The 450,330-nt window shown below is 68.4% G+C and carries 423 protein-coding genes, 4 tRNA genes, 3 pseudogenes and 2 riboswitches (1 of these 432 running past the window's edge); of the genes and pseudogenes, 211 read left to right on the top strand and 219 right to left on the bottom strand.

The window, feature by feature from the left end:
* Positions 1-141: the end of a 2-phosphosulfolactate phosphatase gene (locus tag AB6732_RS11910; RefSeq protein ID WP_370960171.1), read on the top strand. Its footprint begins 642 nt before the window's first position; only the last 141 of its 783 coding nucleotides appear in the window; its start codon lies beyond the left edge, outside the window; its stop codon occupies positions 139-141.
* A 37-nt stretch (positions 142-178) separates the two neighbouring features.
* Here the strand turns inward: AB6732_RS11910 and AB6732_RS11915 are convergent, their stop codons facing one another.
* From AB6732_RS11915 to AB6732_RS11930, 4 genes are all read right to left on the bottom strand, one after another.
* Entirely contained in the window at positions 179-1,300 is a 1,122-nt protein-coding gene (locus AB6732_RS11915; RefSeq protein WP_370960172.1) for a sensor histidine kinase, read from the bottom strand.
* Positions 1,297-1,977, bottom strand: a complete 681-nt coding sequence (locus AB6732_RS11920; RefSeq protein WP_370960173.1) for a response regulator transcription factor — start codon at positions 1,975-1,977, stop codon at positions 1,297-1,299. Before AB6732_RS11920 ends, AB6732_RS11915 begins: the two co-directional genes overlap by 4 nt.
* 43 nt (positions 1,978-2,020) lie before the next feature.
* Positions 2,021-2,653 carry a M15 family metallopeptidase gene (locus AB6732_RS11925; RefSeq protein WP_370960174.1) on the bottom strand — a complete coding sequence of 211 codons (633 nt, stop codon included), beginning with the start codon at positions 2,651-2,653 and terminating at the stop codon, positions 2,021-2,023.
* An 80-nt stretch (positions 2,654-2,733) separates the two neighbouring features.
* On the bottom strand, positions 2,734-3,135 hold the full coding sequence (locus AB6732_RS11930; protein ID WP_370960175.1) for a YccF domain-containing protein: 402 nt from the start codon (positions 3,133-3,135) through the stop codon (positions 2,734-2,736).
* A gap of 201 nt (positions 3,136-3,336) precedes the next feature.
* Between AB6732_RS11930 and AB6732_RS11935 the strand changes: the two genes are divergently transcribed.
* The gene (locus AB6732_RS11935) at positions 3,337-4,776 is read left to right on the top strand and encodes an amino acid permease (RefSeq protein WP_307498156.1); all 1,440 of its coding nucleotides are present in this window, start codon (positions 3,337-3,339) and stop codon (positions 4,774-4,776) included.
* A 92-nt stretch (positions 4,777-4,868) separates the two neighbouring features.
* Here the strand turns inward: AB6732_RS11935 and AB6732_RS11940 are convergent, their stop codons facing one another.
* Positions 4,869-5,468 carry a phosphoribosylanthranilate isomerase gene (locus AB6732_RS11940; protein WP_370960176.1) on the bottom strand — a complete coding sequence of 200 codons (600 nt, stop codon included), beginning with the start codon at positions 5,466-5,468 and terminating at the stop codon, positions 4,869-4,871.
* A gap of 158 nt (positions 5,469-5,626) precedes the next feature.
* Between AB6732_RS11940 and AB6732_RS11945 the strand changes: the two genes are divergently transcribed.
* On the top strand, positions 5,627-6,235 hold the full coding sequence (locus AB6732_RS11945; RefSeq protein WP_370960177.1) for a HutD family protein: 609 nt from the start codon (positions 5,627-5,629) through the stop codon (positions 6,233-6,235).
* Positions 6,236-6,302: 67 nt separating this feature from the next.
* Positions 6,303-6,953 (top strand): MBL fold metallo-hydrolase, encoded by a 651-nt coding sequence (locus AB6732_RS11950; protein ID WP_370960178.1) that lies wholly within the window; start codon positions 6,303-6,305, stop codon positions 6,951-6,953.
* 93 nt (positions 6,954-7,046) lie between these two features.
* On the opposite strand, the gene AB6732_RS11955 is transcribed toward AB6732_RS11950, so the two are convergent.
* Together AB6732_RS11955 and AB6732_RS11960 are read right to left on the bottom strand one after the other, a co-directional pair.
* Positions 7,047-8,702 (bottom strand): DEAD/DEAH box helicase, encoded by a 1,656-nt coding sequence (locus AB6732_RS11955; protein ID WP_370960179.1) that lies wholly within the window; start codon positions 8,700-8,702, stop codon positions 7,047-7,049.
* 58 nt (positions 8,703-8,760) lie between these two features.
* Complete coding sequence (locus AB6732_RS11960; RefSeq protein WP_370960180.1) at positions 8,761-10,134, bottom strand: MFS transporter; 1,374 nt, start codon at positions 10,132-10,134, stop codon at positions 8,761-8,763.
* A gap of 323 nt (positions 10,135-10,457) precedes the next feature.
* Here AB6732_RS11960 and AB6732_RS11965 point away from each other — a divergent pair, with 323 nt between their 5' ends.
* From AB6732_RS11965 to AB6732_RS12010, 10 genes are all read left to right on the top strand, one after another.
* Positions 10,458-10,853: a VOC family protein gene (locus AB6732_RS11965; protein WP_208186987.1), complete on the top strand. Its 396-nt coding sequence runs from the start codon at positions 10,458-10,460 to the stop codon at positions 10,851-10,853.
* A gap of 36 nt (positions 10,854-10,889) precedes the next feature.
* Positions 10,890-11,699: an aminotransferase class IV gene (locus tag AB6732_RS11970; protein WP_370960181.1), complete on the top strand. Its 810-nt coding sequence runs from the start codon at positions 10,890-10,892 to the stop codon at positions 11,697-11,699.
* A gap of 126 nt (positions 11,700-11,825) precedes the next feature.
* Positions 11,826-12,917 (top strand): LacI family DNA-binding transcriptional regulator, encoded by a 1,092-nt coding sequence (locus AB6732_RS11975; RefSeq protein WP_370960182.1) that lies wholly within the window; start codon positions 11,826-11,828, stop codon positions 12,915-12,917.
* 158 nt (positions 12,918-13,075) lie between these two features.
* The gene (locus AB6732_RS11980; protein ID WP_370960183.1) at positions 13,076-14,392 is read left to right on the top strand and encodes an MFS transporter; all 1,317 of its coding nucleotides are present in this window, start codon (positions 13,076-13,078) and stop codon (positions 14,390-14,392) included.
* Between the two features lie 30 nt (positions 14,393-14,422).
* Positions 14,423-15,211, top strand: coding sequence for an alpha/beta hydrolase (locus AB6732_RS11985; RefSeq protein WP_370960184.1), 789 nt, complete (start codon positions 14,423-14,425; stop codon positions 15,209-15,211).
* The gene (locus tag AB6732_RS11990) at positions 15,208-16,410 is read left to right on the top strand and encodes a GDSL-type esterase/lipase family protein (protein ID WP_370960185.1); all 1,203 of its coding nucleotides are present in this window, start codon (positions 15,208-15,210) and stop codon (positions 16,408-16,410) included. The genes AB6732_RS11985 and AB6732_RS11990 overlap by 4 nt, the downstream gene beginning before the upstream one ends.
* A 184-nt stretch (positions 16,411-16,594) precedes the next feature.
* The gene (locus AB6732_RS11995) at positions 16,595-17,506 is read left to right on the top strand and encodes a lysine exporter LysO family protein (RefSeq protein ID WP_370960186.1); all 912 of its coding nucleotides are present in this window, start codon (positions 16,595-16,597) and stop codon (positions 17,504-17,506) included.
* 99 nt (positions 17,507-17,605) lie between these two features.
* The gene (locus AB6732_RS12000) at positions 17,606-18,073 is read left to right on the top strand and encodes a MarR family winged helix-turn-helix transcriptional regulator (RefSeq protein ID WP_370960187.1); all 468 of its coding nucleotides are present in this window, start codon (positions 17,606-17,608) and stop codon (positions 18,071-18,073) included.
* Between the two features lie 78 nt (positions 18,074-18,151).
* Positions 18,152-18,628, top strand: a complete 477-nt coding sequence (locus AB6732_RS12005; RefSeq protein ID WP_370960188.1) for a hypothetical protein — start codon at positions 18,152-18,154, stop codon at positions 18,626-18,628.
* Positions 18,625-18,972 (top strand): hypothetical protein, encoded by a 348-nt coding sequence (locus AB6732_RS12010; RefSeq protein ID WP_370960189.1) that lies wholly within the window; start codon positions 18,625-18,627, stop codon positions 18,970-18,972. The genes AB6732_RS12005 and AB6732_RS12010 overlap by 4 nt, the downstream gene beginning before the upstream one ends.
* Here AB6732_RS12010 and AB6732_RS12015 read toward each other — a convergent pair.
* Positions 18,930-19,913 (bottom strand): GlxA family transcriptional regulator, encoded by a 984-nt coding sequence (locus tag AB6732_RS12015; RefSeq protein ID WP_370960190.1) that lies wholly within the window; start codon positions 19,911-19,913, stop codon positions 18,930-18,932. The two genes, AB6732_RS12010 and AB6732_RS12015, sit on opposite strands and share 43 nt — an antisense overlap.
* A 70-nt stretch (positions 19,914-19,983) precedes the next feature.
* Between AB6732_RS12015 and AB6732_RS12020 the strand changes: the two genes are divergently transcribed.
* Positions 19,984-20,391, top strand: a complete 408-nt coding sequence (locus AB6732_RS12020; RefSeq protein WP_370960191.1) for a nuclear transport factor 2 family protein — start codon at positions 19,984-19,986, stop codon at positions 20,389-20,391.
* 77 nt (positions 20,392-20,468) lie between these two features.
* Here AB6732_RS12020 and AB6732_RS12025 read toward each other — a convergent pair whose 3' ends face one another.
* Complete coding sequence (locus AB6732_RS12025) at positions 20,469-21,995, bottom strand: MFS transporter (RefSeq protein WP_370960192.1); 1,527 nt, start codon at positions 21,993-21,995, stop codon at positions 20,469-20,471.
* 61 nt (positions 21,996-22,056) lie between these two features.
* Between AB6732_RS12025 and soxR the strand changes: the two genes are divergently transcribed.
* Entirely contained in the window at positions 22,057-22,509 is a 453-nt protein-coding gene (gene soxR, locus AB6732_RS12030) for a redox-sensitive transcriptional activator SoxR (protein WP_370960193.1), read from the top strand.
* A gap of 134 nt (positions 22,510-22,643) precedes the next feature.
* Positions 22,644-23,330, top strand: coding sequence for a hypothetical protein (locus AB6732_RS12035; protein ID WP_370960194.1), 687 nt, complete (start codon positions 22,644-22,646; stop codon positions 23,328-23,330).
* 118 nt (positions 23,331-23,448) lie between these two features.
* Here the strand turns inward: AB6732_RS12035 and AB6732_RS12040 are convergent, their stop codons facing one another.
* On the bottom strand, positions 23,449-24,636 hold the full coding sequence (locus AB6732_RS12040) for an MFS transporter (protein WP_370960581.1): 1,188 nt from the start codon (positions 24,634-24,636) through the stop codon (positions 23,449-23,451).
* A gap of 268 nt (positions 24,637-24,904) precedes the next feature.
* Between AB6732_RS12040 and AB6732_RS12045 the strand changes: the two genes are divergently transcribed.
* The 3 genes from AB6732_RS12045 to AB6732_RS12055 are packed head-to-tail and all read left to right on the top strand — an operon-like array spanning position 24,905 to position 27,467.
* Positions 24,905-26,260 (top strand): MFS transporter, encoded by a 1,356-nt coding sequence (locus tag AB6732_RS12045; RefSeq protein WP_370960195.1) that lies wholly within the window; start codon positions 24,905-24,907, stop codon positions 26,258-26,260.
* Between the two features lie 20 nt (positions 26,261-26,280).
* Positions 26,281-27,045 carry an SDR family NAD(P)-dependent oxidoreductase gene (locus tag AB6732_RS12050; protein WP_370960196.1) on the top strand — a complete coding sequence of 255 codons (765 nt, stop codon included), beginning with the start codon at positions 26,281-26,283 and terminating at the stop codon, positions 27,043-27,045.
* Positions 27,042-27,467: an RbsD/FucU domain-containing protein gene (locus AB6732_RS12055; RefSeq protein ID WP_370960197.1), complete on the top strand. Its 426-nt coding sequence runs from the start codon at positions 27,042-27,044 to the stop codon at positions 27,465-27,467. The genes AB6732_RS12050 and AB6732_RS12055 overlap by 4 nt, the downstream gene beginning before the upstream one ends.
* A gap of 132 nt (positions 27,468-27,599) precedes the next feature.
* Here the strand turns inward: AB6732_RS12055 and AB6732_RS12060 are convergent, their stop codons facing one another.
* The gene (locus AB6732_RS12060; RefSeq protein ID WP_370960198.1) at positions 27,600-28,352 is read right to left on the bottom strand and encodes an IclR family transcriptional regulator; all 753 of its coding nucleotides are present in this window, start codon (positions 28,350-28,352) and stop codon (positions 27,600-27,602) included.
* Between the two features lie 115 nt (positions 28,353-28,467).
* On the opposite strand from AB6732_RS12060, the gene trmB reads away from it, so the two are divergent.
* The 4 genes and pseudogenes from trmB to AB6732_RS12080 all read left to right on the top strand — a co-directional run.
* On the top strand, positions 28,468-29,418 hold the full coding sequence (trmB, locus tag AB6732_RS12065) for a tRNA (guanosine(46)-N7)-methyltransferase TrmB (protein WP_370960199.1): 951 nt from the start codon (positions 28,468-28,470) through the stop codon (positions 29,416-29,418).
* Positions 29,415-30,068 carry a DNA-3-methyladenine glycosylase I gene (locus AB6732_RS12070; RefSeq protein WP_370960200.1) on the top strand — a complete coding sequence of 218 codons (654 nt, stop codon included), beginning with the start codon at positions 29,415-29,417 and terminating at the stop codon, positions 30,066-30,068. Before trmB ends, AB6732_RS12070 begins: the two co-directional genes overlap by 4 nt.
* A 38-nt stretch (positions 30,069-30,106) precedes the next feature.
* Positions 30,107-30,337, top strand: coding sequence for a VOC family protein (locus AB6732_RS12075; RefSeq protein WP_370960201.1), 231 nt, complete (start codon positions 30,107-30,109; stop codon positions 30,335-30,337).
* A gap of 15 nt (positions 30,338-30,352) precedes the next feature.
* Positions 30,353-30,451 (top strand): annotated as a pseudogene (locus AB6732_RS12080) (VOC family protein); the annotation flags it as partial.
* A 51-nt stretch (positions 30,452-30,502) separates the two neighbouring features.
* Here the strand turns inward: AB6732_RS12080 and AB6732_RS12085 are convergent.
* Complete coding sequence (locus tag AB6732_RS12085) at positions 30,503-31,708, bottom strand: ROK family protein (protein ID WP_370960202.1); 1,206 nt, start codon at positions 31,706-31,708, stop codon at positions 30,503-30,505.
* Between the two features lie 30 nt (positions 31,709-31,738).
* On the opposite strand from AB6732_RS12085, the gene AB6732_RS12090 reads away from it, so the two are divergent.
* The 6 genes from AB6732_RS12090 to AB6732_RS12115 all read left to right on the top strand — a co-directional run bounded on the left by AB6732_RS12090 (position 31,739) and on the right by AB6732_RS12115 (position 38,140).
* Positions 31,739-33,040: an ABC transporter substrate-binding protein gene (locus AB6732_RS12090; RefSeq protein WP_370960203.1), complete on the top strand. Its 1,302-nt coding sequence runs from the start codon at positions 31,739-31,741 to the stop codon at positions 33,038-33,040.
* Complete coding sequence (locus AB6732_RS12095) at positions 33,037-33,939, top strand: carbohydrate ABC transporter permease (RefSeq protein ID WP_370960204.1); 903 nt, start codon at positions 33,037-33,039, stop codon at positions 33,937-33,939. Before AB6732_RS12090 ends, AB6732_RS12095 begins: the two co-directional genes overlap by 4 nt.
* On the top strand, positions 33,936-34,751 hold the full coding sequence (locus AB6732_RS12100; RefSeq protein ID WP_370960205.1) for a carbohydrate ABC transporter permease: 816 nt from the start codon (positions 33,936-33,938) through the stop codon (positions 34,749-34,751). The genes AB6732_RS12095 and AB6732_RS12100 overlap by 4 nt, the downstream gene beginning before the upstream one ends.
* A 103-nt stretch (positions 34,752-34,854) precedes the next feature.
* On the top strand, positions 34,855-36,129 hold the full coding sequence (locus tag AB6732_RS12105) for a family 16 glycosylhydrolase (protein ID WP_370960206.1): 1,275 nt from the start codon (positions 34,855-34,857) through the stop codon (positions 36,127-36,129).
* Positions 36,130-36,188: 59 nt separating this feature from the next.
* Positions 36,189-36,842, top strand: coding sequence for a hypothetical protein (locus tag AB6732_RS12110; protein WP_370960207.1), 654 nt, complete (start codon positions 36,189-36,191; stop codon positions 36,840-36,842).
* Positions 36,839-38,140, top strand: a complete 1,302-nt coding sequence (locus tag AB6732_RS12115; protein WP_370960208.1) for a Gfo/Idh/MocA family protein — start codon at positions 36,839-36,841, stop codon at positions 38,138-38,140. The genes AB6732_RS12110 and AB6732_RS12115 overlap by 4 nt, the downstream gene beginning before the upstream one ends.
* Positions 38,141-38,181: 41 nt before the next feature.
* Here AB6732_RS12115 and AB6732_RS12120 read toward each other — a convergent pair whose 3' ends face one another.
* The 8 genes from AB6732_RS12120 to AB6732_RS12155 all read right to left on the bottom strand — a co-directional run bounded on the left by AB6732_RS12120 (position 38,182) and on the right by AB6732_RS12155 (position 42,304).
* On the bottom strand, positions 38,182-39,111 hold the full coding sequence (locus AB6732_RS12120; RefSeq protein WP_370960209.1) for a diacylglycerol kinase family protein: 930 nt from the start codon (positions 39,109-39,111) through the stop codon (positions 38,182-38,184).
* A 268-nt stretch (positions 39,112-39,379) separates the two neighbouring features.
* Positions 39,380-39,565, bottom strand: a complete 186-nt coding sequence (locus tag AB6732_RS12125) for a hypothetical protein (RefSeq protein ID WP_370960210.1) — start codon at positions 39,563-39,565, stop codon at positions 39,380-39,382.
* Positions 39,566-39,662: 97 nt separating this feature from the next.
* Positions 39,663-39,923 (bottom strand): GlsB/YeaQ/YmgE family stress response membrane protein, encoded by a 261-nt coding sequence (locus tag AB6732_RS12130; protein ID WP_307498188.1) that lies wholly within the window; start codon positions 39,921-39,923, stop codon positions 39,663-39,665.
* Positions 39,924-39,967: 44 nt separating this feature from the next.
* Positions 39,968-40,579, bottom strand: coding sequence for a hypothetical protein (locus AB6732_RS12135; RefSeq protein WP_370960211.1), 612 nt, complete (start codon positions 40,577-40,579; stop codon positions 39,968-39,970).
* Entirely contained in the window at positions 40,579-41,130 is a 552-nt protein-coding gene (locus tag AB6732_RS12140; RefSeq protein WP_370960212.1) for a DUF6286 domain-containing protein, read from the bottom strand. Before AB6732_RS12140 ends, AB6732_RS12135 begins: the two co-directional genes overlap by 1 nt.
* Complete coding sequence (locus AB6732_RS12145) at positions 41,127-41,519, bottom strand: Asp23/Gls24 family envelope stress response protein (protein ID WP_370960213.1); 393 nt, start codon at positions 41,517-41,519, stop codon at positions 41,127-41,129. Before AB6732_RS12145 ends, AB6732_RS12140 begins: the two co-directional genes overlap by 4 nt.
* A 4-nt stretch (positions 41,520-41,523) precedes the next feature.
* On the bottom strand, positions 41,524-41,700 hold the full coding sequence (locus tag AB6732_RS12150) for a DUF2273 domain-containing protein (protein WP_107004201.1): 177 nt from the start codon (positions 41,698-41,700) through the stop codon (positions 41,524-41,526).
* 85 nt (positions 41,701-41,785) lie between these two features.
* The gene (locus tag AB6732_RS12155; RefSeq protein ID WP_370960214.1) at positions 41,786-42,304 is read right to left on the bottom strand and encodes an Asp23/Gls24 family envelope stress response protein; all 519 of its coding nucleotides are present in this window, start codon (positions 42,302-42,304) and stop codon (positions 41,786-41,788) included.
* A gap of 165 nt (positions 42,305-42,469) precedes the next feature.
* On the opposite strand from AB6732_RS12155, the gene AB6732_RS12160 reads away from it, so the two are divergent.
* The 5 genes from AB6732_RS12160 to AB6732_RS12180 all read left to right on the top strand — a co-directional run bounded on the left by AB6732_RS12160 (position 42,470) and on the right by AB6732_RS12180 (position 46,547).
* A complete protein-coding gene (locus tag AB6732_RS12160) occupies positions 42,470-43,036 on the top strand; it encodes an RNA polymerase sigma factor (RefSeq protein ID WP_370960215.1) in 567 nt (188 codons plus the stop codon).
* A complete protein-coding gene (locus AB6732_RS12165) occupies positions 43,033-43,605 on the top strand; it encodes a hypothetical protein (RefSeq protein WP_370960216.1) in 573 nt (190 codons plus the stop codon). The genes AB6732_RS12160 and AB6732_RS12165 overlap by 4 nt, the downstream gene beginning before the upstream one ends.
* Positions 43,605-44,426, top strand: coding sequence for a glutamate racemase (locus AB6732_RS12170; protein ID WP_370960217.1), 822 nt, complete (start codon positions 43,605-43,607; stop codon positions 44,424-44,426). The genes AB6732_RS12165 and AB6732_RS12170 overlap by 1 nt, the downstream gene beginning before the upstream one ends.
* Positions 44,427-44,502: 76 nt before the next feature.
* The gene (locus AB6732_RS12175) at positions 44,503-45,603 is read left to right on the top strand and encodes a D-TA family PLP-dependent enzyme (protein WP_370960218.1); all 1,101 of its coding nucleotides are present in this window, start codon (positions 44,503-44,505) and stop codon (positions 45,601-45,603) included.
* 59 nt (positions 45,604-45,662) lie between these two features.
* Positions 45,663-46,547 (top strand): DUF2262 domain-containing protein, encoded by an 885-nt coding sequence (locus AB6732_RS12180; protein WP_370960219.1) that lies wholly within the window; start codon positions 45,663-45,665, stop codon positions 46,545-46,547.
* Positions 46,548-46,557: 10 nt separating this feature from the next.
* On the opposite strand, the gene AB6732_RS12185 is transcribed toward AB6732_RS12180, so the two are convergent.
* A complete protein-coding gene (locus AB6732_RS12185) occupies positions 46,558-47,235 on the bottom strand; it encodes a hypothetical protein (protein ID WP_370960220.1) in 678 nt (225 codons plus the stop codon).
* An 80-nt stretch (positions 47,236-47,315) separates the two neighbouring features.
* Here AB6732_RS12185 and AB6732_RS12190 point away from each other — a divergent pair, with 80 nt between their 5' ends.
* Together AB6732_RS12190 and AB6732_RS12195 are read left to right on the top strand one after the other, a co-directional pair.
* Positions 47,316-47,897, top strand: coding sequence for a carboxymuconolactone decarboxylase family protein (locus AB6732_RS12190; protein ID WP_370960221.1), 582 nt, complete (start codon positions 47,316-47,318; stop codon positions 47,895-47,897).
* Positions 47,898-47,902: 5 nt separating this feature from the next.
* Complete coding sequence (locus AB6732_RS12195) at positions 47,903-48,802, top strand: RNA polymerase sigma-70 factor (RefSeq protein WP_370960222.1); 900 nt, start codon at positions 47,903-47,905, stop codon at positions 48,800-48,802.
* A gap of 21 nt (positions 48,803-48,823) precedes the next feature.
* Here AB6732_RS12195 and AB6732_RS12200 read toward each other — a convergent pair whose 3' ends face one another.
* The 7 genes from AB6732_RS12200 to AB6732_RS12230 form a co-directional block, all read right to left on the bottom strand.
* Positions 48,824-49,276 (bottom strand): MarR family winged helix-turn-helix transcriptional regulator, encoded by a 453-nt coding sequence (locus tag AB6732_RS12200; protein WP_370960223.1) that lies wholly within the window; start codon positions 49,274-49,276, stop codon positions 48,824-48,826.
* A gap of 60 nt (positions 49,277-49,336) precedes the next feature.
* Positions 49,337-50,365 carry a LacI family DNA-binding transcriptional regulator gene (locus tag AB6732_RS12205; protein ID WP_370960224.1) on the bottom strand — a complete coding sequence of 343 codons (1,029 nt, stop codon included), beginning with the start codon at positions 50,363-50,365 and terminating at the stop codon, positions 49,337-49,339.
* A 103-nt stretch (positions 50,366-50,468) separates the two neighbouring features.
* Positions 50,469-51,887 carry a glycoside hydrolase family 1 protein gene (locus AB6732_RS12210; RefSeq protein WP_370960225.1) on the bottom strand — a complete coding sequence of 473 codons (1,419 nt, stop codon included), beginning with the start codon at positions 51,885-51,887 and terminating at the stop codon, positions 50,469-50,471.
* A gap of 5 nt (positions 51,888-51,892) precedes the next feature.
* Positions 51,893-52,804, bottom strand: coding sequence for a carbohydrate ABC transporter permease (locus AB6732_RS12215; protein ID WP_370960226.1), 912 nt, complete (start codon positions 52,802-52,804; stop codon positions 51,893-51,895).
* Positions 52,801-53,739, bottom strand: a complete 939-nt coding sequence (locus AB6732_RS12220; protein WP_370960227.1) for a carbohydrate ABC transporter permease — start codon at positions 53,737-53,739, stop codon at positions 52,801-52,803. The genes AB6732_RS12215 and AB6732_RS12220 overlap by 4 nt, the downstream gene beginning before the upstream one ends.
* Before the next feature lie 85 nt (positions 53,740-53,824).
* Positions 53,825-55,096: an ABC transporter substrate-binding protein gene (locus tag AB6732_RS12225; RefSeq protein WP_370960228.1), complete on the bottom strand. Its 1,272-nt coding sequence runs from the start codon at positions 55,094-55,096 to the stop codon at positions 53,825-53,827.
* A gap of 158 nt (positions 55,097-55,254) precedes the next feature.
* The gene (locus AB6732_RS12230; protein ID WP_370960229.1) at positions 55,255-56,868 is read right to left on the bottom strand and encodes a glycoside hydrolase family 6 protein; all 1,614 of its coding nucleotides are present in this window, start codon (positions 56,866-56,868) and stop codon (positions 55,255-55,257) included.
* A 330-nt stretch (positions 56,869-57,198) separates the two neighbouring features.
* On the opposite strand from AB6732_RS12230, the gene AB6732_RS12235 reads away from it, so the two are divergent.
* Entirely contained in the window at positions 57,199-57,933 is a 735-nt protein-coding gene (locus AB6732_RS12235; RefSeq protein ID WP_370960230.1) for a glycoside hydrolase family 16 protein, read from the top strand.
* A 191-nt stretch (positions 57,934-58,124) separates the two neighbouring features.
* Positions 58,125-59,210 carry a hypothetical protein gene (locus AB6732_RS12240; RefSeq protein WP_370960231.1) on the top strand — a complete coding sequence of 362 codons (1,086 nt, stop codon included), beginning with the start codon at positions 58,125-58,127 and terminating at the stop codon, positions 59,208-59,210.
* Between the two features lies 1 nt (position 59,211).
* On the opposite strand, the gene AB6732_RS12245 is transcribed toward AB6732_RS12240, so the two are convergent.
* Together AB6732_RS12245 and AB6732_RS12250 are read right to left on the bottom strand one after the other, a co-directional pair.
* Complete coding sequence (locus AB6732_RS12245) at positions 59,212-59,904, bottom strand: response regulator (RefSeq protein WP_370960232.1); 693 nt, start codon at positions 59,902-59,904, stop codon at positions 59,212-59,214.
* On the bottom strand, positions 59,901-61,298 hold the full coding sequence (locus AB6732_RS12250) for a sensor histidine kinase (protein WP_370960233.1): 1,398 nt from the start codon (positions 61,296-61,298) through the stop codon (positions 59,901-59,903). The genes AB6732_RS12245 and AB6732_RS12250 overlap by 4 nt, the downstream gene beginning before the upstream one ends.
* A gap of 188 nt (positions 61,299-61,486) precedes the next feature.
* Between AB6732_RS12250 and AB6732_RS12255 the strand changes: the two genes are divergently transcribed.
* The 3 genes from AB6732_RS12255 (at position 61,487) to AB6732_RS12265 (ending at position 64,027) form a co-directional block, all read left to right on the top strand.
* Positions 61,487-62,575, top strand: a complete 1,089-nt coding sequence (locus AB6732_RS12255; RefSeq protein ID WP_370960234.1) for an ABC transporter permease — start codon at positions 61,487-61,489, stop codon at positions 62,573-62,575.
* Between the two features lie 43 nt (positions 62,576-62,618).
* Positions 62,619-63,320 carry an ABC transporter ATP-binding protein gene (locus tag AB6732_RS12260; protein WP_370960235.1) on the top strand — a complete coding sequence of 234 codons (702 nt, stop codon included), beginning with the start codon at positions 62,619-62,621 and terminating at the stop codon, positions 63,318-63,320.
* Between the two features lie 131 nt (positions 63,321-63,451).
* Entirely contained in the window at positions 63,452-64,027 is a 576-nt protein-coding gene (locus tag AB6732_RS12265) for a nucleotidyltransferase family protein (RefSeq protein ID WP_370960236.1), read from the top strand.
* Positions 64,028-64,139: 112 nt separating this feature from the next.
* On the opposite strand, the gene AB6732_RS12270 is transcribed toward AB6732_RS12265, so the two are convergent.
* Positions 64,140-65,315 (bottom strand): acetate/propionate family kinase, encoded by a 1,176-nt coding sequence (locus tag AB6732_RS12270; RefSeq protein ID WP_370960237.1) that lies wholly within the window; start codon positions 65,313-65,315, stop codon positions 64,140-64,142.
* Positions 65,316-67,421 carry a phosphate acetyltransferase gene (gene pta, locus AB6732_RS12275; RefSeq protein ID WP_370960238.1) on the bottom strand — a complete coding sequence of 702 codons (2,106 nt, stop codon included), beginning with the start codon at positions 67,419-67,421 and terminating at the stop codon, positions 65,316-65,318.
* Between the two features lie 170 nt (positions 67,422-67,591).
* On the opposite strand from pta, the gene AB6732_RS12280 reads away from it, so the two are divergent.
* Positions 67,592-67,933, top strand: coding sequence for a DUF1801 domain-containing protein (locus AB6732_RS12280; RefSeq protein ID WP_370960239.1), 342 nt, complete (start codon positions 67,592-67,594; stop codon positions 67,931-67,933).
* 200 nt (positions 67,934-68,133) lie between these two features.
* Here the strand turns inward: AB6732_RS12280 and AB6732_RS12285 are convergent, their stop codons facing one another.
* Together AB6732_RS12285 and AB6732_RS12290 are read right to left on the bottom strand one after the other, a co-directional pair.
* Positions 68,134-69,003 carry a hypothetical protein gene (locus tag AB6732_RS12285; RefSeq protein ID WP_370960240.1) on the bottom strand — a complete coding sequence of 290 codons (870 nt, stop codon included), beginning with the start codon at positions 69,001-69,003 and terminating at the stop codon, positions 68,134-68,136.
* Positions 69,004-69,118: 115 nt separating this feature from the next.
* Positions 69,119-69,784 carry a pentapeptide repeat-containing protein gene (locus tag AB6732_RS12290; RefSeq protein WP_370960241.1) on the bottom strand — a complete coding sequence of 222 codons (666 nt, stop codon included), beginning with the start codon at positions 69,782-69,784 and terminating at the stop codon, positions 69,119-69,121.
* Between the two features lie 167 nt (positions 69,785-69,951).
* On the opposite strand from AB6732_RS12290, the gene AB6732_RS12295 reads away from it, so the two are divergent.
* Both AB6732_RS12295 and AB6732_RS12300 read left to right on the top strand, forming a co-directional pair.
* Entirely contained in the window at positions 69,952-73,380 is a 3,429-nt protein-coding gene (locus tag AB6732_RS12295) for an SNF2-related protein (RefSeq protein ID WP_370960242.1), read from the top strand.
* Between the two features lie 89 nt (positions 73,381-73,469).
* The gene (locus tag AB6732_RS12300) at positions 73,470-73,652 is read left to right on the top strand and encodes a hypothetical protein (RefSeq protein ID WP_370960243.1); all 183 of its coding nucleotides are present in this window, start codon (positions 73,470-73,472) and stop codon (positions 73,650-73,652) included.
* Between the two features lie 126 nt (positions 73,653-73,778).
* Here AB6732_RS12300 and AB6732_RS12305 read toward each other — a convergent pair whose 3' ends face one another.
* The 12 genes from AB6732_RS12305 to AB6732_RS12360 form a co-directional block, all read right to left on the bottom strand.
* Positions 73,779-74,441, bottom strand: coding sequence for an NAD(P)H-binding protein (locus tag AB6732_RS12305; RefSeq protein ID WP_370960244.1), 663 nt, complete (start codon positions 74,439-74,441; stop codon positions 73,779-73,781).
* 20 nt (positions 74,442-74,461) lie between these two features.
* Positions 74,462-75,505: an NAD(P)-dependent alcohol dehydrogenase gene (locus AB6732_RS12310; RefSeq protein ID WP_370960245.1), complete on the bottom strand. Its 1,044-nt coding sequence runs from the start codon at positions 75,503-75,505 to the stop codon at positions 74,462-74,464.
* Between the two features lie 141 nt (positions 75,506-75,646).
* Entirely contained in the window at positions 75,647-76,123 is a 477-nt protein-coding gene (locus AB6732_RS12315) for a hypothetical protein (protein ID WP_370960246.1), read from the bottom strand.
* Between the two features lie 128 nt (positions 76,124-76,251).
* Complete coding sequence (locus AB6732_RS12320; RefSeq protein WP_370960247.1) at positions 76,252-77,196, bottom strand: LysR family transcriptional regulator; 945 nt, start codon at positions 77,194-77,196, stop codon at positions 76,252-76,254.
* A 487-nt stretch (positions 77,197-77,683) separates the two neighbouring features.
* Entirely contained in the window at positions 77,684-78,097 is a 414-nt protein-coding gene (locus tag AB6732_RS12325) for a heat shock protein transcriptional repressor HspR (RefSeq protein ID WP_370960248.1), read from the bottom strand.
* A 10-nt stretch (positions 78,098-78,107) separates the two neighbouring features.
* Positions 78,108-79,070 (bottom strand): DnaJ C-terminal domain-containing protein, encoded by a 963-nt coding sequence (locus AB6732_RS12330; RefSeq protein WP_370960249.1) that lies wholly within the window; start codon positions 79,068-79,070, stop codon positions 78,108-78,110.
* A gap of 81 nt (positions 79,071-79,151) precedes the next feature.
* A complete protein-coding gene (locus AB6732_RS12335; protein ID WP_107004234.1) occupies positions 79,152-79,796 on the bottom strand; it encodes a nucleotide exchange factor GrpE in 645 nt (214 codons plus the stop codon).
* A gap of 2 nt (positions 79,797-79,798) precedes the next feature.
* Complete coding sequence (gene dnaK, locus AB6732_RS12340; protein ID WP_370960250.1) at positions 79,799-81,649, bottom strand: molecular chaperone DnaK; 1,851 nt, start codon at positions 81,647-81,649, stop codon at positions 79,799-79,801.
* Between the two features lie 200 nt (positions 81,650-81,849).
* Positions 81,850-82,413: a hypothetical protein gene (locus AB6732_RS12345; RefSeq protein ID WP_370960251.1), complete on the bottom strand. Its 564-nt coding sequence runs from the start codon at positions 82,411-82,413 to the stop codon at positions 81,850-81,852.
* A gap of 249 nt (positions 82,414-82,662) precedes the next feature.
* Complete coding sequence (locus AB6732_RS12350) at positions 82,663-83,346, bottom strand: SDR family NAD(P)-dependent oxidoreductase (RefSeq protein ID WP_370960252.1); 684 nt, start codon at positions 83,344-83,346, stop codon at positions 82,663-82,665.
* Positions 83,343-83,930 (bottom strand): hypothetical protein, encoded by a 588-nt coding sequence (locus AB6732_RS12355; protein WP_370960253.1) that lies wholly within the window; start codon positions 83,928-83,930, stop codon positions 83,343-83,345. Before AB6732_RS12355 ends, AB6732_RS12350 begins: the two co-directional genes overlap by 4 nt.
* A gap of 156 nt (positions 83,931-84,086) precedes the next feature.
* Entirely contained in the window at positions 84,087-84,812 is a 726-nt protein-coding gene (locus AB6732_RS12360; protein WP_370960254.1) for a TetR/AcrR family transcriptional regulator, read from the bottom strand.
* 134 nt (positions 84,813-84,946) lie between these two features.
* On the opposite strand from AB6732_RS12360, the gene AB6732_RS12365 reads away from it, so the two are divergent.
* Positions 84,947-85,891, top strand: coding sequence for an NAD-dependent epimerase/dehydratase family protein (locus AB6732_RS12365; protein WP_370960255.1), 945 nt, complete (start codon positions 84,947-84,949; stop codon positions 85,889-85,891).
* Positions 85,892-86,183: 292 nt separating this feature from the next.
* On the top strand, positions 86,184-86,711 hold the full coding sequence (locus AB6732_RS12370; protein ID WP_370960256.1) for a DoxX family protein: 528 nt from the start codon (positions 86,184-86,186) through the stop codon (positions 86,709-86,711).
* A 65-nt stretch (positions 86,712-86,776) separates the two neighbouring features.
* On the opposite strand, the gene AB6732_RS12375 is transcribed toward AB6732_RS12370, so the two are convergent.
* From AB6732_RS12375 to AB6732_RS12390, 4 genes are all read right to left on the bottom strand, one after another.
* Positions 86,777-87,904, bottom strand: a complete 1,128-nt coding sequence (locus AB6732_RS12375; RefSeq protein ID WP_370960257.1) for a glutamate--cysteine ligase — start codon at positions 87,902-87,904, stop codon at positions 86,777-86,779.
* Positions 87,905-88,145: 241 nt separating this feature from the next.
* A complete protein-coding gene (locus AB6732_RS12380) occupies positions 88,146-88,574 on the bottom strand; it encodes a hypothetical protein (protein WP_370960258.1) in 429 nt (142 codons plus the stop codon).
* 34 nt (positions 88,575-88,608) lie between these two features.
* Positions 88,609-89,694, bottom strand: coding sequence for a fatty acid desaturase (locus AB6732_RS12385; protein WP_370960259.1), 1,086 nt, complete (start codon positions 89,692-89,694; stop codon positions 88,609-88,611).
* Between the two features lie 347 nt (positions 89,695-90,041).
* Positions 90,042-90,551, bottom strand: coding sequence for a MarR family winged helix-turn-helix transcriptional regulator (locus tag AB6732_RS12390; RefSeq protein WP_370960260.1), 510 nt, complete (start codon positions 90,549-90,551; stop codon positions 90,042-90,044).
* A 279-nt stretch (positions 90,552-90,830) separates the two neighbouring features.
* Between AB6732_RS12390 and AB6732_RS12395 the strand changes: the two genes are divergently transcribed.
* Both AB6732_RS12395 and AB6732_RS12400 read left to right on the top strand, forming a co-directional pair.
* On the top strand, positions 90,831-91,157 hold the full coding sequence (locus tag AB6732_RS12395) for a hypothetical protein (protein ID WP_370960261.1): 327 nt from the start codon (positions 90,831-90,833) through the stop codon (positions 91,155-91,157).
* Between the two features lie 123 nt (positions 91,158-91,280).
* Positions 91,281-92,618 (top strand): Nramp family divalent metal transporter, encoded by a 1,338-nt coding sequence (locus AB6732_RS12400; RefSeq protein ID WP_370960262.1) that lies wholly within the window; start codon positions 91,281-91,283, stop codon positions 92,616-92,618.
* Positions 92,619-92,677: 59 nt separating this feature from the next.
* Here AB6732_RS12400 and AB6732_RS12405 read toward each other — a convergent pair whose 3' ends face one another.
* Both AB6732_RS12405 and AB6732_RS12410 read right to left on the bottom strand, forming a co-directional pair.
* Positions 92,678-93,166, bottom strand: coding sequence for a VOC family protein (locus AB6732_RS12405; protein ID WP_370960263.1), 489 nt, complete (start codon positions 93,164-93,166; stop codon positions 92,678-92,680).
* 5 nt (positions 93,167-93,171) lie between these two features.
* Complete coding sequence (locus tag AB6732_RS12410; RefSeq protein ID WP_370960264.1) at positions 93,172-93,648, bottom strand: VOC family protein; 477 nt, start codon at positions 93,646-93,648, stop codon at positions 93,172-93,174.
* 182 nt (positions 93,649-93,830) lie between these two features.
* Here AB6732_RS12410 and AB6732_RS12415 point away from each other — a divergent pair, with 182 nt between their 5' ends.
* Entirely contained in the window at positions 93,831-94,415 is a 585-nt protein-coding gene (locus tag AB6732_RS12415) for an NADPH-dependent FMN reductase (RefSeq protein ID WP_370960265.1), read from the top strand.
* A 9-nt stretch (positions 94,416-94,424) separates the two neighbouring features.
* The gene (locus AB6732_RS12420; protein ID WP_370960266.1) at positions 94,425-94,979 is read left to right on the top strand and encodes a hypothetical protein; all 555 of its coding nucleotides are present in this window, start codon (positions 94,425-94,427) and stop codon (positions 94,977-94,979) included.
* A 25-nt stretch (positions 94,980-95,004) separates the two neighbouring features.
* Here AB6732_RS12420 and AB6732_RS12425 read toward each other — a convergent pair whose 3' ends face one another.
* The 3 genes from AB6732_RS12425 to AB6732_RS12435 form a co-directional block, all read right to left on the bottom strand.
* Positions 95,005-96,327, bottom strand: a complete 1,323-nt coding sequence (locus AB6732_RS12425; RefSeq protein WP_370960267.1) for a hypothetical protein — start codon at positions 96,325-96,327, stop codon at positions 95,005-95,007.
* The gene (locus AB6732_RS12430; protein WP_370960268.1) at positions 96,324-97,019 is read right to left on the bottom strand and encodes an ATP-binding cassette domain-containing protein; all 696 of its coding nucleotides are present in this window, start codon (positions 97,017-97,019) and stop codon (positions 96,324-96,326) included. Before AB6732_RS12430 ends, AB6732_RS12425 begins: the two co-directional genes overlap by 4 nt.
* 97 nt (positions 97,020-97,116) lie before the next feature.
* Positions 97,117-97,419, bottom strand: coding sequence for a DUF4193 domain-containing protein (locus tag AB6732_RS12435; protein ID WP_066216141.1), 303 nt, complete (start codon positions 97,417-97,419; stop codon positions 97,117-97,119).
* Between the two features lie 152 nt (positions 97,420-97,571).
* Between AB6732_RS12435 and AB6732_RS12440 the strand changes: the two genes are divergently transcribed.
* Entirely contained in the window at positions 97,572-98,387 is an 816-nt protein-coding gene (locus AB6732_RS12440; RefSeq protein ID WP_370960269.1) for a class I SAM-dependent methyltransferase, read from the top strand.
* A gap of 61 nt (positions 98,388-98,448) precedes the next feature.
* On the opposite strand, the gene AB6732_RS12445 is transcribed toward AB6732_RS12440, so the two are convergent.
* A complete protein-coding gene (locus AB6732_RS12445; protein ID WP_066216138.1) occupies positions 98,449-98,811 on the bottom strand; it encodes a DUF4190 domain-containing protein in 363 nt (120 codons plus the stop codon).
* Positions 98,812-98,880: 69 nt separating this feature from the next.
* On the bottom strand, positions 98,881-100,071 hold the full coding sequence (locus AB6732_RS12450; protein ID WP_370960270.1) for a hypothetical protein: 1,191 nt from the start codon (positions 100,069-100,071) through the stop codon (positions 98,881-98,883).
* Between the two features lie 44 nt (positions 100,072-100,115).
* Here AB6732_RS12450 and AB6732_RS12455 point away from each other — a divergent pair, with 44 nt between their 5' ends.
* Positions 100,116-100,739 carry a LysE family transporter gene (locus AB6732_RS12455; protein WP_370960271.1) on the top strand — a complete coding sequence of 208 codons (624 nt, stop codon included), beginning with the start codon at positions 100,116-100,118 and terminating at the stop codon, positions 100,737-100,739.
* 66 nt (positions 100,740-100,805) lie between these two features.
* On the opposite strand, the gene AB6732_RS12460 is transcribed toward AB6732_RS12455, so the two are convergent.
* Positions 100,806-100,940: a hypothetical protein gene (locus AB6732_RS12460; RefSeq protein ID WP_370960272.1), complete on the bottom strand. Its 135-nt coding sequence runs from the start codon at positions 100,938-100,940 to the stop codon at positions 100,806-100,808.
* 246 nt (positions 100,941-101,186) lie between these two features.
* Here AB6732_RS12460 and AB6732_RS12465 point away from each other — a divergent pair, with 246 nt between their 5' ends.
* Positions 101,187-101,669 carry a low molecular weight protein-tyrosine-phosphatase gene (locus AB6732_RS12465; RefSeq protein WP_370960273.1) on the top strand — a complete coding sequence of 161 codons (483 nt, stop codon included), beginning with the start codon at positions 101,187-101,189 and terminating at the stop codon, positions 101,667-101,669.
* A complete protein-coding gene (locus AB6732_RS12470) occupies positions 101,669-103,900 on the top strand; it encodes a chorismate-binding protein (protein WP_370960274.1) in 2,232 nt (743 codons plus the stop codon). The genes AB6732_RS12465 and AB6732_RS12470 overlap by 1 nt, the downstream gene beginning before the upstream one ends.
* 198 nt (positions 103,901-104,098) lie before the next feature.
* Here the strand turns inward: AB6732_RS12470 and ilvD are convergent, their stop codons facing one another.
* Positions 104,099-105,985: a dihydroxy-acid dehydratase gene (gene ilvD, locus AB6732_RS12475; RefSeq protein WP_370960275.1), complete on the bottom strand. Its 1,887-nt coding sequence runs from the start codon at positions 105,983-105,985 to the stop codon at positions 104,099-104,101.
* Between the two features lie 246 nt (positions 105,986-106,231).
* On the opposite strand from ilvD, the gene AB6732_RS12480 reads away from it, so the two are divergent.
* Positions 106,232-107,056 (top strand): helix-turn-helix transcriptional regulator, encoded by an 825-nt coding sequence (locus AB6732_RS12480; protein ID WP_370960276.1) that lies wholly within the window; start codon positions 106,232-106,234, stop codon positions 107,054-107,056.
* A 138-nt stretch (positions 107,057-107,194) separates the two neighbouring features.
* On the opposite strand, the gene cls is transcribed toward AB6732_RS12480, so the two are convergent.
* On the bottom strand, positions 107,195-108,607 hold the full coding sequence (gene cls / locus AB6732_RS12485) for a cardiolipin synthase (protein ID WP_370960582.1): 1,413 nt from the start codon (positions 108,605-108,607) through the stop codon (positions 107,195-107,197).
* A gap of 283 nt (positions 108,608-108,890) precedes the next feature.
* Between cls and AB6732_RS12490 the strand changes: the two genes are divergently transcribed.
* Positions 108,891-109,814: an aminodeoxychorismate lyase gene (locus tag AB6732_RS12490; protein WP_370960277.1), complete on the top strand. Its 924-nt coding sequence runs from the start codon at positions 108,891-108,893 to the stop codon at positions 109,812-109,814.
* 27 nt (positions 109,815-109,841) lie between these two features.
* Here the strand turns inward: AB6732_RS12490 and AB6732_RS12495 are convergent, their stop codons facing one another.
* The gene (locus AB6732_RS12495) at positions 109,842-110,369 is read right to left on the bottom strand and encodes a GNAT family N-acetyltransferase (RefSeq protein ID WP_370960278.1); all 528 of its coding nucleotides are present in this window, start codon (positions 110,367-110,369) and stop codon (positions 109,842-109,844) included.
* A gap of 108 nt (positions 110,370-110,477) precedes the next feature.
* Here AB6732_RS12495 and AB6732_RS12500 point away from each other — a divergent pair, with 108 nt between their 5' ends.
* The 7 genes from AB6732_RS12500 (at position 110,478) to AB6732_RS12530 (ending at position 115,562) form a co-directional block, all read left to right on the top strand.
* Positions 110,478-111,011, top strand: a complete 534-nt coding sequence (locus tag AB6732_RS12500) for an SRPBCC domain-containing protein (protein ID WP_107004254.1) — start codon at positions 110,478-110,480, stop codon at positions 111,009-111,011.
* 212 nt (positions 111,012-111,223) lie between these two features.
* The gene (locus tag AB6732_RS12505) at positions 111,224-112,135 is read left to right on the top strand and encodes an NADP-dependent oxidoreductase (protein WP_370960279.1); all 912 of its coding nucleotides are present in this window, start codon (positions 111,224-111,226) and stop codon (positions 112,133-112,135) included.
* 189 nt (positions 112,136-112,324) lie between these two features.
* A riboswitch (SAM riboswitch) is annotated at positions 112,325-112,431 on the top strand.
* 9 nt (positions 112,432-112,440) lie between these two features.
* Positions 112,441-112,950 carry a DUF1737 domain-containing protein gene (locus AB6732_RS12510; protein WP_370960280.1) on the top strand — a complete coding sequence of 170 codons (510 nt, stop codon included), beginning with the start codon at positions 112,441-112,443 and terminating at the stop codon, positions 112,948-112,950.
* The gene (locus AB6732_RS12515) at positions 112,947-113,348 is read left to right on the top strand and encodes a rhodanese-like domain-containing protein (protein WP_370960281.1); all 402 of its coding nucleotides are present in this window, start codon (positions 112,947-112,949) and stop codon (positions 113,346-113,348) included. Before AB6732_RS12510 ends, AB6732_RS12515 begins: the two co-directional genes overlap by 4 nt.
* Before the next feature lie 3 nt (positions 113,349-113,351).
* Entirely contained in the window at positions 113,352-114,557 is a 1,206-nt protein-coding gene (locus AB6732_RS12520; protein WP_370960282.1) for an O-succinylhomoserine sulfhydrylase, read from the top strand.
* A gap of 173 nt (positions 114,558-114,730) precedes the next feature.
* On the top strand, positions 114,731-114,994 hold the full coding sequence (locus AB6732_RS12525; RefSeq protein WP_066216089.1) for a WXG100 family type VII secretion target: 264 nt from the start codon (positions 114,731-114,733) through the stop codon (positions 114,992-114,994).
* A gap of 304 nt (positions 114,995-115,298) precedes the next feature.
* Positions 115,299-115,562, top strand: coding sequence for a hypothetical protein (locus tag AB6732_RS12530; RefSeq protein ID WP_287898979.1), 264 nt, complete (start codon positions 115,299-115,301; stop codon positions 115,560-115,562).
* An 86-nt stretch (positions 115,563-115,648) separates the two neighbouring features.
* Here AB6732_RS12530 and AB6732_RS12535 read toward each other — a convergent pair whose 3' ends face one another.
* The 3 genes from AB6732_RS12535 to AB6732_RS12545 are packed head-to-tail and all read right to left on the bottom strand — an operon-like array spanning position 115,649 to position 119,095.
* Positions 115,649-116,518 (bottom strand): transglutaminase N-terminal domain-containing protein, encoded by an 870-nt coding sequence (locus tag AB6732_RS12535; RefSeq protein WP_370960283.1) that lies wholly within the window; start codon positions 116,516-116,518, stop codon positions 115,649-115,651.
* A complete protein-coding gene (locus AB6732_RS12540; protein WP_370960284.1) occupies positions 116,515-117,441 on the bottom strand; it encodes an alpha-E domain-containing protein in 927 nt (308 codons plus the stop codon). The genes AB6732_RS12535 and AB6732_RS12540 overlap by 4 nt, the downstream gene beginning before the upstream one ends.
* A 55-nt stretch (positions 117,442-117,496) precedes the next feature.
* Positions 117,497-119,095 carry a circularly permuted type 2 ATP-grasp protein gene (locus AB6732_RS12545; protein WP_370960285.1) on the bottom strand — a complete coding sequence of 533 codons (1,599 nt, stop codon included), beginning with the start codon at positions 119,093-119,095 and terminating at the stop codon, positions 117,497-117,499.
* A gap of 555 nt (positions 119,096-119,650) precedes the next feature.
* Here AB6732_RS12545 and AB6732_RS12550 point away from each other — a divergent pair.
* Positions 119,651-119,914, top strand: coding sequence for a WXG100 family type VII secretion target (locus AB6732_RS12550; RefSeq protein WP_066216089.1), 264 nt, complete (start codon positions 119,651-119,653; stop codon positions 119,912-119,914).
* A gap of 221 nt (positions 119,915-120,135) precedes the next feature.
* Here AB6732_RS12550 and AB6732_RS12555 read toward each other — a convergent pair whose 3' ends face one another.
* The 3 genes from AB6732_RS12555 to AB6732_RS12565 all read right to left on the bottom strand — a co-directional run bounded on the left by AB6732_RS12555 (position 120,136) and on the right by AB6732_RS12565 (position 123,040).
* On the bottom strand, positions 120,136-121,239 hold the full coding sequence (locus tag AB6732_RS12555) for an ABC transporter substrate-binding protein (protein WP_370960286.1): 1,104 nt from the start codon (positions 121,237-121,239) through the stop codon (positions 120,136-120,138).
* A 65-nt stretch (positions 121,240-121,304) separates the two neighbouring features.
* Positions 121,305-122,189: an ABC transporter permease gene (locus AB6732_RS12560; protein ID WP_208187101.1), complete on the bottom strand. Its 885-nt coding sequence runs from the start codon at positions 122,187-122,189 to the stop codon at positions 121,305-121,307.
* Complete coding sequence (locus tag AB6732_RS12565) at positions 122,186-123,040, bottom strand: ABC transporter ATP-binding protein (protein ID WP_370960287.1); 855 nt, start codon at positions 123,038-123,040, stop codon at positions 122,186-122,188. The genes AB6732_RS12560 and AB6732_RS12565 overlap by 4 nt, the downstream gene beginning before the upstream one ends.
* 257 nt (positions 123,041-123,297) lie before the next feature.
* Between AB6732_RS12565 and AB6732_RS12570 the strand changes: the two genes are divergently transcribed.
* The 4 genes from AB6732_RS12570 (at position 123,298) to AB6732_RS12585 (ending at position 127,260) form a co-directional block, all read left to right on the top strand.
* Complete coding sequence (locus AB6732_RS12570) at positions 123,298-124,902, top strand: ATP-binding protein (protein ID WP_370960288.1); 1,605 nt, start codon at positions 123,298-123,300, stop codon at positions 124,900-124,902.
* Positions 124,899-125,576 (top strand): response regulator, encoded by a 678-nt coding sequence (locus tag AB6732_RS12575; RefSeq protein ID WP_370960289.1) that lies wholly within the window; start codon positions 124,899-124,901, stop codon positions 125,574-125,576. The genes AB6732_RS12570 and AB6732_RS12575 overlap by 4 nt, the downstream gene beginning before the upstream one ends.
* 142 nt (positions 125,577-125,718) lie before the next feature.
* A complete protein-coding gene (locus AB6732_RS12580) occupies positions 125,719-126,159 on the top strand; it encodes a MerR family transcriptional regulator (RefSeq protein WP_370960290.1) in 441 nt (146 codons plus the stop codon).
* Between the two features lie 111 nt (positions 126,160-126,270).
* Positions 126,271-127,260, top strand: coding sequence for an aldo/keto reductase (locus AB6732_RS12585; protein WP_370960583.1), 990 nt, complete (start codon positions 126,271-126,273; stop codon positions 127,258-127,260).
* Positions 127,261-127,295: 35 nt separating this feature from the next.
* Here the strand turns inward: AB6732_RS12585 and AB6732_RS12590 are convergent, their stop codons facing one another.
* Positions 127,296-128,276: an HNH endonuclease gene (locus AB6732_RS12590; RefSeq protein WP_370960291.1), complete on the bottom strand. Its 981-nt coding sequence runs from the start codon at positions 128,274-128,276 to the stop codon at positions 127,296-127,298.
* 83 nt (positions 128,277-128,359) lie between these two features.
* Here AB6732_RS12590 and AB6732_RS12595 point away from each other — a divergent pair, with 83 nt between their 5' ends.
* The 7 genes from AB6732_RS12595 (at position 128,360) to AB6732_RS12625 (ending at position 135,513) form a co-directional block, all read left to right on the top strand.
* Positions 128,360-128,692, top strand: coding sequence for a CHY zinc finger protein (locus AB6732_RS12595; protein ID WP_370960292.1), 333 nt, complete (start codon positions 128,360-128,362; stop codon positions 128,690-128,692).
* Between the two features lie 122 nt (positions 128,693-128,814).
* Complete coding sequence (locus AB6732_RS12600) at positions 128,815-129,132, top strand: putative quinol monooxygenase (protein WP_278267559.1); 318 nt, start codon at positions 128,815-128,817, stop codon at positions 129,130-129,132.
* Positions 129,133-129,293: 161 nt separating this feature from the next.
* Entirely contained in the window at positions 129,294-131,171 is a 1,878-nt protein-coding gene (locus AB6732_RS12605) for a peptidoglycan DD-metalloendopeptidase family protein (protein ID WP_370960293.1), read from the top strand.
* 127 nt (positions 131,172-131,298) lie between these two features.
* Positions 131,299-132,618: an MFS transporter gene (locus AB6732_RS12610; protein WP_370960294.1), complete on the top strand. Its 1,320-nt coding sequence runs from the start codon at positions 131,299-131,301 to the stop codon at positions 132,616-132,618.
* A gap of 206 nt (positions 132,619-132,824) precedes the next feature.
* Positions 132,825-134,156, top strand: coding sequence for a hypothetical protein (locus AB6732_RS12615; RefSeq protein ID WP_370960295.1), 1,332 nt, complete (start codon positions 132,825-132,827; stop codon positions 134,154-134,156).
* Positions 134,157-134,318: 162 nt separating this feature from the next.
* Positions 134,319-134,927 carry a GrpB family protein gene (locus AB6732_RS12620; protein ID WP_370960296.1) on the top strand — a complete coding sequence of 203 codons (609 nt, stop codon included), beginning with the start codon at positions 134,319-134,321 and terminating at the stop codon, positions 134,925-134,927.
* 61 nt (positions 134,928-134,988) lie between these two features.
* On the top strand, positions 134,989-135,513 hold the full coding sequence (locus AB6732_RS12625; protein ID WP_370960297.1) for a GNAT family N-acetyltransferase: 525 nt from the start codon (positions 134,989-134,991) through the stop codon (positions 135,511-135,513).
* A gap of 19 nt (positions 135,514-135,532) precedes the next feature.
* Here the strand turns inward: AB6732_RS12625 and AB6732_RS12630 are convergent, their stop codons facing one another.
* On the bottom strand, positions 135,533-136,186 hold the full coding sequence (locus AB6732_RS12630; RefSeq protein ID WP_370960298.1) for a nucleoside/nucleotide kinase family protein: 654 nt from the start codon (positions 136,184-136,186) through the stop codon (positions 135,533-135,535).
* A 368-nt stretch (positions 136,187-136,554) separates the two neighbouring features.
* On the opposite strand from AB6732_RS12630, the gene AB6732_RS12635 reads away from it, so the two are divergent.
* A complete protein-coding gene (locus tag AB6732_RS12635) occupies positions 136,555-136,761 on the top strand; it encodes a CsbD family protein (protein ID WP_066213992.1) in 207 nt (68 codons plus the stop codon).
* A gap of 144 nt (positions 136,762-136,905) precedes the next feature.
* Positions 136,906-137,562 carry a hypothetical protein gene (locus tag AB6732_RS12640; protein ID WP_370960299.1) on the top strand — a complete coding sequence of 219 codons (657 nt, stop codon included), beginning with the start codon at positions 136,906-136,908 and terminating at the stop codon, positions 137,560-137,562.
* 39 nt (positions 137,563-137,601) lie between these two features.
* On the opposite strand, the gene AB6732_RS12645 is transcribed toward AB6732_RS12640, so the two are convergent.
* The 9 genes from AB6732_RS12645 to AB6732_RS12685 form a co-directional block, all read right to left on the bottom strand.
* Positions 137,602-138,099: a nucleoside deaminase gene (locus AB6732_RS12645; RefSeq protein ID WP_370960300.1), complete on the bottom strand. Its 498-nt coding sequence runs from the start codon at positions 138,097-138,099 to the stop codon at positions 137,602-137,604.
* 10 nt (positions 138,100-138,109) lie between these two features.
* Positions 138,110-139,417, bottom strand: a complete 1,308-nt coding sequence (locus AB6732_RS12650) for a cation:proton antiporter (RefSeq protein ID WP_370960301.1) — start codon at positions 139,415-139,417, stop codon at positions 138,110-138,112.
* A gap of 181 nt (positions 139,418-139,598) precedes the next feature.
* Entirely contained in the window at positions 139,599-140,282 is a 684-nt protein-coding gene (locus tag AB6732_RS12655; protein WP_370960302.1) for a type 1 glutamine amidotransferase domain-containing protein, read from the bottom strand.
* 147 nt (positions 140,283-140,429) lie between these two features.
* Entirely contained in the window at positions 140,430-143,093 is a 2,664-nt protein-coding gene (hrpB, locus tag AB6732_RS12660) for an ATP-dependent helicase HrpB (RefSeq protein WP_370960303.1), read from the bottom strand.
* A 72-nt stretch (positions 143,094-143,165) separates the two neighbouring features.
* Positions 143,166-143,783 (bottom strand): HdeD family acid-resistance protein, encoded by a 618-nt coding sequence (locus AB6732_RS12665; RefSeq protein ID WP_370960304.1) that lies wholly within the window; start codon positions 143,781-143,783, stop codon positions 143,166-143,168.
* A 123-nt stretch (positions 143,784-143,906) separates the two neighbouring features.
* Positions 143,907-145,427 carry a UDP-N-acetylglucosamine 1-carboxyvinyltransferase gene (locus AB6732_RS12670; RefSeq protein ID WP_370960305.1) on the bottom strand — a complete coding sequence of 507 codons (1,521 nt, stop codon included), beginning with the start codon at positions 145,425-145,427 and terminating at the stop codon, positions 143,907-143,909.
* A gap of 193 nt (positions 145,428-145,620) precedes the next feature.
* Positions 145,621-146,442: an energy-coupling factor transporter transmembrane protein EcfT gene (locus AB6732_RS12675; protein WP_370960306.1), complete on the bottom strand. Its 822-nt coding sequence runs from the start codon at positions 146,440-146,442 to the stop codon at positions 145,621-145,623.
* Positions 146,439-148,085: an ABC transporter ATP-binding protein gene (locus AB6732_RS12680; protein WP_370960307.1), complete on the bottom strand. Its 1,647-nt coding sequence runs from the start codon at positions 148,083-148,085 to the stop codon at positions 146,439-146,441. Before AB6732_RS12680 ends, AB6732_RS12675 begins: the two co-directional genes overlap by 4 nt.
* A gap of 2 nt (positions 148,086-148,087) precedes the next feature.
* A complete protein-coding gene (locus tag AB6732_RS12685; protein WP_370960308.1) occupies positions 148,088-148,702 on the bottom strand; it encodes an ECF transporter S component in 615 nt (204 codons plus the stop codon).
* 44 nt (positions 148,703-148,746) lie between these two features.
* Positions 148,747-148,867, bottom strand: a riboswitch (TPP riboswitch).
* Positions 148,868-149,161: 294 nt separating this feature from the next.
* On the opposite strand from AB6732_RS12685, the gene AB6732_RS12690 reads away from it, so the two are divergent.
* From AB6732_RS12690 to AB6732_RS12705, 4 genes are all read left to right on the top strand, one after another.
* Positions 149,162-149,875: a DsbA family protein gene (locus AB6732_RS12690; RefSeq protein ID WP_370960309.1), complete on the top strand. Its 714-nt coding sequence runs from the start codon at positions 149,162-149,164 to the stop codon at positions 149,873-149,875.
* Positions 149,876-150,047: 172 nt separating this feature from the next.
* A complete protein-coding gene (locus AB6732_RS12695) occupies positions 150,048-150,719 on the top strand; it encodes a TetR family transcriptional regulator (RefSeq protein ID WP_307498304.1) in 672 nt (223 codons plus the stop codon).
* A 105-nt stretch (positions 150,720-150,824) separates the two neighbouring features.
* On the top strand, positions 150,825-153,728 hold the full coding sequence (locus AB6732_RS12700) for an MMPL family transporter (protein ID WP_370960310.1): 2,904 nt from the start codon (positions 150,825-150,827) through the stop codon (positions 153,726-153,728).
* Between the two features lie 203 nt (positions 153,729-153,931).
* Entirely contained in the window at positions 153,932-154,192 is a 261-nt protein-coding gene (locus AB6732_RS12705) for a DUF4235 domain-containing protein (RefSeq protein ID WP_066213955.1), read from the top strand.
* Positions 154,193-154,295: 103 nt separating this feature from the next.
* Here the strand turns inward: AB6732_RS12705 and AB6732_RS12710 are convergent, their stop codons facing one another.
* Positions 154,296-156,002, bottom strand: coding sequence for an amidohydrolase (locus AB6732_RS12710; RefSeq protein ID WP_370960311.1), 1,707 nt, complete (start codon positions 156,000-156,002; stop codon positions 154,296-154,298).
* 92 nt (positions 156,003-156,094) lie between these two features.
* Between AB6732_RS12710 and AB6732_RS12715 the strand changes: the two genes are divergently transcribed.
* A complete protein-coding gene (locus tag AB6732_RS12715; protein WP_370960312.1) occupies positions 156,095-156,694 on the top strand; it encodes a TetR/AcrR family transcriptional regulator in 600 nt (199 codons plus the stop codon).
* A 26-nt stretch (positions 156,695-156,720) separates the two neighbouring features.
* Here the strand turns inward: AB6732_RS12715 and mnhG are convergent, their stop codons facing one another.
* From mnhG to AB6732_RS12745, 6 genes and pseudogenes are all read right to left on the bottom strand, one after another.
* Entirely contained in the window at positions 156,721-157,113 is a 393-nt protein-coding gene (gene mnhG / locus AB6732_RS12720) for a monovalent cation/H(+) antiporter subunit G (RefSeq protein WP_370960313.1), read from the bottom strand.
* On the bottom strand, positions 157,103-157,387 hold the full coding sequence (locus AB6732_RS12725) for a monovalent cation/H+ antiporter complex subunit F (protein ID WP_307498311.1): 285 nt from the start codon (positions 157,385-157,387) through the stop codon (positions 157,103-157,105). Before AB6732_RS12725 ends, mnhG begins: the two co-directional genes overlap by 11 nt.
* The gene (locus tag AB6732_RS12730; RefSeq protein WP_370960314.1) at positions 157,384-157,947 is read right to left on the bottom strand and encodes a Na+/H+ antiporter subunit E; all 564 of its coding nucleotides are present in this window, start codon (positions 157,945-157,947) and stop codon (positions 157,384-157,386) included. Before AB6732_RS12730 ends, AB6732_RS12725 begins: the two co-directional genes overlap by 4 nt.
* Complete coding sequence (locus AB6732_RS12735; protein ID WP_370960315.1) at positions 157,944-159,560, bottom strand: Na+/H+ antiporter subunit D; 1,617 nt, start codon at positions 159,558-159,560, stop codon at positions 157,944-157,946. Before AB6732_RS12735 ends, AB6732_RS12730 begins: the two co-directional genes overlap by 4 nt.
* Before the next feature lie 328 nt (positions 159,561-159,888).
* A pseudogene (locus tag AB6732_RS12740) lies at positions 159,889-160,312 on the bottom strand (Na(+)/H(+) antiporter subunit C); the annotation flags it as partial.
* A complete protein-coding gene (locus tag AB6732_RS12745) occupies positions 160,309-163,311 on the bottom strand; it encodes a Na+/H+ antiporter subunit A (protein ID WP_370960584.1) in 3,003 nt (1,000 codons plus the stop codon). The gene AB6732_RS12745 and the pseudogene AB6732_RS12740, both read right to left, overlap by 4 nt.
* 113 nt (positions 163,312-163,424) lie before the next feature.
* Between AB6732_RS12745 and AB6732_RS12750 the strand changes: the two genes are divergently transcribed.
* The 4 genes from AB6732_RS12750 to AB6732_RS12765 all read left to right on the top strand — a co-directional run bounded on the left by AB6732_RS12750 (position 163,425) and on the right by AB6732_RS12765 (position 167,692).
* Positions 163,425-164,807, top strand: a complete 1,383-nt coding sequence (locus AB6732_RS12750) for an MFS transporter (protein WP_370960316.1) — start codon at positions 163,425-163,427, stop codon at positions 164,805-164,807.
* A 254-nt stretch (positions 164,808-165,061) separates the two neighbouring features.
* The gene (locus tag AB6732_RS12755; RefSeq protein WP_370960317.1) at positions 165,062-165,913 is read left to right on the top strand and encodes a hypothetical protein; all 852 of its coding nucleotides are present in this window, start codon (positions 165,062-165,064) and stop codon (positions 165,911-165,913) included.
* A 97-nt stretch (positions 165,914-166,010) separates the two neighbouring features.
* Positions 166,011-166,493, top strand: a complete 483-nt coding sequence (locus AB6732_RS12760) for a cation:proton antiporter regulatory subunit (protein WP_370960318.1) — start codon at positions 166,011-166,013, stop codon at positions 166,491-166,493.
* 2 nt (positions 166,494-166,495) lie between these two features.
* Positions 166,496-167,692, top strand: coding sequence for a cation:proton antiporter (locus AB6732_RS12765; protein ID WP_370960319.1), 1,197 nt, complete (start codon positions 166,496-166,498; stop codon positions 167,690-167,692).
* Between the two features lie 43 nt (positions 167,693-167,735).
* On the opposite strand, the gene AB6732_RS12770 is transcribed toward AB6732_RS12765, so the two are convergent.
* The gene (locus AB6732_RS12770) at positions 167,736-169,001 is read right to left on the bottom strand and encodes an MFS transporter (RefSeq protein ID WP_370960320.1); all 1,266 of its coding nucleotides are present in this window, start codon (positions 168,999-169,001) and stop codon (positions 167,736-167,738) included.
* 202 nt (positions 169,002-169,203) lie between these two features.
* On the opposite strand from AB6732_RS12770, the gene AB6732_RS12775 reads away from it, so the two are divergent.
* Positions 169,204-169,710 (top strand): MarR family winged helix-turn-helix transcriptional regulator, encoded by a 507-nt coding sequence (locus AB6732_RS12775; RefSeq protein WP_066213914.1) that lies wholly within the window; start codon positions 169,204-169,206, stop codon positions 169,708-169,710.
* 6 nt (positions 169,711-169,716) lie between these two features.
* Here AB6732_RS12775 and AB6732_RS12780 read toward each other — a convergent pair whose 3' ends face one another.
* Both AB6732_RS12780 and AB6732_RS12785 read right to left on the bottom strand, forming a co-directional pair.
* Complete coding sequence (locus AB6732_RS12780) at positions 169,717-170,922, bottom strand: low temperature requirement protein A (protein ID WP_370960321.1); 1,206 nt, start codon at positions 170,920-170,922, stop codon at positions 169,717-169,719.
* A 173-nt stretch (positions 170,923-171,095) separates the two neighbouring features.
* Entirely contained in the window at positions 171,096-171,473 is a 378-nt protein-coding gene (locus AB6732_RS12785; RefSeq protein WP_370960322.1) for a VOC family protein, read from the bottom strand.
* A gap of 125 nt (positions 171,474-171,598) precedes the next feature.
* Between AB6732_RS12785 and AB6732_RS12790 the strand changes: the two genes are divergently transcribed.
* Both AB6732_RS12790 and AB6732_RS12795 read left to right on the top strand, forming a co-directional pair.
* On the top strand, positions 171,599-172,507 hold the full coding sequence (locus AB6732_RS12790; protein ID WP_370960323.1) for a sigma-70 family RNA polymerase sigma factor: 909 nt from the start codon (positions 171,599-171,601) through the stop codon (positions 172,505-172,507).
* A gap of 161 nt (positions 172,508-172,668) precedes the next feature.
* Positions 172,669-173,352: a hypothetical protein gene (locus AB6732_RS12795; protein WP_370960324.1), complete on the top strand. Its 684-nt coding sequence runs from the start codon at positions 172,669-172,671 to the stop codon at positions 173,350-173,352.
* Between the two features lie 188 nt (positions 173,353-173,540).
* Here the strand turns inward: AB6732_RS12795 and AB6732_RS12800 are convergent, their stop codons facing one another.
* Positions 173,541-174,170 carry an SGNH/GDSL hydrolase family protein gene (locus AB6732_RS12800; RefSeq protein WP_370960325.1) on the bottom strand — a complete coding sequence of 210 codons (630 nt, stop codon included), beginning with the start codon at positions 174,168-174,170 and terminating at the stop codon, positions 173,541-173,543.
* Positions 174,171-174,437: 267 nt separating this feature from the next.
* On the opposite strand from AB6732_RS12800, the gene AB6732_RS12805 reads away from it, so the two are divergent.
* The 3 genes from AB6732_RS12805 (at position 174,438) to AB6732_RS12815 (ending at position 177,062) form a co-directional block, all read left to right on the top strand.
* Positions 174,438-175,211, top strand: coding sequence for a 3-keto-5-aminohexanoate cleavage protein (locus tag AB6732_RS12805; protein ID WP_370960326.1), 774 nt, complete (start codon positions 174,438-174,440; stop codon positions 175,209-175,211).
* Between the two features lie 79 nt (positions 175,212-175,290).
* Positions 175,291-176,103, top strand: coding sequence for an SDR family NAD(P)-dependent oxidoreductase (locus AB6732_RS12810; RefSeq protein WP_370960327.1), 813 nt, complete (start codon positions 175,291-175,293; stop codon positions 176,101-176,103).
* A 251-nt stretch (positions 176,104-176,354) separates the two neighbouring features.
* Positions 176,355-177,062 (top strand): RraA family protein, encoded by a 708-nt coding sequence (locus AB6732_RS12815; protein WP_370960328.1) that lies wholly within the window; start codon positions 176,355-176,357, stop codon positions 177,060-177,062.
* Positions 177,063-177,101: 39 nt separating this feature from the next.
* Here the strand turns inward: AB6732_RS12815 and AB6732_RS12820 are convergent, their stop codons facing one another.
* From AB6732_RS12820 to AB6732_RS12830, 3 genes are read right to left on the bottom strand one after another with little or no spacing between them, the layout of a single operon-like run.
* Complete coding sequence (locus tag AB6732_RS12820; protein ID WP_370960329.1) at positions 177,102-178,001, bottom strand: homocysteine S-methyltransferase family protein; 900 nt, start codon at positions 177,999-178,001, stop codon at positions 177,102-177,104.
* A 2-nt stretch (positions 178,002-178,003) separates the two neighbouring features.
* On the bottom strand, positions 178,004-178,579 hold the full coding sequence (dcd, locus tag AB6732_RS12825; protein ID WP_370960330.1) for a dCTP deaminase: 576 nt from the start codon (positions 178,577-178,579) through the stop codon (positions 178,004-178,006).
* Positions 178,580-178,603: 24 nt separating this feature from the next.
* Positions 178,604-179,059 carry an SRPBCC family protein gene (locus AB6732_RS12830; protein WP_370960331.1) on the bottom strand — a complete coding sequence of 152 codons (456 nt, stop codon included), beginning with the start codon at positions 179,057-179,059 and terminating at the stop codon, positions 178,604-178,606.
* Between the two features lie 244 nt (positions 179,060-179,303).
* On the opposite strand from AB6732_RS12830, the gene AB6732_RS12835 reads away from it, so the two are divergent.
* From AB6732_RS12835 to AB6732_RS12845, 3 genes are all read left to right on the top strand, one after another.
* Positions 179,304-180,497, top strand: a complete 1,194-nt coding sequence (locus tag AB6732_RS12835; protein ID WP_370960332.1) for an acyltransferase family protein — start codon at positions 179,304-179,306, stop codon at positions 180,495-180,497.
* 61 nt (positions 180,498-180,558) lie between these two features.
* Positions 180,559-181,980 (top strand): D-alanyl-D-alanine carboxypeptidase family protein, encoded by a 1,422-nt coding sequence (locus AB6732_RS12840; protein ID WP_370960333.1) that lies wholly within the window; start codon positions 180,559-180,561, stop codon positions 181,978-181,980.
* Positions 181,981-182,081: 101 nt separating this feature from the next.
* Positions 182,082-182,152: transfer RNA gene (locus tag AB6732_RS12845), tRNA-Gly, on the top strand.
* A 274-nt stretch (positions 182,153-182,426) separates the two neighbouring features.
* Here AB6732_RS12845 and rpsN read toward each other — a convergent pair.
* The 5 genes from rpsN to AB6732_RS12870 form a co-directional block, all read right to left on the bottom strand.
* Complete coding sequence (gene rpsN / locus AB6732_RS12850) at positions 182,427-182,732, bottom strand: 30S ribosomal protein S14 (protein WP_066213895.1); 306 nt, start codon at positions 182,730-182,732, stop codon at positions 182,427-182,429.
* A gap of 2 nt (positions 182,733-182,734) precedes the next feature.
* Positions 182,735-182,905: a 50S ribosomal protein L33 gene (rpmG, locus tag AB6732_RS12855; RefSeq protein ID WP_066213893.1), complete on the bottom strand. Its 171-nt coding sequence runs from the start codon at positions 182,903-182,905 to the stop codon at positions 182,735-182,737.
* Positions 182,905-183,141: a 50S ribosomal protein L28 gene (rpmB, locus tag AB6732_RS12860; protein ID WP_066214183.1), complete on the bottom strand. Its 237-nt coding sequence runs from the start codon at positions 183,139-183,141 to the stop codon at positions 182,905-182,907. Before rpmB ends, rpmG begins: the two co-directional genes overlap by 1 nt.
* A 307-nt stretch (positions 183,142-183,448) precedes the next feature.
* Positions 183,449-184,258, bottom strand: coding sequence for an SGNH/GDSL hydrolase family protein (locus AB6732_RS12865; protein ID WP_370960334.1), 810 nt, complete (start codon positions 184,256-184,258; stop codon positions 183,449-183,451).
* 10 nt (positions 184,259-184,268) lie between these two features.
* On the bottom strand, positions 184,269-184,769 hold the full coding sequence (locus AB6732_RS12870) for a MarR family winged helix-turn-helix transcriptional regulator (RefSeq protein WP_066213888.1): 501 nt from the start codon (positions 184,767-184,769) through the stop codon (positions 184,269-184,271).
* A 269-nt stretch (positions 184,770-185,038) separates the two neighbouring features.
* Here AB6732_RS12870 and aztD point away from each other — a divergent pair, with 269 nt between their 5' ends.
* Positions 185,039-186,364: a zinc metallochaperone AztD gene (gene aztD, locus AB6732_RS12875; RefSeq protein ID WP_370960335.1), complete on the top strand. Its 1,326-nt coding sequence runs from the start codon at positions 185,039-185,041 to the stop codon at positions 186,362-186,364.
* A gap of 80 nt (positions 186,365-186,444) precedes the next feature.
* Positions 186,445-186,741 carry a YciI family protein gene (locus AB6732_RS12880; RefSeq protein ID WP_370960336.1) on the top strand — a complete coding sequence of 99 codons (297 nt, stop codon included), beginning with the start codon at positions 186,445-186,447 and terminating at the stop codon, positions 186,739-186,741.
* Positions 186,742-186,756: 15 nt separating this feature from the next.
* On the opposite strand, the pseudogene AB6732_RS12885 reads toward AB6732_RS12880, so the two are convergent.
* The 7 genes and pseudogenes from AB6732_RS12885 to AB6732_RS12915 form a co-directional block, all read right to left on the bottom strand.
* Positions 186,757-187,524 (bottom strand): annotated as a pseudogene (locus AB6732_RS12885) (SGNH/GDSL hydrolase family protein); the annotation flags it as partial.
* An 8-nt stretch (positions 187,525-187,532) separates the two neighbouring features.
* Positions 187,533-188,375, bottom strand: a complete 843-nt coding sequence (locus tag AB6732_RS12890; RefSeq protein ID WP_370960337.1) for an SGNH/GDSL hydrolase family protein — start codon at positions 188,373-188,375, stop codon at positions 187,533-187,535.
* Positions 188,376-188,585: 210 nt separating this feature from the next.
* On the bottom strand, positions 188,586-189,644 hold the full coding sequence (locus AB6732_RS12895) for a siderophore-interacting protein (protein ID WP_370960338.1): 1,059 nt from the start codon (positions 189,642-189,644) through the stop codon (positions 188,586-188,588).
* Positions 189,641-190,453: an ABC transporter ATP-binding protein gene (locus AB6732_RS12900; protein ID WP_066213879.1), complete on the bottom strand. Its 813-nt coding sequence runs from the start codon at positions 190,451-190,453 to the stop codon at positions 189,641-189,643. Before AB6732_RS12900 ends, AB6732_RS12895 begins: the two co-directional genes overlap by 4 nt.
* Positions 190,450-191,619: a FecCD family ABC transporter permease gene (locus AB6732_RS12905; RefSeq protein WP_370960339.1), complete on the bottom strand. Its 1,170-nt coding sequence runs from the start codon at positions 191,617-191,619 to the stop codon at positions 190,450-190,452. The genes AB6732_RS12900 and AB6732_RS12905 overlap by 4 nt, the downstream gene beginning before the upstream one ends.
* Positions 191,616-192,758, bottom strand: a complete 1,143-nt coding sequence (locus AB6732_RS12910) for a FecCD family ABC transporter permease (RefSeq protein WP_370960340.1) — start codon at positions 192,756-192,758, stop codon at positions 191,616-191,618. The genes AB6732_RS12905 and AB6732_RS12910 overlap by 4 nt, the downstream gene beginning before the upstream one ends.
* 3 nt (positions 192,759-192,761) lie before the next feature.
* A complete protein-coding gene (locus AB6732_RS12915; RefSeq protein ID WP_370960341.1) occupies positions 192,762-193,850 on the bottom strand; it encodes an ABC transporter substrate-binding protein in 1,089 nt (362 codons plus the stop codon).
* Positions 193,851-194,256: 406 nt separating this feature from the next.
* Between AB6732_RS12915 and AB6732_RS12920 the strand changes: the two genes are divergently transcribed.
* On the top strand, positions 194,257-194,754 hold the full coding sequence (locus AB6732_RS12920) for an FBP domain-containing protein (protein WP_370960342.1): 498 nt from the start codon (positions 194,257-194,259) through the stop codon (positions 194,752-194,754).
* Positions 194,755-195,028: 274 nt separating this feature from the next.
* Here AB6732_RS12920 and AB6732_RS12925 read toward each other — a convergent pair whose 3' ends face one another.
* The 5 genes from AB6732_RS12925 to AB6732_RS12945 form a co-directional block, all read right to left on the bottom strand.
* Complete coding sequence (locus AB6732_RS12925) at positions 195,029-196,168, bottom strand: FUSC family protein (RefSeq protein ID WP_370960343.1); 1,140 nt, start codon at positions 196,166-196,168, stop codon at positions 195,029-195,031.
* Between the two features lie 7 nt (positions 196,169-196,175).
* Positions 196,176-197,489, bottom strand: a complete 1,314-nt coding sequence (gene rlmN / locus AB6732_RS12930; protein ID WP_307498360.1) for a 23S rRNA (adenine(2503)-C(2))-methyltransferase RlmN — start codon at positions 197,487-197,489, stop codon at positions 196,176-196,178.
* A 163-nt stretch (positions 197,490-197,652) separates the two neighbouring features.
* Positions 197,653-201,108 carry an ATP-binding protein gene (locus AB6732_RS12935; protein WP_370960344.1) on the bottom strand — a complete coding sequence of 1,152 codons (3,456 nt, stop codon included), beginning with the start codon at positions 201,106-201,108 and terminating at the stop codon, positions 197,653-197,655.
* Positions 201,105-201,902: a DUF4194 domain-containing protein gene (locus tag AB6732_RS12940; protein ID WP_370960345.1), complete on the bottom strand. Its 798-nt coding sequence runs from the start codon at positions 201,900-201,902 to the stop codon at positions 201,105-201,107. The genes AB6732_RS12935 and AB6732_RS12940 overlap by 4 nt, the downstream gene beginning before the upstream one ends.
* Positions 201,899-203,434, bottom strand: coding sequence for a DUF3375 family protein (locus AB6732_RS12945; protein ID WP_370960346.1), 1,536 nt, complete (start codon positions 203,432-203,434; stop codon positions 201,899-201,901). The genes AB6732_RS12940 and AB6732_RS12945 overlap by 4 nt, the downstream gene beginning before the upstream one ends.
* Positions 203,435-203,717: 283 nt before the next feature.
* On the opposite strand from AB6732_RS12945, the gene AB6732_RS12950 reads away from it, so the two are divergent.
* The 5 genes from AB6732_RS12950 (at position 203,718) to AB6732_RS12970 (ending at position 207,470) form a co-directional block, all read left to right on the top strand.
* A complete protein-coding gene (locus AB6732_RS12950; RefSeq protein WP_370960347.1) occupies positions 203,718-204,422 on the top strand; it encodes a hypothetical protein in 705 nt (234 codons plus the stop codon).
* A gap of 18 nt (positions 204,423-204,440) precedes the next feature.
* Positions 204,441-204,848, top strand: coding sequence for an RNA-binding S4 domain-containing protein (locus AB6732_RS12955; protein WP_144629534.1), 408 nt, complete (start codon positions 204,441-204,443; stop codon positions 204,846-204,848).
* 6 nt (positions 204,849-204,854) lie between these two features.
* Positions 204,855-205,433 carry a helix-turn-helix domain-containing protein gene (locus AB6732_RS12960; protein ID WP_370960348.1) on the top strand — a complete coding sequence of 193 codons (579 nt, stop codon included), beginning with the start codon at positions 204,855-204,857 and terminating at the stop codon, positions 205,431-205,433.
* Between the two features lie 116 nt (positions 205,434-205,549).
* Positions 205,550-207,007 carry a benzaldehyde dehydrogenase gene (locus AB6732_RS12965; RefSeq protein ID WP_370960349.1) on the top strand — a complete coding sequence of 486 codons (1,458 nt, stop codon included), beginning with the start codon at positions 205,550-205,552 and terminating at the stop codon, positions 207,005-207,007.
* A gap of 118 nt (positions 207,008-207,125) precedes the next feature.
* Positions 207,126-207,470 carry a DUF4375 domain-containing protein gene (locus AB6732_RS12970; protein WP_370960350.1) on the top strand — a complete coding sequence of 115 codons (345 nt, stop codon included), beginning with the start codon at positions 207,126-207,128 and terminating at the stop codon, positions 207,468-207,470.
* A 35-nt stretch (positions 207,471-207,505) separates the two neighbouring features.
* On the opposite strand, the gene AB6732_RS12975 is transcribed toward AB6732_RS12970, so the two are convergent.
* Positions 207,506-208,513, bottom strand: a complete 1,008-nt coding sequence (locus AB6732_RS12975; RefSeq protein WP_370960351.1) for an Lrp/AsnC family transcriptional regulator — start codon at positions 208,511-208,513, stop codon at positions 207,506-207,508.
* A 113-nt stretch (positions 208,514-208,626) separates the two neighbouring features.
* Between AB6732_RS12975 and AB6732_RS12980 the strand changes: the two genes are divergently transcribed.
* From AB6732_RS12980 to AB6732_RS13010, 7 genes are all read left to right on the top strand, one after another.
* Positions 208,627-210,057, top strand: coding sequence for an MFS transporter (locus tag AB6732_RS12980; RefSeq protein ID WP_370960352.1), 1,431 nt, complete (start codon positions 208,627-208,629; stop codon positions 210,055-210,057).
* Entirely contained in the window at positions 210,054-211,229 is a 1,176-nt protein-coding gene (locus AB6732_RS12985; protein ID WP_370960353.1) for an amidohydrolase, read from the top strand. The genes AB6732_RS12980 and AB6732_RS12985 overlap by 4 nt, the downstream gene beginning before the upstream one ends.
* Before the next feature lie 210 nt (positions 211,230-211,439).
* Positions 211,440-213,644, top strand: coding sequence for an RICIN domain-containing protein (locus tag AB6732_RS12990; RefSeq protein WP_370960354.1), 2,205 nt, complete (start codon positions 211,440-211,442; stop codon positions 213,642-213,644).
* A gap of 101 nt (positions 213,645-213,745) precedes the next feature.
* Positions 213,746-214,765 carry a LacI family DNA-binding transcriptional regulator gene (locus AB6732_RS12995; protein ID WP_370960355.1) on the top strand — a complete coding sequence of 340 codons (1,020 nt, stop codon included), beginning with the start codon at positions 213,746-213,748 and terminating at the stop codon, positions 214,763-214,765.
* A 133-nt stretch (positions 214,766-214,898) separates the two neighbouring features.
* Positions 214,899-215,771, top strand: a complete 873-nt coding sequence (locus tag AB6732_RS13000) for a fumarylacetoacetate hydrolase family protein (protein ID WP_370960356.1) — start codon at positions 214,899-214,901, stop codon at positions 215,769-215,771.
* 163 nt (positions 215,772-215,934) lie between these two features.
* Positions 215,935-217,149 (top strand): amidohydrolase, encoded by a 1,215-nt coding sequence (locus tag AB6732_RS13005; protein ID WP_370960357.1) that lies wholly within the window; start codon positions 215,935-215,937, stop codon positions 217,147-217,149.
* Between the two features lie 286 nt (positions 217,150-217,435).
* Positions 217,436-217,597: a hypothetical protein gene (locus AB6732_RS13010; RefSeq protein ID WP_181282109.1), complete on the top strand. Its 162-nt coding sequence runs from the start codon at positions 217,436-217,438 to the stop codon at positions 217,595-217,597.
* Positions 217,598-218,002: 405 nt separating this feature from the next.
* Here AB6732_RS13010 and AB6732_RS13015 read toward each other — a convergent pair whose 3' ends face one another.
* The 6 genes from AB6732_RS13015 to AB6732_RS13040 form a co-directional block, all read right to left on the bottom strand.
* Positions 218,003-218,653 (bottom strand): MBL fold metallo-hydrolase, encoded by a 651-nt coding sequence (locus AB6732_RS13015; protein ID WP_370960358.1) that lies wholly within the window; start codon positions 218,651-218,653, stop codon positions 218,003-218,005.
* A 159-nt stretch (positions 218,654-218,812) separates the two neighbouring features.
* Positions 218,813-219,580: a carbohydrate ABC transporter permease gene (locus tag AB6732_RS13020; RefSeq protein WP_370960359.1), complete on the bottom strand. Its 768-nt coding sequence runs from the start codon at positions 219,578-219,580 to the stop codon at positions 218,813-218,815.
* Positions 219,581-219,735: 155 nt separating this feature from the next.
* Positions 219,736-220,620, bottom strand: a complete 885-nt coding sequence (locus AB6732_RS13025; protein ID WP_370960360.1) for a carbohydrate ABC transporter permease — start codon at positions 220,618-220,620, stop codon at positions 219,736-219,738.
* Positions 220,617-221,927 (bottom strand): ABC transporter substrate-binding protein, encoded by a 1,311-nt coding sequence (locus AB6732_RS13030; RefSeq protein WP_370960361.1) that lies wholly within the window; start codon positions 221,925-221,927, stop codon positions 220,617-220,619. The genes AB6732_RS13025 and AB6732_RS13030 overlap by 4 nt, the downstream gene beginning before the upstream one ends.
* Before the next feature lie 106 nt (positions 221,928-222,033).
* The gene (locus AB6732_RS13035) at positions 222,034-223,818 is read right to left on the bottom strand and encodes a beta-galactosidase family protein (RefSeq protein ID WP_370960362.1); all 1,785 of its coding nucleotides are present in this window, start codon (positions 223,816-223,818) and stop codon (positions 222,034-222,036) included.
* Complete coding sequence (locus AB6732_RS13040) at positions 223,815-225,059, bottom strand: Gfo/Idh/MocA family protein (protein WP_370960363.1); 1,245 nt, start codon at positions 225,057-225,059, stop codon at positions 223,815-223,817. The genes AB6732_RS13035 and AB6732_RS13040 overlap by 4 nt, the downstream gene beginning before the upstream one ends.
* A gap of 124 nt (positions 225,060-225,183) precedes the next feature.
* Here AB6732_RS13040 and AB6732_RS13045 point away from each other — a divergent pair, with 124 nt between their 5' ends.
* Positions 225,184-226,314, top strand: coding sequence for an ROK family protein (locus AB6732_RS13045; protein ID WP_370960364.1), 1,131 nt, complete (start codon positions 225,184-225,186; stop codon positions 226,312-226,314).
* 149 nt (positions 226,315-226,463) lie between these two features.
* On the opposite strand, the gene AB6732_RS13050 is transcribed toward AB6732_RS13045, so the two are convergent.
* Together AB6732_RS13050 and AB6732_RS13055 are read right to left on the bottom strand one after the other, a co-directional pair.
* Complete coding sequence (locus AB6732_RS13050) at positions 226,464-228,959, bottom strand: discoidin domain-containing protein (RefSeq protein ID WP_370960365.1); 2,496 nt, start codon at positions 228,957-228,959, stop codon at positions 226,464-226,466.
* Between the two features lie 120 nt (positions 228,960-229,079).
* Positions 229,080-229,304 (bottom strand): hypothetical protein, encoded by a 225-nt coding sequence (locus AB6732_RS13055; RefSeq protein ID WP_370960366.1) that lies wholly within the window; start codon positions 229,302-229,304, stop codon positions 229,080-229,082.
* Positions 229,305-229,607: 303 nt separating this feature from the next.
* On the opposite strand from AB6732_RS13055, the gene AB6732_RS13060 reads away from it, so the two are divergent.
* Entirely contained in the window at positions 229,608-231,089 is a 1,482-nt protein-coding gene (locus AB6732_RS13060; RefSeq protein WP_370960367.1) for a catalase, read from the top strand.
* Between the two features lie 136 nt (positions 231,090-231,225).
* Here AB6732_RS13060 and crcB read toward each other — a convergent pair whose 3' ends face one another.
* Both crcB and AB6732_RS13070 read right to left on the bottom strand, forming a co-directional pair.
* Positions 231,226-231,594 (bottom strand): fluoride efflux transporter CrcB, encoded by a 369-nt coding sequence (crcB, locus tag AB6732_RS13065; RefSeq protein ID WP_370960368.1) that lies wholly within the window; start codon positions 231,592-231,594, stop codon positions 231,226-231,228.
* Entirely contained in the window at positions 231,591-232,079 is a 489-nt protein-coding gene (locus AB6732_RS13070) for a CrcB family protein (protein WP_370960369.1), read from the bottom strand. The genes crcB and AB6732_RS13070 overlap by 4 nt, the downstream gene beginning before the upstream one ends.
* A 267-nt stretch (positions 232,080-232,346) precedes the next feature.
* Here AB6732_RS13070 and AB6732_RS13075 point away from each other — a divergent pair, with 267 nt between their 5' ends.
* The 4 genes from AB6732_RS13075 to AB6732_RS13090 all read left to right on the top strand — a co-directional run bounded on the left by AB6732_RS13075 (position 232,347) and on the right by AB6732_RS13090 (position 239,365).
* Positions 232,347-233,945 (top strand): M4 family metallopeptidase, encoded by a 1,599-nt coding sequence (locus tag AB6732_RS13075; RefSeq protein ID WP_370960370.1) that lies wholly within the window; start codon positions 232,347-232,349, stop codon positions 233,943-233,945.
* Between the two features lie 104 nt (positions 233,946-234,049).
* Positions 234,050-236,338 carry an excinuclease ABC subunit UvrA gene (locus AB6732_RS13080; RefSeq protein WP_370960371.1) on the top strand — a complete coding sequence of 763 codons (2,289 nt, stop codon included), beginning with the start codon at positions 234,050-234,052 and terminating at the stop codon, positions 236,336-236,338.
* A 28-nt stretch (positions 236,339-236,366) separates the two neighbouring features.
* Positions 236,367-237,827 carry a response regulator transcription factor gene (locus tag AB6732_RS13085; protein ID WP_370960372.1) on the top strand — a complete coding sequence of 487 codons (1,461 nt, stop codon included), beginning with the start codon at positions 236,367-236,369 and terminating at the stop codon, positions 237,825-237,827.
* Between the two features lie 200 nt (positions 237,828-238,027).
* Entirely contained in the window at positions 238,028-239,365 is a 1,338-nt protein-coding gene (locus tag AB6732_RS13090) for a hypothetical protein (RefSeq protein ID WP_370960373.1), read from the top strand.
* 140 nt (positions 239,366-239,505) lie between these two features.
* Here the strand turns inward: AB6732_RS13090 and AB6732_RS13095 are convergent, their stop codons facing one another.
* Genes AB6732_RS13095 through AB6732_RS13105 form a run of 3 tightly spaced genes read right to left on the bottom strand, consistent with a single transcriptional unit; the run spans position 239,506 to position 241,921 of the window.
* Positions 239,506-240,192 carry a DUF998 domain-containing protein gene (locus AB6732_RS13095; protein ID WP_370960374.1) on the bottom strand — a complete coding sequence of 229 codons (687 nt, stop codon included), beginning with the start codon at positions 240,190-240,192 and terminating at the stop codon, positions 239,506-239,508.
* A gap of 52 nt (positions 240,193-240,244) precedes the next feature.
* Positions 240,245-240,709 carry a phage tail protein gene (locus tag AB6732_RS13100; RefSeq protein ID WP_370960375.1) on the bottom strand — a complete coding sequence of 155 codons (465 nt, stop codon included), beginning with the start codon at positions 240,707-240,709 and terminating at the stop codon, positions 240,245-240,247.
* A 54-nt stretch (positions 240,710-240,763) separates the two neighbouring features.
* A complete protein-coding gene (locus tag AB6732_RS13105) occupies positions 240,764-241,921 on the bottom strand; it encodes an SLC13 family permease (RefSeq protein ID WP_370960376.1) in 1,158 nt (385 codons plus the stop codon).
* 60 nt (positions 241,922-241,981) lie between these two features.
* On the opposite strand from AB6732_RS13105, the gene AB6732_RS13110 reads away from it, so the two are divergent.
* Positions 241,982-242,608, top strand: coding sequence for a GNAT family N-acetyltransferase (locus AB6732_RS13110; protein ID WP_370960377.1), 627 nt, complete (start codon positions 241,982-241,984; stop codon positions 242,606-242,608).
* Here the strand turns inward: AB6732_RS13110 and AB6732_RS13115 are convergent.
* Positions 242,571-243,233: a TetR/AcrR family transcriptional regulator gene (locus AB6732_RS13115; RefSeq protein WP_370960378.1), complete on the bottom strand. Its 663-nt coding sequence runs from the start codon at positions 243,231-243,233 to the stop codon at positions 242,571-242,573. The two genes, AB6732_RS13110 and AB6732_RS13115, sit on opposite strands and share 38 nt — an antisense overlap.
* 197 nt (positions 243,234-243,430) lie before the next feature.
* Between AB6732_RS13115 and AB6732_RS13120 the strand changes: the two genes are divergently transcribed.
* From AB6732_RS13120 to AB6732_RS13130, 3 genes are all read left to right on the top strand, one after another.
* On the top strand, positions 243,431-244,888 hold the full coding sequence (locus AB6732_RS13120) for a cytosine permease (protein WP_370960379.1): 1,458 nt from the start codon (positions 243,431-243,433) through the stop codon (positions 244,886-244,888).
* Between the two features lie 81 nt (positions 244,889-244,969).
* Positions 244,970-246,058, top strand: a complete 1,089-nt coding sequence (locus AB6732_RS13125) for an alcohol dehydrogenase catalytic domain-containing protein (RefSeq protein ID WP_370960380.1) — start codon at positions 244,970-244,972, stop codon at positions 246,056-246,058.
* Positions 246,059-246,993: 935 nt separating this feature from the next.
* Positions 246,994-247,230: a hypothetical protein gene (locus AB6732_RS13130; protein WP_370960381.1), complete on the top strand. Its 237-nt coding sequence runs from the start codon at positions 246,994-246,996 to the stop codon at positions 247,228-247,230.
* Between the two features lie 81 nt (positions 247,231-247,311).
* On the opposite strand, the gene AB6732_RS13135 is transcribed toward AB6732_RS13130, so the two are convergent.
* The 12 genes from AB6732_RS13135 to AB6732_RS13190 all read right to left on the bottom strand — a co-directional run bounded on the left by AB6732_RS13135 (position 247,312) and on the right by AB6732_RS13190 (position 260,042).
* Positions 247,312-248,313 (bottom strand): hypothetical protein, encoded by a 1,002-nt coding sequence (locus AB6732_RS13135; protein ID WP_370960382.1) that lies wholly within the window; start codon positions 248,311-248,313, stop codon positions 247,312-247,314.
* 94 nt (positions 248,314-248,407) lie between these two features.
* The gene (locus tag AB6732_RS13140; RefSeq protein WP_370960383.1) at positions 248,408-249,319 is read right to left on the bottom strand and encodes an ABC transporter substrate-binding protein; all 912 of its coding nucleotides are present in this window, start codon (positions 249,317-249,319) and stop codon (positions 248,408-248,410) included.
* 34 nt (positions 249,320-249,353) lie between these two features.
* Positions 249,354-250,121, bottom strand: coding sequence for an ABC transporter permease (locus AB6732_RS13145; protein ID WP_370960384.1), 768 nt, complete (start codon positions 250,119-250,121; stop codon positions 249,354-249,356).
* Positions 250,118-250,804: an ABC transporter permease gene (locus AB6732_RS13150; RefSeq protein WP_370960385.1), complete on the bottom strand. Its 687-nt coding sequence runs from the start codon at positions 250,802-250,804 to the stop codon at positions 250,118-250,120. The genes AB6732_RS13145 and AB6732_RS13150 overlap by 4 nt, the downstream gene beginning before the upstream one ends.
* Before the next feature lies 1 nt (position 250,805).
* Entirely contained in the window at positions 250,806-251,687 is an 882-nt protein-coding gene (locus AB6732_RS13155; protein ID WP_370960386.1) for an ABC transporter ATP-binding protein, read from the bottom strand.
* 191 nt (positions 251,688-251,878) lie between these two features.
* On the bottom strand, positions 251,879-253,297 hold the full coding sequence (locus tag AB6732_RS13160; RefSeq protein ID WP_370960387.1) for an NAD(P)/FAD-dependent oxidoreductase: 1,419 nt from the start codon (positions 253,295-253,297) through the stop codon (positions 251,879-251,881).
* A 128-nt stretch (positions 253,298-253,425) separates the two neighbouring features.
* On the bottom strand, positions 253,426-254,355 hold the full coding sequence (locus AB6732_RS13165; RefSeq protein WP_370960388.1) for a hypothetical protein: 930 nt from the start codon (positions 254,353-254,355) through the stop codon (positions 253,426-253,428).
* A 68-nt stretch (positions 254,356-254,423) separates the two neighbouring features.
* A complete protein-coding gene (locus AB6732_RS13170) occupies positions 254,424-255,689 on the bottom strand; it encodes an MFS transporter (RefSeq protein ID WP_370960389.1) in 1,266 nt (421 codons plus the stop codon).
* A gap of 139 nt (positions 255,690-255,828) precedes the next feature.
* Positions 255,829-256,563: a siderophore-interacting protein gene (locus AB6732_RS13175; RefSeq protein WP_370960390.1), complete on the bottom strand. Its 735-nt coding sequence runs from the start codon at positions 256,561-256,563 to the stop codon at positions 255,829-255,831.
* Between the two features lie 104 nt (positions 256,564-256,667).
* Positions 256,668-258,128, bottom strand: a complete 1,461-nt coding sequence (locus tag AB6732_RS13180; protein WP_370960391.1) for a cytosine permease — start codon at positions 258,126-258,128, stop codon at positions 256,668-256,670.
* Between the two features lie 200 nt (positions 258,129-258,328).
* On the bottom strand, positions 258,329-259,555 hold the full coding sequence (locus AB6732_RS13185) for an MFS transporter (protein WP_370960392.1): 1,227 nt from the start codon (positions 259,553-259,555) through the stop codon (positions 258,329-258,331).
* Between the two features lie 40 nt (positions 259,556-259,595).
* A complete protein-coding gene (locus AB6732_RS13190) occupies positions 259,596-260,042 on the bottom strand; it encodes a MarR family winged helix-turn-helix transcriptional regulator (RefSeq protein WP_370960393.1) in 447 nt (148 codons plus the stop codon).
* A gap of 215 nt (positions 260,043-260,257) precedes the next feature.
* On the opposite strand from AB6732_RS13190, the gene cycA reads away from it, so the two are divergent.
* From cycA to AB6732_RS13215, 5 genes are all read left to right on the top strand, one after another.
* Positions 260,258-261,712: a D-serine/D-alanine/glycine transporter gene (cycA, locus tag AB6732_RS13195; protein WP_370960394.1), complete on the top strand. Its 1,455-nt coding sequence runs from the start codon at positions 260,258-260,260 to the stop codon at positions 261,710-261,712.
* 92 nt (positions 261,713-261,804) lie between these two features.
* Positions 261,805-263,484 carry a phosphoenolpyruvate--protein phosphotransferase gene (gene ptsP, locus AB6732_RS13200; protein ID WP_370960395.1) on the top strand — a complete coding sequence of 560 codons (1,680 nt, stop codon included), beginning with the start codon at positions 261,805-261,807 and terminating at the stop codon, positions 263,482-263,484.
* A 68-nt stretch (positions 263,485-263,552) separates the two neighbouring features.
* On the top strand, positions 263,553-263,831 hold the full coding sequence (locus tag AB6732_RS13205; RefSeq protein ID WP_370960396.1) for an HPr family phosphocarrier protein: 279 nt from the start codon (positions 263,553-263,555) through the stop codon (positions 263,829-263,831).
* Positions 263,832-263,962: 131 nt separating this feature from the next.
* Positions 263,963-264,397 carry a helix-turn-helix domain-containing protein gene (locus tag AB6732_RS13210; RefSeq protein ID WP_370960397.1) on the top strand — a complete coding sequence of 145 codons (435 nt, stop codon included), beginning with the start codon at positions 263,963-263,965 and terminating at the stop codon, positions 264,395-264,397.
* 4 nt (positions 264,398-264,401) lie between these two features.
* Positions 264,402-264,878: a hypothetical protein gene (locus AB6732_RS13215; RefSeq protein WP_370960398.1), complete on the top strand. Its 477-nt coding sequence runs from the start codon at positions 264,402-264,404 to the stop codon at positions 264,876-264,878.
* Between the two features lie 35 nt (positions 264,879-264,913).
* Here the strand turns inward: AB6732_RS13215 and AB6732_RS13220 are convergent, their stop codons facing one another.
* The gene (locus AB6732_RS13220) at positions 264,914-266,134 is read right to left on the bottom strand and encodes a PucR family transcriptional regulator (protein ID WP_370960399.1); all 1,221 of its coding nucleotides are present in this window, start codon (positions 266,132-266,134) and stop codon (positions 264,914-264,916) included.
* Between the two features lie 237 nt (positions 266,135-266,371).
* Here AB6732_RS13220 and ald point away from each other — a divergent pair, with 237 nt between their 5' ends.
* Together ald and AB6732_RS13230 are read left to right on the top strand one after the other, a co-directional pair.
* A complete protein-coding gene (gene ald, locus AB6732_RS13225) occupies positions 266,372-267,481 on the top strand; it encodes an alanine dehydrogenase (protein ID WP_370960400.1) in 1,110 nt (369 codons plus the stop codon).
* A gap of 488 nt (positions 267,482-267,969) precedes the next feature.
* Positions 267,970-269,652 (top strand): ABC-F family ATP-binding cassette domain-containing protein, encoded by a 1,683-nt coding sequence (locus tag AB6732_RS13230; protein WP_370960401.1) that lies wholly within the window; start codon positions 267,970-267,972, stop codon positions 269,650-269,652.
* Between the two features lie 99 nt (positions 269,653-269,751).
* On the opposite strand, the gene AB6732_RS13235 is transcribed toward AB6732_RS13230, so the two are convergent.
* From AB6732_RS13235 to AB6732_RS13255, 5 genes are all read right to left on the bottom strand, one after another.
* Entirely contained in the window at positions 269,752-270,813 is a 1,062-nt protein-coding gene (locus AB6732_RS13235; protein ID WP_370960402.1) for a Gfo/Idh/MocA family oxidoreductase, read from the bottom strand.
* A gap of 200 nt (positions 270,814-271,013) precedes the next feature.
* On the bottom strand, positions 271,014-272,741 hold the full coding sequence (locus AB6732_RS13240) for an ABC transporter substrate-binding protein (protein ID WP_370960403.1): 1,728 nt from the start codon (positions 272,739-272,741) through the stop codon (positions 271,014-271,016).
* Between the two features lie 53 nt (positions 272,742-272,794).
* Entirely contained in the window at positions 272,795-275,005 is a 2,211-nt protein-coding gene (locus AB6732_RS13245; RefSeq protein ID WP_370960404.1) for a dipeptide ABC transporter ATP-binding protein, read from the bottom strand.
* Positions 275,002-275,988, bottom strand: coding sequence for an ABC transporter permease (locus tag AB6732_RS13250; RefSeq protein ID WP_208187268.1), 987 nt, complete (start codon positions 275,986-275,988; stop codon positions 275,002-275,004). Before AB6732_RS13250 ends, AB6732_RS13245 begins: the two co-directional genes overlap by 4 nt.
* The gene (locus tag AB6732_RS13255) at positions 275,988-276,971 is read right to left on the bottom strand and encodes an ABC transporter permease (RefSeq protein ID WP_370960405.1); all 984 of its coding nucleotides are present in this window, start codon (positions 276,969-276,971) and stop codon (positions 275,988-275,990) included. The genes AB6732_RS13250 and AB6732_RS13255 overlap by 1 nt, the downstream gene beginning before the upstream one ends.
* Positions 276,972-277,364: 393 nt before the next feature.
* Here AB6732_RS13255 and AB6732_RS13260 point away from each other — a divergent pair, with 393 nt between their 5' ends.
* Positions 277,365-277,784 carry a universal stress protein gene (locus tag AB6732_RS13260; protein WP_066213705.1) on the top strand — a complete coding sequence of 140 codons (420 nt, stop codon included), beginning with the start codon at positions 277,365-277,367 and terminating at the stop codon, positions 277,782-277,784.
* A gap of 125 nt (positions 277,785-277,909) precedes the next feature.
* On the opposite strand, the gene AB6732_RS13265 is transcribed toward AB6732_RS13260, so the two are convergent.
* From AB6732_RS13265 to AB6732_RS13285, 5 genes are all read right to left on the bottom strand, one after another.
* Positions 277,910-278,365 carry an N-acetyltransferase family protein gene (locus AB6732_RS13265; protein ID WP_370960406.1) on the bottom strand — a complete coding sequence of 152 codons (456 nt, stop codon included), beginning with the start codon at positions 278,363-278,365 and terminating at the stop codon, positions 277,910-277,912.
* Positions 278,366-278,494: 129 nt separating this feature from the next.
* Positions 278,495-280,024: a dihydrolipoamide acetyltransferase family protein gene (locus AB6732_RS13270; protein ID WP_370960407.1), complete on the bottom strand. Its 1,530-nt coding sequence runs from the start codon at positions 280,022-280,024 to the stop codon at positions 278,495-278,497.
* A 23-nt stretch (positions 280,025-280,047) separates the two neighbouring features.
* The gene (locus AB6732_RS13275) at positions 280,048-281,028 is read right to left on the bottom strand and encodes an alpha-ketoacid dehydrogenase subunit beta (RefSeq protein WP_370960408.1); all 981 of its coding nucleotides are present in this window, start codon (positions 281,026-281,028) and stop codon (positions 280,048-280,050) included.
* A 3-nt stretch (positions 281,029-281,031) separates the two neighbouring features.
* Positions 281,032-282,243, bottom strand: coding sequence for a pyruvate dehydrogenase (acetyl-transferring) E1 component subunit alpha (gene pdhA, locus AB6732_RS13280; RefSeq protein ID WP_370960409.1), 1,212 nt, complete (start codon positions 282,241-282,243; stop codon positions 281,032-281,034).
* Between the two features lie 165 nt (positions 282,244-282,408).
* The gene (locus AB6732_RS13285) at positions 282,409-283,539 is read right to left on the bottom strand and encodes a histidinol-phosphate transaminase (protein WP_370960410.1); all 1,131 of its coding nucleotides are present in this window, start codon (positions 283,537-283,539) and stop codon (positions 282,409-282,411) included.
* Positions 283,540-283,593: 54 nt separating this feature from the next.
* On the opposite strand from AB6732_RS13285, the gene AB6732_RS13290 reads away from it, so the two are divergent.
* Positions 283,594-284,025: a phage holin family protein gene (locus AB6732_RS13290; RefSeq protein ID WP_287903121.1), complete on the top strand. Its 432-nt coding sequence runs from the start codon at positions 283,594-283,596 to the stop codon at positions 284,023-284,025.
* Positions 284,026-284,116: 91 nt separating this feature from the next.
* Here the strand turns inward: AB6732_RS13290 and AB6732_RS13295 are convergent, their stop codons facing one another.
* Together AB6732_RS13295 and AB6732_RS13300 are read right to left on the bottom strand one after the other, a co-directional pair.
* Positions 284,117-285,580, bottom strand: coding sequence for a hypothetical protein (locus AB6732_RS13295; protein ID WP_370960411.1), 1,464 nt, complete (start codon positions 285,578-285,580; stop codon positions 284,117-284,119).
* Positions 285,580-285,960, bottom strand: coding sequence for a hypothetical protein (locus AB6732_RS13300; RefSeq protein ID WP_370960412.1), 381 nt, complete (start codon positions 285,958-285,960; stop codon positions 285,580-285,582). Before AB6732_RS13300 ends, AB6732_RS13295 begins: the two co-directional genes overlap by 1 nt.
* Before the next feature lie 162 nt (positions 285,961-286,122).
* Between AB6732_RS13300 and purB the strand changes: the two genes are divergently transcribed.
* From purB to AB6732_RS13315, 3 genes are all read left to right on the top strand, one after another.
* A complete protein-coding gene (gene purB, locus AB6732_RS13305; protein ID WP_370960413.1) occupies positions 286,123-287,553 on the top strand; it encodes an adenylosuccinate lyase in 1,431 nt (476 codons plus the stop codon).
* An 8-nt stretch (positions 287,554-287,561) separates the two neighbouring features.
* Positions 287,562-288,152, top strand: a complete 591-nt coding sequence (locus tag AB6732_RS13310; RefSeq protein WP_370960414.1) for a histidine phosphatase family protein — start codon at positions 287,562-287,564, stop codon at positions 288,150-288,152.
* A 180-nt stretch (positions 288,153-288,332) separates the two neighbouring features.
* The gene (locus AB6732_RS13315; RefSeq protein WP_066213663.1) at positions 288,333-288,551 is read left to right on the top strand and encodes a hypothetical protein; all 219 of its coding nucleotides are present in this window, start codon (positions 288,333-288,335) and stop codon (positions 288,549-288,551) included.
* A gap of 13 nt (positions 288,552-288,564) precedes the next feature.
* On the opposite strand, the gene AB6732_RS13320 is transcribed toward AB6732_RS13315, so the two are convergent.
* Both AB6732_RS13320 and AB6732_RS13325 read right to left on the bottom strand, forming a co-directional pair.
* Positions 288,565-288,861: a MoaD/ThiS family protein gene (locus tag AB6732_RS13320; RefSeq protein ID WP_370960415.1), complete on the bottom strand. Its 297-nt coding sequence runs from the start codon at positions 288,859-288,861 to the stop codon at positions 288,565-288,567.
* Complete coding sequence (locus tag AB6732_RS13325; RefSeq protein ID WP_370960416.1) at positions 288,862-289,998, bottom strand: exo-alpha-sialidase; 1,137 nt, start codon at positions 289,996-289,998, stop codon at positions 288,862-288,864.
* Positions 289,999-290,309: 311 nt separating this feature from the next.
* On the opposite strand from AB6732_RS13325, the gene AB6732_RS13330 reads away from it, so the two are divergent.
* Together AB6732_RS13330 and AB6732_RS13335 are read left to right on the top strand one after the other, a co-directional pair.
* Complete coding sequence (locus AB6732_RS13330; protein ID WP_066213654.1) at positions 290,310-290,636, top strand: metal-sensitive transcriptional regulator; 327 nt, start codon at positions 290,310-290,312, stop codon at positions 290,634-290,636.
* Between the two features lie 44 nt (positions 290,637-290,680).
* Positions 290,681-290,923, top strand: a complete 243-nt coding sequence (locus AB6732_RS13335; RefSeq protein WP_370960417.1) for a heavy-metal-associated domain-containing protein — start codon at positions 290,681-290,683, stop codon at positions 290,921-290,923.
* Between the two features lie 121 nt (positions 290,924-291,044).
* Here the strand turns inward: AB6732_RS13335 and AB6732_RS13340 are convergent, their stop codons facing one another.
* Positions 291,045-292,052, bottom strand: coding sequence for a DMT family transporter (locus tag AB6732_RS13340; protein ID WP_370960418.1), 1,008 nt, complete (start codon positions 292,050-292,052; stop codon positions 291,045-291,047).
* A gap of 70 nt (positions 292,053-292,122) precedes the next feature.
* Between AB6732_RS13340 and AB6732_RS13345 the strand changes: the two genes are divergently transcribed.
* Positions 292,123-292,662 (top strand): ABATE domain-containing protein, encoded by a 540-nt coding sequence (locus AB6732_RS13345; protein WP_370960419.1) that lies wholly within the window; start codon positions 292,123-292,125, stop codon positions 292,660-292,662.
* A gap of 95 nt (positions 292,663-292,757) precedes the next feature.
* Here AB6732_RS13345 and AB6732_RS13350 read toward each other — a convergent pair whose 3' ends face one another.
* The 5 genes from AB6732_RS13350 to dnaB all read right to left on the bottom strand — a co-directional run bounded on the left by AB6732_RS13350 (position 292,758) and on the right by dnaB (position 297,656).
* The gene (locus AB6732_RS13350; RefSeq protein ID WP_370960585.1) at positions 292,758-293,651 is read right to left on the bottom strand and encodes a cytochrome b/b6 domain-containing protein; all 894 of its coding nucleotides are present in this window, start codon (positions 293,649-293,651) and stop codon (positions 292,758-292,760) included.
* A gap of 180 nt (positions 293,652-293,831) precedes the next feature.
* Positions 293,832-294,167, bottom strand: coding sequence for a hypothetical protein (locus AB6732_RS13355; protein WP_370960420.1), 336 nt, complete (start codon positions 294,165-294,167; stop codon positions 293,832-293,834).
* 106 nt (positions 294,168-294,273) lie between these two features.
* On the bottom strand, positions 294,274-294,882 hold the full coding sequence (locus AB6732_RS13360; RefSeq protein ID WP_370960421.1) for a hypothetical protein: 609 nt from the start codon (positions 294,880-294,882) through the stop codon (positions 294,274-294,276).
* A 69-nt stretch (positions 294,883-294,951) separates the two neighbouring features.
* Entirely contained in the window at positions 294,952-296,280 is a 1,329-nt protein-coding gene (locus tag AB6732_RS13365; RefSeq protein WP_370960422.1) for an MATE family efflux transporter, read from the bottom strand.
* Positions 296,280-297,656: a replicative DNA helicase gene (gene dnaB, locus AB6732_RS13370; protein ID WP_066213631.1), complete on the bottom strand. Its 1,377-nt coding sequence runs from the start codon at positions 297,654-297,656 to the stop codon at positions 296,280-296,282. The genes AB6732_RS13365 and dnaB overlap by 1 nt, the downstream gene beginning before the upstream one ends.
* 571 nt (positions 297,657-298,227) lie before the next feature.
* Here dnaB and AB6732_RS13375 point away from each other — a divergent pair.
* Positions 298,228-298,776 carry a hypothetical protein gene (locus AB6732_RS13375; RefSeq protein WP_370960423.1) on the top strand — a complete coding sequence of 183 codons (549 nt, stop codon included), beginning with the start codon at positions 298,228-298,230 and terminating at the stop codon, positions 298,774-298,776.
* Here AB6732_RS13375 and AB6732_RS13380 read toward each other — a convergent pair.
* Complete coding sequence (locus AB6732_RS13380) at positions 298,773-299,414, bottom strand: FMN reductase (protein ID WP_370960424.1); 642 nt, start codon at positions 299,412-299,414, stop codon at positions 298,773-298,775. The genes AB6732_RS13375 and AB6732_RS13380 overlap by 4 nt on opposite strands.
* Before the next feature lie 99 nt (positions 299,415-299,513).
* Between AB6732_RS13380 and AB6732_RS13385 the strand changes: the two genes are divergently transcribed.
* Positions 299,514-299,936, top strand: a complete 423-nt coding sequence (locus AB6732_RS13385; RefSeq protein WP_370960425.1) for a DUF1801 domain-containing protein — start codon at positions 299,514-299,516, stop codon at positions 299,934-299,936.
* A gap of 150 nt (positions 299,937-300,086) precedes the next feature.
* On the opposite strand, the gene rplI is transcribed toward AB6732_RS13385, so the two are convergent.
* Genes rplI through rpsF form a run of 4 tightly spaced genes read right to left on the bottom strand, consistent with a single transcriptional unit; the run spans position 300,087 to position 301,823 of the window.
* The gene (gene rplI, locus AB6732_RS13390; RefSeq protein ID WP_066213620.1) at positions 300,087-300,539 is read right to left on the bottom strand and encodes a 50S ribosomal protein L9; all 453 of its coding nucleotides are present in this window, start codon (positions 300,537-300,539) and stop codon (positions 300,087-300,089) included.
* A 17-nt stretch (positions 300,540-300,556) separates the two neighbouring features.
* Positions 300,557-300,796: a 30S ribosomal protein S18 gene (rpsR, locus tag AB6732_RS13395; protein ID WP_026820365.1), complete on the bottom strand. Its 240-nt coding sequence runs from the start codon at positions 300,794-300,796 to the stop codon at positions 300,557-300,559.
* Between the two features lie 60 nt (positions 300,797-300,856).
* Positions 300,857-301,462, bottom strand: a complete 606-nt coding sequence (locus AB6732_RS13400; RefSeq protein WP_370960426.1) for a single-stranded DNA-binding protein — start codon at positions 301,460-301,462, stop codon at positions 300,857-300,859.
* Positions 301,463-301,517: 55 nt separating this feature from the next.
* Positions 301,518-301,823, bottom strand: a complete 306-nt coding sequence (gene rpsF / locus AB6732_RS13405) for a 30S ribosomal protein S6 (RefSeq protein ID WP_066213614.1) — start codon at positions 301,821-301,823, stop codon at positions 301,518-301,520.
* A 235-nt stretch (positions 301,824-302,058) separates the two neighbouring features.
* On the opposite strand from rpsF, the gene AB6732_RS13410 reads away from it, so the two are divergent.
* On the top strand, positions 302,059-302,706 hold the full coding sequence (locus tag AB6732_RS13410; protein WP_370960427.1) for a DUF1345 domain-containing protein: 648 nt from the start codon (positions 302,059-302,061) through the stop codon (positions 302,704-302,706).
* Between the two features lie 67 nt (positions 302,707-302,773).
* On the opposite strand, the gene AB6732_RS13415 is transcribed toward AB6732_RS13410, so the two are convergent.
* The 10 genes from AB6732_RS13415 to AB6732_RS13460 form a co-directional block, all read right to left on the bottom strand.
* A complete protein-coding gene (locus AB6732_RS13415) occupies positions 302,774-304,078 on the bottom strand; it encodes a M18 family aminopeptidase (protein ID WP_370960428.1) in 1,305 nt (434 codons plus the stop codon).
* Positions 304,079-304,198: 120 nt separating this feature from the next.
* The gene (locus AB6732_RS13420) at positions 304,199-304,924 is read right to left on the bottom strand and encodes a response regulator (RefSeq protein WP_370960429.1); all 726 of its coding nucleotides are present in this window, start codon (positions 304,922-304,924) and stop codon (positions 304,199-304,201) included.
* Positions 304,917-306,218, bottom strand: a complete 1,302-nt coding sequence (locus AB6732_RS13425; protein ID WP_370960430.1) for a sensor histidine kinase — start codon at positions 306,216-306,218, stop codon at positions 304,917-304,919. The genes AB6732_RS13420 and AB6732_RS13425 overlap by 8 nt, the downstream gene beginning before the upstream one ends.
* 4 nt (positions 306,219-306,222) lie before the next feature.
* Positions 306,223-307,125 (bottom strand): ABC transporter permease, encoded by a 903-nt coding sequence (locus AB6732_RS13430; protein WP_370960431.1) that lies wholly within the window; start codon positions 307,123-307,125, stop codon positions 306,223-306,225.
* A 9-nt stretch (positions 307,126-307,134) separates the two neighbouring features.
* Entirely contained in the window at positions 307,135-308,109 is a 975-nt protein-coding gene (locus AB6732_RS13435) for an ABC transporter ATP-binding protein (RefSeq protein ID WP_370960432.1), read from the bottom strand.
* A gap of 161 nt (positions 308,110-308,270) precedes the next feature.
* Positions 308,271-309,446, bottom strand: a complete 1,176-nt coding sequence (locus tag AB6732_RS13440) for an MFS transporter (protein ID WP_370960433.1) — start codon at positions 309,444-309,446, stop codon at positions 308,271-308,273.
* An 82-nt stretch (positions 309,447-309,528) separates the two neighbouring features.
* Positions 309,529-311,010 carry a glycosyltransferase family 87 protein gene (locus AB6732_RS13445; protein WP_370960434.1) on the bottom strand — a complete coding sequence of 494 codons (1,482 nt, stop codon included), beginning with the start codon at positions 311,008-311,010 and terminating at the stop codon, positions 309,529-309,531.
* A 249-nt stretch (positions 311,011-311,259) separates the two neighbouring features.
* Entirely contained in the window at positions 311,260-311,397 is a 138-nt protein-coding gene (locus AB6732_RS13450) for a hypothetical protein (protein ID WP_157412729.1), read from the bottom strand.
* A gap of 854 nt (positions 311,398-312,251) precedes the next feature.
* Positions 312,252-312,836 carry a histidine phosphatase family protein gene (locus tag AB6732_RS13455; RefSeq protein ID WP_370960435.1) on the bottom strand — a complete coding sequence of 195 codons (585 nt, stop codon included), beginning with the start codon at positions 312,834-312,836 and terminating at the stop codon, positions 312,252-312,254.
* A 9-nt stretch (positions 312,837-312,845) separates the two neighbouring features.
* Entirely contained in the window at positions 312,846-314,396 is a 1,551-nt protein-coding gene (locus AB6732_RS13460) for a CCA tRNA nucleotidyltransferase (RefSeq protein ID WP_370960436.1), read from the bottom strand.
* 170 nt (positions 314,397-314,566) lie between these two features.
* Here AB6732_RS13460 and AB6732_RS13465 point away from each other — a divergent pair, with 170 nt between their 5' ends.
* From AB6732_RS13465 to trxA, 5 genes are all read left to right on the top strand, one after another.
* A complete protein-coding gene (locus AB6732_RS13465; protein ID WP_370960586.1) occupies positions 314,567-315,073 on the top strand; it encodes an NUDIX hydrolase in 507 nt (168 codons plus the stop codon).
* A gap of 72 nt (positions 315,074-315,145) precedes the next feature.
* Positions 315,146-317,263 (top strand): murein biosynthesis integral membrane protein MurJ, encoded by a 2,118-nt coding sequence (gene murJ / locus AB6732_RS13470; RefSeq protein WP_370960437.1) that lies wholly within the window; start codon positions 315,146-315,148, stop codon positions 317,261-317,263.
* Positions 317,264-317,313: 50 nt separating this feature from the next.
* Positions 317,314-318,783: an ABC transporter substrate-binding protein gene (locus AB6732_RS13475; RefSeq protein WP_370960438.1), complete on the top strand. Its 1,470-nt coding sequence runs from the start codon at positions 317,314-317,316 to the stop codon at positions 318,781-318,783.
* A 128-nt stretch (positions 318,784-318,911) separates the two neighbouring features.
* A complete protein-coding gene (gene trxB / locus AB6732_RS13480) occupies positions 318,912-319,862 on the top strand; it encodes a thioredoxin-disulfide reductase (RefSeq protein ID WP_370960439.1) in 951 nt (316 codons plus the stop codon).
* A 24-nt stretch (positions 319,863-319,886) separates the two neighbouring features.
* Entirely contained in the window at positions 319,887-320,213 is a 327-nt protein-coding gene (gene trxA, locus AB6732_RS13485; RefSeq protein WP_066213587.1) for a thioredoxin, read from the top strand.
* 5,538 nt (positions 320,214-325,751) lie between these two features.
* Here the strand turns inward: trxA and AB6732_RS13490 are convergent.
* The 8 genes from AB6732_RS13490 to rpmH form a co-directional block, all read right to left on the bottom strand.
* On the bottom strand, positions 325,752-327,029 hold the full coding sequence (locus AB6732_RS13490) for a ParB/RepB/Spo0J family partition protein (protein ID WP_370960440.1): 1,278 nt from the start codon (positions 327,027-327,029) through the stop codon (positions 325,752-325,754).
* Between the two features lie 75 nt (positions 327,030-327,104).
* The gene (locus tag AB6732_RS13495) at positions 327,105-327,992 is read right to left on the bottom strand and encodes a ParA family protein (RefSeq protein ID WP_370960587.1); all 888 of its coding nucleotides are present in this window, start codon (positions 327,990-327,992) and stop codon (positions 327,105-327,107) included.
* Between the two features lie 319 nt (positions 327,993-328,311).
* Positions 328,312-329,016 (bottom strand): 16S rRNA (guanine(527)-N(7))-methyltransferase RsmG, encoded by a 705-nt coding sequence (gene rsmG / locus AB6732_RS13500; RefSeq protein WP_370960441.1) that lies wholly within the window; start codon positions 329,014-329,016, stop codon positions 328,312-328,314.
* Positions 329,017-329,113: 97 nt separating this feature from the next.
* Positions 329,114-329,635 (bottom strand): protein jag, encoded by a 522-nt coding sequence (locus AB6732_RS13505; RefSeq protein ID WP_370960442.1) that lies wholly within the window; start codon positions 329,633-329,635, stop codon positions 329,114-329,116.
* Complete coding sequence (gene yidC / locus AB6732_RS13510) at positions 329,632-330,594, bottom strand: membrane protein insertase YidC (RefSeq protein WP_278267712.1); 963 nt, start codon at positions 330,592-330,594, stop codon at positions 329,632-329,634. The genes AB6732_RS13505 and yidC overlap by 4 nt, the downstream gene beginning before the upstream one ends.
* 14 nt (positions 330,595-330,608) lie before the next feature.
* On the bottom strand, positions 330,609-330,998 hold the full coding sequence (yidD, locus tag AB6732_RS13515) for a membrane protein insertion efficiency factor YidD (protein WP_370960443.1): 390 nt from the start codon (positions 330,996-330,998) through the stop codon (positions 330,609-330,611).
* Positions 330,995-331,393, bottom strand: coding sequence for a ribonuclease P protein component (rnpA, locus tag AB6732_RS13520; RefSeq protein ID WP_370960444.1), 399 nt, complete (start codon positions 331,391-331,393; stop codon positions 330,995-330,997). Before rnpA ends, yidD begins: the two co-directional genes overlap by 4 nt.
* Before the next feature lie 37 nt (positions 331,394-331,430).
* Positions 331,431-331,568, bottom strand: a complete 138-nt coding sequence (gene rpmH / locus AB6732_RS13525) for a 50S ribosomal protein L34 (protein ID WP_003800212.1) — start codon at positions 331,566-331,568, stop codon at positions 331,431-331,433.
* A 463-nt stretch (positions 331,569-332,031) separates the two neighbouring features.
* On the opposite strand from rpmH, the gene dnaA reads away from it, so the two are divergent.
* The 12 genes from dnaA (at position 332,032) to AB6732_RS13585 (ending at position 345,195) form a co-directional block, all read left to right on the top strand.
* Positions 332,032-333,462: a chromosomal replication initiator protein DnaA gene (gene dnaA, locus AB6732_RS13530; protein WP_370960445.1), complete on the top strand. Its 1,431-nt coding sequence runs from the start codon at positions 332,032-332,034 to the stop codon at positions 333,460-333,462.
* 564 nt (positions 333,463-334,026) lie between these two features.
* On the top strand, positions 334,027-335,151 hold the full coding sequence (gene dnaN / locus AB6732_RS13535) for a DNA polymerase III subunit beta (protein ID WP_370960446.1): 1,125 nt from the start codon (positions 334,027-334,029) through the stop codon (positions 335,149-335,151).
* A 1-nt stretch (position 335,152) separates the two neighbouring features.
* Positions 335,153-336,085: a phosphogluconate dehydrogenase (NAD(+)-dependent, decarboxylating) gene (gnd, locus tag AB6732_RS13540; RefSeq protein WP_261372319.1), complete on the top strand. Its 933-nt coding sequence runs from the start codon at positions 335,153-335,155 to the stop codon at positions 336,083-336,085.
* Positions 336,086-336,094: 9 nt separating this feature from the next.
* Positions 336,095-337,345 carry a DNA replication/repair protein RecF gene (recF, locus tag AB6732_RS13545; RefSeq protein ID WP_370960447.1) on the top strand — a complete coding sequence of 417 codons (1,251 nt, stop codon included), beginning with the start codon at positions 336,095-336,097 and terminating at the stop codon, positions 337,343-337,345.
* Positions 337,335-337,877: a DUF721 domain-containing protein gene (locus AB6732_RS13550; protein WP_144629615.1), complete on the top strand. Its 543-nt coding sequence runs from the start codon at positions 337,335-337,337 to the stop codon at positions 337,875-337,877. The genes recF and AB6732_RS13550 overlap by 11 nt, the downstream gene beginning before the upstream one ends.
* Positions 337,878-338,239: 362 nt before the next feature.
* Positions 338,240-340,294, top strand: a complete 2,055-nt coding sequence (gene gyrB, locus AB6732_RS13555) for a DNA topoisomerase (ATP-hydrolyzing) subunit B (RefSeq protein ID WP_370960448.1) — start codon at positions 338,240-338,242, stop codon at positions 340,292-340,294.
* Positions 340,295-340,373: 79 nt separating this feature from the next.
* Positions 340,374-343,043: a DNA gyrase subunit A gene (gyrA, locus tag AB6732_RS13560; protein ID WP_370960449.1), complete on the top strand. Its 2,670-nt coding sequence runs from the start codon at positions 340,374-340,376 to the stop codon at positions 343,041-343,043.
* Positions 343,040-343,792 carry a DUF3566 domain-containing protein gene (locus AB6732_RS13565; protein WP_370960450.1) on the top strand — a complete coding sequence of 251 codons (753 nt, stop codon included), beginning with the start codon at positions 343,040-343,042 and terminating at the stop codon, positions 343,790-343,792. Before gyrA ends, AB6732_RS13565 begins: the two co-directional genes overlap by 4 nt.
* A 131-nt stretch (positions 343,793-343,923) precedes the next feature.
* A tRNA-Ile gene (locus AB6732_RS13570) sits at positions 343,924-343,997 on the top strand.
* A 30-nt stretch (positions 343,998-344,027) separates the two neighbouring features.
* On the top strand, positions 344,028-344,144 hold the full coding sequence (locus AB6732_RS13575; RefSeq protein ID WP_217640435.1) for a DLW-39 family protein: 117 nt from the start codon (positions 344,028-344,030) through the stop codon (positions 344,142-344,144).
* 11 nt (positions 344,145-344,155) lie between these two features.
* Positions 344,156-344,231 (top strand) — tRNA-Ala (locus AB6732_RS13580).
* Positions 344,232-344,298: 67 nt separating this feature from the next.
* Entirely contained in the window at positions 344,299-345,195 is an 897-nt protein-coding gene (locus tag AB6732_RS13585) for a DMT family transporter (RefSeq protein ID WP_370960451.1), read from the top strand.
* Positions 345,196-345,240: 45 nt separating this feature from the next.
* Here the strand turns inward: AB6732_RS13585 and AB6732_RS13590 are convergent, their stop codons facing one another.
* Both AB6732_RS13590 and AB6732_RS13595 read right to left on the bottom strand, forming a co-directional pair.
* The gene (locus tag AB6732_RS13590) at positions 345,241-346,071 is read right to left on the bottom strand and encodes a glycosyltransferase family 2 protein (RefSeq protein WP_370960452.1); all 831 of its coding nucleotides are present in this window, start codon (positions 346,069-346,071) and stop codon (positions 345,241-345,243) included.
* A 122-nt stretch (positions 346,072-346,193) separates the two neighbouring features.
* Positions 346,194-347,246 carry a hypothetical protein gene (locus AB6732_RS13595; protein ID WP_370960453.1) on the bottom strand — a complete coding sequence of 351 codons (1,053 nt, stop codon included), beginning with the start codon at positions 347,244-347,246 and terminating at the stop codon, positions 346,194-346,196.
* Between the two features lie 218 nt (positions 347,247-347,464).
* Here AB6732_RS13595 and AB6732_RS13600 point away from each other — a divergent pair, with 218 nt between their 5' ends.
* Complete coding sequence (locus AB6732_RS13600) at positions 347,465-348,007, top strand: peptidylprolyl isomerase (RefSeq protein ID WP_066213542.1); 543 nt, start codon at positions 347,465-347,467, stop codon at positions 348,005-348,007.
* A 6-nt stretch (positions 348,008-348,013) separates the two neighbouring features.
* Complete coding sequence (locus AB6732_RS13605) at positions 348,014-348,868, top strand: rhomboid family intramembrane serine protease (protein WP_370960454.1); 855 nt, start codon at positions 348,014-348,016, stop codon at positions 348,866-348,868.
* Between the two features lie 507 nt (positions 348,869-349,375).
* Here AB6732_RS13605 and AB6732_RS13610 read toward each other — a convergent pair.
* Positions 349,376-351,418: an FAD-dependent oxidoreductase gene (locus tag AB6732_RS13610; protein WP_370960455.1), complete on the bottom strand. Its 2,043-nt coding sequence runs from the start codon at positions 351,416-351,418 to the stop codon at positions 349,376-349,378.
* A 299-nt stretch (positions 351,419-351,717) separates the two neighbouring features.
* Positions 351,718-351,969, bottom strand: coding sequence for a cell division protein CrgA (locus AB6732_RS13615; RefSeq protein WP_370960456.1), 252 nt, complete (start codon positions 351,967-351,969; stop codon positions 351,718-351,720).
* A 182-nt stretch (positions 351,970-352,151) separates the two neighbouring features.
* Between AB6732_RS13615 and AB6732_RS13620 the strand changes: the two genes are divergently transcribed.
* The 3 genes from AB6732_RS13620 to AB6732_RS13630 are packed head-to-tail and all read left to right on the top strand — an operon-like array spanning position 352,152 to position 353,678.
* Entirely contained in the window at positions 352,152-352,868 is a 717-nt protein-coding gene (locus AB6732_RS13620) for a class E sortase (protein ID WP_370960457.1), read from the top strand.
* A 4-nt stretch (positions 352,869-352,872) separates the two neighbouring features.
* Positions 352,873-353,043 carry a hypothetical protein gene (locus AB6732_RS13625; protein WP_169795514.1) on the top strand — a complete coding sequence of 57 codons (171 nt, stop codon included), beginning with the start codon at positions 352,873-352,875 and terminating at the stop codon, positions 353,041-353,043.
* A complete protein-coding gene (locus AB6732_RS13630) occupies positions 353,040-353,678 on the top strand; it encodes an aminodeoxychorismate/anthranilate synthase component II (RefSeq protein WP_370960458.1) in 639 nt (212 codons plus the stop codon). Before AB6732_RS13625 ends, AB6732_RS13630 begins: the two co-directional genes overlap by 4 nt.
* A 137-nt stretch (positions 353,679-353,815) precedes the next feature.
* On the opposite strand, the gene pknB is transcribed toward AB6732_RS13630, so the two are convergent.
* From pknB to AB6732_RS13665, 7 genes are all read right to left on the bottom strand, one after another.
* A complete protein-coding gene (gene pknB / locus AB6732_RS13635; RefSeq protein ID WP_370960459.1) occupies positions 353,816-355,705 on the bottom strand; it encodes a Stk1 family PASTA domain-containing Ser/Thr kinase in 1,890 nt (629 codons plus the stop codon).
* Between the two features lie 112 nt (positions 355,706-355,817).
* Positions 355,818-357,533 (bottom strand): protein kinase, encoded by a 1,716-nt coding sequence (locus AB6732_RS13640; RefSeq protein ID WP_370960460.1) that lies wholly within the window; start codon positions 357,531-357,533, stop codon positions 355,818-355,820.
* Entirely contained in the window at positions 357,530-358,993 is a 1,464-nt protein-coding gene (locus AB6732_RS13645; protein ID WP_370960461.1) for a peptidoglycan D,D-transpeptidase FtsI family protein, read from the bottom strand. The genes AB6732_RS13640 and AB6732_RS13645 overlap by 4 nt, the downstream gene beginning before the upstream one ends.
* Entirely contained in the window at positions 358,990-360,465 is a 1,476-nt protein-coding gene (locus AB6732_RS13650) for an FtsW/RodA/SpoVE family cell cycle protein (protein ID WP_370960462.1), read from the bottom strand. Before AB6732_RS13650 ends, AB6732_RS13645 begins: the two co-directional genes overlap by 4 nt.
* Positions 360,462-362,144, bottom strand: coding sequence for a protein phosphatase 2C domain-containing protein (locus AB6732_RS13655; RefSeq protein ID WP_370960588.1), 1,683 nt, complete (start codon positions 362,142-362,144; stop codon positions 360,462-360,464). Before AB6732_RS13655 ends, AB6732_RS13650 begins: the two co-directional genes overlap by 4 nt.
* Positions 362,145-362,146: 2 nt before the next feature.
* On the bottom strand, positions 362,147-362,638 hold the full coding sequence (locus tag AB6732_RS13660) for an FHA domain-containing protein (RefSeq protein ID WP_278267734.1): 492 nt from the start codon (positions 362,636-362,638) through the stop codon (positions 362,147-362,149).
* Complete coding sequence (locus AB6732_RS13665) at positions 362,631-363,392, bottom strand: FhaA domain-containing protein (RefSeq protein WP_370960463.1); 762 nt, start codon at positions 363,390-363,392, stop codon at positions 362,631-362,633. The genes AB6732_RS13660 and AB6732_RS13665 overlap by 8 nt, the downstream gene beginning before the upstream one ends.
* A 339-nt stretch (positions 363,393-363,731) precedes the next feature.
* Between AB6732_RS13665 and AB6732_RS13670 the strand changes: the two genes are divergently transcribed.
* Positions 363,732-363,814: transfer RNA gene (locus tag AB6732_RS13670), tRNA-Leu, on the top strand.
* A 102-nt stretch (positions 363,815-363,916) separates the two neighbouring features.
* Here AB6732_RS13670 and AB6732_RS13675 read toward each other — a convergent pair.
* Entirely contained in the window at positions 363,917-364,513 is a 597-nt protein-coding gene (locus AB6732_RS13675; RefSeq protein WP_370960464.1) for a TetR/AcrR family transcriptional regulator, read from the bottom strand.
* A gap of 77 nt (positions 364,514-364,590) precedes the next feature.
* Between AB6732_RS13675 and AB6732_RS13680 the strand changes: the two genes are divergently transcribed.
* The 3 genes from AB6732_RS13680 (at position 364,591) to AB6732_RS13690 (ending at position 366,378) form a co-directional block, all read left to right on the top strand.
* On the top strand, positions 364,591-365,139 hold the full coding sequence (locus AB6732_RS13680) for a DUF1992 domain-containing protein (protein ID WP_370960465.1): 549 nt from the start codon (positions 364,591-364,593) through the stop codon (positions 365,137-365,139).
* 104 nt (positions 365,140-365,243) lie between these two features.
* On the top strand, positions 365,244-365,675 hold the full coding sequence (locus tag AB6732_RS13685; protein ID WP_278269183.1) for a VOC family protein: 432 nt from the start codon (positions 365,244-365,246) through the stop codon (positions 365,673-365,675).
* Positions 365,676-365,700: 25 nt separating this feature from the next.
* A complete protein-coding gene (locus AB6732_RS13690; protein ID WP_370960466.1) occupies positions 365,701-366,378 on the top strand; it encodes a winged helix-turn-helix transcriptional regulator in 678 nt (225 codons plus the stop codon).
* On the opposite strand, the gene AB6732_RS13695 is transcribed toward AB6732_RS13690, so the two are convergent.
* Positions 366,375-367,058 carry a TetR/AcrR family transcriptional regulator gene (locus AB6732_RS13695; protein ID WP_370960467.1) on the bottom strand — a complete coding sequence of 228 codons (684 nt, stop codon included), beginning with the start codon at positions 367,056-367,058 and terminating at the stop codon, positions 366,375-366,377. The two genes, AB6732_RS13690 and AB6732_RS13695, sit on opposite strands and share 4 nt — an antisense overlap.
* Before the next feature lie 170 nt (positions 367,059-367,228).
* Here AB6732_RS13695 and AB6732_RS13700 point away from each other — a divergent pair, with 170 nt between their 5' ends.
* On the top strand, positions 367,229-368,635 hold the full coding sequence (locus AB6732_RS13700; protein WP_370960468.1) for a flavin monoamine oxidase family protein: 1,407 nt from the start codon (positions 367,229-367,231) through the stop codon (positions 368,633-368,635).
* 178 nt (positions 368,636-368,813) lie between these two features.
* Here AB6732_RS13700 and AB6732_RS13705 read toward each other — a convergent pair whose 3' ends face one another.
* The gene (locus AB6732_RS13705; RefSeq protein WP_370960469.1) at positions 368,814-369,992 is read right to left on the bottom strand and encodes a serine hydrolase domain-containing protein; all 1,179 of its coding nucleotides are present in this window, start codon (positions 369,990-369,992) and stop codon (positions 368,814-368,816) included.
* 83 nt (positions 369,993-370,075) lie between these two features.
* On the opposite strand from AB6732_RS13705, the gene AB6732_RS13710 reads away from it, so the two are divergent.
* Positions 370,076-370,453, top strand: a complete 378-nt coding sequence (locus AB6732_RS13710) for a VOC family protein (RefSeq protein ID WP_370960470.1) — start codon at positions 370,076-370,078, stop codon at positions 370,451-370,453.
* A gap of 1 nt (position 370,454) precedes the next feature.
* Positions 370,455-371,240, top strand: a complete 786-nt coding sequence (locus AB6732_RS13715) for a LysR family transcriptional regulator substrate-binding protein (protein WP_370960471.1) — start codon at positions 370,455-370,457, stop codon at positions 371,238-371,240.
* 122 nt (positions 371,241-371,362) lie between these two features.
* Here AB6732_RS13715 and AB6732_RS13720 read toward each other — a convergent pair whose 3' ends face one another.
* Positions 371,363-372,856: an amino acid permease gene (locus tag AB6732_RS13720; protein ID WP_370960472.1), complete on the bottom strand. Its 1,494-nt coding sequence runs from the start codon at positions 372,854-372,856 to the stop codon at positions 371,363-371,365.
* 343 nt (positions 372,857-373,199) lie between these two features.
* Complete coding sequence (locus AB6732_RS13725) at positions 373,200-374,168, bottom strand: bile acid:sodium symporter family protein (RefSeq protein WP_370960473.1); 969 nt, start codon at positions 374,166-374,168, stop codon at positions 373,200-373,202.
* A 254-nt stretch (positions 374,169-374,422) separates the two neighbouring features.
* On the opposite strand from AB6732_RS13725, the gene AB6732_RS13730 reads away from it, so the two are divergent.
* The 6 genes from AB6732_RS13730 (at position 374,423) to AB6732_RS13755 (ending at position 381,494) form a co-directional block, all read left to right on the top strand.
* Entirely contained in the window at positions 374,423-375,220 is a 798-nt protein-coding gene (locus AB6732_RS13730) for a MoaF C-terminal domain-containing protein (RefSeq protein WP_370960474.1), read from the top strand.
* 121 nt (positions 375,221-375,341) lie between these two features.
* Positions 375,342-376,508, top strand: coding sequence for an ABC transporter substrate-binding protein (locus AB6732_RS13735; protein ID WP_370960475.1), 1,167 nt, complete (start codon positions 375,342-375,344; stop codon positions 376,506-376,508).
* 9 nt (positions 376,509-376,517) lie between these two features.
* Entirely contained in the window at positions 376,518-377,378 is an 861-nt protein-coding gene (locus tag AB6732_RS13740) for a branched-chain amino acid ABC transporter permease (protein WP_370960476.1), read from the top strand.
* Positions 377,365-379,149 (top strand): ATP-binding cassette domain-containing protein, encoded by a 1,785-nt coding sequence (locus AB6732_RS13745; RefSeq protein WP_370960477.1) that lies wholly within the window; start codon positions 377,365-377,367, stop codon positions 379,147-379,149. Before AB6732_RS13740 ends, AB6732_RS13745 begins: the two co-directional genes overlap by 14 nt.
* Positions 379,146-379,835: an ABC transporter ATP-binding protein gene (locus AB6732_RS13750; protein ID WP_370960478.1), complete on the top strand. Its 690-nt coding sequence runs from the start codon at positions 379,146-379,148 to the stop codon at positions 379,833-379,835. The genes AB6732_RS13745 and AB6732_RS13750 overlap by 4 nt, the downstream gene beginning before the upstream one ends.
* Before the next feature lie 30 nt (positions 379,836-379,865).
* On the top strand, positions 379,866-381,494 hold the full coding sequence (locus tag AB6732_RS13755; RefSeq protein ID WP_370960479.1) for an amidohydrolase: 1,629 nt from the start codon (positions 379,866-379,868) through the stop codon (positions 381,492-381,494).
* A 133-nt stretch (positions 381,495-381,627) separates the two neighbouring features.
* Here the strand turns inward: AB6732_RS13755 and AB6732_RS13760 are convergent, their stop codons facing one another.
* Both AB6732_RS13760 and AB6732_RS13765 read right to left on the bottom strand, forming a co-directional pair.
* Complete coding sequence (locus AB6732_RS13760; RefSeq protein ID WP_370960480.1) at positions 381,628-383,121, bottom strand: GMC family oxidoreductase; 1,494 nt, start codon at positions 383,119-383,121, stop codon at positions 381,628-381,630.
* A gap of 216 nt (positions 383,122-383,337) precedes the next feature.
* Entirely contained in the window at positions 383,338-384,450 is a 1,113-nt protein-coding gene (locus tag AB6732_RS13765) for a GTP pyrophosphokinase family protein (protein WP_370960481.1), read from the bottom strand.
* A 102-nt stretch (positions 384,451-384,552) separates the two neighbouring features.
* On the opposite strand from AB6732_RS13765, the gene AB6732_RS13770 reads away from it, so the two are divergent.
* From AB6732_RS13770 to AB6732_RS13785, 4 genes are all read left to right on the top strand, one after another.
* A complete protein-coding gene (locus AB6732_RS13770) occupies positions 384,553-385,482 on the top strand; it encodes a carbohydrate kinase (protein WP_370960482.1) in 930 nt (309 codons plus the stop codon).
* An 89-nt stretch (positions 385,483-385,571) separates the two neighbouring features.
* On the top strand, positions 385,572-386,102 hold the full coding sequence (locus AB6732_RS13775) for a YbhB/YbcL family Raf kinase inhibitor-like protein (protein WP_370960483.1): 531 nt from the start codon (positions 385,572-385,574) through the stop codon (positions 386,100-386,102).
* Positions 386,103-386,104: 2 nt separating this feature from the next.
* Positions 386,105-386,971 carry an HAD family hydrolase gene (locus AB6732_RS13780; protein WP_370960589.1) on the top strand — a complete coding sequence of 289 codons (867 nt, stop codon included), beginning with the start codon at positions 386,105-386,107 and terminating at the stop codon, positions 386,969-386,971.
* Entirely contained in the window at positions 386,968-387,762 is a 795-nt protein-coding gene (locus AB6732_RS13785; RefSeq protein ID WP_370960484.1) for a glycerophosphodiester phosphodiesterase family protein, read from the top strand. The genes AB6732_RS13780 and AB6732_RS13785 overlap by 4 nt, the downstream gene beginning before the upstream one ends.
* A gap of 128 nt (positions 387,763-387,890) precedes the next feature.
* On the opposite strand, the gene AB6732_RS13790 is transcribed toward AB6732_RS13785, so the two are convergent.
* Positions 387,891-388,826 carry an endo-beta-N-acetylglucosaminidase H gene (locus AB6732_RS13790; RefSeq protein ID WP_370960485.1) on the bottom strand — a complete coding sequence of 312 codons (936 nt, stop codon included), beginning with the start codon at positions 388,824-388,826 and terminating at the stop codon, positions 387,891-387,893.
* 197 nt (positions 388,827-389,023) lie between these two features.
* Here AB6732_RS13790 and AB6732_RS13795 point away from each other — a divergent pair, with 197 nt between their 5' ends.
* Entirely contained in the window at positions 389,024-392,242 is a 3,219-nt protein-coding gene (locus AB6732_RS13795) for a GH92 family glycosyl hydrolase (RefSeq protein ID WP_370960486.1), read from the top strand.
* Positions 392,243-392,332: 90 nt separating this feature from the next.
* Here AB6732_RS13795 and AB6732_RS13800 read toward each other — a convergent pair whose 3' ends face one another.
* On the bottom strand, positions 392,333-392,887 hold the full coding sequence (locus AB6732_RS13800) for an Lrp/AsnC family transcriptional regulator (protein WP_370960487.1): 555 nt from the start codon (positions 392,885-392,887) through the stop codon (positions 392,333-392,335).
* 176 nt (positions 392,888-393,063) lie between these two features.
* Here AB6732_RS13800 and kynU point away from each other — a divergent pair, with 176 nt between their 5' ends.
* Complete coding sequence (gene kynU / locus AB6732_RS13805) at positions 393,064-394,341, top strand: kynureninase (RefSeq protein WP_370960488.1); 1,278 nt, start codon at positions 393,064-393,066, stop codon at positions 394,339-394,341.
* Positions 394,342-394,380: 39 nt separating this feature from the next.
* On the opposite strand, the gene AB6732_RS13810 is transcribed toward kynU, so the two are convergent.
* Complete coding sequence (locus AB6732_RS13810) at positions 394,381-395,604, bottom strand: hypothetical protein (RefSeq protein ID WP_370960489.1); 1,224 nt, start codon at positions 395,602-395,604, stop codon at positions 394,381-394,383.
* 446 nt (positions 395,605-396,050) lie between these two features.
* Here AB6732_RS13810 and AB6732_RS13815 point away from each other — a divergent pair, with 446 nt between their 5' ends.
* Positions 396,051-397,373: a hypothetical protein gene (locus AB6732_RS13815; protein WP_370960490.1), complete on the top strand. Its 1,323-nt coding sequence runs from the start codon at positions 396,051-396,053 to the stop codon at positions 397,371-397,373.
* Between the two features lie 118 nt (positions 397,374-397,491).
* Here AB6732_RS13815 and AB6732_RS13820 read toward each other — a convergent pair whose 3' ends face one another.
* Positions 397,492-398,529 carry a LacI family DNA-binding transcriptional regulator gene (locus tag AB6732_RS13820; RefSeq protein ID WP_370960491.1) on the bottom strand — a complete coding sequence of 346 codons (1,038 nt, stop codon included), beginning with the start codon at positions 398,527-398,529 and terminating at the stop codon, positions 397,492-397,494.
* A gap of 139 nt (positions 398,530-398,668) precedes the next feature.
* Here AB6732_RS13820 and AB6732_RS13825 point away from each other — a divergent pair, with 139 nt between their 5' ends.
* The 11 genes from AB6732_RS13825 (at position 398,669) to AB6732_RS13875 (ending at position 412,728) form a co-directional block, all read left to right on the top strand.
* Positions 398,669-399,952, top strand: a complete 1,284-nt coding sequence (locus AB6732_RS13825; protein WP_370960492.1) for a sugar ABC transporter substrate-binding protein — start codon at positions 398,669-398,671, stop codon at positions 399,950-399,952.
* Positions 399,953-400,021: 69 nt separating this feature from the next.
* Complete coding sequence (locus tag AB6732_RS13830; RefSeq protein ID WP_307498512.1) at positions 400,022-400,963, top strand: carbohydrate ABC transporter permease; 942 nt, start codon at positions 400,022-400,024, stop codon at positions 400,961-400,963.
* Entirely contained in the window at positions 400,960-401,877 is a 918-nt protein-coding gene (locus AB6732_RS13835) for a carbohydrate ABC transporter permease (protein ID WP_066213425.1), read from the top strand. Before AB6732_RS13830 ends, AB6732_RS13835 begins: the two co-directional genes overlap by 4 nt.
* A 34-nt stretch (positions 401,878-401,911) precedes the next feature.
* A complete protein-coding gene (locus tag AB6732_RS13840; RefSeq protein WP_370960493.1) occupies positions 401,912-403,216 on the top strand; it encodes a glycosyl hydrolase in 1,305 nt (434 codons plus the stop codon).
* Positions 403,217-403,308: 92 nt separating this feature from the next.
* A complete protein-coding gene (locus AB6732_RS13845; protein ID WP_370960494.1) occupies positions 403,309-406,383 on the top strand; it encodes an alpha-mannosidase in 3,075 nt (1,024 codons plus the stop codon).
* 437 nt (positions 406,384-406,820) lie between these two features.
* Positions 406,821-407,534: a DUF969 domain-containing protein gene (locus AB6732_RS13850; protein WP_370960495.1), complete on the top strand. Its 714-nt coding sequence runs from the start codon at positions 406,821-406,823 to the stop codon at positions 407,532-407,534.
* On the top strand, positions 407,531-408,499 hold the full coding sequence (locus AB6732_RS13855) for a DUF979 domain-containing protein (RefSeq protein ID WP_370960496.1): 969 nt from the start codon (positions 407,531-407,533) through the stop codon (positions 408,497-408,499). The genes AB6732_RS13850 and AB6732_RS13855 overlap by 4 nt, the downstream gene beginning before the upstream one ends.
* A gap of 12 nt (positions 408,500-408,511) precedes the next feature.
* Entirely contained in the window at positions 408,512-409,597 is a 1,086-nt protein-coding gene (locus tag AB6732_RS13860; RefSeq protein ID WP_370960497.1) for a DUF2891 family protein, read from the top strand.
* Positions 409,594-410,349 carry a LamB/YcsF family protein gene (locus tag AB6732_RS13865; protein ID WP_370960498.1) on the top strand — a complete coding sequence of 252 codons (756 nt, stop codon included), beginning with the start codon at positions 409,594-409,596 and terminating at the stop codon, positions 410,347-410,349. The genes AB6732_RS13860 and AB6732_RS13865 overlap by 4 nt, the downstream gene beginning before the upstream one ends.
* Position 410,350: 1 nt before the next feature.
* On the top strand, positions 410,351-411,904 hold the full coding sequence (locus AB6732_RS13870; protein ID WP_370960499.1) for a 5-oxoprolinase/urea amidolyase family protein: 1,554 nt from the start codon (positions 410,351-410,353) through the stop codon (positions 411,902-411,904).
* A 143-nt stretch (positions 411,905-412,047) separates the two neighbouring features.
* Positions 412,048-412,728 (top strand): GntR family transcriptional regulator, encoded by a 681-nt coding sequence (locus AB6732_RS13875; protein ID WP_370960500.1) that lies wholly within the window; start codon positions 412,048-412,050, stop codon positions 412,726-412,728.
* A 22-nt stretch (positions 412,729-412,750) separates the two neighbouring features.
* Here the strand turns inward: AB6732_RS13875 and AB6732_RS13880 are convergent, their stop codons facing one another.
* From AB6732_RS13880 to AB6732_RS13890, 3 genes are all read right to left on the bottom strand, one after another.
* On the bottom strand, positions 412,751-413,131 hold the full coding sequence (locus AB6732_RS13880; RefSeq protein WP_370960501.1) for a hypothetical protein: 381 nt from the start codon (positions 413,129-413,131) through the stop codon (positions 412,751-412,753).
* A 104-nt stretch (positions 413,132-413,235) separates the two neighbouring features.
* Entirely contained in the window at positions 413,236-414,048 is an 813-nt protein-coding gene (locus AB6732_RS13885; RefSeq protein ID WP_370960502.1) for a metallophosphoesterase, read from the bottom strand.
* Positions 414,045-415,328 (bottom strand): uracil-xanthine permease family protein, encoded by a 1,284-nt coding sequence (locus tag AB6732_RS13890; RefSeq protein WP_370960503.1) that lies wholly within the window; start codon positions 415,326-415,328, stop codon positions 414,045-414,047. The genes AB6732_RS13885 and AB6732_RS13890 overlap by 4 nt, the downstream gene beginning before the upstream one ends.
* A gap of 171 nt (positions 415,329-415,499) precedes the next feature.
* On the opposite strand from AB6732_RS13890, the gene AB6732_RS13895 reads away from it, so the two are divergent.
* On the top strand, positions 415,500-416,105 hold the full coding sequence (locus AB6732_RS13895) for a malonic semialdehyde reductase (RefSeq protein ID WP_370960504.1): 606 nt from the start codon (positions 415,500-415,502) through the stop codon (positions 416,103-416,105).
* 194 nt (positions 416,106-416,299) lie between these two features.
* Here AB6732_RS13895 and AB6732_RS13900 read toward each other — a convergent pair whose 3' ends face one another.
* The 3 genes from AB6732_RS13900 to pgm all read right to left on the bottom strand — a co-directional run bounded on the left by AB6732_RS13900 (position 416,300) and on the right by pgm (position 420,048).
* On the bottom strand, positions 416,300-417,628 hold the full coding sequence (locus AB6732_RS13900) for an MFS transporter (RefSeq protein ID WP_370960505.1): 1,329 nt from the start codon (positions 417,626-417,628) through the stop codon (positions 416,300-416,302).
* The gene (locus tag AB6732_RS13905) at positions 417,625-418,083 is read right to left on the bottom strand and encodes a MarR family winged helix-turn-helix transcriptional regulator (RefSeq protein WP_370960506.1); all 459 of its coding nucleotides are present in this window, start codon (positions 418,081-418,083) and stop codon (positions 417,625-417,627) included. Before AB6732_RS13905 ends, AB6732_RS13900 begins: the two co-directional genes overlap by 4 nt.
* Before the next feature lie 312 nt (positions 418,084-418,395).
* Positions 418,396-420,048: a phosphoglucomutase (alpha-D-glucose-1,6-bisphosphate-dependent) gene (gene pgm / locus AB6732_RS13910; RefSeq protein WP_370960507.1), complete on the bottom strand. Its 1,653-nt coding sequence runs from the start codon at positions 420,046-420,048 to the stop codon at positions 418,396-418,398.
* A 774-nt stretch (positions 420,049-420,822) separates the two neighbouring features.
* Here pgm and AB6732_RS13915 point away from each other — a divergent pair.
* From AB6732_RS13915 to AB6732_RS13955, 9 genes are all read left to right on the top strand, one after another.
* A complete protein-coding gene (locus AB6732_RS13915) occupies positions 420,823-421,047 on the top strand; it encodes a DUF4190 domain-containing protein (RefSeq protein WP_370960508.1) in 225 nt (74 codons plus the stop codon).
* 218 nt (positions 421,048-421,265) lie between these two features.
* Positions 421,266-421,925, top strand: a complete 660-nt coding sequence (locus AB6732_RS13920) for a GntR family transcriptional regulator (protein WP_208187380.1) — start codon at positions 421,266-421,268, stop codon at positions 421,923-421,925.
* A 30-nt stretch (positions 421,926-421,955) separates the two neighbouring features.
* Positions 421,956-422,750, top strand: coding sequence for a carbon-nitrogen family hydrolase (locus AB6732_RS13925; RefSeq protein WP_370960509.1), 795 nt, complete (start codon positions 421,956-421,958; stop codon positions 422,748-422,750).
* A 148-nt stretch (positions 422,751-422,898) separates the two neighbouring features.
* Entirely contained in the window at positions 422,899-423,573 is a 675-nt protein-coding gene (locus tag AB6732_RS13930) for a DUF2848 family protein (protein ID WP_370960510.1), read from the top strand.
* A complete protein-coding gene (locus tag AB6732_RS13935; RefSeq protein ID WP_370960511.1) occupies positions 423,570-425,066 on the top strand; it encodes a 4-hydroxyphenylacetate 3-hydroxylase family protein in 1,497 nt (498 codons plus the stop codon). The genes AB6732_RS13930 and AB6732_RS13935 overlap by 4 nt, the downstream gene beginning before the upstream one ends.
* 3 nt (positions 425,067-425,069) lie before the next feature.
* Complete coding sequence (locus AB6732_RS13940) at positions 425,070-425,426, top strand: cupin domain-containing protein (protein ID WP_278267783.1); 357 nt, start codon at positions 425,070-425,072, stop codon at positions 425,424-425,426.
* A 1-nt stretch (position 425,427) separates the two neighbouring features.
* Positions 425,428-425,949, top strand: coding sequence for a flavin reductase family protein (locus AB6732_RS13945; protein ID WP_278267784.1), 522 nt, complete (start codon positions 425,428-425,430; stop codon positions 425,947-425,949).
* 149 nt (positions 425,950-426,098) lie between these two features.
* Positions 426,099-427,568: an APC family permease gene (locus AB6732_RS13950; RefSeq protein ID WP_370960512.1), complete on the top strand. Its 1,470-nt coding sequence runs from the start codon at positions 426,099-426,101 to the stop codon at positions 427,566-427,568.
* Positions 427,565-428,236 carry a TetR/AcrR family transcriptional regulator gene (locus AB6732_RS13955; RefSeq protein WP_370960513.1) on the top strand — a complete coding sequence of 224 codons (672 nt, stop codon included), beginning with the start codon at positions 427,565-427,567 and terminating at the stop codon, positions 428,234-428,236. Before AB6732_RS13950 ends, AB6732_RS13955 begins: the two co-directional genes overlap by 4 nt.
* Before the next feature lie 161 nt (positions 428,237-428,397).
* On the opposite strand, the gene AB6732_RS13960 is transcribed toward AB6732_RS13955, so the two are convergent.
* The 3 genes from AB6732_RS13960 to AB6732_RS13970 all read right to left on the bottom strand — a co-directional run bounded on the left by AB6732_RS13960 (position 428,398) and on the right by AB6732_RS13970 (position 434,920).
* Positions 428,398-431,097 carry an aminotransferase class I/II-fold pyridoxal phosphate-dependent enzyme gene (locus AB6732_RS13960; protein WP_370960514.1) on the bottom strand — a complete coding sequence of 900 codons (2,700 nt, stop codon included), beginning with the start codon at positions 431,095-431,097 and terminating at the stop codon, positions 428,398-428,400.
* A gap of 259 nt (positions 431,098-431,356) precedes the next feature.
* Complete coding sequence (locus AB6732_RS13965; protein WP_370960515.1) at positions 431,357-432,823, bottom strand: peptide MFS transporter; 1,467 nt, start codon at positions 432,821-432,823, stop codon at positions 431,357-431,359.
* A 39-nt stretch (positions 432,824-432,862) separates the two neighbouring features.
* Positions 432,863-434,920, bottom strand: a complete 2,058-nt coding sequence (locus AB6732_RS13970) for an ABC1 kinase family protein (protein WP_370960516.1) — start codon at positions 434,918-434,920, stop codon at positions 432,863-432,865.
* A 169-nt stretch (positions 434,921-435,089) separates the two neighbouring features.
* Here AB6732_RS13970 and AB6732_RS13975 point away from each other — a divergent pair, with 169 nt between their 5' ends.
* The 3 genes from AB6732_RS13975 (at position 435,090) to AB6732_RS13985 (ending at position 436,806) form a co-directional block, all read left to right on the top strand.
* A complete protein-coding gene (locus AB6732_RS13975; RefSeq protein WP_370960517.1) occupies positions 435,090-435,416 on the top strand; it encodes a rhodanese-like domain-containing protein in 327 nt (108 codons plus the stop codon).
* A 39-nt stretch (positions 435,417-435,455) separates the two neighbouring features.
* Positions 435,456-436,403 carry a prephenate dehydratase gene (gene pheA / locus AB6732_RS13980; RefSeq protein ID WP_370960518.1) on the top strand — a complete coding sequence of 316 codons (948 nt, stop codon included), beginning with the start codon at positions 435,456-435,458 and terminating at the stop codon, positions 436,401-436,403.
* Positions 436,404-436,593: 190 nt separating this feature from the next.
* Positions 436,594-436,806 (top strand): hypothetical protein, encoded by a 213-nt coding sequence (locus AB6732_RS13985; RefSeq protein WP_370960519.1) that lies wholly within the window; start codon positions 436,594-436,596, stop codon positions 436,804-436,806.
* Between the two features lie 51 nt (positions 436,807-436,857).
* On the opposite strand, the gene AB6732_RS13990 is transcribed toward AB6732_RS13985, so the two are convergent.
* Entirely contained in the window at positions 436,858-437,925 is a 1,068-nt protein-coding gene (locus tag AB6732_RS13990; protein WP_370960520.1) for a diacylglycerol kinase family protein, read from the bottom strand.
* 142 nt (positions 437,926-438,067) lie between these two features.
* On the opposite strand from AB6732_RS13990, the gene serS reads away from it, so the two are divergent.
* Complete coding sequence (serS, locus tag AB6732_RS13995; RefSeq protein WP_278267793.1) at positions 438,068-439,348, top strand: serine--tRNA ligase; 1,281 nt, start codon at positions 438,068-438,070, stop codon at positions 439,346-439,348.
* A gap of 80 nt (positions 439,349-439,428) precedes the next feature.
* On the opposite strand, the gene AB6732_RS14000 is transcribed toward serS, so the two are convergent.
* The gene (locus AB6732_RS14000) at positions 439,429-440,475 is read right to left on the bottom strand and encodes a hypothetical protein (RefSeq protein ID WP_370960521.1); all 1,047 of its coding nucleotides are present in this window, start codon (positions 440,473-440,475) and stop codon (positions 439,429-439,431) included.
* Between the two features lie 137 nt (positions 440,476-440,612).
* Positions 440,613-441,143, bottom strand: coding sequence for a DUF3592 domain-containing protein (locus AB6732_RS14005; protein WP_370960522.1), 531 nt, complete (start codon positions 441,141-441,143; stop codon positions 440,613-440,615).
* Between the two features lie 204 nt (positions 441,144-441,347).
* Here AB6732_RS14005 and AB6732_RS14010 point away from each other — a divergent pair, with 204 nt between their 5' ends.
* Positions 441,348-442,196 carry an HAD family hydrolase gene (locus AB6732_RS14010; RefSeq protein WP_370960523.1) on the top strand — a complete coding sequence of 283 codons (849 nt, stop codon included), beginning with the start codon at positions 441,348-441,350 and terminating at the stop codon, positions 442,194-442,196.
* Positions 442,197-442,210: 14 nt separating this feature from the next.
* Here AB6732_RS14010 and AB6732_RS14015 read toward each other — a convergent pair whose 3' ends face one another.
* From AB6732_RS14015 to AB6732_RS14035, 5 genes are all read right to left on the bottom strand, one after another.
* Positions 442,211-442,774, bottom strand: coding sequence for a hypothetical protein (locus AB6732_RS14015; RefSeq protein WP_370960524.1), 564 nt, complete (start codon positions 442,772-442,774; stop codon positions 442,211-442,213).
* 7 nt (positions 442,775-442,781) lie between these two features.
* Positions 442,782-443,261, bottom strand: coding sequence for a hypothetical protein (locus AB6732_RS14020; protein ID WP_370960525.1), 480 nt, complete (start codon positions 443,259-443,261; stop codon positions 442,782-442,784).
* A 2-nt stretch (positions 443,262-443,263) separates the two neighbouring features.
* Positions 443,264-444,061, bottom strand: coding sequence for a hypothetical protein (locus tag AB6732_RS14025; protein WP_370960526.1), 798 nt, complete (start codon positions 444,059-444,061; stop codon positions 443,264-443,266).
* Positions 444,058-445,029, bottom strand: coding sequence for a WXG100 family type VII secretion target (locus tag AB6732_RS14030; RefSeq protein WP_370960527.1), 972 nt, complete (start codon positions 445,027-445,029; stop codon positions 444,058-444,060). Before AB6732_RS14030 ends, AB6732_RS14025 begins: the two co-directional genes overlap by 4 nt.
* 177 nt (positions 445,030-445,206) lie before the next feature.
* Positions 445,207-445,695 carry an inorganic diphosphatase gene (locus AB6732_RS14035; RefSeq protein ID WP_208187406.1) on the bottom strand — a complete coding sequence of 163 codons (489 nt, stop codon included), beginning with the start codon at positions 445,693-445,695 and terminating at the stop codon, positions 445,207-445,209.
* Positions 445,696-445,873: 178 nt separating this feature from the next.
* Here AB6732_RS14035 and dacB point away from each other — a divergent pair, with 178 nt between their 5' ends.
* From dacB to hpt, 4 genes are all read left to right on the top strand, one after another.
* Positions 445,874-447,283 carry a D-alanyl-D-alanine carboxypeptidase/D-alanyl-D-alanine-endopeptidase gene (gene dacB / locus AB6732_RS14040; RefSeq protein WP_370960528.1) on the top strand — a complete coding sequence of 470 codons (1,410 nt, stop codon included), beginning with the start codon at positions 445,874-445,876 and terminating at the stop codon, positions 447,281-447,283.
* 66 nt (positions 447,284-447,349) lie between these two features.
* Positions 447,350-448,456, top strand: coding sequence for a zinc-dependent metalloprotease (locus AB6732_RS14045; RefSeq protein ID WP_370960529.1), 1,107 nt, complete (start codon positions 447,350-447,352; stop codon positions 448,454-448,456).
* On the top strand, positions 448,449-449,690 hold the full coding sequence (tilS, locus tag AB6732_RS14050; protein ID WP_370960530.1) for a tRNA lysidine(34) synthetase TilS: 1,242 nt from the start codon (positions 448,449-448,451) through the stop codon (positions 449,688-449,690). Before AB6732_RS14045 ends, tilS begins: the two co-directional genes overlap by 8 nt.
* 17 nt (positions 449,691-449,707) lie before the next feature.
* On the top strand, positions 449,708-450,259 hold the full coding sequence (hpt, locus tag AB6732_RS14055; protein WP_370960531.1) for a hypoxanthine phosphoribosyltransferase: 552 nt from the start codon (positions 449,708-449,710) through the stop codon (positions 450,257-450,259).
* Positions 450,260-450,330: the final 71 nt, after the last annotated feature.

Below are 450,330 nucleotides of genomic sequence, written 5' to 3' on the forward strand. Positions count from 1 at the left end.
CTGTCCACCGAACTGGCCGAGAGCGCCAGTGGCCGGGAGCTGGTGCTGGGCGGCTTCGGCTCCGATGTGGATCTGGCCGCGGAACTCGACGCGAGCCGCGTGGCCGCGCACTTCAGCGACGGGGCGTTCCGCCCGGCGTGAGCGCTGAGCGGCTCCGGACCCCGGCGCCGTCCTGCCGTCACTCCGCCTGCGGGAACGTGATCCGAACGCGCAGGCCGCCCTCGGGCCGGGCGGTCAGGTCCAGCCGCGCGCCGTGGGCCTGGGCGATGGCCGCCACGATCGCGAGCCCCAGGCCCGATCCGCGACCGGGTCCGGCCTGGCGCCCACGTCCCTGCACGAACGGCTCCGTCAGGCGGCCCAGGAGCTCCTGGCTGACGGGCTCCCCCGGGTTGCGGATCTCCAGGAAAGCCCCACCACCGGGTTCCTCCCCGGTCCGGAGCCAGAGGTCCCCACCCTCCGCCAGATTGTGCACCACGGCGTTGCGGACCAGATTGCCGACCAGCTGGGCCAGCAGGACCCGGTCGCCCTCCACGGGGGCACCGCCGTAATCGGCCAGGACGGTGATGCGACGGGACTCCAGTTCGTCGCGCTGAGAGCCCAGCGACTCCTCCGCCAGCTCCGCGAGATCGCAGGGTTCCGGGAGGAGCCGGGAGCCTTCGGCCCTGGTCAGTGCCAGGAGGGCCTCCACGGTGCCCGTGGCGCGGGTGTTGACCTCCCGCAGTCGGCGCAGCAGGTGCGGGACGTCCACGGCGTCGGGGTCGGATTCGGCGAGTTCCAGCATTCCGCCCATCACCGCGTGAGGGGTCCGCAGTTCGTGGGACGCGTTGGCCGCGAAGCGCCGCTGCTCGTCCAGCATGGCCGAGAGCCGGTCCAGCATCGCGTCGACGGAATCCGCCAGCTCGCGAAGTTCATCACCTTTGCCCTCGAGCCGGATGCGGCGGTCCACGTCGCCCCGCTGGACGGCGAGCGCCACCTCGTGGATTCGGGCGATCGGTCGGAGCATCGCGCCGGCCAGCAGCCAGCCGCCCACCAGCCCGACCACCGCGAAGAACAGCAGGCCCAGGGCGGCCTTGGGGAGCAGCGCTTCCATGAGGTCCCGGCGGCTCGGGGCGAACCCGCCGTCGACGGTCACGAGGAAACCCGCCGGAAGGTACCGCAGCAACAGGAGGACCAGGGCGAAGAAGCCCGAGCCGGACACGAAGAGGAACGCCGCGTAGCTGAGGGTGAGCTTCAGGCGGAGCCCCAGGCCACGCGGACGGGGCGTGCGCGGGCCGGCGACCGCGGGAGGCTGGTCGCTCATCGAGGCTCCTCAGCGGCGGGCTCGCCGAAGCGGTACCCGACGCCCACCAGGGTGTGAATGAGGCCGGGGTCCCCGAGCTTCTTCCGCAGCGAGGAGATCGTGATCCGCACGGTGTTGGTGAAGGGGTCGGCGTTCTCGTCCCAGGCCTTCTCCAGGAGTTCCTCGGCGCTGATGACGCCGCCTTCGGCCTGCATCAGCAGCTCCAGGACGGCGAACTGCTTGCGGGTCAGCGCCACGGGCCGTCCGTCGCGGCTCACCTCCCGCCTGAAGGGGTCCAGGCGCACGCCCGCACTGTCCAGGACCGGCGGGCGCGCCGCACCCGGCCGCCGGAGCAGGGCCCGCAGCCTGAGGGTCAGCTCCTTGAGCATGAAGGGCTTCGGGAGGTAGTCGTCCACTCCGGTTTCGAACCCGCTGACCTTGTCGTCCAGCCGGTCCGCGGCGGTGACCATGATGAGGCGGGCGGGAAGGCCCTGCGCCACCATCCAGCGGGCGATCTCGTCGCCGCTCGGGGCGGGGACGTCGCGGTCCAGGACGACGGCGTCGTAAGCGTTCACGCCGAGCAGCTCCATCGCGGTGGCTCCGTCGTACGCCACATCCACCGAGAAGGCCTCACGCCGGAGCCCCTCGGCCATGGAATCGGCCAGATACGGCTCGTCCTCGACGATCAGGATCCGCATGCTCAGAGTCTAGCCATCGCGGCACGGAGGGCGCCGTTCCCGGTCATCGCTTCATCCTGGGGTCTTCGGTGGGGTCCTGGTACATGAGCGGGCAGGCGCCGCGCAGAGCCGCCGCCCGGTACTCGTAATGCCATCGCTCGTTGGAGTAGATCTGGCACAGCCCGAACTGAGCACCGTGCTGGGACAGCCAGCTCATGGCGTCCTCACCCGCGATGTCCACGGCATCCCCGCTCACATGCGGCGACGTCTCCGGGGTCGCCACCCAGCGGGCCGCTTCCTCCTGCGAGTGGTACTTGCGGGTGGCGTCGGCGAGCAGCTGGGACTGGATCTTCTGACTGCGCCAGCCGCTGCTCACGGACAGGGTCACGCCGTCGGCCCCGGCGTGGATCGAAGCCTCCCGCAACGCGTCGCGCAGGTCCGCCCGCAACCGGGTGATCGCGGGCTCCTGACTGTCCACGCCGAGCGGGCGGTCGAGCGAAATCGCCCCGTCCTCGGCGGTCACCTGACCCCCGGAGCCGACCGCGACGGCGACGGCGGACCCGCCGCCCGGCCGCGGAAGGACGGGAGCGGCCGAGCAGGCCGCCAGCAACGCGGCGCTGATGATCGCCAGGGCGGTGGCCCGGCGTCGTCGGACGATGAACATGTCTGCCTCCAGAAGTCGGTGGATGGCATCCACTCAACTCCTGGAGGCATATCGCCAGTGTTAAGCGCCGGCGGTCCCGCCCCTCGGGGCCCGGCTCAGTCCCGCGGTCCGGCTCAGCGGTAGGTCGAGACGAACGGGCGGTCCGTGGGGACGATCTCCTTGCCCAGCGGCATCAGGGACACCGGAATGAGCTTCAGATTCGCGATGCCCAGCGGGATGCCGACGATGCTGATGAACATGGGGATGGCGGTCAGCACGTGACCGATCGCCAGCCACAGCCCGGCCACCAGGAACCAGATGACGTTGCCGACGAGCGCGAAACCGTTGCTCCCGCCCGGCTTCTCGACCACGGTCCGGCCGAACGGCCACAGGGCGTAAGCGCCCACTCGGAAGGAGGCGATGCCCCACGGGATCGTCACGATCAGCACGCAGCAGAGCAGGCCCGCGGCGAAGTAGCCGATCGCCAGCCACAGGCCGCCGAAGACGAGCCAGATGATGTTAAGAAGGGTCTTCATGACTTCAGTCTGCCAAGAATGCCTGGCAGAATCCCCCAGGGTTCCCCCTGATTGAACCCCCGATCTGACGGACTGCACCGCACCCACGCTCCGGACGTCAGTCGGTCCAGGGGATTGCCCGCGGCTCTGAACGAGGCGCATAGTTCGAGGGAGGGTCTGCGCTCCGGCGCCGACCACGACCCGGGAGAAATGAGGTCTGGCATGGCAAAGACAGCGAACCCGTTCTCGGTCCTGAGGCGAAAGCCCATCGAGGACATGGATGAGGAGGTCGCCGAAGGAGGGCTCTTCCGATCCCTCGGACTCTGGCAACTCACGGCGATCGGCGTCGGCGGCATCATCGGCGTCGGCATCTTCTCGCTCGCCGGGCTGGTGGCCCACGGCGACGACTCGACGCCGGGTGTGGGCCCCGCGGTGCTCATCTCCTTCCTCATCGCGGGCCTGGCCTCCGCGGCCGCGGCCCTGTCCTACGCCGAATTCGCGGGCATGATCCCGAAAGCCGGTTCCGCCTACACCTACGGCTATGTGGCCCTCGGCGAGCTGATCGGCTGGTTCATCGGCTGGGACCTGCTCCTGGAGTATGTCGCGATCGTGGCCGTGGTGGCCATCGGCATCTCCGGGTATCTCAACTTCTTCCTGGCCGGCCTCGGCATGCAGCTGCCCGTAGAGCTGACCTCCACCTTCGACGAGGGCAAGGGCGGCTGGATCAACCTGCCGGCCATCCTCGTGTGTCTGCTGGTCACCTGGATCCTGAGCCGCGGCACCAAGACGTTCGGCCGTTTCGAGCTGATCGCCGTGGGCATCAAGGTGGTCCTGATCCTGTTCATCATCGGACTCGGCGTGTTCTTCGTGAACACGAACAACTACAACCCGTTCATGCCCAGCGGCTTCGGACCGGTTTTCACGGGCGCGGCCACGGTGTTCTTCGCGGTGTTCGGCTATGACGCCATGAGCACCGCCGCGGAAGAGGCCAAGGACGGCAAGAAGCACATGCCCAAGGCCATCATCCTCTCCCTGGTGATCGCCATGGTGCTGTACATCCTGGCCACCCTGGTCCTGACCGGCATGCAGAACTACAAGGACATCGACCCCAAGGCCGGCTTCGGTTCGGCCTTCAGCAATGTGGGGCTGCCGGTGATCGCCACGATCATCTCCGCCTTCGCCGTGCTGTCCATCCTGACCGTGATGCTGACCTTCCTCCTGGGCGTCACGCGCGTCTGGTTCTCCATGAGCCGCGACGGCCTCCTGCCCAAGTGGTTCTCCAAGGTGGACCGCGGCGGCACCCCGCAGCGCGTCACCTGGATCGCCGGCATCGGCTCGGCTGTGCTGGCGGGCGTGCTCCCGATCCGGCAGGTCGCAGACCTCACCAACATCGGCATCCTGGCCGCGTTCGTGGTGGTGTGCATCTCGGTGATCTCGTTCCGCTACACGCGGCCCGAAGCGCCTCGCGAGTTCCGCCTGCCGTTCATGCCCGTGGTGCCGCTGATCGGCGTCGCGGCCTCGCTGTTCCTCATCTCGCAGCTGCACTGGGAGACCTGGCTGCGCTTCGGGATCTGGCTCATCATCGGCCTGATCATCTACTTCGGCTACGGCCGCAAGAACTCGATCATGAACCCGAACAGCCCGCGGCACCAGCTGAGCTGATCGAGCTCTCGGGCCTGCCGTGTGTGCTCAGTTGTTGCGGGTGTTTCCGCGGAAGACCCGCAACAACTGAGCACGCAACGACGTGGGGGTGGTCAGCCAGCCAGCGCGGCCGCCACGAAAGCGCGGATCTTCTCCAGGTCCTTGACGCCACGGGAGCTCTCGACGCCGGACGAGACGTCGACGCCCCAGGCAGCGGCCGTCTCCACGGCGGCGGCGACGTTGCCGACGTCGAGCCCTCCGGCCAGCAGCCAGCGGCGGCTGTCCAGGCCGCGCTCGCGCACGGAGGCGTAGTCCCAGGATTCGCCGGAACCGGGCACGGAGGCGTCCACCAGGAGCAGTTCCTCGCCCCAGTCGGCGAAGACGCGGTCCGGGTCGTCCATGCGGACGGCGCGGATCACGGAGAAGCCGCGTTCCTGCAGGGCGTCGACCTCCTGGGGAGTCCGTTCGCCGTGCAGCTGGATCCAGCTGAGACCGGCCTCCTCGGCCAGCGTGGCGGCCTGTTCGGCGTCCTCGTGGCGGAATACTCCCACGGCGGCGACTTCGGCGGGGACCTCGGCCAGCAGCGCCCGCACCTGCTCCGGACTGACTTCGCGAGGGCTCGGGGTGAGCACGAAACCGACGGCCTGCGCACCGGCCTCGACGGCGGCGCGCACCGATTCGGGCGTGCTCAAGCCGCACACTTTCATGAACATCTACTGGTCCTCCCCGTGGATTGTCACCTCTGACGGTACCAAGAGGACACCGCGAGGCCCTAAGATGCGCCCTTCACCGAGGGCCCGATGACGCGGCCTCCCCGGGGTCCGGGGCGCGCCGCCGCGGCGTACTAGGCTGGTCGGGACGAGAGGAACCCATGGAGATCATCCGCTTTTCCAGCATCCGGCCCGAGCCCTGGCGCAACGGCGGCGGTGTCACGCGGGAGATCGCCCGGCACCCCCGAGAGGCCTCCCCGGACGGCTCCTGGGACTGGCGCGTCAGCATCGCCGAGGTGGGCAAGGCCGGCGACTTCTCCGCGTTCCCCGGCATGGAGCGGGTCATCTCGGTGATCGACGGCGAACTGCTCGTGCTGACCGTCGACGGCGACGAGCACGCCATGGAGCGGTACCGGCCGTTCCGCTTCTCCGGCGACGCCGTCTCCTCCTCCAAACTCCCCACCGGGGACATCCGGGATCTGAACGTGATCGCCCGCCGCGGCGCCTTCAAGGGCTATCTGTCCATCCTCGAGCTGTCGAAGAAGCGCGCGCATCCGGTGTTCGAGGGCCAGCTCGCGATCCTGCTCGAGGGCAAGGCGTCGGTGGCCGACGGGCCCGGCGAGGGTTCCGGCGAGGGTTCCGGCGGTGAGCCGGTGGAGCTGGGCCGATACGACGCCGTCGTCGGCTCCGATGAGGCGAGTCCCGAACTGCTCGGCCGGGGTTTCGTCGCGATCGTGTCGCTCGACCCGGCGGATCCCGCGGACGCCTGAACAGCGCCTGACCCGCGCCTGACCCGGGCCTGACCCGCCGTCGCGCCCGTTTCCGTAGAGTGGGCGCATGGATTCCCTCATGCATTCGCTCCAGGACGTCACCATCCGACGCATCTCGGTGGGCGGGATGGACAACAACGTCTACCTGCTGACCTCCCGGTCCTCCGGTGACCAGGTGCTCATCGACGCGGCCGACGACCTGCCGGCCATCCAGGCGCTCCTCGCGGAGTCCGCCGCGGACACCGAAGCCACGCAGCAGCTGAAGCTCATCGCCACGACCCACCAGCACTGGGATCACGTGCGCGCGCTGCCCGGGCTCGTCGAGGCCACTGGCGCTCCGACGGCCGCGGGTGCCGACGACGCCGCAGCGCTGCCCGTCCCGGTGGACGTCGCCTTGGGGCACGGGGACGTGAGCGGTTTCGACGGTTTCGCGCTCACCGCAGTGCACCTGCGGGGCCACACGCCGGGCTCGATCGCCTATGTGTATCAGGACCCCGCCGGCCCGGCGCATATCTTCAGCGGGGATTCCCTCTTCCCCGGCGGCGTCGGGAACACGGACAAGGACCCGGCCCGTTTCGCCTCGCTCCTGAACGACGTGACCGAGCGCCTCTTCGACGTCTACCCGGACGACACCGTGGTCCACCCTGGCCACGGCGCCCCCACGACGCTCGGCGCCGAACGCCCGCACCTCGACGAGTGGCGCGCCCGGGGCTGGTGAAAGCCCCTTAAAAACCCATCGACTGCTCCGTACGTGTCGTTTTGAAGGCTCAAAACGACACGTACGGAGCAGTCGATGCGTGGTGGGGTGGGCTCAGCGGCCTCGGCGCTCGTTCGACGCCGGAGCGGACGCGCGGCGCGGACCCTTGCGAGGCGGACGGCCGGCGCCGGACTTCTGACCGCCGGAGCCGAAGGAACCGCCCGAAGCGCCCCCGGTGTTCGAAGACCACACGGTCGAACTGCCGCCACGCGGGGCGGCGGAACGCTGGCCGGCGCGCTGAGCGGAGGACCGCTCGCCACGAGCCGGACGGTCAGCACGAGCCGGACGCTCACCGCGGGGCGCCCGCTCAGCACGGGGAGCACGTTCGCCGCGGGGCGCGCCGTGTTCCGGACGGGCCTGGGCAGGACGCTCGTTGCGCGAGCCGGTGGCGCCGGCAGCGGCGGAGCCGCCCTGGCCGCCACGACGGGCACGCTTGCGCTGAGCGTTCGCGCCGGTGGACTTGCCGCCACCCTGTTGCGGGGCCTTGGCGGCCATCACGGCGGCACGGGACGCGGGATCCACGGCCTCGGCCTGCTCGCCCACGAAGTCGAGGATCTCGGTGGAGCCGGGAGCCACGGGCGTGAACGGAGCCTTGACGCCGGCGGCACGGAGGAGCTTCTGCACCTCGGAGCGCTCCTCGGGCAGGACCAGGGTCACCACGGTGCCCTCGGCCCCGGCACGGGCGGTGCGGCCGGAACGGTGCAGGTACGCCTTGTGCTCCGCGGGCGGATCGACGTGGATCACGAGTTCGACCTCGTCCACGTGCACACCGCGGGCGGCGACGTCGGTGGCCACCAGGACACGCACCTCGCCGGAGGAGAACTCCGCCAGGTTGCGGTCACGGGCGTTCTGGGACAGGTTGCCGTGCAGGTCGACGGCGGGGATGCCGTTGGCGGTCAGCGCCTTGGCCAGCTTCTTGGCGGCGTGCTTGGTGCGCGTGAAGAGCACGCGCTTGCCCGCGCCGGAGGCCAGGTCGTTGATGAGGAGCTTCTTGGCGTCCTTGTCCTTCGCCAGGAACACGTGGTGCTCCATGGTGGTGACGGCTGCCTGGGGCGCGTCCACGGAGTGCGTGACCGGCTTCTGCATGTAGCGGTTGACCAGCTTGTCCACGCCGTTGTCCAGCGTGGCGGAGAACAGCAGGCGCTGGCCACCGGCCGGGGTCGCATCCAGGATGCGGCGCACCACGGGGAGGAAGCCGAGGTCGGCCATGTGGTCGGCCTCGTCCAGGACGCTGATGCTCACCTGGTCCAGGGACACGACGCCCTGCTTCATGAGGTCCTCGAGACGACCGGGGCAGGCGATGACGATGTCGACGCCGGCCGCCAGGGCCTTCTCCTGACGCGTCTGGGACACGCCACCGAAGATCACGGTGGTGCGCAGGCCCAAGGCCTCCGCGAGGGGTGCGACGGTGCGGTCGATCTGGGTGGCCAGCTCGCGGGTGGGGGCCAGCACCAGGCCGCGCGGCTTGCGGGAGCCGGACGCGCGACGGCGAGCGCCGTCGTCGTCCGCGGCGCCGGCGAGGCGGGTCACCAGCGGGATGGCGAAAGCGAGCGTCTTACCGGAGCCGGTCTGGCCACGGCCCAGGACGTCCCGGCCGGCCAGCGTGTCCGGCAGGGTTTTGACCTGGATGGGGAAGGGTTCGGTGATGTCCAGGGTGGCCAGGGCGGAAGTGATCCCGGCTGGCACGCCAAGGGAAGAAAAAGAAGTCATAGGGAAGAAAGTCCTCAGGCAGCGTGGCTCTCGTGCTGAATCGCACAGGCCAGACGTACTAGTCTACCAGTGCCCGTGTGCGCGGCGCGATCAGCAGCATCGCCACCCCGCAGGCCGCCGCCACCGCGAACACCCCGGCGTAGGCGTTCCCGGTCCCGACGAGCGCCGCGAAGACCAGGCCGGAGACCGCCACGCAGAGGGCGTTCCCCAGGGAGTCGGCCATGGCAAGCGCGGAACTGTTGAACCCCTGCTCCCCCGGTCGCGACAGCGCCAACACCATGACGCTCAGGCGCGGGAACATGAGTCCCATGCCGGCCCCGCCGAACAGCCACACCGCGATCAGCGCCCAGGCGGGCCCCTGGAACAGGATGACCAGGAAGATCCCGACGACGACGGCGGCCACCATCGCCGAACCGATCCGCACCGCGCGGTGATGCGGCAGCCGCGTGGCGCCGAGCCGGCCCTGGATCCCCGAGCTGATGCCCCAGGAGACCGCGCTGCACGTCAAGGCCAGGCCCGCGAAAGACGGTTCGAAGTGGTAGATCTCGAACAGGACCTTCGGAAGGTAGACCTCGGTGCCGAAGAACGCGGCGGAGCCGATGGCACGCGTCAGGACCACGCTCGGGAGCCCCCGCTGCGCCGTGAGTGTGCCCCGCGGGATGAGTGGGCGGATGGCCAGGATGCAGACCGCGGCCATCGCGAGCGCCAGGACCCAGCCGACCAGCGGCACTTCGCTGCTGAGGTTCAGTCCCATGACACTCGCGGCGGCCAGCACGGCCCAGAGCAGGCGCCCCCAGGGATACGGGCCGGCGCGGTTCGGTGCGGCGTGCTGCTGGTCGCTGCTGATCCTGCGGAGCGCCGGGACCAGGCCGAGCAGGGCCGGGACCACCAGGATCAGCACGCCCAGGAAGACCCAGTGCCAGCTCGCCACCTGGGCCACCAGGCCGCCGATGTACGGGCCGAGGATCGAGGGCAGCACCCAGGCCGCGGCGAAGGCGGCGAACATGCGGGCGTGCAGATCGGCGGGATAGGCCTTGCCGACAAGGACCGTCAGGGCGACGCCGTTGGCGCCTCCCGCGAACCCCTGGACGATCCGGCCCAGCACCAGCAGTTCCATGGTCGGCGCCGTGCCCGCGATCACGAGGCCGACCGTGAAGAGGGCCACCGAGGCGTAGATGGCGCCGACCGGCCCGCGGCGGTCGGACCAGCTGCCCGCCAGGACCATGCCGATCACGCTGGCGGCCATCGGGCCGGCGAAGGCGAGGGCGTAGAGCTGCTGCCCGCCGAGTTCCTGGGCGGCCACGGGCATGACCGTGGTGACGGCCATCGACTCGAAGGCGTTGAACACCACGAGGGCCAGCAGGCCCAGGCTGGTCAGGGTGTACGGAGGGCTGAAAACACCGTGGTGGGAGGAGGGGGCGGCAGATGGCACAGCACCTATTTGAGCGCCTGCCCGAGCCCCGTGCCAACGTCCCGGGAACGCCGTCCAGTCAACCGAACACGAGTGCACAGCGGGGGTGGTTTTCCGACGTCGGCGGCCCGGGGAGCCAGCACGCTTTTCCCCGGCAGTCCGGACATTACCCCGCACTGTGGCGGCGGGGACCGTCCACATGGACGGGGAAACCCGCGGCGGCAGCGGACGGCCGACGTCGGCGGCTCAGTTGTGCGCTTGGCCGGGCCGGGTGGGTTCCGCATCGCCGCGGTCGCGCCTAGGCTGAGAGCACATCACCGCATTTCAGACAGGAGAACACCCCCATGGCCTGCCGCATCAGTGAACTCGTCTTCGGCTGTCGCGAACCCGAAGTCCTCGCCGACTTCTGGTGCAAGGTTCTGGACTTCGTGGTCCTGGGCCGGGAGGACGACGGTTCGGTGGAGATCGGCGCGCGGGACGGCTTCGGCGGCTCGCAGCCCACTCTGTTCTTCAGCTACCGGGATCAGCCCGAACCGGGCAAGTCCCGCCTGCACATCGACCTCAATGCGACGGACCAGGAGCAGGAGGCCGAGCTTGAACGGCTCCTGGCCCTCGGCGCGCGGCCCGCGGACATCGGCCAGACCGGCGACGAGGCATGGCACGTCCTCGCCGACCCGGAGGGCAACGAATTCTGCCTGCTCAAGCCGCGCATCGCTCCGGTCCCGGTGCCGGCGGGCTGAGACTCACCGAGGTCTGACGACGACAGGAGACACCTCATGGCGCGGCTCACACCCCGGGCGTTTCTGGACGGGAAGCGCGCGACGGCGGACGACCTCGCCTCGCTGGTCTTCGCCGGAAATGCGCATTTCACGGCGATGCAAGTGTCCGGCGGGGCGGTCCGTGGCCTGGATCTTCACCTGAAACGGTTGCGGGAGGCGAGCGACGAGCTCTTCGGCGCTCACGTCTCCGACGACCGTCTGCTCGCACTGCTGGCCGCAGCGATCGACGACGAAGGACGAGACTCGTCGCTCAGCCTTTTCGTGTTCCCGGGGACGGGCCCGGCGGAACTCCACGTCCTCATCCGCATCAGCGAACCCGCGGATCTCACCATGACGCCGATCCGGCTCAAGACCTTCGAGCATGAGCGTTTTCTCGCCCGGTTCAAGCACGTCGGGGAGATCGCCAAATCGTATTTCAAGAGCCTGGCGCAGCGGGACGGATTCGATGACGCCGCATTCGTCGACTCTCAGGGAAGGCTAAGCGAAGCCTCGATCTGGAACCTCGCGTTCTGGGATGGCGAGACCGTGCTGTGGCCGGAGGCCGATGTGCTTCCCGGCGTGACTCTGCAGATCCTTCGACGGCAGTTGGAGGCCGCAGGCATTCCCCAGACAGTCCGTCCTCTTCGCGCCGACGACCTCAGCAGCGCACTCACCGGCGTCGTCATGAACTCCTGGACCCCCGCGCTGCGGGTTTCAGGCATCGACGGTGTCCGGCTGGGGGACGGGACGGAATTCGCCGAACTCCTGCACCGGGCCTACGCGGCCGAGCCCCTCACCACTCCCGATGGCGTCACCGCCGTGGACTAGAGTGGCGAGGAACAGCCGACACCCCTGAGCCTTTCCGGCCGGTTCGACCTCCGCGCCGTTCCGCCGGGTGACCGATGGACGTCGTGTCGGGCAGAAGGTCAGGACCGCAGAGGAGGACGAGCCGCCGTGGCGTCAGGCAAGACTCCCTCGTCCAAGACCCCCTCGTCCCCCCGCCGGATCACCCTCAATCACGTGGCCGAACGGGCCGGCGTCTCGCGTTCCGCGGCTTCCTTCGTCATGAGCGGACGAACCGATCAGCGCCTGTCCGCCGAGGTGTTCGCCCGCGTCCGCGCGGCGGCGGAGGAACTGGGATACAAGCCGAATCTGACCGCCAAAACTCTCAGAACCGGGCGCTCGGGCACCGTGGCACTCGTGTCGGACTTCGTCAGCACCACATCGTTCGCCAGCACCATGGTGCGTGGCGCTCTGGAGGAGCTCTGCGAGCGTGATTCGCTGCTCTTCACTGTGGACACCCACGGGCGCGAGGAACTCGAATCGCGGCTGCTGGACAGCCTTCTGGCCCGCAACATCGACGGCGTCCTGTATGCCTCGATGTTCACCCGGTCCGTCACGGTTCCGCCGGTCCTGAAGGACACCCCGGTCGTCCTGCTGAACTGCCTCTCAGACGACGGTGGCGGGATCTCGGTGATCCCTGACGAGGCCTCGGCCGGCGAGGACGCGGCGCGTCTCCTCCTGGAGGCCGGCCACGTCCAGGACATCTGGTTCGTCGGTTCGATGCCCCCGGGCCAGGTGGGAGGCACGATCTGGCCCCCTTGGGCGCCACTCGCACTGTCGGAACGACGCGAGGGAATCGATCGCGCTCTGAAGAACGCAGGCACATCCCTCGCGGGCAGCGTGGTGGTGGAGGATGACTGGGACATCGCCAACGGCCGCGCCGCCGTCGCCGGGCTCCTGGCGAGCGGTGTACGTCCCCGGGCACTGATCTGCGTCAACGACGCGGTGGCCATCGGAGCAGGTCACGCTCTCCGGGCCGCCGGGCTCCGCATTCCCGACGACGTGTCCCTCGTCAGTTTCGACGGCACCCCACTGGCGCAGGCCGGCGAACCCGCGCTCACCACCATCGCGCTCCCCCACTTGGAGATGGGCCGCCGCGCCGCGTCCCTCCTCTTCGACACGGACCGCACTCCCCGCCGTATCCGGGTCCCCATGCCGGTGGTTCCCGGGGGTTCTATCGCCGGCCCGCGCACCGGTCCCTGACACCACGCTCCCGCACCTCCACCGACTCCATCAGGCATGCCGCCTTTTGTGTCTCATGACCTCTTTACAGCGGGTGCTAAATCGATCTAGCATTCAGGTGTCCGACCGAACGGCATCTCATTCAGCCTTCGGATGCTGGAGTACAAAGGAGTAATCACATGGATGGATCGCGCCGCTTCGGGGCGATGAGCCCCAACCCCTGGTGGGTCGGTTTCGTCTGTGGAATGGCGACTTTCGTGGACGCCGCCGCCACCACGGGCATCGGCATCGCGTTCGTCCTCTTCCAGGCGCCGGCGCCCGGCGCGCCAGGACTCACGCCGGATCAGATCGGGATGCTCACCGGTGTTCTGACCGCCGGCGTCGCCATCGGCTCGCTTCTGGGAGGTCGGCTGGGAGACCGTTTCGGGCGCCGGACCGTCTTCCTCACGACCATGGCCCTGATCGTGATCGGGGCGGCCACACCGTTCCTCGGCACCGGTTTCGGGACGCTTCTGCCGGGCGTCGCACTGATCGGCCTGGGTGTCGGCGCTGATCTGCCGGTCGCTCTGGCCACCATTTCGGAAGCCGCCACCGACCGGAACCGGGGAAAGATCATCGTGTTCTCCAATCTGCTGGGCGGATTCGGAATCCTCCTGGCGGTGGTGCTCGGCATTCAGTTCGGCGCTCTGGGTCCCGACGGCGGGCGGATCATCTTCGGCGCCTTCGGTGGCGCAGGCCTTCTGGTCCTCGCACTGCGCCTGACGATCCCCGAATCCCGGACGTGGCTGCTCGCCCGGAGTTCGGAGGAGCCGGCGGCCCGCACCACACGCTTCACCACTGCGCGGCTCGCCGATCTGGGCCAGGCGCCGCTGCGGAAGCCGCTGTTCATCCTCCTGGCGTACTACACGCTCACGTCCCTGGCCATCAGTGTTGCGGGCAGCTTCGGAACGTTCGTGGCGGTGAATGTGGCCCACCTCCCGGTCAGCGAATACCAGACCTGGACCCTTCTGGCGATGCCCGCGGCGGTCATCGGGGCGCTGTGGTTCATGTCCGTCGCCGACACCCGGTTCAGAATGACCTACTTCATCCTCGGAGCCGTCACCGTGGTCGTCTCCAATCTGGTGCCGGTCCTGTTCGGCTTCTCACTGCCCACCCTGGTCATCTCCGTGATCGGGTCGACGTTCGCCGGCGCATTCTGCTTCGAAACGATCATGAAGGTGTGGACGCAGGAGTCCTTCCCCACCATGCTCCGGGCCACCGCCCAGGGAACGATCTATGCCGTGGCGCGGTTCGCCACCGCCGGCCTCAACGTCGTCACCCCTGCTCTGCTCGCACTGAATCCCTTCGGTGTCTATGCCGGAGTCGCCGCGGTCGCCGCCCTCGGTTTCCTGATCGGATGGCTCGGCTTCCGCCGCAACACCATCAACCACTTCACCCTGCCGGGTCCCGGTCGGCCGTCCGCGTCCGCCCGCCCCGACGTCGTCGCCGCGCCCTAGTTGATTCACGCCTCAGGAAAGCTCACCACGATGGATCTCAGACCATTTCACACGACGGTTGACGGCCTCACGCTCCGGGGCTCCCACTACCTGCCGGCCGACCGCGCACCCCGGGGAACCGCCGTGCTGTTTCACGGGTTCGGGGGCTCCCGGGTGGAAACCACGGGCGTGTTCGTCACACTCGCCAGGGCCCTGACCGAGGCCGGGGTCGCCGTCGTCGCCTATGACCGCGCGGGACATGGGGAGAGCGACGGCGACTTCTTCCGCACCACCGCGTCGGGCGACATCCGCCAGGCGCACCGGGTCCTGGAGACGGTCACCCACCTCGAAGGGACATCGGGCGGTGAGGTGCATCTGGTCGGCATGAGCCTGGGCGCGGTGATCGCGTCCGTCGTGGCGGCGGAAAGCCCACTGCCGATCCGTTCGCTGACCATGTGGTCCACCGCCGCGGTCTTCACCGACGACATCAGATCAGGCCGGCTTCAGGGGAAATCCCTGGAATCCCTGGACACTGACGGGTTCTTCGACTTCCTCGGCATGCGGCTCGGCCCCGACATGCGGGACGACGCCCTGACGTTCGACGTGTACGGGCGCGCGGCCCCGTACCGGAATCCTGCGCTGCTGCTGCATGGCGACGCCGACTTCGTCCCCCTCGCCTACGCCGCCCGCTATCTCGAGGACGACGTCTTCGGCTCCCGGGCCGAATTGCAGGTCGTCTCCGGGGCCGACCACGGATGGGCGCAGCTTCCTCAACGGGATCGGCTGATCGAACGCACCACTGATTTCATCCTCAGCAACACCCACGGAAAGAAACCATGAACACCACCTCCCTTCGCGCCGGCCTCGGCGAAGTCGTCGACCTCGACGGCGGCAGCGTCCTTCTGAGTGGACATCTGGACACGATCCGTTCCTCCGGCGTCCGCCCCGTGCGGATCCCCACGGCGGCCTGGCAGAAGTTCCCGCCCCACGGCGAGAACCTGCGCGCGGTCACCATGCAAGCGAGCGGAGTGCGCATCGCTTTCGAAACGACCTCCACCCGGGTCACTCTCCGCGTCCGGTGCACGCGTTTCCAGGTCGAGGATTTCCTGGGCGCCCGCAACCAGTTCGTGGCCGAGGTCGGGGAACGCGAAGTGGGCCACGTCGAGTCTCCTGTCAACGCGGTCCTGAAGGTCAGTCTGGCAGGAGACCGGGCACAACTCCTGGGAGCCGGTGAGCCGTCGGACATCGTCTTCGATGCGCTCCCGGCCGGGCCGAAGACGGTCGTCATCTGGCTCCCACAGGGGATGATCATCGACCTGATCGGCATTCACGGCGACGCCCCCATCACCGCCTCAGAACCTCTCCGCCGCCCGGTGTGGATCCACCACGGAAGCTCGATCAGCCACTGCGTGGAGACCCCCTCGCCGACGGGCGTCTGGCCGGTCATCGCAGCCAAAGCGGCCGGGCTGGACGTCGTCAACCTCGGTTTCGGCGGGCAGTGCATGCTGGACCCGTTCGTCGCGGATGCCATCGCCTCGACGCCGGCCGACGTGATCTCCCTGAAGGTCGGGGTCAACATGGTGGGCGCTCGTTCCTTCGACCAGCGCACGTTCGCCCCGGCCCTGCACGGGTTCATCGACCGGGTGCGCGCCGGCCACCCGGACACACCCATCGTGCTGGCCTCGTCGATCCTGTGGCCCGGCAGCGAGGACACCCCCGGCCCGTCGGACGTCGAGTTCCTCCCGGGCGGCTCGCTGCGGTGCTTCACCGCTGGGGCCAAGGAGGATGTCCTCAAGGGAGCGCTGACCCTGCAGGAGTCCCGGCATCACGTGGCCCACGTGGCGGGGGTGAGGGCAGCCGCCGGGGAGAAGATCCACTACCTCGAAGGCTTGTCGCTCTACGGTCCGCAGGACACGAAGCGCTTCACACTGCCGGATTCGCTGCATCCCGACGCCGAGCTCTACGCCGAGATCGGGCAGAGGTTCGCCAGCGCCGTCTTCGGAGAGGGCGGCCTCGTGCCCCGGTCCACGTTGGGCTGAGGTCACCGGCGCGGCATGCCGGCTCCGGCAGTCCGTGCAGCGCGGCTGCCGAGCCGGGCCGCGCTGCTCTCGACATCACCTTTCCATGCCCGCAGTGTTACGGTCGCGCCAGGCGAAGCGGGCCCGCACCATCCGCCGCACGTCCCGCACACCCCGGCACATCCCGCACACCAGAGAGCGTTCCATGACCATCATCCAGTCGATCCTGCCCATCATGGTGTCGCTCCTCGCGGGTTACGGCCTGGGCAAACTGCTGCCCCAGCGGGCCAACACGCTCCTGATCAGGCTCATCGGCCCTCTCGTCTGGCTGTTGCTGTTCCTCATCGGATCGGAATTCGGCGAGGTCATCTCGACAGCGGAATCGGCGGGCAAAGTCGTGGGAACCGCCCTGTCCTTCGCCGTTCTGGCCACGCTGATCCCGTTCGCCCTGATTTTCGCCACCCGCCCTCGCTCCCTGATGAAGACCGCGGGCCGTCAGGGCTTCCGATGGACCCACCTGTGGCACCCCCTCAGAGAGTGCGTGGTGGCGGTGGCCATGGTGGCACTGGGCTGCGGGTTCCATCTGGCGAACAAGGCACTGTTCGACGGCGGCGTGAGCCTCCCCACGAGCTCCACCTTCCTCCTCGTTCTCATCGTCCTGGTCGGCGTCGATCTGGCGGAGACGAAGCTCGGATCGCAGTGGTTCACGTGGCGCAATCTCTCGATTCCGGTCCTCGTCGTCGCGGGTTCGATGCTGGCCGGGCTGATCGCTTCCCTGGTGACCGGCGAGTCACTGCGCACGTCTCTGGCCCTCACCAGCGGCTACGGATGGTTCTCGCTGTCGAGCGTCCTGGTGGGGGACGGACTGGGCCAGACCTACGGCACCATGGCCCTGATGATCGACCTCGCGCGCGAGCTGCTGGCGATCGTCATTCTCTACGCGCTGGGGAGCAGCCACCCCCACGCCGGTATCGGCAGCGCAGGTGCGACAGCCCTCGACTCCACTCTGCCGATCATCAAACAGGCATGCTCGCCGGAGGCCGTGCCCACCGCCATGGTCAGCGGGCTGATCCTGACCGGGCTGGCGCCGATCGCGATCACCACGGCGCTGGCCTGAGAGAATGGCCGGACCGCGCGCATTCCAGGAACCGCCCATCGGGCGAGAACACCGGGGTGCGGCGACCAGCTCCGTTTCTCTCCTCAGGTGGTGACTCCCGTGACCGACCAGCCCTCCGCGGCACCTCAGCAGGGACGCACACGCCGGCAGCCCCCGGCGTCGCCGTCGCTCGCTCTGACCATTCTCGCGGGCGGAGTCCAGCAGGACATCGACAGGATCCTGGCTGAGCACGGGATGACCCCTCGCAAGCACGGTGCGCTGGGGCACATTCACACCGAGCCGGGGATCTCCATCAGCGAGCTGGCCCGGCGCTCGGGGATCACCGCGCAGAGCATGCACACGCTGATCGCCGCCCTCATCGCGGACGACCTCGTCCAGAGCACGATCCCCCGGCCAGGAGCTCCGGCATCGCTGGCGGTGACTGATGCCGGAGCGCGCCTTCTCGCAGCCATCCGGGCAGAGCTCGCAGTGCTCGACGAGCGCTTGTTCGGCCCGGCAGCGTCTGCCGAATGGCAGGCCCTGGCCCAGGCCGTCCACGATGTGGCGGAGCTCCGGAAACGGCCCTGAAAACCCGGCGGTTCACGGCAGAGCGCAACCTACCCTTCAGTTAGACTGCAAGGTATCAGTTTGACTGAAAGGTAGGCAGTGAACAACGTCATTCTCATCGCGCATGTCATCGGGGCCATCGTGCTCATCGGCCCGCCGACGGCCGCCGCCAGCATCTTCCCCCGCCACGTCACCGTCCGGACGTCCGGCGGGACGGAACCGGAGGGACCGGGCGACGCGTCCGGATCAGCCGCGCAGAACCCGGTCCTCCTCTCGGCCTTGCACCGCCTGACCCGCGTCTACAGCACGCTGGGGGCATTGGTCCCCGCGCTGGGCATCATCCTCGCCGCGAGGATGGGGATCCTCGGCGACGGCTGGGTGATCACGTCCATGGCGCTGACCGTGCTGGCGGCCTTGATCCTCGCCTTCGCCGTCGTCCCCCTTCAGCGCGAGGCGCTCCAGGGCGCCGTGGAACCGCCTGCGCTCCTCAAGCTGCGGGCCTCGGCGGGCGCGTTCGCCGTCCTGTGGGCCGTCGTAGTCGTGTTGATGATCCTTCGGCCGGGAGCCTCCGCATGAGCCCGCAGGATGAACGCACGCCGTCCCGAGCGGTCCTGAGGGCTGTGCCCTGGATGGGGATCGTCGAACTGTGCACGCTCAGCGTGATGCTTCTCAATCTCCTGACGCTTCGCGACCGGCTCATCCCGGCAGTCGTGGGTCCGCTCCACGGGCTGACCTGGGTGGCGCTCGTGATGGTGGCGGCACTCGCCGGGGGACTCTCCCGCCGGGACCGCGTGCTCCTGGCGATCCCGGCGATCGGAGGGCTGGTGGCCGCGGCCCGGCTCACGGGACGTTCAGGCAGGAAGTACCGAGGTGAACGTCAAGACCGTCCTGCCGCCCCAGCCGAGAACAGCTTCCGATAGTCCTGCAGCGACCGCCCCGTGCACCGCTTGAAATGAGTCCGGAGATTGGCGCCGGTCCCCATGCCGACCGCCCGGGCGATCGCTTCCACGGAGAGCTCCGTGCTCTCCAGATACTCCTTGGCCCGGTTCACCCTCGCCTGGATGAGCCAGCGTCCGGGCGGCATCCCGTGCTCCGCCGCGAATCGCCGTTCGAAGGTCCGCGCGCTCAGGTGGGCACGTCTCGCCAGGGATGCCGTGGTGTGGTGAAGGTCGAGGTGGCCGAGCAACCACTCGACGAGCTCCGCCGTCGCCTGCCCCCGGTCTCCTCCGAGCGGCGTCTCGATGTACTGGGCCTGCCCGCCTTCCCTGAACGGCGCCGCGATGCACGCCCGCGCCACCGTGTTGGCGACGCGCGTGCCGTGATCGGTGCGGATCAGATGCAGACACAGGTCGAGACCGGCGGCCACCCCGGCCGAAGTGAGCACCTCACCCCCATCGACGAACAGCGCCTCAGGCTGGACGACGACGGACGGGTGCCGCTGGGCCAGAAGGTCACCGTGCCGCCAATGGGTGGTCGCGGCCCGCCCGTCCAGGAGGCCCAGGGAGCCGAGCAGGAACGCGCCGGAACAGATCGACGCGATGCGCCGGCCACGCGGCGTCGCAGTCTCCCCCAGAAGCGTCGCCAGCCCTCGGGCGAGGCGGTCGCTTTCAGCGGGATCCAGGAGGGACTCGCTCGAGCTGACGATCACGACATTCGCGGACCGCAGCTTCTCCTCGAGCGGTTCGGTCGTCAGGGTGAGACCCTCGGCGGTGACCACCTCGCGCTTCCCGTCCGCGGACACCACGGCCACCTCGTACAGCGGCGCTCCGGCGCCGTCGCGCGCGGCGCCGAAGATGCGAGACGGGATCCCCAGCTCGAACAGGGGCGCCCCGGGGACGGCCACGGTCACGATTCTCTGCATGGCGGAATCCTTTCACACGGTGACGATTCCGCCACTGTCGCCGGGGCGGCCACCTTGAAAAGCTGGAGTCATGAACACCACCACGACCACACGCGACGTCGTCGACGCCTTCTTCGCAGGCTTCGCGGCCGGCGACCTCGACGCCGTCAAGGCACTCTTCGCACAGGAATTCACTCTGACGGTCCACGGGAGCCCCCGCACACCCTGGGCGGGCACCCGCCACCGCCGCGAAGAACTCGACGGCTTCTTCGCCGCCTTCGGCGCCCTGGGGCCGGCCACCGAGTACGCCATCGAGCACCTGGTGGTCGACGGCGAGCACGCCGTCGCGATCGGCCGCAACGCCTTTCCCGTCACAGCCACGGGAAAAACTTTCACCAACGCGTTCGCCCTGCACTTCACCGTGACCGACGGTCTGATCACCGGATACCGCATGCATGAGGATTCGTACGCCATCGACCAGGCCTTCACCGCCTCCTGACAGACCACCGGGAGGGCCCGCCGGGTGCACCCGGCGGGACCTTCAGGGTTCTTCGTCCGCACGGACGGGTGGCGGCCTCAGCGAGTCCGGACCCGCCCCGCGCACGCCACGGACAGCAGCGCCACGCACGCGGTCAGCGCGAAGACCCCCAGGAACGCGCCACCTGCCCCGAGCAGGTGGAACACCAGACCGGTCGCGGCCAGGGAGAGCGCTGCGCCCACGGAGTCCGCCACGTTCGCCGCGGACCCGTTGAACCCCTGGTTGCCCGGCGTCGAATACGACAGCACCATCACGCTCAGGCGCGGACTCATCAGCCCCATGCCGCCGCCCGCCAGGATCCAGCCGACGATGATGACCGCAGGCGGCAGGCCGCCGAAGGTGGCCGTGAGCACGATCAGGATCGACAGCGCCAGCGATGCCGCACCCAACCGCACCGCGCCCACATTCGAGAGCCCCGTGGACAGCCGCCCCTGGATCGCCGAGCCGATGGACCACGCCACCGCGGAGAGCGTCAGGGCCAGCCCGGCGGTCGCGGGTTCGAAATGGTGCCGGTCCATGAGGAGATACGGGACGTAGACTTCGGCCCCGAAGAATGCCGCGGCGATCAGGAACTTCACCAGGATGACCGACGGCAGGCCGCGCCGTCCGAGCAGCACGCCGGCCGGCAGGAGCCTGCGGACCGCGAGCAGCGCGACGACCGCCGCGAGCACCGCCACCGGCACCGCCCACGGGCCGGTCTCCACCGACAGGTTCAGCCCCAGCACGGCCACGCCCACCACAGCGGCCACCGCGAGGCGCCGGCCGGTGGACAGGCGGCTCGTGGACAGGCGGGAGCCTTGCACGGCGCCGCCCGCCGGGGTTCCTTCCGGCACCTGCCCGCCGACGACGACCTCCCCCGCCTCGTCAGGCGACGCGTCCGCGGGCGCCGGGCCGGCGTCGTCGTGCGCGGGCTGAGCGGCCAGTCGCCGCAGCGCGGGCAGCAGCAGAAGCAACGCCGGCACCACCAAGACCACCACGCCGAGGAAGACCCAGTGCCAGCTGATGTACTGCGCCACGAGTCCCGCGCCGAACGGCCCCACCATGGACGGCACCACCCAGGCCGCCGAGAAAGCGGCGAAGATCTTGGGGTGCAGCGCGGCGGGGTAGGCGCGGGCTACGAGCACGTAGAGCACCACGTTGATCGCGCCTCCGCCGAGACCCTGGATGAGCCGACCGGCCAGGAAGACCGGCATGGACCCCGCCAGGCCCGCGACCAGGAGACCGAGCGCGAAGACCGCCGTGGACGCGAAGAGCGGGAGGGCCGGGCCTCGGCGGTCGGTCCAGGCGCCGGCCAGGACCATGCCGATCACGCCGCTTGCGAGCGGTCCCGCGAAAGCGAGTGCGTAGAGGGCGGTGCCGTCGAGGTCGCGGGCGACGAGCGGCATGACCGTGGTGACGGCCATGGCTTCGAACGCCGCGAGGAACACGAGGGCACAGGCCCCCAGGGTCGTGAGGAGGTGGGCGGGAGAGAGCACGCCCGGGGTCCGGGTCGGCGCCGTCTCCGGTCGCGCGCCGGGCGGCAGCTGGTCCTCCCGGGTGGCGGAGGAGGTGCGAGGGGATTCCATGGTCCCGACGCTACGACCTCAACTATGGTTGAGGTCAAAGCCCTGAGCGAGGAGGATCAGCATGCCCCAGATCCACGGCGGGAAACAGCACGAACTGAGCATCGGGGAACTGTCCGCCCGCAGCGGCGTGCCGGTCTCCGCGCTCCACTTCTACGAACGGCAAGGCCTGCTGCGCGCCGAGCGGAACAGCCTCAATCAGCGCCGGTACGCCCGGGACGCGCTTCGCCGGGTCGCGTTCATCCGCACGGCGCAGCGCGTGGGGATGGCCCTCAAGGACATCGGCGCGGCACTGGACTCTCTCCCGGAGCAGCGCACGCCCACCAAGCGCGACTGGACCCGCCTCTCGCGGCTGTGGCGCGAAGAGCTCGACGCCCGGATCGCCGCCCTCACGCATCTCCGGGACGACCTGGACTCCTGCATCGGCTGCGGCTGCCTCAGCCTGAAACGCTGCGCCCTCCAGAACCCCGACGACGAACTGGGCCGCACCGGCAGCGGCCCGGTCCTCTGGGAATAGCCCCGGCCTTCCCCCTTCGATCGACTGCTCCATACGATGCCCCAGACTCGGCGTGTCGCGGGGAGAACGACATCCTGTGGAGCAGTCGATGGGCAGGCGGAGGGGAGGGGTGCGCGGTCAGTAGGATCGGAGCCATGATCCCCGCGCCTCCCGCCCCGTCGGCATCCGGCACCGGCACCTCCCCGGTCCGGCAGATCCTGTGGCTCATGCTGGCGGTGGTCGTCGGGGTGCCGGCGTTCATCGGGTCGTGGATCGGGCTCCTATTCCTCGGCGAGCACCTCGACTGGGGCCTGAGCGCCAACCAGGTGTTCGCGTGGGAGCTCGCCGCCGTCGTCGCGGTCGTGCTGTGGCCGCTCGCGATCCGCGGTTCCCTGCGTCAGTTCTGGCACCAGCGCGGCCGGCGACCCGACCAGGTGACCGCCTGGGGATCCGAACCCACGACGCCGGTGCCGAAGGTTCCGCTCAGCGTCGGGCAGCGTATCGCCCGTGTGACGGTGGTGCTGTTCGGAGGGGCGGGCATCCTCGCGATCTGCGGACCGCAGGAGGTCTCGCTCCTGGTGCTGCGGGCGCTGGGCGTCGTGAGCCTCGGACCGGCGTCGCTGTGGGGCGCGCTCCAGCTCGTCACCTTCCTGCTCCTGCTGGCGCTCCTACTGCCGGTCATGGCCCTCACGGAACGTTCGCTGCGCCGGCACCCGCGCGGCAGCGTGGAGCGCTTCCGCCTCGAAGTGCAGCAGCACTGGTACCTGGCGGCCGCCACGGCGTGGGTCATCTGCGTGGCGATGGGCCTGATGTTCGTCTGGCTCGTGGTCGCCTACCTCTGACCCCGGCGCCTCCCCGGCCCTCTTCTTCTATCGACTGCTCCACACGAGGCTCGAAACCCGGCGTGTCGCGGGGAAAACGACTTCCTATGGAGCAGTCGATCGGCGTGAGGGGCCAGCCCTACTCCACCAACCGCCGTCGCCCGGCCAGGTAACCGAAGACCGCGCCCAGCACCGAGATGCCCAGGAACACCCAGCCGGCCACGGTGAACGCGCCCGTCGCCTGGTGGACCTGCGCGACCATGAGCGTCCCGACCGACCCCACGCCGTAGCCGACGCCCTGCATCATGCCCGACAGCCGCGCCGCGGTGTGCTGATCCTCGGTGCGCAGCATGATCAGCGTGAGCGCCACGGCCGTGAGGGCGCCCTGGCCCAGGCCCAGCAGGGAGATCCACGCCCAGATGCCCTCGATCGGACCCAGGATGCTGAGCGCGAACCCCGCACCCGTCATGAGCGCCAGCACCACATTGATCCCGCGCTGATCCCAGAACCGGGCCGCGAGCGCCGGAGCCACCAGGGAGCCGAGCATCTGCAGCAGGATCGACACGGACACCATGATCCCGGCGGTGCTCCCGTCGATCCCCCGGTCCCGCAGGACGGGGGCCAGCCACGCGAAGACACTGAAGGAACTCATCGCCTGGAGCGCCATGAACCCCGTGACCTGCCATGCAACCGGCGAGCGCCACACATTCGCGCCGTCGTGGTCGACGGCCTCGCGGTGGTGCGGCGCCTTGAGCGCGAGCGGGGCGAACAGGAGCGCGACGACGGCGGCCGGTGCCGCCCAGGCGAGCAGCGCCGTCGTCCATTGGCCGGTGAGTTCGAAGATCGGGTACGTGAATCCCGCGCCGAGGGCGGCCGACGCGCAGATGGCGGTGGTGTAGAGGCCGCCCATGAGGCCGAGCCGGTGCTGGAAGTCGCGCTTGACCACCGTCGGCAGGATGACGTTGCACAGGGAGATGGCCGCGCCGCACAGGGCCGTTCCGAGCAGCAGCATCGGCAGGTGGCCGAGAGTTCCGAGGTCGGCGGGACGGACCAGGAGACCACCCGTGAGGACCACCATCGCCCCGAGCAGCACCCGTTCGGCGCCGAACCGTCGCGCCAGGACCGGGGCCAGCGGAGCGAAGACCCCGAGCAGGGTGGCGGGAACGGTGGTGAGGGCGGTGACGGCCCATTCCGGGATGGCTCCGGCGGCACGGATCTCCACGAGGACCGCCGCGAAACTCGAGAACACGGTGCGCAGATTCAGGCCGATCAGCACCAGACAGACCCCCAGGAACGCGAGTCGGGTGCGGCTGGGGGCTGGGGTCATGGTCTGCGTGTGCACGGTATCCATTGTGGTCTTCCCTGCCGAAACAGCGAGTTTCCGCCGAAACAGTGTGTTTACTACACGGTTTCGGCGGGAACCCACTGTTTCACGGGTCCGGCGAGGGGCCCAAGGAGGGCGCGCCCTGCGAGCGCGAGCCGGAACTACCAATCTCTCCAAAAAACCTCCTGTGCACATCTTGCACACGTAGTGCAGATATCGCTACTGTGATGTAGGCCTCATCAGAGACCGCGCAATGAAGCGAGGAGTCATCATGAACATCCCAGTGCCGGAGAATGCTTCCGCCACCCGTCGGCCGGATCCTGGATCCCTGCCGGAAAGGACCCTGAGGAAGGTCCGGTGGCGCATCGTCCCGCTGATCGTCCTCCTGTATCTGATCGCCTTCCTGGACCGGAACAACGTCGGATTCGCCAAAGGACCACTCACCCACGACCTCGGCATCAACGACGCCGCCTACGGTCTGGGAGCGGGGATCTTCTTCATCGGCTACGTCCTGATGGAGATCCCCAGCAACGCGGGCATGTACCGCTTCGGGGCTCGGCGCTGGATCGCCAGGATCCTGATCAGCTGGGGCATCCTGGCGACCGCCATGGCCTTCGTCTGGAACGAACCGTCCTTCTACACGGCGCGATTCCTGCTCGGCGCTGCGGAGGCGGGGTTCTTCCCCGCCGTGCTGTTCTACTTCACCCTCTGGTTCCCCACGGCTCAGCGCGCGGCCGTCCTGGGCCTGTTCATCATGGCGCAGCCCGTGGCGAACGCGCTGGGTGCCCCGCTGTCCGCCGCCCTCCTGAACCTGGACGGATTCCTCGGGCTCACCGGCTGGCAGTGGATGTTCATCATCGAAGGCGTCCCGGCCGTGGTGCTGGGTGTCTTCGTGCCGCGTCTCCTGACCGACCGCCCGTCCGAGGCACGCTGGCTCGCTCCGGACGAGAAGGCCTGGCTCACCTCCACCATGGAAGCGGAATACGCGGCCAAAGCGCTCCCGGGCAAGCATTCGTTCCTTCAAGGCCTCCGTGAACCGCGGGCCTGGGCTTACGGCCTGCTCAACTTCGGCATGGTCTGCGGCATCTACGGCCTCGGACTGTGGCTCCCGACCATCGTCAAGGGACTGGGCGTCAAGGACAACACCTCGCTCGGCCTCCTGGTCATGATCCCGTATGCCGTCGCCATCCCCTTCGTGTACTGGTGGGCGAAGCGCGCGGACCGCACCGGACGGCGGGCCCTGCACGCGTCGCTCAGCATGGTGCTCGCCGCCGTCGGCCTGCTCGGCGCGGCATATCTCCTGCCCGTGAACGCGGCCTGGGCCATGGCCGCGCTGTCCGTGGCCGCCGTCGGGATCTTCTCGGCCGGCGCACCCTTCCTGTCCATCCCCTCCGCAGCTTTCGCCGGCGCGACGGCGGCCGCGGCCCTGGGCCTCATGAACTCCCTGGGCAACGTCGGCGGCTTCGTCGCCCCGTACCTGGTGGGCCTCATCAAGCAGGCCACCGGGAGCGATCAGCTCGCCCTCACCTTCCTGGCCGGTTGCCTCACCCTGACCGCGGTGCTCGTGTACGCCTACGCGAACCGGCGGCCGGAGGGCAACTCCCGCATCCCGCAGACCACCCCGTGAAACACCATCTGGAGGAAACCATGACCACACAGCACCTCGCCGGCACCACCGCCCTCGTCACCGGAGGAAGCGTCGGCATCGGACGCGGGATCGCCCTGTCCCTGGCCCGTGCCGGAGCCCGGGTGGCCCTCACCTACCGCAGCCACGCGCCGGAGGACTCGCTCCTGGACGAACTCCGGGCGCTCTCCGGGGCAGAGCCTCTGGCACTCCAGGTCGACGCCACCGACGAGACCCAGGTGAAGAACCTGGCGGACGCCGTCGGCCGGGAGTTCGGCCGGCTGGACGTCCTGGTCAACAACGCCGGGGGCCTGGTGCAGCGCGCCACGCTCCGGGAACTCGATCTGGACCTGTGGCACCGCATCCTCAGCGTCAACCTGGACACGACGTTCCTCATCACCCACCACCTCAAGCCGCTGCTGCCCCAGGGCCGTGGCCGGATCATCAACATCGCCTCCCTGGCCGGGCACAACGGCGGGCACCCCGGCGCCCTCGCCTACGCGACGTCCAAGGCCGCGATCTTCGGCTTCACCCGCTCGCTCGCCCGGGAGGTCGCGCCCGAAGGCATCACGGTGAACGCCCTGGCGCCCGGCTTCATCGAGGCCACGCCGTTCCATGACACCTTCACGACGGCGGACTCGAAGAACGCGACGGTCGCCACCATCCCGGCGGGCCGGGCAGGGGTCCCCGACGACGTGGCGGACGCCGTGCTCTGGCTCGCCGGAGAGGGATCCGCCTTCGTCACGGGAACGGTGATCGACATCAACGGAGGTCAGTACGTCCGATGATCCGCGGATCTCTCAAACACCCCGTCGTCCTGGCGGCCCTGGCGGGCGCGGGCCACAAGTCGACCGTGCTGATCGCGGACCTGAACTACGCGGCCTCCACCGCGGTGGCCGCCGGAACCCCGACGGTCCACCTGGCCCTGACCGCGGGGACGCCCACGGTGCCGGAAGTGCTGGACGTGGTCCAGGGAGTGATCCCGGTCGAGCACGCCACGCAGATCCGCCCCTCCGAGGACGCGCTGCCCAGCCCCGTGCAGGACGAGGTGCGGACTCTGCTCGGCGTCCCTCCGGAGCTCGTGAGCCGCGAGGACTTCTACCGGCTCGCCCGCTCCGAGGACCTGGCCCTGGCGATCATCACGGGCGACACCCGCCGCTTCGGCAACGTCCTGCTCCGGATCGGCGCGCTCACCGAGCCGCCCTACTGAACAACGCCACCACCTGAGGAACTGAGTGACGACGACGGCGACGCTCCGCACGGCGGGGCCCCCACCACCGTGCGGAGCGTCGCCGTCGTCGTCACCCGGCCACCCTGTCGCAGAGTCGGTGAGGACGCCCGCTCAGGACGCCGCCGGGCTCCAGCCGAGCGACGCGGACACGGCGCGGGCGGTCTCCAGGAGCTCCGGGAGCAGTTCCCGCAGGCGGGTCAGGTCCATCTGGGACTTGATGGCGGTGATCGAGATGGCGCCGGCCGCGGTCCCGGCGTGGTTCCAGACCGGGGCGGCGATGCAGTTGGAGATCTCCTCATACTCGCCGTCGTCGTAGGCCCAGCCGGTGTCCCGCACCTCGTCCAGGCGGCGCAGGAACTCCTCGCGCGAGGTGATCGAGGAGGAGGTGAAGGGCCGGAAGGTGATCCCGTCCACGATCCGGTCCCGCTGTTCGGGGTCCATGAAGGCCAGCAGTGCCTTGCTCACCCCGGCGGTCTGCACCACCACCTGCCCGCCGATGCGGGTGTCGAGGTGGATCGAGTCGGCCGGTTCGATCTTGTCGACGTAGACCACAGCGTCACCGTCGGGGACGGCGAACTGCACGGTCTGCCCGACGCGTTCGCTCAGGTCCACGATGAACGGGTGCACCATGGTGCGCAGATCGAACTGGCGGAGCGCCGAGTCGGCCAGCGCGGCCAGCCGGAAGCCCACCCCGTAGAGGCCACGCTCGTCCCGCCGGATCAGCCCGCCGCCCGCCAGGGTCTGCACGAGGCGCAGCGCCGTGGTGCGGTGCACGCCGATCATGTCCGCGATCTCCAGCAGGGTCCGGGGCCGGACGCTGCAGAATTCCAGGATGTCGATGGCTCGCTGAACCGTCTGACTCATGGGGCCTCCCTTCAACTGTGCAATAGTTGCACACGCCGGCCCCTCGCCCAAGGCGCGTCCACCCCGGATGAATCCCTGTCACCCCTCCCCGGTACTCTGGAAAGCGATGAACGGCATGGAATCCCCAGACCCCGCGAACGTCTCCGAGAGCGCCCCCGCCTCCGAGCCGCGCGCCCCGCACCACCCCGTCACCGAAGGCAGCCAGGCCTCCTTCGGGACGTACCGGCGCAATCCCGTGAGCTTCGTGCGGCGCGGCACCCGTTTGCAGGGCCGCCGTCAGGAAGCCTGGGACGAGTATGCGGACCGCTTCGTGGTGGATGTGCCGCGCCATGTCGCCGACACCTCGGTGCACCCCGAGTACCGCTTCGACGCCGAGGCCGCCTTCGGCCGCAAGGCTCCGCTCGTCGTGGAAGTCGGCTCAGGCCTGGGCGAGGCTGTCACCCACGCCGCGGCGGAACACCCCGAATGGGACTTCCTGGCCGTCGAGGTCTACACGCCCGGACTTGCCAACACCCTCGTGAAGATCGCGCAGGCCGGCCTGACGAACGTCCGCGTCGTCCAGGCGAACGCCCCCGAGGTCCTGACCACCATGCTGCCGGCCGGCTCGGTGCATCAGGTGTGGGTGTTCTTCCCGGACCCCTGGCACAAGGCGAAGCACCACAAGCGGCGCCTCCTTCAGCCCGCCTTTGCCGAGCAGGTCGCCCAGGCGCTCGAGCCGGGCGGGCTGTGGCGGATCGCCACCGACTGGTCCAACTACGCCGTGCACGCGCGCGACGTCGTGAACGCGTCACCGGATTTCGAGAATCTGCACGACGGCGAGCGCGCCGGTGCGGACAGCCCCCTCACGCAGGTGTGGGCGAGCGGCGTGGAGACCGTGGTGGGCGGCGCACCCGTGCGGGAGGGCCGCGCTCCCGTGAGCACGGGCCACACCGGCCCGAACGAAGGCGTCGACGAGCTGGGCGGCTGGGCACCGCGCTTCGACGGCCGGACCCTGACGAGCTTCGAGCGCAAGGCCCTGGAGGCCGGGCGCATGGTATTCGATCTGACGTACCGGAGGAAGCCATGACCGAGACGCTCGATCCCGCCGCGGCCCGCGAGGCCACAGCCCAGGGCGCCCCGGCGAGCGGCGCCGTGCTGTGCGAGGACGGTCTGCGCCGCCCGGCCTGGGCCGCCGTCGACGGCATGATGCGCGAGTACTACGACACTGAATGGGGCATGCCCGTCCGTGACGAGCAGGGGCTGTTCGAGCGGATCTCGCTGGAGGGGTTCCAGGCGGGTCTGTCGTGGGCGACCATCCTGCGGAAGCGGCCTGCGTTCCGGGCCGCGTTCGCGGACTTCGCCCCGGACGTGGTCGCGGCTTTCACGGACGACGACGTCGAGCGGCTCATGGCGGACGCCGGCATCGTGCGGAACCGGGCGAAGATCCTGGCCACCATCGCCAACGCGCGCGCCACCGTGGCGCTCCGCGAGGAGGGCGGACTCGTGGATTTCGTCTGGTCCTTCAAACCTGCCGAGACCCCGGCGCCGCGCACGTTCGCGGACGTCCCGACCGTATCGGACGAGTCCAAGGCCCTGTCCAAGGCCTTGAAGAAGAAGGGCTTCAACTTCGTGGGGCCCACCACCATGTACGCGCTCATGGAAGCCATCGGCATCGTGGACACGCACCTGGTGGACAGCCACCGCCGCGGGACCTCCGGGGTGTGGACGAGCGTCTAACGAGCACCAGAAAGCACGACGAGCAAGAGGAGCACAGCATGTCCGCAGCACTGACCCGCGTGGTGATCTCCGTCCGCGCCCTGGAACCGGCCCTGACCTTCTACCGCGACCTCCTCGGTCTTCCAGCACAGCTCTCTCCGGGCTTCGCCATGCTGACGGCGGGCAACGGCGTCGAGGTGTTCCTCCACGAACGGGAGAGCCAGGCGAGCGACCTCTCCGTCGCCGCCACGTTCACCGTCTCGGGCCTGGACGCGCTGTGCACGCGGTGAGCGGCGCAGGGCGGCGAGGTCGTCGACGCGCCGGAGACCCGGCCGTGGGGCGACCGGATGGCCGTGGTCCGCGACGCCGACGGCCACCTGGTCTGCCTCGTCGAGGAGCGCTGAGGGCCCCCGAAACGAGGAGCCCATCTCCTGGTTGGCGGCATGCAGGTGGAATCAGATGGCTCGCATGCGAGTGTCCAGCTCACCGTCGACTGCGGTGAACGCCAAGTGCGCGGCGCCGCGGACGGTGGCCTCTGCCCCGAGCGGTGATGTTTCAATCCGTGGGGCGATGATGTGAGCCCGGGCGTGCAGCCGGTCCTGCAGCGCAGGACCGATCTGCGCACCGACACGCGAGATGCCTCCACCCAGCACCACGAGTTCCGGGTCGATGGCCAGCGCCACGGCGGCCAGGCCGACCGAGAGCCGATCCAGATACGAGTCAACCGCGGCCGAGGCTACTGCATCTCCGTCCTGCGCCCTGGCGAAGACGGAGAGCAGATCGTCTCCCTGCGCCCCGCCGTCGTTCAGGAGCTGCCGGGCCGATCCTTCCCATTGGAGTTCCGGCAACTCCCCCACCATGCCCGCGGCACCGTTCGTTCCGCGGAGGAGTCGACCGTTGATGACGATGGCCGAGGAGGTCCGGTGGCCTCCGAGCAGGTAGACGAAGCTGTCTGCCCCACGGCCGGCTCCCCATTGGTGTTCTGCGCTGGCCGCGGCCATCGCGTCGTTTTCGATCAGGATGGGGCAGTCGAAGACGGCAGCCAATCGGCCTTTCAAAGGGAGACCACCCCAGCCTGCATGGGACGGGCCGATCACGATGCGCCCACTGCGGTCCACCACGCCGGGAAGTCCGACACCGATGGCCAGCAACGGGGGGCTTCCCGCCCGGGCGGCAGCCTCACTGATGACGCTGACCAGAAGGTCCAGCTGTTCGGCGGCCCCGATGCCCTCGTGGTTGGCCACCCGGTGGTCAGCCAGCAGTCCCTCGTTGAGGTCATGAAGCACCACCCGGATGGAGTGAAGCCCCAGGTCAACGCCCACGACCGCTGCCGCGGGGGCGTTTAACGCATGCCGTCGGGCCGGCCGCCCCATCCCCTGCGAAGCCCGGTCACTGAGCACCCACCCGATCTCCTCGAGCTCTCCCACACCTACCCCCGCGGTGGGGCGAGAGACGTCGATGCGTTCGGCCAGCTCCCCGAGCGTCAACGGTCCGGATCCTCGAAGGGCACGAAGGACGGCCAGACCATTACGTGTCAGCGCCGGAATCGGTGCCGTAGCAGGGATGTTCATGAAATGCCTTTCGTTACTTTGCACCATACCTCTTGACGCGCTGAGATTGCAGGCCATAAGGTTCACGAGACTTATGGATTTCATTTTCATAAGTGTTTGCGAGTCGCCAAGGAGCCGACCATGAAGTCCCGATCTACCACCCCTCTTGTGATGAGTGCCCTGCTGGCCATCAGCCTCTCCGCCTGCGCGCCAGGTGGAAGCGCTCCGGCCGCAGGAGACACCGAGAAGCCCTCGACCACGCTCGGTGCAGAGCAGGTCACCCTGACGGTCACTTCGACCCCTGAGTCGGGAGCGCCGCTGGCGAAGATCATCCCTGACTTTGAGAAGAAGTACCCGAACGTGAAAGTCGAAGTCACGAAGACGACCTTCGACGACTACAACAAGGGGCTGGCACTGAGCCTGGCCTCGAACAGCTCGCCCGACGTCGCACTGCTGAACATGATGGGCAACAGCGCCAAGAACAGTCTGGTGCGCAATCTCGACGAATACGCGAATCTCTATCACTGGGACACAGAGGTCGCCTCGACCCTTCTGGGACAGTGGAAGGTTGGCGCGGACAAGGTCAGCCTCGGCGGTGATCAGCTCTACGCCCTGCCCACCTCCGGCAGTGTGGTCGGGCTGTACTACAACAAGGATCTGCTGGCCAAGGCCGGCATCACGAATCCCCCCAAGACGCTGGATGAGTTCACTGCGGATCTGAAAAAGGCCAAGGACACCGGCCTGGCGCCGCTGCAGCTGGGTAATGCTCAGGGACACGCCTCCTTCCTGGTCCAGGCTGTCGGGCAAAGCATCGACGGCGCGGAGCCGGCGAACGCGTGGGCCTTGGGGAAGTCCGGGTCCACCTTCGACACCAAGGGCAACCGGGAGGGGGCCCAGAAGCTGCAGGATTTCGCCGCGCAGGGCCTGATCCCCGCAGATGCCAACGCTACGGACCTGCAGGGCGCGGTCACCAAGTTCGGTCAGGGCAAGGGTGCCTTCCTCATCGACGGAAACTGGGACGCGGCCGCCATCGAGAAGGCGCTAGGCGCTAAGGCAGGGTTCATGGTGTTCCCGGGCGCCACTCCCACCGCCATCGGTGGCTCGACCGCCTACGCGATCTCCGCCAAGAGCAAGCACCCGAACGCCGCCGCGGCGTTCCTCGACTTCCTCCGTTCGGATGCCGCCGCGCAGGCCTCTTTCGATGCCGGTTTCCTGCCGTTCAACACCAAGGCCATCACGGCCAAGCCGGGCCTGCAGAAGGACCTGGTCCAGGCCTACGGAACTGTCACCGAGGCCAACGGTGTGGTCAGCTTCAACAACAACGCCACCGCCTCGATGAACGACACCTTGACTCAGCAGACCCAGGAACTCGTGTCGAACAAGACCACGGTCGATAAGGTTCTCGCCGCGATCCAGACCGACTGGGCGGGCAGCCACAAGTGAGCCGATCCGTCCACCGTCGTCGAGGAACACCCTTCTGGAGAGGGAACGTCGCCTGGCTGTACCTGGCCCCGGCGCTCCTCTTCTACCTCGTCTTCGTCATCATCCCGTGGCTGAACTCGGTGTGGTACTCCCTGTACGACTGGGACGGCATCGGCGCCGCGACGTGGGTGGGGCTGCAGAACTACGTGACGGTGTTCACCGACCCGGAACAAGCAGCCAGCCTCACCCACGCCTTCGGCCTCATCGTCTTCTTCTCCGTACTGCCGATCTGCTGCGGGCTGGTGATCGCCGCTCTGGTCGCCGGCGACGCCAAGAGCCGCTGGGGTTGGGCACGGGCACTGATCTTCCTGCCACAGGTCCTGCCGCTGGTCGCCGTGGGCGTGGCTTGGAAATCCATCTACAGCGACGCCGGGCTGGTCAATTCCCTGCTGCGCGCCGTCGGGCTGGACTCGGCCGCCCGGCCGTGGCTCGGCGACTTCGACTGGGCCTTCCCGGCCGTCGGTTTCGTCGGGGCATGGGTCGGTACCGGGTTGTGCGTGGTGCTGTTCTCCTCGGCGATTCAGCGCATCGATCAGAGCCTGTACGAGGCGGCACGCCTGGACGGCGCCGGACCGGTCCGTGAGTTCTTCTCCATCACCATCCCGCAGCTCCGTGGTGAAATCGGTGTCGCCGCCACGGTCACCGTGATCGCCGCGCTGGCCAGCTTCGACATCATCTACGTGATGACCCTCGGCGGCCCCGGGACCTCCACGATGGTCCCCGGCGTGGAGATCTACCGCCTCGCCTTCAGCTACAACAAGGTCGGCCTGGCTTCGGCCCTGTCTGTCGCCCTGAGTCTGATCGTCTACGGCGTCGTGATCATCATCAATCTGTTTGCTCGACCGAAGGACACTCGATGACTCGCGCGACGCGTTTCACCACGGCGATCGTTCTCCTGGCCGCAGTCGCCCTGACCATCGTCCCCCTGATTTCCATCTTCTTCGCCTCAGTGCAAGAACCGGGCACCCCCGTCACCGGCCTGGCCTGGCCTGAAACACCTCACTGGGAGAACTTCGCCACCGCCTGGAGCGTGGGAGGCTTCGCCAAACTCTTCCTCTCCAGCGGCATCGTCGTGATCGGGGTGGTCCCTCTGGGCCTCATCCTGGCCACGCTGGGCGGATACGCCCTCTCGCGGTACCGCTTCCGCGGCAGCAGCGTCGTCGTCGCAGTGCTGCTGCTCGGTCTGACCCTGCCCCTGGAGTCGATCGTGCTGCCCCTGTACTACGGTCTGCGCGCCGCCGGGCTGCTGGACAGCTACTGGGCGCTGATCCTGCCGCTGATCGGGGTATTCATGCCCTTCGGGATCTTCTGGATGCGGTCACACTTCGACTCCCTCCCGACTGAACTGACCGAGGCGGCAGAAATGGACGGGGCTGGGGCCTTCACCGTCTTCGTCAGGATCCTGCTGCCCACGGCTAAGCCGGCCCTGGCCACCCTGGCGCTGCTCTACTTCATGTGGGCGTGGAACCAGTTCCTGCTGGCTCTGGTCCTCATCCAGGACCCCAGCCGACGAACCGCACCGGCAGGCCTGGGCCAGTTCGTCACCCAGTACGGCAAAGACATCCCCCTGTTGAGCGCATCAACGATCATCGTCGTCATCCCTGTGGTGATCGTCTACGCCATCTTCCAGCGGCAACTAGTTCGCGGGTTCCTGCAAGGGGCCGTCCGGTAACCCCCAGGACCGACCCCAAGCACCCGCCGACCGAGCCCACCGGGCACGCCGGCGGACATGCAAGAAGCAGTTCCAGCAATAGATCACTGAGGAGTAAGCATCAATGAAGAAGCACCTCGCCGTCCTGCTCACGGGCGTGCTCTCCGCCGGCACCCTGATGGGAGTCAGCCAAGCGGCCCACGCCAGCGACACACCACCCAGCCCCCTGACCAAACCCGGGTACACCCTGTCCTTTGACGAGGAGTTCAACGGAACCACCCTGGACAGCACGAAGTGGATGGACTACTACCTCCCACACTGGACCTCCAATCGGGAGAATGCCAAGGCTCGCTACACGATCTCCAACGGCGTGCTGAACGAACGGATCGACCCGGACACTCCAGCCTGGAACCCCACCTACGACAGCACGGTGAAGGTCTCCAGCATCCAGACTTACGACGCCGATTGGTGGCACCGGTTCAACAACACCATGCCCAATGACCACCACGAATCGTTCAACGGTTACACCATGAAGTACGGCTACATCGAGATGCGAGCCAAGCTGTTCAACGGCGGTGGCGGCGGCCACCAGGCACTATGGCTGGTCGGAACGGGCGATAAGAGTTCCGCAAACGGCAACTCCGAGATCGACATGCTCGAGACCTTCTTCAGCGCGCCCGGCACCTGGCGCCAGTGGGGCTACGGCTGGTCCGACCCGAACTTCGTCTCCCAGTGGACCGGATGCGTGTGCCAGCTGCCCGCAGGCTCCGGTGACACCCAGAACGAGTTCCACGCCTACGGGCTTGACTGGTCCCCGACGAAACTCGACTTCTACTTCGACGGGCAACTCTTCAAGACCATCAACGACGCGCCGAACGAAGCCATGGGCCTCATCCTGGGCATCTATACCGACGCCGGCTCCGGCGTGCACAACGACGTCTGGCCTAAAAACTGGCAAGTCGACTATCTGCGCACCTACTCCAAAGACGGCGGCTACCCGGGCGTCTATGAACGCATCAAGGACCGGCAGAACGGCAAGTACCTCAACATCGAAAACCGTACCGGCAACCTTGAATCCTCGGCTGTCCCGGCAACCTACTGGTCCAGCCAGTGGACCGAAGTGCCCACGACTGACGGGTACACGCGCCTGAAGAACCGGTGGACCGGCGAGTTTATGAACACCGCGCAGAACACCGGCACCGTCCAGGTCGGAACAGTGAGTCAGACACAACCATCCGCGGACTGGAGCCTGAACAACCTCAACGGCTACAAACGCATCGTGAACCGCCAGACCGGCGCCGCCATGAACGTTGAAGCCAACAACGGCCTCGTGCAGTACAGCAACATCCAGGACACCGCCTGGTCGGCCCAATGGGCCTTTGATTACGTGCAGAACTGACTCGGCACGCCCTCGACGGGTGGCCATGGTGACACGGCCACCCCTCCCAGGAGAACCCCATGAGAACCCGCACCAGTGCCACGGTGATCCTGATCGCCGCGGCCAGCGCCCTGTGCATCACGGCATGCAACGCCACCGCGCCCACCGGATCAGGCTCCTCCCTGGTCAAGTCACCGAGTCCCGCGGCCCTGTCCCCGACCATCCAGCCGGGCCAGAGCATCTGGCACCTGGCCAAGTCCGACGGAACAGCAGGAGCATCCGTCCCCGACGACGACCCGGACGTTCAGGCCGCCCAGAAAGTGGTCGCGCTCCATACTCGAACCGTCGATCAGCGCTCAGCGACGAACGTGGCGAGCAGCGTGGCCCAAGAAGAGACCATCTACACCAAGACCTTCACCACAGCCCTTAGCCGCAACGACTACGCCGGCAAAACGAAGAACCTCTTCACCACCTCACAGCTGGAAACACGCTCGCTCGCGATCGCCTGGTACGTCTCCACCCTGTCGCCCGACCGGAAAACCGCACACGCCGAAATCGACGCGACCTTCGACTTCGTCCGCGCCGAACCGGGGTTCCTGAGCACCAACCAGTTCGCCCTGAACAAGCCCTACACCCAGCACCGCACCCTCACCCTCGTAAAAGAGGGAAACCGCTGGCTCATCAACGACATCACCAAGCAACCGCTCACTCGGAAAGAAGGAAACGGGCAATGAACATCCCCCGCATCGCGATCGTCGGGGCAGGCTCCCGCGGGCTCAGCTACGCAAGACTCGCCGCCGATCAAGGAGCCCGGATCACCGCCGTCATCGACCCGGACCCGGCCCGAGTGCGCGCCCTGAAATCCGCCCTCCCACAGCAGAACATCCAAGAACTCGCGTCCTGGCAGGATCTCGCCGCCACCGGCACCGCCCTGGCGGACGCCGCAGTCATCGCCACCCCGGACCAGGAGCACGCCGAGCCTGCCATCGGCCTGGCCGGCGCCGGGCTGCACCTACTCGTCGAAAAGCCCATGGCCACCACTGAAGAACAAGCACGAGCCATGGTCGACGCCGCACGGCAGAACGACGTCATGCTGGCCGTCTGCCATGTGCTGCGGTACAGCGACTACTCACAACGCCTTTTCGGACTCGTCGACGCCGGCCGCATCGGTGACATCGTCTCCGTCGAACACCTCGAACCCATCGGCTGGTGGCACTTCGCGCACTCCTACGTCCGCGGCAATTGGGCGAAGGAGGCCACCTCCTCCCCCATGCTCATGGCCAAATCAAGCCACGACGTCGACTGGCTGCTCAGACTTGTCGGCCGCCCCGTGGAGGAAGTGTCCTCCTACGGCGGGCTCTACCACTTCCGTCCCGAGAACAAACCCGCCCAGGCCGCCGAACGGTGCCTCGACTGCCCGCTGCAGAACGACTGCGCCTACTCAGCGACCCGCATCTACCGCGGTTTCATCGGAGACCCCAGCTACGAACGCTGGCCCCTGGCAGTCCTCAACCCCGTCGTGACCGCACAGAACATCGAACGCGCACTGCGCGAAGGGCCGTACGGCAAATGCGTGTTCCTGGGGCAGAACGACGTGGCAGACCACCAGGTCGTGAACTTCCAGTTCGCCGGAGGAGCCACCGCATCCTTCACGGTCACTGCCTTCACTGATCTGGACTTCCGCAAGACCCGCGTTTTCGGCACCACGGGCAGCATCGAAGGCGACGGGCGATCGATCACCATCCACGACTTCGTGACCAACCACAAAGAGCACATCGATATCGAGGCCGAAGGCACCGGAAGCGCGGCCGATGGACACGGTGGCGCCGACGGCTCCCTCGTGCAGGCATTCCTCGATGCACTGCGAACCAGTGACTCCACCCGACTCTCCTCCCCGGAAGAAAGCCTGGCGTCGCACCGCGTCGTGTGGGCCGCAGAAGAATCCCGGCGGTCGGGCGCGAACATCCGCTGCGATACGGCACCGGTGTCCACGCCGAATTCACGCGCCGAGGAGCCGTCGAGGCTGAGGTGACCCTTCGGGTCCCTCGTCGCCCCCCGCGCCCGCCTCCCGCCTCAGCGGACCGTCAGGGCGCCCTCCTGGACGCTCACGGTGAACGAGGACACCTCGCCCAGGTCCTCGCCGTCGATCTCCAGAATCCGCGGCTCCGAGAGCTCCACGGTGAGGCGCCGAGCCTGCCGGTGGGACACCGAGTCCGAATCGACCGTGGATTCCTCCTTGCCGATGAACTTCCGGATCCCGTTGTCCCAGAGGTAGGACCGTGCGGTGTCGAGCCAGGTGCCGATGCCGTCCGCGCTGAGAAGGGCCAGGTCCAGAAGACCGTCGTCCGGCTCCGCGTCCGGGAAGACCACCATGCCACCCTGGATGGTGCCGCAGTTCCCCACCAGAAGGGTGTGCGCGGAGGTCTCCCAGGGCTCCTCGTCATCCAGGGTGAGCGTGAGGTCGAGGACGTCGCTCGTGCCGATCGCACGGCCGATCGCCTCGACGTAGGCGAGCCAGCCGGCACGGGACTTGAGGTCGTCGTCGGTCTCGGTGATCATGTGGGCGTCGATCCCGATGCCGGCCATGACAGCCGAGGCGTGCTTCTCCGCGACGCCGTCGATCTCGGCCTCGACCCAGGCCAGGTCGATCTTCCGGGGCTCTTCCCCAGCGATCGCGCGCCCGAGCGCGTCTTTCAGGCTGCCGAGCGGGACGCCGAGGTTGCGGGCCAGAAGATTCCCGGTGCCCAGCGGCACGATGCCGAGCGGGACCTCGGCGTCGCTCCCGGCGAGCGTTTCGGCGACGGCTCGCACGGTGCCGTCGCCACCTGCGGCGATGACGACGTCGGCCCCGTCCTCGAGGGCTCGCCGCGCGGCGCCCTGTCCGGGATCCTCCGGGTCGGTCTCCCACCAGGAGACCTTGGCGTCCGGGAATTCGGCGAGCGCCGCTTCCAGGTCCTCACGGGAGACTTTCGACGGGTTCCAGACCAATCCGATGCGCTGCATCGGTCCCTCCTTCTCGTCCGGGTGTGAGGGGCGCGAGCCGGGAGTGAAACCCTCAGCCCAGACCTCTCCGCACTCCTTCGATGCGAATGATGTTGTAATTCTCATGCATTCCCGGCGAACAACCTACGGGCAGCCGCGGAATCGCCGGACCGAAAGCTGTGGCCCGGGCGACGCCCGGGCCACAGCCTCTTCAACCGCCGCGCCGTGGGATCGCCACGGCCGCGGAGCGCTGATCACTTGACTTCAGGGATTCACCTGGATTCAGCAATCACGCGCCCTGCCGGCTGACCTTGGCAAGCTTCCGGCGGACCTTCTTGGTGGTGTTCCCGGTCAGAAGGCGCTCGACCTGGTGACGGAGATCCTCGTAGTCCCCGTCCCTCTTCTTCGCCTTCACCACCCCGATGCGGTACGCCGCCGCGGCGACCAGGGCCAGGATCAGAATGTTCTTTCCCATGACGACCTCATTTCCTCCAGATGCTTGAACTCTTTGTGGGCCGGATGAGCTCCGGTCCCGGACGCCGGGCAGATGACCGCCCGGCGCCTGCGCCGCGTCAGGAGCGGCGCTTGGTGACGAATCCCCAGATGACCAGCACGATCAGCGAACCGCCGATCGCCAGCAGCCAGGAACCCAGCGACCAGAAACTGTTGATGCCGGTGTTGAACACGGCGGATCCGATCCAGCCGCCGAGCGCGGCGCCGATGACGCCGAGGATCAGCGTCGCGAACCAGCCGCCGCCCTGCTCACCCGGCATGATCGCCTTGGCGATGGCGCCGGCGATGAGGCCGAGAATGATCCATCCGATGAAACCCATATGTCTACTCTTCTTTCAGGTGGTGGTGAAAAGTCCGGCCGTGGTCAGCCGGAGTGGGACGCCGCAGCGCCCGCAAGATTCAGATGCCCCGGATCCTGTTTGGCCGGAGCGGAGACGTCGAACCGCACGTGCCGTCGCGTGAAGCCCACGCCCAGCACGGTCTCCATGTCGGGGATTAGCCGCTGCTCCACCAGTTCCATCGCCTCCACGGCGTCGGCGTCCGAGCGCAGCGTGTACTTGGCGTAGAGCACGGGCTCCTTCGCGCTGCCGCTGATGCGGACTCCGGCCGCGCTCACGGTCGGGTGGGACGTGGCGGCGTTCTCCGCGGCCCGGGCGATCACCGCGGTGTCGATCTGGGTCATCGCTCCTCCTGAGCGGTCACTGTGGAAACGGAAAGTGTGCGTGGCGGGCTTCGAGGGCAGCGCCGTCAGGATCACCCAGAGGGCGAGCAACACCAGGACGGCGCCCGCTATCACGACCGCGACTCCCGCCTGATCGCCCTGCCACGGGATCAGCCCGACGGGCTTCTCCGGCACCGTCACACCCCAGGAGGGAAGGACGGTCCGGCCGAGCAGCACCAGTGCCGCAGCGGCCCCGAGGACCAGGACCGCGAGGATCAGCAGCACTCGCTGCCGGGGTCCGTGGGTCTTCCACATCAGCCTTCTCCCTTCCTGAGCACCTGCACCTGGACCTGCGGCACACGCCGCAGCGGCAGGCTTTCGAGCACGGTCTCCGCGCGGCGCCGGACATCGTCGCGGATGGGCGCGGTGGTCCGGACCGGAGTGCGCACGACGACGCGCACACTCTTCTCACCGGACGTCACCGAGGCGGAGGAGACTCCGTCCGCGCGCTCGGCGGCGGCGCGCACGAGGGCGGAGAGCCCCGCGGCGGCCAGCACTTCCTCGCGGCCGGCGCCGGCGTCGTCGCCCTGGAGCAGCACGGTGGCCCTACCGCCAGGGAGGACCGCCGCGAGCAGGAACACCAGCGCGAGCACGGCCAGGATGGCGCCGATGCCCACCCAGAGCGGGTCCTGCCAGCCGGCCGCGGCGAGCTGGGAGAGCCAGCCGTTGACCGGGTCCGGCCAAGAACCATTGGACAGGCGTGCCGCCCCGGCCCACAGGCTGAGGCAGCCGACGGCCAGCGCAAGCAGCGCGGCGAGCAGGATCGCCACTGTGCGCGCCGGGCGCACATGCCAGAAACGCTTCACAGGAGCCTCCTTCGCTCGTTCGTGTCGTCCGGGTTCAGCCAGGACACGGTGATGTCCACCTGGGTCCGGGTGACGCCCGCGTCACGCCGGAGCCTTTCGTCGACCCGCTGCCGGACGGCATCGCAGGTCTTCTCGACGGGGCTCGGATAGCGCAGGCCCAGGTCCAGTCGCACCACCGCGGTGCTGCCGAGGATCTCGACCTCGGCGCGTGGCCTGCGGTCGAAGTCCCGTCGCTGCGCCACGCCCAGGACTCCGCCTGCGGGCGCGCCGACCCCGTCGACTTCCCGGGCCGCCTGCGCCGCGATCTTGGCCAGCACGGCAGCCGGGATGTGCGTGTTGCCCCGGCCGTCCGGCCGGGATTCCGCTGTCGCGATCTCATGAGTGGTCATGAGCTCACCTGCGGCGTTGCTTGAGGAATCCGCTCACATCGGTGCGGTTCTGCAGCACCCATCCGACGGCGCCGCCCACCAGGGTGAAAAAGGCGACGACGATCAGCTGGGTGAACGAGCCGAACGCGATGATCAGGCCGATCACGATGCCGGCGGCCAGGCCCCAACGTGTTGCATTCATGTCTGCTCCTTGTGTGGCAGCTTGCTCTGGCGGCTTACGGGCCACCGGGCGGGGCGGCCTGGACAGCCGTCCCTGCCCGTGGTGGTCACTTCAGTTCGTCACGCCCGGAGTCGGACGAGGTGTCGTCGTCGTCCTCGGGCAGGTGCACGTCGGAGACGTCCACGTTGACCTCGATGACCTCGAGGCCGGTGGCGCGCTCCACGGCGGAGATGATGTTCGCGCGGATGTCCTGGGAGACCTCCACGATGGAGAAGCCGTACTCGACGACGATGGTCACGTCGATGGCGGCCTGCTGCTCGCCCTTCTCCACGTTCACGCCGCCGGCGGTGTTCGCCGACGCGCCCGGGATGCGCTCCGCGATGGAGTTGAACGTCCGGCGGGCCGCGTTGCCCATGGCGTAGACGCCGGGGACCTCGCGCGCTGCGATAGAGGCGATCTTCTGGACCACGCGGTCCTCGATGGTGGTCTTGCCGTGGTCGGTGTGCAGCGGGCCCGTGGGGCGGGTCTCCTGCTGCTGCTCGTGCTGCTGCGCTGCTTCGCGCTTCGCCTGGCGTTCCGCTTCCTCACCGGTGGGCTTCACGACGGGGCTGACATTCTGCGACATGGTCACTCCTTGCTTCTCAGTCTTGCTGTCGAAAACGCTGGACACAGAAGAAGACGGAGCGGACACCGGAATCCTCACGCGGCATTTCCGTGATCTGCATCACATGGCGTGAGGGGTTCTGGGACCCCGCTCCCGCTTACTCCCATCCTGCCTTAGGCTGGCCACATGTCACAGGGGGTTCCCGACTCACTCGTTCCCTGGGTGGGCCGCGCCCAGGAGGGTGATCCGGCCGCCTTCGAACACCTCGTCACGCGCCTGAACGGTCCCTTGCGGAGCTTCGCCCGCGGCGTGCTCGGGCACTGGGCGGAAGCCGAGGACGCCGTCCAGGAGGCCTGGCTGCGTATCTGGCGACGGCTCCCCCATCTGAAGGACCGCGCAGCCTTCACCGGCTGGGCGTACTCGATCACCCGCAACGTCTGCCTGGACAGGATCCGTTCGCGGGATAGGCTCAAAGCCGACTCCCTCGACGCTCAGGTCCTGGAGCTCGCGGCCCCCGAGGACGCGCAGCCCGAAAAGCAGACCGAGCGCCGTCTGGAACTGGAGCGGGCGTGGAGTCGCGTGGCCGCCCTGCCCCTCGCACAGCGCGAGGCGTTCCTCCTGGTGGCCGTGCACGGGCTGAGCTACCGGGATGCCGCACTCGCCATGGGAAGCACCGAGACCACCCTGCGCGGACGCCTGGCACGAGCCCGCGCGGCCTTGACCACCGATCCTGGAGAGGAGGCGACGCCATGAGCACCCTGCCCTGCGGCAGGACACGCGATGACGTCCTGCAGAATCTCGACGGGCCACCCGATGCCCACGAAATCCAGTGCCCCTGGTGCCACGCCGAGCGTGCCCGCCTGAAGGACCTGGACACCGGCCTGGCCACGCTCCTGCGCAGCGAAGACGAGGATCAGGCGAACGACGACGGCGCGATCGCCGCCGTGATGCGCGCGGTCCGCGAGAACCTCCGTCCTCTGCGCAGCACCCGGGCGATCGCCGCCGACGGTGGCGAACCGGTCAAGGTGACGTCGCTGGATCTCGCCGACGCCGTGCGGAACGTGTTCGGAGGAATCGCCCGCATCCAGGTGAACTACGTGGACGTCCGGCCCGAGGACAGCGACTCCCCACATGTGCGCTGGCGCGCGGAATGCGCCGTGAGCGTGGCCCCGGACAGCGATCTCACGGAGGTCGAGTCCGCCGTGGTGAGCAAGGTGTCCGAGGGTGTGCGCGCCGTCGTGGTGGCCGAGCACCTCGTGGTCGACGTGACCCTGGAGGACGTGCACGGCGAGACCCTCCGGCACGCGGTGCGGGACTCGTGATGACAGTGGAGACTTTCACCGGCGCCGAGGCGCTGCACCGCCCCGTCGGCATCTTCGACGCGGGAATCGGCAGCTACGACCTGGTGCGCCGCATCCGCGCGGCGTACCCCCGGCAGGACGTGCTGTACCTCGCCGATCGCGCGAGTTTCCCCTACGGGGCCAAAAGCGAGGAGGCGCTGCTGGCCAGCGTCGGCCGGGCGGCCCAGGCGCTGGAATCCCTGGGCGCGGGTTCGATCATCCTCGCCTCGAACGCGCCGAGCGTGACGGTCCTCGAACCACTGCGCGCTCGGGTGCGGGTGCCGATTCTCGGCGTGGTTCCGCCCGTGCGCTCGGCCCTGGCCTCGCTTCCCGGCGACAGCACGCTCGTCGTGGCCGGGGCGAGCGTCCTGATCCAGAGCCCTGCGCTCGGCCGGCTCATCGCGGACGCCGCGGGCCTGGAGGCGCACCGCGTGCACGCCGTGGCTGCCGACGGTCTCATCGGGCTGGTCGAATCCGGGGCGTTCCTCGACTTCGCGAAGGTCGAACAGCCCATCGCCGCGTTCATCGCGGCCCTCCGCGAGCAGCACCCGCGGCTGCGCGGCCTGTCCCTGTCGAGCACCCACTTGCCGTGGCTCGCACCCGCGATCGCCCAGGTGGCGCCGGGCCTGACCCTCTTCGACCCTGCGGACGAGGTCGTGGAAGAGTTCGCGCCACTGGCCACGCCCGGATCCGGGCGGCTCGTCTGCATCGCCACGGAATCCGAGGAGCACCCCCTCGACGAGTTCCAGTCCATGCTGACGAGACTGCGCCTTGACATCACTCCGGCGCTCGTCGAGCTCTGACGAGGCGGAAAACCTCCCCGCGGGGTGCGGGAGCCGGCGATCATGACCCCTCGATCCGGTGCGGCAGAATGAAGCCATGCACAGCATCCCGGACGAGATCGAGACCCCTGCCATCCTGGTCGAGCGGGACATCCTGCACCGCAACATCGACCGCATGGCCTCACGGGTGCGGGAACGGGGTCTGGCGCTCCGGCCCCATGTGAAGACGCACAAGATCCCCCAGATCGCGGCGCTTCAGCTCGAAGCGGGTGCGGTAGGCCTGACGGTCGCCACGATCGGCGAAGCGGAGGTCTTCGCCGACCACGGTGCCACCGACCTGTTCATCGCCTACCCCCTGTGGCTCAGCCGGGCGAAGGCGGAACGTCTCACGGCGCTCTCGCAGCGGGCACGGATCGCGTTCGGCACGGATTCCGTCGAGGCGATCCGGGAGGCCGGCCGGCTGTTCGGTCCGGCGGCCGCGGAATTCGGCGTGCTGGTCGAGATCGACAGCGGTCATCACCGCAGCGGCGTGCGGCCCGAGGACGCTTCGGTGATCGCCGACGCCGCCCGCGACGCCGGTTTCCGCGTCGCCGGCGTCTTCACGTTCCCGGGTCACAGCTACGCCCCGGGCATGCCCGGCACGGCGGTGGACCAGGAGGGAGCGGCCCTGGACCAGGCCGCCGTCGCGCTCCGGGAGGCCGGGCACGACGTCACCGTCCTGAGCGGAGGCTCGACGCCGACGGCGCTGCTCACCGGGGACTCGGTCGCCACGGAGCTGCGGCCGGGTGTTTACGTGTTCGGAGACGCGCAGCAGCTCGAACTCGGGCGCTGCGCGCCGGAGGACGTGTCCCTGACCGTGGCCGCGACCGTGGTCAGCCGCCACGAAGGCGGTGCCGGAATTCCACGCCGGATCGTGCTCGACGCCGGCAGCAAGATGCTCGGCGGCGACCGCCCCGCGTGGGCGAGCGGCTTCGCCCAGGTCCAGGAGGAGCCCGACGCGCGCGTCAGCGCCCTGTCCGAACACCACGCGACGGTCCTGTGGCCCGAGGACGCACCGCTGCCCGCGCTGGGCAGCAGGCTGCGCCTCATCCCCAATCACGTCTGTGTAGCGGTGAACCTGGTCGATGAGGTCACCGTCGTGTCGGGTGGCGCCGTCGTGGACCACTGGAAGATCGCGGCACGGGGCCGCAACGCCTGAGCGTCTCTAGCTTTCTGGAGGGATCGCGACCTTGACACCTACCCGGTAGGGTGACCCGTATGTCGGGGGATCAGGAACGCCTGGATTTTGAGAAGCGGTACGCGTCAGACACGGTGGAGATCACCGTCCTCACCGGTCAGCACACCGGTGGGGCGGGAAAAGCCGGTGGCGCGATTCTCTGGACAGCCTCGGCCGATGTGCTGGCCTACCGGGACGAAAACGACTCGGAGGTGACGGAATCAGGCCGCCTGTCGTGGCTCGCGACCGACGAGCAGCGCGACACGTGGATTCACGACCTCAAGCCGCTGACCCAGTACGTGGTCAGAGCACGCCGCGCGACCCCGGATCCTGCCGAGTACGCCAAGTACAAGCTGCCTGTCCCTGATCTCTCGCACCACTTCGCCCTTGACGAGGTGGTGGAGCGGGACGTGCAGAACCGCTTCCTCCTCGGGTGGAGGGACCAGTGGATCCGGCCCGTCAGCATGTCCACCGACATCGGCGATTTCGAGCTCGATCGCGCCTTCGGGTGGTTCTCGGGCCTGATCACGCGGGACGACGGCGACATCTCGGTGACGCTCGCCGTCGATGAACCCACCGTTCTGGGCGCCGAGACCTGCCGTGCATCGTTCGCCTGCCTGCAAGCGCTGGTCGCCGATCTGCCGGGCATCGACGCACGATGGCGGGCGTTCGCCGCGGAGAAGCTCACCGACCTGGCCAACGATTGGCAGGAAGACGCGCAGGAAGACGAGCAGGATGAGGCGGCGCCCGAAGCTCCGATCACCGCCGACACGTTCGCCCGGCGTATCCGCCTCCGCGAGCTCTCCATCGACGCGGATGGTTCGATGACCGCCTACTACGACGATGACGAACTGTTCTGGGGCCACGTGATCCTCATCGAGGTGGCAGCCGACGGAACCCTGGGCGACGCCTCCATCGCCGGTTAAGGCCCGTCCCTCAGGCGTGTTCGGCGTCGTAGCGGACCTTGAGGGCGCCGCGCTTGACCTTCAGTTCGAGCACGCGGACATCCTTCAGCTGAGACAGGTCCGAGACGTGCGTGCCGCCGCACGGCTCCGCGTTCACGCCCTCGATCGTCACGGTGCGGTGCCCGGACTCATCGGTCGCGGCGGTGACGGCGCCGCCCCGGGCGAGCACGGCGTCGAACGCCTCCTGCAACTCGGCGCGCACCGCGTCCCGCAGCTCCGGCGTCGCGAGCTCTGATTCCAGGCCCTCCGGGTTGAAGTCGAGGCGCGCCTGGCCCGGGTAGTGGCTGTGGCCGGCGCTCTGCCAGCCGCGCGCCTCGCCCAGGTGGCCCAGGACGTGCCCTGCGGTGTGGAGCGCGGCGTGCTGCTTGCGCAGGGTCTCGTCGATCGCGCAGACCACCTCGGCGCCCTCGTCCAGGGCGAGCCCGTCCCCGCTCAGCACCACGAGACCTTCCTCGGTGCGGGACGGGACCACGGGAACACCGTTGACGGTGCCCTCGTCGGACGGCTGACCGCCGCCCTTCGGGTGGAAGATGTTCGGGCTCACGGCGACCCAGGCGCCGTCGTCGTCCTGGCCTGCGGCTACCACCTGGGCGGGGGATTCGAAAAGGTAGCTGTCCCGGTAATAGGCCTGGTCCTGGGAAATGGTCATGGTTTCACCTTATCTGTCACAGATCGGCCCCGGCCGGTGTCTTCATGGCATCAGGATCGGAACACACCTCAGGAGGAGTCATGACCACCCGCATCCCCGCCACCGAGATCACCGGCCTCTACGGAGCCCTGGTCAAGAAGTTCAGTGCCAAAATGTTCGGCCGCGTCCCGGAATCCCTGGGCGTCATGTGGCACAGCCCAGGCGTCCTGAAAGCCTCGATGGGTTTCGGGCAGAAGCTGCAGAAGTGGAATCACTGCGACGAGTCGCTGAAGTCCTACGCTCACATGGCCGTGGCCTCGTACATCGGCTGCAGCTGGTGCCTCGACTACAACTACTTCATGGCCTACAACCAGGGCCTGGACCTGGAGAAGGCTCGCCAGATCCCCTGCTGGCGGGACTCCGACATCTTCACGCCCCTGGAGCGCGACGTCCTCGAATACGCCGAGGCCATGACGAGCACCCCGGTCACCGTGACCGATGAGCTCTCGGCCCGGCTGCTGAAGGCACTCGGGGCCCCGGCCCTCGTGGAGCTGACCAGCGTCATCGGCTTCGCGAACCTCACGACCCGCGGCAACGTGGCGATGGGCATCGAGTCCGAGGGCTTCGCCGAGGCCTGCGAGCTGAAACCCCTCGCGGCACGCAGCGGCCACGGGGTAGCCTGAGCGCCATGAGCAGCCTCGGCGACACTGAGAGCACGGACCCGTTTGTCACCCACCGCAGCCTGCTCTTCACCGTGGCCTACGAGATGCTCGGCTCCGCCGCGGACGCCGAGGATCTGGTGCAGGAGGCCTGGCTGCGGTGGGCCGGGCTGGATCCGGCCTCCCGCGCGGAGGTGCGCGACCCGCGCGCCTATCTGGTCCGGACGGTCACGCGTCTGGCACTCAACCAGTTCCGGACCCTGGCGCGGCGGCGCGAGGACTACATCGGGGAATGGCTCCCCGAGCCGGTGCTCACCGTGCCGGATGTGGCCGACGACGTCGAGCTGGCCGAGAGCGTCTCGATCGCCATGCTGACGGTGCTGGAGTCGTTGTCGCCGATGGAGCGGGCGGTGTTCGTGCTGCGCGAGGTGTTCGACACCCCGTACGAGGAGATCGCCCAGGCGGTGGACAAGTCGCCGGCCGCGGTGCGGCAGATCGTCAGCCGGTCCCGCTCCCACGTGGCCGCGCGGCGTCCTCGCGTCCACGTCGACCGCGGCGAGCAGCGCGAAGTCGTGGAACGGTTTCTGGCGGCGGTGAGCACCGGAGATGTGCAGGGCCTCATGGATGTCCTGGCGCCCGACGTCGTGCTGATCGCCGACGGCGGCGGCCTGGCTCAGGCGGTCAGAGTGCCGGTGCTCGGCCTGAAGAAGGTCATCAACCTGCTCAAGTCCTTCCCGCAGGCCGCGGTCAATCCGCGCAGCTCGGTGCTGTGGCTCAACGGCCTGCCCGGCCTGCGCATCGACGACGAGGTGGCGGGCCCGACGCTCATCAGCGTCGCCGTGGAGGACGGACGGATCACCCGGATCTTCGCGATGCGGAACCCGCAGAAGCTCGGCGCCGTGGAGGAGGAGACCCGGCTGACGCGGTGAGCGCCCGGGCCCGGGGCCTTCCTAGTTCTCCCCCATGGCGGCGTTGAAGCGGTCCAGCATCTCCGCGAACGCTTCCAGGTCCTCGTTGGACCAGTCCGCGAGACGCTCGATCAGGACCTCATTGAGCAGACGGGCCGAGGTCTCCAGCGCCGCCTCGCCCTCCGGGGTGAGGCGCAGGGCCTGGCTGCGCGCCGTGGACTCCGGGTCCACCACGGCCATGAGGCCCAGGCGGGTGAGCGCCGCGAGCTGCCGGGACACCGTGGACCGGTTGAGTTCGAAGTGGGTGGCCATGTCCACGGCCCGGCACCCGGGGTGGGAGCGGATGTACTCCAGCATCGAATGGTCCACCGGCGAGAGCGTCTGGTTGGAGCGCCTCAGCCGGGCGCTTCCCCGCCTGCTGACCGTGGTCAGGCCCGTCTGAATGCGGGCCACGGCGGCGTCGTGCTCGGCGTGCTCCTTCTCCGGTGTCACCATCCCTCCAGCCTAGTGCCGCGGCTGTCACGCCGGAGTCACGTCGGAGCGAACGGCCCGGTCTCAGGCGGACCCGCGCACCACGAGCTCGGTCTCCAGGACCGTCAGGCGGGGCGGCTTCGCGCCGGTGAGCAGGTCGATGAGGACGCCGGCCGTCGCCTCGCCCAGCGCATGGAGGGGCTGGCGGATCGTGGTCAGGGGCGGGTTCGTGGAGATCGCGACCGGGGAGTCGTCATAGCCGACGATCGCGATGTCCTCCGGGACCCTGACTCCCTCCGCGCTGAGGGTCTCCAGCGCGCCACGGGCCATGAGGTCGTTCGCCGCGAAGATCGCATCGGGCAGCCGCCCGCCCGGCTCAGCGGCCTGGGCGAGCAGCTGGCGTGCGGCCTTGACGCCGTCGGCCTCGAAGTAGTCGCCGGGGACTTCCGCGAAGGGTTCCAGCCCGGCGTCGAGGAGTGCCTTGCGGAATCCCTGGAGCCGGTCCTCCGCGGCACCCATCGACAGGGAACCGGTGATGGTCGCGATCCTGGTGCGTCCGGTGCTGATCAGGTGTTCGGCCGCGTACCGCGCTCCGGTGACGTTGTCGACGTCGACGACGTAATCGCTCTCCCGCTCGGCCCACGGCCGGCCGCCGAACACCACGGGAACGGCCTCGACGATGCTGTCGATGAAGGCATCGCTCGTGTGATACGAGAGGACGATCGCGCCGTCCACGCCGCCGTTGCGGACGAAGCCGGTGACCCGTCCACCCGGATCGTCGCTGGCCACCAGCAGGTTCAGGACATAGTCGGAACGGGCGATCCGGTCGCTGATCCCGGCCACCACGGCCGCGAAGAACGGGTCTCCGAAGAAGCGGGTGGTGTCCTCCGGGACGACCAGGGCGATCGCATGGGTCTGGCGGGTGGCCAGGGAGCGTGCGGCGCGATTCGGCACGTAACCGAGCCGTTCGATGGCTGCTTCCACGGCTTCCAGGGCCTCAGGGCTCACCGCGGTGGAACCGTTCACCACCCGTGACACCGTGGATCGGGACACCCCGGCGGCGGCCGCGACTTCTTCCAGTGTCGGCCGGGCCGCGCTTTCCTTCTGATCCACCCCTGCTCCGTTCTCCTGCATACGCTTCGGCTTCGTCGCGGATGACAGCCGTGATCTTACACTGCCCGCCTTTCGGGCAGCGCCCCTCCTTTCGAGCACCGCCTCACACGGCGCGTGCGGCGATGATCCGCCGGTATTCCAGCCCCGAGTCCTTCACCAGACGCTCCTGCGTCTCGTAGTCGACCCGGACGATCCCGAACCGCTTCTCGTATCCCCAGGCCCACTCGTAGTTGTCGAGCAGCGACCAGTAGAAGTAACCGCGGACGTCGGCTCCCGCCTCGATAGCCTCGAGGACGGCGCCGAGGTGGTCCCTCAGGAACGCGGTGCGCTCCCCATCGGGGACCCTGCCGTCGACGAGTTCGTCGTCGTATGCCGCACCGTTCTCGGTGACGTACAGGGGCAGGCCGGGGGCGGACTCGGAGACCCGTTGCAGCACCCGCCTCAGGCCGTCGGGCTGCACCTCCCAGTCCATGCCGGTGCGCGGGAGCCCGCGTTCGACCCAATGCACCCCGTCGGCGGCCGGGAAGGGCGACTCCGTGCGACGGGAGACGTGCGCGTCGCCCCCGGGCGCCTGTTCGCCCGCGTTCTCGGGCGCACGCCCCGACACCAGCTCACCGTGGTAGTAGTTGACGCCCAGCCAGTCGAGAGGCGTGGACACCACGGCGAGGTCGCCGTCCTGGACGGCCCTTTCCCACCGTGTCACCGCTTCCGGGTGCGCCGACCGGAGGTCCGCCACGGTGTCCTCCGGGTAGGAGCCCCGGAGGACCGGGTCGAGGAACCACCGGTTGAACTGTCCGTCGATCCGCCGGGCGGCGTCGAGATCGGCGGGGTCCTGCGGGTCGGCGGGATCCGCGACCGTCAGGTTGAGCGTGATGCCGCATTCCAGCGTGTCATCACGCTCGCGCAGTGCCTCGATCGTGCGTCCGTGGGCGAGCAGGAGGTGGTGGGCGGCCAGCAGTCCGTCGCCGACGTCGTACCGGCCCGGGGCGTGCGCCCCCGCGGTGTAGGAGAGGAAGGACGAGCACCACGGCTCGTTCAGCGTCGTCCAGTGCTTCACCCGGTCGCCGAGCGCGTCGTGCAGGGTGAGCCCGTGCTCGACGAACCGGTCCGAGGTCTCGCGGACCGTCCAGCCGCCCTTCTCCTCCAGCGCCTGGGGCATGTCCCAGTGGTAGAGCGTCAGCCAGGGCAGGATGCCCGCCTCGAGGAGCTCGTCGACCAGGCGGTCGTAGAACGCGACCCCGGCCGGGTTGACCGCCCCGCCGTCTGGCCGCACCCGCGACCACGACGCCGAGAACCGGTAACTCTGCAAGCCCAGCTCGCGCATGAGCGCGACGTCCTCTGGGTACCTGTTGTAGTGGTCGCAGGCCACATCCCCGGTGTCGCCGTTCACCACGGCCCCGGGAACCCGGCTGAAGGCGTCCCAGATCGAGGCGGTGCGTCCGTCGTCGAACGCGGCGCCCTCGATCTGATACGCGGCGGTCGCGGCGCCGAAGAGGAACTTCTCCGGGAAGGGCCGGGACATACGGGTCATCCTTTCACCGCGCCCTGCATGATGCCGCTGACCAGTTGCTTTCCTGCTCCGGCGAACAGGATCAGCAACGGGATGGTCGACAGCAGCACACCTGCGAGCACGATCGAGTAGTCGACGAAATGGTTGGACTGCAGCAGCGACAGCGCCACCGGAAGAGTCGGGTCCTGCCGGTCGAGCACGATGAACGGCCAGAAGAAGTTGTTCCAGGCCGAAACGAACGTGAACAGCCCGAGCATCGAGGCCGCAGGACGGGCGGCCGGCAGGCCGATGGTCCAGAAGGTGCGGAAGGAGCTGGCCCCGTCCATCCGGGCCGCTTCGATCAGCTCATCGGGCACCGCCTGCTGCAGGTACTGGGTCATCCAGAACACCCCGAAGGCGCTCACGAGCGCGGGGACGATGATGGCGCCCGTCTTCCCCGTCCAGCCGAGATCGTTGAAGAGCACGTACAGCGGGACGACACCCAGCTGGGTCGGCACCGCCATGGTCCCGACGACGAACGCGAGCAGCCAGCCACGCCCACGGAAGCGGAGCTTGGCGAACGCCCAGCCGGCGAGCGTGGAGAAGAACACCACGGAGAGCGCGATCAGCGCCGAGGTGAAGACCGAGTTCCACAAGGCCTTCCAGAAGTTCAGGGCGGGGTCGTTGACCACGGTCAGGGCATTGGAGATGAAATTGCCGCCGGGGATCCAGGACATGTGAGGGTCCCGGAGCGTGTAGGCGTCCCCCGAACCGATGAGGAACGACCAGTAGAACGGGAAGACGCTCCCGGCCAGCACCAGACCGAGGCATCCGTACACGAACCATCCGGGGCGGGTGCCGCGCACGCGTTTGGGGCGCTGTGAGGTCGGCGAGGTGAGCGCCGTCGTCGTGTCGCGGTCACGGGTGGCGGTGCGCGTTGCCGTGGTCATCGCTGGTCTCCGTCCGTGCGCACCAGGGCGCGGGTGATGAGCATGTTGATCGCCCCGATGATGAGCACGATGAGGAACAGGAGCCAGGCCAGGGCGGCCGCGCGGCCGAAGTTCCATTCGCCCCATCCGATGTTGTAGAGGTACAGGGAGATGGTCAGCCACTGGCTGTTGGACCCTCCGGTGCCGTACTGGTCGTACATCCGGGGCTCGTCGAAGATCTGCAAACCGCCGATGGTGGAGGTGATGACGACGAAGATGAGCGTCGGGCGCAGACTCGGCAGCGTGATGGCGAAGAACTGACGGAACCGGCCCGCGCCGTCCACCGTCGCGGCCTCGTAGTAGTCCCGGGGGATCGCCTGCATCGCGGCCAGCAGGATCAGCGTGTTGTAGCCCGTCCAGCGGAAGTTCACCATCGTGGCGATCGCGATGTGGCTGGCGAAAGCGTCGGTGTGCCACGGGATCGGCTCCAGGCCGATGCCCTGAAGCGCGGTGTTGACGAGGCCGTACCGGTCACCGAACAGATTCGAGAAGATGAGTGCGACGGCGACGGGCGCGACGACGTACGGCAGCAGCACTCCCATGCGCCAGAAGGTCTTCGCCCGCAGGTTCTGGTCCAGGAGCGCGGCGAGGAACACCGCGAACACCATCTGAGGAACGCTGGAGAGCAGGAAGATGCTGAACGTGTTGCGGAGGGCGATCCAGAACTTCGGCTGCCCCAGCACGTAGGCGTACTGGTCGAAGCCGATCCAGGTGCCCGTGCCGCGGACCTGGTCCCAGTCCATGAACGAGATGATCGCCGTATAGGCGATGGGGAAGAGACCCACGACGAGGAACAGCAGGAAGAACGGCGAAATATAGAGGTAGGGCGAGAACTTCAGGTCCCAGCGCGAAAGGCGCGCCCCGAAGCCGAAACGCCGCGGCGTGGCAGTGGTCATGACAGGTCCTAGAGGGTTGTCCGGGCAGGAAGGTGGGAAACGGGCGGGGCCGCCCTGGTGTACGGAAGGCGGCCCCGCAGCGGCGTTACTTCAGTGCCGTGACTTCGTCAGTCCACTGCTTCCAGGAGGTCTCCGCGTCCTGGGTTCGTTCCTCGACGCGGGTCAGGGCCTTCTGCATCGCGTCGTTGATCGGGAAGTAGCGCTGTCCCTTGAACGGCGCCACCGTCACGGCCTTCGCGCGCTCCGACAGGATCTTGCCGACCGGCGCATTGTTGAAGTACTTGTCGGTCGCCCCGAGCAGCGTCTTGTCAGCGAGCCCCTTCTGCTGGCTCGGGAAGGTTCCGGCGTTGGAGAACGCCTTGATCTGCTGGGCAGGGTCCGTCAGCCAGTCCGCAAGCTCCTGGGCGGCTTTGACGTTCTTCCCGTTCTTCGGCACCGTCAGGTAGGAGCCGCCCCAGTTGCCGCCCCCGTTGGGGAACACATTGGCGATGTCCCAGCCCTTGATGCCCTTGGCGTTGCCCGAGATGACGCCCAGCATCCATCCGGGGCAGAGCATCGTGGCGAAGGAGCCGTTCGACAGGCCCTTCATCCAGTCGGGCGACCACTGGCTGAGGTGTGCGGACTGCGTCTTGCTGGCCTTCAAGACCTTGTCGTAGGCCGTTTTGACCTCGGCATTCGTCGTCGCGGTGACCTCACCGCTCTTGGGGTCCTCGTACGCGGCTTCCATCTGGTTCACGATGCCCTGGTACGTCCCGCCGGCCGAGTCGAAGAAGGGCTTGCCCGTCGAGGCGGTGTACTTCGCGCCCACCTCGAAGTAGTGGTCCCAGTCGCCCTGGAGCAGCTTGGCCACGGCTTCGCGGTCCGTGGGGAGACCCGCGGCGGCGAACAGGTCACTGCGGTAGCAGACACCTTCCGGACCGATGTCGGTGCCGTAGCCGATGAGGTTCCCGTCCTTGTCCGTGGCGGCCGCGGTCTTCCAGTCGAGCCAGCGGTCCTTGAGCTTCGCGTCGACCGGGGCGAGCAGATCGGAGTACTTCATGACCTCAGGGAGCCAATCGACCTCGATGGCTTCGACGTCGGCCAGGCCGGACTTGCCGATCTTCTGGAAGTAGTTCTCGCGGGCCTCGTTGCTGGTGGCGGCCCGGTTGTGCACGATCTTCACGTTCGGGTGGGACGCCGTGTACTCCTTCAGCAGCGCATCGGTATACCCGAAGTCGTTGAAGGTTGCGACGGTGAGGGTGACGGGGGCGTTCGGATCGGCCTGGGTATTGCCGCTGGAACAGCCGGTCAGCACCAGGGATGCGGCGGCGACGGCCGCCGCGACGGGGACGAGCAATCTGCGTGGGGTGAGTTTCACGGGCACTCCTTTGTGTGCGTGTGATGATGCGAGAGGTGGAGCATGGGAGCGCTCCCAAGAGGAACTTGAGTGTATGAGAGCGCTCCCACGCGTGTCAATGGATTTCATCGATTCCGGATCCGGCAGGCGGAAGCCCACTCCGTCGGCCCGGGGCGGGCTCAGTGCGTCGCGCAGGCTGCGCCGTTGAGGCGGAACTGCCACGGCGCGTCGGCCGCTCCGACGCCCCGCACGACCAGGGACGTTTCGGCTCCGGGCGCCAGGGATGTGGCTCGGCCGCGCGCACTGACCGACACCTCGGCGTCGCGCTGCACGAAGCCCGCACCGGGCACAGCTTTGACCTTCTGGTCTCCGCCGAAAGTCCAGCTCAGCACCCAGGGCGCGGCCGCAGTCGTGCCGAGATTGCGGATGCGCAGGGCCTGCGAGAACGAGGCGCCATGGCCGTTCGACGTCACCGTCACCTCGCAGCTCAACGGCGCCAGTGCGGGCACCGCGTTCGCGACGAGTTCGCGCGCCTGCTCAGGGAACCACTGCCCTGCCGGCGGATCCTGGATCCCCCGCGCCGGATCCAGAGGCCCAGCGGTGCCGCGATAGCACTGCCCATCGGACTCGCCCGGAACCTTGACCCACAGGTACGCGTCCGCGAGATCGACGCCCGTGCTGGTGGTCGGCCTCTGACCCGCGCCACGTCCGGGAGGATTGCACCAGTCCTCGTGCTGCGGATACACGCCCGCCGGGTACTGCCAAGGGCCGATGCCGTTGCGGCTGGTGTCGACGATGAAGCGCGCCGTCGGCTTGACGCCGCCCAGCTGGGCGGCATACCGCGAGTCCACCCCTGCCGTGTCCAGGGCCGGGTCCGCGGCGCCCGCACTCCACTCGCCGTACTGCGACATCGCGACGCCCTGCCAGCTGTTGGCAGGGCCGCCATTCCAGAACTGGTCCCCACAGTCCTTGAACTTGCCCGGGGCAACCTGGGTGGCATAGGCGATGCAGGACGAGACCCACGTGCCATAGGCGTTCGAGTTCTTCGTGTACAGATAGTTCGACACGTTGAGGAAGAACCCGGTCGTCCGGCCCACGCCGGCCCGGACGAGACGCGAGGAGATCTCGCCGACGTTCAACCACGCGGCATTGGTGCCGTCGAGATACGTGGCCACGGAGGGCAACGCGCTCAAGACGTCGACGGCGTGGTTCAGCTGTTCGAACCGCGCGTCCGAGGCGCGCCCGGGATCTGCGCCCTCGGGCCGGCAGGAATCGAGCACACCGTCGAGCGTCCTGTGAAACGGGATCACTCCCAGCCCGTCCGGCTCGATGAGCACGATCGCCCGGCGGTTGCCGATTCCTGCCGCGACCCCATCGATCCACGCGTTGTAGGCCTTGGTGTCCGCGGCGCCACCGGCCGAGTACAGCGCGCAGTCCCGGTAGGGCAGGTTGTAGGCGACGAGCACCGGGACCGCGCCGGACTTCGCGGCCGCCGTGACCACTCGATCCGCCGTGGCCCGCGCCTCCTGGGGAGTGCCGCCCGCCAGCCAGGTCGCCGACGGAATGCTGGTCAGCAGTTGCGCGTCGGAGCGCGCCTGACCCTGGAGCCCCTGAGCGGCGGCGAGGGTCGTGCTCAGCGGGTCTGCGAACAGCGCCGAACCGCCGATCCCGGAGCCGCCGCCCGGATCATCGGCCGCGGCCGGGGCCGCGGCCTGGGCCGGCAGAGCGGACCCCGTTCCGAGCAAGAGCGCGGACGCCAGCACCGCCGACGCGCGCAATTTTCTGAAGCTCATGTCACTCCTTCGTGAGGGAAACTCGCCGCGGCGAGGGTTTGGGAGCGCTCCCAAATTGCGTCCACCCTGCCCGACCGACAACTCCTCCGTCAAGGGTCGGAGCCCAGCGCGCGGCGGTTCGCCGACCCCTTGACAGGGCGCACTCGGTGCCTGAAGGTTGACGGTGGGAGCGCTCTCATTTCACCGTTGAAAACCCGACCCCTCGATGGAGGCTCAGCTCCCATGCACTCAACCCTCAGGCACTCAACTCCGCGACGCTCCACCGCACGCCACTCAACCGCCCGTCTCAAGCGGAAGTTTTCGCCGCGCGTCGTTCACCGGCTCCTCCGCATGGCCGCGGTGGCACTTCTCCTGCTCGCCGCATCGCCACTGGGCGCGGGACCCGCGGCGGCAGCGATCGGCGGAAGCTTCTCCGACGATTTCACCTCCTACGACACCTCCCGATGGAGCAAGGCGGACGGCTGGTCGAACGGCGGCATGTTCAACGCAGGATGGCGCGCCGACCACGTCTGGTTCAACGGCGGCGTGATGGGGCTGAACCTGGACACCGCCACCTGCCCCTCCGGCTGCTCGGGCAAGCCGTACGCGTCGGGCGAGTACCGGACCAACGATCTCTTCTCGTACGGCCGCTACAGTGCCCGCCTGAAGGCGAGCGCCGGCGCAGGCACCGTCACCTCGTTCTTCACCTACACGGGGGCGAGTGACGGCCAGCCGTGGGACGAGATCGACGTCGAGATCCTCGGCAAGAACACGTGGCAGATGCAGACCAATTACTTCACCAACGGGGTCGGCGGACACGAGACCCTGATCAACCTGGGATTCGACGCGTCGGCCGGCTATCACGACTACGCCTTCGAATGGTGGCCGGGCGGTTCCATCAACTGGTTCGTCGACGGGCGCCTCGTCCACCAGGAGACCGGTTCACGCGGCCCATTGCCGACTCATCCTCAGCGCATCATCACGAACTTCTGGCCGGGGACAGGTGTCGACTCGTGGCTCGGCTCCTTCCAGTACTCCGGACAGCGCACGGCGACCTACGACCGCGTCCAGTACACGAAGTACTGAGCGCGGAACGCTGACGTCAAAGGTTCCGGATCGGCGCGGCTCGGTGAGCCGCGCCGATCCGGCCGGCGGCGGGCCGACCGCCGTCTTAATGGTTGCGTAATGCAACAATTAGGCCTAAAGTAGTTAGCGAGCCTAATCTTCCCTTCGTGGAACGCCTCTCCCCCTTGCTGACTTTTCTCTGACAGGAACCCATGTCCACGCATCGCCTCCCCCTTGTGAAAACGCTGCCCTCGGCACGCCCGCGCCTCTGGCCCGACGGCAAGACCTGGGGCCACATCGCCCTGCATCTGCTCATCCCCCTCGTCATGGGCGCCGGCATGGCCTTCGCCTACCTCGGCGCCTTCCATTCCCCGGATCCGCACCACTTCCCCGTGGCCGTGGTGGGCCAGGGCCCCGAGGCGAAGGTGTTCGCCCAGTCGCTGAACGACGGTTCGGATGGCAAGCTCCAGGTCACGACCGTGGCCTCCGCCGATCAGGCTCGCCAGCAGATCACAGACCAGAAGATCTCCGCGGCCTACGTCCCGAGCAGGGATCACGCGACCATCCTGGTCTCCGGCGCCGCGTCCGAGGCGGCCGCCGGCGCGGCCCAGAAGGTCTTCCTGCCGCTGGCCTACAAGCAGCACCTGCCCGTCGCCGTCGAGGATGTCCGTCCGGGCGGCCCTAATGACGCTGCCGGCCAGTCCGTGTTCTTCATGCTCGTGGCCCTGAGTGTGGGCTCCTACGCCAGCGTGGTGGCGATCGCCGCCGCGACCGCGAAGCTCCGGGTGGGCATCCGCCTGCTGATCGGCGCGGGCACCGCCCTGGTGGTGGCCGGCATCGCGACCCTCGTGGCCGGACCGGTGTACCAGGTGCTCAACGGCTACGAATGGAACATCTGGCTGCTCGGCTCGCTGTACTCGTTCGGCATCATCACGATCGGCCTGGGCCTGCATCCGATCCTCGGCAAGTGGACCACCCCGGCCCTGACGCTCCTGTTCGTGATGCTCAACTTCACCAGCAGCGGCGGGGTGTACCCGGCGTCGCTGTCGCCGGCCTTCTTCGCCGGGCTCAACACCTTCTGGAACGGCGCGGCCTGGCTCAACGCGGTGCGCGACCTCACGTACTTCCCCGGCGCCGACTTCGGCATGGACGGACTCAAGCTGGCCCTGTGGGCCCTCGGCGGTGTCGCCCTGGTGCTGCTCAGCCACCTTGCCACCGTCAAGAAGCGGCAGCTCGCGGACGACACCCTTCCCGTCTCCCGCGAGGAAGAGGAATCCTCGGTGGTCGCCGCGGGCTGACTCAGGCGTCTGGGACCCGGATGATCTTCTGCTGGACCGCTGTCGTGATGGCGGCGGTCCGGTTGTCCACGCCGAGTTTGGCGTAGATGTGCACGAGGTGGGTCTTGACGGTCGCCTCCGAGATGAAGAGCGCCCTGGCCAGCGCCCGGTTGGACAGCCCGGTGGCCAGCAGTTCGAGGATCTCGACCTCCCGGGCCGAGAGCTGCGGGACCGGGTTCCTCAAGCGGCCCACCAGCCGGGCGGCGACCTCCGGTGCGAGGGCCGTCTCCCCCGCGGCGGCGGCGCGCACGGCGGACCGGATCCGCTCGGACTCGGCGTCCTTGAGCATGTAGCCACTCGCCCCGGCCTCGAGGGCGCTGAGGATGTCCGAGTCACTGTCGTAGGTGGTCAGGACCAGCACCGGCACCGGGCGGACCCCGCCTTCGCCCTGGCGGATCTTCCGGGTGGCCGTCGCCCCGTCCATGCCGTCGCCCATCTGGAGATCCATCAGCACCAGATCGATGTCCTCTCCGAGAGTCTGGCGGCGCCGGAGCTCCTCCAAGGCGGCGGCGCCGTCGGACGCTTCGGCCACCACGCGGATGCCCTGGGTGTCATCGGATGCAGGACCCTCGGACGGGATCGCGGGGTCCTCCAGCATCGCCTTCAGACCCGCCCTCACCACCGGGTGGTCATCCACCAGCAGGACCCTGATCATGGCTGTTCCTCCGTGTCGGTCGGGGCGTGGTCAACCTGCTCATCCAGGCCACTGTGAGGACCACCGGGCGGAGCCCCCTCGGGAACCCTGATCGCCACCACGGTCCCCTCGCCGGGAGCCGACTCCAGCACCAGGCTCCCACCCAGCGACTCGACGCGGGACCTCAGCAGACCCAGCCCCACCCCGTCCCCCACCGCAGGGGCTTCGGGACGGAAGCCGACGCCGTCGTCGAACACATCCAGCGTCAGTTCCTGCTCCAGGAAGCCGAGCGTGAGCACCGCGTGGTCCGCCCGGGCATGGCGGAGGACGTTCGCGAGCGACGCCTGCGAAGCGCGGAGCAACGCCTGGGACAGCTCCACGGGGACATCGCGGGGCTCCCCACTGAGCCGGAATGTCACGGCCAGGGGGCTCCCGGCCGCACGGGCCTGCCGTTCGGTGTCGGCGCTGAGCGAGGCGAGCAGCTCCGGGAGAGCGGCCGCCGCGGAGGCTCCCGGCGATCGCACGAACTCCCGCGCCTGCTCCAGGGCCGACGACGCCGTCTCCTCCACCACCGCCAGCCGCTCCCGGGCCGCGCCCAGATCCTCGGCGTCCAGAGATCGTCCGGCCGCACGGCTCATGAGCACGATCGAGGAGAGGCCCTGCGCCAGGGTGTCGTGGATTTCGCGGGCCAGGCGCGCCCGTTCGGACAGCACCCCCGCCTCACGCTGGCTCGCGGCCAGCTCCGAGCGGGCCGCACGCAGGGCCGCCGCGACGCGCCGCTGCTCCTCCGCCTCCCGGTACAGGGCCTGATAACTGAGGGCCGTCACCACGGCGAATGCGGCGCCGAAGCACGGGCCGATCATGAGCGCGCCGTTCGGTGAGCCCGGCGCGGCGTGCAGGAACAGCGCCACGACCAGCGCCGCCGTCGTGCAGACGACCGCCATCAGGCCGACCCCTCGTGGCAGCAGGTGCAGTTCCAGGAAGAAGAGGGGGAACGCGAGCCACGCGAAATCCGCCGAGAACACCAGCAGCACCAGCCACAGCACCACGACGACGGCGAGCCACCCCCGCGCGTACGGCGCGGGATCGAGGCGGCTGGCGCCGAGGGCGTGGCGTTTCTCGGCAGCGGTGCCACCCAGATACACCGCCGCGAGCAACGCCGCCACCGGGTAGACCACCGCGGGGCTCCAGGCCGGAGCCGGACCGGCGGTCCCGAGCGTCAGGGACTCGAGCGTCAGGGAGTAGCGGACCACGCCCAGCAGCAGGAGCGCCGCGAATCCGAGATGCAGGCTCACCCGCAGGACCCGCAGGATGACTTGTGTTCCGTGGGCCGGGTTCCGGGCAGCGTCCAGTGCATTTTCACCCGTGCCGGCGACGGCGACGGAGTGGCCGTAAGGTCCGGGCCCGATTCCCATGCCACCACCCTAACGGCGGGCGCCGACAGGAATCCCGACGGTCGCCGTCGCGCCCCATCAACCATTCGGTTGATTCGGCGCTCAACCACAGCGAGCGCCCGGTTCAACCACCCCGCCGATGTGCGCGCACACGCTCCGCGGGAGGCTGGAGATACGCCAGAAACCCCGGCATCCCAGGAGACCCCACCATGTTCCTCGCCCTCCGCGACCTCCGCTTCAGCAAGGGCCGTTTCGCCCTCATGGGCGGAGTGGTCGCGCTCATCACCGTCCTGCTCGTCATGCTCTCCGGCCTCACCGCCGGCCTGGCGCACCAGTCCACCTCGGCGATCGGAGCCCTGCCCGCCGGTCGCGTGGTCTTCGGGGCGCCCCAGGGCACCGCGGCGAAAGCGAGCTACGCGGATTCCGAGGTCACCCCGGAGCAGGCCACGGCCTGGTCGCGGGACGCGGGCGTCACGGCCGTCCCGCTCGGCATCTCGCAGGGCAAACTGCGCACCGGCACGGCGGCGTCCACTCCCGACGGCGGTCGCACCACCAACGCGGCGTTCTTCGGATCAGACGGCGTGAACGGCACGGCACTGGCGCCCGTGACGCCCGGCAAGGGCGAGATCGTGCTCAGCGAGTCCCTCGCTTCGGCACTGAACCTGAGCGACGGCGGCGTCCTGAACAGCAACGGCACGGACCTCAGAGTAAAGACCGTCGTCCCGGACCAGTGGTACTCACACCTCGCCGTGGCGTGGGTGGGCCTGGGCGACTGGCAGCAGATGAACCGGGGCCGCGAGGCGACCGTCCTGGTGGCGCCCGGGGCGGACGCCTCGGCAGCGGATCGCGCGGACAGCCGGAACGGCACGGTCAGCGAGGAGCGCACCGCGAGCTTCCAGGCGCTCGAGTCCTTCAAGAGCGAGAACGGCTCCCTGCTCCTCATCCAGGGGTTCCTCTACGGCATCTCGGCCCTGGTGGTCGGCGCGTTCCTGAGCATCTGGACCGTGCAGCGCACCCGGGACATCGCGGTCCTCAAGGCCCTGGGCGCGACGCAGGGCTACGTCTTCAAGGACGCTCTGGCGCAGGCCCTGATCGTGCTGCTGAGCGGCACCGTCCTCGGCGCCGTGATCGGCGGGCTGGGCGGATGGTTCGCCGGGCAGGCCGCGCCGTTCGTGCTGGGTCCGCTGACGATCGCCGGTCCCGTGGTCGGCATCGTCCTGCTGGGCCTCGCGGGATCCGCCCTGGCCGTCCGCAAGGTCACCCGCGTGGACCCGTTGCTCGCGCTCGGCGGCAGCTGAGCCGGCCCGCCCACACCCCCGTCGTCATCACCAGGAGAACCTCATGAACACGCCCTCACTGCAGCTCGAAGCCGTCACCGTCGACTACCCCGACGGCGCCGGCACCATCACCGCCCTCGACCAGGCGTCGCTCACCGTGCACCAGGGTGAATTCCTCGCCCTGACCGGTCCGTCCGGCTCCGGGAAGTCCACCCTTCTGGCCGTCGCTGCCACGCTCGTGAAGCCGACGGCCGGGCGGATCCTGGTGGACGGCCGCGAAGTTCAGGCGCTCGGTCGGAAGGAGCAGGCGGCTCTGCGGCGCGAGAAGCTGGGCATCATCTTCCAGCAGCCGAATCTGCTGCCGTCGCTCACCGCCGTCGAGCAGCTGCTCGTGACGCAGCACGTGCGCGGCTTCGGCGGAAAGGCGGCCCGCGCGTCGGCGGACGACCGGGCGCGTCGGCTGCTCGCCGCCGTCGGGCTGGAAGGGCAGGAGGACAAGCGTCCGCACCAGCTCTCCGGCGGGCAGCGGCAGCGGGTGAACATCGCCCGGGCGCTCATGGGTGAGCCGAGCGTGCTCCTGGTGGATGAGCCGACGGCGGCGCTGGACGAGGAGCGCAGCCGCGCCGTGGTCGAGCTGCTGGCCCGGATCACGCACGAGTTCGGCACCGCGACGGTCATGGTCACGCACGACCTGGAATTCGTCGAGCTCTGCGACCGCGAGGCCCACATGCGCGACGGGAAGCTGAGCGAAGCCGCGTTCGCCTGACCCGGCCCGACCTGCCTCTGCCTCGAGTTCGGGGGTTCGTTCCGGCCTCGGTGGCTGCAGGCCCCGTTCTCGGAACGAACCCCCGAACTCGGCAGGGCAGGAAAAGCACGGGTGAGGCCTACAGTCGAGGCGTGAGCGATTCACTCGAAGACTTCGTCCTGGCCGCCGTCCTGGCCGATCCGGTGTGCCGTGGGCTCCTGGAGCGACTGCCCGAACTGGGCCTGGACGACTGGTACCTCACGGCAGGAGCCGTCTTCCAGAACGTCTGGAATGCCCGCACCGGACGGGAACCGGGCCACGGCATCAAGGACTATGACGTCTTCTACTTCGATGACACGGACCTCTCCTGGGAGGCCGAAGACCGGGTCATCCGCACTGCGGATGGACTCTTCCCGGGCCTCGGGGCGACGGTCGAGATCCGCAATCAGGCCCGCGTCCACCTCTGGTACGAGCAGAAGTTCGGCAAGAGCATCCTCCCGTTCCGCTCCGCGGGCGACGGGATCAAGAGCTTCGCTTCGACCACGTGCAGCGTGGGAATCACCGTGCGGAACGGGCGGTACGAGGTCTTCGCCGCGTACGGCCTCACCGACACCGTCAGCCTGCGGATGGTCCCGAATCCCGTCATGGCGCCGCAGGCCGTGTACGAGCAGAAAGTGCGCGAATACTCCGAACGGTGGCCGGAACTGAGCCACGAGCCCTGGCCCTGAGCCTCACTTGGACGAGGCACTGCCTCTGCGTCGAGTTCGGGGGTTCGTTCCGGCCTCGGTGGCTGCAGGCCCCGTTCTCGGAACGAACCCCCGAACTCGGCAGGAAAGGGCCTCAGCCCGCGACGACCTCCGCCGTGGCCTCCGCGATCGCCTGCTCCTCGTTCGTGGGGATCACGAGCACCGGGATCCGCGACGCCTCGGTCGAGATGACCCGCGGCTCCTTGGAACGCACGGCGTTGAGTTCCGGGTCGAGCTCGATCCCCAGCGCTCCGAGCTGCTCGCAGACCAGCGCCCGGAACGGCGAGGAGTTCTCCCCGATCCCGGCCGTGAACACGATCGCCTGCGCCCCGCCCACCGCCACGTGGTACGCGCCCACGTATTTCGCCAGACGGTAGGCGGCCACCTCGAGCGCCCGCCGAGCGCGCAGGGGGTCGATGCCGGAGGAGGTCCCGTCGTCATCGCCCACGGCTTCGGAGGCATCCACGAGCGTCCGCATGTCATTGGAGCCGCCCAGGCCCAGGAGCCCGGACTCGCGGTTCAGCAGATCGTCCAGCGCGTCCGCGTCCAGGCCCTGGCGTCCGAGGAACACGAGGATGGACGGGTCGATGTCGCCGGAACGGGTGCCCATCACGAGGCCCTCCAGCGGTGTGAAGCCCATGGACGTGTCCACCGAGGCCCCGCCCTTGACGGCCGTGGCGGAGGCGCCGTTGCCGAGGTGCAGGATGACGCCGTTGAACTCATCCGGCGCCTCGCCAAGCAGCGCGGCGGCGCGGGCTGCGACGTACTGGTGGCTCGTGCCGTGGAAGCCGTAGCGGCGGATGCCGTGGCGCGTGTAGAGCCAGTCCGGGACGGCGTAGCGCCAGGCCTTCTCCGGCAGCGTGCGGTGGTAGGCGGTGTCGAACACGGCCACCTGCGGCAGCTGCGGCCACTTCTCCGTGATGGCGCGGATGCCGAGCACGGCGGCGGGGTTGTGCAGCGGGGCCAGCGGATTGAGCCGCTCGATGGCCCGCGTGACCTCGTTGTTGATCAGGACCGGCTCGGCGAACCGCTCGCCGCCGTGCACCACGCGGTGCCCGACGGCGTCCACCTGCCGGTCGCCCAGGACCTCGTGCAGGCGCGCCGCCACGATCTCCAGGGCCGCGCCGTGGTCCGGGACCGCGGCCGGGGTGTCGCCGTCGGGCTGGCCGATCCGCTCCACGAGGCCCTCCAGCAGCACCTCCCCCGCGTCGACGTCGCGTACCTGGTATTTCAGGGAGGAGGAGCCGGAGTTGATGACGAGGATGAGCATTCAGTTCTCCTGGGATGCGGCGGGCGACGGCGTGGCGACGCTCTGGGCCTGGACGGCGGTGATGGCCACGGTGTTGACGATGTCCTCCACCGTGCAGCCCCGCGAGAGGTCGTTGACGGGCTTGTTCAGGCCCTGCAGCACCGGCCCGACGGCGACCGCGCCGGAGGACTGCTGCACGGCCTTGTACGTGTTGTTGCCGGTGTTGAGGTCCGGGAAGATGAACACGGTCGCCTGGCCGGCCACATCCGATCCCGGCAGCTTGGCCGCGGCGATCGCAGCGTCCACGGCGGCGTCGTACTGGATGGGGCCCTCGACGGCGAGGTCAGGCTTGCGCTCCCGCACCAGCTCGGTCGCGGCCCGCACCTTGTCCACGGTCGCGCCGGTGCCGGAGCCGCCGGTGGAGTAACTGAGCATCGCCACGCGCGGGTCCACCCCGAACTGCCGGGCCGTCTCGGCAGAGGCCAGTGCGATGTCCGCGAGCTGTTCGGCCGTCGGCTCCGGGTTCACTGCGCAGTCGCCGTAGGCGAGCACGCGGTCCTGCATGAGCATGAGGAACACGGAGGACACGATCGCCACGCCCGGCCGGGTCTTCACGAACTCCAGCGCGGGACGGATGGTGTGGGCGGTGGTGTGCGCGGCGCCGGAGACCATGCCGTCCACGATGCCCAGCTGCACCATCATGGTCCCGAAGTAGCTGACGTCCAGCATGGTTTCGAGGGCCTTGGCGAGGTCGACGCCCTTGTGGGCCCGCAGCCGGGCGTACTCTTCGGCGAACCGCTGGCGCAGCTCGCTCGTGGCCGGGTCGACGAGCGTGATGCCGTCCAGGGAGACGCCATGCGCGGCGGCGAGCTCACGGACCGCTGCCTCGTTGCCGAGGATGGTCAGCTCGCAGACGTCGCGGCGGCGCAGGATCTCGGCGGCCCGCAGGATCCGCAGGTCCGTGCCTTCGGGCAGCACCACGTGGCGGCGGTCCGCCTGGGCCCGGCCGATCAGTTGGTGGAGGAAGCGCAGCGGGGTCATCGACGCCGGGCGGCTCAGGTTGAAACGTTCGAAGATCTCGTCCTCGTCCACCTGGCGGGACCATTCACCGAGGGCTGAGGCCACCTTGCGGCTGTTGCCCGTGGAGATCTCGCTGCGCACCCCGGAGACGGCCGTGGCCGTGTGATAGGTGTCCTCGGGGTGGGCGAAGAACGGGAACGGGGCGCCGGCCAGCAGCGGCAGGATGTGCGGGTCCGGCATGAGGCCACCGCTGAGGACCACGCCGGACGGCACCGGGAAGTCGGGCGACTGAGTGGAGGCGAGCACGCCGGCCAGGATGTCGGCCCGGTCGCCGGGGGCGATCACCAGATCGCCGGGCTCCAGGGCGCCGATGAAGTTGCCGAGGCTCATGGCGGCCACCTTGACCCCGGCGACTTCGCGTTCCATGTCCGCGGTGCCCGCGAGCAGTTGGAGGCCCAGGGCCGCGGAGATCTCGCCGGTGGTGGGGCGGGCCATCTCCGGCCGTTCCTCCAGGACGTAGACGGGACGTTTCAGGTCACCGGGACGGATCGCGGCCCGCACCTCGTCCACGTGGTCCGGATCCGCGCGGTTGACCATGACCATCAGGAGGTCGGCGTGCACGGCGGAGAGCTCGGCACGGACCACGTCCACCGCGTCCGCGATCTCCTCCGGGTTGAGGTCCTTGCCGCTCACCACGGCCACCACGGGACAGCCGAGATCCTTGGCGAGCTGGGCGTTGAGGTCGAATTCGACGGCGGAATCGGCGCCGGAGAGGTCTGAACCCTCCACGATCACCACATCGCAGAGGGCGGAGACTTCGCTGAACACCTGCACGCACCGGGTGCTGATCTCCTCGCGGCGACCCTCGGCCACCAGGCGGCGGGCCTCCTTGAGCGTGAGACCGGCCCGGCACACGGCGGGATCCAGGTGGTAGCGCGTGCGGATCAGCTCGACCATGGGGTCGTGGTCCGGGGTGTCGCCGGGGACCACGGGCCGGAAGTACCCGATCCGTCCCGCCCGGCGGTAGAGGGCCTCGGCCAGGCCGAGGGCCACCACGGATTTGCCCGATCCTGTGGAGGTGGCGGTGACGTAGATTCCTGTGAACATGGCGCTCCTGAGGGTTGTTCCACCCCCATCTTTTCACCGCGGTTCCCGGCGGCCCATAGCGTGGGTCACTTTGTCGCGAGGTTCACACGCCCGCCCCGCCGCCGTAGGCTGGAATTCGGCCGGCAGCCCGGCCGCACCTCAGACCCGATGCACCCTTTGGAGGCTCCATCATGCTGTTCAGCAAGAAGGGCGACGACGCCGCACTCGCCAAACTCCGGGAAGCCCCCGCGCCGTACGCGGAACTCGGCGAGCGCCTGCACGGCATCATCCGCGAGAACGCCCCGTCCTTGGAACCGGTGGTCCGCTGGGGACTCCCGTTCTACGTCCGGAACGGCGAGGACATCTGCTACATCAAGACCGGCAAGGACTACCTCGCCTTCGGCTTCGGAGAATCCGTGAACCCGGCCTTCCAGGAGGGCGCCTCGATGCACCCGATCGTCTGGAACATCACGTCCCTCGACGCGGAAACCGAAGCCACCCTCGCGGCCCTGATCCGCAAGGCGGCCGGCTGACCCGACCCCGCAACCCTTTAACGCCCGACGACGGCGAGGGGAACCCGCCGTCGTCGTGCGTCAAGGCGTCGGGGCACTGAGGGACATGCGGGAGACAAGGAAATGCGGCCGACCGCGTAAAGGGGCCCCGTGCCCCGACCCGAGCGCAAGTGAGCCACGCGGCACGGGGATAGCGGTCAGAGCATTTCCTTGTCTTCCGCTCAGGCCTCGGCGCCGACGGGTTCCAGCTCGTCGTCGTCGATCTCCTCGATCTCGACCGCGGCCACGACCTCGAGCGACTCCGGCCGGAGCATGAGGGCCTCGTCCTCGAGCTCCACCATGATGTACTCCTCACCGTCGGCCAGGAAGTGCCATGCCACCACGGTCTCGTCCTCGTAGACGAAGTTGGGGTCGCCGAGGGTGATCTTCTCCAGCTCCACCTCGGCGACGTCGCACAGTTCGCGGATGATGATCTCGAAGTCCGGCATGTCCTCCAGGGAGGCGGCCTCGGCCTGAGCACGGCGCTCCTCGAGGTCCTCGACGGTGGCCAGGCGCTCGTCGATCACGGCGTCTAGGCCGTCCTCGTCCACCACCAGCAGGCCTTCGAGGCTCCGCAGCCAGGCGGCGTTGAGCTCCATGAGGTCCTCGGTCTCCAGGAGCGTCTCGAACTCGTTGTCGAGCTCCTCCTGGGCCAGGACGGCGTCACTGACTTCGCTGTCCTCATCCTCGGCGTCGCCGTCCAGGTAGGCGTCGACCTCGTCCTCGCTGAGGGCTTCGAAGGCCGCGTCGGTGCGGTTGAAGAGGTCCAGGTGACCCTTGGCGCCCATGGCTTCCAGGCCGCCGCGGACGTAGGCGTCGATCTCTTCGCGGTCCGTGGCCGTGAAGACGTACTGGGCGAAGCCGCCGCCCAGGGCCTGGGTCAGGTAGAAGTCCACGTAGTAGCTGCGGAGGGCGTCCTCGGCGATCTCGTCCTGGCCCAGGAGCTCCTGGTACATGGCATTGACCACGGTGACGTTGCCGTCCACCACTTCATCGGGGCCGGCTTCAAGGCTTTCCTTGAAAAGGACAACGGGGAGCTGCTTGCTGGTCATGCTGATCCTCACTCGAGAAGTCCACGGGACACTTCGACCGTACGCGCCGTCCCTGGGAGTGACCGGTGGTCCCGGGTCACGGGCGGGTGAACCTTGGGTGAACTGAGCCGGGCGCTCAGCCCTCCTTCACGTCGATTCCGGCCTGCAGCGCCATCTGCACGGCGAGCTCCCGCACCTGGGTCTCCGTCAGGGTGGCGCCCCGGAGACCGGTCACCGAGGTGAACACCCGGGCGTCCAGGCCGCGGAGGTCGACGTCGGTGGCGTCCAGGTCGCGGCTGTCCACGTCCTCGGCGCTGCTGTCCCGGAACGCGACGCGCTTGAGCTTCGCCAGCGGCACGTCGAGGGTGCGGAGCCGGCAGCCGGCCACGATGACGTCGTTGCCCTCGGCGCCATTCAGGCCGAGGTAGTCGATCCGGACGTCCCGCAGTTCGAGACTGTCCACTTCCGCGCCCGAGAGGTCCAGCGTGCCGATTCGCCCGCCGCTGATCCGCACGCGGCGCAGCCGGGCGTTCCGGAGCACGAGTTCGGTGACCTGCAGATCCTCGACATCGAGATCCGTCAGCGTCCCGCCGGTGAGGTCCAGGCGGTCCAGCTGGGCGTCCCGGATCACGCATTCACTGAGGTGGGCGTGGGACGCGTCGACGTCCCCGGACAACCCGAGCACGGCGCTCTCCGAGACCTCGTCGTAGCGTCGCAGCCCGTCCACCTCGCCGAGGTGAGCGGGCAGATCCGGGGCCGCGGCCCGGGGTGCGGCGGGGCGGTTCTTCCTCGTCTGTGCCATGCCGCCCAGACTATCGGCCGGGTCCGACAGTGCCCGTGGATTCCGCCCCGCGCGGATCCGGCCACCGGGCGCGGCCCGCGTGTGTCCTCGGCAGGCACACCCGGTCCGAACCCCCTGTGCTCCATCTCGCAGACCGCTCCCGGGCTGCTCGCACTAGACTGTTGTGGATGGCCACCTCGCAGGCCCAGGAACGCTTGGGCACCCTCGCCGCGCGCTTTGACGAAGGCAGCGTGGAACGCGGCTACGAGTATGCCCGCCAGGAGCGCGTGTTCAACGTCGTCTTCGGCCGCACCACCGGGCTGCTCACCGGCCGCGTGGAAGGCACCCGCTCGTACCGCGCCGTCGCCAAGCTGCAGCCCAAGGACGACTCCTGGATCTGCCTCACCGCACTGTGCGATTGCCCGGTCCGGCAGGACTGCAAGCATGTGGCCGCCCTCCTCTTCGCCGCCAAGGAACGCGGCCTGCTGGACTCCGACGACGCCGTCGCCCGCCGTCGCCGGGGCCCTGCGCCATTGCCCGGGTCGGCGTCGTCCGCCAACGGCTCCGCGCCCACCTCACCGGCCGCGTCCTCCTCCTGGGAGAAGGCCCTCGCGCCCCTCCTGCCCGAGTCGGCCACCACCACCGCCGCCTCCACCACCCCCCAGCTGGCCCTGCTGTTCGAAGTGACGGACCCCAAGCCGGCCGTGTCCCGCGGCGGCCGCGTCTACAGCCAGGCCGAGCCGTCCGGACTGCGGGTCCGCCCCATGTCCATGGGCGCCCGCGGCAAGTGGATCAAGAGCGAGGTGGCCTGGACCAACATCAACTACCTCAGCTATTACCGGAAGTTCAGCCGGGAACAGACGGACGCCCTCGCGGAGTTCCTCGAGCTGTCCCGCATGCCGGGCCAGTATCAGGGGCCCGCAGGTCAGTGGCTGGAGCTCTCCCAGTACAACGGCAAGCACCTGGCCACGGCCCTCGCGGACCTGGCCGGCAAGGGGATCCTCCTCATCCAGGACACGGATCCGCGGTCGCCCGGCGTGCGACTGGAACGCGAACCCGCCGTCCTGGAGCTCTCGGTGGACCGGCGGAAGGACGGCGGTCTGGATGTCGCACCGCGCCTCGAGGCCCACGGCCGTGATCTCGATCTGAAGAAGCTCCACTTCACGGGCGAGCCCGCGGCTCTGGCGTTCCACGGCGGCGCCTCGGTGCCGGGCGGCCTCGTGGACGGGACGCTCGTGCTCACGCCGCTCGCGCCTGCCTCCCCCGAGATGGTGGCCTTCGCGCGCGCCGCGGAGCCTGTGCACATCCCCGCAGCGGATGAGGACCGCTTCCTCAGCGAGTTCTACCCGCGGCTGCGGCAGGGCGCCCCCGTGGTCGCGGCGTCGGAAAGCGTGCGCCTGCCGACCATCGGCAAACCCGTGCTCTCGCTCCTGGCCGACTACCGCAAGGACCACCGCCTGGATCTGCACTGGGAGTGGCATTACACGAGCAACGGCAAACAGGTCTCGCAGCCGCTCGCCTTCGACCGCGCCGATGCCGGCTACCGGGACGAGGCCCAGGAGAAGAAGATCCTGAACTCTCTCGGCAAACCGTGGGAGGTGGTGGCCGCCCTGGCCACCGAGCCGACGATCGGCCCGGACGGGCTCTGGACCCTCCCGTCGCTGGCGCCCACCGCCACCCTCCACGGCATGGACACGGTCGCCTTCACCGAGGAAGTCCTGCCGCAGCTGCGCACCATCCCGGACGTCGAGGTGGACGTGAACGGCGTGGTCCCCGACTTCCAGGAGGCCGTCGAAGCCCCGGTCGTGCACGTCTCCACGCTGGACAAGGACGACCGGGACTGGTTCGGCCTCGAGATCGTGGTCACCCTCGAGGGCGAGCAGGTGGCGTTCGGCCAGATCTTCTCCGCCCTGGCCTCGGGTCAGACGCGCATGGTCCTGCCGAGCGGCAAGCACTTCCCCCTCGACAGCCCCGAGCTCCAGCAGTTGCGCGAACTGATCGACGAGGCCCGTGCCCTCTCCGACCGCCCCGGCGAAGAGCTCCAGATCAGCCGCTTCCAGGTGGGACTCTGGGAGCAGTTCGCGGCGATCGGCGTCGTGGAGGAGCAGGCGAAGGAGTGGCGCCGCAGCGTCACCGGGCTGCTCAACGTGGACGACTCCACCCGGGATCTCGCGGCCCCCGCCGGCCTGCACGCCGAACTGCGCCCGTACCAGCTGGAGGGTTTCCGCTGGCTCCGTTTCCTGTACGACCACCGGCTGGGCGGCGTCCTGGCCGATGACATGGGCCTCGGCAAGACCCTCCAGACCCTGGCGCTGCTGTGCTCCCTGCGCGAGGATCCGACGGGCACCTCGGACGACGACGGCGCCGCGGCGACCCGTGCCCCGTTCCTGGTGGTGGCGCCGAGCAGCGTCGTGTCCAACTGGGCGATGGAGGCGGCACGCTTCGCGCCCGGGCTGAAAACCGTGGCCGTGGCGGAGACGTTCAAGCGCAGCGGCCTGAACCCGGCGGAGGAGTTCGCCGGCGCGGACCTCGTGGTGACGTCGTATGCGCTGTTCCGCCTGGAACTCGAGAAGTACCAGAAGCTCTCCTGGGGTGCGCTGGTCCTGGACGAGGCGCAGTTCGTGAAGAACCACCAGTCCAAGGCGTACCAGGCGGCGCGGAAGCTCGATGCCCCCTTCAAGCTCGCGATCACCGGCACGCCCCTGGAGAACAACCTCATGGAGCTCTGGGCGCTGCTGTCGATCGTGGCCCCCGGCTTGTTCCCGAGCCCCGGGAAGTTCGCCGAGTATTACCGCAGGCCCATCGAGGTCCACGGCCACCCGAAGCTGCTGGCCAAGCTGCGGCAGCGGATCCGGCCGCTCATGCTGCGCCGCACCAAGGAGCAGGTGGTCAAGGAGCTGCCGCCGAAGCTGGAGCAGGTCCTCACGGTGGAGCTGAATCAGCGCCATGCGAAGGCCTACCAGACGCATCTGCAGCGCGAGCGGCAGAAGATCCTGGGGCTCCTGGAGGACGCGAACAAGCACCGCTTCACCATCTTCCAGTCGCTGACCTTGCTCCGGCAGATGGCTCTCGACCCGTCGCTCGTGGACCCCGAGCTGAGCGGCGTGCGGTCGAGCAAGCTGGACGTCCTGTTCGAGCAGCTGGAGGACGTGCTGGCCGAAGGGCACCGGGCCCTCATCTTCAGCCAGTTCACCGGCTTCCTCGGGAAGGTCCGCGAACGGCTCGACGCGGCGGGCGTGCAGTATGCGTACCTGGACGGGTCCACGCGGCAGCGCGCCGACGTGATCGCGTCCTTCAAGGAGGGCGACGCCCCGCTGTTCCTCATCAGTCTGAAGGCCGGCGGGTTCGGCATCAATCTGACCGAGGCGGACTACGTGTTCCTCCTCGATCCCTGGTGGAACCCGGCCAGCGAGGCTCAGGCCGTGGACCGGGCACACCGGATCGGCCAGAACAAGCAGGTCATGGTGTACCGGCTGGTCGCGAAGGACACCATCGAGGAGAAGGTGATGGCGCTCAAGGCCAAGAAGTCGAAGCTCTTCGATTCGGTGGCCGGGGACGAAGCCCTCGCGTCCACGCATCTCAGCGCGGACGACCTCGCCGGGCTGTTCCGGGAGTAGGCTCGGCGCCGCTCAGGCGCCCCCTACCCGCGGCCCGACGGCCGGGCGTAGCCTGAAAGGGCAGTGTCCACGTCTGCCGAGGAGGAACCATGACGGACTTCCGCAGTTACACCGCCGAGGGACGGGCCAGTTTCGTCGCCCCCGCCTGCGAGATGTGCGGCCAGCACCGCCACGTGCGCTGGGTGCCGGTCGAGGATGCCGGAGACCGGCCGCGTTGGACGGCGCGCGACGCCGGGTGCAGCAACGAGGCCTGCACCGGCTTCCGGGTCTGACGGCCCCGCCGTTCCGCACCGCCCCGCCCACGAAAAAGCGCCCTGATTCACCGTCCGCGGGGATAGTGACCCGCGAAAGGTGAACCAGGGCGCCGAACTCGGCGCGACAGACCCTGTGAGCCGGACTCAGCCCCGCAGAGCCACGAGCCCGGCCACGGCGTCCGCCACCGGCGTCGTGCCGTCGGTGAGCTCCACGATCTCCCGGCTCAGGGCCGGCTCGTGGAGCACCTCGGCGAGGAACGCCGCGACATTGCCGCGCCGGACGTTCCCGTACTCGATGGCCGGCCCGGCGGTGACCAGGCCGTCGCCCGGTTCGTCCTTGAGCGTTCCGGGCCGGACGATGACCCAGTCGAGGTCCGTCCCCGCCAGGTGCACGTCCGCGGACTTCTTGACCCGCATGTAGTGCTCGAAACCGGCGTTCGGAGAGTCCCCGCCGCGACCGGCGTCGGGGAACACGGACACCAGCACGAACCGCTTCACCCCGGCCAGGGCCGCGGCGTCGGCGGCCTTCACCAGGCCCTCGCCGTCGATCGCGGTGGTCATCTCCTGCCCGGTGCCGTGCGCCCCGGCGGAGAACACGACGGCGTCGTGCCCGGCCAGGTGGCCGGCCAGCGTCTCCGTGGAGTCATTGATCAGGTCACCGAGCACGGACTCCGCCCCGGTGCGCGTGATGGTGTCCGTCTGTTCGGGGCTGCGGTGCATCCCGGTGACCTGGTCCCCGCGCTCCACGAGGAGCCCGGAGAGGATGCTGCCGATGCCGCCGGCCGCGCCGATCTGGAAAACCTTCATGGTGTCTCCTTCCGGAGTGCTCAGGCGATGGTGGACACGTCGATGACGAAGCGGTACCGGACGTCGGACGCCAGCACGCGCTCGTAGGCCTCGTTGACCTGGTCCGCGTCGATCACCTCGATCTGCGCGCCGATGCCGTGCTCGGCGCAGAAGTCGAGCATCTCCTGGGTCTCCGGGATGCCGCCGATGTTCGAGCCGGCCAGGGCCTTGGCCCCGCCGATCAGACTGAAGATGTTCAGTTCCAGCGGCTCGCCCGGGGCGCCCACGCACACCATGGCGCCGTGCGGCTTCACGAGGCGCAGGTAGTCGTCCAGGGGGATCTTGGCGCTGACCGTGTTGATGATGAGGTCGAAGCTGCCCTTGAGGTCCTGGAAGGTGGTCTCGTCGCTCGTGGCGTAGTAGTGGTCGGCGCCCAGCTTGAGCCCGTCCTCCTGCTTCTTGAGGGACTGGGACAGCACGGTCACCTCGGCGCCCAGGGCGTGGGCCAGCTGGACGGCCATGTGGCCGAGGCCGCCGAGGCCGATCACGGCGACCTTCTTACCCGGGCCGGCGCCCCAGCGGCGCAGCGGCGAGTACGTGGTGATGCCCGCGCAGAGGAGCGGGGCGGCGACGTCGAGCTCAAGAGAATCCGGGATCAGCAGCGTGAACGCGTCGTTGACCACCACCTGGCTGGAGTAGCCGCCCTGGGTGATGGTGCCGTCGCGGTCCTTGGCGGCGTAGGTGCCCACGCTCCCGTTGAGGCAGTCCTGCTCCTGACCGGCCAGGCACTGCTCACATTCGCGGCAGGAGTTGACCAGACAGCCGACACCCACGCGATCGCCGACCTTGCGGGTGGTGACCTCGGAGCCGACGGCGGCCACGATCCCGGCGATCTCATGGCCGGGAGTCAGCGGGTAAGGGACCGGGCCCCAGTCACCGCGGACGGTGTGGATGTCCGAATGGCAGATGCCCGCGTACTTGATGTCGATCAGCACGTCATGCGGGCCGAGTTCGCGGCGTTCCACGGTGGTGCGGATGAGCGGTTCCGTGGCGGACGGCGCGGCGAGAGCGGCAACGGTGGTCATGAGGACTCCTTCACAAGGGGGATGTCAGGTCCAAAGGGTTGAACCGGCCGGGGCGCGAGGTCATTCCCCGATCTCAGGATTCACCCGCATTTCCCACTCTGGCACAGCACGACTCCCGTGGGGAGGGCCTTCGGGAACCGCTCAGGGAATCCCCGGCGGAAGCTCATCCGCGCCATCGAATCCGAGCGGCGGTTCCACCAGCAGGGAGAGCGGGAAGCCGGAGAGCAGCGCGATCATCTCGTAGTAGTCGGCGGCGAACACGTAGCCGGGCAGCTGGAACTCGCCGGCCCTGAAATCCAGGTAGGCCGAGTGGGAGGGGAAGTAATCCTCCGGGCGGCGGTCCTGCAGGAAGGTCTTGGCGATCGCGAGTTCCCGGGCGGCCTGAAGGAAGATCAGCTGCCGGGCCGTCTCGGTGGGATCCAGCACGGTCCACCAGCGTTGACGTCGCAGCGTCTCCTCGACGGCGAGCTGCACCTCCTCGGCGAACCGTTCCGCCGCCTCCCGGGGTGAAGGGTGCGCGGCCACGGCTTCCAGCAGGGCTTCGACGCAGACCGAGCAGCCCTTCGGCCCCCGGGCACTGTGCCGTGGCCGGACCACGCAGTTGATGATCACTCTCATGGGCTCGGCTCCCTCACTCCCCCGTGAGGCGGAAGCACGGGGGCAGAGCGGCCCGGGGACAGGGGACGTGACATGACGGCGGTCCTTTCAGCGGAACAGGGGCAGAGCCCCTGCGCTTCAGGGGCCGGTCAGGAAGAGGAGTTCGAGGCGATGCGGGAGCGGCGTGCCTGGGCGGCTCGGCGCGGGTCTTTGAGCACGGTCTGTGCCGCGGCGCCGAGGGCACGGACCAGGACGGGCGCCGGCTTCCCGGCCAGCCGCACCACCGCCAGCGGGGTGGAGACCTCCGGTTCGATCAGCGGGAGCACATGGATGGACGGATCGTCACGGCGGGCCGCGACGGCGGTCTCCGGGACGACGGCGGCCCACAGCCCGGAGGTGACCAGGCTCAGGAGCGCTTCGTTGGAGTCCGCCTCCAGGCGCGGCTTGATCTGCAGCCCTGCGGCCCGCCACGCCTCATCGGCGAGCTGCCGGGCCCGCATATCGGAGGCCAGCAGCCCGAGGGGCACGTCGGCGAGCATGCGTCCCGTGACCGAGGCCTGGTCCTCGGGGAACATGCCCGGGGCGGCCACCACCACATTGGTGACCTCGCCCAGAGGCACCGACACCAGATCCGGGCCGTCCGCCGCGGACGGGTGGATGATGCCGGCGTCGAGCTCGAAAGCCCTCAGCCGCGCCACCACGTCCTCGCTGTTCAGTCCGGATTGCACGGTGGAGCGCACCAGTGGATGCGCGTCCGCCAGGGCCGAGACCACCGCGGTCGCGAGGGCGATCCCGGCCGGGATGGTGCCGATCCGCGCGACGCCGGTCAGCTGGCCCCGCGCGGCCGCGATCTCTGCGGAGAGCGCCTCCTGGTCCGAGACCACGCGGCGGGCCCAGGTCAGCGCCATCTCGCCTTCCGGCGTGAGGCCCTCGAAAGCGTGTCCGCGACGGACCAGGGGCACCCCGAGTTCGACTTCCAGCTTCCGCACCGCCTCCGAGAGCGTCGACGGCGAGACGAAGCATGCCGCGGCCGCCCGGCCGAAGTGCTCCTCGCGCGCCAGGGCGACGAAGTACTGGAGTTGAGTCAGAAGCATGGCATCCCATCCGGTCGTGTTCAGAGGACTGGTTGTGTCCAGAGGAGATGAGAGGAACCGCGTTGGACCCGCTCCTTCGCGGTTCCCCTCACCTCAAGAACTGCGGAGGAAGACCTCCGCAGCGTCGTGGGGCCTTCGCTGGTGCCCCACGTTCGTACCGCCTTGATGGGCGGTGGCTTGTCATCGTTGTGCTTTCAGCCTATGAGGGCTATTGTTCGGCGTCCATCGGGCGAAACCGACCGGTCATTCGGAGCTGCCGAACAACTGGACGGCGCGGACGAACGACCGGAAGAACGGCTGAGCGCGGGATTTCCCCGCGGGATCCGCGCGCCCGATGGGCGGCGGAGGACCCGTCTGAGGACACACGAAAGGCGGGACACCTGCCTGGTGTCCCGCCCCTGGTGATTCAGTCCTGGTGGTTCAGTCCTGGGACGGCACGGGATTGCTCAGAATCCGCACCGGATGCGAACGGGCGCCGCCCGGAACGCTACGGCCGCCAGATGACGACGGCCTGGCTCCGCGGCGTCGGGCGCTGGCCCCGCGCGAGCGGGACCACGTCGCCGGCCGACACCCCGGCCGCGAAGACGCGGGGTTGCTGCGCCGCCGGGCGGCGCTCCAGTTCCTCGGTCAGTTCCCGGACGCGGGACTGCAGAGCGGCGACCTGGTTCTCCAGTTCGAGGATGCGCTTGATGCCCTCGAGGGAGACGCCCTCCTGGGAGAGGCGCTGCACCTCACGCAGCCGGTCGACGTCGTGCTGCGAATAGCGGCGCGCCTTGCCCGGCGCCCTGCTCGGCGACACGATGCCCAGCCGGTCGTACTGACGCAGGGTCTGGGGATGCATCTCGGCCAGCTCGGCGGCAACCGAGATCACGAAAAGCGGTTGATTCAGGTCGATCGCCATGGCTCACCTCCTACAGCACGGCATGGGCGGCGATGACCGCCCGGGGGTCCTCACCGGCGGTGGCGTCGGCGAAGGCCTCGACTGCCGCCTTCGCGGCGTCGTTGAGCTTCTGGGGCACGACGACGTCGACCGTCACCAGCAGATCGCCGGTGGCCTTCGCCGTCTTCACGCCGCGGCCCTTGACCCGCAGGGTGCGCCCGCTCGGGGTGCCTGCGGCCAGGTGGACCTTGACCTTCTCGCCCTCCATGGTCGGCACTTCGATGTTCCCACCGAGGGCGGCCTCGTTGAAGCTGACCGGCACGTGGATGCGGATGTTATTCCCGTCCCGCTTGAAGAAGGGGTGCTCCTTCACGTGGACGGTGATGATCAGGTCTCCGTTGCCGGCGGCCCCGGGGTTGCCCTTGCCCCGCTGGCGGACCTTCTGGCCGTCCTTGATGCCGGCCGGGATCTTGACGTCGATGACGTTGCCGTCCGGCTCGCGCAGGCTGACCGTGGTGCCCTGGATCGAGCCCTTGAAGGAGATCGTGGTGCTCGCCGTGCGGTCCGAGCCCTTGGTGGGCTGCTGCTGGAAGCCGCCGAAGCCGCCACCGCCGAACAGATCAGCGAATTCCGGCGGGATGCCACCCGAGGCGCCGCCGCGGGTGCGTCCGCCCTGGTTGAAGATGCCGCCGAAGAGGTCCTCGAAGCCGCCGGGGCCGGCGCCTTGTCCGCCGCTGCCCGGGGCGAAGCGTGCGCCGCCGCCCATGGCACGGATGGCGTCGTACTGCTGACGGTCCTCCGGGTTGGAGAGCACCGAGTTGGCCTCGGTGATGTCCTTGAACTTCTTCTCCGCTTCGGCGTCCCCGGCGTTGGTGTCGGGGTGATACTTGCGGGCGAGCTTGCGGTACGCCTTTTTGATGTCGGCGTCGGACGCGTCCTTGGCGACACCAAGGATCTTGTAAAAGTCCTTCTCAACCCAGTCCTGGCTTGCCAAGGGCGTTTCCTTTCCTGTCTGAAAATCCAAAGGGGGCGGTGGGGGGGGGGGGGGGCCCCCCCCACCGCTGATGGCGCCCGCTTACTGCGGGACCGCGACGATGACCTGCGCAGCCCGCAGGACGCGGGAGGAGGTCCGATAGCCGGCCCGGAGGACCTGGCTGACCGTGTCCACCTCGACCTCGCCGGGCTGCTGGATGAGTGCCTCGTGGATGGTGGGGTCGAACTCGACACCCGTCTCCTCGATGCGCTCCAGTCCGTAGGTCTTGAGCGTGTTCTCCAGCTTGCCGGCGATCGAGGCGAACGGGCCGTCGGAGAGGTCTCCGTGGGCACGTGCCGCGTCGATGTCGTCCATGACCGGCAGGATGGCGTTCAGGACGCCGATGACGGCCATCTCGCCCGCCACCGCCCGGTCACGTTCCACCCGCTTGCGGTAGTTGACGTACTCGGCCTGGAGGCGCAGCAGATCGTTGCGCAGCTCCTCCGCCTCGGACGACGACGGGGTGTTCCCCGCATCGGCGCCCGCGGCGTTGAGGATCTCCTCGGCCTGGCTGAGTGCGTCACCGTTCGCGTCGGTGGCGCCGCCACCGGCTGGAGCTTCGGAGCCCTGGGGGGTCCGTGCCTGGCCGGTCTCCGGGTCGACCTTGCGGTTGTCCCGGATGACCGGCTCCTGGCGCTCGTCCCCGGTCCCGGAGCCGTGTTCTGCTTCGTTACCGTGGTGCGGCATGGTTACTTCTTCTCGTCTTCGTCGATGATCTCGGCGTCCACGATGTCCTCTTCAGGAGCACCGGCGGAGGCGCCTGCGGCTTCCTCACCACCGGCGGGAGCCTGGGACTGGGCGTAGATGGCCTCGCCGAGCTTCGTCTGGGAAGCCTGGAGCTTCTCGAACGCAGCCTTCACAGCGTCGTCATCCGTGCCTTCGAGGGCGGCCTTGAGGGCGTCGACGTCGGCCTTGACCTCGGTCTTGACCTCTTCCGGCAGCTTGTCGTCGTTGTCGGCGATGAGCTTGTCGGTGGCGTAGGCCAGCTGCTCGGCGGCGTTGCGGGTGTCCGCAGCCTCACGGCGCTTCTTGTCCTCGGCGGCGTGCGCCTCGGCGTCGGCGACCATGCGCTCGATGTCCTCCTTGGAGAGGGCGCTGCCACCGGAGATCGTCATGGACTGCTCCACACCGGTGCCCTTGTCCTTGGCGGACACGTGCACGATGCCGTTGGCGTCGATGTCGAAGGTGACCTCGATCTGCGGCACGCCACGCGGTGCGGGGGCGATGCCGGTCAGCTCGAAGGTGCCCAGCGGCTTGTTGTCCCGGGTGAACTCACGCTCGCCCTGGAAGACCTGGATGGACACGGACGGCTGGTTGTCATCCGCGGTGGTGAAGGTCTCGCTGCGCTTGGTGGGGATCGCGGTGTTGCGCTCGATCAGCTTGGTCATGACGCCGCCCTTGGTCTCGATGCCGAGGGACAGGGGGGTCACGTCGATCAGGAGCACGTCCTTGCGCTCACCCTTCAGCACGCCGGCCTGCAGGGCTGCGCCCACGGCCACGACCTCGTCCGGGTTGACGCCCTTGTTGGGCTCCTTGCCACCGGCGAGCTCCTTGACCAGTTCGGTCACGGCGGGCATACGGGTGGAACCACCGACGAGCACGATGTGATCGATGTCGGAGACCTTGATGCCGGCTTCCTTGATGACGTCGTGGAACGGCTTCTTGGTGCGCTCCAGCAGGTCCTTGGTCAGCTCCTGGAACTTGGCACGGGTGAGGTGCTCGTCCAGGTGGACCGGGCCGTCTGCGGTGACCGAGAGGTACTGCAGGGAGATGTTGGTGCTGGTCGAGGAGGAGAGTTCCTTCTTGGCCTGCTCCGCGGCCTCGCGCAGACGCTGGAGGGCGATCTTGTCCTTGGAGAGGTCGATGCCCTTGGCCTTCAGCTGGCCCAGGAGGTACTGGACGATCCGGTCATCCCAGTCGTCGCCACCGAGGCGGTTGTCACCGGCGGTCGCGCGGACCTGGATGGTGGAGAAGCCGTCCTCGTCCTTGCCGACTTCGAGCAGGGACACGTCGAAGGTGCCGCCGCCGAGGTCGAAGACCAGGATGAGTTCGTCTTCCTTGCCCTTGTCCAGACCGTAGGCCAGAGCGGCCGCGGTGGGCTCGTTGACGATGCGCAGGACGTTGAGGCCCGCGATCTCACCGGCTTCCTTGGTGGCCTGGCGCTCGGCGTCGTTGAAGTACGCCGGAACGGTGATGACCGCGTCGGTGACCTTCTCGCCCAGGTACGCCTCGGCGTCGTTCTTCAGCTTCATGAGCGTACGGGCGGAGATCTCCTGCGCCGTGTACTTCTTGCCGTCGACGTCGACGCTCCAGTCGGTGCCCATGTGGCGCTTGACGGAGGCGATGGTGCGGTCGATGTTGTTGACGGCCTGGCGCTTGGCGATCTCGCCGACCAGGACCTCACCGTTCTTGGAGAACGCAACCACTGACGGCGTAGTGCGACCGCCTTCAGCGTTGGCGATGACGGTGGGCTCGCCACCTTCCAGAACGGAGACGACCGAGTTGGTGGTTCCGAGGTCAATGCCTACAGCACGTGACATGTGTTGCTTCCTTCCTTGGAAAAAGTAGGTGTTCGCTGCGCTCGAGGCTGATCCTTGAGCGCTCTGCACTCAACTCTACTCTTAAGCATTCAGGTGTCAAGCAAAGTTGAGTCTGCATCACTCAAGTTCGCTGTGAGCGAACAGAATTCGGGTTGACAGTGAGGGCTCAGGCGAGGCCGACGCTCTCTTCGGTCCTTCGGTCAGAGGAGCCCCACGCTCGACTCGCTCACGTCATTGGAACGGTCCGCGTCGCCGGGCACGTTGGCGATCTGGGCCGAGATGTGAGCCGCGTTGATGGCGCTGGATGGCCCGACCGTGAGGGACACCGTGGCGGCGGGGGCGCCGACCGCGAGGGGCGCACGCGTCGTCGCGGTCAGGACGATCGGCTCGGAACCGGTCATCGTCTGCGGAACCGGGGAGCTGAGCGTCAGGCGCGGGTCGACGACGACCGCGGACACCGCGATGGTCGCCTCTCGCACGAGGGTGACGTCCACGGACAGGGAGAGGAGGACGCCTGCCGGTATCTCGCCACTGGAAGCCGGGCCCGCGACGACGCCGCCGACGAGCCGGGCCAGCGGACCGCCGTCGAGGAATTCCGCGTCGGTCCACGCCGCAGCATCGATCCCCGCTCCGCTCGCCGCCGCATACGGCGCCGCCACGGCGGCGGCGATCACGGGAATGCTCCAGGCCGCTCCCCGCACGACGGCGCGGCGCGGCGTGCTGCCGGCGGTATGGTTTTCGGGCGAACGCCCCTGCTGGTCCATCATCTGCTCTTGCCCTTCCGAGGGGCCGGGCCGGAGACCCGCCAGGACCCGCCGGCACAGGGCCCCGCGCTGAAATTCAGGAGGCCGCCGGCGCGGCGGCCAAAAGATCCAAGCTAGCACGGTGAGCATGACGACCGTTAGGGATGGGGTGGCTCACTCGCCCGGCCCGCGCCCGTCTCACGATTCCGGTGCCCTGATTTCCTTCGGGTGCGGATATTGCGGCACCCGAAGGAAATCAGCGCACCGGAATCACCACGTCAGATCAGGCTCGCCGAGCGAACAGAAACGCGGGCTCCGACGATCATCCGACTGAACCAGCGTCAGGAGTTCCCGGGCCGCCTGCCCAGGATCCTTATCCGCACCGGCCCGGCCCATCCCCGTCGCCAGCCGGCCGGGATGCACGGCCAGGACTCTGATCCTGGGCGACAGCTCCTGGGCGAGCGAGACGGTCAGCATGTTCTGTGCGGCCTTCGAGATTCTGTAGGCGTAGCTGGTGCCGAATCCGTCGAATTCGCCTCTGGCCTGGGCTGTCACCGACCCCAGCCGCGAACTGACGTTGACGATCACGGGCGAGGGAGCCCTGTGCAGCGACGGTAAAAGGGCTGCGACAAGACGCATCGGACCGGCGACGGCGACATCGACACTCGCGAGAACACCTGCCGGATCGGACTGCTGGACACCACCGCCGGGCGCGCCCTGCGCTGCGTTGTTGACGAGCAGATCGACCGGGCGATCTCCGACCGCCGTCATCAGATCATCGGGCACGTCGGCCCGCACGTCGTGCCGTAGTACCGTCAGGCAGGCCCGGGGTTCGCGTGGCGCTCCCGGCTGACGCTCAAGACCGATCACCGACCAGCCGGCGTCGAGCAGTTCCTCCGCGATCGCCCGCCCGAGGCCCCGGCCCGTCCCGGACACCACGGCGAGCCGGGTCATCCGGCCCCGCCGTTGAGAGCAAGGGCACGGACATGCGCGATGACGGCCTCCACGAGCCTGCCCTGTTCGTCCACTGAGGCGCGCCAGCCCCGGGAGGGGAATTCCATGCTGTGAGTGCCGCCTTCGGCCGAGATGACCTTCGCCGCCGACCCAGCGAGCTCCTCGGGCCGCCAGCTCTCGTCGGCGGTTCCGCCGAGCACCAAGTGGTCCGAAGTGGCAGCGCGCAACGCCTCCCCGACAGCCGGAACCGCGAGCAGTGGAGTCCACCAGATGCCCGGAATCCCGTGAGCGACGAAACGCTGCGCCGCGTGGGAACTGATCGATTTGGCGACGACGAGATCCGGCCATTCCCCCATCTCCCCGAGAGCCTGCTCCACGGCGCTCTCCACGAAACTCCGAGGGTCGCGGCGCGCCTCCTCGTCGAACTCCCAGGAGACGACGGAGACTCTGATTCCGTCCTCCAGCAAGGCCTCGACAGTCCAATAGAGCAGCGGGGCTTGAGCGGAGTAGCCAGCGCCCGGAAGGACAAGGGCACGGGGTCCTCCCTCGTGGAGCCCTGGAGTGACGTCCTGCACCGTGATCATTCCGCCACGGAACCAGCCCGCGCCGAGCGGGTCAAGTCATGCCCACCACGCGCGACCCGCTCCGTCACGATTCCGGTGCGCTAATTTCCTTCGGGTGCGGATATTGCGGCACCGGAAGCACATCAGCGCACCGGAATGCAGGATGGCGCGGCCGCGCTACAGCCCGACGACGTCGGCCAGCGTCCGCATCTGATGCACGAAAAGCTCCTCACGGGCGGGGAAGGTGTCCGGCCCGTATTGCCCGAAGACCTCGAAACTCACCGCCCCGAACACTGACGTCCACACCAGGACTCCGCGGGCGAGCAACTCGTCCGGCAGTTTCAGCCCGAGTTCGTCGCGCACCGCGGCGAGGTTGGCGGCCAGGGCGTCGGACACGCCCCCGGCCTTCCCTGCGTCCCGCAACGCACCGGCGCGGTGTGCGGCGTCGAGGATCCCGACGAGCCGGAGCACCACGCGGGTCCCAGGCTCGATGGTCCGTTCCCCCGGTGCCTGGTACCCCGGCACGGGGCTGCCGAACAGGAGTGCGTAGCAGGCGGGCTCGGCCACGGCCCAGCGGCGGACGGCCTGCGCGAGGGTCAGAAACCGCTCCCTGAAGTCGTCGTCCGGCACCTGGGACACGGCCGCATCCACAGCGTCGCCCAGTTCGTTGTAGGCGTCGATCAGCAGGAGCGTCAGCAGTTCATCCCGGCTCTCCACATAGCGGTACACGGCCGAGGAGACGACGCCGAGGTCACGCGCCACGGCTCGCAGGGACAGCGCCGCCGCACCCTGCTCAGCAAGATGCTTCCGCCCGAGGCTCACGATGTCCGCGATGGTGCGGGCACGGGCGCGCTCACGGGGCCCGGGGGTGCGATCGGCTCGAGGTGCTGAGGTGTCCGGCATGGACCCATGCTGTCCGATTCAGAGAGCAGCGTCAACTTTTGAGAGCAGTGCTCTTGACTTTGATCGAACAGAGCCTCATTCTGGATTCAGAGAGCAGTGCTCTCGATTCCACTTCGAACCCAGGAGAACCCCCGATGTCCCAGAACCCCAGCACCTCCCTCGTCATCGGCGCCGGCCCCATCGGCTGGACCGTGGCCTCCCAGCTCGCCGAGCAGGGCGAGCGAGTCCGCCTGCTCACCCGCTCCGGCTCCGGCCCGGACCACCCGCTCATCGACCGCGTGCGGGGCGACGCCGGGAACCCGGCATCCCTCGCCCGGGAGCTCGACGGCGTGCGGGCCGTCTTCCACTGCATGCACGGCAGCGCCTATACGGAGCAGGCCTGGCGCGCCGAACTGCCTCAGGCCGAGCGCACGGTGCTGGATGCCGCTGCGGAGGCGGGGGCCGTCGTCGTGTTCCCCGAAAGCCTGTACTCGTACAGCGAGCCGGACCGCGTCATGCGCGAGGACAGCCCGCGCCAGGCCCGCGGCGGAAAGCGGGGAGTGCGCACCGAACTTCTCGCGGCCCGGGCGGCTCATCCCGCGCACACCGTAAGCATCGTGGCAAGCGACTACTTCGGCCCGCAGGCGCTCAACGCCCATGCCGGCGAGCGCATGGTCCCGCTCGTCCTGGCGGGCAAGACGGTGCGCGTCGTGGGGTCGGCTGATCAGCCGCACTCCTTCACGTACGTGCCCGATTACGCGGCCGCCATGATCGCCGCAGCCCAAGACGAATCCGTCTGGGATCGCGTGCTGCACGCCCCGACGGGGCCGGCCCTGACGCAGCGTGCGCTGGCGGAGTCCTTCGCGACGGCGGCCGGCGGCCCGTCCGCCAAGGTCGCCGTGCTGCCCCGCTGGCTCATGAAGGGGCTGGGCCTGGTGATGCCGTCGATCCGGGAGCTGAATGAGCTGGAGTACCAGTTCACGGCGCCGTTCGTGATGGATTCGGCCGAGAGCGAGGCGCTGCTCGGGTTCGGGCCGACCCCGCTCGACGAAGCCGCCCGGGCGACCGTCGCCTGGTGGCGGGAGCGCGCGACGGCGTGAGGCGGGGGCCGCCGACGATGGCCCCGCCTCAGCCCACCTCAGCTCAGCGTGTCAGCGCCGTCGGCGCAGCACGAGCACGATGAAGATGGCCGCGGCCACTGCGACAAGAGCGCCAGGATTCATTGCTCAACCCTTCAGAACGGAATGGGCGGACAGTCGGGCCGTCCGCTTCCTGCGGCCATTCTCCTCCGTGTTCGCCGCGACCGCACGGCCCCAGCCCATGGCGCCTGCGTGACCGCACGGATCCGCGCCCTCTTGCCGGTGGGTGCGCCGCCTGCGGTACTTTGTGTCCATGATCGCCGACAGCACCGCACTCGATGTGGGAATCCTTTTCCTGCGCCTCGTCGTAGGGGTCACGATGGCCGCCCACGGTTTCCAGAAGTTCTTCGGCAAGGGTGGGATCGGGCAGGTCGCCGCCTGGTTCGACAGCATCGGCATGAAACCGGGCAGGTTCAACGCGATCATGGCGGCTTCGACCGAGACGGCCGCCGGGATCGCGCTCGCCCTCGGGCTCTTCACCCCGCTCGCCGCGGCCGCGTATGTCGCCCTGATGGCCGTCGCGTTCTGGACGGTCCACCGGCACGGCTTCTTCGCGACCAAAGGCGGATGGGAGTACAACCTGGTCCTCGGCGCGGCTGCGGTGACCGTGGCGACGCTCGGCGCCGGGAGGCTCAGCGTGGACCATCTGTTCACCGGCACCGGCATCGCAGGCCTCCTCTGCGGTTGGGCGGGACTGCTCATCGCAGTGTTCCTCGGGGTCGCCGGCGCGGTAGGCCAGCTCGCGCTCTTCTATCGCCCTCCCGCGCCCACGGATCGATGATGGGCGATCGCCGACGTCGAGCCGGCCAAGCTGACGCGGAGAACTGACTCCCGCGTGAAACGAACTCAGTCGAGCGGCTCGCGTTCGGGTCGCCGGCCGTGTGCGTGAGTGGCCTCCACGAGTGCCGCGACGACGTCGGAGGCGCGCCCGCCGCCGAAGGCTTCCCGCTGCAGCCGCTCACCCGAGCCCCGCTCGAGGATCCGTGCGATCCCGGCGCGGACGAGCGGCAGGTCGCCGGCGTCGTCGAGCGCCGCTTCAAGATGATGCGTGAAGTCCTCGACGACGGCGGCCGCGGGGCGGGGAATGCCGGTGGCCGGGTCGAGCAGGGCGCCCCGGAGTCCGAAACGGCTCGCCTGCCAATCAGCCAGCCGCAGCGTGTCCGTCCGCACGGCCGGCGCGGGAATGCCCGCCCGCCAGTCCCCGGCCGCGGTCTCGACGAGTGCCCGCACGGCCGCGGCGAGCACCACGGCGTCTTCGGCACGGAGGCAGATGTCGGCGATCCGCACCTCCACGGTCGGCTGGTGCCGACAGAGCCGCGCGTCGAAGTACACCATGCCTTCGTCCAGCAGCACCCCGGTGCGGATCAGCCGCGCGATGGTCTCGTCATATCCGGCCGCGGTGCCGAAGAGCTCCGCCGGGCCGGCCGAGGGCCAGCGGCTCCAGATCTGGGTGCGGTAGCTGGAGAAACCCGTGTCCTCGCCGTTCCACAAGGGTGAGTTCGCGCTGAGGGCGAGGAGCACCGGGAGCCAGGGTCTGATCCGGTCCAGGACGGCCACGCCCTCGTCCCGCGTCGGAACGGAGACATGCACGTGGAAACCGCAGGTGATCTGTTCCCGCGCGACCATGCCGAACCGCCGCGACATGGTGGAATACCGCTGGTCGCCTTCCGTCGGCGTCGTATGCATCAGCGGAGGGGTGCCCGAGGCGGCGATCCGCGCGCCGACGGTGCGGGCCGCGGCATCCGCCAGAGAACGGCCGACTACGATCTCGGCCCGCAGCTCCTCCGCCGTCCCACAGGGCCGGGTATTGACCTCGATCTGCTCCTGCTTGAACTCCGTCGTGAAATCGGGTCCGGGTGGGGAATCAGTGCCGGAGCGCGCCACAGCGTCGAGAACCGCTCCGGCGAGTGGCAGCGGCCACCCGGTGTCCGCCGAGACGATCAGCAGTTCCTCTTCGACTCCGAACGTGCGCATCCGCGCCTCCGCTCACCTGGCCCGAGAGGTCCGATCCGTCCGGGCGCCATGCCGTGTTCCCCTTGAATCATCCCACTGCGACCGGTGCGGAGAGAAGGTGGGTTCGCGGGGCTCGGCCAGCCCTCTCCGGCCCGTTCACCACCGACACGCAGGTTGAGATGAGGTCGCCACTGATCACGGAGTGGAGCGATTCGCCGGGGTGATGTCGCGTCCGCTTACGGGCGCGGAACGCCGTGCCGGGTCAGTGGAAGTGGACTTCGGCTGCGGCTTTCCTCAGCTGTTCCCGCCTGCTTTCCGAGAGGTGAGGCGCCGGGTGTGCCGGGCGGCCGGCGTCGTCGTCGGCGGCGTCCGAGAGCTCCTGGATGAGCGCTCCCAGCAGGAGCGCGAGCCCCTCGCTGAGTTCGTCCAGGGTGGTGTTGGTGATATCCAGCCGGCGTTCGTTGAGAATGAGTCCGACGTCAGGGTAGCCGGCCTCCGTGAGCCGCCCGGAAGCGGCAAGGTGAAGGAGCCGTTCATGTTCGGACCGGCTGGGGCGCCGGTTCAGGATCGTGGGAACGGTGTACCTCTCCGCCTGCGGGAATTCTTCGATTCCAGCGACCAGGCAGGAGAACACCACCCCTTCCACCCGAAGGGGTTCCGGATGGCTTGTCGTGCTGCCGTGCGTGTTCATGGTGTTGATCCTTGGTCTGCGGGCGGGCACCCGTTCAGCTCGTGAGCGCCGGCCGTCGCAGTGTCTGCGCGACAGGGCACTCGAAGACCGATCCGCGCCCGTAGCCGACCTCGTTGAGATATTTGATGACGGTCCCGTAGGAGGCCAGCAGTGTCGACGTGGTGTACGGGATGTTCTCCTCGGCGCAGGTACGCTGGACGATCGCCGCGGCGCGTCGGAGGGCGGGTCGAGGCATGGTCGGGAAGAGGTGGTGCTCGATCTGGTAGTTCAAGCCGCCCATGAGCAGATCCATGGCCCAGTTCCCCGTGATGTTCCGCGAGGACCGGACTTGCCTGGTCAGGAAGTCGACCCGATCCCCCGCGGCGTACACCTTCATGCCCTTGTGGTTCGGCGCGAAGGTGGCTCCCATGTAGAACCCGAAGACTCCCTGCTGGACCAGCACGAAGGTGATGGCGAGGGGCAGCGGGAGGAAAACGAATGCCAGCACGGGGACTGCGCAGGTCCTGGCGGTGAGAATCACCAATTCAAGGGCGCGGCGGTCCACCCGCCCTCTGCTGAGCAGGTGCCGGTAGGAGTCCACTTGCAGGCTGATACCGAGGAACGGCAGCAGCAGGAAGAGGAAGTAGCCCTGTCCCTTGGCGATGAAGTGCAGTGCCTTCGGCCTTGCCGCAGCCGCCTGGTCGTAGAAGGCAACGAACCCGGGGCGGATATCTGGATCCTTGCCGATCATGTTCGGCGTCGAATGGTGCCTGGTGTGTTTCTGCTGCCACATGGCGTAACTGATGCCGGACAGCCCTGTGGCGACCAGACGCGCGAACCAGTCGTTGGCTTTCCAGGTGGAGAAGATCTGGCGATGCGCCGCTTCATGGGCCAGAAAGCCGAACTGGGTCATCAGCACGCCGAGGCCCACCGCGATCAGGATCTGGAAGCCGGAATCACCCAGCAGGCCGAAGCCGACCCATGCGGCGCCATAGGCCACGATCAGGATCGAAAAAACTGTGAGGTAGAAGCCCCGGCGGCGAACCAGAAGCCCATCGGATTTCATCTGGGTTTGAAGAGCGACGAATCGCTCCACCAGGGGGTTGCTCCGCGCAGGGCGCGAGAGAAGGTCAGTGTTCATTCAGTGCCGCCAATGGCTGGGAGGTTCGGTGCGACCCTCGATATCGGGGCACCATTCCCTCGTTTCTCGACTCTACGGGATCGACCTGAGAGAGCTGTCGGAGTGTCAATGGGCCCGCCCGAATCGCCGTTGACCCGGACGGGAGTGCAAAGGGAAGCCGGAGGAAGACGGGTACGGCCTCGGTGGATGCCCAGGAATCCTCCGGTCTCCCAGAGAGTCACCGCTCCTCCCCGGTGGATGAGCGCCGCCAGGAGGAGATGTACCTCACATTCTATCAGATAGCTTGCTTGTCTAGCTAGACACGCGCGAGGTGTCCCGGCCGCGCCGCCGGACCGCGGAGCCCACCGTCAGGTCGCCATGCCACGCTTGGGTCGCGGGTCGAACTCGGCCAGCGCTCCGATGAGCGCCTCCAGATACTTCTCCACGGTGGCGAGTTCGGCCGCGCTGAACGTGCTGGCGGCGGACAGCAGGGCGCTGACCTGACGCTGCAGCCCGGATTCAAGCATGGCTTGAGCGGCGCCCGTGGCGTGCAGGATTCTCGCGCGACGGTCTCGTTTATCGACTTCGCGAGTGAGGTAGCCGACCGAGATCAATCGCTCCACGAGCGCGGAGACGGAAGCCGAGGTGAGTTTGAGGTAGCTCCCCAGCAGCCGCGACGTGACCTTCCGGGTCGCCGATTCGTCCACGACGAAGCGCAGAGCATCCAGGTCGGTGTTGTTGATGTTCAGGTCCGCGCGGAGCGTTTCCCTCGCGCCCGTCTCGACCACCCGGAACTCGCGCAAGAGGTGGAGCGAGTTCAGGACGTGATCTTCCCGCCCTCCCTCGAGCCAACTGCGATTGATCAGTTCCAATGCCATGAGCGGTGAACCTTCCGTTGGGGTGAGCGCCTCGCTTAGCGAACTAGCTTTAAGGTTCATCTCCATTTTAGAACCGCTTCACATCGCATTGAAGCCCCCTTGGGGGATTCCGCCCGCCCGAACGCCTCGCGCAAGCCATCTTGCGTGTAGATAGTTTGATAAACTAGATTTCACTCCAAGGGGTCGTTCACCGCCCCACGAAGAGAAGTGCAACCGAAGAGAAGCGCAACCGGTCTCACCCGAACAGTTCACTCGTCTCAACCCCTTCAAGGAGAGAGCATGCGACTCGTCAGCAAGACCCGGAACATCGTCGACAACCCGATCCAGCATCAGTATGAGATCTATCGGGACGGAAACGTCCAGGGCGTCGTCAGGTACCGCATCGAGGGCACCACGATGCGGTTCTTCCTCTGCCAGGCCAAAGGCCTCCATTCCGAGAGTGAGCGGCGCGCATTCTACCTGGCAGCAGCCAGAGATGCGAAGCGACGCCGGTTGAACGTCCAGATCACGTCCCGTTCCATGGCGGAAGAACTCGCTCCGCTGGCAAAGGTGCGCCGCGTGACCTTCCCCGACATCACTCCTGACTCGCACCACGTCGCCGCGTAGCGGCGCACCGATACGGGGCCGCCACCTCACCCACCGTCGGAAGCGGCACCGCGTTCTCACCTACTCCAGCGCCCTCATCCGGCTCGACCGCGGGGGCGCGCCCTGAATCCACAGGAGGACACCGTGGCCGCGGACACTCCCGGACATGAACCTGGCCGCGCGGACGAAGCGAAGGAACCGCACGGCGCGAAGAAGTACCTCAAAGCACTCGGCCCCGGTCTGATCTCCGGAGCCTCCGACGACGACCCTTCGGGCATCGCCACCTACGCGCAAGCAGGCGCCACCTACCAGGCCTCGGCCCTGTGGACCGTGCCCGCCACCCTGCCGCTCATGATGGCGGTGCAGGAGATCTGCGACCGCACCGCCCTCGCCACAGGGAAGTCCCTCGGCGCCTTGGCCCGGGAGAAGTTCTCCAGCAGACTCCGCTTGCTCATCGCCATCCTGCTGATCGCGCTCATCATCGCGAACGTCGTGAACCTCGCCGCGGACACTCTCGCTGTCGGCAAGGGCATGGAGATGCTGGGCGCCGGTCCTGCGTTCCTGTGGAATCTGATCGCCGGGGCAGGCATCGCGTTCACCCTCGCCAAAGGGTCGTTCGCCACCATCGAGCGCATCTTCAAATGGCTGTGTCTCGCCCTCTTCGCGTACGTGGCCGTCCTCTTCACGGTCCACGCGGACTGGGGTGAGATCCTCCGCGGGCTCCTCGCGACCCGCTTGCACTGGGACCTCAGCTATTGGGCCCTGATTGCGGCGATCTTCGGCACCACCATCTCCCCCTACCTGTTCTTCTGGCAGAGCGCCAACCGCGTGGAGGACCTCAAGGCCGAGTCCTCGGATGGTGACGCCGCCGGGCTGAACGAGCGCGGACCACAGGACACGAAGAACAAGAAGCGCCTCGCCCGCGTCGACGTCTTCACCGGCATGGCGTTCTCGGTCCTGATCATGTTCGCGATCATCGTGGCCACGGCGGCGACCCTCGGACAGACCGGAACCGAGATCGGATCGGCGGATGACGCCGCCAAGGCCCTGGAACCCATCGCCGGCCCCTTCGCCAAACTGCTCTTCGCCCTCGGATTCATCGGCTCCGGCATCCTCGCCATCCCCGTGCTCGCGTCCTCCGGCGCGGCCGGCCTGTCCGGCCTGCTGAACAAGAACTGGGACCTCGACTCGTCGCCCCGCAAGGCCCCGGTGTTCTACACGCTCGTCCTCGTCGGCGCGGCACTCGGCACCCTGCTGAGCCTCATCTTCAGCAACCCGATCCAGCTCCTGGTCCTCTCGGCCACCATCAACGCGATCGCCGCAGCGCCCTTCCTGATCATCACCATGCTCATCGCCCGCGACAGAAAACTCATGGGCGACCAGGTCAACGGACGGCTCAGCAACACCCTCGGCTGGCTCACCGTCGCCGTGATGACCGTGCTGGGGATCCTCGGGATCCTCGGGACCATCTTCGGCGCCTGACGCAGGGCTGCGCCTCCCGGCCCGTGCCGGGAGGCGTAGCCGTGCGGCCACCGGCAGGGTCAGTCCCCGCGGTATGCCGCCTGCATCGCCGCGAGGTCGATCCTGGTCATCGTGATCAGGGCGTTCATGGCGCGCAGGGACGCCGCCGTGTCCGTGGACGCGGTCATGGCGTCCACCTCGGCGGGGACCACCTGCCACGACACCCCGAAGCGGTCCTTGAGCCAGCCGCACGGCTGTTCCAGGCCGCCGTCGGCGGTGAGGGCGTCCCAGTAGTGGTCCGTCTCCTCCTGATCCTTCGTGATGATGACGAAGGAGACGCCTTCGCTCGGGCTGAACATCGGGCCGCCGTTGAGGGTCTGGAAGGCCGCGCCGTCCAGGGTGAAATCCACCGTGAGCGCGGTTCCGGGCGGGAACGGCGCCGGGAAGGGCGAGCCTTCCAGCACGCGGGTGGTGATGCCACGGGCGGAGTTCGGGAACACCGAGATGTAGAAGTCCGCGGCCTCCTCGGCGGCGCCATCGAGCCAGATGCAGTTCTTCAGGGCGGGCATGACGGTCACTCCCCCCGGTAGGCGGCCTCAAGCGCCGCGATGTCGAACTTCTTCATCCCCATGAAGGCCTGCATGGCACGGCCCACGCCCGCGGCGTCGTCGCCGGACATGATCGAGCCGAGCGCCTGCGGCACCACCTGCCAGGAGACGCCGAACTTATCCTTGAGCCAGCCGCACTGGCCCTCGGAGCCGCCGTCGGCCGTGAGCTTGTCCCAGTAGTAGTCGACTTCGGCCTGGTCGGCGCAGCTGATGGAGAAGGAGATGGCTTCGTTGAAACTGAATTGGGGGCCGCCGTTCAGGCCCTGATACGGGGTTCCGTTGAGCTGGAACTCGACCGTCAATGCGGTCCCGGCCGGGAACGGTGCGCCCTCGCCGTAGCGGGACACCGCGGTCACGGAGGATTCGGGGAACACGGAGACGTAGAACTCGGCGGCTTCCTCCGCCTGGCCGTCGAACCAGAGGCAATTGGTGATGCTGGACATGGGACATCCTCTCGAGGGTCCGGAGTGGGCCCGGGCAGAGCCCACGTCTTCCAAGCCTACGTCCGGACGGCGCCCGGCACGAGGGATGATTTCCGGGCCGCAGCGCCTCTGGACCTGGGACCCGTCCCGGCCTAGCGTGGCAGAGGGGGATTCAGCCGTGAATCGTTCTGAAAGGACATGACATGACGTTCAAGGTCGGCGTTCTGGTGGGTTCGCTGTCATCCACCTCGATCAACCGGAAACTCGCCAAGGCGCTGGAGAAACTGGCGCCCGAGCAGTTGCAGCTCGAGGAGATCCCGCTGAAGGACCTCCCGCTCTACAGCCAGGATTACGACAAGACCTTCCCGCCCGTCGCCCGCGAGTTCAAGGCGCGGATCGAAGCCTCCGACGCGCTCATCTTCGTCACCCCGGAGTACAACCGGTCCATCCCCGGCGCCCTCAAGAACGCCATCGACTGGGCCTCCCGTCCCTACGGCAGCAACTCCTTCGCGAAGAAGCCCTCGGCGGTCACGGGCGCCTCGCCGGGCAACATCTCCACGGCCGTGGCGCAGCAGCACCTGCGGAGCATCCTCTCGTTCGTGAACTCCCCCGAGCTCGCCAGCCCGGAGGCGTACATCCACTTCACGCCCGGCTTGATCGACGACGACGGCACTGTCACCAATGAGGGCACCGCCGAGTTCCTGCGCGGCTGGCTGGACGCGTTCGCGCTGTTCGTCGCACGCGTCACCTCCGCGGTGAACGACGGGCAGGATCCCGACCGGGGCTAGGCTCCCACCATGGGGAATGACGCGGGGAACGAAACGCACACCGACCACCAGCTCCGCACCGGCCGACTGCTGACCGGTGCGGGCCTGCTGGTGTTCGCCACCACCGCCGTGTGGTTCCTGACCGTGGCGCCGGGCACCGTGCCGGGCCATTTCGGGCTGGACGGGACGGTCAACCGCTGGGACACGCGGGGACGCTTCGTCCTCACGCTGTCCGCAGTGGCGGTGGGCATCACGCTGCTCCTGACCACCGCGCCGCACTGGATCTTCCGGCTCCCGGCCGGCCTGGTCAACGTGCCCAACGCCGAGTACTGGTTCCGGCCGGAGAACCGCGCCCGGCTGGCCCGCAATCTCACCCGCGACCTGGGCGTGGTGAATCTGATCGTGCTTCTGCTGCTGAGCTGGATCATGGTGGCCTCCGTCATCGCAGCGGACCGCGACGGTCAAGTGTCACCGTTGTTCCTGATCGTTCCCACGCTCCTCGTGGCGGGCGCCGTCATGGGTCTCGCTCTCAGGATCTACAGCAGCCCGCGCTACGCGATCCCACCGGACGACCGGAATTCCTGACCGGAGTTCCTGACCGGGGAGCCCGTCAGCGTCGGGAGGCGAGCCCGGCGAACCGGAGGAGCGCCAAGACCCCGAGGCCCACCGCCAGAACCCCGAGCACCGTGGCCGACGGGAACCGCGTCCCGGCCCAGAGCAGCCAGACGGCCGGAATCACGGGTCTGATCAGCCACAGGACCATGAACACGGCGGTCGTGTCACCCACCGGGGTGCTGACCGGCGTCAGGTACTGGGCGGGAAGGCCCGCCGCGCCCAGGCTCGCGACCCGGATCAGCGCGGCGCAGGCCGTCACCAGGAGGGCGGGCGCGAGCCTTGAGGGATCGAGAGCCAGGACCGGCGCCGCGACGGCCACCAGCAGGACCACCAGCGGCAGCGCTGCATGAGCCAGAAGGCGGGCCGGCAGCGGCTGCGGCACGACGACGTCGTAGCCCACGGTGTCCGCGACGTCACCGAGCGCGCCGCTCAGCCGGGTCATGGCGGCCTGGGCGAGCAGCAGCACCACCGCGAGCATCGCCGGAGTCGCTCCCGCCAAAGCCAGAGCCGTCGCACCCGCCACCAGGAACACGAGCGCGAGACCCACGCCCCACGGATCCTGCCGGAGATACCGGAGATCGATGGCGACCGACCGCGCGAGCAGACCCGCCGGGAAGGCGCGCCCGGTCCGGCGTGGCCCGCGGCGCGGGATGCCTGCGGCGAGGGACCGGCTGTCGCCGGTCATGAGTCCGGCGAGCGCGACATCGCGCGCGGCGGTCAGATCCTCGAGCCGCGGGATCGTCAGGCCGGCCGGGCCTCGCTGCTTGCGGGAGGCCAGCACGGCCGAGACGAGCCCGCCGATCAGTCCCACTCCGAGCGCCGTCCCGAGGAGTCCGGGAAGTCCCGGGGCTTCGCCGTTCCCCTGCCACCAGGCCAGGACCGGCAGCGCAGCGAGGACCAGGGCGAACAGCACCGTGCACGCCTGGATGAGCCGCGTGCGAGTGCCGAGGGTGGCCCGGAGACCGAAGGGCCCCGCGGCCAGGTAGTGGATCTCCTCGGCGGAGCTCCACACCGGGCCGAGGTAGGCGGGAGTCGCCGCCGCGGCCAGGACCAGGAGCGCCTCCAGGCCCGTGACCAGGCCCAGCAGCCCGGCCGTGGACAACGGGGCGACCGGCCCTGCGATCACGAGCACCACCGACCAGGCACCCGGACCGATCACGAGCCCCAGGAGCAGCGCCGCCAGATACCAGGGGTACCAGCGGCCGTCCTCGGAGGCCCCGCGGAGCAGCACTCTGACGGCCTGGAGCTGCCTGCGGCGTGTGGGGCCGGGTGATGTGGCCGGGTCGGGTGATGCGCTCGGGCCGGGTGATGCGCTCACAGCGCTCCGTCGCCGGAGTCGCCGCCGTCCGGCTCGTCGCCGTCCGCCCACGCGCTGCCGTCCTGCTCGCGGGCGAGCACCACCTCACGGGCGCCCAGCAGGTCCACGAGACGCGGGTCGTGCGTGGCCAGCAGGACGCCGGTCCCGAGGTCGCGCCGTCGCAGCATCAGCTCGGCGATGACCTGACGGCGCCGGGCGTCCAGACGCTGTTCGGGTTCGTCCAGGACGAGCAGCGCGGCGGGGCGGGCGAACGCCATCACGAGGCCGATGCCCTGGCGCTCCCCCGAGGACAGCTCATCCGGGTACTGGTCGGCCAGTCGCGCGAGATCCAGAACTTCGAGCACCTCGTCCAGAGGCAGGGCCATACCGCCCGAACCGGCCCAGGAGGTCTCCACGAGATCCAGGTGTTCCGCGATGGTCAAGCGGGCGTAGAACGGCGGCGGGCCGGTCATGGCGGCGATGCCCCGGGCGCCGTCCCCCAGGTCCGCCTGGCGGTCGAGGGTCCCCGTGGTGGGGGCGAGACGGCCCAGCGCCAGCCGCAGCAGCGTGGTCTTGCCCGAACCGTTGGGTCCTGTGAGGGCCACGATCTCCCCGGGCCGTACCGTGAAGGTGGTCGGGCGCACGAGCCAGCGCTCGCCCACCTGGGCTCCCACGGCGGAGGCGCGCAGCAGCGCGGCCGGGGTGTCAGTCATGGGTGCATCCCGTCGTCGTGCGTCCGGAGGTCATCCGCGGCTCCTGGGCACACAAAAACGCCCGCGCCGGAAACCGGCACGGGCGCTTGAAAGTCGATCAGCCTTCGCACTCGACGCAGTACACGAGGCCATTCTTCTCTCGTGCGATCTGCGAGCGGTGCCGGACCAGGAAACAGGAGGCGCAGGTGAATTCATCCGCACGCTCCGGGATGACCACCACGGTGAGTTCCTCATTGCTGAGGTCCACATCGGGGACATCCACACCATCAGAGGTGTCCGCCTCGTCGAGCTCACGCACCACGCTGCGGGCATCGCCCGAGTTGACGGTCTTCAGCGCCTCAAGGGACTCGTTCTGGATCTCCGCAACATCAGAGCGCACTGCATCGTAGTCGGTTGCCATGTGTGGCCTGCCTCTCCTCGCCTAGTGGACGCCTGGTGGGACGTCACGGCAATGCATCATAGGGCACCCATGACCACATAGCCAATCGCTTCCGGAATTCCTTCCACCGGACACCCATTCCCCCTCGTCACACCCGGGAGTACGGTGTCTGCATGAGCGCGCAGGAACAGGACGACGTCTACACTCACGGCCACCACGCCTCCGTGGTCCGGGCCCATGCCAGCAGGACCGCGCGCGAGTGTGCGGGCTACCTTCTGGAGCACCTCACCCCGGGCGTGACGATGCTCGACGTCGGCTGCGGCCCCGGCAGCATCACGTGCGACTTCGCGGAGCTGGTCGCCCCCGCCGTGGTCACCGGACTGGACCGGGCGCCGGAGGTGGTCGAGCAGGCCGCAGAGCTCGCCCGAACCCGTGGCGTGGAGAACGTCGCCTTCGTCTCCGGCAACATCTATGCCCTGGACTTCCCGGACGACACCTTCGACGTGGTCCACGCCCACCAGGTGCTCCAGCACCTGACCGATCCGGTGGCCGCGCTGCGGGAGATGCGCCGTGTGGCCAAGCCCGGCGGCCTCGTGGCCGTGCGGGACGCCGACTTCCACGGCATCTTCTGGTACCCCGATGTCCCGGAGCTGGACGAGTGGATGGAGATGTATCAGAAGGTGGCCCGGCACAATCAGGCCGAACCGGACGGCGGACGGCACCTGGTGGCCTGGTCTCAGGAGGCCGGCTTCACGGACGTCGCCCCGAGCAGCAGCAACTGGACCTACGCCACCGCCCAGCAGCGCCGTTGGCTGGCCCGAGTCTGGGCGGAGCGCGTGGTGCACTCCTCCCTCGGCGAGCAGGCCCTGTCCTACGGCTATGCCACGCAGACCGGCCTGGAGCGGATCGCCGCGGGCTGGCACCGCTGGGGCGAGACGAGCGACGGCTGGCTCGTCATGCCGAACGGCGAGGTGCTGCTGAGGGCGTGACGGGCTGCCCGGCCTGACGCGCGGCGCGGCCTGACGGGCGGCCGGGCGCGGCGCCTCGGCGCTACTGGCTCTGCACGCCCGAGACGCCGGCGGAGAACATCAGGGTGAAGATCCCGATCATGAAGAACAGCACGATCGCCCAGCCCACCAGCATGATGCTGTTGATGATGATGCCCGCGACCGCGATCCCCTTGCCCGCCGGTTCCTTCCGCGAACCGACGATGCCCAGCACGAGCCCGACGATCGGCACCAGGAAGGTCCAGCCGAAGAACATGCTGCTCAGACCCAGGACCAGCGAAGCGATCGAGTTCCCCTTGGGCTGCGGCGCGGGGAAGGTCAGGTAGACCGGGGCCGGCTGCGAACCGTAGGGCCCGGGCCCGGTGGGCGGGTAATCCGGCGGGTAGTTCGGCGGCACCTGGGACACTGCTCAGCTCCTTGATTCGTGGGGGCGTCGGTTCATCAGTCGCCTCCGTGTCGTTCTCCCGGCATTCTGTCAGACCGCCGTCGGCTCCGGCACGGCGGTTCGGGCGGGCACGCTGGCCACCTGGCGGATGAAGAGGATGAGCCACGTGAAGATCAGGGCGAACGCGATCAGCTCCATACCCGTGAGGTTGTAATAGCCCAGGGGCAGGTACAGGACCACGGAGACGATCACGCCGGTCACGAACACGCCACTGGCCACGTGGAAGGTGAAGCCGAGCCCGGGGATCCACCACGGCAGCGCGATGACCAGCACACCCCAGGCCACGACCATCCCGGTGGCGCCGGTGTTGTGGAGCAGCTCGGATTCGTCAACGGGCACCAGCCCGGCGAGCGCGAGGCCCACCCCCATCAGCACCAGGCAGCCGTAGACAGGCCGCAGTTTCGGGTGCAGGTACCGCTCACGTCCCACGTTCTTCGCCCAGCCGCGCGCGCCGAAGAAGCGCAGCCACCGCTGACCGGCCTGCTGCCGCAGCGTCTGGATCTGCGTGAAAGCGACGGCACCGGCGTCGGACTCCGAGAAGTGCTGCAGATCCGCCAGGATGAAGTGCGCCAGCGTGACGATCAGCGCGCCCGCGACGAGCAGGGTGATGTTGAAGGTGTAGGCCGTCCCGGAGTGCGCAGTGCCGAGGGCGCTGATGTTGGACTGCCACCAGTCCGCCTGCTGGGTGGTCATCATGGCGTTCAGCACCCCCATGACCAGGAAGGCGCCGAGCAGGGTCGCGACGCGCTCGGTCGTCAGGTTCTGGGCGTTCACCGCGGTCAGATAAGCCGAAGCGCCGGCCGTCATGGCCAGAAGCAGCGCCGCGGCGAACGCGTCCAGGGTCAATCCGATGAAGGCCTGCTGGAACAGCGCGAACAGTGCCACGGCCCCCATGTACGCGAGAGCCGCGTGGGAGAGGGCGAGCGCGACGACGTCGAGCAGGTACAGCCACGGCGGACGTCCCGCGGTGCGCACGCGCCGGACGACGCGGCCGCCCACCACGAACCCGAAGGCCGCGAGCGCGACGACGGCGCTGAGGACCGCTGCGGCCACACCGATCGAGCCACTGCCGGAGAGCGGCGGATGCGCACCGAAGAAGACGACGAATCCGGTGAGGAACCCGAGGATCAGGGCGCCACCACCGGCCTGCAGAGCACGCTCCTCGGCGGTCCGCCGAGGCGTGGAGGCGGGGTTGCTGGTTCTCAGGGGCGGCAGTGACATGTCTCTATTCTGCCCAGTCACCGGCGCTCCCCTACTCTTATCGGGTGGATCTCTCCCTCTGGCTCGCTCTGGCGACCGCCGCCCTGCTCATCAGCCTCACTCCCGGCGCGGGCGCCGTCAACACCATGAGCAACGCGCTGAACGTGGGATTCACCCGCTCGATCTGGGGGATTCTGGGGCAGCAGGCGGCCCTGGTGATCCACGTGGTGGTGGTCGCCCTGGGGCTGGGCGTGCTGGTCTCGCAGTCGCCGGTGCTCTTCAACGTGATCCGGTACGCGGGCGCCGCCTATCTGGTGTATCTGGGCATCCGGCAGTTCCTGGCCAAGCCGGTTCACACCGCGGAGGCGCAGGCTCAGCTCACCGGCGAACCCGCGTGGAGCATGTTCCGCCGGGGCCTCTGGGTGAACCTGCTGAACCCCAAGGCGATCGTCTTCTTCCTGGCCTTCCTGCCGCAGTTCATCCGGACCGACCAGCCACTCATCACGCAGTACGCGGTGGTGGCCGTGACGGTGGTGGTCATCGACATCCTGGTCATGTGGTTCTTCTTCGCCCTCGCCGCGAAGTCGGTCCGCAGATTCACCCGGTCGCCGCGTGGTCAGCTGGTGCTCAACCGGAGCTTCGGGGTGCTCTTCGTCCTGCTCGGCGTGGGGCTGGCGCTCCTGCACTGATTCACTGACCGTTCACTGACCGGGCCGGACGGGCGGCTCCCCTGACTGCGCCCGCCCGGCATTTCGTCACTCCTCGTCGGAGCCCTCGGCAGGGTCCTCCGCATGGACGCGTTCCGTCTCCTCGGCCTGCTCCTCGTCCTCGCCTTCCGCGGGCGCCTCGCTGTGGGTGCGGTCATCGTCACCGGGCTGGATTCCGGACATCGCCGGACCTCCCCTCGAACGTGCCCCACGACCCTTCGCGTGGGGTCTGTCCTTCCAGCGTAGGCCGGTGCGGCTCACGGGGCCAGGGGTTCCGGGGCCGTCACGCGGGCCGTCGAGGAAGGGCCGCTGACCGTGGCCAAGGAACCCGGCCCCCGCCGTCGTGGGCGGAGCGGCTACCGTTGGAACATGGCTGAAAAACCTTTCCGGGTGATCACGGTGTGCACGGGTAACATCTGCCGCTCACCCATGGCTGAATACCAGTTGCGCCGCGCTCTGGCGGAGGCCGCGCAGCAGCATCCCGAGGACGGGTTCCTGGCCGCCGTCGTCGTCGATTCGGCCGGGATCAGCGACGAAGAGGAGGGCCGCTCGATGGACCGCCGCGCGGCCACTCAGCTGCGCGCCCTGGGGATCGACCCAGCCGGGCATGTGGCCCGCGAGTGGGACAACGCCTGGTTCCGCGAGCGCGACCTCATCCTGGCCATGGATGAGAACCACTACCGGGCCCTGCGGCGCTGGGCGCCGGACGAGGAGACCCGTGCCCGGATCCGCATGTTCCGGTCCTTCGATCCGTCGATGGCGGGCAAGAGCACGGCGGAACTCGGCATCTACGACCCCTGGTACGGCGACCAGCAGGACTTCATCGAGTGCGCGGACATGATCTCCGGCTCGCTGGAACCGCTCGTGGAGTACATCCGGGCCGCGGCGGCGCACGGGGCCCAGCCCGAGTGATGTCCGCACCTCGCACGGCGCCCCTGCTGATCGGCATCGACGGCCGGTCCGGCGCCGGGAAGACCACCCTCGCCGTCGAACTGTGCGCGCGGCTGCGGCAGCACCGCACCGTCTCCTTGTTCCACCTCGAGGACATCTACCCGGGCTGGCAGGGTCTCGAGCAGGGCATCCAGCGCTATCTGGACACCGTCCTCGCGCAGCTCTCCACAGGCCACGACGCCGAGTGGACCACCTGGGACTGGGCCGCCGGCACGGACGGTCCGCTCCGCACGACGCCGGCCGCGGACATCGTCGTGGTCGAAGGCGTGGGCGCCTGTGCCGCGGGCGCCCGGGAACTGCTCGATGCGACGATCTGGGTCTCCGGCGCCGACGACGAGCGGAAGTCCCGCGCCCTGGCCCGCGACGGCGAGAGCTACGTGCCCTTCTGGGACACCTGGGCGGAGCAGGAGGAGCGGTGGCTCGCCACGGATCCCGTGCCGGCGTCCGTGGACCTCACTGTCCGGGACACCCTGGGCGAGGCCGGCCCGGGCGGGGCCGGCCCGGCAGGTTCCACCGGGCCCGGCTCCGGCGACGCCGTCGACGAGGTCCTCGAACTCCTGAGCCACCACCCCGCCCTCCACACGGAGCTCGCCCCGGAACGCAGCGCGCTGGCCTCCCGGCCCGTGCGCATCACCGCGGCCGGACCTCTGGCCTCTGAGGACGGCACGGCGCCGGACGCAGGGGTCCTCTTCGCGAAGCTCTTCGGGAACGACGCCCACGCCGTCTGGCTCGACTCCTCGGATGCCGGGCTTCCCGGCGCCACCCGGAACCGCTTCAGCATCATGGCCGGCAACCCCGGAGCCGGGCTGTCCATGAGCCATCGCCACGGCGTCACGGAACTCCGCCGCGGCAGCTCCGCCGCGCGCCTGCCGCTGCCGTTCTTCCGCTGGCTCGCCACCGCCTGGACGCCCCAGCCCCTGCCGGCCGCCCCCGCCGGGTACGACTGCCCGTTCCGCCTCGGCTGGCTCGGCTGGCTCGGGTACGAACTCAAGCGCGAGACCGGCGGCTCGGATCAGGACACCTCGGGTTCGGCCGTGCCGGACGCGGGCCTGCTCTTCGCGGACCACGCCGTGGTCCTGGACCATCAGGAAGGCCTCGCCTGGGCGCTGGAGCTGGCCGGCACGGAACCCGACGACGACGCCACTCCCCCTCCCGCCCCAGCCTCCCCCGGCGCGGGCCCGGACCGCCGTGAGGGCTGGGCGGCCGTCGTCGCCCGCGCGCTGGAGACCGCCAGGACGCCCACGGGCACCGCGCCCGACGCCGCCACGACCGCCGCGGCCGCCCCGGCGTCGTCCGTCCGCGCCACCGCAGGCGCGCAGGCCACCAGGGCCCCGTCGCCCGTTCCACGCTTCACCGCCCGCGACGCTCATCGGGACTACCTCTCGAAGGTCCTGGCCAGTCAGGACGAGATCCGTGAGGGCAACAGCTACGAGGTCTGCCTGACGACCACCCTCACCGCGAACGCCCCCGGCTTCGACGTCACCGCCGCGTACCGGGCCCTGCGGCGGCGCAACCCGGCGCCCTTCGCGGCCTTGCTGCGCTTCGGGGACGTGAGCATCGCGAGCACGTCGCCTGAACGGTTCCTCTCGATCGACGCGAGCGGCGGGCTGCTGGCCGAGCCCATCAAGGGCACGCGGCGCCGGTCCGCCGACGCCGCGGAGGACGCGGCGCTCCGCGAGGACCTCTCCACGAGCCTGAAGGACCGGGCGGAGAACATCATGATCGTGGACCTGCTCCGCAACGATCTCAGCCACTTCGCCGAACCGGGGTCCGTGACGGTGAGCAGGCTCTGCGCCATCGAAAGCTACGCCACGGTGCACCAGATGGTGAGCAGCATCCGGGCGCAGCTCAGGCCCGGGGCGTCCCGCGTGGAGGCCGTCGCCGCGGCGTTCCCGGCCGGGTCCATGACGGGCGCTCCGAAGATCAGCACCATGGCGATCCTGGACGGTCTCGAGGGCGGTCCCCGGGGGATCTACTCGGGCGCGCTCGGGTATTTCTCGCTCGACGGGTCCGTGGACCTCTCAGTCGTGATCCGGACCTTGGTGGCCTCCGGCGCCGGGGAGGACACGCGGTTGAGCCTCGGCGTCGGCGGGGCGGTCACGGCGGATTCCGTGCCCGAAGACGAGTACCAGGAGATCCGGACGAAGGCCTACGGGGTGCTCAGCACACTCGGCGCCGAGTACCCGGAGTAGGCGGGCCGGTTCTCGCGTCCCGGCTCCAGGCGACCGAACCAGGTGCCACCTCCCGGCTGAGTCCGCTGGAAACGCCGTGAGTCCGCTACACGATGTAGCGGACTCACGGATTTGATAGCGGACTCAGCCCCTCGGGAGCCGGCGACCGGCCCCTCAGGGTGCAGGGTCCTGAGAGTGCGGGCCCCTGAGCGCGTGAAGCTACTGCGCCACCGGCTGCGGCGAGGTCATGCGGTACAGGGCGTCGACGTCGCGCACGGCGCCCTTGTCCGCGGAGGTCGCCATGGCCGCGTAGGCCCGCAGCGCGGCGGAGACCTGACGTTCGCGGCCCACCGGGTGGTAGCCGGTCGTGGCCTCGAGGCGGTCGCGACGGGCTTCCAGCTCGGCCGGGTCCACCAGCAGCTCCAGGGAACGGGTGGGGATGTCGATGCGGATGCGGTCACCGTCCTCGACCAGGGCGATCATGCCGCCCGACGCCGCCTCCGGCGAGATGTGGCCGATCGAGAGACCCGAGGTGCCGCCGGAGAATCGGCCGTCCGTGATCAGGGCGCACTTCTTGCCCAGGCCGCGGCCCTTGAGGAACGAGGTGGGGTACAGCATCTCCTGCATGCCCGGGCCGCCCTTGGGGCCTTCGTAGCGGATGACCACCACGTCGCCCTCCTTGACGGTCTTGTTGAGGATCTTCTCCACGGCCTCGTCCTGGGATTCGCAGACCACGGCGGGCCCCTCGAACGTCCAGATCGACTCGTCGACGCCCGCGGTCTTCACCACGGCGCCATCGACGGCGATGTTGCCGCGCAGCACGGCCAGGCCGCCGTCCTTGGAGTACGCGTGCTCGACGGAACGGATGCAGCCGCCCTCAGAATCGGTGTCCAGAGAGGTCCAGACGTTCGACTGGGAGAACGCCGTGGAGGAGCGGACGCCGCCGGGAGCGGCGTGCCACAAATCCTGGGCCTCCTGGGTGGCCTTGCCGCCGCGGACGTCCCAATCGTCCAGCCAGCCGTTGAGGTCCGTGGAGTGCACCGAGTGGACGTCCTGGTGGAGCAGCCCGCCGCGGTTGAGCTCCCCGAGCAGGGCGGGAATACCGCCGGCGCGGTGCACGTCCTCCATGTAGTAGGTCTTGTCCTTGGCGACGTTCGGGGCGACCTTGGCCAGGCAGGGCACCTGGCGGGACTTGGCGTCCATCTCGGCCAGCCCGTAGTCGACGCCGGCCTCCTGGGCGGCGGCGAGCAGGTGCAGGATCGTGTTGGTGGAGCCGCCCATGGAGATGTCGAGGGCCATGGCGTTGTCGAAGGCCTTGGCCGTCGCGATGGAGCGGGGCAGCACGGAGGCGTCGTCGCCGTCGTAGTAGCGCTTGACCAGGTCCACCACCGTAGCGCCCGCCTTCTCGTAGAGGGCCTTGCGGGCGGTGTGCGTGGCGAGCACGGAGCCGTTGCCCGGCAGGGAGAGGCCGATCGCCTCGGTCAGGCAGTTCATCGAGTTGGCCGTGAACATGCCGGAGCAGGAGCCGCAGGTGGGACACGCGTTCTCTTCGATGAGGTTGATGTCCTCGTCCGAGATGGACTCGTCCACGGCGTCCGCGATCGCGTTCACCAGGTCCAGCGAGCGCACCGAGCCGTCGGTCAGGGTCACGCGGCCGGCCTCCATCGGGCCTCCGGAGACGAACACCGTGGGGATGTTCAGGCGCAGGGCGGCCATGAGCATGCCGGGGGTGATCTTGTCGCAGTTGGAGATGCAGACCAGGGCGTCGGCGCAGTGCGCGTTGGCCATGTACTCCACCGAGTCGGCGATCAGATCGCGGGACGGGAGCGAGTACAGCATGCCGCCGTGGCCCATGGCGATGCCGTCGTCAACGGCGATGGTGTTGAACTCACGGGCGACGGCGCCCGCGGCGTGGATGGCTTCGGAGACGATCCGGCCCACCGGTGCGAGGTGGGTGTGGCCGGGGACGAATTCGGTGAAGGAGTTCGCCACGGCGATGATCGGCTTGCCAATGTCCGAGTTGGCGACGCCGGAGGCACGCAGCAGTGCGCGGGCGCCGGCCATGTTGCGGCCGTGGGTGACAGTGCGGGAACGATATGCAGGCATGGACCCAGTCTTCCGTCTGGAACGACCAGCACCAAGACGGCGCTGCTTCTGGTAGTGGGAGTACTAGAATCAGTACTCGACGACGGCGGCTGCGGCGAACCGGCAATGGGCTCCCTGCCGCCAACCTCACGGCCCCACTCCGCTGAGACAGTGGGTTTCCGCTGAAACAGTGTCTTCTGCTCACTGTTTCGGCGGAAACTCACTGTTTCGACCGGGAACCGGGCGACCCACCGAAAGGCGACCACCATGACCGAAGCCGAAGCCTGGCGGAAGGAAGTCGGCGGATTCCTGGCCGCGCGGCGTCGTCGTGCGGTGCGCAGCGATTACGGCCTCCCGCAGGCCGGCCGTGGCAAGGACGTCGGGCTGCGCCGTGAGGAGGTCGCGTTCCTCTCCGCCATCTCGGTGACCTGGTACACGTGGCTGGAGCAGGGCCGGAAGGTCAACCCGTCGCGGGAGGTGCTCACCTCGCTGGCGACGGTGCTCCGGCTGGATCCCGCGGAGGAACGGTACCTGTTCACCCCGTTCGGATACGCCGCGCCCGCGCCGAGCCTCGGCACCGCGGAGACGACCGCCCACGTGCAGCGGCTCCTGGACGCGATCGACCCGAACCCTGCCCTGGCGCTGGAGGGCAACTGGGACATCGTGGCCTGGAACGACGCCTACAGTGCCCTGTTCCCGCGCGTCCTGGAGGTCTCCGGGCCGGACCGGAACCTGCTGCGCCTGGTCTTCACGGACCCGGCCGTGCGCGCCCTCCTGCCCGACTGGGACCAGACGAGCGCGCAGTTCCTCGCCGAATTCCGGGCCGAGACGGGATCACGGATCGAGGACGCTCGGAAGGCCAGTCTGGTGGCGGGACTCCTGCAGTCGAGCCCGGAGTTCCGCGCGCAGTGGGAGGCGCACGGCATCCGCGGTTTCACGCCCCGGACCCGCAGCTTCAACCATCTGGACGGCAGCACCGTCACCTACGAGCACCACCAGCTGACGCTCGCGGACGCTCCGGCGCTGAAGCTGATCGTCTACACCCCGGCGCCGGACCCTGCGACGGACGACGACGGCGCGGCCTCCCGCTGACCGCACGCCCCGCCCGGCGTCGCCCGGGTCAGCCGGCGTCGCCCACGCTTCCGTGGTCCACCCCCGGACATTTCCGTGGGCGAACCACAAAACCGCGGGTCGGAGCGGCACAGGCGCAGCCCCGGCCACACGGCACAGCTACTGCAGAGTGGCCGAGAGCCGGCAGACGTTGTCCACGTACTTTGAGAGCACGGACCGTTCCTGCCATTCCTCCAGCGTCAGTTCCCGCGAGGTGGCACGGTAGGCCTCCTGCACCTTCCGCAGCTCTGACACGATCTCCGGGCCGACCATCATGAGGGACACCTCGAAGTTCAGCGAGAAGGACCGCATGTCCATATTGCTGGACCCGAGCACGGCCACCTCGTCATCCACCGTGAAGTGCTTCGCATGCAGCACGGCGGGCGCCTTGTAGAGGAAGATCCGCACTCCGGCCTCCAGGAGGGCTTGGTAATAGGACCGCTGGGCGTGATGCACCAGGAACTGGTCGCCCTGTTCAGAGACGAAGAGCTCCACGTGAACGCCACGCTGAACGGCGGTGGTGATGGCATACAGCAGGGAGTCGTCCGGCACGAAGTACGGGCTGCAGATGGAGACCCGCTCCTGCGCGGAGTAGATCAGCGTGTTGAACAGGCGCAGGTTGTTCTCCTGGGAGAACCCGGGTCCGCTCGGCACCACCTGGGCCGGGATATGGCCGTCGACGGCCTCAGGGAGGACGATCTGCTCTTCCAGGGATTCATCCGTTTCACTCAGCCAGTCGGTGGCGAAGACGACGTTCAGGCTCGCGACCACCGGCCCTTCGACCCGGGCCATGAGCTCCACCCAGTGGCGGCCGGCCTTGCGGTGCTTGGGATTGTTGTAGGAGGGCTCCGTGAGGTTCTGCGACCCGGTGAAGGCCACCTCCCCGTCGACCACCATGATCTTCCGGTGGTTCCGGAGGTCCGGGCGGCGCCACTGCCCGGAGAACGGCATGACGGGAAGCATGCGCCGCCAGCGGATCTGGGAATTCTTCAGACGCCGCAGCAGTCGCCGGTAGCCCCGTACCCGCAGCGTGCCGATGTGGTCGAACAGCAGGCGGACTTCCACACCTCGTTCGGCCGCCTCCTCCAGGGCCGTGAACAGTGGTTCCGTCACCGAGTCGTACGCCATGATGTAGAACTCGACATTGACGTAGCGCTTGGCCCCGCGCGCCGCCGCCGTCATCGCCTCGATCGATTCCAGGTACCCGGGGATGAGTTCGACACGGTTCCGGGTGGTGAGCGGCTGGGCTCCGAGCCGGTGGTTGAGTTCGATCGCGGAACGCAGCCAGACCGGCAGGTGCAGCTGCTCGGACTCGCCTTCCAAGAGGGAGCTGGCCTCCCGCACCCGTCGGTTGACGTCCTCCAGCTCGCGGACGCGGCGGCCCTTGAGTCGGAAGTTTCCGAACAGCAGGAACAGGACCAGGCCGGCGTCGGGCACCAGGAAGATGGCCAGCAGCCACGCCATGGCCGTGGTGGGACGGCGGTTGCCGGGCACCACACCGAGCAGGACGAGACGGATCACGATGTCGGCCATGACCCAGATGGTGAACCCCAACGACCACTCCTGAGGCCAGCTGTATGGCAGCACGCATCTCCCCCTTGTCGTGGTCGCGTTCCCCTCTCCGGATGGTCCCGGGCGGCCGCGGTCTCCCCTGAGAATATCCGCCCCCGGGCATTTATGGGCCGCGCTCCTCCCGTTGTGTGCTCAGTTGTTGCGGGTGTTCCGGCCGAACACCCACAACAACTGAGCACGCAACACCGAACAGGTGACGATGGACTCGCGCTCTGCCACGGGACGGCGGCTCTAAGCTTGTCCCATGACTTCGACGTCCCCCAGCACCGTGCTCGTGTTCCTCGATCCCGCCTTCCCGCAGGGCCGCGTGGCGGATGCCTCCGTGCCCCAGCTGATGGCCACGGACCTGGGCGCGACCCGCGGTGACGGCGTCTTCGAGTCGCTCCTCGTGCTCGACGGCAAACTCCGCAAGCTCCCCGCGCACCTGGCCCGCCTGGCCGGGTCCGCCGCCGCCCTGGACCTCACGATCAGCGAAGAGGACACCTGGCGGGCGGCGATCGGCACGGCCGTCGACGAATACCTGGAGACGCACCCCGGCGTGGACGAGTTCGTCGTGAAACTGCTCGTGACGCGGGGTGTCGAGGGCGCGGAAGCCCCCACCGAGTGGGTGCAGGCCAGCCCGGCCCCCGCCCTCGGCAAGAAGCAGCGCGTGGAGGGGATCGACGTCGTGCTGCTGGACCGCGGCTACGACAGCGATCTGGCCGAGCGCGCCCCGTGGCTCCTGCTCGGCGCGAAGACCCTCAGCTACGCCGTGAACATGGCCGCTCTGCGGCACGCGCATTCGCTCGGCGCGGATGACGTGATCTTCACGTCCGCGGACGGCCGGGTGCTGGAAGGCCCGACCTCCACCGTGCTGCTCGCGCACCGTGAGGTGAACGACGACGGCTCGGTCACCAAGCGCCTCGTCACGCCGCAGCTGGACGCCGGGATCCTCCCGGGCACCTCGCAGGGCGCCCTGTTCACCGCGGCGAAGGAGGCGGGCTGGGAACTCGGCTACGGGCCGCTCGAGCCGGAGGACCTGTTCGACGCCGATGCGGTGTGGCTGATCTCCTCAATCCGGCTGATCGCACCGGTCAAGCACCTCGACGGCAAGACGATCGGCTCCGATCCGGCCGTGGCCGCCGAACTCACCGAGGAGCTGAACCGCCTGTTCGCGGGCATCGAGTAAGCGGGTTCGCGCGGCCGCGGCCGCACCCTAAAGCTCCGCCGCCATGACCACGCGCGGCCAGCGGTCGAGGCCATGGGCGGCTTCCTCGGCCACCTTGACCTGGAGTTCCGGACCCCACTCGGCCTCCGGCAGCACGGTGAACCCGAGCCGGGCGTAGTAGGCCGCGTTCCAGGGGATCTCACGGAACGTGGTCAGGGTCGTCCGCCCCATCCCGCGCTCCCGGGCGACGGCGCGGACGTGCCCCAGAAGCCGCGCGCCCAGCCCCTGCCGGCCATGTCGCGGGTCGACGCTGAGCTGTTCCAGGTGGGCGGCCCCGTCCACCACCTCGCCGACGGCGTAGCCGGCCACTTCGGCGGCGCCTTGCCCGCCGGGGACCAACGCCGAGCCGCCGAGGGGCACGGTCAGCACCCACGCCCAACCGGCCGCCGCGAAGGTGGCCAGTTCGGCGTCGCTGAAGGGTTCGTCGTCGGCGATCGAGGCCATCCCGGCCTGCCGGAAGAGCTCTCCGGCGGCACGTTCCAGGTCCTGGACGGCACGGAAATCGGCGGTGGTCATGGCGCGGATCATCGCTCCAGTCAACCATTCCCCGGATTGCGCCGCATGACCCGGGATGAACGCCGGTGACGAATTGTGCCGCCCGATGAGTGCTCTCGTTGACCTTGGATGACGGCCGCCGCAGACTTCCAGGAGAACAAGGAGGACGAACAGGTGGAGAGCATCCGGCAGCTCGAGGAATGGCAGGGCCTGCGCGGCATCAACAGGGTCTGGGAGTTCGACGCGCCCGTCGAGACCGTGTTCCGCGCACACACCGACCCGCTCTGGCTCGCCCGCTGGCTGGTGCCGGAAGGCGTCGAGCTGCGGTTCCGCCGCTGGGATGCCCGCACGGGCGGATCCTGGAGCTACTCCGTGGGCGCCGGTGGCGACGACTGGACCTTCTACGGCTCCTTCCACGAGGTCTCCGAGCCGTGGCGCATCGTGCAGACCGTGGAGGCGGAGGCCGACTCGCACGGCCCCGTCCTCGAAGTCCTCGACTTCCTCGAACTGCCCGGCGGCGGCTGCCGCCTCGAGGCCATCGCCATGTTCACCTCGCCCGCCGCTCGCGAAGAGGTCGGCGGCTCGGACGACGACGGCGGCCTGGCCCGCCTGACCGACCTCCTCTCCGAGCTGGGCGCCTTCTCCACCCCGCTGCCGCAGTAGGGTCACGCGACCTCTGACCCCGCACACGGCCCGGCGAACCCGCGCCCGAATCCTTTCTTCGTCATCTGCCGTCGCATCCGGAATGCCGTCGTCGCGGGTCCCGTTGCACGGGGCATCAGTACGAACAGCATCAAGGAGAACAGTGCGCCGGACCGGCCCCTCACGCGAGTGGTAACCGGGACGACGCCGACAGCGCAAAGCGAGGAATCACCATGACACGTGCAGTGCGGTATGAAGAGTTCGGCGGACCCGAGGTCCTCCAGCTGGTCGCAGGCGAGGTGCCCCAGCCGGGCCCGGGCGAGGTCCGGGTCCGCGTCGCGGCCGCCGGTCTGAACCCAGTGGACTTCAAGATCTTCCACGGCGGCCCCGCAGCGGAGGCGTTCGGCGGAGCTCCCGGCTCCGGCGTCGGCAACGACTTCGCCGGCGAAATCGACGAACTCGGCGAGGGCGTCACGGACTTCGCCGTGGGTGACCGGGTGTTCGGCGGCAAGCGGCACGAGGCGGTGGCGGACTTCGTCCTGGTCCTCGCGAGCGGACTGCACCGCACTCCCGACGGGCTCTCGGATGAGCTGGCCGCGACCTTGGACATCGCCGGACGGACCGCGGCCGCCGCGATCGACCAGTTGAAGCTGACGCCGGAGGACACCGTGCTGATCGGCGGGGCCGCGGGTGGCGTGGGCGTTCTCGCCACGCAGCTCGCCGTCGCGACCGGAGCCACGGTGATCGGCACCGCGTCCGAACGCAATCACGAGTTCCTCCGGGAGCTCGGCGCCCTGCCCGTCACGTACGGCGCGGGCCTGGCCGAGCGCGTCGCGGAGATCGGCACGCCCACCGCCGCAGCTGACCTCAACGGCGCCGAGGTGATCACCGTGGCTCAGGGCTTCGGTGTCCCCGCGGAGCGCATCACGGCGATCGCCGCGCACGGCCATCCGGATGGCGGATTCACCGCGACCGGTGGCGGGGATGCCGGCCCGGGCGCGCTGGAGCGCATCGCGGCGGGCCTCGCCGACGGTTCCCTCGTGCTGCCGCTCGAAGCGACCTTCCCCGTGGAACAGGTGGCGGACGCCTACCGGCTCCTGGAGGAGGGCCACGTCCGCGGCAAGGTCGTGGTCACGCTCGACTGACGGGCTCAGCGGCGGGCCCGGCAGGTTCCCGAGCTTCCACCCCCGGAAACGTGGTTCACCCCCTGAAATTTCCCGGGGTGAACCACGTTTCCGGGGGCGATTCCGTCAGCACTGCCGGCCCGGTTCATGACACAAGATGAAGCCTCCCGTCACACTTCTCTCCGGGGCCTGGTGCTAGATTTTTTGCAGAGTAACGAGTACCGGTGACAAGCCCTGACTGACCGGTCGGCAACCCTCCAGACGCGGCGGGGTGCCTCAGGTGACTACTCGGCATGTGTCAACTGCAAGCGCGAAGGAGCCCCCACTTGCCTGCCCGCAAAGAACCCACGTCCGCCACTGCCGGAACCGCCGGCGCCGCCAAGGTCACGACTCCCCGGAGCACCCCGGCCAAGCCCGCCACCCGGGCTCCGCGCACCACGAAGGCTGCGGCCGCCACACCGGCAGCCGCCAAGGCCTCTCCTGCGAAGGCCGCCACGACGACGGCGACCGCCCCCGCCGGTGAGCAGGCCACTGCCGCTGCGCCCGGCGTCGCGCCCCAGGCCGAACCCACGACGGCGCCTGCCGCTGCGCCCGCCCTCCTGCCCTACCGCCTGCTGACCGGCCCGGACACCCGCGAATTCTGCGAACGGGTCTCGGCTGCCCTGGCCGACGGGTACATCCTCTACGGCAGCCCGTCCGTGACCTTCAACGGTGAGACGGTGATCGCGGCCCAGGCCGTCGTCCTGCCGTACGCGCCGCCCGCGCCGCCGGCCCCGGTCGTCGACCCGTACGCCGTCCCCGCCACCGGCTTCGCCCCCTACGGCGGTGCCCTGTGAGCTACGCGGGCGACCTGACGCCACAGCAGGCGTGGGACAAACTCAAGGACGGCGCCGTCCTCGTGGACGTGCGCACCGAGGCGGAGTGGGCGCACATCGGCCGCCCGAAGACCCCGTCCGGCGACCCCTTGTTCATCCAGTGGAACCTGGCCGGCGGCGTGCCGAACCAGGGGTTCCTCGCGGAGCTCGCCGAGCAGGCCCCGGAGGCCGGCACCGCGGACCTCGTGTTCCTGTGCCGTTCCGGACAGCGGTCGATCGCCGCGGCGGAAGCCGCGACGGCGGCGGGCTGGTCCTCGTACAACGTCCTGGAAGGCTTCGAGGGCGTCCCGGACCGGTTCGGGGAGCGCACCGTGAACGGCTGGAAGAACAGCGGCCTACCGACCACCATCGGAGCGTGAGACATGGCGTTCAATCCTGAGGCCGCGTCCTGGTCGCCGGCAACGCAGGCCGTCCGGGGCGGGCTGGACCGCACCGGCTTCTACGAAACCTCCGAGGCGCTGTTCCTGAACTCGGGCTTCGTCTACGACTCGGCCGAGGCCGCCGAACGAGCCTTCACCGGTGAGGACGAGCGCTTCGTCTACTCCCGTTACGGCAATCCGACCGTCGCCACCTTCCAGGAGCGGCTACGGCTGCTCGAAGGCACCGAGGCGTGCTTTGCGACGGCGTCCGGCATGTCCGCGGTGTTCACGGCCCTCGGCGCGCTGCTCGCCGCCGGAGACCGCGTGGTCGCGGCGCGGTCGCTCTTCGGATCCTGCTTCGTGATCCTGAACGAGATCCTGCCGCGCTGGGGCGTCGAAACGGTGTTCGTGGACGGACCCGATCTGGAACAGTGGCGCGAGGCCCTGTCCGTGCCGACGCAGGCGGTGTTCTTCGAATCGCCGTCGAACCCGATGCAGGAGATCATCGACATCGCCGCCGTCAGCGAGCTCGCGCACGCCGCGGGCGCCACCGTGGTGGCCGACAACGTCTTCGCCACCCCCATGCTGCAGCGCTGCACGGATCTGGGGGCCGACGTCGTCGTGTACTCCGGGACCAAGCACATCGACGGGCAGGGGCGCGTCATGGGCGGCGCGATCCTCGGGACCAAGGAGTTCATCGACGGGCCGGTGAAGAACCTCATGCGGCATACGGGGCCGTCGCTGTCGAGCTTCAACGCCTGGGTGCTCACGAAGGGTCTGGAGACGCTGGACATGCGCGTGCGGCACTCGTCCGCCTCCGCCCTGAAGCTGGCAGAATGGCTCGAGCGGCAGCCCGGGGTGAACTGGGTGAAGTACCCGCTGCTGCCCTCGCACCCGCAGTTCGAGCTGGCGAAACAGCAGATGAGCGCGGGCGGCACCGTGCTGACGTTCGAGCTCGCGCCGCTTCCCGGCGGCACGGCCAAGGACGCCGCGTTCCAGCTGCTCAACGGCCTGCGCGTGGTGGACATCTCGAACAACCTGGGCGACTCCAAGAGCCTCATCACGCACCCCGCGACGACGACGCACCGCGCCATGGGCCCGGAAGGCCGGGCCTCGATCGGGCTGGGTGACGGCGTGGTGCGCTTGTCTGTCGGGCTGGAGGATGTGGACGACCTGATCCGCGACTTCGAGCAGGCGCTGGCGGGCTGAGCGCCTCGAACGGGCCACTCACTCATCTGTGACCCACGCGTGCTATAACGGCTCCGCTCATGGGGAGCGCTCCATGGGTACCCCTCCCCATCGACGGTTCGTGCGCGGTCCGGATAGCTTTGAGTCAACAGAAACCGGGCAGGCCGGGTTCACCACGAGCAAGGAGTAAGACAATGGCAGTTTGGGGTGCAGACGTCCAGCAGCTTCGCGCACTGGGTAAGAAGCTCGAAGCAGGCGCACAGACCATCGACGAGCAGCGCAACCAGCTCACCAGCGCACTCAACGGCGTCCAGTGGATGGGCCCGGACGCGGACAAGTTCAAGAACGAATGGCAGTCCCAGCACGTCCCGGCCCTGAACAAGGTCGCCGAAGCACTGCGCACCGCCGGCAAGAACGCCGCCAAGAACGCCCAGGAACAGGAAACCGCTTCCCACTAAGCGGCCCACCCCACCCATGGTGGGGGAACCTGGACCCACACCCACGGCGGGCACCCCACACACGGGGAGCCCGCCGTCGGGCATTTAAAACACCCACCCCCCACATCCGCCCCCACCGCGAGAGAACAGCTCACGCCCCCAAAACCCCACCATGAGGGCACCAACTACTCCTTCGCGGAGTCGAGCGAGGAAGGGGCGCCGCATGGGGAGCGCTGCCCATCGACTCCGGGGCCGGGGCTGCGTACCGTGATCGCAGGATCCCCGGCCGCGACAGCCCCCCGGGCAGAACAGCAAGGAGAAGGTCATGGCCGTTTGGGGCGCGAATGTCGAGCAGCTCAGGACCCTGGGCAAGAAGATGCAGAAGGGCGCGGACGTGCTGAACGACCAGCGCACCACCCTGTCCTCCAGCCTGAACAGCACGCAGTGGATGGGCCCGGACGCGGAGAAGTTCCGCTCCGAATGGGACTCCACGCACGCCCCGGCGCTGTCGAACGCGGCGCACGCCCTGAGTGTCGCCGGCACCGCCGCAGCCCGCAACGCCAACGAGCAGGAGCAGGCCTCCCACTGACGGGTCAGCGAGGGAACAGCTCGCGCCCTCACAACAGCGCGGAGAGGGCACGAACTGTTCCCTCGCGGAATCCCCCGAACCACGCCCTATGCCCGCACGGAGTCCCAGGTCAGCCAGGTCATGTCCACCGAGACCTCCAACCGCGAACCCCCGCCGCCGGACAGGATGCCCTTAAGCGGGGCCACGTCGCGGTAATCACGGCCGCGGGCCACCACCACGTGGAAGTCCCCGGCGGCCTTGTGATTGGTCGGATCCCAGCTGTGCCAGGCGCCGTCCCACCATTCGAGCCAGGCGTGGGACTGCCCGGCCACGGTCTGCCCCGGATCGGCCTCGGCCCGCGGGTGCAGGTATCCCGAGACGTACCGGGCAGGGATCCCGAGACTCCTGAGGCAGCCGATGGCCAGGTGCGCGAGGTCCTGGCAGACCCCCTGGCGCTGCGCCCACGCCTGTGCCGCGTCGGTGTGCACGCCAGTGCTGCCGGGCATGTACGTCATCTCGCCCCGCAGCCTCGAGAACACCTCCTCCGCGGCGGCCTTCGGCGACGGCCGTCCGGAGAGCGCCGCCACCAGTTCCGTCGCCTCCTCGCCCGGCGCGGACAGGCGCGTCTGCGGCAGGTGGTCGCTGAACTCGTCCTGCACGGCGCGGCCGGACAGTTCGGCCCAGCCCAGCGGTTCGCCGTCGGGCGCCGTAGCCTGTTCGCGGTTCACGTCGACCGTGGCGGTGGCCACCACTTCGAGCCACTCGTGGGGTTCGTGGACCTCAAAAGTGGTTACCTGCGTGCCCCAGTAGTCGGCGTACCGGGCCTGGGTCGCGCCGGGCCGCTCGACGGTGATGCGCGAGCCGAGCACCGTCTGTCCGGGCTCCGTGGGCGGCGTCATCCGCGCTTCGTTGTAGCTGACCAGGACCGGCTTGTTGTAGTGGTATCCGGTGCGGTGCACGATCTTCAGACGTGTCATGACAGTTCTCCCACCCAGGCCTGCTCTTCGCGGGCGCTGTAGTACCTGCGGGCGATCTCCTCCGAAGCCCGCGCGACGGAGCGCTGGATCCGCTCCATGTGCTCCGGCAGTTCGTCCATGAGGTTTTCGCTGCGGTGGAACTCCAGGAAAGTCCTGGCCTGGCCCACGATGCGCCGGGCGTCGTTGAACATCCCGGAGCGCTGATCGCTGGGCTCCAGCAAGGCGAGGGCATCGTCCGCGTTCTTGAGCGAATAGACGATCGACCGTGGGAACTGCCGGTCCATGAGCAGGAACTCGGCGGCGTTGCGGTCATCGAACGCTGCCCGGCGCGTGCGCAGGAACGACTCGTACGCTCCGGCGCAACGCAGCATGTTCACCCAGGACACGCCCGCGGGGTTGGCATCGCACGTGGCGAGCATCCGGGCGGTCATGTCCGCGCGTTCCAGCGACCGGCCCAGGACCATGAACAGCCAGCTGTCGTCGTGGCTCATGGTGCTGTCCGTCAGGCCACTCGTGGTGGCCGCCCGCTCGATCACCCATTGGCAGAACCGGTACGTCCCGGCGACGTCCTCGCGATGCCGGCTGAGGCCGAAATACGTCGTGTTGAGGCATTCCCACAGGCTCGCCGAGACGGTCTCACGGGCCCGGCGGGCGTTCTCCCGCGCAGCGCCGAGGGCCCCGGCGATCGACGTGGGGCTCGACCGGTCATAGGCGAGCACCCGCAGCAGTTCCGGCAAGGTGATGTCCTGGCGGTCCAGGGGCGACCCCATGACCTGCAGCAGGTCCCGGGCCACCTGTTGCTGCTGCTCCGGCGGCAGATGGTTGAGGCGTTCCAGATGGACGTCCAGGATCCGCGCGGTGCCATCCGCACGTTCCACATAGCGCCCGATCCAGAACAGTGATTCGGCGATCCGGCTCAGCATGATGTCCTCCTGACGTGCGGTGCGGGATGGGATTGACGACGACGGCGCGCGGCACTCATTGCTGCTGCCCCGCCTGGGAATCGCGCCAGCTGGTCTCCACGGGCCACACGCTGGTGCGTGCGCTGTGGCCGAACCGCCGCCGTGACGGCCCGGGGTCCGCCGCGCCCGTCTCCTCCCCCAGCACCCAGGTGTCCTTGGACCCGCCGCCCTGGCTGGAGTTGACCACCAGGCTGCCCTCCTTGAGCGCCACCCGCGTGAGGCCGCCCGGCAGCACCCAGACGTCCTCGCCGTCGTTGACCGCGAAAGGCCGCAGGTCCACGTGGCGGGGGCTGAACCGCTCACGGTGCAGGGTGGGGACGGTGCTCAGCTGGAGCACGGGCTGAGCGATCCAGCCGCGCGGGTCCTCGATGAGCTGCCGGCGGAGGGTGTCGAGCTCCTCGCGGCTGGCGTCGGGACCGATCACGAGGCCCTTGCCGCCCGAACCGTCCACGGGTTTCACCACCAGTTCCGGCAACCGGTCCAGGACCTCCTCGCGGGCCGCGTCCTCCTCGAGCCGGAAGGTGTCCACATTGGCCAGGATCGGCTCCTCGCCCAGGTAGTACCGGATGAGGTCCGGGACGTAGGAGTAGATGAGCTTGTCATCGGCCACGCCATTGCCGACGGCGTTCGCGATCGTCACCCCGCCCGCCCGCGCCGCGTTGACCAGGCCGGGGCAGCCCAGCATGGAGTCGGCCCGGAATTGCAGGGGGTCCAGGAACTCGTCGTCGAGGCGCTTGTAGATCACGTCCACGCGCTGCTCCCCCGAGGTGGTCCGCATGAAGACCTGGTTGCCGCGACAGGTGAGGTCGCGGCCCTCCACGAGTTCCACGCCCATCAGCCCCGCCAGGAGGGTGTGCTCGAAGTACGCGGAGTTGAAGATGCCCGGGGTCAGGACCACGACCGTCGGGTCCTCCACGCCGTCCGGGGCGGTCTTCCGGAGGGCCGAGAGCAGGCGGCGCGGGTACTCCTCCACGGGGCGGATGGACTGCTGGCTGAACACCTCCGGCAGCGCCTTCGCCATGGCCCGGCGGTTCTCCAGGACGTAACTGACGCCCGAGGGGACGCGCACATTGTCCTCGAGCACCCGCAGCGTGCCCTCGCCGTCGCGGACGATGTCGATCCCCGACACGTGCACCCGGACGCCGCCCGCCGGACGGAAGCCGTGGACCTGCCGGTGGAAGTGCTTGCTGGACGTGATCAGCTTGCGCGGTAGGACGCCGTCGCGCACAGCATCCTGTGCGCCGTAGACGTCGTTCAGGAAGGCCTCCAGCGCCCGGACCCGCTGGGCCACGCCCCGTTCCAGGCCCTGCCATTCCTGGGCGTCGATGACGCGAGGGACGATGTCCAGGGGGAACGGCCGTTCCTCGCCGGCGAAGTCGAAGGTGACGCCGCGGTCCAGGAAGGTGCGGGCCATCGCCTCGGCCCGGGCGGCGATGTCATCCGGGGTGAGCCCCGCGAGCACCCGGGTCAGCTGGCGGTAGGAGCCGCGTGCCGAAAGACCGGCGGCCTCCGCACCCCCGCCGGCCGCTGCCGGGAGGAACATCTCGTCGAAGGCTTTCGACGTGGCCAAGGCCCCCGAATAGCTGGCGAACAGATCCGATGATGATGCCGGCATGACCCCTCCAAAGACCGCGGTGACGCTGAGGAACAGAGCTTCCCACCGGGATGTGTCAGGCGGATTTCCAGCAGTCACCCCACGATGTCCGGGGTGTTTCGGTCGGGTGTCCTGGCCGGTCAGCGCATCGGGGCGGTGGAGCCCGGTCCCGCGGCGCAGGCCGGGCGCCACGGGACCGCCGGCTTATTCGCGGGAATGTGACGCGGGACGGCGCCTTCCCACTAGCCTGAGCACGGAACGCACGACGCCGGGCAGCCGGACCGCGCGACGCCGCGGCAGGTGGGGAGCGCCGCCGTCACAGCGGGCTGTTGTCGGCCCGTGACAACGCGGGATCCAGTCCGAAAACGCCGGAATTCCGGGGATTTCGGCATGGGGAGAGGTTAATGGGGAGCACTCCCCATCGACGGCTCGTCCAATCATTGGATAGTTTGTTCTCAGAGGTTCACGGAAACGAACCACCACCCGCCAGGGAGGTGAGCCGGGAGCCCACAACGGAATACCACTGACATGGGAACCCGGCACAGTTCGGATCCATCACAACAAAGGAGTAAGACAATGGCAGTTTGGGGTGCAGACGTCCAGCAGCTTCGCGCACTGGGTAAGAAGCTCGAAGCAGGCGCACAGACCATCGACGAGCAGCGCAACCAGCTCACCAGCGCACTCAACGGCGTCCAGTGGATGGGCCCGGACGCGGACAAGTTCAAGAACGAATGGCAGTCCCAGCACGTCCCGGCCCTGAACAAGGTCGCCGAAGCACTGCGCACCGCCGGCAAGAACGCCGCCAAGAACGCCCAGGAACAGGAAACCGCTTCCCACTAAGCGGCCCACCCCACCCATGGTGGGGGAACCTGGACCCACACCCACGGCGGGCACCCCACACACGGGGAGCCCGCCGTCGGGCATTTAAACCCCCACCCGGCACCGCGAAGGAACGGGCGCCGTTAAAGCACCGCCCCCGCCTGGTGCACGCGCACGGTCGCTGGGGGATCCTCTGCGGCCGGTCACGCACCCCGGGCGGGGGTGGTGGTCGGGGTGGACGGCTAGCCGTCAGCGCCGGCAGGCGTCGTCGTCGGGGTGATGCCGAGCGTCTTCAGGGCGGCCTGCGCGTACTTCTGGGTGAAGGTGTTCTCGATCTTGACCTTGGAGGTGTCCAGGCCGATCGTCTTCTCCTCCTCGAACACGGTCTTGGGGCCACCCGCGGGCATCAGGCCGTCCGGGAGGAACTGACCCTTGTCCTGGTCCAGCGCCTTCACGTACTGCTCCTTGGTGATGGTGCTGTTCTGCACGAAGTCCTGCGGGAGCTTGTCCGCGATGTCCTGTGCCGAGTGAGTGCTGATCCAGTGCATTGTCTCGACCAGGGCGCTGACCACCTTCTGCGCGGCGTCCTCGTGATCCTTCACCCAGGAAGCCTGGGCGAGCAGGCCCGCGGATGGCAGGGTGCCGCCCAGCGCCGCCTTCGCGCCATCGGCACTGGCGAGATCGATGGCCGAAACGGCCAGGCCCTTGGCCTCCAGAGCCCCGACGGTCGGCTGGGTGGTCATGACACAGTCCGCGGAACCACGCTGGATCGCGGCGATCGCGGTGGCACCGGCGCCGACGGCGATGGTGTGGTAATCGTTCTTCGACACCCCGGCCTTGGACGCGATGAACTGCGTGAGCTCATCGGTGCCCGATCCCAGGTCCGTCACGCCGACAGTCTTGCCGCGGAGATCCGCGCCCGAGTGGACGTTGGCCTTGGGGTTGCACATGATGCGCTCGCCCGGCGCCCCGGAGAGCTGGACCAGGTTGATGATGTTCTTGCCCTTGGCCTGGAAGTCGATGGTGTGGATGTACCAGGCGCCGGACATGTCCACCTGGCCGGACGCCATGGCCTCCTCGGCGCCCACACCGCCGTGCTGCTCCGTGGAGAGCTCCACGTTGACGCCGTACTTCTGGTAGAGCCCGAGCTGCTGGGCGAGCTGATACGGCAGGTAGATCTGCTTGTCGATGCCGCCGACCATGAGCTTGACGGTGGGCATCGAGCCGGCCGCGGCCGTGCTGCCCCCTGCGGTGCTGGACGAGCCGGAGGTGCTGCCTCCGCAGGCCGCGAGGCTGAGCGCCAGGGCTCCTGCAGCGGCGACGACGGCGATGGTGCGCTTCTTCATTGATGCGCCCTTTCTGTGGGATGGGGTTGAAGAGTGGGGTTGAGGTTTCGGGGGACCGCTGAGCGTCAGATCGACTGCGCTTCGGACCGGTTCGGCGGACGCCACTTCAGCAGGGCGTGTTCCAGGAGGCCGATGAGGAATTCGGCGGCCAGCGTGACCACCGCGATGATGACCATGCAGGCGAAGACGGTGTTGGGATCGAAGGTGCCCTGGGCCTGGCTGATGATCAGACCGATGCCCTGCTGGGCGCCCAGCACCTCCGCCACCAGGGCGCCGATGATCGCGAAACCGAAGGCGGTGTGAAGGCTCGCGATGATCCAGGTCATGGCGGACGGGATCGTCACGTGGATGGCCACCTGGAGCGGGGACGCCCCGAGCACCCGGACGTTGGCCACGAGGTTCTGGTCGACCTCACGGACACCCTGGAAGGCGTTGAAGAACACCACGAAGAACACCAGGACCGCGGCCAGAAGGATCTTGGGGAAGACGCCCAGGCCGAAGGCCACGATGAAGATGGATCCGAGGACGATGCGGGGGATCGAGTTCACGATCCGGATGTACGGCCCCACCACGGCGGAGAGGTACTTGTTGGATCCGAGCAGGATGCCCAGGACCACGCCCACCACGGTGCCGAGGAGGAATCCGAGGAACGCCTCCTGCGCCGTGACGCCCAGGTTCACCCAGATGCTGCCGAAGGCGGTGCCCTGGGTGAAGAGTTTGACCAGGCTGTTCCAGATCTCCGAGGGCTGGCCGAAGAAGAACTTGTCCACCCAGCCCTCCTCGGTGAACCACTGCCAGCCGCCGACCACGATCACGGCCAGGGCGATGCGCCCGGTCCAGATCGCGGTGTTGCGGCGGCGCGCGGCGCGGCGGCCGGCTGCCTGAAGGTCCGCGGAGGTCACGGCTGCGGCGGGACGTCCCGCGGCGCCGTCGTGCGTCAGAGTGGTCATGCCGCTGCTCCTGCCGTGCGCGCATAGGCCCGGGTGACCTCGTCCTTGAGGGAGGCCCAGATCTGCTCTTGGAGTTCGAGGAAGCGCTCCTCGTGGCGGATGTGCTGGACGTCGCCGCGGGGCCGTGGGAGGTCGATGTCGAAGACGTCCTTGACCGAGCCGGGGCTGCTGGTCATGACGACCACGCGGTCCGAGAGCGCCACGGCCTCGTCCAGGTCGTGGGTGATGAAGAGGACCGACGGGCGCAGTTCCTCCCAGAGCTGGAGAAGCTCGTTCTGCATGATGGCCTTGGTCTGCACGTCCAGGGCGCCGAAGGGCTCGTCCATCAGGAGGATGCGGGGGTTGTTGATGAGTGCCGCGGCCATGGCGACGCGTTTGCGCATGCCGCCGGAGAGCTGGTGCGGATAGCGGTCCTCGAAGCCCGCCAGACCCACCCGGCGCAGCCAGTCGCGGGCCAGATCCGTGGCTTCCCGCTTGGGGGTGCCGAGCAGGATCGGGCCCATCATGACGTTGCTGAGCACGCTCTTCCACGGGAACAGGGCATCGGCCTGGAACATGTAGCTCACACCGTCGGTGATGCCGTTGACGAGGTGGCCGCCGACCCGGACGGAGCCTTCGCTCGGCTTCTCCAGGCCGGAGACCTGGGCCAGCGTGGTGGACTTGCCACAGCCGGTGGGGCCGACGATCGAGCAGAACTGGCCGGGTTCGATCGTGAGCGCGACATCGTGGATCGCCGTGAAGGTCTCGCCCTTCGGGGTGAGATAGCGCTTGGTGAGCCCGGTGATCTCGATGCCGGCGGCATCGGCGTCGGGCGCCCGGCCTGACGACCGGTGGGCGGGATTGTCTGCCATCGTGGAAGACCTCTTTCAACTTCAGGAAAGACGGCTCTGTCTTTCGGTGCGACGCGTCGGCGCGCCGTGGATTTGCTTCGGCCACCGGTGGCGGGGGATCCTTTCCCCGTGTCCGGTGATCTGAATCACAGTGGTTGCACCCACCATAGAAACGGCCTCGAGGACCCGGCCAGAGTTGCGCGGCTTGCGAGGGTTACCCGCTTTCATTCATGTTTTGAGCCTTTTGATCACCCGTCCGGCCGGGCGAGGTGGACGCCGTGAACCCGGTCCGGACGTGGTGGCGCGCCAGGCCCCTCGCCTCCCAGATCCTGGTGTGGACGCTGTGCATCCTGCTGCTCACGGTCACCCTGGGCGGCTTCGTCACGAGCCGGATCCTGCGGCAGAACCTCGACGACGAGTACCGCCAGCGCGCGCTCGGCATCGCCACGACGTTCGCGCAGATGCCCGAGGTCGCCACCGAGCTTCAGCGGCACGACCCCTCAGCCCGGATCCAGGCACTCGCCGACCGGGTGCGCGCCCAGGCGCATCCCGACTACGTCGTGGTGACCGATCTGGACGGGGTGCGCTTCTCCCACCCGAACCCCTTGCTGATCGGAAAGAAGCTCGAAGAGCCGCTCGCGGTCCTGGACGGGAAGTCCCATGTGGGCACGGATCCCGGCAGCCTGGGCCCCTCCGCGAACGCGAAGGCGCCCTTGTTCGACGCCTCGGGGAAGCTGATCGGTCAGGTCTCCGTCGGCATCCTGGAGGCCTCCGTGGACACCGCGGACTGGGCCGATGTGAGCCTGGTGGCGGGTTACTCGGGCCTGGTGCTGCTGATCGGTGCGGCGGGCTCGCTGCTCCTCGCGCGCGGCATCAAACGCGTCACCTTCGGTCTGGAACCGCCCGAGATCGCCTCCCTCCTGCAGGAGCGCGAGGCGCTGCTGCACGGCATCCGCGAGGCCATGGTGGGGCTCGACGACGACGGCCACGTCACCGTCATCAACTCGGAGGCGCGCCGACTGCTCGGCCTGGACACCGCGGTGCTGGGCCGCCCGATCGGCGAGCTGCTGCCGGAGGGCCGGCTCCTGGAGGTTCTCAGCGGGCACTCCCCCGGCGACGACCAGATGGTCATCACTGACGACGCCCTGCTCGTGGCGAACCGGCGCCCCGTCAGCGTCGCCGGCCGCAGCATCGGCGCGGTGGTGACCCTCCGGGACCGCACCGAAGTGGAAGTGCTCGTGCGGGACCTGCGTGCCACCGAGGGCCTGATCGAGGCGCTCCGCGCGCAGGAACATGAGTACGCGAACCGCCTGCACGTGGTGACGGGGCTCCTGGACGAGGGCGAGGTGGAGCAGGCCCGGCGGTTCGTGTCGAGCATCTCGGACACGTCCCGGTCCCTGGGCGAGGGCCTGCGGTCCCGTGTCGAGCCGCCGGAGCTCGCCGCCCTCATCCTCGCCAAGGTCACGATCGCGGCCGAGCAGGATGTCACACTCACCATCACCGAGGACTCGCGGCTCCGGCAGCCCGAGGTGACCACGGCGGAGCTGCTCACCGTGATCGGCAACCTGCTCGACAACGCGATCGACGCCGTCGTCGGGCAGGATGGCGACCGCACCGTGACGCTGCAACTGGATGATTCGTCCGGGGTGTTCGTCGCCGTGACGGACACCGGGCCCGGAGTTCCGTCCGAGCTGGTGGGTGAGGTGTTCCGCGACGGCTTCAGCACCAAGGAGGCGCGGCCCGGGATGCGGCGCGGGATCGGGCTGGCGCTCGTGGCGCGGATCGTGCGGCGCGCGGGCGGAACGCTGGACGTGTTCCCCGGACCGGGTGGACGCTTTGAAGTATGGCTGCCGGGGACGGCAGCGGAGGAGGAGATGGGATGATCCGGACTCTGGTGGTCGACGACGACTACCGGGTGGCGCGGCTGCATGCGGCCCATGTGGGGCGGGTGCCGGGCTATGAGTGCGTCGGCGAGGCGCATTCGGCGGCGGAGGCGCGGGAACTCGTGGCCACGCTCAAACCGCAGCTGCTGTTGCTGGACGTGTACCTGCCGGACGAGGACGGGCTGTCCCTGCTGCGGTCGCTGCGGGACGAGGGCGTCGACGTGGACGCCGTGGTGATCACCGCCGCCCGCGACGCCGCCACCGTGCGGGAGGCGATGCGCGGCGGCGCGGTGTATTACCTGGTCAAACCGTTCGGGGCCCGGCAGCTGACCGAGCAGCTGGAGGCGTACCGGGCGTGGCGGCAGAAGGTGGAACGGGACATCTCCGGCCAGCAGGATGTGGACGCCCTGTTCGCGTCCCGGCATGCGGCGCTGCCCGCGGCCGGGAGCGTCCGGCGCGGTTCGCTGCCGCCGACCATGCAGAAGGTGCTGGATGCGGTCGTGGCCGCCGACGGCCCGCTGGGCGCTCAGGACGTGTCCGATCAGATCGGGATCTCGCGGCCCACGGCGCAGCGCTACCTGAGCGAGCTGGAGCGCAAGGGCCGGGTGCGGCTCGTGCTGGAGTACGGCTCGACGGGCCGGCCCGTGAACACGTACCTGCCGGCGGCGGGGTAGAGCTCCTGGCCCTCTCGCCGCACTCTCCCTCCTCCCGCCCGCCCCCGCGAGGGAACAGGTGGCGCCCTGAAACCCGCGGTTTCGGGGCATCAGCTGTTCCCTCGCGCGTTTCCCGCGGCTCGGGCGGGTGCACACTGGAGGTATGAGCTTCACCATCGCGGAGGTCGCCGAGCGGACCGGCCTGAGCCAGCACACCCTCCGGTACTACGAGCGTGACGGGCTCCTGCCGCGCGAGGTGGGCCGCGCGTCGTCGGGCCGTCGCGCCTATACCGAGCAGGACGTGAACGGGATCATCATGATTGCCCGGCTGCGAGCCACCGGCATGCCGATCTCCGACGTCAGGCGGTACGCGCGACTGGTGCGCGACGGCGACGCCTCGGTCCCGGCGCGGCTGAGCCTCCTGCTGGAGCACCGCGAGCACGTGATAGCACAGCTGCGCCAAGTCGAGGAGAACCTCGCCGCGATCGAGACGAAGATCGACATCTATCGCGCGACGACGGCGGAGACGTTCGCGTGCCCGGCCCGAAGCGACGCGTTGAGTCCGCTGGCCGCAGGGTCGTCGAGTCCGCTATCGAAGAGGTGAATCCGCTACCAGATGTAGCGGATTCACAACGCACCTAGCGGACTCAGTCGCCTCCGGACGGCGACCCCTTGACTTAGAGTGCGCTCGAAGGAGTTTGCTGGTCTCATGACGATCTCCACACGAACTCTCGGCACCGATTCCTCCCTCACCGTCTCCGCCCTGGGCCTCGGCTGCATGGGCATGTCCGAGTTCTACGGAACGCCGGACCCGGACGCCGGTCTCGCCACCATCCACCGGGCGCTCGACCTCGGCGTCACCTTCCTCGACACCGCGGACATGTACGGGCCGTTCACGAACGAAGAGCTGGTCGGCCGGGCGATCGCCGGACGCCGCGACGAGGTCCAGCTCGCCACGAAGTTCGGCAACATGCGCGGGCCCAACGGCGAACGGCTCGGAATCAACGGCCGGCCCGAGTATGTGCGTTCCGCGTGTGAAGCGTCCCTGCAGCGGCTCGGCGTCGACCACATCGACCTGTACTACCAGCACCGCGTGGACCCGAACGTCCCCATCGAGGAGACCGTGGGCGCCATGGCGGAGCTCGTGACGGCCGGCAAGGTGCGGCACCTGGGGCTGTCGGAGGCCTCGGCCGCGACGATCCGCCGCGCTCACGCCGTGCACCCGATCACCGCCGTTGAGACGGAGTACTCCTTGTTCTCGCGCGATGTGGAGGACTCGGTCCTGCCCGCGCTGCGCGAGCTGGGGATCGGCCTGGTGCCGTACTCGCCGCTGGGCCGCGGCATCCTGACGGGCACCATGACGGCGGAATCGGTGACCGGCGACGGCGACGCGCGATCGTCCGCCTACTTCCCGCGCTTCCAAGGCGAGGCACTGGAGGCCAACCTCAAGCTGGCCGCGAGAGTGACGGAGCTGGCCGGGGCGCGCGGTTGCACCCCGAGCCAGCTCGCCCTCGCGTGGCTGCTGGCCCAGGGCGAAGACATCGTCCCGATCCCGGGCACCCGCCGCGTGAAGTACCTGGAAGAGAACGTGGTCGCCGCGTCCCTGGAACTCAGCCCGGCGGAGCTGGAAGCGCTGGAAGAGGCCGTCCCACGCGGCGCCGTTGTCGGTGAGCGGTACGGGGACATGAGCTCGATCGACGGGTAGTTGCGTCGAGTCCCGCGAAGGAACACATGGTGCCCTCAAGACGTGGCTTTGGGGGCACCACGTGTTCTCTCGCGGTCAGCAACTTTGAGGTACTCCTGAAAACGCCGGTCCAAACTGGCGGGGTCCGGGCGGAGCGACATAGCGCTCGGAACGTACAATAAACGCCCATTCATGTCCTGCATCCCGTACTTCACCAGCGAGGTACCTGGTAACGCGAGAACATCAGGCCGCACCGAAACTCGATAATGACGGTCAATGCCCAGCAAGTTGCCGTCAAACGCGGCATGATGCAACTTGCACAATGCCAAACCATTGGACACCTCGGTTGAGCTCGAAACATGAGCGTCCGGAGTGATATGCGCAGCATCAATCAAGGCAGGAATATCCAGTTCACAGATGGCGCAGTGATACTCGTAGGCGTACACCACACGACGCCGGAAGTCCTGCTGATGCAAGCGAACTTTGCGGACCCGTTCGGCGTAGGCTTTCGGCGTACCGGAGTCGTAAAGCGGGTCCTCCGGGTCACTCAGCGCACGATCCAAGAAGACGTCAACATAGCCTTCGACCGGATCATCTCGTTCAAGAAACACCGGGTATCGCGGCACATACAACGCCGGAAGGACTTCCTGAAACAGAATGACTGGGTCTTGACGCTCCGCCGCAGCCCGGAGCTTAAGATTGCGGCCGCTGAGCAACGGCTGGCCAGACCGCCTCTCGTAGGAGTACCTCAAATACTCCGCGTTCGCCTCGTCATCGTAGGGACCCTTCAATGTATTGGTAATAGATAGGGTCGTATCGAACCCTCGAGGGTTCCAAATACCTGTCTGGGGATCCATCAGCGCGATCTGATGTCCACGATAGCTATATGCCGACCGCAGGAATTCTCTGCGAAACTCATACCCGCCATTGGCAATCTCCTGGCCCTGAAGCCACCTGAAGATATCGCGTCTGATCTCCGCCTGTTCGTCGACGGACCATCGCATCGCGTCCAAACCCGGACCTGTTCCTCGAGCCATGACATCCCCCTCGCTTCCAGCCTATTCTGCATGCTTCCCCGATCTTGCGTGCCTCCACTCATCGCCCCGTGCCACAATTCCCCATGCCCCACACGTCCACCCCGTCCCCGCCCGTCCTCGGCCCCACGGTCGACTACGAGACCCGGTGCATCCACTACCGCACGCCCGTCGACATCATCGCCATCAAGTTCTTCTGCTGCGGCGACTACTACCCGTGCCACCTCTGCCACGAGGAGACCGCCGGTCACCCCGCACGCCAGTGGCCCCGGGAACGCCGCGGCGAGAAGGCAGTCCTCTGCGGAGTCTGCCGGACCGAGCTGAGCATCGACGCCTACCTCGCCACCGACAGTTGCACCTCCTGCGACAGCCTCTTCAACGAGCGCTGCCGCCTCCACACGCACCTTTACTTCGACTGACCTCGCCGCCCGGCGACCGGAGTGAAGTGCGGCGACACCGCACGGATTCCCATCCACGTGCCCCGCGCCGCCGTCGTCGGGCATGCTGGAAGGACCGCACCACCTCATTGAAGGAGAGAACCTTGATCTTCATCACCGCCCAGTTCCCGGTCAAGCCCGAGCACGCCGACGCCTGGCCCGAGATCTCCCGTGCCTTCACCGAGGCCACCCGCGCCGAAGAAGGCTGCCTGTTCTACGAATGGTCGCGCTCCCTGACGGACCCCAGCACCTACGTGCTGATCGAGGCGTTCAAGGACGACGACGCCGGCGCCGCCCACGTGAACTCCGCTCACTTCAAGCAGGCGCAGGCTGAGCTTCCGCAGTACCTGTCGCGGACCCCGGACATCGTCAACGTGAAGGTCGACGGCTGGTCCGAGCTCGGCGAACTCGCCGTCCGCTGACCAGGCTGCCGCTGCGCTGACACAGGGCGGGGTCACTCGACACCCGGTGGTTGTCCACATAGGGGAGATCGAGGGACCCCGCCCCGTTCGCAGAAGCCCTATCCTGAAGGCGGGAACTCACTCTCACCTCCGGCCATTCGGCCCATTCAGGAACAGGGACCATGAAGAATCGATTGGCCGCGGCCTTCGCCGCCCTTCTGCTCGGTACGGGACTCCTCGTCGCGGCCCCTGCGCCCGCCGATGCGGCGACCCCCACCGGCAAGGTGGCGATCAAGACGCAGCGCATGGCCAAGGCCACCCTCAACGGCACCCAGCTCGGCTGGTACAACGCCGGGCAGACACTGACCCTGAAGTGCTACGCGCGCGGCCAGGCCGTCAGCGGCTACTACAGCCCGTGGCTCCCGAACGGCGGCCTCGACGATCTCTGGTACAAGACGTCGGACAACGGCTTCGTCGCCGATGTGGACATCAACACCAACTCGAACGACCCCGTCACCCCCGCGTGCACGGACCCGTTCACCACCGCGCCGAACCCGACCATCGCCGGCACAGCGGCCGTCGGCCAGGTGCTCCGCGCTGTCCCCGGCACGTGGGACCCGGCCGCCACCTTCACATACCAATGGCTCCTCGCGGGCACCGCTGTCGCCGGGGCCACCGGGCCGACGTGGACCCCGCCCGCCACCGCACTCGGCAAAACCGTCTCGGTCCGCGTCACCGGTTCCCGGCCCGGCTTCGCGACAGCCACTCGCACCTCGGGCGCGACGGCCGCCCTGCAGCGTGGCACGATCGCCACGGTCCAGCCCGTCATCACCGGCGTCCCCGCCCCTGGCCTCACAGTCACCGTGAACCCCGGAGCGTGGAACCCGAGACCGGCCACCTTCACCTACCAATGGCGCCGCAACGGGGCGGCCATCGCCGGAGCCACCGCCGCGAGCTACAAAGTCGCCGCCACAGACACCGGCGCCGACCTGACCGCCGTGGTCACGGGCGCCGTCACCGGTTACAACACCGCCACCGCCGTGAGCGCCCCGGTGCGTGCCGGTAAGCAGTTCACTGCGGCCCCGAATCCCACCATCTCCGGCGGGCTCGACGTCGGCAACCGGCTCACCGCCGTCGTGGGCGCCTGGAATCCCAAGCCGGTGTATGCGTACCAATGGCTGCGCAATGGCGCACCGATCGCCGGGGCGACCGCGACCACCTACGTGCTGACGAACGCCGACGCCGGCCGGGCCATCAGCTTCCGGGTCACCGGCGCGCTGAGCGGCTACGCCACGGCGGTGCGCACGTCGAACGCGCTCACCACGCGCTCGCTCCTGGGACCCGCACCCGCCCCGGTGTTCCGTGGCTATCCGGCCGCCGGACAGACACTCACCGCACTCGCGGGAACCTGGGGCCCGGGCGCCGTGTCGCTCAGCTATCAGTGGCTGCGCAACGGCGCACCCATCGCCGGGGCGACCTCCACGACCCTCGCCCTGAACAGTTCGCATGTCGGAGCGCGAATCTCCGTGCGGGTCACGGGCACCCGGGCCGGGTTCATCCCCGCGACGCGCACCTCGGTGGCATCCACGGTGGCGGCCTCGACCGCCGGAATGCGTCCCTACAAGCTGCCGTTCCCGCGGGGCAAGGCGTACTCGATCCTGCAGGGTCCGGCCGAGCACGCCCGCGGCATTCTGCCCGAGTACAACAAGCACGCTGTCGACTTCGGCACAGGCATGGGCGCACCGATCACCGCCTCCGCCAGCGGCCTCGTCGTCTTCAGTGGCCGGGGCAGCACTGGTGAGATCCAGGTCCGAATCGATCACGGCGACAACCGCTGCACGCAGTACTCCCACCTGAACAGCACCACGATCAGCGCCGGAACACCGATCCAGCAAGGACAGCTCCTGGGGTACTCGGGCCAGACCGGCATCGCGTCCGGCCCGCACCTCCACTGGAATGTCGTGTATTGCGATTCCCAGATCAGCCGAGAAGTGCCCAACAGCGTCGAAATGGGCACGACGTATCGCGTCGGAGCCATCGCCACGAGCCAGAACGGCTGACCGCCGGGGCGAGCGACCCCTTCCCCCGGCTGTATTCCTCCAGTATGCTCTCGCTAACTTACCGAACATTCGGTAACCGTCGCGCGGCGGATCCGCCTGCGCGCAGGATCAGAACAATGGAGTTCGCATGTCGTCACCTGCCATCGCTCCCGCCAGGGGCCGGAATCTCTCCTCCGAAGAACGCAAGGTTCTCGCCGGGACGCTCGTGGGGACGTCCATCGAGTGGTACGACTTCTTCATCTACGCCCAGGCCGCCGCCCTCGTCCTGGCGCCACTCTTCCTGGCTCCCGTCTCACGCGAGAACCCGGCCCTGGCGCAGGTGCTCTCGTTCGCCACGATCGGGATCTCCTTCCTGTTCCGCCCTCTCGGCGCGGTCGTGGCAGGCCGCCTCGGTGACCGCCTGGGCCGCAAGAAGATGCTGGTCCTGACCCTCGTCATGATGGGCCTCTCCACCTCCCTCATCGGGTTCCTGCCGGACTACAACGCCATCGGCATCGCGGCTCCGATCCTGCTGATCCTCCTCCGGATCCTGCAGGGCTTCTCGGCCGGCGGCGAATGGGGCGGAGCGGCCCTCATGGCCGTGGAGCACGCCCCGAAGAGCCGGCGCGGCCTCTTCGGCGCTTTCCCGCAGATCGGCGTTCCCATCGGCATGATCCTGGCGACCTTCACCCTCTGGGCCCTCACCAGTTCCATGTCCAAGGAGGCCTTCCTGACCTGGGGCTGGCGAGTCCCCTTCCTGCTCTCGATCGTGCTCATCGTCGTCGGCTTCGTGATCCGCCGTGCCGTCGAGGAGAGTCCGGTCTTCGACGAACTCGTACGCCGTCGCAAAGAGTCCTCCGCACCCCTCGGCGAGCTGTTCCGCCATCACACGCGCCAGGTCTTCCTGACCGCGATCATCTTCATCGCCAACAACGCGGCCGGCTACCTGCTCATCGCGTACTTCGCGGCCTACGCCTCGACCGCGCTGCACATGGACCGCCCGAGCGTTCTCCTGGCGACCGCACTCGCCTCGTTCGGCTGGCTGATCTTCACGCTCTGGGGCGGCCACCTCTCCGACCGCCTCGGACGAGTGCGGACCTTCCAGCTCGGCTACATCCTCCTCGCCGTCTGGGCCATCCCGATGTGGTTCCTGATCGACTCCCGCAACATCGTCCTCTACTTCGTCGCACTCTTCGTCATGACGCTGGGGCTCGGGCTCTCCTACGGACCGCAGGCAGCCCTCTATGCAGAGATGTTCCCGGCCAACGTCCGCTATTCCGGCGTCTCGATCGGCTACGCACTCGGCGCCGTGCTCGGCGGGGCCTTCGCCCCGATGATCGCCGACGCGCTCCTCAACCAGTTCCATTCCTCGTGGGTGATCGGCCTCTACATCGCGCTGGCCGCCGTGATCTCCTTCATCGGCGTCTCGCTGGTGAAAGAACCGCGCGACGTGGACCTGCTTGCCTGACCCCTCCGCCCGGGTTCCGACCGCCGCCCCGGGGCCGGATGACGGCGGGGCCCGACGACGGCGCGTCGCCGCGCCCCGCTTGACGTCCCAGCGGTGCTGTCAATGGGGAGTGGTCCCCTCACTTCGCAGGTGCCCACCGGGCTCCCCGCCTTTAGGATGGTGTCAAGCGGTAACTACAGTCGCTTGACTATCACTCGGAGAGCACCATGTCGCACAACACCCCCTCCGCCGGTTCGGGACCCGACGGCCGGCAGCCAGAAGACCAGCCTCGCAACACCCCGGCTCCGCCGTATCCGGGACAGGCCGCTCCCGGGCAGGCCAACCCCGGGCAGGCGTCGCCAGGCCAGGCATCGGCAGGTCAGGCACAGCCCGGTCAGCAGCCGGGTCAGCCGTACCGGGGTCCCGGTGCTCCGACCGGATCGTCCTACCCGGGCCAGCCCAGCCAGCCACAGCCCGGCCAGTCCTACCCCGGTCAGCCCCGTCCAGGTCAGGCGCCGGGCGGCGCCCCCTATGGCGGAACTCCCCAGTACGGCGGATTCGGCTCAGGAGGACCAGGCCAGGGCGGCGCAGGCACGGGCGGCCCGGGCTATGGAGGTCCGGGCTATGGTGCGCCTCAGTACGGCGGCCTGCCGCCGGCGTCGTCGGGTCCTAAGGGTCTGGCGATCGCGGCCCTGATCTGCGGTATCGCCTCCTTGGTATTCGCGTGGATCCCGATCGTCAATGTCCTGGCACTCGTGGCGGGCCTCGCGGCCATCACGCTCGGCGTGGTGTCGCTCGTGAAGAAGTTCGGCGGCACGGTCATGGCGTGGTTCGGCGCGGGGCTGGGCCTCGTCGGCGTCCTGGGCTCGATCCTCGCCATGCTCGCTTTCGCGGCCTTGACCAGCATCGCGGACCGGCCCGACCCGCTCAAGACCTACAACGAGGACCGGAACAAGCAGGTCTCGGTCAAGTACATCGTCACCACCTCGACGCCCACGGATGTTCGCTGGTCCACCCCGACTGGAACCTCCGAAGTGAGCATCAGCAAGGACCAGACCACGGAGTTCACCGCTCAGGCCAAGGATTCCCTGAGGGTCTCGGCCAACCCGACCAGCAGCTCGGCGACCGACACCAAGATCAGCTGCGAGATCGTGGTCGACGGGACGACTGTGGCCAAGGAGACCGGAGAGGGCAAGTACGCCGCCGCGAGCTGCTACTACTACAAGTTGTACTCGCGCTACACGAGCGAGAAGCCCTCCAACGACGTGTCCGTCGAGTTCAAGGTGACCACGAACGGCAAGGTCTCGGTGAATTCACGCTGGTCGGCCAGCGGAGCTCAGAGCTCCAGCAGCCGCTATGCCGAGGTCGGATCCGACTCCACGAGCACCGTCCAGGCCAAGTCCGACGGCACGCTCTCCCTGACCGTGCGCAGTGAGGACAGGGAGGCTGCCAGCCCGGCCTTCGGCTGCGAGATCCTGGTGGACGGGAAATCTGTGTCGAAGCAGGAAAGCAACACGGCCTACGGCTCCGCCCGCTGCACGTACACACCCGAGAAGTGAGCTGATCTCCACCCGCCCGCTCGGCGTTTAACGCTCGGGTTGCATCGGCCAGGCGTTCCACCGTCTGCGCTCCGCGGCTCCGGGGCAAGAGGCGGCGCCGTATCGGTCGGAAACGGGCAGGAAGAGCGGGCAGGACGGGCGGCCGCGTGGAAGGATGGCCCCATGCCGAGCAGAGAGAGCATCGTCAGCTTCGAGGAACCTCCCGTCCCGGAGGGCGCCGATCCCTATGTGAACGGTGCCGGGCCGAGCCCCGGCATCGCCGTGGTGCCGCCGCGGGCGGAGTGGCCCGAGCTGTTCGAGACCTTGGCCGGTCGGATCCGCCGTGCGCTCGGCTGGCGAGCGCTGACCGTCGAGCACGTGGGCTCCACCTCGGTGCCGGGGCTGTCCGCCAAGCCGACCATCGACATCGACCTCATCGTCGCGGACCCGGAGCAGGAGGAGGACTACGTCCCGGCACTCGAACAGCACGGGTTCGTCTTGCGGGTCCGCGAGCCGTGGTGGTTCGGCCACCGGATGCTCGCCCTGCAGGAACCGGCCTGCCACCTCCATGTCTTCGGCCCGGTCAGCCCGGAACCGGTCAAGCACCGGATCTTCCGCGACTGGCTGCGCGGGAACCCCGACGATCGCGAACTCTACGAGGCGGCGAAACTGCGCGCCTCGGCAGAGGCGACCGCCGCAGGTGAACACTCCATGGAGTACAACGCCCGCAAGGAGTCCGTGATCCGGGAGATCTACGACCGCGCCTTCCGCGCCGCGGGGCTCATCCGCTGAGCCACTGAGTCACCGAGCCCCTGAGTCGCTTTGCCCGCCGGTTCCTCTACGCTGAGGCCTCATGGAGTTCACCATCCGGCCCCGCGTTCCCGGCGACGTCCCCGCGCTCGCCGAACTGCTCGAACGCCAGCAGCCCACGAGCCGCTATCCTTTCGTCTGGCCGTTCCCCGGCGGCGCCGAATCCTTCCTCGTGCGCGACGGCGAGCTGGCCTCCTGGGTGGCCGAAGCCGCCGATGGCACGCTGCTGGGTCATGTCGCGGTCACCCGGGTCGACGACGGCGACGAAGGGCGGCTGTGGGCCGAAGCGCTCGACGCAGGCGTCGACGAACTGCGCTGCGTGAGCGTCCTTTTCACCGACCCGGCGCAGGCGGGATCCGGCGTGGGCTCGGCGCTCCTGGAACGCGCCACGCGAGCCGCCGCGGCCGACGGCCTGCCGGTGCTCGACGTCGTCGCCTCCGCGGAGCGTCCCGTGCAGCTCTACCAGCGGCGCGGCTGGCGGATCATCGCCACGATCTCCGCGCCCTGGCACCCCGGGCTCGACCTGCCCATCCACCTCATGGTCCTCCCCCGGGACGGCGCGGCGTAGCGGATTCCTCCCGCGCCCCTCACCCCGGCCGCACGACGACGGCTGCCCGCCCCCGCGCGGCACGGATCAGGCGGGCGTTGGCCTCGTCCGTCCCGAGCGCCCAGGCGCGCGCCGCCTCGGGGCTCTTGCCGAACGCCTCGTGACGCGCGATGAGCCGCTCCAGCCGGACGCCGTCGTCCGGTTCCACGAACCAGGCCTCGTCGAGAAGCGGGAGCACACCCGCCCAGGGTCCGTCCTGGAGCAGAAGGTAGTTGCCTTCCGTGACGATCAGCCGGGCTTCGCGCGGCACGGCAATGGCGCCCGCCACCGGTTCCTCGATCTCGCGCCGGAATTCCGGGGCGAACACGACGTCCTCATCCCGCGCGCGGAGCCGGCGGAGCAGCGCGACGTAGCCCGCGCCGTCGAACGTTTCAGCGGCGCCCTTGCGCTGCCGCAGCCCGCGCCGTTCCAGCACGGCGTTCGCCAGGTGATACCCGTCGAGCGGGACCGCGACGGCGAGATCCGGGCCGAAGTGGTCCACCAGCGTCGTGGAGAGCGTGGTCTTCCCGGCGCCGGGCGCGCCGGCCAGGCCGAGGATGACGCGCTCCCCGGACGCGAGCAGCCGCTCGATCCGCTCGAGGGCCTCAGGCAGGCCGAGTGTAGGAGGGGCGGTGTCCGGGGCGGCGAAGTCCATGCCGGAACCGTACCGCGACGGAGCCGCCGTCGGGAGGCTTCCGGCCCGCGCCGGACATCCGGGCACCGCGGCGAGGCCTGACGGGCGCGCCCGGGCAGGTCGGCCTCCCGCTCCTCCGTTCCGCCCGCCGGATCTGGCCGCCGAACTGGGCCGCCGAACCGGTTCAGCGCAGCGCGAACAGCCCCGAGATCCCAGCCATTCCGGGCTTCTCAGCGGTTCCTGGGAGTTCGCCGGGTTGCGGACCCAGAACAAGTGTGATGATGATTGAAGTATCGCTTCACGGCGTAGCGGTTGATGGGAGAGTCATCTCTTACCGCCCGTTCCAGGATTCGACCAAGGGCCACGAGCCCGCTGACGAGGAGGACATCATGGGTATCGGCGACAAGATCAACAACAAGGCTGAAGAGCTGGGTGGCAAGGCCAAGGAAGCGGCCGGCCAGGCAAGCGGCGATGAGCGCCTCGAGGCCGAGGGTCAGAAGGACCAGGCATCGGCGGGCCTGAAGCAGGCCGGCGAAAAGGTCAAGGACGCTGCGGCCGAGGCCGTGGAGAACGTCAAGGACATCTTCAAGAAGTAGCTTCCCGACGGCGGACTTCCGCCACTCGCGACATGCAGGCTGTGGCCCGGGCGATGCCCGGGCCACAGCTGTGTGGGGAGCGTCCTCGCCGAAGGGGCCCGCCGGGTTCATCGGATTAGCCCATCGACTGGATACACTGTCGCCATGCAGACCATTCCCGAGCGTCAGCAGCGCGTCTTCCGTATCGCCCTGCTGTGCCAGTCGATCGCCGTGGGCCTGGTGCTCGGTGGATTCGCCGGGCTGCTGCTGGGCCTCAGCCGACAGAGCAGCAGCGTGGTCCCGTCAGTGATGGTCGCCGTCTCCGTCGCCCTTTCGACCGCGAGCATGGCGGTGCTCCTCCCCCTCATCGCTTCGGAGGAGCGGAACCTGCAACGGCGGCTGGATGACTGCGGCACCGCCGCCATGGCCTCAGGCGGGGCGGCCTGGCCTGCAGCGACGGCGGTCCTGGTGCGCATCATGCCGGCACGACGGCGCGCCACCTTCAAAACCGCGCTCTTCGCGGCGAACACCCGCGAACGGGGCGTCCTTCCCGTCGCAGTCCGGCTCCCTGTGACGGCTTCGCCGCAGCCCTCCAGCGGCGCGTGGCTCCGCCTGAGCCCCACCGACCCGGCGGTCGCGATCATCGACCCCCTCGCCACCCCGGACGACCACGCGAACGCGGGTTCCGACCCGGCCCTCGCCCGCCTCAGCCGGGTGCAGCGGGGACTCGCCGTGCCGGCCGGGGCCTGGGTCGGTCCGGTGCTGATCGGCATCGCGGTCGCGGTGATCATGGCGGCGCTGACGGCTTTCCTCGCCCGCTGACCGGCGGCGCGGGCGTCGCCGTCGAACGTCAGCCCCGCCTCAGCCGAGACTGCGGGCCCAGGCACGCATTCCCGAGGGACCGTCTCCGGCGGCGTACTCCGCGAACAGCTGCCTGGACTCGGTTCGCCGGATCCCACCGGTGATCTCCCCGGGTCGGGAGAAAAACGCCTGTTCCACCGGCGGCTCCCACAGCTTCAGGAGGGCATCGGCGCCGTCGTTGGGTGATTCGAGGGCGTACCAGATCCGCTGGACCCCCAGCGTGATGGCCGCACCCATGCACATGAGACACGGTTCGAGGGTGACCGCCAGAGTCAGTAGCCCCCGGGGCTTCTCGAACCCCAGGACTTCGTCCGCCTGCTCCATGGCCAAGAGGTCCGCATGGACGATCCTTCGCCAAAGCGCCTTCTCCTGCGTGTGCGCTCGGGCGAGGATCCGCTCCTCATCGAACACGACCGCCCCGATGGGCATCTCCCCGCGTTCCAGACCTTCTCGGGCGACATCCAGGGCGAGGCCGACGGCGGCGGAGGGAGCGAGCATGGACCTCATGCTACGGCGAAGGAGCGGCGTCCGGCCGGCGTCGCGACATCCGCGTCAGGACATACGGAGTGAGGACCCCGTGGAGCACGATGCTCAGGATCACCGTGTAGACCGTGATGGTGAGGACGGTGAAGGCCTGGTCGCCCTCCAGAGCGTGATAAGCCAGGAGACCGAAAACGATCGTGGCCGTGCCCCGCGGGCCGACGACTCCGAGGAGAAGCCGCTCCTTCCACCGGAACCTGGTGCCGAGGAGGGAGATCAGCACGGGGACGATGCGTGCCACGGTGAGCGCCGCCAATGCGAAGTACAGCGCGCGCCAATCGACGCCGCCGATCTTCAGGGTGACGAACGTGGCGACCCCGCCCAGCGCGAACCAGACGAACAGCCCGGCGAGCTCGGCGGTGTCCTCGACCAGGGAGCGCTCCCCGTGGCCGATCGCCAGTTTCGGCGTGCGCCAGGTCCGCGTGAGGCGGTACATCAGACCCGCCACGAACGCAGCCACGAATCCGTTCGCCTCAAGCCAGGGAAGTGTGGCGATCCCGTAGCAGATGAGGGGGATCAGCAACATGACGTACCGCGTTCCCGGAGCGGACATCTCGCGGGTCTCCGACAGCTTCCGCACGCTGTAACCGGAGATCCCGCCGACCAGAACGCCCACCAGGATGGCACCCAAGGTCGCGGGGACGGCGTTCACGAAGGCCGCCGCGAACTCATCGAGATGGCGCTCCACCGATGCCAGGGATGCGCCCGAGAGGGACTCGGGATCGGGGATCTGCGACCCCAGGGACAGGGACAGCTTCGCCAGAGCGAGCGCCATGATGAAGATCGGGGACACCAGCCCGTCGTTGTACCCGCTTTCCACATTGAGGATGCGCCGGGTCCGCGCGGGGAGCGCACTGCTCCGCAGGATCTCGGTGGACGTGGCGAAGTCCGTGGGCATCACGATGCAGGCCACGACGATCAGGACGAAGAGGTCCGCATCCGGCTTCAGTCCCAGACCGAACAGCACGGCCATCAGGAGCGAGAGCGGCAGGGCTATCAGCACGAGCCGGGACACGGCACGGCCCACTCCACCGAAGATCCCGCCCCGCACCTCGGTCGCGTCCACGAAGAGGATCACCGCGAGGATGATCTCCACCGACTTCTGCACCGCGTCGAGGCTCAGCAAGGTGGAGAAGGAGTCGACGTCCAGCAGCACCATCACGGAACCCAGTGCCACGAGGGCGGCAGGACCCACGATGCCCGATCTCTTGAGCCACTGCGCGTTCAGCGCCCAGAGCAGCACCGCACAAGCGGCCAGAAGGATGAAATTCGGCATGGCTTCCTTCCGGCGGCGTTCGGCGAACGCACGGGATCCGCGACGGCGCGCTCAGCCCCGGGCGGGCGGCGCGCGTCGCAGGACGACAGCGACGGAGCCGATTGTAGCGCGCGTCCGCGAAGGCCGGCTTGCTGTTTCCCGAACGTTGCCCGGCCCGCCGTCGTCGAACGTCGGCCCCGCCTCAGAGCTGCGCGGCGACCTTCTGCGCCGTCTCCTTCGCGGAACCGGGGTTCTGGCCCGTGACGAGCTTGCCGTCGGTCACGGCGTAGGAGACGAACGGCAGCTTGGCCTTCTGATACAGGGCGCCACGCTTCTTCATCTCCTCCTCCGCGTTGTACGGCACGAGCTTGTCGACCCGCGCGAGGACCTCCTCCTGCCAGGCGAAACCCGTGAGGTGTTTGCCGTCCACCAGCAGGCTCCCGTCCGTGAGACGGACGTTGAGCAGACCGCAGTAGCCGTGGCACACCGAGGAGACGACCTTGCCCTGCTCCCACAGCTCGCGGGTGAGGCGCTGCAGGCCTTCGCTGTCCGGGAAGTCGTACATGACCGCATGCCCGCCGGTGAAGTAGATCGCGTCGAAGTCCTCCGCGTTCACCTGATCGGGGCTGAGCGTGTTCTCCAGCAGCGCCATCCGCTCCGGATCGGCATGCCAGGCCTTGGCGGATTTGTCGTAGCTCGGGAACTTCAGCGAGCGCGGCTCCAACGGCACTTTCCCGCCCTGAGGGCTGACGATCACCTGCTCGTAGCCGCGCTCCTCGAACACCTCCCAGGCGTGGGTCAGTTCGGAGAGCCAGAGGCCGGTGGGGTGGTCCGGATCGTCGTAGTGGCTGACATTGGTGACGACGTGCAGGATGCGCTTGGTCATGATTCCTTCTTCCCATTGATCTACTTCAGAGGAGCTTGTCGCCGAGTTCGGAGGTTCGTTCCGACGACGAGGGTTGCAGGCAGTGATCTCGGCGCGAACCCCCGAACTCGGCGCGAGCACGATGCGGCGCCCGTCCGCTGGGTGACTCTACCCGCCCATCCGGTTCTTGGTGCGGGCGGTCGCGACGGCGGCCCACGGGTCCTCCGGCCAGGGGTGCTTCGGGTACCGTCCCCGCATCTCGGCCCTGACCTGCGCATACGGACCGGACCAGAACGAGGCCAGGTCCGCCGTCACGGCCAGCGGCCGACCCGCCGGGGACAGCAGATGGAACACCACGGGCACCCGTCCGTCTACGAGCCGCGGCGTCTCGGCCCAGCCGAAGCACTCCTGGAGCTTCACCGCGACCACCGGCTGCGGCACGGGAGCGCCGTCGGCGGGGGCCTCTTCCACCTCCGGATACTCCAGGCGCACCCGGCGTCCGCTCGGCACTTCGAGTTCCTCGGGCACAAGTTCCTCCAGCCGCACGGCCTCGGGCCACGGCAGCAGACGGCGCAAGGCGTCCACGAGCGGCAGCCCCTTCACGGACTCCCCGCCTGCGAGCGCGTCGAGTTCGGGACCCAGCCACTCGTCGGCACGGGCCAGCAGCGCCGCCGACGACATGTCCGGCCACGGCTCCCCCAGCACGCGGTGCAACAGCGCGAGCCTCCGCCGCAGTGCGTCCGCCGGGCCGGGGAAGCCGATGGCGTCCAACCCGTCCCGTTCCAGGGCCCGGAGAACCGCGGCGTGGCCTTCACGGGGGCCGGGCTTCACGGGCGTCGAGGACAGCACGATCGCCCCCAACCGGGACACGTTCCGTGCGGCCACCTTGCCGCCGTCGAAGGACGCCTCCACACCGTCGCCCAGCAGATGCGACGCCGCGAGCGCCGCGGTCTCCCCTGAAATCCCCGCGGCGGCACGGATCACGGCCCCGGTCCCGGCGGCCTCCCGACCGCCGGCCCGGCTCGCCTCCGCCACCGCGAGCCACTCGTGCCCCGAGAGTGAGCTCCCCGACGGAAGGGCCGCCCGGGTCCCGGACGCCAGCAGGTAGACCTCCCGCTCGCCCGGCACCCTGCGCGCCACCTGCGCCGGGAAGGCCAGCGCGACGACGGCGCCCACCTCCTCCCCGCGCGGCACCGCCCGGGCGGGGGCCGGCGTCGTCGTGCGTGAGGAGTCGGCGATGCGCTCGAAGCGGCGGACCTCGTCCTTCCACGCCCGCGCCTGCGGGTCCTGGCCGGAGCGCAGCCCGCTCAGGAGCCTGCCCAGGTCGGCGCCCGGCGCCCGGAACTCCCGCGCCACGAGGGCCACGGCCTCCGCCGCGGGCCGGGCGCCCAGGAGCGCCGCGCCTTCCAGCAGGGCCCGGCCCAGCCGGGGGTCGGCGGGGATCCCGGCGAGGATCCGGCCCTCCTCGGTCGGCTGACCGTCCGGGGTCACGGCTCCGAGGGCTGTCAGGGTGGCGAGGGCGTCGCGCAGGGCGGGCTGCGGAGGTGCGTCGGGCAGGGCGAAACGATCGGGGCCATCCACGCCGGAGAGCACCCCGGGCAGGGCGCCCCAGCAGGCCAGCACGAGGGCGGCCTCGGTCAGGTCTGCGGCGGCGATCTCGGGCGTCGGCTGTGCGGGGGCGGCGGCGAAGGCCCGCTCGTCGCAGCACCGCACCGCACGTCCCGGGCCTTGTCGCGCGGCGCGTCCGGCCCGCTGCTCGGCACTCGCCCGCGAACACGCCACGGTCACCAGACCGTTCATACCCCGCGAGGCATCTCTCCGGGGCTCACGGCTCAGGCACGAGTCGATCACGAGGCGCACGCCGGGGACCGTGAGCGAGGATTCCGCCAGGGATGTGGACACGACGATGCGCGGGCGGTCCCCCGGCCGGCGTCCCGAGACGGCCCGCTGCTGTTCCGCGGGGCTGATCTGACCGTGGAGCTCAAGAACCTCCGTGCCCGGCGTCAGACCGCGGAGCCGTTCGCTGACATGCCTGACCTCCCGGGCTCCTGGCACGAAGACGAGGGCGTCGATCCCGGGATCCTCGGCGAGCGCGGTCCGGTGCTCGCGGGCCGCCGTCTCGGCCACGTGGTCCAGGAAACCCCTGGTCACGCCGCGTTCGTCCATCCGCGCCACGGGCGATGGACTCCACGCCACGTCGAGCGGATGCAGCGCCGAGGGGCAGTCGACCACGGGCACCGCGCCCGCGGCCCCGCCGAGCAGCTCCGCGAACCGCGCGGCGTCCAGGGTGGCGGACATCGCGACCACCAGCAGGTCATCGCGGAGCTGCCGCAGCTCGGCGAGCATGGCGAAGAGCAGGTCGCTCTCCAGGGCGCGTTCATGCACTTCATCCAGGACGACGGCGTCCACCCCGTCCAGTGCGGGATCGGCCAGGAGGCGGCGCAGCAGGATGCCCGGAGTCACGAACTCCACGACGGTGTCCCGCCCGGCCTGCCGTTCACCACGGACCGTGAAGCCCACTTTCCGTCCCAGCGGGCTCCCGTCCAGATCGGCCAGGCGCGCTGCCGCGGCTCGTGCGGCGACCCTTCTCGGCTGGGTCACGACGACGCGCGGGCTCCTCCCCGCGGCCCGCGCACCGGCGAGGGTGGCCACGAGAGGCGGGACGAGGGTCGTCTTGCCCGTCCCGGGCGGCGCCTGGACGACGGCGGCGGGCCCGGCGTCGTCGTCCAGGCGCCCGGAAGCGGACCCGTCCGGTCCGCCGAGTACGGCGGACAGCTCCCCCAGTGCCGCGGCGAACGGCAGGCCGGCGCCGATCACGTCAAGGTCGAACATCTCGCCCTCTTCCCCTTCCCCCGCGGCTCGCGAGAAGCCAGTTGAGCACAGTCCTGAGCTCCCGGACTGTGCTCAACTGGCTTCTCGCGAGGACGAAGAGGCGGGGGCGGCCGCCTGGGCCCGGCGCAGTTTCGTGACGGACAGGACGGCGATCTTCAGGCCGACCAGGACGCTGCGCAGGCCGAACGCGAAGGCCAGCACGGTGGTCCCGGTGCCCGGCAGAACCGCGCAGAAGGCGGCCAGGACCAGGTCCAGGATGCTCCGGAGAAGGTCCTGCCACGGCGCGTCGGAGTGGTTGCGGAGCACCTCGACCAGTCGCGTGGCCCCGCTGGAGATGAAGGTCAGCGCCGCCAGGTACACCAGCACGGCGGACGGGAGCGGGATCAGCAGCACGACGAGGCCGGCCGCGATCCAGACGAGCCCGAGGAGGAAGGGCCAGAGCCGTCGTCGCGCCTTTCCGGCCCGGGCCTCCTGCGCGGCGTCGGCCAGATCGCCCAGGCCGGACAGCACGAAGCCCGCCCCGGCGTAGATCTCGATGCGGGTCAGCGCCCCGAGCGGATGAAGGAACAGCCAGACGCCACCGGCCAGGGACGCCAGGCCGACCAGGAACACGACCCACCAGGGCAGCCGTGCGACGTGCTTGCCGAGCAGGCCGGGCAGGGTCCAGAAACGCTGGTGGATGGAGCTCATCCTTCCATTCTCCCCGGGAACCACCCGCACGGTGCGGAGCTCCCCCGCGAGAGAACAGTTGACGCCCCCAAAACCTGGTTTTGGGGGCGTCAACTGTTCTCTCGCGAACTGCAGGGGGACGGATCAGTCCTCGAAGTACTCGATCCGCGCGCCGATGGAGTTCAGACGGTCCGCCAGGTCGGCGTAACCGCGCTCGATCACGTAGATGTTGCGCAGGGTCGAGGTGCCACGGGCCGCGAGCATCGCCAGCAGCAGGCAGGCGGCCGGGCGGAGTGCCGGCGGGCAGCCGATCTCAGCCGCGCGCCACTTGGTGGGGCCGTTGACGTAGATGCGGTGCGGATCCAGGAGCTGCACGTTCGCGCCGAGACGGTTGAGTTCCGTCAGGTAGATGGCACGGTTCTCGTAGACCCAGTCGTGGATCATGGTCTGGCCCTCGGCGTTGGCCGCGATGACCGCGAAGAACGGCAGGTTGTCGATGTTCATGCCCGGGAACGGCATGGGGTGGATCTTGTCCACGGAGGCGTGCAGCGTGCTCGGCTTGGTGGTGACGTCCACCAGGCGCGTGTGGCCGTTGCGGGCCACGTACTCGCCGGAGATCTCCAGCTCCTGGCCCATGTGCTGCAGGAACGCCAGCTCGATCTCCATGAACTCGATCGGCACACGGCGCACGGTGACCTCGGAGTTCGTCACGATGCCCGCGGTGATCAGGCTCATGGCCTCGATCGGGTCCTCGGACGGGAAGTACTCGATGTCCTGGTTGATGTTGGTGCGACCGGTGATGCGCAGCGTGGTGGTGCCGATGCCCTCGATGGTCACACCCAGCATCTGCAGGTAGAAGCAGAGGTCCTGGACCATGTAGTTGGGGCTCGCGTTGCGGATCACGGTGGTGCCGGTCCGGTGCGCGGCGGCCATGATCGCGTTCTCGGTGACGGTGTCGCCACGCTCGGTCAGCACGAAGGTGCGGTCCTTGCTGTCGGCCTCGGGGGCCTGAACCAGGTAGAAGCCGGACTTGGCCTCCACGGCGAGCCCGAACTGGCGCAGCGCCTGCATGTGCGGCTCCACGGTGCGGGTGCCGAGGTCGCAGCCGCCGGCGTAGGGCAGCTGGTACTCCTCGCGCTCGTCCAGGAGCGGGCCAAGGAGCATGATGACGCTGCGGGTGCGACGGGCCGCGTCCACGTCCATGGCGTCCAGGTCGAGGACGGCGGGGCGGCGGATCTGCAGATCGTTGTCGTTGAGCCAGGTGCACTCGACGCCGATGCTCGCCAGCACCTCGACGATCCGGTTGACCTCCTCGATGCGCGCCAGGCGGCGCAGCGTGGTGGTGCCGCGGTTGATGAGGCTGGCCAGCAGAAGCGCGACGCCGGCGTTCTTGCTGCTGTTGACGTCCACCGCGCCGCTGAGCTGATGTCCGCCCTCCACCCGCAGGTGGGTGACGCGCGGCCGCGCGGGAGTCAGGAGCGTCGCCTCGAACAGATCCTCCAGGCGGCGGATCATGCGCAGGCTCAGATTCTGCTTGCCGGTCTCCATACGGGCCACGGCGCTCTGGCTGGTGCCCAGCTCCTCGGCCAGCTTGCCCTGGGTCCAGCCCTTCTCGCTGCGGGCGTCGCGAAGCCAGGAAGCCAGGTGATCCATCGTCTCAGTCATGAGCACGAATATATCAGATGTGAGTTACCCGAGGGCAAATCGCGGGTCCGTCCGCTCGAATATGGGATACCTAAGTCATATCGTGCGATATTTCCCACGGCGTTTCGCGTCACGATCCGCGGGTCCGGGCCACTCAGCAGCCGCTGCCCGACGTGCCCGACGAGCCCGCCAGCCTCCGCACCCACCAGCCAGGTCAGTACACCACGTGCCAGACGCCCAGCAGCACCGAGGTCCCGACGGCCACCCCTGCGATGACCAGAGCACCCAGTGCCACCCAGGCGTCGACGATGGAGAGCCGGGACGGCCGGGCCCAGGTTCGCGGTCCCGCGCCGAAGCCCCTGGCCTCCATGGTCACGGCCAGACGGGAGGCCCGGCGGATCGACTGGACGAGCAGCCCGAAACTCTGCCCCAGCTTCGCAGCCAGAGCGGACACCAAGTTCCCGGAGGCGCCGACGCCACGTGCCCGCCGGGCCATGCCGATGATCTGCCACTCAGCCACCATGAGCCCCACCAGGCGGAGCGCCGCAAGGGTGCCCAGGACGAAGCGGTGCGGGAGGCGCGCCAGCTGTGCCAGGGCATCGGCCAGGTCGGTCGGCTCGGTGCACGCCATGACGATCACCGCCGGCAACGCGATCGCCAGGCCACGCAGCAGGAACCCGACACCCAGGAGCAGCGAATGTTCACCCATGGTCCAGATCCCGACACTGAAGATGAGCGGGCCCTTGTCCGGGGCGAGCACCGCCGTGCTCCAGCCGCCCAGGACGGCCGCGGCCACGAGCGGCCACGCCCTGGTCCACAGCAGGCGGAGATTCAGGCCCGCGAGCGGGAGCACGAGGAGCTCGCACAGCACCGCGATCCCGGCCGACAGCCAGTCGATCGACCACACGAGGGCGATGGTGATGATCGCCAGCGCGCCGAACTTGGACAGCGGATTCGCACGCCCCAGGAGCGGGAGCTCGGCGCGGGACGCCGCGTACGGGTCGATGACGGCGCGGTCGTCGGTCACGATGCTCATGCCTCCCCCTTCCCGGGTTCGTCTCCGGTTCGCACGACGGCGGCCGCGCCCGCAAGCTCCGGCCCCGGCGCTCGCCCGAGCACCAGCTCCGTGGCGCCGAGGGCGTGCGTGAAGTCGGCGTCGTGCGTGACGGAGAGAAGCGAGACGCCCTCGTCGAGCAGCTCGACCAGCAGCGACCCGAGCTCCGCCCAGGTGCGCGCGTCCTGTCCGAAGGTGGGCTCGTCCAGGATCAGCAGACGGGGATGGGCGGCGAGCACGGTCGCGACGGACAAGCGCCGCTTCTCGCCTCCGGACAGCGTGTACGGGTTGGCGTCGGCCAGCCCGTCGAGCCTCAGGCGGTGCAGCAGCTCGTCCACGCGTTCCTCGCCGCGGCCCAGCTGCCGCGGCCCGAAGCGCAACTCATCCAACACACTGCCGGTCACGAACTGGTGCTCCGGCTCCTGGAACACCGTGCCGATCCGCGTGATCAGCTCCTTCGCCTTCCAGCGGTACGGCTCCGGATGCCGGGGCACGGCAGCACCCGCGGCCAGCAGGTCGGACGAGCCGACGACGGCGCCCCCGGCCGGGGCGAGCAGCCCCGCCAGGGTGAGGGCCAGGGTCGATTTACCCACGCCGTTGGGCCCGGTCACCGACAGCGCGCTGCCGGCCCGCAATTCCAGATCCACCCCACTCAGCACGGGAACGGTTTTCCGGGCGGCGAGCCCACGACGCGACGCCGACGCCCGGCTCACGGCCAGGCCCCGGGCTTCCAGAAGAACCGCACCGGCAGGAGACCCCACGGCATGGGACGCCACGGGACCACCGCTCGAACGGCCGACCGTGCGATCTCCGGAACGGCTTGCGCCGGCCAGCACTGGCACCCGGCCCGGGATCCAGACCCCCTGGGCCGCCAGCGCGTCCCCCTGGGCGTCGAGAACGGCGTCGGGATCACCCGAGGCGACCACACCGGACGGCCCCTCGGCTCCCGCACCCAGGACCACCACACGGTCCACCGAGTCCTTCCACACCTCCACCCTGTGCTCCACCACCAGGAGTGTCGCGCCGGAAGCGGCGACCGCGCGGATCACGGCATCGCGGACCTCGAGCACGCCATCGGGGTCCAGGTTGGCGGTGGGCTCATCCAGCAGCACCAGTCCGGGGCGCATCGCGAGCACCCCTGCGAGCGCCAGTCGCTGTTTCTGCCCACCGGATAAGGCATGGGTGGGGTGGTCGAGGGGCAGGAACCCGAGCCCGACGTCGTGCAGGGCCTGGCGGACCCGTGGCCAGATCTCGGAGGGCGGCACGGCGAGGTTCTCCGCGCCGAAGGCGACGTCGTCGCCCACGCGGCCGAGCACCACCTGCGTCTCCGGATCCTGCTGGACGAGACCGGCCCGGCCCCGGGCATCCCGGGGTACGCGGCCGTCGATCAGGAGCGTGCCGGACTCGTCGGCGTCGTCGTCCTCCGCAGAGCCGAGGACTCCGGCAAGAGCGTGGAGCAGCGTCGACTTGCCCGCGCCGGACGGACCCAGCAGGAGGACCTTCTCCCCGGGTTCCAGGTCCAGGTCGAGCCCTGCCACAGCGGCCCGGCTGCGGCCGCCGTGACGCCAGCCCCAGCCTCGTGCCGTGACCCGGGCCGGCCGCACGCCGCCGGCGACTCCGCCCATGATCAGCCGAAGACCGGCTCGGTACCGGCCTTGCGGGAGGCGAAGGAGGAGAGGGCACCGGTCCGGGCCAGGCCACGCGTGGCAACCCAGGACAGCGCGCCTGCGATCACGGCGCCGGAGATGAGGCAGAAGAGGATGTAGAGGAACTTGGCGGTGCCGTCGTAGGCGATGTTCCAGCCCCAGGGCAGGAAGCTGTCGTTGAGACCGCAGAAGAGTCCGGACGCCGCCCCGGCCAGAACCGCGGTGGGCAGGTTGAACTTCCGGTAGAGGAACGCGGCGAAGATCAGCTCCGCGCCGAGGCCTTGGAGCAGCCCGGAGATCAGCACGGTGAGCCCGTACTGCGAGCCCATGATGAGCTCACCGCTCGCGGCCACGGCCTCGCAGAAGATGGCGGCGCCGGGCTTGCGGATGATGAGGGCGCCGAGCACGGCAGGGATCATCCACCCGCCGGCGTAGAGGCCCGAGAGCGGAGCGTAGGCGGCGGTCAGCGGGGTGATCAGGTTCGCGCCCTGGGACCACGCCCAGAACAGCACGCCACCGGCCACGGCGATCAGTGCCGCCACCACGATGTCCACCACGCGCCAGCCACGACGCTGGGCAACAGCCTGAGTAGTCATTGTCATCCTCCTGGGATTACAGGAGGGGAGGTGCCCGGAGGCACGTTCTGAGATGCTCGACTCCCTATCGCCGGTACTAACCGGATCAGGTTCGAGGGTCTGCGGTTGCTCCGCACTCTCAGCGCCCACACACCCTGCGGTGGCGGCGCTCCCCTGTCGTTCGTTGTGCACCCCAGTTTATACCTGCACGACGACGCCGGCGCAGGCCCCGCTGTCACATTCCCCGGGCGCCGCGAGAGTGAGCCCGGGCCGGGTGCGCGCGGGACGCCCACCGATGGCTGAACTCGCTATGGAGAGCCCGAGCACGCTGTCGCCCGTAGCGATCTCGAACCCCCGGCAGCGAGCTCAGCGCCGCGCCTACGGACAACACACGGGTGGCCCTCCTCACGAAACTTGGTCCCGTCTCTTCGCCATCGTTAGGCTCACACGCAAGCCGAACGTGACGATGGAAGAAGACTGATGCGCCCCCAGAAGGCCGGACTAACCGCCAAGACCCTCCTCGCCTCGCTGTCCCTCGTGGTCGCCGCGGGGACGCTGGGAGCGTGCGGGGCGCCGTCGTCGTCCAGTGCCTCCGCGCCGTCCGCGAGCGCCACCCCCAGCAGCACCGCACCGGCCACGCCGTCCGCCGAGCTCATGGCGAAGCTGGTCCCTTCTGATGCGAGGATCATCGCCAACCCGGCGAAGCCGCGGACCACGCTCATCCTCTTCACCGATTACCAGTGCCCGTACTGCGCCAAGATGGACACGCTGATCGAGCGGGCCAAGAAGGAGTACGGCTCCGAGGTGCGGATCGTCGTGCGCAACTTCCCGCTCCCCATGCATGAGAACGCCCCGCTCGCGGCCAAGGCCGTGGAGGCCGCGGCTGAACAGGGCGCCCTGGAGAAGATGGGCCACCTCGTGTTCAGCAAGCAGGCCGAGTGGGCCAAGTCCACGTCGGGCCAGGCGGAGACCTTCACCGGGTACGCCCGCGAGCTCGGGCTGAACATGGACCGCTTCGCCAAGGACTTCACGTCCCCGGCCGTCGCGACCCGTGTCCAGCGGGACCTCGACGACGCCAAGGAACTCGGCCTGCGGGGCACCCCGTCCCTGGTCCTGGAAGGTCAGCTGCTGCAGGTCGACTCCAGCGACTACAACACCCTGAAGTCCCCGCTGGATCAGGTTCTGGGGAACTGAGCGCCGCCCCGGTCCGGGGCGTCCGCCAGCTCTCCACCACGGGTTCTCCACCAGGCCCCCGTGCCCGCTGCCTACTGCTGAGTCCGCTATCGAACGAGCAGCACACCAAGCCCAAACTTTGCACTCGGTCCCCTAATTGCACTGGGTGCACAAATTGCCGTACCATCGGAGCATGGACTCCACCACTTTCCTGGACGGAACTCCACCGGATCATCCCCACGGCGGCTCCGCGGAGGAGAAGACCTCTCGCCGCGAGCTCAATAAGCAGGCCACTCGCGCCGCCATCATCGAGGCCGCGGTCAACCTGCTCTCCGAGAACGGCCTGGGCAACTTCACGGCGGAGGACCTGGCCGACGCCGTCGGCATCTCCCGCCGCACCTTCTTCAACTACTTCCCGAGCCCCGAAGCGGCCCTGGCGGCCACGGTCCAGAACTTCCTGGACGGCGCCATCGAGGAGTTCCGCCAGCGCCCCGCCGACGAGACGATCCTCGACTCCGCGATCGCCGCGGTCATGGCGCTCGTCGAGCCCGGATCGCTCTCCCGCATGGCGCGGATGTGCCTCCTGACCGAGAACCAGCCCCAGGTCCAGCGCTGGCAGCTCATGGCCTGGGACGATGCCACCAGCAAGCTCAGCGCCGCCGCGGTGGAGCGTCTGGGAACAAAAGCCGACCCCTTCTTCGTCAGAACCATGGTGGGCGCCATCATCGGCGCCGGGAAGGCCGCCATGGAGTACTGGCTGGAACACGAGGCACCTCGCAGTGGACAGGTGACGGATGCCCACAGCATGGTCCTCAGAAACCTCATCACTCAGGCGCTCCAGCACCTCCGCAACGGCTTCGCCTGAGCGGCCCGCCCTGGAGAATCCGGAACATCCGGAACACCGCAACACCAGACCTCCCGTCCACTCGCACTCCGCCCCGCACCACCGGCACCAACAAAGGCACAGACCATGGCACTCCTGCTCTACAGGCTCGGCAAGTTCTCCTACCGGCACCGCTGGTGGGTCGTCTCCTTCTGGCTCGTGGTACTTCTGGCCGTGGGCGGCTCCGCCGCACTGTTCAAGGGACAGCTGACCAACGAGTTCAAGATCCCGGGCACCGAGACCCAGCGGGTCATCGACCACCTCAAGCAGGCACTGCCCGAGGCTGCCGGCGGCACGGCGTCCGTGGTGTTCCAGAACAAGGACGGCAAGCCGTTCACGGACGAGCAGAAGAAGGCCGTCTCCGACGCCCTGACCAAGCTCAACGGCACCTCGCAGGTCCAGTCCAGCGTCGACCCGTTCACCACGCAGGCCGAGGTGGACGCCGCCCCGGCCAAGCTGGCAGCGGCTCAGAAGCAGCTCGACGCCGGCAAGGCCCAGCAGGAGGCCGGCAACAAGCAGCTGGACGACGCCAAGAAGCAGCTGGACAGCGCCAAGGCGCAGGCCGCCGCAGCCCAGAACTCGGGCGTGCAGGTGCCCGCCGCCCAGGCCGAGGCCGCAGCCGCCCAGATCGCCGCCGCCGAGAAGGACTACAACGCCGGCCGCGCCAAGGCCGACGCAGCCGCCAAGGAACTCGCGAGCCACCAGGCCGAGCTGGACTTCAACAAGCGCAAGTCCGACGCCTCGCAGGGCATCCGCTTCGTCTCCAAGGACGACACGGTCGCGGTCGCGCAGATCACCTTCAAGGGCTCCCTGAGCGCCCTCTCCACCGAGGACCGGGACCACGTGGTGAACAGCCTCGTCGCCACGGAGAACACCGGACTCAACGTCTACCCGAGCAAGGAGCTCTCCGAGGATCTGGGGAGCCTGGCCGGACCCGCGGAGATCATCGGCCTCTGCGTGGCGGTGCTGGTCCTGATCATCATGCTCGGCACCTTGATCGCCGCGGGCCTTCCGCTCCTCATGGCGATCGCCGGGGTGGGCGTGGGCGTCGGTGGCACCATCGCGCTCTCGGGCGTCATCCAGATGAACAGCATGACGCCGATCCTGGCCCTCATGCTCGGGCTGGCCGTCGGCATCGACTACTCCCTCTTCATCGTCAACCGGCACCGTGGTCAGATCCTGTCCGGCATGTCGATGGAGGAATCCGTCGCCCGCGCCACCGGCACGAGCGGCAACGCCGTGTTCTTCGCCGGCGTCACGGTGGTCATCACGCTGGCCGCCCTCGCCGTACCCGGCCTGCCGTTCCTGAGCCTCATGGGGCTGGCCGCCGCAGCCACGGTCGCCGTGTCGGTGCTCGTCTCCCTGACCCTCACTCCCGCGGTGCTCGGTCTGATCGGCAAGCGCGTCATCTCGAAGCGAGGCTGGCGGCGCGCCGCGGACAGCGCCGCGCACCCGCTGGCAGATGACGACGACGCCGCGCGCGGCTGGGGCGCCTGGGTCACTAAGTGGCCGTGGCTGGCTGTGGTGGTGTCCGTCGTCGTGCTGGGCGTGGTGGCCCTTCCCGCGCAGAAGCTGCACCTGGCACTGCCGGACGGCGGTTCCGAGGCCGCCGACTCCAGCGCGTACAAGGCGTACTCCACCATCAGCACGTCCTTCGGGGACGGCATGAACGGACCGATCGTGGTGGTCGGCGAGTTCCCGGCCGGTCTGAGCGAGCAGGACGCCGCCCTCAAGCAGCTCGACCTGGCCGACCGCCTGCGCTCCGTCCCGGGCGTCGTCGCGGCCGTGCCCGCCAAGCTCAGCGACGACCGCCAGACCGCCGTGTTCCAGGTGATCCCCACCGAGGGTCCGGCGAGCGAGAAGACCGTCCAGGTGGTCGCGGACATCCGCGCCAAGGGGGCGGACATCCAGCGGGATCTCGGCGTGAAGATCGGCCTGACGGGTCAGACCACCGCGAACATCGATGTCTCGAACAAGCTGATCGAGGCCCTGCCGCTGTACCTGAGCATCGTCGTGGGCCTGTCCCTGATCCTGCTGCTTCTGGTGTTCCGGTCCATCTGGGTCCCGGTCCTTGCGACCGCCGGCTTCCTGCTGTCGCTGGCCGCCTCGTTCGGCGCGGTCGTGGCCGTGTACCAGTGGGGCTGGCTGGGCTCCGTGTTCGACGTCCCGCACCCCGGCCCGATCCTGAGCATGCTGCCCATCATCCTGATCGGCGTGCTGTTCGGCCTCGCGATGGACTACCAGGTGTTCATCGGCTCCGGCATGCGCGAGGCCTATGTCCACGGTGCGAAGGCCAAGGCGGCCGTCCGGATCGGCTTCAAGCACGCCGCCGTCGTGGTCACCGCCGCAGCGATCATCATGACCAGCGTGTTCGCGGGCTTCATCTTCAACCACCTGACGATGGTCCGGCCCCTCGGCTTCTCCCTGGCGTTCGGCGTGCTGGTGGACGCGTTCGTGGTGCGCATGACCCTGATCCCCGCGGCCATGCACCTCCTGGGCAAGCGCGCCTGGTGGCTGCCGGCCTGGCTGGAGAAGCACCTTCCGGACGTCGATGTGGAGGGCGCGCGCCTGAACCAGGACCACGGTGAGGACTCCGCGAAGGCCGACGACGCCGGCGGGCCGGCTCCCGCCCTGGCCACAGCGACGGCGGGCGTCTCGGCCCCTGCCGCCTCCGCAGCGGGCGCGTCGGCGACCGCCCCGGCCACCGCTGCGGCGAGCCCCGCGAAGCCGAAGAAGAAGGCGAAGGGGAAGCGCGTCGTCGTCGAGCGGCCGGAGGAGCCGCACGCCCACACCGGTTCCCACGCGCTCATCCAGCTCCCCGACGCCGAGCCGCGCGAGCTGGGCAACCCGATCCCGGGCGGGCGCCGGGAAGCCCGCCAGCGCGAACGGCTGATCGAGACGGGGATGATCCCCGTGGTGCCGGCCGCGGGTGAGCAGGACACCCAGCGTGACGACGAGCCCGAGAGCGACCCGGTGAACGCCGGCCGCTGACCCGTCCCGCACGCGCACTGAGCCCCCGCCCACCCGGCGGGGGCTCAGTGCGTTCCGAGGCAGTGCGTTCCAAACCCACAAGCTCGCTTGGGGACCCCTGCGTACTAGCGCCTAGTCCGCTCCCCCAAACTGGCAAGCTCGCTTGGGGCCCCTCGCGTACTAGGCTTACAGTGACGGCATTGTCAGCACCGTGAGGGAGAAACATGCAGCTTCTGTTCAAATTGCTCGGTACGGCCGTGAGCATCGGCGCAGGTCTCGTGGGGTCGAAGCTGGTGAACGCCGCGTGGGAGAAGGCCACGGGCAACAAGCCCCCGCAGAAGGGCGACGACGCCGAGGCGAGCCTCCGCGCCGCCCTCAGCTTCGCGGTCATCTCCGCCGCCGTGAGCGCCGTGATCCAGGTCCTCACCAACCGTGGCACCCAGCAGGCCATCGCCAAGTTCAACAAGTCGCGGGACGTCGTCTGATCTGACGGCCGACCCGCCACCCGCATCGCGAGTGGGTCTTTCGGTCACCATCCCGTCCGGGATCCGGTGACCGCAAGGCCCACTCGCGGCGTTTCCGGTACTTTCAGCCCTCGGCGGGCGCGTGGCTGTCGTGGGCCGAGCAGTGCGACTGCCCGCCGTAAACCGGGACCGGCGCGGGGTCGATGTCCGCGTCATGCACCACCTCGCCGCCCACCAGCGTCAGGGCGGCGCGGTGTTCCAGGAGCGCTGCGGGGTCCTGCTCGTGGTCGTAAAGATTCCCGCTCCAGGCCACCAGATCGGCCAGCGCGCCGGGCCTGATGACGCCGAGTTCGTGCTCCGCATGCCAGGCCCAGGCGCCTTCGGCCGTGTAGCCGCGGAGGGCCTGATCCAGGGTGAGGCATTCCGCCGGAGTCCAGGCGTCCGAGCCGTCCAGCCCGGCCCGGGTGAGCGCCGAGTAGAAGCCCACCACGGGATCCATCTCGCCCACCTGCCAATCGCTGGACAGGGCCACATGCGCTCCGGATTCCATGAGCGACCGGAACCGCCAGGCCCTGTCCCAGCGCTGTTCGCCCACGTTCTCCATCCACGTCCCGGCCACGAGATCCGGGGAGCAGTGCCGCGGCTGCATGGCGGCGGTGACGCCGAGGTCACGGAACCGCGGAAGGTCCGCGGGGTCCAGGCATTCGACGTGGACGATCCCGTGGCGGCGGTCCGTGGTCCCGTTGGCGCGCGCCGCGTGCTCGATCGCGTCCAGCGCCAGACGGATGCCGCCGTCTCCGGTCGCATGGGTGTGGGTCTGGAAGCCGAGGCGATCCAGCTCGGTGACGATCCGCGTGAGTTCGCCCAGGGCCGCCGAGGGGTGCCCGCGATGGCCGGGACGGTTCGCGTAATCATCCAGCATCCAGGCGGTGTGGGGTTCGATCACGTCGTCCGCGTAGAGCTTGATGGGTCCGAGGCGGAGGCGGTCGTGGGACGGGCCGTGGTCGACGGCGTCACGGAGCTCGCGGCGGAAGGCGTCGTCGGCGTCGACAGGGTGGAAGAGCGCCGCGATCACGCGGGAGGACAGCTTGCCCTCGCGGATCGCGCGCTCCAGGAGGGGCACTTCGGCGAGCGGGACCTGCGGCTCGACGACCGTGGTGATGCCCGTGGCTGTGGCCATCTCCAGGCTCGAGAGGAATTTCCGGTAGCGGCGGTCCGGGGAGTACATCGGGATGTCCCGCTGGAGACCCGCGAGGCCCGCCGTGGTCATGGCGCTCGTGTAGAAGTCGGTGACCCAGCCGGTGGGGCGGCCGTCGGCGTCGAGCTCGGGGTTGCCCCACGGGATGTCCCCGCCCTCCCTGATGCCCTCGCCACTGATGCCGAGGACCCGCAGGGCCGCTTCGTTGAGCCAGACGGAGTGCTGGTCGTAGGTGGTGACGAACACCGGGCGGTCCGTCAGGCCGTCCAGGTCGCGGGCGTTCGGGCGGCGGCCGGGGACCACCGAGTAGACGGCGTTCTCGGCGCAGATCCAGTCCAGCTCGGGGCGGCGGTCCGCGAGTTCCTTGATCCGCCTGCGGACCTCCTCGAGCGTCTCGGCGCCCTCGAGACTGACCGCGTCGGCGTCGAACCCGAGGAGGAGATGGTTGTGCGAATCGATCACGCCCGGGGTGACCAGCGCGCCGTCGAGGTCCCTGGTCCGGCGGGCCGACGGCGCTTCCGCCGCGCTGCCCACATAGCTGATACGGCCGTCGGTGATGCCCACGGCCTCGGCCCACGGCTGAGCGGGATCGAAGGTCCGGACGGTCGCGCGGGTCAGGAGGAGATCGAGCATGGCGGGGTCCTGTCGGGAGTCAGAGGAATTCTTTGACATCATCGTCAAATAACTCTCTCAGTGAAGCACCGGCGCTCTGCTAACGTCAAGGCATGGCGAGGCCGAGCAACCAGACTGCACGACGCGAGAAGCTCGTGGCCGCCGCATTGGAGGCGGCATCGGAACGCGGGCTGCGCTCCATCTCGATGACCGACGTCGCGGCGAAAGCCGGCCTGACCAGGGGCGCCGTCCTCTACTACTACGAGGATCTGGACGAGCTGCTCGTGGAGGCGCACCGCGCCGGCGTCGCACGTTTCTGCGACGCCCGCGATGCGATCGTGGCCGGTCTGCCCACCGCCGCCGCCCGTCTCGCGGCGGCCATCCGGCACGGCCTTCCGAGCGGCCCGGACGATGCCCTCATGCGCCTGCTCTACGAATTCGACGTCCTCGCCGGGAACTCCGCGTTGCACCACGAACTCGTCGAGGCCATGTACCGGCGACAGCTCCGGACGTACCAGGGCGTCCTGGAGGGCGGCGCGGCGAACGGGGACTTCACCCTCCGCCTGCCCGTCGAGACCCTGGCCATGAACCTCGTCGCGCTCGAAGACGCGTACGGCCTGCACATCACGGCGGGGAACAGCCTCATCACCGTCGCCACGGCCGAACAGGCGATGCGCGACGCCGCAGCCGCCCTGGGCGCGACGCCCGCCTGAGGGGCGCCTCCCTGAGCGGGGGACGGTCAGTCCTGCGACTTGCGCTCCTCCGCGGCCTGGGACACGACGGCGGCGAGGTCGTCCTCCGTCAGCAGCTCCGGGTGGCGGTGCTTGGTGCGGTAGCCGGCGCGGCTGACCATGTGCGCGGAGATCGGCACCGTCAGCAGCTGGAAGAGCCAGGCGAGCAGGAGCACGGGCCAGACCACCCAGCTGCGCATCTGGAGCCCCAGCGCCACGAAGACGAGCAGCAGGCCCAGGACCTGCGGCTTGCTGGCGGCGTGCATGCGGCTCATGAGGTCCGGGAAACGGACCATGCCCACCGCGGCGCCGAGGCTCAGCAGAGCGCCGAGGGTCAGGGCCACACCACTCAGGATGTCCACCACGCTGTTCCAGTCGATGCCAGTCCCGTCAGCGGTCATCGCGGGGCTCCTCACGGCGGTCCTGCACGAAGCGTGCGACGGTCACGGAACCGATGAAACCCACCACGGTCAGCGAGATCACCAGGATCAGATTGTTCAGGTGCCGGTGCACAGCCATGTCGATGCACAGGGCCGTGACCACGATGCTCAGCAGCACGTCCGTGGCGAGCACGCGGTCCAGCAGGGACGGGCCCTTGGCGATGCGGTAGATCGCCGCGGCGGAGGCGAGCCCCAGCGCCACGACGGCCACCGTCACGAAGACCGGGTTGATCATGCCGTCACCTCCCCGGCCCGTTCGGCCTTCAGGCGTTTCAGTTCTTCGCGGGAGCCCATGACGTCGATGAGCTTCGCCTCGATGCGGCGCACCCCGGCGCGCACCTTCTCGGCGTCGGCATCGGTGTGCACATCCAGCGCGTGCAGGTACAGGGTGGAGGTGGAGCGGTCGACCTCCACGACCATGGACCCCGGGATCCACGAGCTGACGTGCCCCACGGCCGTCAGGATGAGGTCCGAGTGGCTGCGCAGCGGCACGCTCAGCACCGCGTTCCGCACCTTCGGACCCTGGAAGACCGCCACGAGGCTGACCTGGAGCGAAGCCCACGCCATGCGCGCCAGCACCTCGATGCCGAACGCGATCGCGTGGAACACGTTGAAGCGCCCGCTCAGCTGCACCGGCGGCAGGTAGAACACCCGCGTCACGGCGATGGCCAGCAACGCGCCGAAGAGCAGCGTCCCCGGGCTGAAGTCCTGCCAGAGCATGGCCCACACCAGCATCAGCCAGATGAGCAGGGGCAATTCCTGCAGGAACCGGATCTTGCGGCGGTGGAGACTCATCGCGCACCTCCCTGAGTGTCAGCGGCCGGGGATTCCGCGGGCGACGGCGGCGCCTCCTTGGGTGGCACCGCCACCTCCGGGCCGAGCACCGCATGGATGTACGAACTGCGGTCCAGCATCTGGGCGGCGGACCGGTCCGCGAGCCCGAAGAGCGGACCGGCGAACACCGTCAGGGCCACGCCCAGGACGACGAGTGCCGCCGTCGGGGCGACCATGCCGCGCGGCATGAGGCGCCGTGCCGCCGCGCCCGTGGTGAGGAGCTCGGGCTCCGGGTCCTCGGCGTCGTCGGTCGTGCGCCAGAAGGCGCGGTTCCACACACGGGCGATCGCCAGCAGCGTCAGCAGCGAGGCGAATACGCCGCCCACCACGAGGATCACGGCGAGCACGGTCCCCTGCGCGATACCGGCCTGGAGCAGGCCCAGTTTGCCCAGGAAGCCGGAGAACGGCGGGATGCCTGCCAGGTTCATCGCCGGGATGAAGAAGAGCACGGCCAGGAGCGGGGACAGCTTGCCCAGACCGCCGAGACGGTCGAGGGAGGAGCTGCCCGCCCGGAGTTCCACCAGGCCCGCCACCAGGAAGAGTGAGGTCTGGATGGTGATGTGGTGCGCCACGTAGAAGACGGCGGCGCCCAGACCCGCGGTGGAACTCAGGGCCAGCCCGAACACCATGTACCCGATGTGGGAGACGAGGGTGAAGGACAGGAGACGTTTGATGTCGTTCTGTGCGACGGCGCCCAGGATGCCCACCACCATGGTCAGCAGCGCGACCACCATGAGGGGCTGGTTGAGGGTGTCGCCCGGGAACAGAAGCGTCTCCGTCCTGACCATCGCATAGACGCCGACCTTCGTGAGCAGGCCCGCGAACACCGCGGTGACCGGCGCCGGGGCCGTCGGATACGAGTCGGGGAGCCAGAAGGACAGCGGGAACACGGCCGCCTTGATGCCGAACGCCACGAGCAGCATGACGTGCAACAGAGTCTGTATGCCGGGGTCGAGCTGCGCGAGCTTCACGGCCAGGTCCGCCATGTTCACGGTGCCGGTGGCCGCATAGATCATCCCGATCGCGATCAGGAAGAGCAGCGAGGACACCACCGACACCACCACGTACGTGACGCCGGCCCGGATGCGCGCCTCGGTCCCGCCGAGGGTCATGAGCACGTAACTCGCGGTGAGCAGGATTTCGAAGCCCACGTAGAGGTTGAACAGATCGCCCGAGAGGAATGCGTTGGACACGCCCGCGATCAGGATCAGGTAGCTCGGGTGGAAGATCGACACCGGGCCGTCGTAGCCGGATTCACTGGCGCCCTGGGCCGAGGCGTACAGGAGCACGCAGAGGCTCACGGCCGAGGAGACCACGAGCATCAGCGACGAGAAGGCGTCCACCACCATGACGATGCCGAACGGCGGGAACCAGTGCCCCAGCCGCACGGCCGTGGTGCCGCCGTCCCAGCTGGAGGCCAGGAGGAAGCATTCGAGCACCAGCGTCAGGGACAGGACCGAGACGCTGACGGTGCGCTGTGCCCGGGGATGCCGGACGAGCGTGAACGCCACGGCAGCGCCCAGGATCGGCAGCAGGACGGCCAGGGGGGCCAGGTACGCGAGATTGACGCTCATGCCCGGCCTCCTTCCCCGGGGTGCTGTCCATGGTCGGCTTCAGGGTCGGAGCGGTGGTTCCAGCCCTCTTGGGGCTCGACGCCGGGCTGCGGGCCGGCGCCGTCGGCTGCCGGACCGCGCGTCCCGCCGTCGGCGGAGCGGGTCTCGGTGTCCACGCCGTCCGCCAGGGCGGCCCCCGAACTGGACGCCGCGGAACGGGTTCCCTCGGAGATGTCGGAGCCCTCGGCGTTCTCGCCGCCCTCCCCCGCGGAGCCGTCGACGCGAGCGGCGCCGTGGGCGTGGGTGGCGGCGCCCACGGCGGCGAGGACCGCGCCGTGCTGGGCGTCGTCGTCGGCGGTGAGCGGGAACTCGGTGGTCTCCTCCGGAACGACGGCGTCGTCCTCGGCGTCGAAGCTGGGCGTGTTGGCCACTCTCTGGTCTTCCGTGTCGTCCGCGATGACGTCCTGGCGGCCCAGGACCCACGTGCGGTAGATGATGCCGAGCATGAACGCCGTGACCGCGAAGCTGATGACGATCGAGGTCAGGATGAGGGCCTGAGGGAGGGGGTCGTTGTAGTCGTGCGGGTCGGTGCCCTTGACGAACAGCGGGGCCAGGCCCGCGTATCCGCCCGTCACCAGGATCAGCAGATTGGTGGCGTTGGCCAGGAGCATGAGACCGAGCGTGACGCGGGTGAGGCTGCGCTCCAGCAGGAGGTAGATGCCGCACGCGTACAGGATCCCCATGATCACCAGGAGGGTCATATTGGCGCTCATCGTGCCGCCACCTCACTTTCCTCCTCGAGTTCGACATCGATCTGGGCGCCGAAGCCCCTCAGCACGTCCAGCACCAGGCCGATCACCACGAGATACACCCCGATGTCGAAGAAGGTGCTGGTCACGAATTTCACGTCGCCCACCACGGGCAGGCTGAAGTGCACGATGGCGCTCTGGAACACGTTCCCGCCGAGCAGGAGCGGGGCGAGTCCGGACACGGCGGCCAGGGCGAGGCCGATGCCGAGCACGAGGCCCGGGCTCATCCGGAGGGCCTCCGCGAGTTCGAAGCGACCGCCGGCCAGGTACCGGATGGTCAGGGCCATGCCGGCCATCAGGCCGCCGGCGAAGCCGCCGCCCGGGAGATTGTGACCCGCGAACAGCAGGTACACGGAGAGCACCACCATGGTGTGGAAGATGAGCCGTGTGACCACTTCGAAGAGGATCGACCGGCGTTCCGGCGCCAGCGTCCGGCCGGCCACGATCCACGGGTTCCGCAAGGCCAGCCCGGTCTTGGCGCGCGGCGGCGCCCCGAACTTGCGGGCCGTGGCCAGCGCCGCGGCCTCTGCGGAGCCTTCCGCCTGGACCCGCACCCGGCCGACACTGCCGGTCTCCACCCCGGCGCTGCGGCCGAGGCTGTTGCCGATGTTCCGGACGAAGATCAGGCTGGCGACGCCGGTGGCGGCCAGGGCGAGCACCGAGATCTCCCCGAAGGTGTCCCAGGCCCGCAGGTCCACGAGCGTCACGTTGACCACGTTGAGGCCGCCGCCCTGTTCGTAGGCGAGCTTCGGGAAGTCGAGGGAGATGGGCGACGCCACCCGGGAATCCGTGGCGAAGAGCGCGAACACCACCATGGCGGCGCCGAAGGCCAGGCCAAGGATCACGCGGATCACCCGGAAGTGGCCGCCCGTGCGGTCCCGGAGTTCCGGGGGAAGCCGGCGCATGGCCAGGACGAACGCCACCAGAGCCACCGTCTCCACGAGCATCTGCGTCAGCGCAAGGTCCGGAGCGCCCTGCAGGGCGAAGATCAGGGCCATGCCGTAGCCCGTCACGGACACGAAAAGCACGGCCATGAAGCGTTTGTCGGCGCGGACCGCGCCGAAGGCGCCGATCACGATCGCCAGGCCGATGAGCCACTGGAAGGGCGAGCCGGGGTCGATCCAGTACAGATTGGACGGCACCGCCTGCCCGTGCCAGAGCAGCGTGACCGACGGCATGATGACCGCGACGGCGAGGATCACCACCAGGTAGAAGAACAGGGAACCGCGCTGGGTGCGGCCCGTGACCCAGACGGCAGTGTCATCGAGCCCGCCGATGACGTGCTGGTAGACCCGGTCCGCTTCGGGAACCTTCGGCATCGCAGCCTGGAAGCGGGTGACCCGCTCCCGCGCGATCACGAGCAGGGTGCCGACCAGGAAAGTGACGGCGGTCAGGCCGAGCGCCGCCGTGAAGCCGTGCCACAGCTCGAGGTGGCCGGCGGAGGCCGCCTCCTCGATGTGCTCCTCGGTCTCCTGGAAGAGCGCCGCGTACGGCTGGACCCACGAATCCACCGGCACGGGCCACAGGCCGTAGACGAGACTGAGCGCGGCCAGGATGGCGGGCGATGCGAGGAAGGAGAAACGGATCGGCTTGAACGGTGTGGGCGGCACGCCCGGCTTCGTCGAGAAAGCACCCCATATGAACCGAGCAGAATATGCGAACGTGAGTATAGATCCCACCACGATGCCGATCAGCACCACCGGACCCCAGGGACCCGGCGCCGTCGACGTCTCGCCCGTGGCCCAGTCGACGAACGCAGTGAACACGCTCTCCTTGGCCACGAATCCGGCGAGCGGCGGAATGCCGGCCATGGAGGCCGCGGCCAGCACGGCCACGACGCCGAGCGCCCGGGAGGAGCGGAACACCCCGGAGAGCTTGCGGACGTCACGCGTGCCCGTCTGATGGTCGATGATGCCCACCACCAGGAACAGCGCGGCCTTGAACAGACCGTGCGCGAGGAGCAGCGCGAGGCCCGCGAGGCCCGCTTCCGGGGTGCCCAGGCCCACGACCATCGTGAGGAAGCCGAGCTGCGACACCGTGCCGTAGGCCAGGATGAGCTTGATGTCCGTCTGGCGGAGCGCCCGGTAACCGCCCACCAGCATGGTGATGAGCCCCAGACTGAGGACGACGGGGAGCCACGTCTCGGCCTGCGAGAATCCCGGCGCCAGACGCGCCACCAGATAGATGCCGGCCTTCACCATGGCGGCCGCGTGAAGGTACGCGCTCACCGGGGTCGGCGCGGCCATCGCGCCGGGCAGCCAGAAGTGGAACGGGAAGAGCGCGCTCTTGGTGATGGCGCCGACCAGCACCAGCACGACGGCGACGCTCAGCGCGGCGGCCGCGGCGCCGTCGCGGTTCGCGCCGGTCAGGAGGGCCGGGGCGCGCTCCAGGAGGGTCGAGACGCGGCTGGTCCCGGTGATCTGGGCCATCATGAGGAGGCCGATCAGCATGGTCAGACCGCCGGCCGTGGTGACGATCAACGCGGTGAGGGCGGAGCGTCGGGCGGACAGGCGGGCCCGGGCGTAGCCGATCAGGAGGTAGGACAGGATCGTGGTCAGTTCCCAGAACACGAACATGAGGATGAGGTCATCCGAAGTGACCAGGCCGAACATGGCGCCCGCGAAGGCCAGGAGCTGAGCGCCGAAACTGCCCAGATCGGCGTCGTCCGCCTTGAAATAGCGGGCGCAGTACGCGAGCACGAGCGATCCCACGCCGAGGACCAGGAGGCACATCACCCAGGACAGCGGATCCATGCGGAAAGTCAGGTCCAGCTGGAGCTGCGGGATCCAGTCGAAGTGCTCCACGAGGCCTGCGCCGTAGGCGGCGGGGTACTGGAAGAGCAGCCAGACGAAGGCGGCGGCAGGGGCCGCGGCCAGGAGGTAGAAGGCGTTCCGCCCCAGGCGCTTGAAGATCAGCGGAGCCACCGCGGCAAGCGCGAAAAGGGAACAGAGGACTAGGGTCACGTGGTCATCACCACTTCCGGTGTTGCTGGCCGCGGGCAGTCCTGTCATCCGGAGCGGTTCCTTAAACAGGTGTCTTCTCATTTTAGCAACTGGCGCCCGCTACTATTCGTGCTATGAGCCCCGAAGCGACTTACAACGCCGGTAGCGAACACGTGTCGCAGGAGACCGGACGGCGGCGGGGCATGGTCCTGGCCTGGGCCTCGTGGGACTGGGGTTCGGCCTCGTTCAACGCGGTCATGACGACGTTCGTTTTCACCGTTTACCTGACGTCCAAGGCGTTCGGCGGCGAGGATCACGCTTCCGGGGTCCTGGGGCTGGGCTTCGGACTCGCGGGCTTCGCGATCGCCCTGCTCGCCCCGGTGACGGGGCAGCGCGCCGACGCGGGCGGACGGCGGAAGCTCTGGCTCGGCATCTACAGCGCCGTGGTGGTCATCCTCATGGCGCTGTGCTTCTTCGTGCGGCCCGAGCCCGAGTACCTCCTGCTCGGCGTGATCCTCATCAGCGTGGGGCACGTGTTCTTCGAACTGGCCGGGGTCAACTACAACGCCATGCTGACCCAGATCTCGACTCCGGCGACCATCGGAAGGGTCTCCGGCTTCGGCTGGGCCGCCGGGTACCTGGGCGGGATCGTGGCACTGCTGCTGGTGCTCCAGCTGTTCGTCCAGCCCGCGTTCCAGTGGTTCGGCGCCTCGACCGACGACGCCCTCAACATCCGCCTCGTGGCGCTCTTCTCCGCGGTGTGGTTCGGAGTGTTCGCACTGCCGGTGTTCTTCCGGGTCCCGGAACCGCCGGTCCGGCCAGGCGAGGCGCGGGTGGGCTTCCTGCAGTCCTATGTGGTGCTCGTCCGGCGGATCCGGGCGCTGTTCCGGCGGTCTCCGCACACCATCTACTTCCTCCTGGCGAGCGCCGTGTTCCGGGACGGCCTCGCGGCGGTGTTCACCTTCGGCGGGGTCATCGCAGCCGGGACGTTCGGGTTCCAGCTCAAGGACGTCATCTTCTTCGCGGTCTTCGGGAACGTGGTGGCCGCGGCGGGGGCGATCCTGGGCGGCTTCCTGGACGACCGCATCGGGCCGAAGCGCGTGATCGAGCTGTCCCTGGTGGGCCTCCTCGTGGCGGGGACGGCCATCCTGATCCTGGGCAACAGTGAATATTCCTTCTTCGGCATGCAGTGGCACGGCAAGCTGACGTTCTGGGTGTTCGGGCTGCTGCTCTGCCTCTTCGTGGGGCCCGCTCAGGCCTCCGCGAGGGCGTTCCTGGGACGACTGGCCCCCGACGGCGAGGTCGGCGAGCTCTTCGGCCTCTACGCCACGACGGGCCGAGCGGTGTCCTTCCTGGCGCCCACGCTCTTCACCATCTCCATCGCCGTGGCGTCCCGATACGTCGCGGAGGGCCAGGCGCAGCGCTGGGGGATCCTCGGCATCATGGTGGTGCTCCTGGCCGGCCTGCTGGTCCTGATCCCGGTCAAGGCCCCGGCGAAGGACAAGGCCGCCGCCTGATTCCGCTCGGCGCCCACGCCCGGCCCCACGCGTTGTGCGCTCAATAGTTACGGGTATTTCGAGCCCGGACCCGCAACTACTGAGCACACAACGGCGGGGACCTGGAACCACCGGAAACGCAGTCCATCCACATAACCGGATCAGCGCGGCCATCCGTGCTCCCGCCTTGTTCCGATGGACGGATGAAAGCATAAGAACTTCCCGCGAGATTCCAGAACACCTCCTTCACCGTGTCGGAGGCCTTGGCGGGCGGTGTGACCAGCAGCCGTCTCCGGGCCGCCGACCTGCGAGCACCGAGCCGTGGGATACGCATTCCTCACGGTGCGGACCCGACACTTCTGGCGAGCCTGCGGGCTCTGACCGTCCTTGACGACGCGACGGCGGTCTCCGAGCTGACCGCTGCACGCGCCCGGGGCATCCCGCTGCCGTTCTGGGCTGATCAACGGATCCATGTCTCGCGCGCACGGGGTGGCACGCACCCCCGCCGCGCCGGTGTGGTCGGGCATCGAACGCTGCTGCTTCCGGGGGAAGTCGAGTACCTGGCCGGTGTGCGCATCACCTCGGCAGCGCGAACCTGGCTGGATCTGGCGCACCATGTGCCCCTGGCCGATCTCGTGGCGGCGGGAGACCATCTCGTCAACGAGCACGGCCCGGACCACCCGTTCCCACGGGTACCGCTCTGCACGGTGGCCGACCTCCGCCGCGTGACGGTGGCCCACCCCAAGATGAAGGGGAAAACGAACGCGCTGGCGGCGTTGAACCTGATCCGCCCGGGTGCGGACTCAGTGCAGGAGACCCGGTTGCGCCTGATCTTGCTGGATCACAGGCTCCCCGAGCCGGAGCTCAATGTGATTCTTTACGACCCCTGGGGCAAGGCCCGGGTCTGGCCCGACCTCGCCTACCAGCGGCAGCGGCTCAGCATTCAGTACGACGGCATGGTCCACGGGGCGGAGCGGCAGTACGAGAGGGACATCGCACGGGCCACGATCACGGCGGAACTGGGCTGGCAGGAACTACGGATCAGCGCCGCCGACCTCCGCGGGACACGGCCGAGCGTGGTCCGGAAGGTGCAACGGGCCCTTCGCGCGGCCGGCGAGCCCTCATGACCACGTTGTGTGCTCAGTAGTTGCGGGTGTTTCAGGCCAGGACCCGCAACTACTGAGCACACAACGCGAGGGGACCAGCGGGGACTAGGCTTATGCCATGCACGTGGATGAAACCGACCTCCCCGGACTCGGGGTGCGGAAAGACTTCATGACCGCCAGCGGCCGCAGGATCGGCGTGGTGGTCCACCGTGATGGAACCACGGAGTTCATCGTCTCCACCTGGGACGACCCGGACACTTGCCAGGCCTCCATCCCCCTCACGGGACAGGAGACCACCACCCTCGCCCAGCTGCTGGGTGGCCAGCTCATCGTCAACCAGCTCACGGAAGAGCACCGGGACGTCCCGGGCATCGTGACGCGCCAGTTCTCCATCCTCCACGACTCGCCCTTCCGGGACCGCCCCATGGGAGCGGCCTCGATCCGCACCCGCAGCGGCGTCTCGATCGTGGCGATCATGCGGGAAGGTGAGGTGATCCCCTCGCCCGGTCCCGACGTCGTGCTCCATCGCGGTGACCTGCTCGTGGCGGTGGGGACGCTCGAAGGCCTGGACAAGGCCGCTGAAATCCTCCGCAAGGGATAGCGGTGGACCAACTCGCGGTGACCCTGATCGAGTTGGGGGCCGTGGTCTTCGTACTCGGCCTCCTGGCCAGGCTTGCCGGACGGGTGGGCATGTCCCCCATCCCGTTCTACCTCCTGGGCGGACTGGGTTTCGGCGCGGGCGGCATCATCCAGCTCGACGGTGTCCGCGAGTTCAGCCACCTCTCGGGCGAGATCGGCGTGATCCTCCTGCTGCTGATGCTCGGCCTCGAGTACACCGCGGACGAACTGTTCACCGGCCTCAGGAAATCGTGGCAGGCCGGTGTGCTCGACGCCGTGCTGAACGCCATCCCGGGCGCGGCCGTGGCACTCCTGCTCGGCTGGGGTCCGGTCGGCGCGCTCGTGATGGCCGGCGTCACCTACATCTCGTCGTCCGGGATCGCCGCGAAGACCCTGACCGATCTGGGCCGGCTCGGCAACCGAGAAACGCCCGTGGTCCTCTCCGTGCTGGTGTTCGAGGACCTGGCCATGGCCGTCTACCTGCCGATCCTGACGGCCACGCTGGCCGGAGTGGGCTTCTTCGGCGGACTGCAGGCGGTGGCGATCGCGCTGGCGGTCATCACGGTGGTGCTCCTGGTCGCGATGAAGCACGGGCAACGCGTCTCGGCGATCGTGCACAGTGAGAACGCCGAAGTCTTCCTGCTCACGGTGCTCGGGGCGGCCCTCCTGGTGGCGGGACTCGCCTCGGCGCTCCAGGTGTCCGCCGCCGTCGGCGCGTTCATGCTGGGCATCGCCATCTCCGGAGCGACGGCGCACAACGCCACCCGGATGCTGGAACCGCTGCGGGACCTCTTCGCCGCCATCTTCTTCGTGGCGTTCGGCCTCAGCACCGACGCCACGTCCATCCCACCGGTCCTCGGCTGGGCGCTGCTCCTGGCCGTCGCGACCACCGCCACCAAGATGCTCACGGGCTGGTGGGCCGCAGGACGGGCCGGGATCGGCAAGCCGGGCCGGGTGCGTGCGGGCGCGGCCCTGGTGGCCCGCGGCGAGTTCTCCATCGTCATTGCGGGCCTGGCGGTCGCCTCCGGCGCGGTGCCGGACCAGATGGCCGCCCTCGCCTCGTCCTACGTGCTCATCATGGCGGTGCTCGGACCGCTCATCGCCCGGTTCATCGAAAGCTGGGCGAAGCCCTTCATCAAACCCCGCAAAGCACCGGTGGCCGGAGCCGGAACCTCAGTCTGAGGTCCGGTTCCGGCCACCGTCGGGTCGCTGCGGCGAGTCGGCGTCAGGCGGCGAGCGCCTCGTCCGACCGCACCGGGATTCCGGCCCGTGCCCGTGCCGCGAGCACCTGACGGATGCGCCAGGCCGCGAAGATCGCCACCACGCTGATGACCAGGTGCATGATCAGGAACGCGTCCCCGAGTCCCGCACCCAGCAGCACTCCCGCGATCAGCGGACCGGCCGCGGAGAACGCCGTCTGCAGCGCGGCGACCACGCCCAGAGTCTGGCCGACCATGCCCGCGGGCGCCAGCGACGCCGTGAGCGGGTTCAGCACCGGGCTGTAGACCGTCTCCCCCACGGCGAAGATCCCGTACGTCATGACGAACAGCGCCGACGCGATCCCGGGCATGAACTGCGCCACCGAGAGCAGCAGCCAGGACACCAGCCAGACCGAGCCGACCGCCATGAGCAGGGTCGCGGCGGGCCGCTTGGCCGTCAGCTTCACGACGACGAGCTGCAGCGCCACGATCACCAGGCAGTTCACGGCCGCCGCGGTTCCGATCACCGACGGTTCGGCGTTCAACACCGTGAGCGCGTAGGCCGGCAGCCCGGACTCGAACTGTGCGTAGAACCCGAGGGCGAGGGCGATCGTCACGACGGCGGTCCAGCGCATGGCGGGGTCCGCGAAGATGAGCCGCAGGGCGCCACGGCGGCGGCCGCCGTCGTCGAGCGCCTGGTCAGTGGTGGAGGCGACGCCGTCGAGCACCGGGGCGGCGCCGCGGCCGAGGCCCCCGGCGAGGGCGATGATCGCCGAGGAGATCACGAAACCTCCGGCGGCCATGAGGAAGCCGACGGTCAGGCCGTCCGCGCGGCCGAGGTCGACCACCAGGCCGGCCAGGAACGCACCCGCGGCCATGCCGAGGGACTCGCCCGTGAACTTGTAGGCGAAGACCTTGCGACGGTCGGCGCTGGAGGACCACTCGAGCGCGAGCACCTGCTTCGCGGGGACCGCGCCGGAGAGGCCGAGGCCGAACACCAGCATCCCCAGCAGGAAGGTGGCCGGCTCCTGGACGACCATCAGGGAACCGACCGCCACCGCGCCGATCAGCTGTGCCAGCACGGCCACCAGGACCGGGTTGAAGCGGTCCGCGAGCCGCCCGGCCACCGGCGAGGCGAAGAGCGCGCCGAGGGAGAACAAGGAGGCTGCCGCGGCGGCCAGCAGGGCGCCCCAGCCACGCGTTTCCGCGGCATAGGCGTACTGATAGGGAAGAACGGCTCCCCAGCCGAGAGAACCGATGGCGGACGCGAGGATCAAAAGCTTCGCGCGCATGAGTGCACCCCCTTGGGTCTGATGAAGGAACGATGTCCGGTGAAGGACAGGTGGTGTCGAACGTCCTGTGGTCAACAGGCCCCGTGCTCAACAGGACGGGCCGCCCTCATTCCCTCCGGAGTGAGCGCGGCCACATTTATTCGACTTCGAATATTTCGATATCGAAATATTACCACATCGAAGTTCGTGAGAGAATCCCTGAATGCCCCCTCGCAAGCCCAGTGCCCAGGAAGAACACCGCCGGAGCGTCGCGGCCTATGTCGCGGCCGGCGGCGAGGAGACGGTGCAGCGGGTCATCACCGCCGTGCAGTCCCTCAACCGGAAGCTGGATCAGTGGTACGCCCGTCAGCTGGCCGATCTGGACGTCACGGCCGGCGAATGGGGCGTGGTCACCGCGCTGGTGAAGGCGAAGGAGCCCCTCACGCCGAGTCAGCTGGCCGACCTGAGCAACGTCGCACCGTCATCGATGACGCATCGCCTGGACAAGCTCGCGCTGCGCGGGCTGGTCGAACGCACGCAGGACCCCGGCAACCGCACCCGGGTGTTCGTGAGCCTCACCGAGGAGGGCCGCCAGCTCTTCAACCTCGCGATCAAGGGGTCGAGTGTCGTGGAGACGGACGTGCTTCAGGACCTCAGCAGCCCGGAGATGAAGGAACTGGCCCGGATGCTGGAGGTCGTGATCGCGCGACTGGATGACATCGAGGCATAGGCGCCCTCAGGCCTCGGCGCCTTCGGCCTCCTCGGATATCTCCTCCGACGCCGCCACGGTGGCGGGCAGTTCCAGCAGCACGACCAGCAGAATCATGACCACGGCGGCTGCCGCCATGGAACCGAGCGTGTTCTCCCCCGGCACCAGGGCACAGGCCGCCAGGAGCACGGTCAGCGCCAGGAAGACCATGCTGATGGTCCGCGGCAGAGACTTCCTCAACGTGACGAACCAGGTGGTGAACACGAAAAGCGCGATCGGCACAGTGAGGGTGGCGGCCGCGGCCACCCGGCCGAGTTCGGCGTGACCGTCCGCGAAGTCGATCGCCACCTCGATCCCGGCGGAGAACGATGCGGCGGCCGCGAAGACCAGGTAGTGGCTGTAGCCGAAAGTCAGACTGTTCCGCAAGGAGCCGAAGTGCTCGTGATGCTCGCGGGAGAAGTAGATCCACCACATCCCCGCCGCGAGGACCAGACCGCACGCGGCGATCGGCAGCAGCACCCCGAAGTGCTCCTGCGCCCCGGCGGCATCCACGATCGCCCCGGTGGACGCCAGGATCGACTCGCCCAGCACGATCAGCGTGAAACAGCCGTACCGTTCGGCGATGTGGTGAGGATGCCAGGGCGTGGTCCGCGCCGACTCGGCCCACACGGGGACGGCCACCTCAGCCAGCACCAGGACCAGGAAGCCCCAGATCCCGACCTCCGCCGGCAGCAGGAGCCTGAGCAGCCACAGCACCTGGACCACGGCCACCCCGCCGGCGTAGCGCAGTGCGGTGACCCTGAGTTCCGGGCTGGATGCCGCGGCCCGGAGCCACTGGCAGACCAGCGGCACCCGCATCACGAGGTACCCCAGGGTCGCGACGGTGAAATCACCCTCGGACATCGCCGCCCCGACGCCGCCGGCCAGGACCAGGGCACCGGCCATCTGGATGATCGTCAGGATCCGGTAGAGCCAGTCATCCGTGTCGAAGGAGGTGGCGAACCAGGTGAAGTTCATCCACGCCCACCAGATGCCGAAGAACACCAGGAGGAAGGCCACCAGCCCCTCCCCCACGTGGTTCTCGGCGTAGAAGTGGTGCAGCTGCGCGGAGATCATCGACACCGCCACCACGAACACCAGATCGAAGAACAGTTCCAGGGGGCTCGCGGCGCGGAACGTCTCGAAAGGGTCGCGGGGCTTCATGCGCCGGAGTCCAAGTCGGGCGGTGCTCATGTGCGGTTCTCCCTGCGCGAGGCCGGGGCGGTTCGCCCCGGGTTCCGGATCGGTTCTGCCTCCCAAGATATAGAACCCGTGCAAGCCGACGACGTTCCGGGCCCGGAAACGCCGGTATCCCCTGGTCTCCGCACGGCGGAACCAGGGGACACCGTGAACGGCACAGCGTCGCTTCAGGCGAAGTTGCCGATCTCCAGGACGAGGCCGCCGGGTGCGCGGACGAAGGCGGCGCGCTGGCCCCATTCGCGGTCGGTGGGCTCCACGAGCGATTCGGCGCCCCCGGTGACGGCCTGCTGGTAGGCGGCGTCGACGTCGTCGGCGACGAAGCTGAGCACGCCCGTGACCCGGCTGGGATCGGCGACCTCGAGCGGCTGCCCGGCCAGGTGGTTGCCGGCGGCCTCCAGGGTGCCGAAGGCGAGCTTGGTGTCGCCCGCGGCGACCTCGGCGTAGCCCTCGCCGTAAACCTGGGTCTGCAGTCCGAAGGCGGTGCCGAAGAAGTCGGCGGCGGCCTTGGCGTTGTCGACGTAGAACATGCTCTTGGCGTAGCGCATGGGATTCTCCTTCAGGATCGATACGGGCACTTCCCGCATTCACCCTCTTGACGTCTGGGCGGTCGAAGATGTGACATGGCCAGGGCGGCGCGTCACATCCGCCGCCCGCCGGACGTCGAAGAGGCATGGAGAACATGGAATCCGAGCTCGAACTCGCCACCCGCTTCGACCAGGAGCGCCCCCGCCTGCTGGGCATCGCCCAGAGGATCCTCGGACCGTCCGGCCCGCTCGGCGCCGAGGACGCCGTCCAGGAGGCGTGGTTCCGGCTCGCCCGCCTGGACGACGACATCGACAACCTCCCCGCGTGGCTCACGACCGTGGTGAGCCGCATCTGCCTCGACGCCCTCCGCTCCCACGCACGGCACGAGGCGCTGGCGGAGACGCTCGCCGAGCAGCTCGACGAGGTCGCGCCCGGACCGGAGGAACAGGCGCAGCTGGACGACTCGCTGAGCGTGGCGCTCCTGGTCGTCCTCGACACGCTGAGCCCGGCCGAGCGGGTGGCCTTCGTGCTCCACGACCTCTTCGGCGCACCGTTCGAGGAGGTCGCCGCCGCCACCGGGCGGTCCGCCGCGGCTGCGCGGCAACTGGCCAGCCGCGCACGACGCCGGGTGCGCGGCCAGGCGGGACCGGAACCGTCGGCGTCGTCGGACGTCGCTCCCGAGAGCCCGACGGCGGAGGAAGCGGACGGCGCGCGGGCGCCCCGGGCGGTCGTGGAGGCGTTCATGACGGCGGCGAAGGGCGGCGACCTGGCTGCGCTGGTCAAGCTGCTGGATCCCGACGTCGTCATGACCTCCGATGCGGCCGCCGCGGCGATGGGATCGCCGGCCCTCAAACTCGGACGAGACGAGGTGTCCGGCTTCTTCAACGGCAAGGCCAAGGCTGCCCGCTTCGCGATGCTCGGCGGCGAGCCCGGCCTCGTGTGGCAATACCGCGGCGTGGTCCAGGTGGCCTTCACCTTCCAGCTCCGCGACGGCGTCATCCACGCGGTGCGCCTCATCGGCGACCGCGAGGAACTGGACCGGCTGACGGCGTAGGGCGCGGTCCGGCATCGTGACCTGCACTGTCCCGTTCCTGCGGTGCGTGCCGCGTTGTGTGCTCAGTTGTTGCGGGTCATTCCGTCGAGAACCCGCAACAACTGAGCACACAACCTTCCATGGCCGGCCCTTACAGTCAGCAGATCGGAGAGACTGGGACCATGGATGACATCCTCGCCGCCATCCCCGCCGGAGCCGACCACCACCAGGCCGACCGCGCGTTCCGGTCCGCCGGATGGACTCCGTGCGGCGCGGGCGACTGGGCCATCGCATTGCGGTCCCCGGACGGACACCTGGTCGCACGGATCAGCCCCTTCGACCCGACCGGCCCCTACACCGCGGCACTGTACCGGGCGGCCGCTCACACGGGCCAGGTTCCCCGGCTGCACGCACACCGCAGGCTTGCCGGGGGCGGTGACCTTCAGGTCATGGAGTGGCTCGCTCCGGCGTCCGAACGGGAGGCAGCCGACTTTCTCCGGGCCGTGTCAGATGGCACAGCACCGGCTGAAGAACTTTCCCGGATCGTCCGCGAAGTGCACGCTCAAGCGGTCGCGAACCTGCCTTGGTGTGGCCCGCTGGACGAGAATCCGGCCAATGTCATGCGCGGTGACGATGACCGCCTCGTCGTGACGGACCTCTTCTACGCGGATGGCCCCGCACTCTACGCCCAGGCCGCGGCGGACCCCGAGGCGTTCGTGGCGAGGATGCCGGAGGAGGGACGCCGCTTCATGACGGAGATCCCTCTCGCGACGTCCGGTCCCTGGCCTGACACCGAACGGGAGGCACTGCGCGCGGCCCTTGTGGAGGCCGACAGGAGAGGCTCTCGGCGTAGAGCTCCAAGCTGAGAGCCCACCGATCCACGGGGTGAGCGAGCAGGCCAAGACCACTTCCGAGGTGTGCCAGGGGACGCTTCAAGCGGTCGCCGGCACGTTCCATCCTGCACTCTCCATACTGACATTCAGATGACGGATGCGCGGGCGACTGCGCCGTGCCCTCGGCCTGGTGCGCTCTCGCAGGGAATCAGAACTGAGTGTCAAGGACGTTCTTCGAGCACGCCCAGGCCCAGGGCACGCAGCGTGGTGTTCGCCATTTCGCGGTGACCTACGCTGTTGGGATGGGTGTGATCGTCCATCCAGGGAGTCGGGAGCGCGCGACCGAAATGCTCCTGCCAATGCCGTTCGTGATCCACAAGCGTCGTACCGAGCGCATTGGCGACGCTGCGCACGCGTTCCGCGTAGTGAGGCAGGGTGCGGCGGCGGTTCTCAGGCGCGTCGGGCATCGTGAGGACCGGGGTGTGAAGCACGACCTGAGCCCCTAGTTCCTGGGCCCGGCGGGAGAGGGCCGCCAGCTGGGTTTCGAAGGCGTCCAGGTGCCCGTCTCCCGAGTGTGCGTCGTTCGTGCCCAGCGCGATGCTGACCACTTGCGGGGTGAACCGGCCGATCAAGTGGTCGAACCGTTCCGCGATGAGGGGGACGGTCCATCCCGAAACGCCCGTGTTGATCACCACGTCGTCGAGGCGATCACGTTCCCACCGAATGCGCTCATGGACCAGCTCGACCCAGGAGCGCGCTCCGTGCGTGTGATACACGCCTTGTGTGATGCTGTCGCCGGTGAAGACCCAGGTTGCACCCGCGGGCAGCGAAGAAAAGTCCGTGTGCGTCATGACGGCGGTAACGGCCGTGATCCGCGCCCTATTCCGTTTGCGGTCGTGCTGGACCGCGTCTCAGAAAGGCCGCACTCGTTGGAGCATCTTGATGTCTCCATGCTCGAAGAGGCCGGCGGCTCGCGCTCGTCGGAACGGGTCTTCATTCCCGCCCCGCCGTTGATTGGCGGCCGCCTGCGCCTCGTTTCGGCAGCACGCACGCCAGAAAGGTATCTCTTTGCGGGCTGGACTGCAGTGGCCGGTCGGCGACGCCGGGTTCCGTGATGAATGACCGCCAACGGTGTGTGCGAAACTGGCCGCATGCCCTTGAAAGCCTGCATCAACGGTGCTCGGCGCCCTTCCGAGCACGCAGCATTGCCGGTCTCCGCAGAACAAGCGGCCACGGAGGCGCTGGCGGTCCTTTCGGCGGGTGCGGACGGCGTCCATCTTCACGTGAAGGATGAGCACGGTGCGGACACGCTAGCCGCCCAGCCGTTGGCCCTGGTTCTCGACGCGGTGAGCGACAAGGCTCCGAACCTGCCCATCGGGGTGACGACGGGTGCGTGGGCGCTGCCCGATCCGGCCGCTCGGATCGCCGCCATCCGGTCCTGGGACAAGCGGCCTGACTTCGCCTCCGTCAACTGGCACGAGGACGGCGCCGATGAGGTGGCCCGGGCACTCCTGGATCTCGGGGTCGAGGTTGAAGCCGGGCTGTGGCATGAGGCCGCAGTGGACCGGTGGGCCAGATCGCCTGTCCGTGATGACTGCGTGCGGGTGCTGCTTGAGCTTCCTGATGGTCCTGGACCGTCCGCCACCGTAGCGATGGCTCGACAATTGCTCGCCCGCGTTCGACCCGTGACAGGCGATCGGATACCAGTGCTCCTGCACGGCGAAGGAAGCAGCTGCTGGCCGGCATTGAAAGAAGCCGCGCGGCTGGGGCTGCCCACACGCATCGGCCTGGAGGACACCTTGGTGTTGCCGGACGGCAGTCCCGCACCCGACAACGCTGCACTGGTGCATGCTGCGCTGCGGCTGATCGACGCAGAGCGCTCGCTAGGATGAAACAAACGGGGCAGCCGGAATGTTTTCGTGCCCCCTGCTGAGACCAGCGCACCATCATCGGGCACGTGAAAGGGACACCATGACGCACTCGAACCGCCCCCTGGCCGTCGTCACCGGGGCCACCGGAGGAATCGGCCGCGACATCTGCCGCCTGCTGGCCCGCGAGGGATATGACATCGTGGCGCAGTACAACTCCCAGCACGACAGGGCGGAGCAGCTGAAGAGCTCCCTCGAGGAGCTCGGAGCGCACTGCGCCACGGTGTCGTGCGACCTGGGAACCCCCGAAGCCATCGACGCCGTGGACACAGCCGTCGAGGAAGCGCTCAGCAGCACCGGCGGCGAGCTGAAGGCGCTCGTCAACAACGCTGCCATGCTGCTCGGACCATCACTGAGCAGCGCCACGCACGAGCAGTTCGACGCCTACATGGCGGTGAACGTCCGCGCCCCCTTCTTCCTGGCACAGAGGCTTTCGCTCCGGATGCCGCCGGGCGGCGCCATCGTCAACGTGTCCTCCGCGGGCGTGCACTTCTCCTGCCCCGACGACATCGTGTACGCGATGGGCAAGGCGGCGCTCGAATCCATGACGTTCCACGCGGCCGAGTCGCTGGCGGAACGCGGCGTCCGCATCAACGCGGTGATCCCCGGGTTCACCGACAACGGTCACGAGCTGTTCAGCATCCCCGAGGCGCGCGCCCACATGTCGACGTTCGCGGTGCAGGGTGACGTCGCAGATCCGTCCGTGGTGGCCGAAGCCGTGCTGTTCCTGCTGTCCGGCCGTTCCTCACGGACCACCGGGACCACCCTCGACGTCAGCGGCGGCAGCACCCTGGGGGCCCGGCCCCGCTCCGCGGAGAACCTCACGCTCCTCGCTCTGCAAGGCCAGGGCGCCTGACGGGGGCACGACGCCGGCCGCGACCACGCGTTGTGTGCTCAGTTGTTGCGGGTGTTCCGCCCTGGGACCCGCAACAACTGAGCACACAACGGATGGCGGTCCCCCGGACCCCGCCACGTGGCCAGTGATTCCAACTGGCTACATCTTTCGAGGCCAATTTCGGCGAGACTTGCTCCGTGGCGCTGCGCCGGCATCCCCTCACGGGCGGCCCGCCACGCGAATGATCCCGGCATCATGAAGGAGCCCCCGGCATGGACAGCGAGCAGCTGCGACAGGCGTATCAGGACCTCAGCACCCCGCACGTCGCCGACGCGTGCCTGCGCCTCGGCATCGACGTCCGCTTCGCGCCCACCGGCACGACGGCACCCTGGGACGGGGCCGCCGTCGTCGGCCGCGCCCGGCCGGTGCAGCACTTCGGCAGCGCTGACATCTTCCTCGAAGTGATCAACGGCGCCGAACGTGGCGATGTCCTGGTCGTGGACAATGGCGGCCGCGCGGACGAGGCGTGCGTCGGCGACCTGGTCGCCCTCGAAGCCAGCCAAGCGGGACTGGCCGGGGTCGTCATCTGGGGACTGCACCGCGACACGTCGGAGCTCCGGGCGATCCAGTTGCCGGTCTTCAGCCTGGGCGCGCTGCCGGCCGGGCCGCAGCGCCTCGATCCGCGGACCCCGGACGCCATGGAATCGGCGCGCTTCGGCGACCATGTGATCACGGCGGACGATTTCGTCCTGGGCGACGACGACGGCGTCCTCTTCGTCCCGCTCGACCGCGCCGCAGAAGTGGCGGAGACCGCCGCGGCGATCCGCGAGACCGAACGCGGCCAGGCCCTCAGGATGCTGCAGGGCACGAGCCTCAGGCAGCAGACCGACTTCGACGGATACCTCGCAGCCCGCGCCGCGGACCCGGATCTGACGTTCCGCCGTTACCTCCGGGCGGTCGGCGCGGAGATCGAGGAGTAGGCCGGGACCTGGGCGGACAGCCCGCGGCACCCCGAGGAGTCAGCTCAGCCGCTCCCGCAGGACGTCGAGATGCTCCGGACCGATTCCGCAGCATCCGCCGATGATCGACGCACCCTGCTCGCGCCACCGCTCCGCCCAGCTCAGGTATCCGGCCGGGTCGAGGTCCTCCCGGAGCTCATCGAGGCCGTCGTTCGCCGTCGCGTCCTCGGGCTGCGGCGGGAAGGCGTTCGCGTAGACACCCAGCTCCAGCTCAGCCCCCAGCCGCTCGACGACGGCGCCCGCCTCAGCAAGGGCCGCCCCCATGACCTCAGGCCGGCTGCAGTTGAACAGCAGCGCTGCGGCTCCCAGAGCGACGGCCGTTTCAGCAGCCTCGGCCACGCTTTCGCCGGAGCGCAGCACGGCCGGGCCGTCCTCCTGCTCATCGCGGAGGGTGAAGGAGATCCAGAAGGGCAGGCCGTCCTCGGGAAGGCCGTCCTTGACGGCACGGGCTTCGGCGAGGGACCCCTGGGTCTCGGCGAGCCACAGGTCCACGTGCCCGGACAGGCCCGCCACGAGGGGAGCCAGCACCTCCGGCGCCCGCTCGGCGTCGAAGAGATCAGGGCGGTAGGAGCCGAACAAGGGCGGCAGGGAGCCCGCGACGCGCACGCCCGGGGCTCCGGCGTCGTCGGCCGCGGCACGCGCCAGACGGCCCGCCCGCTCGGCCAGTGTCCGCGCCTGGGCCGCGAAGACGTCCTCGCCCAGGTGGAAGGGGACGAGGGCGTAGCTGTCGGTAGTGATGACCCGCGCGCCGGCGCCGATGAAGTCCTCGTGGACGGCCTGGACGTGCTCCGGCGCCTCCATGAGGGCGAGCGCGGACCATTCGGGTTGCCGGAAGGGCGCGCCGCGGCGTGCCAGCTCACGGCCCATGCCGCCGTCCAGCAGCGTCAGGGGAGCGGGCACCCTCAGATGTCCGTCCGGTGGAAGTTCAGGTGGCTGCGGGAGGCGGTGGGACCGCGCTGGCCCTGGTACCGGTTGCCGTACTCGCGGGAGCCGTACGGGTGCTCGGCGGCCGAGGTGAGCTGGAAGAAGCAGAGTTGGCCGATCTTCATGCCGGGCCACAGCTTGATGGGTAGCGTCGCGACGTTCGAGAGCTCCAGGGTGACGTGTCCCGAGAATCCGGGGTCGATGAACCCTGCGGTCGAGTGCGTCAGCAGGCCGAGGCGGCCCAGCGAGGACTTGCCTTCGAGGCGGGCCGCGATGTCGTTCGGGAGGGTCACGGTCTCGAAGGTGGAGCCGAGCACGAACTCGCCGGGGTGCAGGATGAAGGGTTCGTCGCCTTCCACCTCGACCAGGCGGGTCAGCTCGGGCTGCTCCTGCGCCGGATCGATGTGCGCGTACTTGTGGTTGTCGAAGAGGCGGAAGAACCGGTCCAGCCGGACATCGACGCTGGAGGGCTGCACCATGGAGGGCTCGAAGGGGTCCAGGGCGATGCGCCCTGCGGCCAGTTCGGATCGGATGTCGCGGTCAGAGATCAGCACAGTCTCAAAAATACCGCACCGGGCTCAGGCCACGCGTTCCAGGGGCGTCTCGAGGACTTCTTTGAGACGCTCCAGCTGGCGGACCTCCTGCTCGAGGATGCGCTGAGAATCGCGCCAGTAAAAGCGGCGGAAGCCCCGCGGCGTGAAGTCGAGCGCGTACCGCACGCGGGTGGAGTCACCTTCAGTGCTCAGGTAATACCCGCCACGCGTGCCCACCGGCCCGTACAGCACGGCGAACTCCAGCTCGGCGCCACTGCGGGAGGCGGTGATCCGGTAGGTGCCCGGGATGCTGCTGGCGGAGCCGTGCTCGTACGACTGCTGGTAGACGGCGCCTACGGCACCCGGCGCCCCGCTGCGCAAGATGACGGAGCGCAGGCCCTCCCGCCACCGGGGATTGTTGGCCCCGTCAGCGAGGAAGCTGAAGACAGAGAGCGCATCACAACGGATGAGCACATCATGCGAAGCATGCACCACTGCCATAGTCCTTCCTCGAGAGTCGTCAACAGCCCGTATCCCCCGATCAAGGCACAAAAAGAATACGTTTCACTTGCAGGTACAACCAGGACTTCCGGCCAGGTTTTACCGAATGGTTATCCTTGAAGGAGCGCATCACCCGGGGAAATCACCGGGTGCGATGCACTTGAGCCCGTCCGGGACCCGGATGAAGATGCCGTCAGGCCACGGCTCGCCCTCCGCTCGAGAGCCCGAAATGGACCCCGCACCCGTGAGCTACGTTTCCCCCACCACTGAACGTTCCGAACCATCGCTGCCTGACCGTCAGGGCGGCGAAGTCCGGCGTCCACGCCTGGATTCTCTGACCGGTTTGCGGTGGTGGGCCGCGTTCGGCGTGTTCTTCTTCCACATGCGTGTCTTCGCGCCGGTACCGGTCCTCAATCATCTGGCGGTGTTCGGCAACTATGGGGTCGCGTTCTTCTTCATCCTCTCCGGTTTCGTGCTGACGTGGTCGGCACAGCCGGGGACGACCACGGGGACGTTCTGGTGGCGGCGGTTCGCCCGGATCTATCCGGCACACTTCGTGGCTCTGCTCCTCGCCGTCCCCGTGTTCTACAGCTTTGCCCCGGACCCGCACGACTGGTGGGTCAAGCCGTTCTCCGCCGTGCTCCTCCTGTCGGTCCTTCTCATCCAGGGCTGGTGGCTCTCTCCCGGCATCCTGTTCTCGGGCAACCCGGCGGCCTGGACGCTCACCGTCGAGTTCTTCTTCTACTTCATCCATCCCTGGATCAATCGCGGCCTCCGCCGGCTGTCCTCCCGTGGGGCGCTCGTGGCCACCCTTGCCGTGGTGGTGGTGATGGTTCTGTACCGGGTGGGTCTCATCGTCGCGCCGGGATCCTGGCTGGCCCATCTTCCGGTTCCCCTCGCCAGGGTTTCGGAATTCCTCCTCGGGATGGGGGTCGCTCAGATGATGCTCACGGGGCGCAGGTTCCGGATCCCCGCATGGCTCTGCTTCTCCCTCGGAGCGGCATTCGTCCTGTGGCAGGCCACCGCTGTTGTCAAGAAGTGGCACGACCCGTTCAGTCACTGGGGTGCCGTGTTCTCCAACGAGATCATCATTGTGCTCTTCGCCCTCACCATCGGCGCCGTGGCGGGGAACGACATCCGGCAGAAGCCGTCCTGGCTGAGATCGCGGCCCCTGGTCCGTCTCGGCGAGTGGTCCTTCTGTTTCTATCTGGTCCATGCCACCGCCATGTACGTCTTCATGGAGGTTTTCGGGCCCCAGAAGCAGTCCGTGTCGAATCTCTTGTGGTGGTATCCCAGTGTCTTCGTCGTCGCCCTGGTGGCGGCATGGGCGCTGCACGCCGTGGTGGAGAAACCACTCGAACGCCGGATGCGCCGCTGGTGGGACCGGCGGCAGGCGTCCAAAACCGCGGGAGCGGTCCCGGAAATCCGACACCCCTGACCTCTCGCCGTACGCCATCAGGGGGAGCATGATGGGTGGTGGCACATAAAGGGGGTCCACGATGTCGAGCGTTCGCCGCGTCATCAGCCACAGCACCGTCCGCACCGCATTCACCGTCATGCTTCTCACCCTGGCGCTGGCCTTCAGCTTCACGACGCCGGCGCACGCCACGGGGAATCCGCTCCCCTCCGTGGATCCCTCACCGTCCGCGTCCAGCATCTCGGTGCTGGTCAACAAGCAGCGGCCCCTCAACCCCTCGCAGTACTACCCGTCCGATCTGGTGAACTTCCGGGGAACCGGGCAGTATCTGCGCGCTGAGGCGGCGGCTTCGCTGAACACTCTTTTCACTGCGGCCTCCGCCGCAGGTAAACCCCTGACCGTCGTCAGTGCTTTCCGGAGTTACCAGACCCAGGTGAGCACGTACAACTACTACGTCAGCCAGTACGGCGAGGCGTACGCCAGCACGATCTCCGCCCGCCCCGGCTACAGCGAGCACCAGACGGGCCTGGCCGTCGACGTCGGCAACACCTACAACTGCGGCCTCAGCACCTGCTTCGGCAGCACGCCGGAGGGCCGATGGGTGGCCGCGAACGCGTGGCATTACGGGTTCATCGTGCGGTATCCGAACGGCTACACCGGGACCACAGGGTATGCCTACGAGCCCTGGCATCTGCGCTATGTGGGCTTCAACGTCGCCTCTGACATGCGGTCGCGGTCCATCCCAACCCTGGAACAGTACTTCGCCGGCAACCCCGCCCGCACGGCCACGGTGAAGAGCGGCGCCGACATCCTGGCCGTGGACGGCGGGGGGAACCTCCGGCCGTACCGTGCCGCCGGTGGCGCCCTGGCGGCGGCCGGGGTCGTAGGCGGCGGCTGGTCCGGCTTCGGGGAGGGACACGTGGTCGACTGGACCGGGGATGGCATTTACGACATTGTGGCCGTCGCCAAGGACGGCGGACTCTACCTGTTCCGGGGTGCCGCGGGTGGCACCTTCGCACCTGCGCAGCGGATCGGCCAGGGGTGGTCCGGGCTGACACTCGCGACCGGACGGCTGCGGAACGGGCAACGCCCCGGGATCCTGGCCTACAACAGCGCCGGGAATCTCTACTATTACGCCAACACGACGGGCGGCGTACCCGCCTCCGCCCAGCTCATCGGGCACGGCTGGAAGGGCGCCGCCCTGACCCTCACGGACTTCAACGGCGACGGCCGAGTCGATCTTCTGGCCCGCACATCCGCCGGCGCGATGCTGCTCTACCCCGGCACGGGCACAGGCACACTCGGCCCGTCCAGGGTTGTCGGCAGCGGCTGGCAGGGATTCACGGCCCTCGTGGCGGACTACGGTTTCGCCGGTCCGGGCTCGCGCGGCGTGATGGCCCGCAAGGCCGACGGCGGCCTGGTGTACTACGGCTTCCGCAGCGGCCAGTGGCTGCCGGCCCGCACCGTGGGACAGGGCTGGGGATCCCTCAACATCTTCCGCTGAGCGGCTTCCCGCGAGCCAGGATCTGGCACCCGGACAGGATTCGCACCCGACGCCGGGCTGCGCTAAGCTGAGGCGTGCTGCCACGGCTTGGCCCTGGCCGCGGGGCTGTAGCTCAATGGTAGAGCACCTGCTTCCCAAGCAGGTGACGCGGGTTCGATTCCCGTCAGCCCCTCGCTTCCGAAGGCCCCCGCTCCTCGAGCGGGGGCCTTTCGCGTGCCCGACAGCAGGCACCCGACAGCAGGCAGGGGACGCGCCGCCCGGCCGGCGGCCGACGTCGGGGGTTCGTGCCGACGTCGCCGGCTGCAGGCCGTGCGTTCGGCAGGATCCCCCCGAACTCGGCGGCCCAGATCCGGCGCGGCGGACCCGGGCACGCGAAAGGCCGGCCATCCATGCGGATGACCGGCCTTTCAGTCTCAGGTGGAAGCGACCCTCAGAGGGTCACGGTCCTACCAGGAAGACTTGGTGATGCCCGGCAGCTCGCCCTTGTGGGCCATGTCGCGGAAGCGGACACGGGAGATGCCGAACTTCTGGAAGGTGCCACGGGGGCGGCCGTCGATGGCGTCGCGGTTGCGGACGCGGACGGGGGAAGCGTTGCGGGGCAGCTTCTGGAGACCCAGGCGGGCCTCTTCGCGTGCCTCGTCGGTCGCGTTCGGGTCGACCAGGGTCTTCTTGAGCTCGAGGCGCTTGGCAGCGTAGCGCTCAACGATGACCTTGCGCTGCTCGTTACGAGCAATCTTGGACTTCTTCGCCATGTTTAGCGCTCCTCTCGGAATTCGACGTGCTGGCGCACAACCGGGTCGTACTTCTTCAGGACCAGACGGTCCGGGTCATTACGACGGTTCTTGCGCGTCACGTAGGTGTAGCCGGTGCCCGCGGTGGACTTCAGCTTGATGATCGGACGTACGTCCTTGTCCTTCTTTGCCATTAGAGCTTCACCCCACGAGCCAGAATCTCGGCGACAACAGCGTCGATACCGCGCTGGTCGATGACCTTGATGCCCTTGGCAGAAACCTGCAGGGTCACGTTACGGCGCAGGGACGGAACCCAGTAGCGCTTCTTCTGGATGTTCGGGTCGAACCGACGCTTGTTGCGGCGGTGCGAGTGCGAAATGCTGTGCCCGAAGCCCGGCTCGGCCCCAGTCACCTGGCAGTGTGCTGCCATGATCGACTCCTCGATGTTCAGTGATACCGGGATGGTTTTCCTTCCCGGGCGCCGCCGTCGCGTCCACGCACGTCACCCCTGAAAGGATGAGCACGGGAAACAGAAATGGCTGACTTGAGCCCCTAACTACCGGCGAGCTTGACCGCGAGGTCCGCTGCAAGCCGGAGCAATCAGGCACACTTCACACAACTGAGCGCCTATCAAGTCTACGGGGCCGCGTCAATTAAGGCCAATCAGCGTGTTTCGCCCGTACGACGACGGCGGGTGGAGCCGCCGTCGCGACCGGCCGTCCGGCGCGGTCCCCGGCTCAGTCTCCCAGAGCGCGCGGGTCCACCAGCACCGGATAACGGGGGCTCAGCGAATCCCCGGAGGAGGTCCCTGTCAGGCGGCGCTTGATCCAGGGCACGGCCTCGTCCCGAGTCCACGCCGCGTTGGCCTTGAGCGCCTCGGCCCGGGGGACGACGGGCGCCGCAGGGAGGAGCGGAGGCGTGAACGGCCCGGGCTCGGCGCCGGGCGTCTGGACCCCGCGCAGGCGGTGGAACACCCGTTCGGCCATGTTCTGATGCCCCAAGGTGGACATGTGCATGCGGTCCACGCCCCAGAGGCGCCAGTCGTTGTACTCGGCGAAGCGCCAGTAGTCCACCACGGTCGCGTCGTGGTCCTCGGCGATGCCCCGCACCAGTTCGTTGTAGATCGCCGTCCGGCCGCGCATGGCCCCGAACACCTTGGAGGAGCGGGCGTCGAAGCCGGTGAAGAGCAGCACCTGCGCGCCGGATTCCCGGAGGCGCGCGACGGCCCGCCCGTAGTCGGCCAGGAGCGCGTCGATGTCGATCTTGGGCCGGAGGATGTCGTTGGCGCCGGAGTAGATGCTCACGAGCGTGGGTTTCATCGCGAGGGCCGGCTCGATCTGCTCAGCCAGGATCCCGCGCATCTTGCGCCCGCGGATCGCCAGGTTCGCGTAGCCGACCCCGCCGTCGTCGGACGCGTCCCGGGCGAGCAGTGCGGCGAAGCGGTCCGCCCAGCCGCGCACGCCGTTCGGGCGGGTGGGGTCGGCGTCGCCGACGCCTTCCGTGAAGGAGTCGCCCAGAGCCACGTAGCGGGTGGTGAAGTCGGTCATGGTCCCTCTTTCAGCGGCCTTCCTGGAGTTCGCGGCCTTCGCGCAGGATCCAGTGGTCGCAGTTCAGGCGCTCCACGATCCGTTCGCCGACGCGGGCCAGGTCTTCCACGTCCTGCTCGTCGAGAGCGTCGAACACCAGCTCCCGCACCACTTCGACGTGTTCCGGGGCGAGCCGGGTCAGGGTCTGGAAACCTTCGTCCGTCAGATGCGCCACCGTGACCCGGGCGTCTTCGGGATGCGACTCGCGCTGGACCCAGCCACGGCCCTGGAGCTTGGTGACGACGTGGGAAAGGCGGGAGAGCGACGCGGAGGTCCGGGCAGCCAGCTCGCTCATGGCCAGGTACCGTCCATCGGCCTCGGAGAGCATGGCCAGGACGTTGTAGTCGAACAGGGAGAGACGGCCCCGCGTGTTGAGGTCCGTGTCCAGCGCTGCGGGCAGGAGCGTGCTCACGCTCACCACCGCCAGCCAGGCGCGCCGCTCAGCCGGCGAGAGCCACCGTACATCCTTCATAGGGAGATTCTATGTGCACTGACGGGCGAGGTCAGGGCCGGATTTCCCAGTCTGGCACCGGAGGCACGGGAGCGGCGGCTCGGGCGGGCCTGGTCGGGACGGACGGCGACGTCGGCACGGCCCGGCCTTTCGGATTCATCGCAACTTCATCGCGACACGAGCGGGGTCCTGGAGCGCTCACGACGGGTATCGTCCGGACGCCCACCCGCCGCCACGTCACGAACCACCGCCGAGTTGAAGAGATAATGAGAATCATTATCATTTAACGAATGACACGCACCCCACCGCAACACGCCCCTGCCCACCCCCGACCGGACTCGCGCCGCGCCAAGCCCTGGCTCACGCTCACCGTGCCGGCCGCCGTCGTCGGGCTGCTGCTCACCGGCTGCGGCACCCCGGCGCCCGCCGCCGGGCCCTCCACCACGAGCACGGCGACGGCGAGCGCGAAACCGCGCGAGGCGGCCGGGCCGACCCCGCGGCTCGTCCTCAGCCACGACGGCGGACTCACCGTCCTCGACGCGAAGACGCTCAAGCCCGTGGGCGGCGCCGAACTCGACGGCTTCCTCCGCCTCAATCCCGCCGGGGACGGCCGCCACGTGCTCGTCTCGACCGGGGACGCCTTCCGGGTGTTCGACGCCGGGGCCTGGTCGGAGCCGCACGGTGACCACTCGCACCACTACACCTCCGCCCCGCGCCTGACCGAGCGCGCGTTCGCCGCCGACCACGCCGGGCACGTCGTGCGGCACGCCGGACGGACGGTCCTGTTCAGCGACGGGTCGGGCAAGGTCGAGTCCTTCGATCCGAAGACCCTCACGGAAGCACTGAAGACCGGGCTTCCCGCCACCTCCGTCTACACCACCCCGCACCCGCATCACGGCGTGGCGGTCGAGCTGTCCGACGGGAAGCTCCTGGTGACCCGCGGCGACGAGAAGTCCCGCAGCGGCATCTCCGTGCTCGGCCCGGCCCCGCGGGGCGGCAGCAGCCAGAACCGACCCGAACTCCTGAAGAACGACGACTGCCCCGGTGTGCACGGTGAAGCGGTCGCCGCGCAGGAGGCCGTGGTGGTCGGCTGCCAGGACGGCATGCTCATCTACCGCGACGGGAAGATCACCAAGGTCGACAGCCCGGACTCCTACGGCCGCATGGGCAACCAGGCCGGGTCGGAGAAGTCGCCGGTGATCCTCGGCGATTACAAGGTGGACCGGAACGTCACCCTGGAGCGCCCCACCCGCGTCTCCCTCGTGGACACCAGGACGGCCACCCTGCGACTGGTCGAGCTGGGGACCAGCTACTCGTTCCGCTCCCTGGGCCGCGGGCCCGCCGGTGAGGCGCTCGTGCTGGGCACCGACGGCGGCCTGCGCGTGATCGACCCGGCGACCGGAAAGATCACCGCGACCATCCCCGTGGTCAGTGCCTGGACCGAATCGGAGACCTGGCAGGACCCCCGCCCGACTCTCCATGTCCACGGCGGCACCGCCTACGTGACCGAGCCCGGAAAACGCACTCTGCACACGGTCGATCTCGCCACGCGCAAGGTCACCGGGAGCACGCAGTTGGAGCACGTCCCCAACGAGATGACCAGCATCGACGGCTGACGCGCGGCAACGCGAAGCCGTGTGACGTGGCCCCGTCGGCACCCTGTCCGACGGGGCCACGGGGCCATTACCCTGGAAGCATGATCGTGGTGTCCCTCAGCTACAAAGTCCCGCTCGACGTGGTGGAGTTCCACATCCCGGCCCACCTGGAGTGGCTGGACGAGTGCTACTCACGCGGGCTGTTCGTGGCGTCCGGCCGCAAATCGCCCCGCACCGGCGGCATCCTGCTGTCCACGGCGGGCCTGGACGAGGTCCGCGCCGCCGTGGAACGCGATCCCTTCAACGTCAACGGCGTGGCCGAGTTCGACATCGAAGAGTTCGTGCCCAATCGGGTCGCCGAAGGGTACGAGGCGCTCCTCCCGCCCGAAGCCGACTAGCCCCGTCACGGGATCCACCGGGCCGGGCACCGGCCAGCGGGGGCCCAGCGCATCGCCGCTGGACACTCCCCGCACCTTGCGCCCGAGCCACGGCGCGAAATCGCGGCGCAGCCACGCGGCGTCGTCCCTCACGCGGCGCGCCAGGGTCGCTTTCGCCTCAGCCCCCGACGACGGCGCCTCCCCCTCCGCGGTCAGGCGCGGCACCCCGAGCACCTCCAGGACTTTGGCCGCCATATAGCGGTGACCCTCCGCGGACATGTGGAGACGATCGGGAGCCCACAGCGCCCGGTCCTGGAATCGCTCGAAGCACCAATAGTCCACCAAGGGGCAGCCGAGCTCGCGCGCGATGCGCCGGACCCGCGTGTTGTACGCGGCATTGCGGAGCTTGAGAGGTTCCAGCAGCGGCGAGAGCGGCACGTTGTAGCCCGTGAACAGGAGCACCTGGGCGCCCGACTCCCGCAGCGTCCGCACGGCCCGTTCCAAGTGGTCGAGCAGGGAGGCGAGGTCGAGGCGGGCCATGAGCAGGTCGTTCCCACCCGCGTAAAAACTGACCAGCGTGGGGTCGAGGGCGAGGGCCGCCTCGACCTGTTCCTCGACGATCCGGTCGAGACGCCGCCCCCGGACCGCCAGGTTCGCGTACTCCGTGCGGGGATTGAAACGGGCGAGCTCCTGGGCCACGCGGTCCGCCCAGCCCCGGCAGCCGTGGGGAAGGTCGGGCGCCGGATCGCCCACGCCCTCCGTGAACGAATCCCCCAGGGCCACGAAGCGGAGGCGGCCGCTCAGATCGAGGATCACAGGCGCTCCCCGTCCGCCGCGGCGTCCAGCAGACGGCGTTCCGCGAGTTTCCTCAGGCCGCCCTTCCGGGGGACCTTCACGGGCTCCGGCCAGCGCGGTCCGAGGGTGTCCCCCAGGGTCACCCCGCGCAGTTTCCGGCCGAACAGGGGCAGCACCCAATCGTGCACCCAGCGGCGCTGGGCGGCCTCCCACTCCCGGAAGCCGCGGGGTGTGGGCGGTTCCCAGTCCTTCTCCTTGATCCGGTGCGGGACGCCGAGCTGCTCCAGGACGCGGGCGGCCAGGTACTTGTGACCGGCCTTGGACATGTGCAGCCGGTCCGTGTCCCACATGCGGGGGTCGCTGTAGGCGTCGAAGCACCAGTAGTCCACGAGGATCGCGTCGTGCTCGGCCGCGATCTCCCGGACCCGCTCGTTGTAGAAGGTGTTGCGCTTCTTGAGGGGTTCCAGGAGGGCGGAGACTTTGACGTCGTAGCCCGTGAAGAGGATGAGTTTGGCGCCCGTGGACGCCAGGGACGCCACGAGTCCCCGGTACTCCTCCATGAGGCGGTCCATGTCGGTGCCGACGTCGAGAATGTCGTTGCCGCCCGCGTAGAGCGAGATGAGCGTGGGGTTCATGGCGAGCGCGGGTTCCAGCTGCTCGTCGATGATGTGGCGGAGGCGCTTGCTGCGAATGGCCAGATTGGCGTACTCCCACCCCGGCTCCGCCTTCGCCAGGCGCTCCGCGACCCGGTCCGCCCAGCCCCGCACTCCATTCGGCATCAGGGGATGACGGTCCCCCACGCCCTCGGTGAAGGAGTCCCCCAGGGCGAGGTACCGTCGCACCCCGTTCTGCTCGGCCACAGCGCCAGCCTAGGGATGCCGGGCGACGAGCACGGAACGTCCACGGAACGGGAGGGTGAACTCGGTCGTTCCGGACGCCCGCCCCCGCCTTGCTGAAACAGTGAGTTCCCGTCGAAACAGTGTGTTGTGGTCACTGTTTCGACGGGAACTCACTGTTTCAGCGGAGCCGAGAGGTTCGGCGGGGAGCAAGGCGCAGTCCGGGATGCAGCCTCAGTCCAGGACGCGGCCGTGGCGCCAGTAGCCCATGAAGGCCACCTGCTTACGGTCGACGCCGGCGTCGCGCACCAGGTAGCGGCGTATCTCCTTGACCACACCGGCCTCCCCGGCCACCCAGGCGTAGAACGGCAGGGCGCCGGCGGGCGCGCCCGGGACGCGCGTCGCCTCCACCTCGGACGGATCCAGCAGCTGCGGGGTGTCCCAGAGGATCTCGGCGTCGATGTTGACGTCCGCGGGCTCGGCGCCCGCCACGGCGGCGCCGGCCTCGGCCCCGAGCCGGGCGTGGCCCGGAAGGGGCACGGCACGGCGCACGGCCTCCTGCAGCACCTCACCATGAGGACGGGAGCGGCCCAGCGAGGCGCCGCGGGCCAGCCACGTGATCTCGACGTCGGCCGCGGTGCGCACGTCCTGGAAGTCGCCGGCTTCCGGGACCTCCAGGAAGGCGTGGCCGCTCATGTACGCCGGCAGGGTCTCCAGGATGGCGCAGATGGCGGGGACCGCGGTCTCGTCGCCGGCCAGGAGCACTCGCTGGGCCAGGCCCGGGCGCCACTCGATGCCACCGTAGGTCTGCGCGGTGATGCAGTGCGCGGCCCGGTTGTTCGGCCCGATGATCGTCAGACGGTCGCCCGCCGTCGCTTGGGCGGCCCAGGTCGCGGCGGGGCCGGCCTCGCCGTCGCCGTGCACGCCGTGCAGCACGAAGTCCACGTCGATCTCCGGGTACGCCGCGTCGAGGCGTGCCTGGCGGACGGAGTAGGTGCGCATCGAACCGCGCTCCTCCTCCGGCAGCGCGAGCCACTGCTGATACCAGCCCTCATCATGCGCGTCGAACTCGGGCAGTTCGGCCCAGCCCTCGGCGGTCCGCGGCGGGATGATCACCTTGATGCGGGCATCCAGCAGCTCGCCGTGCACCCCGAACTGCCGCAGGCTGTACCCGCCGAACGTGATCCGGCGGAAATTGGCGCCCAGATCCTGCACCGCCGTCACCTGAACGGCGAAAGCTATGGCCATGGGTTCGACGGCGGCGGTGCCTGCCGTCACGGACGTTCCACTCATGCGTGGGCCTCCTCGCGTCGGGTGCTGTGGTGCCTGCCGATGGGGACGATCAACGGCGTCCCGGAGACAGGGTCGAGCAGGACCTGGGATTCCAGGCCGAACACCTCGGACACGAGGTCCTGGGTGAAGACTTCCTGGGACGGACCCTGTGCCACGATCCGCCCTTCCTTCATGGCCACCACGTAGTGGGCGTAGCGCGCGGCCAGATTGAGGTCGTGCAGCACGATCGCCACCGTGGTCCCCCGTCGCTGGTTCAGCTCCGTGACCACGTCCAGGACCTCCACCTGGTGGGCCAGGTCGAGGTAGGTGGTGGGCTCGTCCAGCAGGAGCACATCGGTCTCCTGAGCGAGGGCCATCGCGATCCAGACCCGCTGCCGCTGGCCGCCGGACAGCTCGCTCACGGGGCGCTCGGCCAGCTCCAGCGTGCCGGTGACCTCGAGCGCCTGGTGGACGGCGGCGTCGTCGTCCGCGCTGGCGCTCCGGAAGAAGCCCTGGTGCGGGTAGCGGCCACGGCCCACGAGCTCCCGGACCGTGATCGCGTCCGGCGCCAGGGGGTGCTGCGGCAGCAGGCCGAGTTCGCGGGCCAGATCACGGGCGGCACGGGTGTGGATGTCCTTGCCGTCCAGGGTGACCACGCCCTGTGCGGGCTTCAGCAGACGGGACAGGCCGCGCAGCAGCGTGGACTTCCCGCACGCGTTGGCCCCCACGATCATGGTGATCCGGCCCTCGGGCAGCGTGAGGGAGAGGTCCTCCACGATCGCCCGGTCCTGGTACTGGAGCGTGATGTTCTGGGCGTTGAGCCGGCTCATGCCGCCGCCTTTCGTGTCGTACGGTCCGCCCGCTGGGTGCGCCCGGCCGGGGCCACCAGAAGCCAGAGGAGGAAGGGGGCGCCGAGTGCGCCCGTGACGAGGCCCACCGGGAGCACGGAGCCGCCCAGCAGGAGAGGCGCCAGATTGGCGCCCGCGAAGTCCGCGATCACCACGATCGCCGCGCCGCTCAGGGCCGCGGTCGGCAGTCCGGCCCGGGGGTCGAGCTGCCGGGCCAGCGGCAAGGACAGGAAGGCCACGAACGCCAGCGGACCGGCCGCAGCGGTGCCGAACGCCGCGAGCGCGACGGCGACCAGGAGCAGCCCCAGCCGCGCGCGGGGGACGTTGACGCCGAGGCCCGCGGCGGCGTCGTCGCCCAGCTCCAGCACCCGCAACGGCCGGGACAGCCACAGCAGGGCCGGGACCAGCACCACGAGGGCGAGCGCCAGCACCGTTATGCGCTCCCCCGACGCCGGGTTCAGCGACCCGGAGACCCAGAGAAGGGCGTCGGCGGCGGTGCGGATGTCAGTGCGCGCCATGAGGAACTGCACCACGGCCTGAAGAGCCGCACCCACCCCGATCCCGGCCAGGATGAGCCGGAGACCCGCGTTGCCGCCGCCCAGGCCGCCCCTCGAGAGCGAGTAGATCAGCAGCGCCACCACGAGGGCGCCCACCAGCGCGGCCACGGAGACGGCGACCCCGGACGCGCCGAACAGCACGATCGCCGCCACGGCACTCGCGCTCGCGCCGGAGCTCACGCCGATCACATCGGGGCTCGCGAGCGGATTGCGGAGCATGGTCTGGAAGGTCGCGCCGGACAGGCCGAACGCGAGCCCCGCCAGGGCGCCGAGGACGGCGCGCGGGATCTTGTTCTCCAGCACGATGAAACTGGCCCCGGGGATCCCCGGTTCGCCGCGGAGATTGCTCACCACGATCGTCACCAGGTCCGGGAACGTCACCGTGTAACTGCCGAGCAGGACGTACCCGAGCACGAGCAGCGGCACCAGGATCGCCAGGACCGCGGTCAGCGGCCGCACACGGCGGCGGGCCTCACGCGGCGAGCGCACGACGGCGGCGGGGGCCTCCGCGCCGCCGGCCCGCGGGTGACCGCTCGCCGTAGCCGTGGAACCGGGGCCCGAGACCCGCGGATCCGTGAGAGCCGGGCTCATACGCCCACCCCCTTGCCGCGTCGGAGGAGCAGGACGAAGACGGGAGCGCCAATCAGTGCAGTCAGGACGCCGGCCGGGATCTCGCCCGGCAGCACGACCACGCGGCCCAGGACGTCCGCCACGAGCACCAGGGCCGGGGCGGCCAGGAGCGTCGTCCCGAGGAGCCAGCGGTGATCCGGGCCCGTGAAGCGGCGCAAGGCGTGCGGGACGACCAGGCCGACGAAGCCGATCGGCCCCGCCACGGCCGTGGCCCCACCGGCCAGCAGCACCACGGAGATGCCTGCCACCGCACGGGTCAGGCCCACGCGCTGGCCCAGGGCGCGGGCCGCGTCATCGCCCATGGCCAGGCCGTTGAGCGGACGGGCCATGCCGAGAGCCAGGACGGCGCCGACGGCCAGGAAGGGAAGCGCGGGGAGGACGGCGTCCCATTCGCGCGCGGCCACACTGCCGAGCTGCCAGAAACGGAAACGGTCCAGGGTGTCCTGCCGGGTCACGAGGGCCATGCTCATGAGGGAGTAAAGCCCGGCGGAGAGGGCGGCGCCGGCGAGGGCGAGGGACAGCGGGGTGGGGCCGGAGCCGCTTCCGCCCTGGGCGCGTCCGGCGAGCGTCGCCAGGACGTAGACCAGGACCATGGCCACGGCCGCGCCGATCAAGGCGACCCAGAGGTATGCGCCCACGGTGGCGAGGCCCAGGAACTGGATGCCGAAGACCACGGCGCACGCGGCGCCTGCGTTGACGCCGAGGATTCCTGGATCGGCCAGGGGGTTGCGGGTCACGCCCTGCATGAGGACGCCCGCCAGGCCGAGCGCGGCACCCGCGACGACGGCCAGCACGGTGCGCGGCAGGCGCGACAGCACGACGGCCTGGTCACCGTTGCCGGGGTCCGCGGCCGGTGAGAACGCGTGGCCGAGGGCGTCCAGGACCTCGGGGAACGGCACGGCCCGCGCGCCGACCGCCAGGGAGGCCAGGCAGGCCAGCCCCAGCAGGACGGCGAGGGTCAGCAGGAGGAGGCCGCGGCGTCGCGCGTCGCGGCCTTCCCCTGTGGTGGCCTTCCCCGGGGACGACGGAGTCGTGAGGCGCTGCACGGCGTCATCTCCGGTGTCCGTCCCCGAGGAGGGCCGTGCCTGGGTGAGGGACACGGGTTACTTGCCGGCCTTCTTGGCTGCGGCCGCGATCTGCTCCAGCACGTTGTCCAGTGCCCACGGCAGGCTCAGCGGGGAGGACGCCGAAAGGGACAGGGTCACCGTCTTGTCCGTGAAGGCGGCCAGCGCGTCGTTCTTGACGGCGGGGATCTGGCCGAGCAGCGGATCCTTCTTGATGACGTCCACCGTCTTGCCGTCCGGCACCCACGTCACGAACACGTCGCTCGCCAGTTCATTGGCCTTCTCCGCGGACCAGGGGACGTAGAACTCCTTGTTTCCCTTGCTCTTGTCGGCGATCACGGGTGCCAGGGTCATGCCGGCCTCGGAGAGAAAGCGCGGGCGGTTGTCGTTGGCGGTGTAGACGTTCAGCCCGCCGTCCTTCGCGCCCGGTTCGAGGTTTCCGAAGATGAAGGTCTTGCCTGCCAGCTCCGGGTAGGCGGCGGCCTTGTCCTTGATCTGCTGCTCGACGTTCTTGACGAGTTCGTTGGCCTCGGCCTCCTTGCCGAGGGCCTTGCCGATCATCGTGGTGGCGGTCTCCCAGGGGGTGCCCCAGGCGAGTTCCGGGTAGGCGACGACGGGCGCGATCTTGGAGAGCTTCTGGTAGTCGTCCTTGCTCAGGCCCGAGTAGGCGGCCAGGATGACGTCCGGGTTGGTCTTGGCCAGCTCGGTGAAGTTGATGCCGTCGGCCTCGGAGTACATGGCGGGGGCCTTGGCGGTGCCGAAGGAGGCGCCGAGCTTCTCCAGGGCGGCGTCCTTCCACGGGGTGGAACCCTTGTCGTTGCCGCCCCACTCGACCTTCGGAACGCCGACGGGGACCACCCCGAGGGCGATGGCGACGTCGTCGTTGACCCAAGCCACCGTGGCGACGCGCTGCGGCTGAGCTTTGATGGTGGTCTCGCCGTACACGTGCTTGATGGTCACGGGGAAGGAAGCGGAGCCCGACTGCGCCGGCGCGCTGTTCGAGGCGGTGCCGCCGGCCGGGCCCGTGGCGCAGGCCGCCAGGACGACGGCGGACAGGGCGGCAGCGCCCAGGCCGGCTCCCGTCCGGAGCAGGGTGCGGCGGCTGGGCTGGTTGACGTCGGACGACATGCGGGCTCCTCGAGGAACAATGAAAGGTACTTAGGCAAGGCTAAGCTATTTCTGCGGCAAATACGTTAAGTTTTTATCACTTATTGCTCCGAGCTGGGAATCCTCCGTCGCCGATGTGACGAAGCGCACGTTCCCCGGGGCGCGCTACACTGAAGAAGTCGGAAAAGACGCTTTCACATCCCGGTGCCGTCCGGGCAGAGGAGTTGAGCATGCGCACCAGTACCGTGCCTCATGCCGCGGATCGCGGGGTGGCCGTCATGGCCTGCTGCGCACCCGTGCCCTCCTCCTCTCACCACTGAACCGCCGGTTCCTCCTCGCTCAGACCCCGGGCATTCCTCTGCCCGTTGGCGTCCTCGGAGCGACCTCGCGGCGGTTCTCCACCGACTCACCGTGAAAGCACAGAACCATGCAGCAACCCAGCGCCCAGAAGATCCGCGCCTCCTTCGTCAACGCCAGCCGCTCCGAGGCTTCCAAGCTCAACCTCCCCAAGGACTTCGACTCCCTGGACTGGGAGAACCTGGACTACCTCGGCTGGCGGGACCCCAAGATGCCCCTGCGCGGGTATCTCGTCCTGCCGTCCGACGACGGCAAGCTCACCTCCGTCCTGCTCCGGGCGCCGGAGGGCGGGGCCCGGAAGAACCGGTCCGTGCTCTGCGAACTCTGCCGGGCCGTCCACGCCAAGAACGATGTGTTCCTCTGGGTGGCCCGCCGCGCCGGCCAGTCCGGACGTGACGGGAACACCGTCGGCACGTTGATCTGCGCCGACTTCGACTGCAGCGCCAACGTGCGCGTGGAGCCGCCGAAGAACGAGATCAACCCGGACCCCGCCGTCGTGGTGAAGGAACGCATCGTGGGCCTGAAGGACCGCGCCCAGCTGTTCCTGGACCGCGTCCGGGGCCTCTGAGGCTCACGGCCCGGGGTCCCGCGGGCTGAGTTCGTGGGTTTCGAGCGTCCACGTCCTGAGTTCGTGGGTTTCGGGTGAGTTCGTGGTTTCAGCACACGAACTCACCCGAAACCCACGAACTCGGCAGCCGGAGCCCACCCGATCCCGGCAGAACCGGCTGAGTTCGCTGAGTTCGCTGAGTTCGCTATTGAGGGTGTGAGTCCGCTACATCGTGTAGCGGACTCACACCCTCAATAGCGGACTCGGCAGACGGGGCGGGCGACAAGACCCAGACTCAGCCCCGGCGGGACCCCACAAGCCGCCGGAACACCGCCGGCGCGATCACCACGAGCAGCCCGACAGCCGAACCGATCACGGTGTCGATGAGCCGGTCGTGGAACAGCGCGCCCGGCTCCACCGGAGCGACCAGGAGCGTGGACAGCAGGGCCAGCGGGGTCACGAGCACCTGTGCCAGGAAGTACTGCCGGGTGATCAGCAGCTCGACGCCGAACTGGCACAGCGCGATGAGCACCACCATCTGCCACACCTCCGGCCGGAGCGCCACGATCGCGCCGAGCACGGCCAGACCCACGACGGTGCCGAACACACGCTGAAGACCCCGGGTCACGCGATGCCGGGTGGAATGCCCCACGAGCGGCACCACGGACGCGACCATGGCCCAGTAGTTGTGCCCGAACCCCAATGCCTGGCCCACCGCCGTCGCCACACAGCCCGCGATGGCCGGCGCCACGATGTATCCCACGGACTCGATCCACACCATGCGCTGCTCCGCGGGAGCCACCCGGATCCGCCAGACCCTCCGCAGCTCTTTCCAGTTCAGCGGCGTGCGGTGGGACGGCCTGACACGGGACAGGAGGCCGATGCCGAGGCACAGGGCGATCGTGAGGATCGAAGTCAGCGCCACCTCCCAGAGGGGCGGCTGATGCGGGACGGACGCCACGGCGGCGAAGGCGAAGATGTAGAACAGGGAACCCGCGGGGCGCAGATGCCACAGCCCGGCGATCACCGAACAGGCCCACGCGACGCCGGTGGTGACGGCCACGCTGACCCAGGGGTCGAGCGTCCCACCCGGGCTCTGCCGGGCCAGGAGCGTGGCGGCCATGAGCACCCCGAACATGAGGAGACCGGCCCGCGCCTGCGTGACCACGCGCATCCGGTGCGGCTCGTTACGGCCGTAGATGCCCGTGAACGCGGAGAAGTTCGCGAAGATCGCGAGGTCCAGACGTCCCGTCAGAACCAGGAGGAGCAGCGGCAGGAAGAGCCCGAGCGCCACGCGGGCGGCCGGGTGATGATCACGTCCCGCCGGCCCGATGCTGAACAGCATCTCCCGGAAGAACGTGCCCACGGATCGCGCCGCGCCACCGGCGCCCCGGCTGTCGCCGGGCGCCTCGTCCAGTGCGCCGCTCCGAGTCACGTGCCGCTTACTCCGCCGCGGCGAGCTGCCCGCAGGCGCCGTCGATCTCCTTGCCGCGGGTGTCCCGCAGCGTGGTGGGCACGCCGGCGTCGCGCAAGGTGGTGACGAAGAGGTCCTGGATCTCCGGCTCGGAGGCCGTCCAGATCGAGCCGGGCGTCGGGTTGAGCGGGATCGGGTTCACGTGGACCCAGCCACGGCCGCGCCGGTTGAGCTTCTTGGCCAGGAGGGCGGCACGCCAGGCATGGTCGTTCATGTCCTTGATGAGCGCGTACTCGATGCTCACGCGGCGACCGGTCTTGCGGAAGTAGTCGTACGCGGCATCGATGGCCTCGTCCACGTTCCAACGGTTGTTGACCGGGATCAGCTCGTCCCGGAGCTCGTCGTCCGGGGCGTGCAGGGACAGCGCGAAGGTGACAGGCACGTCCTCGTCCGCGAGCTTGCGGATCGCCGGGACCAGACCGACCGTGGACACCGTGATGTTGCGGGCGCTCATGCCGAGGCCCTGCGGGGACGGGTCGACGAAACGGTGCACGGCGGCCATGACGCGCTTGTAGTTGGCCAGCGGCTCACCCATGCCCATGAAGACGATGTTGGTGACGCGCTCGTCGTCGTGTTCCTTCTCGCCCAGTTCGCCCGCGGCGATGGCACGGTTCGCGGCCACCACCTGGTCCACGATCTCCGCTGTGGACATGTTGCGGGTCAGGCCGGCCTGGCCCGTGGCGCAGAACGGGCAGTTCATGCCGCAGCCCGCCTGGGAGGAGACGCAGAGGGTGATGCGGCCGGGGTACCGCATGAGCACGGACTCGACCAGCGCGCCGTCGAACAGCCGCCAGAGGAACTTGATGGTGTTGCCGTCATCCGTGCGGAGGCGGCGGACCTGCGTCAGGAGCGGCGGGAACATGGCCTCGACCAGTTCCTCACGCCCGGCCTTGGGCAGATCGCTCATCTGCTCGGGGTCCGTGGTCCAGTGCTGGAAGTAGTGCGTGGAGAGCTGCTTGGCGCGGAACGCGGGCAGGCCGAGCTCCTTGAGCTTCGCGGCGCGCTCGTCCAGCGTCATGTCCGCGAGGTGCTGCGGCGGCTGCTTCACGCGCGGCGAGGCGAACTGCAGGAGCGGGCGGCCCTCGGTGGTGCGGGCCTGCTCCCAGCCTTCGGCCGCGGGGCGGACCTGCGGGCGGTCCTCGGTGAGAGCGACCTTCGCGACCGCTTCACCGTGTGCCGAACCCTGGATCTTGGCGGGCACGACGCCGGCACGCGCCGGGCGCGCGGAAGCCTTGCCGTTGCTGGGCGTTTCGGAGCTGGGGTTACGGGGTGAGGAAGCCATCACCTTCCATTGTCCCACGGCTGCCCGGCGGCCCGACAGCTCCCGGGCCCCGGTCGACGCCGCATCCCGCCGAACCCCACGTGCCGAAACAGTGAGTTTCCGCTGAAACAGTGATCAGAACACACTGTTTCAGCGGAAACTCACTGTTTCGGCGGGGAGAGGCCTACCCCAGCCGGATGTCCACGGGGTTCGCCTCACTCCGGGGCTGACCTGGGGCGGCCTTGCCCCCGATCGGCAGGACGCCCGAGCGGTTCGTACGGCGGTCCCGCAGGATCTCCGTGACCGATCCGAGGTGGCGTGAGAGATCGATCACGTTCTCCGGCGCCGCCAGAAGCAGCTGGAAGCCGAACTCGTGCAGCGCGGCGATGCCCTGGCCCGCGAACTCCTCGCTGGCCAGCACGAACGCCTCGTCCATCATCACGGTGCCGTAACTCGTGAAGCCCTGCTCCGCGATGCCCAGCTGGTAGCTCAGGGCCGCCGCCATGATGAAGGCCGTGAACCGCTGCCGCTCGCCACCGGACATGGACCCGGTGTCCGAGTGCATGAACACCTCGGCCCGGGGCTCCTCGCCCTCCACCTGGACCATGCGGTGCTCCTTGCACGCGATGAACAGATGCCCACGGACGTCCAGGACCTCCGCCCGCCAGCGGCGGTCCTCCGGCGCCTGGGAGGAGAGCCTGGTGACCAGGTTCTCCAGGGTCTTGTAGCGGATGGTGAGCTCGTCGTCGTCGGCAGTGGCACCGGCCGTGCCCCCGGTGGGCACCGTCTCCGCGCCGCGGGCGGGCCGGACCCGCAGAGCCCGCGAGATGGCGTCCTTGAACGCCTTGGCGCTCGGCGGGACCGTCTGCTTGATGTCGAGTTCCAGGTGGCTGCCCTCGTGGAAGTCGACGCCGGCGAGGATGCCGTTGAGGGGCAGGATGCGGCTCGTGATGGCGCGCCGCTCCTCGTCCAGAAGGTGCAGCAAGGTGGAGAAGGACTCGTGCGTGCGCTGGTTGAAGAATGCCCGGAACTCATCCTCCTGGGCGGGCAGGCCGTCCCGGACGATCGCGTGGTAGCGCTGTTCGTAGTCCGGCGCGGCCCCGATCCCGGTGCCGTGATCCGCCGAGACGGTGCCGCCCCAGCGGCGGGCGAAGGAGTCGAAGATCCTGGTCAGGCGCTCGGCCGTGGCCTGCGCGGAACTCTCGGCCCGGTGCAGCTCGTCCTGCAGGGCGGATCGCACGCGCACGGCGGCCAGGTCGAGCTCGGCGATGTCCCCGAACTCCCCCATCTCCTCGAAACGCGGGGCCAGCGCCTCCACGGTCTCCGGCGACGGCGGGTTCTCCGCCACGCGCTTGCGGGCGGCGGCGAGCAGTTTGTCGGCGGAGACGAGCTGCGCGTCGAGGGCCTTGTACTCGTTCTGGAGGACGGCCGCGGCTTCGGTGCTCTCCTGGTGCTGCCTCCGGGTCTGCTCGACCTTGGCCCGCAGGGGCTCGAGGTCCGCCTGGGCCGCGAGCGCATCGGCTAGACGGCGCTCCAGCCGCTGCACCTCCTCGGCCGCGACCTCCGCGGAGACCTCGCTCCACTCCCGGTGATCCGCGGCGACCCGGCGCAGGGCCTCGAGCTGCCGGGCCACGCCCTGGTGCGAGTCCTCGCGGTCCTGGGCCACGGTCTCCGCGGCCTTGAGGGTCTCCCGCAGCTCGGCGATCCGGTCCTGGACCATGGCGACCTTGCTGGCGTTGTCGAAACCGAGCACGAAGTCCCGGCGCGCGGCGAAGCGGTCGTCCTTCTCCACGGTGTGGCTGTTCCGCTTGACCACGCCGCCCATGGACAGGCCGCGATCCAGCCCGGCGAGCTCGGCCGGGTCCTCGACGCACGGATACGCGTAGTCCAGCGCGATCCGCTCGCGCAGCCATTCGACCGCCGTCTCGCGGGCCGGCGTCAGCCCGGCCTCCAGGAAACGCAGCTTCGCGAGGAGGTCCCGGGGTTCCACGGCGGACAGAGCCGCTTCCGCACCGGGCAGCACGCGGGAGACGTCCACGGCGCGCAGGGCCCCGCGGATCGTGGTGCCGTCCAGGAACTCGGTCACGCGAGTGAACAGCTCGCCCGGGACCAGGAGCGTGGTGGCGAGATTGCGCAGGGCGCGCTCGGCGGCGGGACGCCACCGGTCCTCCTCGGGGAGCAGGTCCATCAGCTCACCCGCGAACGGCAGCTCGGAGATCTCGACCTCCAGCGCCGCGGCGATCGCGGCCCGGTTCTCGAGGGCCGGCTGCGGCATGAGCGACGTGCCCGACTGCAGGGACCGCAGCTCCTTCCCGGCCTCCTCCAGCTCGCGCTTGGCGGTGGCGTGGGCGTCGAACGCCTCGAAGCGGAGCGCCTTGAGGGACTCGGCGTCGCCCGTCAGCTCGGCACTGCGCTGCTCGGCCTGCTGGTGCGCCTGCGCCCAGCCCTCGGCCGTCCACTGGAGCTCCAGGCCGGCGTCGCGCAGTTGCTTCTGCACGGTCGTCTCGAGGTCACGCCGGAGCCGCTGCGCCAGCCGCGCGTTCTCCAGCCCCGCCTCGATCGAGGCGATCGCGTTGCCGCCCTGGTTGTTGTAGTCCAGTTCGAGTTCGCGCAGCTGCGCGGCGAGCGCGTCACGGCTCATCCGCTCGGCCTTGAGGGCCTGCGCCTTGTCCGCGGCGAGCGCCTTGAGCCGCGCCACGGTGTTCTCATGCACGACGACGGCGAGCGCCTGCCGCTGCGCGTCGAACTCGGTGCCGCCCAGGGTCCGGAGGCGGTTGGCTTCCAGCAGGTGGCGGGCGTAGTCCTTGTTCAGCTGCGGGACGGGGGCGAGATCATCGCGCTGGAGGCGGACGTCCTCGAGCCGCTGACGGATCGAGATGAGGTTGCTGAACTCCTCCACGACGGCGTCCGCGGCGTCCAGCGTGGCGGGCGGGTCGAGGACCTGGTCGCGGAAGAAGGTGTTGACGCTGCCGCCGAGGCCCTTGCCGGCCTGGATGACGCGCAGGAGCGGCAGGGCCTGGTCGCTGCCGATGCCGAGGATGCGCCGGAACCGTTCGGCGAAGGTGCGGTGCACGTCGAACACCTGCGCGCCGGGGAAGGCGTCCTCGAGGGCCGAGCGCGTGAAGCGTTTGTGCGCCAGGGTCTCCAGCACGTCCACGTCGAGCGGGACGGAGTCGATCATGTAGTGGCGGCCCACATTGGCCTCGGTGCCGTTCTTCGGCAGGTCGAAGAGAGCGGAGAGCGTCACCGTGGTGCCGGCGGCGTTGTCGAAGGTCAGCGCGACGGCGGACCAGGTGGCGCCCGGGCGCTGGAAGGCGCTCGTGGCGCCGTCCGTGGTGGCGCGGTCGCCGACCTTGCCACGCATGTAGGTGTAGGTGGTGCGCTTGTCGTCCACGGCGCCGCCCATCCGGGCCGCGGCGGCCTCGTTGGAGCGGGGACGGGCGTCGAACACGCGGAGCATGGCGTCGAAGAGTGTGGACTTGCCGACGCCGGAGTTGCCGGTCAGGAGGGTGCCGCGGCGGTCGACGTGCATGACGTGGGCGCCGTGGAACGTGCCCCAGTTGACGAGTTGGACGCGCGCCAGGCGCATCTGGCCCGGGTTGATGTCATCACCGATGGGCAGCAGTGCGGGGATGCTCATGCCTGCTCCTCCTCGTGGGTTCCGGGCTCGTCCGTCGGCTGGTCAATCGGCTCGACGTCCGGCTCGACGTCGCCAGGGTCGGCGTCGTCCGGCTCCGCGTCCTCACCGGCGTCGTCGATGTCCAGGAGCGCCTGGGTGCCCACCGCGTCCTCCGTGGCGTGCTGGAGGCGTTCCAGCTGCGCGGTGATGGCGGTGATGCTGTCGAACGGGAGGGCCAGCGGCAGGGCGCCGCTGATGCCGTAGACGTTCTCCAGACCGGTCGGCAGGAGGAGCTGACGGGCGCGGAGCTTCTCGACGGCGGCCTGGACGGTCTTGGCATCCCGGTACGCGTCCTGCTCCGCGGCGGGCTGGTAGTGCGCCACGATCTCCGCGATCTCCTCCAGGGTGACCGTCGGCTCCGTCTGGGCCTCGCTGTGCCGGTCGAGGAGGAGGCGGAGGCGCAGCAGGACGATGGTCTCCACGCGGCTGAGCGCGCGCTGCTGCCGGAGCAGGCTGGACCGGGCGTTGCCGCCGAGCAGCTCCGGATCCACCGGACGCAGGACGGCGATCTTGCGTTCGTGGTCCAGGTGCAGGGTCAGGAACAGCTCCGAGAGGCGTGACCGGAGGACCTGCTGATGATCGGTCAGCGTGGTCCACAGTTTCTCGTCGCGCCCGCCGTCCACATAGGGACCCTTGAGGAGGCGCACCAGGGCATGGCGCAGCCGCAGCGGGAGGACGCCGGTGTCGCCGGGGTAGAGCTCGGCCCCGTCCACGAAGGTGTCCCGGGCGTCGACGCCGTGGATCTGCTCGCTCATTCCTGTCCTTCCTTCGTGCGTTGCCTGCGCTTGGTGCTCGACGTCGGCGGGGTGCCGGCCGCGGCGCCCGCGTCGCCGCCGGCGCCACCGCCGTCGTCGTCCGCTCCGCCCGGGAGTGTCACGAGCGGCACGGTCGCCGCCCGCAGGCTGCCGTCCACCTGCTCGAACTCCACGCTTTCCTGACTCGCGGCCGAGAAGGCCGCCCCCGAGTTGAGCGCTTCGGACAGCAGGGCACGGATCGAGTTGATGTGCCGTTCCTGCGGCGGGAGGGCCGACCAGGCTCCGCCCACCGTCTGAGCCCCGGCCAGGGCGGTCCGGATCAGCGCGGGCTTCGCCTTGGGCGTCCGCGGCGCGCGGGTCCGGTCCTGCTCGGCGAAGTCGATGGGATCCGCCAGCCGTGGCGGCTCCTCGAATTCGTCCGGGTCGAACAGCTGCACCATGGAGATCGATTCCAGCACGCCGCCGAACAGCTCCGGAGCGGCCGCGAAGCCCGGCTTGTCCCGCTCGTAGGGGAGGCCGCGGACGGCCTGCTCGGCCTGCCGCAACGCCTGCCGGAGGCGGAGCGAGTGCCGGAAGTCGTCGCTCTGGACATAGGTGTTGAGGCTCTCGGAGAGCTTGCCGTAGATCCGTTGGATCTGCGCGTGCTGATTCCTGAGCTCGGACACGAGGCTCTTGAGGGTTTCCCGGTCCTCGGCGGCGAGGGTGTCCGCGAACTGCCGGCTGAGCACCTCGGCGATCGCCGAGCGGAACCGCAGCTGCTGCTGCGGGTCCTCCAGGAACGCGGTGAAGGAACGGAAGGTCCTGCCCTCAGGGCTCTGGCGGAGGATGCGGTCCTGTTCGAGCACCTGGGCCATGGTGGCGCCCTTGGTCAGGGACTCCTCGATGATCTGGTTGCGGAGCTTGCCCACCAGGTCCTCGATGCTGTCGCGCATCTTCTTGTAGTCGGCCGGGAGGCTCGCGGCGAGGTCCAGGATGTTCTCCGTGGCCTCCACCGCCTCGTCCTCGTCCAGCAGCCCGTCGAGTTCGCCGGAGGTGATGCCGCGGATCAGGTCCTCGCGTTCCTGGATCTCCTCGCGGAGGGACTCCAGGCGTGCCGTCTGGTCCGGGTTGGTCTCGTGGGCCAGCTTCTCGACGTCGTTCAGCAGCGTGCCCAGGCGCGAACCGGTGAGCGTCGAGCGGGGTGAGCTGAGGCTGTCCAGGAACGCGAGCACGCGGGAGGCGGCTTCGGTGAGTTCGTAGACGATGTGCCCGGAGTGGTGGCGACGGGTCACGAACTTCCGGCGGGTCCATTCGTCGGCCACGGTGCGTCCCGTGTTGGCGCCGGCGATCGCCGGGTCCGTGGCGCGGAGCTCCTCCAGGCACAGGTCCAGTTCCGCGTGGAACTCCTCGAGGGTCAGGCTCGGGCGCGTCCGGGTGAAGGTCGACTGGAGCACGGCGATCACCCACGGGGCCGACCGGGTCAGCGCCCAGGCGGGCCCCTTGGTCAACGATTCGAGGGTGGCGAGCCGTCGCGAGAGGTCCGTGGTGTCCATCGGGCACACCCCTTTCCTCAACCTCGCGGCCCCGCGCCGAGCGAGGCATGCCGAAAATGACCAGCTTTAAGGGTACGCGGGCCGCGCGGCGGGTCCGGACCTGTCATTTTTCATCACAAACGAACTACGATTCCGCAACGGACCCGACACGTCGTTCCCCTGACCGTCCCCCGGTGGCTACCGTTGAATTTCAGAGTTCCGTCAGGGCGCCGTAGGAAAGCGCCCTGGCACCTGGTCTGCACACCGCCAAAGGGGATGACGGCGAATGACATCTGATACGACCATGATCTTGAACCTCACCTTCGTGGGGACGCTGATGATCGCTGCCTTCCTGGCGGCCCTGGTGCTCTTCGCCGGCTGCATGGCGCTGGTCTTCACGGGGCTCGGCCGCCTGGTCTATCTGGGCGCGACCCGGCTGATCGGCGCGGGCCGCACGCTGAGCGGCCGCGTGGTCGCCGCGCGCCAGACCTCGGGTCACCAGATCTCGCACGACGACGCCGACGCCCCCGCGCCCGCGGCTGTCACCTCCTCTGCCGCGCGCGACAGCTCTGAGCGGGTTCCGGCCCCGTCGTCCAGCACCGCCGCGGCGGCTTCCGGAACGACCACGGGGAACGGCAAGTCCGGCCTCATCCCGTCCTGGCGCAAGACCGCCGGCCCCGACGCCGCCCCCGCAGGGGACGCGGCGTCCACCGAGAAGCCCGCGCCGTCCGTGACGGTGAAGCTGAGCGAACCGGAGACGCCCGCCGCCGAACGCGCGGGACTCCGCGCCGAACCTGTCCCGGAGCAGGCCCTGGAAACCCGCCCGGAGCCCGCCGTCGCGGTCACCCCGATGACCACTCCCGCGGGCGGTCCCCGCACCGGGAAGAAGGCCGCGCCGAAGAGCTCCGGACGGAGCGCCCCGCGGCCGACCGGCTCCGCCAGGAACACCGTTCCCGGCATCCTCCGGCCGTCCCAGGATCCGGAGGAACAGCACGCCAAGGGCGCTTAAGGCGCATAATCAATACCCATGGCTGCCCCTTCCGGGACTTCGTCCCTTTCCAAGTCCGCGCCCAACGCCGTCCGGGTGGATGCGTGGCTCTGGGCCGTGCGCGCCTATAAGACCCGCTCTGCGGCCACGGCGGCCTGCCGGGCGGGTCACGTCCGGCTGAACGGGAACCCGGTCAAGGCGTCCCAGATCGTGATCCCCGGCGATGAGGTCCGCATCCGCATGCCCGGCTACGAGCGCATCCTCGAGGTGCGCCAGCTGATCGCCAAGCGCGTGGGGGCGGAGGCGGCGTCGCACGCGTTCACGGACCGCACCCCGCCGCGCCCGCTGGCCCCGCAGCTCGGCATCCCGGTCCGGGACCGGGGCACCGGGCGGCCCACCAAGAAGGACCGCCGCGAGATGGACCGGCTGCGCGGTATTGCAGAATAGGTGACCATGACGGACATCCTGGACTCGCTGGCCTCCAACGTCCGCCGCCTGCGCGAGCTGCACGACCTTTCCCTGTCCCAGCTGAGCGAACGGTCCGGCGTCGCGAAGGGGACCCTCTTCAAGGTCGAGCGTGCCCAGACCAACGCCAGCCTGGAGACGGTCCAGGCCATCGCCCGGAGCCTCGGCCTCCAGGTGACCGACTTGCTGACGGCCGCCCCGGAGCCCGCGGTGGAGATCGTGCTGGACGGTGAGGGCGAGGAGATCACCGATGAGACCGCCGTGGGGCGCGTGCTGCGCCGTCAGCTCGTCGGGGCGGGCACCGTGGAGATCCACGCCAAGACGTTTCATGAAGGCAAGGTCCAGTTCTCGGTCTCACACGGGACTGGCGCCCGGGAACATGTGTTCGTCCGGTCCGGGTCGATCCGGCTCGGCCCCACGGGCCAGGAGATCCTCGCCCCTGCCGGGAGCTACGTCACCTATCCCGCCGACCGGGCGCACCGCTGGCAGGCCGAGGGCGGCGAATGCCTGGTCTGGATCGTCCACACCTTTCCCCGCACGACGCCGCTCCACGCCACCCACCCTTGACTCACCGTGACGGGCGTCATATTTTAGTGAGCAGAGTGTTCATTTCACAGCAATGATCGTTCATTCTGCAGTCGCGGCGGCGATGGCGCCCCCGCGGTCATCGAAAGGATCATCAGATGCCTCTGCTCGACCCGGCCGTCTGGGACGGCAAGATCAACATCGGTGGCTGGAAACCGGGGCGCTCCGGCACCGCGCCCAGCATCGAACCGGCCACCGGGAACGTCCTCGGTCACCATGGGGTGGCCGGCGTGGACGACGTCGCGGAGGCTGCCGCCGTCGCTCGCGCCGCCCAGTCGGACTGGGCCGCCCGCGCCCCGGAGGAACGCGCGGCCGTGCTGCGGCGCGCCGGCTCGCTCTGGGAGGAGCACGGCGCGGAGATCCAGGGCTGGCTCGTCCGGGAATCCGGCGGCATCCCCGCCAAAGCAGCCCTGGAGACGCATCTCGCCGCCCACGAATGCTATGAAGCGTCGGCCCTGCCTTCGCATCCAGCAGGGGACGTGCTCAGTTCGAACGACGAACGGTGGTCGTTCGCACGGCGCCGCCCGGTGGGCGTGGTCTCGGTGATCGCACCCTTCAACTTCCCGCTCATCCTCTCGATCCGGGCGGTGGCACCCGCCCTCGCGCTCGGCAACGCCGTCCTGCTCAAGCCCGATCCGCGCACCACGGTGTCCGGTGGAGTGGCCCTCCTGCGGATCTTCGAGGAAGCCGGGCTCCCCGCAGGACTTCTCTCGCTGCTCCCGGGCGGCGCTGACATCGGAGCCGCCGTGGTGGAGGCCCCCGAAGTGCGGGTGATCGCCTTCACCGGTTCGACGGCGGCCGGCCGGCACGTCGGCGAAACGGCGGCACGCCATCTCAAGCGGGCCCACCTCGAATTGGGCGGCAACAACGCGCTCATCGTGCTGCCCGGGGCGGATCTGGACAAGGCCGTGTCCGCCGCGGCTTTCGGATCCTTCATGCACCAGGGACAGATCTGCATGGCGACAGGCCGCCACATCGTGCACGAGTCCCTCTACGAGGCCTACGTGGAAAAGCTCGCGGACAAGGCCCGAGGACTGCCTGTGGGCGACCCGGCCGCGGAGCAGGTGGCTCTGGGACCGATCATCGACGAGACCCAGCTCAAGCGCGTTGACGCGGTGGTGCAGGAGGCAGTGCTGCACGGCGCCCGGATCGCGGCCGGCGGCACTCATGAGGGCCAGTTCTACGCCCCGACCGTGCTCACCGGCCTCGACGCGGACAATCCGGCCTGGTCACAGGAGATCTTCGGACCGGTCGCGCCCGTCATGGCGTTCAGCACCCTGGACGAGGCGGTGGAGCTGTGCAACAACAGCGAATACGGGCTGTCCGTGGGCATTCTCGGCGACGTCGGCCAGGCGATGAAGCTGGCGGACCGTATCGACTCCGGGAAGATCCACATCAACGAACAGACCGTGTCGGACGAGGCCAATGCGCCGTTCGGCGGGACGAAGTCCTCCGGGAACGGCTCCCGGGCCGGCGGGGCGCAAGCCAATCTGGAGGCGTTCACCGAGGTCCAGTGGCTCACCATGCGCCCGGAGATCGCGCCGTACCCCTTCTGACAGCTGAGGCACGTGACTCCGGGTCGGTACGGGTCGTCGATCTGACCGGGGATAGCATGATGACGCGGCAGACATCTGGGATTTTTATGAGCAGTCCGGCGACCAGGATCGTTCGGGCATGAGCCCCGAGCATCGCGGCCTGCTCGCCATCTGCGACCTGCGTCAGGAGGTCAACTCCGGCGGGTTCGACGGTTACTTCTCCGCCTGGGGCGGTGACTCGGCGCCGGATGCGCTCGGGGCATTGCCTCCGATTCTCGGTCAGGAATGGGCCGACCTCCTTGACGCGGCGATGAGGCTTTTGGGCGAAACCTACCCATCCGGCGCAGATGAACGCGAAGATCTGATCGGCGAGCTGGAACTCGACGATGAGCTGGACGCACTGGACACCCGGTACTACGCCTTGGAATCCCGTACCGACGCCGACGCCACCCTCACCTCATACCTCGAGGCGCACCCGGTCTGACCGGCCCCGGCCGCCCAGGCCCCGCGTCCGTCCCCTCACCCACCCAGAGGCAGCGGCACCACGCCGACAGAACGCCCCGCGCGGTCCAGGCGGCGCCCGGACCTCTTGTCGGTCCGCACCACGGCCTGCCGCCCGATCACGACCGCGCTCGGGATCTGCTGGAGCACCCGCAGTTCGAGGGCGTGGACCTCCAGGAGGTCGCGCACCCAGAACGTGGCGAGGAGGTTGCCGCGCCCGAGGACCTGAGCGCTCACCCGGCAGCTGGGCTGGTCGGCGAAGAACCGGCCCGCCTGCTCGAGGTGCGCCGCGGGCACGCTCAGCACGATCGTCACCTCCCGGTGGCGCGGGCGGAAGGCCGTGGAGAAATCGCACCGCAGCGTCACGTGACCGCCCGCGAGGAGCTGTTCGGTCCGCCGTCGCGCGGTCTGCGGGGAGACCCCCACGCGGGCGGCCAGCTTCTCCCAGCCTGCCCGGCCGTCATCGCTCAGCGCAGCCACCAGGGCCGCATCCACCGCGCCGAGTCTGGCGGGCCTGCGGTTCGGCGCGCCACCGCCCAGGGCCCGTTCCTGGCCCGGATCCAGGGTGCCGAGCCTCCATTGGGTGCCCTCCCGGTGGAGACGGGTCGCCAGGACCACCTCCCAACGGGTCACCCCGGGAAGCCCGGACAGGACGCCGGAGATCGCGTCCATGAGCTCGTCGTAGCCCGGGGCGAAGCAGTCCGCCATGACGTCGAACTCGCCCGTCATCCGCGAGACCGTGCCGAAAGTGGGGCTCGAGCAGAGCGCGTCGAGCACCGCCTCCTGGCGTTTCGGCGCGGTGGAGAGGAAGAGGAACGCCGAGGAACCCGCGTCCAGATAGCGCGGTCCGGGGGCGAGCGTCACCCAGGCGTCGCCGCGCGCGCTCAGCGCGGCCCAGCGCCGGGAGACGGTGGTGGGCGCCAGGCCGAGCGTGGTCCCGAGCACGGCCCATTCCGCGCGCGGGTTGATCTCCAACGCTCCCGCGAGCGCGAGGTCGACTTCGGAAATTTCGGCATTTTCGGTCATGTGGACGCCATCTCTGGAGGATTCAAGCAATTTCGCCGCAGCAGGGGCGGATTCTCCTAGCTTAGTGATGTCCATCACGGGCGCCGCACGGCGCCGTCCCGAGAGTTGCCGCCATGAAAACCAGCACCCCCGTCCCGCCCTCCACCCGGACCAGCGTCCTCGGCCTGATCGTCGCCATGGCGCTCGTCGAGGCCCTGTCCGGGATCACCCAGGGTTACCTCAACCCCATCCTCCCCGCCCTCGGTCCCGAGCTCCATCTGGACGACCCGACGATCAATGGGCTCTTCCTCATCTCGAATGTCGCTTTCGCCGTGCTCACGCCGATCATCTCGCGCCTCGGGGACAGCTGGGGCTGCCGCCGGGTCCTGCGGCTGTCCACCGTCACGGTGGCCGCCGGCGCGGTCCTGATGGCGGTCGCCCCCAGCCTGCTCACCATCTCGGTGGGCGTCGTGCTGCTGACCTGTGTGGTCGGCTTCATCCCGCTCATGATGGGGATCCTCCGCGCCACCCGGCCGGAGAGCACCCGCAGCGGAGTCGGCGCCATGATCGGGACCCTCATGATCACGGTGGGCGTCGGCGGACTGCTGGCGGGCATCGTGGGCGCCGAACGGCCGACCCTCGGCTTCTGGGTTGCCGTTCCCTTCGCCGCCCTCGCGCTCGTCGCGTCCTTCTTCCTGCCGGAGGGCCTGCCCGCCACGCGCGAACCCCTCGCGCTCCTGCCGCTCGCACTGTGCAGCCTGGGCCTCATCGGTCTCGTGACCGCCCTCTCCATGGGCCCCGACTGGGGCTGGCTCTCTGCTCCGACCCTGGTCAGCGGCCTGCTCGGCGTCGTCCTCCTGGCTCTCTGGGTGAAACTCGACCTGCGCAAGAGCACGACGACGACGGCGCCCCGCCGCTTCATCGACCTCCACCTGCTCGCGGTCCCCCGCGTCCGGACGGTCACCGTGGCGACGTTCCTCTTCGGTTTCTCCTCGATCAGTTACTTCGGCAGCAACGGCCTGTTCCTGCACGCGGACGCCGCCACGGCGGGGTTCGGCTTCGGCATGGGCCCGCTGGACATCGCCGTGGTGCTGGCGGCCGCATCGGCCCTCGGATTCCTGTCCTCCCTCGCCGTGCCGCCGCTCATGGCCCGGATCGGCGAGCGCGGAGGCCTCGTGTGCGCCGCGGCCGTGCTGGCTCTGGGCTTCCTGCTGATGGGCCTGCTCCACGGATCGGCGGCCGGGTACGTGGCCGGATTCGGGGTCTTCTACCTGGGCCTCGGCATGTACCAGTCCGCCACCCGGACCCTCAGCGTGGAAGGCGTCCCCGTGGAGGAGACCTCCACGGCCGCCGGGCTCAACGAACTGGCCCTCTCCGTCGGCATCTCGATCGGCGCCGCGGTGGTCCGGCTGATCTCCGCGGCGTCGGCGGTGGACGGCAGGATCCCGCTCAGCGGCTTCGTCACCCTGTGGGTGGTCCTCGGCCTGGGCGCCGTTCTGGCGGGAGTGGTGTCTCTCGGATATCCGAAGCGGACCGCCACCCTCCCCGAAGGACTCCCGGCATGACCGGCACGACGGAGCCCGGGACGGAGACCCTGATCGCCGAAGCGGTGGATCGCTGGCGGCCCGGGATGCTGGACCTGAGCCACGCCCTGCACGCCGATCCCGAGCTCAGCGGGGAGGAACACCGGGCGGCGGAGCGGGTGCGGGCGCTGCTGGCGGAAGCCGGATTCCGGTTCGACATCCCCCAGCCGGCCGCACCCACCGCGCTGCGGGCCGAGTCCGGGGAGGGTGAGCTGGTGGCCGTGTTCTGCATCGAGTACGACGCTCTGCCGGGGATCGGCCACGCGTGCGGCCACAATGTGAATGCCGCCGCGACGCTGGGAGCCGCCCTGGCCCTGGCCTCCGCCGCGGTGCCGCTGGGCCTCACGGTCCGTGTGCTCGGGACTCCCGCCGAAGAGTCCCATGGCGGCAAGGTCGACCTCCTGGAGGAAGGGATGTTCGACGGCGCCGCGATGGCCTTCATGGTCCACGCGAGCGGGGAGGACGCCGTGGGCAACTCCTCCCTCGCCCTCGGCTGCTGGGATCTCACTTTCCACGGCCGGGCCGCACATGCCGCCACCGCGCCGGAGGAGGGCGTCAACGCCCTGTCCGCCCTGGTCGTCGCCCAGACGGCGGTGGGACTGCTGCGGCAGCAGCTGCCGCGCGGCGTCGTCGTGTCCCATGTGGTGACCGACGGCGGGTCGGCGCCCAATGTGATCCCGGACCGCGCCTCGGCGCGACTCGAGGTCCGGGCGCCACGGCGCGACCAGCTCGACGCCGCGTGGGCGGCCGTGCGACGGTGTTTCGAGGCGGGCGCCCACGCCACGGGGTGCACGCTGGAGATCGAGCAATCGGGCAACGTCTTCGCGGATCTGCGGCAGGACGGCTTCCTCGCCCGCGCGTATGCGGAGGCCATGGAACGGCGCGGCCGGAGCGTTCCCCTGCGCAGCGATGCGGTCGCCTCGACCGACATGGGCAACGTCTCCCACCGGGTGCCGAGCATCCACCCGATGGTCGGTTACGACGTCGGCGGGGCCGCTCACCACACGGCGGAATTCGCCCTGGCGGGGGCCGGGACGTCCGCGGATCTCGCCGTCGTGGACGCCGCGTACGGGCTCGCCGCCGCGGCCGCCCGCGCCGCCCAGGATCCCGTCGAACGCCGGAGGCTGCTGGAGTCCGCTGCTCGCCATCCCTGACCACCCACGCCGACCCCGTCCGGGAAACCGTCGCCGAAAGGCTATTCCCGGACGGGGAATCGTGTCGTAATGTTATCGATGCCACGCACGTTCTCAACGATGGATGAGGGGTCGGTGCAGCGGAAGACCCACGGGTCCGCGCGCCGGGCTCCGGGGGCGTCCTCAGGTTTGTGGCGGCACATCGACCAGCTCAACGCAGAGGAATCGTTCATGAAAACAGCCAGCATCGGCGCCGCGGCGGTGGTGTGTCTCCTCGGAGGCACCCTCACCGCCGCCGCGTCCGCCCCGGCCTCGGCCGCGACCACTTCGGACTACACCGTGTCGACGGGCTCCGTCGTCCAGGTCGGCCACGCGACGGACACCCCCGCCTGGCCCTACATCGACAAGGACGGCTCGTTCTACTTCCAGCAATCGGCGGCGCTGTACGGGGCCACCGAGGCCCGGCGCTGGGACTTCTACACCGGCACCACGCTCGACACGGCGACCTTCAACTCGACGCTGAGCAACTACACCAACCCGTCGAACTCCTCGGATTCGAACGGCAACACCACCTCGCGCTGCAACAACAGCCCCACGGGCGTCTCCGCCACGTTCGCCCCGGACACCTCGTCCTACTCCCAGAAGAACTACTGCGACCTCACGGGCGTCTGGGTCGACCCCGACACGGGCGACTGGTACGGCCTGGTGCACAACGAGTTCACCCCGAAACCGTTCGGCGACGGCGTCCACTACGACGCGATCGACTACGCGAAGTCGACTGACCAGGGCAAGACCTGGACCATCACCGGCCACGCGATCACCTCGCCCTACAGCACCACCCGGAACGACACCACCGCGTTCCCCAACCAGACCTACTACTACGGCGACGGCGACCCCCGGCTCGTCGTGGACACCGCCTCGGGCTACTTCTACGTCTTCTACGGCTCCCGCGTGATCAACAAGAACGGCGGCTGGGCGGCGCCCGGGTTCGCCGAGCACGTGGCGCGCGCCCCGATCAGCCAGAAGATGGCGCCGTCGTCCTGGCAGAAGTACTACAACGGCAGCTGGTCCACCCCGGGCGTCGGCGGGGCGGAGAGCACCATCGTCTCCACCTCGCAGAGCAGCACCGGCTACCTGCCCTCGAACCTCGAGTACAAACCGTCCAACACCGGCAGCGTCGCAGCCCAGGCCCAGGCCGGCCAGCTCCCCGCGAACGGCTCCGATCTGTTCATCCTGAACGTCTCCTACAACGCCTACCTCGGCATGTACATCGGCACCCCGCAGACCGATCTGGGCGACGGCGTCAACCGACCGCTGCACTTCTACGGCACCACGGATCTCGCCACTCAGAAGTGGGTGGATCTGGGGACCGCGCCGAACTACACCCAGCAGTCCTGGTACCGCTGGCTCCTGGACGGGACCAACGCCACGAGCACCGCGATCGTGGGCAAGACCTTCCGGTCCTATTGCTACTTCGCCTGCTCCGTCCCCTCCGGATCGACGCAGGCCTCCAGCTCGGAGTACGTCAACGTGACCATCGACGCCGCGAACCCCGCCCGGACCATCGACGCCACGAAGTCGTACCGCATCCAGTCGGCGGCCGGTCAGTCCCTCAACCAGAGTGGGACCTCCGCTCTCTCCACGGTGGCGACGTCCACCGCGGGCAGCACGGCCGCCTGGAAGTTCACGCCCACGGGTGACGGCGCCTACACGATCACCAACACCTCGTCCGGCCTGGCGCTCGGCGTGAACTCCGGCTCCACCGCCAACCGCGCCTGGGGCGCCGCCATGAGCCTCGCCTCGCTGCCCTCCGGCGGGGCGACCCAGGGTCAGCAGTGGTTCGTGATCTCGAAGGTGAGCACACCGAGCGGCTCCGGCGCCACCGTGAGCACCGGCACCTACAGCCTCGTCAACCGTTACAGCGGACTCGTCCTCAGCCTCACGGGCTCCGGCAAGACCGCGCCCGCCAGGACCTGGATCAACAGCGGCAGCGCCGGCGACACGAGCACCCCGGCAGCCCAGACCATCACGCTCGCCCAGGTCCCGACCACGGGCCAGGTGCGGGGCGTGGGCTCCGGACGCTGCCTGGACGTCCCCAACTCGGCCACCGCGAACGGCACGCTCCCGGACCTCTGGGACTGCAACAGCGGCGCCAACCAGAAGTGGACCACCGCGGCCGACGGCACCGTGAAGGTGTACGGCGCCAAGTGCCTGGACGTGCCGAACTCCCAGGCGAGCGCGGGCTCGGCGGTGGAGATCTGGGACTGCAACGGCGGCGCCAACCAGCAGTGGACGGTCAATGCGGACGGCACCATCCGTTCGGTCCTGTCCCCGACGCTGTGCCTCGACGTCACCAACGGCTCCACGGCCAATGGGGCGGGGATCCAGCTCTGGACCTGCACGGGCAACGGCAACCAGCGGTGGACGCTCGGCTGAGCCTCCGTCCTGACGCCCAGCAACCGACACCCACGCGCTGACACACGGCCCGGGCCGGACACGACCGTCCGTCCCGGGCCGTGCCGCGTTAGGATCACGGGGTGATCGAGCCTCTGAAGAAGCCCCGCAGGGCGCCGGGGATGGTCGACGTCGCGGCACTCGCCGGCGTCTCGGCCCAGACGGTCTCGCGGGTCCTCCGCGGGCAGACGAATGTGCAGGACAGCACCCGGGACAAGGTGCTGGCCGCCGTCGAGCAGCTCGGCTACCGCCGCAACAACGCGGCGCGCGCCCTGTCGTCGGGCCGCAGCCGGGCATTCGGGATCGTGCAGCTCCAGACGGGCTACTACTCGCGGACGGCGATCATCTCGGGCGTCGAAGCCGCGGCGCGGGAGGCAGGGTACTCGCTGAGCGCCGCCACGAGCCCCTCCCTGGATCCGGCAGCCATCGAGGAGGCCATGTCGGTGCTCGCGGATCAGGGCGTCGAGGGCATCATCCTGGCTCTCCCCCTGATACATGCCACGCGCGGTATAGAAGAACTGACGCGGGCGATCCCGACCGTTTCGATCGACGGCTCCCGGACCTCCGCCACCGAAGTCGTGGCGGTCGACCAGACCCATGCCGCCCAGCTGGCCACCCGGCACCTGCTGGATCTGGGGCATCGCTCGGTGTGGCACGTCTCCGGCCCGCCGGAGTGGCATGACGCCGCGAGCCGCAGCGCCGGCTGGCGGCAGACGCTTGAGTCCGCGGGCATCGTCCCGCCCGAGGAGCTGGTGGGCGACTGGTCACCCGAGTCCGGCCATCGCCTCGGCCTGGAGCTCGGACGCCGGCCCGAAGTGACGGCAGTCTTCGTCTCGAGCGATGAGATGGCGTTCGGCGTGATCAGAGCGCTGCACGAGCTCGGCCGATCCGTCCCGGAGGACATCTCCGTGGTGAGCGTGGATAATATTCCGCTGGCGGAATACTGCTCACCACCCCTCACCACCGTCGCGCAGCCGTTCGAGGAGATGGCGCGGGTGGCGGTCGATCATCTGCTGCGCCACATCTCGGATCCGGCCACGCTCACAGTCGATTCGATCGAGCCGAGGCTGATCGTGCGGGCCTCCACGAGCGCCCCGCGCTGAGTCCGTCCTGACAGCCAGGGCTGAGTCCATCCGTGCGGCCGCAGCCATGAGGCCCGGCCCCAGCGCTTGTTCCCCGTGACGGGCGTCGCAGTCACATTTCCCCCTCACCCCAGCCTGCCCGGACACTGGTGGCATGACCCTCAAGTTCGCCCGTTTCGGCTCCCTCGGGGCCGAGGAGCCCGTGGTGGTTGTCGATGACGCCAACGGCCGCACCCGGCATTTCAGCCTCCTGCCCCTGACGCAGGACATCGACTCCGCCTTCCTCTCCCGCGACTTCGTGGCCGAGACCCGGCTCGCCCTCGACGCCGGGCGGCTGCCCGCCGTCGAGCCGTCCGCCCGGATCGGCGCCCCGGTGGCGCGCCCCGGAACCGTGGTGGGCATCGGCCTGAACTACGCGGCCCACGCCGCGGAGTCCGGGCTGGAGCCGCCGGCGTCGCCGGTCGTGTTCCTCAAGCCCGCCAACACCGTCGCCGGACCGTACGACGAGTTCCCGGGCCTGCCCGGCAGCGAGCAGCTCGACTGGGAGGTGGAGCTCGGCCTGGTGATCGGCCGTCCCGCGCACCTCCTGGCCGACGAGCACGAGGCGCAGGCGGCCATCGCCGGCTATGTCCTCGCCAACGACCTCTCCGAGCGCTCCCTCCAGCTGGGCGGCGCGGGCGGCCAGTGGACGAAGGGCAAGTCGCTGCCCGGCTCCACGCCGCTCGGCCCATGGCTGGTGCCGGCCGTGGGCGCGGACGGCACGCCCTTCGACGTCTCCTCGCTCCCCCTCGCCACGCGCGTGAACGGTGTGGAGTGCCAGCGCTCGACGACGGCGGACATGGTCTTCCGCGCCGCGTTCCTGGTGCATCACGTCAGTCAGTTCATGGCTCTGGAGCCGGGTGACGTGATCATCACGGGCACCCCCGAAGGCGTCGCCATGTCGGGCCGCTTCGAGTACCTCAAGCACGGTGATGTGGTCGAGATCGAGGCGCCGGGCCTGGGTGCGCAGCGCATCGTCGTCGGCTGACCAGGCGACTTCCCTCTCCGTCCCTCCCAGGCTCGCGAGACGCCACTTGGGCACCATGACGCACTCGGACAACGTGCCCAAGTGGCGTCTCGCGAGTCTGGCGAGGAGTGGGCATCCCGGCGCGGCGCTTCCTGTGGTTGCTCAACGCAACTAGCCTGGGGACATGACTCTGGATCTCACCGCCATATACAAGGACCTCCACAGCAACCCGGAACTCTCCTTCCAGGAGACCCGCACCGCCGGCATCGTCGCCGGGCACTTGCGTGAGCTCGGCTTCGAGGTGACGGAGGGCGTGGGCCGGACCGGCGTCGTCGGCGTCCTGGCCAACGGCGTCGGCCCCACCGTGCTGCTGCGCGCCGACATGGACGGCCTGCCCGTCGAGGAGCAGACCGGTCTCGACTACGCCAGCACCGCCCGCGGTACCGATCCGGACGGCAACGACGTCCCCGTCATGCATGCCTGCGGCCACGATGTGCACGTGACCTGCCTGCTGGGTGCGGCCGAGCTGCTGGCCGGGTCCCGCGAGGACTGGTCGGGCACGCTCGTCACCGTGTTCCAGCCAGCCGAGGAAGCCGGTGGCGGTGCCGCGGAGATGCTCCGCGACGGTTTCCTGGATCGTTTTCCGCGTCCCGATGTGGTGCTGGGACAGCACGTCGCGCCGATCCCGGCCGGTTTCATCGGTCTCACGCCCGGCCCGGCGATGGCCGCCGCGGACAGCCTGAGCATCACGCTGCACGGTGTGGGCGGTCACGGCTCGCGCCCCGAGGCGACGGTGGACCCCGTGTACCTCGCAGCCAATGTCATCAACCGTCTGCAGGGCGTGGTCTCCCGCGAGATCAGCGCGCTGGACACCGCCGTCGTGACGGTGGGCCAGGTCCACGCCGGGACCAAGAACAACATCATCCCGGACAAGGCCACCCTCGGCCTGACGGTGCGCAGCTATCGCGAAGAGGTCCGTTTCAAGCTCCTGGAGAGCGTGGAGCGCGTGGCCAAGGCGGAGGCGCAGGCCTCGGCCAGCCCGAAGGAACCCACGATCGAGTACTTCGAGCGCTTCCCCGTCACGGTCAACGACCCGACCGCGAGCGAGCGGGTCGCCGCCGTGCTGCGGGGCGTGCTGGGCGAGCAGCGGGTGCTGAACCCGGGCCCGCTCTCCGGCAGCGAGGACGTCGGGGAGTTCTCGACGGCCGCGGATGTGCCGCTGGTCTACTGGTTCCTGGGTGGCGGCGAGCCGTCCCTCGCGGAGATCGTGGCGAAGACCGGCCGGATGCCCGACGACATCCCCTCCAACCACTCGCCGTTCTTCGCGCCCGTGATCGACCCGACGCTGGACAACGGCGTGAAGGCCCTGGTGGCCGCCGCGCGGGAGTTCCTGAGCTAGGTCACATCCGCAGGGGCAAGCGGGTGCTCGCCCCTGCGACCGCGCATCGATTGACAGCCACCGTAGAACTTCACGGCGTCGTTCAGCGGGCGTGGCCGTTGGACATCGGACTCGCGGAACCCCGCGTTTCTCCGGACTGCTGCCGGAGGCCCTGCCATTCCGGTCTGAGGGAGCCCCGAGCGCCCCTGAGGGGCTGCGATTTTCGACAGGAACGTCACGGCTCAACGGGTATAGCCTGGGACCGACCACACCGAATGGCTCATACCGAGCGGATCAAGGAGCTGTCATGGGACACGACAAGAACGACGAACTGCGCGAAGAGCACAACGAGCAGGACGAGCAGCGCCAGGAACGCCGCGACGGCGAATTCTTCGAAGGCACCGACGGCGCCGAGCTCGGCTCCCAGGACCGCCGCCGTGAAGAAGGCGACGAGAAGAAGCACCACTGATCAAGCCTTTCCCCGGCTGAATCCCGAAGATTCTCCGGGACCGAATCCCCCGACGGGCGCGCACTGGCGCACCGGCCGGGGGATTCGGGCACAGAGCGGATGACGCGGATTCGGGTCCGATTGACGTCAACATCGGGATATACGCCACCCGGAAGGCTGCTGCGCGTGGGGCACTCAGAACCAGACCGCTCCCTGGCTACCGATTACCCCAGCCACTGGGTTAGGCCTTACCACAACGTAAATGATCAGTTCCGGTTGACCGGAATCGAAACCGATGAGGACAACCAGGAACGGAGCGGCTGCAAGACCGAACGGCGGGCAGCACCTCAGTCCACGATCCCACAGTCCGGACAAATCGTCGGCCCAGACCTCTCCACAGCTCGAGCCGCGGCATCTGAACGACGACTACGCCAGCTCCACCTTTCTCGGTCCGCCCAATCGCTGATAGTGAATAGTGCCCAGCAGTTCAGAAAGAACCTGGTCGGTCAGGCCCACACCGCCCTCATTGAGATCCCCGTCGTGAATCGGCACCACGAGATCTGGACTAACATACTTCGCATAATCTACTGCGTCAGCGATGCGCATCCATGGCCCACTGATCGGCAGAAGAAGCACCTGGATATCCTCGAAATTTGGAATTTTAGGATAGGCGTCCCCAGGGTGGAGTATGCGGGAGTCGACCAGATAAGCCACATTCTTTCCGGCAGGAACTGACGGGTGGATGGGAGCATGGTCCACGACTATGGGTACAGCACGAACACCACCGACGATAATTTCGCCACCCTTCTCAACCGAGGTGAGAGAATCAACGGGTGCGCCTTCAGCCTGGAGTTGATCAACGCATTCTTCAGGACCCCAAAAATGGCGGCCGCTATTCGCGGTAAGCGATTGAGCAATCCGGTGGGTATCAAAGTGATCCGGATGATCATGCGTGACAAAGATCGCATCGCAGTAATTGAAGACCGAGTCGGGCGCTAAGACGCCTGGATCAATGACGATCAAATGGCCGCCAGACTTTATCGAAATGGTTGAATGACCTTGAGTGGTGATTGTCATCCTCGTCATTCTTACATCAGCTCCTCATAATCAGATCATCTAATAATCACAGAATCTCACCCACGGGCCATCGATTCTCCTGTCTGTGTTTTATAGAGAATCCGCTTGCTAAGATTCGCAGGTTCAAAAAACACTGCTCGCGCCGGCTGCGCGACAGCTTCACTTGTTGGCTCCGAGGGTCGCCCCTTCTATGACGCGTCGACCCAGCCACAGAAAGGCGACAATGATCGGCCCGATGAGGATGACGATTCCAGCGAAGAGTGCCCCCCAGTTTGAAGTGTACTGAAGCCCGTAGTACATATTCAGAAGAGCCGCCGGCAGTGTTCGCTGAGCCCCATCAGGAACCAGAAACAATACGAGTAGCGTTTCGTTCCAAGCTCCGATTGCCGTAATGATTGCTACCGTGGTGACGGGGCCGCGAGCAATCGGGAGCATGATCTTGCGGAAGGTTAGCCACGGTCCTGCGCCATCGAGTTGCGCGGCCTCTTCGAGGGAGGCTGGAAGCGAGCGGAAGAACGATGTGAGGACGAAAACCGTCCAGGGAATGGCAGTTGACGAGTAGAAAACTACGAGTCCGATGCGGGGGTCCCACCAACCCGTGATCCAGTCGGTCATGAACTGACTCACTCCGTTGTTGATAACGAAATAGGGGATCAGGACGGTTTGCATCGGCAACGCGAGCCCCATCGCGAAGTAGGTAGTGAGACTGGATGCCGTCCGGTCCATCCTGCGGGCAAGCCCGTAGGCTGCCGGGACGGAGATCACCATTACGATCACCAGAGTGCTTCCGACAAATATCAGCGTGGTCAGGGTTGCCTGCCCGAATCCTGCGCTGTCCCAGGCGGTTGCGTAGTTGTCCCAGTTCGCGTTGGTGGGCAAAGAAAATGGGCCAAGTAGGATATCGCGCGTGGACTTCAGGCTGGTCATGACGACCCAGGCGAGCAATGCGAGGTTGAATATTACCCATGCCCAGATTGCGACCTTGATCGCTCCGGGCACAATGTGATCACCGAATGCCCGTCCAATCCTTCGTCCCACCCCTTCGGGAGGCCGGCGCCAGGGGCTATGCAAGGTTGTCTGTGTCACAGTTCGAGGGCCTCTCTCTTGGTGAGACGGCGGGTGAGCCAGACCAATATAAGGGACAGGCCAAACATCACCACACCGATTGCGGACACCACTCCGAGCCGCGGCAGCCCCGAGGGGTCATTAAAGGCCAGATACTGTTGGATTGCCACAGTTCGAGCGGTGAGTGGCACGGCCGAATTAGCGCTTCCCGTAAATGCCAGAACGATCTCAAAGACTTTGAGTGAACCAATGACCCAAAGTACAGCACAGGTAGCAAATACATCCCATGAAAGCGGGATCGTGATCATGCGAAATGCTTGCAACTTGGTCACTCCCTCCAACGATGCCGCCTCGTAAAGGTCATTGGGGATGGCATCGACTGCCGACATCAACAAGATGACGTAGAATCCTGCGGCGGACCAGGCAAGGCCTGCGATGATACAGCGGAACACCAGATCTGGACCCAGCCAAGCCTGAGGGGGCAGCCCCACCCAGGAAATTATCTGGTTGAGAGCACCTTGTGAATCAAGAGCGAAGCTGAGAGCTGCACCGATAGCAATTGGGGATATGATGTTCGGCAGGTAGACGACGGACCGAATGAACCCCCGGCCTCCCATCTGCCGCAGAACAGCCATGCAACAGAATGCGATGAAAAAGACGAACAGACCCCCGACTACGGCAAGGACGATGGTATTTACGAATGAGAGTCTGAAGGCTTCGTCGGTGAGAATAAAGATGTAATTGTCGAAGCCTCTGAATGTTGCGTCTGTACCGAGTCCTTTCCAGTCAAAAAAGCTTACTGCTGCTCCGTAGACTGCCGGGAGGACGAAGAGAATGGTGTATACGAGGACTGCGGGCCAGATAAAGGCCCGCAGTCCGCGCTTGCGTGAAGCCTTGGTCACGGAGTACCGCTCGCGATGTAGGCGGTGGTCTTCTCCTTGCCCTGGGCAACGAACTGCTCCGGGGTGATCTTGCCGAAGACCAGCTGGTCATCAAGGGCAAGGAGGACATCGTTGTACCAGGTCGGAGCGACGGCTGCCACCGTGTCCATGTAGCCCGTCGTCGCCCTGCTCTCCAGAACCGACTTCTGCATGGCCGCAAGTGCATCGGGGGCTTTCACATCGGACCTTGCTGGGATGTTCAGCGCATCGGAGCCGATCTTCTCGAGATACTTCTTCTGCACCAGGAACTTCACGAAGTCTTTGGCCCCTGACGGGTTCTTGCCTTTGGCATTGACGGACCAACCCAGGACGTTCAGTTCCTCGACAGATTTGGAATCCTTGCCATATGACGGGAAGGGGAACGTGCTGAGTTTTGCCCCGTCAGCGACGACTGACTTCACTTCGCCGGCAAGCCAAGATCCATTCAAGTCGAGTGCGTACTTACCCTGGGCCCAGGCGTTCTGTGCATTCGGGTAGCGCGAGCCTTCGTAGCCGGTCTGGAAGTAGGGTCGCAGGGCTGCGACTTCCTTGGCTGCGGAAAGCACTGCGGGATCATCCCATGCCGCAGCGGACTTGCTCAGACCCAACACCGCACCCGGACCGTGAGACCGAAGCATCAGCCAGTAGAACCATAGGACGTTATAGGAGGCGTTACCGCCTTCCTGCGCGATAGGTGTCTTACCGGAAGCCTTCAGCTTGTCCAGGGCTGCCTTGAACTCTTCCCAGGTTGCCGGAGCTTTGGTGGCCAGATCTGGCGTGGAGTTGGCGTCAAACCATACACCGCCAGAAAGGATGGTGTGAGGAATGAAGGCGACCCCGTCCTTGTCTGATGCCGAGTCCAGGACTGACTTTGGGTAGTCCGACTGGATTTTTCCGCTCTCTCCGGCGGCCGGGGAGGAGAGGACGTCCGAGAGGTCGGCGATCAGTCCAGCCTTGCGATAGGCCGGGACATGATCGGGAGCGTTATCAAACAGGTCGGGTCCATTGCCGGAGACAGAGGCATTGATGACGTCAGTAACGCCTCCCTTACCCAGCTCTTTGATGTTTACCTTGATTCCAGTGCTCTTCGTGAAATCATCCGCGGCAGTTGCGAAGATCTTCGCCTGCGGAGTGTCGGCCGGCCACGAGGTCAGATAAGTGATGCTGTCGTTGCTGCTGGCACCAGTATTCGAGTTGTTCACCTTCTGCCCACAGCCGGAGAGAGTGAGGGCGGCAATGGCAACCGTGCCGATGACCGCCAGAGATGTCTTGCGTCGCGACAACCTCATCGCGGACTCCTTCCAAGGAGGGTTGAAAAACAGTCACTCAAATCGCACCGCAAGTGTGATTCGGGTCACCGGAAGTATTACATAAGGAACCTGCGTAATACAAGAGTCAGCGTTCCGCCCCGTCGATCGGGGTCGGGCCGCCCAGGTCGGGGCGGTCCAGCACTTGGATTTCGGCGCCAGCTTTACCCAGCGAGAGGACTTCAATCGTGTTGCTCCCTACGCGCCACAACGGTCCTGGCGCATAGAGGGTCCGCTGCGGACCGCGTGCGTCGATGCGGCCTAAGAGGAACCCGTTGAGCCACACGTATGCCTTTTCCCAGTCCGGCAGGGCAAGGAACGCATCAGCGGGCCCGCTACAGCGCAGTCGCGTTCTGAACAGCCCCGGCTCTTGGGCGGAGGCAGGGTTCGGCACTTCGGGGAACTCGGTGATTTCCTGGAGATCGATAGGCCTCTGCGTCCACCCATGCACGAGGCGTTCGACACCGTGGGCGTGGATACTCGCGCCACCCAAGAGCCCCTTCGACTCGCCGAGGTGCCGACCGAAATTGACCCGTCCTTCGTTCTCGACCAGAACGGCGAGGTGCACGTCTCGAGCAACTCCTTCCAATGGCAAGCCCGGGTCGGGGGTATTGCGGTCTACGCGGTGAACGAGCGTGTCGTCGAGGAACACCCATGCCCGATCTCGAGGTTCATGTATGCGCAACACGCTCGCACCTTCGGGGAGGGGAAGATCCGCTTCATACAGCGTAAGACCCGATGCTTGATGAAGATCCTCTTGGGTGAGCGGAACTGGCGAGCGTCGCACATCGGCACACATCGATTTCAACACGGGAAGGAGTGGTCCGACTGGGCTCACGAGCGTCGACCGGGGAGGCTGACGCCTGGGAAGTGGCGGGGGTGTGGGAAGCTCGGCACCTGTGACGGACCCAAAGAGATGCCTGAGTTTCCAGAATTTTCCGGTGAGCTCTCCGGCTTCTCCGATAGGGGCATCCGAGTCATACGAAGTAACGGTTGGGAGGTAAACCCCTTGGTCAATATTTGCGCCCGGCCATGTACCGAAGCTCGTGCCCCCGTGAGCCATGTAGATGTTGATCGATCCGCCCGCGGCGAGTATGGGCTCGATCGCTGCGATCATGTCGTCTGCCGGTCGCGTATGGTGCTCTCGACCCCAGTGATCAAACCAGCCGCCCCAAAACTCGGCACACATGAAGGGGGAACCCGGCCTGCGCCTGGATAAGGTCTTGACGGCTTCGTCTGCGCCGCTACCGAAGTTCGCGGTTACATCCAAGTCCGGCAGGGTGCCGGCATCCAGCATGAGGTCCGTCGGTCCATCCGAAGTGAAAAGGGGGACTTCGATACCGCGTGAGATTAGGCCGTCACGCAGGTGTTCGAGGTAATCTCGGTCGGAACCGAACGAGCCATACTCATTTTCCACTTGCACAGCGACCACTGGGCCGAATTGGCTCCGTTGGAGCAGCGCCAACCGTGGAATGAGTTCGTCGAACCAGGCATCGACATGCGCGAGGAAGTTGGGGTCGCTGGTGCGCAACGCTATGGGGCCGTTGTAGAGCAACCATGTTGGTAATCCACCGTTGTCCCATTCAGCACAGATGAACGGGCCGGGCCGGACGATCACAGCCAGGCCTACGTGCTCTGCCAGACGAATGAACCGCGGAAGATCGCGCCATCCGTCGAACTCGAATGACCCCTTTTCTCGTTCGTGGAAGTTCCATGGAACGTAGGTTTCCACGTGGGTGGCGCCCATCGCGGCGAGCCGTTGCAAGCGGTCGAGCCACAAGTCGGGGTGGATGCGGAAGTAATGGATTGCACCTGACAAGACGCGCCCACTATCGATCCACCGCGAATTGAGAGTGGGTGTTTCTTGGTTCACAGGGTCACCACTTCACCAAGGTGACGGGATCGTTCGGCAGCCCACACCAACTGGTGCGATTCGAAGCTTTCCCGAACGCTGGACAATGCTTGTCCATCGCGGCTCTCCACGGCCCGGAGGAAGGCTTCAACTAGCCTGCCATCGGCGCCGCCGTGGCCATCGGCTGCGCTGGCTCCACCGATCGGCGTTGTGTCGATCGTGCGTGTTGTACCGGTCGCAAAGTCGAGGATCTCCAGATGCTTCCCGTCGCCGCTGATTGATCCGTCGGTTCCAAAGATCCGGGTCTTCCGAAAATCGAGTTGGGTGAAGGCGACGGCAGTGAAGGATGCGGTCGCCCCGTCCTCGAACTCCAGGTTTACGACTTGGTGGTCAGCGACGTCGTTCTGCCCGTTATACACGCATTCTCCGTAAGGGCCCGTTTCGAGCGCTTCACTGACAGATTCCCGAGAGGGCTTCGGAGTGAGCACTCCGAGGGGCCACACGCGGTAGACGGGATCGTCTAGGAAGCCTTCGTAGATCTTTGTGGCTGAGTAGGCGCACGTCTGTTGAAGGGGGCAATCGACGCACCGTTCGGCCGCCTCGCCCGGCTTATTCTCCGGCTTGAACCAGTACAGACCGCCAAAGGAAGAAACCTTCTTCACGGGACGATCAACGATGTACGACAGCCAGTCCAAATCATGAGACGACTTGGCCATGAGCATGGAACTCGACGATTCGGCATTCCGCCAGTTCCCCCGGACGTACGAATGAGCGAAATGCCACCAGCCGATCGGTTCGAGATGCTCCACCGAGACGATCTTCCCAATGGAGCCGGACGTGAGAAGATCTTTCAGAGTCCGGGTGTAGTCGCTATAGCGCATCACATGTCCGATGGCCATGATCACCCCGGAAGACTCAACAGCATCAACAATTCGTGAAGCCTCCTCCTCCGTTGGCGCAATGGGCTTCTCCAGAATGATGTCGTATCCCGCGTACGCAAAGGCAACTGCGGGCCCAGTGTGTTCCTGATCCTGAGTGGCGATCACGACGGCGTCTGAGAGTTTCGGAGCGGCAACCAGATCCTCCCACGTGGTGAACACATTCTCTGGCGAGAGCGAGAATTCCTCGACGAAAAGCCTTCGCCGTTCAGCGTCGGGCTCAGCCACAGCAGTGAGCACCGCCCCTGCTTTCCGGGCGAGTCTTGCATAGTTGGTGCCGCGCGACCCTGCGCCGACCACCGCGAGGCGGACTGGGTTGGACATACCACTCCTCATTCTTTCGTTCGACAGGCCAATCGGCCACTCATAATATATAGGAGCCTTGCGTAATTGGGGAGGGGCTCTGCGCTAGAGGAATAAGGGCATGGCGAGTGTAGGAGATACTAGGGTGGTGCAGACACTGGATGGCAGCGAAGTCTCGACGCTGAGATGGATCAATGAGCGCGCGGTGCTGCGGCACTTGTACGAAGATGATCGCGCCCACTCAGTGGCGGAGATCGCCTCGGCATGTGCGCTGAGTCGCCCCACGGTTGAAGGTGCGTTAGTCCAACTTCTTCAAGATGGCTGGGTTCTTGAGACCGCACCTCAAGCGTCAGGTAAAGGGGCGGGGCGCCCCGCCAAACGGTATACGTTCGCAGACACGGTAAAAGTGCTTTTGGGTGTCGATCTCGGCCCTCACGGCGCGACCTGTGTCGCAGCTACACTACGCGGCGAGCGGCTCGCCACCGTGCGCACGGGGGAGTGTGATCTCAGTGACGGCATGGAGGCCTTGAATGCTGTAGTTCGTGTCATTCAACAAGTCCTCAGCGAGGTTGGGCGGAACGAGCACGATGTACTGGCGCTCACTGTAGGGCTTCCGGCAATTGTCGAGGTAGATGGTCGAATTGCGTTGACGGTCGTGGTCCCACGGTGGCAGTCGTTCGACCTCCCGCGACGGATCAAGGAACGCTATTCATATGCGCAGGTCATGTTCGAAAATGATGCGAAACTCGCGACCGTCGCGGAACACACCTGGGGGGCGGCAACCGGTACGCGGAACATGGTCAATGTCCTGGTCGGGCACAGGGTCGCGGCAGGAATGATCGTGGACGGACGGCTGGCTCGCGGAATCCATGGGGCAGCAGGAGAAATCGGAGCCTTTCCTGCGGCAAGGTGGGCCAGCGCGCACCGACGATGGCGCTCGACCGGTACTTCGACCCCACCGCACGAAACGCTTTCCGACAGAGGGACGGAGGACAAGTCGGGACCTAACGAATTGCAGGTCTTCGCTGACGACCTCGCCCAAGGCATTGCCGCGCTCTGCCTGGTTCTTGACCCCGAGGTGGTTGTCATCGGAGGCGGGATCGCGCAGCTTGGAGATCGCCTGATCCGACCGCTCTCGGATTCGGTCGCCGCTATCACGTTGTTCCCCGTGGAGATGCGGGTGTCGGACCTGGGCCAGAGCGCGGTAGCCCTCGGCGGGATCGCACATAGTCGCAATCACGTTGCCGCAACCGTCTTGGAGATCGATCAGCGGTAGCTCGCGATCCCATCACATCGGATCACCAGGTCCTCGCCAGCGCGTTGTCGAGGACTACGACGAATGTGCCGAGCCATATTGATCAGGGTCGTGAGGGGTGCCGACGAACCCGTCGACACCCCTCACTATTCAGAGGTTTACCGTGAATGTCACTGCACGCTGATTCCGTTCAGTGCCACATGTCCCCACGTGAGGTTCGCGCTCGAGAACTGGATCTCAAATCGCGTTGCCGTCGTGGGGGCGTTGAAGGTGAGCGTGCGGGATTCAACTGTTGAGGTGTTGCTTGACCAGGAGATCGCGGTCGATGGCACCACCGTTTGCCACGTGCCAGTGTCTCCGTTAAGAGCCTGCACGAATACCTGAGTAGGGCCCTGCCCCTGCCCGAAGGCGGCACTGAGCGTAATCGAGTTCGCGGTCACCGCCGGGCCATCAACTTGCAGATAGCCGAGTGAGGTCCCCTCGGATGCCCAGGACGTTGCTGGATTGTTGTCGACCAACGCGGCGGCAACGTTGCTGTTGGAGAGCTCGCCCATACTAGTGGCGGCGATTCCTTGGTACGACCCCGACAGTTCGTTCAACGCTACGTGACCCCAAGTCAAGTTGGCGGACTTGACGACGATGCGTATCTGACTTGTCGTCACGGTCGCGGGAAGCGTCAGCTTTTTATATTCGATGGTCGACGAGTTCGAGGACCAGATGACAGGCGCATTAGTGAGTTGAGTCTGCCACCCGGTCCCATTCCAAGTCTGGACATCGACAGACGTGGGTCCTTGACCCTGGCCGAATGCTGCCGCCAAGGTGACAGCATCAATCTTGCGTGGGTCTCCGTACTGGACCGTCAGGTCTCCCGGGAGAGAGGAGCCATTGGCTGCCGCCCATGAGGTCGCAATGTCACCATCTGCAACGTTCCCCAGCGTTCCTGCAGAGGTGCCGAGGCTCGACGTCACCGTCGCCGACACAGCATGCTGGATAGCTCCAAGATCCACGGCACCTACCGGCACTCGCGTACCGAGCGCATCTTTGGACTGCCCCCACTCGGAGACCCCCTTATTGAGCGCCGGAGACGTCGCACTGGGTGTGAACGCTGCGAAGTATGCATTGAACTGCGCTGGGGTGATGTACCCGTCAGTCGGGAGGCTTGCCCCCGTGTTGGTGAGCTGCGGATCCCCCACAGTTGCACCCGCGTCATTCGCCGCAGGAGCGGTGGATGCGGTGCCGTTCCAGTAGAGGTTGTTTGAGTATGGTGTCACCGCCTGGCCGGAAACGTTGTAGGGCGCATTCGAAGGGTTGTAGATGATGTTGTCGGACACGGCCTGCCCGCGCGCAATCGAATTGCTGGACGTATCAACGGCAACAATTCCCGTGAGCGCCTTGGGTGCACCATTGACGCCCGGCGATGTGAGCGTCGGACCGGGGGCCGACGAGGTCCAAATGGTGTTGTTGTGAGCTCGCGTACCTCCGCAGCCTGAGAGGAAGCGGAAGATCAGACGCTTGTCGTTGACACTGAGGTTGTAGCGCACTTGATTCTGGTAGGCGGAGATCAAGCACATGAAGAATCCGCCGTTATTGCTGTCACTAATGTTGTACTGGACAACACTATTCTGGGTTCCCATGTCCGCGTCGAATGCTTGCCCGTCAGCGTTGGAGTAGATCCCTTCATAAGCTGTACGGCGGACAGTGTTGTACTGAACCACGATTCCCTTCGTACCTTGCCACCAGATTCCAACATTTCCACCGCCGCCCACAATCTGGTGGCTCGCAGCACGATCGACAGTATTCCACTCGACGACGGCGTTATCTGCATACTGCGGAGTGATACCTCCACCGGTCACGTCGTGGACATAGTTCTGGTCCACCTTCAGCCCCGTGAACGCCTTTCGGGTTCCCGACACTTCGGAGGAAGGAATGCCGGTTTCCGCCGAATAGATCTCACAACCTCCACACCATGTTGTGAACGTCGAGATTCCGTACGCGTTGACATCACTGACCTCGTTGCCAGAGATACGGGTTCCCGCGAACCACGTCTGCACGCCGTTCCCACGAACCCCAACTGCGATGCCACCTTCGCCGATGCCCCCGGACTTACCTTGTCCGTCGACACGGTGCACATAATTGTTCAGGATCGCGATGCCATCGACCTGGCCGATGTCCTTCGCTTCAACATAAATGCCGCGACGAATGCTATTCGTCGACGTGGTCATCGACGCAGAATTGGTGACTTCCAGGTTCTGCACCGTCACATACCGAGCATTGGAAACAGTCACCGTGTTCGTGACTGCGCCGGCCCCGTCAATACGCGCGCGTCCCGTCCCGTACGATCCGATAGTGATCGGCGCTCCAGCCGTTCCGGAAGATGTGACTGTCAAGCTGCCGGTCCACGAGGACCCGCCCTTGAATAGAACGCTATCGCCTGGAGCGAAGCTAGACGCATTCACCTTGTCGAGGGAGCGCCACGGTGTAGCGACGCTGGTTCCGGTACCGGCATCATTACCCGCCGAGGCGTCGACGTAGTAGGTCGTTCCGCCGGCAGCATGAGCCGGAATTGGTGCGATTGCCACGCTGGACCCTGCAACGACCAGCGCTGCAATCGCCGCCGCAGCCATCGCCCCTCGTCGGAGCACCTGCGTAGGAAGTGAATAGTTCATGCCTTGCCCTTCGTCGGACCATCCAAACGCGTTAAATATAGAAGGGGGCTTCGTAAATAGCTAGAGCTGCACGGCACACCGACACGTAGAGTGGCGCCATCCGCAACCAGCCCGGCTTACCTACCAGCCACACCAGGCCAGTGGCCCCAGCGGGACCCTGGCGAGCATGCGGCCCGTGATCGATGGCTGGTCCTCGGGGAACATGCCCGGAGCGGTCGCGAGGGCGATCCCGGCCGGGATGGTGCCGATCCGCGCGACGCCGGTGAGCTGACCCCGTGCCGCCGCGATCTCCGCGGAGAGCGCCTCCTGGTCGGAGACCACGCGGCGGGCCCAGGTCAGCGCCATCTCACCTTCGGGTGTGAGGCCCTCGTAGGCGTCCTCCGGCGCCGGCGCATGAAACCCCCTTGCCCGCACGGTCGCCATACCCGGCGAGCGCGATGCCTTTGACGCTCGTGATGGTTTCTTGAAGAATGGCCGTGCGAGGCGCATCTCGCGATCCGGTGCCGTCCGGAGAGGGAAATCCCAGCTCAGAGCGATGGCGCCATGCTCCGGTCCCCCGCGGATCCGGACTGCCGAGGGTTCTCTTTCGGCGCCGAGTGCACCTCGCCCGGGAACGGATTGACCCGAACGACCGAAGGAGAGCACGACATGACATTCAACAGTGACTCGCAACTCGACGCCCCGGTGCCGTCGACCACGGAATCGGGCGCGCGCCGCGACAGCGACGCACACTCGCTGAGCGTAGGCCCCAACGGTCCGCTGCTCCTCCACGACGTCGCGCTGGTGGAGAAGCTGGCGCGCTTCGACCGGGAACGCATCCCGGAGCGCAGCCCTCATGCGAAGGGCTCCGGCGCCTTCGGGCAGCTGGAGGTGACCGAGGACCTCTCGGCCTACACCAAGGCGAAGGTGTTCCGGCAGGGCGCCGTGACCCCCATGCTCGCCCGGTTCTCCACGGTGGCCGGAGAACTCGGCTCACCGGACAGCTGGCGGGACGTGCGCGGTTTCGCGCTGAAGTTCTACACCGAGGACGGCAACTACGACATCGTCGGCAACAACACGCCGACCTTCTTCGTCCGCGATCCGATGAAGTTCCCCGACTTCATCCACTCCCAGAAGCGTCTGCCGGACTCCGGCCTGCGGGATGTCAACATGCAGTGGGACTTCTGGACCCTCTCCCCCGAGTCCTCGCACCAGGTCTCGTACCTCATGGGCGACCGCGGCATCCCGCGGAGCTGGCGCCACATGAACGGCTACTCCTCCCACACCTACATGTGGGTCAACGAGGCCGGCGAGCGCTTCTGGGTCAAGTACCACTTCCTGACCGAGCAGGGCCTTGAGTTCCTCACGAACGACGAAGCCGCCACCCTGGCCGGCGAGGACGCCGACGCCCACCGCCGGGACCTCTTCGAGGCGATCGGCCGCGGTGAGTTCCCGTCCTGGCGCGTCGAGGTCCAGATCATGCCGTACGAGGAGGCCCGAAGCTACCGCTTCAACCCCTTCGACCTGACCAAGGTGTGGTCGAAGAAGGACTACCCCCGCATCCCGGTCGGCCGCTTCACGCTCAACCAGAACCCGGTGAACCACTTCGCCCAGATCGAGCAGGCCGCGTTCAGCCCGTCGAACCTGGTGCCGGGCACGGGAGTCTCCCCGGACAAGATGCTGCTGGCCCGGATCTTCTCCTACCCGGACGCGCAGCGGAACCGGCTGGGGACGAACTTCAACCAGCTGCCGGTCAACAGCCCCGCGGTCCCGCTGAACTCCTACGACAAGGAGGGGGCCATGCAGTACCACCACAGCGGCGCGGCCCCCGTCTACGCCCCGAACTCCTACGGCCGCCCGTACCAGGACACCGAGGGCCGGGCGGAGAACGGCTGGGAGGCCGACGGCGAGATGGTGCGTGCCGCGTACACGCTGCACGCCGAGGATGACGACTTCGGCCAGGCCCACACGCTGGTGCGTGACGTCATGAACGACGCCGAGCGGGACCGCCTCGTGGACACGGTCGTCGGCATGGTGTCCGGCCAGGTCGTGGAACCGGTCCTCAGCCGGGTCTTCGAGTACTGGAAGAAGATCGACCAGGAGGTCGGCGCACGGATCGAGGCGGGCGTCCGGGCCGGCGGCGCCGCCTGATTCGTGGCGCGTCAGGCAGACCCTGACGGCCTGATGACGAAGCCCGCCGGAACCGGGGACATCACCGGTTCCGGCGGGCTTTCGCCTGCCCGGACCCGTGTACCCGAAACCGTGAGCACCGCCCGGCCGGTCCAGGTCAGGAGAGCAGGATCCCGACCCACGCAGCCAGGAGGCACAGCACTGCGCCGCCCAGTCCGTAGAGCACCGCTCGCAGCGGCTCGCGGTTGTGCAGGAGCCGCACGGTCTCCAGGCTCGCCGTGCTGAACGTCGTGTACCCGCCGAGGAACCCCGTGCCGGCGATCAGCAGTGCCTCCGGCCCCATCCTCTGGGCCGCCACGGCCCCGGCCAGCACGCCCAGGGCGAACGACCCGGTCACGTTGATGACCAAGGTCGCGAACGGGAAGTCCGTGGGCCAGCGGCGCCGCACCGCGCCGTCGAGCATGAAACGCGCGACGGCGCCCACCCCTCCCGCGAGCGCCAGCCAGAGCGGGAGCAGGGCGCTCATGCGCCTCCTCCCGGCGTCGCGCGACCGTCCCGGCGCGACTCCCGCAGCCGGTGGCTCACCGCGGCGAGCCAGATGCCGAGCGCCGTGGCCGCGCCCCCGAACAGGAGCGTCGCGGCGAGGTAGCCGAACGCCTCGGCGAGGCGGCCTGCCTGGAGCAGATGGACGGCGTCGACGGCGAAGGTGCTGTACGTGGTGAAGGCGCCGAGGAAACCGGTGCCGGCCACGAGCCGGAGACGGCGTGCCCAGCCGATGTCCGAGCCGCGGCGGATGAGCGCCTCCAGCAGAAGTCCGAGCAGGAACGCCCCCAGCACGTTGATCAGCACGGTGGCCAGAGGCCAGCCGCCCGGGGCCGGGACGGTCACCGACAGCGCGTACCGCGCGTAGGCTCCGAGCACTCCGCCGCCGAAGACCCAGCCGATCGCCCGGGGGTCCAGGTGCAGGGGCGGGACCGTTCCATGAGCGGTGGTCCTGGACGGCTCACGCATCGGTCATGCTCCCTCCGGACGGTTGACACGGCTTCGACACATGCCGCCTTCCAAGGCTAGCGCGAAGTCCGCCCGGGGGCCGGGCGCGGCGGCCAATGCCCAGCGCTTCCCCGTGATCCCGCGGAAGTAGCGGAGTGGACTCTCAGTTCACGTCGATTTTTTGAAGATGTCATTTCATGACAAATTTAAAAAGCTCTTGACTGGGGGTTAACTTCTCCTGCATTCTCAGTCGGGGGGCAACACCAAACAAAATCAGGAGGAATCATCGTGCGATCCACGTCAGGCCTCAAGAGGCTGGGAACCATGTGCGCTGTCGGCGCGCTTGCCACAGTCGGCCTTTCCGTCAACACGGCCTGGGCCGGCCAGAACAACCCGGACGACAGCCAAGCGTTCACCTCGAAGTCAGGCCAGGCCGAAAGCTTCGTCTTCAAGAACAAGTCACATCGTGTCGATCGCAATACCGTCAGCGGAATGCTGGAGGAGTCGTTCGGCTCGGCACCCGGATCCCAGTTCAAGCAGGTCCGTGACCAGCAGCTCGGCACCGGTCACCTCTCCCGCTTCGTCCAGGTGATCGACGGTCACGAGGTGGCGGGTTCCTCCGTCGCTCAGACCCTCGACAAGGACGGCGCCCTGATCCAGGCCATGGGTTCCGTGGCCACCGGCACCACCAGCGCCACCTTCCCGCAGCAGCGCGATCTGGCCAAGGGTGAGAAGGCCGCCAAGGAAGCGGCCGCCACCCAGGTCAAGCTCCCGGCGTCCAAGGCCAAGGTCACCAAGACCGTCTGGTACGCACCGGCCCTCGCCGGCTTCCCGGAAGGCGGCACCGTCGGTCAGCCCGCCTACCAGGTCGTGGTGAGCAACAAGGACGCCAGCTTCACCGTCACCGTCGCCGCCACCGGCGCCCCGACGGTTCTGGCCACCGCCACCAACACGCACGAACTCAACCGCGCCGTGTGTGACGCCAACCGCAACAGCGGCGTCACCTACGACGACCTCAAGTGCGGCGTGGGCACCAAGAACGTCCTGAAGCGCAAGGAAGGCCAGGCGGCCTCCACCGTGGCCGACGTCAACGCCGTCTACAACTTCTTCGGCGACACCAGCTCCTTCTACGCGGCCAACACCAACGCCGGTGACCTGACCACGCTGGTGGGCGCGAACTACAGTGACGGCCTCGGCACCGCCATCCGCGGCAGCGTCCGTCAGTGCGTCAGCGGCGACGCCTGCCCCTACACCAACGCCTTCTGGTCCGATGAGATCAGCGCGATGGTCTACGGCGAGGGTGTCACCACCGACGACGTCACCGGCCACGAACTGACCCACGGCGTCACGTCCCGCACCAACGGTCTGCAGTACCAGAACGAGGCCGGCGCCATCAACGAGTCCATGTCCGACGTCTTCGGCGAACTCACCGACATCAGCAACGGCAGCGCGGATGACACCGCCGCCAACCGCTGGAAGATGGGCGAGGGCAGCTCGCTGGGCGTCATCCGTGACATGAAGAGCCCGAAGAACTACCAGCAGCCGGAGATCTACAAGGGCACCTACTGGCACGCGACCAGCACCAACCCGAACCAGAACAACGACTACGGTGGAGTCCACACCAACAGCGGCGTGGGCAACAAGCTGGCCTACCTGATCACCGACGGTGCGACCTTCAACGGTCAGACCATCACCGGCCTGGGCGTCCACAAGGCGGCCGAGCTGTACTGGACCACGCAGACCCTGCTGCCGTCCAACGCCACGTACGCCTCCCTCAAGAGCGCACTGAAGCAGGCCTGCACCGCGAACGTCACCAACGGCGTCGCCGGCACCACCTCCGCAGACTGCACCCAGGTGAACAACGCGATCACCTCGGTGGGCATCTGATCCCTCTCCATCCCGCGAAGTAACAGATGGTGCCCCTTCCCAGCACGGGAAGGGGCACCATCTGTTCTCTCGCGCGGCCCGGGCGCCGTGCCTACGATGGCTTCATGGGAGCGGTGCAGGGGGAAAGCGTCATCCGGGTGACTCGTGCGAGCACGAACAACCTCAGAAACGTCAGCGTGGACGTGCCCAAGAAGGCGCTGACCGTGGTCACCGGGGTGTCGGGATCCGGCAAATCCTCCTTGGTCCTCGACACCATCGCCGCGGAGGCCCAGCGGCTGGTCAACGACTCCTACCCGACCTTCGTGCGGAACCGGCTGCCGCAGCTTCCCGCCCCGGAAGTGCAGGCCATGGGAGGGCTCACCTTCACCGCCCTCATCGATCAGCGGCGGTTCACCGGCAACGCGCGATCGACCGTCGCGACGGCGGCCGACGTCGCGCCCTTGCTGCGCCTGGTCTTCTCCCGCGTGGGAGAGCCTTCCGCCGGGTACTCCCCGGCGTACTCCTTCAACGACCCCACCGGCATGTGCCCGCGGTGCGAAGGGCTGGGCACCGTCGTCGACATCGACGTCGAGGCGCTGATCGACCCCTCGAAGAACATCGACGAGGGCCCAGTGCGTTTCAGTCAGTTCCGGCCCGGCGTCTACCGCTGGAAGCGCTTCGCCTACAGCGGGTTGTTCGACCGGAAGAAGCCGCTCGGCGAGTACACCCCGGAGGAGATGGATCTCTTCCTCTACGCCGATCAGCTCAAGCTCGAGGACCCCGACCCCCGCTTCCCCAAGACCGCACGGTTCGACGGCGTCGTCACCCGGATGCGCGATGTGTACGTCAAGAACCGTCCCGAGAAGATCGCGGCGCCGGTGCGCGAAGAACTGGATCACCTGACGTCACGCCGCGCCTGCCCCGAATGCCATGGCGCCCGGCTGAACGCCGCGGCACGGAACAGCCTGATCGACGGCCGTTCGATCGCCGACTGGTCCGCACTGTCCGTGGCAGAGCTCCGCACCCTCCTGGAGGAGATGGACGACCCGCGGGTGGAGCCGGCCCTGGTGGGGATCCGCCACACGCTCGACGCGCTGCTGTCCGTGGGCCTGGGGTATCTCTCCCTGGACCGCCAGTCGTCGACGCTGTCCGGCGGGGAGGCCCAGCGCGTGAAGATCGTGCGCCACCTGGGCAACGCCCTCACCGATGTCACCTACGTCTTCGACGAGCCGTCCACCGGGCTGCACCCCGCCGATGTCCAACGGCTCAACCGCCTCCTGCACAGGCTGCGGGACGAGGGCAACACCGTCCTTGTGGTGGAACATCACCCGCAAGTGATCCGGGTCGCCGATCACGTGATCGACATCGGCCCCGGCGCCGGTCCGGACGGCGGCACGGTGCAGTTCGAAGGATCGCCGAGCGCACTGGCGGAGAGCGGCACCCTCACGGGGCGGCTGATCTCCCGGCCGCTCCATCTCAAGGAGACGCCGCGGGAGCCCCGCGGCACCGCCACCGTGAGGCAGGCGTCCGCCCACAATCTGCGCGGCTTCGACGTCGACGTGCCTCTCGGCATCCTCACCGCGGTGACCGGCGTCGCGGGCTCCGGCAAGAGCTCCTTCGCCACGGAGGAACTGCCGCGCCAGCATCCGGAGTTCACCGTGGTGGGCCAGGACCCGCTCCGCGGCGGGGTCCGCTCCACGTCCCTCAGCGTTCTCGGCATCGCCGACGAGGTCCGTGAGGTGTTCGCCGACGCCGGCGGCCTCGCCCCGGCCTGGTTCAGCTTCAACTCGAAGGGCGCCTGCCCCGCGTGCAAGGGCAAGGGCTACATCACGACGGAACTCGCGTTCCTGGACGATGTCGCCACGCCGTGCGACGTGTGCGGCGGCGCGCGGTTCAACGACGAGGCGCTGAGCGTCCGGATCGCCGGCCACACGATCGCGGACGTCCTGACCATGACCGCGGCATCCGTGGCCCGGCTCCTGTCCGTACATCCGGCCATCGTCTCCGCCATGACCTGGCTGGAACGCGTCGGGCTGGGATACCTCGCCGTGGGACAGTCGCTGGACACGCTCTCCGGCGGTGAGAAACAGCGGCTCCTCCTGGCCAGGCACTTGCAGGCCTCCGGGGATCTCGGTGCGGAACGCATCGTGCTGGACGAACCCACCACGGGCCTCCACCCGAGCGATGTGGACCGGATCAACGACCTGTTCGCGGAGCTCGTGGACGCGGGGGCGACCCTCGTGGTGGTGGAGCACAACCTCCGGGTCGTCGCGCAGGCCGACCACGTGATCGACATCGGTCCCGGCGCCGGATCGGACGGGGGACGTCTGCTGTTCGCCGGCCGCCCCGCGGATCTGCTCGAGTGTGCCGACTCGCAGACCGGCCATGCCCTCGCCCTCGCCTCGGCGCGCTGAGCACGGCCGGCGACCAGGGATGTCGGGAATGGCAGCGGAACAGTCTCCGCATCGGGTCTGGATCCTCCAGGCGACGGAACAGCTCATCGGATCCACGCTCCACGGGGGCACCGGTGTCCAGCGGTTCATGATCGACACGCTGCGCCTGGTGAAACCTTCGTCCCTGGACCGTTTCTCGTTCTCCGCGGCGGAGCGTCAGAGCATCGGCGCGGCCATGCTCATGGCCCGGGTCCGCGTCAACGACCTCACGGCAGCCCTGGACCTGGCCGACGTGGTCCGGGAGTCCCGGCTGTCGATCGCGCCGGTCGCCACGGACGCCGTCCCCGCCTTCCTGGCACTGGAGGCGGCGCTGTCCGAAGCGGCTCTCGCCGGCGGGCTCTCCACCGTGGCCCTGGAACACGGCATCCGGCTCGCCGACTACGCCGCGGCCGAGGGGGATCCCCGGTGGATCCGGCGGGCCCACGGACTGCTCGCCGCAGCCGGGGCCTTCGGGGGCGAGCATGTCCTCGCGGAGGAACACCTGTCCGCCGCGCAGCGTCTCGCCCGGGAACAGGGCTGGGACGCCGGTCACGCCGAGTACATGGAGTCCATCGCGGAGTCCCTGCTCGCCTTCACCGACTCGGACGGAGCCCGGATGGACCGTCTCCTCCCCCGGGTCGAGGCACTGCAGGAGTCCGATGCGAGTGCCGCCTCGCTGGTGACCATGGTGCGTGCGCTCAGCCACGTCCTGCACGGCCGGCTCCACGAGGCCATGACGCAGGCCTCGCTCCTGGCCATGGGCAAGAGCCAGCCCTTCACCCCGAAGCTGCTCCGCGATTACGCCGTGTCCGTCCAGGCGTTCCTCCTCATCCTCCGCGGAGATCCTCTCCGGGCGCAGGGCGTGCTGCGGGGCCTGGAGTCGTCGGAGAACCACTTCCTCTGCACGGGCACCTTGCGGGCATCGGCAGCGCTGCAGCTCCAGGACTACCGTGGCGTCCTGAGCGGCACCAGCGACTGCCTCCAATTGCGCAGCGCCCACAACCTCTGGACGCTGCCGCAGGTGCTGCTGCGCCGGTCCATCGCGAACTTCCGGCTCGGCAACACCCAGACCGCCCTCCACGAGTTCGGTGACGCAGTGCATCTCCTGCGGTTCTCCGCTTCCGGCCCCGCCCTGCTGACGACGCCGGTCCGCGAACTCGAGTATCTCGTGTCACAGGTGGCGCAGCACTCCCCCGAGCTGGCGGCCGACGCAACGCGCCTCCTCCGACAGGCCGGCGACGTGCTGCAGACCGCGGAGCCCGCGCTCGTGCTCCCCGCCCTGTCCGAACGGGAGCGCCTGGTGGCCACCATGCTCCGTTCCGACATGCCGCTCCCGCAGATCGCGCAGGAGCTCCATGTCGCGCCCAGCACCGTGAAGTCCCAGGCGATCGCCATCTACCGCAAGCTCCAGGTGAACTCGCGCCACGAGGCCGTGGAACTCCTGGAGCGCGGCGGCTTCTTCGAAAGCTGAGACGCCGCTCACCACACTGCGTGACGGCCTTCACGGAACCGGCCGGACCAGGTGGAAAGCCCGGTGGAATATCGCCCCGATCCCGTTCTCCCGGAAGTCCGCACGGATAGTTTCTCCAGGTCAGACAGGCCATCCGAGATGCCCTGCGCACCCCCGGCCACCGCATCGCGCCGCCGGGCCGAAGATTTCCAGGAGAACACATGACCGAGCACTTCCACAGCCACCACCGGACCCCCACGGAGGCGGGTCCCCGGGGACCCGAGCCCCGGGATCGTCCGACCGGGCCCGGGCGGCCGCAGCACTCGCGGCGCTCGGTGGTCAGGGCGTCCGCATGGTCGGTGCCGGTGATCGCGGCGGCTGTCGCGGCCCCGGCCGCCGTCGCGAGCGCTGCGCCCCGGCTGGTGCTGACCGGGGTGCCGGGCACCGTCGTCGCGGGGGCGCTTGTGAGCGGCGTGATCACGACGGCGACGGCGAACAACGGCCTGGACGTCGTCGTGACGCTGCCCGCCGGGTTCGTCTGGGCGGACGGCGCGGGTGTCGCCGGCGCGCCGCGTGTGGTCGGGCGAGGGAACGGCGCCTTCGGAGTGCCGCCGTTCCGCGTCGGAACCGGGGCCGGGACCGTGACACTGACGGCCATGCTCCCAGGGACGGGTGTCACGGCGGAGTCGGTCATCACCGTGCAGGCCCTGTACTCCCTGACACTGCTCGGCGGGATCAACGCCATCGGCGACGGCCCCGACGAGTTCCGGGCCGACTTCACGGCGATCGTCCCCGTCGGCGTCCGGCCCCGCCGTCTCGAGTACCTCTTCTACCCGGAGGCCGGCGCCGGCTGGACGGTGCTGAGCCCGACCGCGCCCCGGACGGGCCAGCGCTACGACGTGGTGCACGCCCAGCGCCTGGACGACGATTTCGAGCGGATCTTCCTCTCAGCCCGGGGCGACGCGGACGTTCCCAACGCCCCGTTCGGCTCCTACTCGTGGCCGATCCTCGCCACGTGGCCCGACGGCGCCGTGACCACCCTGTCCATGCCGTTCGAGCACGTCCACTTCGGCAGCGACGGCCGGCCCCTCGGCGTCAACGCCTGGGACACCATCACTTCCGGCGTGCCGGGATATCCGGGTCCGGATTCCCAGACCGGCTGGGGCAACGTCATCGACGCGGGCTCGGACGGGCTGATCGACGGCAACCGGTTCTTCGTCGGGGCGAAGACGTCCGGGCGCACCCCCGCGCAGGGCAACGACCGGACCACGTCGGTGTTCTTCCAGTTCGTCAATGAGTCCGGCGCGGGCGCGTCCATCACCCCGGAGCCACGCCCGCTGACCGTCCCGAACTACGTGAGCGATGCCTCCGGCGTGTACCTCGGGGCCACCCTCGGCTCGTTCCGCCTCGACCTGCCTGGCTACTGGAAACTGCTCGTCTGGCCCCAGAGCAGCAACTCACAGCCGGGCAACCCCGCCACCTCCGACGGCGTCGCGTGGAACCCCGCGACCGAGCCCGGCCACCAGCTCGGTTCGGTCTTCTACCGGCTCCCCGCCTGAGCGCTCGGCCTCGCCCCGTAAACGTGCCGCGAAGGAACAGCTGGCGCCCCTTCCCGGTGCGGGAAAGGGCGTCAGCTGTTCCTTCGCGAGCCGGGCGGAGCCGGGCGGAGCCACGCGGACCGACGCGGAGCCGGGCGCCGTCAGGGCGCGGTGCGGCGGAGCAGCGCGACGCCCGTGACCAGCTCCCAGGCGATGATCGTGTAGACCGAGCCTCGCTCCCAGACGCCGTCCGGCAGCCAGGTGTGGGTGGTCAGGAGCACGGCGAAAACGAAACCCGCCGCGCCCAGAACCGTGCTGATCCTCCGGTACAGGGCGCCGCCGGGCCGGTCCCCGAACGCGAGCGCGTCTCCGGTGCCCGCCACGAGGGCCGCGGCGTTGCCGGCCCCGATGGCTGCCACGGCCCCCAGGCCGTGGAACAGCATCAGCCCGTTGGCCGCGTTCTCCGGCGAGCCGTGCACCAGGCCCACCACGGCGATGCCGGCGGAGTGCACGAGGAGGAGCGCGAAGAGGGCGCCGCGGCGTCGTCGTCGGCCGGCATCCGCGGCGAGGAGCGCGACGACGGCGAGGGTGATCAGCAGTCCCTCGCCGACGAAGCCGGCGTTCATCACCTCGGCGAGGCGGGACTCCATCGCCCGGCCTTCGAAGACACCTCCGGCGGGGACGCCGAGGTCACTGATGTAGTTGCGGGCGTAGTCGTAGCCGGGGAAGCCGAGCGCGGCGATGGTCTCGCAGAACAGGTACCAGCATGCGGCCAGGACGAACAGGACTCCGGCGGCGCGCACGGCGGGCCGGGACAGAGATGGCGGAGCAGGCGGGGATGAGGGCACGACCGGACTTCCTTCCACGAGGGCGGCGGGCCGCCCGTTCAGGGACAGGGGCTCAGTATTCGCCCTTGATCACGAAGTACGAACCGCGGATCTCCCCGGCCAGCTTCGACTTCTGACGGGCGAACTTGAAGCGGGATGCCAGCTCCTCGGGGATCTCCATGCCCTGGGAGAGCTTGAAGCCCACGGCCCGCTTCCCGCCGTCCTCCAGCGTGTACATCACGTTGAGGACCAGGCCGGATTCGTAGATGACGTAGTCCATGCGGATCCCGTCCACCTCGAAGGAGGAGACCTCCAGCGGCGTGGAGGCGATGACGATCTCCCGCTCCTCGCGCAGGATGCGGTTCACGCGCTCCAGGACCTCGGGCGCCTCAGCGGCAGGCTCGACGGTGAAGACGTGGTCGTACTTGTTCTTGAAGTACCGGGCCTCATTCGCCCGCAGGCCGGCGAGCGCGTCCACGACGGGCGAGGACTCCAGACCGGTGGTGGAGACGTTGACGAAATCCACGATGTACGACATGAGACCTCCTGGGATCGGTTGACTACAGCAACAATAGCGAACCGGGATGACGGATCAGCCGCGCGTCAGCCAGAGGGCCAGGACCGAGCTGACCAGAACGAGCGGAGCGGCGACCAGGCCCAGCCGGATGTAGGCGCCCCAGCTGACGCTGACGCCCACCGTCTTGAGGCGGTCATGCCAGAGGAGCGTGGCCAGCGACGCCCACGGGGTCACGAGCGGGGCCGTGTTGACGCCGACCAGCAGACTGCCGAGCAGCTGGGGGGAGGTCGCGAACGGCTCCAGGCCCAGGTACGCCGGGAGGTTGTTCACGACGTTCGAGCCCACGGCGCCGCTGCCGGCCATGGCGAGGAGCTGCGGAAGGCCCGAGCCCTGGTTGCCCAGACCGCTCAGGACGTTCGTCACGCCGAGGGAGTGCACCGACTGCACCACGAGGAAGAGGCCGCACACGAACACGATCAGCGGCCCGGGGAACAGCCGCCAGCTCAGGGAGGTCCGGCGTCGCACGGCGAACACCGCGAGCAGGACCACAGCGGCGGCACAGGCCGGGATCCACGGCTCCAGGCCGCTCGTGAGCAGCGGCAGCAGCACCGCGGTGACCGCCGCGGAGATCCAGAAGAGCACCTTGTCCTCCGGCGGCTTCACCGTCTCCGGCGTGAACGTGCCCCGCAGTTCCCGCCGGAACAGCAGGAAGATGAGGAGCGCCGGGAGCAGACTCGCGACCAGCGCAGGCGCCCAGAGCAGGTGCAGGAACCCTCCGGCGCTGCCGTCGCCCAGCCGGTGCGTGGCGAGCAGATTGCTCAGATTGGACACGGGCAGCCACAACGACGCCGTGTTGGCCAGCCAGACGGTGGTCAGGGCGAAGGGGAACGGCCGCAGTCCGGCGTGCGACGCCAGGAGGACCACCACGGGTGTCAGGAGCACGGCCGTGGTGTCGATCGAGAGGAACGCGGTGCACAGGATGGAGAGCAGCACGATCAGGAGCCAGAGCAGGACGGTCCGGCCCCGTGCCAGGCCCGCCAGCAGGCCGGACACCGCGCGGAAAACCCCGGCGTCGGCGGCGAGTTCCGCCACCACGGTGATTCCACCCGCGAACAGCAGCACCGGGAGCACCCGCTCGCCCAGCGCGAGCGCCTCGGTGGCCGGCAGCACACCGGTGAGCACCGCGATGCCGCCGAGGAGAAGGAGCCCGAAGCCGATCAGGAGAAGTCGCACCATCTGATGGTACGGACCCCGGGTCTCGACAGGACACCCGCCCCACGTCAGAGTGGATTCATGAGCACCGTGGACACCCTCGCACCCCGGCCCGACGGCATCAGGACAGCCCCTGCCGCATGGGAGGAGGTGGACCGCCTCTTCTCCCTGGGCGGGGACGCGGCGGGCTGCTGGTGCCAGTGGTTCAGACTCCGACCGGCCGAATGGAAGAGCCACTCGCGCGACGAGCGTAAGGAGCTCCTGCACGAGCAGTTCCATCAGGACAGCCTCCCGCCGGGGGTGCTGGCGTTCGCCGACGGGACGGCGGTCGGCTGGGCCGCCGTCGCCCCGCGCCGCTGCTACCCGCGCGTGGAGCACGTGCAGCTCGTCCAGAAGGCCGACCGCGCAGCCCCGCCCGAGGACGGTGAGCACTGGGTGGTGAGCTGTTTCGTCGTGGCGCGGACACACCGCCGTCGTGGGGTCGCCCGCGCGCTGCTGGACGCGGCGGTCGCCTTCGCCGCCGAGCACGGCGCCGACTGGGTGGAGGGTTACCCGGTGGACACCGCCGACCGCCCCAAGGCGACCTCGTCGGATCTGTTCCACGGGACGGTGACGCTCTTCGAGCAGGCGGGCTTCACCAGGGTGTACGACGGCGTGCCGGGCCGCGCGCTCATGCGCCGCCGGGCGCCGGGGGCCGGTACGGCGTAGCCTCCGCGGCCCCTCTCGCCGCCAGGACTTCGATCCAGGCGACGGACGCCTGAATGGCGAGGGTGAGCCCTTCGGCCACCCTCTGAGACGGCGTCGTGGCGGCGACCGCCTCGTGAAGCGCCGGCTGCGACAGTGGAGTCGTGCGCCAGAGGGGGTCCGGCGAGACGGCGTCCGCCGCCGAACCGAACACGACGGCGTCGAGCATCGACACCACGGCGATCCGCTGCCGGGCGGGCACCCCCACCTCCGCGAGCAGCGCGACCAGCGTCTCGTACACGGCGAGCGTGGGCCGGTCATCCACCATGCGGCCCATCAGGAGCGGGATCGCGGCGGGGTACTGGGCCACGGCCTCACGGTAGGAGCGGATCCAGTGCTCCACGCGCTCCTGCCAGGGGCGGTCCGCGTCCCGCAGCGCGTCGAGGCTGATCTTCCGGTAGAACCGCTCACGGAGCGCGTTGATGATCTCATCCCGCCCGCCACTGAGGTGGTGATACAGCGACGACGGGTTCACGCCCAGGTGCTTGCCGATCCCCTGGATCGTGAAGTCGTGGTGGCGGTCGATCAGTTCCAGCGCCGCGTCCAGAATGATGTCGCGCGAGAGAAGACGCGTGCGGGGTCTGGCCATGGTCCGAGTATTCCAGTTCCCGCGTGCACGGCCTAAAACCAAATGCCATTTGATTAAAATGTGATCCAGGCCATACCATGGTGAAAACTTTCGTTGCATAGCAGACAACCCGACTCTTCCAGCCCCGTCCGATACGCCGTCATCCCCCTTCTCCCGGACCTCATCTCGCCGGGATCCCTCCCCCTCGAAGGAACGCCATGACCACCACCCCTTCAGACACCGGCAGCCCCGCCCGGCTCATCGAAGCCCGGTCCATCGACTGGGTCCCGGAGAGCGAACGCCACGGCAAACTCTGGCACCAGGGTCCGTTGTGGTTCCTCGGCAACTTCCAGTACTTCTCCATCCCCATCGGCTTCATCGGACCGTCCATGGGGCTCTCCCTCGGCTGGACCGTCGTCGCGAGCGTCCTGGGCATCGCCGTCGGCACGGTCTTCATGGCCTTCCACGCCTCCCAGGGCCCCACCATGGGTCTGCCCCAGCTGATCCAGTCGCGGGCGCAGTTCGGCTACCGCGGCGTCGTGGTCCCGCTCCTCGCCACCCTCTTCACGTACATCGCGTTCAATGTGGCGGACACGGTCCTGCTGAGCGAGGGACTGAACAGCTCCTTCAGCTGGAACCCGACGCTGATCGCGATTCTCGCAACGGTGGCCGGCGCGGGCCTGGCGATCTTCGGCCACGACTGGCTGCACAAGGCGTTCCGCATCCTGCTGTACGTCTCGCTGCCCATCATGACGATCCTGACCATCGGGGTCATCAGCGGTGGAGCCGGCGGGTCCTGGGATTCCTCGCACTACGGCTTCACCTGGGTCGCGTTCATGGCGCAGTTCGCCGCCTGCGCCGCGTACAACATCACCTACGCCCCCTACGTCTCCGACTACTCGCGGTACCTCCCCACGAACACCCCGGCGCGGTCCGTGATCGCCGCCGTCTTCTTCGGCGCCTCCTCCTCGGCCATCTGGCTGATCTCGCTGGGCGCGTGGCTGTCGATCGCCCTCGGCGCGACCGACGGCCTCGCAGGCCTCCAGACCGCGGGCAACACGATCTTCCCGTCGCTCGGAAACGTGGCCGCACTGCTCTCGGCACTCGCCCTGACCGCCACCATGGGCATGAACGCCTACGGCGGCATGCTGACCGTCCTGACCACGGTCGACTCGATCCGCCCGATCAAGCCCAAGACCACGGCCCGAGTGGTCACGGTCCTCGGGCTCGCGGTGCTCTGGTACCTGGTGGCCTCCTCGATCAGCTCCGGCTCCGTCGCCACGGTCTTCTCCGCACTGACCCTGATGCTCTACATCCTGGTCCCGTGGACGGCCACCAACCTGGTCGACTTCTTCGTGGTGCGCCGCGGCCACTACGCCATCGCGGACCTCTTCACCCCGAACGGCATCTACGGCGCCTGGGGCTGGCGCGGGCTCACCGCCTTCGCCATCGGCCTCCTGAGCGAGATCCCCTTCATGGTCCTGCCGACCATCGGCGGCTGGAGCTTCGTGGGCCCGGTGGCCTCGGCTCTGGGCGACGTCGACATCGCGTGGCTCGTCGGTCTCGCCGTCACGTCTGTGGCGTACTGGCTGCTGGGCCGTTCGCTCGACCTGGCGGCCGAGGAGAGCGAACGACGCCGGAGCGACGAACAGCTGTCCGGGCAGGGTCCCGAGTAGGCGGAGTCCGCCTCCACACCGCTCATCCACAACCTTCCGGCCGCAGCCTTCCGGTTGCGGCCTTCCGATCAGGAGATCACCATGACCGAAGCCGCCACCTTCCGCGCCGGGCGCGGAGTGTCCCGCGAGCCGCTCACCGTGGCGTCCCCCGGGCCGGGCCAGGTCCGGGTCGGCATCCGCGCCACCGGCGTCTGCCACTCGGATCTGCACATCGTCAACGGCGACTGGCCCGCGGAGCAGCCCCTGGTCCTCGGTCACGAGGCCGCCGGCGTCGTCGAGGAGACCGGACCGGGCGTCACCACCGTTCAGCCCGGCGACCATGTGGTGCTGTCCTGGTTCGCCCCGTGCGGACGGTGCGTCAATTGCGCCGCCGGCCGCGGCTGGCTGTGCACCGGCACCACTGCCCTGTCCAACACCCTGCCGGACGGTTCGACCGCCTTCCGCGACGGCGACGGCGAACCGTTGTGGCCCTACCTCGGACTCGGCACGTTCACCCCGACGGTCGTCGTACCGGAGTCGGCGGCCGTCAAGGTCGACGAACGGCTGCCCTTCACGGTCGGCGCGCTGCTCGGCTGCTCGGTGACCACCGGCGTGGGCGCCGTCCTGAACACCGCCCGCGTTCCGGCCGGAGCATCCGCCGTGGTGATCGGCTGCGGCGGCGTCGGGCTGTCCGTGGTGATGGGGCTCCGGCTGGCTGGCGCGGACCCCATCATCGCTGTGGACCTCTCGGAGGAGAAACGGGCCAAGGCCCGGGAGCTGGGAGCCACGGTCACCCTGGACCCGCGCGAGACGGACCTGACCGGTTACGTCGCGGACCACTTCGGCGGAGTGGATTTCGCGTTCGAGGCGATCGGGAACGAGAAGGTCATCGAGACTCTTCCCGGGCTGCTGGCTCCCGGCGGCGCGGCCGTGCTGGTCGGCATGACCCGGATCGGCGCTCGGGCCAGCATCGACCCCTTCGACCTGGCGGACCAGGGCAAGAGCATCCTGGGCTGCAACTACGGGTCAAGCGTGGCGCAGGTGGACATCCCCCGCCTGGCACGCCTTCACCTCGCCGGACTGCTGCCGCTGGAACAGCTGATCGACCGGGTCCGGCCCCTCTCCGAAGCACCCGACGCGCTGGAGGATCTGGCCGCCGGGACCGGTCTGCGGTCGGTCCTGACCCCGTAAACGGGTTCCGATCGGTCGGGTTCTGCGGTCAGGCTCCACGGACCGGGGCCGCTCGTCACTGGCCTACTGGTCAGTGGTCTATTGGTCAGTGCCCGGCCGACGGCAGAGGGTAATGGTTCGAATTACACCCGTCGCATAACATTCCTCAAGTCGCAATTTCATATTAGACGTGACAAATTCACATGCTTCAAAAAACCCCAGCGCGGTCATATACCGGAAGAAGGTCGGCGGTTTTGCCGGTCTCATCACTTCCAGGAGGTAAGCGTGCTGTCTCGTCCGAAACAACTCCTTGTAGTCCTTGCTGTCGCCGCGTGCGCCCTGAGCGGGGCGCCACCCGCAGCCCAGGCTGCAGGGACCGCCCCTGACCCTCACCGGGTCGCTGCCCGCTCACCCGCCCCGAAGGTCGATCAGGCGACCGTCGCACAGGTCACGCTGGCGGCTAAGAACACCTCGAAGATCGGGAACGTCGTTCAGTTCGACTACGACGCGGCCGTGAAATCTGGGTCTCCAAAGCTACTGCTGAAGAATTCGCCAGTGGCATCGTTGCCGGCGGCGGATCTGTCATCCATGCACCAGCGTCAGTGACGATCGCCCCGGCCTCGCTTGGCGCCGTCGCCACAGCGATGTCCAACTGTCAGGGACGGGACGGGTTCTCCACCTACTGGTGGGGAACCCAGATTCAACTGGATTCTTGCGCCTCGAACGTGGTCACGAACGCCATGTGGGGCGGAGCGGGTGTCGCAGCCATCGCGGGTATCATCTCTTCTGAAACCGGTGTTGGAGGGGCGGCCGGTGCCGTGGCTGCGGCGGCCTTCACCATCGGGGCAGCCGGCCTGGGAGTCTGCTCCGCCTGGGGAACCGGGATCTACATCAACCAGGTCTGGGGAGCCGTCCCCGGATGCTGGGCACAGTAAGCCGGTGAATGGAGGAACCAGATGCTCAAAGCATGGAATAGGTTCAGCGCTCCGATTCGAGTCTCCGTGGTCATCACGCTGGCTTTGGTACTCGCGGGGGTCGCGATCTTGGTGACCACCCTGCTCTCCACCGAGCACGGCTCGGGATCATTTGATGCAGGAATGGCAGCATCGCGGTGGGTCCTGCAAGGGGGCGCATTCCTCGGCCTGCTGACCATCCTCTGCATCCTGATCAGGAAACCCAAGAAGCGCCCGTAAGCCGCGCTCGAATGGCAGGGGGTCGAGACTCAGGAATAGTTCTCGACCCCCTGACGGGTTCTTCCGCCTGAACCCCGTGCGTCAGGCGCGCTGCCCCGCGTCCCACCAGCGCAGGACCCGCAGCGCCCGGAAGGTGACCCACCGGGACGGGAGGCCGGCGCCGTCGTCGAGGGTGAACCAGACTCGGCCGCGAAGTTCCTCGTCCAGGAGCCACCGACCGTCGGCCCGGCGCCGGTTCCGCAGATGCTCGATAGTCGGGGCGATCCGAGGGTCCGGGGCCGTCCCGTCCACGAGGGACGCGGCGCGCAAATGGTCGGCGGCGCGGAGCACGTCGTAGCGCCACCGCCACGGGTAGCGCAGGTCGAGATAGCCGGGGTCCGCGGGCTCGCCGGTGCTTTTCCGGCGGAAGAGGCCACGCTCCAGGAGGTACTCCTCGCCCGCGTGGCGGGCACGCCGGGTCTCCACGGTTCCTTGCCCGGCACGTTCCAGCTCCAGGAGCGCCTCGAGGACGTTGATCGTGGTGTCGAAGGAGGAGCGCACGGAACCGTTCGCGCGCTCACAGTTCCAGCCGCCGTCGGGTTGCTGTTCCGCGAGCATCCAGGCCGTCAGCGTGGGGAGCCGCAGCCCGAAGTAGCTGCCGTCCGCAAGGGTCCGGGCGTTGATGCAGGTATCCACTTCGCCATCCCAGAACGACTGGCCGTCGTGGTCCCAGCGGGAGTTACGCCCCACCAGCTCCACGATCTCCTGAAGGCGCGGGGTGGATGGATCCAGGCCGAATTCGCGCAACTGGGTGAGGCTGTAGGTGGTGGCGGTCCAGGGCTGGCCTTCGGCCTTCCAGTCCGCCGGGGTGAAGCCCTCGGGCACGAAGGAACCACCGGCCCATTGCCCATCCTCGCCCGCCAGGGCGAGGAGCCGGGCGCCGACGCCCTCGGACGCGACACGGGCGCGTTCAGCCTGCCATTCCGTGTCCGGCGCACCCTGGAGATCCCGCAGGACCTGCCAGCGCAGCGCCGGGTCACCGGCCAGCAGCCAGTCGATGACCTGCCGCTCCTGGTCCGCGCCACCATCATGCCGTGCCGTCATCGCCGATCCGTCCTGTCAGAGGTTCGCCGTCGCGGACCACACGGCCCGCGACGGCGGGGACGCTCCTCCCCTTGCCCGGAGCGTCCCCTGCCGATCAGCCCAAGCCCTTGTCCTTGAGCCAGGCACTGGCGATCTCGGCCGGCTGGCGCTTGTCCACCGTGCTCTGGACGTTCAGCTTCACCAGTTCCTCGGTGGTCAGCTTCGCGCTGATCGCGTTGATCACCTTGGAGATCTTCCCGGAGACGGCCTCACTCGCGATCGGCACCACATTGGAGGACAGGATCATGTTCTTCGGATCCTTCAGCGCGACCAGGTCACCCTTTTCGAACGCCGGATCCGCCGAGTAGATGTCCGCCACTTGCACCGTCCCGGCACGCAGCGCGTCCAGGGTGGTGGGGCCGGTCGCGGAGAAGGCGAGATCCACGCCGTACTGGGTCTTCGCGGCAGCCGGTCCGTACGGGCGCTTCTCGAATTCCGGGGCGCCGCCGATCGTGACCTTGCCCTGCACCTTGCTCAGGTCGGCGATCGTCTGGAGGCCGTACTTGTCGGCCGTCGCCTTGGTCACCGTGTACGTGTCCTGGTCCGCGGCCTGGGCGTAGTCGAGCGCCACGAGACCCTTGGGCAGGGCCTTCTTCAGCTCGGCGTACACATCGGCGGGGCTCGTTGAGGACGCCTTGCCCTGCAGGAACTCCAGGAGGTTGCCGGTGTACTCGGGGAACAGACTGATCGCCCCGGACTTAACGTCGCCCATGTAGGCGTCGCGCTGGCCGATGTTGAATTTACGCTCCACCTTCTGGCCGTCCTTCTCGAGGCCCTGGGCGTAGATCTCGGCGATGATCTCGTTCGAGTAGTACGCCTGCGACCCGACGACGATCTTGTCCCCGGAGCCGCCTCCCGCGGTGCTGGGCTGGTCCAGCGGGTTGCCGGAACCGCACGCGCTGAGGGCGAGGGTGACGGCGAGCGCGGCGCCGGCCGCAGCGATCCTGGCGATGCGAGCAGTGAACATGGTGGTTCCTCTCTTCACTTCCTCACGCGGAGTTTCACTCGGCGTGCTGTCTGGACGCGGCTGGGGTGGTCAGCCGGACGCGGGATGACGTGCGACGGCGCGCACGGGGTTCGGTCTCCTGGTGCCCGCCGCCGGACGCGCGGACCCCGGCGGGGACGGCGGCGCGCTGGGCCAGGGCGAACAGGAGATCGACGATCAGGGCGAGGACGGCCACCAGCAGGGCGCCGGCCAGCACCTGATCGAAGCGGCGCAGCGGGATGCCCTGGATGATGGGCCAGCCGAGACCGCCCAGATTGACGTAGGCGGCGATGGTGACCGTGGCGATGACCTGGAGCGTGGCCGCACGGAGCCCTCCGATGAGCAGGGGCAGCCCGAGGCGGAACTCCACCTTCCAGAACACCTGCCACGGGGTCATGCCCATGGCCTTGGCGGCGTCGATCACGCGACGGTCGATCGCCTCGATCCCGGTGTAGGCGCCGGCCAGGAGGGACGGGATGCCGAGCAGCACGAACGTCACGAGAGCGGCGGCCGGGACCTGCAGCACGCCGAAGAGCAGCACCAGCAGGATGAGCAGGCCGAACGACGGGATCGCCCGGGCGGCGCCGGAGATCGCGACGGCCACTTCGCGGCCGCGTCCCGTGTGGCCGATGAGCCAGCCCGCTGGGACCGCGACGACGGCGGCGATCAGCACGGACAGCGCCGTGTACAGCAGGTGCTGCCCGAGGAGGGTGGGGAGCGCGTAGGTGCCGGTCCACTGCTCGGGATCGGTCAGCCAACGGACCGCATCGGCGAAGAGGTTCATACGGACACCTCCGCCGGCTCCGTGGCCCGCGAGCGCTTCGCCCGGCCGCTCGTGGCACGCTGCCAGGGCATGAGCAGGCGTCCCAGAAGCACCAGGACCACGTCCACGAGAATCGCCAGGATCACCACGGCCGCGACACCTGCGAACACCTCTTCGATGAGCCGGCGGTCCAGCCCGTTGGTGAAGAGATAGCCCAGGTTGTTGACCCCGATCAGGGTGCCCACCGTGGCCAGGGCGATCGTGCTGACCGCCGCCACACGCACCCCGGCGAGGATCACGGGGGCGGCGAGGGGCAGTTCCACCGTCCAGAACCGGCGCGCAGGCGCGTAGCCCATGGCGGTGGCGGCGCGGCGCACGTCCGGGTCCACGGCGTCGAGACCGTCCGCCACCGAGCGCACCAGGATCGCGACGGCATAGATGGTCAGCGCCGTGACGAGATTCGCCTCGTTGGTGGCCGGATAGCCGAAGAGCGCCGGCAGCAGGATGAGCAGGGCGAGCGACGGGATCGTGTAAAGCAGCCCGGTCAGCAGGATGACGGGCCCGCGCACGAGCCGGTACCGCCAGGCGAAACGGCCCAGCGGGACCGCCACCACGATGCCGAGGGCCAGGGCGATGACGCTCTGCCGCAGATGCACTCCGGCCAGGTTGAGGATCAGCCCCAGATTGTCGAGGATCCAGGTCACGTCAGCCGCCGGTCCCGCCGCCCGGCGCCACGGACGGGGCGGTTCCGCCCACTGCTCCGGACCCCGCCGGGGCATCCACGAGCGCCCCCTGGGCCCGCCCCGTGGCGTCCACCACCACGGTGCCCTCCGGGGTCTCCACGAGGCGCAGGGCGCGCTTGCCCCGGTCCGCCCCGATGAAGGCGGCCACGAAATCGTCGGCGGGATTCGCGATGATCTCCTCGGGCGTGCCCTCCTGCACGATCTGCGCGCCGGCGCCGAGGATGACGATCCGGTCGCCGAGCAGGAACGCCTCGTCGATGTCATGGGTCACGAACACCACGGTCTTGCCGAGTTCGGACTGGAGGCGCAGGAGTTCCTGCTGGAGCTCGGCGCGGACGATCGGGTCGACCGCGCCGAACGGCTCGTCCATGAGCAGGATGTTCGGGTCCGCGGCGAGACCGCGGGCCACGCCGACCCTCTGCTGCTGCCCGCCGGACAGCTGGCTCGGGTACCGGTCCGCGAGCTTCTGGGCGAGGCCCACGGTGTCCAGCATCTCGCGGGCACGCGCGTGGGCGTCGGCCCGGGAGGCCCCGTTGAGCCGCATCACGGTGGCGACGTTGTCCAGCACCGTGAAGTGCGGCATCAGGCCGGAGTTCTGCATGACGTAGCCGATGCCACGCCGCAGGGCCACGGGGTCACGGTCCAGGACGCTTTCGCCATCGATCTCCACGGTGCCGGAGCTCGGCTCCACCATGCGGTTGATCATACGGAGCAGGGTGGTCTTGCCCGATCCGGAGGAGCCCACCAGGACGGTGGTCTGACGAGGCGGGACGACCAGGTTGAAGCCGTCCACGGCGAGCGTGCCATCGGGGAAGGTCTTGGAGACGGAGCGGAATTCGATCATCGTCCGGCCCGCCCCCGGTCTCCGGCGACCGCCGGGACGGCGGCCCGTGCGGTCTGGGCCCGCGGCTCAGCCACGCTGCCGGCGGACCCGTGAGGGCGGCCGTTTCCTGCGAATTCGGTGTGCATGATCTTCCTTCTCCCGTGTCCTTCCGACACTACGGTGAGCCTCTGACACTCTTCGGAGCCGACCCCTCAGGCGGATTGCCGCCCGTACGATTCGAGGAGCCGCAGCCAGACCTCGCTCAGCGTGGGGTAGGACGGGACGGCGTGCCAAAGACGCTTCACGGGCACCTCACCCACGACCGCGATGGCGGCGGCGTGAATCAGCTCGGCCACGTCGGGACCCACGAACGTCACCCCGAGGAGCACCTCACGGTCCTCGTCCACCACGATGCGGGCGCGGCCCTGGTAGCCGTCCTCGTGCAGGGAGGCCCCCGCGACGGAGGAGAACTCGACGTCCACGGCCCGCACGCGGTGCCCCGCCTCACGGGCTTCCGCCTCGGTGAGGCCCACGGCGGCGACTTCCGGCTCGGAGAAGATGACCTGCGGCACCGCGGCGTGATCGGCCGTGGCCACGTGCCGGCCCCACGCGCCGTCGTTGATCGTCTGACCCTGCGCACGCGCCGCGATCACGTCGCCGGCGGCCCGCGCCTGGTACTTGCCCTGATGGGTAAGGAGCACACGGCCGTTGACGTCGCCCACCGCGTAGAGCCAGTCCACGCCCGGCACGCGCAGCGTGTCATCCACGGTGACGGAAGCACCCGGCTCCAGCCCCACCGTCTCCAGGCCGATATCGCCACTGCGCGGCTTCCGGCCCGTCGCCACGAGGATCTCGGCGGCGCGCACGTCGCCGTCATCGGTGCGGACGGTCACGCCCTCGTCGTCGCGCTCCACGGACAGCGTCTTCACGCTCAGGCGCACGTCCACGCCCAGGTCCCGCAGCCCCTCGGCCACAAGGTCCCCGGCGAACGGCTCCACCGAGCCGAGCAGCCCGCTCCGCGCCAGCAGCGTGACCTGCGAGCCAAGGGCGGCGTAGGCCGTCGCCATCTCGACCGCCACGACGCCGCCTCCCACCACCACGAGGGAATCCGGCACCTCCTGGGCGCTCGTCGCCTCGCGGCTGGTCCAGGGCTTGGCCTCGCGCAGGCCGGGGATCCCGGGGACCGCGGCATCGGAGCCGGTGCTCAGTACGACGGCGTGGCGGGCCGTAAGCGTGCGCTCCTCGCCGTCCGGCGTCGTGACGGTCACCCGGCGCTCACCGCTGAGGCGCCCGTGCCCGCGGACCAGATCGATCCCGGCCGAGTCGAGCCAGGACACCTGCCCGTCGTCCTTCCAGTGGCTCGTGAACGAGTCACGCCGGTCCAGAACGGCGCGGACGTCAAGGTCGCCCGTGACGGCTTCGGCGCTGCCGGGAACCTTCCGGGCAGCCCGCAGCGCCTGCGGGGACCGGAGCAACGCCTTCGACGGCATGCAAGCCCAGTAGGAACACTCTCCCCCGACCAGTTCGCTCTCCACGATCACGGCCGTGAGGCCACCCTGGACAGCCCGGTCGGCGACGTTCTCGCCCACCGGGCCACCGCCCAACACGATCAGGTCATACTCGTCACTCATGCGCAGCGCCGCCTCCCGGATTCGCGTGGTCTCTCCACTCAAGCCGATCAGCTCACCGCGCGTCAACCACCCATGGTGAAAGCGCAGTTCAGAAGCCCCTTCCGGGCCTCATCCGGGCTTTTCCGGCGTCACTTCCGGCGCTTGAGTCTCCGGAACTCCTTGCTCCACTCCTGGTGGGCGTCCCGCTCGCCCGACCGCGGCTTCGGCGCCACCCGCCCGGGGCGTGTCCGCGGCAGGGCCTTCCAGCCGGCGTCGAGCACCAGAAGTGCACGCTCGGTCAGCGCCGCATTGCGCAATTGCAGCGCCGTGCCTTTGCGCCGCAGCACCTCGGTCAGTGTCTCGTCGGCGTCCTTGAGGCGGCCGCTCTGCCGCTGAGCCCGCGCGCGGAGAAGCAGCAGCGCGGCGCTCAGCTCATCGGCGTTCCGCGCCCCCTCACTCAGCCGGATCACGGACTCGAAATCTTCCTGCAGACCAGCCAGCTGCGCGAGCGCGAGCGCCTTGGCGGGGGAATGCGGCACCTGCTCCAGCTCGACGACGGCGGCCTCCACCTCGCCGACCTCGCGCAGCGCGTGCGCGGCGGCGTAGTGCAGGGCCTCATCGGAGTACAGGATGCGGGCCGCGACCCCGTCGCTGAGCTCGACCTCCACGACGAGGCCCAGCAGGTGGCGCTGCATGAAGCGATGCGCGGCGTCGTCCACCAGCGTCTCCTGCCCGCGGCGCAGCAGTTCCACGGCCTGCGGGTACTGCCGTCCCTGGTACGCGCGCAGCCCGGCCAGGACATAGCAGAGCCCGGCGAAGCCACTGTGGCTCCGGGCCAGGAGGATGAGCCGCTCCGGTCCGCCGCCCATCGTGATCTCGGCGTGGAGCGCCTTGGCGAACTTCCCGGAGAACCCCTGCAGCCGCCCCGGCCCCTCCCGGAACGCGAAGCGGTTCACCGGATCGCGGCCCCTTCCGGCTCTGATCCTCTCGCCCAGCCCTCCCGCGATCTTCCGCACCGAGACCTGGAAGACCACGCCCACGAACGGGGTGATCTCCCGCGTCTCCCGGTGCACGGGCATCCCGCCGCCCACCGGATGCGGGGGCAGGCTCCGAGGAGGCGTTCCGGGAGGCTGGGAACCGGCCACGGTTAGTCCACTCCCTTGATCCGCACCACGAACACCGCCCCCAGCAGTCCGATCACCGCGGCGGCGACATAGAGGGAGAGGTACCCGCCCCAGAGCGTCACGAACGGCCACGCGATGGCCGGCGCGATGACCTGCGGCAGCGAGTTGGCGATGTTGATGACGCCCAGGTCCTTGCCCCGCTCCTCCGCGTGGGGCAGGACCTGCGTGATGAGCGCGAAGTCGACAGCGAGGTACGCGCCGAACCCGATCCCGAGCACGGCGGCGCCGATCAGGCCGCCCGCCCAGGTCGGGGAGAACGCCAGGATGAGCGCGGAGGTGGCGATGATCGCGGACGAGATGATGACCAGGGGTTTCCGCCGGCCCATCCGGTCACTGATCCGGCCGCCGATCACGCTGGTGATGATCACGAAGATCGCGTAGAGACCCGTCAGGATCAGCACGCCGGTCTCGGCGGGGATGCCCTGCGTCTCCTGAAGGTGCACGGCGTCCGTGAGGAAGAACAGGAGATACAGCGTGATCATGTGGTTGCCGATGTTCACCAGCAGGCGCGTGATCCAGGCCCAGCGGAAATCGGCGGAGGCCAGCGGCGTGATGAAGCTCCGCAGGAACTTCCCCCAGTTCAGGGGAGGGACGGCTTCGCGCGGGAGTGGCACGTCCCCGGAACGGAACGCGAAGAGGACCACGCCGAGCACCAGCGCCAGGGCGGCCAGTCCGTAGCCGAGCCACAGATTGCCGCTGACCACGGCCGCGATGACGGCGCCCAGCAGGATGCCCGCCGTCTGGCCCATCGCCGCGAGGCCGCCCACCGTGGCGCGCTGCTCCGTGGGGACCTTGTCCGGGATGGCGGCGGTGATGGCGGCGTAGGCGCCGTTGCAGCCGGCCTGCACCAGGCACCAGGCCAAGGTCATGAGCGCGACGTCGGGCACCCCCGCGAGCGCCACGAGCGCCAGGGCGCCGACGACCGCGCCGCCCACCACCCACGGCACGCGGCGTCCGAAGCGCCCGGTGGTGCGGTCACTGAACGCGCCGAAGACCGGGTTGGCCACGAGGGACACGGCCGCGCCGCAGCCGGTCACCAGGGCGAGAATGCCTTCCTTCTGGCCCGGGTCCAGCTGAGCGGCCTGCAATCCGAGCAGCACCTGGAGCGGGGCGAAGAAGGCCGCGTTGATGCCCAGGTTGACCAGGACCACACCCGTGATCCAGATCGGGCTCACCTCACGGGTGGGCTCCTGGGCCACACCCGACGGGCCGTGCTGGGCGATCGACATGCCGTGCTCCTCATCCCCTGAAGACCGGGTCCCGTGTCCTGCACGCGGGCCCGCCGTGCCTCATCCTATGCCGAGCGATGGCCCCGCGGGCCGGTGGACCGCGCCCTGTGGACAAGACACCGCCGAGCCGGACAGGACCTCAGGCGCGCCAGTAGCCCAGGGCGTCCACGCGGTCCCGCGCCATCCGGTGGGTGGACCGCAACACCTTGGACAGGTGGCGGAAGGCGGAGCTTTCACTCGCGATCCACACGAAGTCCTGGTCCGGGTCGAGGGCGTGGTCGCCGGTAGCCCAGGCGGCGCTCACCTCGGCGACGAAGCGCCGCCCGTCGTCCTCCCGCGGGATCCAGACGAGGCTGTCCTGCGGGCGAAGCCGGAGTGGGATGCCGCCGTCGCTCTCGTGCTGCTGCTCGAGGAACACGACGGCGGGGGTCTCCCCCAGCGCGTCCAGGAGGGTGTTGAGGCCCGGGACCGCCGCAGCGTCCCCGACCGCGTGGACGCGCCGTGGCGCGGGGTCCGGGAGGCGGAAGGCGCTGCCCTGGATGGTGACGTCGAGGACGTCGCCTGCGGCGGCGTCGCGCGCCCAATCGGCCGCCGGCCCGCGGTGCATGGCGAATTCGAGGCTGAACGTCCCCGACGCAGGGTCAGGGTCCACCAGTGTGTACGCCCGCTGGTGACCTCGGCCGCCGGTCGGGAACCAGACCCGGATCCAGGCGGTGGGGTGGGTCCCGATGGCTTCCAGCAGTTCGCGGCCCGTGAAGTCGACCCGGCGGTAATCCTCGGTGATCCACCGGCTGCCGACCGTCCTGACCTGGAAGTCCTTGGCGCCGAAGGCTTTGAGGACCACGCCCTCCCAGCCGTGCTTGGTCAGGGCCATCTGCCGTCCTCCGTCTCATCCTGGACCATGGACCATCCGGTCGATCCACGCGATAATTAGGATAGCTTAACCTCACCTAATGGGAACCGGGCCGTGGCGACGACTCAGACCGCCGACGTCGCGCCCTCCCGTTCGCGGAGCTCACGGGAGCGCTTCGCCGCCGTCGCCCACGGCCAGTACACCGCGGCGGTCACCACGATGCCGACGATCCAGGAGATGTCCGTCCCGCCCAGATAGGCGGTGAGAGGCCCGGTGTAGAGCGCCTGGGACAGGAACGGGATCTGCACCAGGATGCCGATGGCGTAGGACACCAGCGCCACCGTGTTCCAGCGACCGTACCGGCCATCCGGGTTGTAGAGCGCGGCCACATCGATCCGGTGGCCGGACACCTTGTAGTAGTCGATGAGGTTGATCACCGACCACGGTGTGAACACCATGAGCAGCAGCAGGATGAAGTTCTTGAAGAGGTTCAGGAAGTCGGCGGACGCCACGAGAGCCACGATCACGCTGAGGGCGATCACCACGAGCACGGACACCGCGCGGACCGCGGGACGGACCGTGTTCCGGCGGGTGAACGCGGTCGAGATCGTGGCCGAGCACATGAAGGAGCCGTAAGCGTTGAGGCAGTTCACGGTCAGCTTGCCCGTGACGATCATGATGTAGATGCCGAGCGCCAGCAGACCGCCGCCCGCCAGATCGCCCATGTAGCCCACCTGGTTCTTGAGGAAGCTGCCACCGAGTCCCGCGGCGGACAGCCCGCCGGCCAGAGCACCCAGGGTCATGGCCCACTGCGCGCCGATGGTCGACCCCGCGAAGGTGTACCAGAACGTCCGCTTCGCACTGGTGTCCTCCGGCAGGTACCGCGAGTAGTCCGCGACGTACGGGCCGAAGGTCAGCTGCCAGCCCGCCGCCACGGAGACCGAGATCAGGAAGGTGCTGATCTCGAAGGGCTTGGTGAACAGGACCTGGGAGATGTCGTAACGGGTCAGGATCACGAAGGTCAGGTACGCGAAACCGGCCAGCCCCAGCACCGTCGCCACGCGCCCCAGGGCGTGGATGTAGCGGTAGCCCATGATCGCGAGGACGGCCGTCAGCGCGCCGAACACGATGATGCCCACCGAGCGGTTGTCAGACCCGATGATGAGGTTGATCGCCTGCCCGGAGAGGACGGTGCCGGTCGCCGCGAAGCCGATGTACATGAGGATCACGAACACGAGCGGGATGATCGCGCCGTACACCCCGAACTGCGCGCGGCTGGAGATCATCTGGGGCAGGCCCAGGCTCGGCCCCTGCGCCGAGTGCAGCGCCATGACGGCCCCGCCCAGGAGATTGCCCACCAGCAGGCCGATGATCGCCCAGAACGCGTCGGCCCCGAACACCACGGCCAGCGCCCCGTCCACGATCGCCGTGATCTGCGCGTTCGCCCCGAACCAGAGCGTGAACTGGCTCCACGGGCTGCCGTGGCGCTCCCCGCTGGGGACCCTGTCGATGGATCGGATCTCTACAGTGGCTGCCGCCATGGTCACGCTCCCGGGGGTGAGGTTCCTGCTGGTGTTCTGCTCCATTGCACTCCAGCGGAGGAACGCTGTGAACCGGATCACACGGGAAGCTGTCCGGCATCCCGGACGGTGACGAGCGGCGGCGACCGGCCCGCCGTCGTCGTCGCGCCCCAAAAAAAGCGCGAACCGCCAGTAGGCGCCCTTATTCACGAGGAATACGGGCGCCTTTTGGCGGTTCGCGAGGAAAACGCGGGAGGCGGGGAGCCTCAGACGATGTGCGGCTCGTGGGCGTTCAGGTACTTCCGGCCCGTGAAGATCGCCACGAGGGAGAGGACCATGATGACGGCGGCGAAGAAGAACGGCACCTGCGCCCCGAAGTTCTCACCGAGCTGCGCGGCGATGAACGGAGCCAGCGCGCCGCCCATCCAGCGCACGAAGTTGTAGCCGGCGGACGCCACGGGCCGCGGCGAATCGGACACCTCCATGGCCAGCTCGGTGAACAGGGTGTTGTTGATGCCGAGCAGCGCGCCCGAAATGATCACGAGCACCACGACGGTGGGCACGGAGTGCGCCAGGGCGGCGAGCCCCAGCCCCACGAGCACCACGAGGAGGCCGGTCAGCGCCATCATCACGCTGCGCGTCGTGCCGAAGCGGCGCTGCAGGATCGGCGCCACGAAGATGGAGAACACCGCGAGCGCCACACCCCAGCCGAAGAACACGGCTCCGATGCCGTAGGCGTTCATGTGGAGGATGAACGGCGTGAAAGCCAGGATGGTGAAGAAGCCGAAGTTGTAGAACAGACCGGCGAGGGCCGTGGTGCGCAGACCCGCGTGGCCGAGGGCCAGGATCGGGTCACGGAGCCGCACTTTCTGCGCGGGCTTCGGCAGCGTCGGCAGCATGACGAAGAGGGCGATGAACGCGGCCGCCATGAGGAGTGCGGTGCCGAAGAACGGGGCACGCCACTGCCAGCCGCCCAGCAGAGCGCCCAGGAGCGGGCCGAGTGAGATGCCGAGGCCCAGCGCGGCCTCATAGAGGATGATCGCCACGCCCGAGCCGCCGCTCGCGACGCCGACGATCACCGCGAGCGCGGTCGCCACGAACAGTGCGTTGCCGAGGCCCCAACCGGCGCGGAAGCCGACGAGCTGCTCCACCGATCCGGACAGTCCGGATAGCGAGGCGAAGACCGCGATCAGGCCCAGGCCGATCAGCAGGGTCTTCTTCCCTCCGATCCGCGAGGAGACGAAACCGGTGATGAGCATGGCAACGGCGGTCACCAGGAAGTAGCTGGTGAAGAGCAGGGACACCTGGCTCGGGCTAGCGTGCAGATTCTCCGCGATGGCCGGGAGGATGGGGTCCACCAGGCCGATCCCCATGAAGGAGAACACGGCCGCCAGAGCGGTGGCCCAGACGGCCTTCGGCTGGCGGAAGAAGGACGCTTTTTCCTCTTCCAGGACTTCTTGACTCTCGTGGATGGTCTCATCCAGCTGGTTCATTGCTCGCTTCTCTCCTGTGGGCGGGATCCGGAAGGTCCGGTCACTCGCCACGCAAACGGTCGTAAATACTGGTCAGAACAGGAATAGCGGCCTCGAGCGCCGCCCGGTCGCGCGCCGGCAGCTCATCGATCACGGCGGCGATGGCGCGGTTGCGGCGCAGGTTGACGCGGGCCACCGCGTCCCAGCCGTCATCCGTCAGTCGCACGACGACGACGCGCGAGTCCTCTGGATCGCTGTCGCGCCGCACGTAGCCGCGGCCTTCGAGGCGGGTGATCTGCTCTGTCGCGGTGGGTGCGCGCACCCCCAGGTTGCGGGCGATGTCGCTGACGCGTGCTCCGCCGTCGGCCAGCTGAGTGAGAAGGCTCAATTGCGAGCCGGTCAGCTCGGTCTCCCCGACGTCCAGTCGGCGCGTGACGTAGACCGCCTGGCGGAGGGCCTCCCGGAAGGTCCGGGCCAGCTCCAGAGCTGCATCTGATTCGCTGTTCATACTTAGGTATCCTAACAGTTAGGGAACCTAACTTCAAGAGCTGACTTTCGCGAGTGACGGTGGCGGTCGCCGGCGGCCCCCTTCGACACTTCGCCACGTAACACCCGAAAGCATTCGACAACTGTCCCCTTCGGAGAAATCCCCTTCGCGCTAGGCTATGAGCGGCAAAATGTCAGCCAGGTCACAACCAGGCATTGCGAACGAGAGGGCCCCGCATGACCAATCCGCAATCGGCCACCACAGCCACCCGGACTCCCGGCGCCGCACCGTCGGGCGAGGGCGAGCCGCATCTCGCCCGGGCCCTGAGCAACCGGCACATCCAGCTCCTGGCCATCGGCGGCGCGATCGGCACCGGCCTGTTCATGGGCAGCGGCAAGACCATCTCCGTCGCCGGGCCGTCCGTCATCTTCGTGTACATGATCATCGGCTTCATGCTGTTCTTCGTCATGCGCGCCATGGGCGAACTGCTGCTCTCCAACCTGAACTACAAGTCGTTCAGCGACTTCGCGGGCGACCTCCTCGGCCCGTGGGCCGGGTTCTTCACCGGCTGGACCTACTGGTTCTGTTGGGTGGTCACCGGCGTCGCCGACGTCATCGCGATCGCCGGGTACGCGGAGACCCTCATCCCTGGCATCCCCCTCTGGATCCCCGGCGTGCTCACCATCCTCATCCTCCTGGCGCTCAACCTGCCGACGGTGAAGGCCTTCGGCGAGACCGAGTTCTGGTTCGCGCTCATCAAGATCGTCGCGATCGTCGCCCTGATCGTCACCGGTCTGGTCATGATCTTCACGGGCTTCCAGTCCCCGGCCGGCCAGGCGAGCTTCACCAACCTCTGGAGCCACGGCGGCTTCTTCCCGCGCGAGTTCATGGGCTTCGTGGCGGGCTTCCAGATCGCCGTCTTCGCCTTCGTGGGCATCGAGCTGGTGGGCACCGCCGCCGCCGAGACCAAGAACCCGGAGCACAACCTGCCCAAAGCCATCAACGCCATCCCCGTGCGCGTGATGCTCTTCTACGTCGGCGCCCTCATCATCCTGATGTCCGTCACCCCGTGGACCGAATTCAAGGCCGGTCACAGCCCCTTCATCGGCATGTTCTCCCTGGCCGGTCTCGGCATCGCGGCGACCGTGGTGAACCTCGTGGTCCTGACCTCGGCCATGTCGAGCGCCAACTCCGGCATCTACTCCACGTCCCGCATGGTGTTCGGCCTGGCCCGCGACGGCGACGCCCCGGCGGTCTTCGGCAAGCTGTCCCGCCGCAAGGTGCCCCAGAACGCGCTGTTCCTGTCCTGCGTGCTGCTGCTGGGCGGCGTCGTCCTCCTCTACGCGGGCAAGGACATCGGCGCGGCCTTCGACATGGTGACCACCGTCTCCGCCGTCTGCTTCATGTTCGTGTGGAGCATCATCCTGCTGAGCTACCTGGTGTACCGGAAGAAGCGTCCCGAACTGGCCGCGGCGTCGAAGTACAAGATGCCCGGCGGCGTCGCGATGGTCTACGTGGTCTTCGCGTTCTTCCTCTTCCTGATCTGGGCGCTGACCACTCAGCCGGACACGCTGACGGCCCTGCTGGTGACGCCGATCTGGTTCGTGATCCTCGTGATCGCCTGGCTCGTGATCCGGCGATCGCCCCACCACCTGGCACGTCATGAAGCGTGGAAACAAAGTATGAAGTAGCGTCTTTTAGTGGGCGGGCCTCAGGCCCGCCCACTAGTATTTCGACAGTGTTGCCAGCACATGATCCGTGTGAGTCGATCGGAGTTTTCACCATGGGGTTCCAGGGAGTCGGAGTCAATCCGGGCCGCGTCATCGCTACCGTCAAGCACATGCCGGAGCCGTTGGCGGAGCCTCAGGCCGGGGAGACTCTGCCGCCTGGAGCGGACCCCGCGGAGGTGATCGCGGGCCTGAAGGCCGCGGCGCTGGCGGTGCACGACGAGCTCAAGGAACGCGCCACACGGGCCAGTGAGGACGGCAAGGCCGTGCTCGAAGCCACCGCACTCATGGCCAAGGACACCATGCTCCTGAAGGCCGCCGGCAAGCTGATCACGGCCGGCACCGGCGCCGAACGCGCCGTCTGGGAGGCGGCCGAGGGCGTGGCCGCACAGTTCAAGGCTCTCGGCGGCTACATGGCCGAGCGCGCCACGGACGTGCTGGACGTGCGGGCCCGCCTCGTCGCACAGCTGCGCGGCGTATCTGCCCCGGGCATCCCGGCGTCGGCGACCCCCTTCATCCTCATGGCGGAGGACCTGGCCCCGGCCGACACCGCCACCCTGGACACCTCCGTGGTGCTCGCCCTCGCGACCTCCGGCGGCGGCCCCCAGTCCCACACCGCCATCATCGCCCGCTCGCTCGGCCTGCCGGCCGTGGTGGCGGCCGAAGGGATCGAGGAGATCCCCGAGGGCACCGAAGTGTACGTCGACGGCGCGGCCGGCCTGGTCGTCCCCGAGCCCGGCGACGAGGAGCGCGAAGCGGCCGCTAAGTGGGCGAGCAGCGCCGCGACCCTGGCCACCTTCGACGGTGAAGGCTCGACGGCGGACGGCCACCTCGTGCCGCTGCTCGCCAATGTGGGCAACGCCAAGGACGCCGAAGCCGCCGCGGCCCTCGGCGCGCAGGGCGTGGGCCTGTTCCGCACCGAATTCTGTTTCCTGGAACGCGACACCGAGCCGTCCGTGAACGAGCAGGCCGACGCCTACCGCGCTGTCTTCGCCGCCTTCCCCGGCAAGAAGGTCGTGGTCCGGACCCTGGACGCGGGCGCGGACAAGCCCCTGCCGTTCCTCACCGACACCACCGAACCGAACCCGGCCCTGGGCGTGCGTGGCTACCGCACCGACTGGACCACCCCGGGCGTGCTCGAGCGCCAGCTCTCCGCGATCGCCGTGGCCGCCGTGGACACCGAGGCCGAGGTCTGGGTCATGGCGCCGATGATCGCGACGCAGCCCGAGGCCGCGCACTTCGCCTCCCTCTGCGCCGGTGTGGGGCTGAAGACCCCGGGCGTCATGGTCGAGGTCCCCTCTGCGGCCCTGAACGCGGCCAGCGTTCTCAAGGACGTCGCGTTCGCCTCGCTCGGCACCAACGACCTCACGCAGTACACGATGGCCGCGGACCGTATGCTCGGCCCGCTCGCGAGCCTGAACGACCCGTGGCAGCCCGCCGTTCTCCGCCTGGTCCAGCTGACCGTCGAGGGCGCCAGGGCCGCCGGGGACAAGGCCGTGGGCGTCTGTGGTGAGTCCGCCGCGGACCCGGCACTCGCCGTCGTGCTCACCGGTCTGGGCGTGAACACGCTGTCCATGACCGCACGGTCGCTGGCCGCCGTCGGCACCGTGCTGAAGAGCGTCACGCTGGCCGAGGCCCAGGAGATCGCCGCGCTGGCCCTGAACGCCGCGACCGCCGTGGAGGGCCGCGCCGCCGTCCGCGCCCGGCTGCCCATCCTGGACGACCTCGGCCTGTAGCGGCCCCGGTCTGTGACAGCCTCGGATTTTCACCCGACCCTCACCGTTTCCACCTGAAGGAGAACCCCATGCCCGAACGCACAGCAGTCGTCGCCAGCGCCTCCGGCCTGCACGCCCGTCCCGCCGCGATCTTCGCCGAGGCCGCAGCCGAGCTGGACGTCGAGGTGACGATCGCCCTGGCCGGCACCCCCGAGGATGAGGCCATGGACGCCTCGAGCATCCTGTCCCTCATGACCCTGGGCGCCGGCAACGGCGACACCGTGGTCCTCCGCGCCGAGGGCCCGGGCGCCGACGAGGCCCTGGACAAGCTCGCCACCCTCGTCGAAACCGACCTGGACGCCGAGTAGCACTCCCCGCCTTCCCTATCGACTGTCCCCGGCGGCTCCCGGGCCTCGCAAGCTCGGCTCGGGGCCCTCGCCGCCGGGGGCCCACCATAGGATGCCGGAATCACCCCGAATCGGGTGGAAAATGGCATCTTATGGAGCAGTCGACGTTTAAGGCCCAGCCGCACACCACCGGCGCCCTCGCCGCCGACGCCGCCTCCGGGCTGCGGCGAGCGCTCGACGGCGGCCAGGACGTCACCGTCTTCGTGGACGGCACGGTCTTCCGGCTCCCCGACGGCGCACGGGACGCCGTCGTGGACCTCCTGACCCGCCTGTCCCGCGGGGAGACGGTCACCGTGAGCAGCGGCGATGCCGCTCACGTGGAGTCCCGCGACCCCCTCGACGACGAACTCCTCACCACGAGCAAGGCGGCGGAACTGGCCGGCATCTCCCACACGTACCTGCGCAACATGACGGACCGGGGCGAGATCCCGGTGCAGTACCGCGGCACGCACCGCCGGATCCGCCGCGGCGACATCACTGCCTGGCTGGCCGCGCAGAAGGCTTCAAACCCCGGAACCGTAGACTGATCCCGTGCCCAAACTCTTCGGTCTTCACAACCTCTACGGCGCCCTCGCGGCGATCCTCGTCGGGACGCTCCTGAGCCTGTTGAGGGCCAATGGACTGATGCAGCTGCTCTTCGTGGTGGTGGCGTACATCGGCGGGTCGATCGTGGCGCATGACGTGCTGAAGAAGCGCCGTGCGGCCCACGAACCGGCGCCCACCCCCGACGAAGACCAGGGGGCGCGCTTCCACCACTTCGACTCCCGTTCCCTGGACCGGATCCAGGAGGAACGGGCTCTCTCGGACCGCCGCGAAGCGGACGCGCCGAACCTTCAGCCCACACCCCCGGCGCCCGCCACGCCGGTCGCCGAACCGCCGGCGCCCGCCCCGCACACCTCAGCCTCCGAGGAACCCGCGCCCCAGCACTTCGACGCCCGCGCCCTCGAACGCATCGAGCGCGAACGCCAGGCCACCGAACGCCGCGACTCCGGCCGTCGGGACGCCTGAGCGGAAGGACACTTAAGCGGAGGTCCGCCGGCCCCTCAGATGCGCGGGCGGCCGTGCCAGCGCGCCGCCTTCAGCGCCGCATGCAGCTCCAGGCGGACGGAGCCCTTGAGCGGGTCCGCTCCGATGATCTGACGGACCTTCGCGAGCCGGTTGTACACGGTGCTGCGGTGCAGATGGAGCTCGTCGGCCACGTCCTGCACGGTCCCGCCGGTGTCGTAGATCATCTCCAGCACCGGCCGCAGCTCCTGGTTCTTGTCCCCGGCCTCAAGCGCCGCGAAGTTCAGCGTGCTCGCGCCGCCCCAGTCCATGGGGCCCTGCGCCGCCGTCGCGAAGAACTGGTAGATACCGGTGTCGCGGCAGTCGACCAGCTCCCCGAGTGACGGCTCTACGACGCCGGCGAGCGCCGCCGTCCGCGACTCACCGTAAGCGTCCGGCAGCTTCCGGATCTCGGCGAAGGGCTCGCTGAGCCCCAGGACGATCCGCGGCCTGCCCTGTCCCGACCGTTTGGCGAGTTCCAGCTGATAGTGCACCAGGACCTGCGCATGCACCGCCCGGCCCTGCGAGGCCCGGAACAGCATGACGGAGTGGCTGGGGCGGCCCGCGCTGAAGAGCGCCTCCTGCACCCCGACCGTGGACTGCAGCGCCGCGCTGCGGTGTGTGAGGGAGGCCGCCAAGGGGTCCTCGGGCTCGTGGCGCGCGCCGGCGTCGAGCACCGTGATCAGCTGCCACGGCCCCTTCCCGTGCACTTCCGCCCAATTGCCGACGGCGGCGATCGCACCGCGCTCCCCCGAGCAGGCGGAGAGGAACTCGACTTCGCGGCGCTTGCGCTGCTCCGACTCGGCCGTGTTGGACTCGAGGAGCAACGTGGCCAAGAGCTCGATCTCGTGGCGGACCTCGGCCAGCTGGCCCAGGATCGGAGCGGCGCTGGTCTCCCCGCTGCTCTGCTGGACCCAGAGGTACCCGACCCGGAAACCACGCACCAGGAGCGGAACGCAGACGCGGCCCAGCATGCCGAGCTCGTCATTGGCCGGGACCACGACGGGCCGGACGGCGGCCGAGATGCCGTGCGAGAGCTGCCAGGCGCTGACGTCCGGCGGCACCCTCTTGGTGAGCAGGAAGTTCACCCGCACACGGTCGGCCTGCTGCTGATTGGAGCTGTAGGCCACGAGGAGACCGTCCAGATCCTCCAGGGACAAGCCACGCCCCAGGCGGGCGGCGAGCTGCTCGACGAGCTGTTCGACATCGGGTTGCTGCATGTCGTCCAGCCTACTGGACGGCAAGCTACACCAGGCGACACTTGCCGCCGCGGCCCTGAACAAATGTAGATTCCCTGGGAGGACGAACCCCGGAATTCCGCGGATCCTGCTCCGTCGAAGGGAGGCTCGCCCTGTCGGGTGGCTCACACCGGACCTAAGCTGATCCCACAGAAACTTCCCCGGTCCGCACCGGGCCAGAGACCGGCCCGACGGACATGAACGTCATGGAGCCCCCACATGATCATCGGTGTCCCCAAGGAAATCAAGAACAACGAATTCCGCGTGGCCATCACGGCCTCCGGTGTCCACGAACTGCGTCACCACGGCCACGACGTCCTCATCGAGGCGGGGGCCGGCCTCGGTTCCGGCATCACCGACGCCGAATACGAAGCCGCCGGCGCCACCCTGCTGGCCGACGCCGATGAGGTCTGGGCCCGTGCCGACATGGTCATGAAGGTCAAGGAGCCCATCGCCGCGGAGTACCACCGTTTCCGTCAGGGCCTCATCCTCTTCACCTACCTGCACCTGGCCGCTGAGCCCGAGCTGACCGCACGACTCGTGGAGTCCGGGGTCACGGCCATCGCGTATGAGACCGTGCAGGAAGGCCGCGCCCTCCCGCTGCTCGCCCCCATGTCCGAGGTGGCCGGCCGCCTCTCCGTGCAGGTGGGCGCCTCGTCGCTCCTGGCCCCGAACGGCGGCAAGGGCATCCTCCTGGGCGGCGTCCCCGGCGTGCGCCCGGCGAACGTCGTCGTCCTCGGCGCCGGCGTGGCGGGCACCAACGCCGCCGTCATGGCCATGGGCGCCGGTGCGGATGTCACCATCCTTGACATCAACATCAACCGCCTGCGTGAGCTCGACGCCCTCTACGGGGGCCGCCTGAAGACCGTGGCCTCCAACTCCTACGAGATCGAGCGCGCCCTGGTCGAGGCCGACCTGGTCATCGGCTCCGTCCTGATCCCGGGCGCCAAGGCCCCCAAGCTCGTCACCAATGAGCTGGTCGCCAAGATGAAGCCGGGCTCGGTCCTGGTGGACATCGCCGTGGACCAGGGCGGCTGCTTCGAGGACACCCACCCCACCACGCACGAGGACCCCACCTTCAAGGTCCACAACTCGATCTTCTACTGCGTGGCGAACATGCCGGGCGCCGTCCCGAACACCTCCACCTACGCGCTGACCAACGTCACCCTGCGCTACGCCGTGGCGCTGGCGAATCTGGGCGTCCGGGCCGCTTTCGAGCGCGACGCCGCCCTGGCCGCCGGCCTGAACGTGGCGGCGGGCAAGGTGGCGCACCACTCGGTCTCCGACGCCTCCGGCCTGGAACTCTCCGACTGGCGCGACCTGGTCTAGTCCGCGGGCTCTCCTCGCTCAGGACGGGTGGGGAGGAGCGAAGCTCTGGCTGCTATCCCCGCGCCCTGTAGACAGCGTTCGCTGTGCTCAGGGCGCGGGGCCCCTTTACGCAGCCTGCCGCTTCACTCCTCCCCACCCGTTTGTCGTTTTGGCCGCGTCCGACCAGCCCGCACGACGCGAACACCCCACACCACCGGACCCCGCCCGGAGACCTCGCTCCCGAGGGATGAAACACCCCGGGCTCCTTCTCCCCTCGACCCTGCCGACACCGCCGAAACGGCCCATCCTCACGTTCCGGCCCACGACGGCGGCGGCTCCGAGGTGCGGCGGGGGTGGCGGGTTGCGGCCGGCCGCGTCAAGGGGCCCCACGGCCTGTTCCACAACGGGACCCGACCATCACGCCGTGGGGAAAGCGGCCAGAGCAACCCGGCACCCCCACCGCCCACCCACAAAACCCAGCCCCGCCGTCGTGCCCATAAACTGAAGCAATGGGCCATATCGACGTTGCCGGCATCGACTACTTTCTTTCGGACGGCACCCAACTCCTCAACGGCGTGACCTTCAAGGTCCCCGACGGCACCAAGACCGCCCTGATCGGGCCGAACGGCACCGGTAAGACCACGCTCTTCCGCATCATCTCCGGTGACCTCAAGCCGGACGAGGGCGTGGTGGGCCGTTCCGGCGGCATGGGCATCATGCGCCAGTTCGTGGGCCAGGTCCGTGACGAATCCACGGTCCGTGACCTCCTCCTCACCACCGCCACCCCCGCCCTCGCGGCGACCGGGAAGGCGGTCGAGGAGGCGGAGAACGCCATGCTGGAGCACGACGACGAGCCCACCCAGATGCGGTACGCGCAGGCGATCGTCGACTGGGGGGACGCAGGCGGCTACGAGCTGGAGACCGTCTGGGACGAGGTCTGCATGGCCGCGCTCGGCGTCTCGTTCGACAAGGCGGCGCACCGCGCGGCGTCGTCACTGTCCGGCGGCGAGCAGAAGCGACTGGTGCTGGAAGCGCTGTTCTCCGGCCCGGATGAACTGCTGCTCCTCGACGAACCAGACAACTACCTCGACGTGCCCGGCAAGCGCTGGCTCGAGGACAAGCTCCGGGAGTCCAAGAAGACCGTGTTCTTCATCAGCCACGACCGCGAGCTGCTGAACAACGCCGCGGACCGCATCGTGACCCTGGAGCCCGGCATCAACGGCGCCGGCGCCTGGATCCACGGCGGCGGCTTCGGCTCGTATGTGCAGGCCCGCGAGGACCGCAACGCGCGCTTCGAGGAGCTGCGCAAGCGCTGGGACGAGGAGCACGTGAAGCTCAAGGAGCTGGTCACCATGTACAAGACCAAGGCCGCGTTCCGCTCCGACATGGCCAACAAGTACCAGGCGGCCCAGACCCGTCTGGCGAAGTTCCTGGAGGCCGGCCCGCCGGAGGCCCTGCCTCTCGAGCAGAACGTCCAGATGCGCCTGCGCGGCGGCCGCACGGGCAAGCGTGCCGTCGTCGCGGAGAAGCTCGAGCTCACAGGCCTCATGAAGCCGTTCTCCACGGAGATCTGGTTCGGCGACCGGGTGGGCGTGCTGGGGTCGAACGGGTCGGGCAAGAGCCACTTCCTGCGGCTGCTCGCCGCGGGCGGCACGGATCCCGAGCGGGAGCACCTGCCGGTCTCGGACATCCAGATCCGCGAGGTGCCCCACGAGGGCACGGTGAAGCTCGGAGCCCGCATCCGGCCCGGGTACTTCGCCCAGACGCACTCCCGGCCCGACCTGGCCGGACGCACCCTCCTGGACATCCTGCACCGGGGCGACGAGCACCGTTCCGGCCTGGGCCGGGAAGCCGCTTCCGGCGCGCTCGACTCCTACGGGCTCGTGGCGCAGGCGGAGAACAAGTACGAGTCGCTCTCGGGCGGTCAGCAGGCGCGTTTCCAGATCCTGCTGCTGCAGCTCTCTGGCGCCACGCTGCTGCTCCTGGACGAGCCGACGGACAACCTGGATCTCCACTCGGGCGAAGCTCTGGAACGCGCGATCGACGCCTTCGAGGGGACCGTCCTGGCCGTGACGCACGACCGCTGGTTCGCCAAGTCGTTCGACCGCTTCCTGGTGTTCGGCTCGGACGGCAAGGTCTACGAATCCGAGGAGCCGGTCTGGGACGAGAAGCGGGTGGAGCGCGCCCGCTAGGTCCGGTCCGCGCCCCTTCCTGATCCGCGAGAAGCCACCTCAGCACAGTCCGGGACCCCGGCATGGTGCTGAAGTGGCTCCTCGCGTCTCAGGAGGAGCTCAGCGCGCGATCCGCCGCGCCTCTTCGATCAGGCGCAGCCCGGCGAGCGGACCGGTCTCACCGGCCACCTCGACGGGCGCGGGACCTTCGCCGCGCACCTGACGCGCCAGGAGCCGGTAGAACTCCTGATACCCGCCGGGCTCACTCGTCACGGGCCGCACCGCGGTGCCGTCGCTGAACGTCCCGGACGCCTCCTCGGGCTCCACACCGTAGCCGGGGTCGGACGGACGCAGCCCCGCCGACAGCTGGCGTTCCTGCGGGTCGAAGCCGTATTTCAGGTAGCTTCCGGCGCTGCCTCGGACATCGAACACCGGGCCGGGCTGGGCGGCGGAGAGGGTCATCGACAGGTGGCTCAGCACCGGCGCCCCACCGCCCGCCGGAGCGTGCTCGAGGACGAGGAACACGTCGTCGTCGGCCGGCTCACCGGGGCGGCGCGCCGCGATCTCCGCGTGAACGACGCGCGCCGGGCCGAAGAGCTGCAGGGCGCAGTCCACCAGGTGGGTGCCCAGGTCGAAGAGCAGACCGCCGCCGCGCTCCACTCCCGAGGCCTGCTTCCACGCCTTCGAGAAGCCCGGCGACCACCGTTCCATGCCGGCGTTGAACCGGTGCACCTCCCCCAGCGCCCCCTCGGCCAGGAGCGCCTTCAGCGTGAGGAACGCATTGTCCCAGCGGCGGTTCTGATAGACGGCCAGCGTGCGGCCCAGCCGCTCCGCGAGCGTCACAAGCTCCTCGCCCTGCGCACTGGTGACAGTGAACGGTTTGTCCACGACGACGTCGAGCCCCGCCTCCAGCGCGGCTTTCGCCTGCGGGTGGTGCAGTTCGGGCGGGGTGGCGATGACCACGACGTCCAGGTCCGCGGCGCGGGCGAGGACGTCCTCGAAGCCGGGCACCACCGTCACGGCCGGGTACGTCTCGCGGGCGGCCGCCGATCGCCCGGGATCGCCCGTGACGATCACGTCCAGGCTGAAGTCGGGGCTGTGCTCGATCAGGGGCGAGTGGAAGGCCCGGCCGGCCAGTCCGTAGCCCACCACGGCGGTTCTCAGGGGTGCGGGTCGCTGCATGGTCCCCAGTGTCCCAGCAAACGGCGAAGCTGTCCCCTGGTCGCCCGGAAACGAACAGGGCCTGACAGTGAACGGGCCCGAAACGAACAGGGCCCCGGGGAACGCTGAACGTTCCCCGGGGCCGCAGGCTCCGTCGCCCCGGAGGCTCACCTCACGGTGAACGGGGCGTCGACGGGCGGTGAGTCACCACCCTGTGCTTCTTACTTGTGGGTGGAACCCTTTTCCCAGCCGACCGTGGTCCAGTCCGGGACGTGGGTATCGGTGCCCTGGTTGGCGAAGAGAGTCGGGCCGTAGTTGGCCAGGCCCTTCTTGACGAACTCGATCTGCGGGCCGTTCAGGACCGGGCCGAGGGTGAAGTACTGCTTGGCGTAGTCCTTCTCCACATCCAGGGCGGCCTTGTTGCGCTTGGCGTCGTCGGCCTCGGACTGCAGTTCCTTGATGCGCTTGTCCAGATCCGCGTTGCCGAGGCCGTTGCGGTCGCTCTCGGTGGAGTAGTACTGGCCCACGGCCTGCGTGGCGTCGGAGCCGACGGTGTAACCGGACATGGTCACGTCGAACTCGCGGTCGCCCACGATCTTGCCGAATTCGGCGTTGCCGCGCTGGTCGATCCCGACGTCCATGCCGGCGGCCTGGAGCTGCTTCTGCAGGGTCTGCACGGAGGCGAGAACGGTCGGGTCGTCACCGAAGTTGGTGATCTTGAAGGTGACGGGCTTGCCGTCCTTCTCCATGATGCCCTTGGCGTTCGGCTTGTAGCCGGCGTCGGTCAGCACCTTCTTGGCGGCGTCCGCACCCTGCTCCTGCACCGGCCAGTTGTCCTGGTAGTACTTGGAGAACGGCATCAGCATCATGGTGCCGGTGTTGGGCTCTTCCCAGTTCAGACCGTTGAAGCGGACCTTGCGGATGGCTTCGCGGTCGACGGCGGTGAAGATGGCCTTGCGGACGGCGACGTCCTGGACGCCCGGGCGCTTGGCGTTGACGTTCAGACCACCGGCGAAGAGGCGCTGACCACGGCGGATATCGGTGTCCTTGGTGCCCTCGAGCTGCTTGTAACGGCCCACGGTGCGGCCACCGGTCGCGTCGATCTCACCGTTCTTGAAGGCGGCGATGGTGGCGGAGTCCTCCATCTGGCGGAAGACGACCTTGTCCAGCACAGGCTTGGTGCCCCACCACTTGTCGTTCTTGACCATGCTGACGGTCAGGGCGGCGGAGTCGAACTTCTCGACCTTGAACGGGCCGGCCATCCACTCGGGGTGCATGTTGTTGTTGAAGCCCTTGTTGAAGATCTCCGGGGTGTTGACCTTCGGGTGGACGATGCCGGTGAAGAAGGACGACAGCGGGTACACGGGCTGCTTGACCGTCACGACGACGTCCTTGTCGGTCGCACCACGGGTCACGGACTCGATGTACTTGTAGGAGCCGGAATCGACGATGTCGTAGTCCTTGTTGGTGCCGTTGAGCACCTTCCAGGTGTTCTCGAAGGTCTTCCAGTCGATGGGGGTGCCATCGTTCCAGGTGGCCTTGTCGTTGATCTTGATGTTCAGGATCTGCTTGCCGTCCTTGACCTCAGACTTGAAGTCCTCGCAGAAGTCCTTGTCCAGCTCGAAGTCGCCCACCGCGGTGGTCTTCCAGCAGCCGTAGTAGAAAGCCTGGTTGATCGGGCCCATCAGCGCGGTGTTGTCGGAGGAGTTTCCGCTGTTGCCGAAGCCGTTGAAATCGGGGCCGATGTTGCCCAGTTCCAGGGTCAGGGTGCCGCCCTGGTCCAGGTCCTTGACGTCTTTCGGATTGGTCTGGATCAGCTTGGAGACGTCCGAGCCGGACCCTTCGGCCTTGGCGCTCTCCGGGCCCTTGGCCGTGCCGCCGCCGCAAGCGGTCAGCGCCAGCGTGACGGCCGCCAGAGTGGCGACGCCGAGCGTGACTTTCTTTTTCATACTGTTCCCTTCAAAGGAGCGAGGGTTGGGTTTCCCGCTGTCATCAACGATATTCACGCAGCACTGTCCGATGAGTCGTGCAGCACCAGCATGTCCGCATCCATCTCCCCGTTCGGGTAGAAGCAGGCGAACTGGTGGTCCCCTCCACCATTCTCGAGGGGAGGCTCAAGTTCCAGGCACTTGGTCCTCTTGTCCTCAGGCAAGGCAGCGAAAATGGGGCACCGGGAAGCGAAGTTGCATCCTCGGGGAGCGTCCAATGGCGTTGGAAGGTCTCCCTTGAGGATGATCCTCTCCCGTGAGCGCTCCGCCTCGGGATCCGGAACCGGAATCGCCGAAAGCAGTGCACGGGTGTAGGGGTGCCGGGGATTGTCGAAGACGCTGTCCACGTCGCCGACCTCCACGATCTTCCCCAGATACATCACAGCCACCCGGTTCGAGATGTGACGTACAACTGAGAGGTCGTGAGCCACCATGAGGTAGCTCAGACCGAGTTCCGCCCGGAGCTTGTCCAGGAGGTTGATGACCCCGGCCTGGACGGAGACGTCCAGCGCGGAGACGGGTTCGTCCAGCACCACGAGCTTCGGGTTCACCGCCAGGGCACGGGCGATGCCGATGCGCTGGCGCTGACCGCCGGAGAACTGGTTGGGGAAACGGTTCACGTGGTCCGGCTGGAGGCCCACCAGCTTCATGAGCTCCATGATGCGCTTGCGGATCTCGGACTTGGGGGTGCCCAAGTTCTCGAGCGGCTCCGCGAGCGCCTCGTACACGGTGAAGCGGGGATCCAGGGCGCCCGTCGGGTCCTGGAAGACGATCTGCAGCGACTTCCGCATGGCGGTCTTCTCGCCGGCCGACGTCGCGGCCTTCGAATTCACCCCGCCGATGGTGATCTCGCCCGGCTGATCCTTGCTGAACTCCATGATCTCCAGGAGCGTGGTGGTCTTGCCACAGCCGGACTCGCCCACGATCGAGAAGCACTCGCCTTCGCGGATGTCGAAGCTGAGACCGTCCACGGCCTTGACCGTGCCGATCCGCTTCTTGAAGAGCGATCCCTTCATCAGGGGGAAGTGCTTCTTGACGTCCTTGAGCTCCAGCACGGTGGTGCGGTCGGTCCGCGGGATGCCCTCGAACTTGGACACCGGAACCGGAGGCGCCTTGAAGATCTCGTGGACATCGACGCCGACCCCGAACTCCTCCATCTTGACGCAGGCGGCCCGGTGGCCGTCGTCGCCGGGGACGAGGCGCAGCGGCGGCTCGCCGCTCAGGCACTCGGGGCCCGCCAGGGGGCAGCGCGGAGCGAAAGAGCAGCCGGTGGGCGGGGTGATGAGGTTCGGGGGCATGCCCTCGATCGGGACCAGCGAGGTCTCCGCGGAGACGTCGACGCGTGGCACGGCGCCCAGCAGACCCATGGTGTACGGCATGCGCGGGGCGTAGTAGAGCTGGTCCACCGAGCCGGTCTCCACCGGCTTGCCCGCGTACATGACCATGATGTCGTCGGCCATGCCGGCCACGACGCCCAGGTCGTGGGTGATCATGACGAGCGCGGCGCCGGTCTCCTCCTGCGCCTTGTGCATGACCTCCAGCACCTGCGCCTGGATGGTGACGTCCAGGGCGGTGGTGGGTTCGTCAGCGATCAGGACGCGCGGGTCGTTCGCGATCGCGATCGCGATCATCACGCGCTGGCGCATGCCGCCGGAGAATTCGTGCGGGAAGGACTTCAGACGCGCCTGCGGGCTGGGGATGCCCACCAGGGTCAGGAGTTCGACGGCGCGCGCCTCCTTCGCCTTGCTGCTCATCTTCGGGTTGTGGACGGTCAGCGCCTCGATGATCTGGGCGCCGACGGTGAACACGGGCGTCAGTGAGGACAGCGGATCCTGGAACACCATCGCCAGGTCGTTGCCGCGGTACTTGCACATCTGCGCGTCCGACAGACCCAGCAGTTCCTGGCCGTGCAGCCGCACCGAGCCCGTGACCTCGGCCGTTTCCGGCAGGAGGCCCATGATCGCCATGGACGTGACGGACTTGCCGGAACCGGATTCACCGACGATGCCGAGCGTCTTGCCGGGCAGCAGGTCGAAGTCAACACCGCGGACGGCGTGCACCACGCCGTTCTCCGAGTTGAACCGGACGTTCAGGTCGCGGATGGAGAGCACCGGTTCGCCCGGGGCGTGAAGTCCGGCGACGTGGAGGCGTTCGGTGGTGTCCAGTGCTCCGGTGCCTTGTGTCACGGTGCCTTCCTGCGTGCTGTCGTGCTGGGAAGCGCTCATGCCGCCGCCTCCACGGTGTTCTTGCGGGCCTTGCGGGACTTCTTGGCCTTGCCCACCGAGCTGGAGCTCGGGTCGAAGGCGTCCCGGAGGCCGTCATTCATCATGGCCATCGAGCCGGTCAGGGCGAACATGGCCAGGAGCGGGAACCAGAACATCCAGGGGAAGCTGCTGACCTGCTGGCTGGCCTGGCCGATCAGGATGCCGAGGCTCATGTCCGGCGGCTTGATGCCGATGCCGATGAAGGAATAGGCCACCTCGGAGAGGATCGCCAGGGTGACGCCGCGCGTGATCTCGAGGACCAGCAGGGAGCCGATGTTGGGGATCAGGTGCTTCCAGACGATGCGCCAGGTGGAGACGCCCATGTAGCGCGCGGCCTTGACGTAGTCCCGTTCGATGAGGGACATGGAGATCGACCGGATGAGACGCGCGGCGCCCATCCACCCGAACACCAGCAGGACCACGGTCAGGAGGAACCAGCTCGGGAGCGCGTCCTTCAGATCACCGCCGTTGCCGCTCGTGACCACGGCGACCACGAGGAGCGAGGGCATCATGATGAGCGCTTCGAGGATGAAGAGCATCACCTTGTCGACCTTGCCGCCGTAGAAGGCCATGACACAGCCGTACACGGCGGCCACGAGCATGGACCCGACGCCCACGATCAGGCCGATCAGGATGGAGGTCCGGACACCTTCGACCATGAGGACATAGAGGTCCACCCCGGCCTGGGTGGTGCCGAAGAAGTGCTCCGCGGAGGGGCCCTCGCCGATGAAGGCGGGATCGATGTCGTTCTTGGTCCAGGGGGTAAGGAACTGACCCACCAGGGAGAAGACCGTCAGGGCCAGGAAGAGGATCAGGCCCGCCACGGCGGTCTTGTTCCGGAGGAAGCGGCGGAAGATGATGACGCCCTTGGCGATCACCACACCGTCGTCGGTCGTGAGAATATCCGCTTCGGTCTCAGGCTGGACCGCGTCGACTGTGGACATCAGGAAACCCTCACTCTCGGGTCGACCAGGGTGGTGGCAAGGTCCGCGAGGATGGCGCCGACGGCGAAGATCACGGAGCCGTAAGCCAGCGTCGCGGTGGCCGCGTTGACGTCCTGCTTGCCGATGGCGTCGATGCTCCAGAAGCCGACGCCAGGCCAGGCGAAGATCGCCTCGGCGAAGAAACCGCCCGCGAAGATGGCCGGCACGGTGAAGGCGATGGTCTGGGCGACGGGGATGAAGGAGACCCGCAGCGCGTGGCGCCGGATGGCCTGGTTCCGGGTGAGGCCCTTGGCCCTGGCGGTGCGGACGAAGTCGGCGTTGACGTTGTCCAGCAGGTACTGACGCTGGGCGATCTGATAACCGCCCCAGCCCACCAGGGTGATGGCGAAGGTCGGCACGACGTAGTGGGCCACGAGGTCCACGAAGGCGGGCCAGCCCGGCTCCACGCCGGGTGTCGAGATGCCGGTCACGAAGAAGATCTGCTGACCGGTGGCGTCGTTGATCCAGATCGCCGCGAGCTGCACCAGGAAGTAGGCGATCGGGGCCGGGACGATGTAGGTCAGGTAGGAATAGCTGGTGATCACGCGGTCCGACGTCTTGTACTGCCGTGCGGCCGTGAACACGCCGAGCGCGACGCCGATCACGAGGGTCAGGAAGATCGCCGCGATGAAGAGGCGGGTGGAGACCCACACCCGGTCACCGAAGGCCGCGTTGACCGATCCGCCGGCCGGGCTCATGCCCCAGTCCCAGCGGGTCACGATGCCCGTGAGCCACTGAACGTAGCGGTCCCAGGCGCTCATGGCGGGGTCGAGTCCCTTGAGGGCCAGCGAGTGCGCGACCTGCTCAGGGGTGGGCCGCGGGATCTTCTCCTGCTCGATCAGGGCGGGCTTCATGGTGGAGACCGCCAGGAAGTACCCGGCCGAGGTGGTCAGGAAGATCATGACCACATAGGTCGCCATGCGCTTGAGGAGGTACTTGATCACTGACGTCCGCCCTTCTCACGCACGGCGTGCAGGCGTGAGGGCGTCCGGCTACCGCACAAGGCAGGGGCCGTGGATTTTTGGTGCACGGGGTTTCCTTCCAGACTGCCGCGGGCTCGTGGCCTGTGTGCGGCGCGTCACATTCCACGGGAAAAGTACCACGAACCAGACGGTCTGAAAGGCCTATTTCACTCCTTGGCAATCAGATCGTTATCTAGCTACCGGTCGGTAACGCAGGGTTGCGCGAGGAGTGGACAGTCAGAGGCCCTCACTATAAAGTGACCGTTTCACATCTCCTCCGGCGGTGCCGAACGATCCACCTGCGCGGATGCACTTTTCCGCCGTGCCGCCGCCGTCTACAGTTACTTGCAACATAAGCATCAACGAGGAGCGGATATGTCCGGAATTGTGATTGTTGGCGTCGACGGTAGCGAGACCGCGGCCCGGGCTGCCGCAGCGGCCTACAAGCTGGCCCAGGGCCTCGAAGCCCGGCTGCACGTGATCACGGCCTTCGACAAGGACAACGTCGAGGTTTTCGGCAGCGGCAGCGACACCTTCATCATGTCCGACGCGGATGACGCGCAGCGCGTGGCGAAGCAGGTGGCGGAGGGCCTGGGCTCGGACGTCGAGTACCTGTCCGCTCGCGGCAAGCCCGCCGACGCCCTGCTGTCCGAGGCCGAGCGCCTGAACGCCGACGTGATCGTGGTCGGCAACCGCCGCATGAGCGGCATCGGCCGCGTCCTGGGTTCCGTGGCGAACACCGTGGCGCACAACGCCCCCTGCGACGTCTACATCGTCAACACCACGGTGTCCTGACAGGTCTCCCGACCAGCGCACGCCCTCGCTGAGCGTTCACGCGCAGCTGGACGACGACGGCGCCGCTCCCCGAGGTTCCCTGCGGAACGTCCGGTGGGCGGCGCCGTCGTCGTGAGGACTGCCGATCAGGCCTCGAGGTCGAGCTGGTAGGTCAGGAACGGCGTGCGCGTGGACAGGCGGTCGTAGACGGCCCGGGCGCGGTAATTGTCCTCGGAGGTGATCCACCGGACGTGGCTCCAGCCCTCTGCCCGGGCCTCGGCGCGGATCGCGTCGAACAGGGCGTCCACGACGCCTCCGCCACGCCCGGCAGGGTCCACGAACAGATCGTCCAGGTAGCCGGCGACCACGCCGAGCATCGGACGCACCACGGGACGGACATGGGCCAGGCCCACCAGACGTCCCTGAGCCGCGGGATCCTCGGCCACCAGGCCGGTCAGCCGTCCGTCCTGGAGCCAGGACCAGACGACATCCCGGTGCTCCGGCGTGAGTTCGCGGTGGTAGAAGGTGCAGTACCCCTCGAACAGGCGCGACCATTCGTCGCGGTCACTCTCCGTCAGCGTGCGAGTGATCCACTCCGTCATCCTGATCCCTCTCGAATCGTCCTGGTGGCCGACTGTTCCAGCCGGCCGTCGCCCCACGCCCGTCGTTCCGCACGCCGGAACCCGTCCAGCCGCAGGGTCCGACAGCCGCCTCCAGCCGCAGGGTGACGCTCAGTCCAGCAGCAGCGCGGGCTCTTCCATGATCGCCGCGACATCGGCCATGAAACGGGCCGAGAGATCGCCGTCGACCACGCGATGGTCGAAGGAGCCACCGAGCGTGGTGATCCAACGCGGGATGACCTCACCGGAGACCACCCACGGCTTCTGCTTGATGGTGCCGAAGGCGACGATCGCCACTTCGCCGGGATTGATGATCGGGGTGCCCGTGTCGATACCGAGGGCCCCGATGTTCGTCACCGTGAGCGTTCCGTCCCTCATGTCGGCCGGGCTGGTCTTCCCGGCCCGGGCCGTGGTGGCAAGGTCGTTCAGCGCCACCGCGAGCTCTTTGAGGGAGAGGTCCTGCGCGTCCTTGATGTTGGGGACCAGCAGACCGCGCGGAGTGGCGGCGGCGATGCCGAGGTTCATGAAGTGCTTGACGTGGATCTCGTCGCCCTCCGGACCGGACACCCATTCCGAGTTCACGCTGGGATTGCGGGCGGCGGCCCAGATGACGGCCTTGGCCAGGATGAGCAGCGGCGAGACCTTGATGCCTTCGAAGTCCCGCGACTTCTTGAGGCGCTGCACGAACTCCATGGTGCGGCTGGCGTCGATGTCCACGAAGATCGAGACGTGCGGAGCCTGGAAGGCGGAATCCACCATGGCCCTCGCCGTGGCCTTGCGCACGCCCTTCACGGGGATGCGTTCGATCCTGCGCTCCGGGTTCTTCGCCGGAGCGGTCCAGAATTTCCCGGCCTGGTCCTGTTCGGCCTCCCGCTGGGACTGGTAGCTCACCAGGTCCTCACGGGTCACCTCGCCACGGGCGCCGGTGGGTGTCACCAGGGCGAGATCGATCCCGAGATCACGGGCGATCTTGCGCACCGGCGGCTTCGCCAGCACACGGCTGACGAGGCCGGTCAAGGCGCCGCCGATACCGGGGCGCTCCTCACCGGCGGCCTCCGCGGCCGACGGCGCCGCCGTCGCGGACGGGGCCAGAGGAGCTGACGGAGCTTGCTGAGTCGCCCGGGCCGCAGGGGCGGGCTGCGCCAGGGACGCGGGGGCCTGGGTGGGGGCCTGAGCCTGTGCCGGCGCTGCTGCAGCGGGGGCCGCCGGCGACGAGCCATTGCGGCGAGGACGGCGCTTGACCGCGTCGGCCTTCGGGCCGGAACCGACCAAGGGCCCCGGAGCCTCGGAGTCGTCGACCGGGAGCGTCCCATAGGCGACCCGGGGGGCCTCAGCAGCAGCGGACGGCTGCGCCGCGGGCGCTGCCGGCGAACCGCCGTCGTCGTCCGCGGCAGTCTCTCCTGCGGCACCCACCGCGATGATCGGCGTGCCGACTTCGACCGTCTTGCCTTCGGGGACCAGGAGCGCGGTCACCGTGCCGGCGAACGGCGAAGGAAGCTCCACCAGGGACTTCGCGGTCTCGATCTCGCAGAGGACGTCGTTGATCGCGACCGTGTCCCCCACCTGGACCTTCCAGGAGACGATCTCGGCCTCGGTCAGGCCTTCGCCCACATCGGGAAGATTGAATTTCTGCGTGCTCATGATGTCCCTAAACTCCGTGGCTCTCAGTAGGAGAAAGCGCGGTCGAGTGCTTCGAGGATACGGTCGATGTCCGGCAGATAGTGTTCCTCCACCTTCGCCACCGGGTACGGCATGTGGAACCCGCCCACGCGGATGACCGGCGCCTCCAGGCTGAGGAACGCCCGCTCGCTGATGCGGCTGGCGATCTCGCCGCCGATCCCGCCGAACGTGGGCGCCTCATGAGTCACCAGAAGGCGTCCGGTCTTACGGACCGAAGCCTCCACGGTGTCGAAATCGATCGGGGAGATGCTCCGCAGGTCGATGACCTCGATGCTGCGGCCGTCCTCCTCGGCGGCGGCCGCCGCCGCCAGGGCCACAGGGACGAGCGGTCCGTAGGCCACGAGCGTGACGTCGGAGCCTTCGCGCACCACGTGGGCGCTGAAGGGATCGGCAGATGTCCCGGGATCCTGCGTGTCCACCTCACCCTTGAGCCAGTAGCGCTTCTTGGGCTCGAACACGATCACCGGATCCTGGCATTCAATGGCCTGCCGGGTCATCCAGTAAGCGTCATGCGGATTGGAGGGGGTGACGATCCGCAGGCCCGCCGTGTGGGCGAACAGCGCTTCGGGAGACTCCGAATGGTGCTCGATCGAACCGATGCCTCCGCCATACGGGATGCGGATGGTCACGGGCAGGGTCACGGCGCCGCTGGTCCTCGCGTGGTACTTGGCCAGCTGCGTGGTGATCTGGTTGAAACCCGGGAAGACGAAACCGTCGAACTGGATCTCGCACACCGGGCGGTACCCGCGCATGGCCAGGCCGATCGACGTGCCGATGATCCCGGCTTCCGCGAGCGGCGAATCGACCACACGGTCTTCGCCGAACTCCTGCTGGAGGCCATCCGTGACCCGGTAGACGCCACCGAGTGCCCCGATGTCCTCGCCCATCAGCAGAGTCTTGTCGTCCCCGGCCAGGGCCTCGCGCAGGCCTTCGTTGATGGCCTTGGCAATGGTCATGGTGGTCATGGCTCAGCCCTCACCCGCGCCTTCCGCGTTCTCGAATCCTGCCTCATACTCCCGATACCACCGCAGTTCATCCTGGACCAGAGGGTGGGCCTGCGAGTACACGTGAGCGAACGCGTCCTCCATACTGGGGCCTTCCATCGCCTGAACGGTCTGACGGACGGAATCCGCCAGCTCCTGGCCCTGGCGACGGACGTCCTCGAAGAAGTCGTCGTCGGCGTGGCCCTCGGCCCGGAGGTAGGTCTCCAGGCGCGTCAGGGGGTCCTTCGCCCGCCACTGGTCCTCTTCGGAACTGGTGCGGTACTTGGTGGGGTCGTCGGCCGTGGTGTGAGCACCCAAGCGGTAGGTGAAGGCCTCGATCAGCACCGGGCCCTCGCCCTTGCGGGCACGGTCGAGCGCCCACTGCGTCACCGCGTGCACCGCGAGGATGTCATTGCCGTCCACGCGCACCCCGGGAAAACCGTAACCCTGGGCGCGGTGCGCCAGAGGGACCTTCGTCTGGACCTTCGACGGCACGGAGATGGCCCAGTGATTGTTCTGGCAGAAGAACACGACCGGCGCCTTGTAGCTGGAAGCGAAGACCATCGCCTCGTGGACGTCGCCTTCGCTGCTCGCGCCGTCGCCGTAGTAGGCGACGACGGCGGCGTCCTCCACCGTCTCGCCCTTGGCACGGGCCGACACCTGGTCGCGCTGGATGCCCATGGCGTAGCCGACCGCATGAAGCACCTGCGCGGCAAGCACCAGGGTGTAGATGTTGAAGTTCTTCTCGCGGGGATCCCAGCCGCCATGGGTGACGCCCCGGAAGATCCTGAGCAGATCCGACATGTCGAGGCCACGGGAGAGTGCCACACCATGTTCGCGGTAGCTCGGGAAGACGAAGTCCTCGGTCCGCAACGCGTGGCCGGAACCGATCTGGGCCGCCTCCTGACCGGTCAGGGGAACCCAGAGGGCGAGCTGCCCCTGCCGCTGCAACGCGGTGGCCTCCTGATCGAAGCGGCGCACCACGGCCATGTCACGGTAGAACGCACGCAGCGCCTCAGGATCCAGGGACTCCACGTAGGGACCGAAGACCGGGTCCTCCCGGCGGTTCCCCTGAGCGTCCAGAAGCTGGATCATGGCCCCGCCGGCCGGCTGTGACGCCGGGTCCAGGTGGGTCTCCGGGTGGTCGTCGAGTTCCTCGTCATTGAATTCAGTGGTCGGCAGCTGCCCTACGCCCATGCCGTCTCCTTGCATCCGTCCCACACGTCGTGGGAATCAATCGATATATTCCGCCTCAGGCATGTATTCCCGAGGTGGAATATATCTGGTCCGGGGATCACTTTAGCCGGAGTTCCGGGAGAAGTGATCATTAAGTCGTGAACGCAACGGAATACACGCGGGCCCTCAGGACCGGCGGAATTCCTCACAGAGTTCGATGAAACGCGTGTTCGCCTCCGGCTCGCCGATACTGACCCTCACGCCCTCCGGGGCGAACGCCCGCACGGACAGTCCGTGCGTTCCGGCCAGTTCCGCGAAGCGGGCGGTCTCCTCGCCCAGCGGCAGCCAGACGAAGTTGCCTTGAGCCTGGGGGATCTCCCAGCCCTGGGCCTCCAGAGCGGCGACCACTCGCTCGCGCTCCGCCACCACGCCGTCCACGCGCTCCAGGACCTCGGGAAGGTGGTCCAGGGAGGCGATGGCAGCACGCTCGGCCACCTGAGACACCGCGAAAGGAGTCGCGGACAGCCGGAGGTACTGGGTCACCTCAGGGTGGGAGACGGAGTATCCGACTCGAAGGCCCGCGAGTCCATGTGCCTTCGAGAAGGTCCGGAGCACCACGACGTTGGGGTAGCGCTCCAGGAATTCAAGCCCCTTGACCGCTTCCGGGTCCCTGACGAATTCGACATACGCTTCATCGATCACGACGAGGACGTTGGACGGGACCTTCGCCAGGAAATCATGGGTCTCCTGGGTCCGCAGGACGGGACCCGTCGGGTTGTTCGGGGTGCAGAGGAGGATCACCTTGGTGCTGTCGGTGATCGCCGCGGCCATGGCGTCGAGGTCGTGTCGGCCATCCGGAAGCAAGGGGATCTGAACGCTGCGAGCGCCGGCCAGACCGACGCAGATCGGGTACGCCTCGAAGGAACGCCACGCGTAGAGGACCTCATCCTGGCTACCGTCAGGGTTCTGGCCCGCGAAGGCTCCGATGATCTGAATGAGGGCGCCGAGGCTTCCGGCGCCAGTGACCACATCGTCGGCGGGCACGCCGAACGCCTGAGAGATCCGTTCGCGCAGCTGAGTGACCAGGGGATCGGGGTACCGGTTGAAGCCGTCGAATCCGGCCACGGCTTCCCGGACCTGCGGCAACGGGCCCAGGGCCACCTCGTTGGACGAGAGCTTGTAGCTGGTCAGCCCTTCCAGGACCCGCGGCGGCTTGCCGGCGGTGTACTTGGGAAGAAGTCCCACTGCGGGACGGGGAAGGATTTCCTGACCGTGGTCTGCGGACACACCCTCAGAGGGCGACACATGGGAACTCATGTCTCCAGCCTAAATGCCGGGGATACGCCCAGACAGGTATGACAGCATGGTTGCATGGCGAAGTTCCTCCTGCGTCTGGCGATCAATGCGTTCTCCCTCTGGGTGGCCACGTGGCTTCTGCCCGGACTGACCCTGTCCACGGGCGCCGCCCAGGATCTGGTGGCAGGCGCGGCTCCGTCCGCTCCCGCCGACACCCTCGGCAGCATCCTGGCGTACCTGTTCATCGGATTGATCTTCGCCGTGGTCAACGCGTGGATCCGGCCCGTGGTGCGCTTTCTGGCCCTGCCTGTGACCGTTCTGACCCTTGGCTTGTTCACCCTCGTGATCAATGCCGCCATGCTCTACCTCACCTCCTGGTTGAGTGGTTTCACGCCCGTCCATCTGGGGATCGACACGTTCTTCTGGACCGCCGTCCTCGGAGCGCTGATCATCAGCATCATCTCCCTCATCACGGATCGGCTGTTCGACCGGGACCGAGACCGCTGAACCCCTCTGCCGAACGTCTCTGACTCCGCGCGAGCCCGTTGACGCCACCGAGCCAGAACTGCTGATGCCCTGAGAGGCAGCGCAGCCAGTGTCATGGCCGGCACTGGTCTTCCCCCAGCGGCGGCTCGTGGGCCGTGTAGACGGTCCGGGTGGCTTTTCTGACCGAGTCCGGGGAAGTGTCGAGCCGGTCAGGACCCAGGATGTCCGCGAGCACCTTCTGATGCCGGAGGACTCCCGGGTCGTGACTCGTCTCCAGTCGATCCGCCGCCGCGATGTAGTTGCCGATGTCGTGAGCGTTCCTGATCTTCATCGGCACATCGAGAGTGCCGGACAGCGCTTCCACCGGTCGCCCGCTGGCCATCCCGGACAGCACGGGGTCGACCGTGGCCGGCTCCGCGGAGAAGCGCGCCGTCACGACGTTCGGCCTTCGCGGGTTGGGCACCCCGTCCAGTGCGGGGACCAGATCCCGCTGGTTCTCGAGCGTCAGCACGCTCGCGTCCACCCGGCCCAGGAATCGGCCGACCGGCGAACCTGCGGTGTTGACGGCGCGGACCGTGTACGTGGCGGTGAAATCCTTGTTCGCGGCGAGCGCCACCGCGTTGATGCCTCCCTGGCTGTAGCCGTTCAGCACGATGTCATCCTTCCTGGTGACGTGCTCCGCCTCGAGCGCTTTCACCACGGCCGCCTGGGTCTGAGTGAGATAACTCCGGCGCTCCGTTCCCTGGGCCATCGCCGAGACGTTGCCTTTGAGATCGTCGGTGGTTTCCGTGGAGTCGAACGGCGCCCACTTCTCGGTGCCGGGGATGCTCACGACCACGGCGTAGCTGCCGTCGGTCCGGAGGTACTTGTCCACCACGACGGATGACAAGGGGATCGGCTTCTCGCCCGGGGCCGCGGGCCCATAACCGGCCGCACGATTCGCGCCCCGGAACGCCGAGCCCAGGAACGTCCCGGGGGTGGGGGCCGGAGGTGCGGAATGCCATCGCTCGGCTGTCACCGTCAGCGCGTCCTGCCGGAGCCGGGCCTCCTCCACGCCCCCGTCCCAGGACGACAGGGCATGAGTGAGAGCATCCACGGAGTCCTTGGCCCCGGTTGCGCTGAGCGCCTTGAGATAACCGTCCCGGGCTCGCGGGTCGATCATCCCCAGCACGTAGGCGAGAATCCCGGGCACGAGGGCCAGCCCCCCTTGGATGAGGTCGCCGGTCCCGGCCACCTTCGATTCGGTCCCACGCTCCGCCTCCGCATAAGAAGTGGCTGATCCCCTGAGAGATCCCGCGAGTGATCGCAGCGCCGAGACCACACCGTCGAGCTCCGCCGTGGTCCGGTTCACCGCGAGTCCGCAGTCGCTCACGCCCGCACCCAGGACGGAACCGGCGGCAAGTCCATCGTCCAGAATCGCCTCCCATCGGCGCTGGATCCCTTGAAGACAGGTCTGAAGACGATCGGCGACGAGGTCCAGGCGCCCCGATGCGGTCCAGAGCTCATCCGGATCGACGCTGACCAGGCTGTACCGGCCGTTGATCCAGAAACATGTCTCATCGGAGGGGACGGCCATCATCGCCCCTCGTAGTGAACCGACGGCGTGGACCCCGCGCCGAGGCCGCCGTCCCCCGGAACCGCCTGAACCGCCGCCATACCCCGAACCCGGGGCGGCGAGTCCGCGAGGGAGGCATGGAGGGCCAACGCGGCCCGCGCAGCTTCCAGCGCCTCGCCCGCGCGAAGGAGGCTGCGGCGTCGTTCCTCCAGCGCCATTCTGTAAGCGTTCCCCGCCGCGGAATCCCAGTGCAGGTTGCCTGCCTGGCGAAGAGCGGCGAGGGCTGCGGAGAGCTCGTCCCGCTGTCCACCGAGCCAGAGGGCGAGCGCGAGAAATCCCGCTGCATCGGGACCGCCCCGCCCACCCGGCAGCAGCCCGGACCCCTGGTACGCCGAATCCATGCCGTTCCTCCTCCTTCGCCGACCTCCGACTGCACACCACGCTATGAGCATGGACGATCCACAGGCGGCGTCGAAGAGGCCATGTGGAAAGTGCGCGTCACGCATTGTCCACATGGCCTCCGGAAGATGAGACTGCCGCCCGGCACATGAAAGAATGAGCACATGGCTGAAACCACTGCGCGCATCCCGTCCGGACGACTCTCCCTGGCTGCAGGCGAGGGCCAGATCGCCCTAGGGCCCCTGGACGGCCGGTACCGTGCAGCCGTGGCACCCCTCGTGGACTACTTGTCCGAGGCCGCGCTGAACCGTGACCGTGTCGCCGTCGAGGTGGAATGGCTGATTCACCTCACCTCGAACTCGGTCCTTCCCGGCTCGGCGCCGCTGACCCCGGAGCAGCAGGACCAGCTGCGGGCCATCGTCACCGAGTTCGATGCGGACTCCGTCACGGAACTCGCGGAGATCGAGGCCGTGACCGTCCATGACGTCAAGGCCGTGGAGTACTACATCGGCCGCCGCCTGCCGGCCATCGGGATCGAATCGCTGACGCCCCTGGTGCATTTCGCCTGCACCTCGGAGGACATCAACAACCTCTCGTACGCGCTCGGCGTCAAGGGCGCCGTCGAGGATGTCTGGCTCCCGGCGGCCCGCGCCCTGGTCGACCAGATCGGCGCCATGGCCACGGAGAACCGTGACGTTCCGATGCTCTCCCGGACCCACGGTCAGCCCGCCACGCCCACCACGCTGGGCAAGGAACTCGCAGTGGTGGCCCACCGCCTCAGCCGTCAGCTGGACCGGATCTCCCGCACGGAATACCTCGGCAAGATCAACGGCGCCACTGGCACCTTCGCAGCCCACGTGTCCGCCGTGCCGGGCGCGGACTGGACCGAGGTCTCCCGCACGTTCGTGGAGGGTCTGGGCCTGGACTGGAACCCGCTGACCACCCAGATCGAAAGCCACGACTGGCAGGCTGAGCTGTATGCGGACGTCGCCCGCTTCAACCGCATTCTGCACAACTTCTGCACCGATGTGTGGAGCTACATCTCCATCGGCTACTTCGCGCAGATCCCGGTGGCCGGCGCCACCGGTTCTTCGACGATGCCGCACAAGGTGAACCCGATCCGCTTCGAGAACGCCGAGGCCAACCTGGAGATCTCGAGCGGACTGCTCGACGTCCTCGCCTCGACCCTCGTCACGTCCCGCTGGCAGCGTGACCTCACGGACTCCTCCTCGCAGCGCAACATCGGCGTCGCGTTCGGGCACTCCCTGCTGGCCATCAGCAATGTGGTCAAGGGCCTCAAGCAGCTCAAGGTGTCCGTGGACGTCCTCGCCGCCGATCTGGACGGCAACTGGGAGGTCCTCGGCGAGGCCATCCAGACGGTCATGCGGGCCGAGGCCATCGCGGGCGTTCCCGGAATGGAGAACCCGTACGAGCGCCTCAAGGATCTCACCCGTGGCCACCGCGTCGACGCGGCCCGCATGCAGGAGTTCGTCTCCGGCCTGGGGCTCTCGGACGAGGCCCGGGACCGTCTCCTCCAGCTGACCCCCGCGTCCTACACGGGCGTCGCGGCGGCACTGGTCGACTACCTGAAGTAGCCCCGGCCGTGCGCCTGTTCCTCGTCCGGCATGGCCAGACGCCCAGTAACCTGCTCCGCGCCCTGGACACGGGACGCCCGGGTCCTGGGCTGACGGACCTGGGCCTGGAGCAGGCGCACGCTCTCGTGGAACGGCTGTCCGCCGAACACCTGGACGCCGTCTACGCCTCACCTCTGCTCCGAGCCCAGCTCACCGCGGGGCCGTTGTCGCAGGCCAGAAACCTCACAGCCACCGTGCTGGAGGGACTGGAAGAGATCGGCGCCGGTGCGCTCGAAATGCTGAACGACGACGACTCGTGCGCCAGCTACGGCGCTCACGTCATCGCCTGGGGCCTCGGTGACTCCCTGTCGAGGATCGACGGCGCGGAGGATCACACCACCTTCTTCCGCCGTTTCGACGCAGCCGTGGACCAGATGGCGCGGACCCACGGGCCCGAAGCCAGCGTCCTCGCCGTCAGCCACGGTGCGGCGATCCGCTGCTGGACCGCGGCCCGGGTGCAGCACGACGGCGGATTCGACGTCCGTCTGCCACTCGCCAACACCGGGATCGTCGCCCTCGAAGGGACTCCCGGATCCTGGCGGCTGCACGCTCTCCTCTGACCCACGGCCTCCTCGGCCACATGGCCATAGCCCGCGTCGGCCCTCGCCCGCGCTGTGACCGCGGCACACCGCATCCGTAACCATGCCCTCACCCACTTCTTACGGCGCCGAAACCCGCCTGAAATCCCGGGCCGGTTGACTGGGAGTACCGAAAAATTCTCTCCGTGGAGGTGAAGGGACATGACCGCACGAACCCTCATCAGTTCGCTCCACCAACTGCGCCGTGGTGATCACGTGGAGGCCGAACGCTTCCACCTGATGCCGCGGACCACGTTCGTACGACGTGGCCAGGTCCAAGACATCGCTCCCGGCCTGGGCGTCGTCTGGATCCGGGACGAGGAGACCGGCCAACGCCGCGTCCTCGATTCCCAGGATTACCAGCTCTGGCGGGTCGCCTGAGGGAGGAACACTCCTAGCCGCCCGCGACGGACTGGATGATCATCAGTTCCGCCCCTTCAGGGACTTCGGTCTCGAGACCCTGAAGCCTGCGGACCTCATCGGGTCCCAGGTACACGTTCACATGGCGTCGGAGAGCACCCGTTTCATCGCGGAGCCGCCGGCCCAGCACGGGATGGTCGGCCGCCACAGAGCCCAGGATGCGGGCCACGGTGGCCGGCCCGCCGTCGTCGGGAAGCTCGACGTCCAGCGCGTCCGCGTCCCGCACCAAGGGGCGCAGGACGCTCGGGATCAGCACGGTGAAAGAGGCCATTCAGCTCGCCACCGGCACTCCGCCACCGGCATCGCTCCGCTGGCCCGACCCCTCGATGACCGCCGCCCGGACACACAGCACGTCGGGAAGGTGCGACGCGATCTCCTGGAACGTGGCGCCCTCATCGGCACTCGCGTACACGCTGCCGCCGCGGGTCCCGAAGTAGACGCCCACCGGTTCCGCCGTGTCGACGGCGGCGGCGTCCCGGAGGATCGAGTTGTAGTCCTTGGCGGGCAGACCGGCGTCGAGCATCTCCCAGTTCTCCCCGGCGTCCCGCGTGCGGCCGACGGCCGGATGCCCGTCCACGGGGATGCGCTCGACGTCCGCGGCCAGTGGGATCACCCAGGCAGTCCCGGCGTTGCGGGGATGGCTCAGCATGACGAAACCGAAGTTCGCCGGCAGCCCATGCTCGACCGCCTGCCAGGTGTCGCCGCCGTCGCGCGTCCGATACACACCGCCGTGGTTCTGCGCGTAGATCTGCTCGGGGTCATCCGCATCGGCGGCGATCTTGTGAACGCATTGCCCGAACTCCGGGAGCTCGCCGGGCAGGAACGACGCCCCGATGCCCCGGTTGGTCGCCTGCCAGTTCTCCCCGCCGTCCCGCGTCCGGTAGACACCTCCCGTGCTCATGGCGACGTGCACGGTGGATCCGTCGGGCGCCGGGATGATCGAGTGCACCGCGCCGCCGCCTGCTCCCTCACCCCATTCCGGACGGTGCGGGTGCTCCCACAGGCCGCGGTTGAGCTCGAAGTGCTCGCCGCCGTCGTCCGACCGCCAGAGGGAGATGGGCTCGACGCCGGCCCACACGACGCCGGGACGGCCCTCCCGGTCGGGCTGGAGCTGCCAGATGCGTTCGACGGCGGCGCCGTCACCTTCGCCGAAGGCGATCCCGCCCCCTTCGGGCTCGGTCCAGGTCACGCCGAGGTCATCCGAATGCGCGACGGTCGGTCCCCAGTGCTCGGAGCGGATGCCCACGAGGAGGCGTGTGCCGTCCCGGGTGTCGATGCCGATGCTCGGGATCTCCGTCATGAGGAAATGGGGGCCGTCCAGCACCCATTCCTTGCGGTCCTTGCTGTGGGCGAGCCAGAGGCCCTTCTTCGTACCGATCGCCACCAGGTAGTGCGTCGCCGTTGACATGCCTCCATGCAAGCACTGCTTCAGAACACCCGCAATAGTGCGGAATTCCCGGGTGATTTTTGCCGCATCTGCGATTCACACGGTTGTTGATTTTCTGTCACGAAAGTCCGCCGCGATTAGTTATCGGCAGAAGTGGCGAAGCGCCTTTGGTTGCCGCTAAGCTCGATCCAGCGACGAAGAAGTTGCCCCATGAGCTGCCCCGGAGCACGTATCCCCCAATGACGTGTTCCGGGGCTTTCCAATTCCCGGATCAGGACGGCCGTACCGGTCGGACTCTTGATTGATACCCCCAGGGGGTATACGCTCGGGGTATGAGCGAGTCGGACATCCAGGAACACCCGCACCAGCACGGCTACTCCGCCAACAAAGAGGCCTATCAGAGGCGTCTCAAGCGGATCGAAGGCCAGGTCCGGGGCATCGCGCGCATGGTCGATGAGGACAAGTACTGCATCGACATCCTCACGCAGATCGCCGCCGTCAACAAGGCGCTGCACGCCGTCAGCCTGGGGCTGGTGGAGGAGCACATCGGCCATTGCGTGGTGGGCGCCGCGGAGGAGTCCGACGGCGCACTGCGCCAGGAGAAGGTCGACGCCAAGGTCAAAGAGGCCACGGACGCCATCGGCCGCCTGCTGCGCTGATCAAGCCCCTGTCACCCGAATCACGTCACCCCGAGGAGAACATCATGAGCACCCCTGAATCCCTGATCACCACCCAGGTCTCCGTCTCCGGCATGACCTGCGGCCACTGCGTCTCCTCCGTGACGGAGGAGCTGGAAGCGGTCGACGGCGTGGAGCGCGTCGCGGTGGACCTGAACGCCGGTGGGGTCTCCACCGTGACGATCTCCTCGCGCGGGGAACTCTCCCCCGAGGAGATCGGCGAGGCCGTGGCGGAGGCCGGTTACGTGGTCGTTGCAGACCGCGCCTGAAGCGCTCAGCCTCCGATCATCACGACGACGGCGCCCCCACCGGCGCCCAGCCCCGGAACCGCGGGCGGGCACGCGGGTGGGGGCGCCGTCGTCGTCGAAGTGCCGCTACCGAGCGCTCGGCTCAGGCGTCCACCCGGGCCTCGGGCCGCCCGGCCGGCACGGCTTCGGCCACCGTGGCCGATTCGCCCGCGAAGTCGGGATCCCGGAGCTCGTCGACCCGCACGAGGAGGACGCCCAGGACGATCAGCATGCCGCCGCCGATCTGGATGGGCGCCGGCAGTTCGCCGAGCAGCAGCCACGCCCACACGACGGCGAACAGGACCTCGGTGAGGGACACGAACGACGCCACCTTGGACCCCAGAGCCCGCGACGCGTAGATGCCGGTCACGTAAGCGATCACGGTGGACAGGATGACCATCCCGGCCAGGGAGATCCACCAGGGCACCGAGGCGCCTCCGAGGTGGGCCTCGCCGAAGGTGAACCGCAGCGGCATGATCCCGGTGAGGGTCACGATCCACAGCACCACGGCCCCCACGAGCATCCCGCCCGAGGCGAGCACCAGCGGCGGCAGGCCGTCATTCTGGCGGGCGGTGATGAAGAAGTAGACCACCAGGCAGACCGCGGCCGCGACGCCCCAGAGGACGCCCACCGGGTCCACGCGCGCGCCGCCCAGGTCGAGCACCAGGAGCAGGCCTGCGATCGACACGACCGTGCCGGCGATGGTGAGCCACCGCGGCGCGTGCCGCTTGACCACCCAGAGCCACAGCACGATCATGACGGGCGCCAGGTACTCCAGGAGGAGCGCGACGCCCACCGAGAGGGTCTGGACGGCGTTGAAGTAGAAAAGCTGGCACGCCGCCACGCCGAACAGGCCGAAGAGGACGATGGTGAGCCAGTTGTCGCGCACCTGATGCCATTTGCCGCGCAGCGACCAGAGGGCCGGAAGCGTCAGAATGAGAACGGCGCCGCTCAGGCGCATCGCGACCGCGGCTCCGGGCGACCAGCCCATCTCCAGCAGGGATTTGCCGAACGACCCCGAGGTGGCGAACACCGCCGAGGAGAGCAGCGCCACGGGGACGCCGACGAAGGCCGAAGGGGCGCGGCGCGCGGTCGCTGCGGTGCGAGGCATGGCGAGTTCCTGTCAGGAGTGAAACGTGCTTTACTCGTGACAGTAGTGGCAGGACAAGTAAGGAGTCAATATGGTTTTTGCTCATGACACCGAGGTGGCCCTCCGTTCCGCCATGAATCTCATCAACACGAACGCGAACGGGGCCGAGCTCCTCCCCGATGACGAACACCTGACGGCCTTCCTGGCGCGCGAGGAGTTCTACGGCTCCCGCACGCACGACGACGCCGAACTCGACTCCGTGCGCCGCTTACGGGGCGTGCTGCGCGCCCTCTGGACGTCCCCGGAGGACGAAGCTGCGGAAGAGGTCAACAGAATCCTCCGCGACGCCCGTGCACTGCCCCAGCTGATGAAGCACGACGGTCTGGATTGGCATCTCCACGCGACCACTCACGCCGCGCCGCTGGCGGACCGCATCGCGACCGAGACCGCCATGGGGATCCTGGACGTCATCCGCTCCAAGGAGCTCTCCCGACTGGCGCTGTGCGCGGCCGAGGACTGCGACGCCGCGGTGCTGGACCTGAGCCGCAACCGCTCCAAACGCTTCTGCGACACGGGCAACTGCGCCAATCGCACCCACGTCGCCGCGTACCGGGCCCGTCAGCGGGGCTGACGCCGACGACGGGGCTGACGACGGAGCGCAGCCGGGCCGGGACGACGCCGGCGGCGCCGCGGGCGCCACGGATCGTCAGGCCCGGATCGAGACCCTCAGCGGCCGACCTTGCCCATCAAGGACGCGATCGGCCTCAGGAAGACCGGGCGGGCGAGCAGCCACGCCGCCGCCATGACCACCAGCGAGGCCACGAAGAGCCAGAAGCCCAGCCAGTCCTCGCCGTCGTGGTTGCCGTACATGTGGTTCAGGTTCCGCAGCATGCCCGTGCTGAGCACGAGGAACACGTGCACCACGACGAACGCCACGAAGTAGATCATGACCGGGAAGTGCACCTTGCGGGCCAGCTCCAGCGGGTAGAACTTGTTGATCGCGGCCTTCTTGGGCCACGCGCCCGACATCCGGATGCCTGTCAGCAGTGCGAGCGGAGCCGCGACGAACACTGTGAGGAAGTACGTCAGCAGCTGCAAGGCGTTGTAGTTGACCCAGCCGTTCTCGGTCGGCCAGTTCAGGGAGGCGTACTGCAGGCCCGCGGAGACAGCGTTCGGGAAGACGTCCCAGCTCGTGGGGACGATCCGGACCCAGTGACCCGTCGCGAAGAGCAGCACGATGAACACCACACCGTTGAGAACCCACAGCGCGTCGAGGCAGAGGTGGAACCACAGGTCCAGCGAGATCTTGGTCGGCGGGTTCTTGGTCTTGACCAGGCCCTTGTTGTTACGCGTGAAGTACGCCGCGGGGCGCTGCACCGTCCGCACCTGAAGGCCCGTGCGCACGATCAGCAGGAGGAAGAAGGCATTGAGGAAGTGCTGCCAGCTCAGCCAGAGCGGAAGGCCCTCCTGAGTCCCGGCCGGAAGCTCGGAATGCCCGGGGTACGTGCGGATGAAGTCCTGGCCCGCGGACGTGGAACGGATCCAGATGGCCAGGAGCACCACGATGATGGCTCCCAGCACCACGGCGCCCGTGGTGATGAGGGTCTTCCGGGACGGCATCGCCAGCAATCCGCCCCGTGCGTTCTTGGAGGCGCCGCTTCCCGGTTTGCGGGCTGCTTTGGGAGCTTGGGGGACGCGGGACATGGACCGGGACACCTCATCTGTTGGCGGCGCTCAGGATGTCGGCGCCGTGGCGGTATGCGAAGTGCAGCCAGTCTAACGAGTGGTCAGGAATTCTCCCTAGTGGCGTGAACCCTGTTCGTCGTCAGGCTTCTCGGAGTCTCCGGCCTCGTCGGAGTGGTCCGCGGAAGAGAGGTGCACGCCGGAGCCTTCACCCAGGTGCGGGGCGTTGTCCTTGTGCGTCAGGGAGAGCATGGCCGAGATGACCAGGGTGACGATGAACGCGATCCCGGCGCCGGTGAAGGCGAGGTCGAAGCGCTGCATCTTGGCACTGCCACCGGAGGCAAAGATCAGGACACCGAAGAAGGCCACCACGGCCCAGAAGGCGGAGAACATCAAGGGTCCCTTGATGGACGACCGCACTGAACGCTGTTCTTCCGGCTGCTGCCCGTCCACTGTCCAACTCCTGGCTTGTCGTGCGTCTGAATCATGCAGCCCCGTGGCTGCCGTCGTGCATGCCCTCGGGGCACTGGTTTCTACCTCGCGTAGAACCTCTACTAGTTTACGCGTTCAGCGTTCCGGGCTTGCGCCGGGCATCATGCCGCAGCGTGAGTGCCGACAGGATCCACAGGACACCGGTCAGCACGGCCCCGCCGCCGGCCACTCCGAGGAGCGCATGGGCGCCCAGCGAGATGAAGAAGGGGAGCAGCAGCGCGGTGCCCAGACCGACGACGCCGGAGATCAGCAGGTCCCGCCCGAGCAGTCGCGCTTCGCTGGACGTGCGGCGCTTGAGGAACAGCCCGACCTCCACGGCGCCGGTCACGGCCAGCGCCGCGGAAAGCGCCAGCGTGACGCCCGCGTCCGTGTGCGGGTTGAGCACCAGGATCACGACGGCGGCGGCCGCCTCGGCGAACGCCGCCACGGTCAGCGGGGTGCGCAGCGAGTCCGAGGAGAGCCGCCCGAGCCAGAAGAGTGTGGCCGCGCCGGCCAGCAGATACCCGAAGGCGGCGTAAGCGTAAACAGCCAGGCTGGGGCCGACCCAGAAGACCGTGATGGCACCGAACACCAGAGCCACGAGAGAGCGGACCAAGAGGGGCGCCCACAGCTTTCCGGCGTCCTGCGAGGCGCTCTGGGGCCCGGCAGGCTCGTTCTGGGGGAGTTCCTGGTCCATAGTCACGCCTTCAAGCTTAAAGCCGCGGCGATCAGGCGGCGAATCGAGCCCCCGCCACGCTGGTCCGTCTCACGCTCCCGCCACCATCCAATCGTCTCTTCTGACCCGCCAGCCCAGCGTCAATGCCCGCGCGGACATATAACCGATGCCGAATGCCAGCCAGAGCCAGAACAGTCCCCATGGACCCTCCCGCGGCCCCAGGAAGTACACCCCGAGCAGAAGAGGCGCGTACACGAGGACGTTGACCACACCCGCGAGAGCGAGGTACCGCGCGTCCCCGGCGCCGATCAGCACGCCGTCGAGCACGAACACCAGGCCCGCGATCGGCTGCCCCACCGCCAGGACCAGGAGCGCGGCCAGCAGCGACTGGTGGACCCCTTCGTCGGGCGTGAACAGCCAGCCGGCCCAGGGGGAGACGACAGCCAGGAACGCCCCGGTGATCACCCCGAAGCCGAGGCCCCACCGCATCATGGTCCGCGTGAGCTCGCGGACCTTTGCCAGCTGGTGGGCCCCGAGCTCCTTGCCGATCATCGCCTGCGCCGCGATGGCGAGGGCGTCCAGGGCGAAGGCGAGGAAACTGAAGATGGTCATGGTGAGCTGATGGGCCGCCAGATTCACGGCGCCCTGGGCGCTGGCCACGAAGACCGTCGCCAGGATGGCCAGACGCATGGAGGCCGTGCGCAGCATGAGCCAGGAGCCCACCTGCGCCAGCGAGAGCACTCCTCGGAGGTCCGGCGCCATCCTCACTCCCAGACGGGAAGCTCTCCGGGCGACCATGACGATGTAGACGAGCGCCATGAGCCACTGGGCGATGCTGGTGCCGAGGGCGGAACCCGCCACGGACAGCCCCATCCCGTACACGAGGATCCAGTTCAGCACGATGTTGATGCCGAAGCCCGCCCCGGCCACCACGAGCGGCGTGCGGGTGTCCTGGAAGCCGCGCAGAACGCCGGTCCCGGCGAAGACGAGCAGCATGGCCACCAACCCGGGCAGGGACCACAGCAGGTACTCCGCCGCGAAACCGAGGACGGCCTCGTCGCTGGCGCCGAGGGTCGCCAGCAGCGGACGAGCGGTCCACAGGCCGAGCAGGGCGAGGACGACCCCGAGAACCCCCGCCAGCCACAATCCGTCCCGGCCCGCCGCAAGGGCCTTTCCGGGATGGCCGGCGCCCACGAGCCGGGCGACGGCCGGCGTCGTGGAGTACGCCAGGAAGACCATGAGTCCCACGGCGGTGTGCAGGACCGTGGTGGCCAGGCCGGCGCCGGCCAGCTCAGCGACACCGAGGTGGCCGATGATCGCTGAGTCCGCCAGCAGGAACAGCGGTTCCGCGATGAGGGCGCCGAAGGCCGGGACGGCGAGCCGGAGGATCTCCCGGCCCAGCCGCGCCTCACGGGCCATCAGAAGCCTTCTTGTTCTGCGGCCATGTCCTTGAAGCGCGAGTACCGGCCCTGGAAGGCGACCACGAGGTCCTTGGTGGGGCCGTTACGGTGCTTGGCGATCAGGATGTCCGCCTCGCCGGCACGGGCCGTCTCCTTGTCGTACACCTCTTCACGGTGGAGAAGGATGACCATGTCGGCGTCCTGCTCGATCGAGCCCGATTCACGCAGATCGGAGACCATGGGCCGCTTGTCCGTACGCTGCTCCGAACCACGGTTCAGCTGCGACAGGGCGATGACCGGCACCTGGATCTCCTTGGCCAGCAGCTTGAGCGCACGGGAGAACTCGGAGACCTCTTGCTGGCGGGACTCGACCTTCTTGCCGCTCGTCATGAGCTGGAGGTAGTCGAGGATGACGAGCTTGAGGCCGTGCTGCTGCTTCAGGCGGCGGCACTTCGCCCGGATCTCCATCAGGGTCATGTTCGGGCTGTCGTCGATGAAGAGCGGGGCGTCGTTCATGCTCGCCATGCTGCCAGCGATCTTGTCCCACTGGTCCTGCTTGACCGTGCCGCGGCGCAGGTCCTGGAGGTTGATCTCCGCCTCCGCGGAGAGCAGACGCATGGCGATCTCGTTCCGGCCCATTTCGAGCGAGAAGAAGACGGTGGGCAGGTTGTTGGCGATGGCGGCGGACCGTGCGAAGTCGAGGGCGAAGGTCGACTTACCCACGGCGGGACGGGCCGCGATCACGATCATCTGCCCGGGGTGCAGGCCGTGGGTCAGCTCATCGAACTCCCGGAACCCTGTGGGGATGCCGGAGATGCCGCCCGTCTGGGTGCCGGCGGCCTCGATCTCGTCGAGGGTCGGCTCCATGACGTCCTTCAGGGCGACATAGTCCTCGGTGGTGGTGCGCTCAGCCACGGCGTAGACCTCGGCCTGTGCCTGGTTGACCAGCTCCTCGACCTCGCCGTCCTGGCCGTACCCCAGCTGAACGATCTTGGTGCCGGCGGTGATCAGGCGGCGCAGCACGGCGCGCTCGGCGACGATGTCCGCGTAATAGTTGGCGTTCGCCGCCGTGGGGACGGTCTGCAGCAGCTCGTGGAGGTAGGCGGGACCGCCGATGCGGTTGATCTCGCCGCGCTTGGTCAGCTCATCGGAGACGGTGACGGCGTCAACAGGTTCGCCCCGGGAATCCAGGTCCAGGATGGCGTCGAAGATCGCCTCGTGGGCCGGGCGGTAGAAGTCATTGCCCCGCATGACTTCGCTGACGCTGGAGATCGCGTCCTTGGAAAGGAGCATGGCTCCCAGGACGGATTGTTCAGCGGCGATGTCCTGCGGGGGAGTCCTCAGGTTGTCGTCTTGACGCGGGCCATCCACGGCCTCGATGGGCGCTACGGACACGGTTGCCTTCCTTTTTCCTGCTGTCTGTCAAGAAGATCTTCCCCGGGAGGGCTGACAGTAATTCGAGCCGACAGGAACTCGATCTGACAGGGATGTCCGGCCGGAGTGCGGCTCCGCCCTCCGACCGTTCCGGATCGGTCCTGGGCGGCGGTCCGCGCCCGGGTCACGGGAGGAGGAACACCCTGGAGAACCGACTTCGGGGAATCGGTCACGACGGCGGTCGCAGCGCGCGCCGTGCCCCGTCCCGGGTGGAGTACCCACTCACGGTAGTCGGGTTTCCCACAGCCTCAAAGCCCATATTTCCTCACAGCTGTGGATAACTTGTGGATGACTGAGCTGAGCTTGTGCGCTTCCCTGGGTCCACCTGTGGGTAAGTAGGGGACCCTTCAACCACAAACGCCACCTGACCTGGAGAAACACTGTCTACATCGTGTGGAGGGAAAGAATTTCGGGATATTTTTTTCATCCACAGGACGCGGCCGTGAGTGTGGACAACTCGCCTACTTCGCTGTGCTGGAAGCCGGTGACCTGCGCCCATGCGCGGCACGCCCGTCTGCAATAGGCTGGAGGCGTGGAACCTCTCCTGATCCCGCTTCTCATCCTGATCGCCGTCGTGGCCGTGGTTCTGCTGCTCGCTCGCCGCTGGAACCGCCCGACGGAACCCGTCGAAGAACAGGATCCGCGGGAGCTGGCTCGGGAGGCCACGCGCGGACTGAGCTCGGAGCAGCACCGTGCGCTGTACTCCCTCATCGCCCAGGAGCAGCTGATCGGCGCCATCAAGGTGTACCGCGAAGCCACCGGGGTCGGTCTGCGTCAGGCGCGCGACACCGTGCTGGCCATGGCACGCTACCCACAGCCGTATCTGGCGGCTCCTCAGGCCGCGAACGCGGGCGAGCCGGCCGAGGAGGACGCTCCGGAGGTCTTCGGCTACCGTTACCGCGCCATCGCGAGCAGTGGGGACACCACCCTCGAGGTGAGCAGCAACATGCTCAATGACCAGATCTACGGACGGATCCGCGACCTCGCCGTCCATGGCGAGCGGGAGCAGGCCGCTGCGCTCCTCGCCCGCCACTCCACGATCTCACTCGACGAGGCCCGGGAGTTCGTCGCGCTGCTCTAGTGAGCGGCGATGCCGGCCAGAAGCTGCTCGAACGGGAGGGACACCATGTCGTCCTCCCGCTGACGGGCAGGCGCCTCGGCGATGACGCCCGCGAGCTCACGGCCCGCGCGCTCGACCCGGTCGGCGAGCGAGCCCCGCTGCGCGCCGTCGTCGGTGTTCCCCCAGTCCTGCGGACCCGCGAACACGGCGGTGGGCACCACGCGCGAGCGGAGGTAGCCGAACAGAGGTCGCATGGCGTAATCGAGCACCATCTGGTGACGATCGGTTCCCGCCGTGGCGCCCAGGAGCACGGGGGTCCCCTCCAGCGCCTTCGGATCGACGACGTCGAAGAAGGACTTGAAGAGGCCGCTGAAGCTCGCGCTGAACACCGGGCTCACGGCCACCAGCCCGTCGGCGTTCTCCACGGCTGAGATGAGGTCCGCCAGGCGCGGTGCGGCGAACCCGGTGACGAAGTTGTTGGCGATGTCCACCGCGTAGTCGCGCAGCTCCACCACCTCCACCTCCGACTGGATGCCCAGGTCGGTCAGGGAGCGCTGAGTCGCCGCGGCGAGCTGATCCGCCAGCAGACGGCTCGACGACGGCACGCCCAGGCCTGCCGACAGCACCACGACCTTGCGGGGCTCAGTTGCTGATTCCATGTGATCCACACTCCCATAGTAGATGCATTTGCATTTACTTTCCTTAACGCGTGTCTCCCGGATCTATTCCCAGGGCAGCTCCGGTGCTTGGATGGAGGCATGCATCCCCTCGACGCGACCGCCGGTTCCTCACCCGCCGAGGAGCTGATCGGCTCCCTGGTCCGTCCGGAGCAGCAGGCCGACTCCCGGGCCCTGATCGGGCTCTTCGAGGCCTTGAGCGGGCAGGAGGCGACCGTCTGGACGGGAAAGATCGTGGGTTTCGGGCTGTACCACTACCGCTACGAGAGCGGCCATGAGGGTGATGCCCCTCCGCTCGGCTTCTCCCCGAGGAAGGGGAAGTTCGCGCTGTACGGGCTGCTGAACCACCCGGAGGCGGAGCGCCTGCTGGAACGACTGGGAAAACACCGGCGCGGAGTGAGCTGCCTTTACGTCAACAGGCTCTCCGACGTCGATCTTGAGGTGCTGACCGAGCTAGCCCGCCTCGGCTACGCCCACACCATGGCACACGACCACCGGCCCTGATGGTCGCCGGCCCCGCGGGCCTCGCCCGGCAGAAGACTTCCGGACATGACGAAGGCGCCCCACCCACAAGGGTGGAGCGCCTTCCGAAGTCCTGCGGCAGTTCCCTGGAGCCTCGCTGCGCTCGGTCTCAAGGAACCCTGCGCTGCTTGACTACTTGCTGGCCACGATCTCCAGGTTGACCACAGCGGTCACGTCGTCGTGCAGACGGACGTTCGCGGTGTAGGAACCGGTGGACTTGATGTGGACCGGCAGCTGCACGGAGCGCTTGTCGACGGAGCCCAGGCCTGCGGCCTCGACAGCGGCGACGACGTCGCTCGGCTTGATGGTGCCGAAGAGACGACCGGCGACGCCGGCCTTCGCCTTCAGGACGACCTTCTTGGCAGACAGCGCGGCAGCCTGAGCCTGAGCGGCCTCGAGGCTGGCCTGCTGACGAGCAGCGCGGGCAGCCTTGATGCTCTCGACCTGCTTCTCGCCACCGCGAGTCCAGGTCAGAGCGAAGCCGCGGGGCAGAAGGTAGTTACGGGCGTACCCGTTCTTGACCTCGACCACGTCGCCAGCAGCACCGAGACCGGTGACTTCCTGGGTAAGAATGAGCTTTGCCATGGTAGTGAATCCCTTCCTTAGCCGCGGCCAGCGCCGGAGTAAGGGAGCAGAGCAACTTCGCGGGCGTTCTTGATTGCCTGTGCGATCTTGCGCTGTTCCTGAACGGAGACACCAGTGACACGGCGGGCACGGATCTTGCCACGGTCAGAGATGAACTTGCGCAGAAGTGCGACGTCCTTGTAGTCGATGACGGTGATGTCAGCGGCCTTCAAGGGGTTGGACTTTGGTTTGGGCTTACGGATTTCAGCCTTAGCCATCGTGGAGCTCCTTTTCCTGGGAGCCCGTGGAGTGATCCACGGGATGGTGAATGTTGTGGTTTAGAAAGGCGGTTCGGAGTCCGGGCCGTTGCCCCAGCCTTCGGACACACCCGGGGTCGCCCACGGGTCGTCCTGCGGCTGGGAGGCCGGGCGCTGCTGAGGACGGCTGTTGCCGCCGCCCCAGTTGCCACCCTGGTTTCCGCCAGAGGGGGCCGGAGAGCCACCACCCTGGTTGCCCCAGGAGTCGCCACCGTTGCCGGACTGGCCGCCGTTCCAGCCACCGCCACCCTGACCGCCGGAGCGCTGGTTGCGGTTGACCTTCGCGTTGGCGTACCGGAGGCTCGGGCCGATCTCGTCGACCTCGAGCTCCATGACGGTGCGCTTCTCGCCTTCCTTGGTCTCGTAGGTGCGGCTCTTCAGACGGCCGCTGACGATCACGCGCATGCCCTTGGTCAGGGATTCTGCGACGTTCTCGGCAGCCTCACGCCAGATCGAAGCGCGAAGGAACAGGGTTTCCCCGTCCTTCCATTCATTCGACTGGCGGTCAAAAGTCCGCGGGGTGGAAGCAATGGTGAAGTTCGCAACGGCCGAACCGGACGGCGTGAAACGCAGTTCGGGGTCGTTGGTCAGATTGCCAATAACGGTGATTGGGGTTTCGCCTGCCATCTGCTTCCTCCTTGGGGTTCCTGCGAGAAATGTGGAGGACCGAAGTCACGCAGAATTACTCTGCGGAAACCTTCTGGTCTTCCGGACGGATGATCTTGGTGCGCAGAACGGTCTCGTTGAGGCCGAGCTGGCGGTCCAGTTCCTGAGCGGTAGCGGGAGCAGCGGTGAAGTTGACCACTGCGTAGATACCTTCAGACTTCTTCTTGATTTCGTAGGCCAGACGGCGACGGCCCCAGATGTCAACGTTGTCGACGGTTCCACCGTCGGTGGTGATGACATTCAGGAACTTCTGCAGCGACGGCTCAACGGCGCGGTCTTCGACCTCGGGGTCGAAGATCACCATCAACTCGTAAGGACGCATATGTGAACCCACCTCCTTTGGGCTGAACGGTTACGGTCTCTCCGTAACAGGAGGTTCATTGCGACTGTCGGTGGCCCGACCCTCCGATTGAGGGCAAGGCGCAACACAGACTTCACAATCTTAGTGCATTTCACGCTTCAAGCCTATTCGGCGTCTCCGCAGGAGGACAGTGGCGGCGTCCGTATGTGGATCGCTGCGACAGAAGGTGCTGTGGACCGACGGTTAGCCTTGGGTCATGACCACCAAGAAACCGGTCCGCCGGGCACGCCTGCGCTTCCTCATCATGCTGATCGTCGGAGTGACGACGGCGGTGATCGTCCTGCTCACGGGGCACCCGGTCCAGGCCCCGGCCGCGGGATGGGCGGCGGCCGCAGCCTCCTACGTGGGATGGGTGATCTCCAGGACCATCCGGCTCAACGCCGCGCAGACGCGCGAGCACGCGACGTCGGAGGACCCGTCCCGCGGGGTGACGGAAGCCCTCATCCTGAGCGCCAACATCGCGGCGATCGTCGCCGTCGCGATCCTGGTGATCTCCTCCCATCAAGGGGACTCATCCGAGCGGCTGTCGAATGCCGCGCTCGGTTTCGTGACCGTCGCCCTGTCCTGGATGCTCATCCAGACCCTCTTCACCCTCCGCTACGCGGAGATGTACTACGGCGGGGACAAGGAGGGCGGTATCGCCTTCAACCAGGACGAACCGCCTCAGTACACCGATTTCGCCTACCTGGGCACGAGCCTCGGCATGACCTACCAGGTCTCGGACACCAACCTGGAGACCACTGCCATCCGCCGCGAGGCCCTCAAACACTCGCTGCTCTCCTACCTCTTCGGCACCGTGGTCCTGGCCAGCACGATCAACCTGGTGGTCAGCATGGCGTCCTGACACGCACCCTGAAATGCCGGTGGCCCCACGGATTTCCGTGGGGCCACCGGCGTTTCAGCAAGAAGTCTCAGACCGCCGTTCGGAAGAACAGCTCCGAGGCCTTCGCCAGGCGGAACGGGTCCTCGACACCGCACAGCTCGCGGGCCGAGTGCATCGACAGCAGCGCGACCCCCACGTCGACCGTCCGGATGCCCAGGCGGGTGGCGGTCAGCGGGCCGATCGTGGAACCGCAGGGCACGTCGTTGTTCGAGACGAACTCCTGGTACGGCACCCCGGCCTCGGCGCAGAGCTTCGCCCAGAAAGCCGCACCCGTGGCGTCCGTGGCGTACCGCTGATTGGCGTTGATCTTGAGCAGCGGGCCGCCGTTGAGGAGGGGGCGGTTGGCGGGGTCGTGCCGCTCGGGATAGTTGGGGTGCACAGCGTGGCCGGCGTCGGCCGACACGCAGAACGACGCCGCCAGGGCCTGCCGCCGCTGGCTCACCGTGGCGCCGAGACCGTCCGAGATCCGGGTCAGGATGTCCTCGAGGATCGGACCGCAGGCGCCCGACCGCGAACCGGACCCGATCTCCTCATGATCGAACGCCGCCAGCACCGCGATCGGACCACCCGCGGGCACGCCGGAGGCGGCATGCCCGGTCAGGGCCACGAGACCCGCATGCGTCGCCGAGAGGTTGTCCAGACGCCCGGAAGCGAAGAACTCGCCCTTCGCCCCGAACACCGTCGGCTGCTGCGTGTCCGCCACCACGACGTCGTACCCACCGATGTCCGCGGGATCCACTCCGCCGCCCGGCACGCTCGCGGCGAGCACCGCGAGGAGGTCCTCCTGCAGCGGATCGCCCAGGCCGAACACGGGGTTCATGTGGTGCTGCTTGTCCAGGGTGAGGCCGTCGTTGACCCCTCGGTCCAGGTGGATGGCCAGCTGCGGGAAGCGGAGCACGGGCCCCGTGGCTGTGAGGTGCTCGCTGCCGTCGCGCAGGACCAGGCGCCCCGCCAGACGGAGCTCACGGTCCAGCCAGGAGTTCAGGAGCGGACCGCCGTAGACCTCGACGCCGGCCTGAAGCCACCCGAAACGTCCCGTGGTGGGGCGGGGCTTCAGCTTGAACGACGGCGAGTCCGTGTGCGCGCCCAGGATGTTGAACGGCGTGGTGGGGCCGGCGCCGTCGGGAGTGACCCAGGCGATGAGCGCCCCGTCCCGGATGATGTAGAACGCGCCCGGGCCGCCCGCCCAGGGCTCACGCTCGTCCAGCGCGGTGAAACCGGCCGCGTCGAGCCGGGCTGCCGCCTCGTGCGCGGCGTGGAAGCTCGACGGCGAGGCGCTGACGTAAGCGCCCAGGTCCTGGATGTGTTCGTATGCGGTGGCAGGTGAAGACATGGTTCAAGGCTAGCCCCCTGGCACCGTGCACCCGGGGCCGACGGCCCGCCACACTCCGAACCGCCCACCGGTGAACACGGGGTGGGCGGACCGGACCGCCGAACGGCGCAGTGGCCGGGCTCAGTAGTCCGGGTTGCTCGGCACCACGAGGCCCGTCTCGTACGCGTACACCACGGCCTGCACCCGGTCCCGCAGGTGAAGCTTGGCCAGGATGCGGCGCACATGCGTCTTCACCGTCGCCTCGGAGAGGAAGAACTTCAACGCGATCTCCCCGTTCGTGAGGCCTTCAGCCATCGCGAGGAGGACTTCGGTCTCCCGCGGCGTGAGTTCCTCCAGCATGGGATCGCGGGGAGGCGCCTGACCGTCGCCATGCCCTCGCCCGGCACCGCGGACGTAGGTCTCGAGCAGCCGCTGAGTCACCCGGGGCGCCACCACGGCGTCGCCGCTCGCCACGACGTGGACCGCGTGGATGAGCTCCTCGGGGGCCACGTCCTTGAGAAGGAACGCCGAGGCGCCGGCCTGAAGCCCCGCGAAGGCGTACTCGTCCAGATCGAACGTGGTCAGGATGATCACCCTGGTCTCAGGGTGCGCCGCGGCGATCAGGCGGGTCGCCTCGATCCCGTCCATGCCGGGCATCCTGACGTCCATGAGCACCACATGCGGCTTCAGGGCGGTCACCTGCCGCACCGCTTCGGCGCCGTTGGAGGCCTCGCCCACCACGACCAGGTTCTCCTCGCCTTCCAGCACGAGGCGGAATCCCACACGCAGCAGCGGCTGATCGTCCACCAGCAGCAATCGCACCGGTCCGGTCACGGTCCCGCCCGTCTCATTCACCAGCTCAGGCATCGCCTGCAACCCCCTTGTCATAGTGCAGTTCCGCGGTGACCAGCCAGCCGCCGGCCGGCAGGGCGGACGCCTGCACAGTGCCACCGTACATGCCGGCCCGGGCACGCATCCCCGGGATGCCCTGTCCGCTGCCGAGAGCACTGGCGGCGCCGGCAGCGTACGCCGACCCCACGCCGTCGTTCTGCACCCGGATGTGGACGACGCCCGGCGTGTGCTCCACCACGGCGTCCACGCGGGACAGGCCCTTGCCGTACCGCAGGACGTTGGTCAGCGCTTCCTGCACGATGCGGTGCACGGACAGACGCAGCGTGGTGTCCTCGGGCAGGACCGGACCCGTGAACGTGAAGGTCAGCGGCAGGCCCGCCGTACGGAAACCGGTGACCATCCGTTCGAGATCGTTGTCCCCGTTAAGAGGTGTCAAAGGCGCGGCGCCGTCCTCCTCCCGGAGGACGCCCAGGACCCGTCGCGTGTCCGCCAGGGCCGCGCGCCCGGTCCGGGAGAGTTCGGTGAGCACTTCCGCCGCCCGCTCCGGATCCCTCTTCAGCACCCTCGACGCGCCGTCCGCCAGGGAGACCATGACCGTCAGCGAATGCGCGACCACATCGTGCATCTCCCGCGCGATCCGGCTCCGCTCGGCCGAACGGCCCCATTGCGTCGACTGCTCGGCCCAGGAGGCGATCGCGGCTTCATACTGCCGCCGCTGACGCACGGCGATGCCGAACCCGACGGCGATCACGCAGCTCAGGTACGTGGTGAGCACCACCGAGAGACGCAAGGCGACGTCGCTTACCTCCGGGCCGCCGCTCGTGAACGCCTCCGCATACTGCTCGGCGCTCGTTCCGAAGACGTAGCGCCAGACCAGGGGAGCCGGCCCGAGGATCAAGGCGATGACCGCGATACGACGGCGGTACGCGACCCCCACCGCATAGAGAGCGAACCACAGCCCGGCGCTCAGATTGGAGGCCCAGAGGTCGGTCAGCGCCAGAACCAACTCCAGCACCGCCACCACGCCGAAGACCACCAGCGGCGCCTTCCGCCGGAAGAACAGCGCCGTCGCGATGCCCAGGACCGCGACCGGAGCCAGCCACGTCCCACGGGCGGTGTTGCCGATGGCCGTCGCCAGGGAAAGCAACAGATAACAGACCACCACGACGGCGTCCATCACCCTCGGATGGGCCGCGAAGTACCGGCGGACCGCGCCGCGGTGGCGGGCGTTGATCTCCGCCAGTGAAAGCGGCGCGGGCGCCGCCCCCGAATGGGACGGCGCCGCGAAGGAGTCCTTGGAGCGGGTCACGTGCTCAGACGTCCCGTTTCTTCAGGACGATGAGCGCAGGGATGGCCAGCAGGAGGACCCAGCCGAGCAGGACGAGGCCCGCGATGCCCGGATCCAGGATGCCGTCGACGTGCCCGATGGCGAGGAAACGCCCGCCGGCCTGGCTCGGGAGGTACTGGGGGACGTACTTCCAGAACTCGCCCGGAATGAGCTGCATGAAACTGCCTGCGAAGTCCAGGACGAACAGGAGCGCCACCAGCACGGTCACGCCGCCGGCCGAGCTCTTCAGGAGAGCGGCGAGGGAGAGGCCGATGATCGCCACGGCGGCCACGTACAGACCACCGGTGAAGACCCCCTGCAGCACGCCCTCGGTGTCCCAGCCCAGATTGAAGACGGGCATGTCCGAGAAGATCGCCATCGAGATCAGGAAGGTGATCACGGCGGTGACGGTGGCCAGCACGTACCCGACCACGGCCAGGATGATCGCCTTGGCCGCGAACACGGGCAGACGCTGAGGCGTGGCGGACATGGTGGAACGGATCATGCCGGTGGCGAATTCGCTCGAGAGGAACAGCACCGCGAGCGAGCCGAGGACCAGCACGGCGATCTGCAGACCGGCGTTCGGCAGGTTGTACAGGTCGATGCCGCTGCCCTGACCGATCGAGGACTGCAGTTCCTGAGCGGACGGCTTGGCGCCCATCTTGCTGGCCTGATCGATCATGGTCTCGAAGATCGTGTGGCGGACCCAGGCGGTCAGCGCGCCGACACCCACGGCCGCGACGGCGGTGCACGCCAGCAGCCAGATGGTGGAGCGGAGGCTCCAGAACTTGATCCATTCGCTGCGCAGCAGGCCGAGGAAGCTCCAGTTGCCGGTGGTGGCGCCCTGGGCGGGGGCCGTCTGCGTCGTGTTCAAAGTCTGTGTGCTCATCACTGTCCCCTAGTTCCCGAAGCCCTGGCCGTCGGCGGGACCGGCCGCCGCGGCGTGAGCATGAGTGGCGTTGGCCATGCTGAAGTCGGACTGGTATTCGGCGGCCCCACGCGTCAGTTCGAAGTACGCCTGCTCGAGGGAGGCCTCCTGCGGTGTCAGCTCGTACAGCAGGATCTGACGCTCCAGCGCGGCGCGGGCGATATCCCGGGTGTCCAGGCCGGAGACTTCGAGGGTCTCCGGGGCGGACTGGCTGACGGACACGCCGGGTGCGGCGAGAGCCGCGGCGAGTTCAGCCGACTGCGGCGTCCGGACCAGGGCCTTCTTCTGCTGGACGCCGGCGATCAGCTCCTGGACCGACATGTCGGCCAGGATCTTGCCGCGGCCGATCACCAGGAGGTGGTCCGCCGTCTGAGCCATTTCGCTCATGAGGTGGGAGGACAGGAAGACCGTCTTGCCCTGCCCGGCGAGGTAGCGGACCAGGTTCCTGACCCAGTGCACGCCTTCGGGGTCGAGGCCGTTGACGGGCTCGTCCAGGATGAGGGTCTGCGGATCACCCAGCAGCGCGTTGGCGATGCCGAGCCGCTGACCCATGCCCAGCGAGAACCCGCCGGCACGCTTCTTGGCCACCTCGGTCAGGCCGGTCATGGCCATCACCTCGTGGACGCGGCTCAGCGGGATGTCGTGAGTGGCGGCCATGGCGCGGAGGTGGTTGTAAGCGCTCCGGCCGGTGTGCACGGCTTTGGCGTCCAGGAGCGCCCCCACCTCACGCAGCGGCGCTTTGTGCTGGGCGAACGGCTTTCCGTTCACGGTCACGTGACCGGCGGTCGGCTTGTCCAGCCCCATGATCATGCGCATGGTGGTGGACTTCCCGGCGCCGTTCGGTCCCAGGAAGCCCGTGACCCTGCCGGGCTGGACGGTGAAGCTGATGCCGGAAACAGCGGTCTTGGGTCCGTACTGCTTGCGCAAGCCTTGTGCTTGGATCATGCCTGGTCCTCGCTTTTCGATGATGCGATCGGTGTCGGCTCCTGCCGGGTTCAGCCGGCGGGGTGCCCTGCATCCAGGCTATCCAGTGGGGTCGCGGCATGCCTCTGTCCGGCGGATGATTCCCGACGACGCCGGTACGCCCTCAGGTGGACCCCCTGCGGTCAGCGGGGCGTACGTTCGACGCTGAGCGGCTTGGCGGCCGACGCCAGGACCGCGGCGAGCACGATCGGGATCCCGATGAAGAGCAGTGCATTGCGGACACCGAGGTGGTCGGCCAGGAAGCCCAGCACGGGCGGCCCCGCCAGGAACGCCACGTAGCCCACCGTGGACACCACGGAGACGCGGGCCGCAGCGAGGCGTGGGTCGTCCGCGGCGGCGGACATTCCCATGGGGAACGTCAGCGCGGCGCCCGCGCCCCACAGGAGCGCCCCCAGGATCGCGAGCCACAGGGTGCCGCTCCAGCAGAAGAGAGCGAGACCCGCGGCGGCCGCGAGCATGCTGCCGCGCAGCACGGCCACCCGTCCGAAGCGGTCGATCAGCCCCGCTCCGAGCACGCGGAACACGGTCATGCCGGCCACGAACACCGCGAAGACGAGCGCGCCGGTGGACTCACTCTGGTGCAGGCCGTCCACGGTGCCCTTGGCGATCCAGTCGTTCCCGGCACCCTCGCTCAGGGTTGCGCCCATGACCACGACGCCGATGAGCAGGGTGCGCAGTTCCTTCCAGGCGAACATCCGGCCGCCGGCAGGCACGTCGTCCTTGTCCTCCGGGGCATGTGGCAGGAAGAACCGCGGCGCCGCGAGGCCCATCACCAGGACGAGGACCGCGATGCCGACCATGTGCGCGGGCAGGCCGACGCCCGCGGCGGAGAGGCCTGCCCCGAGCAGCGCCCCCACGAACGCGCCGCCGCTGAACGCCGCGTGGAACTGCGGCATGATGGTGCGCCCCAGCTGGTGTTCGACGTCGGCGCCCTCGATGTTCTGTGCGACGTCCCACAGCCCGATCCCCACACCGATCAGCACGAGGCTGCCGCCCGTGACCGGCACGGAGTGCAGCGCGAGACCCGTGGCGACCCCGGAGACCGCCAGGGCGCAGAACACGCTGGCCACCCGGATGGTGTTGGCGACGCCGATCCGGTTCACGCACCATCCCGCGCTGGGCAGCGCCACGAGCGAGCCGACCGCCATGCAGAGCAGGAGGCCGCCGATCTCGCCGGGGGAGAGCTGCAGGGTCGTGGCGACGGCCGGGATGCGCGACGCCCAGCTGGCGAAGACGAGTCCGTTGATGCCGAAGACCACGAAGGTCATGATGGTTGCGCGTCGGAGCTGGATGTTCACGGCTGAGCCTCGGCCTCTTCCTTCTGGGGTTCTGCTGTCTGCGGTTCTACAGTTTGCGGTTCTGCTGGCACGGGTGCGGGCGTCACGGGTGCGGAGTGTGCTGTGGTGCTGCGGGTGTGCGTGGGGTCCTGCGGAGTGACGCGCGGAGACGGCGAGGCTCAAGCCTCAGCCGGTCCGGACGGAGGTCGAAGACGCCGCCCTGAGGGTCGTCCACCCCGCCGGCGCGCACGACGTCGTCGTCCGGATTCACCATGTCCCACACGACCCGGACCATCAGATAGAAGGTGGCGGCCATGTGCAGGAGCACGGCACAGACATAGTACGGGACGTCGATGTTGTGCTGCGGACCGCTTCCGCTGGCACCCGCGCCGAGGTACATCCAGATGGCGGCCCAGTGGACCACCTCGGCCGCCTGCCAGATCAGGAAGTCCCGCCACACGGGGCGGGCGAGCACGGCCAGTGGGATGAGCCAGACCACGAACTGCGGCGAATAGACCTTGTTGCACAGGACGAACGCGGCCACCAGCAGGAACAGGATCTGCGCCAGCCGTGGACGCTGCGGCACCGAGAGTGCCAGAACGGTGATCGCCAGCGCGACGACGGCGAATGACACCACCGCCGCCACGTTCACCTGAGCGGCGCTCAGGGCAGGTTGCCCCAGCCGGGCGGCCACGAGATTCCAGGACTCCCAGAGGGAGGAGAAGCCCGCCCCACGGGAGAACGCGAAGTCGAAGAAGTACCGGAAGGCCTCGGGGTTGAGCAGCGCGAAGGGCAGATTGACCGCCAGCAGTGCCGCGCCGGTGCCCAGCGCCGTCCGGCCGAAAGCACGCATCGTCCCGCTCCGGACGGCGAGGATCAGCACCGCGAGCAGCAGGAGCAGCGGATAGAACTTGAAGGACGCGCCCACCCCGATCCAGACCCCTGCCCAGACGGGGCGTTCCCGGGCGAAGCAGAGCAGGGCGAGAGCGAGCGCGAAGACCGCCCACAGATCCCAGTTGATGAAGCCTGACGTGATCATCCCGGGCGCCAGGGCGACCATCGCGGCGTCCCACTTCCTCCGGCGCGCCAGGCGGGCGATGACCAGCACCGTGCCGATCCAGAGCCCCACCACCAGAAGGGAGTTCAGGTCGAAGTAGCCGAGTGCCCGCTGAGCGGCGTCCCCGCTCGCCGGTACGGCCAGAGCGGTCACCGCCGCGACGACGCCGAGCAGCACCGGGTATTCGAAGCGGACATCCGGTGTGAACACAGGGAGGGATCCGCCGGCGAAGGCCGGCCCGCCGAGGAGGGTGGGGAAGTCCGAATAGCAGGTGCCGTAGTAAGCCGCGGCGCCGGCCCAGCCCTGGACGCGGCACACCGACTTGATGCCCACCGCGAGCAGCGCGGAGACGATCGTGAGCAGCACCAGGACGCGGTCCACGGTGAAGAAACCGGGGGAGACCACGCCCGGCGCCGTCCGCCGTCCGAGAGGACCGCCCACCAGTTCGGTGAAGCGGCTCAGCAGCGAGTCCGTCCGGGAAGGGACGACCAGCCGCATCCGGGTCCTGGGGGCGCCATGTCCTGCCATGTCACGAGCCTACCGGCCAGGATGCGTCCTGCACCGGGCATGACGGGGGCGGGGCATGACGGGGCGGGTCATGACGGGGCCAGGCCTGGAGGAAGGAGGCATGGCGGGGCCAGGGCGATCCGTCCGGCCCGGGGTACACGGAAGCCCCGGGTGTCTGCTTCACCCGGGGCTGCCGTCGGTGCTGCGATGCCTGTGCGTCTGGAGACATCGCGGTCTGTGGTCGCCACGTCGTGCCGTCTGTCAGTACGGCTAGCGCAGCGTGTTCATCAGGTGGATCTGGACGAACACGTCATCACGGGTCTGCTCCAGGGTCCGGCTGCTGATCTCCTGGTTGCTGAACCGGTTCTGCTGCTGGAAGACCAGGGATTCTTTGGGAAACTTCCTCATGAGGGCACACCCCCCTTCGTGTGGTGCGGGTTCTTGTCGCGGAGCTCGGGGCTCCGGGACCTGGACGATGCCTCGCTGACACGCTTCATGTGTCTCGGCGAGGCGGGAATGGGGTCATCAAAAGCGACGACGATCATGATTTCCTCTGTTTTCGGGCGCGGTGAATCAACAGTGAAATGCCGGGAAAGAATTCAGTGCCGAGGGCATGGGAATTCCACAAAAGAAATCCACAAAAGAATTCAGGGTGCGCTGATGGGTATGCCGGACTTCAAGGAGAACCGGGGTGCATCAGTGTGAGAGTGCCCGCAGGCGGAGCGGCAGGACTACGCTGCCGTGAGAAGCGGTTCCCGCAACCTGGCGGGAACCGGACGCAGAATTACGCTGCGCGCCGGAGCCAGGTACGGGAGGCTGCCGCTCCGCCAACCATGTGCACATCCGTGTACAGTGCGGTGATCTTGGTGATATTCATGTCGCAACCTCCTTTTCTCTTGACGCCGATAGTTACCATCCCGGTCCGGCACGCAGTGGTCGCACGAAGCGATGCCAGAGGGCACTGACCGGGTTTCGCTCCCTCGCTGTGAAGGGAACAATAAATAACGTACAGGAAGTTTTCAGGCTTCGCCAGCCCGAACGGCACTTTCCTGGAAATTTTCTCAAATTCTTTTCCGGGATACCTGCCGGACCGTAATCCGACGCCTCCCGGAGGGGAATTCCCGACGACCCGGGAGCCTGATGACAGAGAGCAAGATGCGCAGGAGTCGTGGTGTGCAGGGAATAGACGACGCCCCCGGCGAAGGTGCCGGGGGCGTCGTCGAATGCTGGGCCGGAAATGGTCCGCAGCGCCGGAAGGGTGCTCAGAGACCCCAGGACACCACGGCCGGCGTCTTCTTGTCCCAGCCGAGCGTGCACACGCGCGCCGTGCCCAGCAGGAAGTGCCGTCCCTCGACGGGATCGAGCTCCAGCCAGCGAGCGGCCAGGATGCGGCAGAAGTGGCCGTGAGCGACCACGAGCACGTCGCCGGCGCCACCGGAACGGACACGCTCGACGATCCGGTCGGCACGCTCCGCCACCTCGTCGATCGTCTCGCCGTTCGGCACGCCGTCGGTCCAGATCAGGTAACCGGGGTTCTTGGCGCGCACGTCCGCGGAGTTGACGCCCTCATAGTCCCCGTAATTCCACTCCACCGCGTCCGGCTCGAGCTGAGCGTCCGGGAAACCCGCCAGCTCGGCGGTGCGCCGGGCGCGCTGCAGGGGAGAGGTCAGCACGTCACGGAACTCCACACCCTTCAGCACTCCACCGGCACGAAGCGCCTGCCGCTCGCCCTCCTCGGTGAGCGGCAGATCGGTCAGACCGGTGTACTGGCCGCTCTTGGACCATTCGGTCTCTCCGTGGCGCAGGAGCCACAGCTGGGGGAGATCCGTGTTGGGGGAGGCGTTCATGGCAGTCCTTCAGTTCTTACGGCCGTCGACGGCGGCCTGCTGCGTTGGGTGATCAACGGCTCGGTGGTCAACGGCTGGGTGGTCGGATTCAGTCCGTTCCGTAGCGGCCCCTTCCGGGGACGCCTGGGATTCCGGCTGCTGCGCCCACCAGGAACGCAGCTCCTCCTCGGCCCGCTCGGGTTCGAGAGGACCGTGCTCCATCCTCAGCTCCAGGAGGTGCTTGTAGGCGCGACCCACCACGGGGCCGGGCCGCAGACCCAGGAGCTGCATGATCTGCTGGCCGTCCAGATCCGGACGCACCGCGTCGAGCACTTCGCGTTCCCGCAGCTCGGCGATGCGCTGCTCAAGATCGTCGTAGGCGAACGCGAGGCGCTCGGCCTTCCTGCGGTTCCGGGTGGTCACGTCCGAGCGGGTCAGACGGTGCAGCCGTTCCAAATGCGGACCCGCGTCGGTGATGTACCGGCGGACCGCGGAATCGGTCCAGCCTGCGTCGCCGTAGCCGTAGAAGCGCATGTGCAGCTCCACCAGGCGGGCCACGGCCTTGATGGTGTCGTTGTCGAAGCGGAGCGCCTTCATGCGCTTGGACACGAGCTTGGCGCCCACCACGTCGTGGTGACGGAAACTCACCGCGCCGCCCTCTTCGAAGCGGCGCGTGGCCGGCTTGCCGATGTCATGCATGAGCGCCGCGAACCGCAGCACGAAGTCCGGTCCCGGCACCGCGCCGTCGTCGTCCGTTTCGAGGTCCGCCGCCTGCTCCAGGACCTGCAGCGAGTGCTGGTAGACGTCCTTGTGGCGGTGGTGCTCGTCGGCTTCGAGGCGGAGCGCGGACACCTCGGGCAGCACGCGGTCCGCCAGGCCGGTCTCCACCAGGAGATCGATGCCGACCCGCGGCCGGGCGCCGTTGATGAGCTTCACCAGCTCGTCCCGGACCCGTTCGGCGGAGATGATGGAAATGCGGTCGGCCATGTCCGTCATGGCGGCGCGGACGTCGTCGCTGACTCCCACGTCCAGCTGCGAGGCGAAACGCGCGGCGCGCATCATGCGCAGCGGATCGTCGGAGAAGGACGCCTCGGCCGTGCCCGGAGTGGCGAGGACGCCGGCGCGCAGATCCCTCAGCCCGCCGAAGGGATCCACGAGCTGGCGGCTGGGCAGTCGAAGAGCCATCGCGTTGATGGTGAAATCACGGCGGAAGAGATCGTCTTCCAGCGAGGTCCCGAAGGCCACCACCGGCTTGCGCGACTCCGGGTCGTACGACTCGGCCCGGTACGTGGTGATCTCGATCTGGAAACCGGACTTGCGCAAGCCGATCGTGCCGAAAGCCTTCCCGATCTCCCAGTGCGTGTCCGCCCACGGCTTGATGAGCGCCAGGGTCCGGTCCGGGGTCGCATCGGTGGTGAAGTCGAGGTCCAGGGCGTCCCGGCCCAGGAACAGATCGCGTACCGGTCCGCCGACCAGGGAAAGGTCATGTCCTGCATCCGCAAAGAGCTGGCCCAGTTCCAGAATCACGGGGTCCAGGTGGAAACCGACCGAGTCGGCCGCGCCACCCTGAAATTCACTCACCATAGTGGTCCAAGCTTGTCACGTTTCCGGCAGCAGTCCCCAACGCCGCCCCGGGCCGCGTCAGCCCGTGCCAGGACATGGACCGGTCCTCAGGCCACCGAAAGCTCGATAGAGTTATGGGCATGGCCAATCCAGTACCGAGCGCTCCGAACAGGAGGAACAACGCCCCCCTGCCCTCGGCGATCGGTGCCCACATTGCGCCAGCAAACCAGAACTTCACCACTCCTCTGCCCACCGTCGAAGAGGTCTCGGCAGGCGGCGTCGTCGTGGACACCACCTCGCCTCAGCTGCCCGTGGCCATCATCGCCCGCATCAACCGCGGAGGCCGTCTCGAGTGGTGCCTGCCGAAGGGCCATCCCGAAGGCGCCGAAAGCAATGAGGCCGCCGCGGTCCGGGAGATCGCTGAGGAGACGGGGATCGAGGGGAGCATCCTCACGCCCCTGGGCAGCATCGACTACTGGTTCACCGTGACCAGCCACCGCGTCCACAAGACGGTGCACCACTATCTCCTGGAAGCCACCGGCGGCGAGCTCACCATCGAGAACGACCCGGACCACGAAGCGGTCGACGTCGCATGGGTCCCTCTGGCCGATCTGGCCCGCCGTCTTTCGTTCCCCAATGAGCGGCGGATCGCCGACCTCGCACGGGAACTCCTGCCGGGCCACCTGCCCTCCTGACAAGCCGTCTCACAGGCCGTCCCCGCCCGTGCCTCAGGCGGAGGAGCAGTCAGGAGTGAGACGATACTGGGGATGTCTCACGCGAAGAAGGCCGATGCGGCCCTGAACTCCCCGACCTCCGCAGCCTCCCGCGCCAGCGATTCACGCGCCAGCGCCCTGATGGCGGCGGGCACCCTGATCTCGAGGATCCTCGGCTTCGTGAAGTCGTGGCTGCTGATCGTGGCGCTCGGCCTGGGCTCCTCGGTCACGGACACCTTCATCAACGCCAACAACCTGCCGAACATGGTGTTCGTGCTGGTGGCGGGCGGCGTCTTCAACGCCGTGCTGGTGCCCCAGATCCTCAAGGCGAGCCGCGCGCCGGACAGCGGGGCGGACTACATCAGCCGCCTCATGACGCTGGCCGTGATCGTCATGTTCACGCTGACGGCGCTGGTCACGCTGTGCGCGCCCTTGCTGATCCAGGTGACCACCTCGGGCTACGGCCCCGCTCAGATGAGCCTGGCCGTCACGTTCGCGGTCTACTGTCTGCCCCAGATCTTCTTCTACGGGCTGTACGCGATGCTCACCCAGGTCCTCAACGCCCATGGGTCCTTCGCGCCGGCCATGTGGGCCCCGATCGTCAACAACATCGTGGCGATCGCCGGCCTCGGCCTTTTCGTGGCGATCTTCGGCGCCAGCGCCGCCAACCCTCACACCCTGGACAACTGGGGGACCGGTCAGACCATCCTGGTGGCGGGCTTCTCCACCCTCGGCGTCCTGGTGCAGACCGCTCTGCTGTTCATCCCGCTCCGGCGCCTCAAGCTGGGTCTGCGGCCGCGCTTCGGCTGGCGCGGTGTCGGCCTCGGCGCGGCGGCCAAGGTGGGCTCCTGGGCCCTGCTGACCACGGTGGTCAGCCAGCTGGCGTTCCTGTACGTCATGAAGATCGCCACGATCCCCGGCGCCGTGCGGGCCAACGCCCCGGCGGGCTCGCCGCCCATCGCCGGTAACGCGGTACTCGAGATCGCCAGCCAGCTCTACTTCCTGCCGCACTCCATCATCTCGGTGTCCCTCGCCACGGTCCTGTTCAACCGCATGGCCAAGGCCTCCCTGGACAACGACGTGCGCGGTCTCCGCGCGGCCCTCTCCAACGGCCTGCGCACCAGTGCCGTGGCGATCGTGTTCAGCGCCATCGCCCTCCTGGTGCTGGCCGCCCCGATCGGCATGTTCTTCTCGGCCGGCAAACCGCAGGACGGCGCGCTGCTGGCGATCACGCTCTCCATCCTGGCGCTGACCAGCCCCTGCCTGAGCATCAACTTCATGATGACCAGGGTGTTCTACTCCCGCGAGGACGCCCGGACCCCGTTCTACGTGCAGCTGGCACTGGCCGTGCTGAACCTCGCCGGTGCTTTCGTCATCCAGTTCCTACCGGCCGGGATGATCATCTACGCCATCGCCGGGCTCTATTCCGTGGGCAACATCCTGTCCGTCCTGATCAGCGCGTTCTTCCTGCGCCGGGTCCTGGGCCATCTGGACGGCCCGCGCATCGTCAACTCCTACATCCGCATGGGCTACGCGGGCATCGGCTCAGCCATCGCCGGCGGGGTGGTGCTGTGGCTGTTCGGCACCTACCGCGCCGACGGCTTCCTGTGGCACAACCAGGCCGCGGCGCTACTCTCCATCTGCGTGGCCGCTCCGGTCATGCTCGGCGTCTACGTCGTGCTCCTGCGGGTCTTCCACGTCGAAGAGCTCCGCGACCTGCTCCGTCCGCTGCTGGCGCGCTTCATCCGCCCCGCCGGCGCTGAGGGCACGACGACGCCGGCCGCCGCGTCGTCGTCGGCCCCCTCCGCGCGGGCCGAGCAGGCTCCGCGCGAGTCCCGCGAAGAGCCCGCCACGGGTGCCCTCCCGGCCGTCTCGATGGACACCGGCCTGCTGCCGAGGATCTCCGGCGGATTCGATTCCGAGGGCTTCCGCGCGGCGCCGAGTGCCGAAGACGTGGGGGAGGGCCTGTCGCAGCCCGCACGCGGCGCACATCCCTCCACGCCGTACTACGGCGAGGAGGAGACCGCGGTGCGGTCCGAGGGACGGAGGGGCCTGCTGACGATGTTCCGGGACTGGCTCTGGGCGCCTCCTGCACAGCTGCCGCAGCTCGGACGTCACACATACCAGGGCCGGTCTGGGGAGAATCCCCACTTCCCATCTGACCTCCGATAGGATCGAAACTCGAAACACCCCGTGTCTTCCCGGGGCCTGAGGAGGTTGTGATGTCCCAGCAGATCGAGGCAGGATCCGTCCTGGGTGGCCGCTACAAGGTCACAGGCTCGGTGTTGCTCTCCCATGACCGTGATCAGGTGCTGGACGGTGTGGACCAGGTCCTGAACCGCCCGGTCAGCATCCTGGTGGCCAGCGAGCAGAACGCGGAGCAGCTCTCACAGAGCGCCCGCGAAGTCGCCACCGGTGAACGCCCCGGGGCCATGCAAGTGCTGGATCTCGGCGTCAGCGACGGTCTGACGTACCTGATCACCAGCCATTCGAGCGCTCCTGATCTGCTCGATCTGCTGGTCGCCACGGATGCGCCCTATGTGGAGCCGTTCTTCACTGAGACTCTCGGCAGCGAGATCTTCGGGGAGGAGCGTTCCCGCGAGCCGGAAACCTACGGTGGGCGCTATGACGAGACCTCCGGCGAGGTCATCCACTACGACTCGGAACAGGGCTGGACCCCCGAGGACGAGGCGACGCGGACCGCACCCGGCACTCAGGTGCCGGCCGAACCGGAACGCCCCGCGCCTGCGGCCCCGGCGTCCCCCGCCACCGAGCCGGTCACGCGTGCCCAGGAGCCCGCCGCCGCTGAGCGGTCCAAGGCGCCTGAGCAGTCCCACGTGCCCGAGCAGCCCAAGGTGACGGTCTGGAATGACGAGGACCACCGTGAGGCAGAGGCTGCCCCGGCACCCGAAACGGCGGCCTTCCTTCAGCAGCCCGCGGCCTCCGCTGAGCGCGACCGCCGCGAAGCCGGGCATTTCCCGGCTGCTGCGCGGGGTCAGATGCTCGGCTTTGAGACCGAGACGGACGACGACGATGACGCGCCCGCGCCGGAGAACGGCAGCACCCGCTGGATCGTCGGCGGGGTGCTGGTCGTGGTGCTGATCGCCGCGCTGATCTTCGCCGTGACCAACCTCGGAAACCTCTTCAACGGTGGCGCGCCGTCGGCGGACAAGACCACCGCGACGACGGCGCCGTCCGCGACGAACCCCGGTTCGCAGCCGCCTCCGAGCACCGCACCGGTCGCGGCGCCGCCGGCGATCGACTCCCTGACGCGACTCGGTGATTTCGACTTCGCCGCCGGTTTCGACAAGGACCTGCCGAAGGCGATCGACGGTAACAATGCGACGTACTGGTCGAACATGGAGTTCGGCTCGGAGAACTGGGGTGGCCTGGTCAAGAGCATTCCCCTCGTGGTGAAGCTCAAGCAGCCCGCGCAGGTCAAGTCGATCACCCTGACGCAGCTCGGCGGATCCGGCGGCTCGGTCACGATGTACACGAACGACAAGCCCAGTCTTGACGGGGCCAAGCAGGTGGCCAGCAACACCTTCACCGGTCCGAACCTGACCATGGCCGTGGGTGGGGACATCACCACGCAGTACGTGATCATGGACATCACGGCCCTGCCTCGACTGGCAGCCCCGCGGACACAGTTCCCGTACGGTCTGAGGCTGGCGGAAATCAAAATTCAGTAGTCGACTGGCCCCAGGTACTCTGTGAAGAGGCCTGGGGCCACTTCTTTGACGGAATAGTTCAGCGCTCCGTTCCGTTGTGCCCTCTGCCGCATTCGTTTGGCTTGAGCGAGGAAGAGGATTCCACCCACGTGAGCACGCAAGAAACCACGGCCCCTGAGGTCCACGACGTCATCATCATCGGATCCGGTCCCGCTGGGTACACCGCTGCCATCTACACGGCGCGTGCCAAGCTCAACCCGATCGTGTTCGCCGGCTCGGTGACCGCCGGTGGCGAGCTGATGAACACCACCGAGGTGGAGAACTTCCCGGGCTTCCCGGAGGGCATCCAGGGACCCGACCTCATGGACAACCTGGAGCAGCAGGCCAGCCGCTTCGGTGCTCAGGTCGAGTACGAGGATGTCGTCTCCGTGGATCTCGAGGGGGACGTGAAGTCCGTGACGCTCGGCAACGGTGAGACGCACCATGCCCGCACCGTGATCGTCTCCACCGGGTCCGCCTACCGCGAGCTCGGCCTCGAGAACGAGAAGCGTCTCTCCGGACACGGCGTGAGCTGGTGTGCAACCTGCGACGGTTTCTTCTTCAAGGATCAGAACATCGCCGTCATCGGTGGTGGCGACTCTGCGATGGAGGAGGCACTGTTCCTGACCAAGTTCGCTTCCAAGGTCACCGTGGTCCATCGGCGGAAGGAACTCCGCGCCTCGAAGATCATGGCCGACCGCGCTCTGACGCACGAGAAGATCGACTTCGTGTGGGACAGCGAAGTCGTGGACGTCATCGGCGAGGACAAGGTGACCGGTATCCGGCTCCGTAATCTCGTGACCGACGTCGAGGAGGAGCTTCCGGTCACCGGCCTCTTCGTCGCCATCGGTAACGACCCGCGCACCGACCTCTTCAAGGGAATCCTTGATCTGACCGCTGACGGGACCATCGCCGTGGACGGCCGCACGTCGAAGACCAGCCTTCCGGGCGTCTTCGCGGCCGGCGACGTGATCGACCCGAAGTACCGCCAGGCGATCACCGCCGCGGCTTCCGGTTGTGTCGCCGCCATCGACGTCGAGCACTACCTCCAGAACCACTGAGAATTCCGAAGAAAGAAGGAAACCATGAGCAACGCCAAGGACGTTACCGACGCAAGCTTTGAGAACGACGTTCTCCAGGCTGAAAAGCCCGTGATCGTTGATTTCTGGGCGGAATGGTGCGGTCCCTGCCGCCGGCTGAGCCCGATCCTGGACCAGATCGCAGAGGAGAACTCTGACAAGGTCGAGGTCGTGAAGGTGAACGTCGACGACAACCCCGCCGTCGCTTCCAAGTACGGAATCACTTCCATCCCCGCCGTGTACCTGTTCCAGGGTGGCGAGGTGAAGAACACTGTGACCGGTGCTTACCCGAAGCAGTACTTCGAGAAGGAATTCGCCGACGTCCTCGGCTGAACCCTCTCCTCGCGGTGACCAGCCGCTCGAAGGGGCCCGATGCTCACGCGTCGGGCCCCTTCTGTTTGCTCGCTGTTTCACGTGAAACGCGGGATATCGGCCCGTTTGAACCCTTAGAGGTCGGGAACTTGGTCGGTTCGCGCCGCATTGAATGAACCCCCAGAACGACGACGGCGCCACGCAGAGGCAGTGCATCGGACCTGGAGGGGGGTTGGCTGATTCCGCTCCCGCAGCCACATCTCGGCGCCAGTGGCGCATCAGCAGTTTGAACCCCCAGTGAAGCCCTCCTCGCACCCTCGCCCGGTCCAGGTTCACAAAAGGCCAGACCAGGTGTGAATATCGTGAGTCTTATGGATTCCGACCAGGAGCTGGGCAAATCGCACGCATACACCCAAGTGATTCAACGAGTTCTGCCCGACCCGCCTCCTCAACACCTCACCTCAGTACGCCGGGTGGGCATCCTATAGACCAAAGTGCACCGGCCTGCGCGCTCCAGGGGCCAGGAGCGCCCCAGCTGCCCCTGCCGCACATCACTGACAGGACCGGAACAATCACTACTTCGGCTGCGGCCAAGACCGCGACGATGACTGTCGTCTCCACGCCTCGCCCGGGAACTTCACTGCAGGGGAGTGCTGACTTCACCTGCGGGTCTCGCATCCCACCTGGCCCTCGATCCTGACAATCAGGAGTTCGATTCGAGACTCGGGACGCTGCTCAACTCGCCTATCGCTCCCGTATATCGACCGTGGGAGATCTCTTCTTAAGCTGAACGTCAAGATCGTGGGCCAGAACTGCGGGCGAGCACTTGCGGCTGCCGGGCCTTCGTCTCTCGCTCACCGCCACATCTGATCCTCCCTAGCAGGACACCCGATGACTCGACTCCGACCTCCTCGCCGTCACGTACGCGAACGGGGCGAGACCGGCCGGATTGCAGGAGCGCGCCGCTAAGCCGCAGGTATGACGAGAGCAGCAATCCGGAGAGAACAGTCTCCTGCAACCATGAGGCTGCCTGCGCAGGGACGGTGATGTCTTGCGGTCCATCGAGGCCACCGCCTCTCGCGCGCGCCCCGCAAGATCCGCGGAGGTGCCAGTCAATGCACGCCTGCGAGCAACACGGTGGGAGCGGGGTCCCGCCTCTCAGTCCGCCGTAGAGTCCCAGGGAGGCCGGGCGCCTACTACAAGCGCTCCCGAGGTCCTCGAGAGCCCTCTCCACCTCCTGACGGCCCGATGAAATGCCCGTCAAGACGAAACCCGGAGGCGTGAAAGAGCAGCGTACGCGGGCTCTCGGTCACGACCTCTTACTGTTTCACGTGAAACGTGCCCGTGCGTCTGCTCCGGTGGGAGGGTCCATCAGGAGGCGGACATTCGTGTCCTGCCTGCCGATTCCACGCCCTAGCGTCCCGGGCTGCTCCAAACAGCCCGCCCTCGTCCCCACATGCCCATATGGCGCCTCATGACGCCGATCAACTGCACCGCGCACGCCGAGACTCCGACGCATCCAGACTCTATGCTGGTCGAGCCATCACGTCACGAACACTGATTGACCTTTCACTCAAAGACGATGAAGAACCGATCAGATCGCCCAGCTTCCGGCTGCCATTCGGGATAGGGCGAGGATCGCAGTAAGGTCCTGGCGGCATGTCCTGCCCCGTGGCCACACAGACTGCTCGGGAAAGTCAGTCGTCTCTGACTCCAGAGTTTCACGTGAAACATGGAAGAACGCTCCGCCCTGACTCACACGCCTCCGCCGGCAACTCCATCAGCGCCACGAGCCTCCAGACATCCACTGGGCCGGCAATAGCCGAGAGTATCTACCAAGCAGGCCCAGGAGACGTAGCAGGGCACCTCTGCCGCCCCTGAAGTCTTTCTGGGATACAGAACCCCACCAAACCATGGAAGTCGCTGTCACCTGCCTTCCAAAGAAAACTCGTCTAACAACCCCCGAGCCTGGGATCCACACCGCCAGACCAGCCTCCTCTGCCGCACACCATAGCCCCAGCTTCTCTTGGCGGGAGGAACCCTGACCTCACTGCAACGCCTTAGGAACGAACAACCAGGTGCGCGACACACAAATGGACGAGACCATTGCCCGAAACAGACAACCCCTACGATCGTCGGACGGGGGGATCGGAAGCTGGTCCTGCCTCTAGGTAACCGAAGGTTGACGCCACCATGAGTCAGTGGGGCCCCGATGGTTCTAGACGAGCTCTCTGAACCCACAGGCGCAACCGATCGGCAGCGACCGAACCTCCATCACCTTCCAGATTTCCAAGCTGGTGTCCCGACGAAACCCCCACTCCACCCCAGTCAATCGGTTCTGGGCCGACCCACCCACCACCGGTCGGTCCGGTCCGCTTGGGTCCGGCTTCGTCCCCTTCACTCCAGGGCAGTGCACTCCATCCGCACTCGGCACGATCTACCGCCGCCCAGGCAGTCCGCCTTGGTCGGCTCAGAACGGTTCAGTTCGGCGCAGCTCGGACCAGTTCAGTTCGGTTCAGCTCAGTTCGGTCCACTTCGGCCATACCGGCCCACCGCACGGTGGTGAGCTCTTTGGTGGGCAAACCCCCTTGCATGCCAGGTGCAGGAGCCTACGTTCTACGCCTGAATGGTGGTTGGTGCGAGCTGACATCGAGAGTCTGAATCAGCCCGCAGCAGTCCCACTACGTGACGCGTCTGGGTTCTCACGCGCCAGATGTTCTAAGCACATCAGGCGTCGGCTCTGAGGCGCGCATCCGCAAGCTGCCAGCCCCGGCCAGCGAGCTCTCTGGCTCTCTGAGCGAGCATCCTACGCCCAGAGAGCCACGTCCTCTGCCTCAAAGGGTGTGGGCTCCCGCGCGGATCTCCTAGGAGGTGGTGCAGATCCGCTCAACTTTCCACAACACTTATCCACAGCGCTGTCCACAGCCTACCGGGCGCGTCCTCCGAGGGTGATGTGGATCATGATGGGCTTATCCACAGCTCGCTGTGGATAGGGAGGCTGGGCGTGTTCCACGTGAAACATCATGCACGCCGAGCCGACAGACATCAGATCGTCACTACGACAGAGTCATAACCGACAGGACTGACATGGACTCCATCGACCGAGAGACGACAGCGCAGGGGCCCGAGATTCCGCGAAATCACGCCAGTTTCAGACTAAGAACTTCATCAACGCCTCGATTTTCACTCCAGAATAGGGGGATTACGCCCGAGAGATGCTGAGACCTCACCATGCGATAGAGGCCGTCGCAAGCTCTACCCGCATCAGCAAACCTCAGGACGAGCGTCAGTCGTTTCATCCACAGATGCGTGTGGCCTGGAAGCGAGATGCGCCTCCTGCGCTCTTAGCACCCGACTCCTGTCCACAGAGTTATCCACAACATCTGTCCACAGCATGCGAGCACTCCCGGCTGCGGGGGAACTGAAGCAACTCCGCAGCCGACGCGGCTGTCGAGTGGCCACGGCCCGAACTCGTGATCCGACCACTAACCGCCAGGACCGACGGCGCCATGGTCAACGCCAGGTGTTCAGTGGAGAGTCCCCGCACCGCTGACCGGAACGTGTCTTGGACCCTCACCTCGAGGACAGGTCATGCATCCCTCGTGAGCACGGCAGTCCGCCGGGGAGTGGGCACCCTCACCTGAACAGCTCTGCACGGCGGCGGGAGCCAAGTGCCCGCCGCGTCCCCACGGTTGCCGGTGCCGCCAGACAGCTAGCAGCGGCCATCCAACTCACCCTCCCACCAGGCGGACGGATCCATTCGCGCAATGCCGGCCTCACGTACGGACTATGGGAACTACAAGTTCAGGGGATGTTTCACGTGAAACACGGACCGACTGTTCGACAGAACCAGCATGGGCGCTTCGACCAGAGACATACTCGGAACCGAACATCGGTGCCAGCGTAAGACCCGGGGAGCGCCCAGCGCTGCGGACTGGGCCCGAAGTGGGCGGGTAGAGCGCCGTCGGCGAGGCCAGCTCAGATATCCTAGCGTCCCTCTCCAGGGTTCAGCGGGACAACTCGCACGCCCCTCGCCGGTCTAAGCCGACTCCGTAAGCACCGGACAACCAGCTCAATCATGCCTTGAGCGCATGGGGAGCGTGCGGGGAGGGGCGAACGCATCCGCGGTGCCCGTTGCGAGGCCTTCTCGCTGCTTCGCTGCCCAGAGCGACGGAGAACGCCTATCCGGGCCGTAGCGACCCACCCACGCCCCTCCTGCGGCCCTCGAATACGGTCAGGGCCTTTACCGGGGCGCCCACCCTCTAGTCTTCGTCCTAGGGCTCTACAGGCGCCGTACGAGTGACACCGCGACGGCGCTGGAAAGCGAATGGCGGCGATGACGACGAAGGCAACAATGCATAAGCGCTCCGGAAGCTGGCCGGGCTTCCACTGGCGATGAGTGACCGTCGTTCCGGCATTCAGGGTCAGTTGCGGGCCGCGGCGGGAAGCATGTCTCGGTTCTCTCCAAGGGCTCACCACACACATACAGAGAGCTGTCAGGCAACGTCCGTAAGTTGGCTTTCATGGTTTCTGCCAACCACCATTTCGCGAACCTGATTCGGAACCGGCCAACCTACTAGAGAAGGTAATGTCGAGTGAGCCTCCAAGATGCGCTTCCCGTGGACTGGGCCACCGTAGCGCCCGGCCAGGCCACCTGCCACTGTCAGACGCCGTAGTGACCTGATGCCCACGGGGTCGGTTCTGGCGACCCGCATGTATCCACTGGGTCGGCTGCTTAGGACGGTCTGCCGTGTGTCAGACTCAGATCGCAGATGATGTTTCACGTGAAACCGCGACATCGGTCCGAGACCTGGTGATGCCGGGTCTACATGGCAACGACCATGGGTCCTCGCCACCAGAACGCCACCGGACCGTGCCTCGGAATGCAACGCCGGAAGGAATGCGATCCGGCACCACAGTGGCTGGAGCTTGGGAACTCGGATGCGGATCAAACTGGCGACAATGTTCGGCACGTACTGCTTCGGTAGACCCCGACCGCTTCTCGGCACGAAATGATGTCTGACTTGCCGCTCCTTGGAGAGCCTGGGCACGGCTAGCCCGTTTTTCGAATTCGCCGGGGCGTCGACGTACTCAAGATGTGAAGCCAGAATCGGGTCAGCGCACGCATCTGCGAACCCGTCACCCGACGTTTCACGTGAAACAATCCGAAGTCCTGCGCGTCCAGCCTGAGGCAAGGGCCTCTGCAACGATCCTCCCCTGACTGGCAACGTGTGGCGGGGGAGCGGATCTCACGAAGGCGAAGTGGACCGACCTTGCGCTTGCCAGTCCAACAGCGATCCAGATGTCCCTGTAATTGGACGCCGATGCGCCATGTCTCAACACTGGGTAATCACGCGCGGCACCTCCACGATGCGCATGACCACCGTGCCTAAAGCGCAGCCTAGGCACCCACGAACGCTGGATCTCGAATGTAGCCGGGTGGACGAGAGTGCGCGGGTGCCAGAGCGAACGCCGGCCGGCGCAGCGAACACCCAACCCCGGATACGCCAAGGGGGTCTGTGTTTCACGTGAAACACAGACCCCCTTGGAAGTCAGACGTTAGGACGGGTTGATGACATCCATGATGCGATTCAGGTCGTCAACACTGGCAAACTCAATGCTGACACGTCCCTTTCGGGCGCCAAGCGTGATCTTGACGTTCGTATCAAGCCGGTCCGCGAGCGAGGTGGCAAGATAGTCCAGCCGTTCGTGACGCGCGGTGTTCCGCGGAGCCGCGGGCTTCTTCGGGTCGACAGGATCCTGGAAGAGAACGACGGCCTCTTCCGTCGCGCGCACCGAAAGCCCCTCGGCGACAATGCGCTGTGCCAGGCGCTCCATGGCCGGAGCATCCGGCAGACCCAGCAGTGCACGCGCGTGGCCGGCGGAAAGCACTCCGGCAGCCACACGTCGCTGGACCAGGGGAGGGAGCTTCAGCAGGCGAATGGTGTTCGACACCTGAGGACGCGAACGGCCGATACGGTCCGCAAGTTCCTCATGGGTGGCGCCGAAATCCTCCAGAAGCTGCTGGTAGGCAGCAGCCTCTTCGATGGGATTCAGCTGGCTGCGGTGGAGGTTCTCGAGCAGAGCGTCACGCAGCAGGTCGTCATCGGTGGTCTCTCGGATGATCGCGGGGACCGTCTCAAGCCCGGCTTCCTGAGTCGCACGCCAACGCCGCTCACCCATGACCAGTTCGAAACCGGAACCTTCGGGCTTCCGGCGGACCACGATCGGCTGCAGAACACCGATTTCACGGACCGAGTGGACCAGTTCCGCCATATCCTGCTCGTCGAACTCCTGGCGGGGCTGACGAGGGTTGGGGGAGATGTCGCCGACCGGGATCTCAGCGAACTGAGCCCCGGGCACCGGAACCAGACCATCCTGCGCGCCGGCGTCGTCGACCGCGACAGGGGCGGCAGCCGACGTCGCGCTGTCGGGGGTGACCGCTTCCTCTGGCTTCGCACGACGCGCGCGCGTCGGCTTCTCGGCCGCAGGGGCGGCTTCTCCCGCCGCGGCCTTGGCGCCACGGGCAGGCGCCTTCTTCACAGGGCTCTCCTGGGCGGCAGCAGCCTTCCCGGAGTCCTTGGCGGCCCGGGAAGCGTCGGCGGCCTTGGCGGGCCGCTGAGTGACCTTCTGCGGCTTCTCAGCGGGAGCTGTCGTCCCTTGCGATGCGGGGCTGGCTTCACCAGTCTCCGTCGCACCATCCTGTTCGCGGTTCCGCTGGGGAGCGGGGAAGAACAGATCCACCGGACGGGTGGTGGGCGCTGCACTGCCCGCATCGGCAGCACTGGGGATCAGGGCACCCAGACCGCGGCCCAGGCCACGTCGCTTTTCACTCATGTGGGATTCCTCCCTCCTTCCGATGGCGCGAAATCAATCGCAGGGGTTTCTTCTCTAGTCGTTCGGCTTCACGCATCAGCTGCGCTCGGCGATCTCAGCAGCGGCTTCCAGATAGGAGAGCGCGCCGCTTGAGTTCGGATCATACGTCAGCACGGTCTGCTGGTAGCTCGGAGCTTCAGAGATTCGCACCGAGCGGGGGATGACGGCCGAGAGGACCTCCTGGGGGAAGTGCTCACGGACTTCCGCCGCCACCTGGGCCGCGAGGTTGGTCCGCCCGTCGTACATCGTCAACAGAATCGTCGAGACTCTCAGATCACCGTTGAGGTGCTTCTGAATCATCTCGATGTTCTTGAGCAACTGGCTCAGACCCTCCAGAGCGTAGTACTCGCACTGGATCGGGATGAGGACCTCCTGCGCAGCGCAGAAAGCGTTGACGGTCAGGAGCCCCAGGCTCGGCGGGCAGTCGATGAAGATGAAATCGAGCCGCTCCAGGCCCTGCTGCTCACGGTGTTTGGCATACACGTCGATCGCGCGGCGAAGCCGCTGCTCACGGGCGACGAGAGAGACGAGCTCGATCTCCGCCCCTGCCAGATGGATCGTCGCCGGCGCACACTGCAGACGGTCGATGTCCGGGCAGTCTGCCACGACTTCGGCGAGGGGGAGATCGTCGATGAGAACGTCGTAGATGGAGTCGACTTCGGCGTGATGTTCGATGCCGAGAGCCGTCGACGCGTTGCCCTGCGGATCGATGTCGATCACGAGGACATTCAGTCCCGCGGAAGCGAGGGCGGCCGCGATGTTCACCGTCGTGGTCGTCTTGCCGACGCCGCCCTTCTGGTTCGACACCGTGAAGACGCGAGTGGCTTTCGGCTTGGGCAGCACGCGGCCCGCGAGCTTCTCCCGCCGTCGCGTCTCGCTCGCCAGCTGCCGCGCGATGGGGCTTGACTCGTCAATCGAATCGATCACAGTACTCGCCTTCTTGCCAGACGTTTCACGTGAAACGCCTTCCTTCGATGCATTATCAACCGAATCAGGTTTCTTAGGCGCGGGTCGTGTCGGTACGCTGCGGACCTCCGTGGAGCGCGCGGAACCCAGCTGAACGAAGGGCGGGATCCGGTGCACGGTACTCTCGCGTTCACTCACGGGACACACTCTTTCTCCTGGACATCTCTCCGACCGACTTCTAGCCTAACCGCTCGACCCTCCGGCCGACGGGCGGCCTTCACAGAGCGCGCGCCCCGCCGACCGCGGCGGAAGGCATCCCCGACGGCGTTCGCCGAGGTCAGTTCTGCTTGCCGACTCTGACCCGAACCACCGTGGTGGACTCCTCGAGGAGCTCCTCGCCGCACACCACGATGTCCGTCTTCACGGCGCCGAGCTTCTTGAGCACCTTCTGGGCCTTCTCGATCTCGTCCTGAGCGCTCCGGCCCTTGATCGCCACGAGTTCCCCGCGGCCTTCCAGAAGGGGCAGGGTCAGCCGTGCCAGCTTGTCCAGTGCGCTCACGGCCCGAGCCGTCACCACGGTGAATTCCTCGAGCCCCACGGCGGCTTCGGCTCGGCCGCGCCACACCACCACATTGTCCAGCTCGAGATCGTCGATGACCTCCTGGAGCCAGATGCAGCGGCGTTCCAATGGTTCGATCAGCGTGAGGTGAAGGTCAGGCCGTGCAATGGCGAGACAGAGGCCGGGGAGGCCGGCGCCGGACCCGACATCCGCCACGACAGCGTTCTCGGCGATGCAGGATTCGATGACCGCGCAGTTGAGGACATGGCGGCTCCAGAGACGCGGCACCTCGCGCGGCCCGAGGAGGCCGCGTTCGATCCCCGATGTCGCCAGGTGTTCCACATAGCGCTCCGCGAGCGGCAGACGGTCGCCGAAGATGCGCTGCGCAGCCTCCCGCTCTCCGGCGGTCAACGTGGCGTCGGCCGCGGACACCTCAAGAGTGTTCTCAAGGTCCTGTGCCGACTCGTCCTGGATGGGGGACATCCGTTCCTCTCCTGATCTGATTCCGGGGCCGAGCGGCCCCTGATCTCCTGCGGGAAAAAGCGACCCGCCCGGTCCTGAGGGCCGGGCGGGTGGAAAGTCAGTCTGCGCTGACCACGATGTGCCGTCGGGGGCCTTCGCCCTCGGACTCGCTCACGAATCCGAGCTCAGCCACCGCATCGTGCACGATCTTGCGCTCGTAGGCGCTCATAGGCTCCAAGGCGACCCGGCCGCCGTCGTTCTTGACGCGATCCACGGCGTCCTGCGCGATCTTGGAGAGCTCCACGGTGCGGCCGCGGCGGTAACCGTTGATGTCCAGGACCAGGCGGGAGCGGTTCTCCGTGGCGGAGAGCACGGCCAGACGGGCGAGCTCCTGCAGAGCCTCCAGCACCTCGCCGTCCTGGCCCACCAGGCTGTCCAGCCCGTGGTTCTCACCGTCGGCTTCGATGGAGATGTAGGTGCGGCCGTTGCGGACCTCGATGTCGATGTCGCCATCGATGTCGGCGATGTCCAGAAGCTCTTCGAGGTAGTCCGCGGCGACGTCGCCTTCCTCGTCAAGACGGTTCACGTTCTCCGGAGCCTCGGTCACGGCGGTCTCCTCGGCGGGCGTCTCTACACTCACTTCTTCTTCTTCCGGTTGTTCTTGCGGCTCGGCTGGTAGCGCTGGCCCTTGGGCTTCTCCGGCTCGGCCGGGATGTCCTCGGGGGCGACCTTCTTACCCGTGGTGACGTCGATCGGGGCCAGACCCTTGGCCTTGCGGCGCTCGTTGAGCTCGCGGGCCGCCTGGGAACCGGGGGTCGGCATGCGGCGGATGACGTAGAACTGCTGGCCCATGGTCCACAGGTTGGAGACGGTCCAGTAGATCAGGACACCGATGGGGAAGTTGATGCCACCCACACCGAAGACGACCGGCAGGATGTAGAGAAGCATCTTCTGCTGGCGCATGAACGGGCTGGCCAGGGCTTCCTCGGACATGTTCTTGGCCATGATCTGCTTCTGGGTGATGAACTGCGAAGCGGTCATCGCCAGGATCATGATGATGGACAGGATCCAGACGGACACCCCGCCACCGTGGAGCAGCGCCGAGGAGAGCGGCGCACCGAAGATGGAGGACTTGTCGAACTCGACGACGTTCTCGTGGCTCAGGGCGCTGATGCCCTCGCCCTTCTCCTTGGCCTGCGAGATGCCGGACAGCACCTGGAAGAGGGAGAAGAAGAACGGCATCTGGATCAGCATGGGGAGACAGGCCGAGAACGGGTTGGTGCCGTGCTTCTTGTAGAGGGCCATCTGCTCCTGCGCCATCGCCTGGCGGGAGAGCTGGTCCGTCTTGCCCTTGTACTTCTCCTGGAGCTTCTTCAGGTCCGGCTGCAGGAGCTGCATGCCACGCTGGGCACGGATCTGCTTCACGAACACCGGGATCAGCGCCGCACGGATCACGACCACCAGGCCGATGATGGACAGGGTCCAGGTCCAGCCGGATTCACTGGGCAGGCCCAGGAACGTGAAGGCTTCGTGGAAGCCCAGCATGACAATGCTGACCAGCCATTTGAAAGGCGCCAGTATCGCCCCAAAGATGTCCATGATGTGTCCCTCAATCAGGCCGCGGAGCGGCGCTCTTCTTCAGTGGTCTTGGCTGCGGCCGGGGCGGGCCCGGTGTCCTGCGGCAGGTAGTCGTGCGGGTGGTTCAGCATGACGATCCGCGGAACCCGGTCCGCCGGCCACGAACGGCCGCCGTCCGGCACCGGGTCCAGGCCGCCGTCGCTCCACGGGTGGCAGTGCAGCAAGCGCCGGCCCGCAAGCCAGCTCCCTTTGACCGCACCATGGACGGTGACCGCTTCCAACGCGTAGGCGGAGCAGCTGGGGAAATACCGGCACACCTGTCCGTAGAGCGGTGAGACCGCCAGGCGGTACAGCTTGAGCGCACCGATCAGGATGTTCCTCGGCAGATCGATGACGCCGCGCACGACGGCGGACGCCACGTTCACGCTCGAGCCTCGCCGGAGGCGGTGTCCGCCCCGGCCCGCTCGCGCGTGCGCGCGGCAAGACGGCGCTGTGCCACGGCGAATGCCTGATCCATGTCCGCCACGAGTTCCTCCCAGTCCGCCTGTGCCGCCGCCGGCAGGGAACGCACCACCACATCGATTCCAGCGGGGTGGTCCTGCAGCAGTCGGGCACCGATCTCTCTCAACCTCCGCTTAACGAGGTTGCGGACCACAGCGTTCCCGACGGCCTTGGACACGATGAAGCCGAAACGGCCCGGCGCATCCGGCGACGAAAGGCACGCAGATAGAACTAAGTTCCGGCGCCCTACACGGACACCGGAACGAAGTGTGGTGGAGAAGTCGGCAGGAAGCCGCAGGCGGTTCTGTGCGGGAAGCACTCTGTCGCCAGGCCTGGCTCGGGTCGACTAGTCGGCTTTACGCCGAGAGCTCAGTGCGGCCCTTGCCACGGCGGGCAGCCAGGATGGCGCGGCCTGCACGGGTACGCATACGAAGACGGAAGCCGTGCTTCTTGGCACGACGGCGGTTGTTCGGCTGAAAAGTCCGCTTGCTCACGGTGGTTGCTCCAGTTGTTTGACGGGACGCGTCTACCTGGATCGCGGGGAAGCAAAGGCTGACGCAAAGTTTGTACTCACCCACGGAACGAACGGAACGGCTGGCTGCCATGTTCGGCCCTGAAGTGTGGGCGTGGACCCCCCATGAGGACATAGGGGACTAGTCAACGTTAGGGCAGGCGGGAGCAGGGCGTCAAATCTAGAGCATACCCACACCCATCCACAGGGGGGTGGACAAGAAGCTGTGGAAACTGTGGACGAGCACGGTTCCCGGCCATTCCGCGGAACCACATCGATGTAATTATCCACAGGCCGGAGGCTGGCTATCTTCTGGATTTTCGATCGTCTACAGTGTCTCAGTAGCCGTTTTCCACCGATTGTGCATAACACTGTGGAAAAGTGCGGTCCATCACGCCAGGACTGCGCGGCACGACGTACGGGAACCCCAGAGTCAGAAAGTCACGGTGCGCATGGACGAGAGCAATCACGCAGACACGGTCGGTGGTCCCTGGCGCCAGGTGGTCCATCTTCTGGAGCGGGATCCGCAGGTTTCCCCACGTCAGCGCGCTTTCGTCTCCCTCGCTCAGGCTCAGGGCCTGGTCGGTTCCACCCTCCTGGTGGCCGTTCCCAATGAGATGACCCGTGACGTCCTGATCAACCAGGTGAAGGATTCCCTGGACGCCGCCCTGCGGGAGGTGTTCTCAGACGAGATCCGCTGCGCGATCGACGTGGACGCCAATCTCTCTCCCGTCGTGCCTGCCGTGCCCGCCGCCGTCGTGATCCCTGAGGAGCTGGACATCGAGACGCCGGCCAGCGAGGTCCGGGCCCAGCCCACTCCGCCGAGCAATTCCCAGGAGTTCGGCCGGCTCAACCCCAAGTACCTCTTCGACACCTTCGTGATCGGGCAGTCGAACCGCTTCGCACACGCCGCCGCGGTGGCGGTCGCCGAGGCGCCGGCCAAGGCTTACAACCCGCTCTTCATCTACGGCGATTCCGGCCTGGGCAAGACCCACCTGCTGCACGCGATCGGCCACTACGCCCGGCGCCTCTACAGCGGCATCCGCGTCCGCTACGTGAACTCCGAAGAGTTCACGAACGACTTCATCAACTCGATCCGCGATGACGAGGGCACCAGCTTCAAGCAGATGTACCGGAACGTGGACGTCCTGCTGATCGACGACATCCAGTTCCTGGCCGGCAAGGACGCCACGATGGAGGAGTTCTTCCACACGTTCAACGCCCTGCACCAGAACAACAAGCAGGTGGTCATCACCAGCGATCAGCCGCCCAAGGCGCTCGACGGCTTCGAGGACCGTCTGAAGTCGCGGTTCGAATGGGGCCTCCTCACGGACATCCAGCCCCCGGAGCTGGAGACCCGCATCGCCATCCTCCGCAAGAAGGCCCTCAGCGAAGGGCTCTCCGCGCCGGATGAGGCGCTCGAATACATCGCTTCCCGCATCTCCAGCAACATCCGTGAACTGGAGGGCGCTCTCATCCGCGTGACCGCCTTCGCCAGCCTGAACCGTCAGCCGGTGGACGTGGCCCTGGCCGAGATGGTGCTCAAGGACCTCATCACCGATGAAGGCGCCCAGGAGATCACGGCGTCCCAGATCCTCGACGCCACAGCGGACTACTTCAAGCTCTCGCTCGACGAGCTGTGCAGCAAGTCCCGTACCCGGACGCTCGTGACCGCTCGTCAGATCGCCATGTACCTCTGCCGCGAGCTCACGGACATGTCGCTGCCGAAGATCGGCCAGGAGATCGGCGGACGGGATCACACCACCGTGATGCACGCCGATCGGAAGATCCGCGAACTGATGAGCGAACGCCGCCAGATCTTCAATCAGGTCACCGAACTGACCAACAAGATCAAGCAGCAGCAGCGAGAGGCCTGAGGCCCTTCGCGGAACCCACTCCTTATTAACTTAACAACACCTGTGGATAAACCTGGGGACAGTTAAGTGGAGAAGCCGGTCGAATGGTCTTAAAACCTCCTGCGACGCTGTGGATCCCCGAAATGACGCTGAAGCATTGCCCACAGGCACACTGCGGTTGTCGGCATTAACGCCCACAGCGAGTCAACAGGGAACTTCCGCGGAAGGACGCGGCTGGATCCGGTTATCCACAGAATCCACAGCAGTTATTAACACTACGAATCCCAAAAGATCTGAAAATCGTGAGATAACAACTTCCCTCCGCTCCGGCGCCCGTCCCACAACCCCGAGGCCTCCGGCCCCGGCGGGACCGGAACACCCCTCCACGGCAGGTCCCCGGAACTTCACCGGACGAACCGCCGAACGGCTGGATCCCGAGGTGAACCCGGCATCGCCGGATCCACTCGGATCCCGTGAGATCGGCCACCCGTGCAGCACTTGGCTCCGGGGCCGGGTATTCTTGCAAGCTGAATCCGACTAAGCTGGGCGCAACGAGCTCCCGTACTTGAAAGGCGGCACCCTTCCGTGAAGTTCAGAGTCGAACGGGACGTTCTCGCCGAGGCAGTGAGCTGGGCAGCACGCTCACTTTCTCCCCGGCCACCGGTACCGGTTCTCTCTGGTCTCCTCCTCAAGGCGGAACACGGAACGGTCAGCCTCTCGAGCTTCGATTACGAGACGTCGGCACGTCTGGAGATCCCCGCTGAGATCCGCGATGAAGGCACGATTCTCGTGTCCGGCCGTCTGCTCGCCGACATCTGCCGCAGCCTGCCCTCCGCACCGGTCGACATCGAGACCGACGGGTCCAAGGTCACCCTGACCTGCCGCCGCAGCTCATTCCACCTCGCGACCATGCCGGAGAACGAGTACCCCGCCCTCCCGGCACTGCCCGACAGCAACGGAATGGTCGACGGGGCCGCGTTCTCGCAGGCCGTCAGCCAGGTGATCATCGCCGCGAGCAAGGACGACACCCTGCCGATCCTCACCGGTGTGCGCCTCGAGTTCGAAGACGACCTCATCACGTTCCTCGCCACCGACCGCTACCGTCTGGCCATGAAGGAACTCCCCTGGGCGCCCACCGCTCCCGGACAGTCCATGTCCGCGCTGGTCAAGGCCAAAACCCTCAACGAAGTCGCCAAGACCCTCGGCGGCAGTGGCGAACTGAAGCTCGCGATCACCCAGGACGACTCCCGGCTGATCGCCTTCGAGAGCGCCGGACGTGCCACCACCTCGTTGCTGGTGGACGGCGACTACCCCAAGATCCGTTCGCTCTTCCCTGAAACCACGGCCATCCACGCCGTGGTCAACACCTCCGAACTCGTGGAGGCCGTCCGCCGTGTCTCGCTCGTCGCTGAGCGGAACACCCCGGTGCGTCTGGCTTTCACTGATGGACAAGTCCACCTCGATGCCGGCACGGGCGAAGACGCCCAGGCCTCCGAAGAGCTGGAAGCACGTTTGGAAGGCGAGGACATCACGGTCGCGTTCAACCCCGGTTACCTGATCGAGGGTCTGAGCGTCATCGAGACCCGGTTCGTCAGGTTCTCCTTCACCTCCGCTCCGAAGCCGGCCATGCTGACGGCTCAGGCGGAGCTCGAGGGCGAGGACTCGGACGACTACCGCTACCTGGTGATGCCCGTCCGCCTCCCGAACTGACGTGCGAAACCAGCTAAGGAAAGAAGTGGACGCCATGCACATTGGTTTGATCGGGCTCGGCAAGATGGGTTTCAACATGCGGCAACGTCTCCGCGATGGCGGCGTGACCGTCACCGGATTCGACCGCAACCCGGAGAAGACCGACGTCGCAAGCGTGGACGAGCTCATCAGTGCGCTGCCCACCCCGCGCGTCGTCTGGGTCATGGTTCCCGCCGGTGAGATCACCGACGCGCTGATCCGCGAACTCTCCGAAAAGCTCTCCCCCGGTGACCTGGTGATCGACGGCGGCAACTCCCGTTTCACCGAAGACCAGAAGCACGCCGCACTCCTCGCCGAGAAGGGCATCCGCTTCGTCGACTGCGGCGTGTCCGGCGGTGTCTGGGGCTTGCAGAACGGCTACGGCCTCATGGTGGGCGGCAGCGCCGAAGACGTCGAATCGGCCATGCCGGTGTTCGACGCCCTCCGTCCCGAAGGGCCCCGTGAGGACAGTTTCGTCCACGTCGGCGACGTCGGCGCAGGTCACTACGCCAAGATGGTGCACAACGGCATCGAGTACGGCCTCATGCAGGCCTACGCCGAAGGCTACGAACTGCTCGCCGCCAAGGACATCATCAAGGACGTGACCGGAACCTTCCGCGCCTGGCAGAAGGGCACCGTCGTGCGCTCGTGGCTGCTCGACCTCGCCGTTAACGCCCTGGAAGAGGATCCGGGTCTCGACAAGATCGCCGGCTGGGCCGATGATTCCGGTGAAGGCCGCTGGACCGTGGAGGAGGCGATCGCGAACGCGGTGCCCGCCCCCGCCATCACCGCGGCACTGTTCGCCCGTTTCGTCTCCCGCCAGGAGGACTCGCCCGCCATGAAGATGGTGGCCGCCCTCCGCAACCAGTTCGGGGGCCACGCCGTCAAGCAGGCCGGCACCGACGCTGCGCAGTAGTCTCCTGGCGTGTACCTGGCGCATCTCTCGCTGACGGATTTCCGCAGTTACCCTCAGCTTGAACTCCCGCTGGAGCCGGGCGTGACCGTCCTGGTCGGTTCCAACGGCGTGGGCAAGACCAACGTGGTGGAAGCGATCGGCTACCTTTCCACGCTCGGTTCGCACCGCGTCTCCTCGGACCAGCCGTTGTTGCGGTTCGGGACCGAGCAGGCGTTCATCCGGGCCCGGCTGGTCCGCGGTGAGCAGCAGGCCAGCGTGGAAGTGGAGATCAACGCCGCCAGGGCCAACCGGGCCCGCATCAACCGGGGGAACCCGGTGCGGGCCCGGGACATCCTGGGCCTGGTCCGTTCGGTGCTCTTCGCACCGGAGGACCTGGCCCTGGTCAAGGGGGAACCGGCCGTCCGGCGCCGGTTCCTCGACGAACTGCTCGTGACGCTGGAACCGCGCCACGCGGGGACGCGCGCCGATTACGACCGGGTCCTCAAACAACGGAACGCCCTGCTGAAGTCGGCCCGCGGCGGCCGGCTGTCCTCCGCACAGGAATCCACCCTCGACGTCTGGGATCACCACCTCGCGGCCAAGGGCGCCGAACTGCTGCACGCGAGGCTCGCTCTGGTCCGGAGTCTTCAGCCTCATATCGACACCGCGTATGCCTCCCTCACCGATGGTTCGAAGATCGCGCGGGCCCAGTACCGCTCCACGGTCGCCTTCGAGACCGAGGCGAACGAGGTGGACTCGCTGCCCGCTCCAACCGCAGCGGACGACGACGGCGGCCCCGCCGTCGTCGGGATCCCTGCGGCTGAGGATGACGCGGCGCGGCTCGCCGGAGACGACGTCGCCCGGCTCACCGAACGCTATCTGCTGGCGCTGAAAGCGAGTCGGCAGCAGGAAGCCGACCGGGGCCTGACCCTCGTGGGACCGCACCGCGAGGAATGGGAGCTGCTCCTGGGCCAGGCGCCCGCGAAGGGCTTCGCCTCGCACGGTGAGACCTGGTCCTTCGCGCTGTCCCTGCGCCTGGCCGCGTACTACGCCCTGCTAGAGGACGATCTGTCCGGAACGCAGGCGCCCATCCTGATCCTGGACGACGTCTTCGCCGAGCTCGACGCCCAGCGGCGGGCACGTCTGGCGACGATCGTGGCCACTGCGGAACAAGTGCTGGTCACAGCCGCGGTGGACAGCGATGTGCCCGAGGAGCTTGCCGGTTCCAGGGTCCGGGTGCTTCCCGGCACAGTCCTTCCGGGAGACGGCGATGGTGCGTGAACCGGATCCGGGCACACCCGAACAGGAGGGCCCGGACGCAGCACGTGACGCTTTGCGGCGTGCGCGCCGCGCTGCGGAATTGCGCGGCGAGATCCGGAGCAGGTCCACGTCCGGATCGCTCGAAGGTCCCCGGCCGGCGAAGAAGAAGGCCCGTCCGTCCCGCGAATTCGGGCTGGGCCGCGATCCTCAGGGCGTCGGGTCGATCATGGGACGGCTCGTGGTGGACCGGGGCTGGAGCTCGCCGGTCGCGGTCGGATCGGTGGTCAGCCAGTGGCCGTCATTCGTCGGTCCGGAGGTCGCCGCGCATTGCCAGGCGACAGGATTCGCCGGCACCACGCTGACGGTGCGCTGTGATTCCACGGCCTGGGCCGCCAACATGAGGCTGCTGAGGCCCAGCCTTCTGGAGAAGTTCCGGACCGAAGTGGGGCCGGGGATCGTGACGGTGATCGAGATCCACGGACCCAACCCGCCGTCCTGGAAGAAGGGGCGCCGGAGTGTGCCCGGACGGGGTCCGCGCGACACGTATGGGTGAAACGCTCCACGGCCTCCAGGAGCTCTGAACGCCCCGTGAGCCGTATCCCGGGCCATCCAAGAGCCCTCCGAGAGCGCCAAGAGCCCGTTGCGGGCCGGTCAGGGCAGTTTTTCTTCGCCAGGAGCGTCCCAGAATCAGGATTCGTTCAGTTCTAAAGGGTAGAATGAACGGTGAGGCTCAGAGCGCCGCTTCGTGACGGATCCGGCGCTCGACCCATGTCCCGGGACCGCACCGGCGGTGCCTCGCGCCGGAGGACCCATGGAACGAGCACCACACACGTCAGCCCGTTCACGTCAGCCGACCGCCGCAGCGGATGGCTGGCCGAGCACGCTTTAAGAGAGCAACGAAGGAAAGACACGCCTGTGGCCATTGAGAACGCCGAACACCCAGACGCCGATCCGCAGCAGGAAAGCGGATTGTCCGCCACCACGCAGCGCGACTACGGCGCCAGTGACATCACCGTCCTTGAAGGTCTGGAAGCCGTCCGCAAACGGCCCGGCATGTACATCGGTTCGACCGGACCCCGCGGTCTGCACCACCTCGTCTACGAAGTCGTGGACAACTCGGTGGATGAGGCCCTGGCCGGGTACTGCTCCCACATCGAAGTGGTGCTCCAGGCCGACGGCGGCGTCAGCGTGGTGGATGACGGCCGTGGCATCCCCGTGGACATCCACCCCACCGAGGGCAAGCCGACGGTGGAAGTGGTCATGACCATCCTGCATGCCGGCGGCAAGTTCGGTGGCGGCGGCTACTCCGTCTCCGGTGGTCTGCACGGCGTGGGCATCTCCGTCGTCAACGCGCTGTCCCGCCGCGTGGACACCGTGGTCCGTCGTCAGGGTCACGCCTGGCGCATGTCCTTCGCCGACGGCGGCAAGCCCATGGGCCCGCTGGTCGAGGGCGAGGAGACCGAGGAGACGGGCACCACCCAGACGTTCTACCCGGATCCCGAGATCTTCGAGACCACCGAGTTCGATTTCGAGACCCTCCGCGCCCGCTTCCAGCAGATGGCGTTCCTCAACAAGGGCCTGCGCATCACACTGACGGATGAGCGCGAGATCGAGACGCCCGACGAGGACCTGGACCTGGACCACCTCAACGAGGCGGAAAGCGGCCCCCGCACGGTGGTCTACCAGTACGACAACGGTCTTCTGGACTACGTGATCCACCTCAACAAGAGCAAGAAGACCGAGCTGGTCCACCCGGACGTGATCTCCCTCGCGACCGAGGACACCGACAAGCAGATCTCGCTCGAGATGGCGATGCAGTGGACCACGGCGTACTCCGAGAGCGTCCACACCTACGCCAACACCATCAACACGCATGAGGGCGGCACGCATGAGGAGGGTTTCCGCGCTGCGCTGACCACCCTCATCAACCGGTACGCCCGCGAGAAGAACATCATCAAGGAGAAGGACGACAACCTCACCGGTGATGACATCCGTGAAGGCCTGACCGCCGTCATCTCCGTGAAGCTCTCCGAACCGCAGTTCGAAGGCCAGACCAAGACCAAGCTCGGCAACTCCGAGGCCAAGGGCTTCGTGCAGCGTGCCGTGACCGAGGAGCTCGGTGACTGGCTGGAGCGCAACCCCGGCCCCGCGCGGGACATCATCCGGAAGGCGATCAACGCCGCCCAGGCACGCCTCGCGGCCCGGAAGGCCCGCGACAATGCCCGCCGGAAGAGCCCGCTGGAGTCCTTCGGCATGCCCGGCAAGCTCTCCGACTGCTCCTCCAAGGACCCGTCGCGCTGTGAGGTGTACATCGTGGAGGGTGACTCCGCAGGTGGTTCCGCCAAGCGCGGCCGCAACCCGGAGACCCAGGCGATCCTGCCCTTGCGAGGCAAGATCCTGAACGTCGAGCGTGCCCGCCTGGACAAGGCTCTCGGCAACGCCGAAGTGCAGTCGATGATCACGGCGTTCGGCGCCGGCATCGGTGAGGACTTCGATCTCGAGAAGCTGCGGTACCACAAGATCGTGCTCATGGCCGATGCCGATGTGGACGGCCAGCACATCACCACGCTGCTCATGACCCTGCTGTTCCGCTACATGCGGCCGCTCATCGAGAACGGGTACGTCTACCTGGCGCAGCCGCCGCTGTACCGCATCAAGTGGTCCAACGCGACGCACGATTACGTCTACAGCGACGCCGAGCGTGACGCCGCGCTGGCCAAGGGCCAGGCCGAGAACAAGCGCCTGCCCAAGGAGAACGGCATCCAGCGTTACAAGGGTCTCGGCGAGATGGACTACACCGAGCTCTGGGACACCACCATGGACCCCGACCGCCGCACGCTGCTGCAGGTCACCATGGATGACGCCCTCGCCGCGGACCAGGTGTTCTCGGTCCTCATGGGCGAGGATGTCGAATCCCGCCGTAACTTCATCCAGCAGAACGCCAAGGACGTCAGGTTCCTGGACATCTAGGCGAGCAGGCGACGGCGGCCGAGTGCCGCCGTCGTGCGCCTGATCCGGAACTGATCAACGTGAAACGAAAGACGGAACGATGAGTGACGAAACTCCCGAAATCCCTGGCATGAAGAGCCCCGAGGCCGCCATCGAGGGCACGCTGGTGGACCGCGTCGAGCAGGTCGACCTGCAGACCGAGATGCAGCGCTCCTACCTCGATTACGCCATGGCCGTGATCGTGGGCCGTGCCCTCCCGGACGTCCGGGACGGCCTCAAGCCGGTGCACCGCCGCGTGATCTACGCGATGTACGACGGCGGCTACCGCCCCGACAAGGCGTTCAGCAAGTGCGCCCGCGTGGTCGGCGACGTGATGGGCACGTACCACCCGCACGGTGACATGGCGATCTACGACGCCCTCGTCCGTCTCATCCAGGACTGGGTGATGCGCTACCCGCTGGCGCTCGGTCAGGGCAACTTCGGCTCCCCGGGCAATGACGGCGCGGCCGCCCCCCGGTACACCGAGACGAAGATGTCCCAGCTCGCCATGGAGATGGTGCGGGACATCGACGAGGAGACCGTCGACTTCCAGCCCAACTACGACGGCCGCAGCCTCGAGCCCACCATCCTGCCGGCGCGATTCCCGAACCTGCTGGTCAACGGGTCCTCCGGCATCGCCGTCGGCATGGCCACCAACATCCCGCCGCACAACCTTCGCGAAGTGGCGGACGGTGTGCAGTGGTACCTGCAGAACCCGGAAGCCACTCGCGAAGAGCTCCTCGAAGAGCTTCTGGTCCGCATCAAGGGCCCGGATTTCCCCACCGGCGCCACGATCCTGGGCCACAAGGGCATCGAGGACGCGTACCGCACGGGCCGTGGTTCCATCACCATGCGTGCCGTGGTCAACGTCGAGGAGATCCAGGGCCGCACCTGCCTCGTGGTCACCGAGCTGCCCTACCAGGCGAACCCGGACAACCTGGCCGTGAAGATCGCCGAACTGGTCAAGGACGGCAAGGTCCAGGGCATCGCCGACCTCCGTGATGAGACCTCCGGCCGCACCGGTCAGCGCCTCGTGATCGTGCTCAAGCGCGACGCCGTGGCCAAGGTGGTCCTGAACAACCTCTACAAGCACACCCAGCTGCAGGAGAACTTCTCCGCGAACATGCTGGCGATCGTGGACGGGGTGCCGCGCACACTGAGCCTCGACGCGTTCATCCGCCACTGGGTGGCGCACCAGTTGGACGTCATCGCCCGCCGGACCCGGTACCGTCTGCGCCGTGCCGAGGAAGAGGCTCACATCCTGCGCGCGCTCCTCAAGGCGCTCGACATGCTGGATGAGGTCATCGCCCTGATCCGCGCGTCCAGCACCACGGAGGCCGCCCGCGACGGTCTGATGGAGCTGCTCGAGATCGACGAGCTCCAGGCCCGCGCCATCCTGGACATGCAGCTGCGCCGTCTGGCCGCCCTGGAGCGCCAGAAGCTCCAGGAGCGTCACGCCGAACTCGAAGCGCTGATCACCGAGTACAAGGAGATCATCGCGTCCGAGGACCGCCAGCGTGCCATCATCTCCGAGGAGCTCGCCGGGATCGTCGAGAAGCACGGTGACGACCGCCGCACGCAGATCCTGCGCGGCTTCGACGGCGACATGTCCATCGAGGACCTCATCCCCGAGGAAGAAGTGGTCGTCACGATCACCCGTGGCGGCTACGTCAAGCGCACCCGCAGCGACAACTACCGCTCGCAGCAGCGCGGCGGCAAGGGCATCAAGGGCGCCCAGCTGCGGGGCGACGACGTCGTCGAGCACTTCTTCGTCACCACCACCCACCACTGGCTGCTGTTCTTCACCAACCTGGGCCGCGTGTATCGCGCCAAGGCGTACGAACTGACCGAGGCCGGCCGCGACGCCAAGGGCCAGCACGTGGCGAACCTGCTGGCCTTCCAGCCGGACGAGCACATCGCCCAGGTCCTCGACCTGCGCGATTATCAGCAGGCCCCGTACCTGGTGCTCGCCACGAAGGGCGGCCTGGTCAAGAAGACCCGCCTGGAGGACTACGACACCAACCGCAGCGCCGGCGTGATCGCCATCAACCTGCGCGACGGCGACGAAGTGGTCTCGGCCCAGCTGGTCAGCGAGACCGACGACCTCATCCTGGTGTCCCGTAAGGGCCAGTCGATCCGCTTCACCGCCGACGACGAGGCACTGCGTCCCATGGGCCGCGCCACCTCGGGTGTCACCGGTATGAAGTTCCGCGAGGCCGACGAGCTTCTCGCCGCCGATGTGGTCACCGAGGACTCCTACGTGTTCGTGGTGACCGAGGGCGGCTACGCCAAGCGCACCGCGGCCGACGAATATCGCCTGCAGAACCGTGGCGGCCTGGGCATCAAGGTGGCCAAGCTCGCCGAGGAACGCGGTGACCTGGTCGGCGCTCTCATCGTGGATGAGAACGACGAAGTCCTCGTGGTCATGGAAGGCGGCAAGGTGGTCCGCTCCTCGGTGCAGGGCGTGCCCGCCAAGGGCCGCGACACCATGGGCGTCATCTTCGCCAAGCCGGACAAGAACGACCGCATCATCGGCGTCGCGCGCAACAGCGAGCGTGGTCTGGAGGCCGAGGATTCCGGTGAAACACCGGACGATGCCGCAGGCGATGACGTAACGTTGAGTCAGAACACGGACGGCGCCGATGCGTCCGTCCCCGTCCAGGACACCGAATCCGGCGAATCCGGTTCGGACGATCCGCAGAGCAATGAAACCAGTGGAGGTACCGCGTGAGCCCCTCGAACTCGAGCCCCTTTGAGAGCCGACCGACGAAGGACGAAGGCTCCGCGAACCCATCCGGTGGTTCCGCCGACAAGGGCGGTCAGCCGTCCCGGCCGGTGGCGTCCCCCTTCGAAGCCCCGCAGCAGCCGAAGCCTCAGGCCAAGCCCGCTGCGGAGCAGCAGCGCCAGGCTCCCGCATCCCGTCCGGCTCCGGCCGTGAGCAAGTCTCCCGTCCCCGGCGCCACCGGTGCGGCCCAGGGTGCTGCGAACGCTTCGCGTCCCGCCGACGCGCGGCCGGCGCAGGCACGCCCGGCCCAGGCCCGTCCTGCTCAGGCTCCTGCGGGTCCGGCTGCGTCCGCCGCGACCGCGGGGCTCGTGAAGCCCGCGCCCAAGGCGAAGGTGCGCCGCGCCAAGCTCATGATCAGCAAGGTCGACCCGTGGTCGGTCCTGAAGATGTCCTTCCTGCTCTCCGTGGCCCTGGGCATCGTGACCGTGGTGGCCGCCCTGGTCCTGTGGACCGTGCTGGACCTGACCGGCATCTTCAACCAGGTCAACAAGCTCGTGGGTGACGTGGCCGGCAGCGAAAGCGGCGGCTTCGACCTCCGGAAGGTCGCCTCGCTCGGCCAGGTGGTCTCCTTCTCGACGATCATCGCCGTGGTCAACGTCGTGCTCCTGACGGCCATCTCGACGCTGTCCGCCGTGCTGTACAACCTCGCCGCCACCCTGGTGGGCGGCGTGGGCGTCACGCTCACGGACGACTGAACGGCCCCTTCGAGAGCCAGCCTCTGATCGGCCGGGACACCGTGTGGACGGTGTCCCGGCCGATTTGGATTGGACAGGGAAGTCCTGTAAAGTCTTATCTCGGCCCGATCGAGGAGACTCGTAGGCTGTGGGGGCGTATAGCTCAGGCGGTTAGAGCGCTTCGCTGATAACGAAGAGGTCCCAGGTTCAAGTCCTGGTACGCCCACGGAACACCGAGTTCACGGAACGAGGCACCATGAAGAAATTGCTCGTCATCGCACTGGCAGTCGCTTCCGTGGTCATCGTGAAGAAGGCCCGGGAGTCCGAAGCCCAGAAGGGTGCCTGGAAGCAAGGAACCGATACGGTTTCCTGACCGGGATTTCTGGGGGCATGGCGCAATTGGTAGCGCACCTGCTTTGCAAGCAGGGGGTTAGGGGTTCGAGTCCCCTTGCCTCCACCAGCACAAAAGGATCGTCGCAAGACGGTCCTTTTGTTTTGCCCCCACGACGACGGCGGAAGGCTGAGGCATGAACGCACTGATGGCCACGCTGGGCATCCTCGGAGTCTCCGCCTCGGGTCCGTTGGTCTCCGCCACACTGGCGGGCACCACGGTCGGGGCTCTCGCGATCGCCTTCTGGCGCAACGCGATCGCCGCCGTCGTGATGGGCGCTCCCGAACTGGCCCGTCGCCCGCAGTCCTTCACCCGGGTGAGCCGCCGTTCCCTCGTGTGGAGCGGCGTCGCGGGAGTTGCCCTGGCCTTCCATTTCGTCTGCTTCTTCTACTCGCTCGAACTGACCAGCGTGGCCGCCTCCACGGCGCTCGTCTGCCTGCAGTCGGCCTGGATCGCCCTCATCCAGCTCTTCCGCGGCACGAAGCACTCCTGGCACGTCCTGGCGGGGCTGGGGGTCTCGTTCCTGGGAGTCGTGGCGATCACGGGCTTCGACCTGGGATCGTCCCCGCAGGCGCTCTGGGGTGACATCCTGGCGATCCTGGGCGGCATCCTGGCGGGTGTGTACACGCTGGCCGGCAGCAAAGCCCGGGAGGACATGACGACGGGCGCCTACACGGGCATCTGTTACGCGTTCTGCGCCCTGGTGGTCCTGGTGCTGGCACTCGTGGGGCGGCAGCCGCTGGTCGGGTTCGAGCTCAACGGCTGGCTCGGCATCCTGGCCATCACGGTGGCCGCGCAGCTCCTCGGCCACACCTCGCTGAACTACCTGGTGGGCCACATGAGCGCCCTCGTGGTGTCCATGCTGGTGCTGCTGGAGATCCCGGGAGCCGCGATCCTGGCGGCGGTGTTCCTCCATGAAGTGCTCCCCGCGGGGACCTACGCCGGCCTGGCCCTGATCATCGCGGGCCTCGCCGTGGTCATCGCAGGGCAGCGGGGCAAGCGGGAGAAACTCGCGGAAGCCCCCATCGACTGACGCCGCCGGGCGGGAAGTCCAGCCCGGACGGCGGCCTGCCGCGTCCTAGACTCCGCCGCGCTCCGGCACCGCCGCCGTCGCGCTGTGGATGGCGCGGAGGATCTTCGCCGGGAAGTAGACGGAGTAGAACACCACCATGGGAGCCTTCAGGGCGATCTTCTTGATGTTGTGGGCCTTGTAGGTGCGGTCGAAGCGGGTCACGTAGTAGCTGTAGTCCCGCGGTGAATCCTCGAGGCGCCGCGCGGACATCCCCGAGACCATGGTGGGGACGTATTGGACGCGGAGGCTGTGCTCGGCCAGGTGCAGTGAGAGGTCGATGTCCTCGTGCATCTCGTCCTTCTCATCCAGGCACGTCTCGGAGCGGATGATCTCCCAGGCGCTCTTCCGCAGGGCCATGTTGGAGCCGAAGAGGAAGTGGTACTCGTGGCGGGCCAGCCGGAGCATGAGCTGCCGCATCCGGTCGTCGGCCTTCTGACCCCAGCGGCGCAGCGGCATGTCGTAGTAGAGCACGGGACCGGTGGCCGCCTGCACGGTGGGGTCCAGGAAGGCGTTCTGCACCTGCTCGACCCATTCGGGTTCCAGGACGGAGTCGGCGTCGATCCGGCCGAGCACTTCACCGCTGCCGTAGTCGAGCCCGGCGTTGCGGGTGGGGATCAGCCCCTGGGCGTCATTCTGCGCGACCAGGTGGATGGGCGATTCGGGGTATTCCAGCTGCATGGACCGGACGATCTCCGCCGTCCGGTCCGTGGACTTGTTGTCCACCACGATGATCTCGTGAGCGGGGGAACTCTGGTAGATGGCCGCCGTCAGGCACTGGCGGATGACGCTTTCCTCGTTGTAAGCGGGGATCACGATCGACACACTGGGCCGGTTCACTCAGTCCTCGATTTCCAAAACACGGATGCGCCCGGTGGGGCTTGATCCCCTCAAACATAGCAAGACGCCCCGCCGGCAGGGTTGCCGGCGGGGCGTCTTGCGGTGAACGGTGCTGCGGAAGGCTACTTGCCGTCCGCGGCGTCCTTCACCTCGGAGGCGACCTCTTCGGCCTTGTCCTTGGCTTCCTCGACCTTCGCCTTGCCCGCCTCGGCGGTCTTCTGGCTGGCCTCGTGGATCTTCTCGGCGGCGCGGCGTGCCGTGGTGCGGGCGCGTTCGCTGACGTCGGAAGCGGACTCCGATGCCTTCTCCGCGGACTCCTCCACGGCGGCCTTGGCCTCCTTCACTCCGGCTTCAGCGGCGTCGCCGGCCTTCTCGGCGACGTGCTGCGCCTTGGTGGCGACCTTTTCGCCGGCGTCCTTGACGGCTTCCACGACGGCGGGTGCGCTGTGTGCGGGGCCGGAGGACTGGGCAGGGCGGTCCTGAGGACGCTCCGCCGGCACCTTCCACGGATCCTGCGTGGGGCGCGAGGCCCTCCAGACGGCCACGCCGGCCGCGACCGCGGCGCCGATCACGGCGACGACCAGGAGGCCCTTCTTCTTGCCCTTCTTCGGCTTGGCCAGCTGCTGGTTCGCGGCATCAGCGGCGGCCGAGGCGATCTGACGGCCCTGCTGGCCGAGCTCGGAGGCCTGCTCCTGCAGCTGATTCACCACGGGGGAATCGGCGAACCGGCGGGCGACGGCGTCGATCTGCTCGGGAGCCTGCTCGAGGCCGTGGTGCACGGCCTCAGACGCCTTGCCGAGCTGCTCGGAGATCAGGGGGAGGTACTCGCTCACCACCTTGTCCCGGGCGGTGGCGAGAGCCGGGGTGGTCTTGTCCAGGGCTTCCTGGATGCGCGGGCTGGCCTCCTCCACGGCGTCGTGGATCTTCGGGCCGAGGTGGGCCAGGCCTTCCTGAAGACGAGGGGTCACGGTGGCGACGCCGTCGGCCAGGTTGTGGGCCGCGCTCTTGAGACCGTCCTGGATCTTCGGCGAGGCCGTCTCGATGCCCTGCTGGATCCGGGGCACAGCCCAGTTGACGGCCGCTTCGACACGCGGCGCCGCCCAGTCACGGGCCTGTTCGATGCCCTGCGTCACGCCCTGCTCAAGGTCCCGTGCGGAATTGACGGTCTTTTTCATGGTGCCTCCTAGCATCAACACTTCCTGTGGAGTGAAGCCCGTCAGTCCCATGACGGCGACCGGCAGGCACTCTGCAGTGCTTGGTGTCCTTAGCAGTCAGCCTAGTTGCATTTCCTGATGTGCGGCTATGTGGAATGTGTCGCGGCGCAAGATTTCACCCACCGCGGAACCCAGCCCACCTCCAGGAGCCCCTCAGCGCTGCGTGGGAGAATCGGGACATGAGTATTGCAACCGCCAAGGCAACCATCCACACCAACCAGGGCGACATCGTCGTCAACCTCTTCGGCAACCACGCGCCCAAGACGGTCAAGAACTTCGTCGGTCTCGCCACCGGCGAGCAGGCCTGGACCCACCCGGAGACGGGCGAGGACAAGACCGGCACCCCGCTGTACGACGGAACGATCTTCCACCGCATCATCAAGGACTTCATGATCCAGGGTGGCGATCCCCTCGGCCGCGGCGTCGGCGGCCCCGGCTACCGCTTCGACGACGAGATCCACCCCGAGCTGAACTTCAACGAGCCGTACAAGCTGGCCATGGCCAACGCCGGCATCCAGATGGGCCAGGGCACCAACGGCTCCCAGTTCTTCATCACCACCATCCCCACCACCTGGCTGCAGGGCAAGCACACCATCTTCGGTGAGGTGGCTGACGAGGAGTCCCGCAAGGTCGTCGACGCGATCGAGGGCGTCCGCACCGGCATGGGCGACCGTCCGGTCGAGGACGTGGTGATCAAGAGCATCGAGATCGAGCAGCTCTAAAACCGCATGAGTTACGGAACCCCGGCGGCCGGAGCGGTCCCTGTCTGTCCACGCCACCCTGACCGAGTCTCCTATGTGAGCTGCCAGCGCTGTGGCCGGCCGGCCTGCCCGGAATGCCAGAGGCCCGCGGCCGTCGGGGTTCAATGCGTCGATTGCGTCCGTGAGGCGCAGGCGTCGGCGCCGCGAGTCCGCGGTGCATTCGGCGGGGCCGTGGCCTCCGGCCGCCCCGTGATCACCTGGGGGATCATCGCCGTGTGCGTGGCGGTCTACGCCCTGCAGTGGCTGATCCCCGGTGACTTCATCTTCCAGAATTTCGCGTTCGCGAACATCTACGCGGGCTCCGAGCCGTGGCGCATGCTCACCTCGGCCTTCCTGCACTCACAGGGCAACATCCTGCATCTCGCCCTGAACATGTACACCCTGTGGATCTTCGGCCAGGCCCTGGAACCGCTGCTCGGACGAGCGCGCTACCTGGCCCTGTATCTCATCTCCGCGGTGGGCGGATCCGTGGGCTATCTCCTGCTGACCCCCTGGCTGCCGGTGGTGGGCGTCGTCGGCGCCTCGGGTGCGATCTTCGGCCTCTTCGGCGCCATGCTGCTGGTCCAGCGCCGTCGGGGCGGGCCCATGACGCAGTTGTGGGTGCTGCTCGCGATCAACCTGGCCTTCGGCTTCCTGGTGTCCGGCATCGCCTGGCAGGCCCACCTGGGCGGCCTGGTCACGGGAGCCGCGTGTGCGGCCGTCCTCGTGGGCACCGGACGCTCGCAGCGGGCGCCGCTCTGGCAGTGGCTCGGACTGGGCCTGGTCACCGTGGTTCTCGTCATCCTGACCGTGTGGAAGGACAGCACTCTGCCGCTCCCGTAATCCACAGGGGTTGTCCACAGTGTTAATAAATTACAGCCCTGTAGTTCAGAGGCGCTGAGTCCGGGATTGAGCCGGTCTCCGTGAAATCCCCAGATGTTATCCACCCCTGTGGATAACATCTGGGGATTTTCTTGTGGATTTGTGGGCGACGTGGTCAGACGGGGAATCGGCCCCGGCCCGGTGCTCCGAGGCGGCCTGCCGACCCGCCCGGCGCGAAGCGAGCGGCTCAGGGAGCTGTCGGGTCTCCGGCAACGCTCTATCCACAGGAGATGTCCACAGCTGTGGCTTTCTGTGGATCGGTACATGACGCATCATCGAACCCGGATCCCCGCCATGGCGGCTTGGAGCGCAGTTTCCCACAATTCCTGTCCACAGCTGTGGATAACTTGGTCATGATCTATGCAGAGGGTGTGTGTAATCCAGAGTGGACGCTCACTTAGTCCGCTCGGCAGCGGCTCGGCGGCATTGGGGCGGCAAGCGCTTGACGCGCCCTCCCGGTATGGCGGCTCAGAATGCCGCGGCGAGCTCCGTGCCTTCGCGGATCGCGCGTTTCGCGTCGACCTCCGCGGCGAGGGCCGCTCCGCCGATCACGTGGACGCTCTGTCCGAGCCGCTCCAGTTCCCCGGCGAGCGAGTTCACGGACTCCTGCCCGGCGCAGATGACCACGCTGTCCACCTCGAGGACGCGCGCATCCTTCCGCTCGGCGCCGAAGCTGAGGTGCAAGCCGGCGTCGTCGATCTTCTCGTAGTTGACGCCGCTCAGCTGCACCACGCCCTTGGCCTTCAGGGAGGCCCGGTGGACCCAGCCCGTGGTCTTGCCCAGTCCCGCGCCGATCTTGCCCTCACGGCGCTGCAGCAGGTACACGGTGCGGGGGCTGGGCTGGTGTTCGGGACGCTCCAGGGCGCCCGGGGCGGCGGGGTCGGTGCTGACGCCCCACTCTCGGCGCCACAGGTCCAGATTCAGACTCGGCGACTCCTGATGCGTGAGGAACTCGGAGACGTCGACGCCGATGCCGCCCGCGCCGATCACGGCAACCCGGGATCCGGCCGCGCGGGCGCCCCGGACGAGCTCCGCGTAGCTCATGACGCTGGGGTGCTCGATACCCGGAATGGCGGGCATGCGTGGTTCGACGCCGGTCGCCACGACCACCTCGTCGAAGGCGCCCGCCAGTTCCTGAGCCGTGGCCCGCTCGTTGAGGCGCACCTCCACGTCCAGCAGCTCCAGGCGCCGCGTGTAGTACCGCAGGGTTTCGGAGAACTCCTCCTTGCCGGGGATGCGCTGGGCGATGCCGAACTGCCCTCCGATCGTGTCTCCCGCTTCGAAGAGCGTGACGGAGTGCCCGCGTTCGGCGGCCGTCACCGCGGTGGCGAGTCCGGCCGGCCCGGCCCCGACGACGGCGACGCGCTTGCGGAGCACGGTCGGGCCCAGGGTGAGGGTGAGTTCCCTGCCCGCACGGGGATTCACCAGGCAGCTGACCTTCCGGCCCGAGAAGGCGTGATCCAGGCACGCCTGATTGCAGCCGATGCACGTGTTGATCTCGTCCACACGACCGTTCGAGGCCTTGAGGGACCACTCCGGATCGGCGAGCATCGGACGCGCCAGCGAGACCGCCTGAATGCCGGTCCCGGCCAGGATCTTCTCCGCGACGGCCGGCATGTTGATCCGGTTCGACGCCGCGACCGGGATCGTCACGGCCTTGGCGACCACCTCGGTGAATTCGGTGAACGCGGCGCGCGGCACCGAGGTGACGATGGTGGGGACGCGGGACTCATGCCAGCCGATGTCTGTGGTGATCATCCCGGCGCCGGCCGCTTCGAGTTCGCGGGCCAGGTCCAGGATCTCCTCCTGGGTCTGGCCCTGAGGGACCAGGTCCGCCATCGAGAGCCGGAACAGGACCATGAAACCGTCCCCGACCGCCGCGCGGATCCGGCGCACGATCTCCACCGGCACACGACGCCGCGCGGCCGGGCTCCCGCCCCACTCGTCGGTGCGCTGGTTGCTGCGCGAGCTGAGGAACTGGTTGATGAAATAGCCCTCCCCGCCCATGATCTCGACGCCGTCGTACCCCGCGGCCTGCGCCAGCCGCGCACAGCGGACGAAACCGGCGATCTGGCGCTCGACGCCGCGGGAGCTGAGAGCGCGGGGCGTGAACGGGGTGATGGGCGCCTTGAGCCGCGAGGGCGCCACGATGAGCGGGTGGTGGCCGTAACGGCCGGCGTGCAGGATCTGCAAGGCGATCCGGCCGCCATCGCGGTGCACGGCCGCCGTGACCTTGCGGTGCGCGCCGAGCTGGCGGCGGGAGGTGAGGCTGGATCCGAACGGTGAGAGCCATCCACTGAGCGTCGGGGCGTAGCCGCCGGTCACGATCAGCCCGGCGCCGCCGCGGGCGCGCTCGGCGTAGAAGGCCGCGAGGGCGTCCGCGTCCTTGCGGTGGTCCTCGAGACCCGTGTGCATGGAACCCATGATGATGCGGTTCTTCAGCCGGACGCCGTCGACGGTGAGCGGGCTGAACAGCAGGGGGAAGGCCTCGGCCTGGGAGCTGTGGTTCACGCCACTATGTTACTCGTCAGTAACTTGTTTGGCCAAGGGTTTCGGATGCTTTTTCCACAGCTTGTCCCCATTGTGGGTAACTTACACCTGTGTAAGTCAGGGTCCCGGAATTGCGGGGATCGGGCGGCGGGGCCCGCGAGGAGTCGGTTTTCCCACAGAAATATCCCCACTGTGGATAACTTGCCTGTGATGTTGTGGACGGGACCGGCGATGGTTCTCCGCTCCGCGCCCCTTCCCCGGAAACGACGCAGGACCCGCCCCCCGGTGGGGACGGGTCCTGTGACCAGGGCCGGTGTGGTTCAGGACCGCCAGCGGGTGGTCATGAGGAACCCGACCAGGAGCAGCCCGAATCCGACGCCGATGTTCCAGCCGTTCAGTGCCGGGATCGGCAGGAGACCGCTGGAGATGTAGAAGGTCATGATCCACAGCAGGCCGAGGATCATGAGGCCGAACATGACCACCTTGTACCAGGTGGGGGTCGGCTTGATCGCCTTGCCCTGGGTGGCGGCGGCCGGGCGGGACACGCGGCGTCGCTGTTTCGACTCAGGCATGGGGCTCCTCCATTGGTGTTAAGCGGACGACCAGCCGGCCTTGATATCCTGCTGGGACACGCTCGACCGGCCGCGGACGCCGGGGCGCAAGCGGTTCAGACTCCCATGGTAGCCGCTGGAACCCTGGCCGATCTGAGCATGTGCGATCAGGGACCGATTGGTCCAGCGAAGAGGAGGCTCCGGTGCGCAAAGTCATCCAGGTGTTGGGTGAGCTCCTCATGACCGCCGGCCTGGTTCTCCTGCTGTTCGTCGGATGGGACCTCTGGTGGACGAACGTCACGGCGGATCATCAGCAGGAGCAGGCCGTCCAGAGCTTCACGCGGCAGTTCACCCCGCCTGCGGCGCCGCCGGCCGGCAGCGCCGAGCGGGACTACGGCGCCCCACGCGTGGCGCAGGCTCAGCCCCACGGTGAGATGCTCGGCGTCGTCTACGTCCCCCGCTTCGGCAGCGACTATTCGCGCCCGCTCATCCAGGGCACGAGCCAGGACGTCCTGGACACACTGGGGCTCGGCCACTACGACAAGACCGCGATGCCGGGCGCGCTCGGCAACTTCGCCCTTGCCGGACACCGGCAGACCCACGGCTCGGTGCTGGACAACATCCACCTGCTGCAGCCCGGGGACAAGATCTACGTCCAGACCCGCGAGGGCTTCTACACCTATGTGTACCGCAACACCGAGATCGTCCTCCCCAACCGGGTCGATGTGATCCTCCCGGTGCCCACGGTGCCCGGGGCCCAGCCGAAGGAGCGCCTGATGACCATGACGAGCTGCAATCCGCGCTTCGGTTCGGAGGAACGCATCATCGCGTACTCCGTCATGGAGAGCTGGCGTCCGCTGAGCGCCGGAGCACCGCGGGAGATCGCCCCGCTCGTGGCCAAGGTTTCAGGAAAGGGCTGATCGCATGTACTCGTGGATCTTCCGTCATCTTCCCGGGCCGCTGTGGCTCAGGATCCTCCAGACCCTGATCCTGGTGGCCGTGGCGCTGTTCCTCATGGTTCAGTTCCTCTTCCCCTGGATGGCCCAGTTCACCTCCTTCACCGACTCGACGATTGGTTCAGCGCAACGCCCATGAGCACTTCAATCCTGGTCATCGACAACTACGACAGCTTCGTCTACACCCTGGTGGGCTACCTCCAGGAACTCGGCGCCGACACCACGGTGGTGCGCAATGACGACGTCTCGCTCGACGAGGCCATCGAGCTCGCCGCCGCCCGCGACGGCGTGCTGGTCTCCCCGGGTCCCGGCAATCCCGCGGGAGCCGGCGTGTGCATCGAACTGATCAAGTGGTGCGGCGAGCACGCCAAGCCGATGCTCGGCGTCTGCCTGGGCCACCAGGCCCTTGCCGAGGCCTACGGCGGGACCGTCTCGCACGCCCCGGAGCTCATGCACGGGAAGACCTCGCAGGTCGAACACGGGACGGATCCGCTCTTCGCCGAGGTGCCCTCGCCGTTCACGGCCACCCGCTACCACTCGCTCGCCGCGGAGAACGACTCCATCCCCGCCGAGCTCGAGGTGACTGCACAGACCGCCAACGGCGTCATCATGGGCCTGCGCCACCGCACAGCGCCCCTCTGTGGCGTCCAGTTCCACCCCGAGTCCGTCCTCACCGAGGGCGGTTACCAGATGCTCGGGAACTGGCTGGAGTCGCTCGGTCTCGCCGGAGCCGCTGCCAAGGCGTCCACGCTCTCGCCCCTGATCCGGAAGTAGCACGGCCGGAAGCAGCGCGACCGGCGCTGAGCAGCCTACGGAAGAGCCCCCAGGACCATCCGGTCCTGGGGGCTCTTCTCCGTCTGCTGCGCGTCTGTCTGCTGCGAGAGCGCGACGTCGAGGGGGCCGCGGGAGTGTCAGCCGCCGTCGGCCGTGGGCTTCCCACTCGGGGTGGAGGACGGGGTGCTGCTCGGCGTGGGCGGCGGGGTGGGCTTGCGGGCGACCGTGAGGACCACCGTGCCGCCCTGATCGATGCGGTCCTTGGCCGCCACGCTCTGGCCGGTGACCTGTCCCTCGGGGACCACGGCGTTGTCCTTCTCCTCGACCCCCACTTGCAGGCCGAGACCCTCCAGGACGGTGGTGGCCTGGTCCACAGTCTGCCCGCGCAGCTCCGGAACCTCGACCTTGCCCGTGGACACGATGATCTGCACCGCGCCGTTGACGGGCACCGTCTGGCCCGACGCCGGCTTGGTGGCGATGACCTGATTGGCCGGGACCGTGGCGCTGTCCGCGAAGGACGTCACGGGAGTGCTCTTGAGTCCCGCGGCGCGCAGGATGTCCCGGACGGCGGCCTCACTCTGCCCCTGGAGCTTGTCAGGGATCTGAACCGCCGTGGGACCTGCGGACACCACGAGCTTCACGTCCTTGTTGACCTCGATCATCTCCCCTTCCCGGGGATCCGTCTCGATGGCCGTGCCCTCCGGGACGGTCGCACTCGCCACATGCGTCACCTTCGGCTGGAGGCGGGCGTCGTAGAGCTTCTGCATGGCCGCCGACTCGGTCAGCTGCGCCACGGCCGGCACCGCGACCATCTCCACCGGGATGGGGCGGGTGAGCCAGCTGTAGATCCCGAAGCCGGCGCCACCCAGCACCATGAGCACGAAGATCCAGATGGTGACCATGAGACCGCGTCGGTGACGGCGGTGCTTGCGCTGGGCCTGCTGCACCTCGGGCAGGTTCCGGATCTCCGGCAGGAGCACGCGGAGCTGGTCCTGCGTCAGCGTGAGGGCGTCCTCGGCGGTGCCGTACGGGGCAGGCGTGACGTCCGCGGCGGCTTCGGCGCCATGCCCGGCGCCATGCTCCGGAACCTGGGCCAGGGCGGTGGTGGATTCGCCGGCCGTGCCTCCCGCGGCCCGGTGGCGCGCCGTCGTCTGCTGCTCGACGGCGGCCGTGAGCGCGTCCGCCGGCACCGCCACGAGGTTCGCCGCGGTGGAGTCCTGGGGCGCGTCGTGCACGGCGACGCCTCCGAGGGCGGCGCGCAGGGCGCGCCGGAAGGCCGCGGCGTCGGGGAACCGGTCCTCGCGCCTCTTGCGCATGGCCTTGGCCACGACGGAGTCCAAGGCCCCGCTGACGTCGGGGTTGAGCTTGCTGGGCGGCACCGCGATGCCCTGGACGTGCTGGTACGCCACGGACACCGGGCTGTCGCCCTGGAACGGCGGCTTGCCGGTCAGCAGTTCGTAGAGCAGGCAGCCGGCCGAATAGAGGTCACTGCGGGCGTCCACGGTCTCGCCCAGGGCCTGCTCCGGGGAGAGGTACTGGGCGGTGCCGACCACCGCCTGGGTCTGGGTCATGGTGGCCGAGGAGTCGGTCACGGCCCGGGCGATGCCGAAGTCCATGACCTTGACCCTGCCGGAGTCGCTGCGGACCATGACGTTGCCGGGCTTGATGTCCCGGTGCACGATCCCGGCCTTATGGCTGTATTCGAGGGCGGCCAGCACCCCGAGCGTGTACTCGACGGCCTGGTCGACGGACACTTCGCCGGCCTTGAGGAGGTCCTTGAGGGTCTCACCCTGGACGATCTCCATGACGATGTACGGGGCTTTCACGCCGTCCACACCGTCGCCCTGGATCTCCTCCCCGGAGTCGTAGACCGCCACGATGGACACGTGGTTCAGCCCGGCCACGGATTGCGCCTCGCGCCGGAAGCGGGCCAGGAACTGGGGGTCCCGGGCCAGGTCCGCACGCAGGATTTTCACCGCGACATCCCGGCCCAGGCGCAGGTCTGTGCCTCGGTACACGTCGGCCATGCCGCCGCGACCGAGCAGATCGCCGAGTTCGTAGCGCCCGTTGAGGACGCGTGTGCCGGTGGACAGGTGAAGCTCCTTACTGCAGGAAGGGGCCGCTCAGGGCGGCCGGGACTCAGGGAGTGGCCGAGCTCGTGGGCTTCGGGGTCGGGGTGGCGGGCGGCTCAGGGGCGGTGATCGTGTACGTCACCGTGCTGCCCTTGGCCACCTCGGTGCCCGACGGCGGATTGAAGCTCACCGTGCCGGACGGGGCCGAGCCGGAGGCCGCCTGCGGGACCAGACCGGCGCCGGTGAGCGCCTGGCGGACCTGGGCCTCGGTGACCGAACCGTTCAGATTCGGGACCGCGACCATCTCCGGGCCGGTGGAGTACGTGACCGTGATCGTGGAGCCCTTGGCGACCGGACCGGACGGGTTGACGTCCGTGACGGTGCCCGAGGCCTCCTTGCCCACCACGCCCTTGGCGTCCACCCGGAGGCCGAGGGCGATGAGCTCATTGCGGACCGTGTTGATGTCCCGGCCGTTGTACGCGTCCGGGATGATGTTGACGGTGTCCGGGGTCGACGGTGTCTCGCTCGGCGTGGGGCTGCTGGGCGTCTCCGACGGCGTCTGGCTGGGCGTGGTGGCGACCGTCTTGGGCGCGGTGGAGACCGGGGCGCTGGTCGTGCCCGACTTGGGGCTGAAGAAGCCCGCCGAGCTCAGCCACACGCCCAGGAAGATCAGGGCGGCGAGGACGGCGAGGATGATCAGCGGCCAGATCCAGGCGCTGCGCTTCTTCTCCTCGCGCTCCGGAGTGGGCTCTTCGTAGTCCTCTTCGTCGTCCGTCAGCCAGCTCCGCTCAGCCGTCAGCTGCTCCGGCGGCACGACCGGCAGGGCGGAGGTCGCCGTCGTCGCGCCGACCGGGGGGACGACCGTGGTGGCGGCCGTCTGCTGAACGTCCACGGGAGCCGTGATGGGGCCTGTGGTCGACTCGAAGAGGAGCATGCCAGGGACTGCGCGGTGGGCGGCGTCGATATCGCCGCGGCGGATGGCCTCGGCGGCCTCGGCGAGCTTGAGGGCGTCGGCCGGACGGTTGGCCGGATCCTTGGCCAGCATGGACATCAGCAGGGCCCGGATGGGCTTGGCCAGCGAGTCGGGCAGCGGCGGCGGAGCGTCGTTGACCTGGGCGAGGGCGATCGCGATCTGCGACTCGCCGGAGAACGGACGGTGCCCCGTGAGGCACTCGTACCCGATGATGCCGAGCGAGTAGATGTCGCTGGAACCCGTGGCCGTCTGACCGGTGGCCTGCTCCGGCGCCAGGTACTGGGCGGTGCCCATGACCTGTCCGGTCTGGGTCAGCGGCACCTGGTCGGCGAGGCGGGCGATGCCGAAGTCCGTGATCTTGACGTGCCGGTCCGGCGTGATGAGCAGGTTGCCCGGCTTCACGTCACGGTGCACCAGGCCCTTTTCATGCGCGACGGCGAGGGCCCGCGCGGTCTGGGCGATGATGTTCAGCGTCAGGTCGGGGCTGAGGACGTGCTCGCGTTCGATGATGGTCGACAGCGGCTCGCCGGGCACCAGTTCCATGACGAGGTAGGCGGAGCCGCCCTCTTCGCCGTAGTCGAAGACGTTCGCGATGCCCTCGTGGTTCAGCAGTGCCGTGTGGCGGGCCTCGTTGCGGAAGCGCTCGAGGAAGCCGGGATCGCCCGTGTACTCCTCTTTGAGGATCTTGATGGCGACGGTGCGCCCCAGGACCTGGTCCTGCGCACTCCAGACCTCGCCCATGCCACCGATGGCAATGCGCGTGGTCAGGCGGTACCTCCCGCCGAGAGTGATTCCAGACGTTGGCCTCACTTGTTCAACACCGCCTCAAAGAGTTTCTTCGCGTTAGGACTGGTCAGTTGCGCTCCGGTGGCCGAGTTCACGCCGTGGAAGGCGAGGGTCACGACCACCTGGGGATTGTCCGCCGGGGCAAAGCCGGTGAACCAGGAGTTGTTGTAGTCATCGGCCGTGAGCTCGGCGGTGCCGGTCTTCGCGGCGACCTTCACACCGGGAATGGCTGCCGGCGCGGCCAGACCGTTGTCCACCACACCCACCATCCACTCGGTGATCTGACGGGCGACCTCGGGACTCGTGGCGGTCCGCAGCGGCTCCGGCTTGTACTCGGCGAGCACGCGCAGATCGGGAGCGCGGAGCGCCTTCACGAGCTGCGGCTTCATCTGCACACCGCCGTTTGCGATGGCACTGGTGAGCATGGAGATCTGCAGCGGGGTCACCTGGACGTTGTACTGGCCGATGGCAGATTGAGCCAGCTGGGGCTTGTCCAGGTCCGTGGGGAAACGGCTCTGGGCATACTGCAGGTCCAGACGGTCGCCGAGGTCCTGGCCGATGCCGAAGTTCTTCGCGGTCTCCGCGATCTTCTTCTCACCCAGGTCCAGCGCGATGCTGGCGAACGGGGTGTTGCAGGAGTTCGCCAGGGCGAAGTCGAATCCGGCCTTGTCCTTGGCGTAGCACTGGCCGCCGCGGTAGTTCGGCAGGGTGTACTGCAGGCCGGGGAACGTGAGCTCCGCGGGGTTCGGCAGGACCGAATCCTTGTTGTACTTGCCGGATTCGAGGGCAGCCGCCGTGTCGATCAGCTTGAAGACGGACCCGGGAGCCATGAGCGCACCCGTCGGACCGGAGACGTTCTGGTAGAGGTTGATGCCCTTGGTGGCGTCCAGCTTGGCCTTGGCGGCCAGCGCGGCGTCGCTGTCCAGGGTGGCCACCGTGTTGGGGTCGTAGGACGGCTTCGAGACCATGGCCAGGATCGCGCCGGTCTTGGGGTTCTGGACCACGGCATAGCCTTCGATGTCATCCGGAAGGAGATCGTAGGCGAGCTTCTGGATCTTGGGGTCGATCGTCGTCTCGACGTTGGCGCCCTGCGGCTGCTTGCCGAGGAACAGCTGACGCACGCGCTCCAGGAACTGCTGGTCCGAGTCACCCGTGAGAGCGCCGTTGAGTTCGCGCTCCAGGCCGGTGGATCCGGCGCTGCCATTGGTCGAGAAGTACCCGGTGATGCCCGCGTAGAGGGCCCCGCCCGGGTAGCTCCGCTTCGACTTGCAGGACTCGGTGCCGGGCACCGACTCCGCGATCGGCTGGCCGCCGGCCAGGATGGTCCCTCGGTCGCTGCAGAGGTTCCGCTGAAGAGCACGGTCATTCAGGGCGTTGGTGCTCAGGTCCTGAGCGCCGACCACCTGGATGTAGCTGACGGCCCCGAAGAGCAGGGCGAAGAGCGCCACGGTGGCGATCCAGGCGTTGCGGATGGACTGATTCACGGGTGCACCTCCTGACCGCTCGGTGCGGTGCTCGGTGTGCCGCTCTGCGCGGTGCCCAGGGCGGGGGTGGTGGGCCGGGACGGGGCCTCGGCGGTCGCCGAGGGACCCGACACGGGAGCCTCACCGTCACGCAGCGGGCTGGTGTCGACCGGGCCGCGGGCCACATTGGAGATCATGAGCAGAACTCCGGCGACGATCCAGTTGGCCAGCAGGGAGGACCCGCCGGCGGCGAGGAACGGGGTGGTCAGGCCGGTCAGCGGGATGAGGCGCGTGACGCCGCCGATGACCACGAAGCACTGGACGGCCATGACGAAGGAGAGCCCGACGCCGAGCAGCTTGCCGAAGGAGTCCCGTGTCCCGAGTGCCGCGCGGAAGCCGCGGGTGATGAGCAGGAGGTACAGCAGGATCATGGCGGACAGGCCGATCAGGCCGAGCTCCTCGCCGAACGAGGCGATGATCATGTCGCTGTTGGAGAAGGGGACCCGGTTGGGCTGTCCCTGGCCGAGGCCGGTGCCGAACACGCCGCCGTCGGCCATCCCGAAGAGGCCCTGGACGATCTGGTAGCTGCCGCCGAGATCGCGGTTGTAGATCTCAGGGTCGAAGGCGTTGGACCAGCTCTCCATGCGGTACTTCACATGCGAGAACAGCTGTGCCGCCACGACGCCGGCCACCGCGATGAGGACCACGCCGATGATGACCCAGCTGACGCGGCCCGTGGCCACGTAGATCATCACCATGAACAGGCTGAAGAACATGAAGGACGTGCCCATGTCCCGCTGGAGCACCAGGATGCCGATGCTGACGGCCCACGCCGCGAGCATGGGGCCCATGTCCCGGAAGCGAGGGAACTGGAGCTTGCCCACCTTGCGGCCGGCCAGCAGGATCAGGTCGCGGTTCACCGAGAGGTACCCGGCGAAGAAGATGGCCAGGGTGATCTTTGCGATCTCGCCGGGCTGGAACGTGAACGGGCCGAGCTTGATCCACAGATTGGCGCCGTTGATCTCACCGGCCGACAGACCGGGCACCAGGGGGAGCACCAGCAGCACGGCACTCGCGGCCAGCGAGATGTAGGTGAAGCGCCGCAGCCGGCGGTGGTCCTTGAGGAACCAGATCAGGACGATCGTGCACACGACCGCGATGAGGGTCCAGCGCAACTGCGTGTTGCCGACGTCGCTCTTGGGGCCGTCGAGGCGGTGGATCATGGCCAGGCCGAGGCCGTTCAGGGCGACGACGATCGGAAGAATGAACGGATCGGCATACTTTGCGCGGAAGCGCAGGGTCATATGCACCGCGAGGGATGCAACGACCAGGAGGATCGACTGGAACCAGAAGTCCTTGTTGAAGGAATCCGGGTTGTTGATGCCGACCATCACGCTGGCGCCGATCCCGACCAGGAGGGCGAGGACCAGGAGCACCAGCTCGATGTTGCGGCGAGGCTTCACGACCGGCTGGGTGGCGACTGCTGAACTCATCGGGCACCTCCACAGGCGGCGGGCGTGGACGGCGTGGCCGACGGCGATGCCGCAGCGGACGGTTTCGCGGTGGCCGAAGAGCTGGGCTTCGGGGTGGCCTTGGCCGGGCTAGCGGAGCTCTTGGCGCTCGGGATGGCGGACGGCGACGGGGATCCCGTGGGGCACTGACGCTCGTCGAAGTCGTGGCCGAGGCTGAGGTTGCGGACCACCAGTTCGGCGTCCGGAAGGTCGCGCGCCGGAATGGTCTCCTTCACCCGCTGCTGGGAGAACGACGGCAGGCTGCTCACCTGGATCTCGGTCACCGAGTGCACGGTAGAGAGCTTGATGGGTCCCAGTTGCTGTGAGACGCCGTTGTAGATGGCCACGCGGCCGTCCACCTCGCCCACGTAGTAGCGGGTCTGGGTCCAGGCGTACCCGAACCAGAGGCCCACACTGACGACGGCGAGCACCACGAGAGTGACGACCCAGCGGAACCAGCGACGGCGCGGCCTCCCCACGGGCGCGGCCGCTTCCTCGTCAGCCACCGCGTCCGCGCTCTCCTGCCGGTGCGTGAGGACGGTCGCCGCGCGCCGTGCGACGGCGCGTCCGGCGATGTTGGGGATCTTGCCGGTCTCGAGGGCCAGCGCCGCGGCTCCGACGAGTTCGTGCGGCCGGGCCTCGAGTTCCAGGCGGAGGACCTCCGCCGTGAGGTGCGCGCCGAGATTGGGGTCGGTCCGGGTGTCCTCGGCCGGCGCCGGGGTGAGGAGGACCGTGTTGACGCCCTCCTGAAGGGCGGGAACGGGGCCGGGATTCCCGGACTTCGGCTCCGCGGCGCGGGACGGATCCGTGAGATCGGCCTCGGCAGCGATGCTGCCACCGTCTTCGGCGCCGACGGCCGTGGTGGTGGCTGCCGCGGAGGAGGCCGCGGCGTCGTCGGCGATGATGTCCAACACGATCACGGTGACGTTGTCCGGGGAACCGGCGGCGAGCGTGAGTTCGATGAGCTGATCGGCGGCGCGGGACACGGACGCGGTCCCGCGGACCACCGCCTCCACCATGTGGTGCGGGACGAAGTTCAGGCCGTCGGAGCAGAGGAGCCAGCGGTCGCCTTCGCGGGCCTCGAGTTCGTTGAGATCGAGTTCGGGGCTGGCATCCACATCGCCCAGGACGCGCATGAGCACGTTCTTGTGCGGGTGGGTCTCGGCTTCCTCGGGGCGCAGGCGGCCTTCGTCGACCAGGCGCTGCACGAAGGTGTGGTCGACGCTGACCTGCTCGAACGCGCCGTCGCGGAGACGGTAGGCGCGGGAGTCGCCGATGTGGGCGTAGTTGAGCTTGCCGTCGGCCAGGAGCAGCGCGGTGACGGTGGTGCCCATGCCGGCAAGGAGCGGATCGACGTGGACGAGCTGGGAGAGGATCGAGTTCGCGGTCTGGATCTCGTCGGCCAGGACCGTGCCGGCGTCGCCGTCGTAGTCGTCATGGTCGAGGTGGATCAGATCGAGGACGGTGGAGGCGGAGGCGACGTTGCCGCCCGCGTGGCCGCCCATGCCGTCGGCCACCACGGCCAGGTGGCGCCCGGCGTACGCGGAGTCGTCGTTCTTGGCGCGCACGAGCCCCACATCGGACCGTGCGGCATAGCGCATGACCAGATGCGGCCGGGTCCCCTCAGGGCCCAGCTCTGCGTTCTTCTCCTCGGATGCCAAGGTCACGGCCTCAATTCGATGACCGTCTTGCCGATCCGGACGGGGACGCCCAGCTCAACGGGAAGCGCTCGGGTGAGCTGCTGATCGCCGAGATAGGTGCCGTTCGTGGAGCCGAGGTCCTCGATGAACCAGCGGCTGCCCTGCGGGAAGAGGCGTGCGTGACGTCCCGAGGCGTAGTCGTCCTCGAGGACCAGCGTGGCTTCCTGGGCGCGGCCCAGAAGGATGGGGCTGGACGCCAGGTCCAGGTGGGTTCCCGCGAGGGGGCCCTCGGTGACCACGAGGTGGCGGGCCTGCTGGCGGGCCACGGGAGCCTGGGCCTGAGCGAGTTCGGGGTGTTTGCGGAGCTGGCGTGCGGTGAGGGCGCCGGTCTTGGCCGTGCCGCCGATCATGAGGTCCCGGCGCATGGCCGAGACGATGCTGAAGATCAGGACCCAGATCAGCAGGAGGAAGCCGAAGCGGAGGGCCGTGACGGTCAGATCGCTGAGTTCATTCATGCGTTCCTCCCCGGGTCGACGGGAATGAGTTGACGGGAATGAGCCGGAAGATCATGCGGGTGCGTCCCATGGTGATGACCGAGCCGTCCGTCAGCTCCATGCTGCCGTTCAGCCGCTGGCCGTTGATGTAGCTGCCATTGGTGGACCCCAGGTCCACGGCCCAGCTGGCATTGCCCTGGGTGCGGATCTCGAGGTGCCGACGGGAGACGCCGGTGTCATCGACGGGGATGTCGGCGTCGGAGGCGCGTCCGAGGATGATGCTGGCCGCATTCAGCGAGTAGCGCTGATCGTTCAGGTCCAGGACCGGCTGGACCTGGGTGGGCGCGCGCTCGGGAGCCGACGGCGGCACGTGCCCGCGGGACGGCGACGGCGCCGAGCCCTGGGACTTGTCCGCGCGGGACTGGACGGTCACGTCGCCGGGTTTGAGCGTGGGTTCGCGGACGAAGGCCACGCGCACCGGCCCGGGGAGCGTGTACCCCTGGCTCTTGGCGTGGGCGATGACGACGTCGCACAGCTCCTCGGCGAGGGCCGTGCCCCAGTCCTCGGCGCGGGCGTAGTCGGTCTCGCCCAGGAGGACTTCGAAGCTGTTGGGGGCGATGCTCCGGCTCGTGGAGACGGTCAGCACCTTGTTGTCCATTTCGCGGCGCAGGAGGCTGGCGATCTCCACCGGCTGCAGCTGAGCCTTGGAGCCACCGCTGAAGACGCCACGGACGGCCTTTTCCAGGCCGCGTTCAACACGGTCGAGCAAGCCCATGACGTACTCCTTTCCTCTCGGTTCCTGAGGGACATCACCCAGGGACGGCCGACGGCGAAGTGCCGGCCATTGAATCCGATACTACTGTCCAGGCTCCTTCAGCCCCTACCCCGGAGCGCCTTAAACGCCTCGAAACGGCAGAACTCCCAGCAACTTCCCACCGGGTCTCCGCCCTGAGGGGGAGGGGCCGGATGCCAGTGGTGGGGCGGCGGAACAGGGGGCACGGAGGGTGTGGTCCGCCCGCCGAGGGGAAGGGGCGGAACCCGATTTCACATTCCGGCTCCCTCATGGTTATGATTGTTCCCGTTGCTTTCACCGGTCACGGGGAAAGCGAAGTGCGCGCGAGTGGCGGAACGGCAGACGCGCTGGCTTCAGGTGCCAGTGTCCGAAAGGGCGTGGGGGTTCAAATCCCCCCTCGCGCACAAAGGGAAACTCCCGGTTCAGTGAACCGGGAGTTTTTTGTTGTCCGGAAGGTGTCCGGCGCGAGGTGGAGACGTCCGGCGACCGGTCCACAGGGTTCAGAATCAACCCGTGAAGAGCCGGTCCAGATGGGCGTCGATGGCGTTCAGTGCCGCCGCGGGTTGGATCACGCCCAGCTCGAGGAGCGGGGTGAATCCGGTCAGTGACAGGATCAGATCGGTCTCGATCTCCAGATCGCGGTCTTCGTCGATCCGTCCGTCCGCGATGGCCTGCCGCAGCAGTTCGCGGACCATCGAGCGGCCCTCACGCAGTCCAACGCCGGCTTGGTTTCTGAGGGTCTCATCGTGCAGCGCCTCCAGAACGTAGGCGGCGTTGAGGCGACTGGATGCGCGCGCCTCGGGGTGCAACGGAAGCATCTCGGCGAGGACCAGCCGGAGCACCTGCCGTGGATGGGGCTGCCCGCCCAGCGTGGGCAGGCTCCCGGCGATCCGGTCTGAGGTCGCCTTCGCGTCGAATTCCATGGCGAAAGTCAGCATCGCGGTGCGGGACGAGAAGTAGTGCTGCAGCTGCCCGAGGGAAACCCCGGCTTCCTGCGCCACCTCTCGCATCGTGGCCTTCGACCAGCCGTCGCGGTCGACGACCCGCCACAGCGCATGGGCGATCGCCTCCCGGCGCTCACGACGATCAACCAGTTTCGGCATGTGGATCCCTTCGTTTCAATACAAGTGACATAATACAGGTGACTGGTAAAGATTGGCTGCCTGCGTCAGGAGGAATCATGGCCGACCGTGACACTCCCTCATCGTTCTACAACCCTCATGCTTTCGTCTTCGATCCGGAAGTCGTGATCGCTCTCATGGCTGACGCCAGAATCCGTCAGGCGACTGAACGTGGAGACTTCGACAACCTGCCCGGCATGGGCAAGCCCCTTGACCTCTCCCTGTACGACGACCCGGATTGGTGGCTGAAGAATCTCCTGCGGCGGGAGGGGTTCAGACCGCCCCTGCCGCCGTCCATTCAGCTGCGGAAGGATGACGCCGCGCTGGACGGTGAACTCGACCGCATGTTCAGCCGGACTGAGGTCAGGCGTGAGGTGGAGGAGTTCAACGAGCGCGTGATCCGCGCCCGGTACCAGTTGCCGTCGGGTCCTCCGCTCATCACCATGCCGCGCGACGTCGAGGCGACCGTCGAGGCGTGGGCTGAGCGGAAAGCGGCGCGGCTGGAAGAGGCCCGGGCCAGGGAGCGTGAAGAGAGGGAGCGGAGAGAGGAGGAGCTCCGTCGGCGCCGTTCGGCACGTCGCCGTCGTCTGTGGTTCGGCCGCCGCTGAAAAGTCCCGCGCCACCCGTTGACACCCGGTGTGCCGCGCGTCACGATTGAGTTACTTGCAAAAAGCAAGTGCCATCACAGCATCGGAGTATCGACGTGAGCACCATGATTTTCGTGAACCTGCCCACCAGCGACCTGGATCGGGCCAAGACCTTCTACACCTCCCTCGGCTTCACCATCAACCCGCTTTTCACCGATGAGAACGCGGCCTGTGTGGTGCTGGACGAGAATGTCTTCTTCATGATCCTGCGGCGCGAGTTCTTCTCCACCTTCACCACGCGTGAGCTGGTGGACCCCGCCACCCAGGTCCAGGTCCTCAATGCGATCAGCCGCGACTCCCGCGACCACGTGGACAGCACCGCCGAGGCGGGCCTGGCCAACGGCGGCAAGGAGCACCGCGACCCCCAGGATCTCGGCTTCATGTACTCGCGCTCCATCGAAGACCCGGACGGCAACATCCTCGAGTTCGTCTACATGGAGCCGCAGGCCGTGGAGAACGGCCCGGGCGAGCACGTGGCCGAGCAGGCGGCCGGCTGAAGGAACTGACGACAAGGAGGAACGCATGGCCGCGCGGAATTACGGCCAGTACTGCGGTGTGGTGCGGGCCCTGGAACTCGTGGGGGAACGGTGGGCGCTGCTCATCGTCCGGGATCTTCTGGTGGGCCCGCGCCGCTACTCCGATCTCAAGAACGGCCTGAGCCGCATCCCCACGAACATCCTCAGCGACCGGCTCAAGGAGCTCCAGGCCGCGGGACTCGTGCGGCGTGTTCCCGTGCCCCGCTGCGGGCTGGTCTACGAGCTCACCCCCTACGGCCGGGAGCTCGAGGACGTGGTGCTGGCGCTCGGACGCTGGGGGTTCAAGGCCATGGGGGAGCCGCGTGAAGGCGATGAAGTCACCGCGGACTCCCTCACCATGGCGTTGCGGACCGCGTTCGACGCCGAAGCTTCCGCGCGCATCCCCGCGACGGTGTTCACCCTCCACCTGGGGGACGTCACGCTCGTGGCGCGGGCGGCGGACGGGCGGCTCGACGTCGTCGGCGGGGCGGGGGCGCCGGAGGCGTCAGACGAGTCGGACGCCGTCGAATTCGCCGCGGGACCGCAGCTGCGCGAGCTGATCGCCGGGACGCTGTCCCCGGACGAGGCGCAGCACTCCGGCGCCCTTCACGTGCTCGACGGCGACGCGCGCCTCCTCGAGCGCTTCACCTCGCTCTTCCACCTGGACGGCGCGGTGGCCGCCTAGGCGGGCGACGTCGCGGGGAGCAGCGCCCGGAAGCCGCCGATCAGCGCATCCAGGCCCATCGTGAAGGCCCGGTCCGGATTGCTTCCGCCTTCGGCCTCCTCGAAGCTGGCCACGGCCGAGGTGAAGTGCGGGGTCCGCTCGCCCTCGGAGCCGGTGCTGAAGATGTCCGCGGGCGCGGTCGCGTCGTAGGCCGAGCCGAAGATGAAAGACTCCAGGGCGACGATGGCCGGGACGATCCGCGCCTCCGGGAAGCCCGCCTGGCGGAATCCCGCGCTCACCGCCTCATACATGGCCAGGGTGCGCGGAGCGTCGGTCACGGGCAGGACCGCGATGATCGGGATGAGCGGAGTGTGCTGCGCGAAGACCTCGCGGTAGCTCCAGGCCCAGTGCCGGACGGCGTCCTCCCACGGCTCGCTCTCGAAGGCGCTCACATCCACCTGTGCGGCGAGGTGGTCCTCCACCAGGATGAGGATCTCCTGCTTGTTCGTGACGTGGTTGTAGAGCGCGGAGGGGGAAACCCCCAGCTTCTTCGCCATGGCGGACATCGTGAGGCCCTCGTACCCCTTGACCGTCACCAGTTCCAGGGCGGCCTGGACGATCGACTCATGGGTCAGGACGGCCTTGATGGGCCGGCCCACGCGCCGACGGGGGGCCTGGTCCTCGGTGCTGGGGGTGCTCATGGGGATCCTCGTTCTTCAAGTCTGGGGCTTGCACCACTCTAGCGGGACGAACATCTGTGGCCGGGGGTCTTTTGCGGGACGGGTCACATGGGTTATAGTCATTCTAAATGAATGGTGTTCATTTAGTGACGATGGTCACGGCACCACTGACCCATCCACTTGGAGGAAAAATGCTCACTCTTGATCGCGACGTCGTGATCGTCGGCGCCGGCCCGTCCGGCCTGACCGCAGCCCGTCGACTCAAGAAGGCCGGCCTGAGCGTGGCCGTCCTGGAAGCGCGCGACCGTGTGGGTGGGCGCACCTGGACCGACACCATCGACGGCGCCATGCTCGAAATCGGCGGCCAGTGGGTCTCCCCGGACCAGACCGCGCTCATGGAACTCCTCGACGAGCTCGGCCTTGAGATGTACTCCCGCTACCGCGAGGGCGAGTCCATCTACCTGGGCGCCGACGGCAAGCTCAGCCGCTACACCGGCGCCAGCTTCCCGGTGAGCGAGGAGACCGCGGCTGAGATGGACCGCCTCACCGCCATCATGGACGAGCTCGCCGCCGAGATCGGCGCCGAGGAGCCCTGGGCCCACGCGAAGTCCCGTGAACTCGACACCATCTCCTTCCACCACTGGCTGCGCCAGAACTCCAGCAACGAAGAGGCCTGCAACAACATCGGCCTGTTCATCGCCGGCGGCATGCTGACCAAGCCGGCACACGCCTTCTCCGCGCTCCAGGCGATCCTCATGGCCGCCTCCGCCGGTTCCTTCTCCAACCTCACGGATGAGGACTTCATCCTGGACAAGCGCGTGGTGGGCGGCATGCAGCAGGTCTCCCTGCTCCAGGCCGCGGAACTGGGCGACGACGTCGTCCTGGATTCCCCGGTCCGCACCATCAACTACACCGAGGACGGCAACGGCGGCTACAAGGTCGTGGCCGAGTCCGACCGCGCCGTGGTCAACGCCCGCTTCGTCATCATGGCCGTGCCGCCGAACCTCTACAGCCGCGTGTCCTTCAACCCGCCGCTGCCCCGTCGCCAGCACCAGATGCACCAGCATCAGTCCCTGGGCCTGGTCATCAAGGTCCACGCCGTGTACGAGACCCCGTTCTGGCGTGAGAAGGGCCTCTCCGGCACCTGCTTCGGCGCGGATGCCATCGTCCAGGAGGTCTACGACAACACCAACCACGAGGATCCCCGTGGCACCCTGGTGGGCTTCGTCTCCGACGAGAAGGCCGACGCCATGTTCGAACTGAGCGAGGAAGAGCGGAAGGCCGCCATCCTGGACTCCATCGCGGTGTACCTCGGCGAAGAGGCCAAGAATCCGTCCGTGTTCTACCTCTCCGACTGGGGCTCCGAGGAGTGGACCCGTGGCGCCTACGCCGCGAGCTACGACCTGGGTGGTCTGAGCCGCTACGGCAAGTCCCAGCACGACGCCGTGGGCCCGATCTACTGGTCCTCCTCCGACCTCGCCGCCGAGGGCTACCAGCACGTCGACGGCGCGGTCCGCATGGGTCAGAAGACCGCCGACCGCATCATCGCCGCGAATCAGGAGCTGCGCCAGGCCGAGTCGGCCCTGAGCCAGGCCTGATCCCCTGCACCTGAGGATCCCCGGCGCCGCACGGCGCCGGGGATCCGTGTAAAACGTCCCGGCCCGTGCCCAGGGCCGGGGCACGCCTCGCAACAGGCACCTGACGCCGCACCGGAGCTGACTCCCCGGTGCGGCGTCGGCGTTTAACGCGGGCGCCGTGTGTGTCGCGGGCCGGCGCTCAGAGCGCCGCGAGGTCCTCCCGCAGGGCGCGGACGACGGCGGTGGCGCGGCCGGCGTCGGGCTCCATCCAATTGCTGAGGTAGCCGAAGCCGATGCCCTGCTCGGGTTCGGCGAAGCCCAGCTGCCCACCCGCGCCGTAGTGGCCGAAGCCGGCCGGACCGAGGAGGTCCTGGTCGACGCCCGGCAGCTGGAAGCCCGCGGCGAACCGGTCCTCTCCGGGGCCGGGGATGTCGAGCTCCAGCGGCCCCTCGCTCACGACTGTGAGCGCGTCGGCCAGGGCGGCGTCACCGAGGAGGCGCGCGCCGTCGTCGTGCACCGTTGCCGACCAGAAAGCGGCCAGGGCGCGAGCCGTGGTGATGCCACCCGCGGCCGGGAATTCGTTGCGGTGGAAGAGGGGGTCGTTGGCGCCGGTGTCCTCACCCACAAGGGTCGCCGGCAGGGCGCCGCCCAGCTCCGGACCGTGGGCGGCGAAGGGATTGGGCAGGGACAGGCGGTCCTGAACGCCCCGCAGGTAACCCTCCGACAGGCTGATGTGGGCCACCCGGTGCTCCTCCGCGGTCGGCAGGCCGAGCCAGCCCTCAGGATGCACCGGACCGAAGACCTCGGCGAAGTACTCGCCCGCGGTCTTGCCCGTCACGCGGCGGATCAGCTCGCCGCTCAGCCAGCCGTGCGTGATCGAGTGGTAGGCGTATCCGGCGCCGGGCTCCCAGAGGGGTTCCTGGTCCGCCAGCAGGGCCGTCATGAACTCCCAGTCCAGCACCTGCTCCCGCGTGAGTGGCACCCGCACCGCGGCGAGACCACCGCGGTGCCCGAGCGCCTCCCGCACCGTGAGCCGGTCCTTGCCACGCGCTCCGAACTCCGGCCAGTAGGTGGCGAGAGGCGCGTCGTAATCGACCAGACCCTGCTCCGCCAGCCGGGCCACGAGCACGGACGCCAGCCCCTTGGTGCAGGAGAAGATGACCGCGGCGGTGCCCTCCGCCCAGGGCTCCGCCGTGCGGGCGTCCTTCACCCCGCCCCAGAGATCCACCACTTTCTCGCCGCCGCGGTAGACGGACAGGGCCGCGCCCATGTCCGGACGGCCCTCGAAGCCCTCCACGAACGCTTGCCGGGTGCGCTCGAATCCGGGCGCGGCGGCGCCGTGAATGGCCGGGGTGGACAGGGGCCGGGTGGCGGTCATGGGGTTCCTTCCGGAGGTGTCGGCACGTGATGTTCAGACGGTACAGGGTCCCACCGGCAGCCGGTCCGCGTACCCTTGATCCCATGCGAGTGAAGATGTGCAGTATCCATGTGACCGACCCCGCCGCGGCCCACGCCGTCTACACCGAGAAGTTCGGTTTCGACACCCTGATGGCGATCCCTGAGGCTAATCTCTTCATCGTCCAGGACGCCTCCATCCCGGGCGGCCCGGGCCTGCTGCTCGAACCGAGCGACAACCCCATCGGCGAGGACTACCGCTCCCGCGTCTACGAAGCCGGGATGCCGGCGATCGTGTTCGGGGTCGACGACGTCGCCGCCGAGGCCGAGCGTCTCGCGGCCGCCGGACTGCGCGTGGTCGGCGAGCCCGTCGTGGACCCGTCCGGGACCTACGTGGACGTGGACGACTCCTGCGGCAACCTCATCCGCCTGCACCAGGACTGATGTGGATTCCCTGACCTTCCTGTACGTCCCCGGTGTCACCCCGGGGAAGTGGATCCGCCGCTGGGAAGAGCGGATGCCGGAGATCGCGCTGGAGCGCCGCCTGGTGGACGACGACGCCGACGCCACCCTGGCGTTGCTGGACGCCGGCGAGGCAGAGCTCGCGTTCGTCCGCGTCCCCGCCGGGACCGCCGCCACGCTGCGTGACGGGCGTTTCGCGATCCCGCTCTACGAGGAGCAGCAGGCCGTGGTGGCCGCCAAGGGCCACGAGATCGCGGCCTTCGAGGAGCTCGCCCTGGAGGACTTGGAGGGCGAGACGCTCCTCGACAACTCCCGCGAAGGTCTGCAGGCGCTGGGCGGGCTGGAGATGGCGCTGGAGGTCGTGGCCAGCGGCGCCGGGCTCCTGGTCCTGCCGCTGCCCGAGGTACGGCACCTGAACAATCCGGACGTCGTGGCCCGGCCGCTGCACGACACCGCCCCGAGCGAGATCGTCCTGGTGTGGCGGCAGGACGCGGATTCGGACGAGATCCAGGAGTTCGTGGGGATCGTCCGCGGTCGACGTGCGGATTCCGGCCGGCAGCCCTCGGTGAACCAGGAGCAACAGGCACAGGCGGCCAAGGCCCGGAAGACCCGCAGCGCCGTGGCGGGAGCTCACGGGGCGTCCAGGGGCAAGGGCGGCGCCCAGAAGGGGCGATCCGGCGGGAAGCCGGGCCCGGGGAAGCCGGGTGGGGGCAAGGGGTCAGGTCGCGGGCGCGGCAAGCCGCCGTCGTCGGGCCGTAAGGGCCGCTGAGACTGCGCCTGCCTGCTCGTTAAACGCCGAGTTCGGGGGTTCGTTCCGGTTTCGTGGTGTGCAGACCACGGTTTCGGAAGGAACCCCCGAACTCGGCGCTTAAGGCGTCGGGGCGGTGTGCGTCAGACGGCCGCGGGGACCTGCTCCGGCTCGCTGTCCGTCGCGGCCTCGGTGGCTGCCCGCTCGCCGTCGCGTTTCTTGCGGCCCTTGCCGTAGCGGAAGTGGAAGAACACGTAGCAGGCCACCGTGAACGGGACGCCGATGTAGAGGGCCGCGACCTGGGTGGGGTCGAAGGCGATGCCGACCATCGAGGCGAAGCAGGCCGTGAACGCCAGGATCGGCACGAGCGGGAAGAACGGCGCCCGGTACGGCAGGGTGCGCACGTCGCCGCCGTTGCGGACGAACGCCCGGCGGTGGAAGAAGTGCGACGCCGCGATGGACATCCACACGGCCACCGTGGCGAACGCGGCGATCGAGATGAGCACCAGGTACACCGTGGTCGGGGCGACGATGCTGCTGACCAGGGACGCCAGACCGCCCACGAGGCTGACCAGGAGCGCGATCATCGGGATGCCCCGCTTGGTGAGCTTCGCGAAGGCCTTGGGGGCGTGGCCCTCGTCCGCCAGGGAGAACAGCATGCGGGCACAGGAGTACAGGCCGCTGTTGCCGGCGGAGAGCAGTGCGGTGATGACCACGAAGTTCATGATGTCCGCGGCGTATGGGATGCCGAGTTCGGAGAACACCGTGACGAAGGGGCTCTCGTCGAGGCCGGCCTTGTCGTACGGGATGGTGGCCGCGATGACGGTGATCGCGCCGATGAAGAAGATGACCAGACGGAGCACCGTGGTGCGCATGGCGCGGGGCACGCTGCGGACGGGGTCGGCGGTCTCACCAGCGGCGACGCCGATCAGCTCGGAGCCGGAGAACGCGAAGAGCACCGCGAGCACGGTGACCATCACACCGGTGAAGCCGTTGGGGAACAGGCCGCCCGGGGTGTTGAAGTTCTCGAAGAGGTGCGGGTAGTGGCCCTGCGCGGCCGGGTGGAAGCCGATCAGCGCGGCGCCGCCCAGAATGATCAGGCCGACGACGGCGGCGACCTTGATCATGGCGAACCAGAACTCGCTCTCGCCGAAGACGCGGGAGGAGATGGCGTTCATGGTGAACAGCACGGCGGCGAAGATCAGGCAGAAGATCCAGACCGGCACGTCCGGGAACCAGCGCTGCATCATGACGCCGGCCGCCGTGAACTCGGAGCCGATGGCCACGGCCCAGGTCAGCCAGTACAGCCAGGCGGTGGTGAAGCCGGTGGCGGGGCCCATGGTGCGGGCGGCGTAGATGTGGAAGGCGCCGGAGACCGGGTACGCGATGGCCAGCTCACTCAGACAGGCCATCACGAGATACACGACGACGGCGCCGATCAGGTAGGCGAGCACCGCGCCGAGGGGGCCCGCCTGGGAGATCGTGTAACCGGAGCTGACGAAGAGGCCGGAGCCGATCACTCCGCCGAGTCCGATCATCACCAGGTGCCGGGTGTCCATGGACCGCCGGAGCCCTTGCTGAGGTGGTTCGGGCGTCGATTCCTTCACGCCGGATTCGTGGAGCGGGACAGCGCTCATGGATCCTCCAGGGGGTGGTGCAGCGGTGAAACGGGCGCGGGGAAGCCGCCGGTCAGGACCGGATTCTGCAAGGGTTGCGGTTTCAGGGTAGGGGTTCAGCGTTCCCTGCGACCATGTTGGTGATCAAGCTAACACCGGGCGCCCGGAGGCCTGAGAGCTTCGCCACGGCGGTTAAGGATCCTCAAGGAAGGGCCGCGTGGAAGCGGTTTGAGCAACAGGAGACCTGATGCTCGCCGCTCAATGTTTCAAGCATTGCTGATGAAAGGTGCTATCGTTCCCCGCCGTTCGAGGGGGAGGGTCTGTTGCGGGTTCCGGGGCGTGGGCGGGGCGCGGCAGGGCGCGGTCAGTCCTTGAGCGGTTTCCGCGCCAGCCAGGCCGCCACGATCGCGCCGGAGATGTTGTGCCACACCGAGAACACGGCCGAGGGCAGGGCTGCCAGCGGACTGAAATGCGCATTGGCCAGGGTGGCCGCCAGCCCCGAGTTCTGCATGCCCACCTCGAACGCCAGGGCGCGCCGGGCGCGGCTGTCCAGGCGGCCGATCTTCCCGGCCAGATACCCCAGTCCCAGGCCGAAGCCGTTGTGCAGCACCACGGCCAGGAAGACGATGCCGCCCGCCGCCAGGAGCTGGGACGCGCTGCCTGCCACCACCACGGCGACGATCAGCGAGATCACCACGGCCGACGCCCACGGCAGGGCGGGCAGGATCCGGGCCACGGCGTTCTTGAGGAAGAGCCGCGCGAGCAGACCTGCGACCACCGGAAGCAGCACCGTCTTGAGGATGTCGAGAACCATGCCGCCGGCGTCGATGTGGAGGAAGGACCCTGCCAGCAGGAGCGTCAGGGCCGGGGTGACGAGGGGTGCGATCAGGGTCGAGACCGAGGCGACCGCCACGGACAGCGCGACGTCGCCCTTCGCCAGGAACGCCATGACGTTCGACGCGGTGCCGGACGGCGCGCAGCCCACGAGGATGACGCCGACGGCCAGCTCGGGCGGCAGGTGCAGGAGCATGGCGATGGCCCACCCCGCACCCGGCATGATCACGTAGTGCGCCACGATCCCGAGCAGCACCGCCCACGGGCGCCGGGCCACGGAGGCGAAATCCGGGGGCGTGAGGGTCAGGCCCATGCAGAACATGATGACGCCCAGCAGGTACGGCACGGACGGCGCCAGCGGCTTGAAGACGGCGGGCGCCGCGAACCCCGCGACGCCGGCCGCGAGGACCAGGAGCGGGAACACCGTCACCGCCAGGCGGGCCACCTTCGCTTCGGCGGCCAGGGCGGGATTCTCCAGTGAGGTGCTGTCCGTGGGCATGCCCTCATGCTGGCACGACGGCGGGTGGGAGCCAAAGCGCGGCCCGGCGCCCGGCGTCGCCATCCCCAGCGCCCGGCGCCCACGGAGCCGGGTGCGACTTGCCCTCCGCGGTACGCCGGTTGACTCTCGGTGCCCGAACGAGGGGCCTGTTCTTGTTGGGGCCCGCCCCCGGATCAACCATGAAGTGACGTGGATAACACCCATGGCCGTGCGCGGGAGCACCTCGCGGACCGCCGAGGACCGGGAGGGACACTGTGACCACAACGACCGACACCGACTCCGACGACTGGCGGACCTACGACGAATTCGCCGCGGGCATCGACAGCTACCGGCTGCCGTCCGCGAACCTGACCGGCACCGTCCTGGACGTCACCCTCGACGACGGCACGAACCTGCTGCTGTCCTTCGGGGAGCACCAGGTCAGCTGGCGTGCCGAGGGCCGGATTCAGGAGAACGGCGCCACCGACCCCTACGACGCGGTCGCGGTGCGGGAGGACGTCTTCTTCGTCAATCTTCCGCTCGAAAGCCGGGAGCGGGAGTCGCTCACTCTCGTCTACTCGGCCTCAACCCACCGGGCCACCGCTGTGCGCTCGCGGATCGCGGCCGAGGCGGTCGATGGCACGCCGCAGGTGCAGCAGGACTTCTGGGCCGGCGTCGTCGGCGGCGGGGAGGCGACGGGCGGGGCGCCCGGCCCGAGCCGCGACCTGATCGGCAAGCGCAACATCTACCGCTACAGCCCGGAACACCTCTACGAACACGTCTACATCTCCAGCCGGCGCTACGCCTGGCAGTGCCTTCAAGGCGTGCAGCGCGGCCACGGGGACATGGACCTCTCCACCGTGTGGAAGTTCGACGACGGCCTGTACCTCTTCTGCTTCCGCGAGTTCCGGATCGCGGTGGCGAGCGTCTGGCTGCACGACCTCGGCTACCAGCTCCGGACCACGGGGATCTTCCTCGGGCTCAACGGGGCGGGCGAGTCCGAGCACTCACGGGCCGGGGGCCACATCTATCCGCTGGGGTCCGTGTCCTATCCCGATGAACAGCCGGTCTGAGCCGTCGTCGCGGCCCGGAGCCGCCCCCACCCGACCGTCCGGCCTTGGCCCGGACGTCACCACCCCGGGCGAGAGCCCACGGACCGCCGCGATGGCGCGGCGGACAAGCAGGAGGAACACCATGAACAAAACAGCACTGGGCTCGCTTGCCGCCCTCGCCGCCGCGGCGCTCGTCCTCTCGGGGTGTTCCGGCGCGGACGGGGGAGGCGGTGGCGGCTCGATCGTCGTCGGCTCCGTCAACACCAAGTCCGGTGCGGCCACCTTCCCCGAATCCTCGTTGGCGGCGAAGGCCGTCTTCGACGCCTTCAACGACGCGGGCGGCCTGAACGGGAAGAAGATCGACTACAAGGCGCTCGATGACAAGGGCGACCCGGCCGGCGCCACCGCCGCGGCGCGGGAGCTCGTCGGGTCCGACGAGGCGGTCGCCATGGTCGGCTCCGCCAGCCTGCTCGAATGCGACCTCAACGCCAAGTACTACGAGCAGCAGGGCATCGTCTCGGTCCCCGGCATCGGCGTCGACACGGGCTGCTTCAACAACAAGAGCATCTCCCCGGCCAACGTCGGCCCCTACAACGACATGACCCTCACCCTCACCTACGGGTCCGAGGTCAAGAAACTCAACGACATCTGCATCCTGCTCGAGATCGCGGGATCCACACGGCCCAGCTACCAGGCCGCGATCGACAAGTGGACCGCCGCCACCGGGAAGAAGCCCAAGTACGTCGACGACACCGTGCCCTACGGCGCCGCGGACTACACGCCGTACATCGTCAAGGCACGCCAGCAGGGCTGCAAGGCGCTCGCCATCAACGGCGTGGAGCCGGACGCGATCGCCCAGGTCAAGGCCGCGAACGCCCAGGGCTGGAACGACGTCACCTGGCTCTTCCTGACCAGCACGTACAGCGAGAGCTTCGCCAAGGCCGTGGACAACGCCGGGGCCGGGATCTACGTCCCCGCCGAGTTCTACCCCTTCACGGAGCAGAGCGACATCACCAAGGAATGGCGCGATCTCATGACGAAGAACAACATCCCGCTCACCTCCTTCAGCCAGGGCGGCTTCCTCGCGGCGAAGCACTTCATCGAGGCGATCAAGACCATCAAGGGGGACGTCACGCGTGAGTCGGTGGCGAAGGCCCTCCGCGACGCCGCCCCGATGTCCAACCCGATGATCGGCGACCCGTACAAGTTCGGGCAGGTCCCCGCGGCCGGCTGGCCCATCGTGCTCAAGTCCGGCACGCATCGCTGGGAGAAGGCGGCCACCGACTGGCTGCGCCTTCCGAAGAGCTGAGGTCTCCGCATGCTTGAAGGCGCACTCTCCGGCCTCGCCGCCGGAGGACTCTACGCAGTGCTGGGGGTCTGTCTGACCCTCATGTCCCGGCTGGTCCGAGTGGTGAACTTCGCCCAGACGGCCACCGGGATGTTCGGCGGATTCTGCGCGGTGTGGCTCGTCACCCGTGGCGGACTGCCGGTGTGGCTGGGGTCGGTGATCGGGGTGCTGATCGGCGGTCTGCTGGCCGCGGCGATCGGCTGGATCGCCGCCACCTGGCTCTCCGAGGCGAGCACCACGAACCGGTCCGCCATGACGGTCGGCCCGCTCCTGCTCCTGGTCTCCCTGTCGTTCATCCTCTTCGGCAACAAGCCCCAGCCCTTCGCACCCCTGGTGCCCGGGCCGGCGCTCGTGGTCGGCGGGGTCGCCATCAGCTGGGTGGCCGTGGTCATGGTCGTCATGGCGGTCGCCGTCGCCGCCGCGGTGCACTGGCTGCTCACGCACACCAGCGTGGGGACGCGGCTGCGGGCGCTGAGCGAACGGCCGACGACGGCGGAGCTCCTGGGCATCCGCTCCCGTCCCCTGTCGATCGCGGTCTGGTTCGTCACCGGCGTCGTGAGCTCCTTCGCGATCATCCTGGTGGCGCCCTCCCAGGCGAACGACGCGACCAGCCTCGCGATGCTGATCGTGCCGGCCGCGGCGGCCGCCCTCCTGGGCGGTTTCCGTCGGCTGAGCCTCGCGGTGGTGGGCGGCCTGGTACTGGGGATGCTCTCCGGCCTGGTCGCCCAGATCGACGGGGTGGCCTTCATCCGCAACTTCCTGCCGTTCCTGCTCATCGTGATTCTGCTGCTGTGGACGCAGCGCAAGGAGGTGTGGGATGCAGCGCGTTGAAACGTTCTCCTCCCGGCCCTGGTTCCGCCTGGGCTGGCCCGTGCTGGTCGCCGCCGTGGCGATCGGCCTCGGCTCGGTGCTCAGCACCGCCCTGTCCGGGTACTTCGTGTTCCTGGGCGTCTCCGCGATCACCGCGGCGATCGCGATCCTCGGTCTGGGCGTGGTCACCGGCTCGGCCGGCATGATCGCGCTGTGTCAGATGACCTTCGCCGCGATCGGGGCGTGGGCGGTCGCGGGTCTCAACCTGATCAACGCGCCCGGCGGCTTCATCGTCTGGCTCCTGGCCGGAGGGCTCGCCGCGGGTGTCGCAGGCGTCCTGGTGGGGCTCCCGGCGCTGCGTCTGCGCGGTGTGAACCTCGCGGTCGTGACCCTGGGCTTCGCCGCGGCAGCGGACGTCACCCTGGTGCAGCTGCAGTTCCCGGGATCCGCGGACGGCGTGGCCGTGGCGCGGCCCGAACTCTTCGCCACGGACCGGAAGTACTTCTTCTTCAGCGTGATCGTGCTGACCCTCTGCGCACTCGGGGTCTTCTTCCTGCAGCGCAGCCGGATCGGTTCGAGCTGGAAGTCGGTGGCGTTCTCCGAGCGCGGCACGGCGTCCGCGGGCCAGAGCGTCCGCACGGCGAAGCTGACGGCGTTCGCCGTGAGCGCGGCCCTCGGCGGCATCTCGGGCGGGCTCCTGGCCGGTCAGGTGCAACTGCCCTTCGCCTCGAGCTTCACGCCCTTGCTGTCCCTGGCCCTGTACATCCTGGCGGTCATGTCCGGAGCGCACCTCATCGACATGGCGATCTTCGGAGGCATCATGTGGGTGGCGGTCCCGGAGCTGCTCAAACGGTGGGGCGTCCCGCAGGACTGGGGTTTCGTGATCTTCGGCCTGCTCGGCGTCCAGGCGCTGACCAGCGGTTCCACTCTCGGCGACGCCATCCGCGGCGCCCTGCGGCGCCGTCGTCGGGCGGCTCCGGAGCATGCCGTGCCGCAGCTCGCCGCCGCCGGTCCTGAGGAGGAAGCGGCGCCCGCCGCGCCGGCCCCCGTGCTCCAGGACGACGCCGGACAGGAAGCCCGCGAGCCCGTCCTCGTGGTGGAAGGCCTGAGCGTGCGGTTCGGCGAGCTCAAGGCGCTGGACGGCGTGTCCTTCAGCCTGCCGGAGAAGGGCATCATGGGGCTGATCGGGCCGAACGGCGCGGGCAAGTCCACTTTCGTGGACGCCCTCAGCGGCTTCCTGCCCCGGCACGGCGGCACCGTGCTCCTGGACGGCGCCGATCTGGCGGGCCTGACGCCCACCGAGCGCGCGCGGCGGGGCCTGCGGCGCAGCTACCAGCAGGACCGGGTCCCGCCCGAGCTCACGGTCGAGGCGTATCTGCGGTTCGTGGCCAGAACGCGGCTCAGCCGGGAGGAGATCGACGGGACGCTGGTGTTCTTCGGCTGCCCGCCCGCCACGGAGCGGCTCTCCGGCGTCGACGTCGGCACTCGGCGTATCGTCGAAGTCGCGGCCGCGGTGCTCGCCCGGCCGCGGGTCCTGATCCTGGACGAACCCGCCGCCGGCCTCTCCCACGAGGAGCACCTGGCCCTGGCGCAACGCCTCAAGGCCATCCCGGAACGGTTCGGCGTGGCCCTCATCATCATCGAGCACGACCTGGACCTGGTCCGTTCCGTCTGCCCCTGGCTCACGGTGCTGGACTTCGGCAAGGTCATCGCCTCCGGCCGGCAGGCCGAGGTCATGGCGGATCCCGCCGTGCTCGCCGCTTATCTCGGCACGACGGAGATGATCGCATGACCACTCTCACCCTCGACGGCGTCGCGGTCAGCCGCGGCGCCGGCCCCGTGATCTCCGGGGTCAGTTTCACCGTGAAAGCCGGCGAGGTTCTGGCCCTGGTGGGTCCGAACGGCGCCGGGAAGACGAGCCTGATCGAATCCATCTCCGGGGTGGTCACGAACTCCGCCGGATCGATCAGTCTCGGAGGCCAGCGGATCGACAAGCTCTCCCGGGTGCAGCGGGCGCGCCAGGGGATCGTGCACATCGAGCAAGGCCGGGCGGTGTTCCCTTCGCTCACCGTGCGGGAGAACCTCTCGCTGACGGCCCGCACCCCGCAGGCCCTCGCGGAGGCGCTCGAGAGCTTCCCGGAGCTGGAGAAGCGGATCGATTCCCCGAGCGGTCTCCTTTCCGGTGGCGAGCAGCAGATGGTGGTGCTCGCGCGGGCCTTCGCCGCGAAGCCGTCCTTCCTGCTCATCGACGAGATGTCCCTCGGCCTCGCGCCCGTGGTGTTCACCCGGCTCTTCCCGATCGTGGCGAAAATCGCGGCGACCGGTGTCGGCGTGGTGCTCGTGGAACAGTTCACCGAGCTGGCCCTGGGGCTCGCGGAACAGGCCGTCGTCGTCGCGGGCGGGGCCGTCAGCTACAGCGGGCCCGCCGCCCGTCTTCAGGACGATCCCGAGGTGCTGCACCGTGCGTACCTCGGCTGACCCCTTCGACCCCCTTTCAGGAGGCTCCTCATGACCGCAGATCTCGTCCTGCTCGGGACCATCCGGACCGCGGATCGCGCCCGGCCGCTCGCCGGGGCGCTCGCCGTCCGGGACGGGAGGATCGCCGCCGTCGGCACGCCCGAGGAGTTGCTGGCCGTCGCCGGACCCGACGCGGAGGTGCGGGAGCTGGGGAGCTCGGTGGTCTACCCGGGCTTCGTCGATGTGCACAACCATCACGCGCTCGCGGGGCGCGCGGAACTGTTCGAGCTCGTCCTGGAGCCCTCGCTGGGCCTCGAGGAGATCCTCGACCGCGTCCGCGAGAAGGCGGCCGGACTGCCGGAGGACGCGTGGATCGTCGGCGGCGTGATCGCCTCGACGCTGCTCACCTCGCTCGCGACCACCGCCACCCGGCGCCGCCTCGACGAGGCCGCCGGTGGCCGGCCTGTGATGCTCGCCGAGGACTCCCGGCACAACCGCTGGGCCAGCAGCCGCGCGCTCGAACTCGCCGGAATCACCCCCGAAACCATTCCCGCGGAGGGTGAGACGCTGCTCGACCCGGTGGACGGCACCCCCAGCGGCGTGCTGCTGGAAGCCGCCGGGATCCCCGTGCAGGAGGCGTACGACGGCGCCGGGGGACTGAGTGCGGAGCAGCACCGGGCGGCCTCCCGCCGTGGCGTCGAGCTGCTGAACTCGTACGGCGTCACCGCGTTCCAGGACGCCGGCGCGTCCCTGCAGATCCTCGAGGCCCTCGCGGACCTGGACCGTGCCGGGGAGCTCAATGCATGGGCGGTGAGTTCGCTCCTGATCAACGACCCGATCTTCGGTTTCGACCCCGTCGGGGTGGAGCTCATCGAGCGCGGCGAGGAGTTCCGCACCGGGCACCACCGCCCGGACTTCGTGAAGATCTTCCTCGACGGCGTGCCTCCGGCCCGTACGGCCGCGTTCCTGGAGCCCTACGTGCCGGATGCCGCCCATGGCGCGCACTTCCACGGTTCCACCACCATGACCGCGGAGGAGCTGCACGGCTGGCTGCGCGACGTCGCGGGCCGGGGTCTCGGCGCGAAGATCCACTGCACGGGGGACGGCTCCGCCCGGCTCGTGCTGGACGCCGCTGAGCGGCTCCGCGCGGAAGGCGTCGACCTGCCCCTGCAGATCGCCCACGGCCAGTTCCTCGCGCCCTCGGACATGCCGCGCCTCGCGGCCCTGGGCGTCTCGGCGGACATCTCGCCGTTTCTCTGGTTCCCGGGGGTCATCCCGATGGCCCTGTCGGAGGTCCTCGGGGAACGCGCCGAGCACTCCCAGCCCAACCGGACGCTGCTGGACACGGGCGCCCTCGTGGCGGGCGGCTCGGACTGGCCGGTCAGCGAGTCCCCGAACCCGCTGGAGGGGATCCAGGGCCTCGTGACCCGCGCCGATCCGCTCGGACGCGCCCCCGGGGTGCTGTGGCCGGAGCAGGCGATCGAACCGGAGGAGGCGCTCGAGGTGTTCACGGTCAACGCGGCTCGCGCGATGGGCCTGGGGGACGAGACGGGCTCGCTCGAAGCGGGGAAGTCCGCGGACTTCGTCATCCTCGACGCGGACTTCGTGGTGGGTGACCCGGAACGGATCATCGACACCCAGGTCCAGGAGACCTGGTTCGCCGGGCGCCGCGTGTACTGAGACCAGGTGCACTGAGAAGGCCGGCGCACTTGAGGTGCCTTGTGCGCTGGCCTTCAGGCGGCGCGCCGGCCGGGCCGGACGAGGGAAGGGCCGGGGATCGCGGATCCCCGGCCCTTCCTGTCGCGCTGTCGTCTCAGCCTTCCGGCTGCGCTTCCCGGAGCTCCTCCAGCAGCAGCGCCGCGCCGCGCTCGCCGATCATGACGGCCGGCGCGTTGGTGTTCCCGGTGGTGATGGTCGGCATGACCGAGGCGTCGATGACCCGCAGCCCGCTCACGCCGCGCACCCGGAGCCGGGCGTCCACCACGGCCTCGGAGTCCGACCCCATCCGGCACGTCCCCACCTGGTGGTGGTAGGTGACGGCGGTGCGGCGCACGTAGTCCTCCACCTCGTCGTCCGGGACGTCCGGGCCCGGATACAGCTCGACAGCGCCCCACTCCTCGGCGAGGGCCGCCTGCCGGCCGACCCTGCGCATCTGCCGGACCGAGGCGGGGAGGGAACGAACATCCTCCTGGTCCCGCAGCGCGCCGAGGTCGATCTCCAGCGGGTCGTCGAGGTCCGGCCCCGTGATGCGCAGGGCGCCCCGGCTGCGGGGGCGGACGATGCCCGCCATGAGGGAGAACCCGTGCTCGGCCGTGGCGGGGAGCTCTTCCGAGAACATCGGCACGGAGAAGTGGATGGGCTGTGTGTCCGGCTCCGGCAGGTCCGGCAGGCTCCGCCAGAAGGCGTGGGTCTGGGTGACCGAGACGCCCGGCTGCGGCGGCTCGACAGTGCGGGCCGTCGTCGTGAAGATGACCGGCGAGAGCAGGTGGTCATGGAGGTTGCGGCCGACCTGCGGTGAATCCACCACGACGTCGATGCCCAGCGCGTCCAGTTCCTCCGCCGGGCCGATGCCGGACCGGAGCAGGATCGCCGGGGACTCGAGGGCCCCGGCCGCGAGGACGACCGTGTCGGCACGCAGTTCGTGCTCGCCGTCGGCGTCCCGGTACTTCACGCCCACCGCTCGCCCGTCCTCGACCAGGACCGAGTGGACGTGGGCTCCCGTGCGGATGTCGACGGCGTCGCGCACCGGCTTCAGGTACGCCATCCAGGTGTTGACCCGGCGGCCGTCGCGAGCGGTGATCTGCTCCTGCGATGCGCCGTCGAGGGTGCCCGCGTTGTAATCCGGATTCCGGGGCACTCCCTCCTGGCCGTAGGCGGCGAGGATGCTCTCCTGGATGGGCGTGAGCGGGTAGTCGTCGGTGACGGGCAGGAGGTCGTTCTCGATCGCCTCGTAGACCGGGCGGACCGCGTCCCAGCCCCAGCCGGTGCAGCCCGCGGCCTCCCAGCCGTCGTAGTCGCTCGGCGCGCAGCGCACCCAGATCATGGCGTTCAACGCGTGTGAACCGCCCAGCACCTTGCCTCGCGGGAGGTGCAGCCGGCGACCGGCCGCGTGCTCCTGCGACACCGTGTGCCGGTCCCAGTCCTCGGGGCCGTGCCACAGTTCGCCGGCGCGGGAGGGGTCGTGGATCGCCGGGTTGAGGTCCTCCCCGCCGGCTTCCAGCAGCGTGGTGACGACGCCGGCGTCGTGCAGTCTGCGGGCGACAACGGCGCCTGCCGAGCCGCCGCCCACGACGATCGCACTGCTCATCTCAGCCCCTCCCGTGAGGGGCCGGGGCCCGGTGGGCACGGGTGGGTTGGGACTGGGACATCATCGGCCTCCTTGCGTCGCTTCCATGCCGCCACGCGGCGTGCTCCCATTCTGTTCCGAGGACAGGGGCGGCGGCTTTGACGGTCCGTGCACAGCACCGTGCGGGGCGTGAACGATCCGGGAAGGACGGCGGCCAGGAGGCGGGCCGCGTGCGGCTCAGCTCTCGGGGTGCACGGTCCGGTAGCGCTCGATCTGCTTGAGCCGGCGGCCCAGTGAATCGCGGCGCGGATGCGGTGTGACGTCGGGAGCCTCGCCCGTCAGCTCGACGTGCTCCTGGCCGTATTTCCAGAGCAGGAGGTCGTCCAGAAGGCGGTCGGGGCCGGGGGAATACCGGTGGTCCAGGGCGTCGCGGACCAGACGGATCCGCTCGGCGCTCAGGAGCTCCGCCATTTCAATGGTGCGCGTGAGCCCGTGCGCGGCCAGCAGTTCCGCGGCCCAGCCCCAGTCGTCGTCGACCTTGCGGTCCACATGGGGAAGGAGGGTCTGCCAGACGCGCCGCACCTGATCCGGGGTGAGAGGGATGGAGCCGTTGCCGTCCTCGTCCCAGTAGCTCCGGACCTCCTGGTAGCTCTCCTGCAGGTCGGCGAAGGCGCCCTCGACGGTCTCCAGCATGGCCGCCGTCGCGGTGAACTGACGGTCGAACTGCGGGGTCCAGGCGCGCGGGTCGTCCGCCTTGAAGCGGATGTCGTGCTCGATCTCGCTCCAGGCGTGCGCGAACACCGTGCGGATCTGGCATTCGAAGAAGTAGCTGCCGTTCGGCGGGATGTCCGGGTTGAAGAGCTTCTGGTATTCCCGGACCACGTCGTTCTGGATGGTGCGCAGAATGAGGTGACGGCTGGAGTAGCCGTAGGTGCCGGACTCGATGGACCCGATGTCCTTCTCGCGGTCGCCGCGGCAGTCGAAGAGCTGTCGCTGCTTCTTGATGACATTGGCCACCGTGGCGTTCTCCGCCGGGAGCTTGGTGATCACGCGGATGCCGACCATGTCGTTGAGGGTGCGGAAGGGATCCGGGAACTTGAGGACCGGCCGGCCTCCCGGTTCCAGGGGCGCCTCCAGGCGGGAGATCTTCTCCTGGAACGATTCGACGGTCTTGGTGCGGCCCGTGACGAACAGCGGCGTGACTTCGGAGGCCTTCAGGATGCCGCGCAGGGTCAGCAGGACGTTCTGGGTGACGAGTTTCAGGGACGGGCGGACCTTCCGGTACAGCTCCACGTGCTCGGCGACCAGCGCGCGCTGGTCATCGTCCAGACGATCCCAATTGCTTGCCATGCCGCCCAGCGTACTAGGCGGCGTGCCCGGCACACGTCATGCAGCGGCCCGGAACGGCCGGGCACTTCCAGCGCTTAGCACGTGTTAGTTACGATGAGCCCCATGCTCACTGTCATTGGCGAAGCCCTCGTGGACGTGGTCCACAGCAAGTCCGGAACCTCGGCGCATGTGGGCGGCAGCCCCCTCAACGTGGCCGTCGGCCTCGCGCGCCTGGATCACCCGGTCCAGTTCATCGGACGCTACGGCCAGGACGAGTTCGGTGACGCCATCGCCGTCCACCTGCGGGACTCCTCCGTCATGGTGCCGCTGCCGCCGGATGCGCTGCCGTCCAGCGTCGCCAAGGCCACCCTCGACGACGACGGCGCGGCCAGCTACGAGTTCGACCTCGTCTGGGAGCTCCCCGGCCTCGCCGACCGGCTTCCGGTCATCCTGCAGGGCAGCACTCTCCTTCACACCGGCTCCATCGCCACCGTGCTCGCGCCCGGCGCCGCGGATGTCCTGGCCGCCGTCGAATTCGCTCATCCGAACGTGACCATCAGCTTCGACCCCAACTGCAGGCCGAGCCTGACCACCGACGTGGACGCCGTCCGCGAGCAGGTGGAACGGTTCGTGCGGCTCGCCGACGTCGTCAAGGCGTCGGATGAGGACCTCGAGTGGCTCTACCCCGGTGTGGACGTCCAGGAGTCGGCCCGCCGCTGGCTGGCCCTGGGTGGCGAGAACGGCCCGGCTTTCGTCGTCGTGACGCGCGGCGCCGACGGCCCGTGGGGCGTCGCCGCGTCCGGCGAGACCGAGGTCCCGGCGCCGACGGTCACCGTCGCCGATACCGTGGGCGCCGGTGACTCGTTCATGGCGGCCCTGCTGTCCGGCGTGGTGGATGCCGGATACGACGGCGTGCTGAACCGTGAGCGTCTGCGCCGCGTGAGCGTCGAGGAACTGCGCTCCTTCCTGGCTTACGCGGCCCGCGCCGCGGCCATCACGGTGTCCCGCGCGGGCGCCAACCCTCCGGGCCGGGAGGAACTCGCCGGGCATTGAGCCCCGCGCGCTGCGCCCGGCAGCCGGGCCCCTGGCCGGCCGGGGCCTGTCGTAGGCTGGTGACCACACACTGACAAAGGAGCCGGACCATGTCCTTCGATCCCTATGCAGCCCTTCCCGCCGTCGCGGCGTTCCAGGTGACCAGCACCGATGTGGAGAACGGAGCGGTGTTCGCGCAGCCCCAGGTGAGCGGGGTGTTCGGCGCCGGTGGCGAGGACGTCTCGCCGCAGCTGAGCTGGGAAGGCGCTCCCGCAGGGACCCGCAGCTACGCCGTCACCGTCTTCGACCCGGACGCTCCGACTGCCAGCGGTTTCTGGCACTGGGCCGTGCTGAACATCCCGGCGGATGTCACGAGTCTGCCCTCCGGAGCCGGGTCGCCGGATAGCGCGCTGCTGCCCGAAGGCGCCGTCCAGCTGCGGAATGACGCCGGATTCGCGGGCTACGTCGGCGCGGCTCCGCCCCAGGGTCACGGCCCGCACCGTTACTTCGTGGTCGTTCACGCCGTCGACGTGCCCGTCCTGGACGTGCCGCTGGACGCCTCCCCGGGCCTGCTCGGGTTCAACCTCTTCAGCCACTCGATCGGCCGGGCCACCCTCGTGGCCGGCTACGAACGCCCGTGACCATGCGGCTGGTGGCCAGTGACGTCGACGGCACCATCATGGGCCACGACGGCGTCATCACCACGCGCACGCGGAACGCCTTCGCCGCGGTGCGGGAGGCGGGGATCCAGGTCGTCTTCGTGACGGGCCGCCCTCCGCGCTGGCTGGGGCCCCTGGCCGAGCAGCTGGGCCATGACGGAACGGTCATCTGCTCCAACGGCGCCGTGGTCTGGGACATGGCCGGCGGCGTGCTCGTGAGCGCTGACGCCCTCCTGCGCGAGCAGGTGCTGCGCCTGCGCGGGGTCATCGAGGAGCTGCATCCCGAAGCGGGTTTCGCGGCCGAGTGCGTCAACGGGCTGCGGGTGGAGGAGAGCTTCATCAAGGCGCATGCCGGATCACGGCTCGCCGAGCTCGAGTTCGCGCCGCTGGCCGAGAGCCTCGGCGCGGAGGACCGGGTGGTGAAGTTCCTGGCCGTCTCGCCCGTGCTGAGCGCGGAGGAGTTCCATGCGCTCGTGGTCGAGGCCGTGGGTCCGCTGGCTCATGTGACCCACTCCGATGCGAGGTTCTCCCTCCTGGAGATCTCCGCGCCCGGCATCACGAAGGCCCACACCCTGGAACGCTATGCGGCGTCCCTCGGGATCGACGCCTCCGAGGTGGTCGCATTCGGCGACATGCCCAATGACGTTCAGATGCTCGCGTGGGCGGGCGAGGGCTACGCGATGACGGGCGGGCACCCGGAGGCGCTCGCCTCGACCTCCTTCCGGGCGCCTTCCCTGGCCGACGACGGCGTGGCGCAGGTTCTCGAATCGAAGCTGGGCGGGATCCGTGTCCGGACGGCCGGCGCCTCGGGAGATATGCCGATAACGGCATCCATGGGAGGAGAAGCATGACCATCAAGGAATACTTCGCGAACCCTCGCGGGGCGGGCAAACCCCTGGTCCTCGCGCACCGGGGCTACTGCCGGGGCGCGCTGGACGGCGTGCGGCTCGAGGGACTGGAGAACACCCTCGAGTCCTTCCGCGCAGCCCAGGAACTCGGCGTCGCGCATCTCGAGACCGATGTCCGCCTCACCGCCGACGGCGAGATCATCTGCTTCCATGACCCCATCCTGGACCGGATCACGGACCGGACCGGCGCCGTCGACCGTCTGAGCTGGGAGGAGATCCGCCAGGCCAAGGTCCGCGGCAGGGTGCCGGTGGCACGGCTGGCCGATGTGGTGGATCTCCTGCCCCAGGCGCGGTTCAACATCGACGTGAAGGACGCCGCCGCGGCCCAGCCGCTCGCGGCGCTCATCGAGGAGAAGAATCTCCAGAACCGCGTCCTGGTGGCCTCATTCTCCGATGGCAGTCGCAAGGCCGTCACGAGCCGCGTGGCCTGGCCGGTCGCCGGCTCGGCCGGGCAGGCGACGACGGCCGCGTTCGTGCTGGGCCGCTTCCTGCCGGAGAAGTTCGCCGCGGCCCTGGTGTCCGACGTGGACGCCTTCCAGGTGCCCGAGAACTTCGGCAAGGTCCCGGTGGTCACTCAGGACTTCGTGGACCGCGCCCACGCCTTGGGCAAGCAGGTCCACGTCTGGACCGTGAACGAGGAGGCGGACATGCGCCGACTCCTGGACCTCGGCGTCGACGGGATCGTGACCGACCGCCCGGACCTCGCGCTCCGCGTGGTGGACGAACGCTTCTGACGCCCTGCTCCTTCGCCCCTCCCCATCGGCTGCTCCACAGATGTCGCTTCTGAGCCCCTTGGGGGCCTCGAATGACATCCTGTGGAGCAGTCGATGAGGGGTGGGGTCACACTCCGGAGAGGGGTGGCTCAGGAGTAGACCGCGGCACTGCCGTAGAGCTCCCGGGTGAACGAGGAGATCACCGTGGAGTAGTTCCCGGCCCGCAGGTCGTAGGTGACGTACACCCCGTACCCGTCGGTCTTGGTGCGCTGGGCGAAGGACTTCATGGTGCTCGTGGACGTGTTGTTGAGGTCCACCGCCGCGGCGCCGAGCTTTGACGGGCCCATGCCGTCGATGACCGGGGCGTCGTAGCTGCCGTAGTACGGGTTCCAGGCGTAATCCACCATGTCGCCTACGCGGAGGCCGCCGTAGGACAGGTGATCCGCGGCCGGGCCGATGTTGTAGAAGGTGATGAGCTTGCCCGGCAGGCGATTCCGGAGGGACTTCACTAGGTACACGAAGGACCAGTCGTTCGGCTGGGAGGTGCCGTTCTTGCCGTACTCGGCCCACTCGTCGTCGAAGTCGATGCCGTCCAAGCCGTAGCGCGTCACGGTGTCGGCGAGGCTCGCCGCGAACCGGTCCGCCGCGGCTTCGTCCGGGAAGTTGGCGAAGCCGGCGCCCTGGTGGTTGCCGAGCACGGACAGGATGACCTTGATGCCCTTCTGCTGGAGCGGCCTGATGGTGGTGGCCGCGTTGTCCAGCACCGCCTGGACCTGCGGGTTGCAGTAGAAGACGGCGTTGGTTCCGTCGTAGTTGATGTTGGCGGCGAAGATCACGGCCAGGTCGAAGGCATTGGCTCCAGAGCCGGCCAGGGTGTAGCGGCCGACGTTGCTGATGCTGTTGCTGTTGACCTCGATGTAGGCCACGCTCTTGATCCGGCCCGCGGTGGTGGCTCCGGTGGCCGCGCCGGCCGCCGTCGCGCCGCCGAGCCCGGCGGCTCCGAGGAGAGCGGCCCCGCCCAGGCCGCGCAGCAGTGCGCGGCGGGGGAAGGGGGAGTGCTGGGGGGTGTTGCTGGGTGTCGTCATGGACAAGTCCTTAGGTCGATCCGGTAGGAAGGGTGATCCGTGAGGGATGAAGGGTCTTGCATCGCTGGTCCCGGTCGACGTCGGCCGGGAACCCCAGTGGGAGAAACTCTTGATGACTAAACCGTTATAGTCAAGAGGTTGACCCGACTAAACCCCGCGATATAGCGGTTTAGTCGCGGCCTCGATAGCATCTGGGCATGGTCTCTCCCTCGTCCCCGTCGGGCCCGGAACGCACTTACAACTCCCTCCCTGGCGTGGGGCTCGACTCGCCCGCCGCCCGGGCTCTCCACGGTCAGGAGCTGCCCGGGTCCGGTCAGCCGCGCCGCAATCGGGAGGCCCCGGAGCAGGCGGGGTCGGAGTCGGTCCCGCCCCGCGAGATCGACGCCGGACTGCTGGTTGGTCACGTCATCCGGGCGGGCGAGGAGCTCGTCTACGACTGGTTCCCGGAGGCCGGGCCGACCTTCGCCACCCGCTGGACCGCCACCGCCTTCGCCCTCGATCTGGAGTTCGACGACGGCGGCACCCTCTCCGCGGTCCTGGCCCCGGACAGCGCGGGAACCCCGATGCTGCCGTGCGCGCAGGGTGCGTCCCTGCGCCACGCGGTGGACCAGTGGAACCGCCAGGTGGTGCCCCTCGACGCGTTCGCGGGCCGCCGCATCCGCCGGGTCCTGTTCCGGCTCCTCGCGCCCGAGACCAGCACGGTCTGGCTCGACGGCTTGCGCCTCCGGACCCGTGACGAGCCGGGCGGTGAGCTCCTGGACCGCGTCCTCACCACGCGCGGCAGCCATTCGAGCGATCGATTCTCCCGCGGCAACACGGCGCCTCTCGTGGGTCTCCCGCACGGCGGCGTCTTCGGCCTGCCCATGACGGACGCCGCCGCCGGGAACTGGCCCTACGCCTATCACGCCCACAACGTGCTCCCGGAGAACCGCCCGGCGCTCCAGGCGTTCGCGACGTCCCATCTGCCGAGTCCGTGGATCGGCGACCGCGGCGTCTTCGAGCTCATGCCGAGCCTCGACGCGGAACCCGACCCGGACCGCCACGCCCGCGCCATGACCTTCAGCCACGCCGCGGAGGAGCCCCGCGCCCACGAATACCGCGTCACCTTCGACAACGGCCTGCGCGCCGCCATGACCGCGGGCGAGTTCGCGCTGGGCCTCCGCTTCGCCGCGGACACCCCCGTCCGCTCGCTCATCGTGGACCACCTGGGTGGCGCGCGGGACGTCGTGTTCCGTCAGGAGGAGGGCGCCTCCGTGCTGGAACTCACCCTCGACGACGGCCCCGGCCGCCTCCCGCACCACGTCCACGTCCGTTTCCCGGCCGGTTCCTCGGCGTTCCTCACGGGGGCCACGGCGCCGGGTGCCGACACCGCGGTGGACGCCCACGGCGCCGGAGGCCGGCTGAGCGGGCACGTTCGGCTCGCGGGGGAGGGCGCCGTCGTCGTCGAGGTCCTGGTGGGCATCTCGACCGTCAGCGCCGAGCAGGCGGCGGAGAATCTCCGCGCCGCCGGGGACTACGACGCGATGCTCGCCGCGGCGGAGGCCGCCTGGCGGGAGTCGCTGGGCGTCCTCGCGGTGGAGGGCGTCTCGGCGGAGCAGGAGCGCGCCCTGTTCTCGGACCTGTACCGCCTGTTCCTGTACCCGAACCGGCACGACGAGCAGACGGCCGACGGACGCCGGCTCTACCGGAGTCCCGTGGATGGCCAGGTCCGTCCCGGCGTCTTCGGCGCGAACAACGGCTTCTGGGATACCTATCGGACGTGCTGGCCGCTGCTCGGGCTGCTCTCGCCGGACCGAGCCGCGCTTCTGGCGGACAGTTTCGTGCAGCACTTCCGGGACTCCGGGTGGACCAGCCGCTGGAGCGCGCCGGGCCCGGTGGACTCGATGACCGGGACCACGACGGACACCGTCTTCGCGGACCTCGTGACCTCGGGCGTGACCGGCTGGGACGTGCCGGCCGCCTACGAATCCGCCCTGGTCAACGCCACGGTGCCCGCGCCCCGGCCCGAGGTCGGACGGAAGGGGCTGAGCGACGGACGGTTCCGCGGGTTCATCTCCACGGACGTCCACGAGGGCCTCTCCTGGACACTCGACAACGCCATCAACGACTGGGGCGCCGCCGTCCTGGCCGGGTGGCTCGCGGAGCAGGAGGAGGTCGGGCCGCGTCGCGACCGGTTGCAGACGGAGGCCGAGTACTTCGCACGCCGCGCGCTGGGATACCGGAACGTGTTCCACCGCGAGCTCGGTTTCTTCGTCGGCAGGACGCCCGACGGCGCGTGGCGCGTCACCGAGGCCGCCTACGACCCCGATGTGTGGGGCTACGACTACACCGAGACGAACGGCTGGGGCACTGCGTTCACCGCACCGCACGACGGCGCCGGTCTCGCGGCGCTGCACGGCGGCGAGGACGGGCTGAGCGTCGCGCTGGATGCCTTCTTCGCCCGCCCCGAGACCGCCGCGGAGGAGCTGTGCGGCTCTTATGGCTTCGTGATCCATGAGCAGACCGAGGCCCGCGACGTCCGGATGGGCATGCTGGGGCTGTCCAATCAGCCGGCGCATCACATCCCGTACATGTACTGCTTCGCCGGCCGGCACGACGCCGCGCACCGCCTCGTCACCGCCGCGCGGGACCGGCTCTTCAGCGGTTCCGAGATCGGCCAGGGCTTCCCCGGCGACGAGGACAACGGCGAGATGTCCGGCTGGCACCTGCTGGCCAGCCTGGGGCTTTACCCGCTCGTGCCGGGATCCGGACGGCTCATCCTGACGCCACCGCTCGCGCCGAGGGCGGTGCTGCGCCCGCTGGGCGGCGCGGAGCTGGTCATCACGGCGGAGGGCGCCGGTAAGCCGTACATCGAATCGGTCCGTTTCAACGGGCAGCCGTGGGGGCGGATCGACATCCCGCGGAGCCTGCTGGCGGGCGGGGGTCATCTCGAGTTCGTGCTCTCCGACGTGCCGCGCGGCTGGGCGGCGGACTCCCGGCCGTGGTCCGTGAGTGGCGAGGCGCCGCATGACGTCCTCGGCGCCGCGGTGCCCGGTCTGGTGCTGCCGGACCGGCCGTGGCGGGACCTCCTGGCCGTGGCCGAAGAGAGTGTCACGGACGACCGCGGTGCCCGGCCGGTGGACCTTGCCGCCGGAGAAACGGTGTTCGCCCCGCTCACGGCCGCATCCAAGCTGCCCGGGCTCTACACGGTCACCCTCGACCAGCCGCAGGAGGCCTCTTGGCGGCTGGAGGCCCTCGACGTCGCGGGCGAATGGCACCTCCTGGATCACCGCGAGGACGAGTTCTTCCAGCGGTCCGGGCAGCTTCGCCCCTTCCGCCCGCACGACGACGGCGCCGGCCGCGCCGCACTCTTCAACGCCGTGCGCTTCACGGCGCTGAGTCCGCTGCGGCTCGTGCAGCTGGAGGTCCTGGCGTAGGGGGTGCCGGAGTCGGGAACCCGCCGATTCCGCTGCCGAGGCCGTGAGTCCGCTACATCCTGTAGCGGACTCACGCCTCCGATAGCGGACTCAGCGGAGGCCCGTGCGTTCCGTCCCGCCCGGGCGTCCCGGGCGTCCCGACAGCCCAGCGGGCCCCGTGGCGCCTCTTGGTCCCGCGAGTTCCGGAACCGTGGAAGTCCCCGGGTGCTGCTCGAAGATGATCTGGCTCTCCGTCCGGCCGAGGTCCGGGTCCGACCCGAGATGGAGCTTGATGAAGTCGCGGAGGGCCGGCACGTTCTCACAGGCGATGTGGAGCACGAAATCGTGGTCTCCGCCGATCAGATAGATGCGCTGAACTCCGGGAATCGACCGGAGGCGGTTTGCGACAACGGGCAGGCGGTTGCGGACCGTGCTGTGCACACTGACGAAGATCATCGCCTCGACGCCGGTCCCGACCGCCTCCGGGTCGATGTCCGCGTGATAGCCGCGGATGACGCCCGCCTCTTCGAGAGCCCGCACGCGGCCGTGGCAGGTGGAGCGGGGGAGTCCCACCCGGGCAGCGAGCTCCTTGTTGGACAGTCGCCCGTCACGGCTGAGTTCGGCGAGGATCCTGCGGTCCGCCGCGGAGAGCTGAATTCGGTTCACGGAACCGCCTTTCGTCAGAGCAGGGATTCGACGCTGAAACGCCTCACGGAACGAATTATGAATTCTGTCCGGAATTCTAGAAGCGAATCCGGAGGATTGCGAGACTTGATCAGTACAGGATGAATCTGCGACCCACAGTACAGGCGGTTCGCGCCAGGATTCGCACGAGGAGTGGAGTGGCAGTGGAGCGTGAGTGGACCGGCGAGATCACCCGGGACGACTGTGAGAGGGCGGACCGCGCGGACGCGATGGCGCCGTTCCGTGAGGAGTTCGACCTGCCGGATGGGGTGATCTATCTCGACGGCAACTCCCTGGGCGTCCTGCCCCGGGGCGCCGCCGAACGCTGCTCCGCCGTGCTGAAGGACGAATGGGGCACCGATCTCATCGGCAGCTGGAACAAGAACCACTGGTTCGGGCTTCCTTCCCGGATCGGGGAGAAGATCGGCCGTCTGATCGGCGGCGGGGACGGCGGCTGCGTCGCCACCGACACCACCTCGGTGAACCTCTACAAGGTGCTCGGCGCGGCGCTCAGGCTGCAAGCGGAGGACGCGCCCGGGCGGCGGGTCATCGTCTCCGAGCGGGAGAACTTCCCCACGGACCTTTACATCGTCTCGGGCCTCATCGACGTCCTGGACAAGGGCTACGAGCTGCGGCTGATCGACGGGCCGGAAGACCTGGACGGTGCGCTGGGAGCCGACGTCGCCGTCGTGCTCCTCACGCAGGTCAACTACCGGAGCGGCGCGCTCTGGGACATGCGGGCGACGACGGCGCGCATCCACGAGGCGGGTGCGCTCGCGGTGTGGGATCTGTGCCATTCGGCGGGCGCCGTCCCGCTCTCCGTGGCGGACTCCGGCGCCGACTTCGCGGTCGGCTGCACCTACAAGTATCTCAATGGAGGGCCCGGTTCACCCGCGTTCCTGTGGGTCGCCGCGAGGCACCTGGCCCGGGCGGAATCGCCGCTGACCGGCTGGTGGGGTCATGCGGAGCCGTTCACGATGGCCCCGGAGTATGCGCCGGCGCCCGGCATCGGCCGCTTCCTGGTGGGCACCCAGCCGATCCTGTCCCTGGCGACGATGGAGGTCGGCGTCGACCTTGCGCTCCGGGTCGACCAGGAGGAACTGCGCCGCAAGTCGCTGGCGCTCACGTCGCTCTTCATCGACCTGGTGGAACAGCGGCTTCCCGGACATCCTCTGACCCTCATCACCCCACGGGAGGAGGAACGGCGTGGAAGCCACGTCTCGTTCCGGCACCCCGATGGCTACGCCGTCATGAAGGCTCTGATCGCCCTGGGAGTGGTGGGGGACTATCGCGAGCCCGAGGTCCTGCGCTTCGGGATCACCCCGCTGTACCTGCGCCACGTGGACGTCTGGGATGCGGTGGAGGTCCTGCGCCGGGTCCTGGATGAGGAACTGTGGAGGTCTCCGGAGTTCCAGCTGAAGGATGCGGTGACCTGAGGGCCCGGCGCCCGGGCCCGGCGCGCCTGGGGCAAAGCCCTAGCCGTACACCGTGAGGTTCGGGTATTCGCTGTCGTCCGGCTCGGAGGGGAGCTGATATCCGAGGCGATTGCGCAGCGCCGGCGCTTTGGCCTCGAGGACCACTCGCAGCCACACCAACGCGACGCCGAGGGCGGCCCACAGGACAGCCAGGACCGCCGCCCCGCTCAGCTCACCGCCTCCCAGCACCCATCCTGTGGCGAGCACCGCCCCGACGGTCCAGAGACGCAGGGCGGCGTCGCCGGCGTCGAGCACTTGGGCGGTGGCCGTGCGGGCGATCCGCCGCTGCCGTGGATTCGCGCTCTCCGGTGACGGGCGCCGGATCGCCCCGAACGCCCGGGCCAGGTCGACGCCGCTCGTGACGGCACTCAGCACCAATCCCACGGCGACGATCAGCCCGCCAGCCAGGGCGATCCCGCCGATCACCTGCTCGACAGGCTCCTCAAAACTGATCTTGTCCGCGTACAGCCCGGGCTGGTGCAGGTACACGCCCGCGAACACGAGCACCGCACCGATCACCGTCAGCGAGCCGCCCGCCTGCTGGAACCAGTCGTGCGCGGTCCAGACACGTCGGGCCCGCCGTCGCTGCGCCTTCGTCGTGATGCGGGCGGCCGGGCCGTGATCTCCGAGCGCGCCCTTCGGCAGGCTCGGTGCCGTCTCCTGGCTCCAGCGCCGGTTCCGCGCCACGAGCACGAAGCACGCGACGGTGCACAGCGCGACGACGGCGAGCAGCGCCCCGGACGCGACGGCCCAGCCGGTGAAGGCGGCGCGGTGGTCCGGGTCGTCGAGGCGTTCGGCCTCGCCCGCCGCGAGGACGACGCAGGGAATCAGGCCCAGCACGGCCAACGAGCCCAGGCCGACGGCGCTCCACACGGCGGGGAGGTGCGGATCCGAGACCTGGCCCCGGACCGACACGGCCCCCGGGAGTCCGGGATCGCGGGGGTCCAGCGCGGCATAGAAGCGGCCCTTGGCCAGGCGCTCCGGGACCAGTGCAACCCCGTACAGGAGGACGAGGGCGGCGATCCCGACCGAGCTCACCGCGAGGATGCCGAGAGCCCGTGAATCCATCCCGGAACCGCGGACGGTCAGGCTTGCGACCAGCATCACGAGCAGCAGAAGCCCCAGCGCCACCGCACACCCTGCGATCCCGGCGCGCAGCACGGCGAGCACGGCGTCCGCCGCGACGAGGGAGCGCGTCGGCAGGGCCTCCTGGTGCCTGGACATCGGGCCTCCGGGTTCGTGGACGAGATGGGACGTGCCCGCCCACAGGACGCGGCACACCCCCAAACTACCGCTTCGCGGAGGCGCTTCCGGCCTGGAGCCCTTCCCGGGACCTGCTTGGTTCGTTGGCGGTGGTCTGGCTCGCTGAGTCCGCTATGGATGGTGTGAGTCCGCTACATCGTGTAGCGGACTCACACCATCCATAGCGGACTCAGCAGGGGGTGAGGGCGGTCCGGTGCCACTTCGACCCCGCCGGGGTGCGCGCCGCCGCCGTCGCGGTCCAGACCCTGGACAGCCTCACCGCACCATGCTTGACTGCAGTCAACCCGGGGAAAACCCGTCACGGACGACGAGGCACTCCGGACCGGGGCGGGCCCTGCACACGGCTCCGCTCGACGGCGATGATCGGAAAGGCGGCGGAACCGCATGGCTGGGGGAGTCGCACGCCGATGAGCTCCTTGCTGCGAACGTCCAGCGCCGTCCTCCTCCGGGCTTTTCCCCTGATCCTCTCGGGCCTGGTTCCCCAACTGACGAGCCTGGTGGTGCTCACGATCAGCCACGTATCCGGCACTCCGTCGGTCACCGCACTGCTGGGGCTCACGTCGTCCCTCACGGGGCTCGCCTTCGTGGCGACCGTTGGGGTCTCCATCTGCACCGTGCGGGATCTGGTGCGAGCACGGAAGCAGTCCAAGTCGGCGGCATCCGGCGATCCTGCGGCGGCCGGTGACGCTTTGTCGAGGGCCTTGCAGTCCAATTGGCGTATCGCCAATTCGTTCGCGGTGTTCAGCCTCCTGCTGTCCGCTGTCTTCATCCTCATCTACTCCCGCGGCATCCCGGAGGAGCATTCCTGGATCGTCTGGAGCTACTTCCTCTCCCAGTCGCTGTCTTTGCTGGTCACCCCATACTTCGCGGTGATGAACGGCGCTTACCAGTTCGTGGATCGGAGCCGCGAGAACCTCTTCTCCTCCGCGGCCGTGGGAATCTGTTCTGTCGGTGCTGCGGCACTTTGTTTCCAGCTCTCCGGATCACCGTCCACGGCATTGATGGCGTTCGGGCTGTCCCAGTCCTTCATCAGCGTGGCCGTCCTTCTGATCCGTCTGACACGACTCTCCCGGAAGTTCGGCGTTGTTCCCTGGGACCTGCGCTTCGACTTCTCCCTCAAGGGAATCGTTGAACGTCTGGCCGGTGCGATCGACGGCGCCGTGTTCATGACGGTCTTCCTCCTGGTCCAGATGATCGCGACGTCGATCTCGGTTCAGACAGGTGCCGAGATCGCACTGGCGGTCGGCGTCGCCCGCATGGTGGTGGTCCCCTTGAAGCAGGTGGGGCTGACCTATGGACGGATGCGGATCTCGGGGCTCGTCCCGGCCGACGACGGGAAGGCCGCCTCCCTCGGAGTGCTCGCCATCTCGACATGGGCCATCGTGGTCCCCATCTGCCTGGTCATCGTCGCCGTCGGGCTGCTGGGCCGGCCTGTCGCGGGGAGCTGGGTCCTGTCTCTCCTGATCGTGGCGCAGTTTCTCGTAGAACCCTTCGCGGGGGTCCTCTACGGGGCGCTGAAGATGACAGCCGGCCCCAAAGCAGGGCTGGTGGGACTTTTCGTCTCATACGGACTCGTCGCCTCGGTGGGACTGGTCTTCCTGCAGCAGACGGCCGGGGACGCGGTGCAGTTCTGGGCGCTGCTCCTTGCGGTCCGGGTGCTGTTCGCGTTGCTGACCACTCGCGTGTGGGTGCGCTTCCGCCCCGCCGTGGAGCCGGTCACGGTTCGCTGAACTCGCTATGGAAGGGCCGAGCTCGCTACCCGCGACAGCGAGGTCAGCCCTTGCGTAGCGAGTTCAGCAGGGTTCCGTCGCATCGATAGCGAGTTCAGCCCCGCACCCCAGCCCGCCCCTACGACGACGGCGGCGCCGGCCCCGAGCTTTCGCGGATGCTCAGGCGCGGCTGGGCTCCCTCGATGCTGGGCACGGAGGTCTCGGCGGCGATGTGCTCCAGCAGCGTCTTGACGGCTAGGGTTCCGAAGGCCACGGTGTCGCGGGTCAGCGACGTGATGGGCGGGTTGCCGAGCTGCACCAGGAGTGAGTCCTCGAAGGAGACGATCGAGAGCTCGTCCGGCACCCGGAGCCCGAGCCCCTGGGCCGCCCGGAGGCTGGCCATCGCCATGACGTCCGTGTCGTACATGACCGCCGTGGGCCGCGCGGACCGGCCCAGCAGCTCCCGGGTGACCCGGGCGGCGTCGTCGGCCTCATAGCCGCTGATCACGCTCTGGGAGGCGTCCAGTCCGAGCGCCTCGGCGCTCGCAGAGAACTCCTGGCGCCGGAGCTGCGTGTGCTCCAGCTCCTCAGGCCCGGCCACGTAGGCGATCCGGCGGTGACCCAGCCCGTGCAGGTACCGGACCAGGGTGTCCGTGGCGGCGCGGTCGTCGGCCCAGACCGCGGGGATGGCCGCCGTCTGGGAGGGGTGCCCCGCGACCTGGACCGCGGGCAGTCCGAGGTGTTCCAGGACCTCGAGCCGGGGGTCGTCCACGCGCGGATCCACCATGATCACGCCGTCCACGATCCGGGACTGCCACCACTCCCGGTACGCCTCCATCTCCTCCTCGACGCTGCCCACCACCATCATGTGGAGGGCGGTGTGGCTGCCGGTCAGACCCAGCTGCATCCCGGAGAGCAACTGGGGGAAGAACGTCTCCGTGCCGAGGATGCGGGCGGAGCGGTTCAGCACGAATCCGATGGCCCCGGCCTGCGACTGACCGAGTGCGCGCGCGGCCCGGTTGGGCTTCCAGTTCAGCTCATCGGCGATGGCCTGAACCCGCGTCCGGGTCTCCTCGCTGACGCCGGGCCGCCCGTTGAGCGCGAACGAGACGGCGCCCTTCGAGACGCCCGCGCGGGCTGCGATTTCGCTGATCGTGGCGCGCTTCGGGTGATTCATAGCAAGGATCATACGCCGTCGGGAGGTCTTGACTATATCGGTTTAGTTTGGAAGTCTGGCTTCACTTCAGTGACGGGGAGACGTGCGACACAGTGGACGCGCCAGGGACCCCCCAGCCTTGCAACAAAGGAGTCGCACGATGCACCAGAAGAAGACCACGAAGAAACTCGTGGCGGGAGCCGCCCTTCTGCTCTCCGCCGCGCTCGGCATGACGGCCTGTTCGGGCGGAAACCAGGGCTCCGACCAGCAGAGCGATGCCATCGAAGGCGAGATCACGCTCCAGACCTGGTCCCTGACCCCCAAGTTCAGCGACTACCTGAACAAGGTGATCGCGGACTTCGAGAAGGCCAACCCGAAGGCCAAGGTCAAGCTCCTCGACCAGCCCGGTGACGGCTACTCGGAGAAGGTCCTCAGCCAGGCCGCCTCCAACTCCCTCCCGGACGTCGTCAACCTCCCGAACGACTTCGCTTACCCGCTGGCTCAGCAGGGCGTGCTGCAGGACCTCTCCCAGGGTGACGACCTCTCCAAGAGTTACGTCCAGGGCGCGCTCGACGCGTACAAGTTCCCGGGCATCGACGGCACTTACGCCTACCCCTGGTACCTCCAGACCGATGTGAACTACTGGAACACGGACCAGCTCTCCCAGTGCGGACTGGACCCGGCCAAGCTGCCTTCCAGCCGCGACGAGCTGTTCACCCAGGCCAAGACCATGCACGACAAGTGCCCGGACAAGTTCCTCATCAGCACCCTGCCCGGCCTGAACGCCCTCACGGCCACCGGTCAGAAGGTCATCAACGACGACGGCACCCAGTTCACCTTCGCCACGGACGACTCCGCCAAGGTGATCGACAAGTACCGCGACGCGTACAAGGCCGGCTACATGCCGCCGTCGATCCTCAACAACAACTACCAGGGCAACGCCAAGCTGTTCACCCAGCAGAAGGTCGCCTGGACCACGGCCGGCTCCTCCGGCGCACTCGACTTCGTGCGGGACAACCCCAGCCTGAAGGGCAAGTTCACCGAGAACAAGGCGCTCGACACCCCGCCGCTCTACCCGCAGGGTCTCTCCGTCTCCGCCAAGAGCAAGCACCTGGCCACCGCCAAGGCGTTCGCCAAGTTCATGACCAACGCGGAGAACCAGAACGCGTTCGCCAAGCTCACCAACACCTTCCCGTCCTCCACCGGCTCCTCCGAGGACCCGTTCTACTCCAAGGATGACGGCACCGAGGCCGGCAAGGCCCGCGTCCTGGCGTTCAACAGCCTCAAGGAAGGCAAGGTCCTGAACCCGGTGCAGTGGAACTCCGCGATGGACGACTACTTCAAGCAGCAGGTGGCCCTCGCCGTGAAGGGCGACATCTCCGGCAAGGAAGCCCTGCAGAAGGCTCAGGACAAGGCGAATCAGCTGCTCAAGCAGCAGAAGTGAGCCGTTCCTGAGCGGGTGGGCCGCCGGTCCCGGCGGCCCACCCCGTTCGTCAGCTGAAAGGAGACGTCCATGGCGTCGACCACCATCCCGCGCCCGGTGAAAATCCCGGCGAAACCCCCGGTGGGCACCCGGGTCCGCACCAGCAAGTGGTTCACCCCGTGGATCCTCGTGGCGCCGGCGCTGCTCTGGCTCCTGGTGTTCAACGTCTGGCCGTCCCTGAACACCATCCGTATGGCGTTCACCAACGCCAAACCCCTGGGCGGCAAGGAACGCTACGTCGGCGTCCAGAACTTCCAGCAGATCCTCGAAGACGACCAGGTCATGAACGCGCTGCTGAACAGCGTGGTCTACATGGTCATCTGCGTGCCGCTGCTGACCCTGCTCCCGCTCCTGCTCGCGATCCTCGTGCAGAAGCCGCTCAAGGGCATCGCCTTCTTCCGCACGGCGTTCTACACGCCGGTGATCGCCTCCGCCGTCGTGGTCGGTCTCATGTGGAGCTGGCTGCTCGACTCGCGCGGCGCCGTCAACAACCTGGCGCAGGCGCTGCACGTGGTCACCGAGCCGATCCCGTTCCTCACCGACCGCTGGCTCGTCATCATCTCCGCCATCAGCCTGACCGTCTGGAAGGGCCTCGGGTACTACATGATCGTGTACCTGGCGGCCCTCGGGAACGTCGGCAAGGAACTGCACGAAGCCGCCGCGATCGACGGCGCGGGAGCGGTCCGCCGCTTCTGGAGCGTCACCGTCCCGGGCGTCCGGGGAGCCATGGGCCTGGTCGCCGTGCTGGTGGCGATTAGCGCGCTGCGGGTGTTCTCCGAAGTCTTCATCCTCACGGGCGGCAAGGGCGGGCCCGGCGGTGAGGACCTCACCATGGTCATGCTCATCCAGCAGTACGCCCGCGGCTTCACCGGCAATCTCGGCTACGCCTCGGCCCTGAGCATCCTGCTCTTCCTGCTGACGCTGATCCCCATGCTGGTCCTGGCCCGCCTGAACTCCAAGGGGGACAAATGAGCGCCACTGAACTGCGGCCCTCCGCACCGGACGACGCCCTGGAAGGCGCGACGCCGCCGGCCCGCCGCCGTCGTTCCCGCACCTTCGGCGAGCCCTCCGCCGCCGAGAAATTCTGGCGCTACGCGGCGCTGATCTTCGTCCTGTTCGTGACGGTCGGGCCCTTCCTGTGGCAGCTGTCCACGTCGTTGCGCAGCAGCACCGAGGACATCTACACGGAGAACCTCAGCCTCCTCCCGCAGCAGCCCACGCTCGGCAACTACGTCCGGGTGTTCCAGGCGATCGACGTGTGGCGGTACATCGGCAACTCGCTCTTCGTGGCCGCGGTGGCCGTGGTGGGCAACGTGGTCTTCTCCACGGCCGCCGGGTACGCGCTGGCCCGGCTGTCCTTCCGCTTCAAGAAGTGGGTCCTGGGCCTGTTCATGATCACGCTCATCCTGCCGGCCGAAGCCACGATCATCTCCCAGTACGTGACCGTGCGGGACCTGGGCCTCGCGGACACCCTGCTCGGTGTGGCGCTGCCCGGCATGGTCAGCGTGCTGAACGTGCTCCTCATGTTCAACGCCTTCCGCCAGCTCCCCACGGAGATCGAGGAGGCGGCCGTGGTGGACGGCGCCAACGCCTGGCAGCGGCTCATCCGTGTGGCGCTGCCGTCCGTCTACGGCACCATCGCCGTGGTGGCGATCTTCTCCTTCATCGGCGCCTGGGATGATTTCCTCTGGCCGCTGATCGTTCTCACCACCCCCGAGAACTTCACGCTCACCATCGGGCTGCAGTACCTCTCCGGCACCTTCACCAATGACATGCGGCTCATCGCGGCCGGCACCATGATCGCCTTCATCCCCATCGCCGTGGTCTTCGGCGTCCTGCAGAGATTCTTCTTCAAGGGCGTCGAAGAGGGCGGCGTCAAGGGCTGAGACCATTCATCAACGATTTCAGGAGGACAATTCCGTGCGATTCGGGGTCAACTACACACCGGCGTCGGGGTGGTTCCACTCCTGGCAGCATCTCCGGGAGGAGGACGTGCGCCGGGACCTGGGGCAGATCGCCACGCTCGGCGTGGACCACATCCGCATCTTCCCGCTCTGGCCCGTGGTGCAGCCGAACAGGAGCCTGATCAGCCAGACCGCGCTGGATGACGTGATGACGGTGGTGGACGTCGCCGCGGAGTTCGGCCTGGACGTGAACCTGGACGTGCTCCAGGGGCACCTGTCCAGCTACGACTTCCTCCCCGCCTGGATCTCCACCTGGCACCGGCGGAACCTGTTCACGGACCCGGACGTGGTGCGGGCCGAGGCGGATCTCGCGGCCGAGTTCGCCCGCCGCCTCGAGGGACGCCCCAACATCATGGGCATCACCCTGGGCAACGAACTCAACCAGTTCGCCCCGCCCATCCACCCGGACGCCCATCCCGTGACCCCGGAGCAGGCGTCGGCCTGGCTGGAGACCCTCGTGGCGGGCGCCCGCGCGCACGGGAACCCCTTCGTCACGAACGCCATGTACGACGCGTCCTGGTACGACGACCGTCAGCCTTTCGAACCCCGCCACGCCGTGGAGTTCGGTGACGCCACCGTCGTGCACTCGTGGGTCTTCAACGGCGCCGCCCAGACCTTCGGGCCCCTCCACGACGGTTCCGTCCGCCACGCCGAATACCTCCTGCGGCTCGCCGCAGCGTGGCACCAGGACGCCACACGGCCGGTGTGGCTCCAGGAGGTCGGAGCCCCGACCACGGTGATCCCGCGGGAGTCCGCCCCGGACTTCCTCGAGGCAACCATCCGCCACGCGGCCACCGTGCCCGGCCTGATGGGCGTGACCTGGTGGTGCTCGCATGACGTCTCCCGGGCGCTCGCCGACTTCCCGGAGGTCGAGTACGACCTGGGTCTCTTCACCCACGACGGCGTGCTGAAGCCCACCGGGGAGCGCTTCGCCGCGCTCGTGGCCGAGTTCCGGGCGGCCGGGGCGGGCGCGGGCGGCGCCACCGACGGCGTGACCCCGGCCGGCGGCGTGACCGCGCCGCCGCCGTCGTCGTCCGTCGCGCTGGTTCTCGACGACACCGCCGAGGGCTACCGCGCGAGCTGCGCACCCGGAGGGGCGTTCCACCGCGCCTGGCTGGACGCCGCCGCGGCCACCGGGGAGGGCCCGCAGGTCCTTCTGGGCTCCCGCGGCCAGGACCCCGCCGTGCTCGCCGCCCGGGGCATCAGCACGGTCCTGGAGAGCGGCGCATCCGCTCCCGGGGCAATTACCGCAAATCGCTAGCGAAACCCCGGAGAGCGCTGCTAGTCTCGCCCTTTGCGAGCCGTTGACCTACCAAGACCCCTGACACCAGACGTGAGGACACGAGCACATCCATGCATGACGACATCAACCTGACCACCGGACGGGTCAAGCGGGTTCTGGCCGAACGGCTGTATCCCGCCGTCTACGAGGAGAGCGTGGCGCTGGACGTCGCCTGGCACGAACTGCCGGGCGAGCCGATCGCCCCCGCCGAGGGCCTGGCCCTCGAGTACTCGCCGTACCAGGTGGGCACCCCGTGGGGCGCCGCCTGGGGCACCACCTGGTTCCGTCTGCAGGGCCGGATCCCCGAAGGCTGGGCCGGACGCCGCGTCGAGATGGTCGTGGACCTCGGCTTCGATGTGAACATGACGGGCTTCCAGTGCGAAGGCCTGGTCTACACGCCCGAGGGCGAGCCGCTGAAGTCGCTCAACCCGCGCAACCAGTGGGTCCTGGTGGCCGATGAGGCGCAGGGTGGGGAATCCGTGGAGCTCTTCATCGAGGCCGCGTCGAACCCGGTGCTCCTGGATTACCACCCCTTCCTTCCCACGCAGGAGGGCGACATCCGCACCTCCTCGCCGAAGAAGCTCTACACCACGCGCCGCATGGACCTGGCCGTGTTCAACCGTGAGGTCCACGAACTGTGCCTGGACCTGGAGGTCCTGTTCGAGCTCCAGGCCGAGCTGCCGGAGTCCTCGCCGCGCCGCATGCGCATCCTCCAGGGTCTGGACGACGCCCTGGACCGCGTCGACCTCCAGCACATCGCCGAGACCGCGCGGGAGGCCCGCGAGGTCCTCGCGCCGTTGCTCGAGCGTCCCGCCGAGGCCAGCGCCCACCACGTCTCCGCCATCGGCCACGCGCACATCGACTCCGCCTGGCTCTGGCCGCTGCGCGAGACCATCCGCAAGGTGGCCCGCACCAGCTCCTCCATGACCGAGCTGATCGGTCAGGACCCGGACTTCCGCTACGGCATGTCCAGCGCCCAGCAGTACAAGTGGCTCAAGGTCCACCGGCCCGAGGTGTACGCCAAGGTCAAGGCCGCCGTCGCCGAGGGACGTTTCGTGCCGCTGGGCGGCATGTGGGTCGAGTCGGACACGGTCATGCCCAGTGGCGAGGCCCTGTCCCGCCAGTTCCTGTACGGCCAGTCGTTCTTCCGGGACGAGTTCGGCGCGGCCTGCCGTGGGGTGTGGCTGCCGGACAGCTTCGGTTATTCGCCGGCCCTGCCGCAGCTCATGCGCCGTGCCGGTTTCGAGTGGTTCTTCACCCAGAAGATCTCCTGGAACCAGGTCAACAAGTTCCCGCACCACACGTTCAACTGGGAAGGCATCGACGGCTCACGGGTCTTCAGCCACTTCCCGCCCATGGACACCTACAACGCGCAGCTCTCCGGCGAGGAGATGGCCCGCGCCAGCCGCCAATTCCGTGAGGCCCGCGTCGCCTCCGGGTCGATCGCGCCGGTCGGCTGGGGCGACGGCGGTGGCGGCACCACCCGCGAGATGACCGGCAAGGCCCGGCGTCTCGCGGACCTGGAAGGCAGCGCCACGGTCCGCTGGGAGAATCCGGACGACTACTTCGAGCGCGCCCGCGCCGAGATGCCGAAGCCGCCGGTCTGGGTCGGTGAGCTGTACCTCGAACTCCACCGGGCCACTCTCACGAGCCAGCACAAGACCAAGCAGGGCAACCGCCGCGTGGAGCACTTGCTGGTGGAGGCCGAGCTGTGGAGTGCCACGGCCGCGGCCCGCACCGGGTACGCGTACCCCTATGACGAGCTGAACGCCCTGTGGGAGGACCTCCTGCTGCACCAGTTCCACGACATCCTGCCCGGCACCTCCATCGCCTGGGTGCACCGCGAGGCCGTCGAGACCTACCGCCGCCTCACCGAGGAGGCTGAGGCCCTGATCGGCCGCGCGCTGGACGCCCTGGCCGGCGACGGCGACGTGCAGCTCACGTTCAATGCGGCGCCGTTCGGGCGCTCCGGCGCGCCCGCGCTGGGCGCCGCCGAGGCCGCCCCGCGGGGCGCAGAGCCGGTGACCGTGAACGAGGAGGCGCGCGGCGTCGTGCTCCGCAATGGACTGGTGGAGGTCGTCATCAGCCGCGAAGGCCACATCGTCTCCGCGGTGGACCTGGCCAGCGGGCGCGACGCGATCCCCGCGGGCGCCGAGGCGAACGTGCTCCAGCTGCACCAGGACTTCCCGAACATGTGGGACGCCTGGGACGTGGACCGGTACTACCGCAACCGCGTGACCGAGCTGCGTTCGCTGACGTCGTTCTCCGTGGAGGGCGACGGGGACGAGGCGCGGATCGTGATCGAGCGCGAGTTCTCCGGTTCCCGGGTCCGTCAGGTGCTGCGCCTGGCCGCGGATGCGCGGACGCTGCGGATCGATCAGGAGACCGACTGGCACGAGGCCGAGAAGTTCCTCAAGGTGTCCTTCCCGCTGGACGTCCGCGCGGAGCACACGGCCGCGGAGACGCAGTTCGGCTTCAACAAGCGCGTCACGCACACCAACACGAGCTGGGAGGCGGCGAAGTTCGAGACCTCCATGCACCGCTTCGTGCTGGCCGACGAGCCCGGCTTCGGCGCGGCCCTGGTGACGGAGTCCAGCTACGGCTTCGACATGACCCGCGACGCCGATGACGACGCCGGCGTGACCACCACCCTGCGCCTCTCCCTCCTCCGGGCCCCGCGGTTCCCGGACCCGGAGACCGATCAGGGCGTGCACCAGCACTCCTACGGCCTCGTGATCGGGGCCGACGCCCTGGTGGCGACCCGTGAGGGCATCCACCTGAATAGCCCGGTCCGTTCGCGGTCCGGCGCCGCACCGGTCGAGTCCCTCGTGAGGGTCGACGGCGACGGCGTGCTCGTCTCCTCGGTGAAGCTCGCCCACGACCGTTCCGGCGATCTGGTGGTCCGCGTCTACGAGCCGCAGGGCCGCCGCGCGAACGCCGTGCTGCACGTCGACCCGGCCTTCGGCGCCGGCCGCGAGGTCAGCCTGATCGAGGACGAGCTCCCGGACGCCCCGGCCCTGGAGGCCGCAGGCTCCGGCTCCGGCTCCGGCTCGGCTGAGGGCGCGACGGCGGAGGCCGGCGTCGCGCTGTCCCTGTCGCCGTTCTCGGTGCGGACGTTCCGCTTCAGCCCGGCGCAGGCGGCTTGAGCGGGTTCAGGCGGGATCCTGGCCCGCGGCGTCATTCGTGAAACCGTGAGTTTCCGTCGAAACAGTGCATTAAACACACTGTTTCGACGGAAACTCACGGTTTCGGCATCTCCGGGGCCTTCGCGAGGGTGGGAGAGGAGCCGGGAGCGCGGTCCGGAGTGGTTTTCACGGTGCTCGTCCGTCGAGTTCGTGGATTTCGGGTGAGTTCGTGGACCATCTCCACGAACTCGCCTCGAAACCACGAACTCGGCAGGGGTGGCCCCGATTGGACCCGCTCCACACCCGCCCGTTTCTGCTGGACGCGCCCCACCCCCGGATTGTTCAACAAAGCCTTGCCGGATTGTTGAACAAAGTTCTATGATGTGAGTCACGTGGACCCGTGACGGGTGCCACGGACAGCTCTCCCGGACCGGTCGGTCCCCGTGGAATGGACTCGCATGCTCGTACTCATCGGGGTGCTGCTGGTGATCGTCGGATTCGCCGTTCGCCTCAACCCCCTCATCGTCGTCACCGTCGCCGGGATCGTCACCGCGCTCCTGGGCGGTATGAACCCCCTGCAGATCCTGGAGGCGTTCGGCTCCGGCTTCGCCAGCAGCCGCTCCGTCACGGTCTTCGCGGCCGTGCTGCCGGTCATCGGCATCATCGAATACTTCGGGCTCCAGGAGCAGGCCAAGAACCTCATCTCCAAGCTCGCCCGCCTCACGGCCGGCCGCGTCCTGCTGGCCTACCTGGCCATCCGCCAGGTGACCGCCGCCGTCGGGCTGACCAGCATCGGCGGGCACGCGCAGGCCGTCCGGCCCCTCGTCTACCCGATGGCCGAGGGCGCCGCGATGCGCCGCTACGGCACGGTCCCGGAGAAGCTCAAGGAGCGCATCAAGGGCCACTCCGCCGCGGCGGACAACGTCGGCGTCTTCTTCGGCGAGGACGTCTTCGTGGCCGTCGGCTCGATCCTGCTGATCACCACCTTCGTGGACACCACGTACCACCTGCAGCTCGAACCGCTCGAACTCGCGCTCTGGGCCATCCCCACCGCGATCGCCGCCTTCCTCATCCACGGCTTCCGGCTCCTCCGCCTGGACCGTCAGCTGGACCGCGAGTACGCCCGTCTCACCGGGAAGACCGCCACCGTCGAGGCCGGGAGCGCCGCATGATCAACGTCGAAGCCGTCTACTGGTTCATCGGAGCCCTCTTCATCGCCTGGGCCTCCCTCATCGCGCGGGACACCGGCCACCGGCACCGCATCGGCAGTTCGCTGTTCTGGGGCATTCTCGGGCTTTGCTTCTTCTACGGAACCTGGGTCCAGGCCGGGAAGGCGCCCGCCTGGATCCTGGGCGTGGCGGTGCTGGTGCTCGTCGGGCTCGCGTCCAGCGGCCAGCTCTCGGACGGCAAGGCTAAGTCCTCCACCCCGGCCGAGCGCGTCGCCTATGCCGCCCGTTTCGGGAACAAGCTGTTCATCCCGGCCCTCCTGCTCCCCGTGGTCACCGTGGCTCTCGTGCTCGCGGCGCCGGTCCTCGTCATCGGGGGCACCCCGATCCTGGACCCCAAGAACACCACCCTGGTGGCACTGACCATCGGCGCGATCGTGGCCGCGGCCGCCGCCGTCGTGATCCTGAAGCCCCGCAACAAGCTCGCGCCGCTGCTGGAGAGCCGCCGGATCCTGGAGTCCATCGGCTGGGCGGCGCTCCTGCCGCAGATGCTCTCGACCCTCGGCATCCTGTTCACCAAGGCGGGCGTCGGGACGGCGGTGGGCACCCTCACGGCGTCGATCCTGCCGAAGGGGTCGCTGCTGGCCGCCGTCGCGGTCTACTGCGTGGGCATGTTCCTGTTCACCGTGCTCATGGGCAACGGCTTCGCGGCCTTCCCGATCATGACCGCGGCGATCGGCTGGCCCATCCTGATCCAGCAGTTCCACGGCAACCCGGCGATCGTCTTCGCCATCGGCATGCTCGCGGGCTTCTGCGGCACGCTGTGCACCCCCATGGCCGCGAACTTCAACCTGGTCCCGGCCGCGCTCCTCGAGATGAAGAACCGCTACGGTGTGATCACGGCGCAGATCGGAACCGCTCTGCCGTTGCTGGTGGTCAACATCGGCCTCATGTACTTCCTGGCGTTCTAGAAAGGCACCCTCATGACCGACACCTTCTTCCCGGGCGCCGCCCAGCACTGCGCCGACGTCGTCCTGGACAATCTGGGCCGCCCGTACCCCTACGCCTCGCACCACGTCGAGCGCTCGGAGACCGATCTGCACACGCCCGCCGAGCTGCACCCGGCGTTCCACACCTCCTTCGACTGGCACTCCTGCGTGCACATGCACTGGCTGGGCGTCAGCGTGCTCGACGCCGCGCTGCGGGGCGAGGCGGACCTCGACGCCGGCACGGCCGCCGCCCTCCGCGCCGCCCTGGGCGCGAACCTCACCGCCGCGAAGCTCGCCGTCGAGGCGGACTACCTCCGAGCCAACCCCAGCTGGGAACGCCCCTACGGCTGGGCCTGGCTCATGCGCCTGGCCGCGGCCTGCCACGCCTCCCAGGACCCGGAGATCGCTGCCTGGGGCCGGAACCTGGACGGCTGCGTGGACGTGGTGTCCGAGCTGGTCCAGGGGTGGACCGCGACCGTCGAGCACCCGGTGCGGCACGGTCTGCACACCAACGCGGCCTTCGGGCTGTCCTACCTCCTGACCGCGTTCCGGGACCTCGGCCGCGACGACGCCGCGGAGGCCTGCGAACGGGCCGCCGTCCGCTGGTTCGGCGAGGACCGGGCATGGGCCACCGAGTGGGAGCTGAGCGGGCAGGACTTCCTCTCCGCCGGGCTCAGCGAGGCCGATCTTCTCCAGCGCGTGCTCCCCGCCGACGGGTTCGCCACCTGGCTGGAAGGGTTCCTGCCCGGGCTGACCGCGGAGTCGCGCATGCTCGCGACCGTGGGGGTGGCCGATGAGAGCGACGGCTACATGGTCCACCTGCACGGCCTGAACCTCACGCGGGCGGGACAGCTCGCACGCGTGGTGGCGGCGCTGGACGCCCCGGCTGAAGCCCAGACCGAAGCCCGCCCCGGCACGCAGCCGGACCTCCGCGCGGTGCTGGACGCCGCCGTCGAGCCGCTGTTCGAGGCCGGGATGCACGGCCTGCGGAGCGGCGACTTCATGTCCACGCACTGGCTCGCGAGCTTCGCGTGGGACGCCCGGGAGTCCATCGGCCGTCTGCGGAGCGTGACCGCGTGAGCGTGATCGACCTCAACAGCGACGTGGGGGAGTCCTTCGGGAACTGGACCTTCGGGGACGACGCCGCCATCCTGGCGAACGTCTCCAGCGCGAATGTCGCGTGCGGTTTCCACGCCGGGGACCCGGTGGGCATCCGCGCCACCGTGCGCGCGGCCGTGCGGACCGGGACGACCGTCGGGGCCCACCCCGGCTACCGCGACCTGGCGGGCTTCGGGCGCCGCTTCCTCGATGTGGACCCGGGGGAACTCCGCGACGACGTGATCTATCAGATCGGCGCGCTCCAGGCCCTGACACGGGCCGAGGGCACTGCCGTCCGGTACGTGAAACCGCACGGCGCCCTCTACAACACGATCGTGCGCCACGAGGGCCAGGCGCAGGCCGTGGTCGACGCGGTCCTCGCCGTCGACCCGGCGCTTCCCCTGCTGGTGCTGCCCGGTTCCGCGGTCGAGCGGATCGCCGCCGAGGCCGGGCTCCGCACCGTGGCCGAGGCGTTCGCCGACCGCGCCTACCGTCCCGATGGCACCCTCGTCCCCCGCAGCGACCCGGACGCCGTGCTGCACGACATCGACCGGATCCTGGACCACGTGTTCCGCCTGGTGGACGGCACGGTCCGGGCCGTCGACGGGACCGTGCTGCCCGTGGCCGCCGGGAGCATCTGCGTCCACGGCGACACCCCCGGGGCGGTCGCCATGGCCGAGCGCATCCACCGGGAACTCACGGCGCGCGGCGTCGTGATCCAGAGCTTCGCCTGAGATGGGCCGACTGCTGGGCGTGCGCCGCGTGGGGGACCGCGCGGTGCTCGCCGAACTCGACGGCCTGGACGCCGTGCTGGCGCTCCAGGCGGGCCTGCTCGCCGAGCCACCGTCCGGCGTCGTGGACGTCGTGGCCGCGGCCCGCACCGTGCTCGTGACCGTGGGTCTCCCGCAGTCCCTGGCCGGGGTGGTGGAGCGGCTGCGGACGGCTGACCTGGCCGCCGGGGTGCGCTCCGCCGGGCGCGAGGTGACGATCGAGACCGTGTACGACGGCGAGGACCTCGCCGAGGTCGCCCGCCTCACCGGCCGCAGCGTCGAGGCCGTCGTGGCCGGGCACGCGGACGCCGTCTGGACCGCCGCGTTCGGCGGATTCGCCCCGGGGTTCGCCTACCTGAGCGCGCCCGGCATGCCCGAGGTCCCGCGCCGCACGTCCCCGCGCACCCGCGTGCCGGCTGGATCCGTGGCGCTCGCCGGCGGGTACTCGGCCGTCTACCCCAACGACTCGCCCGGCGGCTGGCAGCTCATCGGCCGCACCGGCGCCCTCCTGTGGGACGCCTCCCGCGACGAACCCGCGCTCATCAAGGCCGGCGACACGGTCCGCTTCGTGCCGGTCCGCGACGTCGTGCAGGCTCTGCCCGACCGGACCGCCACCGAGACCGGCGAACCCGTCCTCGAGGTCCGCAACCCCGGCCTCCAGACCACGGTGCAGGACCTCGGACGACCCGGCCACGCGGCGTCGGGGGTCAGCGATTCCGGCGCCATGGACCGAGGCGCCCTCAAACGCGCCAACCGCATGGTCGGCAACCCCGCCGGCGCGCCGGGCCTCGAGGCCCTGCCGGGCGGCCTGACGCTGCGCGCGGTCCGGGACACGATCCTCGCCGTCACCGGCGCGGACGTCCCGCTCCTGATCAGCGACGACGACGGCGCCCAATGGGACGCCTCGCTCGACTCCCCGCTCACGCTCCGGGCCGGTGAAACCCTGCGGCTGGGCGCGCCTGCTGCGGGTCTGCGCAGCTATGTGGCGGTGCGGGGCAGCGTGCGGGGTGACACCGTGCTGGGGAGCGCCGCCACAGATGTCCTGTCCGGGCTGGGTCCCGCCCCGCTCACGGCCGGGAGCCGTCTGGGCCTGCTCGATCTGCGGCTGCCCGGCGCCGTGGGGGAGCCGGAGACGGCGCCCGCGTTGCCGTCCGCGGAGGAGGTCACGGTGCTCCGGGTGGTCCCCGGCCCTCGCGACGACTGGTTCACCGACGAGTCCCTCGAGGCGTTCCACACGGGGGAGTGGACCGTGACGACCGAGTCGAACCGCGTGGGGATCCGGTTCTCCGGCGAGCCCCTGGTGCGCCGGACCGAGGGTGAGCTCCAGAGCGAGGGCACGGTACGGGGCGCCATCCAGGTGCCGGCGTCCGGCCTGCCCCTGGTCTTCATGGCGGACCATCCCGTGACCGGGGGGTATCCCGTGATCGGCGTGGTGCTCGACGCGGACCAGGACCGGCTGGCCCAGCTCCCGCCCGGGGCGAGGGTCCGCTTCGAACCGGTGGCCCCGGCGTCGCTGTAGGTGGGAGGGCTGGCCGACCGGGGCTGAAACAGTGAGTTCGCGACGAAACAGTGATCAGAACACGCTGTTTCGTCGCAAACTCACTGTTTCAGCGCTGTGACGGCGATTCCGGCCTGTTCCGCCCGTCGGCATACAGTGGGCCTGTGAGTTCTGATGCTGTCCTGGCGGGGTTGCGCCGCGAAGCGCGTGCCGCCCACGCGCACACCGCCCAGTGGGTGGCGGCCACGCTGCGGCAGCGCATCGCCGACGGCGAGCTGACCCCTGGTACCAAGCTTCCCGAGGAGGCGCTCCGGGAGGCCCTGGGCGTCTCGCGGAACACGCTCCGCGAGGCCTTCGCCACCCTGCACGCCGAACGCGTGGTGCAGCGCATCCCGAACCGGGGCGTCTTCGTGGCCCACCCGACGGCGGAGGACGTCCGCGAGATCTACCGGGTCCGGAAGCTCGTGGAACCCGCGGCCCTGCTCTGGGCCCCGCGGATCGACGTCGAGGAGCTCGCGGGGATCGTCCGGCGCGGCCGGGCGGCGGTCACGGAGGGTGACATCGCCGGGATGGCCGGGGCGAACCAGGATTTCCACCGGACCGTCCTCGCCGCCGCCGGCAGCATCCGGCTCGACGCGCTCATGGAACAAGTGCTCGCGGAGATGCGGCTGGTGTTCGCGGCGATGGGCCGGGACCCCCGCTTCCATGCGCCGTATGTGGAGGGCAACGAGAGGATCGTCGAGTTCCTGGCAGCGGGGCAGCGTGCCGAGGCCGCCGAGTACCTCCGGGATTATCTCGACCGGGCCGAGCAGCAGCTCGTGGACGCGGTCGAGGGGCGGGCTTAGGCGGGTCAGTCGTGCCCCGTCGTCAGCCCCGGTTCTCCTTCGGGTAGAAGCGTCCGCGGCGTGTCAGGACCCAGAACATCGACACTCCGCTCAGCACCGCCAGGCCGATCCCCAGCAGCAGCGAATACGCGGAATCGCGGGACACCACGGCCGCCACCACGAGGAGCAGGATCCGGAGCCCGAAGCTGGCCGAGTTGAAGGCGAGCTTGCCCTGCAGCGCAGGCTTGATCTGCCCGTAGACCGCAGCCTGGATCAGCACGAAGAGCACGAAGGCCCCAGCGCTCACCCAGTGCCACGGCGCCGGCGCGGCGGCGTACAGCCCCAGCCCCAGTCCGAAGGCGATGGACAGGCCCATCCAGTAGGACCGGGCCTTCGCCAGGGTCGGAGGTGTGGTGCGGGGCATGTCGTTCGGGCTCCTTCGGGGCGGTTCATGCCGCCGGACGGCACGGGTTTGGGGGTGGTCCGGGGGCGAGGCCGCGGGCCAGGTCAGATGGGCGGGTCACATGGTCAGGGCAGGTGCAGGACGATGCAGGGACCGCCGTCGTAGAGCCCTCCGTCAATGTCTACCACAAGGCCCTCGGCGTACACGTCCGGGCCCTGGGTGAGGGGCGCGGGATGCCCATGGACGTCCGCGATGATGCTGTGGCCGTGCACCAGACGGGAGCCGCCGAACTCGCGGAGGAAGTCACGAGCCACGGAGGGCTGGTCCCGGAACGCGTGTCGGGTGGTCAGCCGGGCCCAGACGTCCCAGACATCGAGGGGGTCGTCGCTCTCCAGCCGGCTCCGCAGCGTGTCGTTGACGCCGGTGATGTCCGATCCCCAGTGGAGGTACTGCGTCGTGTCCGCGTGAACCAGGAGGTGCGACCCCGTCAGGGCCATGCCCGGGAGCGAGGCGAGCCAGGCGAAGTCCTCGTCGCTGAGTTCCCGCTGGTCCTGTTCGCGTCCGCCGTTGCGTTGCCACGAGTCGTGGAAGGACCTCGGCCCGTTGGGAGTCTCGAGGCGCAGCGCGCCGAAGCGCCGCTTGCCCAGCGCCAGGACCTCATGGTTCCCGAGCAGCGCGTGGACGGCGCCGCCGTCGTCGGCCGCCTGCTGCTGGAGGCGGCGCACCAGGTGCACCACGCCGGAGCCGTCCGGCCCGCGGTCCATGAAGTCGCCGAGAAGCCAGAGGGTGCGCTGCCCGCCGCACCAGGACCCCATCCGGTTCAGGAGACCTTGGCGCCGCAGGGCGTTGGACAGCGGCTCCAGCGCGCCATGGACATCACCGATGACGACGTCGGGCGCTTGGCCGGCGTCGTCGGGGGTGAGTCCCAGCCAGGTCATTCGGTCTCCGGCTCCGCGACCGTGCCACGCGCCTTCGCGATGGCCTTCATGCCGTGATACATCACGAGGGCCGCCGCTGACCCGAGCGCGATGCCCGTGAAACTGAGCTCCCCGAGGTTCCACGTGTAGTCCGCGATGCCCACGATCAGGGCGACCGCGGCCGTGCTCAGGTTGATCGGGTTGGAGAAGTTGACCTTGTTCTGCACCCAGATCTTCACGCCCAGGATGCCGATCATGCCGTACAGCATGGTGGCCGCGCCGCCCAGCACGCCCGGAGGCACCGTGGCGATGAGGGCGCCGAACTTGGGGGAGAAGCTGAGGACGATCGCGAAGACGCCGGCCACCCAGTACGCGGCCGTGGAGTACACCTTGGTGGCGGCCATGACGCCGATGTTCTCCGCATAGGTGGTGGTGCCGGAGCCGCCGCCCGCGCCGGCCAGGATGGTCGCGGCGCCGTCGGCCATGAGGGCCCGCCCGGCGTAGGCGTCGAGGTTCTCGCCGGTCATGGTGGCCACGCTCTTCACGTGTCCCACGTTCTCGGCCACGAGCACCAGGACCACCGGGACGAACAGCCCGATCACACCGACATTGAAGCTCGGCGCCTGGAAGTGCGGCAGCCCGATCCAGGCGGCGGCGTCCATCTGGCTGTAATCCACCTCGCCGCGCCACATGGCCACCAGATAGCCGAGGATGACGCCGATCAGGATGTTCAGGCGCCCCAGGATGCCCTTGAAGAGCACGCCCACCAGGATGATGGCGAGCAGCGTGACCAGCGCCGTGATGGGCGCCTTGACGAAGTTGGCTTTGGCCGCGGGGGCGAGGTTCAGGCCGATGAGGGCCACGATCGCGCCCGTCACCATGGGCGGCATGAGCTTGTTGATCCACGCGGAGCCGAACGCCTGCACCACCAGGCCCACCAGGAACAGCGCCGCGCCGGCCATGATGACGCCGCCGAGAGCCCCGGCCACGCCGTACTGCTGCTGCGAGGCCATGATCGGGGCGATGAACGCGAAGCTCGATCCCAGGTAGCTGGGCACCCGGCCCCGCGTGACCACGAGGAACAGCAGGGTGCCGATGCCCGAGAAGAAGAGGGTGGTGGCCGGCGGCATGCCCGTCAGGATGGGCACGAGGAACGTGGAGCCGAACATGGCCACCACGTGCTGGGTGCCGATGCCGATGGTGCGGGGCCAGCTGAGCCTTTCGTTGGGGGAGACCACTTCGCCGGGCCGGACGGTCTTGCCGTCGCCGTGGAGGGTCCAGGAGGTTCCGAGCAGGCTCACGCGAGGCCTTTCCAGAGGTATGGGGGTGTGTCCAGAGCAACTTTACTGGGTGGCCGGGTGGGTCGAGCAGGCCGATATGTGTCCCATCTCACACTCCGTCGGGGAAGAACCGCCGAATGCTTGAAGTTGAAACCATTCGGAACCCCCCGGAACTCCCCGAAGGAACATGACATGAGCATCGCCCACGAAGAAGCCGTCCTCGACGCGGCCTCCGTCAACGCCCTCTTCCACGAAGCCCGCACGGCCAACGCCTTCCAGGGCGAGGTCACCGAGCAGCAGCTCCAGGCGATCTGGGAGCTGACCAAGTTCGGCCCCTCCGCCTTCAACGCCCAGCCGCTGCGCGTGACCTTCGTGCAGTCGCCGGAGAAGCGCGCCGAGCTCGTCGACGCCATGATGGCCGGCAACCAGCCGAAGACCGCCGCCGCCCCCGCCGTCGCCGTCCTGTCCTACGACACCGAGTGGCACGCCAAGTGGGACGAGTTCTCCCCGGGCTGGGACGCCCCCAAGGCCATGTTCTCGGACAACGCTGAGCTGAGCGGCACGTTCGCCAACAACAACGCCCACCTCCAGGCCGGTTACTTCATCCTGGCCGTCCGCGCCCTCGGTCTCTCCGCGGGCCCGATGACCGGCGCCGACTTCGCCGCCATCGACGCCGCCTTCTTCCCTGAGGGCGACCAGAAGAGCTTCCTCGTGGTCAACATCGGCCAGGCCGGCGAGGGTGCCTGGGGCGCCCCGAAGCCGAAGTTCGGTTTCGACGAGGCCGTCACCGTCCTCTGATCCGTCCGGATTCACGAAGGCCCCGGCTCCCCTGTGGGAGCCGGGGTCTTCGTCGTTCCCGGGTTCGGCCGTGGTGGCGACCCGCGGATTTTTGGTTCACCACCTGAAATTTCGGTGGGTGAACAAAGAATCCGTGGGCGTCAGTGTCCGGATCGCGGGCCTCCGGCTCACTTCGGTGCACGACGACGCCGGGCTCACCCCTCCGCGCCGACGGCCTTCTGCTTGGGGGTCGGTTCCCCGCTGCCGCGCTCGCGGGCGTTCTGCTCCCTGAGCTCGCGGTGTTCCGCCCAGACGTGGCGGAGCTGCTTCCGCACCGTCCCCTCGCCCCAGCGGCTGACCAGGAGGAGCCCCGCGAGCCCTGCGACGAGGGCGACCGCCCCGCCGCCGAACACCGCCCAGCGGGGTCCGAATTCGTTGGCGATCCACCCGACGAGCGGCCCGCCGATCGGCGTCCCGCCCTGGATGACGGTCATGTACAGCGCCAGGACGCGGCCCCGGTAGGCGGGCTCGGTCCGCATCTGCAGCAAGGTGTTCGCGCTGTTCAGGAACGTCAGGGCGCAGAGTCCCACGAGCACCAGCATGATCGCGTAGAGCGTGTACCCGGGCATGAAGGCGGCCACGCAGGTCGTGACACCCAGCCCGATCGCCCCCATCACGAGGTACCGCAGCCGCGGAGCCGCACGCCGGGCCGCGAGCAGTGCCCCGGCGAGGGTGCCGACCGCCATGACGGAGCCCAGCAGGCCGTAGGCGTCCGGGCCGGCGTCGAACACCGAAGCGGCCATGACCGCATTGGTGAGCTGGAAGTTCAGGGTGAACGTCCCCACCAGGCCCGCGAGGATCATGACCAGGAGCGCCCGGGGGCGGGCGAGGACGTACTTCACGCCATCCTTGAGCTGGCCCCGGCCGCGTGGCACGGGGGCGCTGCGGTGGAGGGTTTTCGTGTTCATCCGTAGGATGCCGATGAGCACCGCGGCGAAGCTCGCCGCGTTGAGCAGGAACACCCAGCCGGTGCCGATCAGCCCGATCAGCAGGCCCGCGATGCCGGGGCCGGCCAGGCGCGCCAGGTTGAAGGAGGCGCTGTTGAGTGCGACCGCATTGGCCACGTTCTCCCGGCCGACGATCTCGGAGACGAAGGCCTGGCGCGGCGGGGCGTCGAAGGCGCTCGCGACGCCCAGGGCGAGGGCGATCACGTAGATGTGCCAGAGCTGGGCCGTGCCGGTGAGGACGAGCACGGCCTGGAGGAGGGCCAGCAGTCCCATGGCGGACTGGGTGGTGAGGAGGATCTTGCGCTTGTCCAGGCGGTCGCCGAGCAGGCCCGCGTAGGGACCGAGGAGAAGGATGGGCAGGAACTGGAGGCCGGTGGTGAGGCCGACCGCGGCGCCGTCGTGGTCCGTGAGCTGCGTCAGGACCAGCCAGTCCTGGGCGACCCGCTGCATCCAGGTGCCGATGTTGGACACCAGCGCTCCTGCCGCCCAGAGGCGGTAGTTGGGGTTCTTCAGTGACTGGAACATGCGGCTGCTCATGCGGTGGCTGGATTCCTCCTGGGGTCGGTGCGGGTCATGTCCAGGAGAAGGAGTGCGGCGTCGTGCAGGGTCTCCCGCTCGCGCTCGCCGAGGCTTTCGAGCCTTTCGGCGAGCCAGGCGGAGCGGAGCCTGCGGGACTCCTCGAGGACTGCGTTCCCCTCGCTGGTGAGGGAGATGAGCACCTGCCGTCCGTCCTCGGGCCGGGCCTCGCGGCGGATGAGGCCCTTGTCCGCGAGGGCGTTCACCGTGCGGGTCATGCTGGGCGCCTGGACGTGTTCGGCTTCGGCGAGCTGGCCCATGGTCTGCGGGCCGTGCTTGTGCAGCAGGGCCAGGACGGTGTTCTGCCCCGGGGTGACGGCGTCACTGCTGGCCTGGGAGCGCAGGACACGCGACGTGCGCATGAGCGCGACGCGCAGCTCGGAGGCCAGTTCCTGGAGTTCGGGTGGGGTGTTCATCGTTATTTAACATAGCTAATTAGCCTTGTTAAGTAAATGAAGAGTGGCCGGTCTCACGGTCACGCCCTCCCCATCGACTGCTCCATAGATGTCGTTCTGGGCCGGATTTCGGGGATTTCGGCATCCTACGGAGCAGTCGATGAGGGGGCGCGACGACGGCGGCGGGCCGGGCGCCGCGTTAGCCACCGCCGCGTCGAACGCGACTGCGTTAAACACCGCCGCCCCGGACGGATCCGGGGCGGCGGCAGGGGTGCGGGTGCTCCTCTTCGGTGCGAGTGCGCCTGGCGGGTGCGAGCCTGGGGAGTCTGTGGGTCAGCCGATGACCGAGTCCACGAGGGACTTGGCTTCGGCCTGGACCTGCTGGAGGTGATCCGCGCCCTTGAAGGACTCGGCGTAGATCTTGTAGACGTCCTCGGTGCCGGATGGGCGGGCCGCGAACCAGGCGTTCTCCGTGACGACCTTGAGACCGCCGATCGCCGCTCCGTTGCCGGGGGCCTCGGTCAGTTTGGCCGTGATGGTCTCGCCGGCCAGTTCCGTGGCGGTGACGTCGTCCGAGGAGAGCTTGCCCAGCTTGGCCTTCTGCTCGCGGTTCGCGGCGGCGTCGATGCGGGCGTACACCGGAGCGCCGAACTGGTCCGTCAGGCCGCGGTACAGCTCGGACGGGCTCGACCCCGTGACAGCCGTGATCTCGCTGGCCAGTAGTGCCAGCAGGATGCCGTCCTTGTCCGTGGTCCAGACGGAGCCGTCCTTGCGGTTGAAGGCGGCGCCCGCGGACTCCTCGCCGCCGAACGCGCCCTCGCCGGAGAGCAGTCCGGGCACGAACCACTTGAAGCCCACCGGGACCTCCACGAGCTTGCGGCCGAGCCCGGCGGCCACGCGGTCGATGATCGAGGAGGACACCAGGGTCTTGCCGACCACGGAGGCCGGGTTCCAGCCGCTGCGGTTGCGGTAGAGGTAGTCGATCGCGACGGCGAGGTAGTGGTTGGGGTTCATGAGCCCGCCGTCGGGCGTGACGATGCCGTGGCGGTCCGCATCCGCGTCGTTGCCGGTGGCGATGTCGAAGGGCGCCGCGCCGTCGTCGCTCTTCATGCGGCCGATCAGCGAGGCCATCGCCGAGGGGGACGAGCAGTCCATGCGGATCTTCTCGTCCCAGTCCAGGGTCATGAAGGCCCACTGGGGATCCACCGTGGGGTTCACGACGGTGAGGTCGAGGTGGTGGCGCTCGCCGATCTCGCCCCAGTAGTCGACGCTCGCGCCGCCCATGGGATCCGCGCCGATCCGCACGCCGGCCTCGCGGATGGCGTCGAGGTCCAGCACAGAGGGCAGGGAGTCGACGTAGCTGCTCAGGTAGTCGAAGGTGCCGACGTTCTCGGCCTTCAGCGCCTCGGTCAGCGGGAGGCGTCGCACACCGTTCAGGCCGTTCTCGAGGTACTCGTTGGCGCGGTTCGCGATCCAGCCCGTGGCATCCGTGTCCGCCGGGCCGCCGTGCGGAGGGTTGTACTTGAAGCCGCCGTCCGCGGGCGGGTTGTGGCTGGGGGTGACGACGATCCCGTCCGCCTGGTCCGCGTGCCCGGCGTTGTTGTAGCTGAGGATGGCGTGGCTGAGGGCGGGGGTGGGGGTGTATGCGTGGCGGGCATCGAGCAGGACCGTGACGCCGTTGGCCGCCAGGACCTCCAGCGCGGTGTTCTGTGCGGGCTCGCTCAGCGCGTGGGTGTCCTTGGCGAGGAACAGGGGACCGGTGATGCCCTGTGCCGCGCGGTATTCGACGATCGCCTGCGTGATGGCCGCGATGTGCCGTTCGTTGAAGCTGGCCTTGAGGCTCGAGCCGCGGTGTCCCGAGGTGCCGAACGCCACGCGCTGGCCCGGATCCGTGGGGTCCGGCTGCACGTCGAAATACGCGTCCAGGAGTGCGGTGAGATCGACAAGGTCTTCGGGAAGGGCCACGGTGCCCGCGCGGTTAGCCATGGGGCCAGCATGCCAGAGAAGCCCACGGTCTTCTACGCCTTGACCAGGGTTACGCCGCTGTGACGCGGGGCGGCCCCGGGGCGGCCACGGTACCGGCAGGTAACCTGGAGGCAGAGGTCCGTAATCGTGAGGGGGATCATGAGCGATCACATGCCGGAAGAGGGTGCGCCGGAGCAGCGCGCGCCGCAGTACCGCGCGCCAGGGGAGCCGACGACGACGCCGCAGCCCGGCCCGCCGTCCGCTGCACCTGGCGCTCAGCCTCCTCAGTCCGGCCAGCTCCCACAGCCCGGTCAGCCCGGTCAGTGGGCGGGGCCCGGCGCGTCCCAGCCACCGCGCGCTCCGCAGTCTTACCCGACGCAGCCTTATCCGACCCAGCCGTTCCCGCAGACCCCGCAGTCTCCGCCGCCTGGCCCTGTTTCCGGCCCTGTTCCCAGCCAGGCGCCCCGGCCGTCGGGCCGTGTGGTTCCGCCCGTGCCGCCGGCGCCGCAGGGCGGGTTCGCGGCCGCGAGCTATCCCGGGGCTCCGCAGGCCGCGCCGCCCCAGTTCCCGGGCGCTCCCGGCCAGGCTCCGGGACAGTTCCCCGGCCAGGCTCCCGGACAGCCGGCGCAGCTGTCAGGACAATTTGCGCAGCATCCGTATCCGGCGGCGCCTGGAGGTCACCCTCCTCAGCCGTATGGTCAGCAGCCCTATGGCCGGCCTCCTTATGGTCAGCCACCCGCGCAGGCGTACGGGCAGCCCTATTACTCGGGCCTGGCTCCCTCCGAGCCCAAGGGGATGAGCATCACGGCCCTGGTGCTCGGCATCGTGGGCGTGATCTCGGGCGGATGGTTCCTCCTCCCGCAGATCCTGGCGGTGGTGTTCGGGCATATCGGGCTCAAGAAGGAGCCCTCGGTCAAGGGCATGGCCATCACGGGCCTGGTCCTGGGCTATCTGATGGTCGCCGTCTCGCTCGCCTACGGACTGTTCGTGGCGTTCGCCTTCTCCTCCAGCTGGGACTAGAACTTCCCAGCAAGGGCGCCCCCGCCGATCCGGCGGTGGGCGCCCTTGTCGTTGGAACCCCTGCCCCCGTCCCCGGCCCGGCGCCTGTGCCCTTCGGCATTCCGCCGGCGCCTCGAAGGCCCTGCAAAAACAGACTGTAGACAAGCTGTATACAGGTGGTCTACAGTGTGAGTATCACCACAACCGGTGATATCGCCCCGATCCTCTAGGCTGCCATCATGTCGATCTATCACAAGCCCGCTCCGACGGCGCCTGAAGTCGCCTACCAATGGCTGCGTCAGGAGATCTCCACCCTGCCCTGGGACCAGGAGATCTTCCTGAGCGAAGGATCCATCGCCGAGGCCTCCGGAGTCTCCCGCACCCCGGTGCGGGAAGCGCTCCTCCGGCTCGAGGCGTCGGGCCTGATCAAGCGCGTCGCCCACAAGGGCGCGTTCGTCCCCGCCCTGACCGGGCGGGACATCGATGACATGGTGGAGGTCCGCCGCGTGATCGGGGACTGGGCAGTCCGCAAGGTCGCCCAGGGCGCCGTGCCCGCAGCGGAACTCAACGAGATCCTGGACCGGCAGGAAGCCGCAGTCCAGGACCCCGTGGCCTTCATCGAATGTGACATCCAGTTCCACCAGAGGATCGTCTCCGCCGCCGGAAACCCGATCCTCGCGGGGGTCTACGAGGCCCAGCGTTTCAAGCAGCTCCGGATGGGCCTCAAGGCCGTCCTGGACAGCGAAGGACGCAGCCGCCGCGTGGTGGAGGAGCATCGCGCGATCGTTCAGGCCCTGCTGAGCGGTGACCCGGACCAGGCGGCCGCCGCCTCCCGGGCCCACCTGGAGTCCACTCTTTCGGCCCTCAATGTGCCCCACGTCCCCGGCCTGCCCTCCTGAGCAGACCGGTGCAGAAACCCAGGAGCGTCAATGGAGATCTCACTGATCCAGCTGTCCAGTCCGGACGCTGAAAGCCAGGCGGACCGCATCGACCGTGCGGAAAGCCTGATCCGCGCCCAGGAGGAGGCGGACCTGGTGGTCCTCCCCGAACTCTGGAGCGCCGGGTACTTCCACTTCGGCCAGTACCCGGACCTCGCCGAGACCCTGGACGGCCCCACGGCCACCATGTGCGCGGCGGTGGCGCGGGATCTGAAGACCCATGTGCACCTGGGCAGCATCGTCGAACGGATCTCCGCGGACCGGCTCCGCAACACCTCGGTGCTGCTGGGTCCGGACGGGAGCATCGTCCACCAGTACTCCAAGATCCACGTCTTCGGATACCAGTCCCTGGAGGCCGAACTCCTCACCCCCGGGACCAGCCTGCCAGTGGCCCGGACACCCTTCGGGACCATGGCCGGCATCACCTGTTACGACCTCCGCTTCCCCGGCCTCTGGTCCGAACTGAGCACTCGCGGTGCGGGGATCGTGGTGGTCCCCGCCGCCTGGCCCGCCGCACGCCGGGAGCACTGGAGGCTCCTCACCTCGGCCCGCGCGGTCGAGCACCAGATGTTCGTCCTCGCCTGCAACGCCACCGGTGTGCAGGAAGGCGTGGAACTGGGTGGCACGAGCCGCGTGGTGGACCCCACGGGCCGGCTGCTCGCCGAGGCCGGCGCCGAGGAGGACGTCCTCCGCGCCACCATCGACCCCGCGCAGATCGAGGCCGTCCGCCGCGAGTTCCCGGTCATCACCGACCGTCTGGACGACTACGCCGGGCTGAGCCACTGAGCTACTGACCCGGCCCGCTCACTGAGCTGGCCCGCCCGCCACCCGGCGGGCGACGCCCCACACCCGCTTGCCCCACGCGGCAGGCTTTCACGGACCACACGCCACGTCGTCCGCTCCCACACCCGATCCCAGATCGAACGGAACCCTCATGACCCCTGCCCTCAGCTTTGCCGTGTCCGGAACCGGCGAGCGGATCGAGCTCACCGAGTTCACCGCCGTCGTCGCCGGGTACACGGGCCGCGACGCCGCGGCCGTCCAGCACCACATCGACGAGCTCGCCGCGATCGGCGTCGCCCCGCCGCCGGAGGTGCCCATGTTCTACCCCGTGGAGGCGGAGACCGTCAGCACCGCACCCGCGTTCCGGGTGGCCGGCTCGCAGACGTCCGGCGAGATCGAACCTCTCTACATCCGTCATGCGGGCCGGTACTACCTGGGCATCGCCTCGGACCACACGGACCGCCTCCTGGAGACCGAGGACATCGGGGAATCCAAGCGGGCCTGCCCCAAGCCGGTGGCCGGGACGGTCATCCCCGTCGAGGACCTCTCGTCCCTCTCCCTGGACGAGTGCGTCGCCCGCAGCCGCGTGGACGGCGAGCTCTACCAGGAGGGGGCCCTGAGCAACCTCCGCACGCCGGCCGACGTCGTCGGGCTCTTCCTGGAGCGCCGCGACCCCGGCGACGGCGACTTCATCTGCCTGGGCGGGACCCTCCCGCTGCTGGGCGGCGCCTTCATCTACGGCGCCGACTGGGAACTCGAGCTGAGCTTCCCCGACGGCGCCACCATCAGCCACCGCTACACCATCTCCCAAGGAGCACAGTCATGAGGACCGGAGCCGAGTACATCAATTCCCTCAACGACGGCCGGACCGTCCTGATCGACGGTCAGGTGGCGGGGAACGTCGCCGAGCACCCTGCCTTCAGCAAGGTGGTGGAGACGGTCGCCGAACTGTTCGACGTCGCCGCCGACCCCGCCAACGGCATGCAGTACGACTGCCCCGAGATCGGTGGGCCGGCGAACCTCGTGTTCGGCATCCCGCGCTCGCCGGAGGACCTGAAGCGACGCCGCGTCGCCGTCGAGCGCTGGGCCAAGCACACCCACGGCTGGGTGGGCCGCAGCCCCGACCACGTGGGCACCTTCTTCGCCGCCTTCGCCGCGCACCCCGAGGTGTTCGCCTCCGAAGAGCGCGACTACGCCGGGAACCTCACCCGCTACTACGAACGCATCCTGCGCGAGAACCTCTACGTCTCCTACGCGATCATCCCGCCGCAGTATTCGCGGGCGACGACGGCGTCCGGCTGGGAGGGCGACTTCATCCAGGTGGGCGTCGTGGGGGAGTCTGAGGAGGGCCTGATCGTCCGCGGCTCGCAGATGCTCGCCACCGGCGGGGCGATCAGTGACGAAGTGTTCGTCACCTGCATCAAGCCCCTGGGCCCGGATGATGTGGACTTCGCGGTCTCCTTCGCCCTGCCGGCCGCCACGAAGGGCCTCAAGTTCCTCTGCCGCCGCCCGTACGCCACCGCGGCCACGAGCGAGTTCGATTACCCGCTCACGAGCCGCTACGACGAGCCGGACGCCCTGGTCATCTTCGACGACGTCCTCGTGCCGTGGGACCGCGTCTTCATCAACCGGAACGTGGAGACCCTGCGCCGTCAGTTCTTCGACACCGGCGCCCACGCCCTGGGCAACTGGCAGGCGCAGACCCGTCTGACGGTCAAGCTCCAGTTCATTGCGGCGGTGGCCCGCAAGATCGCCGCCGTGAACGGCACCGACCGCATCCCCGGGGTGCAGGAGCGTCTGGGTGAGCTGGCCGCCGTCGTGTCCTCCGTGGAGTCCGCGCTGCTGGCCGCCGAGTACAGCGCCGAGCCGGACGAGAACGGCATGATGGTCCCGGGCCGCCGCGCCCTCTACGGCATCATGGGCCTGCAGTCCGAGACGTACCCGCGCGTCATCCAGATCCTGCGCGATCTGGCCGGCGGCGGCGTGCTCCAGCTGCCGTCCGGCGTCGCGGACATGAAGAGCGATGTCACGGCCGCCGACGTCGAGAAGTACGTGGCCTCCCCGAACGTCAGCAGCGAGGAGCGCATCAAGCTCTTCCGCCTGGCCTGGGACATCATCGGCACCGAGTTCGCCGGCCGCCACCAGCAATACGAGCTGTTCTACGCGGGGGCGCCGTTCGTGGTGAAGGGCGTCTACACCTACCGCAACTTCGGATACGAGAAGCACGTGGCCGAGCTGGACGAGTTCCTGGCCGGTTACACCGTGGACGGCCGCGTGCCGTCCGGTCAGGCGCTCGTGGGCGCCGGAGAGGAGGCCTGAGCCATGGCCAAGCCGGAATTCGAGTTCGGCCCGGTGGACCGGGTGGAGTTCACCGACTGCAACCCCCACATCGAAGGTCTGTCTGAGGCGATCCTGGCGCGGGATGACCGCAGCGACGCCGTGACGCGCATCCTGAAGTTCGAACCGGGCACGGACACCTCGCCCAACGGCGCCTTGCGCCACGACTTCTGGGAAGAGGTCTTCATCTTCGAGGGCTCCATGCGGGATCTGCGCCTGAACCAGGTGTTCAAGGCCGGGGACTGGGCCACGCGTCCGCCGGGCATGGAGCACGGGCCGTGGATCTCCGAGGAGGGCGCCCGGATGTTCGAGGTGCGCTACTACCCGCGGGACGAGGCCTGAGATGGCGGCCCCGGCTTTCGCCACCCCCGACGCCTCCGGAATGCGGCGCACCCTGGGCCGCTTCCTCACCGGGGTGGCCGTGGTGACCGCGGAGCACGACGGCGAGAAGGTGGGCATGACCATCAGCTCGCTCACGTCGATCAGCCTGGAGCCGCCCATCCTGATGATCTCGCTCAACTTCGACACGCGGACGGGCAACGCTCTCCTGGCGAGCGGCCGGTTCGGCGTCTCCATCCTGGGGGCCAAGCAGGAAGGGGTGGCCCGGCAGTTCGCGGTCCGGGGCGGGAAGCGCTTCGAGGACGGCGTCTTCGACCTCACCCCCGCGGGCCTGCCCGTGGTGGCGGGGGCGCTGTCCCAGGCCGAGTGCGAGGTGGTGCAGAGCCACGTCGTGGGGGACCACCAGGTCTTCTTCGGCGAGGTGACGTCCGCCCGGTACCGCGACGGCGAGCCCCTGGCCTTCTACTCGGGCAAGTTCGGCGACTTCCGCGACTTCAACCACGACGCCGTGCCGTGGTTCTACTGAGCCGCTGAAGCCCGGAAGGGCCCGCGACCCCTGGTCCCGGGCCCTTCCGTCGTGCCCGGAAACGGCCTCCGGAACCCCGGTGAAAAACGTTCGATATTCATCCGCGAAACCTCTTGACGGCCGATGTGTCGGGCCTCACATTTAAGTGTATGGCTTTCACTAAACCCGCTGCGGATCCCCAGCCGCACGCGTCCGGCCCCTCCCCGGCCGGCCTCAAGAAGAACTCCCTCGGCACGCGCGACATCGTCTTCATGCTGGTCTCCGCCGCCGCCCCGCTCACCATCGTGGTGGGCGTCTCCCCCCTCGCGCTGGCCGTCGGAGGCGCCGGCGCCCCCGTCATCTACATCGCCGCGGCGCTGGGCCTCTCCCTCTTCGCCGTCGGCTTCATGGCCCTGACCCGGCACATCCTGTCCTACAGCGGGTTCTACGGGTACATCGCCAAGACCCTGGGCCGCGTGACCGGGCTCGGCGCCGGGTTCACCGCCTGGCTCAGCTACAACGGCATCCAGATCGGCCTCTACGGGCTCCTCGGCATCCAGGCGAATCTGGCCGTCAAGCAGTTCACCGGGGTCGACCTGCCCTGGTGGGTCTACGCCCTCGTTTCCATCGCCGCGGTGCACTACCTCGGCTGGCGAGGGATCGACGTCGGCGCCAAGGTCGTGGGCGTGCTGCTCACCCTGGAGACCGTGATCGTGGTGATCCTCGCCGTCGCCGTCCTGGCCCACGGCGGGGCGAACGGCATCACTCTGGACTCCTTCACACCGGACGCGATCTTCACCCCGGGCATGGCCGCCGTGCTGACCATGGGTTTCTCCGCCTTCATGGGCTTCGAATCCGGCGCGCTGTACCGGGAGGAGGCCCGCGATCCGGACCGCACCGTCCCCCGGGCCACGTACATCTCCATCGCCTTCATCGGGGCGTTCTACGCCTTCGCGGTGTGGGTCCTCGTCCAGGCGGGCGGCTTCAGCGCCATCCAGGCCTTCGCCGGGGAACACCTCGACACCGGGGACACCGCCTACGTCCTGGCGGGCACCTTCGCCGGCGACTGGCTGGTCAACCTGATGAGCGTGCTGATCGTGACCAGCATCTTCGCCTCGCAGCTCGCCTTCCACAACACCATCAACCGCTACACGCTCTCCCTGGGCCGCGAGGGTATCTTCCCGGCCCGTCTGGCCCGCGTGAGCCGGCACTTCACCCCCGGCAACGCCGGCGTCCTCCAGACGGTGCTGAGCGCCGTGTTCGTGATCATCGGCGCCGCGCTGGCCCTGGACCCCTTCACCCAGTTCGTGGTGTGGCTGAATTCGCCCGGCATCGCCGGCATCCTGGTCCTTCAGGCGCTCATGGGCGTGGGCGTGGTGGTGTTCTTCATCCGTCACCGCGGCCTGAACACCCGTTGGTACGTCATCCCCTCCTCGGTCCTCGCCACCGCGGTGATGGTGGTGGTGATCTGGCTCAGCGTGACCAACATCCAGTACCTGACCGGGATCCCGGCGGGCGATCCCGTCAACACCACGCTCCTGGTCATCGCGCCGGTCACGTTCGTGCTGGGCCTTGCCGTAGCGTGGTGGCTGAAGAAGAACAGGCCAGAAGTCTTCGGACGGATCGGACATTCCGAATGAACCCACCGCAGGCAGCGGAACCAGAGGGCGGCCGGGTCCACCGGCTCGGCCGCCCCAGCGTGCCACGGCTCACCGTGGACAAGATCGGGCAGGAGGCCCTCGCGCTCCTCGAGGAGGAGGGCGTCCTCTCTCTGCCCCGATTGGCGGAGCGCCTCGGCGTCCGCCAATCGGCGTTCTACAAGCACGTCTCCAGCCGCGCGGACATCATCGAACTGGCGCGCGGGGTCCTGGCCGAGCGGACGGCGTTCGGGAAGCTCTCCCGGCAGCTCGACGTCCTGGTGGTGGAGATCTTCGAGTCGCTCCTGAAGACCTATCAGGGCGTCCCCGCGCTCCTGCCGCTCATCCTGGTGCAGCCCGTGACCAACCCCGAGGTGCTGGGGATCTACGAACGGATCGCCACGGCTCTCCGCGAGGCGGGGGTCCCGGACCGGCTCGTCCTGCCGACCATCGAGGCCATCGACAGCGCCGCGATCGGCGCCGCCCTGGACACGCAGGCCATGGAGGACGCGTGGCAGGTCCCCGAGCACCGCCGGGCCGACTTCCCGAGTCTCGTGCGGGCACAGGAGGCCGCCGCTCAGGACCGCAGCGACCGCTTCGGCTTCCTCGCGCGGACCCTCGCCGCCGGGCTCAGCGTCACGGCCGCCCCGGACGACGACGGCGGCCCCTGAACCACAGCGTCCCTCGCCCAGCTGCCCGCTCGCCGCGGCCGCGGGCGGGCCCGCCGTCGTCGTCGCGGTGCGGCGGGCCGGCGAAGCGGACGCCCGCCAGCACATCGGGATACTCAGCACCGCGCGTGCTCAGTGCGCCCGGTGCTCAGCACACGGGATCCTCAGTACACCGGGTACAGGGCCTCCGGGCGGAAGACGAGGTACCCGAGGTCCTTGTCGTAGCCGTGGATCTCGCGGGTGTCCAGCACGTCCATGTAGTCCAGGATGTCCGCGGAGAAGCACTGGCCCGGCACGAGCACCGGGAAGCCGGGCGGGTACGGCGTGACGAAACTCGCCGAGACCACATCGCCCATCGCCAGCCGGTCGCGGATCTGCGCGGAGGAGAGGTGCTCCGTGGTGCCCTTGCGATAGCTCAGGTAGTAGGCCGAGCGCATGTCGCCGGAGGCCCCGTCGGCCGTGAGGAAGGCGGGGGCGAAGCGGCTGAAGTCGGGGAGGGGGATCGACGGGATGCTGTCCGGTCCGGGCGGCAGGGCGCGGGTCTTCACCCGGGAGAGCGCCCGCTTGCGGTCCAGGTCCTCGGCGATCTTGACCAGGACCTCGATCAGGTACGCCACGGAGCTGCGGGTGGTGCCGATGGTGGTCATGATCAGGACGTTGGAGCGGCTGGTCTTGTTGACCTGGATGCGGTGGCCGTCCATGAGGTAGTCGTGCTTGAAGGTGTCGCCGTCCACGCCCGTGGCCGTGATGTCCAGGGTGATGCGGCACGGGTCCACCACGAACTCGTCCTCGGCCCACGCCTGATCCCAGGAGGCCAGGCCGTCCTTGGCCGGGTTCGGGCTGGTCGAGACGCGGTAGGCGTCCGGGACCAGGTCCGAGGTGTAAAGGACCCGGAAGTACTTCCGCAGGAGGGCGTGCCGGCCCACGGTCCGCCGGATGCTCATGGCGAGGTCCGCCTGGCGCTGCACCAGGGCGTAGCCCTCCAGCTCCACCTGGCGGCGGCCGATGTCCAGGGACGCCAGGATCTGGTAGTTGGGGGACGTGGAGGTGTGCGTCATGAACGCCTCCAGGAAGGACTCCTCGTTCAGTTCGGCGAAGTCCTGATCGAAGACGTGGATCATGGAGCCCTGGCGGAGCGAGGTCAGGGTCTTGTGCGTCGACTGCGTGGCGTACACGCGGAGGCGGGTCGACGTCGGATCGGCGAGCAGGCGGGTGCGCACCAGCGTCTCCGTGTCGGCCCCGGCCAGCAGTGCCTTCTGCTCTTCGAAGCGGCGGCCGTAGTCCGCCGTCGTGAAGTCCTGTTCGAGGACCGCGGCGGCGTGCATGGCCGTCCGCTGGCGGTACACGGGGTGGAAGCCGGCGAAGGCGAACCAGGCCTCGTCCCAGAGGAACACCAGATCCGGTTTGATCGCGAGGCACTCCTCCATGACGCGGCGGGGGTCGTAGACGATGCCGTCGAAGGTGCAGTTGGTCAGGGTGATCATCTTGACCCGGTCCAGCTGCCCGGCGTCGCGGATGGCCAGCAGTCGGCGCTTGATGCTCTCGAGGGGCACAGCGCCGTAGAGGGAGTGCTCGTCCAGCGGGTAGGCGTCGAGGTAACTGACCGAGGCGCCCGCCAGGACCAGCGCGTAGTGGTGGGACTTGTGGCAGTTCCGGTCGACCAGGACGATGTCGCCGGGGCCGACGATCGACTGGTGCACGATCTTGTTGGCCGTGGAGGTGCCGTTGGTGGCGAAGTAACTGCGGTGGCTTCCGAAGGCGCGGGCGGCGAGTTCCTGGGCCTCCTTGATGGCCCCGTGGGGATCCAGCAGCGAGTCGAGGCCGCCCGACGTCGCGGAGGTCTCGGCCAGGAGGAGGTTCATGCCGTAGAAGTCGGCCATGTCCTCGATCCATGGCGAGGCGAGCACGGAGCCGCCGCGCGAGACGGGCAGGGCGTGGAAGACCCCGCCGGGGCGGCGGCTGTACTCCTGGATGGCGTCGAAGAACGGCGTCTCGAAGCGTTCGGTGATGCCGCCGAGGATGGACAGGTGCAGGTCCATGGCGTCCGTCCGGGAGAAGACCCGGCGGAAGCGGCCGTTGACCGATCCGGCGAGGGATTCCAGGGCGACGCCGGCCATGAGGAAGACGTCCAGTTCGGGGCGGATCTCCGCCACGGCGTCCGCGAGGTGGATGATGCGGCGGATGGACCGCGTCTCGTGCAGGCGGTTCCCGGCACGCCGCTCGACGAAGCGGCGGAGCGAGCTGCTGAGGCGCTGCTGCGAGTGCGCGGAGATGCGAGGTGTCAGGATGACGGCCTGGATGCTGGGGTTGATCACGAGAGCGACCAGGGCGTCCACGAAGCTCGGCACCACGTTGACGTGGTAGCTGAACTTGTCCAGGCCGCGGCGCTGGTCCCGCAGTTCCTTGGTGAAGCGCTCCAGTTCCTCGGAGGGGCCGGAGTCCACCACGAGGACCTCGATGTGGGGTGCGGGACGCGAGGGGGTGGGGCCGTCGGTGTCGGGGGAGAGGCTGTCGCCCGGGGCGCCGTCCTCGCTGACGTGGAAACCGGTCCGGAGCATCTCATTGACGCCCTCCACCCGGCTCATGGCTTCGGAATAGCGTCCCAGGCCGATCAGTTCGGAGATGTCCTTGACGGCCTGCAGGCCCGGGAGTGCCCAGTAGGGCTCCAGCGATTCGAGGAGCTGAAGGATGCCGGTGAAGGACGCGGAGCTGCCCGTTTCGAGCTGCCCCATGCGGCGCTGCTGCAGGATTCCGGAGAGGGCGTACCCGAGGTACTCCCAGGTGTCCTTCCGGGTGCGCCATGCGCTTTCGGGGGTGCCGATCTCGGCGCCCCACCGTCCCCCGGCTGTTGGTGCGAACGTCATTACTGTCCCTCGGCCTCACATCGAGAAATCCGGGACTGCCCCATTGCAGTCCGGCCGGCCCTGACGGCCTTGCGCATGACCTTACCCGCGCTTCTGGCAGCTCAGAAGGCTTCCGGGAACATTACGGTATACACGTAATATACAACTCCTGTTCGAGGGGCTCGGCGCCCGCAGAACCGCTGGAATACGCCGGAGGCCCGGACACCTGACGGTGTCCGGGCCTCCGGACAGGAGACTTCGTCATGAGACGGAACGGGCCTCAGCGCACGCCGCTCATGAGCTTGCGGATGGCCGGTGCGCCGGCCAGCAGCGCCAGGCCCAGCACCACGGCCACGCTCCCGACGCCGAGGAAGTACGGCGTCTCATTGGACGGGTCGTAGTAGCCCGCCAGGATGCCGGCCAGCGTGGTGCCGAGCGACACCGACAGGAAGAACAGTGCGACCATCTGCGCCTGGAAGGCGGCCGGGGCCAGCTTCGTGGAGACGGACAGCCCGATCGGGGACAGGCACAGTTCGGCCAGCGTGAACAGCAGCAGGATGCCGACCAGCGCCAGGAGCGGAGTCTTCTCGGAACCGGCCAGCGGGAGGAAGGCCAGGAACGCCAGGCCCATGAGGACCAGACCCAGGGAGAACTTCACGGGGGAGCTGGGCTGCTTCTCGCCGAGGCGGGTCCACAGCGCCGCGAGCACACCCGCGAAGATCACGATGAACACCGGGTTGATCGACTGCACCCAGGCCGCCGGCATCTCCCAGCCGAACAGGTGGCGGTCCAGCTTCTCGTCCGAGTAGACCGCGATGAACGTGAACTGCTGCTGGAACAGCGCCCAGAACGCGGCCGACGCGATGTAGAGGGGGATGAACGCGAACACGCGCTTGCGCTCCACCGGCTGGGTCTTGCTGCTGCCCAGCAGGATGAGGAAGTACGCCACGGAGGCGCCGATGGCCACGTACGCCATCCAGGTGGCCAGGTTCTGCGCGGTCACCAGGTGGGTCAGGAGCAGGGACACGATCAGGACGACGACGGCGCCGAAGATCAGCGCGTACTTCTTCCGCTCGCCCGGGGCCAGCGGGTTCGCCACATGGTGGGCGCTCTCCGGCATGTCCTTGCGCTTCAGACTGTAGACGATGAGGCCGAGGGCCATGCCCACGGCGGCGGCGCCGAAGCCCCAGTGGAATCCGGCGCGGCTCTGCAGGAAGCCGGTGACGAGCGGGCCCAGCAGGCCGCCCAGGTTGACGCCCATGTAGAAGAGGGAGAACCCGGCGTCGCGGCGCTCGTCCTTCTCCGCGTACAGGGTGCCGACCAGGGCCGTGGCGTTCGCCTTGAGGCCGCCGGAGCCGAAGGCGACCAGCACCAGGCCGATCACCAGGCCCAGCACGCCCGGCAGGAGGGCGAGGGCGACGTGGCCCGCCATGATGACGCAGGCCGAGAAGAACAGCACCCGCTCGGAGCCGAGCAGACGGTCCGCGAGCCACGCGCCCAGGATGGTGGAGAGGTACACGCCGCCGCCGTAAGCACCGACCAGACTCAGGGAGAGGGACTTGTCGAGGCCCAGGCCGCCGTCCGTGGCCGTGTAGTACATGTAGTAGGCCAGGATGCCCTGCATGCCGTAGAAGGAGAAGCGTTCCCACATCTCGACGGTGAAGAGGTTGGCCAGCAGTCGGGGGTGACCGAAGAAGCCTTTGTCCGTGGACACGGTGGTGCCCGGCTCGGTCTGTACGGGGTTCATTTCATCCATGCTCCCAGCGGCATGTGAGTTAAGTCATCTTTAGTGGCCCCGGTCACGTTCTCCGGCGTTGGCAGGGCCGGGGCCGTCGGAGCCGCGGAAGGCGAGCGTCACAGCACGGAGAGCCAGCACGAACCCGGCGAAGAGCAGGGTGAAGCCGAAGAACGAATGCCAGGACAGGGAAGCCGTGAGTGAGGGCCCCGAGTCGTCCAGGATCAGCAGGACGGCGCCGATGGTCGCCGCGGCAGCGAGCACCGCCACGATCAGTTGCTGGAACAGTCGCGTGAGGAAGCCGCGGTCGCCGTCGTCGGCCAGGACACGGACCCGCGCCGTGAGAGTTCCCTGCTCCAGGGCGTCTGCCAGGCGGTCCACTCGCCGGGGCAGCCGGGCGAGGGTGGGCAGGAGCGTGAGGGCTTGCCGGCTCAGTTCGGTCCTGAGCCGTTCGGGGGTGAACTCCTGCTCCAGCTGTTCCGAACCGAGTTCGCGGGCTTCTGCGATCACGTCGAAGCCGGGATCGAGCAGCCGAAGGGTGCCCTCGAGCGCGGCCAGGGCGCGGAAGGCTGCGGCGATCTGGGGCGGGACGGCGAACCCGTGATCGAGGACCAGCGTGAAGAGCTTGCCGAACAGCGCCGCGCCGCCCTGGGGGCAGAAGCCTCCGCGGAATCGGACCATGAGCTGGCCGAGCTCGCGCGTCAGGCGTCGTTCGTCCAGCCGGGTGGGCGGGTCGAGGAGTTCGAGCAGGGCGTCACAGGCCAGGCGCTCGTCGTCGGCGTCGATCGCGAAGAGGAGGGAGGCGAGGGCGCGCCGGCTGCCGCTCTCCAGGCGTCCGACCGACCCGAAATCCAGAAGGGCGAGCCTGCCATCCTCGCAGAGCAGGACATTCCCGGGGTGAAGATCGGCGTGGAAGACCCCGTCCACGGTGAGCTGGCTGATGGTGGCACGCAGCAGGGTGCGTGCCAGGGACCGCCGCGTCGCGGGGTTCAGGGCCGCCAGCTGTTCGCCGGCCCGGCCCAGGGGGACCCCATGAAGGCGCTCCATGACCAGAAGCCGCTCGGTGCTGAGCTCCTCGTGGACCCGTGGAACCCGGAGTTCCTCCCCACGGATGGCGTGGGCGAGTGCCCGCGTGTTCTCCGCCTCCACACGGTAATCCAGCTCCTCCGTCAAGGAGTCGGCAAAGCCGCGGGCGAGCGCCACGGCGCCCAGCCGCCGGGCCCACGGGGCCGTCCGTTCCAGCCAGCGCGCCAGCTGCTCGATGATGGAGATGTCCAGGCCCACTTGCTGCAGCGCCGAGGGCCGCTGAATCTTGAGCACCACGTCCAGCCTGGTGTGATCCGGCTCGGTGGGGCCGAGTGTCGCGGTGTGCACCTGCGCGACGGACGCCGCGGCGAGGGGTATGTGGTCGACGTGGCTGACCACCTCCACGGCGGGCCTGCCGAGTTCGCGGTCGAGAGCCTGCCGGATGCGGTCCCAGGGCTCGGGCTGCACCTCGCTCTGGAGCCGGGAGAGCTCCCTGATATAGGCGGCCGGCAGCAGGTCACTCCGGGTGGACAGCATCTGACCCAGCTTCACGAAGGTCACCCCGGCCTCCTCCAGGGTCTGCCGTAAGGCCCGCGCGGTCCGCTCTTCCCGGTCCCGTGCGTGCCGGGAAAGTCCCCGGAACCCGAGGGCCAGGCCGTGACGGCTGGCGATCCGGACCACCTCCGTGTACCGGCCGGCCTGCCGGGAGTGTGTCCGGGCGGACCGCAGCCAGGAGAAGGGGTTGGGCAGGGTGCCCGTGGGGACCATGATCTCGAAGGCCATCAGGACCGCCACCCCCAGGGCGAACGTCCAGAGGGCCGACAGGCCCGCGACCAGGACCGCCGCCAGCGGATCCCGGCTCACGCTCTCCTGGCTGTCCAGGCCGGCGGCGCCCAGGAACAGCAGGACCGTGGCGGAGAAGAAGAGGGTCAACGCGAAAGCCACCAGAATCGAACGCGGCCAGCCCACAGGCACGCCGAGAAGCCTCCGGGAGACCGACGCCAGGAACCAGGTCTGGACGAGGAAGAAGATGAGCGTGAGGAGGACTTCCACGAGGCCCCCGAACCAGAAAAGTGCGTCCACGCTCTCATTCTCACCTGGGGTTCGGAGGCCTGGCATCATCCCGGAGTGGGAATGTGGACAACTCCAGGATGACGCGATGTGGAAGTCCCACAGGAGCGCTCGCAGGATAGTCTGGGTGCAGTTGTCCCGGCGTTGCTCGCCGGGCCGGAGGCAGAGGAGAAGACGCAGCGTGAGCGAGGTTGAGACCGTACGGGTCCAGGACATTCCGGAAGGCGCCACCATCGTCGACGTCCGTGAGGACTACGAGTGGGACGCCGGCCATGTGGAGGGTGCGGTGCACGTTCCGCTGAACACCTTGCCCCTGCGTTTCGAGGAGCTCGACCCGGACGAGGACCTCTACATCATCTGCCGCACCGGTGGACGCTCCTGGCAGGCCAGCCAGTGGCTCGTGGGCCAGGGCTACTCAGCCATCAACGTGGCGGGTGGCATGGACGAGTGGTTTGAGGCCGGCCGCCCCATGGTGGCCGAGGGGTCCGAGACCCCGCGCGTCCTGTAAAACCCCCGACCGCAGAACACCGGAAGAACCGAGCACCCCATGAGCGCTGCAACGCCCCGCTTCACCTACCTGGGCCCGGAAGGCACCTTCACCGAGGCCGCGCTCCTCCAAGTGCCCGGCGCTTCCGAGGCGATCCGCATCCCCGTCAGCAACGCCAAGATAGCGCTCGAAAAGGTGCGTCTGGGCGAGGCCGACGCCGCGATGATCCCCATCGAGAACTCGGTGGAGGGTGGCGTTCCCGCGACGCTGGACGCCATCGCCACGGGCAGCGAGCTCCGGATCATCCGCGAGGTGCTGGTGCCGGTGAACTTCCAGCTGGTCGCGCTGAAGGGGACCGCGCTCGAGGACATCCGCGTCGTCTCCACCCACGGCCATGCCTGGGCGCAGACCCGCGAATGGTTCGACGAGCACCGTCCCGGCGTGGAGTACCTGACCGCACCGTCGACGGCGGCCGCCGCCGTCGCGCTTCTGGAGAAGGACCCGCAGCACCAGGCCGCCGTCTGCGCGCCGATCGTGGCGCGCAGCCACCCGGAGCTCGAGGTGCTCGCGGAGAACATCGGCGACAACCCGGACGCCGTCACCCGCTTCATCCTCGTGTCGCGGCCCGGTTCGATGCCGCGCCCGACCGGGGCGGACAAGACCACGCTCGTGGTGCCGCTGCCCGAGGACCACCCGGGCGCGCTCATGGAGATCCTGGAACAGTTCGCCAGCCGGGGCGTGAACCTGAGCCGGATCGAATCGCGCCCCACCGGCCAGTACCTGGGCCACTACTTCTTCAGCATCGACGCCGACGGCCACGCCCACGAGGCGCGGGTCCAGCAGGCGCTCGCGGGCCTGCACCGCATCAGCCCCGCCACGCGCTTCCTCGGCTCGTACGCCCGCGCCGATGCGCAGTCGCCCGTGGTCGCGCCGCACAATTCGGACGCCGCCTTCGCCGCCGCGGATCAGTGGGTGGCCGGGATCCTGGAGGACGGCCCGGCGGGGTAAGTCTGGCCTGGTCGATCGCCGGCCGATTGTCGTCCCGGCCGCCCCGACGGCGTGCCTCTATCTGACGGATGCCCGGGCGCGTATGCTTACCTGAACATTTCCAGTGCGCGCCGGGTCTCAGCGTTCCGGCGGAAAAGGCGGGCCTCACCAGGCACGCCGGTTTGCGCCCGAACAGAGTCAGGGAGGCACCATGAGCGAGAACGATGGCCAGGGGATGATCGTCAACCCCGTGCCCGACAGCGACAACCAGGACTGGGACGGCGACGAGGCGGATCGCGCCGACCGCCTGCGCTTCGCCGAGGAACAGGCGATGATCAAGGAGCAGTCGGAGCACCATCATCAGGATGAGGCCCTCCGCCGCGCTCAGCAGCAGGCTGACGAGGAGTCCGGCGAGGCCAAGTAGCCTCCCGGGTCACCCCGCGATTGTCGGCCCGAAGACGTCACCCCGCGGACCTCACTGCTCCGGTCGCACCCGGACGGACAGGGACTGCGGCCAGATCTCCACGCTGATCCGGGTGGCGGGCCCCGACGGATCGCCGTCGAGCTGCGTCTCCATCGGCTCCGGACTCCACACCGTCATCCGGTTCACGGCGTAGGAGCGCATGATCGGCAGGACGCCGTTGTGCTTGAACAGCACCTTCAGGTACATGAGGATCCAGCCGGCCACGCTGCGTGGGCTGATCACGACGGCGTCGAGCAGGCCGTCGTCGACCATGGCGTCCGGCAGGAAGTCCAGACCGCCCGGCATCTGACCGCAATTGGCGAAGAGGATGCTGCGGATCTTGCGCTTCTGAGGGTGCGCGCCGTCAAGGCTGATCGTGACCGCCTTGCGGCGTCCGCTCAGATGCCGCAGGCCCGCGGCGGTGTAGGCCATCCAGCCGATGGTCTTCTTGAGGTCGTCCCGGGTGTCGACGAGCACCTCGGCGTCCATGCCGATCCCGGCCATCACCAGGAAGCCGTGCCGCGTGACGGTGCCGTCCACCGCGTTCTGGAGTTCCGCCGTCGCGGTGTCGATCCGCCGTTCCCAGCCGAAGAGCGCCGCGCCGACGCAGCCGCGGAGATCGGTGACGTTCATCTGGAGGTTCCGGGCCAGGAGATTCCCGGTGCCGAGCGGGATGAGCCCGAGCGGCACGCCGCTGCCGGCCAGGACTTCGGCGACCGCGCGAACGGTGCCGTCGCCGCCCGCCGCGAGCACGACGTCGTACCCCTCATCGAGGGCGGTCCGCGCCTGACCGTAACCGGGGTCCTCGACGGTGGTCTCGAAGAAGACGGGCTCGGGCCAGCCCGCGGTCTGGATGGCGTGACGGATCTGTTCGCGGGCGCCTGCGGCGTTGTTCTTCACCGGATTGATCACGACGGCGATCCGCTGCGGACCGCTGATCGGCGCGCTCACGGGGCCGGCCACCGCGCTGCGGCGATGGATCGCTTTGAGGCGCCGGGCGCCCCACCAGCCGGCCACGGCGGACGCCGTGAACGCAGCAGCGCCACCCGCGAAGAGAACGTACTGACCAGTCTTCCCCATAATGCTCCTAAGCGTACCTGCGAGGGGCCCCGTCCGAGCGAAGCGAGGAAAGGGGTAGCAGGAAGCGGTACCTGCGAGCAGCCCCGGCCCCCTCGATCCCGCCACTTAGCAGGGACTGAGCCCTATTCGATACCCTTGGACCGTGATCGACGTTAAAGAACTCATTGAGAATCCTGAGAAGTTCCGGGCCAGCCAGCGTGCGCGTGGTGCGGACGAGTCTCTGGTGGACCAGCTGGTCGCCGCGGATGCCACACGTCGGTCCGCCCTGACCCGGTACGAAAACCTCCGCGCCGAGCAGAACGCGTTCGGCAAGCGGGTCGCCCAGGCGAAGGGCGAGGAGAAGCAGGCGCTCCTGGCCGAGGTCAAGGAGCTGGCGGCCAATGTCAAGGCCGCGGCAGCCGAGGCCGACACGGCTCAGACCACGCAGGACGAGCTGCTCCGCGTGATCCCCAACCTCGTGCTGGACGGCGTTCCGGAGGGCGGCGAGGACGACTACGTGGTCGTGAAGACCGTCGGCGAGCCCCGCGAATTCACCGATTTCGAACCGCGCGACCACCTGGAGATCGGCGAGCTGATCGGCGCCATCGACATGGAGCGCGGCGCCAAGGTCTCCGGTTCGCGCTTCTACTTCCTCCGGGGTGTGGGCGCCCGCCTGGAGATGGCGCTGCTGCAGATGGCCATGGACCAGGCGATCGCCAACGGCTTCGTCCCGATGATCACCCCCACGCTCGTGCGTCCGGAGACCATGCAGGGGACCGGCTTCGATGTGAAGCACGACGCCGAGATCTACCGCTTGGCGGAGGACGACCTCTACCTGGTGGGCACCTCCGAGGTGGCCCTGGCCGGCTACCACGGCGACGAGATCCTGGACCTGTCCGACGGTCCCATCCGCTACGCGGGGCAGAGCTCCTGCTACCGCCGCGAGGCCGGTTCGCACGGTAAGGACACCCGCGGCATCATCCGCGTCCACCAGTTCAACAAGGTGGAGATGTTCATCTACACGACCCAGGAGGAGGCGGCGGCCGAGCACGAGCGCCTGCTGGCCTGGGAAGAGGAGATGCTGGCCAAGTGCGAGCTCCCGTACCGCGTGATCGACACCGCCGCCGGTGATCTGGGCTCCTCCGCCGCACGGAAGTTCGACTGTGAGGCCTGGGTTCCCACGCAGGGCGCCTACCGCGAGCTGACCTCCACCTCCAACTGCACCGGCTACCAGGCCCGCCGCCTGAACATCCGCGAGCGGGTGTTCGCGGAGGACGGGACCCCCAAGGGCACGCGCGCCGTCGCGACCCTGAACGGCACCCTGGCCACGACCCGCTGGATCGTCGCCATCCTGGAGCACCACCAGAACGCGGACGGCTCCGTCACGGTCCCGGCCGCACTCCGTCCGTACCTGGGCGGCCTCGAGGTGTTCCCGGTCCTCTAGGGCGCGCTTCACCTCCGGTTCTGTTGATGACCCACGGAAAATTCCGTGGGTCATCAACGTTTCCGGGGGTGCCGCCGGAATCATCGGGCACGTCGCGGAACACCGGCTCTGAGCAGCAAGGCCGAGAACCGCTCGGGCCTCCGCAGATCGTCCCAGACCCAGCGGACCACTCCGTAGCCCTCCGCCCGGATCCGGTCCTCTCGGCGCTTCTCCTCCACGACCACTCTGGCCGGATCCGTCCCACCGAGGTCCTGGGATCTCAGATACTTCAGCAGGCCGTCGAATTCGCCCACGAGTCGCGCCCCAGGCCAGAAGAAGTCCGTTCGCGCGATGTCGCCCTGCGGTCCCGGGATCCGGTGCTGGAGTTCGGGCGCCTCGAAGCCGAGCCGGTGGATGAGGGCCCTGCTCCACGATTCTCCGACTGATTCAGACCGCGGATCAGCCAGGGCGATCGCCTCCGACATCCTGCGTCGCGCGGCTTTCGACGGCAGTCTCCCGCAGATCCGCTGCAGTTCCTCCCGTGTCCTGGTGGCTCCGGCTGACCCGCGTCCCGACAGCACCTGATCCAGGACCACCACGGCGTCGTCGAAGGCCAGCCGGTGAACGGTGTCGAAGAGCAACTCATCGAGTGCCTGGACTCGGAGGTCGAGACCGAGGATCGGAACCCGCAGCCGGGGGCTTCCGTCGATGGCGCCCAGCCTGAGCGCGTCCTGGAATCCGGGCGGGAGCGGGCCCGGCGGATGGCCCTCCCGTGCGACGCCGGCCCACACCTCAGCCGCTGACCGGCGGTTTCCGTACAGCTCCGGCGGCGGACGCCGCCCCGCCTTCTGGGGAAGCGGGGTCAGGTGGTCGACCGTCAGGGGGACGTGGCGCAGCCCGATGCCCCGGAGCGCCAGGCCCGTCTCGCGGCAGAACACCGGTGAACGGCCTTCCACCGCCAGCGACGCGACCGTCAGGGCGTAACGGTCCCATGCGGTGCCGGCAAGCCACTCGGACGTGGGCAGATAGACGCCCCTGCGTAAGCGGACGAGGTGTCCCCGGCGGAACTCGTGGTGGAGTCGCCAGGGCGTCGGGCCGGACCGGAGGCCGGAGGGGGAGGTCACGAAATGAGCCGCAGGGAACTTCATTCCTCCACGATCCGCCGCTCCTCGAGGTCATGGACGGGACCTCGGCCGGATGTGGACAAACACCCCCGCCAACGTGGTTGACCTACGGAAATTTCCGTGGGTAATCCAACGATCCGTGGGTGGGCCGAGTGGGTGCCTCAGGATTTCGCCCGCCGGAGCCTGCGCCGGCGCCGGATCCTCTTCATCAGGAACACCAGCATCACCGGGATCAGCAGCAGGAACGTCACGAACAGACCCACACCCCGGAAGAAGATCCCCCAGGTCTCGTACCCCTCCACGACGGCGTGGGACGGGTTGCCGGGCTCGTGGACCACGGTCACCGGGTCGCCTTCGGCAGGATGGAGTTCGGTGGGGATCAGGGCGCGGACGGTCAGCGGTTCGCCGGCGTCGTCGGAGTAGGACGCGACGATCTTGCGGTTGCTCGCTTTTCGGCCGTCCTCCACCTTCACCACGATTCCCGGCGTCCGGGTCCCGTGGGCGAGGAGGTCCTCGTCCTGGGCCACCATCACGAAACCGGCCACCGCGAACGTCGGCCCGATCAGGAGGACCGCGACGAATATCGCGCTGGAGAGCCACCCCTTGACCCTGGCGCCGGCGCCCCTGGCGCCCACGCCTCCGGCCCCGGCACCCTTCGTCACTGTCCGGCCCTTCGGCTCGTTCCCCGCCATCTCGCTCCTCTTCCCCCATCGCAGATCACACATCCGCAGACTTGTACTGTACGTCGAGCCCCTGCCGCGGCCCGTCCAGGCGAACATCCACACTGTGCGCAAGGCTGTGAGTATTAACCTCCGCGCCCGGCTGTTCACGCTGAATTCACGCCCCGCTGTGACCTGGCTCCTGGCCCGGCGCGCCGCGGAGTGCTTCACTGAATCATGACCATTTTGACTGAACATGCAGTCGCTGACATCGAAGATCAGCAGCAGAATCCCACCGCCCACCTCATCGCCCTGGACGTCGACGGCACCCTCGTGGACCACGACGGCCATATGTCCCCCGGGGTCCGCGAAGCCGCTCAGGCCGTCGTCGCCGCAGGTCACCAGGTGATCATCGCGACCGGCCGTTCCCTGAACGCCACCCTTCCGATCGTCGAGCTCATCGGCCTCTCCGACGGCTACGTGGTGTGCTGCAACGGCGGCGTCACGCTCCGCCTGGACCCCGCCCTGGCCGATGGGTACGAAGTCATCCACCGCGAGACCTTCGACCCCGCCCCGGCCCTCACCGCGCTCCGCAAGCGCCTGCCCGTCGCGAAGTACGCCCTGGAGGACTCGGAGGGCCGTTTCCTCTCCACCGAGCGCTTCCAGGATGCGAGCTTCGGCGTCGAGGCCACCGCCGTCGATTTCCACGAGATGCTCGAGGCCGAGGCCGTCCGCGTGGTGGTCTTCAGCTCCGAGAACACGTCCGAGGACTTCACCGAGGCGATCGCCGGCATCGGCCTGAGCGGCGTCACGTACTCGGTCGGCTGGACGGCGTGGCTGGACATCGCCGCGGCCGGCGTCACCAAGGCCAGCGCCCTCGAACGGCTCCGTGAATCCCTCGGCTGGGATGCCACGCGCACGCTCGCCATGGGTGACGGCCGCAACGACGTCGAGATGCTCACCTGGGCCGCCCGCGGCGTCGCGATGGGCCAGGCCCCCGAAGAGGTCCGGGCCGTGGCGGACGAGATCACCGCCTCCGTGGACGACGACGGCGCCGCGCGCGTCCTGCGTTCCCTCCTCGCGTAGGGGCCGGGACCGCCTCAGTCGCCGGCGCTGGCCGCTCCCCGGAGCAGCCGGGCAGCGAGGCCTCGCCCGAGGAACTCCTCGTGCCACCCCGTCCGGCTCAGCGCCTTGCTGACGGCCTGGGTGCTGATCCCGAGGGCTGAGGCGACGGTCTTGTACTGCCCGCGGACGCCCGGCGTGAGCAGGTCCACCACACGCCATTCGGCCTCCGAACGGTCGGTCACGATCCGGGCCACGAGCCGCAGAGCGCCTTCCGCATCCAGGGCCGCGTCCGGTGCTTCGCCGGCGACCGCCACGGCATACCGGACCTGCCCCTTCTCGAGCCCCACCATGGCTCCGGTGGCCAGGTCACGGGCGAAGCGGGCCGAGGTGTCGTCCACGCCCTGAGCAGCCCCGACGGTGGCGAGCAGCCCCGGATGGCGGGGCGCCAGCAGTGCCGCGCGCACGGCGTCGTCGGCATTCTGGGTGGTCAGCCACCAGGACGGCGAAGCATCGGCCTTCCGGGCTCCGAGGGCCTGGAGCGCGTCGGCCGCGTCCGGGGCCAGGCGGGAGGCACGGAAGCAGACGGCGTAACTGTTCATGAGCGGCTCAGCGGCGGGTGAGCTGGCGGGTGGCTTCAAGATCGATCATGGTCAGCCGGTCCTTCGGACGTTCGCCGCCGGACCCGGTGGGCAGCCCGGATCCGTCCGCCATGATGACCATGATCAGGAAGATGATGCCGAAGATGTAAACCTTCAGGCAGTGCCACGCCATGCGCCACGCACCGGGGATCCGGCCGCTGGGGACCATGACGTTCCGGGTTCCAGCCACGAGGGAGCCGACGGTGCGGCCACGGAAGCAGACCATTCCGTAAACGACGGTGAACAGGACCCAGGTCAGGACGGCGACCCCGAGGGCTGCGCCGATGGCGGAAGGATCTCGCCGGTACATGACCGCGAACGCCGAGGCCAGTGCGGAGAGGGTGATCAGGTAGTCGACTGCGAGCGTGGCGGCTGCCCGGCCGAGGCCGGAGTCCACCACGCGTGTGCTGTCGGACAGCGTCAGGATGTCGCGTTCCTTGACGGCCACGCTCAGCCTGCCGATCCGATGAGCTCTCGCAGGCGTTCCTGCAGCGTTCCGACGGAGGCCTCGCCGAAGCTGAAGCCGGGCCGTCCGTCGTTCTCCACGGCGGTCAGGGCATGGAGCGTCTGGGATCCTGTGTAGATGGTGAGGTTCCCGGGATCGTCGCTCACGGGGTCGATGACCACCACCGTGGTCACGCCGCGCACATCGCCCAGCTCAGCAGTGGCCCGCGCCGTGAAGCCCTCCTCGTCCAGCAGTTCGGGCTCGGTGTCCCTGCCCTGGATGCCGGCCGCGTCCGCGAGTTCCAGGATCGACTGAGGGAGCCGGTCCACCTTCTGGAAAGCGAAAGCGTGGCTGCCTTCCGGATCCACAAGCTCCTGCAGCGCGTACTCGCCGTGCAGGTAGCTGTACAGCCAGGTCTTCTCGTCGCCCGCTTTCGTCAGCTCGGCCACCACGATCTTCTGACCGCTCCTCCGCAGGGTCATCACGCCGGTCAAGTCGAGATCGGCGCCGATACGGTTCGGGGCCTCCCCGGGCGTGTCCGCCACGGGGACCACGTACCCCTTGCTGAGCAGGGTCCGCAGCGCCACGTTGCAGACCAGCTCCCGCTGATCCTCATGGGCGGACAGCCACGGCAGGGCGACGGCCTGAGGGTGGTCGAGGCCGTCGAGGGCCACGATCTCCTCGTCGGTCAGGATCGGGAGAGGCGGCTCCGAGGACGCGCGGCCCAGCAGTTCCTGCGCTGCCGCGATATCGCGGTCGCTCAGCGTGATTCCAGACGATTCGGGACCGGGCTGCGTGCTCATCCGAAGAGACCTCCAAGGGATTTGACGGGGTTCGAGAAGAACTTCTTGGCACCTTCAACGGCTCCTGAGGCGACATCCTTCGCGCCGTTCCAGGCACTGGAAGCCAGATTCTTGGTTCCGTTCCACACGTCTCCCGCGCGGTCCGCGATCCAATGGCCTGCGGCCTTACCCCATTCGCTGTCAGCAATCATATTGCCCAGCGCCCAGGCTCCGGCGACCACACCGGCACCCACCACGATGCCGATGCCGACCGGATTGGTCAGGAGACCTGCCGCCATGAGCAGGGTTCCGCCGCCCGCCACCACTGAGAGGCCGCCGGAGACGCGGTCACCCCAGCCTCGCCAGCCTCCGTGTTCGGGGGAGATCATGTCCTTGATTCCGCCGTAGATGGACAGCGGGGCCAGAGCCGGGCCGAGGAAGCGCCCGAACTTGCCGAAGAGTTCACCGGCCTTGCCGAATTTGGCCAACATCCCGGTGGGCGCGGCCGGGTTGAGGAAGTCGTCCGCCCAGGAGAATTTGCCCGCTGCGAAGTCCAGGATCTTCTTGGTGGAGAGGAACGCCCCGGAATTCTTGAAGACAGTCACCAGGTCCTTGATCTTCAGTCCGAGGCTGATGCCACCCGAGAGGATGCCGCCCATCTCGACGAAGTTCTGCAGGAGGGTGTTGCCACCGGGGCCGCTGCCCGCGGATCCCGTGGCGGCGTCGCTGGCGGTCTCCTGTTCCTTCGCGTTCTCCAGGAGAACCTTGGAAGAAGTCTCCAGGTGCCGGCTGGCCGCGAGGAGGCTCTGCCGGTGCTGGGAGTTCCACTCGGCGCGGAAGCTCTCCGCGTCCGGTCCCTTCCACGCCTGGGTGGACATGATGGATTCGTTGAGCTGCTTGCCCTGGAACTGGAGGGCGGTTGATCCCCGTTTGAAACTCTGGGCGAGTGCCCGCAGCTGGGCCGGGTCGGCGCCGTAGAAACCTGCCACGTGACTGTTTCCCTCCGTGGGACGAATTGACGAGATTCATCCTAGGCGCGGTCACTTTCCGTCGCGATGGGGAGGGGTGCCCATGTGGACAAACGACCGCGACCCGCCGCGGACCGTCGGTGACAGTCGCGCGGCGGGTCGCCGTCGTCGTGCAGCCGGGGCGTGCCCCGGCGGGGATCAGTGGCCCTGGGCCTGGAAACGCTCGATGGAGGCCTGGAGCTCGGCCTCGGCGGCGGCGCGGTCCGACCAGCCGGCGGCCTTGACCCACTTGCCTGGCTCGAGGTCCTTGTAACGGGTGAAGAAGTGCTCGATCTCCTTGATCAGGAACTCGTCCAGATCGCCGATCTCCTGCAGGTGGTCGAAGCGCTTGTCGGCCGGCACGCAGACGACCTTGGCGTCGCCGCCGGCCTCGTCCTCCATGTTGAAGATGGCGATCGGGCGGGCTTCCATGACGATGCCGGGGAACAGGTCCACATCCGGGTAGAACACGAGGGCGTCCAGCGGGTCGCCGTCCTCACCGAGGGTGTCGTCGAAGAAACCGTAGTGGGTGGGGTACTGCATCGAGGTGAAGAGGACGCGGTCCAGGCGGACGCGGCCGGTCTCGTGGTCCACTTCGTACTTGACGCGGGAGCCGCGCGGGATCTCGATCGTGACGTCGTGCTTCATGGGAACTCCGTAGCTTGTCGTGCCGCCTCGCGGCGTGAGGTACTGAGCGGCAGGCTGGTGACCCTGCCGCCGACTACTATTGAGGATATAGCCACGGCCTGGGATTTTCCCCGGCCGGGCAGCCCGCAGCAGGCCCATGACGCCGCCGGGCCGGGACGGTGACAGGGGATTCACGCACATGAGCAGGGTGGCGCGCGCCGCGGGTTCGGCACTCCTGGTCCTGGTGCTGCTGGCCCTGATCGTCCCCCTCGGGTTCCACTGGTCCGGCGCCTCGTTCCCGGCCGTGCCGGGGCCTGCGGTCAGCACCCCGCCCTGGCAGCTGCCGCCCTCCACCCCGGCCCCGCAGAGTGGCGCCTTGCGCCCGGGGGCGCCGCAGCCGTCGTCGTCCGCGCTGTCCACCCAGCTCGCCAAGACCCTGGTGCCCGACGGCGCGGGGGGCTTCTCCGCCCAGGTCCTGGACGCGGAGACGGGGACGGTGCTGTATTCGCGCGCCGCGGACGAGGCGCGCACCCCGGCATCCAATATGAAACTCCTGACCGCCGCGGCGGCGCTCCAGGCCCTCGGTCCGGACAGCCGCTTCACCACCGAGGTCATCCGCACGGGTCCGTCCTCCCTGACGATCCGGGGCGGGGGAGACGTGCTGCTCACCGCGGGCGCCTCCCAGCCGGACGAGATCATGGGTCACGCCGGACTGGCGACCCTCGCCACCCGCACGGTCGCGCAGCTACGGGCGGCCGGGGTGAAGGGCAAGGTGACGGTGGCCGGCGACGCCGGGCTGTTCAGCGGGCCGGCGCTCAACCCTGCCGTGGACCCGGGCGACGTCGAGGCGGGGGAGACCGCTCCGGTCGCACCGATGGCGCTGAACTCCGCGCGCACGGACCCCGATGTGCTCACGGGACCGCGCCCGCAGGATCAGACCGCCACCGTGGTCAAGTCGTTCCTGGCCGCGCTCACCACGGCGGGCGCGACCGGCGGGAGCCCTCTCACCTTCGTGGCCGGCGGCAAGGCCGGGTCGGGCGAGGTCCTGGCCGGCGTGGAATCCGCCACGGTCGCCGAACAGGTGTCCTGGATGCTCCAGCATTCGGACAACTTCCTGACCGACGTCCTGGGGCGGATGGTCGCGGTGAAGTCCGGCCGGCCCGGGAGCTACGCCGGCGCCATCGCGGCCGTCCGGAGCGAACTCGATCAGCTCGGACTGGACACGCGAGGCATGGTGATCGCGGACCTGAGCGGGCTTTCGGCCGCCAACCGGGTGAGCCCCGCCCAGTTCGCGGCGCTGATCCGGCTCATGACCACCGGGTCCAACGCCGCCCTGCGCTCCGCGCTCGACGGGTTCCCGGTGGCGGGGCTCAGCGGAACCCTCAACGCGCGCTATGGGGACGCCTCCAGCAGGGGAGGCGCGGGCCTGGTCCGGGCGAAGACCGGCACGCTCAACACCGTGCTGAGCCTCTCCGGCTATGTGGTGGACGCCGACGGGCGGCTCCTCGTCTTCTCCTTCATCGGGAACGGCCTCACACCGGGCGCGGCGGGCAACAAGGCCGCCCTCGACGATTCGGCGACGGTGCTCGCCGGCTGCGGCTGCCGCTGAGGCGCTCCACCGGCATCCGGACCGGAAGCCCGGTGAACTGTCAGCCCGGTAGGGCAGGATGGTGACATGAGCTCTCAGTCCACACCAGCACTCATCGACTGGAATCTGGCCGCGGCCACCGCGGCGCGGCTCGCCCCGGCGGGACCCCGATTGCGCCCGGCAGAGATCGCGGCCGCGGTGCAGGACATCCGGGCCAAGGCTGACGCCTCGGTGGAGCATGTGCACCGGATCACCGGACTCGAAGCGGCCCGTGACCTGCGGGACTCCCAGGTTCTCGTGGTGGACCGGGCCGGCTGGGCGAAGGCGAACACCCAGGGCTTCGCGGCCATGATGACGCCCGCCCTCCACGCCTTCCGGGAACGCCTGGCCAAGGACATGACCCCCGGCGGCGCCAAAGTGGGCGGGGCGATCACCGGGGCGCAGATGGGCTCGGTGCTGGCCTTCCTCTCCAGCAAGGTCCTCGGACAGTACGAACCCTTCTCTGCTCACTTGAACCAGGGCGAGGGCCAGGCCGGACGTCTTCTCCTGGTCGCGCCGAATATCGTGGAGATCGAGCGGCAGCTCGGCGTGGACCCGGACGACTTCCGTCTCTGGGTCTGCCTGCACGAACAGACCCATCGGGTGCAGTTCGCCGCGGCGCCATGGCTTGCCGGCTTCATGATGGAGCAGATCGGGCAGCTGAGCGGATCCCTGGTGGACAACGCCGGGTCCTTCCTCGAACGGGCCTCCCGCGCCGTGGTGTCCCTGAAGGAGGAACGCCAGGACCCGGACGCCCCTAAGGGCTCGATCACGGATCTGCTGCAGGGCCCGGAGGAGAAGGCGATCATGTCGCGCCTCACCGGCATCATGAGCCTGCTCGAAGGCCACGCCAACGTGGTCATGGACGCGGTCGACGCCGACGTCGTGCCCAGTGTCCGGACCATCCGGCAGCGGTTCAGCGCGCGCGGCAAGGACCGCGGCGTGGTGGAGAAGTTCTTCCGGCGTCTGCTGGGCCTGGACGCCAAGATGCGGCAGTACACGGACGGCGCGCGCTTCGTCCGCGCCGTGGTGGACCGCGTCGGGATGGAGGGCTTCAACAAGGTCTGGGAGCGCCCCGAGAATCTTCCGAGCGAGGCCGAGATCCACGACGCCGACACCTGGCTCGTGCGCATGGGGCTCGCCGGCGGTGTCTGAGGCGGAGCTCCCGCCGGCTTTCGCGGACGACGTCACGCTCGCCGTGCGCGGCTCCGTGGACGCCGCAGGGCCCGCACCCGACCCCGCCGCCCGGCCCCGCGGACGCCGCAGCAAGGGGCGGCTCGCCCCGGTCCTGGGCACGGCCCGGCTGCACCTGCGTCAGGCGCTGGAGGATGAAGGATACCTGCCGAGGAATATGGCCCGCGGTCGGCAGGCCGTGAACGCTTCGGGCGACGGGCCACTGCGGGTGCTCGTCGCCCTCAGCGGCGGCCCCGACTCCCTGGCGCTGGCCGCCAGCGTCGCGTTCTATGCCCGAGGTGGCATGTTCGAGGCCGGTGCTGTCGTGGTGGATCATCAGCTGCAGGAAGGGTCCGCCGAGGTCGCCCGACGAGCCGCGGAGCAGGCTCGGGAACTCGGGCTGGACCCCGTCCGGGTGGTCACCGTGACGGTCCCCGACACGGGCGACGGTCCGGAGGCGTCCGCCCGGATCGTGCGGCACGCGGCCCTGGAGGCGGCCGCCCGTGACGCCGGCGCCGACGTGGTTCTGCTCGGGCACACCCTGGACGACCAGGCCGAACAGGTTCTCCTCGCCCTCGCCCGCGGGTCCGGCACCCGAGCGCTGGCCGGCATCCCCCGCCGACGGGACTTCTCCGGCGGGAGCTACCTGAGACCGTTCCTGGACCTGCGCCGTGAGGACACGGAAGCCGTGTGTGCAGTGGAGGGGCTGGAACCCTGGCAGGACCCGAGCAACGCCGATCCCGCCTTCGCCCGGTCCCGGGTGCGGACCGTGGTGCTGCCATTCCTGGAGCAGCAGCTCGGACCCGGCGTCTCGGAGTCGCTGCACCGCTCGGCCCACATCCTCGCGGCCGACGCCGCCATCCTGGACGCCGAGGCCGAACGGCACTTCGCCGCACTGGCAGTGACCCGTGAGGACGGCGTCATCGAGCTTCCCGAGCAGAGGCTCCGCGACCTTCCGGAGGCGCTGCGTGTGAGAGTCGTCGCACTCGCGGTGACCGCGCTGGGCGGCTCGCCGAGCTATGAGAGGCTCCAGGCCGCCGTCGCACTCCTGAAACGACAGGGAAGTGCGGGTCCCGTGCAGCTGCCGGGCAAGGTGAGCGTGCATCGCCTGCCGAGGCCCAAAGGGGCGCGCAGGGGCGGCGGGGAGTATGGGAAACTGGTGCTCAGGAGTACCGGGGGTCGCGCGGCAGACGCGGGACTGACAGGCCAAGGCTAGAAACAACAGGAGTCAGGGTGGATTCGCAGGACGTCCAGGCAGATCTCAAGGAAATTCTTCTGACCAAGGAGGAGATCCAGCAGCGCATCGCGGAACTCGCCGCTCAGATCGACAAGGATTACGAAGGCCGCGATCTGCTGATCGTGGGCGTGCTGAAGGGCGCCGTCATGGTCATGGCGGACCTGGCGAGGGCGCTGCACAGCCACGTGACCATGGACTGGATGGCCGTGTCGTCCTACGGCTCCGGCACGCAGTCCTCCGGCGTCGTCCGCATCATCAAGGACCTCGAGACGGACCTGCTGGGCAAGCATGTCCTGATCGTCGAGGACATCATCGATTCCGGTCTGACCCTGTCCTGGCTCAAGGCCAACCTGGAATCCCGCGGCCCCGCGAGCGTGGAGATCTGCACCATGCTGCGCAAGCCGGACGCCGCCAAGGTCGAGATCGACGTCAAGTACGTCGGCAAGGACATCCCCAACGAGTTCGTGGTGGGCTACGGCCTCGACTACGCCGAGAAGTACCGCAACCTGGACTTCGTGGGCAGCCTGGCCCCGCACGTCTACGAGTAGACACAGCCTTCCGGAACCCCGTCCGGACGCCACCCGTGCTGACTCAGCAGGTGGTGTTCCGGGCGGGGTTC

This window comes from Arthrobacter sp. RCC_34 (assembly GCF_041360795.1).
Lineage (GTDB): Bacteria > Actinomycetota > Actinomycetes > Actinomycetales > Micrococcaceae > Arthrobacter_E.

Bases quoted from the DNA above. Each gene is read 5' to 3' on its own strand.
- AB6732_RS12895 (WP_370960338.1), bottom strand. From the start codon at position 189,644: ATGAGTGGAACGTCCGTGACGGCAGGCACCGCCGCCGTCGAACCCATG.
- AB6732_RS12955 (WP_144629534.1), top strand. From the start codon at position 204,441: ATGGCTGCCCCTTCCGGGACTTCGTCCCTTTCCAAGTCCGCGCCCAAC.
- AB6732_RS13190 (WP_370960393.1), bottom strand. From the start codon at position 260,042: ATGAACAGCGAATCAGATGCAGCTCTGGAGCTGGCCCGGACCTTCCGG.
- AB6732_RS13625 (WP_169795514.1), top strand. From the start codon at position 352,873: ATGTACTCGTGGATCTTCCGTCATCTTCCCGGGCCGCTGTGGCTCAGG.
- AB6732_RS11950 (WP_370960178.1), top strand. From the start codon at position 6,303: ATGGATTCCCTCATGCATTCGCTCCAGGACGTCACCATCCGACGCATC.
- AB6732_RS13085 (WP_370960372.1), top strand. From the start codon at position 236,367: ATGGCAGCGGAACAGTCTCCGCATCGGGTCTGGATCCTCCAGGCGACG.
- AB6732_RS13985 (WP_370960519.1), top strand. From the start codon at position 436,594: ATGAGCGAGAACGATGGCCAGGGGATGATCGTCAACCCCGTGCCCGAC.
- AB6732_RS13175 (WP_370960390.1), bottom strand. From the start codon at position 256,563: ATGGCCCTGACCAAGCACGGCTGGGAGGGCGTGGTCCTCAAAGCCTTC.
- AB6732_RS11970 (WP_370960181.1), top strand. From the start codon at position 10,890: ATGGCGCGGCTCACACCCCGGGCGTTTCTGGACGGGAAGCGCGCGACG.
- soxR (WP_370960193.1), top strand. From the start codon at position 22,057: ATGCCCCAGATCCACGGCGGGAAACAGCACGAACTGAGCATCGGGGAA.
- pgm (WP_370960507.1), bottom strand. From the start codon at position 420,048: ATGGCTAACCGCGCGGGCACCGTGGCCCTTCCCGAAGACCTTGTCGAT.
- AB6732_RS12870 (WP_066213888.1), bottom strand. From the start codon at position 184,769: ATGAAGGATGTACGGTGGCTCTCGCCGGCTGAGCGGCGCGCCTGGCTG.
- AB6732_RS12905 (WP_370960339.1), bottom strand. From the start codon at position 191,619: ATGAGCCCGGCTCTCACGGATCCGCGGGTCTCGGGCCCCGGTTCCACG.
- AB6732_RS12500 (WP_107004254.1), top strand. From the start codon at position 110,478: ATGACGGCCGCCGCAGACTTCCAGGAGAACAAGGAGGACGAACAGGTG.
- AB6732_RS12605 (WP_370960293.1), top strand. From the start codon at position 129,294: ATGAAGAATCGATTGGCCGCGGCCTTCGCCGCCCTTCTGCTCGGTACG.
- AB6732_RS12965 (WP_370960349.1), top strand. From the start codon at position 205,550: ATGCCTCTGCTCGACCCGGCCGTCTGGGACGGCAAGATCAACATCGGT.
- rplI (WP_066213620.1), bottom strand. From the start codon at position 300,539: ATGGCAAAGCTCATTCTTACCCAGGAAGTCACCGGTCTCGGTGCTGCT.
- AB6732_RS13115 (WP_370960378.1), bottom strand. From the start codon at position 243,233: ATGGCCAGACCCCGCACGCGTCTTCTCTCGCGCGACATCATTCTGGAC.
- AB6732_RS12020 (WP_370960191.1), top strand. From the start codon at position 19,984: ATGAACACCACCACGACCACACGCGACGTCGTCGACGCCTTCTTCGCA.
- AB6732_RS13900 (WP_370960505.1), bottom strand. From the start codon at position 417,628: ATGAGCAGCCGCATGTTCCAGTCACTGAAGAACCCCAACTACCGCCTC.
- AB6732_RS11940 (WP_370960176.1), bottom strand. From the start codon at position 5,468: ATGTTCATGAAAGTGTGCGGCTTGAGCACGCCCGAATCGGTGCGCGCC.
- AB6732_RS13270 (WP_370960407.1), bottom strand. From the start codon at position 280,024: ATGAGCACGCAGAAATTCAATCTTCCCGATGTGGGCGAAGGCCTGACC.
- AB6732_RS12985 (WP_370960353.1), top strand. From the start codon at position 210,054: ATGACCGGCACGACGGAGCCCGGGACGGAGACCCTGATCGCCGAAGCG.
- mnhG (WP_370960313.1), bottom strand. From the start codon at position 157,113: ATGACCGCTGACGGGACTGGCATCGACTGGAACAGCGTGGTGGACATC.
- AB6732_RS12935 (WP_370960344.1), bottom strand. From the start codon at position 201,108: ATGAGCATCCCCGCACTGCTGCCCATCGGTGATGACATCAACCCGGGC.
- AB6732_RS12035 (WP_370960194.1), top strand. From the start codon at position 22,644: ATGATCCCCGCGCCTCCCGCCCCGTCGGCATCCGGCACCGGCACCTCC.
- aztD (WP_370960335.1), top strand. From the start codon at position 185,039: ATGACACGCACCCCACCGCAACACGCCCCTGCCCACCCCCGACCGGAC.
- AB6732_RS13400 (WP_370960426.1), bottom strand. From the start codon at position 301,462: ATGGCAGGCGAAACCCCAATCACCGTTATTGGCAATCTGACCAACGAC.
- rpsN (WP_066213895.1), bottom strand. From the start codon at position 182,732: ATGGCGAAGAAGTCCAAGATTGCTCGTAACGAGCAGCGCAAGGTCATC.
- AB6732_RS13945 (WP_278267784.1), top strand. From the start codon at position 425,428: ATGGCGGCCCCGGCTTTCGCCACCCCCGACGCCTCCGGAATGCGGCGC.
- AB6732_RS13660 (WP_278267734.1), bottom strand. From the start codon at position 362,638: ATGAATGAACTCAGCGATCTGACCGTCACGGCCCTCCGCTTCGGCTTC.
- AB6732_RS12075 (WP_370960201.1), top strand. From the start codon at position 30,107: ATGTCCGCAGCACTGACCCGCGTGGTGATCTCCGTCCGCGCCCTGGAA.
- AB6732_RS12355 (WP_370960253.1), bottom strand. From the start codon at position 83,930: ATGATCACGGTGCAGGACGTCACTCCAGGGCTCCACGAGGGAGGACCC.
- AB6732_RS13450 (WP_157412729.1), bottom strand. From the start codon at position 311,397: ATGAGGAAGTTTCCCAAAGAATCCCTGGTCTTCCAGCAGCAGAACCGG.
- AB6732_RS12595 (WP_370960292.1), top strand. From the start codon at position 128,360: ATGCCCCACACGTCCACCCCGTCCCCGCCCGTCCTCGGCCCCACGGTC.
- AB6732_RS13340 (WP_370960418.1), bottom strand. From the start codon at position 292,052: ATGCCTCGCACCGCAGCGACCGCGCGCCGCGCCCCTTCGGCCTTCGTC.
- AB6732_RS13810 (WP_370960489.1), bottom strand. From the start codon at position 395,604: ATGTCCAGGCACCAGGAGGCCCTGCCGACGCGCTCCCTCGTCGCGGCG.
- AB6732_RS12970 (WP_370960350.1), top strand. From the start codon at position 207,126: ATGAGCCCCGAGCATCGCGGCCTGCTCGCCATCTGCGACCTGCGTCAG.
- AB6732_RS13700 (WP_370960468.1), top strand. From the start codon at position 367,229: ATGCTCACTCTTGATCGCGACGTCGTGATCGTCGGCGCCGGCCCGTCC.
- rsmG (WP_370960441.1), bottom strand. From the start codon at position 329,016: ATGTCCCCCATCCAGGACGAGTCGGCACAGGACCTTGAGAACACTCTT.
- AB6732_RS11980 (WP_370960183.1), top strand. From the start codon at position 13,076: ATGGATGGATCGCGCCGCTTCGGGGCGATGAGCCCCAACCCCTGGTGG.
- AB6732_RS12120 (WP_370960209.1), bottom strand. From the start codon at position 39,111: ATGCAGCGCATCGGATTGGTCTGGAACCCGTCGAAAGTCTCCCGTGAG.
- AB6732_RS12315 (WP_370960246.1), bottom strand. From the start codon at position 76,123: ATGAGAGTGATCATCAACTGCGTGGTCCGGCCACGGCACAGTGCCCGG.
- AB6732_RS13040 (WP_370960363.1), bottom strand. From the start codon at position 225,059: ATGTCCAACCCAGTCCGCCTCGCGGTGGTCGGCGCAGGGTCGCGCGGC.
- AB6732_RS14010 (WP_370960523.1), top strand. From the start codon at position 441,348: ATGACCATTTTGACTGAACATGCAGTCGCTGACATCGAAGATCAGCAG.
- AB6732_RS12220 (WP_370960227.1), bottom strand. From the start codon at position 53,739: ATGACCACTGCCACGCCGCGGCGTTTCGGCTTCGGGGCGCGCCTTTCG.
- AB6732_RS11930 (WP_370960175.1), bottom strand. From the start codon at position 3,135: ATGAAGACCCTTCTTAACATCATCTGGCTCGTCTTCGGCGGCCTGTGG.
- AB6732_RS13070 (WP_370960369.1), bottom strand. From the start codon at position 232,079: ATGCGTGAGCCGTCCAGGACCACCGCTCATGGAACGGTCCCGCCCCTG.
- AB6732_RS12610 (WP_370960294.1), top strand. From the start codon at position 131,299: ATGTCGTCACCTGCCATCGCTCCCGCCAGGGGCCGGAATCTCTCCTCC.
- AB6732_RS12580 (WP_370960290.1), top strand. From the start codon at position 125,719: ATGAGCTTCACCATCGCGGAGGTCGCCGAGCGGACCGGCCTGAGCCAG.
- AB6732_RS13665 (WP_370960463.1), bottom strand. From the start codon at position 363,392: ATGGGCTTGCTCGACCGTGTTGAACGCGGCCTGGAAAAGGCCGTCCGT.
- AB6732_RS13860 (WP_370960497.1), top strand. From the start codon at position 408,512: ATGACCGACACCTTCTTCCCGGGCGCCGCCCAGCACTGCGCCGACGTC.
- AB6732_RS12920 (WP_370960342.1), top strand. From the start codon at position 194,257: ATGCAGCAACCCAGCGCCCAGAAGATCCGCGCCTCCTTCGTCAACGCC.
- AB6732_RS12405 (WP_370960263.1), bottom strand. From the start codon at position 93,166: ATGCCCGCCCTGAAGAACTGCATCTGGCTCGATGGCGCCGCCGAGGAG.
- AB6732_RS12565 (WP_370960287.1), bottom strand. From the start codon at position 123,040: ATGGCAGACAATCCCGCCCACCGGTCGTCAGGCCGGGCGCCCGACGCC.
- AB6732_RS13250 (WP_208187268.1), bottom strand. From the start codon at position 275,988: ATGTCCACAGTCGACGCGGTCCAGCCTGAGACCGAAGCGGATATTCTC.
- AB6732_RS12245 (WP_370960232.1), bottom strand. From the start codon at position 59,904: ATGATCAGGGTCCTGCTGGTGGATGACCACCCGGTGGTGAGGGCGGGT.
- AB6732_RS13915 (WP_370960508.1), top strand. From the start codon at position 420,823: ATGAGCATCACGGCCCTGGTGCTCGGCATCGTGGGCGTGATCTCGGGC.
- AB6732_RS12410 (WP_370960264.1), bottom strand. From the start codon at position 93,648: ATGTCCAGCATCACCAATTGCCTCTGGTTCGACGGCCAGGCGGAGGAA.
- AB6732_RS11955 (WP_370960179.1), bottom strand. From the start codon at position 8,702: ATGACTTCTTTTTCTTCCCTTGGCGTGCCAGCCGGGATCACTTCCGCC.
- AB6732_RS13260 (WP_066213705.1), top strand. From the start codon at position 277,365: ATGTCCGGAATTGTGATTGTTGGCGTCGACGGTAGCGAGACCGCGGCC.
- AB6732_RS13780 (WP_370960589.1), top strand. From the start codon at position 386,105: ATGCGGCTGGTGGCCAGTGACGTCGACGGCACCATCATGGGCCACGAC.
- AB6732_RS12575 (WP_370960289.1), top strand. From the start codon at position 124,899: ATGATCCGGACTCTGGTGGTCGACGACGACTACCGGGTGGCGCGGCTG.
- AB6732_RS13845 (WP_370960494.1), top strand. From the start codon at position 403,309: ATGCATGACGACATCAACCTGACCACCGGACGGGTCAAGCGGGTTCTG.
- AB6732_RS13740 (WP_370960476.1), top strand. From the start codon at position 376,518: ATGCTTGAAGGCGCACTCTCCGGCCTCGCCGCCGGAGGACTCTACGCA.
- AB6732_RS12735 (WP_370960315.1), bottom strand. From the start codon at position 159,560: ATGAGCGTCAATCTCGCGTACCTGGCCCCCCTGGCCGTCCTGCTGCCG.
- AB6732_RS13895 (WP_370960504.1), top strand. From the start codon at position 415,500: ATGAGCATCGCCCACGAAGAAGCCGTCCTCGACGCGGCCTCCGTCAAC.
- AB6732_RS13880 (WP_370960501.1), bottom strand. From the start codon at position 413,131: ATGCCCCGCACCACACCTCCGACCCTGGCGAAGGCCCGGTCCTACTGG.
- AB6732_RS12975 (WP_370960351.1), bottom strand. From the start codon at position 208,513: ATGACCGAAAATGCCGAAATTTCCGAAGTCGACCTCGCGCTCGCGGGA.
- AB6732_RS12280 (WP_370960239.1), top strand. From the start codon at position 67,592: ATGCTGTTCAGCAAGAAGGGCGACGACGCCGCACTCGCCAAACTCCGG.
- AB6732_RS12620 (WP_370960296.1), top strand. From the start codon at position 134,319: ATGCCGAGCAGAGAGAGCATCGTCAGCTTCGAGGAACCTCCCGTCCCG.
- AB6732_RS13725 (WP_370960473.1), bottom strand. From the start codon at position 374,168: ATGCCCACGGACAGCACCTCACTGGAGAATCCCGCCCTGGCCGCCGAA.
- AB6732_RS12715 (WP_370960312.1), top strand. From the start codon at position 156,095: ATGGCGAGGCCGAGCAACCAGACTGCACGACGCGAGAAGCTCGTGGCC.
- AB6732_RS13145 (WP_370960384.1), bottom strand. From the start codon at position 250,121: ATGAACCTCTTCGCCGATGCGGTCCGTTGGCTGACCGATCCCGAGCAG.
- AB6732_RS14005 (WP_370960522.1), bottom strand. From the start codon at position 441,143: ATGGCGGGGAACGAGCCGAAGGGCCGGACAGTGACGAAGGGTGCCGGG.
- AB6732_RS11945 (WP_370960177.1), top strand. From the start codon at position 5,627: ATGGAGATCATCCGCTTTTCCAGCATCCGGCCCGAGCCCTGGCGCAAC.
- AB6732_RS12680 (WP_370960307.1), bottom strand. From the start codon at position 148,085: ATGGGCGGAGTCGCCGGCGGCGTGCGGCCGGCCCGGGTCACGGCACGA.
- AB6732_RS13010 (WP_181282109.1), top strand. From the start codon at position 217,436: ATGGGACACGACAAGAACGACGAACTGCGCGAAGAGCACAACGAGCAG.
- AB6732_RS14015 (WP_370960524.1), bottom strand. From the start codon at position 442,774: ATGAACAGTTACGCCGTCTGCTTCCGTGCCTCCCGCCTGGCCCCGGAC.
- AB6732_RS12630 (WP_370960298.1), bottom strand. From the start codon at position 136,186: ATGGACTTCGCCGCCCCGGACACCGCCCCTCCTACACTCGGCCTGCCT.
- AB6732_RS12815 (WP_370960328.1), top strand. From the start codon at position 176,355: ATGGACAGCGAGCAGCTGCGACAGGCGTATCAGGACCTCAGCACCCCG.
- AB6732_RS13825 (WP_370960492.1), top strand. From the start codon at position 398,669: ATGCACCAGAAGAAGACCACGAAGAAACTCGTGGCGGGAGCCGCCCTT.
- AB6732_RS12440 (WP_370960269.1), top strand. From the start codon at position 97,572: ATGAGCGCGCAGGAACAGGACGACGTCTACACTCACGGCCACCACGCC.
- AB6732_RS12015 (WP_370960190.1), bottom strand. From the start codon at position 19,913: ATGCAGAGAATCGTGACCGTGGCCGTCCCCGGGGCGCCCCTGTTCGAG.
- AB6732_RS13380 (WP_370960424.1), bottom strand. From the start codon at position 299,414: ATGGAATCAGCAACTGAGCCCCGCAAGGTCGTGGTGCTGTCGGCAGGC.
- AB6732_RS12430 (WP_370960268.1), bottom strand. From the start codon at position 97,019: ATGACTGACACCCCGGCCGCGCTGCTGCGCGCCTCCGCCGTGGGAGCC.
- AB6732_RS12055 (WP_370960197.1), top strand. From the start codon at position 27,042: ATGATCCGCGGATCTCTCAAACACCCCGTCGTCCTGGCGGCCCTGGCG.
- AB6732_RS12155 (WP_370960214.1), bottom strand. From the start codon at position 42,304: ATGTCGCAGAATGTCAGCCCCGTCGTGAAGCCCACCGGTGAGGAAGCG.
- AB6732_RS12685 (WP_370960308.1), bottom strand. From the start codon at position 148,702: ATGACTACTCAGGCTGTTGCCCAGCGTCGTGGCTGGCGCGTGGTGGAC.
- AB6732_RS13120 (WP_370960379.1), top strand. From the start codon at position 243,431: ATGACCACCACCCCTTCAGACACCGGCAGCCCCGCCCGGCTCATCGAA.
- AB6732_RS13055 (WP_370960366.1), bottom strand. From the start codon at position 229,304: ATGGCGCTGACCTGGGCCCGCCGCGTGGTCTCCGACCAGGAGGCGCTC.
- AB6732_RS13240 (WP_370960403.1), bottom strand. From the start codon at position 272,741: ATGAAAAAGAAAGTCACGCTCGGCGTCGCCACTCTGGCGGCCGTCACG.
- AB6732_RS13110 (WP_370960377.1), top strand. From the start codon at position 241,982: ATGAGCACCGTGGACACCCTCGCACCCCGGCCCGACGGCATCAGGACA.
- AB6732_RS11985 (WP_370960184.1), top strand. From the start codon at position 14,423: ATGGATCTCAGACCATTTCACACGACGGTTGACGGCCTCACGCTCCGG.
- AB6732_RS12025 (WP_370960192.1), bottom strand. From the start codon at position 21,995: ATGGAATCCCCTCGCACCTCCTCCGCCACCCGGGAGGACCAGCTGCCG.
- AB6732_RS13140 (WP_370960383.1), bottom strand. From the start codon at position 249,319: ATGTTCACTGCTCGCATCGCCAGGATCGCTGCGGCCGGCGCCGCGCTC.
- AB6732_RS12790 (WP_370960323.1), top strand. From the start codon at position 171,599: ATGGAGAACATGGAATCCGAGCTCGAACTCGCCACCCGCTTCGACCAG.
- AB6732_RS12945 (WP_370960346.1), bottom strand. From the start codon at position 203,434: ATGGACACCACGGACCTCTCGCGACGGCTCGCCACCCTCGAATCGTTG.
- pheA (WP_370960518.1), top strand. From the start codon at position 435,456: ATGAGCGCTGCAACGCCCCGCTTCACCTACCTGGGCCCGGAAGGCACC.
- AB6732_RS13130 (WP_370960381.1), top strand. From the start codon at position 246,994: ATGCTCAAAGCATGGAATAGGTTCAGCGCTCCGATTCGAGTCTCCGTG.
- AB6732_RS12540 (WP_370960284.1), bottom strand. From the start codon at position 117,441: ATGCTGAGCCGGATCGCCGAATCACTGTTCTGGATCGGGCGCTATGTG.
- AB6732_RS12645 (WP_370960300.1), bottom strand. From the start codon at position 138,099: ATGCTCGCTCCCTCCGCCGCCGTCGGCCTCGCCCTGGATGTCGCCCGA.
- AB6732_RS13755 (WP_370960479.1), top strand. From the start codon at position 379,866: ATGACCGCAGATCTCGTCCTGCTCGGGACCATCCGGACCGCGGATCGC.
- AB6732_RS12555 (WP_370960286.1), bottom strand. From the start codon at position 121,239: ATGAAGAAGCGCACCATCGCCGTCGTCGCCGCTGCAGGAGCCCTGGCG.
- AB6732_RS12270 (WP_370960237.1), bottom strand. From the start codon at position 65,315: ATGCTCATCCTCGTCATCAACTCCGGCTCCTCCTCCCTGAAATACCAG.
- AB6732_RS12615 (WP_370960295.1), top strand. From the start codon at position 132,825: ATGTCGCACAACACCCCCTCCGCCGGTTCGGGACCCGACGGCCGGCAG.
- AB6732_RS13490 (WP_370960440.1), bottom strand. From the start codon at position 327,029: ATGAGTGAAAAGCGACGTGGCCTGGGCCGCGGTCTGGGTGCCCTGATC.
- AB6732_RS12135 (WP_370960211.1), bottom strand. From the start codon at position 40,579: ATGTGGAAGACCCACGGACCCCGGCAGCGAGTGCTGCTGATCCTCGCG.
- AB6732_RS12200 (WP_370960223.1), bottom strand. From the start codon at position 49,276: ATGGTGACACCGGAGAAGGAGCACGCCGAGCACGACGCCGCCGTGGCC.
- AB6732_RS13955 (WP_370960513.1), top strand. From the start codon at position 427,565: ATGAACCCACCGCAGGCAGCGGAACCAGAGGGCGGCCGGGTCCACCGG.
- AB6732_RS14045 (WP_370960529.1), top strand. From the start codon at position 447,350: ATGAGCTCTCAGTCCACACCAGCACTCATCGACTGGAATCTGGCCGCG.
- AB6732_RS12150 (WP_107004201.1), bottom strand. From the start codon at position 41,700: ATGAATGCAACACGTTGGGGCCTGGCCGCCGGCATCGTGATCGGCCTG.
- AB6732_RS13925 (WP_370960509.1), top strand. From the start codon at position 421,956: ATGGAGATCTCACTGATCCAGCTGTCCAGTCCGGACGCTGAAAGCCAG.
- AB6732_RS12085 (WP_370960202.1), bottom strand. From the start codon at position 31,708: ATGAAAATGAAATCCATAAGTCTCGTGAACCTTATGGCCTGCAATCTC.
- AB6732_RS12160 (WP_370960215.1), top strand. From the start codon at position 42,470: ATGTCACAGGGGGTTCCCGACTCACTCGTTCCCTGGGTGGGCCGCGCC.
- AB6732_RS13165 (WP_370960388.1), bottom strand. From the start codon at position 254,355: ATGCCCGTGCACCGGGAGACGCGGGAGATCACCCCGTTCGTGGGCGTG.
- AB6732_RS13940 (WP_278267783.1), top strand. From the start codon at position 425,070: ATGGCCAAGCCGGAATTCGAGTTCGGCCCGGTGGACCGGGTGGAGTTC.
- AB6732_RS12070 (WP_370960200.1), top strand. From the start codon at position 29,415: ATGACCGAGACGCTCGATCCCGCCGCGGCCCGCGAGGCCACAGCCCAG.
- AB6732_RS12590 (WP_370960291.1), bottom strand. From the start codon at position 128,276: ATGGCTCGAGGAACAGGTCCGGGTTTGGACGCGATGCGATGGTCCGTC.
- AB6732_RS13990 (WP_370960520.1), bottom strand. From the start codon at position 437,925: ATGGGGAAGACTGGTCAGTACGTTCTCTTCGCGGGTGGCGCTGCTGCG.
- AB6732_RS13290 (WP_287903121.1), top strand. From the start codon at position 283,594: ATGGCGAAGTTCCTCCTGCGTCTGGCGATCAATGCGTTCTCCCTCTGG.
- AB6732_RS12115 (WP_370960208.1), top strand. From the start codon at position 36,839: ATGAACATCCCCCGCATCGCGATCGTCGGGGCAGGCTCCCGCGGGCTC.
- AB6732_RS12940 (WP_370960345.1), bottom strand. From the start codon at position 201,902: ATGAGCGAGCAGATCCACGGCGTCGACGCCCGGGACACCTTCGTGGAC.
- AB6732_RS12760 (WP_370960318.1), top strand. From the start codon at position 166,011: ATGCACGTGGATGAAACCGACCTCCCCGGACTCGGGGTGCGGAAAGAC.
- AB6732_RS13170 (WP_370960389.1), bottom strand. From the start codon at position 255,689: ATGTCGATCGCCCAGCACGGCCCGTCGGGTGTGGCCCAGGAGCCCACC.
- AB6732_RS12365 (WP_370960255.1), top strand. From the start codon at position 84,947: ATGTCCCAGAACCCCAGCACCTCCCTCGTCATCGGCGCCGGCCCCATC.
- AB6732_RS12395 (WP_370960261.1), top strand. From the start codon at position 90,831: ATGCGACTCGTCAGCAAGACCCGGAACATCGTCGACAACCCGATCCAG.
- AB6732_RS12810 (WP_370960327.1), top strand. From the start codon at position 175,291: ATGACGCACTCGAACCGCCCCCTGGCCGTCGTCACCGGGGCCACCGGA.
- AB6732_RS12795 (WP_370960324.1), top strand. From the start codon at position 172,669: ATGGATGACATCCTCGCCGCCATCCCCGCCGGAGCCGACCACCACCAG.
- AB6732_RS12695 (WP_307498304.1), top strand. From the start codon at position 150,048: ATGGACTCCACCACTTTCCTGGACGGAACTCCACCGGATCATCCCCAC.
- AB6732_RS13415 (WP_370960428.1), bottom strand. From the start codon at position 304,078: ATGTCTTCACCTGCCACCGCATACGAACACATCCAGGACCTGGGCGCT.
- AB6732_RS12520 (WP_370960282.1), top strand. From the start codon at position 113,352: ATGGCGTTCAATCCTGAGGCCGCGTCCTGGTCGCCGGCAACGCAGGCC.
- AB6732_RS13835 (WP_066213425.1), top strand. From the start codon at position 400,960: ATGAGCGCCACTGAACTGCGGCCCTCCGCACCGGACGACGCCCTGGAA.
- AB6732_RS12285 (WP_370960240.1), bottom strand. From the start codon at position 69,003: ATGACCAGCAAGCAGCTCCCCGTTGTCCTTTTCAAGGAAAGCCTTGAA.
- AB6732_RS12040 (WP_370960581.1), bottom strand. From the start codon at position 24,636: ATGACCCCAGCCCCCAGCCGCACCCGACTCGCGTTCCTGGGGGTCTGT.
- AB6732_RS12775 (WP_066213914.1), top strand. From the start codon at position 169,204: ATGCCCCCTCGCAAGCCCAGTGCCCAGGAAGAACACCGCCGGAGCGTC.
- AB6732_RS12560 (WP_208187101.1), bottom strand. From the start codon at position 122,189: ATGACCACTCTGACGCACGACGGCGCCGCGGGACGTCCCGCCGCAGCC.
- AB6732_RS12495 (WP_370960278.1), bottom strand. From the start codon at position 110,369: ATGACCACCGCCGATTTCCGTGCCGTCCAGGACCTGGAACGTGCCGCC.
- AB6732_RS13360 (WP_370960421.1), bottom strand. From the start codon at position 294,882: ATGGACCAGGAACTCCCCCAGAACGAGCCTGCCGGGCCCCAGAGCGCC.
- AB6732_RS12490 (WP_370960277.1), top strand. From the start codon at position 108,891: ATGACTTCGACGTCCCCCAGCACCGTGCTCGTGTTCCTCGATCCCGCC.
- AB6732_RS12180 (WP_370960219.1), top strand. From the start codon at position 45,663: ATGTCGGGGGATCAGGAACGCCTGGATTTTGAGAAGCGGTACGCGTCA.
- AB6732_RS12210 (WP_370960225.1), bottom strand. From the start codon at position 51,887: ATGTCCCGGCCCTTCCCGGAGAAGTTCCTCTTCGGCGCCGCGACCGCC.
- AB6732_RS12335 (WP_107004234.1), bottom strand. From the start codon at position 79,796: ATGCCGCACCACGGTAACGAAGCAGAACACGGCTCCGGGACCGGGGAC.
- AB6732_RS12370 (WP_370960256.1), top strand. From the start codon at position 86,184: ATGATCGCCGACAGCACCGCACTCGATGTGGGAATCCTTTTCCTGCGC.
- AB6732_RS13050 (WP_370960365.1), bottom strand. From the start codon at position 228,959: ATGAACTATTCACTTCCTACGCAGGTGCTCCGACGAGGGGCGATGGCT.
- AB6732_RS12130 (WP_307498188.1), bottom strand. From the start codon at position 39,923: ATGGGTTTCATCGGATGGATCATTCTCGGCCTCATCGCCGGCGCCATC.
- AB6732_RS13720 (WP_370960472.1), bottom strand. From the start codon at position 372,856: ATGAGCGCTGTCCCGCTCCACGAATCCGGCGTGAAGGAATCGACGCCC.
- AB6732_RS12710 (WP_370960311.1), bottom strand. From the start codon at position 156,002: ATGCTCGATCTCCTCCTGACCCGCGCGACCGTCCGGACCTTCGATCCC.
- AB6732_RS13430 (WP_370960431.1), bottom strand. From the start codon at position 307,125: ATGAGCACACAGACTTTGAACACGACGCAGACGGCCCCCGCCCAGGGC.
- AB6732_RS12915 (WP_370960341.1), bottom strand. From the start codon at position 193,850: ATGTCGTCCGACGTCAACCAGCCCAGCCGCCGCACCCTGCTCCGGACG.
- AB6732_RS12650 (WP_370960301.1), bottom strand. From the start codon at position 139,417: ATGCCGAATTTCATCCTTCTGGCCGCTTGTGCGGTGCTGCTCTGGGCG.
- AB6732_RS13735 (WP_370960475.1), top strand. From the start codon at position 375,342: ATGAACAAAACAGCACTGGGCTCGCTTGCCGCCCTCGCCGCCGCGGCG.
- AB6732_RS11920 (WP_370960173.1), bottom strand. From the start codon at position 1,977: ATGCGGATCCTGATCGTCGAGGACGAGCCGTATCTGGCCGATTCCATG.
- AB6732_RS12730 (WP_370960314.1), bottom strand. From the start codon at position 157,947: ATGAGTCTCCACCGCCGCAAGATCCGGTTCCTGCAGGAATTGCCCCTG.
- AB6732_RS12230 (WP_370960229.1), bottom strand. From the start codon at position 56,868: ATGAGCTTCAGAAAATTGCGCGCGTCGGCGGTGCTGGCGTCCGCGCTC.
- murJ (WP_370960437.1), top strand. From the start codon at position 315,146: ATGTCTCACGCGAAGAAGGCCGATGCGGCCCTGAACTCCCCGACCTCC.
- AB6732_RS13785 (WP_370960484.1), top strand. From the start codon at position 386,968: ATGACCATCAAGGAATACTTCGCGAACCCTCGCGGGGCGGGCAAACCC.
- AB6732_RS13030 (WP_370960361.1), bottom strand. From the start codon at position 221,927: ATGAGGTTGTCGCGACGCAAGACATCTCTGGCGGTCATCGGCACGGTT.
- AB6732_RS12900 (WP_066213879.1), bottom strand. From the start codon at position 190,453: ATGAGCCGGCTCAACGCCCAGAACATCACGCTCCAGTACCAGGACCGG.
- rpmG (WP_066213893.1), bottom strand. From the start codon at position 182,905: ATGGCAAAGAAGGACAAGGACGTACGTCCGATCATCAAGCTGAAGTCC.
- AB6732_RS13790 (WP_370960485.1), bottom strand. From the start codon at position 388,826: ATGACGACACCCAGCAACACCCCCCAGCACTCCCCCTTCCCCCGCCGC.
- AB6732_RS13770 (WP_370960482.1), top strand. From the start codon at position 384,553: ATGCTCACTGTCATTGGCGAAGCCCTCGTGGACGTGGTCCACAGCAAG.
- AB6732_RS13315 (WP_066213663.1), top strand. From the start codon at position 288,333: ATGACCGCACGAACCCTCATCAGTTCGCTCCACCAACTGCGCCGTGGT.
- AB6732_RS12880 (WP_370960336.1), top strand. From the start codon at position 186,445: ATGATCGTGGTGTCCCTCAGCTACAAAGTCCCGCTCGACGTGGTGGAG.
- AB6732_RS12350 (WP_370960252.1), bottom strand. From the start codon at position 83,346: ATGACCCGGCTCGCCGTGGTGTCCGGGACGGGCCGGGGCCTCGGGCGG.
- AB6732_RS12435 (WP_066216141.1), bottom strand. From the start codon at position 97,419: ATGGCAACCGACTACGATGCAGTGCGCTCTGATGTTGCGGAGATCCAG.
- AB6732_RS12550 (WP_066216089.1), top strand. From the start codon at position 119,651: ATGGCAGTTTGGGGTGCAGACGTCCAGCAGCTTCGCGCACTGGGTAAG.
- AB6732_RS12785 (WP_370960322.1), bottom strand. From the start codon at position 171,473: ATGCGCTACGCCAAGAGCATGTTCTACGTCGACAACGCCAAGGCCGCC.
- AB6732_RS12665 (WP_370960304.1), bottom strand. From the start codon at position 143,783: ATGAGCTCCATCCACCAGCGTTTCTGGACCCTGCCCGGCCTGCTCGGC.
- AB6732_RS13100 (WP_370960375.1), bottom strand. From the start codon at position 240,709: ATGTCGTACATCGTGGATTTCGTCAACGTCTCCACCACCGGTCTGGAG.
- AB6732_RS13265 (WP_370960406.1), bottom strand. From the start codon at position 278,365: ATGACGGAGTGGATCACTCGCACGCTGACGGAGAGTGACCGCGACGAA.
- AB6732_RS12325 (WP_370960248.1), bottom strand. From the start codon at position 78,097: ATGGCGATCGACCTGAATCAACCGCTTTTCGTGATCTCGGTTGCCGCC.
- AB6732_RS12190 (WP_370960221.1), top strand. From the start codon at position 47,316: ATGACCACCCGCATCCCCGCCACCGAGATCACCGGCCTCTACGGAGCC.
- AB6732_RS13080 (WP_370960371.1), top strand. From the start codon at position 234,050: ATGGGAGCGGTGCAGGGGGAAAGCGTCATCCGGGTGACTCGTGCGAGC.
- AB6732_RS11995 (WP_370960186.1), top strand. From the start codon at position 16,595: ATGACCATCATCCAGTCGATCCTGCCCATCATGGTGTCGCTCCTCGCG.
- AB6732_RS13155 (WP_370960386.1), bottom strand. From the start codon at position 251,687: ATGATCGAATTCCGCTCCGTCTCCAAGACCTTCCCCGATGGCACGCTC.
- ptsP (WP_370960395.1), top strand. From the start codon at position 261,805: ATGGGGTTCCAGGGAGTCGGAGTCAATCCGGGCCGCGTCATCGCTACC.
- AB6732_RS13125 (WP_370960380.1), top strand. From the start codon at position 244,970: ATGACCGAAGCCGCCACCTTCCGCGCCGGGCGCGGAGTGTCCCGCGAG.
- AB6732_RS13475 (WP_370960438.1), top strand. From the start codon at position 317,314: ATGTCCCAGCAGATCGAGGCAGGATCCGTCCTGGGTGGCCGCTACAAG.
- AB6732_RS12320 (WP_370960247.1), bottom strand. From the start codon at position 77,196: ATGCTTCTGACTCAACTCCAGTACTTCGTCGCCCTGGCGCGCGAGGAG.
- rpmB (WP_066214183.1), bottom strand. From the start codon at position 183,141: ATGGCAGCACACTGCCAGGTGACTGGGGCCGAGCCGGGCTTCGGGCAC.
- AB6732_RS12750 (WP_370960316.1), top strand. From the start codon at position 163,425: ATGAGCCCCGAAGCGACTTACAACGCCGGTAGCGAACACGTGTCGCAG.
- AB6732_RS13765 (WP_370960481.1), bottom strand. From the start codon at position 384,450: ATGGCAAGCAATTGGGATCGTCTGGACGATGACCAGCGCGCGCTGGTC.
- AB6732_RS13325 (WP_370960416.1), bottom strand. From the start codon at position 289,998: ATGTCAACGGCGACGCACTACCTGGTGGCGATCGGTACGAAGAAGGGC.
- AB6732_RS13920 (WP_208187380.1), top strand. From the start codon at position 421,266: ATGTCGATCTATCACAAGCCCGCTCCGACGGCGCCTGAAGTCGCCTAC.
- AB6732_RS13750 (WP_370960478.1), top strand. From the start codon at position 379,146: ATGACCACTCTCACCCTCGACGGCGTCGCGGTCAGCCGCGGCGCCGGC.
- AB6732_RS12530 (WP_287898979.1), top strand. From the start codon at position 115,299: ATGGCCGTTTGGGGCGCGAATGTCGAGCAGCTCAGGACCCTGGGCAAG.
- AB6732_RS12865 (WP_370960334.1), bottom strand. From the start codon at position 184,258: ATGACCGACTTCACCACCCGCTACGTGGCTCTGGGCGACTCCTTCACG.
- AB6732_RS13090 (WP_370960373.1), top strand. From the start codon at position 238,028: ATGACCGAGCACTTCCACAGCCACCACCGGACCCCCACGGAGGCGGGT.
- AB6732_RS13000 (WP_370960356.1), top strand. From the start codon at position 214,899: ATGACCCTCAAGTTCGCCCGTTTCGGCTCCCTCGGGGCCGAGGAGCCC.
- AB6732_RS13850 (WP_370960495.1), top strand. From the start codon at position 406,821: ATGCTCGTACTCATCGGGGTGCTGCTGGTGATCGTCGGATTCGCCGTT.
- AB6732_RS12655 (WP_370960302.1), bottom strand. From the start codon at position 140,282: ATGACCAAGCGCATCCTGCACGTCGTCACCAATGTCAGCCACTACGAC.
- pdhA (WP_370960409.1), bottom strand. From the start codon at position 282,243: ATGGGCGTAGGGCAGCTGCCGACCACTGAATTCAATGACGAGGAACTC.
- AB6732_RS13210 (WP_370960397.1), top strand. From the start codon at position 263,963: ATGGAGCAGTCGACGTTTAAGGCCCAGCCGCACACCACCGGCGCCCTC.
- AB6732_RS13830 (WP_307498512.1), top strand. From the start codon at position 400,022: ATGGCGTCGACCACCATCCCGCGCCCGGTGAAAATCCCGGCGAAACCC.
- AB6732_RS12375 (WP_370960257.1), bottom strand. From the start codon at position 87,904: ATGCGCACGTTCGGAGTCGAAGAGGAACTGCTGATCGTCTCGGCGGAC.
- AB6732_RS12165 (WP_370960216.1), top strand. From the start codon at position 43,033: ATGAGCACCCTGCCCTGCGGCAGGACACGCGATGACGTCCTGCAGAAT.
- AB6732_RS13235 (WP_370960402.1), bottom strand. From the start codon at position 270,813: ATGCAGCGACCCGCACCCCTGAGAACCGCCGTGGTGGGCTACGGACTG.
- AB6732_RS12800 (WP_370960325.1), bottom strand. From the start codon at position 174,170: ATGACGCACACGGACTTTTCTTCGCTGCCCGCGGGTGCAACCTGGGTC.
- cls (WP_370960582.1), bottom strand. From the start codon at position 108,607: ATGGCCGACATCGTGATCCGTCTCGTCCTGCTCGGTGTGGTGCCCGGC.
- AB6732_RS13550 (WP_144629615.1), top strand. From the start codon at position 337,335: ATGGTGCGTGAACCGGATCCGGGCACACCCGAACAGGAGGGCCCGGAC.
- AB6732_RS14035 (WP_208187406.1), bottom strand. From the start codon at position 445,695: ATGAAGCACGACGTCACGATCGAGATCCCGCGCGGCTCCCGCGTCAAG.
- AB6732_RS13205 (WP_370960396.1), top strand. From the start codon at position 263,553: ATGCCCGAACGCACAGCAGTCGTCGCCAGCGCCTCCGGCCTGCACGCC.
- AB6732_RS12990 (WP_370960354.1), top strand. From the start codon at position 211,440: ATGAAAACAGCCAGCATCGGCGCCGCGGCGGTGGTGTGTCTCCTCGGA.
- AB6732_RS12360 (WP_370960254.1), bottom strand. From the start codon at position 84,812: ATGCCGGACACCTCAGCACCTCGAGCCGATCGCACCCCCGGGCCCCGT.
- dnaK (WP_370960250.1), bottom strand. From the start codon at position 81,649: ATGTCACGTGCTGTAGGCATTGACCTCGGAACCACCAACTCGGTCGTC.
- AB6732_RS13410 (WP_370960427.1), top strand. From the start codon at position 302,059: ATGACCACCAAGAAACCGGTCCGCCGGGCACGCCTGCGCTTCCTCATC.
- AB6732_RS13435 (WP_370960432.1), bottom strand. From the start codon at position 308,109: ATGATCCAAGCACAAGGCTTGCGCAAGCAGTACGGACCCAAGACCGCT.
- AB6732_RS13615 (WP_370960456.1), bottom strand. From the start codon at position 351,969: ATGCCTGAGTCGAAACAGCGACGCCGCGTGTCCCGCCCGGCCGCCGCC.
- AB6732_RS12960 (WP_370960348.1), top strand. From the start codon at position 204,855: ATGACGGACATCCTGGACTCGCTGGCCTCCAACGTCCGCCGCCTGCGC.
- AB6732_RS13445 (WP_370960434.1), bottom strand. From the start codon at position 311,010: ATGGCAGGACATGGCGCCCCCAGGACCCGGATGCGGCTGGTCGTCCCT.
- AB6732_RS13575 (WP_217640435.1), top strand. From the start codon at position 344,028: ATGAAGAAATTGCTCGTCATCGCACTGGCAGTCGCTTCCGTGGTCATC.
- AB6732_RS13295 (WP_370960411.1), bottom strand. From the start codon at position 285,580: ATGGCCGTCCCCTCCGATGAGACATGTTTCTGGATCAACGGCCGGTAC.
- AB6732_RS11990 (WP_370960185.1), top strand. From the start codon at position 15,208: ATGAACACCACCTCCCTTCGCGCCGGCCTCGGCGAAGTCGTCGACCTC.
- AB6732_RS12505 (WP_370960279.1), top strand. From the start codon at position 111,224: ATGACACGTGCAGTGCGGTATGAAGAGTTCGGCGGACCCGAGGTCCTC.
- AB6732_RS13330 (WP_066213654.1), top strand. From the start codon at position 290,310: ATGAGCGAGTCGGACATCCAGGAACACCCGCACCAGCACGGCTACTCC.
- gyrA (WP_370960449.1), top strand. From the start codon at position 340,374: ATGAGTGACGAAACTCCCGAAATCCCTGGCATGAAGAGCCCCGAGGCC.
- AB6732_RS13695 (WP_370960467.1), bottom strand. From the start codon at position 367,058: ATGAGCACCCCCAGCACCGAGGACCAGGCCCCCCGTCGGCGCGTGGGC.
- AB6732_RS13365 (WP_370960422.1), bottom strand. From the start codon at position 296,280: ATGGCCCGTGAGGCGCGGCTGGGCCGGGAGATCCTCCGGCTCGCCGTC.
- AB6732_RS12290 (WP_370960241.1), bottom strand. From the start codon at position 69,784: ATGGCACAGACGAGGAAGAACCGCCCCGCCGCACCCCGGGCCGCGGCC.
- AB6732_RS13820 (WP_370960491.1), bottom strand. From the start codon at position 398,529: ATGAATCACCCGAAGCGCGCCACGATCAGCGAAATCGCAGCCCGCGCG.
- AB6732_RS11915 (WP_370960172.1), bottom strand. From the start codon at position 1,300: ATGAGCGACCAGCCTCCCGCGGTCGCCGGCCCGCGCACGCCCCGTCCG.
- AB6732_RS13775 (WP_370960483.1), top strand. From the start codon at position 385,572: ATGTCCTTCGATCCCTATGCAGCCCTTCCCGCCGTCGCGGCGTTCCAG.
- AB6732_RS12700 (WP_370960310.1), top strand. From the start codon at position 150,825: ATGGCACTCCTGCTCTACAGGCTCGGCAAGTTCTCCTACCGGCACCGC.
- AB6732_RS12260 (WP_370960235.1), top strand. From the start codon at position 62,619: ATGAACACGCCCTCACTGCAGCTCGAAGCCGTCACCGTCGACTACCCC.
- AB6732_RS13745 (WP_370960477.1), top strand. From the start codon at position 377,365: ATGCAGCGCGTTGAAACGTTCTCCTCCCGGCCCTGGTTCCGCCTGGGC.
- AB6732_RS12805 (WP_370960326.1), top strand. From the start codon at position 174,438: ATGACCGCCAACGGTGTGTGCGAAACTGGCCGCATGCCCTTGAAAGCC.
- AB6732_RS12185 (WP_370960220.1), bottom strand. From the start codon at position 47,235: ATGACCATTTCCCAGGACCAGGCCTATTACCGGGACAGCTACCTTTTC.
- AB6732_RS13905 (WP_370960506.1), bottom strand. From the start codon at position 418,083: ATGAACACCCCACCCGAACTCCAGGAACTGGCCTCCGAGCTGCGCGTC.
- AB6732_RS13060 (WP_370960367.1), top strand. From the start codon at position 229,608: ATGACATTCAACAGTGACTCGCAACTCGACGCCCCGGTGCCGTCGACC.
- AB6732_RS12670 (WP_370960305.1), bottom strand. From the start codon at position 145,427: ATGACTGAGACGATGGATCACCTGGCTTCCTGGCTTCGCGACGCCCGC.
- AB6732_RS13930 (WP_370960510.1), top strand. From the start codon at position 422,899: ATGACCCCTGCCCTCAGCTTTGCCGTGTCCGGAACCGGCGAGCGGATC.
- AB6732_RS12545 (WP_370960285.1), bottom strand. From the start codon at position 119,095: ATGCCGGCATCATCATCGGATCTGTTCGCCAGCTATTCGGGGGCCTTG.
- AB6732_RS12830 (WP_370960331.1), bottom strand. From the start codon at position 179,059: ATGGCAGTGGTGCATGCTTCGCATGATGTGCTCATCCGTTGTGATGCG.
- crcB (WP_370960368.1), bottom strand. From the start codon at position 231,594: ATGAGCGCCCTGCTCCCGCTCTGGCTGGCGCTCGCGGGAGGGGTGGGC.
- AB6732_RS13690 (WP_370960466.1), top strand. From the start codon at position 365,701: ATGGCCGCGCGGAATTACGGCCAGTACTGCGGTGTGGTGCGGGCCCTG.
- AB6732_RS13795 (WP_370960486.1), top strand. From the start codon at position 389,024: ATGGTCTCTCCCTCGTCCCCGTCGGGCCCGGAACGCACTTACAACTCC.
- AB6732_RS13230 (WP_370960401.1), top strand. From the start codon at position 267,970: ATGGGCCATATCGACGTTGCCGGCATCGACTACTTTCTTTCGGACGGC.
- AB6732_RS12385 (WP_370960259.1), bottom strand. From the start codon at position 89,694: ATGAACACTGACCTTCTCTCGCGCCCTGCGCGGAGCAACCCCCTGGTG.
- AB6732_RS12215 (WP_370960226.1), bottom strand. From the start codon at position 52,804: ATGACCACGGCAACGCGCACCGCCACCCGTGACCGCGACACGACGACG.
- AB6732_RS12235 (WP_370960230.1), top strand. From the start codon at position 57,199: ATGGCCGCGGTGGCACTTCTCCTGCTCGCCGCATCGCCACTGGGCGCG.
- AB6732_RS12295 (WP_370960242.1), top strand. From the start codon at position 69,952: ATGGCCACCTCGCAGGCCCAGGAACGCTTGGGCACCCTCGCCGCGCGC.
- AB6732_RS12050 (WP_370960196.1), top strand. From the start codon at position 26,281: ATGACCACACAGCACCTCGCCGGCACCACCGCCCTCGTCACCGGAGGA.
- AB6732_RS13135 (WP_370960382.1), bottom strand. From the start codon at position 248,313: ATGACGGCACGGCATGATGGTGGCGCGGACCAGGAGCGGCAGGTCATC.
- AB6732_RS12060 (WP_370960198.1), bottom strand. From the start codon at position 28,352: ATGAGTCAGACGGTTCAGCGAGCCATCGACATCCTGGAATTCTGCAGC.
- AB6732_RS13015 (WP_370960358.1), bottom strand. From the start codon at position 218,653: ATGACAATCACCACTCAAGGTCATTCAACCATTTCGATAAAGTCTGGC.
- AB6732_RS12480 (WP_370960276.1), top strand. From the start codon at position 106,232: ATGACCGAAGCCGAAGCCTGGCGGAAGGAAGTCGGCGGATTCCTGGCC.
- AB6732_RS12345 (WP_370960251.1), bottom strand. From the start codon at position 82,413: ATGGACCAGCAGGGGCGTTCGCCCGAAAACCATACCGCCGGCAGCACG.
- AB6732_RS13710 (WP_370960470.1), top strand. From the start codon at position 370,076: ATGCGAGTGAAGATGTGCAGTATCCATGTGACCGACCCCGCCGCGGCC.
- AB6732_RS11935 (WP_307498156.1), top strand. From the start codon at position 3,337: ATGGCAAAGACAGCGAACCCGTTCTCGGTCCTGAGGCGAAAGCCCATC.
- AB6732_RS12125 (WP_370960210.1), bottom strand. From the start codon at position 39,565: ATGGGAAAGAACATTCTGATCCTGGCCCTGGTCGCCGCGGCGGCGTAC.
- AB6732_RS12635 (WP_066213992.1), top strand. From the start codon at position 136,555: ATGGGTATCGGCGACAAGATCAACAACAAGGCTGAAGAGCTGGGTGGC.
- trmB (WP_370960199.1), top strand. From the start codon at position 28,468: ATGGAATCCCCAGACCCCGCGAACGTCTCCGAGAGCGCCCCCGCCTCC.
- AB6732_RS13345 (WP_370960419.1), top strand. From the start codon at position 292,123: ATGGTTTTTGCTCATGACACCGAGGTGGCCCTCCGTTCCGCCATGAAT.
- AB6732_RS13705 (WP_370960469.1), bottom strand. From the start codon at position 369,992: ATGACCGCCACCCGGCCCCTGTCCACCCCGGCCATTCACGGCGCCGCC.
- AB6732_RS12980 (WP_370960352.1), top strand. From the start codon at position 208,627: ATGAAAACCAGCACCCCCGTCCCGCCCTCCACCCGGACCAGCGTCCTC.
- AB6732_RS13600 (WP_066213542.1), top strand. From the start codon at position 347,465: ATGAGTATTGCAACCGCCAAGGCAACCATCCACACCAACCAGGGCGAC.
- AB6732_RS12045 (WP_370960195.1), top strand. From the start codon at position 24,905: ATGAACATCCCAGTGCCGGAGAATGCTTCCGCCACCCGTCGGCCGGAT.
- AB6732_RS11965 (WP_208186987.1), top strand. From the start codon at position 10,458: ATGGCCTGCCGCATCAGTGAACTCGTCTTCGGCTGTCGCGAACCCGAA.
- AB6732_RS13220 (WP_370960399.1), bottom strand. From the start codon at position 266,134: ATGCAGCAACCCGATGTCGAACAGCTCGTCGAGCAGCTCGCCGCCCGC.
- AB6732_RS13350 (WP_370960585.1), bottom strand. From the start codon at position 293,651: ATGCCGTCCCGGAAGACCCTCATCACCACGGGCGCCGTGGTGCTGGGA.
- AB6732_RS13935 (WP_370960511.1), top strand. From the start codon at position 423,570: ATGAGGACCGGAGCCGAGTACATCAATTCCCTCAACGACGGCCGGACC.
- AB6732_RS13815 (WP_370960490.1), top strand. From the start codon at position 396,051: ATGAGCTCCTTGCTGCGAACGTCCAGCGCCGTCCTCCTCCGGGCTTTT.
- AB6732_RS12195 (WP_370960222.1), top strand. From the start codon at position 47,903: ATGAGCAGCCTCGGCGACACTGAGAGCACGGACCCGTTTGTCACCCAC.
- AB6732_RS14000 (WP_370960521.1), bottom strand. From the start codon at position 440,475: ATGAAGTTCCCTGCGGCTCATTTCGTGACCTCCCCCTCCGGCCTCCGG.
- AB6732_RS13680 (WP_370960465.1), top strand. From the start codon at position 364,591: ATGGCCGACCGTGACACTCCCTCATCGTTCTACAACCCTCATGCTTTC.
- AB6732_RS13180 (WP_370960391.1), bottom strand. From the start codon at position 258,128: ATGGAGCAGAACACCAGCAGGAACCTCACCCCCGGGAGCGTGACCATG.
- AB6732_RS12525 (WP_066216089.1), top strand. From the start codon at position 114,731: ATGGCAGTTTGGGGTGCAGACGTCCAGCAGCTTCGCGCACTGGGTAAG.
- pta (WP_370960238.1), bottom strand. From the start codon at position 67,421: ATGTTCACAGGAATCTACGTCACCGCCACCTCCACAGGATCGGGCAAA.
- AB6732_RS13630 (WP_370960458.1), top strand. From the start codon at position 353,040: ATGAGCACTTCAATCCTGGTCATCGACAACTACGACAGCTTCGTCTAC.
- AB6732_RS13385 (WP_370960425.1), top strand. From the start codon at position 299,514: ATGCATCCCCTCGACGCGACCGCCGGTTCCTCACCCGCCGAGGAGCTG.
- ald (WP_370960400.1), top strand. From the start codon at position 266,372: ATGATCATCGGTGTCCCCAAGGAAATCAAGAACAACGAATTCCGCGTG.
- rpsF (WP_066213614.1), bottom strand. From the start codon at position 301,823: ATGCGTCCTTACGAGTTGATGGTGATCTTCGACCCCGAGGTCGAAGAC.
- AB6732_RS13300 (WP_370960412.1), bottom strand. From the start codon at position 285,960: ATGGATTCGGCGTACCAGGGGTCCGGGCTGCTGCCGGGTGGGCGGGGC.
- AB6732_RS13245 (WP_370960404.1), bottom strand. From the start codon at position 275,005: ATGAGCGCTTCCCAGCACGACAGCACGCAGGAAGGCACCGTGACACAA.
- AB6732_RS12535 (WP_370960283.1), bottom strand. From the start codon at position 116,518: ATGACACGTCTGAAGATCGTGCACCGCACCGGATACCACTACAACAAG.
- AB6732_RS12780 (WP_370960321.1), bottom strand. From the start codon at position 170,922: ATGAGCACCGCCCGACTTGGACTCCGGCGCATGAAGCCCCGCGACCCT.
- cycA (WP_370960394.1), top strand. From the start codon at position 260,258: ATGACCAATCCGCAATCGGCCACCACAGCCACCCGGACTCCCGGCGCC.
- AB6732_RS13950 (WP_370960512.1), top strand. From the start codon at position 426,099: ATGGCTTTCACTAAACCCGCTGCGGATCCCCAGCCGCACGCGTCCGGC.
- dacB (WP_370960528.1), top strand. From the start codon at position 445,874: ATGAGCAGGGTGGCGCGCGCCGCGGGTTCGGCACTCCTGGTCCTGGTG.
- hrpB (WP_370960303.1), bottom strand. From the start codon at position 143,093: ATGTTCGACCTTGACGTGATCGGCGCCGGCCTGCCGTTCGCCGCGGCA.
- yidC (WP_278267712.1), bottom strand. From the start codon at position 330,594: ATGGACATCTTTGGGGCGATACTGGCGCCTTTCAAATGGCTGGTCAGC.
- AB6732_RS12380 (WP_370960258.1), bottom strand. From the start codon at position 88,574: ATGAACACGCACGGCAGCACGACAAGCCATCCGGAACCCCTTCGGGTG.
- AB6732_RS12010 (WP_370960189.1), top strand. From the start codon at position 18,625: ATGAGCCCGCAGGATGAACGCACGCCGTCCCGAGCGGTCCTGAGGGCT.
- AB6732_RS12175 (WP_370960218.1), top strand. From the start codon at position 44,503: ATGCACAGCATCCCGGACGAGATCGAGACCCCTGCCATCCTGGTCGAG.
- AB6732_RS13870 (WP_370960499.1), top strand. From the start codon at position 410,351: ATGGGCCGACTGCTGGGCGTGCGCCGCGTGGGGGACCGCGCGGTGCTC.
- purB (WP_370960413.1), top strand. From the start codon at position 286,123: ATGGCTGAAACCACTGCGCGCATCCCGTCCGGACGACTCTCCCTGGCT.
- AB6732_RS13760 (WP_370960480.1), bottom strand. From the start codon at position 383,121: ATGAGCAGTGCGATCGTCGTGGGCGGCGGCTCGGCAGGCGCCGTTGTC.
- rlmN (WP_307498360.1), bottom strand. From the start codon at position 197,489: ATGGCTTCCTCACCCCGTAACCCCAGCTCCGAAACGCCCAGCAACGGC.
- AB6732_RS12415 (WP_370960265.1), top strand. From the start codon at position 93,831: ATGACGTTCAAGGTCGGCGTTCTGGTGGGTTCGCTGTCATCCACCTCG.
- trxA (WP_066213587.1), top strand. From the start codon at position 319,887: ATGAGCAACGCCAAGGACGTTACCGACGCAAGCTTTGAGAACGACGTT.
- AB6732_RS12950 (WP_370960347.1), top strand. From the start codon at position 203,718: ATGATCTTGAACCTCACCTTCGTGGGGACGCTGATGATCGCTGCCTTC.
- AB6732_RS13650 (WP_370960462.1), bottom strand. From the start codon at position 360,465: ATGAGTTCAGCAGTCGCCACCCAGCCGGTCGTGAAGCCTCGCCGCAAC.
- AB6732_RS13605 (WP_370960454.1), top strand. From the start codon at position 348,014: ATGAGTTACGGAACCCCGGCGGCCGGAGCGGTCCCTGTCTGTCCACGC.
- AB6732_RS13885 (WP_370960502.1), bottom strand. From the start codon at position 414,048: ATGACCTGGCTGGGACTCACCCCCGACGACGCCGGCCAAGCGCCCGAC.
- ilvD (WP_370960275.1), bottom strand. From the start codon at position 105,985: ATGCCTGCATATCGTTCCCGCACTGTCACCCACGGCCGCAACATGGCC.
- AB6732_RS12390 (WP_370960260.1), bottom strand. From the start codon at position 90,551: ATGGCATTGGAACTGATCAATCGCAGTTGGCTCGAGGGAGGGCGGGAA.
- AB6732_RS12705 (WP_066213955.1), top strand. From the start codon at position 153,932: ATGCAGCTTCTGTTCAAATTGCTCGGTACGGCCGTGAGCATCGGCGCA.
- AB6732_RS12450 (WP_370960270.1), bottom strand. From the start codon at position 100,071: ATGTCACTGCCGCCCCTGAGAACCAGCAACCCCGCCTCCACGCCTCGG.
- AB6732_RS13455 (WP_370960435.1), bottom strand. From the start codon at position 312,836: ATGAACGCCTCCCCCAACACGGATCTCCCCCAGCTGTGGCTCCTGCGC.
- AB6732_RS13685 (WP_278269183.1), top strand. From the start codon at position 365,244: ATGATTTTCGTGAACCTGCCCACCAGCGACCTGGATCGGGCCAAGACC.
- AB6732_RS12100 (WP_370960205.1), top strand. From the start codon at position 33,936: ATGACTCGCGCGACGCGTTTCACCACGGCGATCGTTCTCCTGGCCGCA.
- AB6732_RS13275 (WP_370960408.1), bottom strand. From the start codon at position 281,028: ATGACCACCATGACCATTGCCAAGGCCATCAACGAAGGCCTGCGCGAG.
- AB6732_RS12840 (WP_370960333.1), top strand. From the start codon at position 180,559: ATGTCGAGCGTTCGCCGCGTCATCAGCCACAGCACCGTCCGCACCGCA.
- AB6732_RS12770 (WP_370960320.1), bottom strand. From the start codon at position 169,001: ATGCGCGCGAAGCTTTTGATCCTCGCGTCCGCCATCGGTTCTCTCGGC.
- AB6732_RS13320 (WP_370960415.1), bottom strand. From the start codon at position 288,861: ATGGCCTCTTTCACCGTGCTGATCCCGAGCGTCCTGCGCCCCTTGGTG.
- AB6732_RS12465 (WP_370960273.1), top strand. From the start codon at position 101,187: ATGGCTGAATACCAGTTGCGCCGCGCTCTGGCGGAGGCCGCGCAGCAG.
- AB6732_RS12110 (WP_370960207.1), top strand. From the start codon at position 36,189: ATGAGAACCCGCACCAGTGCCACGGTGATCCTGATCGCCGCGGCCAGC.
- AB6732_RS12460 (WP_370960272.1), bottom strand. From the start codon at position 100,940: ATGTCCGGAATCCAGCCCGGTGACGATGACCGCACCCACAGCGAGGCG.
- AB6732_RS12145 (WP_370960213.1), bottom strand. From the start codon at position 41,519: ATGACCACTCATGAGATCGCGACAGCGGAATCCCGGCCGGACGGCCGG.
- AB6732_RS13005 (WP_370960357.1), top strand. From the start codon at position 215,935: ATGACTCTGGATCTCACCGCCATATACAAGGACCTCCACAGCAACCCG.
- AB6732_RS12250 (WP_370960233.1), bottom strand. From the start codon at position 61,298: ATGGGAATCGGGCCCGGACCTTACGGCCACTCCGTCGCCGTCGCCGGC.
- AB6732_RS12305 (WP_370960244.1), bottom strand. From the start codon at position 74,441: ATGAAGGTTTTCCAGATCGGCGCGGCCGGCGGCATCGGCAGCATCCTC.
- AB6732_RS13595 (WP_370960453.1), bottom strand. From the start codon at position 347,246: ATGAAAAAGACCGTCAATTCCGCACGGGACCTTGAGCAGGGCGTGACG.
- AB6732_RS13960 (WP_370960514.1), bottom strand. From the start codon at position 431,097: ATGACGTTCGCACCAACAGCCGGGGGACGGTGGGGCGCCGAGATCGGC.
- AB6732_RS13335 (WP_370960417.1), top strand. From the start codon at position 290,681: ATGAGCACCCCTGAATCCCTGATCACCACCCAGGTCTCCGTCTCCGGC.
- AB6732_RS13855 (WP_370960496.1), top strand. From the start codon at position 407,531: ATGATCAACGTCGAAGCCGTCTACTGGTTCATCGGAGCCCTCTTCATC.
- AB6732_RS12090 (WP_370960203.1), top strand. From the start codon at position 31,739: ATGAAGTCCCGATCTACCACCCCTCTTGTGATGAGTGCCCTGCTGGCC.
- AB6732_RS12240 (WP_370960231.1), top strand. From the start codon at position 58,125: ATGTCCACGCATCGCCTCCCCCTTGTGAAAACGCTGCCCTCGGCACGC.
- AB6732_RS13675 (WP_370960464.1), bottom strand. From the start codon at position 364,513: ATGCCGAAACTGGTTGATCGTCGTGAGCGCCGGGAGGCGATCGCCCAT.
- AB6732_RS12640 (WP_370960299.1), top strand. From the start codon at position 136,906: ATGCAGACCATTCCCGAGCGTCAGCAGCGCGTCTTCCGTATCGCCCTG.
- AB6732_RS12170 (WP_370960217.1), top strand. From the start codon at position 43,605: ATGACAGTGGAGACTTTCACCGGCGCCGAGGCGCTGCACCGCCCCGTC.
- AB6732_RS13285 (WP_370960410.1), bottom strand. From the start codon at position 283,539: ATGAGTTCCCATGTGTCGCCCTCTGAGGGTGTGTCCGCAGACCACGGT.
- AB6732_RS13020 (WP_370960359.1), bottom strand. From the start codon at position 219,580: ATGACCAGCCTGAAGTCCACGCGCGATATCCTACTTGGCCCATTTTCT.
- AB6732_RS12625 (WP_370960297.1), top strand. From the start codon at position 134,989: ATGGAGTTCACCATCCGGCCCCGCGTTCCCGGCGACGTCCCCGCGCTC.
- AB6732_RS13585 (WP_370960451.1), top strand. From the start codon at position 344,299: ATGAACGCACTGATGGCCACGCTGGGCATCCTCGGAGTCTCCGCCTCG.
- AB6732_RS13420 (WP_370960429.1), bottom strand. From the start codon at position 304,924: ATGCCTGAGCTGGTGAATGAGACGGGCGGGACCGTGACCGGACCGGTG.
- AB6732_RS12420 (WP_370960266.1), top strand. From the start codon at position 94,425: ATGGGGAATGACGCGGGGAACGAAACGCACACCGACCACCAGCTCCGC.
- pknB (WP_370960459.1), bottom strand. From the start codon at position 355,705: ATGGCCGACGTGTACCGAGGCACAGACCTGCGCCTGGGCCGGGATGTC.
- rpsR (WP_026820365.1), bottom strand. From the start codon at position 300,796: ATGGCTAAGGCTGAAATCCGTAAGCCCAAACCAAAGTCCAACCCCTTG.
- AB6732_RS12675 (WP_370960306.1), bottom strand. From the start codon at position 146,442: ATGAGCATCGTGACCGACGACCGCGCCGTCATCGACCCGTACGCGGCG.
- AB6732_RS13160 (WP_370960387.1), bottom strand. From the start codon at position 253,297: ATGAGTGACGAGTATGACCTGATCGTGTTGGGCGGTGGCCCGGTGGGC.
- AB6732_RS12105 (WP_370960206.1), top strand. From the start codon at position 34,855: ATGAAGAAGCACCTCGCCGTCCTGCTCACGGGCGTGCTCTCCGCCGGC.
- AB6732_RS12725 (WP_307498311.1), bottom strand. From the start codon at position 157,387: ATGATCAACCCGGTCTTCGTGACGGTGGCCGTCGTGGCGCTGGGGCTC.
- AB6732_RS14025 (WP_370960526.1), bottom strand. From the start codon at position 444,061: ATGAGCACGCAGCCCGGTCCCGAATCGTCTGGAATCACGCTGAGCGAC.
- AB6732_RS12300 (WP_370960243.1), top strand. From the start codon at position 73,470: ATGACGGACTTCCGCAGTTACACCGCCGAGGGACGGGCCAGTTTCGTC.
- AB6732_RS12470 (WP_370960274.1), top strand. From the start codon at position 101,669: ATGTCCGCACCTCGCACGGCGCCCCTGCTGATCGGCATCGACGGCCGG.
- AB6732_RS13185 (WP_370960392.1), bottom strand. From the start codon at position 259,555: ATGAACCAGCTGGATGAGACCATCCACGAGAGTCAAGAAGTCCTGGAA.
- AB6732_RS13965 (WP_370960515.1), bottom strand. From the start codon at position 432,823: ATGAACCCCGTACAGACCGAGCCGGGCACCACCGTGTCCACGGACAAA.
- AB6732_RS12310 (WP_370960245.1), bottom strand. From the start codon at position 75,505: ATGACCACCGTTGCCGCTCTCGCCGCGCCGTCCGCCACGGAACCGCTC.
- AB6732_RS12690 (WP_370960309.1), top strand. From the start codon at position 149,162: ATGCGCCCCCAGAAGGCCGGACTAACCGCCAAGACCCTCCTCGCCTCG.
- AB6732_RS12255 (WP_370960234.1), top strand. From the start codon at position 61,487: ATGTTCCTCGCCCTCCGCGACCTCCGCTTCAGCAAGGGCCGTTTCGCC.